Genomic DNA, 452031 nt, shown 5'->3' on the forward strand with positions numbered 1-452031 from the left:
ATGCCGGCCGCTACGCAGGCGAAGACGAGCGCAATACGCTGCTTGCCGTCTATCGCGAGGGCGTGCTGGCGGCGATCGGAGCGGTGACGCCCGACCCTTACGACCCCGCCCCCGATCTCCTGCGCATCCGCCATGTCTATGTCCGGCCAGAGAACCGGCGCGAGGGCGTCGGCCGCGCCCTCGCCGGCGCGCTGATCCAGCAAGGGCTCGCGCTGGCGCCGCGGCTTTCGCTCAACGCCGCCGATGCCGGCGCATCCGCCTTCTGGGAGGCGATGGGCTTTTCGCCCGACCGCGGCGGCACCCGCCGCACCCATCTGCTGACGCGCTGAGGGGCTCAGTCCCGGAGGGTGACGCGATTGCCCCAGGGATCGACGACCGAGCCAGCATCACCGCCGGACGCCGCCAAGCGCCGGCTCAGCGCCGAGTGGGCCTCAGCATCGCGCGCGACCAGCTCGAAGCTCGACAGGCCCGCCTCGTTGTCCCGGCGCGGGCCGGCGCCGCGGCTGTGCCAGGTATTGGCGGCGATGTGGTGGTGATAGCCGCCGGTCGCCATGAAGCTCGCGCCGGGATAATGCACCATCACCTCGAAGCCGAGCGCATCGCGATAGAAGCCCTCGGCCTGCTGGACGTCGCCGACACGCAGATGGACATGGCCCATCACCGTGCCCTCCGGCATGCCGGCATAGGCTTGGGGCTCGGCGTCGCGCAGCAGCGCGTCGAGGTCGAGCCGCTCGGTCGCCATGGCGATGCGGCCGCCGTCGAGCCGCGGCCATTCGGGGCGGCTGCGATCACGGTAGATCTCGATGCCGTTGCCTTCGGGATCGGAGAGATAGAGCGCCTCGCTGACGAGGTGGTTCGAGGCGCCCTCCAGCCCAATGCGCGTCTCGGCGGCATGCCGCAGCCAGTTGCCGAGATCGCGGCGCGAGGGCAGCAGGATCGCCATATGGAACAGGCCGGCGGCCGAGGAGGGATGCCGGGCGCCGGCTTCCAGCTTCACCAGCGGCTCGCCGCCGGCACCGAGCACGGCGTGGTCCGCATCCTGGCTCAGGACCGAGAGCCCGATAGCGTCACGATAGAACGTCGTCAGCCCGGGAAGATCGCGCACGCGCAGGGACACCGCGCCGATATGGACGGGGGCATCGAGCGCTTCGTTATGCTGGGCCAAGGTCTCTGAGGTTGCGGACACGGGACTGCTCCAAACTTGCTGGCGGCAACGCCGCCTGAGAGCAAGATGGGGCTTTCAACCGCGCTTGTCGCCCCGGGGCAGGACAAGTCCGAAATTGCACTAACGCAATGAGAGGGCACTCAGGGGCGACACGACATGGCTTCGGCGAACCGATGCGTCAGCGCTGCTGCCTGAGCGCCTCGACGAATTCCGCGACTGGATGGACGCGCGGGGTCTCCGCCGCCAAGGCATCGAGCGCCTCAGCGATATCAGCGCAGTCCGCCAGCGTGAGCGCACGCAAGCTGGATGACACCTTGTTGTAGGACGGCGTTCCGCGGCTTGCGATCGAACGATCGACCACGAAGGTCTCGACCGTCCCGTCCAGGCGCTCGACGAAGAGGGCAAGTGAACCGCCATCGGCCGCCGCGGCGCTGTCTGACACCGCCTTGAACATATCGCCCTCCGGGAATCGCAGCGTGCTAGGCCCGCTCCGCCAGCGCCCGCGCGATCGCGGCGCGGAATTCGGGAATGCCCAGCCCCTTCTCGCTGGAGGTCAGCAGCACCTCGGGAAAGGCGGCAGGGCGGCGCTTGATCTCGTCATAGGTCGCCTCGGTCATGAAGGTCTGGTCGGCCTGCTTCAGCGCATCGCCTTTGGTCAGGATGACCTGATAGCTGACGGCGGCCTTGTCGAGCGTCTCCAGCACAGCGCCGTCGACGTCCTTGATGCCGTGACGGGCATCGATCAGCACGTAGACGCGCATCAGATTGGCGCGGCCGCGCAGATAGTCGTGGATCAGCCGCGTCCAGGCCGCGACCTTCTCCTTGCCGACCGCGGCATAGCCGTAGCCAGGCATGTCGACGATGGTCAGGCGCTCGTCATGGCCGACCTGGCGGAAGAAATTGAGCTGCTGGGTACGGCCCGGCGTATGCGAGGTCCGCGCCAGGGCGTTGCGGCGGGTCAGCGCGTTGATCAGGCTCGACTTGCCGACATTGGAACGGCCGGCGAAGGCGATCTCCTGCCCGACCATGGGCGGCAGGTCGTCGATCTTGGTCGAGGCCCAGACGAAATCCCAGGGGCCCTCGAAGAGTTTCCGGGCGGATTCGAGTTCGTCGGCGGTGAAGGGCGTGGTTGTGCTGGCGGTCATGGCCCTTGCCTACACGGCGGCGCGCAGCGCGTCGATGTCCGCGCCGGCGATCAATGGCAGGTTGCGTGCGATCTTGTCCGGCTCCCAGTCCCACCAGCGGATCTCGAGCAGGGCCGCGACCACCTCCGGCGCAAAGCGCAGCTTCACGACGCGGCCAGGATTGCCGACGACGACGGCATAGGGTGGCACGTCGCGGGAGACCTGGGCGCGGGTGCCGATGATCGCGCCATCACCGATCGTGACGCCCGGCATGATCACCGCCTCGCGGCCGATCCAGACATCGTTGCCGATCACCGTGTCGCCGCGCAGGCCGAGGCCGTCGCGGGTGAAGTCCGGCACGTTCTCGAAGCCGAACATGCCGAACGGATAGGTCGAGAAGCCGCCCATCGGATGATTGGCGCCGTTCATGATGAACTGCGCCGCCTGGGCGATCGCGACGAACTTTCCGATGATCAGCCGGTCGCCGATGAAGTCGAAATGATAGCGCACGCAGCGGGCGAGGAAATGCTCGGGCCCGCGCGAGTCGTCGTAATAGGAGTAGTCGCCGACCTCGACGAGCGGGTGGTCGACGACGGCCTTGAGGAAGGCCGTGCCCTTCCAGCCGGCGATCGGGTGGCGGGTTTTCGGATCGGGCAGAGGCATGGCGCGGCACTAAGCACATCGCCGGCATGCGGGACAAGCTCGCGAAACCAAAAGCAAAACGCCGGAGCCCCGAGAGGCGTCCGGCGTTCTGTTCCGTCTTGGCAGGGGCTTTCGCCCCATGCCTCACTTCTTGTTGCTGTTCGCAGGCTTCGGCGGCGTGGCGCCGGCGGTCGCAGCGGCTGGCTTCTTGCCGAACAGCCCCTTGAGATTGTCCCATAACTCGATCTTCACGCCGTGCTTCCTCATGATGAAGCCCTGCTGGAGGACCGAGAGCAGGTTGTTCCAGCTCCAGTAGATCACCAGGCCGGCCGGGAACGAGCCGAGCAGGAAGGTGAAGAACACCGGCATCCAGGTGAACATCATCTTCTGGACCGGATCCGGCGGCTCCGGGTTCATCTTCATCTGCACGAACATCGTGATGCCCATGATGATCGGCCAGATGCCGAGATGCAGCATGGCCGGCGGCGTGAACGGCAGAGCGCCGAACAGGTTGAAGAGATTGGTCGGGTCCGGCGCGGCGAGGTCCTTGATCCAGCCATAGAACGGCGCGTGCCGCATCTCGATGGTGATGAACAGGATCTTGTAGAGCGCGAAGAAGACCGGGATCTGCACCAGCACCGGCCAGCAACCGGCGAGCGGGTTGATCTTCTGGGTCTTGTACAGCTCCATCAGCGCCTGCTGCTGCTTCATCTTGTCGTCAGCATAGCGCTCGCGGATCGCCATCATCTCCGGCTGCACCGCCTTCATCTTCGCCATCGAGGCGTAGGATTTGTTGGCGAGCGGGAAGAACAGGCCCTTCAGCAGGACGGTCACGACCAGGATGGCGATGCCGAAATTGCCGACATGCTTGTAGACCCAGTCCATCACGTAGAACATCGGCTTCGTGATGAAATAGAACCAGCCCCAGTCGATCATCAGCTCGAAGCGCTTGATGCCCTGGTTCTTCTCATAGCCGTCGATCGCCGCGACTTCCTTGGCGCCGGCGAACAGGCGCGAGGAGGCGGTCGCCGAGGCACCCGGCGCGACATTGACGGCCTCGCCGAGGAAGTCGGCCTGGTAGGTCCGCACCGCGCCGGTCTGGACCGAGGAGTAGCGGCCCTCGTATTTCTTGCTCTGATCGGGGATGGCGGCGGCGGCCCAGTACTTGTCGGTGATGCCGACGAAGCCGCCGAGCACGTCCTTCCAGGCCTTGCCATGCGTCGCGGAGCCGAGCGCCGGCTCCTTGTCGATCGCGTCGTAGGTGAACTCCTGCAGGCCCTGCTCGCCGAGCGAGCCGATCATACCCTCGTGCAGCACGTAGTAGCCGAGCGTATGCGGCTTGCCGACGCGCACGACCTGGCCATAGGGGTACAGCGAGACGGCGTTCGTACCCTTGTTCTCGACCTCGTCGCGGATCGAGAACATCGCGTTGTCGTCGACCGCGATCGTGCGCTTGAACGTGAGGCCCTGGCCGTTGTCCCAGGTCAGCGTCACCGGCTTGGCCGAGGTCAGGACCTGGCTGTCGGCGCTCCAGACCGTATTTGCATTGGGCAGCGGGACATTGGCGCCAGGCCCGGCGACCCAGCCGAAATCGGAATAATAGGCGTCCGGCCCACCGGCCGGCGAGAGCAGCACGATGATCGGGCTCTTCGGGTCGACCGTCTCGTGATAGGCCTTGAGCGAGACGTCGTCGATGCGCGCGCCGGTCAGCGAGAGCGAGCCGGCGATCTTGCTGGTGTCGATCCTGAGGCGCGGGCCGGCGGCGAGCGCCGCCTCGCGGGTCGCGGCAGGAGCGGCCGTGACCGGAGCCTGGCCGGGCTGCGCCGGAGCGGCGCCCTGGGCCGGAGCCGGGGCAGTGCCGGGAGCGGCCGGAGCGCCGGAGGGCTGCGTCGCCTGCTGGGTCTGCGTCTGCTGGTTCTGCAGGGCGATCTGCTTCTGCTTCTCCGCCTGCGGCAAGCCGTAGAAATATTGCCAGCCGAGCAGCACGACGACCGAGAGCGTGATCGCCAGCAACAGATTGCGGTTGTCTTCTTTCATCATCCGTCTCGGAGGCAGTCTCGCGGGCCCGGAGGGGCCCTAGGAGGCTTTGCGGGGGGCGGAGCGGCGCTTGCCGCCACCGGCTGGGCGGGCGCGGTCGAACGCGACCGAAAGGTCGGCGATCATCGCGGTGAAGTCGGCCTGGACGGTCTCGGGCCGGGCGACGATCACGAGATCGCAGGGCTTGCCGATCTGCTCTGCGAGCGCAAGTGCAGCAGCAGCGCGCAGGCGGCGGCGAATGCGGTTACGCACCACGGCGTTGCCGGTCTTGCGTGAAGCGGTCAACCCGAGACGCAGAACGTCCTGGCCCGGCTTGTCGAGCACCTGCACGGTGAAGGCGGACGAACGAAAACGGCGGCCGTGCTCGGCCGCCGCGAGAAAGTCCTTGCGTTGCGTCAGACGGGCGAGGCGCATGGCGGTTGGCCAGTCTTCCGGAACAGGCGCGCCTGCAACGCGCGCCTTTGGGCTCATCAGGCCGACAGGCGCTTGCGGCCGTGGGCGCGACGAGCAGCGATGACCTTGCGGCCGCCCGTGGTCGCCATGCGGGCGCGGTAGCCGTGACGGCGCTTACGCACCAGCTTGCTGGGTTGGTAGGTTCTCTTCACGGTCCGTCTCCGGGGCCTTGTTCGGCAGGGCAAGCGCAGCTTCCGCGGGAAAGCCGATGCCAGCCAAGCCTATCATGCAAAAAGGATCCGCGCCGCCGGTAGGCAGCGCAAGTCGCGGGCTTATGGCGGATGGGGGACCCCGAGTCAATGGCGAAACGCCTGCGCCGCACCGTCGCAGCGACGCATTTTGCCGCGCACCTGACTTGCCGCGGACTTGCGCTTGCGGGCCAAAGCGCCGATATAGCGCCCGGGAGGTTGGCGAGGGACGTCTCACTCGCCAACCCGGTCAGATCCGGAAGGAAGCAGCCGTAACGAGACCGAACGGGTCTTCGTCCAACCTCCTACTTTCGCGCAAGTCCTTCAGCGCAACTCTGGCCGCGCCCGGATGCGCGAGCCTCAGCTTCCCTCACATTCCTGACGCGTTCGCGCGCTCCTACGGCAGAGCGGCGTTGACCGGGGCGCCGCGATTGGCGAAAGCAGGGGCATGACCGACGAGACCGTCCCCGCCGACGAGCCGGGTTTCCCCGGCATGGCCCCGGTGCCAGCCCCGGCCGCTGCGCCTGCCGGCTATCGCGTTCTGGCCCGCAAGTACCGGCCGGCGCATTTCGGCGACCTGATCGGCCAGGACGCCATGGTCCGGACGCTGACCAACGCCTTCGCCGCAGGCCGCATCCCGCAGGCCTGGATGCTGACCGGCGTGCGCGGCGTCGGCAAGACCACGACGGCCCGCATCCTGGCGCGCGCCCTGAACTACCAGAACGCCGACGGCAGCGGCGCCCCGACCACCGACCTCTCGCAGTTCGGCGTGCATTGCCAGGCGATCGTCGAGGGCCGGCATATCGACGTGATGGAGATCGACGCCGCCTCGAACAACGGCGTCGACAATGTCCGCCAGATCAACGACGCGGTGCGCTACGCCCCCGTCTCGGCGCGCTACAAGGTCTACATCATCGACGAGGTCCACATGCTCTCGGGAGGCGCCTTCAACGCCTTCCTGAAGACGCTGGAGGAGCCGCCACCGCACGCCAAGTTCATCTTCGCCACCACCGAGATCCGGAAAGTGCCGGTGACGGTGCTGTCGCGCTGCCAGCGTTTCGACCTGCGCCGTGTCGACGCGGCCCTGCTGGTCGGGCATCTCGACAAGATCTGCCGGGCGGAGGGCATCGAGGCCGAGGAAGAGGCTCTCGCCGCCGTGGCCCGCGCCGCCGAGGGCTCGGTGCGCGATTCGCTCTCGATCCTCGACCAGGCGATCGCCCATGCCGGCGGCCGGATCACGCTGGAGGAGGTCCGCAGCATGCTCGGCCTCTCCGACCGCGCGCGTGTCATCGACCTGTTCGAACTGGTGATGAAGGGCGACATCGCCGGCGCGCTGGGCGAGCTTCGGGCGCAATACGACGCCGGCGCCGATCCGGCGGTGGTGCTCTCCGACCTCGCCGAGTTCAGCCATCTCGTCACTCGCCTCAAGCTCGTGCCGGATGCGGCCAAGGACAACAGCCTGTCCCAGGCCGAGCGGGTGCGCGGCGCCGATTTCGCCCAGCGCCTGTCGATCCGCGTACTGGCGCGGGCCTGGCAGATGCTGCTCAAGGCCGTCAGCGAGGTCCGCCAGGCCGACCGCCCGGTGATGGCGGCCGAGATGGCGCTGGTGCGCCTCGCCCATGCCGCCGACCTGCCGACGCCGGACGAAGCGCTGCGCATGCTGCGTGACGGCAGCGGAGCCGTCGGCGGCAACGGCGCGCCCGCTCCGCGCGGGCCTTCGGGCGGCGGCGCGACCGCGCTCGCAGCCCGGCCGGTGCTGGCCAGCGCCAATCCGATGCCCGCCGCGGCGCCGGTAGCACAGGTGCGGGCCAGCGCCCTGCCGCAACCGCAGAGCTTCGAGGAGGTCGTCGCGCTCGCCTCGCGCCATCGCGACATCACCATGAAGCTGGCGCTGGAGCGCGATGTCCGCCTGGTACGCTTTGAGCAGGGCCGGATCGAGTTCGCCCTGGCCGAGCACGGCAACCGCCTGCTCGCCAACGACCTGTCGAAGCGGCTGAAGGAATGGACCGGCCAGACCTGGCTGGTCGCCATCGTCAATGCCGAGGGCTCGGCGACCCTGCGCGAACAGGTGGCGGCCGCGCGCGACAAGCGCGAGACCGATGCGGCGAACCATCCTGCCGTGCGCGCCGTGATGGAGCGCTTCCCGGGCGCGCGCATCGTCGATGTCCGCGATCCGCGCGCCGCCGAAGCCGAGGCATCCGCGACCGCTGCGGGCAGCGACGAGGATTTGCCCGAAGTCGAGCCGCTGTTCGACGACAGCGAGCCTGATTTCGACGGCGTCGAATTCTGGACCGACAACTGACCGCGAAGGGAGCGCCACCATGCGCGACATGATGGGCCTGATGAAACAGGCGCAGGACATGCAGAAGAAGATGGCCGAGATGCAGGCCCAGCTCGACACCCTCGAATTCGAGGGTTCGGCCGGCGGTGGCCTGGTCAAGGTGGTGATGACCGCCAAGAACGTGCTGAGATCGGTGAAGATCGACCCGAGCCTGATGGTTCAGGGCGAGGAGGAGATCCTCGAGGATCTCGTCATCTCCGCCAGCAACGACGCCCGCAACAAGGCCGAGCGGGCCGTGCAGGAGCGGATGGCCGAGATGACCAAGGGCCTGCCGCTTCCCCCCGGCATGCCGAAGCTGTTCTGAAGCAGGCTCGGCGTCATGCTTGGGCCTGACCCGAGCATCTCTTGCAGACGAGCCATCCTGTCCTGAGATGGTCGGCTCAAGGCCGATCATGACGCCCCCGAGACCCAATGTCCCGCACCATCGCCGGCCCCGAGATCGAGCGCCTGATCCAGCTCCTGGCCAAGCTGCCGGGCCTGGGCCCCCGCTCGGCCCGGCGCGCCGCGCTCCACCTCGTCAAGAAGCGCGAGCAACTGCTCGGCCCGCTCTCGGAGGCGATGGCGGTGGCGCGCGAGCGCATCGTCGTCTGCTCGACGTGCGGTAATGTCGACACCAGCGATCCCTGCGGGCTCTGCCGCGATCCGCGCCGCGACGAGAGCCTGATCGTCGTCGTCGCCGATATCGCCGATCTCTGGGCATTGGAGCGCTCGGGTGCGGTCGGCGGGCGCTATCACGTGCTCGGCGGCGTGCTCTCGGCGCTCGACGGCATAAGGCCCGAGAACCTTTCGCTCGACGCGCTGGTGGCGCGCGCCTCGGAACCTGCGGTGAAGGAAGTGATCCTGGCGCTCAGCGCCACGGTCGAAGGCCAGACCACGGCGCATTTCGTCACCGACCTGCTGGCGCATCTGCCGGTCAAGGTGACCAAGCTCGCCCATGGCGTGCCTGTTGGTGGCGAGCTCGACTATCTCGACGACGGCACGCTGGCGGCAGCGATCCGCCAGCGCACAGGCTTCTGACGGACCGTCTCAATCGTCCCAGGGCGAGACGTTCTTGCAGCGATAGCCAACGAAGCACTGCGGCGTGTCACGGGCCGGCACCCAGGCTGGAAAGGTCGTCTCGTCAAACTGACAGAAGCTGCGATCGCGCACGAAGCGGTCATAGGTGAAGCCGCCGGTGCCGAGCACGATCGCGCCATTGGCGAGGACGCTCTGGCGGTTGGCGGCGCAACTCAGCGTCGGCGACTGGGGCCGGCCCTGCGCAGATGCCGCGCCGGCGAGACCGAGGGCGAAAAGAGCAATCAGGATCCGGGTCATCGTTCGACTCCGCCGCGTTAAGCCTGTTCGCATTGTAGCATGGTTGGGCAGCCTGCATTCCCGCTTTGCCTTGACGGCGCCACGGGCTTCCGCCATCGCTCACCCCGTCACGCTCGGGCCTGTCTCGAGCCTTCACGTCTTCCCCTTTTCATCCACGTCTCAAGGCGTGGATGGTCGGCACCGGGCCGACCATGACGAGAGAGAGCCGCTCCATGTCCCTGACTGATCTCGCCGCCACCATCGACGCCGCCTGGGAGAACCGGGCCGAGATCGGCCTCAGCACCAAGGGCGCCGTCCGCGATGCCGTCGAGCAGGCGATCGAGCTGCTCGATTCCGGCCAGGCCCGCGTCGCCGAGAAGGTCGGCGGCGAATGGATCACGAATCAGTGGCTGAAGAAGGCGGTGCTGCTCTCCTTCCGCCTCGCCGACAACGAGATCATGGCGCACGGCCCGGGCGAGGGCGTGTTCTGGGACAAGGTTCCCTCGAAGTTCGCCGGCTGGGGCGAGAACCGTTTCCGCGCCGCCGGCTTCCGCGTCGTGCCGCCGGCGGCGGCGCGCAAGGGCTCCTACCTCGCGCCGAACGTCATCCTGATGCCGTCCTTCGTCAACATCGGCGCCTATGTCGATTCCGGCACCATGGTCGATACCTGGGCGACGGTCGGCTCCTGCGCCCAGATCGGCAAGAACGTCCACCTCTCGGGCGGCGTCGGCATCGGCGGCGTGCTCGAGCCGCTGCAGGCCAACCCGACGATCATCGAGGACAACTGCTTCATCGGCGCCCGGTCCGAGGTGGTCGAGGGCGTGGTCGTCGGCGAGGGCTCGGTGCTCGCCATGGGCGTCTTCATCTCGGCCACGACCAAGATCATCGACCGCGCCACCGGCCAGGTCCATATCGGCAAGGTGCCGCCCTATTCGGTCGTCGTGGCCGGCTCGCTGCCCGGCAAGCCGCTGAACGACGGCACGCCTGGTCCCTCGCTCTACTGCGCGGTGATCGTCAAGACGGTCGACGCCCAGACCCGCGCCAAGACCGGGATCAACGAGTTGCTGCGCGACTGAACCGAAGCGGAGGCGGAGCCTTTGAAGACCCTTCTGAGCGCCGCTTTCCTCTCCCTGTTCACTCTGGCGTCGACGACCGCGCAGGCCGAACCGGTCGCGTTGACGCTGAAGCTTGTCGATGAGGCCGGCAAGCCACTGGCCGGCCTTGGCGTGCGGATCGCGATCGGCTCCGACGCCGAGATCAGCGCGCCAGGCGCCGGGCAGCAGCTCGCCACCGATGCGGGCGGAGTCATCCGCATGCGGGCCGAGGCGACGATCGATCGCCGCAGCGTCCCCTCGACCGGGATCTACACGCGTCACCCGGCCGAATATCTCGTCGTCGGGGTCGAGCTCGACCTGATTGGCCGGCGCGCGCTCTACCGGGTCAGGCTCGACCAGACCAAGGCCGGCACGGTCGGCCAGATCAACGCCTTCCTGCCCGGTGCCGGCGGCCGCTTCGACCAGCCGCTCGCCTTCCACGCCGACACGCAGAGCTGGAGCCTGCCCGACGACCCCGCGGGCCTGCGCCTCACCGGCATCGGCGTCGAGCTCGAGGCGCAGAGCATGACGGGCTCGGCCGAGACCGGCCGCACCATCGCCCTCACCATCGCCAAGCAGAGCTTCAAGCGGCGGTAGAGGGCGATCCTGACATCGCCCGTAAGGCCCGCCGCCGCCGCAGCGAGCCCGGAGAGCAGAACGTCACGCAGCCGGAGCGGGATTGGTCGTCGCGTCCGGGGCGGGGCCGGCCGGCTGCGCGGCCGGCGAGGCGGCGAGCGCGTCGCGCAGCTTCTGCTCCTGCGAATGGTCGAGCGAGGTCTTGAGCACGACGCCACCGGTGCCCTTGATCGCTTCCAGCACCTTGTCGCCGGTCATCTTCTGGATCAGCACGAAGAGCGCGGCGTTGCCTGGCTGCAGGCTGGTGGACAGCTCCTTCATGAAGGCGTCGTTGACGCCGTAATCCGTCAGCGCCCCGCCGAGCGCGCCCGAGGCCGCGCCGATCGCCGCGCCGAAGATCGGCATCAGGAAGATCGCTCCGATCAGCAGGCCCCAGAAGCCGCCCGAGGCCGCCCCGAGCGCGGTGGTGTTGAGCAGCTGGTTGAGCTTGACCTTGCCGTCCTCGTGCATCACCGCGATCGCGGCGTCGCTGATCTGGATCAGATATTCCTTCTGCAGGCCGAAGAGCTTGTGCCGCATTTCCTCGGCCCTGGCTTCGGTCGGATAGACGATGACGACGAGATCGGACATGGCGCACTCCTCTGACGCGACAGCTCAAGCTGCCGCCGCTCTGTGACGGGCTTGCGGCAAACGCGCGACGATGCGGCGCGTTCTGCTACTCCCCGCCCACCTCCTTCGCGGCAGCGATCGCCGAACCGCGCAGCGGCAGCTCCTTCATGCGTAGCAGGAAGAGCAGCGCCAAGGCGAATCCCGCAAAGCTTGCGGCGAAGACATAGCGGAACAGCCCGACCATGGTGGCGCGATCGACGCCGCCGGCCTTCAGCGTCTCGGCCGAGAGCCCGGGGCCGCTGGCGCCGAGGCCGCCGAGCACGATCGCACCGAAGATGGCGACGATCAGCGCTCCGCCGATCTGGCGGAAGAAATTGGCCGTACCGGTGACCGTGCCGAGCTGATGCATCGGCACGGCGTTCTGGATCGAGACGGTGGCGACCGGCAGGAGCATGCCGAAGCCGACGCTGATCAGGGCGAGGACGAGCCCGAAGGCCCAGAGCGGCAGCTGGTCGCCATAGGCGATCAGCACGGCCGTGCCGACGAGCGCGAGGCTCAAGCCCGCGACCGGCACGCGCTTGTAGTGCGTCAGCTTGCCCATCGCCCGGCCCGAGGAGGTCGCGCCGAAGACGGTGCCGCAGGTCAGCGGAATCAGGCCGAGCCCGGAATTGGCGGCGGACAGGCCCATTACCGTCTCGAAATAGAGCGGCAGGTAGATGGTGAGACCGATGAAGGTGCCCATGCCGAAACCGGCAGCGACCGTGGCATTGCGGACCACCGGATTGGCCAGGACCGTCAAGGGAATCAACGGCTCGGCGGCGGTGCGCAGGCGCCAGGCAAAGCAGAGCCAGAGCAGGGCCGACCCGGCGACGAGCCCGAGGATCGGCGGCGAGCCCCAGGGATAATGCGTGCCGCCCCAGGACAAAGCCAGCAGCAGCGTCATGGTCGCGCCAGTCATGAGCAGCGCGCCGAGCACGTCGAGCTTGTGCGGCCGCTCATGCCGCGGCAGGCGCTGCAGGGCCTTGTCGGTCATCCAATAGGCGCCGAGCCCGAGCGGCAGGTTGATCCAGAAGATCACCGACCAGTGCAGTGCCTCGGCGATCAAGCCGCCGAGCACGGGCCCGAGCAGCGAGGAGGTGAAGAAGACGCTGGCGAAATAGACTTGGTACTTGCCGCGTTCCTTGGGCGGGACCATGTCGCCGACGATGGTCTGCGCCATCGCCATCAAGCCGCCGCCACCGAGCCCCTGCACGAAGCGGGCGGCGACCAGCAGCCAGAGCGACGGCGCGAGCGCGCAGGCGACCGAGCCGATCACGAAGATCACGATGCCGCCGAGCATGGTGACGCGCCGGCCATGGATGTCGGCGAACTTGCCGTAGAGCGGTGTCACCGCGGTCGCGGCGAGCAGATAGGCGGTGACGACCCAGGGCAGATGCGTGACATCGCCGAGCTCGCGGCCGATCGTCGGCATCGCGGTCGCGACGATGGTCTGGTCGAGCGCCGCCAGGAACATGGCAAGCATGGTCCCGATCAGGATCGACCGGATATCGGCATGGGAAAGCGCCGCCTGCGCCGGCGGCGTCTCGACCCGCTTGTCCATCGGCACCTGCCCGTCCTGTGCTTGGGGAATGCCTGAGGATAGAGCCCGGGCCCGCCATGCGCCAGAGTCAGGGACGCAAGGCCGCCGCGAAGTGGGTGCAGTCCAGGATTGGCGCGAGCGGCACGCTGCGGCTAGCATGGCGCCTTCCGCTGCGAGGGATCATGCGCGCGTATCTGCTGCTAACCTTGTTGCCGATGATGCCGGTCGCCGCCGAGGCGCTCGAGCTGACCGGCCGCTATGGCTATGCCGGCGAATGGGCGGTGACGGCGACACTCGCCGAGGCGGAGCCCGCCGCTTCCAAACGCAAGCGCGATTTCGCCGGACCGGTGACCTTGAAGCATCTCGCCTTGTGCGGGCCGGGCGAGGTCGCCGAGAAAGCGGGTACGCTCAGCCTGCGGCGCAACGGGCAGCGCTATGCCGCGATGCTGGCGATCGGCGAGGACAGCTGCGCGGTAACCGGCACCCTGGCCGAGGACGGCGTCGCCTTCGCCGATTGCGGCAAGGCCGGAAAGATCCCCCTCAGGCTCTGGCTGAAATGACGATGCTACGCTGTCTGGCTGCCCTCGCAGCCGCTCTCGCCTGCGGCACGGCCTTGGCCGATACGCGGCCTTCGCTGTGCCGGGCCGGCGAGACGGCGATCTTCTCCTGCGCGATCGGCGGCAAGACCGCCTCGCTCTGCGCCTCCGCCGACCTCGGCCCGAGTCAGGGCAGCCTGACCTATCGCTTCGGCCGCAAGGGCGCGATCGAGCTGACGCATCCGGAGGCGCCCGCACTACCGGACCAGGCCTTCAGCACCGCTGTCGTCGGCGATGCCGGATTCGCCGGCGACATCGTCCGCTTCAACCGTGGCGAGACCCGCTACACCCTCTATTCGATCATCGTGAAGGGACAGGGCGAACGCGACGGCATCCGCGTCTCCAGAGCCGGCCGCCAGCTTGCCGACCTCAGATGCAAGGATTTTGCGCTCGGCGCCGATGCCTGGAAACTGCTCTACCGCGCCAAGCTGCCCAAGGCGGAGCCGGCCTCGCTCGACTAGCGCTGTCTCTCCGACTCCGGCACCTTCAGGATCATCGCCTCGTCTGCACCGATCGGGCGGCCATCCTCGGTCTGCACGGTCAGGGTGACCTTGCGGCCGCTGTCGCGCTCGATCAGCGAGGAGTGCAGCTCGCCCGGCCCGAACAGGTGCTGCTCGCCCCATTGCCTGAGCGCCACCATCACCGGGAAAAGGTCACGGCCCTTGGCGGTCAGCCGGTATTCCTGGCGCGCGCCGCCGGTCGCAGCCGGGACGGCTTCGAGGATGCCGCGAGCGGTCAGCGTGCGCAGGCGCTCGGACAGGATGTTGCGGGCGATGCCGAGGCTCTTCTGGAACTCGCTGAAGCGGGTCATGCCGTCGAAGGCGTCGCACACGATCAGCATCGACCACCAGTCGCCGATCGCGTCGAGCGCCCGGGCGCTCGGGCAATAATCGCTGACCAGGCTGCGACGCTTCACCATGGCTGCGGCGTTCTCCTCAAGGCTCCGTGATCACTCTTCGGTTGCAAGATAAAACCGACATCGCTACACCGCAATAAGTTTCATAATGAAACTTATCTGGCGGAGACCCATCCATGCGACTGGACATTGAGGCGGCGCCTGCCGGCGCCGCGAGCGTTGACGCACGCCCATCGCCTCCTCCACCGGCAGCGCAGCTTTCCGCCGGCATGATCCTGCTCTTTGCAGTGGCGAGCGGGCTGGCTGTCGCCAATGCCTACTTCGCCCATCCGTTGCTCGACATCATCGCCGATGATCTCAAGCTCTCGCGGGCGACGGTGGGCCTCGTCGTCGGCGCAACTCAGCTCGGCTACGGGCTCGGGCTGATCCTGCTGGTGCCGCTCGGCGACCTCCTCGACCGTCGCAAGCTGGTCGTGCTGCAATCGCTGCTCTCGGTCGCGGCGCTGATCTGCGTCGCCTTCTCGGTCTCGGGCGCGATGCTGCTCGCGGCAATGGCGGCGATGGGCTTCCTCGCCGTGGTGACGCAGGCCTTCGTCGCCTATGCAGCGAGCCTGGCAAGGCCGGAGGAGCGCGGCCAGGTCGTCGGCTCCGTCACCAGCGGCATCGTGCTCGGCATCCTGCTCGCCCGCGCCATCGCCGGCGCAACGGCCGATATCTCGGGCTGGCGGGCGGTCTACTTGCTGTCGGCGGGAGCGACGCTCGTCATCGCCGCGATCCTGTTCCGGGCCCTGCCGGCCGAGCACAAGCCGCCTGCACAGCTCTCCTATCTCAGGCTGATCGGCTCGCTCTTCACCCTGTTCCGGCAGGAGCGGGTGCTGCAGATCCGCGCGATCATCGCCATGCTGATCTTCGCCGACGTCACCACGTTGCTGACACCATTGGTCCTGCCGCTGGCAGCCCCGCCCTTCTCGCTGTCGCATACGGCGATCGGCCTGTTCGGCCTCGCCGGGGCGGCGGGCGCGCTCGGTGCGGCGCGGGCCGGCGCCTGGACCGATCGCGGCCATGGCCAGCGCCTCACCGGCATCGCGCTTTCGCTGATGCTGTTCGCCTGGCTGCCGATCGGATTGCTGCCGCAGTCGATCCTCTATCTGATCGCCGGCGTGCTGATCCTCGATTTCGGCCTGCAGGCGGTGCACGTCACCAACCAGGCGATGATCTATCGCGTACGGCCGGAGGCGCAGAGCCGCCTGACCGCCGGGTACATGGTGTTCTATTCGATCGGCAGCGCACTGGGCTCGTCGAGCTCGACGCTGGTCTACGCGCAGGCCGGCTGGACCGGCGTCAGCCTGCTCGGTGGAGCGATCGCAGCAATCGCGCTGCTGTTCTGGGCGGCGACACTGAAGGCGATGCCGATCGGGGCAACGCGGGCGGTGACGGGCAAACCTGCCGCGTGAAACGATCAGGGCCGCTGCCTTGCGGCAACGGCCCTGACGCCCCCCTCACCGAAGACCGGTCACTTCAGCTTGGCGGCAATCGCCTGCAGGCCAGCATTGGCGCATTCCTCGTCGAGGTGGCCGCCGGGAGCGCCGCCGACGCCGACCGCAGCGATGACCTCGTCGCCGACCTTCACCGGCACGCCGCCGCCGAGCAGCAGGAAGCCGGGGATGTAGACGAGGTTGCGGGCGCCGGCATTGTTGGCGGCAGCCTCGGCCATGGCGCCGGTGTTGTTCTTGGCGGACACCGAGGTGAAGGCCTTGGCGCGGGCCGCCTCGATGGTGTGCGGGCCGGCGCGGTCGGCGCGGATGGTGGCGAGCACCACGCCGCCACGGTCGACTACGGTCGCCGCGACGTTGAAGTTCTTGGCGGAGCAGGCAGCGACGGTCGCCTGGGCGAGCTCGACGGCGAGCGCGGTCGGCAGAGCGCGGACCTGCACGACCTGGGCCTGGGCGAGCGTCGGCAGGGCGATGGCGGCAGACATCAAGGCAAGACGGGCGAACGACATGACGATCCCTCTGGTGACCACCGTTTTGGTGTGAAGGGACAATGCCGAAGCCGGCTTCGCCCGTGCATCCGGGCGATCCGCGCCGATCTTAGGTAGTTCTACCGATCGGCGCCGACGAGATGCAGCCGGACCATCTCGGCGACCGAGGTCGTCTCCAGCTTCTCGGCGAGATGGGCGCGGTGCGTATCGACGGTGCGCGGCGAGATCGAGAGTGCGCGGGCGATCTCCTTGGTCGAGCGACCCTCGGCGATCAGAGCGAGGATCTCGGCCTCGCGCTGCGACAGTCGGCCAAGCCGCTCACGCGACGAAGCGATGCCGCTCTCGGCAGCGAGCATGCCGTCGAGCGTCGCCAAAGCCGCCTGGACGGTATCGATCAGCACTTGCTCATCGACCGGCTTGGTCAGGAAATCGGCAGCGCCATTGCGGAAGGCGGCGCGGCAGGCCTCGACATCGCCATGGCCGGTAATGACCACGACCGGCCAGCGACAGCGGGCGGCGGCGAGCCGCTCCTGCAGCTTCAGCCCGGTCAGGCGCGGCATGCGGATATCGGTGACGATGCAGCCCGGCGCCAGACCCGGCAGCGCCTCCAGAAAGGCGGCGCCGTCGGCATGCGGCTGGACTTCGAGCCCGACGGTGCGCAGCAGGAAGCCCAGCGCCTCCCTCACCTCCCAGTCATCGTCGATCAAATGGACGAGCTGCCGGCTCATTCGGCCGCCTCCTGACGGGTCGCGCTCGCAATGCGCGGCAGGCGGACGCTGAAGAGTGCGCCGCCCCCGGCGGCATTCTCGGCGGCGAGCGTTCCGTCGAAGCGCTCGACCAGGCGCACGCAGAGGGCAAGGCCGAGACCCAAGCCCGCCGGCTTGGTGGTGAAGAAGGGCTCGAACAGGCGCGCCTGCGCTTCCGGCGACAGGCCGGGGCCGTTGTCGCTGACCACGAGCATGGCATCGCTCCCTTGCGTGCCGACCTCGATGGTCACGCTGCGCTCGCCGTCCCGCCCCTCGACCGCCTCCAGCCCGTTGCGGGCGAGATTGAAGACGACCTGTTCGAGCTGGACCCGGTCAGCCCGCACCAGCGGCTTGCTGCCGTCGCCGGTGACGCGCAGCGTCGCGCCCACGGCCTGCGCGTTCGCCGCGAGAAGATGGACGACCTCACCGGCGAGCTCGGTCAGGTCGACCGTCTCGACGACGGGCTCGGATTTGCTGATCCAGGCACGCAAGCGCCCGAGAATGTCGCCTGCGCGGCGGGCGTTGCGGGCTATAGCCTCGAAGGCGCCGGCCAGCACCGCCTGGTCCGCACCGGGCTGCGCCAGCAGGCGCCGCCCCGCCTGCGCCTGGCCGAGGATCGCGGTCAACGGTTGCGTCAGCTCGTGGGCGATGCCGGAGGCGAGCTCGCCCATGGCGTTGACGCGGCCGGCATGGGCAAGGCGCGCATCCTGCTCGGCCAGCAGGGCCTTCCGTGCGGCCTCGCGCGCCGCGATCCGAGCTTCGAGCAAGCGGTCGACCAGCAATGTGGCGAGGGCGACGAGCAGGCCCGCCAGCGCCAGAAAGGCCGGAGGCGGCAGCGGCCAGTCCGGCGCGCTCGTCGTCAGCGTCAGACGCAAGGGCTGGGTGCGGCTGGCAATGTCGACGCCGAAGGCGCCCGCCGGCTCGGCTGCCGCCTCGCCCTGCTCGATCAGCCGCAGCTGGACCGCAGCCCCCTCCGGCAGTGGCGTATCGCTCGCCGAAAGCCTGTTCATGTCGACGATCAGGGCGAGCGCGTAATGGCCGACGCCGTCGGTCAGCGCGCGCTTGACCAGAAGCAGCCTGCTGCCGCCGTCGAGGGCACGCGTGCGCAGGTTCGATCCGACGGCCTGCCGCGCCTCCTCCGCAACGACAGCGGGATCGGCGGCATCGAACAGAGAGCGCGGCGGGCTTAAGGCGAGGTCGACGACATCGATGCCGACGATGCGCGGATAGAAGCGGACGATGCTGGCAATGACCTGCTCGACGGTCGCGACCGGCGCCGGCTCGGCCGCCTGGACCAGCGCCGACAGGCTGGTCAGATGGGCGTCGTGCTGGTCGACCCGCTGCGAGATCAGGCGGTGCAAGGTCCGCCCGGCCTCCTCCAGCGCGGCGGCGTCATGGCTGCGCCGGCTGAGCGAATAGGCGGCGCAGGCGAGCCCGAACGCGACGAGGCCCGCGACGAGGATGGCGGCGCGGCGCGACCTCCTCAGCATCAGCGTGTCGACCTCCTGCCGGTACCTGCCGGCAAGACTAGCCGGTTTCGCGCCGCCTTACAGTGGCCGGCTGTCGATCGCTAGCCTTCCGCCAGCGCGGCGGACGGCGCGTCGAGCGACAGAACAACACCATCGGGCACGAAATCGAGCTTTGCGGTGCCGCCGAGATAGCTGCCGAGCACCTTCTCAATCATCTGCGAGCCGAAGCCGCGTCGCTGCGGCGGGGTCACCGGCGGTCCGCCGCTTTCCTGCCAGCGGAAGTGGAACTCGCCGCCCTGATTGCGCCAGGAGACATCGACATGGCCGCCCTCCTGCGAGAGCGCGCCGTATTTCACGGCATTGGTGCCGAGCTCGTGCAGGGCCAGCGCCATCGCCAGCGCGCATTTCGAGGAGAGCGTCACCGAGGGGCCGTCGACGGCGAGGCGGTTGCCCGAGCGGTGCGGCGACAGCACGACCTCGACGAGTTGCCTGAGATCGGCGCCATGGCGGCTCGCCATCATCAAGACGTCCTGCGCCGCCGCCAATGCCTGCAAGCGGTCGGAGAGGCGGCGCTTGACCATGTCGAGCGGCTCGTTCGCGCCGCGCAGCGACTGGTTGACGATCCCCGAGACCATGGCAAGCAGGTTCTTGATGCGATGGTTCAATTCGCCTGCGAGCAGGCGGTAGCGTTCCTCGCCGGCATGCATCTGCGTGATGTCGCGCGAGACAGAGAGGATCGCCTCCGGCTTGCCATCGGCGGCAATGATCGGCGAGACCTGCACGTCCCAATAGCGCGGATTGCCGGCGGCGGTGTTCGCCTGACCCTGGAAGCGGTAGCTGTGGCCAGCCCGCGCCGCGGAGAGCGCGGCCTCGGCCTCGGCCTTCCCTGCTCCCTCCCAGAACTGCATCCAGGGACAGCCGCGGATCGTCTCGAAATCGGCGACCTCCATTACGCGCTGGCCGCCCTCGCTCATGAACTCGAGCGAACCGTCGAGGCCGATCACCTTGATGCAATCGTCCGACGCAGCCAGCACGGCGCGCAGGAAACGGGCATCCTTGTCGAGCTGTGTCGGCACGGGCAGGCCTTCGAGTCAGGCGATGAAGACGATACAGTTCGACCGCTAGCGCAGTATCTGTCAAACGCGCATGTCTTTTGACAGGTCGCCTGTCGTCGGCCGCTCTGCGGCGCGAAACCGCCGGAAATCCTTAGCCGCCGAACTGCTCGAGGTTGACGCTGCCGGCCGGCGCGGTCAGCTTGGCGCCTCGTCGCAAGGAGCCGGACATGGAGAGCATCACGCCACGCCAGCGCGAGATCGTGGCGCTGGCCAGGGCGCAGGGACGCGTCAATGTCGAGGATCTCGCGGCGCGCTACGAGGTCAGCGCCCAGACCATCCGCAAGGACCTGAACCAGCTCTGCGACCAGCGCATCATGTCGCGCGTGCATGGCGGGGCCGTGGTGGCGTCCGGCGTCGAGAACCTCGCCTATGAGGCGCGCCGCTTCATCGCCCGCGACGAGAAGGCGGCGATCGGCCGGGCCGCGGCGGCGCTGATCCCGAACGACGCCTCGCTCTTCATCAATATCGGCACCACCACGGAAGAGGTGGCGCGCGCGCTCGCCGACCATCACGGCCTGCTGGTCATCACCAACAACCTGCATGTCGCGACGCTGCTCTACCCGCACCAGAACATCGAGGTGATCGTCGCCGGCGGGCCGGTCCGGCGTTCCGATGGCGGGGTGATCGGCGCGGCCGCCGTCGACCTGATCCGCCAGTTCAAGGTCGACTACGCCGTGATCGGCACCTCCGCCATCGACGAGGAGGGAGCTCTGCTCGATTTCGACTATCGCGAGGTCCGTGTCTCGCAGGCGATCATCGAGAACGCTCGGCAGTGCCTGCTCGTCGCCGACAGCACCAAGTTCGAGCGCTCCGCCCCGGTGCGCATCGGCCATCTGCGCGATGTCGACGTCTTCGTGACCGACCGGCTCGGCCCGCCGGCCTTGCGCGAGCTCTGCCGCAGCGAGGGCATCAGCGTGGTTGAAACCGAAACGCTGGCCGAGCTAGCCCTGCACGCCGAAAGCGAAACCTAAAATTTTCGCTTTGACTTTCGTTTTGCCGTTGCGCGCAAAAAAATCACGCTCTACCGTGCGTTGAAGAGGCGACCGAAAGGGCCGCCTGCGGGAGGAAGCGTGTGACGGCTCCGGTGTTCGACATCGCCATCATCGGCGGCGGCGTGAACGGCTGCGGCATTGCGCGCGATGCGGCCGGGCGCGGAGCCTCGGTCGTGCTGTTCGAGCAGGGCGATCTTGCCAGCGCGACCTCCTCGGCCTCGACCAAGCTGATCCATGGCGGGCTGCGCTATCTCGAGCACTACGAATTCCGGCTGGTGCGCGAGGCGCTGACCGAGCGCGAGGTGATGTGGCGCGCCGCGCCGCACATCATCCGCCCCTTACGCTTCGTGCTGCCGCATCATGCGGGCCTCAGGCCCTGGTGGATGCTGCGGCTCGGCCTGTTCCTCTACGACCATCTCGGCGGCCGCAAGCTGCTGCCGGCGACACGCTCGCTCGATCTCAGGCACGACGCCGCCGGCGAGCCGCTGCAGCCGCGCTTCGGCCGCGCCTTCGAATATTCCGATTGCTGGGTCGAGGATGCCCGCCTGGTCGTGCTCAACGCCCGCGACGCGGCCGAGCATGGCGCCAGGATCCTGCCGCGCACCAAGGTGATCGGCGCGCGCCGCCAGGGCGATCTCTGGGTGGTCACGACCGAAGCCGCCGACGGCACGAAGGCGGAGACCAGCGCCCGCGTGCTGGTCAACGCCGCCGGCCCCTGGGTCGCCGACGTGCTGAACGGCATCGTCGCCAGCAATCGCCCGGCCTCGGTGCGGCTGGTCCAGGGCAGCCATATCGTGGTGCCGCGCCTGTTCGAGCACGATCGCTGCTACATCTTCCAGAACGCCGATGGCCGCATCATCTTCGCCATCCCCTATGAGGGCGACCTCACCCTGATCGGCACCACCGACAAGGATTATGACGGCGATCCCGCGAAGGTCGCCGCCAGCGAGGACGAGATCGCCTATCTCTGCGCCGCGGCGAGCGAATATTTCCGCAAGCCGATCAAGCGCGAGGACGTGGTCTGGACCTATTCCGGCGTGCGGCCGCTCTATGACGACGGCGCCAGCAAGGCGCAGGAAGCGACGCGCGACTATGTGCTGACGCTGGACGAGCCGGCGGGCTCGGCGCCGCTGCTCTCGGTCTTCGGCGGCAAGATCACCACCGCGCGCCGGCTGGCGGAAGCGGCGGTCGAGAAGCTGTCCGCCGCTGTTCCAGCGTTGCGTGCGCCATCCTGGACGGCAGCCGCCCATCTGCCCGGCGGCGATTTTCCGGTCGAGGGCTTCGAGGGGCTGGTCGAGCGCATCTCTGCCGCCCGCCCCTGGCTCGATCGCAAGCTGGCGCGCCGGCTCGCCCGCGCCTACGGCACCCGCGCGGAAACCCTGCTCGAAGGCGCCAAGGCGATGGCCGATCTCGGCCGCGTCTTCGGCGCCGATCTGACCGAGCGCGAAGTCACCTGGCTGATGAACCAGGAGTGGGCCGTGAGCGCCGAGGACGTGCTGTTCCGGCGCAGCAAGCTCGGCCTGCGCTTCTCGCCCGAGCAGCGCCGGTCGCTCGACGACTACATGGCGGCGAAGGCCTCGCCGCCCGCTTCCGCCAGGATGGAGGCGCGCGGATGAGCCTGACTCTCGACAGTCTCAGCCTGACGCGCGGCGCGCAGACCCTGCTCGCCGACATCTCGCTGACGCTGGAGAAGGGCTCACTCAACGTGCTGCTCGGCGCGACGCTCGCCGGCAAGACCTCGCTGATGCGCCTGATGGCCGGGCTCGATGCGCCCAGCAGCGGCAAGGTCCTGGTCGAGGGACGCGACGTCACCGGGCTGCCGGTGCAGAAGCGCAATGTCGCGATGGTCTACCAGCAGTTCATCAACTATCCGGCCCTGTCGGTCTACGAGAACATCGCCTCGCCTTTGCGGGTTGCCGGCCTGCCGGCGAGCGAGATCGAGACCAGGGTGAAGAGCGCCGCCGCGCTGCTGCGGCTCGAGCCCTATCTCCAGCGCAAGCCGCTCGAACTCTCCGGCGGCCAGCAGCAGCGCACCGCGATCGCCCGCGCACTGGTCAAGCGGGCCGAGCTGGTGCTGCTCGACGAGCCGCTCGCCAATCTCGACTACAAATTGCGCGAGGAATTGCGCGAAGAATTGCCACGCATCTTCGCCGAGTCCGGCGCGATCTTCGTCTACGCCACCACCGAGCCGAGCGAGGCGCTGCTGCTCGGCGGCAACACCGCGACGCTGTTCCAAGGACGGGTGACGCAGTTCGGCCCGACCGCGCAGGTCTACCGCCAGCCTGACGACCTCGTCACCGCACAGGTCTTCTCCGATCCGCCGCTCAACACGCTCGCAGCGACCAGGCAGGGTGGCGAAGTCAGGCTCTCGACCGGCCAGAGCATCCCGACCAACGGGGCCTTCGCCGGCGTGCCCGATGGCGCCTACACGATCGGCTTCCGCGCCCATCATCTTGCGCTCGACGCGCTGCCCACATCGGCGATCGCATTGCAGGCGAGCGTCTCCGTCTCCGAGATCACCGGCTCGGAATCCTATGTCCATCTCGATGTCGGCGAGCATCGGCTGGTCGCGCTGGTGCCGGGCGTGCGGCGCCTGGAGCCGGGCACGGCCGTCACCGCCTGGCTCGATCCCGCCCGCATCTTCCTGTTCGACGCGGCCGGCAGGCTGGCGGCGACGGCTCCGGCAAAGGCGGCGTGAGATGGCCCAGATCACGCTCGACAAGCTGGCCCATTCCTACAAGCCCGATCCGCAGGGGCCGCAGGATTACGCCCTGCGCGAGGTCGACCATGTCTGGCGTCAGGGCGGCGCCTATGCCCTGCTCGGCCCGTCCGGCTGCGGCAAGACCACGCTGCTCAACATCATCTCCGGCCTCGTGGTGCCGACGCGCGGGCGCATCCTGTTCGACGACAAGGACGTGACGCAACTGCCGACCGAGGCGCGCAACATCGCCCAGGTCTTCCAGTTCCCGGTTGTCTACGACACGATGACGGTGCGCGAGAACCTCGCCTTCCCGCTGAAAAACCGCGGTGTCGCGCGGGGCGAGATCGAGACGCGCGTCGCCGAGATCGCCGGCCTGCTCGACCTGACCTCGGCGCTCGACCGCAAGGCGAGCCGCCTTGGCGCAGACGCCAAGCAGAAGATCTCGCTCGGGCGCGGGCTGGTCCGGCCCGACGTCGCCGCGATCCTGTTCGACGAGCCGCTGACGGTCATCGATCCGCATCTGAAATGGCAGTTGCGCTCGATGTTGAAGGAGCTGCACAGCAAGCTCGACCTCACCATGATCTACGTCACCCACGACCAGACGGAGGCGCTGACCTTCGCCGACACGGTGGTGGTGATGCACGACGGCGGCGTGGTGCAGACCGGCACGCCGGAAGAACTGTTCCAGCACCCGGCCCACACCTTCGTCGGCCATTTCATCGGCTCGCCCGGCATGAACGTGCTACCCTGCAAGGTCGAAGGCGCGCGGGCCAACCTCGCCGGGCAGGAGATCGCGCTGGCCCGGCACTATCCCGCGCTCGCCGGCAAGGTCGAGCTCGGCATCCGGCCGGAGTATGCGACACTTGCCCCGCGCGGCGCCGGCCTGCCGGTCAGGATCGCCAGGATCGACGATATCGGCCGCGCCCGTATCGCCCGCGTCGAGCTCGACGGCCTGAAACTCGCCGCGAGCGTGCCGGAGGGCGCAAGTTTCGATGGCGATCAGGCGGCGCTCGCACTGCAAGCCGGCCAGATCCACATCTATAGCGACGGACATCTGGTGAAGGGGCAAGCGCTTCCGGGAGGCCAGCCATGAAGCCGGTCAACCAGAAGGCCTGGCTGCTCGTCCTGCCGGTGCTGCTGATCGTCGCCTTCTCGGCGGTGATCCCGCTGATGACGGTGGTGAACTATTCCGTCCAGGATTCCTTCGGCAACAACCAGTTCTTCTGGAACGGCGTCGGCTGGTTCGCCGAACTGCTGGACCCGAAGAGCGATCTCGGCTCGCGCTTCTACGATTCGCTCTGGCGCAACCTCGCCTTCTCCGCGATCATTCTGGCCATCGAGATTCCGCTCGGCATCCTGGTCGCGCTGTCGATGCCGCGCGAGGGCTGGACGGTCTCGGCCACCCTCGTCCTGATGGCGCTGCCGCTGCTGATCCCGTGGAACGTCGTCGGCACGATCTGGCAGATCTTCGCGCGCGGCGACATCGGCCTGTTCGGCGCGGCGGTGAACGGCCTCGGCATCCGCTACAACTACGTCTCCGACCCGGTTGCCGCCTGGATCACCATCGTCGTGATGGATGTCTGGCACTGGACCTCGCTGGTGGCGCTGCTCTGCTATGCCGGCCTGAAGTCGATCCCGGACGCCTATTACCAGGCGGCCCGGATCGACGGCGCCTCGCGCTGGGCCGTGTTCCGCACCATCCAATTGCCGAAGATGAACCGCGTGCTTCTGATCGCCGTGCTGCTGCGCTTCATGGACTCGTTCATGATCTATACCGAGCCCTTCGTCGTCACCGGCGGCGGCCCCGGCAATTCGACGACCTTCCTGTCGATCGAGCTGGTCAAGCTTGCCCTCGGCCAGTTCGACCTCGGCAAGGCCGCGGCGCTCTCGATCGTCTACAACCTGATCATCCTCGCGGTCTGCTGGGTGTTCTACACGGTGATGACCACCGCCGATGCGCGGGCCGACTCTGAAGCAGGGAGGGGCTGATGCGCGGCGGACGGCTGATCCTTGCCCTCTACCTGATCGCGCTGATGTTGCCGATCTACTGGCTCGTCAACATGAGCTTCAAGACCAACACCGAGATCACCAGCCAGCTGACGCTCTGGCCGCATCGGTTCACGATCGACAACTACGTCAAGATCTTCACCGATCCGAGCTGGTACAACGGCTACATCAACTCGCTGCAATATGTGGCGCTGAACACCCTGCTCTCGCTCGCCTTCGCGCTGCCGGCGGCCTACGCCTTCTCGCGCTACCGCTTCCTCGGCGACAAGCACCTGTTCTTCTGGCTGCTCTCGAACCGCATGGCGCCGCCGGCGGTGTTCGCTCTGCCCTTCTTCAACCTCTATTCGGCGATCGGCCTGTTCGACACGCCGCTCGCGGTCGCCCTCGCCCATTGCCTGTTCAATGTGCCGCTGGCGGTCTGGATCCTCGAAGGCTTCATGTCCGGCGTGCCGCGTGAGATCGACGAGACCGCAGCGATCGACGGCTATTCCTTCCCGCGCTTCTTCGTGAAGATCTTCATGCCGCTGATCGCGTCCGGCATCGGCGTCGCCGCCTTCTTCTGCTTCATGTTCTCCTGGGTCGAGCTCCTGCTGGCGCGCACGCTGACCAGCGTCAGCGCCAAGCCGATCGCCGCGACCATGACCAGAACGGTCTCCGCCGCCGGCATGGACTGGGGCGTGCTCGCAGCGGCGGGCGTGCTGACGCTGATCCCCGGCGCGCTCGTGATCTGGTTCGTCCGCAACTACATCGCCAAGGGCTTCGCCCTGGGGAGGGTGTGATGGAACTCGCCTGGATGGCCTGGACCTGGCAGACCGGCCTCTTCTTCGCCGGGATCGCCAGTCTGCTCCTGATCCTGACCCTGCTCGCGATCTTCCGGCCCGAGACTGAGCGGGTCGGCGTGCTGGGGATCGCCACCACCCGCGGCGACCGGCTCTTCATCTCGCTGCTCGGCAGCGCCTTCATTCACCTCGCCTGGCTCGGGATCGTCGGCCAGCCGCTGTGGTGGGCATCCGGCCTTGCGCTCCTCTATGCCGCAGCGGTGTTCCGCTTCGTCTGAAGAGTCAGGCCCAAAAACAAGAAACGACCGGCCCGGAAGAACGGGCGGCACCCCAAGGGAAACGTCGGAGGACAACGATGACGACGCTCAGCAGGACCCTTATCAGCCTTTCCGGTGCGAGCCTGTTTGCACTCGCGCTCGCCGCCGGGCCGGCCCTCGCCGGCCCCGAAGAGGCGCGCAAATGGATCGACAGCGAATTCCAGCCCTCGACGCTCTCCAAGGAGGAGCAGCAGAAGGAGATGGAGTGGTTCATCAATGCGGCGAAGCCCTTCGCCGGCATGGAGATCAACATCGTCTCGGAGACGATCACCACGCATGAATACGAGGCCAAGACCCTGGCCAAGGCCTTCAGCGAGATCACCGGCATCAAGCTGACGCACGACCTGATCCAGGAAGGCGACGTGGTCGAGAAGCTGCAGACCCAGATGCAGTCGGGCAAGAACATCTACGATGGCTGGATCAACGATTCCGACCTGATCGGCACGCATTTCCGCTACAAGCAGACGACCAACCTGACCGACTGGATGGCCGGGCCGGGCAAGGACGTCACCAATCCCGGGCTCGACATCGACGACTTCATCGGCAAGTCCTTCGGCACCGGGCCGGACGGCAAGCTCTACCAGCTGCCGGTGCAGCAGTTCGCGAACCTCTACTGGTTCCGCTACGACTGGTTCCAGCGCGCCGATCTCAAGGAGAAGTTCAAGGCCAAATACGGCTACGAGCTCGGCGTGCCCGTGAACTGGTCGGCCTATGAGGACATCGCCGAGTTCTTCACCAACGACGTCAAGGAGATCGACGGCACCAAGGTCTTCGGCCATATGGACTATGGCAAGAAGGACCCCTCGCTCGGCTGGCGCTTCACCGACGCCTGGCTCTCGATGGCCGGCAATGGCGACAAGGGCATCCCGAACGGCCTGCCGGTCGATGAATGGGGCATCCGCATGGAGGGCTGCCGCCCGGTCGGCTCCTCGGTCGAGCGCGGCGGCGACACCAACGGCCCGGCAGCGGTCTACTCGATCACCAAATATCTGGACTGGTTGAAGAAATACGCGCCGCCGCAGGCGCAGGGCATGACCTTCGGCGAATCCGGCCCGGTGCCGGCCGGCGGCAACATCGCCCAGCAGATCTTCTGGTACACCGCCTTCACCGCCGACATGGTCAAGCCCGGCCTGCCGGTGATGAGCTCCGACGGCAAGCCGAAATGGCGCATGGCACCGTCGCCCAAGGGGGCCTACTGGAAGGACGGGATGAAGCTCGGCTACCAGGACGCCGGCTCGGCCACGCTGCTCAACTCGACCCCGGTCGAGCGCCGCAAGGCGGCTTGGCTCTATCTGCAGTTCATCGTCTCCAAGTCGGTCAGCCTGAAGAAGAGCCATGTCGGCCTGACCTTCATCCGCGAGAGCGACATCTGGGACAAGAGCTTCACCGAACGCGCCCCGCAGCTCGGCGGGCTGATCGAGTTCTACCGCTCGCCGGCGCGCGTGCAGTGGACCCCGACCGGCAACAACGTCCCGGATTATCCGCGCCTCGCCCAGCTCTGGTGGCAGAACATCGGCGACGCCTCCTCCGGCGCCAAGACGCCGCAGGCGGCGATGGATGCGCTCGCCGCGGCGCAGGACTCGGTGATGGAGCGCCTGGAACGCTCCGGCGTGCAGGGTGACTGCGGGCCGAAGCTCAACCCGAAGACCTCGGCGGAAGAGTGGTTCGCCAAGGCCGAGAAGGCCGGCACGCTGGCGCCTCAGCGCAAGCTCGCCAACGAGAAGCCGAAAGGCGAGACGATCGACTACGACACGCTGATCAAGAGCTGGCCAGCGTCTCCCCCCAAGCGCGGCTGAGCCCCCTCCTCCCGGCTCGGACGCGCGAAAGGGGCGCGGCAGCAATGCCGCGCCCCCGATTTTTTGGCTATCCGGAGCAGACACCCTTGCCTTGAGCAATGGCGAGAAGTATATACTTCCTAGTATATACATGAGGCTTCCATGCCCCAAATCGCCAAAGTCTTCCAATCCGGGAATTCACAAGCCGTCCGCCTTCCCAAGGATTTCCGCTTCGATGTCGATGAGGTCGAGGTCTCGCGCGAGGGCGATGCCGTGATCTTGCGCCCAAAGCTCGACACGAATCGGCCCTGGGCCTCGCTGCACGCGGCTATCGCGCGCGGTGTCAGCCCGGACTTCATGACCACAGGGCGTGACCAGAGCGAGGACCAGGAGCGGCCTGATCTCGATCGCCTGTTTCCATGAGCCTGCGGCTGCTCGACACCAATGCGGTGATCGCCCTGCTGACGCACCGGTCGGATGCGTTGCGCCGGCGGGTGGATGCCGCCGAACCCGGTTCCCTGGCCGTCTCGTCCGTGGTCGCGCACGAACTCTACTACGGCGCCTATCGAAGCCAGAAGGTCGCCTTCAACCTCGAAACCCTGCGGCTCCTGTTCGCCGACCTCGCCATTCTCGATCTCGACCGCGAGGACGCCCGCGTCGCCGGTGAGATCCGGGCGGATCTCGCGCGCCAGGGAAGGCCGATCGGCCCTTATGACGTGCTGATCGCCGGTCAGGCCCGAGCCCGCAACCTCACGCTCATCACCAACAACACCGACGAGTTTGCGCGAATCCCGGGGTTGCAGATCGAGGATTGGACTCTTTGATGCACGATCGAGGCATCAGACTGGCCGATCGCAGCAAAAGCTTCCGCAGGCGGTGGAGAGAGCTTCGACTCAACGGATGCGATCCTTGAATCCGGACAGCCCATTTTCTGGGCCCCGTCTGCCCGTTATTGCTGGATAGCGCCCGGATCCATCCACATCACGCCCCAGGCATGGCCGTCGAGGTCCAGGAAGCTGTGGTCGTACATGAAGCCGTAATCCTGCGGCTCGTCGGTCGTCGTCCCGCCTGCGACAAGCGCCGCCGCGACCATCGCATCGACCGCCTCGCGGCTCTCGCGCGAGAGCGTGAGCAGGACCTGCAGTGCCTGGCTGGTGTCGGCGATCGGCTTCGGCGAGAAGCTCGCGAACTTCTCATGGGTCAACAGCATCACGAAGATGGTGTCGCTGATCACCATGCAGGCGGCGGTGTCATCTGTGAATTGCGGGTTGAAGGAGAAGCCGAGCGCCGCGAAAAAGGCCTTCGACTTGCCGAGATCCTTCACCGGCAGGTTGACGAAGATCATCTGTGGCATCTGGTGCTCCTCGGGTCGTTATTGTCCTGGTGGATGCAATGGCCGGTGGGCCGGGAGGATGCCGCCACGCTATGACACGGCCTGAAGCGCCTGCCTGAGCTTCGCCGGTTCGTAGTCGCCAAGACGGGCATCGACCGCCTCATGGGTGCGCTGCCAGATCGGCATGGCGCGCGCCAAGAGCTCAATTCCCTCCGGCGTAATTGCCAGCAGCCGGCTGCGGCGGTCCTTCTCGCCCGCGGTCACGACGACGAGGCCGCGGCGCTCCAGCGGCTTCAGCGCCGCGGTCAAGGTCGTCCGGTCCATGCCGAGCAGGTTCGCCACCGGGCCGATCGGCGGTGGCTCCGGCCGGTTCAGCGACATCAGGAGGGAGAATTGCTGATTGGTCAGGTCGACCGGGCGCAACGCCTCGTCGAACAGCCGCGCCAGCGTCCGCGCCGCGCGCTGGACGTGCAGGCACAGACAATGGTCGCGCACATGCAGTGTCGTGGCGAAGGGGACGAGGGATTCGATGGGTGCTTGCGGTGATTTTGACATCGTTCAGATATGTTGATATCAACCCATCAAGAATAGGCTGAAGGGCTGGATGCTGCAAGGAGGCAATGATGGAGCATCAGGTGGTTTCCCGTTCCGACTGGCTGGATGCGCGCAAGGTCCTGCTCGCCCGCGAGAAGGAATTCACCCGGCTGCGCGACGAGATCAATGCCAAGCGGCTGGCCCTGCCCTGGGTCAGGGTCGACAAGACTTACGTGTTCGATACGCCTGCGGGCAAGAAGACACTGGCCGAGCTGTTCGACGGCCGCAGCCAGTTGGTGGTCTACCACTTCATGTTCGGGCCGGACTGGGAGGCGGGCTGCCCCGGCTGCTCCTTCATGGCCGATCATCTCGGCGGCACGCTGGCGCATCTCAACAACCATGACGTCACGCTCACCATGGTCTCGCGGGCGCCGCTCGCCAGGATCGAGAACTACAAGGCGCGGATGGGCTGGAGCGTGCCCTGGGTCTCGTCCTTCGGCAGCGAATTCAATTTCGACTACCAGGCCTCCTTCACCAGGGAGGAGCTCGCCCAGGGCGCGGTGCTCTACAACTTCACGCAGACGCCGTCGGAGCAGGCCCATGACGAATTGCCCGGCCTGAGCTCCTTCATCCGCAACGAGGAAGGCGAGGTGTTCCACACCTACTCGTCCTATGCCCGCGGCGGCGAGGAGATGTTGGCGACGCTGATGATCCTCGATCGCGCGCCGAAGGGCCGCAACGAGACCTCGACGCTGAGCTTCGTCAAGCGCCACGACGAATACGAGGACAAGCCGAAGACTCACAGCTGCTGCGCTGCCTGAGGCGCCGCAGGCAAGACCACGCGCATAGGGTCGGTGGGATGCCCGCTTCCGCCAGGAGCCGGGCTTGGGGCGCGTGTTTTTCAGCGATCGCTGCGGACCGGCTGCGAACTGCCAGCCGCGGCGAGGAATTTCAACCGGCGCCGAGCCGCTCGCCGCGGTAGACGCCGGAGCGGATCCGGCCCCACCACTCGCGATTCCCGAGATACCAGGCGACCGTCTTCCGCAGGCCGCTCTCGAAGCTCTCCTGCGGCCGCCAGCCGAGCTCGCGCTCGATCTTGCTGGCATCGATCGCATAGCGCTGGTCATGGCCGGGACGGTCGGCGACGAAGCGGATCAGGTTTTCGCGCGGGCCGAGCGCGGCATCGGGCGCAAGCTCGTCCATCAGCGCGCAGATCGCCTTGACCACCTCAAGATTGCTGCGCTCGGCGCAGCCGCCGACATTGTAGCTCTCGCCGATCCGCCCGCTTTCGGCGATCAAAGCGAGCGCGCGGGCATGGTCCTCGACATGCAGCCAGTCGCGGATCTGGGCGCCGGAGCCGTAGACCGGCAGGGCTTTGCCCTCGAGCGCATTGAGGATCATCAGCGGGATCAGCTTCTCGGGGAAGTGATAGGGTCCGTAATTGTTCGAGCAGTTCGAGAGTACGACCGGCAGGCCGTAAGTGTGGTGCCAGGCCCGGACCAGATGGTCGGACGCCGCCTTCGAGGCCGAATAAGGCGAATTCGGCTGGTAGGGCGAGGTCTCGCTGAACAACCCGTCCTCACCGAGCGAGCCGAAGACCTCGTCGGTCGAGATCTGGTGAAAGCGGAAGCCGGCCTGCTCGGCCGGCGGCAGCAGGCGCCAATGCCGCAGCGCCTCCTGCAGCAGCACGAAGGAGCCGACGATATTGGTCTCGATGAAGGCGGCCGGCCCATCGATCGAGCGGTCGACATGGCTCTCAGCGGCCAGGTGCATGACGATGTCGGGGCGGAACTCGGCAAAGGCCTGCCGCATCGCCGCGACGTCGCCGATATCGGCCTGGAGGAACGCCAGCCGCGGATCGTTCGAGACGGGTTCGAGATTGTCGCGATTGCCCGCATAGGTCAGCTTGTCGACGACCAGCACCTGATGCGGTGTCTGCCGGATCAGGTGGCGCACCACGGCCGAGCCGATGAAGCCGGCCCCGCCGGTGACGAGATAACGCTTCACGGCTGGGCCTCGTAGCGGAACGGGCTGACGAAACCGGCAAAGCTAGGCAGGACGGCGTCCTTGCCGGAGAGTTGCGCCTCGGCGGCGGCCACCGGCCAGTCGATCGCAAGCGCTGGGTCGTTCCAGGCGATGCCGCCCTCCGTCTCCGGCGCATAGGGGCCGTCGACCTTGTAGACGACCTCGGTATCGGGCTCGAGCGTACAGAAGCCATGGGCGAAGCCGCGCGGCACGAAGAGCTGCTCGGCGCCCTCGGCGGTGAGCGTCGTCGCGCACCATCTGCCGTAGCTCGGCGACCCCACGCGGATATCGACGGTGACATCGAAGATCGCGCCCTTCAGCACCCGGATCAGCTTGGCCTGCGGCGCTGGCGGCCCCTGGAAATGCAGGCCGCGCACCACACCACGCGCCGCCGAAAGCGACTGGTTGTCCTGGACGAAGACAGCATCGATGCCGGCAGCTGCGAAGGCGTCGGCGCTATAGGTTTCCAGGAAGTAGCCGCGCGCATCGCCGAATTTCTTCGGCCTGATCAGCACGACGGCGGGGATGGCGAGGGGCTCGAAGGCGAACTTGCTCATGCCGCCCTTGAACCCTCGCTGGCGCGCGCCGTCAACGTCCGCAGGAGTCCGTTCCGATCAGATTGCGTCAAACCGACCGGATCCGGCTCGCGCGATCCGCCCGCCTGTCATCGGCTCCAGGACGCCGGTGGTCAGCGGGAAGGAGATCGGCAGGCCGGCCTTGCGGCGCATGGCGAGGAAGGCGAAGCACTCCGCCTCGATCGCATCGCCACGCCAGCCGACGGCCTCGGCCGGAACCGCCTGCGCGCCCGTGCGGGCATTGAGCGCCGCCATGATCGCCGGATTGCGCCGACCGCCGCCGCAGACGATCAGCCGTTCCGGCCTGACCGGCAGCAGGTCGAGCCCGCGCCCGACCGCACCGGCGGTGAAGGCAGTCAGCGTCGCCGCACCGTCCTCGAAGGAGAGGCCTTCAGCCATGGCCGCGGTGAAATCGTAGCGATCGAGCGATTTCGGGTAGGGCGCGAACAGATAGTGGTGCTCGAGCAGCCGCGCGAGCCTGGCCTCGTCGACAGTGCCCGCGAGCGAGAAGGCGCCGTCGCGATCCATCTCGCCCTTGCCGTGCTGCTTGATCCAGTCGTTGAGCGGGGCGTTGCCCGGGCCGGTGTCGAAGGCAAGGACGCGTTCAGCGTCGGCGAAGGCGCTGAGATTGCCGACACCGCCGAGATTGAGAACGGCCGTCTCCTGCCCGAGGCCGAGGCTGCGCAGCAGAGCGGCGTGATAGCTTGCGACCAGCGGCGCGCCCTGGCCACCGGCGCGGACATCCGCGGTGCGGAAATCGTAGACGACGTCGACGCCGAGCTGCCGCGCCATGAGCGCACCGTCGCCGAGCTGGCGGGTATCGCCCTTGCGCTCGCCGGTCGGGGCGCGGTGCAGTACGGTCTGGCCATGGAAGCCGATGGCCGCGACCTCGCCGGCGGCGATGCCCTCGGCGGCAAGGAACTCGGCGACGGCCTCGCCTTGCGCCAGCGTCAAAGCGCGCTCGGCCTCGGCGAAGATCGCCGGCTCCGGCCCCTCGAAACGCCAGGCCAGCGCCGCCTGCACGGCCTCCGCCAGCAGATCGCGGACCTCCTGGCGATAGGGCGAAAGCCGCCACGGACCGAACTCGGCGACGGCAGCGCCGTCCGTGCGGATGGCGGCGATGTCTATATTGCCGTCGAGGACCGTTCCGGTCATCAGGCCGATCGCCCAGGCTGGCTGCATGCGCCGCATCTCCATCTCGCCCGCCATCTCACGCAACTCCGAACGCAAAGCCGCTGCGCGCTTCTGCTGGCATGGCTTTGGCGATGCCTGTCACAGGCCAGCTTCACCCGCAATCCCGTCCAGATTCCGACCCAATCGCTGCTTACGCAAGGCAAGCCTCTTCTGGAGATCGGCCATGCTGACCCGTCGCTTCGTCCTCACCGCCTGCCTCGGCCTCGTTCCAACAGGATCGGTCCTGGCCCAGGCCCTGAGCGGCGGCGTGGGCGCGCCACCGCGAGCCGTTCCCCAGCCTGTCCCCATGCCTGCTCCCGCGCCCGATGTCGCTCCGCCGCCGCCGCGCGCGCCCCGGCCGCCGGCGCCGGCCTATGAGGAAGACGATCAGGATTACGGCATCAGCCGCCGCGAGGCGGTGCGCATCGCCCGCCGCCGCGGCCTGGTCGATGTCGAGAACGTCAGCCGCCGTCGCGGCGTCTGGATCGTTTCGGGCACCGATGACGAGGGCGACGACATCCGCGTCGTCGTCAATGACGAGGGCTATGTCGTCGACGTCAGGCGAGACTGAGCTCAGCCGACCTGCAGCGCCGCGTCGAAGGCTTCCTGCAGCATCTGCCGGCATTGCCGCGCCTGCTCGCGGCTCGGCTCATGCAGGATGTGCGGGGTGATGTCGGCGAGGTCGCGCAAGGCGAAATCGATCGCCGACATCAGGTCGAGCGCATCGCCGTCGCCTGCGACGACCGGCGGCTTCAAGCGGAACTGCAAAACCTGACCCATCAGGACCTGACCCATTACGCGTCTCACGAGACTAAGAAGGCGAATCGTTCTGCCGAGTCTCGCCCGCAATCGGTCAGGAACCGGTTAACGCCGCGCCGACCTCACTTCTTCTCGATATTCCAGAACAGCATCACCGGCGCGGCGAGCACCCCCGAGACGGTGCTGCGCCTGGCATAGGGCTGGTCGAACTGGCCGAGCACACGGTAGGGCTGCATCTCGGCGAGCCGCTTGTGCAGGGCCTCGACCGCCGCCTTGCGGGCGGCATCGTCGGGCGCATCGACCACGGCGCCGCGCAGCTTCTCGGCCTCGGCGTCGCAGGGCCAGCCGGCCCAGGCCTTCTCGCAGGCCATGTTGGTGCCTATATTGGTCATCGGCGACTGCATGGTCGCGCCGGAGGCATAGGTGACGAACAGGTTCCAGCCGCCCTGGTCCGGCGGGCTCTTGTTCTGCTGGCGCGTGGTGACGGTGCCCCAGTCCGAGAACTGGACGTCGACGGTGACGCCGACCTTCTTCAGCTGCGAGGCGGCGACCTCGGCCATTCGGCCGATTGCGGCGATGTCGTTGCTGGTGGTCAGGACCAGCTTCTCGCCCTTGTAGCCGGCTTCCGCCAAGAGCTGCTTTGCTTTCTCCAGATCGGGCTTGGCATAGCCTTCCGTTCCGGCCTGCGTGCCGTTGGGCGCACCGCAGATGAAATAGGCGGCGCAGCGCTTCCACCATTCCTCGTCGCCGAAGCCGCCGGCGAGGAACTCGGCCTGGTCGGTGGCGTAGGCCAGCGCGAGACGGGCCTTCGGGTTGTCGAAGGGCGGATGCAGGCTGTTCGGCCGCAGCATCACCTGGTTGGCGAGGTTGGAATAGCGCTCGACCTTGACGTCCTTCCCGGCCGCGACGACCGGGATCAGGTCCTGGCTCGGCTGCTCCCAGATATCGATCTCGCCGGTCTGCAGGGCGGACGCCGCGGTCGCGGCATCGGGCATGATCAGCCATTCGACCCGGTCGACCTTGACGATACGCCCGCCGGCAAGGCCGTCGGCCGGCTCGGAGCGCGGCACATAGTCCGGATTCCTGTCGTAGACGACCTTGGCGCCGCTGCGCCATTCTGCCCGGTTGAACTTGAACGGGCCGGAGCCGATCGTCTCGGTCACCGGCTTCATCGGGTCGGTCGCGGCATCGGCCTCGCGCATGATCACCGGGATCTGTCCGACGGCCGAGCCAAGCGCGAACGGCACCAGCGCCATCGGCTTCTTCAGCTTGAGCACGAAGGTCCTGTCGTCCTTCGCCTCCATCCCTTCCGTATACTCGCCGAGCTTGCCGCCGATCGTGTCGCGCTTCATCCAGCGCGTCAGCGAGGCGATGATGTCGCGCGTTGTCACCGGCTGACCGTCATGGAATTTGAGGCCGGGCCGCAGCGTGAAGGTCCAGCTCAGCTTGTCGTCCGAGGTCGAGAAGCTCTCGACCATCTGCGGCCTGGGCTGGAGGTTGGCATCCCAGGCGAACAGGGTCTCGTAGATCATCAGCCCGTGCATCCGGGTGATGACGATCGAGGCGGCGACGGGATCGAGCGTCTTGAGATCGGCATGCGGCGCGACACGCAGCACGTTTTTCGGCGCCGGCTGTGCCTGCGTACCAGCGGCAAGGAGCAGCGCGGTGGTGCCGAACAGAGCGGCGACAAGGCGGGATCGGATCATGGCTGGCCTCCCTCGATGCGTTGGAAATGAAGAATGCGCGAGCGATGGCTCGCGAGCCGCAGACTCCCGTCCGGCTGCAGCCAGAGGCAAGGTCGATGCCGCCACGGGCCATGCTTCAGATCGGCCAGCGCCCGTCCGCCGGGCAGCGGCGTCAGCGGGACTGTGAGGCCGATCGTCCCGGCCCAGGGCCAGGACGCCATGCTGTCGGGGCGGATGGTGATCTCGATGCCGAGCCGCTCATCGCGCCAGCGCCCGACGAGCCGCTCGTCCAGTTTGGTCTCAGCCGGCACCGGCAGCAGTCGGCGCGACACGCCGCCGATCCGGCCGCTGAAGGCGCCGTCGGTTTCGGCCTTCAGGGCGATATCGAGATAGGCCGGCAGGCTGCGCAGGCCGCCTTCACCATCCGATACCAGTTTCTCGTAGCCACCCATGACGCTGATCGCGCCGCCCGCGAACTCGGCCCAGAACGGACCTTGCTCGGTGGCGTAGAGTCCATTCGGAACACTCTCCGGATCGCTCGGTAGCGTCTCGCCGGTGAGCGCCGCCAGCACGCGCAAGGCCGGCCAGAGGGCATCCTCCTCGCGATTGGTCAGGACGACGACGCCGACGCCCTGCTCCGGCGCCATCAGCATATGGTTGCGATAGCCGGTGAGCGAGCCGCCATGGCCGATGACACGGGTCTCGCCAAGCCGGCTTGCCACCAGGCCGAGCCGGTAGCCGCTCTCGCTGCCATCGGCGAACTGGCGCGGCGCGGCAAGCTGGTCGAGCAGCCCGGCTTGAGAGCCGCGCCCGGCCATCAGGCCCGCGGCCCAGCGCGCCAGCCCGGCCGCGCTGCCGGCCATGCCGCCCGAGGCCGAGAAGTTGAAGCCATAGAAGCCGCGACGCCAGCCCTGTCCGTCAGGCCAGTAGCCGGTGGCGAGGCCGGGGACGACCTCGCTCTCGTCGGAAACGAAGCGAATCGGCAGTGCGGCCGGCGCCATCAGTTCCTCGACCAGCTGCGCGGCGCCCTTGCCGGTTCGGCGCTCGAGGATCGCCTGGGCCAGGCGCCAACCGGTGTTCGAATAGGCCATCTCGCTGCCGGGTTTGGCGTTGAGGCTCGGCAGGCGGCAGGCGGAAGCGAAGATCTCGGCGGCAGTGAGGCTTGCGGTGAAGGGCGTGCCCTGCTGCCAGAGCGCTTCCATCATGTCGGGCAACGCTCCGGTCATGTCGAGCGCCCGGGCGAGCGGCACGGCGCCAAGCGCCTCCGGCAGCTCGGGAATGAAGCTGCCGAGCGTTTCCTCCAGCGGCACACCCTCGCGCAGCAGCAGGGCGGCGCAGATATGCTTGCTGATCGAGGCCAGCCGGTTCTGCGTATCGGGGGTGAAGGGCAGGCGATGCTCGATCACGGCGAAGCCGCCGCTGGCGCTCTCGCGCACACCGTCGCGGTCGAACAGCACGATGGCGCCGCCCGGCCCGCCCTGCCGCGTCCAGGGCTCGGTGATCGCCTGCGCCTCGCTGCGCCCTTTCGTCCAGTCGGCCATGCGCGTTCGTTCTCCGGCGATTCCGTCCCGGATGGGACTTTCGCGGATATGGATGGGGCTAGGCAATCCTCCTCGTCATGCGTTGGCGTTCAACCCCGTCGTCATGAAAGCGGCACAATCACTGGTCGATCCTGCCGTCGCGCGCCCGCGCGGCGGCGAGCTGGACCGCAGCCCGGCTCTGTCGGAGACTGCGGATTTGATGAAGACATATTGAGGAGGCGAATTGGGATGAAACGCGCGTTTTTCGTGGCCGGGGCGATTGGCCTTGCCGGCATCGTGGCGGGTTGCTCGCAGCCACAGCGCTTCGGCGCGCCGCCGACCGGCCCTGCCCCAGGCGCCACCGCGATGACCAAGCGCATCGTCAGCGACGGCGCCGGTGGCCTGCAACTGCCGGATGGAACGCGCGTCCAGACCGACCAGAGCGGCGGCTTCAACCTGCCCAATGGCGCCTATGTCCGGCGCGATCGCTCCGGTGCGCTCAACCTGCCGAACGGCTCGCGCTGCGTGCCTGACAACCAAGGCGGCTACGTCTGCCCGTGAGGCGAGGCCGGCTCAGGCCGTCTCCGCGACACGGTTGAAGAAGTCGGGCGTGCCCATCTGGCCGCCCTTCAGCACGATATCGAGGCCGTCGAGTCTCGGATCGTCGCTATGGGCCCGGCAGAGCGGCGCGCCCGGCGTGCAGGGCGAGCGATAGGACAGGCCCCAGAGGTCAAGCGAGCGGATCGCCAGCGTCGAGGTGTCGCCGCCGGCAACCACCAGCCGTGCGATCCGCGCCTCGGCCATGATCGCGCGTAGCAACGCGCCGGTCGCGGCAGCGACCTTGCCGGTTTCGGCGGGCGCCCCAGCGGGCTTGTCGGTGATCAGCATGACGTTGCGCTCTGCCAGACGAGAGAGCGTCTCAGCGCGTAGCTCGTCGAGATGAGCGGGCTCGCTGGTCAGCCGCGTCGGATCGATCGCGATCCTGTCATAGCCCTCGGCGAGATCGACCTGCGCGCGCGTCACGGGCGACAGGCTGCCGACCAGCGCGAGCAGATTGCCGCCGGAAGCGGAGCGCGCGAGCTTCGGCATCGCCGGCTGCGCTGCCTGCGGGAAGCCGGCGAAGGCCTGTGCCACCGAGCTCGCGCCGATCGCGAGCATCGCGCCGGCGTTCATCCGCTCGCGCAGCAGCGCACCGATCGCTGCAAGGTCGGACGGGCGCGAGACGTCGAAGAGTACGGCCTCAGGCCGCGACGCCAGCGCAGCATCGAGGCTCTGCCCGCCTCCATCGACCTCATGGCTGCGATAGTCGACGAGGGCGACGCGCTCCAGTCCCTGCGCCGCCAGATGCCTCCGCAAATCGGCTTCGCCCATTGGTGTCACCGGGTGGACGCTCATGGTCGGGTGGCGGTCGATGCGGTGGACGGTGCCGCCCGCTCCCGCCGCAGCGAAGAGACTGCCGAACAGGCAGTAGCGCCCGAGATTGGGCTGACCGCCGATCACCGGCAGCAACGGATTGGAGAAATGCGGCCGCAAGGCGCGCGCCGCCGCGCCAAGGCTGCCGACCTCGGGCGCGCTGTCGAAGGTCGAGCAGCATTTGTAATGCAGCAGGCCGACACCGAGCCCGGCGAAGAAGCGTCCGGCCTCGTCCAGCTCCCGGACCATGGCCTCGGGCGCCATCGCCCGTGTCGCGCCGGCGATGCCAACCGCATCGAGTTGGCCGGCGCTGGCGAGTTGCTGCGATGTCGGAATGCGCAGGAAGAGCAGAGCGCGCTGGCCGGCTTCCGCCAGCGTGGCGAGCGTATCGGTGGCGCCGGTGAAGTCGTCGCCATACCAGCCGTAGCGGGGGCCTGCCTCTGCCATGCTCAGCCGGCGCCCTTGCCGAAGAAGGCGAGCGCCTGTGCGAGCTCGTCATGGCTCTTCGCCGCTTCGCTCAGCGGCACGCCGGCCGCGACCGCCGCCCACGCCTGGCGGATGCTGGCGACGCCCGCCGCCGGCCCGCCGGGATGGGCCAGGATGCCGCCACCGGCCATGAACAGGAGGTCGTCATGGCCGATCGCGTCCCAGGTCGCTTGCGCCGTACCGGCCCATTGCCCGGAGGAGAAGGCCGGCAGGACACGATCGTCGATGCCCTCAGACAGTGGCGTCACGCAATCCTTGGCCGAGGTCACGACCTCCTCGTCTTCCTGTGCGAACTTGCCCTGCAAACCGTGCACATGCATGTGATCGACGCCGGCGAGCCGCCACAGCGTCTGGTAGGCTTGGAAGCCGATACCAAGCAGCGGGTGGCGCGAGAGCGCGCCAAAACCATTGCGGTGGCCGTGCAAGGCGAGGCTGGTCGAGCGGCGCAGCGTCTCGACCGCCGAGAAGCCGCACCAGTTCAGGCTGGCCATCACACAGGTGCCGCCCTCGCGCTCGACCAGTTCGGCATGGCGGCGCATCTGGTCGGTCTCGGCCGTGATGTTGAAGGCGACCATCACCGCCTTGCCGGTGCGATCCTGATGGCGGCGCACCGCGGCCATCACTGCCGGCACGCGCTGGGCCAGCGGCGCATGCACCGGATCGGCGCAGATTTCGTCATCCTTGATGAAGTCGAGCCCGGCCGCGCAGAGCCGGCCGACCAGTTCGGCGGTCTCATAGGGGCGCAGGCCGACATTAGGCTTGATGATCGAGCCGATCATCGGGCCACTAGTCACGCCGGTCGCCCGGCGGGTGCCGGCGATGCCGCGCGTCGGCAGCGGGAAGAGGCGGCGATAGCCGGCCGGCAGGACCATGCTTTCGAGCCGAAGCCCGGTGACCTCGCCGAGATCGAACAGGTTGCCGGCGACGATCGAGGCCAGCGTCGGCAGGTTCGCGCCGACATTGTCGACCGGGAAGGAGAGCGTGATCCGGGCGCGACGCCATGGACCGCTGACGCCTTTCCGCGCCAGCCAGGCATTGGGCAGGCTCGGCTCGGCGGCGCTCTCCAGCTCCTCGACCGCGATGACGGCGGCGCGGGTACGGTCGCGGAGTTCATCCGTCTCGCCGGCGACGCGGGTGAAGGTGCCGCTCGACTGCTCGCCGGCCATGACCTCCGCGACCTTGCGGGGGTCGAGCGGCGTCTCGATCAGATAGGTGGCTGTGAAGCGATCGGCGGTGGACATGTCGCAATACTCACCATCGTGGTCGTCCCGGACAAGCCGCCTCTGGCGGCGCCGATCCGGGACCCATGCCTGAGCCTTGTTCGGAAGGGCTCCGGCATGGGTCCCGGGTCTCCCTACGGTCGCCCGGGACGACCACAGAGACAAATGAAGGCTTCAGAGCTTGCTGAGATCGGGGAAGGGGCGGACCGGATCCTTGCCGTCCCAAGTCTCGGCCGCCTCGCGGATCAGCCGGAACATCTCGCCCTTGGGGCCGGCGACCTCGGAGAGCTCGATCACGGTGCCGGGATGGTAATGCGTGTCGAAATAGATGAAGCGGCCGCGCTCGCCGACCTCGCCCGACATCACCGGCTTGAAGCCCTCGGCGAGGAGCCGCTCAAGGTCGGCATCATAGTCCGAGGTCCAGTAGGCGACATGCTGCAGGCCGCTATGGCCGGCATCGGTGAAGTCCTTGTACATGGACGGCACCGCATTGCGGCACTGGATCAGTTCGATCTGCAGCGGGCCGGAATTGGCGAGCGCGACAGAGTTGTGCGGCTCATAAGCCTCGCCCTTGTAGCGGTAGTTCTTGATCGGGACCTTGGGGTTGTAGAAGAACGGCCCGACGCCGAGCACCCGGCTCCAATAGTCCATCGCCGCCTCGATATCGGGGACGACATAGCCGGCCTGACGGATCTGGCCAAAATGACGGCTCATGGCGGGTGCTTTCCTGCGAAGATGTCTAGAGGAAGCCGATGGAGAACCACGGCACGGCGGCGACGATGACGAGGCCGACCAAAAGGGCCGCGACATAGGCCCAGATGTATTTCAGCCCCTCGTCGGGATTGATCTTCGAGATCGCGCAGGCGCCGTAATAACCGACGCCGAAAGGCGGCGCGAAAAGCCCGATGCCCATCGCGAAGATCACGACCATCGAATAGTGCACCTCGTGCACGCCGATCTGCTTGGCGATCGGGAAAAGCAGCGGCCCGAACAGCACGATCGCCGGGATGCCCTCGAGCACGCTGCCGAGGATGACGAAGGCGACGATCGAGATGGCGAGGAAGCCCCAGGTACCGCCGGGCACCGCCGCCATGACCTTGGCGAGGTCCTGCGAAAAGCCCGACTGCGTCAGCCCCCAGGCCATGGCCGTGGCGCAGCCGATGATGAAGATGATCGCGCCGGTGAGCGAGGCCGTGTCGACCAGCATGCGCTTGAGCCGGCGCCAGTCGAACTGCCGGTAGATCAGGATGCCGGCCAGCACCGCATAGGCGATGCCGATGGTCGAGACCTCGGTCGCGGTGGCGACGCCCTCGACGACGGCAGCGCGGATGACGAAGGGCAGCGCGATGGCCGGCGCCGCGATCAGGCAGAGCCTGCCGATCTCGCGCTTCGAATACTTTGTGACGTGGCTGAGATCCTCGCCCCGGTTGCGCCACCAGACGACGAAGCAGAGCGCGATACCGAGCACGACCGCCGGCAGCATGCCGCCGGTGAACAGCGCCGCGATCGAGACGCCGGTGACCGAGCCGATGGTGATCAGCACGATCGAGGGCGGAATCGTCTCGGTCTGCGCGCCCGTCGCCGAGAGGAGCGCGACGAGGTCACCGGGCTTGGCACCGCGCTTCTGCATCTCCGGGAACAGCACCGGGGCGATCGCGGCCATGTCGGCGATCTTCGAGCCGGAAATACCGGAGACCAGATACATCGCGCCGACCAGCACATAGGACAGGCCGCCGCGGACATGGCCGAGCAATGAGGCCAGGAACTGGATCATGGCGCGCGCCATGCCGGTCATCTCGATCAGCGCGCCCAGGAAGATAAAGAGCGGCACGGCGAGCAGGATGAGGTGGCTCATGCCCTCGTCGAGCCGGCCGACCATCACGACCATCGGCGTCGAGGTCGTCAGCGAGAGATAGCCGAAGGTGGCGAGCGCGAAGGAGAAGGCGATCGGCACGCCGGCGAAGACATTCGCCGCGACGACGCCGACGAAGAAGATGACGAGGTTGAGCTTGCCGAGCGGCTTCAGCACCGGCCCGGCCAGATAGAACAGGCCGATCAGAGCCACGGTGATCCCGACCGCAAGCGCGACGGTCTTCCAGGAGCCGAAGCGCAGCAGCCGGCAGAAGGCGGCGAACAGCATCAGGACGATGCCGATCGGCAGTGCAGCGGCGCGCCAGGAATTGGCGATCTCCAGCGCCGGCGTGACGATGAAGCGCTCGTCCTCGGCATATTCGAGTGCGTCCGGCAGGATCATCACCAGGAAGGCGATCGCCGCGGTGATGGCGAGCGCCTCCAGCAGGATCCGCGCCTGCGGCCCGACGCGGGTGACGAGGCCGGTCATGCGCATATGCTCGCCGCGGCGCAGCGCCACGACCGCACCGAGCATGGAGAGCCAGAGGAACAGGATCGAGGCGAGTTCGTCCGACCAGACGAGCGGCGCATGGAAGGCGTAGCGGGCGGTGACGCCCGCGCCGAGGATGATGATCTCGGCAAGGACGAGCACGGCCGCGACCAGCTCGACCACCGTGCCGACGGCACGGTCGAGTCTGTCCGCGAGGCGACCTAGGCCGGTCGCCGGCGCGGCCGGCGGCGGCAAAGTGGCGGCGTGAGCGTCCATGGCGTTTCCCCGAGATTCGGTCCCGGCAAGCCTCAGGCGAGCTTGCCGACCGCTCCCTCGAGCAGGCTCCAGGCCTCGGCGCCGAAGCGCTCCTGCCATTCCTTGTAGAACCCGCCTTCGCGGAGCTTGGCCCGGAAGCTGTCGGGGTTGGTCTTGTTGAAGGCAAGCCCCTTCGATTGCAGATCGGCCTGCACGGTATCGTTGAGGCTCTTGATATCGCCGCGCTGGGCGACGCCGGCATCGTTGATGGCGGACGCCACGATCTTCTGGATGTCCGGCGGCAGGCCGCGCCAGGCGCGGCCATTGGCGATGAACCAGAAGCCGTCCCAGATGTGGTTCGAGACCGCGCAGCTCTTCTGGACCTCGTAGAGCTTGGCGACCTGGATGATCGGCAGCGGATTCTCCTGCGCGTCGACGACCTTAGTCTGCAGGGCCGAATAGACCTCGGAGAACTGCAGGCTGGCGGGCGCCGCGCCGAGCGCCTTGAACATCGAGATCGAGAGCGGCGAGACCGGCACGCGAATCTTGAGCGAGGCCATGTCGGCCGCCTGCTCGATCGCCTTGCCCGAGGTGGTCATCTGGCGGAAGCCGTTGTCCCACATCTTCTCGAAGGCGTAGAGGTTGACCTTCTCGATCGCGGCCCGGACATGCGCGCCGACCGGCCCGTCCATCGCCTTCCAGACCTGGTCGTAATCGGCAAAGGCGAAGCCGACCGCGTTGATCGCCGCGACTGGCACGAGCGTCGCGATCACCAGCGCTGAGGGGGTGAAGAAGGTGATGCCGCCATTGCGGACCTGGCTCAGCATGTCGGTGTCGCCGCCGAGCTGGTTGTTCGGGAAGATCTTGATCTCGACCCGCCCGTTGGTCTCCTTGGCGACGCGCTCGGCCGCCTGCTGGGCACGAATGTTGAGCGGATGGCTGAGCGGCAGGTTGTTGCCGTATTTCAGCTCGATCTCGGCGGCGCGCGCGATCATCGGCATGCCGATCAACGATGCGGCGGGGGCGGCGGCGAGGCCCTTGATGAGCGTGCGGCGGCTCGGTCCGGTCATGATGTCCTCCCTGGTGGTCCTGATGCGATTTGATCGCTCTTGAGTGCTTGACGCTCAGCATAGAAATCGCATCTGATGGTCTTCAAGCTCAATTTCTGATGGTTTTTGATGGAATGAATGCGCCGGTTCGCAAGCCTGACGATGAGAACGCGCTCCCCCGCCGGCGCCAGATGGCGCGGGTCGAGGATGTCGCACGGCTGGCGGGGGTCTCGACCGCGACGGTCGACCGGGTCCTGAACCAGCGGCCCGGCGTCAGGCCGGCGACGGTGCAGCGCGTGCTGAAGGCGGCTGGCGAACTCGGCTACGTCATGGAAGGGGCGCTGCCGGCGAGCGCGCTCCGCCCCCTGCGGCTCGCCTTCCTGCTGCCGGCCGGCAACAACCGCTTCCTCGGCCTGCTCGGCCGGCTTATTGCGGGATCGCAGGACCAGCTCGCCTCGTTCAACATGCGCGCCCGTGTCGAGCATATCGAGAGCTTCAAGCCGGAACTGCTCGCCCATGAGCTCCGGCGGATCGGCCGCGAGGTCGACGGCGTCGCCTTCATGGCGCTGGAACATCCGACCGTGCGCGAGGCGGTCGATGCGCTCGCCGAGCGCGGCGTGCCGAGCGTCACGCTGATCTCGGACATCGCCAACACCGCCCGCGCCGCCTATGTCGGCCTCGACAACCGCGCCGCCGGGCGCACCGCCGGCCAGCTCATCGCCCGCTTCATCGGGCCGCGCCGTGCCAAGGTCGCCAAAGTGGCGATGATCGCCGGCAGCCTGAGCTATCGCGCCCATGAGGAGCGCGAGATGGGCTTCCTGCATCTGTTCGAGGAGCTCTATCCCGACATCAAGGTCGTCGGCCTGCGCGAAGGCCATGACGACGAGGCCAAGAACTACCGCCAGACCAAGACCCTGCTCGGCCAGCATCCGGACCTCGCCGGCATCTACAATATCGGCGGCGGGCCGGAGGGTATCGCCCGGGCGCTGAAGGAAGCCGGGCGGCAGGATGTCGTCTTCGTCGGCCACGGGCTGACGCCGGAGACGCGCGGGCTGCTCGTCGACGGCACCATGGACGCGGTGATCACCCAGCAGCCGCTGGCGACGCTGATGAGCTGCGTTGCGATCTTCGCAAACCTGCGCGCCGGGCGGCCGGCGGCCGAGGGCACAGCCCGGCCCGGCATCGAGATCGTGCTGCGCGAGAACCTGCCTTGAGTGCCTGATCGCAAGGGCATCTGCTTGCAAAAATAATCGCGGGTCGTCCCGGGCGACCGGAGGGAGACCCGGGACCCATTCCGGAACCTTATTCGGAGAGGCTCGGGAATGGATCCCGGATCGGCGCCGCTCCGCGGCTTGTCCGGGATGACTCGCGTTTGATAGCCAAACTCAATCGCAGAATGGCGCGCTCGGCCGGCCTCAGCCCTGCGCGACGGTCGCTCGCCCGACGATCCCCGCCAGCTCAGGCGACGGGTCGAGCGTGCCGAAGACATAGCCCCAGTCGGCATCGAGCCGCGAGCGGCAGAAGCTCTCGAACACCGCTTCGTCGGCATGCTTCCTGAGTTCGGAGGCCTGCAGCGCATAGGCCATCAGATTGGCGAGCCGGCGGCCATGGCCGTCATCGTTGCGCGGCTTGGCAGCCTCGTCGCCGAGCCGGTCGAGCCAGCGGTCGAGGGCGCGGTTGGCGCCGCGTGCCGCGCCGACCTCGGTCATGAAGGCCTCCTTGGTGCGGGGATCGCGGTTGAAAGCGCGCAGCACGTCCATGCACATCATGTTCGAGGTGCCTTCCCAGATCGCATTGAGCGGCGCCTCGCGATAGAGCCGCGCCATCGGGTTCTCCTCGATGAAGCCGTTGCCGCCATGGCATTCCAGGGCTTCGACGACGAAGGCGGCGGCACGCTTGCAGTTCCAGAACTTCGCCAGCGGGGTGGTGACGCGGGCAAGATGACGCTCCTGCTCTGAGGTCTCCATCGCATCGGTCGCGGCGGCAACCCTGAAGGCCATCAGCGTCGAGGCCTCGGAGTCGATGGCGAGGTCGGCGAGGATATTGGTCATCATCGGCTGCTCGGCGAGCGATGAGCCGAAGCCCCGGCGCGACTGGGTGTGGTTCAGCGCCAGCGTCAGCGCCTGGCGCATCAGACCGGCCGAGCCGACGGCGAAGTCGAGCCGGGTCAGGTGCGCGTGGCTGAGGATCTCCTTGATGCCCGCCCCCTCCTCGCCGACGAGCCAGCCGAGGCATTCGCGGAACTCGACCTCGGAGGAGGCATTGGAGCGGTTGCCGGCCTTGTCCTTGAGGCGCTGGATCTGCAGCCGGTTGCGGCTGCCATCGGGCAGGAAGCCCGGGCAGAACAGGCAGGAGACGCCGCTTTCGGTCTGCGCCAAGGTGAAGAACCCGTCGGATTGCGGCACCGAGAAGAACCATTTGTGCCCGGTGATCAGGTAGACCCGGCCATCGGGCGTATCCTCGAGGAAGCGCGCCGTGGTCTGGGTCTGGCGCAGGTCCGAGCCGCCCTGCTTCTCGGTCATCGCATAGCCGATGCTGGCGCCGGTCTTCTGGGTCACCGGCAGCGGGCGCTTGTCATAGCGGCCCGAGGTGATCTTCTGCCGCCAGAGCGAAAACTCCGGCTGGGCGAGGCCGGGATAAGCGGCATAGGTCATGCCGGTCGGGCAGCCAACTCCGTGCTCGACCTGATTCCAGAGATAGGACAGCACAGCGCGGCCGAGATGGCCGTTCGGCTGGCTCGTCGTCCAGGCGAGCGAGGGCACCTCGTGAGCGAAGGCGAGACCCATCAGTTCGTGCCAGGCCGGATGGAATTCGATCCAGTCGATGCGGTTGCCGTAGCGATCATGCGTCCTGAGCTCAGGCCCATGGCGATTGGCGAGGCGAGCGAGCTCCTGGACCTCGGCATCCCCGGCCTGGGCGCCCAGAGCCGCCGCCTTCTCCGCGACCCAAGGTCCGCCGCGGGCGACGATGCCTTGCAGCACCGCGTCGCCTGTAAAGGCGTTCCAGCCGGTGGCGGGGCGAGCCTGGTTGAGGACCTGATGGGTGGCGTGAGCGTTCATTCCGCCGCCTCCTGCGTCGAGATGCGTTCGGGCACTTCGCAACCAGTAACGCAGCAGCGGCCGGGCTGCTTCGAGACACGCGAGCCGTCGGCGAGCACGCCGCGATCGAGCAAGCTCTCGACCAGCGCGACTTTCTCCATCACCGGATAGTTGCGCCAGATTTCGCGCTTCATCGCCTCGGGCGAGCCGCCGCCATGCAGCGAGATCACCGAATACCAGCCGGCTTCCTTGGACACGGTGAGGTCCTCGATGAAGCGGGCGACTTCGGCCCGCTGCTCATAGGAGATGTCGGGCCGCCCGGTGAGCACGGCCGCGAGCGAGGCCGAGGTCTCGGGATTGTGGTCCTCGTCCGGACCGGGCAGGGCGACGACGAGGCCGCCGGAAACGTAGTGGGCGATGCGGTGCATGTCGTAGATCTTGGTAGCGAGCAGCAGCTTGCCGATATTGGCGAAAACTGCGTCCGGCATCGCCACGCCCGAAGCGTCCTTGCTGCAATAGACGGAAGCCGCGACGCCGCAGGCGAAGAAGCTCTCGGTGATGGTGATCAGCTCGACCAGCTGCTCGCGGACATGGGAATGCCTGTCGGCATCGAGCCCATTGGCCTCGACCATCAGCGCGCCTGCGCCGATCAGGAGGTCGCCGAAGCCGGCCCGGGCAGCGATGCAGCTCTGGCGGTGATGGGTGGCGTAGCTGGTGGTGAGATAGCCGGCCTCCTCGGTCTCGCCGGCCATGAAGACCCGGTCCCAGGGCACGAAGACGTCGTCGAACATCACCGCGCCGGTCGACTGGCCGTATTTCGCCGAGAACTTCGCGGCGGGATCACCCGGCCGCCCGGCGGGGCGCGCGACGATGGTGATCCCCTGCGCGTCGCAGGGCACGGCGCAGCAGAGCGCGAAATCCTCGTCTCCCTTGGCGTGGGTGCGGCAGGGCATCACCAGGAACTCGTGGACGTAAGGCGCGCCGGTGACGATCGCCTTGGTGCCGCGGATGACGATGCCGTCCGCTCGGCGCTCCTTGATATGGACGTAGGAGTCGCGATTGGGCTGCGCGCCCGGCCGCAGCGAGCGGTCGCCCTTGGCGTCGGTCATGGCGACGCCGCAGGTCAGGTCCTCGTCCTGGATGCGGTGCATATAGGCGAGGAAGCGCTGGGTGTAGTCGGTGCCGTGATTGGCGTCGGCCCGGACCGTCGCCTGCAGGATGCCGTTGAAGGCGTCGTGCGTCAGGTAACGCTGGGCGCAGCCGGAGATCTTGCAGACCAGGCGCACCGCCTCGAGCTTGGCGAGCAGGTCGCTGGACGAGGCGTCGATATGGAGCATGCGGTTGACGGTCTTGCCGGAGGAACCCTGCACCGCGGTCATGATCGGGCGATAAGCCTCGTCATGGGCGAGATCATAAGTGACGCCGATGCCGTTGATGCCCGGCAGCAGGAGCTTCTCGTCGGCGACGCTCTCGACCCGCTGCCCGCCAACGAAGACGCGTGGGCGATAGGCGCGCAGGGATTCGCGATAGCCAGCGGCATCCATCAGCATGATAGCCTCCTCCCGAAAGGTTGTTGCCGTTAAAATTGAACGGCGTTAGATTTTCGTCAAGAGACTTGGAGGCGTTCCAGAGTGAGCGAGGAAGCAGCGGGTCGGAAACGTGGTCGCTATGCCGCGACGGACGCAAAGCGCGAGGGCATCGTCGCTGCCGCGCGCACCGTGTTCGAGCGCGAGGGATTGGACGGTGCCTCGCTGCGGGCGATTGCCGCCGAGGCCGGCTATACGCCGGCGGCGCTCTATTTCCATTTCGACTCGAAGGAAGCGCTCTATGCCGAGGTGCTCGGCCACTCGATCGCCGCGCTGCAAGCGGCAGTCGATGCGGCGGTTGCGGCTGCCGAGACGCCGGCTGACCATTTCCGCACCGCCGCCCTCGCCTTCTTCGATTTCTATGCCGCAAATCCACGCGATCTCGATCTCGGCTTCTACCTGTTCCGCGGTGGCATGCGTCCGCACGGTCTCGGCCGCGAGCGCGACAAGGCCCTGAACGAGGCGCTGGAAGCGACCCTGGCGCCGATCCGCGAGGCGGCGCTGGCGCTCGGTGCCGATGCCGCGCAAGCCGACTTGATCATGACCGACGCCTTCGCCCATGCTTCCGGCGTGCTGCTCCTGGCGCATACGCGGCGCATCCGCATGTTCGGCACGCCGCCGCGCGCGCTGATGGAGCGCCATGTCGAAACCGAGCTCGACCGGCTCCTGCGGAGATGACGCCGATGCCCCTGATGAACGTCAATCGGTCCCGTCTCGTGATCATCGACTTCCAGGCGCGGTTGATGCCGGCGATCCATGACGGGCCGCGCCTCGTCGCCAATGCGGCAAGACTGGTGGCGGCGGCGAAGCTGCTGGAGGTGCCGATCGTGATGACCGAGCAGAACCCGGCCGGGCTCGGTGCGACCGTTCCGGAGCTGGCTGACGCTGCACCCGCAATCGCCAAGATGAGCTTCGATTCCTGCGGTGCGCCAGATTTCATCGACGCCATCGCCGGGGACGAGGATCTGATCCTCTGCGGCTGCGAGGCGCATGTCTGCGTCGGCCAGACCGCGCTCTCGCTGCTGGAGAACAAGCGCCGCGTCCTGGTGGTGCAGGATGCCGTCGGCTCGCGGGCGCCGGAGAGCAAGGAGGTGGCGTTGCGCCGACTGGAGCGGAACGGCGCCGAGATCGTCACCACCGAGATGGTGGTGTTCGAATGGCTACGCACGGCCGAGCACCCGCAATTCCGCGCCACCGCCAAGCTGATCAAGTGAGCCCACCCATGCCGCAGCCCGCCTTCTGGTATTTCGACATCATCTCACCCTTCGCGCATCTGGCGCTGACGCGGCTGGGTGCGATCCGGGAGCGCCGGCCGGTCGTGCTGAAGCCGATCGTCCTCGGCGGGGTGCTGAAGGCCTGGGGCCAGCTCGGGCCGGCCGAGATCGCACCCAAGCGCGTCCATACCTACAGGCTGGCGACGCATCTGGCGCAGGCGATGGGCGTGCCCTTCCGCTTCCCGCCGGCCCATCCCTTCAACCCGCTCGCCATGCTGCGCCTGCTGACCGCGCTCGACGGCAGCGAGGCCGCGGTCACCGCCGCCTTCCGCCTCGTCTGGGGCGAAGGACGCGACGCCAATGATCCGCAGGTGTTGCAGGAGGTGGCCGATGCCGCCGGCCGCCCCGATGCCGCAGCGCTGATCGGCGAACAGGTAGTCAAGGACCGGCTGCGCCAGGCGACCGAGGAGGCGGTCGCTGCCGGGGTCTTCGGCGTGCCGAGCCTTCTGATCGACGGCGAAATCTTCTGGGGCGTCGACGCCATGCCGATGGCGCTGGACTATCTCGCCGACTCCGACGCGTTCCGCAGCGGCGAGATGGCCCGCATCTCAAACTTGCCCGAGGGCATCCAGCGACAGCGCTAGACGGGAGGCAGGGAACCGCCCGGCCACAGCCACAGTTTCACGATGTTGTCGGTTTACGCCTCTGACCCGGAGGCGGATGATCCATCGCCGACGACGAAAGGAGACGCTGATGCTGCGCCGTTCGTTCCTGAAATTCGGTATCGCCGGCCTCGCCGCGCCGAACCTGATTCTGCGCAGCGCCGAGGCGACCGGGCAAACCCAGCCCGGCAACCCGTTCATCGTCACCTATTTCGAGGTGCCGGAGATCAAGGGCTCGCGTGATGTCACCGATGCCGGCGACGGCACGATCTGGGTCTGCGGCCAGCGCAATGGCGTGCTCGGCCGCTTCGATCCCCGCACCAGCCAGACCAAGGTGATCCCGCTCGGGGACGGCGCCGCCCCGCATGGCGTGGTGCGCGGGCCGGACGGCGCCGCCTGGGTCACCGAGGGCGGCCAGAACGCCATCGCCCGCATCGACGACAGGACGCACAAGGTCGAGCTGTTCAAGCTGCCGACCGGGCGCGAGCGCGCCAATCTCAACACGCCGGTGTTCGATAAGGCTGGCATGCTCTGGTTCACCGGCCAGAACGGCATCGTCGGCCGGCTCGACCCGAAATCGGGCAAGATGGATATCTTCGACGCGCCGCGCGGCGCCGGTCCCTATGGCATGACCCGCACGCCTTCAGGCGAAATCTGGTTCGCCTCGCTCGCCGGCAACTATATCGCCCGGATCAACACGCAGAGCGGCAGCTTCACCGTGGTCGACCCGCCGACCGAGGGCCAGGGCGCACGCCGGGTCTGGTCGGATTCGAAGAGCCGGATCTGGGTCAGCGAGTGGAACTCCGGGCAGGTCTCGTCCTTCGACAGCGAAAGCGGCAGCTGGAAAGGCTGGAAGCTGCCCGGCCACAAGCCGCGCACCTATTCGGTCTATGTCGACGATGCCGACAAGGTCTGGCTCACCGATTTCGCGCTCAACAGCATCGTCCGCTTCGACCCGTTGACCGAGGAGTTCAACAGCTTCCCGAGCGACAAGCCCGGCGCCAATGTCCGCCAGATGGACGGGCGCAGCGGCGAGGCCTGGGGCGGCGAGAGCGGCACCAACCGGCTGGTGCGGATCCAGACGGTGAAGCCGGCGTGAGGGCGGCCCTCGCGCCGTTGATCATCTTTGGGCTGGCCCTGAGCGGGGCGGCCCAAGCGGAGGGGCAGGCGGCACCGGCCGTGTTCAAGGCCTGCCAGTCCTGCCACAGCCTCGATCCCGCCAAGGCCGGCATGGCGGGGCCGCATCTCGCCGCGCTGAATGGACGGGCGCTCGGCTCGGCCGAAGGCTTCGATTATTCTCCGGCGTTCAAGGCGGCAAAGGCGCAGGGGCTCGTCTGGGATCGCGAGCGGCTGCTCGGCTATCTCGCCGATCCCGACGAAATCGTGCCCGGCGGCTGGATGAGCCCGCCCGCCGGCCTCAGCACGGCGGATCGGGCAGCCCTGGCAGATTACCTGCTCAAGCAGTAACGGCCGTCGTCACAGCGGCTTCTTGATCCATTTGGCGATGACGCCGACGATGCCTTCGCGGAAGAGGAGGACGCAGGCGACGAAGATCACGCCCTGGACGACGAGCACCCAGGAGCCGAGGCCGGCGAGATAGTTCTGCATGGCGACGATGACGGCGGCGCCGACGATCGGGCCGAAGACGGTGCCGAGGCCGCCGACCAGCGTCATCAGCACGACCTCGCCCGACATCGTCCAGTAGACGTCGGTCAGTGACGCCAGCTGGAAGACGATCGCCTTGGTGGCGCCGGCAAGGCCGGCGAGCCCGGCCGAGAGCACGAAGACGGCGAGCTTGTACTGGCTGGCGCGGTAGCCGAGCGAGATGGCGCGCGGCTCGTTGTCGCGGATCGCCTTGCAGACCTGGCCGAAGGGCGAGTGGATGATCCGGTAGATCAGCAGCAGCCCGCCCATGAAGATCGCCGCGACCAGCCAATAGAGGGCGCGGTCGTCGGCGAGGCTGATCATGCCGAGGAGCTTGCCGCGCGGCACGGCCTGGATGCCGTCCTCGCCGCCGGTGAAGCGCGGCGTCTGCAGCGAGAAGAAGAAGGCCATCTGCGCCAGCGCCAGCGTGATCATGGCGAAGTAGATGCCCTGCCGACGGATGGCGAGCGCGCCGAAGACGAGGCCGAGAACCGCGGCGACGGCGGTGCCGAGCAGGATCGCCAGTTCCGGCGTCAGGCCCCAGTTCTTGGCAGTGTAGGCGCTGACATAGCTCGCCATGCCGAAATAGGCGGCGTGGCCGAAGGAGAGCAGGCCGCCATAGCCAAGCAGCAGGTTGAAGGCGAGCGCGAACAGCGCAAAGCACAGCACCTTCATCACGAAGACGGGATAGGCGACGAAGGGCGCGACCGCGAGCAGCACGGCAATCGCGATGAAGAGGTTGCGATGCAGGCGCGCGGCGCTGTCGTCGGTCTCGGCGACGGTGGCGCTGGATTGGGTATCGCTGGAGGCAAGGTCGGTCATGGCTTTGGTCCTTGCGTCAGGCGGCGCGGCCGAACAGGCCGGCGGGCTTCACCAGCAGCACCAGCACCATGATGATGAAGATCACGGTCGAGGAGGCCTCGGGGTAGAACACCTTGGTCAGGCCCTCGATCAGGCCGAGCGAGAAGCCGGTGACGATCGCGCCCATGATCGAGCCCATGCCGCCGATGACGACCACGGCGAAGACGACGATGATCAGGTCGGCGCCCATGTTCGGGTTGACCGCGTAGATCGGCGCGGCGAGCACGCCGGCGAAAGCGGCGAGCGCGACGCCGAAGCCATAGGTCAGCGTCACCAGCAGCGGCACGTTGATGCCGAAGGCCTGGGTCAGGGTCGGGTTCTCGGTGGCGGCGCGCAAATAGGCGCCGAGCTTGGTCTTCTCGATCATGAACCAGGTGGCGAGGCAGATCACCAGCGAGGCGACGACGACCCAGCCGCGATAGGTCGGCAGGAACATGAAGCCGAGATTCTGGCCGCCGGTCAGCTGCGGCGGGATGCCGTAGGGCAGGCCGGAGGAGCCGTAATAATTGCGGAACAAGCCCTGAATGATCAGCGCCAGGCCGAAGGTCAGCAGCAACCCGTAGAGATGGTCATACTTTGCGATGCGCGCCAGGAAGACCCGCTCGATCACGATGCCGGTGGCACCGACCGCGATCGGTGCGATCAACAGCGCGGCCCAGTAGTTCACGCCGAGATAGTTCAGGCACATCCAGGCGACGAAGGCGCCCATCATATACTGCGCCCCATGGGCGAAGTTGATGATGTTGAGCAGGCCGAAGATCACCGCCAGCCCGAGCGACAGGATCGCATAGAATGAGCCGTTGATCAGGCCCAGAAGGACCTGGCCGAACAGCGCCTGCGGCGGCACGCCTAGAAGTTCGAACATCGGATCGACCGTTCCGTGAAAACTGATCCGGGGCCGGCTTCGGCCCCGGAGAGAGACGTCGTGCGGAGCTGTCAGCCCGCCGTCACTTGACGAGCGAGCAGCCGGTCTCGGCGAGCGGCTGGAAGGCCTCCTCGCCGGAGAGCACCGCGATCTGCTTGTAGTAGTCCCACGGGCCCTTCGACTCCGACGGCTTCTTGACCTCGTAGAGATACATCGAGTGCATCTTGCGGCCGTTGACGCGGATCGAGCCCTTGCCGAACAGCGGATCGTCGGTCGGCATCTCCTTCATCTTGGCCATGACCACGGCAGAGTCCTTGCTCTTGGTCGCCTCGACGGCCTTCAGATAATGCAGCAGGCCGGAGTAGACGCCCGCCTGCACCATGGTCGGCTTCTTGCCGCCATTGAGCTTGGCGAAGCGCTCGGAGAAGGCGCGGGTGCCGTCGTCGCGATCCCAGTAGAAGGATTCGGTCAGCACCAGCCCCTGCGCCGCCTGCAGGCCGAGCGCGTGCACGTCGCTGGCGAAGGTCAGGAGGCCGGCGAGCTTCTGGCCGCCCTGGGTGATGCCGAACTCGCTCGCCTGCTTGACCGAGTTGGTCAGGTCGCCGCCGGCATTGGCGAGGCCGATGACCTTGGCCTTGGAAGCCTGGGCCTGCAGCAGGAAGGACGAGAAGTCCGTGCCCGGGAACGGGGTGCGCACCGCGCCCAGCACCTTGCCGCCGGCCTTGGTGACGACGGCCGCGGTATCGCGCTCGAGCGCGTGGCCGAAGGCATAGTCGGCGGTGAGGAAGAACCAGCTGTCGCCGCCGGCCTTCACCATGGCGCCGCCGGTGCCCTGCGCGAGCGCATAGGTATCGTAGGTCCAGTGGATGGTGTTGGGCGAGCAGGCCTTGCCGGTGAGGTCCGAGGTGCCGGCGCCGGAGTTGATCAGGATCTTGTTCTTGTCCTTGGTGATCTGGCTGACCGCCAGCGCCACCGAGGAGGTCGGCACGTCCAGGATCAGGTCGACGCCGTCCTGATCGTACCACTGCCGGGTGATGGTCGAGCCGACATCGGGCTTGTTCTGATGGTCGGCCGAGACGATCTCGACCTTGATGCCCTTCTCGGCCGCCTTGAAGTCCTCGACCGCCAGGCGCGCGGCGATCACCGAGCCCTCGCCGGACAGGTCGGCATAGATGCCGGAGCGGTCGTTGAGCACGCCGGCCTTGACCGAGATCTGCTGTGCCAGCGCCGGCGCGGCCATCAGAGCGCCGAGCGCCGTGGCCGCGAGCAATGTCTTGAGATTCATGTTGGTCTCCCTGGGGATGTCTGAATTGCGACGGTTCTTGTTGGACGCTTAGCGTCAGACTCCGAGATAGCTGTGGAGCTTGTCGATATTGGCGTCGAGGTCTGCGTTCGGGATCATGTCGACGACCTTGCCCTGCTCGACGACGTAGTGGCGGTCGGCGACGGTCTGGGCGAAGCGGAAGTTCTGCTCGACCAGGACGATGGTGAAGCCCTTCTGCTTGAGCATGCGGATGGTGGCGCCGATCTGGTCGATGATGACAGGCGCGAGCCCTTCCGTCGGCTCGTCGAGCAGGAGCAGGTTGGCGCCGGTGCGCAGGATGCGCCCGATCGCCAGCATCTGCTGCTCGCCGCCCGAGAGCTTGGTGCCCTGGCTTTTCAGCCGCTCCTTCAGGTTGGGAAAGAGCGTGAAGATCTGCTCGACCGGCAGGCCGCCCGGCTTCACCTGCGGCGGCAGCATCAGGTTTTCCTCGACCGAGAGGGTCGAGTAGATGCCGCGCTCCTCCGGGACATAGCCGATGCCGAGCCGGGCAATGGCACGCGAGGGCAGCCCGATCGTCTCCTGCCCGGCGAAGGCGACCGAGCCCTTGCGCTTGCCGATCACGCCCATGATCGATTTCAGCGTCGTGGTCTTGCCGGCACCGTTGCGGCCGAGCAGCGTCACCACCTCGCCCTCGCCGACATCGAGCTCGACGCCGTGAAGGACATGGCTCTCGCCATACCAGGCTTCGAGCCCGCGCACGGCGAGCAGCGGCTTGCCGCCGGCCACGGCCGGGCGCTCCAGCACGGCTTCAGTGACCATGGCCGACTCCCGATCCGATATAGGCTTCGACCACGCGCGGATCCTTGGAGACGGTGGCATAGTCGCCCTCGGCCAGGACCTGGCCGCGGGCGAGCACGGTGATGCGGTCGCAGAGCGCGGCGACCACCGAGAGATTGTGCTCGACCATCAGGATGGTGCGGTTGGCCGAGACCTTGCGGATCAGCGCCTCGATCCGGTCGATGTCCTCGCGGCCCATGCCGGCCATCGGCTCGTCGAGCAGCAGCATCTCGGGGTCGAGCGCCAGCGTGGTCGCGATCTCGAGCGCGCGCTTGCGGCCATAGGAGAGCTCACCCGCCGGCAGTTCGGCGAAGCTCGACAAGCCGACCGCATCGACCAGGCGCAACGCCTCCGCGTCAAGCGAGGACAGCGCCCGCTCGGAGCGCCAGAAGTCGAAATTGTCGCCGCGCTTGCGCTGCAAGGCGACGCGGACATTGGTCTTGACCGAGAGCTGCGGGAACACCGCCGAGATCTGGAAGGAGCGCACCAGACCGAGCCTTGCGATCTCCGCCGGCTTCTCGCGGGTGATATCGCGGCCGTTATAGACGATCTGCCCGCGCGTCGGCGGCAGGAACTTGGTCAACAGGTTGAAGCAGGTGGTCTTGCCCGCCCCATTCGGCCCGATCAAAGCGTGAATCGAGCCACGACGAACCTTCAGATCAACCCCGTTGACAGCTGTGAAGCCGGCAAATTCTTTCGTCAGGCCTGAGGTCGAGAGAATAGTATCCTCAGACATCCCTGGATAACCTTGCCCATTGTTCAATTGTTCGTTTCCCGGGCGGCATGCTGCACCGCGCATAACGCCCATGTCAACGGCGCGGGTGTGCGCAGAACCCCATACCGAGCCCGCGAAACGCCCGCCGCTAGACAAAAGGCTTAGAGCCGGCTTGCGCCCGGATCAGCTTCGTGCCGCTGCATCCGGCGCGACCGCAGCCGCAAACACCGCCGCGACCTCGCGCAGCCGGACGAGATAATGCTCGCAGGAGGGCTGCTCGCCATATTTCGCACCGGCGGCCGCGCGGACCAGCGTCGCAATCAAGATCTCCAGCGGGAGCCCACTGCGCGCGATCGCGATCTCGCCGCGCGTCTGCGCATCCTCGAACAGCTGCCGGGCGAAGCTGACGAAGGTCGCCTCGAAGGCGGCGAGCTCGGCTCCGGCGATGGCGACCATCACCGCCTTGAGCTCGCCGAGATGTTCGCCGGCGCTGAAGGCGGCAAAGGCGGTGCCGTGATGGGCCTCCATCAGCGCTGCGAGCCGCTCCGGGAACGGGCCCGGCATCGCCAGCGCCTCGCGGCAACGTGTCTCGACACGTCCGCCGAGGCCCGCGAGCATGGCCCGGAAGACGTCGTCCTTGCCCTTGAAGTGGAGGTAGAGCGTGGCGCGGGCGACCCCGGCTTCGCGCGCGATGTCGTCCATCGAGGTGCGCTTGTAGCCATAGCGGGCAAAGAGACGCAGGGCCGCCTCCGCGATCTGCTCGATGCGGCCCTTGCCGTCCTCTGCGGACGCTACGGAACTTTCGCTGCGGTCGCTCATTTGCAGTCTTGACAGAATCCAAACTGTCGGCGACTATTCTAGTTAGACGCAAAACGTCTAACTCGTCTAGTCGCGCGACCCAAGACGACGGATCACCGCCCGCCTTCTGATATGTCAGAACGGGCCTTCGAGCGAGCCTCGATCCGGCAGCCCTGGTGCCGCGCTGTGTCATGCCCAGCGCCAGAGAGGCAGCCATGGCCCATACCATCACAGTCAACGGAACGCGCCACAGCGTCGATGTCGACGACGACACCCCCTTGCTCTGGGTGCTGCGCGATAATCTGCAGCTGACCGGCACCAAGTTCGGCTGCGGCGTCGCGCAATGCGGCGCCTGCACCGTCTATATGGACGGCCAGCCGCTGCGCTCCTGCTCAATGCCGGTCTCCGCGATCGGGGAGGCGAAAATCACCACGATCGAGGCGCTGGCCGGCAAGGAGGCCGAGGCGGTGCAGGCCGCCTGGGTCAAGCACGACGTGCCGCAATGCGGCTATTGCCAGTCCGGCCAGGTGATGAGCGCGATCGCCCTGCTCAAGGAGATCCGCAAGCCGAGCGATCGCGACATCGACCTCGCCATGAACGGCAATCTCTGCCGCTGCGCGACCTATGTCCGCATCCGCGCCGCGATCCATGACGCCGCACGCACGCTGGAGGGCTGACCATGACCGCGCATGACATCTCCCTCTCGCGCCGCAATCTCCTGAAGGGCGCCGGCGCGCTCGTGATCGGCATGAGCCTGCCGCAGGCCGGCCGGGCGCAATCGGGCGCCGCCCAGGTGTTCAAGCCCGGCGGTGCCGCCAGCTTCGCGCCGAACGCCTTCGTCCGGATCGCCGCCGACGACACGGTGACGGTGCTGGTCAAGCATATCGAGTTCGGCCAGGGCCCGTTCACCGGCCTCGCCACGCTCGTCGCCGAGGAGCTCGACGCCGACTGGGCCCAGATGCGGGCCGAGCACGCCGTCTCCGACCCGAAGCTCTACGCCAACCTCGCCTTCGGCATCCAGGGTACCGGCGGCTCGACCGCGATCGCCAATTCCTGGGAGCAGATGCGCAAGGCCGGCGCGACCGCCCGCGCCATGCTGGTGCAGGCGGCGGCCGAGGCCTGGAAGGTGCCGGCGGCCGAGATCGGCGTCGAGAAGGGCGTGCTGAAGCATGCCTCCGGCAAGCAAGGCCGCTTCGGCGAGTTCGCCGAGGCCGCGTCGAAGCTGCAGGCTCCAGCGGAGGTCAAGCTCAAGGATCCCGCGCAGTTCAGGCTGATCGGCAAGGACGGCGCGACGCCTCGCCTCGACAGCCTGGGCAAGTCGACCGGCAAGGCGCAGTTCACCATCGACATCCATACGCCGGAGATGCTGACGGTCGTCGTCGCCCGGCCGCCGCGCTTCGGCGGCAAGGTCACTTCCTTCGACGCGAGCGAGGCGAAGAAGATCAAGGGCGTCGTCGACGTCAAGCAGATCCCCTCGGGTGTCGCCGTCTATGCGACCGGGACCTGGCCGGCGCTGAAAGGCCGCGAGGCCCTGAAGGTCACTTGGGACGAGAATGGTGCCGAGAAGCGCGGCAGCCGCGAGCTCTTCGCCGAATATCGCAAGCTCGCGCGCACGGAAGGCACCATCGCCGGCAAGCATGGTGATGCCGAAGCGGTGCTCGCCAAGGCCGAGAAGGTGATCGAGGCGGAATATGCCTTCCCCTATCTGGCGCATGCACCGATGGAGCCGCTCGACGGCTATCTCGAATGGAATGCGCAGGGCGCGCTCGCTCGCCTCGGCAGCCAGCTCCAGACCGTCGACCACATGACGATCGCCAAGATACTCGACCTCGGACCGGAGAAGGTCACGGTCGAGACCGTGCTTGGCGGCGGCAGCTTCGGGCGGCGCGCGCAGCCGACCTCCGAGCTCGCGGCCGAGCTTGCGCAAGTGGCCAAGGCGATCGGGCCGAACCGACCGGTCAAGCTGGTGCGCACCCGCGAGGACGATCTCTCCGGCGGCTATTACCGCCCGCTCTTCCTGCATCGCCTGCGCGGCGCGGTGAAGGACGGCAAGATCACCGCCTGGAGCGCCTCGCTGGTCGGCCAGTCCTTCCTGAAGGGCTCGCCCTTCGAGGCGATGATCAAGGACGGGATCGACCCGGTGATGGTCGAGGGCGCCAACGAGTTGCCCTATGAGATCGCCGATTTCCGCTGCGACCTGCACACCGTCGATGTCGGCGTGCCGACCTTGTGGTGGCGTTCGGTCGGCCACACCCATACCGGCTATGCGGTCGAGTGCTTCATCGACCAGTTGCTGCAGGCGGCCGGGCAGGATCCGGTCGCCGGGCGGCTCGCCTTGATGGGCAAGCAGCAGCGGCTCGCCAATGTGCTGAAGGCGGTCGCGGACCTCGCCAAATGGAACGGCCCCGGCCCGGTCGACGGCCGCGCCCGGGGCGTCGGCGTGGTCGAGAGCTTCGGATCATATGTGGCGCAGATCGCCGAGGTCTCGCTCGGCGAGGGTGGCGAGCCCAAGGTGCACAAGGTCTGGTGCGCGGTCGACTGCGGCGTGGCGGTCAATCCCGACATCATCCGCGCCCAGATGGAGGGCGGCATCGGCTTTGGCCTCGGCCATGCCCTCTATGGCGAGCTGACCCTCGACCAGGGCCGGCCGGTCCAGGGCAATTTCGACAGCTACCGCTCGCTGCGCATCAACGAGATGCCGGAGGTCGAGATCAGGATCGTGCCCTCGACCGAGAAGCCGACCGGCGTCGGCGAGCCGGGCGTGCCGCCGATCGGGCCGGCCGTCGCCAATGCGCTGGCGCGGCTGGGACGCGAGCGGCCGCTGTCGCTGCCGATGGTCGGAGGGACGGTGTGATGCGCTCGCTCGCCCTCGCCACCACTGCGGCGGCCGTCACCTTGCTGCTCGGCAGCGCCTTGACGCTGGCGCAGACTGCACCAGCACCGGGCGGGGCATCTCTGCGCCCCGCCGCCAGCTTCGCCGGCATCGCCAATCAGCGCGACCGCTCGGTCGCGCTGTTCACCGAGATCGGCAAGGTGCTGCAGCACCCGCGCTGCATGAACTGCCACCCGGCGACGGAGCGGCCGCGCCAGAGCGATATGAGGCGTCTGCACCAACCGATGGTGGTGCGCGGCGCGGCTGGCCATGGCGCGCCCGGCCTCGCCTGCACCACCTGCCATGGCAAGCAGAACTTCGACCCCGCCGGCATTCCCGGCGACGGCCACTGGGCGCTGGCCCCGGCCTCGATGGCCTGGGAAGGCAAGACGCTCAGTCAGATCTGCGAGCAGCTCAAGGACCAGAACCGCAATGGCAGCCGCGACCTCGCGGCGATCGTCAAGCACGTCACCAGCGATACGCTGGTGCTCTGGGCCTGGAACCCCGGCAAGGGCCGCCAGCCGGCGCCGGGGACCAATGCGCAGTTCGGTGAATTGATGCAGGCCTGGGCCGATAGCGGCGCGGCCTGCCCGGCGGGTTGACGCCTAGCGGAACGGCGGCTCGTCGAAGCTCCTGAGCTTGCGCGAATGGATCGATGAGCCGGCTTCCTTCAGCTTCTCCAGCGCGGCGAGGCCGATCTTCAGGTGCTCGCCGACGGCCCGTTCATAGAAGGCGTTGGCGGCGCCCGGCAGCTTGATCTCGCCGTGCAGCGGCTTGTCGGAAACGCAGAGCAAGGTGCCGTAGGGCACGCGCAGGCGATAGCCCTGCGCGGCGATCGTGCCCGATTCCATGTCCACCGCAATGGCGCGCGACAGGTTGATGCGCTTGCGCTCCTTGCTCCAGCGCAGTTCCCAATTGCGGTCGTCCTGGGTGACGACGGTGCCGGTGCGCAGGCGCTGCTTCAGCCGGTCGCCCTTCTCGCCGGTGACCTCGGCCGCCGCCTCTTGCAAGGCAACCTGGACCTCCGCCAGCGCCGGGACCGGCACGTCGGGCGGCACCAGCTCGTCCAGGATGCCGTCCTGGCGGAGATAGGCGTGGGCGAGGACGTAGTCGCCGATGATCTGCGTCTGGCGCAGGCCGCCGCAATGGCCGACCATCAGCCAGCAATTGGGCCTGAGCACCGCCAGATGGTCGGTGATGTTCTTGGCGTTGGAGGGGCCGACGCCGATATTGACCAGCGTCACGCCCTCGCCGCTCTCACGGATCAGGTGATAGGCCGGCATCTGGAAACGGTGCCAGGGTGCCGACATCACCCGCTCGGCGGCGCTGACATCGATGCCATCCCGGTCGATGCGGATGCCGCCCGGCGCGACCAGTGCCTGCGCCGTGCCGGCCTCGATCTCGGCCAGGGCCAGCCGGACGAACTGGTCGACATAGCGATGATAATTGGTCAGCAGCACCCAGGGCTGCACGACGCGCCAGTCGGTGCCGGTGTAGTGAACCAGCCGCCGTAGCGAGTAATCGACCCGGACCGCATCGAACAGCGAGAGCGGGCGCGGCTCGCCCTCGACGATCTCGAAGGTGCCGTCGGCGATCTCATCGCCGACCAGCGCCAGCAGCGGCGTCGGGAAATGCCGGGCGAGCTCGGCGGCCGTGACCGCGCCGCGGCCGAGTTCGTCGCCGCCGTCGAGCGCGTAGGGGTAGGGGATTTCCTGATTGCTGACCCCGGTCTCGATGGTCGCGCCGTATTCCTCGACCAGCGGCTGGAGCTGGTCGAGCAGATAGGCGCGGAACTCGGCGGGCTGCGTCACCGTGGTCGAGTAGATGCCCGGCATCGCGAACTTGGCATAGCCGCGCCGCGTCGCCGCCGGCAGCTTCGACGGCTCGTAGGTTACGCGCAGCATCGGGTAGCGATAGAGCGCCCGCTCCTCCAGCGTCGGCGGCTCGGCGGTGGTGAAGAAGCGCTGCAAATCATTGCGCAACGCCGTCCGTGCCTGCTCGTAGAGCAGTACCAGCCGATCGACGGCCTCCTGCGGGGTGGCGGCGATCTCGAATGTCATGCCCGAACGATCCTCTCGTTCGGGGTGCTTGTAACTGCGCCGGGGAGCCTCTGACAACAGCGTCGAAACGAAGCGCTTGCAGACAAGCATATTTTGGATACAATTATCCTATGCTAGCTTCCCCGCTCACCGCTGCCACGACTGCATCCGCCCTCGCCCAGCGCCTGCGCGAGGCGATCGATGCCGGGCGCTGGCGTCCGGGCGAGCTGTTGCGCCAGGAGCAGATCGCCGCCGAATATGGCGTCAGCCGCATTCCGGTCCGCGAGGCGCTGGCGCAGCTGCAAAGCGAGGGCCTGCTCGAGATCGCGCATTATCGCGGCGCCCGCGTGAGCCGGCCGCAGCCCGGGGAGATCGACGAACTGTTCGATCTCAGGCTGATGGTCGAGGGCGACCTCCTGGCGCGGGCGCTAGGCCGCCACGACCAGCGCTCGCTGCGCGAACTGACGCGGCTGCAGGACAGGCTGGAGGATGCCGACGACCAGCTCGGCTGGATTTCCGGCGATATCGCCTTCCATGAGGCGCTGTATGCGCCGGCCGAACGCCCGCGCAGCCTTACACTGTTCCGGCAGCTGCGCGCGCCGATCGATCGCTTCAGCGCACAGGCGCTCGGCCCCGGGGCGCGCAAGCAGGGCTGGGCGGACGAACACCGCCGGCTGATCAGTGCGGTTGCAGCCAGCGATGCGGCTGCCGCCCGGACGATCCTCGAACAGCATCTGCAGGCGACGCGGGCCGTGGTGCTCGCTGCCTGCTCCGAACAGGGAGAGAGTTGATGGCGACGCATGGCGCGACGATCACCTGGCAGCGCGGCGAGGAGGAAGCCTTCCTCGACAACCGTTACAGCCGCGCCCATCTCTGGCGCTTCGATGGCGGGGCGGAAGTGCCGGCTTCGAGTTCGCCGCATGTGGTGCGCACGCCTCTCTCCAACCCGGCCAATGTCGATCCGGAGGAGGCCTATGTCGCGGCCCTGTCGAGCTGCCACATGCTCTGGTTCCTCAACCTGGCAGCAATACGCGGCTACCGGGTCGACAGCTATGCCGACGCGGCCGAAGGCAAGATGCTGAAGAACGTCGATGGCAAGGAATGGGTCGCGACGGTGACGCTGAAGCCACATGTCGTCTTCAGCGGGCCGAAGGCGCCGGACGAGGCTGCCGTCGAAGCCCTGCATCATGACGCTCATGCCAACTGCTTCCTGGCAAATTCGGTGCGCTCAGCGCTGGAGACGCAGGGCAGCTGGGATTATCAGGGCGCAGCCTGAGACAAGCACGGTCGCTCGCCTATTACTGCGCCGCGAGCAGATCGTCCTCGGCGACGAGCCGGCCAATGAAGCCGAGCTGGTGATCGACGCAGGCCTCGCGCTCATAGCGCGCCATGACGGTCTGGCGCGCTGCCGCGCGCAGCGGCGCCACCGCGGCCTGCCGGTCGAGCGCAGCGATCACCGTCCTCGCCAGCCTGGCCTCGTCGAAGAAGGGGGCGAGCAGGCCATTGACGCCGTGGCGGATCACCTCCTGCACCGGCGGCGTCGCCGAGCCGACGATCAGCGCGCCGCAGGCCATCGCCTCCAGCATCGACCAGGACAGCACGAAGGGAACGCTCAGATAAACATGGGCGGCCGAGACCTGGAACAGCCTGACCAGGTCGGCATGGGCGAGCCAGGGGATATGGACGATGCGGTCGCCGAGACCGGTCTCCTCCAGCATCACCTCACGCCAGAGCCGCCCGTCCGGACGCGGCCGGCCATAGCCCGGCCCGTCACCGCCGACCGCTACGAAGACCACATCGGGCCGCTCCTGCGCGATCCGTGCCGCCGCCCGCATGAATTGCGGATAGCCGCGATAGGGATCGAGATCGCGGGCGGCAAAGGTGACGACGGGATCGCCGGGACGCAGCACGCGCCCGTCAGGCAGAGTGAACGTCGCCTGCCCGTCTGGCCGACAAAAATGGATGTCGATGCCGTCATGACAGACGGCAATGCGCTGCTGCAGAGCGCGCGGATATTGCCGCTGCTGCCAGCGGGTCGGCGCATAGGCAAAGTCGAGCGTCTGTAGCGTCACCAATTGGGCGGCGTTGCGCATGCGGATGCGCCGCCGCTCGGCCTCCGGCACGGTGAAGGCCGGATCGAAGTCGAGGTCGGAACCGGCAGCGTTGTAGAAATACTCGCAATAGCCGATCAGCGGCACGCCCGGCATCGCATCCTTGGCGAAGAGCATGCCGCCCCAGCCGACATGGCCGAGAATCGCGTCCGGCCGGTCGTGCCGATGCAACCTGCTCAATTCAGCGGCAACCGCCTCGCCGGTGCGCACGTGATAGTCCGTCGCAGCCAGCGTCGCATGCGCGGTCGCCGGCTCGCCGACGGAATAGGCGATCTGCCTCACTCCCGGGCGATCCGGTTCGGGCTTCTCCGTCACCAGCGTGACCTCGCCGCCCTCGGCGACGAGGCGCTGGATCAGGTGAGCGAATTGACCAGATCCTGAACGATGAACGAATAGGACGTGCATGAGGCCAGCAGAATCCCGCCATAACGCAAAGCATCGCCCCACCATTGTTCGAGGCGGCGCAGCGTGTCGTGAGTGGTCTGGAGGTCGCCCTCGGTGTCGATATCCTGGCCCTGGCCGAACTGGCTGGTCTCATCCAGGAGCTTCAACCGCTCGACGAGAAGCTGCCCTTTCGGCGAGAGCGAGATTCGGGCGAGGCGGCGGTCGCGCGGCGAGGCTCCCCGCTCCAGATAACCGCTCTCGACCAGCTGTTTGAGGTTGTAGGAGGCATTCGAGCCGACATAGTGGCCGCGGTCGAGCAGGTCGCGCACCGCGATCTCGCCGGAGCCGATGGTGAACAGCACCATCACCTGCGAGGGCGAAATGTCGTCGACGCCGAGCTTGGTCAGCTCGAGCCTGAGATAGTCGAGGAAACGCCGGCTGACCCGCTCGACCATGCGGGCAAGGTCGAGCTGCGACACCGGCGCCCGCGCCGGTGCTGATTCGGCTTCGAGGCGGCGGATGCCGTCGGGGGGATCTCCGTTGAAACCATTGCCTAGGAATCGAGCGCCGTCATGGGGTTTTAGATGCATTCCCTACTCCGCCTGATCTCGAAATGAGCAGTCAGCCCTCCGGGCCCCTTCGGCTGACGAATAGCCTATACGCAAAGCACATGCCACCCCGAACAGCGCGGAATTAAGATTTTATCGAACTCAACATAGTCATGAACTGTTTCAAAATTTGAAATTTAGCACGCTTCTGCCATATTCTCGGTAATTGCCGTTATTTCACAAAGCTTCATCTGTCATATTATAGACACGACTTGTGTGGCACGCTTTTATAACGCTCAGAACCTGCCGTATCGGCATAGGCGCCGATAGCGCCATCTGATGGCCAGCCCCATCCGGAGACCTGCATGAAGGTTGCGACCCAGCCTGCCGACGTCCTGATTCGTGGTCTGCAGCGCGGCTTTGCCGGAGGGCTGGCCTATGCCGCCTTCCTCAGCTTCTGCGTCAACATCCTGCTGCTGACCGTGCCGATGTTCATGCTGCAGGTTCAGGACCGCGTCATCGTCAGCCGCAGCTATGACACCTTGACCATGCTGCTGGTGATCGCGGTCGGGGCGCTGGCGCTCTATGGCACGATCGAGTTCATCCGCTCGCTGACCTTCCAGGCGATGGCGAGCATCCTCGCCCGCCGGCTCAACCTGCCGGCGCTGCAGGCCGCCGTCTCGACCTCGCTGGAGAAGGGCTCCGGTCAGGCGACGCAGGCGATCCGCGATCTCAACGAACTCCGCTATTTCATCGCGAGCTCGGCGATCGGGACGCCGCTGGAGGCGATGTGGTCGCCGATCTTCCTGGCCGTGCTCTTCGCCTTCCACTGGATCTACGGCCTGGTCGGCCTGGCCTCGCTGCTGATCCTGCTGCTGCTCGGCGTCGTCTCGGACATGCTGACCCGCCGGGCGTTGAAGGAGGCGAACGAAGAAGGCGTCGCCTCGATCAACGAGATCAGCGCCAGCTTGCGCCATGCCGAGACGATCGAGGCGATGGGCATGCTGCCGGCCCTCTCCAGCCGCTGGCGGGCCAAGCAGATCGCCATGCTGGAGCATCTCGATCTCGGCACCCGCCGCGGCAAGTTCATCGCCGCCATCACCCGCGCCAGCCGCATGACCATGCAGCTCGCCATCTATGCGACCGGCGCCGTGCTGATCATCCGGCACGAGGTCTCGGCCGGCACGCTGATGGCCGCCAGCATCCTGCTCGGCCGTTTGCTGGCACCATTCGATTCGATGATCACCGACTGGCGGCAATGGGTGCTCGCCGCCGCGGCCTGGAAGCGCGTGCGCGATCTCCTGCAAGCGCAGAGTTCGCAGCGCCAGAGCGTGCCGACCCCGGCGACTGAAGGAGACCTCGTCATCGACCGGCTGGTCTACGCGCCCAAGGGCGGCGAGCAGACGGTGATCAAGGGCGTCTCCTTCACGCTTGAGCCGGGTGACGTGCTCGGCCTGGTCGGGCCATCGGGAGCCGGAAAGTCGACGCTGGCGCGCCTGATCGTCGGCGTGCTCAAGCCGAATGTCGGCGGCGTCTATCTCGACGGCCACAACACCTATCTGTGGGAGCGCGGCTCCTTCGGCGACATGGTCGGCTATCTCCCGCAATCGGTCTCGCTGCTCGACGGCACCATCGCCGAGAACATCGCCCGCATGCGCAAGCCAGATCCGCACGCCATCCTGGAAGCGGCGCGCATCGCCGGCGTGCACGAGCTGATCGGCCGCCTGCCGCTCGGCTACGACACCAATGTCGCCGACAGCGACTTCAAGCTCTCCGGCGGCCAGCGCCAGCGCATCGGCCTGGCGCGGGCGCTCTACGGCATGCCGCGTCTCGTCGTGCTCGACGAGCCCAACGCCAATCTCGACACCGAGGGCGAGCAGAGCCTGATCCGGGCGATCAACGCCGCCCGCGAAAGCGGCGCGATCGTAATCCTGATCGCGCACCGCCCCTCGGTGATGCAGATCGTCGACAAGATCCTGGTGCTGCGCGAGGGCCGCGTCGCCCAGTTCGGTCCGCGCACGGCGATCTCCGGCATGATCACGCCGGCCGGCGTCGTCGAGCTCGAACCGGCGAAACAGACCCCTGCCCCGCGTGAGGTGAGCGCATGAGCGAGCTTCCGATGCTGCGCCGGCCCGACCGCGCGCTCGTCCCGATGAAGAGCGAGGCGGAGCCCGAGGAGCGCATGCCCTCGCTGCGCAATCTCGTCCTCGCCGGCGTCTGCGCGGTGGCGATCGGCTTCGGCGGCTTCGGTGCCTGGGCGGTGACGGCCCGCCTCGACAATGCCGCCGTCGCGCAAGGAACCGTCATCGTCGATAGCCGGCGCAAGACCGTCAGCCATCTCGAGGGCGGCATCCTCAAGACCCTGCTCAAGGCGGAAGGCGAGCGCGTCGCCCAGGACGAGCCGTTGCTCAGGCTGGAGGATGCCCGCGCCCGCGCCGAGCTGCAGCAGCTCGAAGGCAAGCGCGTCGGCCTCGACGCCAGGCTCGCCCGCCTTCGTGCCGAACAGGGTGATGCGACGCAGATCGATTTCCCGGATGATATCGAGAAGGCACAAACGCCGATCGCACGCGAGGTGGTCAATGCCGAACGCGCGCTCTTCCGCGCCCGCGCCCAGGTCTATGACGGCAAGACCCGCATCCAGCAGCGCGTGATCGAGCAGCATCAGGCCGAATCCGAGGCGCTGCAGGCGCAGATCGACGCCGTGCGCAACCAGCGCACGCTGATCGACGACGAGGTCAAGACGATCGCCGAGCTCTATGAGAAGCGCTACGCCAAGCGCTCTCAGCTCGTCGAGCTGCAGACCCGCCAGAGCGAGCTCACCGGGCGCGCCGGCGAGATGAAGGCACGCAAGGCCAAGGCCGAACAGGCCGTCGCCGGCGCCGAGCTTGAGATCAAGGCGATCAGCCTCGATCGCCAGAGCGAGATCGCCAAGGACCTCCAGGACAGCCAGCTCCAGCTCTCGGAGGTGGTCGAGCGCATCGTCCAGGCGCAGGACGTGCTGCGTCGGCTGGTGGTGACCGCGCCGCAGGAAGGCATCGTCGCCAATATCCGCATGCGCACCGCCGGCAGCGTCGTCACGGCGGGCGAGGCCATCCTCGACATCGTGCCCGAGCAGGAACCGCTCGTCGTCGAGGCCAAGGTCGACCCGCGCGACATCGATTCGGTCCGGGTCGGCGCCGATACCCAGGTCAGGCTCACCGCCTTCAACGCCCGGATCATGCCCCCGCTTCTGGCGAAGGTCAGCTATGTCGCCGCCGACCAGCTGATCGATGACAAGACCGGCAATGCCTTCTTCATCGTCCGCGCCGAGATCACGCCGCAGAGCCTGAAGGAGAACAGGGTGACGCTGCATGCCGGCATGGCGGCCGAGGTGCTGATCGTCAACGGCCGGCGTTTTGCGGCCGACTACCTGCTCTCGCCCATCCGCGACAGCTTCAACCGCGCCTTCAGGGAGGACTGAGCCGCGGATCTGGCGGCCGGGATCGAGCAACATCGCCGACCGATCACAACCCGAAACAATATACTTCGAAATCCATATCAAGTTCCCAGCATAATCCTCGTTTGAACAATATATAAATCAATATAAACTTTGCTGCATCGCAAAATGGTCATAATATATTGCTTGATACGACACTCTTCTTGGCTACTCTTCCGAGCGTCGCACGATGGCGAACCTGTTTGTTCGCTGTCGAAATCGCACCGTGACCCAGAACGAGCGGCGGACGTTCTCCGCACATCTGGTGGTGCTCTCTGATCACCGAGGAGGTGACGAATGGCCACGATCGAAGGCAGTGCATTCGACGATTTCTTGATTGGGACACGCTTCAGTGACGTGATCCTCGCCGGCGCCGGGGACGACATCGTCCATGGCGGCAACCAGGTGGATTCTCTCTTCGGCGAAGAGGGTGACGACCTGCTTTACGGCGATGCCGGCAACGACTTCCTGTCGGGCGGCGAGGGCAATGACGCTCTCTTCGGCGGATTGGATGACGATATCCTCTCCGGCGGAGCAGGCAATGACAGCCTGTTCGGCGGCGAGGGCAACGACGTTCTCGACGGCGGCGACGGCAACGACATCCTGCGCGGCAACAATGGCGACGACGTGCTGCGCGGCGGCGACGGCGACGACATCCTGCAGGGCGGGCCGGGCGACGACATCCTGCTCGGTGGCGCCGGCAACGACGTCCTTCAGGGCGGTGACGGCGCCGACGTGCTCGAAGGGGGCGCCGGCAACGACGTCCTCCAGGGCGGCAACGGCGACGATCTGCTCTTCGCCGGCGCGGGTGACGATATCCTCTCCGGCGGCGCCGGCGACGACGTCTTCATCTTCAATGGCGGCGGCGGCAACGACGTCGTGCTCGACTTCGATGCCGGCCACGACCTGCTGCAGATCTCCAACGGCATCAACGGCACCGATATCGGTTCGGCCGAGGACGTGGCGGCGCGCGCCACCACCGTCGGCGGCAACGCCGTCATCGATCTCGGCAATGGCGACACCGTGACCATCGTCGGCGTCACCGCCGAAGACATCCAGGCCGATCCGAACTCCTATTTCTCGGTCGCCTGACGCTTCGGGGCGCCGGCCGGACTTCGGTCCGGCCGGCGCCTCTCCCTGCCCCTTCGGAACAGGCTTTTCATGCTCTCTCTCGCGCCCGCGCCTGCCACGGACGGCCTGAGCCCGCAGCTGCATCTCTCCAGGCTGAGCGGCTCGGTCTTCCTGCTGAGCTGGACCATCGAAGCCCCCGTGCTGTCGCGGCCGCGCATTTCGCTTGCGGCACGCGAGAAGCGCCTCGCCTCGGGCTCGGTCGTCCTGCCACTTGGCGACGGACGTCTGCGCGTCGTCGTCGTCTTCCGCCATGGCGGGCCCGGCGAGGTCGTCGCGGCGCTGTCCGACGATCATCCGGGCGGCGACACCACCGCGCGCTTCGATCCAGATCTCGTCCACGGCATGGCCGATGCGGAGGACCTTGTCCGCGATGCCACGCCCGACGCGCGCCGCATGCTCGCCAACGCATTGGTCGGCCATTGGCCCACCTTGTTCGGGCTGAGTCAGGCTGCGGGCTATCTCGGCTTCCTGCGCCAGTTCCTGCTGATCCTCGCCCGCAAGCCCTCGGCGGCGTCCCCGGTCGCCCGGCTCACCGAAGGCAAGGTCCTGCTGGAAACGACGGTTCCCGGCCGGCTCTCCGGTGTCCGCACCGCCTATCGGCTCGATTCCAGCGGCCTCTCCCGCTTGCCCGGCCGGCCTCGGCTCGGCCGCACCGATCGCGCCGGCAACCGGCCGCTGCACCTGATCATCGACGAATTCCCACCGCAGGCCGGCGGCCTGCTGGTCCTGCAGGCCGACTCCGGCCTGATCGTCCGCTCCGTCGCCGCCCGGCAGGACATCCCTTCGCTCGGACGCTGGTGGGCCGGCAAGGCGAGCCAGCGCGACGGCTTGCGCAGCTGGCTGGTCGAGCAGCTCTCCGGCCTCTCCGAGCAGGGCCGCCTGCTGGCGATCGAGATGCAAAGGCGGCTGCCGCTTGCGGCGCAGACCGTGCGCCGCAGTGACGACCTGCCCTCGGCCGAGCTCGACCTCGCCGTCACGACCCCGGCCGGGCTGCTGCTCGGCGGCTGGTATCGCGATGCCGAGGGGCTGCTCGACGAGATGCTGCTGCATCGCTCCGAGGGCGAGCCGACGCCCGTGCTCGAGAGGCTGGACCATTTCCCCGCGCTGCTGCCCGCCGGTTCGAATGGCGACGTCAAGCGCGCCACCGGCTTCGCGGCGCTGATCCCCTGCTATGCCGGCGGCGCTCCGGTGCTGCAGCCGCGGGTCGAGCTCAAGCTGAAATCCGGCACCGTGCTGTCGCTGCGCCCCAACGCGCAGCCGGCGGACGCCATCGCCATCCGCGCCCGGGCGCTGGCCGCGATCCCTCCGCAGCATCTGACCGCAGCGATGCTGGAGCGAACGATCGCCCCGGTGCTGGCCGACTGTCAGGCGGCCTTGCGCGAGAGCCTGCCCGAGCCGCGGATCAAGAGCTTCGGCAAGGGCCCGGCGAGCCCCGCCGTCTCGGTGGTGATCCCGCTCTACCGCGTCTACGATTTCCTGCGCGTCCAGGTCTCGGCTTTCGCAGCCGATCGCTGGTTCGCCGAGAAGGCCGAGCTGATCTATGTGCTCGATTCGCCCGAGCACGAGGGCGAGGTCGCCCATCTGCTCGGCGGGCTTTTCCTCGCCTATGGGCTGCCGATGCAGCTCGTGGTGATGGGCCGCAATGGCGGCTTCTCGGCCGCCTGCAATGCTGGCGCGGCCGCCTCGCGCGGGCAGGCGCTGGCGCTGGTGAATTCCGACGTCATCCCCGACAGCGAGGGCTGGCTGCCGGCGCTGCTGCAGCGTCTCGAACCGCATCGCCGCACCGGCGCGGTCGGCCCCAAGCTGCTCTATGATGACGGCTCGCTGCAGCATGCCGGGCTTTTCTTCAAGCGCGACAGTAAAGGCACCTGGCTCAACCATCATTACTTCAAGGGCATGCCAAGCCATTACGCGCCGGCCAATGTCGAACGACCGGTGCCCGGTGTCACCGGCGCCTGCATCGTCATGCCGCGGGCGCTGTTCATGGAGGTCGGCGGCTTCGACGACAGCTATGTCATCGGCGACTACGAGGACAGCGATCTCTGCCTCAAGATCGCCCGGGCCGGGCTCGGCATCGTCTATGTGCCGAGCGTGTCGCTCTATCATCTCGAGCGCCAGTCGATCTCGAAGAGCCTCGACTACACGCGCGGCGTCGCCTCGCAGCACAATTCCTGGCTCCAGACCAGGCGCTGGGACGGCGAGATCGAGGCGCTGATGGCTGCGGTCGACAAGCCCGCGGCGCAGGAGCCTGCGCCGGCGCCGGCCTCACGTCCCGATCCCGATTTTCTTCTCTCCCGCGCCAATCTCAGAAGGGCGACAGCGGCATGACGGCGAACCTCGCCCTGCGACAGACCACGGAACCGGCTCCTGCGACCTTGCCGGCGACGCCAGAGCTCGCCTGGCTGATGGCCCATGTCCAGACCAACCGTTTCCTGCCGCACCCGCCGCCGGATTCGATCTTCGTCGGCGATGGCGATTATCGCGCCATCGGCGCCGAGTTCCTCGGCCATTTCGTCCGGATCGGCCGGTTGCAGCCGCATGAGCGCGTCTTCGACATCGGCTGCGGCATCGGCCGCATGGCGGTGCCGCTGACGCAATATCTCGACCCTGATCGCGGCAGCTATGACGGCGTCGATCCGGTGATGGACGGCATCCTCTGGTGCGCGCAGACGATCACGCCGGCCTATCCGCGCTTCCGCTTCCAGCGCCTCGACATCGCCCACCCGCTCTACAATCCGCAGGGCTCGCTGCCGGGCAACGAGGTGCGTTTCGGCTTTCCGAACCAGAGCTTCGACTTCATCATCATGACCTCGGTGGCAACGCATCTGCCGCCCGACGAGCTGGTGGTCTACCTCAACGAGGCGGCGCGCTTGCTCGCGCCGGGCGGACGGCTCTTCCTCACCGCCTTCGCGCTCGACGGCCAGAGCACCGGCCAGGAGCGCCTGAAGTTCCGGCGCTGGGGCGAGGGTCCCGGCTGGTATGCGATCGAGGAGGCGCCGCTGGCGGCCGCCGGCATCGATGCCAGCTTCCTGCTGGAGCACGCCACCCAGGCCGGACTTGCTGTCGAGCGGCTCGACCCCGGCCATTGGCGCGGCCAGAGCGCGGCCCATTACCAGGACCTGCTGGTCGCGGTGAAACCGGGGGTCCAGCGATGAGCCGCCGCATCCTCGTCATCGCCCATAACCACCCCGATTTGCATCCGGGCGGCACCGAGATCTTCGCGCACGACCTGGCGGGCGCCTATCGCAGCGAGGGTTGCGAAGTCCTGTTCCTCGGCGCGACCAATGCGATCCACCGCCAGCCACATCCCGGCACCGCCTTCCAGGCGACGGGCGCCGATGGCGACCTTTTGCTATGGAGCGGCCATTTCGACCGCTTCCATCTCAGCCAGATCGACCATTACGGCACCTTGCAGGATCTCGGCTCGCTGCTGACCGAATTCCGGCCGGACGTGATCCACATCCATCATCTCGTTCTGATCGGCGCCGAGTTCCTGGCTCTGGCGCGGCGACTGCTCCCGCAGGCCTCGATCGTGATGACGCTGCACGACTATTATTCGATCTGCCATCATGACGGGCTGATGGTGCGCACCAGCGACAGGCAGCGCTGCACCGGAGCTTCGCCGGCAAAATGCCATGGCTGCTTCCCGGAGATCGGCCCGGATCGCTTCCTGCTGCGCGAGCGCTTCCTCAAGACTCATTTTGCCGCCGTCGATCGCTTCGTCTCGCCGAGCCGCTTCCTGCGCCAGCGCTATATCGACTGGGGCCTGCCGGGCGAGAAGATCGAGGTCATCGCCAATGCGCGGCCGGTGCAGATGCCGGTGCCGCACCGGCACACTCACGGCCCACGCAATCGCTTCGGCTATTTCGGCAACCTCAACCCGTGGAAGGGCGTGCTGCCGCTGCTGCAGGCGGCGAAGCTCCTGCGCGAGCAGGGCGCGGGCAGTTTCGAACTGCGCATCCATGGCGGCGCGCCGTTCCAGAGCGAAGCCTTCACCAGCGCGCTCGACAAGGCGCTGGCAGAGGCCGGCGCCGAAGTCGTGCATTGCGGCCCCTATCGCCGCGACGAGATTCCGGGGCTGATGGCCGAGGTCGATTGGGTGGTGACACCCTCGATCTGGTACGAGAACGCGCCCCTCGTCATCCAGGAAGCGTTCCAGCACCTCAGGCCGGTGATCGCCAGCGATATCGGCGGCATGGCCGAGATGGTGCGCGATGGCGTCGACGGGCTGCACGCCCGTCCCAGCGATCCACGCCATCTCGCGCAGGTGCTGGCCCGCGCCGCGAGCGAGGACGGGCTCTGGCATCGCCTCGTCGACGGCATCGAGACCCCACCCGGCATGGACGCCTGCGCGCAGGCGCATCTTGCCCTGTTCGATCAACTCAAACTGGCGGAGGCGGCATGACCAGCATGACGACGATGCACAGTCCGGACGGTAGCGTGAGCGAAGCGAGCGAGACCCCGGCAAAGCTCAACGGGCGCGTCGATGCGCTCGACGGCAACCGGCTGCATGGCTGGATCTGGGACGAGGCCCGGCCCGAGGAACGGCTGACCGTGCGCCTGATGCGCAATGGGCTCAAGGTGCAGGAGGCGGTAGCCGATCAGGGCCGCATCGACCTGCGCCGCAACGGCATCGGCGACGGCCGGCACGCCTTCGCCATGGAGCTCGACGACCGCACCGCGGCGGTACGCGACTCGCTGACCATCGTCGGCATCTCGCCGAGCACCGGCGCCGAGCTCGAACTGCGCCTGCCGCCGCCGGCGGAACTTGCGGCGGAGGCGGCGATCGCCGTGCCGCTCGCCCGCTTCTTCGACCGGGTCGAGGCGCTGATCGCGCTGCAGCGGCGCTCGCAGCTGACCCAGAAGGAATTGCTCGACAAGGTCGGCGAGCTTGGCGTGCAACTTGCGCAGCACCGTCAGCGCGAGGCCGAGGCGAAGCAATCGGAGGAAACCGAGGGCAATGGCGCGATCGCGTCCCGTCTCGGCGAGATCGACGTCTTCCAGATGCGCTTCGACCAGACGTTGCGGGCCTTCGACGACCGGCTGGTCGCGATCCGCAAGGAGGCGAAGGCGCCGCTGCGGCAGGTCACCGTCGTGCTCGGCTTCCTCTCGGGCCTGTCGGCGCTGCTCTCCTTCGTCACGCTCACCATCATGCTGATGGGCAGGTGAGGCGATGAACGAGGTCATCATTCCCGAACGGACCATGATCAGCCCGGCGCCGACCGTGGCCTGGACCCCGCTCGGCGAGAACGCGATCCTGGTGATGAGCGCCTGCGATGCGCTGCCCGGCAAGGTGCCTGTCGCGGTCGACGGCAATCCGCGCAACCGGGTCGAGACGATGGCGTTGACCTGGCGTCGGCCGCAGGCCGATGCCGCGCATGCCACCGGCTTCCTCTGCCTCGCCCCCGCTCCTTCGCCGGATCGTGCCGGCTCCGGCGCGATCCTGCTCGGCCGGCCCGGCCGTCCCTTGCGCCTGATCCTGGCACCGAAGCCGATGCCGCTGCAGGCCTTCCTCGCAGCGCTCGCGGAGGAAGCTGGCCAGTCCTTCCCGACCGTGGTCGACGGGCTGCTGGAGGTGCTCCTGTCCGGCAAGTCGAACCCGCGCCGCCTGCGCGCCGTCGGCATGCTCCTGCAATCGGTCGCCAAGCCCGGTGGCTTCGTCGAGGTGATGGGCCCGCTCGACGAGGGCATCTTCCTGCAAGGCTGGACCTCGAACTTCGCGGCCGGGCGGACCAAGCTGCTGATCGCCCATGGCGGGCTCTCGCCGGCGGTGCTGGAAGCCGGGACCTTCCAGCGCGACGATCTCGGCGAGGGCGCCTGCGGCTTCTTCGGCCTGCTGGAGGAGTGCGCGATCCGCCATCCCAGCGAGATCGAGCGATTGTTCTTCCGCGCCAACGACGGCTGGCGGGCGCTCGAAGTCTATGACCGCCACGTCCTGCTCGAGCAGATCACCGTGCCCGGCCATCTGCGCGACGGACTCCAGCGCGGCAGTGCGCCGCCAGCGACCGCAGAGAAGTTGAAGCACGCTTCGCAGCGCTTCGACGGACGCGACACCATCTCCTTCCTCGAACAGCCGGTGCGCGCCGGTATCGACGACGCAACCATTGTCGAGGGCAGTGGCGTCCTGATCATCGGCTGGCTGTTCGATCCCGAACGGCAAGTCGGCAATGTCGTCCTGCGCAGCGGCACGCAGTCCTGCGCCATCGACGCGATCTGGACGCGGGCCGTCAGGCCGGACGTCACCGCCGCCTTCGCGGAGGACCCACGCTTCGGCCCGGCCATGGCGAGCCGGCGCAACAGCCATGGCTTCATCGTCTTCGCGCCCAAGCTGCTGCCGGAGCCCGGCCAGCCGCTCTATCTCGAATTCGAGATCGAGGGTCACGGCCCGGCCTTCCTGCCGCTGGCGCCCGGGCGCAATCCGGCGCGGCGCGCGCTGGAGCGGGTCTTCGGCCTGCTCGATCCGCGCTCCTCGACCGCGACCGCCGTGGTCGAGAAACAGATCGCTCCGGCCCTCCAGGCCGCCGAGATCCCGGCGCCCAAGGCGATCGAGACGCATGACATCGGCCGCTTCAACGCCGATGCGGCACTCGGCCTGGTGATCGGCCTCGACCAGCGCCAGCGCGAGCTCTCCAGCCTGTTCGCCTTGCTGGCGATCGACCCCGAGGTCAGGCCGCTGCCGATCGTCGTCGCCGCCCCCGGCGAAAGCTTCGACCGGCTCGGCGCCGAAGCGCGCCGGTTGGCGAAGTTCTACGGGCTCCAGGTCCGGCTCGTCCTGGTCGAGGGCGTCGAGGACAGCTGCGATGCGCTGGAGGCGGGCGTGCGCGCCTGCCGTTTCCAGACGGTGGCGCTGCTCTCCGGCGCCGCCCAGATCCGCATGCCCGGCTGGCTCGGACGACTGGAGCGCGCCTATCGCGGCCGTGGCGGCCAGTGCGTGGCGAGCCCGACGCTGCTGTTCGAAGACAATTCGATCCGCTGGGCCGGCGCCTGGCTCGAAGGCGAGGGCGCCAACCGGCGCGTCTACAACCGCTTCGTCGGCTATCCCCTGGATGCGATCGGCAGCCTCGGGCCGATGGAGGTCGCCGCCGGCGCGACCGAATGCTGCGTGATGTCACGCAACGCCTTCCTCGAGGCCGACGGCTTCTCGCGCAGCTATTTCACGCCCAGCGAGAAGGGCCTCGATCTCTGCCTGAAGCTCAGGATGAACGGCGTGCCGTCGCTCTGGGTGCCGGAGGTCGAGATCTATGTCGTCGAGGACGCCGAGACCCGCCCGCATGTCGGCGCGCTGATCAATCTCGCCGACCGCACCAGTTTCGACCGGCGCTGGGCGCTGGCCATTTCCAACATGAGAGGATGAGCATGCGTATCCTCGTCGTCTCGCACGGCCACCCTTCCTTCTCGCTCGGCGGCGCCGAAGTCGCCTCCTACAACCTGCACAAGGGCTTCCAGGCCAGCGCCGAGGTGGACACCCACTACCTCGCCCGCGTCGGTGCGCCGACGCCGCGCCATGCCGGCACGGCCTTGATGAGCCTGCGCCAGCGCGGCGGCGAACTGCTCTACTACGCCGAGGAGTACGACCACTTCCTGCTCTCGAACCGCGCCACCGACGAGATCGAGCGCGATTTCGTCCGCGTGCTGCGCGACCTCAAGCCCGACGTGGTGCATTTCCACCATTTCATCGGGCTCGGCCTCGAATGCATCTTCGCGGTGCGCGACACGCTGCCGGATGCGCTGATCGTCGTGACCTTCCACGAATACCTTTCGATCTGCCACCACCACGGCCAGATGGTGAAGACCGGCGCCTTCAAGCTCTGCTACCGGGCCTCGCCAAGCGACTGCAATGCCTGCTTCCCGGACATCTCGCCATCGCGCTTCCTGGCGCGCGAGACCTTCATCAAGGGCATCCTCAACCTCGCCGACCATTTCATCTCGCCGAGCCGCTTCCTCGCCGAGCGCTACCAGCAATGGGGGCTTTCGGCCGAGCGCTTCTCGGTGATCGAGAACGGCATCGACGTCGCCGAGGTCGCCCCGCCACGGCCGGGTCCCCAAGAGAACGGCCGACGCTCGCGCTTTGCCTATTTCGGCCAGCTCACGCCCTATAAGGGCGCCGACGTGCTGATCGACGCCGTCACCCGCATCCCGGAGGAGGTCTGGGGCGAGGACAGCGTGCTCCTCGTCTATGGCGGCAATCTCGACCGGCAGCCCGAGGCCTACAAGAAGAAATTCACCGACCTGGTCGAGGCGGCCGGGCGGCGCGTGCGCTTCTGCGGCCCCTTCCAGAACCACGAGATGCCGAATCTGATGCGTTCGGTCGACTGGGTGGTGATGCCTTCGGTCTGGTGGGAGAACTCACCGATCGTGATCCAGGAGGCCTTCTTCCACGGCCGCCCGATCCTCTCCAGCAATCTCGGCGGCATGGCCGAGAAGATCAGCGACGAGGTCGACGGGCTGCATTTCCGCTCCGGCAGCCCGGAGGACCTCGTCGACTGCATGACCCGGGCGCTGAGCGAGCCCGGGCTCTGGGAGCGCCTGCGTGCAGGCATCAAGAAGCCGCTCAGCCATGTCGACTGCGCCGAGCAGCATCTCGCGCTCTACCAGCGCCTGATCGCCGAGCGGGGCGTGCCGACCCCGGCCAATCGCGCCGCCGCGCCGATGATCGCGTGAGCCGCGCGGACACAAGAAGGGAGAACGCAACCATGGCCCGCATCCTCGTGATCAGCCCTTCGGGCGAGGTCTACGACCACGACAATGTCCGCTGGTACCGCCACGCCGACCTGCAGAGCCACATCAATCACTACCACAACATCGGCGACGCCTTCGTCTTCGATTCCTCGCTGAAGCTGCTCAACTTCGAGACGCTCGAGGAATTGCCGATCACCAGCATCGATCCCCAGCAGATCGACCGGTTCAACGCCGAGTTCGACTATGTCTTCCTGCGCGGCTCCAACTATGTCCATGCCGGCATGAACTGGAGCCGCACCGCCGAGGTGCTGCGCCGGCTGAAACTGCCGGTGCTCGCCTTCGGCATCGGCGCGCAGGCGCCGGTCAGCGGCAAACTCGAACTCAGCGAGGACAGCAAGACCGTCCTCAAGCTGATCTCGGATTCGACCGCCTCGGTCGGCGTGCGCGGCACCTATTCGGCGCAGGTGATGCACGAGCTCGGCATCAAGAACGCCCGGATCATCGGCTGCCCGACCGCCTTCCGCAACAACCGGCCGGACCTCGCCATCCGCCTGCCGGCGCTCGACGCTATCAAGCAGGTCGGCGTCACCCTGCGCCGCGAGGTCTCCAAGCACTACGCCAAGGACATCAAGCGCTACCTCACCTTCCACCGCGACCTGGTGAAGGCGATGGCGGATCGCTTCGAAGTCACGCTGATGTCGCAGGGCGAAGTCGAGGAGAAGAAGCTCGCTTTGGGCACGCCGGAGCAGAAGCAGGAAGGCATGGCCGCGCTGCGCGAGAACGGCTGGGCGATGGCCTGGTATCTCGATGAGCAGATGGAAGGCCTCTACCGCGACCGGATGTTCTATTCGGATGTCGTCGCCGGTTACGAGCAGCTCGTCCGCAAGCTCGATCTCGTTCTCGGCTACCGGCTGCACGGCAATCTGATGGCGCTCGCCAATGGCACGCCCTCGATCTACTTCACCTATGACAGCCGCACCGTCGAGTTCGCCGAGACCTTCCAGATCCCGAGCGTCGACGTCTTCGGCGACAAGCCGTTCAGGCTGGAAGAGTACTGGGACCAGGCGCTCTTCGACCGCTTCAACGCGGCCTACGCCCGGACCTATGGCGCGATGAGCGCCTTCCTCAGCGAGAACAAGGTCGACCACAAGATGGTCAGGCCCGCTGCCGCCGCCCCGTCCGCACCGCCGGCTCCCGAGCCGGAAAGGAAGGTGGCATGAGGAGCGCCCGCACCGCCCTCGCCTGGCTGCCGGCGGTATTGCTGGCGGCCACAATTCCCGTCGCTGGCCTTGCCCAGCCGGCGCCGGGTCCGAAAGGGCCCGGCTACCGGCTTGAGATCGCGCCCGACGCGAAGGAGGAGACGGTCGTCTCCTGGGCGCGCGAGCGCTGCGAGGAATGGGACCTGCCGGACGCGCCCCTGCGCGCCTTCCGCGACAACAAGGGCGAGGTCGTCGCCTTCGCCAGCCATTATCGCAGCCGGCCGCTGATCGGCGGCAATCTCGGCGCGATCCGCAAGAGCTGCGCGGTCTCCTTCGAGGCGAAGAGCAGCGCCGATCCCAGCCAGTTCAGCGACAAGAGCTGGATCGCCGCGACCTGGACCGGCGATGGCCGCAATGTCGAGGCGCTGGTCCATGCCGAATACCATGCCGACAAGCATCCCGGCGCCTGCCGTTTCAAGGATGCGATGAGCTGCTGGTACAATGTCGTCACCGCCGCCCACTCTGCTGACGGCGGCCTCAGCTTCAAGACCGACGAGCCGCGCCCGCTGGTGGCGGCGCCGGGCTTTCCCCAGGAGGTCGGCCAGGGCCGGCATCGCGGCTTCTTCAACCCGTCGAACATCGTCCAGAAGGACGGTGCTTGGTACGCGCTGATTATGACCACCGGCGGCGAGGGCCAGAAGAACGGGGTCTGCCTGTTCCGCTCGACCAACATCAAGGACCCGACCTCCTGGCGCGCTTTTGACGGACAGGACTTCACCGTCCGCGCCGTCGATCCCTATCGCGACGATCTCAGCCAGGCGCGCCCCTGCCAGACGCTGAAGCCGCTGCCGACCAATGTGGGATCGCTGACCCGGCACGAGCCCAGCGGGAAATGGCTCGCGCTCCTGCATCTCGGCCCCGACCCGAGCCAGAACATCGCTGGCGGCCGCGTCGCCTATAGCTGGTCCGACGACCTGATCCGCTGGTCGCCGCTGCAGACCCTGATGGTGCAGCCGACGATGTGGAGCAAGAACTGCAGCGACCGGCTGCGCTACGGCTACGGCGCCCTCGCTGACCCCGTCTCGCGCTCGCGCAATTTCGAGACCACCGGCGACGAAGCCTATCTCTTCATGACCAGGATGAAGGTCGCCGACTGCAAGCTCGGCCCAGACCGCGATCTGGTCCGCCTCAAGGTTCAGTTCGTCAAGGAGGGGCCATGAACGCGCCCGTGCTCAATCTCGGCTCCGTGGTCTCGGCCGAGAACGCCATCAAGATCCTGCGCGCCACCACCGGCGAGGTCGTCGTCGCGATCGGGCGCCGGCCCGATCGAAGCTGGCCGGCGCTCAAGCTGATGCTCGACGGGCAGGACTACGCCACCATCCATCCCGGCGCGATCGTCACCGGTGACGCCGACGTCGCCGAGCTGACCATCCCGCTGCCCGGCCTGCCCAATGGGCGCCCCCACTCGGTCGCGATCGCCGACGCAGCCACGGGCACGCTCGCCCCGGGCTCGAATCTGCGTCCGATCGCGACCGAGACCAAATTGCGCGCGCTGGTGATCTATCCGGCCGGCGAGGTGCATGAGCACGACAAGGTGCGCTGGTACCGCGCGCCGATGGAGAAGCTGCTCTCCGACTACTTCAACATCGGCGACATGATCGTCTACGATTCGACGCTGAAGCTCCTGCGCTATGCGCATCTGGAGCCGATGAAGATCATGTCGCCGACCGAGGCCGACATCGAGCGCTATGCCAGCGAGTTCGACTTCGTCTTCGTGCGCGGCTCGAACTTCATCCATGAGAACATGGAGTGGTTCCGCGCCGTCGAGGTGCTGGAGCGGGTCAAGCTACCGGTCTACGCCATCGGCGTCGGTGCGCAGGCGAGCCAGAACCGCAAGATCGAGCTGCCCGAGCCGTCCAGGCGCTTCTGGTCGATCGTCGCCGAGCGCTGCGCCTCGATCGGCGTGCGCGGCGCCTTCAGCGCCGAGACCCTGCGCCAGAACGGCATCCGCAATGTCGAGGTCGTCGGCTGCCCCTCGATCTTCCGGACCCGCAACCGCGACCTCAGGATCCGCATCCCCGACCAGCGCGAGATCCGCAAGGTCGCCTTCAGCCTGCGCCGCGAGGCCGACAAGAGCTACACCGCCGACCCAGAAGCCTATCTGCGCAACCAGAAGGCCGCGCTGCTCAAGGTCGACGCCCAGAGCGAAATGGTGATGTCCTCGCATGGCGAGCAGGAGGAGAAGGCGTTCTTCCTGCGCGACGGCGCCGCGAAGGAGAAGGCGGTCGCCGAGTTCGTCAGGACCAAGTGGTGGGACGGCCCGGACGATGCGCCGATGCGGCGCATCTACGAAAAGCAGCTGTTCTCCTTCTTCGACGTCGAGCGCTATGACGAGTTCGCCCGCTCGATCGATCTCGCCGTCGGCTACCGCGTCCATGGCGTGCTGCCGGCCGTCGCGCATGGCGTGCCCGGCGTGCTCGTCGCCTATGACACCCGCAGCCAGGAATTGGCGGAGACGCTGAAGATCCCGGTCGTGCCGGAGGCGGCGCTGGCCGAGGGCGGCTGGCGCGCCGTCTACCAGGAAGCGGCGCTGAACAACCTCGCGAAGAGCTATGCCGCCTCCTACGACCGGATGCGCGGCTTCCTCGACCGCAACGGCATTCCCCACCGTATGTGAACAGACCCGGCGCGGCGAAGACCGCGCCGGTTGGAGGAAACGCCCGGAGGTCACCGGGCCATCAGCAACCGCCCGGCAAGCTTACGAGACTTCCCCAGTCCGCAGCGTCGAGCCCGAGAGGTTTGCAGAACCAGGAGACGATCGATGAAGATCGAATACGATGCCGGCACGGCCCTTTCCATCATGCGCGGCAATCCCGTGCGCGGCTGGACCTCGGGCAAACCCGAGAAGATGGCCAAGGAGCGGCTGACCACCGGCAACTACCTCGCCGTCCAGCACAAGCCGAAATTCAAGATCGACCCGACCTGGCCGATCTTCACCATGGGCTCGTGCTTCGCCCGCGAGGTCGAGAACATCCTGATGATGCGAGGCCTGCCGCTGCTGCTGCGCGGCCATGGCGTGCCGGCCGAGCATTTCGAGAGCTGGAACGAAGAGACCGGCCGCGGCGGTGGCGCCGATCGCGGCCAGCTTTCCCGCGGCGCGCTCAACAAGTATTCGGTCCGCTCGATGACGCATGAGCTCAAACGCGTGCTGCGCGGTGAGAGCTATCCCAATGACGGGTTGATCGAGCTTGCGCCGGGACAATGGTTCGACCCACATGCCAGCGGCCTCAGGCTGCTCGATCGCGACACCGCCTTCGCCAACCGCAAGCGCCTCACCGAGGCGACGGCGACGATCAAGCAGGCGCAGATCTGCTTCTTCACGCTCGGCCTGACCGAAACCTGGCTCGATGCCGAGACGGGGATCGCCATGAACGCCCATCCCGGGCCGAGCTGGCTGCAGCGCATGCCGGAGCGCTTCCGCTTCGTCGATTACGGCTATGACGCGACTTTGGCGGATATGCTCGACATCATCGGTTTGATCCGCGAGCACTGCAATCCGGAGATGCGCTTCGTCGTCACGGTATCGCCGGTGCCGTTCGGTGCGACCTTCAAGGATGCCGACGTGATCGTCGCCAACAGCGCCTCGAAATCGCTGCTGCGCGCCGTTACCGAGGAATTGTTCCGGCGCTTCGACTATGTCGACTACTTCCCGAGCTACGAGATCGTGCTCAACTCGCCGCGGGCGATCGCCTTCGAGGACGACCAGCTCCATATTGCCCGCGAGATGGTCGCGCATGTGATGACGACCTTCCAGGGCGCCTACCTGCCGCCGGTCGAGCAGCCCCAGGCGGCCTGACCACAAGCGGATCGCCCTGAGCGGCCTGCCATGCCAAGATGCGCCGGGCGCCGGTGAACGGTCCCCGGCGCAGGCTTGTCCGGTGGCCGTCCGACCGCCCGATCAGGATCGGGAGGACGAGATGAACGTCGCCAATCTCCAACTCGAAGGCATGCTGCTGGCCTTCACCGCGGTGCTGCGCTCGCTGGTCGCATCCGGCGCCCTGAGCGAAACGCAGCTCAAGACAGCGCTGACGGAAGCTGAGCAGACCGGGCTCGGCGACCGGCAGCGCTGCGAGCAGCTCAGCCCGAGCCAGCGCGATTCGCTCGCCTTCGCCGCCCGCTTCCTCTCCATCGCGACACGGGCGGAGAGCGGGATGCGGCCCTTCTCGGAGGTCGCGCGCGAGGTCGGCCGCACGACCTGAGCCTGCGACCTCGCGCCGCCCTCACCCGCTTGTCATTGGCTTTTCGCGGCGGAAGCAGGCATCTGATCAGCATGACCGCGACGAGCCTTTCGCGCCGGACCACACACCGGCTGTTGCAGCGTGCCTCATTGGCGCTGGCCCTGCTGGCGCCTGCGCCCTTGCTCGCCGCCGAATCCGCCGCCGTCACCTCACCGCGCGTTACCGCGACGCTCCTGTCGAGCCGCGATGCCATAGCACCCGGCGAGCGCTTCCAGGTCGCCCTCACCCAGAAGCTGGCGCCGGGCTGGCACAGCTATTGGCAGAACCCCGGCGATTCCGGCGAGGCGACAAAGATCGACTGGACGTTGCCGGACGGCGTGAGCGCCGGCGCGATCCAGTGGCCGGCGCCGAAGGCGATCCGGGTCGAGCCGCTCGTCAATTTCGGCTTCGAGGACACCGTCGTTCTGCCTGTCGAGATCTCGGTCCCGGCCAATGCCAAGCCCGGCGAGACGCTGACACTCTCGGCCAAGGCGACCTGGCTGGTCTGCGAGAAGATCTGCATTCCCGAAGAGGGCGCCTTCACGCTCGACGTGCCCGTCGCAGCAGCAGCCCAGGTCGATAGCGCCGCGCAGGCGCAGATCGATCAGGCCATCGCTGCCCTGCCGAAGCCGGCCGGCTTCACCGCCAAGCTGACGGCAAAGGGAGAGGACAGGCTCGCGCTCACCTTGCCCGGCCTGCCGGCTGGCGCCGGCGATATCCGCTTCTTCCCGGTCCTCGACACGCTGATCGAGCACGCAGCCGAGCAGCCGCTGGCGAACGGCGCGCTCACCCTCACCCGCTCCACCGCCTTCAAGGTGGGCGCGCCGACGACCGACGGCGTGCTCACTTTCACGGAAGGCGGCAGCAAGCGCGCGCTTGCGCTCAGCGCCGAGGTCGAGCCCGCCCTGCTGCAGGCCGCAGCCGCTCCGGCGCAAGCGCCAGCAAAGGTGACGCTGCCGCCGCCCCCGGCCGAGGATCTGACGCTGCTTCTGGCACTGGCCTTCGCCTTTGCCGGCGGGCTGATCCTCAATTTGATGCCCTGCGTGCTGCCGGTGCTGTTCATCAAGGCGCTCGGCTTCGCGCAGGTGGCGCAGGCGAGCCGCGGCGAGGTCCGCCAGCAGGGCCTGCTCTTCCTCGCCGGCGTGCTCGCGACCTTCTTCGTGCTCGCCTCGGCCGTGATCGCGCTCGGCGCCGGCTGGGGCTTCCAGCTGCAGTCGCCGCCGCTCGTCATCCTGCTCGCCGTGCTGATGACGCTGATCGGCTTCAACCTGATCGGCGCCTTCGAGATCGGCGGCCGCCTGCAGGGTGTCGGCGACGGGCTCGCCAGCCGCAGCGGCCCGGTCGGCGCCTTCATGACCGGCGCGCTCGCCGTCGTGGTGGCGACGCCCTGCACCGCCCCGTTCATGGGCGCGGCCATGGGCTACGCGCTGACGCAGCCGCCGGCCGCGGCGATCGCGATCTTCATGGCGCTGGCGCTCGGCTTCGCCGCACCGGTGGTCGCACTGTCCTTCGCGCCCGGGCTGCTGCGGCTGCTGCCCAAGCCCGGCCGCTGGATGATCGTGCTGAAGCAGGCCTTCGCTTTCCCGATGTTCGCGACCGCGATCTGGCTGGTCTGGGTCGCGACCATGCAGGCCGGCGCCGATGGCGCCCTCGCCGCGCTCGTCGCGATCCTCGTCGCCGGTTTCGCGCTCTGGCTGATCGGCGTCACCCGCGGCAGCGGCCGTGCCTTGCGCGCCGTCGCGGCTGCAGTCGCCATACTGCTCGTCGGCGCGGCCTCTGCCTTCGTCATCGAGAGCGCGACGCCCTCGGCCCAGCCGACCGCCCAGGCCGGAACGGATGCGCCGGGGGTATGGTCGCCGGCGCGGGTGGCGGAACTGCAGGCGCAAGGCAAGCCGGTCTTCGTCAACTTCACTGCCGCATGGTGCATCACCTGCCTCGCCAATGACCGGGTCGCGCTGTCGCGGCAGGAGGTGAAGGACGCCTTCGCCAAGCTCGGCGTCCGCTATCTCAAAGCCGACTGGACCAATCGCAATGCCGAGATCGCCGCGACGCTGGCCGAGTACGGCCGCGCCGGCGTGCCGCTCTATCTGTTCTATCCGGGGACGAAGGGTGCGCAGGCCGAGGTGCTGCCGCAATTGCTGACGCCCGAGACCGTGGTGAGCGCTGCACAGCGCGCCGCCGGCAAAGAGGTGAAGACCGCTACCGCACGATAACAGAGCACTGCCCACGCCAACCCCTCTGCCACCGACCAATGGAGACAGACATGACCGACGTGACCAGACAGCTTTTCATTGCCGGCCTTGCCGCCACCGCACTGGCGCTCGCCTCAGGTGCCGCCTTCGCCCAGAGCGCGGCCAAGCCCGGCGCCAAGGCGCCCGATTTCTCGGTCGTCGACGTCGACGGCAAGCTGCAGAAGCTCTCCGACTATGCCGGCAAGACGGTGATCCTCGAATGGACCAACCATGACTGCCCCTATGTCCGGAAGCACTACAACAGCGCGACCATGCAGACCCTGCAGAAGGACATGGCCAAGGACGGCATCGTCTGGCTCTCGGTGATCTCCTCACCCGCCGGCGAGCAGGGCCATGTCGACGCCGCCAAGGCCAAGGAACTCACGAAGACGCGCGACGCCGCCCCGGCCTCGATCCTGCTCGACCCGAAGAGCCAGCTGGCGCGCGCCTATGGCGCCCAGACGACGCCGCACATGTACATCATCGATCCCAAGGGCACGCTCGCCTATGCCGGCGCGATCGACGACAAGCCCTCGTCGAGCGCGTCCAGCCTGACCGGCGCCAGGAGCTATGTCCGCCAGGCGGTGGCCGAGCTCAAGGCCGGCAAGGCGGTCTCGGAGCCGGCGACCAAGGCCTATGGCTGCGTGGTGAAATACGCGCCCGTGAGCTGAAGCTCGGCACCAACGCTCAAAGAGAGGCGCGGGGAACCCTTCTCTCGTGTGGGAGAAGGGCAGGGATGAGGGCCTGCCCTATCCGCAAAAGGCGCAACGGCAACGCTCCGCTTATCGATCAGCGGCGGTCCCTCACCCCTGCCCCTCTCCCATCCAGGAGAGGGGTTCTACGTCGCGGTTCGAGCTCAAGCCTTCCCCAGCCTGACACCGCTCTGCGCATCGAAGACGTGGACCTTGTCAGGATCGACCGAGATCCAGAGCCGGCCGGCCTGTGCCGCAACCTCTCCCGTCGCCGCCTGCATGACGAAGGGCTTGCCCGCAAGCTGGCCGTGGAAGAGCTGGGTCGCGCCGAGCTCCTCGATGAACTCGACGTCGAAGGGCAGCGAGCCGACCGCGCCTTCCGAGGCGATCTCGATGTCCTCGGGCCGCAAACCCACCTCGACCGCCGTCCCGGCAGGCAGATCCTCGCGCAGGTCGCGCGCCTGCAGCAGGGCATCGCCAAGCGCGATGATGCCGTGCCCGTCGAGCTTGGCCGGCAGCAGGTTCATCGGCGGCGAGCCGATGAAGGTCGCGACGAAGCGGCTCGCCGGCTTGCGATAGACATCGGCCGGCAGGCCGATCTGCTCGACCTGGCCGCCATTCATCACCACCAGCTTGTCCGAGAGCGTCATCGCCTCGACCTGGTCGTGGGTGACGTAGATCGCCGTGACGCCCAGTGCCCGCTGCAGTTTCTTGATCTCGACGCGCATCTGCACGCGCAGTTTGGCGTCGAGATTGGAGAGCGGCTCATCGAACAGGAAGACCTGGGGCTTGCGCACGATCGCGCGGCCCATGGCGACGCGCTGGCGCTGGCCGCCGGAGAGCTGGCGCGGGCGGCGCTGCAGGAAGGGCTCGATGGCGAGGATGCGGGCGGCCTCGGCGACGCGCTTCTCGATCTCGTCCTTGGGCGTGCCGCGATTGCGCAGGCCATAGGCCATGTTGTCGTAGACGCTCATATGCGGATAGAGCGCGTAGTTCTGGAAGACCATGGCGATGTCGCGGTCGGCCGGCTCGACCTGGTTGACGACACGGCTGCCGATCGCGACTTCGCCGGCCGAGATCGTCTCCAGTCCGGCGACCATGCGCAAAAGGGTCGACTTGCCGCAGCCGGATGGGCCGACGAGGACGCAGAAGCCGCCATCGGGGATGTCGAAGGAGACGCCCTTCACCGCCTCGACGCCGCCGGCATAGATCTTCTTGACGTTGCTGAGCGTGACCTGAGCCATTGGCGGGCTACTTCTCTGTCTCGACGAGGCCCTTCACGAAGAGCCTCTGCATGGCGATGACGACGAAGACCGGGGGCAGCATGGCGAGCATGGCGGTGGCCATGGCGAGCTGCCATTCGGTCAAGGCATCGGAGGTGGTGATCATCTTGCGGATGCCGATCACGATGGTCTGCATCGAGTCCTTGGTCGTGATCAGCAGCGGCCAGAGATACTGGTTCCAGCCATAGATGAACTGGATGACGAACAAGGCCGCGATCGTCGTTAGCGAGAGCGGCAGCACCGTGTCCTTGAAGAACTTGAACGGGCCGGCGCCGTCGATCTTCGAGGCCTCCAGCAGCTCGTCGGGAATGGTCATGAAGAACTGCCGGAACAAGAGCGTGCCGGTGGCCGAGGCGATCAAGGGCACAGCCAGGCCCTGATAGCTGTCGAGCATGCCGAGATCGGAGACGATCTTGAAGGTCGGGAAGATGCGGACCTCGACCGGGAGCATCAGCGTGACGAAGATGATCCAGAAGGCCGCCATCCGGAAGGGGAAGCGGTAGTAGACGATCGAATAGGCCGAAAGCACGGAGATGAAGATCTTCCCGATCGCGATGGTCATCGCCATCACGAAGGAGTTGAACATCATCCCCAGCACCGGCTCGCGGGTCGAGGACGAGGTGCCGACGAAGAGGATGCGATAGTAGTTTTCGAAGAAATGCGGCCCGGGATAGAGCGGCAATTGCCCGTTGATGATGGTGGCGTTGTCCCAGGTCGAGGCGACGAAGGTCAGCCAGACCGGGAAGGCGACGATCAGCACGCCGATCGTCAGGATGACATAGGCGATCGCATCGCCCAGGCGGCGGTCCTCGACCATCAGCCCTGCCCTCCCCGGTCGCTCAAGAGTTTCGCCAGCGCATCGGCCGAAGCATCGAGGAAGGCCTTGCCCTTCTCCGCCGTCGCCTTGCGGGCATCGCCGATCACGCCGGTCTGCGTCATCTCGCGGAAGGGCCGGTACTGGCCGACCGTCGGGCGGGTCAGCGCGGTGAGGTCGGCATCGAGCATGCCGAAGGCTTCCGGCAAGCGATCCTGCCTCACCGTCTCCGGCGCCAGCACCATCATCATCGAGGTCTCGACCTCGCAGGCGTGCAGCACGCTGATCTGGTCGTCCATGAACGGCGCCATCGCCTCCTGCGCCAGCAGGAAATAGGTGGTGGCGCGGATCTGGAGCGAGGTTTCCCTGGCGAAGTCCGGCAGGAAGGCGCCGAGTGCTGCGATGTTGCCGCCATGGCCGTTGACGATGACGACGCGGTGGAAGCCGTGGCGCTCCAGGCTCTTCAGCAAAGCCAGCAGCACGGCGCGATAGGTCGGGATGTCGAAGGTGAAGGTACCGCCGAAGGCCATATGGTGCTCGGCCATGCCGCACCACAATGTCGGCGCGACCACGACCTCGACGCCATCCGCGCGCTCGGCCGCGAGCCTGCAGACGCCGCCGCACAGGATGGTGTCGACGCCGACAGGCAGATGCGGGCCGTGCTGCTCCATCGAGGCGACCGGCAGCACGACGACGGCATCCTTCGCCGCCTTCTCGCGCAATTCCTCGGCGGTGAGGTCCTGCCAGAGCACCGAGGTCATGGGCGCGCCTTCAGCATCGGAGTGAAGAAGAGCTCCGCCAGCGTCTGCGCCACCCAGGGCGCTCGCGCGGCGGCCTCCGCCTCGTTGATCGAGATCATGGGCGTATAGCTCAACACCTTGTAGGGCCCGTCCTTGCGCATCTCGAACAGTGAGCCGGCGCTCAAGGACCGCAGGATGAGCGTCAGGTCGCGGTTCCTCAGGCTGCCTGTCGGCTGCGAGATGCCGAAGCGGACGTGCAGGATGCTGAAGATGTCGAGCCCTTCCTCGGAGGCGCGACGGTCGAGCGTCACGTCGTCGGAAGGGGTCGGCACCGCGACGAAGGCGATCTTTGCGGCATCGGCCTGCTTGCGCATCTCGCCGATCAGCAGCTTGCAGATGCGGTCGGACCAGGCCAGCTCCGTGCCCGGGCCGCAGTTCAGCACCACACCCCTCCAGGCGTCGATCACCCGGCCTTGCGCCGCCGCCAGAGCCGGCGCGAGGCAGAGGCCCGCGAGCGCCACGAAGCCGAGGGAGCGGCTCCACCGCATCAGTAGTTCACCTTGCGCTCGATGAAGCGGAACTGGATCGCGGTCATGCCGATGACCATGATCAGCAGGATCACCGACTGCGCCGCCGAGCCGCCGAGATTGGCGCCGCCCTTGCCATCGGAATAGACCTTGTAGACCAGCGTTTCGGTCGCGCCCGAAGGGCCGCCGCCGCTGATGGTGTCGATGATGCCAAAGGTGTCGAAGAAGACGTAGACGAGGTTCACGACGAGCAGAAAGAAGGTCGTCGGCGAGAGCAGTGGGAAGACGATGGTCCAGAAGCGCCGCATCGGCCGGGCGCCGTCGATCACCGCCGCCTCGATCACGCTCTTGGGGATCGATTGCAGGCCGGCGAGGAAGAACAGGAAATTGTAGGAAATCTGCTTCCAGGTCGCGGCCAGGATGACCAGCGTCATCGCGTCATTGCCGTTGAGGCGCGGATTCCAGTTGAAGCCGAGCGACTGCAACCCGCGCGCCAGCATGCCGAGCGAGGGGTCGAACATGAAGATCCAGAGCACGCCGGCGATGGCGGGGGCGACAGCATAGGGCCAGATCAGCAGGGTCTTGTAGATTTCGGCGCCCCGGATGGCGCGATCCGCCATGACCGCGAAGAGCAAAGCGAGGGAAAGCGAGAGAACCGCGACGAAAACGGAAAAGACCGCGGTGTTGATCAGCGCCTTGTAGTAGCCGGGATCGGCGAACAGCTCGCGATAGTTCTCGAACCAGACGAATTGCGTCGAAATGCCGAAGGCGTCCTGCAGCAGGAAGCTCTGCCAGACCGCCTGGCTCGCCGGCCAGTAGAAGAAGACGATCGTGATCGCGAGCTGCGGCAGGAGCAGCAGCAGCGGAATCGTCAGCCCCTTGAAGTGAGCATATTTCTGCATCGGCCAGCCCGGCGGCAAGGAAGGCCGGGATCATGATCCCGGCCTTCGATCAGTCTTGTCTTACTTCGCGGTGCGCTCGAACTGGCGCAGCATCTGGTTGCCGCGCTCGGCTGCGGCATCCAGCGCCGCCTGAGGCGTCTTCTGCCCGTTCAGCGCCGCCTCCAGCTCCTCCGACCAGATGTCGCGAATCTGGACCAGACTGCCATAGCGCAGCCCCTTGGAGTTGTCGGTCGGCTCCTTGTTGTTGAGCTCGAGGATCGGGGTCTCGAGATAGGGCTTGTCCTTGTAGAAGCCGGACGCCTTGACCTTCTCATAGGCCGCCTTGGTGATCGGCAGATAGCCGGATTCGGTGTGCAGCTTCACCTGGAGATCGACATTGGAGAGGAAGGTGAAGAACTTGGCGACGCCCTTGTACTCGTCGGCCTTCTTGCCGCCCATGACCCAGAGCGAAGCGCCGCCGATGATCGAGTTCTGCGGCGCGCCGGCAGCCTCCGGATAATACGGCATCGCCGCATTGGCCCAGTCGAACTTGGCGTTGGCCTTGACGTTGCCGAAGAAGCCCGAGGAGGTCAGCATGATCGGGCATTCGCCCGAGGTGAAGCGACCTTCACCGGTATTGGTGCGGCCGGAATAATCGTAGGTCTTGTCCTTCTGCAGCTCGGCCAGATTGGTCCAGTGCTTGAGGAACAGCGGACTCTTGTTGAAATTGAGGACGGCATCGAAGCCGGCCATGCCGTTGACCTGCGTCGAGAGCGGAATGTTGTGCCAGGCGCCGAACTGCTCGATGTTGGCCCAGGGCGCCCAAGCATTGGTGAAGCCGCACTTGTCCCAGCCGGCAGCCTTGAGCTTCTTGCCGGCCTCGAAGACCTCGGGCCAGGTCTTCGGCGGCGCATCGGGGTTGAGGCCCGCCTTCTTGAAGGCGTCCTTGTTGTACCACATCACCATCGAGGACGAGTTGAACGGCATGGAGAGCATCTCGCCCTTGGCCGTCGAGTAGTAGCCGGTGATCGCCGGCAGATAGGCCTTCGGATCGAAGGTCTCGCCCGCTTCCTTCATCAGCTCGTGCACGGGCTTCACCGCGCCCTTGGCCGACATCATCGTGCCGGTGCCGACTTCGAAGACCTGGAGGATGTGCGGAGCGTTGCCGGCGCGGAAGGCGGCGATACCGGCGTTCAGCGTGTCGGGATAGGACCCCTTATAGGCGACGACGACCTTGTAGTCCTTCTGCGAGGCGTTGAATTCCTCGGCCAGCTTGACGACGACGTCGTTGTTGGCGCCGGTCAGCGCGTGCCACCACTGGATTTCGGTCTGTGCCAGGGCCGGCGAAGCGGCGACGAGCGCGAATGCGCCGACCGCGGTCAGGGTCATCGATTTGAAGGTCATGATCAGCTCCCTCTCAGCCCCCGATACGCGCGGGCGTTCTTGTCGTTGGTGCGCAAGCTAGCATGAAGCCGGGGCGACAGTTCAATGACAAAACGATGACATTTCCGCCCCGCTGTGGACGCGCATCCGCGCACTTGCGATTTCCCGCGGAAGCGGCTGTTCTTCGCACCCAACCTGTACACTGCACACAACCTGGATCAGCCATGCCCTCGCTCTCGCTTACGCCCGCCAACACCCTGCCGGCCGATGCCGACCGCGCCGCGCTGGCCGGCCGGGTCTGGCGCCCGGATCTCGCCGGACCGTCCGTGGTCAAGCTGCAGGGCGAGACCGTGATCGACGTCACCGCGACCTTCCCGACCATGCGCGATCTCTGCGAGACGGCCGATCCGGCGACGGCGCTGCGCGCCGCTGCTGGCGAGAGCCTGGGCTCGCTCGCCGATCTCCTCGCCAACAGCGCGGCCGCCAGCCGCAATGACGGCAAGCCCTGGCTGCTCGCCCCCGTCGACCTGCAGGTGGTCAAGGCCGCCGGCGTCACCTTCGCCGTCTCGATGCTCGAGCGCGTCATCGAGGAGAAGGCGCGCGGCAACCCGGCCGCCGCCGCCGCAATCCGCACCGAGATCGGCAAGCTCATCGGCGACGACCTCTCCAAGCTGAAGCCTGGCTCGCCCGAGGCGATGAAGCTGAAGGAGGTGCTGATCGCCCAGAACAGCTGGAGCCAGTATCTTGAAGTCGGGATCGGGCCGGACGCCGAGATCTTCACCAAGGCGCCGCCAATGTCGGCGGTCGGCACCGGCGCCGATGCCGGCCTGCACCCGGCCTCGAGCTGGAACAATCCCGAGCCGGAGATCGTGCTGGTCGTCGCCTCGGACGGGCGCATCGTCGGCGCCAGCCTCGGCAACGACGTCAACCTGCGCGATGTCGAAGGGCGCTCGGCGCTGCTGCTCGGCAAGGCCAAGGACAACAATGCGGCCGCCGCGATCGGCCCGTTCATCCGCTTCTTCGACGGTGATTTCTCGCTCGACCATGTCCGCCGGACGACGGTGAGCCTGACCGTCGCGGGCGAGGACGGCTTCACGCTGGAAGGCTCGTCCTCGATCGCCAAGATCAGCCGCGACCCGGCCGACCTCGCCGCGCAGATGATCGGCCCGCACCACCAGTATCCGGACGGGGCGGTGCTCTATCTCGGCACCATGTTCGCGCCGATCAAGGATCGCGACGCGCCCGGCGGCGGCTTCACCCATAAATACGGCGACGTCGTCACTATCTCGGCGCCCGAGCTCGGCGCGCTGGTCAACCGCATGCGCCGCACCGACGAATGCGAGCCCTGGCGCTTCGGCGCCTCGCATCTGATGCGCAACCTGGCGAAGCGCGGACTGCTGTGACGCGTCTCGCTTACATCGACTACCATACCTGCGGCGAGCCGGTGCGCATCGTCACGTCAGGCTACCCGCAACTCACCGGCGCGGGTATCCTCGACAAGCGCCGGCAGGCCCGCGAGCAGCACGACCATTTGCGCCGCGCGATGATGCTGGAGCCGCGCGGGCATGACGGCATGTACGGCGTCATCCCGGTCGCGGCGAGCCACCCCGAAGCGGCCTTCGGCGTGCTCTTCACGCACAATGAGGGCTATTCGACCATGTGCGGCCACGCGACGATCGCGCTCGGCCGCTATGCGATCGAACAAGGGCTGGTCGAGGCGACCGCACCGGTCGCGCGCTTCGCCATCGAGGCGCCGTGCGGGCTGGTTCGGCTCGCCTGCGAGGTCGAGGGTGGTAAGGTCGGCAATGTCAGCTTCGAGAGCGTGCCGGCCTTCGTCGAAGCACGCGACCTCGTCGTCCCGGTGCCCGGCTATGGCGATATCGTCACCGACATCGCCTATGGCGGCGCCTATTACTGCATCCTGCCGGCCTCGCGCTTCGGGCTCGACCTGATGCAGACGCCGGTCGAGGACATCGTCGCGGCGGCCGGCGCGCTGACCGACCAGGTCCGAGCGAGCCGCAGGATCGCGCATCCGACCGAGCCCGATCTCGGCTTCCTCTATGGCACGATCGTCACCGACGAAGCCGGGCCAAGCGAGGACAGCTTCAATCTCTGCGTCTTCGCCGAGCGCCAGATCGACCGCTCGCCGACAGGCTCGGGCGTCACCGCCCGCATGGCGCTCGACCATGCCAAGGGGCTGATCCCGATCGGCAGGAGCCGCAATATTCGCAGCATCACCGGCGGCACCTTCACCGGCAAGGTGATCGGTCCCGTCGATTTCCCGGCCGTCGGCGCCGTCACGGTCGAGGTCGGCGGCCGCGGCCATCTCGCCGGCGAAGGCAGCTTCGTCATCGAAGCGGACGATCCGCTCGGCCACGGCTTTGCCCTGCCGAAGCGCTTTGCCGAGATCGCCGGTTAAATCAGGCGCCCGCTGTAACCCGCAGCGACAGCGCGGTCTCGATCGCGAGCCGCAGGTCGCGCGCCGCCCCGCTTACATCGTCGCCGCCGAAGAGCGCGCCGATCACCGCGACGCCATCCGCGCCCGCCGCGATCACCGAGCCGGCATTGGCAGCGGTGATGCCGGCGATGGCGCCGACCGGCAGGGCGCCGAGCGCGCGCGCCGCGGCCCGGCGCAAGGTGGCGAGCCCGTCGAGGCCGAGCGCCGCACCCGCATTGTCCTTGTGCGCGGTCGGAAAGACGCCGCCGATGCAGGCATAGTCGATTTTCGCCGATGCCAACTCCGGCAACTCGCTTTCATGCTTCAAGGTCGCGCCGATAATGGCGCGCGGGCCGAGCAGGCGGCGGGCATCGACCGGTTTCATGTCGTCGGCGCCGAGATGGACGCCGTCGGCACCGGCGGCGAGCGCGACATCGACGCGGTCGTTGATCAGGAGTGGCACATTGGTGCCGTGCAGGGCAGAGCGGATGGCGCGCGCCTCGCGCACCATCTCGCGCGTCGTCTCGGTCTTGGCGCGCAGCTGGATCAGCGTCGCGCCGCCCTCGACGGCGGCGCGCGCCAGGTCAGCCATGGAGCGGCCATTGGCGATCTGCGGATCGACGATGCCGTAGAGGGTGATATCGACGGTCACGGGCGCGTTTCCATTCTGGCGGCGAGCGTCGCCGCATCCATCGCCGCGACCGCGTCGATCAGTTCGACCTCGAAGCTGCCCGGGCCGCGGCATCGCTCGGCGGCGATTTCGCCGGCAATGCCATAGGCGGTCAAGGCCGCCGCCGCCGCGACCGCCTTGTCGGCCTCGACGGCGCAGCAGGCCGCGATCAGCGCGCCGGCGGCGCAGCCGATGCCGGTGACCCTGGTCATCAGCGGATGGCCATGCGCGACGGCAAAGCTCGCCGCCTCGTTCTCGATCCGGTCGACCTTGCCGGTGGTGACGCGGGTGACGCCCCTTGCCGCAGCGAGATCGAAGGACAGCGCCGCCATCTCGGTGGCGTTGCCGCGCACCAGGATATCGGGCAGGCGCAGCACCTGCCCGGCGATGTGCCGGCGCAGCGGCGAGAGCTCGACGAAGACCGGGTCGAAGACCACAGGCTTGCCGCGATCGCGCGCCACCTCCAGCAGCTTGGGGATGGCGAGCTCGCTCTCGGCATTGATGGTGCCGATATTGATCAGGATCGCACCGGCCCCCTCCGCCATCGCCGCGACCTCGTCGACATGGATGGCCATGGAGGGGATCGCGCCGAAGGCGAGCAGCATGTTGGCGGTGATGTTCTGCGCCACGGTGTTGGTCAGGCACTGAACGCGCGGGCGAACCTCCGCCACGCGCGCAAGAACGGCGGCGACGCGCGTCGCATCGAGCCGGTCCATGGTCAAAATTTCGCTCATTCGGCTGCCGGCAGATAAAGATTGCCGCCCTTCTTGAGGAACTCCTGCGACTTCTCCGCCATGCCCTGCGAGGCCATGGCTTCGAGCGCCGCGCGCTCATTGTCGCCCATCGCCTGCACCTCGGCGCGCAAATCCTGGGTGATCTTCATCGAGCAGAACTTGGGCCCGCACATCGAGCAGAAATGCGCGACCTTGTGGGCATCCTTCGGCAGGGTCTCGTCATGGAAGGCGCGAGCCGTGTCGGGATCGAGCGCCAGGTTGAACTGGTCCTCCCAGCGGAAGTCGAAGCGGGCGCGGGAGAGCGCGTCGTCCCTGAGCTTCGCCGCCGGATGGCCCTTGGCGAGATCGGCGGCATGGGCGGCGATCCGGTAGGTGATGACGCCGGTCTTGACGTCGTCGCGATCGGGCAGGCCGAGATGCTCCTTCGGCGTGACATAGCAGAGCATGGCGCAACCGAACCAGCCGATCATCGCCGCGCCGATGCCCGAGGTGATGTGGTCATAACCCGGCGCGATGTCGGTGGTCAGCGGTCCCAGCGTATAGAACGGAGCTTCGCCGCATTCGCGCAACTGCTTGTCCATGTTCTCCTTGATCTTGTGCATCGGCACGTGGCCGGGGCCCTCGATCATCACCTGGCAGCCCTTGTCCCAGGCGATCTTGGTGAGCTCGCCCAGCGTCTCCAGCTCGGCGAACTGGGCGCGGTCATTGGCGTCCGCGATCGAGCCCGGACGCAGGCCGTCGCCGAGCGAGAACGAGACGTCGTAGCGCCGCATGATCTCGCAGATCTCGTCGAAGCGCTCGTAGAGGAAGCTCTCCTTGTGGTGCGCCAGGCACCAGCGCGCCATGATCGAGCCGCCGCGCGAGACGATGCCGGTGACCCGCGATGCGGTGAGCGGCACGTAGGGAAGCCTGACGCCGGCATGGATGGTGAAGTAGTCGACGCCCTGCTCGGCCTGCTCGATCAGCGTGTCCTTGAACACCTCCCAGTCGAGCTTGATCGGATCGCCGCCGACCTTCTCCAGCGCCTGGTAGATCGGCACGGTGCCGATCGGCACCGGCGAGTTTCTGAGTATCCAGGAGCGGATGTTGTGGATGTTGCGGCCGGTCGAGAGGTCCATGACCGTGTCGGCGCCCCAGCGGATCGCCCAGACCAGCTTCTCGACCTCCTCGGCGGCGCCGGAGGTCACGGCCGAATTGCCGATATTGGCGTTGATCTTAACCAGGAAATTGCGGCCGATCGCCATCGGCTCGAGCTCGGGGTGGTTGATGTTGGCGGGAATGATGGCGCGCCCGCGGGCGATCTCCTCGCGGACGAATTCGGGGGTGACGAATTCCGGCACGGACGCGCCGAAGCTCTCGCCATCGGCATGGCGCTCCCGGGCACCCTCCAGCATGGCGGCGCGGCCGAGATTTTCGCGATGGGCGACGTAGATCATCTCGGGCGTGACGATCCCGGCCCTGGCGAACTCGTATTGCGTCGTCATCTGGCCGGGCTTCGCCTGCAGGATCGGGCGCTGCGCGGGACACGCCGGGACGAGCTGCTCGGCCGAGATGTTGCCGTTGTCGGCGGCGGTCACGGAGCGGCCCTTGACCACCTCGAAGCCGCGGGCATCGAGCCAGGTCCGGCGCGGCTGCACGAGGCCGGCATTGAGGTCGATCGTCGCATCGGTCTCGGTATAGGGACCGGACGGGTCGTAGATGCGCACCGGCGGCTCGGCATCGGTGGTCAGCACGACCTCGCGGAAGGGTACGCGCATGTCGGGATGCTCGGGCGCGGCGACATAGATCTTGCGCGAGCCGATGATCGGGCCGGTCGTCACCGTCTGCGGTGCGGCCTTGACGCTGTTCTTCTGGGGCTTGGTGTGGGCGTTCATCGAAAGGATCTCCTCCCTTGCAGGTCCAGGAGATCCGGGGCGTCTGACGGTCCAGTCGCTGTCTGCGGATGCACTTGTGGCGCAGCCGCGTTCCAGTCCCTCCGCCGGTATGACCCGGATCAGGTTCGATGGGTTCGGCCGTCAGGCCATCTCAGCTCTTATCGAGCACCCCTCGGAACGAGGCGGAGGTTAGAACCGTCGTGATGTCAGCGCAACTGGCAAAGGACCACGGCTTAGCGCCGCGCGGCCATGCACGGGAAACAACACCGTTGGCGGAAACGAAAAAATCAGAGGGTGATGTCGAGATTGGCGCCTTGGCCGGCGGGGAGCATCGCTTGCTGCTGATCGGCAGCCTGCTGGAGCATGGCGACCAGCGCCTGGTCGGAATCGGCGTTCTGCTTGACCATCTCGATCTGCAGCGCCTGCTGCGTCGCAGCCGACTTCATGCTGATCAGGCTTTGCGCGATCGCGACCGACATCTCGCTCATGACATAGCTCCTCGCCGCCACCATAGGTAGCGAGCGTTACCCGAATCTAAACCCGAAGCGTCAGGCTCTAGCGAGTGGGCGCGATGATCGACGGCACCGGCTTCGGCATGGGTATCTCGCGATTGGGCTCCGGCGGCCCCGAACGATCGCGTGCCAGACGCTCGCGTTCACGCGTCGCCTCGGTGCGATCGGAGCGCGGCTCAAGCTTCTGCACCTCGCCCGCATTCGGCGCCATCGGCACGCCCGGCGCACGCTCCTGGCGTGGTGTTTGCGGCGAAACGGACTGAGCAGCGGCAGCTTCCGCCGCCAGCAACCCTACAGTGATCAATCCGAGCAGGACCCATGAGTTTTTGCGCATGGCATTCCTCCAGTCAGGCAGGTGCAAGGCGAGCCTCCCCGCTAGAAGAACAGGGGCGGCCGGCGATTGTTCCGACCGACCCCGATAAAGGCGCGAAGCAGCCCAAAGGCTGCTCCGCTTGGTGTCACTGCTGGTTCTGGCCGGTGAGCAGGGGCGTGATCCGGCGCAGCGTCACGCGCCGGTTCTCGCGGGAATCTCCCTGCGTCTGCACCTTGAGGTACTGCTCGCCATAACCCTGCGTGGTCAGATTCTCGGCCGGGATGCCGAAATCGCGGGTCAGAATCTCGGCGACCGATTGCGCGCGCCGATCCGACAGCGAGATATTATCCACGTCCGAGCCGACCGCATCGGTGTGGCCCTCGACCATGAAGACCTCGTTCGGCGCGCGCTCGACCGCCTGGCGCACCGCCTGCGCGATGACCCTCAGGCGCCCGGCCTGGTCCGGCGTGACCGTCCAGGAGCCGGAGTCGAAGTTGATCGTGTCGATGTCGACGCTGCGCATATGGGCGCGCAGATCGGGCGAATAACGGACTTCGTCGAGGGTGTAGCGGCGCGGCACCGGCGCGACCGGCGGGGCGGTGATCGTCTCGTAGATCAGCCGCTCGTCGGCACGCTCGGCGTCGACGATGTAGCGCTCGCGCGGGATGCGCAGCTGCGGCGGCGGCAACACCACCACCTCCTCGGCGAAGCGGGCCTGCTGCCCGTCGCGGCGGATGTTGTCGATGATGACGAACTCACCGCCGTCGCGCTCGCGCCGCGAGCGTCGGATCAGCCGGCCTTCGGCGTCGGTCACCGTGACGATCTGCGTGCCGTCCGGACGGTCATAGACCGTGACCGTCTCCTCGCCGCGGCGCTCGCTGCGCGTGTCGAGGCCGAGATCGCGGAAGCGCTGCGTCTCGTCGCGGCGGATGATGACGCGATCATCGTCGCCGCGGATGATGGTGCGGCCGGGCTCGCGGATGATGGTGACGTCGCCCTCGCGACGCTCCTCGCGCCGGCTGCGGACATCGTCGAGCCGGTTCGCGCCCTGCGTCGCCATGATGCCGCCGATCGCGGCGGCGCCAAGACCGATCGCGGCCGCGCCACCAAGGCCGATACCGCCGCGACGGCCCTGCCGGTCAGGCGCGGGCTGGCCGGGCATGCCGGGCTGCGGCTGGGCCTGACCGGGCGCAACGCCCGGCTGCGGCGGGACGCCTGGCGCACGGCCAGCATTCGGCACCGGAGCGGGCTGGCCGGTTGCTGGCTGACCGGCGCCGAGCGCGCCCTGGCCAGGAGCCGGCTGGGTGGGCGCCGCTTGCCCCGGCGCAGTCTGGCCGGGCTGGCGGCTGAGACCGGAGGGCTGCTGGGGCTGGGCCGGAGCCGGCTGCGACGGGGCCGTGCCGGGTTGCGACAGGGCTCCCGGCGCGCGCCCGGCATTCGGCGCTGCCGCCGGCTGACCGGGTGCGGGCTGGCTCGGGGCTGCCTGCCCGGGCTGACGGCTCAAGCCGGGCTGCTGTTGCGATGGAGCCGGCTGAGACGGAGCCGTGCCAGGCTGCGACAGCGCGCCGGGCGCGCGGCCGGCCGGCGGTGCAGCGCCAGGCTGTCCGTTCAAGCTGGGCCGTTGCTGGGATGGCGTCGGCTGAGACGGAGCGGTACCCGGTTGCGACAGGGTACCCGGCGCGCGTCCGCCGCCCGGCGCAGTGGAAGGCTGGTTGCCGCTGCCCGGAACAGCCTGCCCCGGCGTGGGGCGGGAGGGCGATGACGGAGCGGTGGCGGGCGGCTGTCCCGGCGCCGTCTGCGCAGGCGGCTGACGACGCTGGCCGTTGTCGCCCGATGGCGCTCCCGAAGCATTGGGTTGGGCCGGCGGCGCACTCGGCCGCGCTGGCGAGGCTGGCGGCGCGATCTGGCCGGGAGCCGGCCGCTGCGGCGCCCCTTGAGGCGCAGATGGCGCGATCTGGCCCGGCGCAGCGCCGGCTGGCGGCGCCGGACGGCGCGGCTGCTCGGGCTCGGCCCGGTTGGCCGGAGGCGCGGCCTGCGGCGCGGACGGAGGACGTGGCACGTTCGGAGCCGCACCGGCCGGGCGTTCCGGCGCAGCAGGCCGGCCTGCTGGCGGCTGGCCCGGAGCAGGGCGGGCGCCGGGGCGCTCCTGGCCACCCGGGGCGGGGCGCTCCTGCCCACCGGGCCGCTGGCGACGCTGGTCCGGCCGGTCGTCATCCCCGGATTGGGCCTGCGCAAGCTGGAGCGATGGAGCGGCGAAACTGCCCTGCGACAACACGATGGTGGGGATGAGAGTGCCGATCAGGAGCAGGTTTTTCGTGCGCGTCATGACATCCGTTTCCAGTTGTTCTTCCGGAGATGAACGCCCCCGCGCCCTGAATTCCGAATGAACCGAAAACGGCCGAAATCGGGCACGGTTCCCGCTGACCCTACGGCAGCCGGCCCGAAATCGCGCTGATATCAGAGGCCTGCCTGCGCCTTCACATAGGCCGCGATCTCGGCATGCGTCGCGAACCAGACATCGCCCCTGGCCTTGGCGTGCCGCACCAGCTCCTCGAGAATCCAGAAGCGCGAGCGGTAGGTGATGACATGCGGATGCATGGTCAGGAGGAAGAGCCCACCCTCGGCATGGGCGCCGTCGAATTCGCGCTTGAAGATGTCGAACACGGCCTCGGGCGAGGTGTAGGGCCGCAGCGCCTGGAAGCGGTTCATATTGAAATAGACCGCATCGTCGCGGATCCACTCGACCGGCAATTCGACCATGCCGGTCGGCTCGCCCTTCTCGACCAGCTCGTAAGGGTCGTCATCGGCGAAGAGCGAGGAATCGTAGATCAGGCCAAGCTCGCGCTCGACCGCGAGCGTCACCTCGGAGAAATCCCAGGACGGGGTGCGCATGCCGACGGGACGGACGCCGGTGATCTTCTCCAGCGTGTCGGCCGAGCGCAGATGCAGCTCGCGCTCCGCGTCAGGGGGGACAGCCGTGTTGACCTCATGGATCCAGCCGTGGAGGCCGATCTCATGGCCCTCCGCGACGACGCGGCGCTGCTCGTCGGGATAGAGCAACGCGGTCACCGCCGGCACGAAGAAGCTCGCCTTGATCTCCTCGCGTGCCAGCATGGAGAGGATGCGCGGCATGCCGGCGCGGTTGCCATACTGGCCCCAGGACAGCCGGCCGACCGATTTGCCGCCGTCGCGCAGTTCGTTGGTCTCGTGGTCGACATCGAAGGAGAGCGCCACGGCGCAGCGCGCGCCGCCCGGCCAGCTCTTCGGCTTGAGGTTCCGGCCGGCTCTCACCTGCTCGACCTTGCCGCGCCAGGTCTCCTCCGGCCATTGCCAGGGCTTGAGTTCGGTCATGGCGTTCCTCCAGAATTCAGGCGGCCGCTTCAGGCAGCACCGGCACGGCCGCGAGCAGTCGCCTGGTGTAGTCGTGCTGCGGGTTGTCGTAGACCTCTCCCGCCGGCCCTTCCTCGACGATGCGGCCGCGATACATCACCGCGACCCGGTCGCAGAGATGCCGGACCACCGAGAGGTCGTGCGAGATAAAGATCAGGGTCAGGCCGAGCTCGGCCCGCAGGCGCATCAGGAGATTGATGATCTGCGCCTGGATGGAGACGTCGAGCGAAGCGACCGGCTCGTCGCAGACGACGAGATCGGGCTGCATGGCGAGCGCGCGGGCGATGGCGACACGCTGGCGCTGGCCGCCGGAGAACTGATGCGGATAGCGATCGGCAAAGGCCGGATCGAGCCCGACCGCTGCGAGCCAGTCGCGCACGTAAGCCGCCGCACCCGCCTTGCCGACCAGCCCATGGGCGAGCGGCCCCTCCGCGATGCCGTCGCCGATCCGCATGCGCGGGTTGAGCGAGGCGAACGGGTCCTGGAAGATGGTCTGGACCCGGGTGGTGAGCTTCTTCGGCTCCGCGCCATCGCTCATCACCGGCCGGCCCTCGAAGCGGACAGTCCCTGAGGACGGCGCGTAGATGCCGGCGGCCATGCGCCCGAGCGTCGACTTGCCGGAGCCGGACTCGCCGACCAGCCCGAGCGCTTCGCCGCGCGGCACGATCAGGCTGACATCGTCGACGGCCATCACCGCCGGCGGCGGCTGCACGAGGCCGAGTTTCTGGCCGAGACCGCGCAGCGCACTCGGTCGCGTCTCGAAGCGCTTGCTGACGCGATCGGCGACGAAATAGGGCGCGCCTGGCACGGGCGCAGCAGCGGCTGCCGCCGGTTTGCGCGCGGGCGGCGCGGCATCGGGCACACCGCCGCCACGCAGGAGCAATTCCCCAGGCTTGGCCCGCGAAGGCAGCGCATCGAGCAGAGCGCGGGTATAGGCGTGCTGCGGCCGTGTCAGTACATCGAGCGTCGGGCCAGCCTCGACGATCTTGCCGAGCCGCATCACCGCGACATGCTGGGCAATCGAGGCGACTGTCGCGAGGTCGTGGCTGATCCAGATCAGCGCCGTGCCGAGCTCGGCGACGAGTTCCTTCATCTCGGCCAAAATCTCGGCCTGAATGGAGACGTCGAGCGCGGTCGTCGGCTCGTCGCAGATGATCAGCTTCGGCCGATGCAGCAGCGCGATCGCGATGGCGACGCGCTGGCGCATGCCGCCGGAGAGCTGATGCGGGTAAAAATCGACCGTCGCCTCGGGACGTGGAATACGGACCTGGGCGAGGCCAGCGATGGCGCGCTGACGCGCGTCGGCGGCGGAGACCTTCTCATGCGCCTCGATCGCCAGCCTGATCTGTTCGCCAATGGTCAGCACCGGGTTCAGCGTCATCAGCGGGTCCTGGAAGACCATCGAGACGACGCGGCCGCGCAGCTTTCGCAATTCGTCCGGCGGCAACCCGACGAGTTCATGGCCTTCCAACTTCACTGAACCGCCGGCGACACGGCCGGGCGGGTCGATCAGGCCGATGATCGAGAAGCCGGTGACGCTCTTGCCGGAGCCGGATTCGCCGACGAGGCCCATCACCTCGCCGCGGCGCAAAGAGAAGGAAACGCCGTCGACCGCCTTCACCACGCCGGCGCGGGTGAAAAACTGCGTGGTGAGGTCGGTGACTTCGAGCAGCGGCGCTGCGGCCGCATCCGCCCTCATCGCTTCAGCCTCGGATTGACCTGATCGCGGATCTGGTCGCCGACCAGGTTGATCGCGACGATCAGCAGGATCAGGGCAAGGCCGGGATAGATCGAGATCCAGTAGCGGCCCGACAGCATGTACTGGAAGCCGTTGGCGATCAGCGAGCCCAGCGAGGGCTCGGTCACCGGCAGGCCGACGCCGAGGAAGGAGAGCGTCGCCTCCAAGGCGATGGCGTTTGCGACCTGCACGGTCGCGACCACGATCAGCGGCGGCAGGCAGTTCGGCAGGATGTGCCGCCAGATCACCTGCCGGGCCGGCAGCGGCGTCGAGAGGGCCGCCTCGACATAGTCCTTGCCGCGCTCGGCCGAGGCCGCGCCATGGGCGGTGCGGGCGAAATAGGCGTATTGCGCGGCGACCAATGCAGTGACGAGCTGCGCCTTGCCCTGGCCGAGCAGCGCCGAGATCACCAGCGCCAGCAGGATCGCCGGGAAGGCGAGCTGCAAGTCGATGACGCGCATGATGAAGGCCTCGCGTCGTCCGCCGAGATAGGCGGCGGCGATGCCGAGCGTGACGCCGATGGCGAAGGCGAAGGCGCCGGCGACCAGCCCCATCTGCAGGGAGATGCGCAGGCCGTAGAGGATGGCCGAGAGCAGGTCGCGCCCCTGCGCGTCGGTGCCGAGCCAATGGGTATAGCCGCCGGAGCCGACATAGCCCGGCGGGCGGCGGGCATCGGAGAGGACGAGATTGGCGAGGTCGTAGGGATTCTGCGGCGCGATCAGCGGGGCGAGCAGGGCGACGCCGATCATCAGGGCGACGACGACGAGCGCCGCGACCGCGATGCGGCTCTCCCTGAACTCGTCCCAAAAGCGAGCGATGGGCGCTTCCTTGCGCATCATGCCCGTCCCTTCCGCAAGCGCGGATCGAGCGCAAAATAGGTCAGGTCGACCAGGAAGTTGATCATGATGAAGACGAAGGCGACCAGCATCAGATAGGCGACCATCACCGGCCGATCGAGCGACTGTATCGAATCGATGATCAGCTTGCCGATGCCGGGCCAGGAGAAGATCGTCTCGGTCACCACCGCGAAGGCGAGCGTCGAGGCGAATTCGAGGCCGAAGACGGTGACGAGCGGGATCGAGATCAGGCGCAGCACATGCCGGCGCAGGATGACGCCTTCGGAGATGCCGGCGGCGCGGGCGAATTTCACGGTGTCGGTCAGCATCACCTCGCGCGTGCCGGCCCGCGCCAGCCGCGTCATCAGCGCGAGCTTGAAGAAGGCGAGGTTCAGCGCCGGCAGCAGCAGGTGCGAGAGGCCGTTCAGCGTCAGGAAGGTCCACTCGACGCCGAACAGCGAGGCGGTCTCGCCGCGACCGCCGGCCGGCAGCCATTGCAGCTCGACGGCGAAGGTCATGATCAGGACGAGGCCGATCCAGAAGGTCGGCACGGAGAAGCCAAGGATGGACAGCGCCATGATCAGCTTGGACAGCGGGCTATCGGGGCGGTAGCCGGCATAGATGCCGGCGGGGATGCCGATCAGCGCAGCTCCCAGGACGGCCGCCAGCGTCAGCTCCAGCGTCGCCGGCAGGCGCGACAGGATGAGCTCGAGCACCGGCATGCCGAAGACGAAGGAGCGGCCGAAATCGCCGTGCAGGACGCGGCCGAGAAAGGTGAAATACTGCTCCCAGAGCGGCTTATCCAGGCCGTAGCGGGCGATGGTGTCGAGCCGGATGTCCTGGCTGACATCGGGGCCGATCAGCACGTCGATCGGGTTGCCGATGGCGTAGACGCCGACGAAGACCAGCGCCGACATGACCAGCATGACGGCCAGCGCCTGCAGGACGCGCTCGATGATATGGGTCAGCATCGGATAGACATTCGTCGCCGCTGCTTCGCAACCTCCATGCCAAAGAGAGAGGATTCGTCGCCGCTCTCTTGGATCGAGACAGCGGCAGCGTAGTCCATCACGGCCAGCTCTCGACCATCACCGCGCGTGTCTCCTCGACGCCGACGGCCCAGAGCGCCAGCATCTCCTCGTCCGGTCGATGGTAGCGACCGTGGAAATTGCCGTCGCCGAGGATCTCGCGCTTCCGCTGCGGGCTGGCGGCCTGGTAGAGCGCGGGGTCGAAGGGCGGCTTCACGCCATCTGGCAGAGCAACGCCTTCGAGGCGGGTCCAGGGAAAATTCTCCATCCAGGAAGCGTGCGATGCGGCCATGTCGACCGCCCTGACTGCCTTCTGGAAGCGCGGGCCGGCCCACCAATTGTGCATCTTGACGCTGGCGTCGGGCCGCTTGCCCATCCACTCGGTCACCGCCGTCATCACCGGCGCATTGCCGCCATGGCCGTTGACCAGCACGATGCGGCGGAAGCCGGAGCGATAGACGCCCTCGAGCAGGTCCTCGAGCAGCGCGACATAAGTGGTCATCCGCAGCGAGATCGTGCCGGGATAGGCGGTGAAGCCCGGCGTCATGCCATAGGCCTGCACCGGGAAGACCGGGATGCCGAGCGGCTCGGCCGCCTCGGCGGCGACGCGCTCGGACAGGATCGCGTCGGTGGCGAGGCTCAAATAGGCGTGTTGCTCGACGCAGCCGAGCGGCAGCACGCAGCGGTCGTCGCGCTTCGCCTGCTCTTCGATCTGCATCCAGTTCATCCGGGCGACGAGCACGGCCTGATCCTTGCGTTTCGGCGAAACCGCGTCATCCTTGACAGTCGCATCAGCGACCGTCAAGTTCCATATGGAACTAAATCGGATGTCAGAGATGGCACGCGCCCCGACTTCCCTGTCCAAGCTCGACCCAGGCCGAGAGGCGGCGCTGCGCGAGCTCGACCCGCTCACCGTCACCAAGCTCTGGGACAATCCCTGCTGGCTGTCCTTCCGGCTCAACTTCATCGCCTTCCGCTTCAACGACCCGGTCTATCGCTGGATCGAGACACGCTACGGGCTGGTGCGGCCGGAATTCGTCGCGCTTTATGCCGTCGGGCTCAAGGGCGGCGTCGCGGCCAAGAACATCGTCTCCTCCGCCGGCCTGCCGAAGAACACGCTCTCGCGCGCGATCCAGAAGCTGCTGCAGCGGCGCCTGCTCAAGCGCGAGACAGATCCCACCGATCTGCGCAGCTATGTGCTGGCGCTGACGCCGGCCGGGCGCGCCATCTTCGACGAGACCATGCCGAAGATGGTGGGACAGCAGACTGCGATGCTCGCGGTGCTGACCGAAGCCGAGCAGAAGCAGCTCTGCGAATTGATGGACAAGATGGTGATCGCCTCCCCGGCGTGGCCGGCCGATCTCGAACCCGAAGGGACCTCAACATGACCAAGCCTTTGCCGCACCGGTCCCCGCTCTGGCGGACCGCCGCCCTCGCCGCCCTGATCGGCCTGCCGCTCTGCGGCGCGGCAACCGCGCAGACGCTGACGATCGGCGTGCGCGCCGGGCCTGAATCGATCGACCCGCACTTCACCGCGACCGGCACCCATGCCGAGGCGCTGAAGCATGTCTTCGACACGCTGACCTGGTCGGGCGACAAACTCCAGATCGAGCCGCGCCTCGCTCTGAGCTGGAAGGCGATCGAGCCGTCCGTGTGGGAGTTCAAGCTGCGCCCCGGCGTCAAGTTCCATGACGGCTCCGACTTCACCGCCGAGGACGTCAAGTTCTCGATCGAGCGCATTCCCGTCGTCGCCGGCCCGAATCCGACGACGATCTATGTCCGACGCGTCAAGGAGGTGAAGATCGTCGATCCGCTCACCGTCCACATCGTCACCGACGGGCCGGCGCCTAACCTGCCGAACGATTTCATCCGCCTGTTCATCGTCTCGCACAAGGCGGCGGCCGGGCTGACCAAGGACAATGCCAACGACGCCTTCAACACCGGCAAGGCGGCGATCGGCACCGGCCCCTACAAGTTCGTCTCCTGGACGCCGAAGGACCAGCTCGTGCTCGAGCGCTTCGACGGCTACTGGGGCGAGAAGGAGCCGTGGCAGCGCGTGCTGCGCAAGGAACTGCCGAACGACGCCGCCCGCGTCGCCCAGCTCAAGGCGGGCCAGGTCGACATCATCGTGCGCGCCCCGGCCTCCGACGTTCCGACGCTGAAGCGCGACGCCAAGCTCTCGGTCGCCACGATCGACACGGTCTATGTCTTCAACATGGAGCTGGACATGCGGGACAAGTCCCCGCAGGTCAGCGCCAAGGACGGCTCAGCCCTGGCCAAAAACCCGCTGCAGGACGCCAAGGTGCGCGAGGCGATCGACCTTGCCATCGACCGGCCGGCGCTGGCCGAGATCGCGATGGAGGGCCTGGGCGCCCCGGTCAACCAGCTGGTGACGCCGGATATCGCCGGCTACAACAAGAGCCTGCCGCCGCTGAAGCCGGATCTCGCCAAGGCGAAGAAGCTGATGGAAGAGGCCGGCTATCCGAACGGCTTCAAGGTCTCGTTCTCCTTCACCAGCGATCGCCTGCCGGGCGACCGCCAGGTCGGCACCTCGATCGCGCAGATGCTGGCGCGGATCGGCATCGACGTGAACGCCAACGCCCAGCCCGGCGCCGTTTTCTTCCCGGCACGTCTGCGCGGCGAGTTCTCGATGTCGATGTCGGGCTGGGGCACGCTGACGGGCGAGGCGAACTACACGCTCTCCTCGGTGGTGCATTCGAACGATCCGGCCAAGAAGCTCGGCGCCTTCAACGTGCTCGGCTACAAGAACGCCGAGCTCGACAAGCTGATCGAGGACGCCGCGGTCGAGATGGACGAGGCCAAGCGCAACGACCTGCTCGCGCAGGCCAACGCGATCGTCGCCAAGGACCGGCCACGCCTGCCGATCGTCGCGGTCGGCTCGGCCTGGGCGATGCAGAAGGCCAAGGTGACGATCCGCCCGCGCGTCGACGAGGATACGCTGGCGATGGACATCAAGCCGGCGAAGTAAGCCACCGACTCTTGTTCCGTCATGGTCGGGCTCGTCCCGACCATCCACGTCTTCGCCTCGCTAGCCGAAGGCGGTGTTCAAGACGTGGATGCTCGCCACAAGGGCGAGCATGACGGCGGCGCTTACCTCGGCAGACAAACAATGCTTGGAACGATATCATGACCATCGCTCTCGCCATCCATGGCGGCTGCGGCACCTTGCCCAAGGCCGAGATGACCGACGCCGAATGGGCCGAGGCCAAGGCCCACCTCGCCAAGTCGTTGCGGGCCGGCTGGGCTGTTCTCGCCAAGGGTGGCAGCGCGGTCGACGCGGTCGAGGCCGCCGTGCTGGTGATGGAGGATTCCGTCCATTTCAACGCCGGTCATGGCGCCGCCTTCAATGCCGATGGCGAGCATGAGCTCGACGCTTCGATCATGGATGGCTCGACGCTGGCTGCCGGGGCGCTCTGCGCGGTCAAGCGCATCCGCAACCCCATCAGCGCCGCCAAGGCGCTGATGCATCGCGGCGATCCGCTCTTGCTGACCGGTCCGGCCGGCGACGCCTTTGCCCAGACCGAGGGGCTCGACATGGTCGAGAACGAGTATTTCTCGACCGAGCGACGCCGCAAGAACCTGGCCTCGATGAAGATCCGCGAGCTCGTCGGCACGGCCGGCGAGGCGAGCGAGGCCGAGAAGCACGGCACGGTCGGCGCGGTCGCGTGCGATTCCCATGGCCATCTCGCCGCCGCGACCTCGACCGGCGGTTACACCAACAAGCCTCCGGGCCGCGTCGGCGACTCCCCGATCATCGGCGCCGGCACCTATGCCCGCGACGGGCGCTGTGCGGTGTCAGGCACCGGCAAGGGCGAGTTCTTCATCCGCTACTGCATCGGCCACGAGATCGCGTCGTTGATCGGCTATGCCGGCCTGTCCCTGAAGGACGCGGCCGACCGCGCCATCGCCGAACTCTCCGCCCACAAGATCGGCGCGGGCCTCGTCGCCGTCGGGGCCGACGGCACGATCGTCGCGCCCTATAATTCCGAAGGCATGTATCGGGGATGGGTGACTCCCGACGGGCTCGTCCATGTCGCTACCCATGCCGACGTCGAAGTGATGGGGCAGGCATGACGACCGAACCCATCCTGATCTGGGGCGCCGGGGCGATCGGCGGCACGCTCGGAGCCTATTGGGCGCGGGCCGGGGTGCCGGTGCTGCTGGTCGACATCGTTCCCGAGCATGTCGAGGCCTGCCGGACGTCGGGGCTCTCGATCACCGGGCCGGTCGAGGAGTTCCGGCAGGTCGTGCCGGCGGTGACGCCGCAGGAATTGACCGGCAGCTATTCGCGCATCGTGCTGGCGGTGAAGGCGGGGGCGACGGAAGCTGCGCTCGCCGCGCTGAAGCCACATCTCGCCGAGGGCGGCTTCGTGCTCTCGGCCCAGAACGGGCTCAACGAGATCACCATCGCCAAGGCGGTCGGCGAAGAGCGGACGATGGGCTGCTTCGTCAATTTCGGCGCCGACTGGCACGGGCCGGGCGAGATCCTCTACGGCAATCGCGGCGCCGTGGTCGTCGGCGAGCTCGACGGGGCGATGACCGCCCGGGTGCGCGAGATGCACCGGTTGCTTGCACTGTTCGAGCCCGGCGCGATCCTGACCGACAACATCTACGGCTATCTCTGGGGCAAGCTCGCCTATGGCGCGATGCTGTTCGGGACAGCCCTGACCAACGACTCGATGTCCGCGAACTTCGCCGATCCGCAGCGGCTGCCGGTCTGGCTGGCGCTCGGGCGCGAGGTTGGTGCGGTGGCGGCGGCGCGCGGCGTCACCTCGCTCGGCTTTGGCGAGTTCAACCCCGCCCTGTTCGCGCCGGGTGCGCCGGATGGTCCGCAAGTCGAAATCATCCGCTGGCTCGCCGACTACACCTCGAAGACAGCCAAGACCCATTCCGGCATCTGGCGCGACCTTGCCGTGCGCAAGCGCAAGACCGAAGGCCAGGCGCAGATCGGCATCATCTCCGCGCTCGGCCGCGAGGTCGGCGTCGCCACGCCGGCGCTGGAGCTGCTGGTATCCCTGATTCAGGACATCGAGGAGGGCCGCCGCCCGATGTCCCTGGACACGCTGAAGGTATTGATCGACCGATGCAGATCCGCTTCGACGACCGCGTAGCCCTCGTCACCGGCGCCGCGCAGGGGATCGGCCGTGCCATCGCCGCCGCGCTGGCGCAGGCCGGCGCCCGCGTCCATCTCGCCGATCTCGATGCGGACGGTGTCGCCGCCAGCGCCAAGGCGCTCGGCGCGAACGCTCATGTCGCCGATCTCGGCAGCCCGGAGCCTGCGAAGGAGCTGGTCGGCAAGGTCCTCGGCGCCGAAGGCCGGCTCGACCTTTTGGTCAACGCTGCCGGCGGCGTGCGCGGGCAGGTCGGCCGGCCGATCGAGGAGATCTCGGAGAGCGACTGGCGCGCCGTCTTCGCCGCCAATGTCGACGCCGCCTTCTTCCTGTCGCAGGCGGCTGCTCCCGCGATGAAGCGGGCCGGATACGGCCGGATCGTCAACATCTCCTCGGGTGCCGGCCTGCGCCCCAGCCTGACCGGCATCCAGGCCTATGCCAGCGCCAAGCATGCGCTGGTCGGGCTGACCAGGCAGCTCGCCTGGGAGTTCGGTCCTGATGGCATCACCGTGAACTCGGTCGCGCCCGGCTTTGTCCGCTCCAATCCGGCGACCGAGCGGCAATGGGAATCCTATGGGCCGGAGGGCCAGAAACGGCTGATCGAAGGCATCCACACGCGCCGGCTCGGCACATCCGAGGACATCGCCCATGCCAGCCTGTTCTTCCTCTCCGAGCAGGCGAGCTGGGTGACCGGCCAGATCCTCTCGGTCGATGGTGGGCGATCCTGAAGGATCCCAGGCTCGCAACGCCCTGCTCGACACCGCGGCGGCGGAGCCTGTTTTTCGACGATTGACAAACTGCGAAACGCAGTCGAGATTTCATACGCATACAAACGAATTTTCGCCCCGGCTTGTTGCAGCGCGCTGCACTGGCCTAGGGTAGGAAATCGCGCAGCGAGGGGCTGTGGATGCGTAAGACGAGCGATCAACGGGAGAGCCACCGAATGGACCGTCGCCAATTCGTCAGCGGAGCTGCGCTCGGCGCCGTCGCGCTGGCCACGCCGTCTCTGCTGCGCGCCCAAAGCGCGCCGATCAAGATCGGCGAGATCAACAGCTACACCTCGCAGCCGGCCTTCCTGAAGCCCTATCGCCAGGGCTGGGAGCTGGCGCTGGAGCAGGTCAACGCCGCCGGCGGCGTGCTCGGCCGCAAGGTCGAGACGCTGTTCCGCGACGATGCCGGCAAGCCCGAGGATTCGGTGCGCCTCGCCGGCGAGCTGATCAATGCCGAGAAAGTCGACCTGCTCTCGGGCGGCTTCCTCTCCAATGTCGGCCTCGCCATCGCCGACTACGCCCTGCAGAACAAGCGGCTCTACGTCGCCTCCGAGCCGCTCTCGGACGCGATCGTCTGGGCCAAGGGCAACCGCTACACCTTCCGCCTGCGGCCCTCGACCTACATGCAAGCGGCGATGCTGGTCGAGGAAGCGGCCAAGCTCCCGGCGAAGAAGTGGGCGCTGGTTGCGCCGAACTACGAATACGGCCAGTCGGCGGTGAAGTGGTTCAAGGAGCTGCTGAAGAAGGCCAAGCCCGATGTCGAGTTCGTCGCCGAGCAGTTCCCGGCGCTCGGCCGCATCGATGCCGGCGCCACCGTGCAGGCGCTCGAGGCGGCCAAGCCCGATGCGATCTTCAACGTCACCTTCGCCGCCGATCTCTCGAACTTCGTGCGCCAGGGCAACACCCGCGGCCTGTTCGAGGGGCGTACCGTGGTCTCGATGCTGACGGGCGAACCGGAATACATGGATCCGCTCGGCGCCGAGACGCCGATCGGCTGGATCGTCACCGGCTATCCGCATGCCGACATCCAGACGCCGGATCACGTCAAGTTCCGCGACGCCTACAAGGCGAAGTACAACGACTATCCGCGCCTCGGCTCGGTCGTCGGCTTCGACACCATGAACGCCATCGCTGCCGGCATCGCCAAGGCGGGCACCACCGACAACGAGAAGCTCATCGATGCCATGAAAGGGCTGAAGTTCACCTCGGCCTTTGGCCCGGTGGAGTTCCGCGCCTCCGACCACCAGGCGACGCTCGGCGCCTATGTCGGCAAGACCGCGGTCAAGGACGGCAAGGGCGTCATGGTCGATTGGCGCTATGCCGACGGCGCCAAATACCTGCCGTCCGATGCAGAGGTGAAGACGCTTCGCCCGGCGGGCTGAAGCGCCAGGCTTCGACCTGATCTAGACTAGGCTACCCGGCCGCGGCTGAGCGCTGCGGCCGTGGGGGGATTGCGCCCTTTTTCGGTTGTTACGACGGGACCTCGCATGATCGATCTGATCTTCGCGCAGACGCTCAACGGCCTGGCCTCGGCTTCGTCGCTCTTCCTCGTCGCCTGCGGGCTGTCGATCATCTTCGGCGTGACGCGGATCGTGAACTTCGCGCATGGCTCCTTCTACATGCTCGGCGCCTATCTCGCGTTCACGCTGGTCTCGCGCTTCGGCCCGGCCGATGCGCTCGGCTTCTGGGGTGGGGTGCTCCTGGCGGCTGTCATCGTCGCGGCGCTCGGCGCACTCGTCGAGATCGTCATCCTGCGCCGAATCTACCAGGCGCCGGAGCTGTTTCAATTGCTCGCGACCTTCGGCCTCGTGCTGATGGTGCAGGACATCGCGCTCGGCATCTGGGGTCCGGAGGACAAGCTCGGCCCGCGCGCACCCGGCTTCAAGAGCTTCGTCGTGCTGATGGGCAGCCGCTTCCCGAGCTACGAGCTCTTCCTGATCGTGGTCGGGCCGATCATGCTCGGCCTGCTCTGGTTCCTGTTCCAGAAGACGCGCTGGGGCACGCTGGTGCGCGCCGCGACGCAGGATCGCGAGATGGTCGGCGCACTCGGGGTCAACCAGCGCCTGCTCTTCACCTCGGTCTTCGCCTTCGGCGCCGGTCTTGCCGCACTGGGCGGCGCCTTGCAGCTGCCGCGTGAGGCGGTGAACCTGCACATGGACCTGTCGATGATTTCGGAGGCCTTCGTCGTCGTGGTCGTCGGCGGGCTCGGCAGCGTCACCGGCGCCTATCTCGCCGCCGTGCTGATCGGCATCATCCATGCCTTCGGCATCCTGGTCTTCCCGAAGATCACGCTGGTGCTGGTCTTCCTGGTGATGGCCGTCGTCCTCGTGATCAAGCCCTACGGCCTGATGGGTAAGCGCCCGGTCGGCACCGCCCATGCCCATGGCCCGGTCGAGCCGCTGCTCCTGCCGGCGAACACGAACGTCAAGCTGATCGGGCTCGCGGCGCTCGCCGTGCTGCTGATCGCGCCCTTCATCGTCGCCGACCACTGGCTGCTGACGCTGACCGAGCTCTCGATCTTCGCGCTCTTTGCCGCTTCGCTGCACTTCATGATGGGTCCGGGCGGCATGGCCTCCTTCGGCCACGCCGCCTATTTCGGCCTCGGCGCCTATGGCGCGGCGCTGGCGGTGAAGTGGCTGGGCATGCCGATGGTTCCGGCGCTCGCCTTCGCACCCTTCCTCGCGGGCATCGCCGGGGTCGTCTTCGGCTGGTTCTGCGTCCGGCTCTCGGGCGTCTATTTGGCCATGCTGACACTCGCCTTCGCCCAGATCGCTTGGGCGACCGCCTTCCAATGGGTCGACGTCACCGGTGGCGACAACGGCATTTTGGGCGTCTGGCCGGCGGCCTGGGCGAGCTCGAAGCTGGTCTATTATTACCTGGCGCTGGCGGTCTGCGTCGCCGCGATCCTCGCGCTTCGCATCATCGTCTTCGCCCCCTTCGGCTACGCTTTGCGGGCCGGGCGCGACAGTCCACTGCGGGCCGAGGCCATCGGCCTGCCGGTGATGCGGATCCAGTGGATCGCCTTCATCATCGCCGCTGTCGCGGCGGGCATCGCCGGCGCCCTCTTCGCCTTCTTCAAGGGCTCGGTCTTCCCGACCTATATGGCGATCCCGCGCTCGGTCGACGGGCTCCTGATGGTGCTGCTCGGCGGCGTCCAGACCGTCTCGGGCCCGATCGTCGGCGCCTTCGCCTATATGGGCCTGCAGGAGCAATTGATGAAGGCGACGATGTACTGGCGCTTCGTCTTGGGCGCCTCGATCGTGCTGCTCGTCATCCTGTTCCCGCGCGGCCTGGTCGGCACGGCACTGGCCTTTGCCGAACGGCGCCGCGAGGCCGAGCCTGCTCCTCCCGTCACCGCCACGCCGGAGCCCGCCCGATGAGCCCGGTCCTCGAAGTCCGCAATCTCGGAAAATCCTTTGGCGGCGTGCGCGCTGTCGACGATGTCAGCTTCTCGGTCGAGGCTGGCAAGCTGCTCGCGCTGATCGGCCCCAACGGCGCCGGCAAGACCACCTGCTTCAACATGCTGAACGGCCAGCTCCCCTCCGACCGCGGCGAAGTGATCTTCGACGGCCGGACGATCACCGGCCTGAAGCCGCGCGAGGTCTGGCGCCTCGGCGTCGGGCGCACCTTCCAGATCACCGCGACCTTCGCCTCGATGAGCGTGCGCGAGAACGTGCAGATGGCGCTGATCTCGCATGCCGGCGAGACCTGGACGCTGTTCGGCCGGGCCAAGGACCGCCATGTCGCCGAGGCCGACGCGCTGCTTAGCCAAGTCGGCATGCTCGATCAGGCCGAGCGCGCCTGCGGCGTCCTCGCCTATGGCGACCTGAAGCGGGTCGAGCTCGCGGTCGCGATCGCCAACAAGCCAAAACTCCTGCTGATGGACGAGCCGACCGCTGGCATGGCCCCGCGCGAGCGCATCGCGCTGATGGCGCTGACCGCCGAGATCGCCAGGGAGCGCGGCATCGCCGTGCTGTTCACCGAGCACGACATGGACGTGGTCTTCGCCCATTCCGACGCGATCCTCGTGCTCGACCGCGGCAAGCTGATCGCCAAGGGCCGGGCCGAGGAGGTCCGCAACGATCCGGCCGTGCGCGCCGTCTATCTCGGCTCCGGCGCGACCTCGGGAGGCCATTGATGCTCGAGATCGAAGGCCTCAACGCCTATTACGGCCGCGCCCATATCCTGCACGGCGTCGGCTTCTCGATGGGGCGCGGCGAGGTGCTGGCCCTGATGGGCCGCAACGGCGCCGGCAAGTCGACCACCATGAAGGCGGTGATGGGCCTCGTGCCGCCGCAGGCCGGCCGCGTCACCTTCGAGGGACACACCATCGTCGGCCGCGAGCCCTTCGAGATCGCTCGCCTCGGCATCGGCTATGTCCCGGAGGAGCGCCGCGTCTTCTCCGAGCTCAGCGTGATGGAGAACCTCTCCGTGGCGCAAAGACCTAAGCGCGAGGGCGCGCCGCACTGGACGCCGGAGCGGCTGTTCCAGCTCTTCCCCAATCTCGGGCGCATGCGCGACCGGCAGGGTGGGGCGATGTCGGGCGGCGAGCAGCAGATGCTGACCATCGCCCGCACGCTGATGGGCAATCCCAAGCTCGTCCTGCTCGACGAGCCCTCGGAAGGCCTCGCCCCAGTCATCGTCGAGGAGATGGCCAAGACCATCCTGGCGCTGAAGGGGGAAGGGCTTTCGGTGCTGATCTCCGAGCAGAACCTGCACTTCGCCGGCTCGGTCGCCGACCGCGCCACCATCATCGAGAAGGGCCTGATCCGCTTCACCGGCACGATGGACGAGCTCAAGGCGGATGAGGCGGTCAGGGCGCAGTATCTGTCGGTCTGACAAACGAAAAACCCCGGAAGCTTGCACTTCCGGGGCAGGTGCCCGGCCGTGACCACGGCCCGGGGGGAGGAGCCTTACCAGCCGGCGAGGACCGAGCCCTTGAAGCGCTCGGCGACGAAGGCCTTGATCTCGGGGGTGTGATAGGAGGCGAGCAGCGCCTTGACCCAGGGCTTGTCCTTGTCGGCCTCGCGCACGGCGATCAGGTTGACATAGGGGCCCTTCGGGTCCTCGCGCAGGATCGCCGAGGTCGGCTCGATCTTGGCGTCGACGGCGTAGTTGGTGTTGATCGCGGCGGCAGCGACGTCGGCGAGCGAACGCGGCGTCTGGGCGGCCTCGATCTCGATGATCTTCAGCTTCTTCGGGTTGCTGACAATATCGGCGACGGACGGCTTGAAGCCGACGCCATCCTTCAGCTTGATCGCGCCCTTGTCCTGCAGCAGCAGCAGCGAGCGGCCGCCATTGGTCGGATCGTTCTGGATCGCGACGGTGGCGCCATCCGGCACCTCGGCCCAGCTCTTGTACTTCGAGGAGTAGATGCCGAGCGGGAAGTTCACGGTCAGACCGACGCTGACCAGCTTGAAGCCGCGATCCTTCACCTGGTTGTCAAGATAGGGCTGGTTCTGGAAGGAATTCGCCTCGAGCTCGCCGGCGGCCAGCGCCTGGTTCGGCACGACATAGTCGGAGAACTCGATGATCTTGAGATCGAGGCCGTTCTTGGCGGCGATCGGCTTCACCTTCTCGAGGATCTCGGCATGCGGACCGGGCGAGGCGCCGATGCGGACGACCTGGTTCTGCTGGGCGAGCGCCGGGGCGGCGAGGATGAGAGAGGCGGCAAGGCCGAGCGCGAGGCGACGGCTGAGAAGGGTGGACATGGTAGCTCCTTGGTGAACTGAACGGGCTGGAAGCGGAAGGGGGTCAGGCGTGACGCAGGCGCTTGTTGAGGCGACGCGAGAGACGATCGCCGACGCTCTGCACAGTCTGGACGAGGACGATCAGCACGGCGACGACGATCGCCATCACATCCGGCATGAAGCGCTGATAGCCATAGCGGATGCCGAGATCGCCCAAGCCTCCGCCGCCGACCGCACCGACCATGGCCGAGAAGCCGAGCAGGCTGACCAGCGCCAGCGTCAGGCCGAGCACGATCGCCGGCAGCGCCTCGGGCACCAGCACCTTGCAGACGATCTGCAGCGGGGTCGCGCCCATGGAGCGGGCCGCCTCGACCAGGCCCTGATCGACCTCGCGGATGGCGCCTTCGATCAGGCGGGCGATGAAGGGCGTCGCCGCCACGGTCAGCGGCACGGTCGCGGCGAAGGTGCCGATCGAGGTGCCGGCGATCAGCCGAGTGAACGGGATGATCGCAACGACCAGGATGATGAAGGGCGTCGAGCGCGTCGCATTGACCAGCGCGCCGAGCACCGCGTTGACCGCAGGCGCCGCAAAGAGCTCACCCTTCTTGCTGGTCGCCAGGAAGACGCCGAGCGGCAGGCCAAGCGCGGTGCCGAGACCGGCGGCGATCGCGACCATCAGCAGCGTATCGCCGGTCGCCTCGATGATCAGACGGATGAGTTCAGGAGACATGGCCGACCAGCTCCGCCTTGAGATCGAGGGATTTCAGCGCGCCGAAAACGGCGGCGAGCTCGGGCTCGCTCGCCGGCACCGAAACCAGCAGGCTGCCGAACGGCTTGTCACCGATCGCGTCGATGCGGCCGGCGAGGATGTTGACGTCGACGCCGATCACGGCGCTGAGGCGGCTGATCACCGGCGTCGTCGCGTTCTCGCCGGTGAAGGCGATGCGCAGCACGGCGCTGTCGCCGGCGAGCGCCTGCTTGTGGATGCGGCCGGCGAGATAGTCGGGCACCTCGACGCCGGTCACGGCCTCGACGAAGCTCGCCGTGGTCGGATGGCGCGGCCTTGTCATCACCTCGAAGGTCTCGCCGTCCTCGACGATGCGGCCGCCCTCGATCACCGCGACACGGTCGCAGATTTCCTTGATCACCGGAATCTCGTGGGTGATCAGCAAGATGGTGATGCCGAGCTCGCGATTGACCTGCTTGAGCAGGGCCAGGATCGCGCGGGTCGTCTCGGGATCGAGCGCCGAGGTCGCCTCGTCGCAGAGCAGCACCTTCGGCTCGGTCGCCAGCGCCCGGGCGATGCCGACCCGCTGCTTCTGGCCGCCGGAGAGCTCGGCCGGAAAGCGTTCGCGCTTGTCGGCAAGCCCGACCAGGTCGAGCAGGCGGCTGACCTGCGCCTCGATCTTCGCCCTGGGCACGCCGGCGATCTCCAGCGGCAGCGCGACATTGTCGAACACCGTGCGCGAGGACAGCAGATTGAAATGCTGGAAGACCATGCCGGTGGCGCGCCGGCGCTCGCGCCAGCCGGCCTCGGTCAGGTTGGTGACGTCCTCGCCCTCGATCAGGATGCGGCCGGAGGTGGCGCGCTCCAGCCCGTTGACCAGGCGGATCAGCGTCGACTTGCCGGCACCGGAGCGGCCGATCACGCCGACGATGCTGCCGCGTGGCACGGCAAGATCGATGCCGGCGAGCGCCGTCACCGGCTCCTGGCTGTCACGGCTCGCGAAGGTCTTGCCGACCTGCTCGAAGCGAATGATCGCATCGGCGGGCGGCGCTGGAACAAGGCCATCGACGCGAAAGGCGCCGGGCTTCACGGGGGCGTTCATCATGACCTCAGAAATGCGTGTGGCACGACCAGTGCGCAATGCCCAATTGCTCGAGCGTGACCTCGCGGATCGAGCGGCGGCGCTCCTCGGCGCCGAGCTCGGCGAAAGAGCGCTCCTGCCAGCGCGGCTCGCCGAGTTCAGCGGGCGCGGCCCGCTCGAACCAGGCGGCGAAGGCCGCGCGCAATGTCTCGAACAGCGTCACCGACCTGCTCCTCAGGCCGCCAAGCGCAAGCCGGGACGCGAACGGACGAGCTGGCGCGCCGCCAGTTCGGCCGCGACCGGCGTGGCGAAGCGCTGGCCCTCGAGCCGGTCGAACGCGGCAGACGCGGAGATGAAGGTGTAGAAGCGCTCATCGGCGCCGCGGGCGACGAGACCGGCCTGGGTCTCGCCGACCTCGATGACATAGGCCTGGCGGGCCGGCGGATTGGAAACGATCTGGGACTGGAACGACATGACGATCTTCGCCGCGTTGCGGCGCCCTCTTAGTGGTGATGTCGGAAGTGATGCCGGTAAACGGCGTCAACGCTGGATCAGCGGCGACAACAACACATCATCGAACGGACGAGCGGTTCGACAGGGCGGAGAACGGAGCCGGTCATGTTCATCTCCTCAAGCTGGGGAGCCCACGACCACGTCGTGGCGCTTTAGCGTTTGGTGACGCGGCGCAAGCTGCTCGCTCAAATCTCCGCGGCCATCGGTCACCCGACGACATCCGCAATCTAGGCGGCGTCGTTCTACATGTCAATCCAAACGTTCTTTTAAAGGTACACGCCAATCAGGAAGAGCCTTTCGCCGAACGGCCGGAGAAGGAAATTTTCTTTTCCGACATAGCCCATTCCTCCCTCGGCGTAGAACAACATGCCATTCTGGCGTCGCCGGCCCGACCTGCTATCGTCCGCCCCGACTCAAGGTGGGGGTGGGATGAACGACAGGACGGACAGCGCCAGCATCGTGGACGGGCGGATGACGCTGCCGGGCGTGGCCGGCGCCTTCGTGCAGGACGCCACCAGGCCGCTCGCCTTCACGGCCGACGGGCTCGTCGCGATCTCCGGGCATGAATGGCGTGACGGCGTGCTGCACGATGCCGCCCGGATCGAGGGCCATGCCCGCCCGGATGGTGCAGCGCTCGCCCGGATCGGCCAGGCGGAACCGGCGCAGGATCTGTCCCTGACGATCCGCTCCTTCCCCGGCGACAGCGCGCCATTGCTGCGGCTGAGCTTTCCCGCCGGGGCCCAGGGCGATCTCGACGCCCGGCTCGCCGCCGAGCTCTTCCTGCCGCAACCCTTGTTCGCGGGGCTGCGGCAGGATCTCGCCGAGGGCCGCGCCGGCAGCCTCTCCTTGGCCGCGACCACCAATCTCTGGCTGCGCGAGGGAGCCGGCGACGACGCGCCGCCGGTTTTCCATCTCGCGCCGGAGGCCGATGGCCGGCCGGCACAGGCGCATGGGCGCGTGCAGAGCATCAGCTGGCGGCCTGCGGAAGCGGTCGATCCGGCCTTCCTCGCGGCCGGGCAGCCGGATCAGGAAGATGAGCCGCCGGAAGACCCGGTCTCCGAGCAGCTGCGGCGGATCAACTGGAGCCTGAAGCAGGTCCTGATCATCCTCGTTTTCCTGATGCTGATCATCGCGCTGAAATAGGGCTCACTCTTCCTGCGAGCGTCGGTTCGCGTCCGTCTCGTAGACCTGCTCGTTCTCGATCCATTTGCCGTCGAGGCCGCGGCCGCGGTTGAGCTGCGTCTTGTCGCGGTTGGAGAGCACCTTGTGGTCCTGAAGCGCAACCGGCCGCGTGCTTGTCGCGCCGGTGCCGTCGCCCTTGCCCTTGATGCTCGGACCGAGCTTCCCGCCAGCATTGGCCATCATCGTCTCCTTTGCGTGCGTTGAGCCCCCATGCCTTTGCCAACGCCCCGACCCGGCGATGGTTCGCCTTGCGAACTTCGCCCGCCGGCCTGCGTTGTCCCTGATGCAAGCCAGGAGGCGCCGATGCTCGACATCCTTCCCGCCGCCGACCATGTCGCGGCCTTCCGCATCACCGGCACGTTCGACGAGCCGGATTTCGACCGGCTGATCGCCGAGATCGAGAGCAAACTCGAACGCCATGAGAAGCTCGGCATCCTTGCCGATCTCACCGGCTTCGAGGACATGACCTTCCGCGCCGGCCTGAAGGATGCGCGCTACGGCTTCGGCAAGATCCTGCAATGGCATCGCTTCCCGCGCGAGGCTGTCGTCACCGACAAGGGCTGGATCGAAACGCTGGTCGCGATCGCCGGGCCGCTCGTGCCCTTCGTCGAGGTCAGGAGCTTCAAGCCCGACGCCTTCGACGCAGCGCTTGCCTGGGCGAGCGAGATCGAGGGCGGACCCGGCGCCTGACGCCCCGGGACGCTGCCGGAGCACAACGAAGATGAACGGCGGCGAACAATTCCGTTCACGCGGAGTTCCAAACAGATCCGCTTTTATCGCGGCAACCAAAGGAGATGCCCCATGCGACACCTTCTCATCGCCGCGGCGATCGCGCTCGGCGCCGCCGTGACCCCGGCCGCCGCCAGCGAAGCCTTCAGCGGCGCGGCCGCGCTCGACAAGGTCGAGGCGACCTATGTCCGCCACAACCGCGAGCACCGGATGTGGGAGATCCAGCGCAACATGGAACGCCAGCAGCGCTATGGCCGCCACCATCGCGGCTATGACCGCGGCTATGGCTACGGCCACCGTCGCGGCGGTCCGCCGCCCTGGGCCCCGGCCCATGGCCGCCGCCATCACGACCGTTACGACCGCTTCTAGGCGGTCGCCGCGCCCTTCGCCTCCCTGTCCCCCAGGGCGAAGGGCGCGGAAGTTTTACAGCCTCCTTCTCCCCTCGGAAGCTCCCTTCTCCCCTCGGGGGAGAAGGTCCCGGCAGGGGGATGAGGGCGGTTCGACCGGGTGAGACGCCGAGCGTCGGGCTGGACTTCCCTCATCCGTCAGCGCTTCGCGCTGCCACCTTCTCCCCACCAATGTCGGCTGTTGCCGACATTGGCACTTTGAGTTGCCCATCTCGGGCAGGCCCGAGATGGGTGGGAGAAGGATTAGCACCGCGCCTCCCGCGCCCAAGCTTTTCCCCGCCCGCAGGCTCATCCTGCGGGCGTTTTGCATATGAGGGGCAGCGGAGCGCCGCGAGGCGCTGGTTTGGAGATCCGCTTCCATTGAGCCAGGAAGCGGCGCGGATGGATTGAGCCACCATCCGCACGCCCCGTGGCGCTCCGCCAGCGGCGATTTGAAAACTCCGGGCCGCGCTTCTGTCGCGCCGGCCTGAACCGGCGCGGTCTAGCGAGCTCCTCGCGCAGAGGTCGTAGTGCCCCCAGGTCGGTTCCCGAAGCCTCCCGGGAGCAAGGCGCAACCCTTGCCCGCAGGCGCCGTACCCATCCCGCCAAACGACATGCCTCCGGTCGGCCGCCCCTCGGGGATAGGATGCGGCGGATTATACGGGAGGTTCGGAGGGCGGGGATAAGGTTGCGGTCTATCCCCATCGAGCACCAGAACCGCGACGTAGAACCCCTCTCCCGGATGGGAGAGGGGCAGGGGTGAGGGACCGCCGCTGATTATTAGAGCGAGGCGGCGCCGCTGCGACGTCAATCGGTTAGGGCAGGCCCTCATCCCTGCCCTTCTCCCACACGGGAGAAGGGTTCCCCGCGGTTCACCCGCCTAGTTCCGCAGCGCCGCCCGGATCGCCGCGACCACCGCATCGCGATCATCCAGCACCTGCCGGTTGGTGAAGCGCAGCACGGTGAAGCCGTACCGCTCGATCTCTTGCGTCCGCGCCGCGTCGTAATCCTGTTCGTGGTCATGCTGGGCGCCATCCAGCTCGACGATCAGCCGGCGTTCGATGCAGATGAAGTCGACGGTGTAGCCGAGCAGCGGCACCTGACGCCGGAACCGGAGACCGTCGAGCCGGCGATTGCGCAGCAGCTCCCACACGACCTGCTCGGCCGGCGTCGCGCGCCGGCGCAGCCTGCGGGCGAAGCTGCGTTGCTCGGTGGTCATCGGGCGAGGATGCCTCGGCAGGCGGCGGAACCGCAACGGCTTCGCTGCGATATGGATCGCCGGAACCTCGGCCCTCCCTTCTCCCGGATGGGAGAAGGTGGCGCGAAGCGCCGGATGAGGGCCTGCCTTTGCCGGAGAAGGCCGCAGCGGCGCCGTTGCATTCAGATGATCAGCGGCGGTCCCTCACCTCTGCCCCGCTCCCACTCAGGAGAACGGTTCTCCCCCTCGCACTTTCTACTAAAATATCTAAATCTGAATCCCTGTATGCTCTTCTATTTTCTTCTTTATAAGTCCTTTGGCTAAATCTTTTAATAAATCAATGGTGAAGCCTCCGGCTCGTTCTGCTCCTTTTTTTGTTTTAGACCATACCTCTGGATCTCTTACGCTATCTGCAAAATCGTATCCTATCATTGTTGGTCTGATACCCATATCAAACCGCATCAAAAACGGTCGCCCACTGGTCGTTTCTGGCTTCGCGATATGATGATTTAGCAGCCCAGCCTCGACCAAAAGCTCGATATGAAAGTCGATTTCTTCTTTCTTGTAGCCATCAACGACTATTGATTTCTTGCTGACACGAGCCGCCTCGACATTTTCGAACGATAAAAGAATCTCTCGAACGAGGTCCATATTTCGTTTCATCAAAATCTCCAGACAATAAGCTACTCATAACAACAATATGAGCTATAGAAATATAGTACGAGCAAGATACCTACCTCCGCCTCCCCCGCCTCTCCCCCGCCCCCTTCGGCCGCGCCTCCGGCACCGGGCCCATCTCGTCGAGCGTCGGCTTCCTCGGCCGCGCCACGCTCGCCTTCGGCTTCCCCTCGCCGCCGCCCCAGTTGTGCGGGCCCATATCGGCGTCGGTCGGCTTGCGGGCGCGGGTCGGCAGGTTCGCCGAGGCGCCGTAGCTGCGCTCGCCCTGGTATTTGCCGGCGCTGCCCTCGACATCGCTCTGGCGGGCGAGCGGGTCGTCGGCGATGGCGAGCTCGGTCGCCTGCAGGCGCTTGATCTCGTCGCGCAGGCGCGCGGCGGTCTCGAATTCGAGATCGGCCGCAGCCTCGCGCATGCGCTTTTCGAGATCGGCGATCGCGGCCTTGAGGTTGTGGCCGGCGACCGGCCCCTCGACCAGGCCCTTGTCGACGGTGACATGGTCGCGCTCATAGACCGAGCCGAGGATGTCGCCGATGGCGCGCCTGATCGTCTGCGGCGTGATACCGTTGGCGGCGTTGTAGGCCTCCTGCTTCTCGCGCCGGCGATTGGTCTCGGCCATCGCCCGCTCCATCGAGCCGGTGACATGATCGGCATAGAGCACGACCTTGCCGTCGACATTGCGCGCGGCGCGGCCGATGGTCTGGATCAGCGAGGTCTCGGAGCGCAGGAAGCCCTCCTTGTCGGCGTCGAGGATGGCGACGAAGCCGCATTCGGGGATGTCGAGGCCCTCGCGCAGCAGGTTGATGCCGACGAGGACGTCGAACGCGCCGAGGCGCAGATCGCGGAGAATCTCGATGCGCTCGATCGTGTCGATGTCGGAGTGCATGTAGCGCACGCGCACGCCGTTCTCGTGCAGGTATTCGGTCAGATCCTCGGCCATGCGCTTGGTCAGGACGGTGACGAGGGTGCGATAGCCCTTGTCGGTAACTTCCTTGACCTCGTCGAGCAGGTCGGCGACCTGATGCTTGGCCGGGCGGATCTCGACCGGCGGGTCGATCAGCCCGGTCGGGCGGATGACCTGCTCGGTGAAGACGCCGCCGGTCTGGTCCATCTCCCAGCCGCCGGGCGTGGCCGAGACATGGATCGAGGACGGGCGCATCGCGTCCCATTCCTCGAAGCGCAAGGGCCGGTTGTCCATGCAGGAGGGCAGGCGGAAGCCGTATTCGGCCAAGGTCGCCTTGCGGCGGAAGTCGCCTTTGTACATCGCGCCGATCTGCGGCACGGTGACATGGCTTTCGTCGGTGAAGACGAGGGCGTTGTCGGGCAGGTATTCGAACAGGGTCGGCGGCGGCTCGCCCGGCTTGCGGCCGGTGAGATAGCGCGAATAGTTCTCGATGCCGTTGCAGGAGCCAGTCGCCTCGATCATCTCGATGTCGAAGGTGCAGCGCTGGTCGAGCCGCTGCGCCTCGAGATAGCGGCCCATGCGGTTGAGCTCGTCGAGGCGGCCCTTGAGCTCCTCCTTGATCGACTTGACCGCCTGGTTCAGCGTCGGGCGCGGCGTGGTGTAGTGCGAATTGCCGTAGACCTTGATGAATTCGAGCTCGCCGGTCTTCTGGCCGGTGAGCGGATCGAACTCGCTGATGCTCTCGACCTCGTCGCCGAACAGGCCGATGCGCCAGGCGCGGTCCTCATAGTGGGCCGGAAAGAGCTCGACCGTGTCGCCCCTCACCCGGAAGGTGCCGCGCGCAAAATCGTGCTGGACGCGCTTGTATTGCAGCGCGACGAGATCGGCGATCAGCTGGCGCTGCTCGATGCGCTCGCCGAGCTTCAGCGAGAAGGTCATCGCCGTATAGGTCTCGACCGAGCCGATACCGTAGATGCAGGAGACCGAGGCGACGATGATGACGTCGTCGCGCTCCAGCAGCGAGCGCGTCGCCGAATGGCGCATGCGGTCGATCTGCTCGTTGATCGAGGATTCCTTCTCGATATAGGTGTCCGAGCGCGGGACGTAGGCCTCCGGCTGGTAATAGTCGTAATAGGAGACGAAGTACTCGACCGCGTTGTCGGGGAAGAAGCTCTTGAACTCGCCATAGAGCTGGGCCGCCAGCGTCTTGTTGGGAGCGAGGATCAGCGCCGGGCGCTGCGTCTCCTCGATCACCTTGGCCATTGTGAAGGTTTTTCCGGAACCGGTGACGCCGAGCAGCACCTGGTCGCGCTCCTGCCGCCGGACACCGTCGACGAGATCGCCGATCGCGGTCGGCTGGTCGCCGGATGGAGAGAACTCCGATTTCATCTGAAAGCGCACGCCGCCTTCCGATTTCTCGGGGCGCTCGGGCCGGTGCGGCGTCCAGGGCTTGCCGGGCTCGATGAACGGGCTGCCGGTCTCCAGCAGCGCCTGCAATGACTTCGCCGTCAGCGAGGCCGCGCTGTCGCTGTCGGGATCGAAGGCCGAGTCGGCCTTCTTCGAAAGCTTGCGCGGCTTCTTCTCATCGGCATCGCCCGGCCGCGCCTCATAGCCGGCCTGCGGCGCGTCGCTGAAGCCGGCCGCGCCACCCGGCACCGCCTTGCCGCGATTGATCGCCGGGTTGAGCAGGTCGGCGAGATAGCCGTCGAGCGGCTTGAGCTCGGGCTTGCTCGCCTTGGAGTTCGGCGTGCGGGTGGCGGCGGATTTCTTCGCAGCCTTGAGCTTGGCGGCGGGCGTGGTGTCGGTGCTCTTTGGCATGGCCGCAATATGGGCGTGATTTGCGGCGGATGCGAGAGGGTCCAGGCGGCGGAGATGCGGCTGGTGACAGGAGTTGGCAGGAGCGTGCGGTGGACGCCGGAGGGTCGTCACATCCTTGCGGCGCAGTTGGCCGGCGTACGAAGCAGCTGGCTCGGCGCCCGCGGCAGCTTGCGCCCCGCCGGGCGGTCGCGCAACCGGCGGCTGTGCCCCGATTGCCTTTGGTCAATGGCTCTGGCTAGTTGCGGGGCATGAGCCAGATCCTAATTCAAGCCTATCTCAACGACCTCGACCGCGTCAGGAAGTTCTCAGGCTCCCTCACCGAAGGCGTCATCAGCGAGGCGTTCAAGGATCTGCTCAAGGCCTGGTCCAAGCAGAACCATCTGCACTTCATCAGCCAGTACGAATTCGAATCGCCGCAGAAGAACCGTGTCCGGCCCGACGGCACGATCCTGCACGATCTGCGCGTGCCGCTCGGCTATTGGGAGGCGAAGGACACCGCCGACGATCTCGACGAGGAAATTCGCAAGAAGCTGGCCAAGGGCTATCCGCAGGACAACATCATCTTCGAGAATTCCGAGACGGCGGTGCTGATCCAGAACCGGCAAGAGGTGCTGCGCTGCTCGATGACCGACGTGGCGCAGCTCGGCAAGCTGGTCTCGCTGTTCTTCAGTTATGAGCGCCAGGAAATCCGCGAGTTCCGCAAGGCCGTGGCGCAGTTCCGGGCCGATCTGCCGGCGGTTCTGGAGGCGCTGCGGGCCAAGATCGACGCCGCCTACACTGGCAATGCCGCCTTCCTGGAGGCCGCGAACACCTTTCTCGAACAGGCCAGGCAGACCATCAACCCGGTGGTCTCCGAGGCCGATGTCCGGGAGATGCTGATCCAGCACATCCTGACCGAGGAAATCTTCGCCAACGTCTTCAACGACAGCGACTTCCACCGCGAGAACAACATCGCCAGGGCGCTGTACGGGCTCGAGGCGAAGTTCTTCACCGGCGGCGTGAAGAAGGACACGCTCAAGGCGCTGGAGCCCTATTACGCCGCGATCCGCGCCAATGCGGCGCAGATCACCAGCCACGCCGAGAAGCAGACCTTCTTGAAGGTGATCTACGAGACTTTCTACAAGGTCTACAATCCCAAAGCAGCTGACCGGCTCGGCGTGGTTTATACGCCGAACGAGATCGTGCGCTTCATGATCGAGGGCGCCGACTGGCTCTGCCAGAAGCATTTCGGCAAGGCGCTGATCGACCGCGACGTCGAAATCCTCGACCCCGCCACCGGCACCGGCACCTTCATCTGCGAGCTGCTGGAGCATTTCCGTGGCCAGCCGCAGAAGCTGGCGCACAAGTACAAGGAGGAGCTGCACGCCAACGAAGTGGCGATCCTGCCCTATTACGTCGCCAATCTGAACATCGAGGCGACCTATGCCGCGATCACCGGCCAGTTCGCCGAGTTCCCGAGCTTGTGCTTCGTCGACACGCTCGACAATGTCGAGGGCCTCGGCATCCGCTCCGGCCACCAGCACGACCTGTTCGGCGCGATGTCAGCGGAGAATGTCGAGCGCATCAAGCGCCAGAACCGGCGCAAGATCTCGGTGGTGATAGGGAACCCGCCGTACAATGCCTGGCAAGAGAACTTCAACAACCGCAACCCGAACCGGGCCTATAAGCGGATCGACCAGCGCATCAAGGACACCTATGTCGCCAAGGGCACGGCGCAAAACATCAACTCCGTCTACGACATGTACACGCGCTTCTTCCGCTGGGCTTCCGACCGGCTGCACGACGACGGCGTTCTGGCGCTGATTACCAACCGTAATTTCATCGAGAAGGCCGCCTTCGACGGCTTCCGTAAGGATGTCGCCAGCGAGTTTAACGAAATCTACCTGATGGACCTCGGCGGCGATGTCCGCGCCAATCCGAAGCTCTCCGGTACCAAGCACAATGTCTTCGGCATCCAGACCGGCGTGACAATCTCGCTGCTGATCAAGCGCAAGGGGCAGAAGGGCTGCAAGGTTTTCTATGCGCGGCGGCCGGAGGAAGACACTGCCGATGACAAGCTGGCGTTCATCGGGGCTCAAAAGGCTCAGGCTTTGACCTGGCAGCGCGTCGAGCCGGATACCAAGAGCAACTGGCTGAATCTGACAGACAACGATTGGGACAGTCTGGTCCCGCTCTGTTCAAAAGAAGAGAAGGCGAAACGACGTAGTCGTTCTAGAGCGATCTTTCAGCTCTTCTCTCGGGGCGTTGCTACGCAACGGGATGAATGGATTTACGATTTTAACAAGGCAAATCTCGACAGAAAAGCCGCCTTTCTTGTCGCGTCGTATGAGCATACGCGAAATGATCCAAGTAACCCTGATCGCGACGCGATTAAATGGGATCGCGAACTCGAAAAATATCTAATCTCCAACGTAGCTAAGACCTTCAATCGTCAAAATTTACGTCGTGCTGCTTATCGCCCTTTCACCACTTCCTGGCTATTTTTTGATAAGCACTTCAATGGAATGACCTATCAGCTGCCCGCTATGTTCCCTACGAATGCGCAGAATCAAGTGATTGGCTTTTTGGGCATAGCTTCTAGCCATGAGTTAGCGGCTCTCGCCGCAAGCGAGTTGCCCGATCTATGCCTGCTAAAGCAAGGCAATGGCGGCACCCAATGCGTCTCTCGCTACCGCTACACCCCATCCGGCGAGCGCCTCGACAACATCACCGATTGGGCGCTGAAGGAGTTCCAGAAGGCTTATGGCAAGGACGGGCGAGGAAACCCGTCATGGTCGGGCTTGTCCCGACCATCCACGTCTTCGCCGGGCGAGAGCGGTGGCCAAGACGTGGATGCTCGCCACAAGGGCGAGCATGACGAGGAGGATGAGGCAACCGAAGGGCGCAAGGCGAAGACCAAGCGCGTCCTGAGCAAGGACGACATCTTCCACTATATCTATGGCGTGCTGCACGATCCCGTCTATCGCGAGACCTATGCGCAGAACCTCAAGCGCGAGTTTCCGCGCATCCCGTTCTATCCCGATTTCTGGCGCTGGGCCGGCTGGGGCGAGAGGCTGATGAGCCTCCATATCGGCTATGAGAGCGTCGAGCCCTGGCCGCTGCAGCGGCTCGACGTGCCGGACGAGAAGGCGCGCGCCGCCGGCGTGACACCCAAAACCATCCTCAAGGCCGACCGCGACAACGGCATCATCGTGCTCGACAGCGAGACGCAGCTCTCCGGCGTGCCGCCGGAGGCCTGGGCCTACAAGCTTGGCAACCGTTCGAGCCTCGACTGGGTGCTCGACCAGCACAAGGAGAAGACGCCGAAGGACCCGACCATCCGCGAGAAATTCAACACCTACCGCTTCGCCGACTACAAGGAGAAGGTCGTCGACCTGTTGATGCGCGTGACGCGCGTCTCGGTAGAGACCGTGGCGATCACCCAGGCGATGAAGGCGTTGAAGCGGACAGACTAGGCTCGCTTGCAGGCCGACAGCCCGCATTCTCGGCGACGCGATGCGGCAGGGCCAGGTCGAGATGGGCGATGCTCATCGCTCTTTCTCGAGCTCGCTGTGCGATTTCAGCGCGTAGCCGCCGCGCGGCTGCGTCACGAGATAGGCCGGGTTCTCCGGCGAGGCGTTGCGGCGGACCTCGGTGCCCTTGATCGTGCGGGTCACCGGCTCGGTGAAGACCTGCTCGATGCGGCCCCTGGCGGTGTGAGCGCCCCAGCGCCAGGTCACGTCGGTGCCAGCCTTGTATGCCGTGGTCACATTGCACCTCCCCCTCGGTGCTTGCGAAACGCCGGAGCGACGCTTTCGTTCAGGCGCCCCGTCACGCAAGCGTCACGGCGCTGTCGCGCGACTGCAAACTCCGGACGCGAAGCGGGGCCGTCCCGCTTTTCCCCAACCGGAGTGTCCCATGCGTCTGCGCCTCGCTGCCGCCCTTCTGCTGTCGTCCACCATGCTCGCCGGCGCGCAGGATGCGCCGAAAGAGTTCCCGGCCAAGCTGGTCGGCCATGCCCTGCTGCCGGCCAACACAATCATCCCGGCCCCGGCCGATGCGCCGGCCGATCTCAAGGTCTCCGGCAAATTCACCACGCCGGGCAAGCGCGTCGAGCAGGTCGGCACGGTGATGGGCACCTCGGGCGGGCGCCCGACCGGTCTTTCCACCCCCTTCGCCGGCCAGCCGGTGCAGGGCTTCTCCGGCATCCGCTCGCTGGGCAATGGCGAGTTCCTGGTGCTGACCGACAACGGCTTCGGCGCCAAGGCGAACTCGCCGGACGCGATGCTGTTCTTCCACCGCCTCAAGGCCGATTTCGAGGGCGGCAAGATCGAGCGCACCGCCACCACCTTCCTGCACGACCCCGACAAGAAGGTGCCGTTCCGCATCGCCAACGAGAGCACCGAGAAGCGCTATCTGACCGGCGCCGATTTCGATCCGGAATCGATCCAGCCGATCGGCGGCAAGTACTGGATCGGCGAGGAGTTCGGCCCCTACCTGATCCGCGTCGATGCGACCGGCAAGGTCGAGGCCGTGTTCGAGACGACCGTCGACGGCAAGCCGGCCCGCTCGCCCGACCACTATGCCGTGACGACGCCGGGCGCGCCCAACCTGCCGGTCGAGTTCAATGTCCGCCGCTCCAAGGGCTATGAGGGCATGGCGCAGTCACCGGACGGCCGCTTCCTCTACCCGCTGCTGGAAGGCCCGCTCTGGAACGCCGAGACCAAGGGCAATGAAGAGGTCGACGGCAAGGAAGTGCTGCGCATCCTCGAATTCGACGTGCAGAACGAGAAGTGGACCGGCCGATCCTGGTTCTTCCCGCTCGAGCAGAAGGGCCTCGCCATCGGCGACTTCAACATGATCGATGCGACGACCGCGCTGATCATCGAGCGCGACAATGGCGAAGGTACTGCCGACCGCGCCTGCGCCGCCGGCCAGAAGGGCCCGGACTGCTTCCACGACCTCGCCAAGTTCAAGCGCATCGTCAAGATCGAGATGACCGACGCCAATGTCGGCAAGCCCGTGCGCAAGGTCGGCTATATCGACCTGATGAAGATCGCCGATCCCGACAAGAAGGCGAAGCAGGGCGCGATCGACGGCGTGCTGCCCTTCCCGTTCTTCACCATCGAGAACGTCGACGTGGTCGATCTCGCCAATGGCATCATCGTGGTCGGCAACGACAACAACCTGCCGTTCTCGTCGTCGCGCGATCCGAAGAAGGCGGATGACAACGAGCTGGTGCTGCTTCAGGTCAAGGAACTGCTCACTGCCAAGTGAACAGGCAGGCTCGCCAAGTCACGGCGAAGTCGAATCCCGCCTGCGCCAAGTCGTCAGGCATCGTCGTGGCCGGCTCACGCCGGCCATGATCGTTTTCTGGCCAGTCCTTGAGCCATTTCGGCAACGGGCGTATAATGTTCTGGACCAAGCGCCCCGTGCGCGAGGCGCCGTGGTTGGATGATCTTCACCGATGGAGGTGATCATGTTGACCGCGAATATGAGTGGAAAACGGCCGCAGGACTGGCTCAACCTGATCCTCGGCGCACTCCTGTTCATCTCGCCCTGGATGATGGGTTTCCTGGCCGACACCATGCCGACCCGCAATGCCTGGCTGGTCGGCGCCGTGCTTGCCGTGATCGCGATCGCGGCGCTCACCGCTTTCGCGGAATGGGAAGAATGGGTGAATCTGGCGCTCGGCCTCTGGCTGATCGCAGCGCCCTGGGTGCTCGGCTTCACCGGCAACACCGGCGCTTTCCGGACGCATCTGGTGCTCGGCCTGCTGACGGCGTTCGTCTCGGCCTGGGCCGTCTGGAACTATCGGCACGAGCCGCATGCCACGGCCTGACCAACTGGCCGGGCCCGCCCGATCAGCGGGCCCGGCGTCCTCGGTAGCGGAGGGCCTTCCTCGTACAGCCCGCGCTCAGTGCGCCAACTTGCGCGCGCCCTCGATCGCATCCTCGATGCCGCTCCAGGCCGGCTTCCCCGGCGCGAAGCGCCCGCGCAGATAGGCCGCCAGCTCCGCAAGCTGGCGATCATCGAGCGCCGTCGCGAATGAAGGCATCGAGCCGATGCCGTGCTGGCTGCCTTCGAGCAGCATGTTGACGAGGTTGGCCGATGTCGCCGCATGGAGTTTGGACGACAGGCCGAGCGCCGGTCCGGCGTTGAGCAGCGGCGCGGCGCGGCCGGTCTCGTGGCAGGCGGCGCAAGCGCCTTCGTAGAGTCGCGCAATCGGCGAGGTCGCGGGATTGGCGGAGCGTGCGGTCTGCTGCTCGATACGCGCCGCCAGCGCTTCGGCTTCAGCCGCGGGCAGCGGCTCGTTCAGCGAAGCCAGGTAGGTCGCCATCGCCCGGATATCGGCATCGGGCAATTCCCTGAGCTCGGCGATCACCGGTGCCATCGGGCCGGCGGCTGCGCCATGCTGCCGAGAAGTGCCGGTCTTCAGATAGGCGTAGAGCTCCGCCTCGCTCCAGGGGATCGGCCCGGCCGAGAGCTTGGTCAGTGCCGGTGCTTCCCAGCCTTCCGCCTCGCCGCCAGCGAGATAGGCGCTGCCACCCTTCTCCGCGCCGAGCGCGTTGCGTGGGGTATGGCAGGCCCCGCAATGGCCGAGCCCATCGACGAGATAGCGCCCGCGATTCCATTCGGCCGAACGCACGGGATTGGGTTTCAGCTCGCCGCCACGGTTGAACAGCAGGTTCCAGCCGGCCATGAGCAGGCGCAGGTTGAACGGGAAGGTGAGGTTGCTCGGCTCGTTCTCCTGCCGCACCGGCGGCTGCGACATCAGGAAGGCGTAGAGCGCCTGCAGGTCGGCTTCACTCGCCTTGGCGAAGCTCGGATAGGGGAAAGCCGGGTAGAGCTGGCGACCCTCGCGGTGCAAGCCGGCCCGCATCGCCCGCTCGAAGGCGGCATAGGACCAGTTGCCGATGCCGGTCTCGACATCGGGCGTGATGTTGGTGGTCAGCACCGTGCCGAACGGCGTCGGCAGAGCGAGCCCGCCGGCATAGAGTAAGCCGTCCTTAGCCGTGTGGCAGACGGCACAGGCGCCGAGCGCCGCGAGCTGGCGGCCGCGCTCGATCGTCGCCGCCGACCAGGTCGACGGGTCTGGCCGGGCGATCGGCGCGATCGACGGCGCGAAGGCCAGCGAGACCGCGGCGAAGGTCGCGGCGCCCGCCACAGCGGCGCCGAGCTTGCTCCACCAGGGCAGGCGTTTTGCCGGCTCGCGCGGTGGCGGCTTCAAGAGTGGTGTGCCATTGAGACCGGCGAGCACGCGCTCCGGCGTCAGCGGCAATTCGCGGAAGCGCACGCCGGTCGCGTCATAGACAGCGTTGACGATGGCCGCCGCGCTCGGGACCGAGGCCGACTCGCCGGCGCCCATCGGCGGCAGATGCTGGCGATCCATCAGCATGACGTCGATCGCCGGCAGTTCCGGGAAGGTCAGCACCGGATAGGAGCCCCAGTCGCGGCTGGCGACAGCGGTGGTCTGCGAGAACGTCACCTCCTCGCGCAGCACCCGGCTGGTCGATTGCAGGACGTTGCCATGGATCTGGTGGGTCACCCCGGCGGGATTGACCATCATGCCGGTGTCCTGGCCGACGGTGACGCGGGAGACCGTGACCTCCCCGGTCGTGCGGTTGACCGCGACATCGGCGACCCAGGCGGCCCAAGCGGCGCCGACACCCGGCCAGCTGCCATGGACATAGCGGGCCTGGGCGAAGCCGCGCCCGCGCAGGACCTCGCCGTCCTGCTCCATGCGCGGGCCGACATGCGGCTGCCAGTTGGCGCGTTCGGCGGTGGCGCGGGTCAGTTCGGCGGCGCGCTCCTCATTGATGTGGCGGAGGCGGAATTCGACCGGGTCGACGCCGGCCTCATGCGCGAGCTCGTCGATATAGCTCTCATGGGCGAAGACGTTCGGCATCGCCGAGACACCGCGCAGCCAGGACGCGCGCACGATGGGCGGCATGTCATAGGCCGTCAGCCGCATGGTCTCGTAATTGTAGGACGGCACGGCGGTGCGATCGCCCATCCTGAGCGCCGCCGGCTGGTTCGGGATGCGCCCGGTCAGCAGCAGCGCCAGCGTCGGGGCGGCATTGGACGGATACCAGGTGTGGAAGTCGTAGGCTTTCAGCGAGCCGCCCGGCCCGAGCCCGCCCTTGATATCGATCAGCTGGGCCGCGCCCTTCGGCTCCCAGAGATGCTCCTGCTCGCGGGTGAGCTGGACCCGCACCGGCGCGCCGACCGCCCGCGAGAGCAGCACCGCATCGGCGACGACATCGTCGGCGCAGTTGCGGCCATAGCAGCCGGCGGCCTCGAAGCGGATGACGTCGATCCGCTCCTTCGGCAGGCCGGTCAGCACAGCAAGGTCGTTCTGCAGCGGATAGGGGTTCTGGCTGCCGGTCCAGACGGTGATGCCGTCCTCGCGCACATCGGCGACCGCGCAGGACGGGCCGATCGAGCCATGCATGTGGTAGGGCCAGACGTAGGTGCGATCGAGCCGGGTCTCGAGGCTCTCCAGCGCGCTGTCGACATCGCCTTCCTCGGCGAGGAGGCGCGGGGTCGAGGGATGGGTGCGCAGTGCCTGACCGAGATCGGAAAGGTCGGGCGGGGTGAACTCGCGCCATTGCGTCTTCAGCTTGAGCGCCGCCTCCGCCGCCTGCTCCTCACGCTCGGCGACGATGCCGATGAAGTCGCCTTCGACCACGAGAGCGCGGATGCCGGGCACGTCGGCGATCGAGTCGCGATCGACCGAGATCAGGCTCCTGCCGACGAAATCGCCGGCATCCATGCCGGCATAGGGCGGGCGCACCACCCGGCCATGCAGCATGCCGGGCACGCGGACATCGTGGACGTAAGTGAAGCTGCCGGTGACCTTGGCCGGGATATCGACGCGGGCGACCGAGCGCCCGACGAGCCTGTGCTGGTCGACCTGCTTGAACGCGGCGCTCTCGGCCAGCGGCAGCAGGATGCGCTCATTGGCGAGCAGCGTGTCGAGGGTAATCGCAGGCGCCGTCTCGCCCTTGCGCGAGATCACGCCGTCGGCGAGCGCGATCTCGTCTTCGCTGCAACTGAGCGCGGCGGCCGCAAGGGTGATCAACCTGGCGCGAATCTGCGTCGCCGCGATCCTTATCGCCACCGACGTCACCTGGATCGTCTCGCTGGCGATGGTCGCGCCCTGATCGGGCGTCTCGGCGGTATCGCCGAGCACCATCTCGACGGCGTCGAAGGGGAAATCGAGCTCCTCCGCCACCATCTGGGCGAGGGAGGTGCGGATGCCGGTGCCGAGATCGACATGGCCGTTGAAGGCGAGGACGCGGCCTTCGGCCGTCAGGCAGACATGCAAGTCGAGCCCGTCCTCGGGCGCGGCGTCGGCGGCAGCACCCTTGCGCGGTGCCACTACGCCGATGACACCGGCGCGTTTCAACAGCGCCTTGCGAGAGAGCGGCTCGCTCATGGCGCCGCCGCGTCCTGCCGGCCGCGCTCGGCGGCGAGCAACACCGCCCTGACGATCTCGACATGTGTGCCGCAGCGGCAAAGGTTGTGGCGCAGCGCCTCGCGCACCTCGGCCTCGCTCGGATCGGGCTGCACGTCGAGGAAGGCCTTCGCCGTCATCACCATGCCAGAGATGCAGTAGCCGCATTGCGCTGCCTGCGCGTCGATGAAGGCCTGCTGCAGCGGATGCGGGGCGTCGACGCTGCCGAGCCCTTCGAGCGTGACGATCTCGCATCCCTCAGCCAGCCTGACCGGCAGGGCGCAGGCGCGTGCCGCCTGGCCGTCGACCAGCACGGTGCAGGCGCCACATTCGCCAAGGCCGCAGCCGAATTTCGGGCTGTTGAGCGCGAGGTCGTTGCGCAGGAAGAACAGCAGCGGCGTCTGGGGCTCGCCGGTAACCTCATGGCTCGCGCCGTTGACGCGAAGCGTGAAGCGCTTCGTCGTCCTCATGGCTCGCCCAGGCGGGGCGAGGCGCGCCTGATCGTCCTGATCGTCACGGCCACCGAGATCGTTCGTATACGAATGAGAATAATGACAAACCGGAGCGCGCCGCAAGCGGGATTTCCGAGCGCGCCGTCATGCTCGGGCTTGACCCGAGCATCTCAGGCCGGAGGGGCTTCCGCTTGCGCCTTCTTGTCTTGAGATTCCCGAGTCTGCGCTTCGCTTCGCCCGGGAATGACGCTCAGGTCGCGCTCAGTGGCCCACCGACGGGATCTTCTCCGCCGGCGGGGTGTTGCGGCTGATGCCGCTGCGGACGATGCCGTCGATCACGATCATGCCGATGCCGGGCAGGTCGCCGAGCTGGATCGAGTCGAGGAAGTTCCTGCCGGCCGAATGCTGGGCCTTGTCCATGAAGACGAAATCGGCGCTGCGGCCGACCTCGATCAGGCCGCAATCGAGGCTGCGCATCCGGGCGGTGTTGCCTGTGGCGAAGCAGAACGCCACCTCGGCCGGGACGTCGCCGAGCGAGGACAGCATCGAGACCATCCTGATGATACCGAGCGGCTGCACGCCTGAGCCCGCCGGCCCGTCGGTGCCGAGGATGACACGCTGCAGTTCACCCATCTCGCGGGCGACGCGCAGCGTGTAGAGCGCGGCGCGCTCATTGCCGTTGTGGACCAGCTCGAGACCGCGCTTGCAGCCCTCGCAGATGCAGCGGATCTCCTTGTCGGGCAGAGCGGTGTGGCCGCCATTGATGTGGCCGACCACGTCGGTATCGGCCTCCAGCACCACGTCGGCGCCGATCAGCCCCGAGCCGGGGATCGAGGGGCCGCCGGTGTGGATGGTCGACTGGATCCCGTATTTGCGGGCCCAGGCCACCATCTCCTTGGCCCGCGCGCCGTCCTTGACGCCGCCGAGACCAACCTCGCCGAGCAGCTTCACACCGGCATCGGCCAGGTCCTTGAAGTCCTGCTCGACCATGCCGGGTTCGATCACCGGCGCGCCGGCATGGACCTTGACGCCGCCGGGGCGGAAGGCGGTGAAGGCGCGCTGCGCGTAGATCGCCATCGCCTTCAGGCCGACGATGTCCTTGGGCCGGCCGGGGGTGTGGACCTCGCCCGCCGAGATCATGGTGGTGACGCCGCCATGCATGGTCGAGTCGATCCAGCCGAGCTGGTTCTGGCGCGGCGTCCAGTCGCCGGCGACCGGATGGACATGGCTGTCGATCAGCCCGGGCGAGAGCACCGTGCCGTGGGCGTCGATGACGGTGTCGGCCCCCTCCGTATCGAGGTCCTTGAAGCGGCCGACCGCGGCGATCCGGCCGCCGATGGCGACGAGCGTGTCGGCCTCCAGGATCGGGCGCTCGATATCGCCGGAGAGCATCAGGCCGATATTCTTCACCACCAGCTTGTGCGTGCTGCTGACCGTCGTCGCCTGCTGTTCAGCCATCGTATCCGCCCTGTCGTCCGTTACCAGAAATCCGCCGCCATCCTCATCGCCGCGGGCCTGATTGACAAGCATGGCGGGATGCGAGATATTGTTTGTATACGAATGAATTCCTGCCCCGTCCGGACCCGGCTGTCAAGCAGCAAGGATCGCGCATGCCTTACGCCGTCACCAGCGCCTGCATTCGTTGCAAGTACATGGATTGCGTCGAGGTCTGTCCGGTCGACTGCTTCTACGAGGGCGAGAACATGCTCGTCATCCACCCGGACGAATGCATCGACTGCGGCGTCTGCGAGCCGGAATGCCCGGCCGAGGCGATCGTCGCCGACAGCGCCGACGGAGCCGAGCAGTGGCTGACCTTGAATGCCCGGCTGGCACCGCTTTGGCCGAACATCACCCAGAAGAGCGAGCCGCCGGCCGATGCCGACGACTGGAAGGGAATACCGGACAAGATCGACCTGCTTTCCGAACGTCCGGCAATGTGATATTGGGTGTCCTGCATCCGATAATCTGCTAAATCGCTAGACTATCTAAGGATCGACGAGATGAGCAATTTCTACGAGGAGCGCGTCCTTTCCGTCCATCACTGGACCGACACGCTCTTCAGCTTCACGACGACCCGCGACACGACCTTCCGCTTCAAGAACGGCCAGTTCACGATGATCGGGCTCAAGGTCGGCGAGAAGCCGCTGCTGCGCGCCTACAGCGTCGCCAGCACCAATTACGACGAGAACCTCGAGTTCTTCTCGATCAAGGTGCCGGATGGCCCGCTGACCTCGCGCCTGCAGAACCTGCAGGTCGGCGACCCCATCATCATCGGCAAGAAGGCGACGGGCACGCTGGTGCTCGACAACCTCAAGGACGGCAAGCGCCTGTTCCTGCTCGGCACCGGCACGGGCCTGGCGCCCTTCCTGTCGCTGATCCGCGATCCCGAGACCTATGAGCGCTACGAGAAGGTCGTGCTCATGCATGGCTGCCGCCAGGTCTCCGAGCTCGCTTATGGCGAGCGGATCCAGCAGGAACTGCCGAACGACGAATTCCTGGGAGAGATGATCCGCGAGCAGCTGATCTACTATCCGACCGTGACGCGCGAGCCTTTCCGCAATCGCGGCCGCATCACCGACCTGATCACCTCCGGCCAGCTCTTCAGCGATACCGGCCTGGGCCCGTTCGATGCCGAAGGCGACCGCTTCATGCTCTGCGGCAGCCCGCAGATGCTGGTCGACCTCAAGCAGATCTTCGAGGAGCGCGGCCTTCAGGAAGGCAATCACGGCGAGGCCGGCGACTACGTCATCGAGAAGGCTTTCGCCGAGCGCTGAGGTCCGGCGCCTATCGCTTAGAGCGGCCGGCCTGTCATCGCAGGTCGGCCGTTCTGTTTTCACGGCCCGTGCGGCGGCTTTTGCCGAACACGCTTCGGCCTGCTACCTGTCCGGCAAATCACTTCCGCAGACGAGTAGCGCCATGACCGACACCCTCCCCGACCGGCTGTCCTCGAACCCCAACAGCCCCTTCTACAATGAAGAGCTGCTGGCGAAGGATATCGGCGTCCGCTTCAAGGGCGTCGAGAAGACCAATGTCGAGGAATACTGCATCAGCGAGGGCTGGGTCCGCCTCACCGCCGGCAACGCCAAGGACCGCCACGGCAACCCGATGACGGTGAAGCTCAAGGGCACGGTCGAGCCCTATTTCCGCAACGCCGAGTAAGAACTGCCGCGGGCGATCGCCAGCGCAAAAGCGGCGGTCGCCAACACTGAGAGCACGACGCGCACGGCGTGGAGCGATCCCCAGCGCTCGATCAGCCCCCGGCTCGCTGCTCCCGCCTGCTCGATGCCCAGCGCCAACAGCGCGTTGTTCACCGGGGCAATCACGATCAGCGTGAACGGCAGATTGGCAAGCATCAGCGCCGCGCCGACCAGCCAGAGCTGATTCCGCGCCCGCCAGAAGGCGACAGCGCCGACAAGACTCGCCAGCACCGCAAGCCCGGCCTGCATCCGCGCCGCACGCGGATAACTTTCCTGCCATTGCTGCAGCAGCGCAGTGTCCGCGAGCGCAAGCCGCGCCGGCTGTTCGGCGACGAGGATGTAGATCGCAGCGCCCGCGAACAAGGTCGTCAGGATCAGTGCGGCGAGGCCCGCGGTGGAGGCGCTGCTTTCCTGCGTGATCGCGTCGAGACTGGAGTCAGGCATGGCCGCCTCCTCAGAATGAACAGCATGCTATATATTATTGCATAGCATGCTGTTCAATTGCAATCTCGCAGGATCGGACCCTGCATGACCAGTTTCAAGACCAGCTCCGCCGGCTATCTCGCCAACCATGTCGCCCGCCTGTTCGCGCGCGAACTCGCCGAAGCGGTGCGCCCGCTCGGCCTCGCCCCGGCGCAGTTCATGGTGCTGCTCGAACTCTGGCGCGAAGAGGGGCTGACGCAGAAGGACTTGGTCGGGCGGCTCGATGTCGAACAGGCGACCATGGCGGCGACCCTAGCTCGCATGGAGCGCGACGGCCTGATCGAGCGCAGGCCTGACCAAGCTGATGCCCGCGCCCGCCGCATCCAGCTCACCGCGCGGGCCAAGACGCTTCAGGAGCCGGCCCTTGCGGCGGCCAAGAGCGTCAATGCGCGCGCTTTGGCCGGCTTTTCCGAAGCGGAACGCGAGGCGTTGCTGACCGGCATGCGCCGCATTGTCGGAGCGCTCTCGCGCAGCGCCGAACTCAGCTAACCCAACTGCTTGTAGAAAAAGGTCGAGCCGCAATCGCGCCCGTCGGGCATCAAAGCATAGCGCGGGATGGTGCCGAGTTCCGTCCAGCCCAAGCGGTTGTAGAGCCGGCGCGCGGCTCCGGCCTCGTCGGTGTCGAGCACCAGGAGGTCGCGCCCGAGCGCCAGCGCGGCCGCCTCCGCCGCCCGCATCAGCGCCTCGCCGATGCCGCGGCGGCGGGCCCGCGAATGCACCAGCACCTTGGCGATCTCGGCCCGATGCGGCTGGTTCGGCTTTCCCACCGGATGGAGCTGCGCCGTGCCGACGATGCCGCTGCCGTCGTGCGCGACGAAGAGGAGGATACGCCCGGCGGCGACCTCTGCCGCTATGCCGCGCCAGAAGCCTTCGAAATCGGCTGGTGTATTCCAGTCCATGAAGCCGACCGAGGCGCCGTTCGCCACGGAATCGCGCAGGATCTCCACCAAGGCAGGCACCGCGGCCCGCGTCCCATCCCCGTCAAGCCGCTCGATGGTTACATCGTCGGGCGCCGTCATGATCCATCTCCTCGCACCGCCAATCAGCGGCGCAATCCATTATGCAAGATTAATTCCATGATAATGGATTCGTCAAAGAAAGATCGCCGCGGCTGGGCGTCAACCTGGATTTTACGACGTTCGGCGAATCCCGGTCTCTCCGACGCAAATCCGGCAGGTGATTTCCGAAAAAGTCACGGGCTCGCGTTTTACTCGGGGCCGGAAGACGCCGGAAACGGCGCCGGCGCAAGGGGAGGCGTCGATGAACAGGGGACTGGACTTCATCGGCCGGTCGGTGGTCCGCTTTATCACGCGTGGCAAGCCGCAGGCAGGTCCGGTCGACACGAAGGCGCTGGCCCGGCTCAAGGCGGCGCTGCGGCCGGGCGATGTGCTGCTGGTCGAAGGGCACATGAAGGTCTCGGCCGCCATCAAGTACCTGACGCAATCGACCTGGTCGCATGCCGCGCTCTATGTCGGCGAAACCGGGCAGTTCAGCCCCGAGGGCGAGCCGCTGGTGCTGGCCGAGGTCGAGATGGATGTCGGCTGCGTGCTCTCGCCGCTGTCGAAATACGGCGCCTTCGGCACCCGCATCTGCCGGCCGCAGGCGCTTGATCGCGAAGGCCGTCAGAGCGCCGTCGATTACGTCCTCGCCCGGCTCGGCATGCAATACGACCTCAAGAACATCCTCGACCTGGCGCGCTGGCTGGTCCCGATCCCTTGGGCGCCGGCGAACTGGCGCCGGCGCATGATCGCGCTCGGTTCGGGCGACCCGACGCGGGCGATCTGCTCGACGCTGATCGCCCAGGCCTTCGAGGCGGCGCGCTATCCGGTGCTGCCGACCGTCGAATACGCGCAGGCGATGGGCGCGGAAGAGCTCCGTGAAGTCCTGCACATCCGGCATCATTCGCTCTACATGCCGCGCGATTTCGACATCTCGCCCTACTTCGCCGTGGTCAAGCCGACGCTGGAAGCCGGCTTCGACTATCGGGCGCTGAACTGGGCGCAGGAGCGCCAATTCGCGGCAGAATAGCGCAGCGGCGCAGCAAACCGATCGCGCGACCCTTGGCGCAACCCGCGCGCACTGCTATGGCGCGCGCATGAGCACCCGCAGTTTCGACAACATCCGCAATTTCTCGATCGTGGCGCATATCGACCACGGCAAGTCGACCCTCGCCGACCGGCTGATCCAGCAGACCGGCACGGTGGCGGCGCGCGACATGAGCGAGCAGATCCTCGACTCGATGGATATCGAGAAGGAACGCGGCATCACCATCAAGGCGCAGACCGTCCGCCTCGACTACAAGGCCGAGGATGGCAAGGATTACATCCTGAACCTGATGGACACGCCCGGGCACGTCGACTTCGCCTATGAGGTCTCGCGTTCGCTGGCGGCCTGCGAGGGCTCGCTCCTCGTCGTCGACGCCTCGCAGGGCGTCGAGGCGCAGACGCTGGCCAATGTCTACCAGGCGCTCGACGCCAATCACGAGATCGTCACGGTCCTCAACAAGATCGACCTGCCGGCGGCGGAGCCGGAGCGGATCAAGCAGCAGATCGAGGACGTGATTGGGCTCGACGCCTCCGAGGCGGTGCCGATCTCGGCCAAGACCGGCCTCAACATCGAGGGCGTGCTCGAAGCGATCGTCAAGAAGCTGCCGGCCCCGAAGGGCGATGCCGAGGCGCCGCTCAAGGCCCTGCTGGTCGACTCTTGGTACGACGCCTATCTCGGCGTCGTCGTGCTCGTGCGCATCATCGATGGCGTGCTGAAGAAGGGCATGACCATCCGGATGATGCGCGCCAACGCCAGCTATGGCGTCGACCGCGTCGGCGTGTTCAAGCCGAAAATGCTCGAAGTGAAGGAACTCGGCCCCGGCGAGGTCGGCTTCTTCACCGCCTCGATCAAGGAAGTCGCCGACACCGCCGTCGGTGACACCATCACCGATGACAAGAAGCCGATCGCCGAGCCGCTGCCGGGCTTCAAGCCGGTGCAGCCGGTGGTGTTCTGCGGCATCTTCCCGGTCGACGCCGCCGATTTCGAGGTGCTGCGCAGCGCCATGTCGCGGCTGCGCCTGAACGACGCCAGCTTCTCCTATGAGATGGAGACCTCGGCGGCGCTCGGCTTCGGCTTCCGCTGCGGCTTCCTCGGGCTGCTGCATCTGGAGATCATCCAGGAGCGGCTGGAGCGCGAGTTCAACCTCAACCTGATCTCGACGGCGCCCTCGGTCGTCTATCATCTCAAGCTGCGCGACGGCACGACGCTCGAACTGCACAACCCGGCCGACATGCCGGATGTGATGAAGATCGAGTTCATCGAGGAGCCCTGGATCCGCGCCACGATCTTCACCCCGGACGAGTATCTCGGCTCGGTGCTGAAGCTCTGCCAGGACCGGCGCGGCCTGCAGATCGACCTCAACTATGTCGGCTCGCGCGCCAAGGTGGTCTACGACCTGCCGCTGAACGAGGTCGTGTTCGACTTCTACGACCGGCTGAAGTCGATCTCGAAGGGCTATGCCTCCTTCGACTACAACATCACCGACTATCGCGAGGGCGACCTCGTGCGCATGTCGATCCTGGTCAATGCCGAGCCGGTCGACGCGCTCTCCATGCTGGTCCACCGCTCGCGCGCCGATGCCCGCGGCCGGGCGATGTGCGAGAAGCTCAAGGATCTGATCCCGCCGCACATGTTCCAGATTCCTGTCCAGGCGGCGATCGGCGGCAAGATCATCGCCCGCGAGACGATTCGGGCGCTGCGCAAGGACGTGACCGCCAAGTGCTATGGCGGCGACGCCTCGCGCAAGCGCAAGCTCCTGGACAAGCAGAAGGAAGGCAAGAAGAAGATGCGGCAGTTCGGCCGCGTCGAGATTCCGCAGGAAGCCTTCATCGCGGCGCTGAAGATGGACGATTGAGCGGCTCGGCGTTCAGCCACCCCGCCGGCATTATCGGGGAACCATCCCGCCCGCCACGGTGTTGATCCGTCAGCCCTCAACCGAAGGGAGGATGGCATCGTGGACAGACGTTCTTTCCTCGCGAGCTTGATCGGTGGCCTGGCCGCTGCCGGCAGTCTCGGCACTGCAGCGCTCGCGGCGCCGCAGCCGAAGCCAGCCGTAGAGCCGCCGCTTCCTGAACCTGCACCACAGGTCGATGCGGAAGCGCTGGACAAGGCCGACGCCGACTACGCCCAGTATTATTATCGCCGTCGGCGGCGCTGGCGCAGGCGCTATTGGCGCCGCCGCCGCCGGTATTATTACCGACCACGCTATTACTATCGCCGCCGCTATTACCGGCCGCGGTACTATTATTACCGTCGCCGCTACTGGTAGCGCTCTGTGATCGCCTGGCATGCCGCGCGAGCCTTGTGAGCTCGCGCGGTTGCAGCCGAATGTCAGAGATTGGCGCCGAGGCCGCGCAACTCGGCCCTGAGGTCGATCGGCTCGACGAAGTGCACTGCCTGCATGCCGACCGCGCGGGCGGCCTCGACGTTCCTGGCGCTGTCATCGACGAAGATGCACTCGCCGGCGATCAACCCATAACGCTCCAGCAGCACGTTGTAGATCGCCGGATCGGGCTTGAGCAGCCGCTCATGCGCGGAGACGATGACGCCGTCGAAGCTCTGCAGGAACGGGAAGCGGACCAGGCACTCCGCCCATTTCTCGCGCGAGAAATTGGTGATGGCGTAGACCGCCTCGCCCTTTGCCTTGAGCGCGGCAAGCGTCGCGACGCTGGCCTCGATCGTCGATGGCACCGTCTCGTGCCAGCGCTCGTCATAAGCCCTGATCTCGGCCTCCCATTCCGGATGCTGCGCAACCAGCAGCGCGACAGCCTCCGACCAGGGCCGACCGCGATCCTGCTCGATATTCCAAGCGGCGGTGCAGACGTTCTTGAGGAACCAATCGCGTTTGGCGTCGTCCGGGATCAGGTCGCGATAAAGGTGGAAGGGGTCCCAGCGCAGCAGGACATTGCCGACATCGAACACGACCTTGCGATTGGCAGGCATGAATAGGCTTCTCCACTCCGTTTGCGGCGGCGCCGACGCGACTCACGCCCTTGTGTGCGGGCTAGCGTAACCTTCACATCGATTCTGGCGTATTCGCGTTGGGGCTCGGCAACAAGGCACAGTTCATGGCTTCAGTGGGAACAGGCAGCTATTGGCCATGGAATGACCGGCAGGGGCGCTTCTCCGCCCTGCGCGCCGGTTGCTTCGCGCTCGTGCTCGTCCCGGCGCTGATCCTCGCCTTCCAGGCCTGGACGCACCAGCTCGGCTCGAAGCCGTGGACGCAGGCCGTGCACGATACCGGCACCTGGGCCCTGCGCATCCTCGTCATCACGCTGGCGGTGACGCCGCTGCGCCGCATCCTCGACTGGAACAGGCTGATCGGCATCCGCCGCATGCTCGGCTTGTCGGCCATGGCCTATGCGCTCGGCCATCTCGCGCTCTATTGCATCGACCTCGCCTTCGACTGGGGGCTGATCCTCTCCGAGATCGTCAAGCGCTTCTATCTCGTCGTCGGCATCACCGCGCTCCTCGGTCTCGTCGCGCTCGGCATCACCTCGACAGACGGGATGATCCGCCGGCTCGGCTCCGGCCGGTGGCAGCGCCTGCACAACCTCGTCTACCCGATCGCCTGCCTCGGCCTGTTCCATTTCGCGCTGCAATCGAAGATCGACGTCACCCAGCCGGTGCTGCTGGCCGGGCTGTTCGCGCTGCTGATGGCCTATCGCGGCCTCAACCGGTTCAAGGTTCCGCTGAGCTTCGCCGCGCTGGCGCTGACCGGGCTCGGCGTCGGCCTCGCCACCGCATTGGCCGAGACGGCCTGGTACGCCTTCGCCACCGGCGCCTCGGCCTGGTTGATCTTCCAGGCCAATGCCGACATCGTCGTCTATCAGGACTGGACGGCGCTGCGGCCCGGCCATTGGGTCGCTGCTGTCGGGCTCGCGCTTGCGGTCCTGCATCTCTTCCGAAAGCCTGCACCGAGGCCGGAGCGAGGCCAGCGCCGACCGGCGATGGCCTCCGAAGCTGCCGGCGGCTGAATCTCAGCCCTCGCGCCGCGCCAGTTCCAGCACGGTCTCGATCAGCACGCGGATGGCGATGCCGGCGTCGAGCTCTGTCATGTTCTCCAGCGGCGAATGGCTGATGCCCTTCTCGCAGCGCACGAACAGCATCGCCGATGGGCAGAGCCGCGCCATCGCCATGGCATCGTGCCCTGCGCCGGAGGGCAACCGCCGCGCCGAGAGATTCGAGCCGGTGCGGGCGATGCCGGTGGCGAGCGCCTCCTGCAACTCCGCCGCCATCGGCGTCGCATCCTCGCGCGAATAGGGCGTGATGGTCAGGCCGACGCCGCGCCGCGCCGCGATCTCGCCGAAGCGCTGCTGGATCTGTCGCCCCATGCTGGCGACGGTCTCGCCCAGAGGCGCGCGATAGTCGATGGTGAAATCGACCGCGCCGGGCACGACGTTCGTCGCGCCGGGATCGGGCCGGAAGACGCCGACCGTGCCGACCGCCTGGTCATGGCTGCCTGCGATCTCCTCCAGCGCCAGCGCCATCTCGGCGGCGGCGGTCAGCGCATCCTTGCGCAGTTTCATCGGCACGGTGCCGGCATGGCCGGCCTCGCCGCTGACGCGCACGGCAGCGCGGCTCTGGGCATTGATCGCGGTGACGATGCCGACGGCCTCGTTCTCGACCTCGAGCACCGGACCCTGCTCGATATGGACTTCGAGATAGGCCTTGACCGAACCCGGCTTGCGGGCGAGCGCCGCGATCCCGGCGGGATCGCCACCAAAGGCAACGAGCGCATCGCGCAGCACGACGCCGTCGGCGTCGCGCGAATCGAGCCAGGCCGGATCGTAATGGCCGATCAGCGCCGAGGAGGTCGAGAGCGAGGTCGGGAAGCGCACCGTCTCCTCGTCGCCGAAGGCGATAACCTCGAGGGCAAACGGCAGGGTGATGCCGGCGTCGCGAATGGCCTGCGTCGCGAGGATGCCGGCGACGACGCCAAGATTGCCGTCGAAGCGCCCGCCATCGCGGACAGTGTCGATATGCGAGCCGATCAGCACCGCCGGCAGGCCGGGGCTCGCCCCCTCGCGGCGCCCCTGCACCGAGCCGGCCGCGTCGATGAAGGCGGTCAGCCCCGCAACCTCCATCGCGCCCTTGACGTATTCCGCACCTTGCCGGTGCGAGGGCGAGAGATAGAGCCGGGTCAGCTTGCCCGGCTCGTCGCTGAAGCGGTTGATGCCGGCAAGGGTGGCGAAGGCACGGGCGCCGAGCACGGCGGGAGAAGGCAGGGTCGTGGTCATCGGGTCAACCTAGCGGGCCGGTCATGGTCATGGCCAGCCCGCTTTAGCGCGACAGGATCGATTGGCGAACTAGTACGTCGCGCGCCCGCCCGAGAGGTCGAAGACCGCGCCGGTGGTGAAGCTGTTCTCGGCCGAGGCGAGGAAGGCCACCATGGAGGCAACCTCCTCCGGCTGCAGGAAGCGCCCGCGCGGGATCTTGGCCAGCATGTAGCCGATATGCTCCTCGCTCATCTGGTCGAAGATCCGGGTGCGAGCGGCGGCCGGGGTGATGCAGTTCACCGCGATGTCCTGCTGGGCCAGCTCCTTGCCGAGCGACTTGGTCAGCGCGATCACCGCCGCCTTCGAGGCCGAATAGGCCGAGGCGTTGGGGTTGCCCTCCTTGCCGGCGATCGAGGCGACCAGCACGAGTCGCCCGTAATTGCGCTTGATCATGCCAGGGATCACCGCCTGGCAGCAATGCAAGGTGCCGTCGACATTGAGGCGCATGATCTTGGCCCACTCGTCGAGCGGGTATTCCCAGGTCTTCAGGTTCGGCCCGGCGATGCCAGCGCTGGTAACGAGGATGTCGACGCTGCCATGGCGCTGTTCGAGCTCGGCGGCCGCGGCATTCACCGCCCTGGCGTCGGTCACGTCGATGGCGAGCCCGCTCGCGGCCGGGCCGATCGCCGCCGCCGCCTCGGTGGCGAGCTTGCCGTCGAGATCCCAGATCGCGACCTTGGCGCCGCTGGCAGCGAGACGCTCGGCAACGGCCCGGCCGATCCCCTGCGCGCCGCCGGTGACGATCGCGACGCGGCCCTTTAAATCGATTTGGTTCATTGAAACAGAATCCCTCCCTGGAACTTGCGCTCGAACTCTAGCGCAAAGCCGGCCAGCGCAAAGCCGCGATGGCCTGAGGGGAGGGTTGCGTCAGCTCAGCGAGCATTCCGGAAGGCGCGCGGGCTGAACGCGGTGCGCAGGATGATGCCGATGTCGAGCCAGAACGACCAGTTGTCGATGTACCAGTGATCATAGGCGATGCGGCGGGCCATCTTGTCGTCGGTGTCGGTCTCGCCGCGCAGGCCGTTGACCTGGGCCCAGCCGGTGATGCCGGGCTTGACGTTGTGGCGCCTGGCATAGAGCGCGATCTTGCGCTGGAACTCGCGGTCATGGGCGAGCGCATGCGGGCGCGGACCGACCAGCGACATCTGCCCGGCGATGACGTTGAGCAGTTGCGGCAGCTCGTCGAGATTGTAGCGGCGCAGGAAGCCGCCGATCCTTGTGATGCGCGGATCGTTGCGCGTCGCCTGCTTGACCACCTCGCCGTCGTCGGTCGTCGTCATCGTGCGGAACTTGAAGATGCGGAACGGCTCCTGGTTGAAGCCATAGCGGCGCTGCAGGAACAGGACCGGCCCCTGCGAGTCGAGCTTGATCGCGAGCGCGACGAGCAGCAGCACCGGCAGGCTGGCGATCAGGATGGCGCTCGCGGCGAGGACGTCGAAGACGCGCTTGAACATGATCTGGGCGAAGGAGAGCGCCGGGCGCGTCAGCCTGAGCGAGGCGAGCGAGCCGATCCGGACGATATGGGGGTTGTCGAAACGATCCATGACGCGCTCCGGCGTCAGGTGGATGGCGACAGGCAGGTTCATGAAGGCGTCGATGCAGGCATCGATCGTCTCCTGGTCCGACCAGGGCAGGGCGATGAAGACGGCATCCGGCTTGAGGTCGCGGGCGCGGGCCGAAGCCGTGACGAGGTCGGCCGCGAGCGCCGCCTGCGGATCGTTGATGCGGCGCGGATCGTTGCTGCGCAGGAAGGCGACGTCGACGATCGAGAAGCCGATGTTCCAGGGCTGGTGGCGCGAGACGAAGGACATCACTTCGCTCTCGCGGCCGATCAGGAAGACTCGCTCGGAGGTGATGCGGCCGGTCTTCGAGGCCATCGAGATGGTGCGCACGATCGCCGAGCGGGCGAGCGCGATCAGCGGGGCGCCGGCGACATAGGTGGCGAGCACGACCGCGCGCGAATACTGGTCGTTGATCTTGGCCATGAAGACGATGGCGACGAAGGCGATCATCGTCAGGTTCCAGACCGCGAAGGCCGAGGCGATCTGGCCCTTGGTCGAGAGGTAGTTCTCCAGGCGGTAGCGGCCGCGCATCAGATTGGTGAAGACGAAGATCGCGGCGATCATCGAGGCGAGCTCGACGGTGACCTTGTCGTTGCCGAGATGGCGGTAGGCGACGAAGTGATAGGCGATCGAAGTACCGGCGACGACAGTCGCCACGGTCACCGCATCGACCAGCGCCGTGATCAGCCCGATCCAGTGGCGCAGCGCATTGGCGCGCTGGTCGGCTACTGTTGCAACTTCATAGTCCAGGTCGTTGACGCTCATCATGCCGCGCTCGCTCGGTCGCAGGCAGTCCGGATTCGGCACAGGAGATGCGCCGGAGGCCGCCTTGCCGGTCGAAGTGGCAAGGGTGATGCCGGTGCGGCATGTCGACGAAACCGAGGAAAAAAAGCTGGAACCGACCCTGTCCATTCCCCTTCGAGCGTAACGAGACCACGAGGCGTCTCATAACGGGACAACCGGCGGGACAAGGCGCTATCGGGCCGGCGAGATCAGTTATGGGATCGGGGAAAGGCCGCGTTCATCCTGTGGCGGGGTTCCGCTTGACCCTGGCCGCAAACGCAACGAAGACAAGGCCCTATGCCGTCAGCATGGCGATGCGTGCGCCAGCAGCGATCGAGATGAACGTCGTACTCTTCAAACCCTCGCAGCGTCCGGCTGCCCTCGCCGCTCCGCCCGAGCCGCCGCGCCGCGACATCGCCGACGTCCCGGTCGCGGCGCTGACGCGCGAGGAGGCCCTCGCGCTGATCGAGCACGCGTTCGACGGCGGCGGCCATCTCCATTTGGCCTATTGCAACGCCAACCTCGTCAACATCGCGGCACGCGATTCCGCCTTGCGCGCGCGTCTCGCCGGCTTCCTGATCCTGCCCGACGGGATCGGCGTCGACATCGCCTCGCGCCTGCTCTACGGCGCCCCCTTCCCCGCCAATCTCAACGGCACCGATTTCACGCCGGCCATCCTCGCCGCCCGCAAGCGCCCGCTGCGCGTGATGCTGCTCGGTGGGCGGCCAGGCGTCGCTGACCGTGCCGCGGCCAGACTGCGGGCCGACCATCCGCAGCATCGTTTCTCGGTGCTGAGCCACGGCTATTTCGGACCGGGCGAGGAGGCCGCCCTGCTGGCGCGGCTCGCGCATGAGCGGCCCGACCTCCTGCTGGTCGCCTTCGGCAATCCGCGGCAGGAACAGTGGATCGCCGACCATATCGATGCCCGCCATTGCGCGGTCGCCGCCGGCATCGGTGCGCTGTTCGATTTCCTCGCCGGCGAGGTGGCGCGAGCACCCGAAGCCTTCCGGGCGCTCAGGATCGAATGGACCTACCGCCTCTGGCTGGAACCGCGCCGGCTCTGGCGGCGCTATGTCGTCGGCAACCCCGCCTTCCTGATGCGCGTGCTGCGCCAGAAGCTGACGCGGCGAAGCGCCTGACCGCCTTCAGGGCTTCTTGCCGACGATGACGCCGAAGAGCGGGCCGGCGCCGATCATCACCAGGAAGACCCGGATGATGTGGTGGGCCGCGACGAAGGCGACCTCGGTGTGCAGCGCCAGCGCGATCAGGCTCATCTCGGCGAGCCCTCCCGGCGAATAGGCCAGGATCAGCGGCACCGGCTTGTGGCTGGAGACATGCGCGACCAGGAAGGCGAAGACCAGCGTCAGCACCACCAGGATCACGGTCGAGCCGAGCGAAAGCAGGAGGATGCGCAGGATCGCCTGCGGCGGCGTGCCGACGAAGCGGCAGCCGATGGTGACGCCGAGAATGAGCTGGGCGACGTTGACGATCTCGTAGGGCGGCACGGAATCGCTGAAGCCAACGAGATGCACGACGGCCGAGACCAGCATCGGCCCGAGCAGTTGCTTGGCCGGCATGCGCAGCGCATGGGCGAGCATCACCCCGGCGATCGCACTGGCGACCAGCCAGAACCAGCCCAGCGCCGAAGTCTGGAACATGGACGGGCCGGTATTGCGGTTGATGCCGAGCGAGACGCCTTCGAGCCACTGCACGATGAAGGGCAGCGTCATCACCACCAGCAGGATGCGGGCGGAGTGGATCAGCGCGATGGTGCGGGCATCGCCGCCCTTCTCCTCGCCGGTGATCACCATCTCGACGAGGCCGCCGGGCATGCCGGAGAAGAAGGCGGTCACGGGATCGTAGCCGGCGACGCGGCGAAAGTACGTGACGCAGCACAGGCCGCAGGCGGCCATGAACAGCACGAGCCCGCCGATAGTCGGCAGCCAGTTCGGCATCTGCGCGATGATCTCCGGCTTGAAGCCGGAGCCGAGCATCACGCCGATCACCGCCGACATGGGCGGGCGGATCACCGACGGCGCGGCCACCGGGGCGCGAGCGATCGCCGCCACGGTGCAGAACACCATCGAGCCCAGCATCCAGGGCAATGGCAGGCGATAATAGGCAAAGAGCCAGCCGCCGATCGTGCCGAGCGCGAGGGCGAACAGGAAACGACGCCAGGGAAAACGTCGCGGCGACAACTCCTTTATGCCGTTGACCGCATCCCCTAGCAGATCCCGCATCGTCCCGATCATCTCCCTGAGACGCATATCCATGGCAATGCCACGGCGCTGCTATACGCCATTCGCATGGCGATGACAGGGCGCTGTCGGCATGTCGGGTTTGCCCTCGCGGCGGAGCGAGGATCGCGGCAACCTCGTCAGGCAACCCTGCCATGCCTGCAAGCCGCTGACGAAAGGGCAGAAAATCGGCGACAGTCCGATCCTGCAGATATCTGACAGGCCGTCGGCGTCGTCCGCCCGGCTCGGGGCAGCGATGAGCGAAGACCGCCTTTCGGACACGACCGGCCGCGGCAGCGAGGCCATCGGCCTGGCCGAAGCGCGGCCCGCTGCCACGGACGAGGACGGCAGTCCGCCGGAACCTCCGGAAACGCGTCCGCCCGAGCGGCCATTGCCGCCGGTTCTGTCCGCCCCCTCCCGCGAGAGCTGGCTCGCCGCACGCCGCAACCGCACGCGCCTGTGGTGGCGCGGGGCGAGCCCCAATCTGCGCGGCACCGTCTACATGATCACGGCGCTCCTGGTTTACGCGGTGATGGTCGGCGCCTTCAAATATATCGGCACCGCGATTCCGCTGATCGAGACGCTGATGATCCGCCAGATCATCATGAGCGCAGTGGTCTTCGTCATCGCCGGCCGCAGCCTGCCTCTGGCCTTCAAGACCGACCGGCCGGGCCTGCAGATCTTCCGCGGCCTGATCACGCTCGCCTCGATGCTGTGCGGCTTCAGCGCGCTCATCCATATCCCGCTGGCCCAGGCGACCGCGATCAGCTTCAGCCAGGTGCTGTTCGTCACTGTCGCCGCCGTGCTGATCCTGAAGGAGCGCGTCGATGCGGCGCGCTGGATCGCGACCGTCATCGGCTTCGTCGGCGTGCTGATCATGCTCAATCCCTCGGGCGAGGGCTTGAACGTCTGGGCGCTGATGTCGGTGGGCGGGGCGCTGTTCGGCGCCGGCATCACCGTCAGCGTGCGCATCCTCGGCACCAGCGAGCGCACCGAGACGATCCTGATCTACCAGGGCCTCGTCCTGATGCTCGTACTCGCCTGGCCGGCCTGGGCGCTGTGGGTCTGGCCTACGCCTGAGCAATGGTTCTGGCTGGTGCTGCTCAGCCTGTTCGGCACGGCCGGGCAATGGCTGATCACCAAGGCCTATCAGGTCGGCGAAGCCGCCGCCCTGGCACCGCTCGATTTCAGCCGCCTGATCCTGTCTGTTTTCACCGGTTTCGTCTTTTTCGCGGAGGTGCCGACGCTGACGACGCTCGCCGGCGCCGCCATTGTCATCGGCGCGACGCTCTACACCATGCGTCGCAACGCCCGCGGCCGCCCCGGCTCCGACCTGTCCTCCCCGCCCTGACCGACCAACGAGACCCGACCATGGCACATCACCAGCTCGACGCTTCGCTCGCCACCTGCCATTGGGGCTATTTCGACGCCAGCCTGAAGCCGGTGCTGGAGATCGAGAGCGGCGACAGCGTCACCATCCGCACCGTCACCGGCGGGCCCGCCCATCAGCCCGAGGGCAATGCGACGATCCCGCCGGAGATCCACGAGATCCACGAAAAGGCCGAGCGCATGGTGCCCGGCCATATCCTTACCGGCCCGATCGCAGTGAAGAGTGCCAGGCCCGGCCAGGTACTGGAGGTGCAGATCAGGAGCGTGAAGCCGCGCACCGATTACGGCTACACCATGTTCCGGCCGCTCGGCGGCACGCTGCCGGACGAATTCGACTATCACGCCTTCCGCTACATCGATCTAGACCGCGAGCGGAACGTCGCCCACCTGCCCTGGGGCATGGAGCTGCCGCTGGCGCCGTTCTTCGGCGTGATGGGCACGGCGCCGCCGGCGCATTGGGGTCGCGTAACCTCGCTGATCCCCCGCGCCTTCGGCGGCAATATCGACAACAAGGAACTCGGCGCCGGCGCGACGCTCTATCTGCCCGTCTTCGTCGAGGGCGCGCTGTTCTCCTGCGGCGACGGCCATGGCGCGCAAGGCGATGGCGAGGTCTGCATCACCGCGATCGAGACGGCGCTGGAGGGCACCTTCGAGTTCCACCTGCGCGAGGATCTCTCCTTCGCCATGCCGCGGGCGGAGACGAAGAGCCACCACATCACCATGGGCATCGACCCCGACCTCGACGTCTGTGCGCAGAACGCGCTGCGCGAGATGATCGACCTGATCACCTCCAGGACGAAGCTGACGCGGGACGAGGCCTATATGCTCTGCAGCCTCGCCGCGGATCTCAGGGTGACCCAGACCGTCAACGGCTCCAAAGGCATCCACTGCATGCTGCCCAAGAGTCTGGTGGCGTAGCGGTCTCGCTCGGGCAATGCTCCGCATGCGGGCCGGATTCGCGCCGGCTGTCAGCGATGAAAGGATAGGCGCATGAGTGTTCGCATCGTCCGTCTCGGCAGCGAGCGCGATCCCGGCGAAGGCACGCGCATCGGCACGGTCCGGCGCGTGCCGCGTGGCGTGCCGAAGGAACGCTATGCCAGCGAGAACTGGTTCGACGTCTGGTTCCCGGTGCTGTCGCCGACGCCCGAATTGATGGCGCAGGCCAAGGCCGCCGAAAGCGAGAAGGACTGGGCCGGCTTCACCCGCGCCTTCAAGGCAGAGATGGCCGAGCCGGCACCGCGCCACGCACTCGACCTGCTGGCGACACTGTCGCATGGCAGCGACTTCTCGGTCGGCTGCTATTGCGAGAACGAGGCGCACTGCCATCGCTCGGTGTTGCGGGCGCTGCTGGCCGACCGCGGCGCCCGGTTCGCCTGATCCTTCCGAGCAGCTACGCCCTCTCGCCAGCCGGGCGCAGCCATGCTAACCGCTCCGGCATGACCGAGACTGGACAAGCCCGCATCCAAGCCCGCTTTGCCGCCTGCGCCGCGGCTGGCCGCGCCGCGCTGGTGACCTATGTCACCGCCGGCGATCCCGATTTCGACACCGGCAGCGCGATCCTGAACGCCTTGCCGGCGGCCGGCGCCGACATCATCGAGCTCGGCGTGCCCTTCACCGATCCGATGGCGGACGGCGTGCCGGTCCAGCTCGCCGGCCAGCGCGCGCTCAAGGCCGGGCAGACCCTGCGCAAGACGCTCGCCATGGTCACGGCCTTCCGCAAGGCCGGGCACGACACGCCGATCGTGCTGATGGGCTATTACAACCCGATCTGGGCCTATGGCGTCGACGCCTTCCTCAAGGACGCCCGCTCCGCCGGGATCGACGGGCTGATCGTCGTCGACCTGCCGCCCGAGGAAGACGCGGAACTCTGCCTGCCGGCGCTCGCTGCCGGCGTCAGCTTCATCCGCCTGGCGACGCCGACCACCGACGACAAGCGCCTGCCGCGCGTGCTGCAGAACACCTCCGGCTTCGTCTATTATGTCTCGATGACCGGCGTGACCGGCGGCGCGATCGCCAATTACGACGCGGTCGGCGCGGCGGTCGCCCGGATCAAGCAGCACACAAAGCTGCCGGTCGCGGTCGGCTTCGGCGTCAAGACGCCGGCTGATGCGATCGCGATCGCCAGGGGCGCCGACGGCGTCGTCGTCGGCTCGGCCCTGGTCGAGCGCGTCCGGCTCTCGCTCGATGCCGACGGCAAGGCCACGGAAAAGACGGTTTCGGCTGTCACCTCGCTGGTCGCCGAGCTCGCGGCCGGCGTCCGCTCGGTCGCCAAGGCGGCCTGAGCCGCCTGACTGGAAACGAGAGACGGATTCACCGATCGGATCGAGGCGATCCGATCGTATCCGGTTCCCGCGTAATTCAAGGATGATCCGATGAACTGGATTTCCGAAGTCGTCCGCCCGCGCATCAAGACGCTGTTCAAGCGCGAGACCCCGGAGAATCTCTGGATCAAGTGCCCGGATTCCGGGCAGATGGTCTTCCACAAGGACGTCGAGGCCAATGGCTTCGTCATCCCCGGCTCCGACCACCACATGCGCGTCACCGCGCAGGACCGGCTGCGGCTGACCTTCGACGAAGGCAAGTGGATCGACGTCGCCCTGCCCGAGGCGGTCGCCGATCCGCTCAAGTTCCGCGACGAGAAGCGCTATACCGACCGGATCAAGGACGCCCGCGCCAAGACCGGTGCAGCCGACTCCATCAAGGTCGGCTATGGCCGCGTCCAGGGCCTGCCGATGACGGTCGCGGTCCAGGATTTCCACTTCATGGCCGGCTCGCTCGGCATGTCCGCGGGCGAGGCCTTCATCAAGGCCGCCGAGACGGCGCTGGAGAAGAAGACGCCTCTGGTCGTGTTCGCCTGCGGCGGCGGCATGCGCATGCAGGAAGGTATTCTGTCCCTGATGCAGATGCCGCGCACGACCGTGGCCGTGCGGCGTTTGAAGGCGGCGAAGCTGCCCTATTTCGTGGTGCTCACCGACCCGACGACCGGCGGCATCACGGCCTCCTACGCCATGCTGGGTGACGTGCATATCGCCGAGCCGGGCGCCCTGATCGGCTTCGCCGGGCCGCGCGTGATCGAGCAGACGATCCGCGAAAAACTGCCTGATGGCTTCCAGCGCGCCGAATATCTGAAAGAGCACGGCATGGTCGACATGGTCGTCCACCGCCACGACATTCCGGCGACGCTGGCGCGGCTCGGCCGGTTCTTCACCAAGCAGCCGCTGCCGGCCGCCAACGCCCCCGAACCCGAGCCGCTGCCGGCCAGCGCCGCCTGATCACCTCCCCCGGCCGGGAGGCCGGTGTCCGCATGAGCACATCCGACCTCTTGCTGGCGCGCTTCCTCGCGCTGCATCCCAAGCTGATCGACCTCTCGCTCGGGCGCATCCTGCGCCTGCTCGAGCGGCTGGGGGATCCGCAGAAGAAGCTGCCGCCGGTGATCCATGTCGCCGGCACCAACGGCAAGGGCTCGACCATCGCCTTCATGCGGGCGATCCTCGAAGCTGCCGGCCTCTGCGTCCATGTCTACACCTCGCCGCATCTGGTGCGCTTCCACGAGCGCATCCGGCTCGGCCGGCCGGGCGGCGGCCGCTTCGTCGACGAAGCCGTCCTGGTCGAGGCGCTGGAGCGCTGCGAGAAGGCCAATGCCGGCGATTCCATCACCTTCTTCGAAATCACCACCTCGGCTGCGCTGCTGCTCTTTTCCGAGCACAAGGCCGATGTCGTGCTGCTCGAAGTCGGGCTCGGCGGTCGCTACGACACCACGAATGTGATCGACCATCCCGCCTGCACGGTGGTGACCCCGGTCTCGCTCGATCATTCCGAATATCTCGGCGACACCGTCACCAAGATCGCAGGCGAGAAGGCCGGCATCTTCAAGCGCGGCGCGCCGGCGGTGATCGCTCCGCAGGAGCCGGAGCCGACCGCGGTGCTGGAAGCCGCGGCCGAGCGCGTCGGCGCCTCGAAGCTCCTGGTCGGCATGCAGGACTTCAACGTCCACGAGGATGGCGGCCGGCTGGTCTATGAGGATGCCGACGGCCTGCTCGACCTGCCCTTGCCGCGCCTCGCCGGGCGCCACCAGCACATCAATGCCGGCACCGCGATCGCGGCCCTGCGCGCCGCCGGCTATGGCGGCCTGCCGGCAACCGCCTTCGAGCGCGGGATGACCGAGGCGGAATGGCCAGCCCGCCTGCAAAGGCTGGCGCGCGGCAGGCTCGCCGAACTCGCGCCTGCCGGCGCCGAGCTCTGGCTCGACGGCGGTCACAATCCCGATGGCGGGCGCGTTCTCGCCCAGGCCATGGCCGATCTCGAGGAGAAGAATCCGGCCCCGCTCGTGATGATCGCCGGCCTGCTCGCGACCAAGGATGCGCGCGCCACGCTCGGCCATTTCAAGGGGCTGGCGCAGGTGCTGTTCGCCGTGTCCATGCAGAACCAACTGGCGGCGCGCACGGCCGACGAGGTCGCGACCCTGGCGCGCGAGGCGGGTTTGAAGGCCGAGGTCGCCGGCTCGGTGGAGCAGGCGCTGCGGGAGATCGCGTCACGAAACTGGCCGGCGCCGCCGCGCATCCTGATCTGCGGCTCGCTCTACCTCGCCGGCGAGGTGCTGGCGGCCAACGGCACGCCGCCGGTTTGACCCGCACGTGACGAGAAGCGCCATGCCGATCTCCGAATTGACGACGCTCGGCCTCATCCTGATCTGCGGCGCGCTCGGCGGCTGCGTGACGTCGGGCGACAGGAGTGCCGACGGCATTGACCGTGCGGTGGCCGGCGAGCCGACCTTCATGCAGCAGACCTACATGACCATGGACACGCGTTGCCGGCAGGTGAAGCGGCCGACCGCCGTGCTGACGCAGAAGCCGCAGCATGGCAGCGTTCGGATGCTGACGCGCAAGGCAACGGCCGTCTACGGCCCCGGCGCCTACCAGCATTGCGACGGCAAGGTCGGCAAGGCGCTCGCCTTCGAATACACCTCCGCCCCAGACTATCGCGGCCGGGACAGCTTCGAAGTGCGCGTGCGCTATTCCGATGGCGAGATCCGCCATGGCCGCTATGAGGTGGATGTCCGCTGAGGCCCCTAGCGGTGGCCGGTGAAGCCGACCGTCGCCAGGAAGCCATCGACCCGGCCCTGCCACTGGCCGATCGCGCGGATATAGCGATGCCCGTCCTCACCGAAGGGCGGCACTGCGACGAACTCCGCCCGGCCGCCCGCCTCCTGGAAGGCGCGGTGGAGCCGGCCGGCGATCTCCGGGCCGAAGAAGCGGTCATTGCTGCTGTAGAACCAGAGCTGCGGCACGCGTGAGCCGCTACCATAACGGCCAGCGGCGGCAACCAACGCATCCGGCGAGCAGACTTCGCCAGCCTTCTGCGAGCCGCGTCCCCCGGCGAAGTTGACGACGCCGAGCAGGCCGGGGACGGATTGCGAGGCGGCGGCGATCGAGCCCCAGCCACCGGCCGACACGCCCATCAGGACGACGCGGCGGCCATCGGCATCCGGCCGGGACAACACCGCATCGAGCGCCGCACGGATGTCGCGGGCGCTGTTCAAGCCGGCGCGATGGAACTCAGCCCGGTCGCAGGCGCCGTAGCCTTCGGCCCAGCCGCCGCCTTCCGCGCCATAGCCGCGCCGGATCGGCACCGCGACCATGACGCCACGCGCGGTGAAATGGCGCGCGACCGCGGCGAGCGTGCCCTTGCCGAACTCCGCCCGCCCTGCGGCATCGCGCGGGCTGCCATGGGACAGCACCAGCACGGGGAAGGGCCCTGATCCCGCCGGCCGATGCAGGTAGACGGCAATCTGGCGGTCATCGATGCGCGCCTGCAGGGCTTCGACCGTTTCGGCCGCCGCGGCGACGGCGAGCTGGAGAGCCAAGCCGGCGAAAGCCAGCGCTGCGACGACCTTGCGCATGACCAGCTCCCCAGCTGAGACGTTTCCCTTGAATCGCAGCTTCCGCTGATGACGACAAGGACGCTCGCCGCCATGGCCTTGCCGGAACGGCACCGCTAGGATCGTGCCCATGACGACACCAGCATTCGGCAAGGGCGGCCCCGCGGTCTCGCGAATCGGCCAGGGCACCTGGAACATCGAGCGCGCCCCGCGCAGCGAAGCGATCGCGGCGCTGCGGCGCGGGCTCGATCTCGGCCTCTCCCATATCGACACGGCCGAGATGTATGCCGATGGCCGCGCCGAGGAGATCACCGGCGAGGCGCTCGCCGGGCGGCGCGACGAGGTCTTCCTGGTCTCGAAGGTGCTGCCGCACAACGCTTCCCGGGCTGGGACGCGCAGGGCCTGCGAGCAGTCACTGCGCCGGCTCCGGACCGACCGGCTCGACTGCTATCTGCTGCACTGGCGCGGCTCATACCCGCTGGCGGAGACCTTCGCGGCGTTCGAAGAGCTCAAGGCCGAGGGCAAGATCCTGTCCCGGGGCGTCAGCAATTTCGACGTCGCCGATCTCGACGAGGCGCTGCGGGTTGCCGGCCCCGGCCAGATCGCCTGCAACCAGGTGCTCTACCACCTGCGCGAACGGGCGATCGAGCATGCGGTGATCCCGTGGTGCGAGAAGAATGGCGTCGCGGTGACCGCCTACAGCCCGTTCGGGCAGGATGATTTCCCGGAAGGAGGCTCGGCGCAGGGCAAGGCGCTGGCCGAGATCGCTGCAGCCCATGGCGCGAGCCCACGGCAAGTGGCACTCGCCTTCCTGACGCGCAATTCCAGCGTCTTCGCGATCCCGAAGGCGGCAAGGGCCAGCCATGCGCAGGACAACGCCGGCGCGCTCGCGCTCGAACTCAATGCCGAGGACATCGCCCGGCTCGACGCAGCGTTCCCGCGCGGTCCGAAACCGCGCGGGCTGCCGATGCTATAATTGCCTTCGGCTTACTTCTCGATGCGCCAGACCGTGCGCAGCGCGGCGCTGACGGTGACCTCGCCCGGCTCGACCTGCATCGGCGCGCCGGCAGCCGCCATGCGGTAGGCCCGGACATCGCCCATTGGTCGCACCGGCGGCTCGGCTTCCGCCTCGACGATCGAGACGAGCTCGCCGACCTTGACGCCGAGGCGCTTGGCATAGATCTCGGCACGCCCGCGCGCCGCTTCCGCCGCCTTGTCGCGGGCCTGGTCCTTGGCCTTGCCCTCGTCGGCGAGGCCGAAGCTGATGCCGGACATGTCGTTGGCGCCGGCGGCGACCAGCGCGTCGATCAGCGGGCCGGCCTTGGCGAGGTCGCGGACGATCACGGTGATGCCGGTGCGGGCCTCATAACCGTCGATCTTCGGTGCGCGCGCCTGCGGCGAGGACGAAGCCGAAGGCTGCGTCATCCGCGGCGATAGCGCGATCTGCGAGGTCGAGAGATCGCCCTGGGCGACGCCGGCGGCCTTCACCGCCTCGATCAGCTTGGCCAGCGCCGGAGTGTTCTTCGTCAGCGCTTCGGCCGCGGTCTTGCCCTCGCTGACCACGCCGGCATGGACGGTGGCGAGATCGGGCTTCACCCTGACCTCGCCGGTGGTCTGGATCACGATGCCTTCCGCCGGTGCGAGCGGGCCCGGAGTCTGGGCCTGGACCGGGGCGGAGAGGGCCGCGAGCGCGGCAATGATGAGGGCCTTCTTGGTCTTCGACATGATCGTCCTTCGCTGGGAACAGTCCGCGAAAGCGTGCGCCGCTTCCGCGGCGCGACCATGCGCAACCTATTGGGGCAGCATCACGACGCTGCGCCTCACCGCGCCGCCAGAATCTCCGCGACCTGCGGGATGTCCTTGTCGCCGCGACCGGAGAGGTTGACGACCATCAGATGGTCCTTCGGCTTCTTCGGGGCGAGTTCGGCGACGCGGGCCAGCGCATGTGCCGATTCCAGCGCGGGGATGATGCCTTCGAGCTTGGAGATCAGCTGGAAGGCCTCGAGCGCCTCCTCGTCCGTCGCCGAGAGATAGGTGGCGCGGCCGATATCGTGCAGCCAGGAATGCTCCGGGCCGATGCCGGGATAGTCGAGCCCGGCCGAGATCGAGTGGGCGTCGTTGATCTGCCCATCCTCGTTCATCAGCAGATAGGTGCGGTTGCCGTGCAGCACGCCGGGGCGCCCGCCGGTCAGCGACGCCGCGTGCAGGCCGGACGGGATGCCGTGGCCGGCCGCCTCGACGCCATAGATCTCGACGCTGGGGTCGTCGAGGAAGGGGTGGAACAGGCCCATCGCGTTCGAGCCGCCGCCGATGCAGGCGATCAGCGAATCCGGCAGGCGGCCTTCCAGCTCCTGCATCTGCTCGCGCGTCTCCTTGCCGATGATCGACTGGAAGTCGCGCACCATCGCCGGATAGGGATGCGGGCCGGCGACCGTGCCGATGCAATAGAAGGTCGACGCGACATTGGTCACCCAGTCGCGCAGCGCCTCGTTCATCGCATCCTTCAGCGTCTTGGTGCCGGATTCGACCGGAATCACCGTCGCGCCCAGCATCTGCATGCGGAAGACGTTCGGCGCCTGCCGGGCGACGTCGACGGCGCCCATATAGACGATGCATTCGAGGCCGTAGCGGGCACAGAGCGTTGCGGTGGCGACGCCGTGCTGGCCGGCGCCGGTCTCGGCGATGATCCGCTTCTTGCCCATGCGCCGGGCAAGCAGGATCTGGCCGAGCACATTGTTCACCTTGTGCGAGCCGGTGTGGTTCAGTTCCTCGCGCTTGAGGTAGACCTTGGCGCCGCCGAAATGCTCCGTGAGCCGCTCGGCGAGATAGAGCGGCGAGGGCCGGCCGACATAGTGCTTCAGGCCCGCCGTCATCTCGGCGTGGTAGGCGGGATCGGCCTTGGCGGCGTTGTAGGCCTGCTCCAGCTCGAGGATCAGCGGCATCAGCGTTTCCGCCACGAAGCGGCCGCCGAACTGGCCGAAGCGACCGTTCTCGTCCGGACCGTTCCGGAAGCTGTTCGGAGTGTGCGGCGCGTTCATGCCTGGCCTGCCTTCTTCAACTGGTCGTCATTCAACACTTTGGCCGCCGACCGGGCGGCCCTGACGAATTCCGCGATCTTGCCGACATCCTTGACGCCCGGCGCGCTTTCGACCCCGGAGGAGACGTCGACGCCGGCCGGCCTGGTAATGCGGATGGCCTCGGCGACATTCGCCGGATAGAGCCCGCCCGATAGCATGAAGCGGAAAGCCGGGTCGAGGTTGCTCAGCAAGGTCCAGTCGAACGGCCTGCCATGCCCGCCCGGATAGGCTGCGTCCTTGGGCGGCTTGGCGTCGAGCAGGATACGGTCGGCGATACCATGATACAGCGCGACCTGCTCCAGATCGGCGGCGGTGGCGACGCCTAGCGCCTTCATCACCGGCAGGCCGGTCGCGGCCTTGATCGCGGCGACCTGCTCCGGCGTCTCCTTGCCATGCAACTGCATCCAGTCGGGCCGCACGATCCGGGCGAGCTCGGCCGCCTGCTCCGGCTCGTAATCGACGACCAGCGCGACGATCCCGGTCCGGCCGCGTGCCTGGTCGGCGAGTTCGGCCGCACGTTCCGGCGTGACATAGCGCGGGCTCTTCGGGTGGAAGTTGAGGCCGATCATGTCGGCGCCGGCGCTGAGTGCCGCCTCCAGCGTCTCGGGGGTCGAGAGGCCGCAGATCTTGATCGGGAAGGCGTCGTCACGGGTCATGCGGGGGCTCTAGCACATAGCCTCTCCCGCCGCACTCATGACATGATGCCCGTCGAAAGCGTTAGCGCGGGGCGAAAGCGGGCGACGAATGGGGCGGCGTTTCTTTGCAGGTCTGGCGGCGTTCCTGCTGATGGCCGGTCTCGTTGCGCTCGGCGTCTACCTGTGGAGCCAGCCCCGGACGCTGAAGCTCGCGGTCGGCCCGCTCGGCTCGGACGATGCGAGGCTCGCCGCCGCCCTCGTCCAGGGCCTCAGCCGCGAGAAGAAGCCGGTGCGCCTGCGGCTCGTTCTCACCGAAGGCTCGGCCGAGAGCGCCAGGAAGATCGATGCCGGCAAGGTCGACCTCGCCATCGTCCGCCCCGACATCGCCCTGCCGGCCAAGGCCGATACCGCGCTGATCACCCGGCGCTCCTTTCCCTTCTTCATCGGCTCCAAGGATCTGGGCACCGACCGTATCTCCGGCCTGCGCGGCAAGCGCATCGGCGTGGTGCGCGCGCCGAACGGCAACCTCGACCTGCTGAAGCTCGTGCTCTCGCAATACGAGGTGAAGCCGGAGGCGGTGACGATCGTCCCGCTCGGGCCGGAGGACGTCCAGGCCGCGATCACCGAGGGCCATATCGACGTGCTCTTCGCCGTCAACGCGCTGAACGCCCGCGTCGTCACCGAAATCGGCTCGCGTTTGCACCGGGCCTTCGGCGAGCATCCGACCATCATCCCGATCCGCGAGGCCGATGCGCTCGCCGCCCGCAATCGCGCAATCGAGTCAGGGGAGATCGTCCGCGGCGCGCTCGGCGGCGATCCGCCGGTGCCGGCCGAGAACCTGCCGAGCATCTCGATCACCTCGCGCCTGATGGCGGCGCAATCGCTCGACGACGCCAGGGTCGGCGAGCTCGTCAGCGCGATCCTGTCGCTGCGCGTCACCCTCGCAGCCGACCTGCCGGCGATCCAGGGGCTGGAGACGCCCGAGACCGACAAGGACGCGCCGCTCGCCGTGCATACCGGCGCTGCCGCCTTCATCGATGGCGAGCAGGAGACCTTCTTCGAGCGCTATGGCGACTGGTTCTATCTCGGCGTGATGGCCCTCTCGCTGGTCGGCTCCGGCGCGGCTGGCCTGCTCGGCTACGATAGTTCGACGCGCCGCAAGCGGGCGATGGGCGACCTCAACCGCCTCGTCGTCCTGCTCGCGGCGATGCGGACCGCCGAGGACGAGCAGGATCTGGCAGCAATGGAGCGCGAGGCCGACGCCATCCTCGCCGGCGTGCTGGAGAATTATGCGCGTGGTGATATCGATTCCGGCGGGATCGGCGCCTATCGCTTCGCCATGGACCAGCTCGGCCGCGCGGCGACCGAGAGGCGCATCGTCCTGGCCGAAGCGGAAGCCGAGTGATCAGCTTTATTCCTGCCGCAAAGGCAGGCCATCGGTTCACGTACTCCTCGTCCCGGTGACCTCCCGAATGGCTACGATCCCTGCAAGTGCCGCCCTCATCCTCGGGGCGCTCGTCCTTCTTCCCGTCTCGTCGGCGTCAGCCCAGACCGAGCCGGCGCCGCCCTCGCAGATCACCGGAGCCTGGCCGGAGGTGAAGTGCCAGCGCTGGCGCAGCGCCTATGACGAGGCGCTCAGGCGTTTCAGCAGGAAGGGGCTCGGGCAGGAGTTCATCAACGGCAACGAAGCCTTCATAGCCTCCGGCTGCCAGACCCCGCCGGATGTCTGCCCGCGCAGCGCCGAGGAGCTCAACTTCGCCAATGTCATGGTGATGGCGGGCATGAATGCCGGGCTTTCGTCGACCTTCATGCCCTACACCTGCCGGAAGTCGTGATCCGGCTCTAGAGCAGCGACATGTGCAGGCCGGCGCCGGCGAGGACACCGTCGGCGACGGCGAGCGCGACGTTGTGCCGGGCCGTCGCGGCATCGCCCGCTGCGTAGACGCCGGCGACGCTCGTCTGTTTCATGCCGTCGACGCGCAGCAACGGGCCGAACGGGCCGTCGTCGAAGGCGCAGCCGAGCTCCTCGGCCAGCGGGCTCGCCGGGCAGATGCCGGCGGCGACGAACAGCGCCTTGACCGGCGCCAGCCGGCCGTCGGCGAGGCGCAGGCCCGCCATCGCCGTCCCTTCGCCCTCGGCTGCCACGATCCGGGCACGCTCGATAGCAACGCCGCGCCGCTGCAGCATGGCCGTCGCTTCGGCATCGGGCTCGGCCTCGCCGTTGAGGAACAGCGTGACCTCGCCCCAATCGGCGACGAGCGCCGCCTTCAGGGCCGAGAACGAGCCGCTCGCCAGCACGCCGAGCTTGCCGCCGCCGAGCTCGTAGCCGTCGCAATAGGGGCAATGCAGCACGCTCTTGCCCCAGCGCTCCCTCAGGCCGGGGATCGCCGGCAGTTCGTCGCGCACGCCGGTCGCGAGCAGCAGGCGTCTTGCCCGGTGCTGTTCGCCGTGAGTATCGGCGATGCTGAAACCCTCTCCTTCGGCTTTCGCCTCGCCGGCCCGGGCATCGCGCCAGGTCACGGTCGGATAGGCGAGCAATTGCGCCTTCGCCTCGGCGACGATCGCCCCGGGTTCGCGCCCGTCCTGGCCGAGGAAGCCATGCGAATGGCTGGAGAAGCGGTTGCGCCGCTGGCCCTCGTCGATCACCAGGATGCGGCGGCGCGCCCGTGCCAGCTGCAGTCCGGCCGAGAGGCCGGCGAAACTGCCGCCGACAATGATCGCGTCATAGGGTCTTGTGGTGTTGGGCATGAACCTGCCTCCGTTCGTCGAAGCGGCGGCTGAAATCCGCCGCGAGATCGGACAGTCGCACCCGGTCGAAATGACCGGCGAGCAGCGCTTCGGCCTCGGCAAAGGCCTCGCTGAGCGCCGCATTCACCGCCTGCTCGACCAGGCATTGCGGGCTCTCGCTGCGATGGCCGAGCGCGATCAAAGCCGGCTCGCCCAGTGCACGGTGGACGTCTCCGAGCGTGATCGCATCGAGCGCGCGCGCCAGCGTCCAGCCGCCGCCATGACCTTTTTCGGAGCGCACCAGCCCGGTTTCCCTGAGGCCCGCCATGGTGCGGCGGATCACGACCGGATTGGTGCCGAGGCAAGCAGCGAGCTCCTCCGAAGTCATCGGGGCGCCGCGATCGGCCATATGCAGCAGCACGTGCAGGGTGGCTGAGAGACGGCTGTCCTGTTTCATGTAACTTTTAATGTTACATGATTACGAGCCTGTCAAGCGCCCCGCGAAGTACGGGCATCGCGCGGTTGCGGTTGCCCAAACGCCATCAAGCGTTTATGTGCAGCGCAACGAATTCCAGATTCACGCAACGCACAGGCTGCGCCGGCCGGGTCTTCCCTGCCGGCTCGCGGTCTTGAACCAAGGCCGTTTCCCGCATGTCCATGCGCAATATCGCCATCATCGCCCACGTCGACCACGGCAAGACCACGCTGGTCGACAAGCTGCTGCAGCAGTCCGGCGCCTTCCGCGAGAACCAGCGCGTCGCCGAGCGGGTGATGGATTCGAACGACCTCGAAAAGGAGCGCGGCATCACCATCCTGGCCAAGGCCACCTCGGTGGTCTGGAAGGATACGCGCATCAACATCGTCGACACCCCCGGCCACGCCGATTTCGGCGGCGAGGTCGAGCGCATCCTCAACATGGTCGACTCGGCGATCGTGCTGGTTGACGCGGCCGAAGGCCCGATGCCGCAGACCAAGTTCGTGGTCTCCAAGGCGCTGAAGCTCGGCCTTCGCCCGATCGTCGCGATCAACAAGGTCGACAAGCCCGACGCGCGCGTCACCGAGGTGATCAACGAGGTCTTCGATCTCTTCGCCGCGCTCGACGCCACCGACGAGCAGCTCGACTTCCCGATCCTCTACGGCTCGGGCAAGCAGGGCTGGATGGCCCCCTCGCCGGAAGGTCCGCAGGACCAGGGCCTGGCGCCGATGTACGACCTGATCCTGAAGCACGTCCCCGAGCCCAAGGTCGAGGATGGCCCGTTCCGGATGATCGGCACGCTGCTGGAGGCCAACCCCTATCTCGGCCGCATCATCACCGGCCGCGTCACCTCCGGCTCGGCCAAGCCGAACCAGACCGTCAAGGTGCTTTCCGGCGACGGCTCGACCGTCGAGACCGGCCGCATCACCAAGATCCTCGCCTTCCGTGGTCTCGAGCGTCAGCCGATCGAGGAAGCGGTCGCAGGCGACATCGTCTCGATCGCGGGCCTGGTGAAGGGAACCGTCGCCGACACCTTCTGCGACCCGTCGGTCGACACCCCGATCACGGCGCAGCCGATCGACCCGCCGACGGTGTCGATGACCTTCATGGTCAACGACTCCCCGCTTGCCGGCACCGAGGGCGACAAGGTCACCACCCGCGTCATTCGCGACCGCCTGTTCAAGGAGGCCGAGGGCAATGTCGCGCTGAAGATCGAGGAAGCCTCCGACAAGGACAGCTACATCGTCTCCGGCCGCGGCGAACTGCAGCTCGCCATCCTGATCGAGACCATGCGCCGCGAGGGCTTCGAGCTCGGCGTCTCGCGTCCGCGCGTCGTGCTGAAGCGCGACGAGGCCGGCCAGCTGCTGGAGCCGATCGAGGAGGTCGTCATCGACGTCGACGAGGAGCATTCCGGCGTCGTCGTGCAGAAGATGTCCGAGCGCAAGGCCGACATGCTGGAGATGCGTCCGTCCGGCGGCAACCGCCTGCGCCTCGTCTTCCATGCTCCGACCCGCGGCCTGATCGGCTATCAGGGCGAGCTGCTGACCGACACGCGCGGCACCGCGATCATGAACCGGCTGTTCCACGACTATCTCCCCTACAAGGGCGAGATCGGCGGGCGCCGCAACGGCGTGCTGATCGCGATGGAGACCGGCGAGGCCGTCGCCTACGCGCTGTGGAACCTCGAAGACCGCGGCCCGATGATGATCGAACCCGGCTGGAAGGTCTATCAGGGCATGATCGTCGGCGAGCATACCCGCGAGAACGATCTCGAGGTGAACGTGCTCAAGGGCAAGAAGCTCACCAACATCCGCACGACGTCGAAGGATGAGGCTGTCCGCCTGACGCCGCCGATCCGGATGACGCTGGAGCGCTCGCTCGCCTGGATCGACGACGACGAACTCGTCGAGGTCACCCCGAAGTCGATCCGCCTGCGCAAGGGCATTCTCGACCCGAACGAGCGCAAGCGCTCGCAGAAGCAGAAGGCGGAAGTGGCCTGAGCTTGGCCGCTGCCGACACTCCGGTCGAGATCCTGCTGATCACTGGCCCGGCCGGGGTCGGCAAGTCGACCTTGTGCTGGGAGATGGGTGATGTGCTGGCGCAGGCCGGCATCGCCCATGTCGCGATCGAGAGCGACGAGCTCGACCGCGTCTTCCCGAAACCTGGTGCGGAGGAGCTTGCTCCGCTCGCGCCCGGCGCCCGCGACGTCAGCCAGCTCAATCTCGCTGCGCTCTGGGGCACCTACCGCGCCCTCGGCCACAGCCGCCTGATCATGTCCGGCGTGATGCTGCATGTCGGTTTCGACAAGCGTTGGATCCTCGCCGCGATTCCGGGCGCCCGCATCACGGTGGTGCGCCTGCGCGCCGGCGACGAGGCCTTGCGCGAACGTATCGACCGTCGCGAGGCGGGAGCCGGCCGTAGCGCCCAGATCGAGCGCTCCCTGCGACAGGCGCAGCGCATCGCCAGCGAGGACGCCACCGATTTTCTCGTCGTCGAGACCGACGGCCGGCCACCGCAGGAACTGGCGCGGCAAGTCCTGAAATCGACCGGCTGGACCAAGACCGGCTGAGCGATCAGCGCAGCTTGGCCAGCGCGCTCGCCAGCATCTGGTCGATGGCGCGCCGCACCGAGGCTTCAGCGGACAAGCCGCTCGTCCGCGCCGGCCCGTGCGCCTTCCGACGGCCCTGTGGCGCCGGTTTCTGGCTCGCCAGCATCTCGGCGTCGAGAGCGGCGATCGTCATCCTGCCGACGGTGTCGTCGGCGCTTTTCTGGTAGCTGCGGTTGACGATGTCGCGCCTGGTCTTGAAGGCCAGCACGGCGCGTGCCGTGGACGGGCCATAGAAGCCACGTTTCAGCTCGGCTGGATCGATGGCTGCGCCGTCGAGATGGATCAGCGCGGTCTGGATCAGCCGGACATGCTCGCCGCTGGCTCCGCGCGCGACATGGCTCGCATCGTGGCGCAGGCAGGCTTCGAGCCGCTTCTCGCCAGCGAAGATGAACGAGCGTAATGTCATCGCCTGCCCTTTCCGTCTTTTGGCGAACCCGCGCGCATCGTCACGCCACCTGCTTCGCGACCATGCGCAATACCTCGATCTGGGCACAGTCGAAGGGGATGAACGAAGCGTCCGAGCGCTGTGGCTGCATGATCGTGATGTCGCCGCGCATCCGATCTGTCAGGCGCAGCGCATGACCGAGCTCGTGGGCCGTCACCATGCTGGGATTGTTCCAGTCGATGAAGCAGACATTGCCGCCGAACTCGGTCAGTCCGGACGACAGGTTGGCCGCGTTCGGCGGCTTCGGCTCCGATTCGAAATCCCAGCCATAGACCAGGTTCTTCAGATGGCCGCGCCCCGAAGCCTTGATATGATCGCGAATCAAGTCGCCATGGCGACTGTCGGTGATGATCTGCGGTCCGAGCGACATCGTCTTCAGCTCGAGAAGATGGATCGGGCCGACGCGCACCAGCCGGATGTTCGCCTGGGCGTAGCTCGCCTCGACCTCACGCAACAGGGTCAGAAGCGCGGAGCCCGAATAGCCTTCCAAAGTCTGCGAACAGTCGCGCAGGATCACATTCACGGCGTAATGCACGGTCAGAGCCCCGCCCGCGTGCACATAGAGCAACGGCTTCTCGGCCTCGCCGGGCGTCGACATCGCGAGGGCCAGCGTCGCCTCGCCGTTGCCGGTCAGATCGAGCGGGTACTTCATCCCCGGCTCCAGCGCATAGGTCTGGAACGGACCGATCATGGTCTTGCGGGCGTTTATGCGGATATCGACGCCACCTGACATCGTCAGATCGACCGCAGTCAGGGTCCAGGGCCTGTGGTCGGTCTTGATCGAGAGCGAGCGCGACTGGCCGACCGGCACGAACTGATAGGCATTCTGCGCGGGCCAGAGATAGGAGAAGCCGTCGGGTTGGCGACTCCAGCGCCCGTTCGAATCGCACCCTTTCGTACTGAAGGGACTTGGCATTGCGCCGCCTTTTCCTGCCGACCGACAGTCAGGCTAGTCCGCTCCTGGCAACGCCCGCATCCTTCATTCGGCGGATGTCCTTCGGCCGGGGCGCAGCCGTCCTGCGTCTGTTGCGCTTGCCGTCACGGCACGGCTCTGGTCCGGTGCGTGCGACCGAAAGAAGGATCATCGCCCATGCAGTTCCGCAATCTCGGCCGCTCCGGCCTGCGCGTCTCGCTCGTCGGCCTCGGCTGCAATAATTTCGGCGGCCGGATCGACCTTGAGGCGGCACGCAAGGTGGTCGACGCCGCGATCGAGCACGGCATCACCCTGTTCGACACCGCCGACATCTACGGCAATCGCGGCGGCTCGGAGCTGGCGCTCGGCGAACTGCTCGGCGCCCGCCGCAAGGACATCGTGCTCGCCAGCAAGTTCGGCATGAACATGGACGAGGAGGGCGTGAAGAAGGGCGGCTCGCGCCGCTACATCATCGAGGCGGTCGAGGCCTCGCTGAAGCGGATGAAGACCGACTGGATCGACCTCTACCAGTTACACCGCCCCGACCCGCTGACCCCGATCGAGGAGACGCTGCGCGCCCTCGACGACCTGATCCGCCAGGGCAAGGTCCGCTATATCGGCTGCTCGAACCTGCCGTCATGGCAGGTCGCCGACGCGCATTGGACGGCGAAGACGCTGGGGCTCGAAGGCTTCGCCTCGGCGCAGGACGAGTACAGCCTGCTGGTGCGCGGTGCAGAGAAGGAGCTGATCCCGGCCATCGGCCATTTCGGCATGGGCCTCCTGCCCTATTTCCCGCTCGCCAACGGCCTGCTCACCGGCAAGTACCAGCGCGGCGCTCCGATGCCCGAGGGTGCGCGCATGACCCGCGAGGCGCAGCGCGCCGGCGAGGTCCTGACCGAGGCGAACTGGCAGAAGACCGAGAAGCTCGCCGCCTTCTGCGACGCGCGCGGCAAGACGCTGCTCGAGCTCGCCTTCTCCTGGCTCGCCGCCCAGCCGGTCGTCTCCAGCGTCATCGCCGGCGCGACGAAGCCGGAACAGGTCGCCGCCAACGTCAAGGCGGCGGACTGGGCGCTGACTCCGGAGGAGCTCGCCGAGATCGACGCGATCACGCGCTGAAATCGGCCGCGAGAGCGCCTCAAAGACGCCCAACCGCACAGCGAAAGCATTAACCCTGTCTCCCTGCCCATGCGACGGGGCGGGGAGGCTGTTGTCAAATCCCTGCGCCTGGGGTTCCCTTGCGCAACTGCAGCGGAGGCCGCTGACTTCGTGATGCGTATCGCCCATCTCCTGGCGTTCGCCCTCTTTCTGACCGTCCTGCCCGCCGCGGCGCAGGACAAGCCGGCGGCCGCACCGCAGCCGGAGCCGATGCGCGTGGTGCTGACGCGCAGCGCCGAGCCCTGCGAATCCGACTGCCGCGAATGGCTCGCGGCCCAGGGGGCGATCACCAAGGACACGCCGGCCGAACTGCGCCGTGCGCTCGCCGAATTGAACGGGCGCAAGCTGCCGCTGCTGGTCTATTCGACCGGCGGCACGGTCGAAGCGGCGATCGCGATGGGCGAGCTCGTGCGCAAGAGCGGCCTCGACATCGCCGTCGCCCGCACCGTCTTCAGCCAGCGCGACCCGGCGCTCGGCACCATCGACGAGCGCAGCCCGCTCTGCGCCTCGGCCTGCACGCTCTTCCTCGCCGGAGGGCAGCGCCGGATCATCCCGCCGCAATCGCGCATCGGCGTGCACCAGCAGACCATCGTCGAGACCGAAACCACGACGGTGCGCGACTACAAGATCGTGCGTGGGCGCAAGGAACTGGTCGACGAGCGAACGGAGACGCGGACGGTCAAGCAGGAGCAGGCGACCGGCGAGATCGACGCGAAGATGAGGCGCTATCTCGACGCCATGGGGCTCGACCGCTCCTTCATCGAGGTAACGGTGTCGACGCCGGCCGACACGATGCGCTACCTCAAGCCCGACGAGATGCGCGCAACCACGATCGCGACCGACATCGGCCCCGCTTCCCTCGCCTTCTCGGATCTGCGCTCCGGACTGGCTCCCGCCCCCGGCCCTGCAAGGAGCCTCGGAACAGCGCCGGTGCTGCCGGCGACGCTGGCCGCACCGGCGACCCCGATCGGCTCGGTCGAGCTCGGCCCGCATCGCGGCGGCAAGCTGCGACTGGCCTTGTCGGTCAGCGAAGGGCGATACCAGCAGACGACCGCCCTGCAGATGCGGCTCCTCTTCGGCGATGCGCCGATCCCGTCGCGGCTGCGGACGGTCACCCTGACCTTGCCGGGCGGCCCGCCGATCGTTGCGCAGAACGAGGACGGCAGCGCCCCCGACGGGCCGATGAGTGCCGATGTCCTGCGCGAGACCCTGTGCGGCCTGACCGACCGAACCGCGGTGTCGCTGAAGATCGATCCGCCGGCGGAGGACAGCACCCCCTCGACCTGGCAGCGCAGCGGCACCGCAGCCGAGCTGCTGCGTCTGCCGCAGCTGCGCTCGGCGATCTGCCGCTGACGGGTGGCGACTAAATCCCGCCCGGAACCAATCGCTCTCCGGCAAGCGAAATCGATTACATACCCGCCCTGCGTGCAATCGGCTTTGCCTTCAATGTGTGCTTGACGGTTCCCGGCCGATAAGATCACCTTCCCTCCAATCCGACGCGCCGCATCAAGGCACGCGGTCGCAAACGAGGGAGAAACGCCGTGTTGAGACGCCATTTTCTCGCCGCGGGCCTCGCGCTCGCGGCTTTCGGTAGCGCATTCCCCGCTTTCGCCCAGAGCAAGGGGCCGGTGATCGGGGTGAGCTGGTCGAATTTCCAGGAGGAACGCTGGAAGACCGACGAGGCCGCGATCAAGGCGGCGATCGAGAAGGTTGGCGGCACCTATCTCTCGGCCGATGCGCAATCCTCGCCGGCCAAGCAGCTCACCGATGTCGAAAGCCTGATCGCGCGCGGCGCCAAGGCGATCATCGTGCTGGCGCAGGATGCACAGGCGATCCGTCCGGCCGTGCAGAAGGCGGTCGACGAGGGCATCGCAGTGGTCGGCTACGACCGGCTGATCGAGATCCCGCAGGCCTTCTACCTGACCTTCGACAATGTCGAGGTCGGCCGGATGATGGCCCGCGAGATCCAGAAGGCGAAGCCCGAGGGCAACTACGTCTTCATCAAGGGCTCGAGCTCGGACCCGAACGCCAACTTCCTGTTCCAGGGCTCGGTCGAGGTGCTGAAGCCGGCGATCGACGCCGGCAAGATCAAGAATGTCGGCGAGGCCTATACCGATGGCTGGCTGCCGGCCAACGCCCAGCGCAACATGGAGCAGTTCCTGACGCGCAACGCCAACAAGGTCGACGCCGTCATCGCCGCCAATGACGGCACCGGCGGCGGCGCCATCGCCGCGCTCGCCGCGCAGGGCCTCGCCGGCTCCGTGCCGGTCTCGGGCCAGGACGCCGACCGTGCCGCTCTCAACCGCGTCGCGCTCGGCACCCAGACGGTGACGATCTGGAAGGATGCGCGCGAGCTCGGGCGCAACGCCGCCGAGATCGCGATCAAGCTCGCCGGCGGCGCCAAGCTGACCGAGGTCGCAGGCGCGACCGCCTGGGACCAGGGCCCGAGCAAGGCCAAGATGACCGCGCTCTTCCTGAAGCCGGTGCCGGTGACCAAGGACAATCTCGGCGTGGTGATCGAAGCCGGCTGGGCGCCGAAGGCCGCCGTCTGCCAGGGCGTCGCGGCCGGCAAGGTCAAGGCCTGTGACTGAACTCGCACCAGCGCCGGCAACGCCGTCGCAGGATGCGAAGAGCTTCGCCGATCATCTGCGCGCCATCGAGTTCGACGCGCGGATGATCGGCATGATCGCCGCCTTGGCGGTGATCTGGCTGGGCTTCAACTGGCTCTCGGGCGGGGCCTTCCTGACGCCGCGCAATCTCTGGAACCTCTCGGTCCAGACCGCCTCGGTCGCGGTGATGGCCTGCGGCATGGTCCTGGTCATCGTCACCCGCAATATCGACCTCTCGGTCGGCTCCATGCTCGGCTTCGTCGGCATGGTCACTGGCCTCGTCCAAGCGCAAGTGCTCCCGGGGCTGCTCGGCTTCGAGCACCCGGCCACCTGGCTGCTCTCGATCCTTGCCGCGATCGCGCTCGGCGGGCTGATCGGCCTGTTCCAGGGCGCGCTGATCGCCTATCTCGCCATCCCCTCCTTCATCGTCACCCTCGGCGGCCTGCTGGTCTGGCGCGGCGGCGCCTGGTGGGTGACGCAGGGCCAGACCATCGCCCCGATGGATTCGCGCTTCCGCCCGCTCGGCGGCGGCATCGAGGGCGCGATCGGCACGACCGCCTCATGGGCGATCGGCCTCGTCATCTGCGCCCTGATCGTCGCCGGGATCGGCTTCGCGCGCCGCCGGCGCAAGCGCTACGGCTTCGCACTGCGCCCACTCTGGGCCGAGATCGTGCTCGCCGCCCTCGCCTGCGGCACGGTGATCGGCGCGGTCGCGATCGCCAATGCCTATGCCCTGCCGGCCGGCGTCGCCCGTCGTCTCACCGAGGCGAAAGGCGGGACCTGGCCCGAGGGCGGACTCGTCATCGGCCATGGCCTCGCCGTGCCGGTGCTGCTGGCGCTCGCCGTCGGCGTCGCCATGAGCTTCCTGGCACGGCGCCTGCGCTTCGGGCGCTATGTCTTCTCGATCGGCGGCAATCCCGAGGCTGCGCAACTCTCCGGCGTCAACACGCGCAAGGTGCTGATGCTGGTCTATGGGCTGATGGGCATGCTGGTCGGCATCGCCGCCTGCATCTCGACAGCCCGCCTCAACGCCGCGACCAATTCGGCCGGTCAGCTCGACGAGCTCTATGTCATCGCCGCGGCGGTGATCGGGGGCACCTCGCTCGCCGGCGGCGTCGGCACCATCACGGGCGCGATGCTGGGGGCGCTGGTGATGCAGTCGCTGCAGTCTGGCATGGTGCTGATCGGCGTCGACACGCCGCTGCAGAACATCGTCGTCGGCATCGTGCTCGTCCTCGCCGTCTGGCTCGACGGGCTCTATCGCAAGCGGCTGGGTTAGCGGGATGAGCGCGGCAAACTCCCCTGTCATTCCGGGTCGCCGCGCAGCGGTGAACCCGGAACCCACGACCGGGCGAGCGCGATCGATGGGGTCGTATTTGAGGGTTCACCCAGTCGTGGGTTCCGGGTTCTCGCTTCGCGAGCCCCGGAATGACGGGGGAGGAGGCTAGCCATGGACATGACCACGCCCCTCGTCGAGATGCGCGAGATCTCGATCGCCTTCGGCGGCATCAAGGCGGTCGACCATGCCAGCGTCGATCTCCATGCCGGCGAGGTCGTCGGCCTGCTCGGCCATAACGGCGCCGGCAAGTCGACGCTGATCAAGATCCTGTCGGGAGCCTATCGCGCCGATGCCGGCGAGATCAGGATCGCTGGCGAGCCGGTCGCGATCTCCTCACCGCGCGATGCCAAGCGCCACGGCATCGAGACGATCTACCAGACGCTGGCTCTGGCCGACAATGTCGACGCTGCCGCCAACATCTTCCTCGGCCGCGAGCTCCTGAGCAGCTGGGGCACGCTCGACGACAGCGCCATGGAAGCCGAGACCCGCAAGGTGATGGGCCGGCTCAACCCGCATTTCCGCCGCTTCAAGGAGCCGGTGAAGGCGCTCTCCGGCGGCCAGCGCCAGTCGGTCGCGATCGCCCGCGCGATCTATTTCAATGCCCGCGTGCTGATCATGGACGAGCCGACGGCGGCGCTCGGGCCGGCCGAGACCAAGCAGGTCGCCGATCTCATCCTGGAGCTGAAGAAGCAGGGCATCGGCATCTTCCTGATCAGCCATGACCTGCACGATGTCTTCGATCTCGCCGATCGCGTCAGCGTGATGAAGAACGGCAAGGTGGTCGGCACCGCTCCTGTCCGCGACGTCACGCAGGACGAGGTGCTGGGCATGATCATCTCGGGCAAATGCCCGCCCGGCGCGGTAGCCGGGCCGGGCGCTCTGCGGAGCTAGCAGCATCGGCGAAAGGACGGGGCGCGTCTCAGCGCAAGCCGTCCTCGCCCTTGGCCTCCGCATGGGTCAAACCGCCGACACGCGGCAGCGGCCGACCGCCGCTGGTCAGGGCGACCGCGACGACGATCTCGCCGGCGCGCGGTGCGTCGGGGATGCGCACTTCCATACCGTCGAAATGGCTGCGGACATAGGCCGCCGCCTTGTGGCCGAGCGGCACGTCGAGGACGACACCGAGCGAGCCGCGCTTCTTCGAGGACGGGATCAGCGCCGGCGCCTTGCCCAAGAGCTTGCGCAGCGGCGCGCCGAGCTTGGGATGCAGGATCGCGGCGGCATGCTCCAGCTCACCATCCTCGCCGACGGCGGCGGCCTTGCCATAGCCCTGGACCGCCTCGCCCTCGATGCCGAGCGCGGCGAGCGCATGGCGGCCGAGCAGGTCGCCGAGCTCCTCGCCGATATCGATCAGCTCGGAGAGGTCATCCTGATAGGTGCCGGCAAAGGGATTGGCGATCACCGCGACGGCGACAGCGCGCTTGATCGGCGGCGAGACGGGGCGGCCGAGCTCGCTATGGGTCTCGTCGAGGATGGTGACGATCTTGCGGATCCTGGCTTTCATCTCAGGCCGTCCTCGCCCTTGATCTCGCTCGCCTTGAGGCCGCCGACGCGGGCATGGATGCGCGAGCCGGTGGTCATCACCAGCGCGAACAGCAGTTCGTCGGCCCTGGGCGCGTCGGTGATGCCGATCTCGAAGGCGTCGAAATGGCTGCGGACATAGGAGGCGTTGACATGGGTGACGGGAATGTCGAGGCGCGTGCCGGGGCCGCCGACCTTCTTGGTCGAGGGCACGATCGCCTTGGCGTCGCCCAGCAATTCGCGCATGGCGTAACCGCCCGGCACATGCCAGAGCGCGCCATGCTCGAGCTCGCCGGCGGCGCCGACGATAGCGCCCTTGCCATAGCCCTGGATCGCCTTGGCATCGCCGCCCATCGCGCCAAGCAGGCGCTGCGCCATGGCGAGGCCGAAGGGCTTGAGATCGTCCATGAAGCCCTGGATGTCCTCGACATAGCGGCCAGCATAGGGGTTGGCGATCACCGCCAGCGCGGCGCCGCGCTTCAGCGGCACCGAAGCGGCCGGGCCGCCCTCATGGAAGATCTCCTCGACGGTCACGGCGTATTTGCGGACGACAATCTCAGGCACGGGCAAGTCTCCTCTCGGGGTCTTCTTGAACGATCATAGGCGTGGAAAGCGTGCGGCTCACGCCCTGGAGATGCATGGCGGCGCAGACGATCAGTCCTGCGGTGCGCAGCCGCTCCGCCTCGGCGAGGCCGGCAGCGAGCGCGGTCTCGATCTCGCCCGTGGCAAGCGGGCCGACGTCGCGGGTCACCAGCCGCTCGCCGAGATCGCTGTCGCTCTGGATGGCGTTGGCCGGCAACCGCTCGATCGCGGGATGGCCGGGCAGGTCGATCGCATTGGCGATCACGGTCGCGGCGGCGTCGGCCATGGCGGCGGTGGAGCTGAGCACCGTCACCGCCTCGGCGATCCCCAGCGAGAAGCTGCGGCCGGGATAGCCGGATGTCGCGATGCCGGCGACGCCATCTTCAGGCCGGATCGTCGCGGTGGCGAAGAACTCCGGCCGGTCGGGCCGCTTCACCAGCCCGATGCGGAACTGCTCACCGGCGGCAAGATGCAGGGCGATGTCGCCGCCATTGTTGACATAGGCACGCTGGAGCGGCGCGGCCTGGCACATCGCGCCGAGAATCTCCTGCGCCACCGAGCCGGCGACGGCGGCCATCGGCGTGATGAAGCTGCTGGCAGCAAAGGGCGCCACAGCAGCATGCATGCGCCGGGCAACGGGACCGAGCGGCAGCGGGCTCGTCCTGCTCACCGCCGTGCGCAGCAGCTGCAACTCCTCGCAGAGTTCGGCGAGCAGGCCATCGAAGCGGAGAATCGCCGCCTCATGCGCGGCCTTGACCGCGCTCTGTTCGCCGACGGCCTCGATAATAAGATCGATCGGCCCCTGCTGCAGCAGCAGGCGCCGGCCATCCGGCAGAATACGCGCGGAGGGCTTCTCCCACATCGGCCTAGCCGAGCGAGCGGCGCGGCTGCTCCGGCGCCAGCGGCCAGGGATTGTCCGGACGCTGCGGCAGGCGCAGGCGGCTGCCACCCTTCAGCGAAGCCAGCGGCTGGATCGCGTCCATATGGCCGCCGAGCGCCTCATAGTCGGTCAGGCTCATGGTGAATTCGAGCGGTGCGACCAGCGCCGGCGTCGGCACATAGCCGAAGGCGTTCTCGGGCAAGCGGGTGACGTCGACCATGAAGGTGATGCCGCCGCCCGGCCAGATATAGACGGGTGCGCCACCGCAGGTGACATAGGTCAGCGCGTCCTTGACCGAGCGGGTCAGGCGCACCGGATTCTCGGTGACGCCGGCACGCAGCGAGCCGCCGGCGCCGCCGATGAACAGCACGGTGGAGAGCGCCGGCTCGCAATTCTCGGCGATGCGCTCGACCGGCTCGACCAGCGGCTGCGGCATCTGCATCTCGACCGGAGCGAGGTTCTCGTCGAGCTCGTAATAGGCGGCGTGCTCGCCGGTGGTCGAGACCATCAGCAGGCGCAGCCCGGGATAGGCGACCTTCGGATCGAAGGGCCCGAGAATGGTCAGGGGGTCGCTGATATTGGTGCCGCCCCAGCCGGTGCCGGGTTGCGCCACCTGGAAATAGCGGCCGGGCGTCGAGCGCCGGCCCTTCATCTTGATGCCGGTGCCGGCCATGCCGAGCAGCTTGCCGGCCTGGTGCTCGGAGAGCACACCGGTGATGTGATCGTCGACGACCACGACCTCGTCGACCTTGCCATGCCATTGCTTGGCAAAGATGCCGATCGTCGCCGAGCCGCAGCCGACGCGCATCCGGCTCTCCTGGATGCCGTTGACGATCGGCGGCTTGCCAGCCTGGACGATCACGGTCTCGCCCTCGTCGATGGTGAGCTCGACCGCCTTGCCATTGCTGAGCTGGAGCAGCGCGTCGCAGGTGACGCGGCCCTCCTTCTTCGAGCCGCCGGTGAGGTGGTGGACACCGCCGAGCGAGAGCATCTGCGAGCCGTATTCGCCGGTGGTGACGTGGCCGATCGCCTCCCCCTCGACGCGGACCGTCGCCTGCTCCGGGCCGAGGAAGCGATCGGTGTCGATCTTCACCTTGACGCCGCAATAGCTGAAGATGCCTTCGGTCACGACGGTGACCATGTCGACGCCGTCGACCTGCGAGGAGACGATGAACGGGGCGGGCTTGTAATCAGGATAGGTGGTGCCGGCGCCGATCGCGGTGATGAAGGTGCCCTGCTGGTGGACGATCTCGCCGTCCCACTCGCGGCTGCCGGCAAAGGGAACGACCTCGCCGCCATGCTCCAGCGTGCGCTCGAGCACGATATGCGGCTCCATCCGCACCAGCTCGCCATCGACATTGCCGTAACGATCGCAGGCGCCGACGGCGCCCGGCTTGATGAAGCACATCACCGGGCAGGCATCGCAGCGGATCTTGTCGTCCGCGACCGGGCTCGCTTCGTCCAGCGCCATGCTTGATCCTCCCGCAGAGCGGGTCTTAAGGATTTTGTTTGTGTACAAACGATACTGGCGCGCCTCTTAGAGCAAGTCAAGACAGCGGCGAGGCATGGGACGGCACCCAATCTAGGCCGGATTTCCGGATTGGCCTACATCGTCCGCCATTGCGGCGGCGACTGTACTGGCCAATCGACGGAAAAGAGGCCGCGTCAAGCCAAATCTTGCATACAAGATTATTTGCGAGGCGGCCAAGACGGTTTTCTACCCCGCCGAGATGACCTTCCCATGACGCGATTGGCGGTTGCAAGCACGGCCTCGATGGCGCATTGACAGCCAAATTTCCCCGCTGCTATTGTTTGCATACAAACATGTTTGAAGCGGCAATGCCGCGGGAGAGAGGGCCCTTCCATGTATGACGTCTTCGCCACGGACCGCCTGATCGACCACTGGCTGGTCGAGGACATCGGCGCCTGCGACCTCACCGTCCAGGTGATGATCGAGCCCGGCGAGACCGGCAAGTTCCACATGAACGCCCGCGAGCCGATGATCGTCGCCGGTGTCGAGGTCGCGGCCCGGGTGTTCAAGCGCTACGACCCCGAGCTCAAGGTCACCCTGCGCGTCAAGGATGGCGACAAGGTCGAGAAGGGCGCGATCCTGGTCGAGATCGAGGGCTCGGCCCGCAGCGTGCTCACTGCCGAGCGCACCGCGCTCAACATCGCCCAGCGCCTCTCCGGCATCGCCAACGAGACCGCCCGCTATGCCGCCGCCATGGCCGGCAGCAAGGCGCGGCTGATCGACACCCGCAAGACCACGCCCGGCCTGCGCATGATGGAGAAGCACGCCGTGACCTGCGGCGGTGGCCTCAACCACCGTCTTGGCCTCGACAATGGCGTGATGATCAAGGACAACCACATCGCCGTCTGCGGCAGCATCACCGCCGCCGTCGAGCGCGCCCGCAAGAAGCTGCCGGTGCTGACCAAGCTCGAGGTCGAATGCGACCGGCTGGAGCAGGTCGAGGAAGCCGCCAAGGCCGGCGCCGACGTGATCATGCTCGACAATATGTCGGTCGCCGACATGACCAAGGCGGTCGAGCTGATCGCCGGCCGCGCCAAGGTCGAGGCCTCCGGCGGCATCAACATCGACACCATCGGCCCGATCTCCCGGACCGGTGTCGACTACATCTCGACCAGCAAGATCACCCAGTCGGCGCCGGCGGTGGACATCGGCCTCGACGAAGCCTGAGCAGGACTGCGGCCAGGGAATGCGGCAAGGCACCTTCTTCCTCGTCGTCGGCCCGAGCGGAGCCGGCAAGGACTCGCTGATCGACGGCGCCCGCACCCTGCTGGAGCCGACGGGGCGCTATGTCTTCGCGCGGCGCGTCGTCACCCGCCCGGCCGGCTCGCCGGGCGAGGACCATGAGGCGGCGACGGACGAGGCCTTCGACGCGCGCGAGGCCAGGGGCGATTTCCTGATCACCTGGGGCGCCCATGGCCTGCGCTACGGCCTGCCGGCTGAGCTGAAGCGGCTGGTCGAAGCCGGCCGCAATGTCATCGCCAACGGCTCGCGCGCCACGATCGCGGCGCTCGCCGGCCACCTCCCGCGCTTCGTCGTGGTCGAGGTCACCGCGCCGCCCGAGGTGCTCGCCGCCCGCATCGCCGGGCGCGGACGCGAGAGCGGCGAGGCCATCGAGAAGCGCCTGTCACGCACGGTCGAGCCACGCCCGGAAGGGATCCGGGCGGCGACAATCTGCAACGACCAGAGCGTCGAGATCGGCATCGAGCGCTTCGTCGCCGCGGTCGAGGCCGCCGCCAACACGATGCGCCTGCGCCGCCTGCCGCTGTTCGCGGGACGGGCGCATTGCGCCTACCTCCCGGCCAAGGGCGAGATCGTCAACGGCTTCGACTATCTTGGGCCGGGAAGGGTCGAGATTTCCGGTGTCGGTGCCAGCATTCGCTCGAATGTACAGGTGGTCGACGCACCCACGGTGCTCGCCGGCGACGAGATCGGCCTCTCGGCCGAGGCCTTCGACGAACTCGGCCTGGCCGAAGGCAGCGAGGTCACGATCCGGCGCACGCCCTCGCCGGAGAGCCGCGCTGCGCTGACCCGCAAGATCCAGGGCGGCGAGCTCACGGAAGCGCAGTACCACACGCTGATCCGCGACATCGTCGAGGCCCGCTATCCCGATGGCGAGGTCGCGGCCTTCCTGGTCGCGGCAACGCAAAAACTCTCCGATGACGAGGTCATCGCGCTGGCGCGGGTGCGCACCCGCTTCGCGCAGAAGATCACCTGGCCGGACAAGATCGTCGTCGACAAGCATTCGATGGGCGGCATTCCCGGCAGCCGGATCACGCTGATCGTCGTGCCGATCGTCGCGGCCCACGGCGCCTTCCTGATACCGAAGACCTCGTCGCGCGCGATCACCTCGGCAGCGGGCACGGCCGATGCGATGGAGGCGCTCGCCCGTGTCGAGCTCAACCCGGCCGAACTGCGCGCCTGCGTGGAAAAGGCGCGCGGCTCGATCGCCTGGAACGGCCGGCTCAACCATTCCGTCGTCGATGACGTGATGAACGCGATCACGCGGCCGCTCGGCATCGATTCCAATCGCTGGTCGGTCGCCTCGATCCTGTCGAAGAAGCTCACCGCCGGCTCGACCCATGTCATCGTCGACCTGCCCTATGGCCCACGCGCCAAGCTGAAGAGCGAGGCGGAAGCCGCCGAGCTGGCGCAATTGTTCGAGACGGTCGGCAGCGGGCTCGGCCTCGTCGTCAACGCCTTCCCGACCGATGGCAGCCGCCCGATCGGGCGCGGCATCGGCCCGGCGCTGGAATGCCGCGATGTCGGCTGGGTTCTCGACAACGACCCGCAGGCACCAACCGACCTGGTCGAGAAAGCGCTGTTCTTCGCCAGCCGCATCCTGGCCTGGGACCCGGCGCTCGGCTCGGTCGCGGCCGGGCGAGAGCGGGCTGAAGGATTGCTGCGCTCGGGCTCGGCGCGTGCCGCCTTCGAGCGGATCATCGATGCGCAGGGGCGGCGCGAGCCACCGGTCGCTCCGGGGCTGCTGGTCCATACGGTGCGCTCGCCCAAGGCCGGGGTCGTCACCGAGATCGATGGCTGGGCGGTCGCCGGGATCGCAAGGCGCGCCGGCGCCCCCTTCGACAAGGCGGCAGGCATCGATTTGCGCCGCCATGTCGGTGACCACGTGGCGGTAGGCGATCCGCTCTTTGCCATCCACGCCAGCGCCTCGAGCGATCTCGACGAGGCGAAGGCGATGGCTGAGAGCTGCGAGTGCTATGTGATCAGCTAGCGGCCACGCCTCAGCGCAACTGCTTCAGCAAGGCGATCAGCGTCGCCCGCTGGTTGGTCGCGAGCGGCGCCAGCGTCACCTTGGTCACCGTTTCTGCCTTCGGCAGCAATTCGCGGGTGTAGTCGACACCGGCCGGGCTGAGTTCGACGATGAGGCGGCGGCCATCCTCGGGATCCGGCTTGGTCTGGACCAGCTTGCGCTTGAGCAGGCGGTCGACCACGCCCTTGATCGTGGCGGCGTCCATGGCGGTCTGGCGTCCCAGCAGGTTCTGCGAGGAGCCACCGTCCTGATAGAGTCGCGCCAGCACCGCCCATTGCGTCGGCGTCAGGTCGCTGCCCATGATTTCGTTGAAGATCGAGACATGGCGCTGCGCCGCCTGGCGCATGATGAAGCCGACCTGCTCGGTGAGGTCGTACCCCTCCTCGGCAGACTCGGGCGTCTCGGCCGCAGTACTCGGTCGCGCCATCGCTGATCCTCGTTCGTATACGAACGATATTCCTAGAGCATCTTCCCGGAAATTGGGACCCAGTTTTGCGATTGGTTAGATCGTTGTCCAGCGTCCCTCGCGGAAACTCCGGGCGGCGGCATCGACCGTGCGCTCGATGTGCAGACCCGCCTCGAAATCGAGCAGATGCGCGGGCTCGCCGGCGATCGCGCGAAGCAGCTCGCGGCATTCGATGATCTTGAGCTCGTTGAAGCCGAGACCATGGCCGGGCGCCGGAATGAAGCGGCCATAAGGCTCGTGCGCCGGTGCGCTCAGGATGCGGCGAAAGCCCTGGACGTCAGCGGCACCCTCGACGGTGTAGAGCTCGATCTCGTTCATCCGCTCCTGGTCATAGGCGATCGTGCCCTTCGCGCCGAAGACCTGCAGGGCGATCCGCCCCTTACGGCCCCAGGCCGAGCGGTTGAGGGCGACGAGGCCGGAGGCGCCAGAGGACAGGCGTAGCAGCAGCGTGGCTATGTCGTGGGTCTCGACCGCGCGCTGGCCGCCGACCGCAAGCGGGCGGTTGGCATAGGGCTTTGCCATGTCGGCCATGACAGCCTCGACTTCTCCGAGCAGCACCTTGATCAGCGAGAAAGCATGCACACCGAAATCGTCGAGCGCGCCATGGCCCGACGCGGATTCGCTCTTCCAGGAGAACAGCGCGCCGGCATCGGCCATGAAATCCTCGTCCATCTCGACGCGGGCATGGTTGACCGGCCCGATCGTACCGTCGGCGATCAGGCGCTGCGCCAGCCGAATCGCCGGGTTCTGGATATAGTTGTAGCCGAGGGCAGCGACCGTGCCGGCCGCCTTCGCCGCCGCCAGCATCGCCTGCGCATCGGCGAGGCTCGTCGCCATCGGCTTCTCGCACCAGACATGCTTGCCGGCCTTCAGCGCCGCGATCGCCATTTCCGCATGGAAGGCGTTCGGCGTGGTGATCGAGACGACATCGACATCGGGATGGGCGATCAGCGCCTTCCAATCGGCGGTCGCTTCGGCAAAGCCGAACTCGCCGGCCCGCTGCGCCGCCAGGGCGTCGTCGACCTCGCAGAGCACCGCGAGCTTGGGTCGCGACACGTCGCCGAAGACCGGCGCGACCGCATTCCAGGCCAGGGCATGGCACTTGCCCATATAGCCGGTGCCGATCAGGCCGACGCCGAACGCGCGCATGAGCAATCTCCGTAGCGAAGAGGAAGGAAGGACCGGATGATAGTCAGCCGTCAGACCGTGCCGCCGAGCTCCTCCGAGACCGCCTGCAATTCCTTGCCGCCGGCCATCAGGTTCTGCAGCTCGTCCATGGCGATGCCGGACTTGGCGTAGGTGCCGAGCGTCTTGCCGCGATTGAGCACGGTGAAGCGATCGCCGACGGCATAGGCGTGGCGGACGTTGTGGGTGATGAAGATCACGCCCAGCCCCTTGGCTCGCACCAGGTTGATGTATTTCAGCACCATCGAGGTCTGGGCGACGCCGAGCGCCGAAGTCGGCTCGTCCAAAATCAGCACCTTGGCACCAAAATAGACGGCGCGGGCGATGGCTACGCATTGGCGCTCGCCGCCCGAGAGCGTGCCGACCGCCTGATGCGGGTCGCGGATGTCGATGCCGATCCTGTGCATCTCGTCGCGCGTCACCGCATGGGCGAGGTCGAAATCGATCCATTTCAGCGGGCCGAAGCCACGGATCGGCTCGCGGCCCATGAAGAAATTCCGCGTGATCGACATCAGCGGGATCATCGCCAGGTCCTGGTAGACCGTGGCGATGCCGGCATCGAGCGCATCGCGCGGGCTGGAGAAGGCGACGGGGCGGCCCTCGACCAGGAACTCGCCCGAACTCGGCTTATGACAGCCCGACAGCGTCTTGATCAGCGTCGACTTGCCGGCGCCGTTGTCGCCGAGCAGGCAGAGCACCTCGCCAGCGGAGACCTTGAGCGAGACGCCCGAGAGCGCGATCACCGAGCCGAAATGCTTGACGATGTCGCGGACCTCGATGAGAGGGGCTTGTGCCGGAGCTGCGGTCGTCATGTCAGCGCTCCCCTGTCGCCTTGCGGCGGATGAAATTGTTGAAGAGAACGGCGAGCAGCAGCATGCCGCCGAGGAAGACCTGGAACCAGTCGCTGTCGAAGCTGGTGTAGGTCAGGCCGATCGAGACCATGCCGAAGATGATCGCGCCGAAGAAGGCGCCGATCGCCGAGCCATAGCCACCGGTGAGCAGGCAGCCACCGATGACGGCCGCGATGATCGCCTCGAACTCCTTCTGGAAGCCGCGGCGGGCATCGGTCGAGCCGGCGTCGAGCACGGTCAGGATGGCGACGAGGGTGGCGGCGCAGGCGGTCAGCACGAACAGCGTCGTCTTGACCATGTTGACGGGAACGCCGGAATTGCGGGCCGCGTTGGGATCGCCGCCGGCGGCGAAGATCCAGTTGCCGAAGCGGGTGCGCAAGAGGACATAGGTCGCTAGCGCGGCGATGGCGAGGAACCAGAGCACCCCGACGGGGACGCCGGTCACGGTCGGCGTGCCGTTCGGGAACTTGGCGATCAGGTTGGCCTGCGCCAGCCAGGCGAACAGCCCCTCCAGCGCCTGGCCGGAAAAGAGCTCACGCACCACGCCTGCGCCCGCCTTCTCGCCGATCCCGCGCAACTGCGTCGAGCCGCCGGTCGCCCATTTCAGCCCGACCAGCGAGAGCCCGCGCAGGATGAAGAGGAAAGCGAGGGTGACGATGAAGGAAGGCAGGCGCGTCCTGATGACGATCTGCCCGTTCACCGCGCCCATCAGCCCGGCGAAGACGAAGGTCGCGACGATCGCCGCCAGCAGAGGCAGGTCGCCGACGACAACCAGCGCGCCGAAGACGAGGCCGGAAAAGGCGATCATCGAACCGATCGAGAGGTCGAACTCGCCGCCGATCATCAAAAGCGCCGCCGCGATGGCGAGGATGCCGAGCTGCGAGGCCGGCGAGAGCACCGTCATAACCCCGGCGAGGGTGAACATCGCCGGATTGGCGGTGAGGCCGAAGAAGACGGTGACCAGGACGAGGCCAGCGACCGCGCCAAGCTCGGGCCGACGCATCAGCCGGGCGATCAGCGAGACGCGGCGCAGGCGCTCGTCGCGGGCCTCTGCGGCCGGGTCAGTGGGACGGGACGCACCCGCGGCGAGATCGGCGGTCGACGTCGTCATGGCGCGCACCTTCAGCTTCTGAACCGTCCGGGGAGGAAGCGGCGACGCTGGAGGCGCCGCCGCAGAGCGCTCAGCGGATGCCCTTGGCCGAGAGGTCGACGACCTGGGCCGCCTTCTCCTTGGTGACGAGGTTCGGGCCGGAGGGGACGTTGCCGCCGGGCACGAGGCCGTATTCGGCGTTGAGCGCCAGGAAGGCGACCGGGAGATAGCCCTGCAGGAACTGCTGCTGGTCGATGCCGAAGGCCGCTTCGCCGGCCACGATCGCCTTGAGGAAGTTGGCCGAGAGATCGAAGGTCGCGACGCGGACGCTGGCGATCTTGCCGGCTTCCTTGACGCCCGCCAGGGTGGGCTCGCCGCCGAGCGAGGCGCTCAGCGCCATCACCGTGTCGACGCTGGCGTCGGACAGCGCCGCCTTGACCTTGGAGCGGATCTCGGACGGGTCGTTCGAGACCGGCAGCACGGTGACCTTGCCCTTGAAGCCTTCGGCAAAACCCTTGCAGCGCAGGTCGAGCGCGACATTGCCGACCTCGTGATTGACGCAGACGCCGACCTTGCCGCCCATGCTGGCGAGCTTCTCGCCGGCGGCCTTGCCCGCGTCGAACTCGTCCTGGCCGACATGCAGGAGGGCGCCGAGCTTCTTCGAGACGTCGGAGCCCGAGTTCATCGAGATCACCGGGATGCCGGCGGCGACCGCCTTCTGGATCGACGGGCCGAGCGCCGAGGCGTCGGGGATCGAGACGACGAGGCCGGCCGGCTTCTGGTTCACCGCAGCATCGATCAACTGGCTCATCGCCACCATGTCGAAGGTCTCCGGGGCGCGATAGTCGACCGCGACTTTCAGATCGGCCGCCGCCTTGGCGACGCCGTTCTTGACCACCGACCAGAACGGGTCGGCAGCCTGACCATGGCTGACAACGATGATCCTGGTCTGCTGCGCGACGCTCGGCGTCGCCCCCGCGACCGCGATGGCGGCGGCAGCAATCATCCCTGCGAGAAAACGCTTCATCTCATCCTCCCTTGCGGGGATGTTCCCCGCTTTCGTTGTTCGGTCCGATCGGGCGCGATCGGCCGGTTTTCGGGCGATTTGGCCGGCCGCGAAGCGTCGCGAACTGCCTGGGATGGCGAAGGAAGGGGGACACGCCAAAGCGCGGCCACCGACTCTGCGCTTCATTCAAAACGAAACAAAAAAACCGTTTTTAATATTCAATGGAACAATCATTCCATTGCGCATGCACGCCTGTCAAGCGCCTTCTGCGCCGATGACATACCGAAGCGTGTGGCGGCCCGTGCCACCCGGACCGGAGAAACCCATCACCAATATCGATTTGCCAGGACCGGTCCGGCGCCTCGATTGTCGCGGATCGAAGCGGCGCGCTCAGCGTCCGGAATCAGGGGAATCTCATGGGCCTGCCAGCGACCGCGCGCATCGATATCGGGCGCTTCTGGACAACGATCGAGCGTTCGGCCGAGATCGGCGTCGGCCGGCCGGGCGGGCTGTCACGGCTGGCGCTCGGCGATGCCGACCGGGAGGTCCGCGACGTCTTCATCGACTGGTGCCGGCAGGCTGGCCTCGCCGTCCGCATCGACGGCATCGGCAACATCTTCGCGCGCCGGGCCGGAGAGGACGACAGCCTGCCGCCGGTGGTGATGGGCAGCCATCTCGATACGCAGGTGAATGGCGGGCGCTTCGACGGTATCGCCGGCGTGCTCGGTGGCCTTGAGGTCTGCCGCACACTCGATCAGCTCGGCCATCGCACCAGGCGGCCGATCGAGGTGGTCAACTGGACCAATGAGGAGGGCGGACGCTTCTCGCCGCCCATGGTCGGCTCCGGCTGCTTCACCGGCGCCTATACGCTCGACTGGGCGCTGGGCCGGCGCGACGACGACGGCAGGACGATCGGCGAGGAGCTCGACCGGATCGGCTATCGCGGTGAGATGGAGGCGGCGCCCCATCCCTTCGACGCCTATGTCGAATTCCATATCGAGCAGGGGCCGATCCTCGACCGCGAGGGCATGCAGGTCGGTGTCGTCACCGGCGGCTACGCCAGCACCGGCATGCTGGTCGAATTCCGGGGGGAGACCGCCCATACCGGCCCGTGGCCGATGGAGCGGCGCCGGAATGCGCTGATCGCCGGAGCGCGCCTGCTGGTCGCGGTCGACGATCTCGGCTGGGAGCATGCCGGCAGCGGCGGCAAGGCGACGGCCTCGCGGCTGGTGGCATGGCCGAACAAGCCGGGCATCCTCTCCGACTGGGCGCAGGCGACCTGCGACGTCCGCCATGCCGACCCGGAGGCGGCCGCCGTAATGGCCGAGCGCGTGCGCCGTGCCGTCCATGAGGCCGCGGCGCGGGCCGATTGCACGGCCGAGATCCTCGATGTCTGGAACTGGGGCGGCAAGGTTTTTGCCGACGAGCTGATCGAGCAGGTCCGCTCGACCTCGCTCGGCCTCGGCTACCGCACGCGAGATATTCTGAGCCAGGCCGGGCACGACGCCTATTTCGTCGCCCACCATGCGCCGGCGACGATGATCTTCGCGCCCTGCAAGGGCGGAATCACCCACAATAATCAGGAATTGTGCACGCCGGATGATCTCGAGCCCGGCCTCAACGTGCTGCTGCACACGGTGGTGGCGCGAGCGGATCGCTGACTCCGTGAGGCGCTCCGCAAGGCGACGATCCATCCCCGGTGGAAGCACGGCTGACCCGCTTCACCGGAAGGTGAGCCAGCCTTGACCCTGCGGCCGGCCGTTCATAGCTTCAGCGGTGAATAGCGGCGTTGTTGCCGCAAGCGAATCGAAAGGCGGAAAGCCATGGCGACGACCAAAGTGACCGATGCGAGCTTCGAGGCCGACGTGCTGAAGTCGAGCGAGCCGGTGGTGGTGGATTTCTGGGCCGAGTGGTGCGGCCCCTGCCGGATGATCGGCCCGGCGCTCGAGGAGATCGCCGGCGAGCTCGACGGCAAGGTCAAGATCGTCAAGATGAACGTCGACGAGAACCAGCAGATCCCGGCGCAGTTCGGCATCCGTTCGATCCCGACCCTGATGCTGTTCAAGGACGGCAAGCTGGCTTCGCAGAAGGTCGGCGCCGCCCCCAAGAGCGATCTGTCGCGCTGGATCTCGGCGGCGGTCTGATCCGGCAGGTTCGGTAGAATCAAGAAGGCCCGCCCTCGCTGAGGGCGGGCCTTCTTCGTTTCAGGCTATGCGCAGATTACTTCGTGCGGTTGTCGAGTGCGAGGGCACCAGCGCCGGCGAAAACCAGATAGAAGAAGACGAAGCAGTAAAGGATCGCCGCGTCGCCGCCATTGGCGACGGGGTAGAAGCTCTTCGGCGCGTGGCCCATCCAGTAGGCGAAGGCCATCTGGCCCGACAGGATGAAGGCGACGATTCGAGTTTGGAAGCCGACCAGGATCAGCAGGCCGCCAACGAGCTCAAGCACGCCCGCAAACCAGTAAAGTGAGAACACCGGCGGCAAGGAGCCGCTCGGCGGCATGATTGGAAAGCCGAACAGCTTCTGCGTGCCGTGGGCGATGAAGATCAGCGCGGTTGCTATGCGCAGCAGCCCGAGCGCATAGGGCGCGAAGCGGTTCAGGGAGTTGAGAGCCTGCATGGGCGGGTTGCCTTCCGTCCGGTTTGAAAGAGTCTAAGCTATTGTGTTTGCTGGCGAAGAACAGAACCTGCGCCTGACGCGCTTGTCCCTGTGCAAGGAAAGCCGATCAAGTCACATTTTCGTTTGCAGTGCAGCAAAATCCCCGCGCGGCAAATCCGCAACAGCGACGGTCTCGTTCACCATTGCGGAAAATTCGCCGAAACCGGGCTTAACCACCCCTTAAAAGCGCCATGTTTGAATCCTGTCTGGAAAATGCCGGGCTGCGGATCGCGGCGCGGTAGCGGGGCCTGAACGGGGCGGGATGAACGATCGGTCGAAACGAGGCGGTGAGCGGCGCGAGCCGTCCTTCGAGCGTGCGCGCGACGATTACGAGCGCGACGACGGCGATCTGCGTCTCTCTGCCGAGGACCGCCCCTATCGTGGAGGAAGGAATCCGGTGGCACCGCGCCAGCAACCGCGCCGCCAGCAGAACGAGCGCAGCAACAAGGGTGGTCGCAAGCCGCGCCGCAAGCGCGGCTCCTTCCTTGGCCGCATCTTCTACTGGGGCGTCGTCATGGGGCTCTGGGCAGTGCTCGCCGTCGGCGGCCTCGTCGCCTATCACGCCGCGCAATTGCCGCCGATCGACCAGCTCACCGTGCCGAAGCGGCCGCCGAACATCGCGATCCTCGCGGCTGACGGCACACTGCTCGCCAATCGCGGCGAGACCGGCGGGCGCACCATCACCATCGGCGAAGTCCCGCCCTATCTGCCGAAGGCCTTCGTCGCGATCGAGGACCGGCGCTTCTACGAGCATTTCGGCATCGACCCGATCGGCCTCGGCCGCGCCATCGTCAACAACCTGAGCAAGCGCGGCGGCGTCCAGGGCGGCTCGACCCTGACCCAGCAGCTCGCCAAGAACCTGTTCCTGACGCAGGAACGCACGGCGGCACGCAAGATCCAGGAAGCGATCCTCTCGCTCTGGCTGGAGCGGACCTACACCAAGGACCAGATCCTCGAACTCTATCTCAATCGCGTCTATTTCGGCTCGGGCGCTTATGGTGTCGAGGCCGCGGCGCAGCGCTATTTCAACAAGTCGGCGCGTTCGGTCTCGGTCGCCGAGGCGGCCATGCTCGCCGGTCTCGTCCAGGCGCCATCACGCCTCGCGCCCAACCGCAACCCGGACGCCGCCGAGAAGCGCGCCCAGCTAGTGATCTCGGCGATGGCCGAGCAGGGCCTGATCTCGCAGGCCACGGCCAAGACCGCGCTCGGCGCGCCGGCCGAGGTGCCAGAGCGCGTCGGCGCCGGCTCGGTCAACTACGCCGCCGACTATGTCATGGACGTGCTCGACGACTTCATCGGCGCGATCGAGGGTGACGTCACCGTGCTGACCACGATCGACACCAGGCTGCAGAGCTCGGCGGAGAACATCCTGGTCGAGGCTCTTTCGGCGCAGGGCGCCAAGCTCAACGCCTCGCAGGGCGCGGTGGTCTCGCTGGCGCCGGACGGGGCGATCCGCGCCTTGATCGGTGGGCGCGACTACACCAAGAGCCAGTTCAACCGCGCCACGGCCGCGCATCGCCAGCCGGGCTCGTCCTTCAAGCCGTTCGTCTATCTCACCGCGCTCGAGAAGGGCATGACGCCGGATACGATCCGGGACGACTCGCCCGTCTCGATCAAGGGCTGGGAACCGGAGAACTATTCGCGCAGCTTCCGCGGCCCCGTCACGTTGCAGACCGCCTTCGCCCATTCGCTGAACACGGTCGTGGCGCGCCTGATCCAGGAGGTCACGCCGCGCGAGGTCGTGCGCACCGCCCAGCGCCTCGGCATCAACTCGTCCTTGCAAGCCAATCCGTCGTTGTCGCTCGGCACTTCGGAGGTCACGCCGCTGGAGATGACTGCCGCCTATGCCAGCTTCGCCAATGGCGGCCAGTCGGTGCTCCCCTATGTGATCCGCGAGGTCAAATCGACCAGCGGCAAGGTCGTCTACGCCCGCAAGGCGAACAATTTCGGCCCGGTGATCCAGCCGCAGACGCTCTCGATGATGAATTCGATGTTCCATGCGGTGATGACCGGCGGAACCGGCAGCAAGGTCAACATTCCCGGCTGGGAAGTCGGCGGCAAGTCGGGCACGACGCAGGATTATCGCGACGCCTGGTTCATCGGCTTTACCGGCCGCCTCGTCACCGCCGTCTGGGTCGGCAATGACGACAATTCGACGATGAAGCGCGTCACCGGCGCTGGCCTGCCGGCCGAGATCTGGGGCAAGTACATGAAGGCGGCCCATGCCGGCCAGCAACCGATCCAGTTGCCGGGCGGGCTCTGGCAGTCGGCGCCGAAGTCGATCTTCGACGGCGGCGAGCCGGTCGCCGGCGTCGCGCCCTCGCCGCGGACGCAGCCGGCCGCTTCGAGCGATCGCGCCTGGGTCCCGCCGGCGCCGCAGGAGAAGAACTTCCTCGAGCGCCTGTTCGGCGGCTGACGCCTTACGTCCCGCGTGGCTTGGCGCGGGTCGTCGGCGCCGCCGCGGCCGGATCGTCCGGCCAGGGATGGCGGGGGTAGCGCCCTTTCATCTCGCTCTTCACCGCAGACCAGGAACCACGCCAGAAGCCCGGCAGGTCGCGGGTGATCTGGATCGGCCGGTGTCCGGGCGAGAGCAGTTCCAGCACCAGCGGTACCCGCCCGCCGGCGAGCGAAGGGTGCTGCGCCAGCCCGAACAGCTCCTGCACCCGGACCGAGATCGTGGGCCCGGCCTCGGCGCCATAATCGACCGCAAGCTGCGAGCCGGTCGGCGCGGCAAAATGCGTCGGCGCCTCCGCGTCGAGCCTCCGCTTCAGCTCCCAGGGCAACAGGGTCGACAGCGCCGCGTCGAGATCGCCCGGCGTGATCGCCGAGAGCGAGCTCCGCCCGACGATGTGCGGCGCCAACCAGTCCACGGCCGTCTCGGCAAGGCCGTTATCCGACAGGTCCGGCCAGCCGGCCGCCTCGCCCTCCGCCGCGCGCAGGAAGGCGACGCGCTCGCGCAATTGCGCCTGCGCCTTGCCCCAGGGCAGCGCGTCGATGCCGATGATGGCGATCCCCTTCGCCAGCACTTCGGCATTTTCGGGTGAGGCCTCGACCGGCAAGGGCCGCTCGGCCAGCACCAGCGAGCCGTATTTTCGGGCGGCGCGGGCCCGCAGCGCCTTTGCCTGCCGGTCGAAAACGGTTTCGCTGCGCTCCGACAGGCCGATCCGGATCAGGCCGGAGGCGGCGAGCGCCGCGATCTCGGCCTCGCTGATCGCGACGGCGCTGAGGATGCGGGCCTGCTGGGCGCTTCCCGTCATCTCGCCGATAACGAGATAGGGCTCGCGCGCCAGTCTCTGGCCAGGTTCAAGCGCCGCGCCCCGGCCATTGGCGAGGAGATACTGTCCGGAGCCGGGCTGGCGCGCCTTGGCGACGCGGTCGGGGAAGGCGAGGCCGAGCAGGAAGCCCGGCGAAAGCGCCTGCTCGGCGCCCGCCTTCACCTTGCTCACCGCTTGCCTGGCCCAGCCTTCGGCGAGACGGCGCATGTCGGCGGCGCGGCCGCCGCGCTCGCGGCCGAACCGCTCCAGCCGCTCAGCAAGGTCGACCGCATCGCCGCCCAATCCACGCTCGACCAGCAGCGCCGCCAGCAAGGCGGCCGGCTCGGCCTGGCGATGATGCGCGGCGCCGACGACCATATGCGCCAGCCGCGGCGGCAGCGGCAGGCCCTGCAGCGCCCTGCCGTCCTCGGTGATGCGCCCGTCCGGATCGAGCGCATCGAGGTCATTGAGGAGCGCGCGCGCCTCCTTCAGCGCCGGCACCGGCGGCGGATCGAGGAAGGCGAGCGTGGTCGGATCGGAGACGCCCCAGGCAGCGCAGTCGAGCAGCAACGGGGCGAGGTCGGCCGATAGGATCTCGGGCCGAGCAAAGGCTTCGAGCGCGCCATTCGCCGCCTCCTCCCAGAGCCGGTAGCAGATGCCGGGCTCCGTCCGGCCGGCGCGGCCTCTGCGCTGGTCGCAGGCCGCCCGGCTGGCGCGCTGGGTGACGAGGCGGGTGACGCCGATATCGGGCTCGTAGAGCGGCACGCGGGCAAGGCCGGAATCGATCACCACCCGCACGCCCTCGATCGTCAGCGAGGTCTCGGCAATCGAGGTCGCCAGCACGACCTTGCGCTTGCCCTTGGGCGCCGGCAGCACGGCGCGGTCCTGCTCGGCCTGATCGAGCGCGCCGTAGAGCGGCGCGATCTCGATGGATGCATCTCGGATCTTCTCGCGCAGGCGCTCCTCGACCCGGCGGATCTCGCCTTGGCCGGGCAGGAAGACGAGCAGGGAGCCGGGCTGCTCGTTCAGAGCCTGCAGCACGGCCTCGCTGACCTGATCCTCGATCCGCTTGAGCGGGTCGCGACCGAGATAGCGCGTCTCGATCGGATAGGCGCGGCCCTCGCTCTCGATCACCGGGGCGTCGCCCAGCAGCCTGGCGACCCGCGCGCCGTCCAGCGTCGCCGACATCACCAGGATGCGCAGGTCCTCACGCAGCCCGGCCTGCGCATCGAGCGCCAATGCGAGGCCGAAATCAGCATCGAGCGAGCGCTCGTGGAACTCGTCGAACAGCACAGCCGCGACGCCGTCGAGTGCGGGGTCGTCGAGGATCATCCTTGCGAAGACGCCTTCGGTGACGACCTCGATCCGCGTTTTCGGCCCGATCTTGGAGCCGAGCCGGACCCGCAGGCCGACCGTCTCGCCGACGCGCTCGCCCAGCGTCTGCGCCATGCGGTTGGCCGCACCGCGCGCCGCCAGGCGCCGCGGCTCCAGCACGATCAGCTTGCCGCCTTTGCTGTCATTATGCGCCCAGGGCTCGTCCAGCAGCGCGAGTGGCACGCGCGTCGTCTTGCCGGCGCCGGGCGGGGCAACGAGCACAGCGTTCGGCGTCTCGCGCAGCGAAGCGGCGAGGGCATCGAGAACCGCGTCGATCGGAAGGGCTGTGTCGAAGGCGCGCATGCGCCTGCGATGTGACGCAGGCAGCGGCGTGGTGCAAGCCGGTTCAGGCCGCCTGCTGCAATCCGACCTCGAACGGCGTCATGCTGACCGTGCCGGCCTTCACCGAGACCAGCGTGTTGCACGGCAGCGCCTGCCAGCAATCGCGGGCGGCATCGACCGGCTCGGAGGCGATCACCACCGCATCGCCGCGATCGCAAAGATAGAGCGTCGGCGGCTTCGTGTCCGAGGACCAGCGCACTGCGTGGATCGTCTCGCCATCGGCCAGCGCGGCGGCGCAGCGCAATGGCTCGCGCACGCCGGCCTCCTGCATCAGCGCGAGAGCATCGCCGAGCGCGCCCGCCAGGGCATCGCCCGGCGCAGCGCCTTCGGCGATGCGGGCCAGCGCCAGCAGGAACAGCGCTTCGGAATCAGTGGTGCCGACGCGGGCGTCATAGAGCGCATCGGGGATCAGGCTTTCGAGCCGGCGCTTGATCACGGCATAGCCGCCGATCTGGCCGTTATGCATGAACAGATGCCGGCCATGGACGAAGGGGTGACAGTTCGCCCGCGTCGAGGCCGTGCCGGTCGCGGCGCGCACATGCGCGAAGAACAGGTGCGAGCGCACTAGGCGCGCGATCGAGAGCAGGTTCTCATCCGACCAGGCCGGCCTGATCTCGCGATACTGGCCGGGCTCGGCCCGCTCGCCATACCAGCCGACGCCGAAGCCGTCGCCATTGGTGCCGGTTTTGGCCTCCTCGGCATGCAGCGACTGGTGGATCAGCGAATGGCAGGGCGAGGCGATGAAGTCCTCAAGGAAGACCGGAGCGCCGGCATAGGCGAGGAAACGGCACATGGTGGTCCCGAATCAGCTGCGGGCGGGACGCCGCAGGAGAAGATTATTCCATGAGAATGAATGCCGGCATAATGGTGGCGGTCGCCCGGTTGTCGCTCCCATAGCCTTGCTATAACCCTCGCAACGATGGGTTGACGACGACGTTCCGCGGCAAGCGGGCGGGGGGAAGGGCTGATCTTGATGCTGACGAAGCTTGCCGGCGCGGCGCTCCTGTTCGCCCTTTTCCCCGAGGCCGCTTTCGCTGCCGGCGACATCGGCGGTGCGACCATGGGCGTCGCCTGGGCCCTGCCCTTCGCCGGCATGCTGCTCTCGATCGCGCTCGGCCCAGTGCTGTTCCCGCATTTCTGGGAGCTGAACTACGGCAAGTTCGCCGCCTTCTGGGCCGTGCTGGTGGTGGTGCCGCTCGTCCTGTTCCGCGGCGTCGACCCGGCACTCGGCGCGCTCCTGCACACTGCGCTGCTCGACTACATCCCCTTCATCATCCTGCTCTTCGCGCTGTTCACCATCGCCGGCGGCATCCTGATCACCGGCAACCTGCACGGCACGCCGGCGACCAACACCGCCCTGCTCGCGATCGGCACGCTGCTGGCAAGCTTCGTCGGCACCACCGGCGCCTCGATCATCATGATCCGGCCCGTCCTGCGGGCCAACGACAACCGGCGCTTCAACGTCCATGTCGTCGTCTTCTTCATCTTCCTGGTCTCGAATATCGGGGGCTCGCTGACGCCGCTCGGCGACCCGCCGCTCTTCCTCGGCTTCCTGCGCGGCGTCTCCTTCTTCTGGACGACGACGCATCTGCTGCCGGAAACGCTGACCGCGGTCGTGATCCTGCTCGCCGTATTCTACGCGCTCGACAGCTGGTTCTTCCGCAAGGAAGAGAATTTCCCGCCGCTGCGCGACCCGACGCCGGACCGGGCCATCAAGCTCTTCGGCAAGATCAACGTCCTCCTGCTCGCCGGCGTCATCCTCGCCATCCTGATGTCGGCGAGCTGGAAGCCGGGCGTCGCCTTCACTATCCACGGCATCGCCGTCGAATGGCAGAATCTGGCGCGCGACCTCATCCTGCTGGCGCTGGCCGGCGTCTCGCTCGTCCTGACGCCGAAGCCGGTGCGCGCCGGCAACGAATTCAGCTGGGGGCCGATCAAGGAGGTCGCCAAGCTCTTTGCCGGCATCTTCGCCTGCATCATCCCGGTGCTGGCGATGCTCCAGGCCGGCCGCAACGGCGCCTTCGCGCCGCTGGTTGCCCTCGTCAGCAATGCCGATGGCAGCGCCAACAACACAGCCTATTTCTGGCTGACCGGCGCGCTCTCCTCCTTCCTCGACAATGCCCCGACCTATCTCGTCTTCTTCGAGCTCGCCGGCGGCGATCCCAAGGTGCTGATGACGACGGGAGCCCTGACTCTGACCGCGATCTCGGCCGGCGCCGTGTTCATGGGCGCCAACTCCTATATCGGCAACGCCCCGAACTTCATGGTCTACGCCATCGCCAAGGACCGGAAGGTCGCGATGCCGAGCTTCTTCGGCTACATGCTCTGGTCGGGCGCGATCCTGATCCCGCTCTTCCTGCTGCAGACGCTGATCTTCTTCCGCTAGAAGACGCTCCGATCGGGCACCGCTCCCGATCAAGCGCTCGGGGACGGGTTCCTCAGGGCGGCTGTCAGGCGCTGCTGCCAGCGGGCCGCCTCATCGGCGTCTGCGAAATCCGTCATCTCCAGCCAACGCCTTTCGCCCGGCAATGCGAGGCCGAGCACCGGATAGGGTCCGTCCTCGGCCTCCCGCATCTCGAGCGAGGGCGCGCCTATCGCGGAGAACGCATATTCGGCGCGGCCCCGAGCGAGCGGTCCGCGGGTCGAGACCACGAGCACGCGCCGGACGAGGCCGAACTCCAGCGTCCTCACGCTGCCGAGGGCGGCGGCCAGAGCGAACACGCCGAACGTCAGCAGCGCGAGCCCGGTGAAGACCGTCAGGGCGAAGGACAGGCTCCACTGCGGCACTGCGATGGAGATCATCGCGGCCGGTCCCAGCACCGCCAGAACGGCGCCGAGCACGCCGATGAAGATCCGCGCTCCAAGGGAGAGATGCTCGCGATAGACGATGATGCCGGCAGCTTCCGAAATCGCCATTCGCCCGCTCCCGTGCCCGATACCGCCTGCCGAGACTATGGGCTGCAGAGCGCCGCCGGCAATCGCCTCGACAGTTTCGCTCCGCCGGCCTAAACCCGCCTCGCCGAAGGACAACCGCCCTACCATGCCCCTGCGCCCCGACACGCTGGCGATGACCGCCGTCCTCGCCATGCTGACGGCGCTCGGCCCGCTCTCGACCGATTTCTATCTGCCCTCCCTGCCCGAGATCGCGCGGGTGATGGGCACGGATTTCGCCGGCGCACAGGCGACGCTCTCGGCCTTCCTGTTCGGCTATGCCGCCGGCCAGATCATCTGGGGTCCGCTCTCGGACCGGCTCGGCCGCCGTCCGGTGCTGATGATCGGCCTCGGCCTGTTCATCGCCACCACGCTCGCCTGCGCCTTTGCGCCCTCGATCGAGGCGCTGATCGGCGCCCGTTTTGCCCAGGCGGTCGGTGCCTCCGGGCCGATCGTGCTCGGCCGTGCCATGGTGCGCGATCTCTATGAGGGGCCACGCGCCGGTCGCGAACTCGCCCGGATGGGCATGATCATGGGCCTCGTCCCGGCGATCGCGCCCGTGCTCGGCGGCCTGCTGCAGAACGCCTTCGGCTGGCGCTCGACCTTCCTGGCCTCGCTGGTCTTCGCGCTCACCATGCTCGCCATCATCGCGACGATCATGCCGGAGACGCTGCGCCAGCGCTCACCGGACGGCCTGTCGCTGCCCGCGATCTTCCGCGGCTACAGGCTGCTGCTGCGCAACCGCGCCTACCGGGTCTATGTCGCCCTGACCTCGCTGGCCTATGCCGGCCTCTTCGCCTTCATCTCCGGCTCGTCCTTCGTGCTGATGGGGGTCTACGGCCTGTCGGCGCCGGCTTATGGCCTGTCCTTCGGCTGCGCCGTGCTCGGCTTCATCCTGGGCACGATCATCGCGCAGCGCCTGGTCGGTCGCCGCGGCCTCGACGGGGTGATCGGGCTCGGGGTCGTCTGCCTTGCCGCCGGCGGGCTCGCCATGCTGGCCGGGGTCGCCACCGGCTTTGGCGGGCCGTTCGGGGTCATCGCGCCGATGGCGCTCTATGCCTGCGGCATCGGCCTCGTCATGCCGCAGGCACAGGCCTCGGCGATGATGCCATTCCCGGACCGGGCCGGCGCGGCCTCCTCGCTGACCGGCCTGTGCCAGATGCTGCTCGCGGCCTGCGTCGGCCTGCTGGTCGGCCATCTGCTCAAGGGTACCGCGCTGCCTTTGCCGATCGTGATGTCGGTGATCGGCGTGGCGACGCTGGTTCTCTTCCACGCCAGCGCCGGGATCCGCGCCGGCAAGGCCTGACGCCTCCGCTCAGTTCCCCATCCGGTCGCGCCACTGCCGCTCGCCCTGCATGCAGGAGATGCGCGGCTGCTTGGCCTGCGCCTTCTGGATCAGGGCTTCGGGGCCAGAGGCCGGCATCTCGGCGATCTCGCGCACCAGCTTGGTCCTGGTCGCATCGACGAACTGATGGCGCTCGCGGATCGGGATGACGAAGGCGCCGACGCCGGTGACGACGCAGTCCTCGTAGTAGACGTCGAGATTGTCGATGTCGAAATAGCTCGCCTGCTTCAGCATCACCGGCAGGCCATTGATGGAAATGCCCTTGTCGCGCGCGGCATCGCGGGCGGCCGTCACCGGGCGCCCGTCATTGTTGGCGCCGTCGCCGGAGATGTCGATGACGCGGCGCAGTGGCGTGACATTGCTCTTCTCGAGCAGGGCGACGGCAAGGTCGATCGCGCCGGAGATCGAGGTGCGCCGGCCGCGCCGGGTCGGAGCCTCGCCGAGCTCCTCGGCGAAGGCGATCGCCGATTGCGGGGTCTCGATCACCGTCCAGGGCCTGACGATGTGCTGGAAGTCGCCGCCCGCCCATTCGAAATAGGTGACGGCGATCTTGCCGATCGCGCCTTTTGCGATGGCCTCGTGCAACTGCTTCGAGCGGAAGGCCTCGATATAGCCGTTGCGCTGCAGAGCGAGTTCGTCGAGGTCCATTGAATAGGAGACGTCGACCGCCAGCACGAGGGCGACGTCGACCTCCTCGGGCGGCGCATTCGCCTGCTGTGCATCGGGCGCCGATGCGGGCCAGGCCCCGGCGGCGGCGAGACAAAAGAGACCGAACAGCCAGCGCCGCATCGAAACCTCCGTCATCTGTCGTCGAAGCGTGACGCCGAAAGGAGGCCGAGTTTCGGACGAAGGCAGGCTTCAAACGAATGTCGTCGAAGTCTGCGCTTGGTTTCGATTCGCGCAAAGCACGAAAACGCGAGTGCAAGCCGGAAAAATGAGCATCGGCCTGCCCAAACCGGTACCCTGAAGGGATTATCCGCGCCGGCGATCCTCGACGATGGCGAGCGCCGCCTGGAAGACCTCCTCGACACCGAGCGCCGAGGTGTCGAGCTGCACAGCGTCCTCCGCCGCCTTCAGCGGCGCGTCGCCACGGCCTGAATCCCTGGCATCGCGCCGGCGGATATCGGCCAGGATGCCGTCGAGCGTCGCCACCTCGCCCCGCCCCGCCAGTTCCTTGTGCCGGCGCGCGGCGCGGACCTCGGGCGTCGCGGTGACGAAGAGCTTCACGCTCGCCTCAGGGCAGATCACCGTGCCGATGTCGCGCCCGTCGAGCACCGCCCCTTCCCCTGTCGCGGCAAACCGGCGCTGCCGGTCGATCAGCGCACGCCGGACCGCAGGGATCGCCGCCACCACCGAGGCGGCCTCGCCGATCTCGCGGCCGCGCAGCCGCGATTCGTCGATAGCAGCATCGTCGAAGCCCGCAGCGCTCGTCGCTGCGGCCTGCGCATCGTCGAGCGGCTCGCCGGCGTCGAGCATGGTGCGGGCGACCATGCGGTAGAGCAGGCCGGTGTCGAGATAGGGCAGGCCGTAATGGGCGGCCAGCCGGCGCGCCAATGTGCCCTTGCCGGAGGCGGCCGGCCCGTCGACGGCGATGACCAGCCGGTCGGCCTGCTGGGCGGGGGAGGCTGTCGGCTGGGCTGCGGGCACGATTCTCGTCTTTCATCAGTGCGCTGGTAAGGGCAGAGTTCTAAAGCACGGGGCTCGCCGATGCGAAGCGGTTTTGCGCCCGATGTCGCAGGTTCGCGCCGCAGCCAAATCAATATTTGACAGGGAGGCTTTGCCCGACTAACGGACGCCCCTGCTTTTTACGAACCCTGTCCGAACTTGAAGGTCCGACGCCGTGGCGAAACCGGAACTTGGTACCAAGCGCGTTTGCCCGGTCACGGGCCGCAAATTCTACGATCTCGACAAGGATCCGATCGTCTCGCCCTATACCGGCCAGTCCTATCCGCGCTCGCTGTTCGAGCCGCAGGCCAAGGCGGCGCCGGCCCCGGCGCCCAAGCAGGCGGACGACGAGGATGAGACGGAGGCCGCCGACGGCGCTGTCGAGCTCGTCTCGCTCGACGACGCCGATGCCGAGGCTGCCGAGAAGGAGCCGGTGGTCACCAGCGACGACGATATCGAGATCGAGGATGACGGCGACACCAGCGATGACGACGACACCTTCCTGGAAGAGGACGAGGAAGGCGACGACGACGTCTCCGACCTGATCGATGGCGACATCGAAGGCGACGAGGACGCCTGAGCAGCGCCTGGATCGCGTCAAATCGCGCTCCTGAAAAAAGCGCGACGATAACGTGACATCAGTGCTTGTGTCTTGGCGCAAGCTTGCCTATAGAGCGCTTCGTCGCTGCGGCGACAAGCGCGGACCGCCTCGAAAGAGCCCTCGGTCAGCGACGATTTCCCGGCCTTTCCCCAAGAAGGCCGGCCAAGTGGGGCCATAGCTCAGTTGGGAGAGCGCTTGAATGGCATTCAAGAGGTCGGCGGTTCGATTCCGCCTGGCTCCACCAAATCTCTCTCTTTACCGACATTTGCGGACGACCGGAGCCGGCTCTGACTGAGGCCGGCTTTCTGCCTTGCCGTTGCACCGGTCGACACAGCTGCGCTCGCCGCTCAACGACACACGACGCTCTGTCCGCGCATGGTGCAGGTCGAGGTCAGGCGCTCGTCGGCCGACGGTGCGTAGGTTGGCGCGACATCCGCTGGCACATAGCTCGACCCATCGCTTTGCATTGGATCGATGCCCGCGGACATCCCGGTAGCGGCACAACCGGCCAGCAACATGCAGCACGCGGCCACGAAGAGCTTTGTCATCGAGAACTCCTTACCGGCGCGATCCTGCCGGGATGCTTGGGCGATGTCACGTGCTGTGGCGCGACTATGCCGCGCCTGGGCACAGCCTTCGATCGCTATCGTGCTCGGGACATTGGATGCGCTGATGCCTTTCCGCGCGCTCCGCCCCTGAGCGCACGCGAGTTCGAAATGGGAGGTTCCTTTTGAGCGCCCCGCGCAGCCAGAGATAATAATCCCACGAGAAGAGCGATATTCAGCTTATTATTCCGAATATTACCGGGTTACACCTTAGATGATCATGACAATCGGCGTATAATATTTTCCCGAACGGACCGTTCTTTTTAAAAAACACTTCTCTTGACCGCCTGCTCTGCTGGCCGCCATCGTAAATGATAGGGGATGCAAGCTTCGCATCCCGCCAGATCATTCGCTTCATGCGAGGTGCGCGATGTCCAGTGTCGGCCGACAACTCACGCTCAACCTGTTCATCTATCCCGGCGGCCATCATGAGGCGGCCTGGCGCTACAAGGATTCCGAGCCGGCACGCGTGCTCGATATCCGCTATTATCAGGAGCTGGCGCAGAAGGCGGAGGCCGCGAAGTTCGACGCGATCTTCTTCGCCGATGGGCCCTCGCTGCCGGAGAATGTGCGCTATTCCTCGCGGGTCCGCTTCGAGCCGGTGACCTGGCTGACCGCGATCGCAGCGGCGACCGAAAAGATCGGCCTGATCGGCACGGCCTCGACCACCTATAACGAGCCTTACAATCTCGCCCGCCTGTTCGCCTCGCTCGACCATATCAGCGGCGGCCGGGCCGGCTGGAACATCGTCACTACCAGCGATGCCGGGGCCGCCCATAACTTCGGGCTGCCGGAGCATCCTCCGCATGGCGAGCGCTACGAGAAGGCTCGCGAGTTCCTGAATGTCGTCACCAGGCTCTGGGACAGCTGGGAGGACGACGCCCTCGTCGCCGATCCGCAGAGCGGCGTCTTTGCCGATGCCGACAAGGTCCATCGCATCGACCATGTCGGCAAGCACTACCGGGTGCGCGGCCCGCTCAACGTCTCGCGCTCGCCGCAGGGGCGGCCGGTCTATGTCCAGGCCGGCTCCTCCGAGGATGGCCGCTCCTTCGCGGCCCAGTTCGCCGAGGCGATCTTCACCGCGCACCAGACGCTTGCCAGCGCGCAGGAATTCTATTCCGACATCAAGACCCGCGCGGTGGCGCTCGGGCGCCGGCCGGATCACCTGCGCGTCCTGCCCGGGATCAGCCCGTTCCTCGGCTCGACGGAGGCCGAGGCGAAGCGGCTGGAGGAGGAGATCGACGATCTGATCCAGCCGGCCGCCTCGCTCGACCAGCTCAAGCGGATGATCGGCGTCGATCTCAGCGGCTACGATCTCGACGGGCCCGTGCCGCGCCAGATCATCGACACCAGCGGACCGAAAGGATTGGCGAGCCGCTTCCAGCTCGTCGTCGACATCGTCGACCGTGAGAATCCGACGATCCGCCAGCTGATCCGGCGTCTTGCCGGTGCGCGCGGCCACCGCGTCGTCGTCGGCACGCCCGAGCATGTCGCAAACGAGATCCAGACTTGGTTCGAGCAGGGCGCGGCCGACGGTTTCAACGTCATGCCGCCCTATCTCACCGGCGGCTTCGACAGCTTCGTTACCGAGGTCGTGCCGATCCTGCGCAGGCGCGGCCTGTTCCGGCAGGAGTATTCCGGCACGACGCTGCGCGACCATTACGGGCTGCCGCGCCCGGAGAGCCTGTTCGCTGCGGAGCAGCGCAAGAGCGCCTGAGGCCCTCGGCTTCGCCAACACCCTTCCCCATGCGTGACGCGGCGCGGCCTTGCCCGCCAGGCGGCCACGCATGCCCAACGAGGACATCCGATGAAGCTGGCCCACCTCCTACCATTTGCGGCCGCCCTGCTGGCCGGCTCCGCCGTCGCCCAGCCCTTGCCGGAGACCGCGCCGATCCCGGAGGGTGTTCCGCCGGGAACGACGCTGGTGATCGGCGATCCGCAGACCAGGGTGGCGCTCGCTTTGTCGGGTGAGCTCGCCAAGCTGCCCTTCAAGGTCGAATGGGCCAATATCTCCGGCGGTCCGCAGACGATCGAGGCCTTTCGCGCCAAGGCGCTCGACATCGGCGCCGTCGCCGACATCCCGCCGGTCCATGCGCAATGGACGGGCCTTGAGGTCAGGATCGTCGCTGCGAAGTTCCGGCGCGATCCGGTGGGGCATCCGATCTATGTGATCGCCACGGCGCCCGGCTCCGGCATCGCCAAGCTCGAGGACGTCAAGGGCCGCAAGATCGCCTTCAGCCCCGGCCAGGCGCAGGGCGCGCTGGTGCTGCGCGTGCTGAAGAAGCTGAACCTCCGGCATGACGAGGTCCAGCTCGTCGAATTGCCGAGCGTCGGCGACGCCTATGTCAACGCGCTCGCCAGCAAGCTCGTCGATGCCGCGCCGATCGCCGAGGCGAACAAGCAGCGCTTCGTCCAGAACTACGAGCGCGACGGCGCCAGGGCGCTGCCGCACGGGCTGCGCGACGACCCAGCCTATCTCTATGTGGTCAAAGCCTCGCTGGAGGATCCCGGCAAGGCGGCGGCGATCCGCGCCTATGTCCAGGCCTGGGGCCGCGCCGCCAAATGGATCGAGACCCATCCCGAAGAGTGGATCAAGGGCTATTACGTCAAGGACCAAGGCCTGAAGGCCGATTCCGGCCGTTTCCTGGTCCAATCCAACGGCGATCCCGACGTGCCGCTCGACTGGAGCGGGGCGATCGAGCGCCAGCAGGAAACCATCGATCTCCTCGCCGCCGAATTGAAGAAGCCGGTGCTCAACGCGGCGGCGCTGTTCGACCGGCGCTTCGAGCAGGTCGCCGGCACGGCTTATCAGGGAGAATGAGCATGGCCGATCTCTCGCTCACCGGCGGACAGGGCGCCATCGATCCGGGCTGGCTCAAACTCGCCCGCAGCCAGCCTGCCGGTGCGGCCGACAAGCCCCGCCGCCGACGCAAGCTCGGCCCGGGCCGGCCGATCCCCTATGGCGCCGCGCTCGGCCCGGCCCTGCTGCTCGTCCTCTGGAGCATCGGCTCGGCGACCGGCTTCATCGACGACCGCATCCTCTCGGCGCCCTGGACGGTGGCGACCACCGGCTGGGAGCTGATCCAGGAGGGGCGCCTGCAGGAAAACCTCTGGACCTCGTTCCAGCGCTCCTTCTGGGGGCTGTTCTGGGGCATCGTCGCCGGCGCTTCGCTCGGCGTCATCGCCGGCCTCAGCCGCATCGGCGAATACCTCGTCGACGGCCCGATCCAGATCAAGCGCGCCATCCCGGCGCTGGCGCTGATCCCGCTGCTGATGCTCTGGTTCGGCATCGGCGAAGGCATGAAGGTGCTGACGATCGCGCTGATCACCTTCGCGCCGATCTATATCCAGACCCATGACGGGCTGCGTTCGACCGATGCTCGCTTCATCGAATTGGCCGAGACGCTCGACCTCTCCAATGGCCAGTTCCTGCGCCATGTCGTGCTGCCGGCGGCGCTGCCCGGCTTCCTGCTCGGCCTGCGCTTCGGCGTCACTTATTCCTGGCTCGCCCTCGTGGTGGTCGAGCAGGTCAACGCCACCTCCGGCCTCGGCTACATGATCAATCTCGCCCGCACCTATGGCCAGACCGAGGTCATCATCCTGTGCCTCGCCGTCTATGCCGCGCTCGGCCTGAGCTCGGATTGGCTCGTCCGCTTCATCACCCGAAAGGCTCTGCCATGGCGCAAGATTCTGGCCGACTGAACCAGCAGCCCGTGGTCGCAGTCCGCGGCCTCACTCGCCGCTATGGCGAACGCACCATCATCGACGGCGTCGACCTCGACATCGGCCGCGGCGAGTTCGTCGCCCTGCTCGGCCGCTCCGGCTCCGGCAAGAGCACCTTCCTGCGGGCGCTGGCGGGGCTCGATCATGGCGTGCCCGGCTCCGGCCGGCTTGGCACGCCCGACGCGGTCTCCGTCGTCTTCCAGGATGCGCGCCTGCTGCCCTGGAAGACCGTCGTCGACAATGTCTCGCTCGGGCTGAGCGGGCAGACGCCGCGCGAGCGCGCTTTGCACGCTCTCGCCGAGGTCGAGCTGACAGCGCGGGCGCGGGCCTGGCCGATGCAACTCTCCGGCGGCGAGCAGCAGCGCGCGGCGCTCGCCCGCTCGCTGGTGCGCGAGCCGGAACTGCTCTTGCTCGACGAGCCCTTCGGCGCGCTCGATGCGCTGACCCGCCTGCGCATGCAGGCGCTCCTGCTCGATCTCTGCGCCCGCCATCGACCGGCGGTGCTGCTCGTCACCCATGACGTAGACGAAGCGATCCATCTCGCCCAGCGCGTGCTGGTACTCGACCAGGGCCGCTTCACCGTCGATCTCAAGGTCGACCTGCCGTCCGAGGCAGGGCCGCGGCAGCGCCGCTTCGCCGAAGTGCGCAGCGAACTGCTGAGCAGTCTCGGCGTGACCCAGGAAGAGCTGCGCCGCGTCGCCTGAGTGGTGCTACTTCTTGATCGCCGGGCAGGCGCTCTGGGCGAGCGGGCGGAAGGCCTGGTCGCCCGGGATGGTGGCGACGAGGTCGTAAAGGTCCCATTCGCCCTTGGATTCGGCCGGCTTCTTGACCTGGAAGACGTAGAAATCGTGGACCATGCGCCCGTCCTCGCGGAGCTTGGCGTTGCGCACGACCTCGTCCTCGATCGGCAATTCGCGCATCTTGGCGATCACGGTCTTGGCCTCGTCCGATTTCGCCGAGGCGACCGCCTTGAGATAGTGCCGGACCGAGGAATAGACGCCGGCCTGAATCGCCGAGGGCACCGCGCCATGCGCCGCCTTGAAGCGCTCCGAGAAGGCGCGGGTGCGCTCGTCGATGTTCCAGTAGAAGCCTTCGGTCAGGATCGTGCCCTGCGCCGAGGCGAGGCCGACGCTCTTCACATCCATCGCGGTCAGGAAGAAGGCGACCAGCTTCTGCTTGTCCTGGCCGATGCCGAAATCGCGGGCGGTCTTGATCCCGGCGACGGTGTCGCCGCCGGCATTGGCGAGCGCGATCAGGTCGGCGCCCGAGCCCTGCGCGGTCAGGAGCTGCGAGGAGAGATCGACCGCCGGGAAGGCATGCCGGACCGAACCGGCATAGGTGCCGCCCTTGGCGGTGACGAGCGTCTTGGCGTCGGCCTCGAGCTGGTGGCCGAGCGCATAGTCGGCCGTGACCAGATACCATTTCGTACCGGGCTTGGTCAGGTGGTTGGCGATCCCGGCGACCTGGACATAGGTGTCCCACATCCACTGGACGACATGGTCGGGCTGGCAGGCATCGCCGGTCAGGCGCGCCGTGCCGCCGGGGAAGAGGCCGACGCGGTTCTTGTCCTTCAGCAGCGGCGGGATCGCGAGCTGCAGCGAGGCGTTCGACATGTCGGCGAGCACGTCGACGCCCTGCCGGTCGATCCATTCGCGGGTGATCGCCGAGCCGACATCGGCCTTGTTCTGGTGGTCGGCCGAAACGACCTCGATCTTCATGCCCGCGCATTCGGCCTTGAGGCAGTCCTCGACCGCCATGCGCGCGGCGGTGATCGAGCCCTTGCCGGTGATGTCGGAATAGACGCCGGACATGTCGGTCAGCACGCCGATCTTGACGGCGCCGTCCGAGATCTCGGCCGCGGCGGGCAAGGTGCCGAGCAATGCGGTGGCGATGGCGAGCGCCGAGGCCAGACCCTTCATGTGAATTCCTCCCATGGTGTTTTCGTCGTTGCTAGCGGTCGTGCCAGTGCGCCATCGGCAGGCCGGCGACCGGTGATCTGAATGAGGGGATGCGGCTGCCGCGCAGGCTGCCGATATGGGCAGTGCTGAGATCGGCCCCGCCGAAGGTGATGCTGGCGAACCAGGGCGCGGTCGAGCCGCCGCAGGCGAGCATCAATTCGGGCGTCGCTTCGTCGCGGGCGAAGGCCGCCATCAGCGCCTTGCCGGCTTCGCTGCCGCGATCGTCGTCGAGCAGGATGCGCAAATCGCCCTCCGGCGTGATCGCGAAGACCCGGTCGAGCATCACATGCGTGCCCCAGAGATTGCCATGGGCGTCGAAGGCGATGCCGTCGATGAAGGCGCCATGGTCACTGGGGCCGAAAATCTCGCGGTCGGTCAGGCTGCCATCGGCCCCGACCCGCAATCGCGTCACCCGGCAGGCGCAGGTTTCGGCGACATAGAGCCATTCCTCCTTGGCATCGAGCCGGATCTCGTTGGTGAAGGCGAAGCCATCAGCGACGATGCGCAGCCGCCCGCCATCATAGAGCGCGACATAGCCGTCGCGGACATTGGGGCTCATCGCCCGCATCCAGTTCTTCGTGCGCGTCGAGATCGTCAGCCAGATCCGGTCCTTGCTGTCGCGCAGCACGAAATTGACCTTGCCGATGGCCTGGCCGTCGATCGTATCGACCAGCACGCGCGTCTCGCCCGAGCGCGTCATCACCTCCAGCCGGTCGGTGCCAAAATTCGAGATGAGGACATCGCCATTGCGGGCGAAGGCGAGGCCGTTCGGCAAGGTGCCGGAGACGAAGCGGGCTTCCTCGTCGGCCGCCTCGGCAAAGCCGCGGCTCGCCGTCTGGGTGATCAGCTGCTGCGAGCCGTCCGGCCGGATATGGACGACGCCGCCGCGCGCATCGGCGCTCCAGAGCGAGCCGTCGCGCTCGGCCAAAATGCATTCGGGCCGTTGCAGGCCCTCGCCGACATAAGTGATGGCGGCGGGATCGATGACGAAGCCATCGAGAGGGTTGGGGCGGCGCGACATCAGAAGTTCACGCGGTCGCCGCCCTTGAGGCCGAGCGTGGCGCGGGCCTCCTCGGGCGTCGCGATCTCGTAGCCGAGTTCCTCGACGATGCGGCGGATCTTCGCGACCTGCTCGGCATTGGAGGTCGCGAGCTTGCCCCTGCCGACGAACAGGCTGTCCTCCAGCCCAACGCGGACATTGCCGCCCAGCATCGCCGCCTGCGTGCAGAAGGCCATCTGATGGCGCCCGGCCGCGAGCACCGACCAGTGATAGTCCTTGCCGAACAGCTTGTCGGCGGTGCGCTTCATGAACATCAGATTGTCGAGATCGGCGCCGATGCCGCCGAGGATGCCGAAGATCAGCTGCAGGAAGACCGGCGGCCGGAACCAGCCGCGGTCGAGGCAATGGGCGAGATTGTAGAGATGACCGACATCGTAGCACTCGTGCTCGAACTTGGTGCCGTGGCCCTCGCCGAGCAGTTTGTAGATGCGCTCGATGTCGCCAAAAGTGTTGCGGAAGATGAAGTCCTTGGTGTTGGCGAGATAGGGCTGCTCCCAAGGATGCTTCCAGTTGCTGTATTTGTCGGCCAGCGGGTGCAGCGCGAAATTCATCGAGCCCATATTGAGCGAGCACATCTCCGGCGCGGCCTTGAGCGGCGCGGCGAGGCGCTCTTCGACCGTCATGGTCAGGCCGCCACCGGTGGTGATGTTCACGACCGCATCGGTCGCCTGCTTGATCCGCGGCAGGAACTCCATGAACACGGCCGGGTCCGGCGTCGGGCGACCGTCCCTGGGATCGCGGGCGTGCAAGTGCAGGATCGCCGCGCCCGCCTCCGCCGCCGCGATCGCCTGGCTCGCGATCTCGTCGGGCGTGATCGGCAGATGATCCGACATCGTCGGGGTATGGATGCCGCCGGTCACGGCGCAGGTGATGATGACCTTGCTCATCGCATTCTCCTTCGTCGTTCCGTTCAGGCTGGCAGGATCGCCACGGCGCGGGTCCAGCCGGCCGAGCCGTTGCGGACCTTCACTGGCAGGCAGCTGATGGTGAAGCCGGTCGCCGGCAGCGCTTCGAGATTGTGCAGTTTCTCGATCTGGCAGTAGCCGGCCTCGCGTCCGGCCTTGTGTCCCTCCCAGATCAGCGAGGCGTCGCCGGTCTCGGCAAAGCGGCGGGCGGTGTGGCTGAACGGGGCGTCCCAGCTCCAGCCATCGGTGCCGACGACCTTGATGCCCTGCCGGACCAGATGCAGCGTCGCCTCGCGGCCGAAGCCGCAGCCGGAATCGACATAGTCCGCCTGGCCATAGCGGGCACCGGCGCGCGTATTGGCGATGACGATCTCCAGCGGGCTCAAGCTGTGCCCGATGCGCGCGAGTTCGGCGTCGATCTCGGCCGGCGTGACGACATGGCCATCGGGCAGATGGCGGAAATCGAGCTTCACGCCCGGCTGCAGGAACCAGTCGAGCGGGCATTCGTCGATCCGGAGCGCCGGGGCGCCGCCATCCTGCGTCGGGTGGTAATGCCAGGGCGCATCGACATGGGTGCCATTATGGGTCGAGATCGTCGCGAGCTCGACCGCCCAGCCCATGCCGTCCGGGAGCTGCTCGGGCCTGAGGCCCGGAAAGGCCGCTGCGATGTCCTTCGCCGTCGCCTCATGCGTGCGATAGTCGATTCTGACCTTCTGGAACGGCGGATCGGCAGGAACGTCGTTCTCGAGCGGAATCGACAGATCGACGAGGCGGCCTGGCAGCATGCCGGTAGGTCCTCCCATGAGGATGTATTCTCTGCGGTTCGAATTTGGACGAACGTCCGACCTATAGCAGGGCGCCATGTTTCTGGTAAGAGGGGAATCGCTGGATTCTGGAGGGGCCCGATGTCCGCGATGCCGACGCGCGACCGCATTCTCGACGCTGCCGAGCGGCTCTTCGCCGAGCGCGGCGGCGCCGACGGCGCCTCGATGCGCGATCTCGCGGCCGCGGCCGGCGTGCGGCTCTCGCAGCTCAGCTATCATTTCGGCTCGAAAGAGGCGCTCTACCGCGCCGTCTTCGCTCGCCGGGCCCATGCCTTGGCGCTGGCGCGCGCGCAGGCGCTCGGCGAGGCCATGGCCCGGCCGGTGCTCGACGTCGGCGAGATCGTCGCCGCCCTGATCGGCCCCTCCGTGCGTCAGCGTTTCAGCGAAGGCGTGCAGGGCGCCGCCTTCGCCATGATGACCGCCCGCGAGGCAGTCGACCCGCGCGAGGCGGCACGCGGCGTCGTCGCCGAGCATTTCGATCCGACTGCAAGGCAGTTCGTCGCGGCGCTGGGCAAGGTCTACCCGAAGGCGCCTGAAGGCGCACTGGTTGACGCCTATCTCTTCATGGTCGGGGCTCTCGTCACGACCATGGCCGCCGGTGACCGCGCCATGCGGCTCGATCAGCCGCGCGAGGCCGTGCCGGTCGTGGAGAATGCCGAGCACTTGCTGCAGCGCCTGACCAGCTTCTGCGCCGCCGGCATCGACGGCCTGCTGCGGGGCCGCTAAGCCGGTTCATCCGACTGCGAACGAGGGGAAGCAGGGATCATCATGCGCCGCGAGATCATCGAAGTTCCCGTCATCTCCGAGGCGATCCGCCGGCTCGGCGCGCCGACCTCGGCATTGGCGCGTGCCGGCGACCTGCTCTTCACCTGCGGCATGCCGCCGATCGACACCGTGACCGGTGAGATCGTCAGCGGCGATATCGAGACGCAGACCCGCGCCGCGATGGAGGCGCTCGCCGTGACCCTGCGCCATGGCGGCTCCTCGCTCGACGCCGTGATCAAGGCCACGATCTTCGTCACCGATCCCGCGCTGATGGGCGGGGTCAACGCCGTCTACCGCACCTATTTCAGCGATAGCTTCCCCGCGCGGACCAGCGCCGCGATCCGGCCCTGGCCGCTGCCCTTCGACATCGAGATCGAATGCGTCGCCGCGATCGAATGAATCCGTCAGCGCTGGGACGGAGTCGCCATCTTCGCCAGGGCTGCATCGAGCAGCTCGGCTGACGGTTCCAGCGGCTTCAGGCTCGCCGTATAGATCGCGACCGCGCGAACGCGGCGGCCGGGATAGATTTCGCCGATCAGCCGGCGATAGACCGCGAGCTGCGCCAGCGTCGTAGCCGGCAGAGCCGCGGCATCCTGTGGCGCGCGAGCCGCCGTCTTGAAGTCGGCGATCAGGACTTCGCCATCGCCGACCGCGAGCCGGTCGATCCGCCCCTGCACCGGCCGTTTGCTGTCATCGCCAATGGTGATCTCGCCGGCGAGCGGCACCTCGGCCAGGCTACCCGGTCCGAACAGCCCGCCGAATTCCGGCGCGGCGATCAGCGCTAGCGCATCCTCGACGACCTTGCTGCGACGTTCCTCGGCCAGCGAGCCGCCACGCGCTTCCACCAGTGCGCGGGCCGTGCTGGGGCGTCGCTCCGGCGGCACCTCCGGCAGGACCTGCAGCAGGAGATGCGCCAGTCGCCCCGCAGCGGCGGCATTGGCGAGGAAGGGCCCGTCATGCGGTCGCTCCTGCGCATCGGCGGCAGAGAGCGCACTCGACGGCCGCAAGGGTGGCGCTGGCTCGGCCTCTTCAGGGGCAGGGCGCGTCAACCAGCCCGGAGCTGACGTCGAGGCCATTGCGGCGACAGCGTCCTCGGCTGCCCCTTCTCCCGGCTGCGAAACCATGAAACGGCGGACCTCGCCGTCACCATCGGGCGCGGGAACATCGCGCAACCAGGGCTCAGAGCCGCCGAGGCCGAGCTCGGCCATGGCGTACCAGGAGCCCTCGGGCGCCTCGCCCTTGGCCTGCACGCCGCAGAGGATCAAGCGCTCCTCGGCCCGGGTCAGCGCGACATAGAGCAGGCGGTGATGCTCCTCGACCATCTGGGCGACAATTGCGTCCTTGGCGCGCCGCATCGCGGCGGGGTCGTCGGCGCGCTTGCTCGGCCAGACCGGCACCTGCGCACCGCGCGGCGGCTCGACCGCCATCAGCTTCGGCAGGCGGCGCTCGCCGGGCGCGATGCCGAGATCGGCGAGGATGACGACCGGCGCCTCCAAACCCTTCGAGCCGTGCACGGTCATCACCCGGACCTCGCCGGCGCTGGCCGAAAGGTCGCGTTTCACCTGCGTCGCTACCGCGCCGATATGGTGCAGGAAGCCGGCGAGCGAGGGGCCGTAGCGCCGCTCATGATCGAGCGCGGCGCTCAAGAAAGCGTCGAGCGCATCGCCCGCTTCCGGGCCGAGGCGAGCAAGCGCGAGATTGCGGCCGCCGCCGGGGCCGAGCAGGCCGGCGAAGAAGCGGAACGGACCGCAGCGCCCGGCCTCCTCGGCGAGTTCGGTCAGGCGCGCCTCGATCGCGGCATAGCGCGGCTCCGCCTGCGCCGCCTGGCGGAAGGCGTCGCGCAAAGAACCCTTCCGCTCCGGCGCGAGGCGCATCAGGTCGTCGTCGTCGAGGCCGAAGAGCGGCGTCTTCAGCGTGATCGCCAGAGAGAGATCATCCTGCGACAGCAGGATCGCCCGCCCGAGCGCGACGAGGTCCTCGACCGCCGGATGATCGGCGAGCGTCAGGCGGTCGCGGCCGGCGACTGGCACTCCGCGATCCTTCAGCGCCTTGACGATCGCCTCGAACAGCGCGCCGCGCTGGCGCAGCAGGATCATCACGTCGCCGGGCCTGAACGGGCGGCCGATATCGTCGCGGCCGGCATCGCTCCAGCGCTTCAGCACATCGGCGATGCGGGTGGCGAGCTTGACCAGTCCGGAGCGCCGCTCGGGCGCATCGACCGGCGTCGTCCAGGCATCGGGCTTCTCGCTGGAATCATCGGCCGAGACCGGCCAGAGATCGACCGCACCGATCGAGGCGCGCCTGACCGTGTCATGGCGCTCGGGCCCGGCGCCGCCGTCGAAGACGAGGCCGCGCCAGTGCTCGCGCGGCGCGAACACCGCATCGACGGCGCGCATGATGTCGGGCGCCGAGCGGAAGGAGGTGGTGAGGCTGATCGGCTCGAAGCGCTGGCCGGCCTCCTGGAGGCGTCGGCCGAGCAATCGCCTTTCCTCGCTGAAATGCGAGGGCGCCGCGCCCTGGAAGCCGTAGATCGACTGCTTCTCGTCGCCGACGACGAAGACTGTGCGTGGCCTGACCAGTTCGCGCGCGCCCTCGCCGGCCGAGAATTCCTCGGCGAGCCGGCGCAGGATCGCCCATTGCGCCTCGCTGGTGTCCTGGGCCTCGTCGAGCAGGATGTGGTCGATGCCGGCATCGAGCTTGTAAAGCGCCCAGGCCGGGTCGACCCGGTCGAGCAGCGAGCGCGTCTTGGCGATCAGGTCGTCATAGTCGAGCAGGGATCGCTGCGCCTTCAAACGGCGATAAGCGGCGAGGATATGGGTCACCAGCACGGCGAGCGCCGCGCTGCGCTCGCGCACCGCGATGGCATTGAGCTGGTCGATCGCTCCGGTCAGGCAGGCTGCGAGCGCATCGAGCGCCGCGTCGAGATCGGCCGGCAGCGCGCTGTTGCCCTTGCCGCGGACATGCTGGGCGACATTGCCTTCGGCTGTCAGCAGGCCGGCGCGGCAGGCCGTGACCGGGTCGATGCCTGGCGCATCGGAGAGGGCGAGCCTGATCGCAGCAGCGGCCTTGGCGCGCGTCGCGCTGCCGGCCTCGAAGGCGGCGACGAGCCGCTCGAGATCGGGCACGGCCGCGAGTTCGCGCTGGAAGCGCTCGCGCACCGTCTCCGCCATCAGCTCCGGCGCGATGCCGAGGAAAGCGGAGAGCCCCGCGACAATCTCCTCCGGCTTGCGCGCACGGCCTTCCGCATCGCTGAACACGGCGCGCTGGTGCAGCGCCTCGCGCATGATCTGGTCGAAGGTGTCCTGCGCCGCATGCTCGGCCATGAAGCGCAGCGCTCTGGCCTGCGGCCCGTCCGGATCGGACTCGGCGGCGGCGAGCAGGTCGCGCCTGGCATCGCGCATCAACTCGTCCTGGGCGAGATCGTCGGCGACCTCGAAGCGCGGCGGGACATTGGCCTCGAAGGGCGCGCTCTGCAGCACGCGGGTGCAGAAGGCGTGGATGGTCTCGATCTTGAGGCCGCCCGGCGTCTCCAGCGCCTGCGCGAACAGCCGCCGTGCCCGGCTGATGTCGCTCGCGGCCGGAAGCTGCCCCGTCAGCGCCGACAGCGCCGCCCAGAGCACGGAATCGGAGGCGACGGCCCAGACCGAGAGCGCCCGGAAGACCCGGTTCGACATGTTGGCGGCGGCGGCCTTGGTATAGGTGATGCAGAGCATCCGGCCGGGCGCGACGCCGTCGAGCAGCAGGCGCAGCACGCGGTTGACCAGCACATGGGTCTTGCCCGAGCCGGCATTGGCGGAGACCCAGGCACTGAGATCAGGCTCGGCCGCCAGCGCCTGATTGCGGCGTGTCTGCTCGGGAATGGTCCAGCCGGCGGGGGTCATGGCGTGATGATCTCGCCGCAGAGGCGCGGGAGCCCTCCCCCCTTGTGGGGGAGGGTTGGGAGGGGGGTAACCGGGTGAGCGGCGTCGAGGCTTCGCCTGCGATCAGCCTCGCGGCTGATTACCCCCCTCTCCAGCTCTCCCCCACAAGGGGGGAGAGGGCCGGTTGCGGCTCCACCGCCTCGCCGGAATACCGTCCTCATGCCTCGTCTCCGGCATCGCCGCCGAGATCGGGCGCCGCCGACCATTCCTTGACCCGGGCGAGCTGGTCATAGGGGCTGGCGTATTTGATGTAGGCCGGGGCGCGGCGCGACAGCCAGGGCTCGCGGCCGGCGCGCAGCAATGCGAGATGGTCGAGCAATTGCGCGAGATGGCGGGCGGTGACGTCGGCCTGCGCCTCGTCCTTGAACGACAGCTTCTTGTCCTTCTCCCAGCTCTTGGGATCGTGGTTGAGGCGCAGATAAAGAAGTGCCTCGACCGGCCCGGGCAGGATATCCGGCGAGAAGCCGTGGCGCTGGGCGAGTTCGGCTTCCAGCGTCAATTGCGGCGCGAAGCCGAGGCGGACCTGCTCCTCGCTCGGCGGTGCGCCGGTCTTGAAATCGATGATGCGCAGGGCGCCATCGCGCGTGATCTCGACGCGGTCGGCCCGGCCGGTCAGCAGGATCGAGGAACCGTCGATCAGCGGAAACTCGGCCTGCGTATCGCGCTCGACCGCAACGCGGGCGAGTTCCGGCCGGCGCCTTTCCTCCCAGCCGAGGAAGTTCTGCGCGATCAGCAGGAAACGAGGCCACCAGAAGGCGCGCACCTCCGGCGTCTCCTCATAGGCGCGGAACAGTCGCTCGCCGATCTCGATCAGGCTGCCGAGCGCGCCGGCCGGTACCTGTTCAGGATAGGTCTCGGCGAAGCTGCCGACGATGTCGTGCAGCAGCGAGCCGCGATCGGTCGCGCCGGGATCCTCCACCAGCTCCGGCAGGGCGTCGAGCCTAAGGATCTTGCGGGCATAGACGGCATAAGGGTCACGATAGAGCGTCTCGACCTCGGTGACGCTGAGCCGCTTCGGCTGCAGATGCGCCGCCGGATAGGGCTTTGGCCGCGGCACCGGCAGGAGATCGGCGGGTTTGCCGAGCAAACCAGCCCAGCCGGTGAGCTCGCGCCCGCGCGCCTCGGCAGCGGCCCAGGCCTCGGCCGGCGCCACGGCCTTGAGCCGCTGCCAGAAGCGCGAGGGGATCGTTTCCGCTTCGCCGGCCTTGCGGGCGCGGGTCAGTGTCACCTTGCCGGCGAGCGCCGCCGCGACGAAATCATGCGCGGTCTGGCCGATCCGGCGCTCAGGCGGCGAAAGGCCGAGCTCGGCCCGCATCGGCCGGTTGATGAAGGAATCGGTCTCGGTCGCCGGCGGCCAGACACTCTCGATCAGGCCGCCGAGCACGATGTGCTCGGCTTCGAGCAGGCGGGCTTCGAGCAGGCCCCAGATCTTGACGCGGGGATGGCCAGGATCGCGGCGCTGCACGACGCGCTCGCCAATCAGGCCCTCAAGGATCGCGATCCAGTCACGGGCGCGGCCCTCGCCGGGCGCTTCCGGCAAGGCGGCATCGAGATCGTCGAACAGCGCGGCGAGCGCCTCGCCATCCGGGCCGCGCCAGGAGAGGATCGCGCCGGTCTCGTCGCTGCTCAGCTTTTCGACCACCCGCCGGGCCTGCGCCGCGATCTCGCGCAGTTCGGGAGCAGGACCGGCCAAGGCCACCACGAGCGGGGCGAGCGAATCTTCCAGCGCCGCCAGCACCTCCTCGGCCGCGCCGACATCCTCGTCTGTCAGCTTGCGGCGCGGGCGCGGGGCATAAGTTGCCGTGCGCAGCTCCGGCAGCGCCTCGAAGGCCCGGCGCAGGCCGGGGAAACCGGGGCCGACCGGCTCGCCACGCCAGCAGCCGATCTCCAGCGCCGCCGCGCCTTGCCGCAGGCGTGCTTCCGTCAGCCCGAGCCGGCAGAGCGGATGGGCCAGCAGCGCAACGAGGCTCGCCGGAGAGAGCTCGCCCTCGACTGCATCGAGCGCCAGACGGAGCAGGGCGCCGGCCGGCCAGCGGCCGAGCGGCATTCCGGCGGAATCATCGGCCTGGATGCCCCAGCGCCTGAGCTCGACCGCGACGCGTTCGGCAAGGCCGCGATCGGGCGTGATCAGCGCAGCACGGGCGCCCGGCTCCTCCAGAGCCTCGCGCAAGGCGAGCGCAGCCGCCAGCGCCTCCTCGCGCTCATCCGCCGCCTCGACGATACGCAGGCCGTCGAGCGCTTCGGCTGCAAGGGGCGCCGCGCCGGCCCAGTCGTCGGTGACGGAGGCGGGCAGCAAGGCACGGCGCAGCAGGTCGCGGCGGGCTTCCAGCCCCGGCGACGGCTCGGCGAGGACAACCACCTCGTCACGGCTCGCGCCTATCTCGTCGAGCAGGCGATGCAAGGCCGCCTGCGGATGCGAAGGCGCCGGCTCCTGGACAATGGCGCGCCAGCCTTGCTCGGAGAGCGCCTCGTCGAGATCGGGCAAGACAACGGCGCCATTCGGGGCGCGGGCGAGCGCGGCGAGCAGGCGCGCCGTCGCCGGCACAGTACCGGTCGAACCGGCCGCGATCACCGGCCCGTGGAAATCGCCGGCGAGCAGCCGCTCGCGCTCGGCTGCGAGCATGCGGTTGCGGAACTCGGCCGGGTCGCATTCGGCTCGCTGTTCGAGGATCGCCGGCCAGGCTTCGGCGATGATGTCGAGGAAGCGGGCATTGAACTGCCAGATCTCGTCGAAGCGGGCGGCATCGAGCCCTTTCAATCGCGACGGCGAGACGCCTTCGGTCTGCAACTGGTCGAGCAGATGGGCGAGATCGCCGGCGAGCCCCCAGGCCTCGGCCAGGGTCGCCGGCATCAACGAGGGCTCGGCCGGGTCGAGCTTGAGATGCTGGCGGTTCGCCGTGCGGCCCCAGGCCGAGATCAGCGTCGTCAGGATGAAGCGGCGGCGCAGCGGGTCGATCGGCGCGACCCGCTGCAGGGCGAGGGCATCGCCCGCGCCGGCGATCAGCGCCGTCTCGGCCTCGTCGACATCGCCAAGCGGGACGATGCGCGGCAGCAGCAATGGGCGGCCGCCGAGCTTTTCGGAGAGGATGGTGCCGAAGGCCCGCGCGGCGCGCTGGGTCGGCAGATAGAGCGTGGTGCGCGAGAGCGCGGCGGGATCGCCGGGGTCGAAGGCTCGGCCGAAGCGGCCGGCGATCAGCGCCTGCGCCAGCACGGAGAGGAAGGGCGCGCCGGCCGGGATGCTGAACAGGTTGAGCCCGGCCATCGCAGTTCACTCAGCTTGGTGGGCGGCGTAGGCCTGCTCCGCCAGCGGGATCGCCTCGGGCGTGCCGACATGCAGCCAGCGCCCGTCAAGCAGATGGCCGAACAGGGTTCCCTTGGCGATGCAACGATCGAACAGCAGGTTCAGCGAGAACGGCCCCTCCGGCGTGTCGGCGAAGAGCTCCGGCTTGATGATGGCGACGCCGGCATAGACGTAAGGCGCGCTGGCAGCCTGCCCGCGTCGCGCCAGCCGGCCGGCTTCGTCACGGAAGAAATCGCCGGCGCCGTCGAAGCCGACGCTGCTTTCGCGCTCCGCCAGCAGGAGCAGCATGTCCATGCGCGCCGAATCCCAAGCGGCGGCCATGGCCGAAATGTTCGACGCCCCCCGTTCGCTCCAGAGCGAATCGGAATTGATATGGAAGAAGGGCTCGGTGCCGAGCAGCGGCAGCGCCTTCTTCACGCCGCCGCCGGTTTCGAGCAGGACGTCGCGCTCATCGGAGATGGTGATGCGCGGGTTGGTCCGGCCGGCGATGCGCGCCTCGATCTGCTCGGCGAGGTAGTGGACATTGACCACGGCGTCCTCGACACCGGCCTCGGCGAGCCGGTCGAGCGCATGGTCGAGCATGGTCTTGCCGGCGATCGCGACCAGCGGCTTGGGCATGGTGTCGGTGATCGGGCGCATGCGCTTGCCGAGCCCGGCGGCGAGCACCATGGCCCGGCGGATCGGCGACGAACCGGTCTGCATGACGTGAACGAATCTCCTGCCGGCCAAGACTGCTACATCAGCCATGGCCGGCGCGATTGCTCAAGTGCGGCAGCAGCTCAAAGGAAGCTGGCGATCTCCTCCAGCGGCTTCTTGCCGATCGCGGGCACGACGCAACCCTCGGCGGGATAGCCGACGACGAGCAGGATCAGCGCTTTCTCGTTATCGGGCCGGCCGCAGAGCTCGTTGAGGAAGTTCATCGGCGCCGGCGTATGCGTCAGTGTCGCCAGGCCGGCCTGATGCAACGAGGCGATCAGGAAGCCGGCGGCGATGCCGACCGATTCGGGCACGTAATAGTGCTTCACCTTGCGGCCTTCGGCGTCATAGCCCCAGCGCTGGGCGAAGATCGCGATCAGCCAAGGCGCGGTATCGAGGAAAGGCTTGTGCTCGTCGGTGCCGAGATGCTCGAGCGCATCGAGCCATTCCTCGCCGGCGCGGCCGGCATAGAAGGCGCGCTCCTCTTCCTCGGCGCCCTCGCGGATCTTCTTCTTGATCTCGGGATCGGAGATGCAGACGAAGGTCCAGGGCTGCTGGTTGGCCCCGGATGGCGCCGTGCCGGCCGTCGCGACTGCCGCCTCGATGATCTCGCGCGGCACCTTCCTGTCGGAATAGTCGCGCACCGTGCGGCGCTTCCTCATCGTCTCCAGGAACTTGAGCGCCTGCGCCTTCATCTCCTCCTCGGGCAGACCCTCGAAGGCGAGCGGCATGGTGACATAGGCGTTCATCGATTTCCTCCTGACAGCTTCTTGCGGGCACTGCTGCTTGCACAATAGACCATCCCGGTCCTCCGCCCTATGGTCCCGCCCATGACGAACCCGGCCTCACAGCTCAAGCCCGGCGACCACCTCTTCCTGGTCGATGGCTCGAACTTCATCTTCCGCGCCTATTTCCAGTCGATCAATCAGGACCGGAAATACAATGCCCGCTCCGACGGCTTGCCGTCCGGCGCGGTCCGGCTGTTCGCGACCAAGCTGTTCCAGTTCGTGCGCGAGGGTGTGCTCGGGGTGAAGCCGACCCATCTCGCCATCGTCTTCGACAAGAGCGAGAACTCCTTCCGCAAGGAGATCTACCCGGCCTACAAGGGCAACCGCTCCGACCCGCCGCCGGATTTGATCCCGCAATTCCCGCTGATGCGCGACGCGGTGCGCGCCTTCGGCCTGATCCCGGTCGAGCAGGACGTCTACGAGGCCGACGACCTGATCGCGACCTACGCCAGGCAGGCGCGCGAATCCGGCGCCGACGTGCTGATCGTCTCGGCCGACAAGGATTTGATGCAGCTCGTGCGGCCGGGCGTCGCGATGTACGACCCGGCCTCCGGCGACGCCAAGAAGGGCGCGGGCTTCCGGCCGGAGCGACGGATCGGCGAACCCGAGGTGGTCGAATATTTCGGCGTCACCCCCGACAAGGTCACCGACGTCCAGGCGCTCGCCGGCGACGCCACCGACAATGTTCCAGGCGCGCCCGGCATCGGCATCAAGACGGCGGCGCAGCTGATCGGCGAATATGGCGATCTCGAAACGCTGCTGGCCCGCGCCGGCGAGATCAAGCAGCCCAAGCGCCGGGAGACGTTGACCAATCCCGAGGTGATCGAGAAGGTCCGCATCTCGCACAAGCTGGTCACGCTGGTCGAGGACGTGAAGGTCGAGACGCCGCTCGGCGATCTCACCCTGAACCAGCCCGACCCGGCAAAACTCATCGCCTTCCTCAAGGCGATGGAGTTCACCACCATCACCAAGCGCGCGGCCGAGGCTTACGAGGCCGATGTCGCGGCGATCGATGCCGATCCCGACCTCGCTCCGGGCGGTGCCCGCGCCGCCGCGCTGAAAGCGCTCTACGCCGAGACAGACGCGCCGGTCGCCGGGGCAGGCGAGACCGCCACGGCTGCTCCCGCCACGAACGGCGCCGCGCCGGCGGTATCCGCTCCGGCCGATGGCTGGTTGCGGCCGGCCGATCTCGCCGCCGCGCGCAAGGATGCGGCGCTCGCGGTCAAGATCGACCACGCATCATACGAATGCGTGCGCACTATCGCCGATCTCTCGCGCTGGATCGGCTGGGCTTACGAGGCCGGCTTCGTCGCGCTCGATACCGAGACCAATTCGCTCGACGTGATGCAGGCCGACCTGATCGGCATCTCGCTCGCGGTCACGCCGGGCAAGGCCTGCTATATCCCGCTGCAGCACCGGGCCGGCGACGGGCTGTTCGATTCCGGCCTGCTCGACGGCCAGATCCCGCTCGACCAGGCGCTGGCCGAATTGAAGCCGCTGCTCGCCGATCCCGGCGTGCTCAAGATCGGCCAGAATCTCAAATACGACATCGCCGTGTTCAACCGGCATGGGGTCGAGGTCGGCCCGATCGACGACACCATGCTGATCTCCTATGCGCTCGACGCCGGCAATGGCGGGCAGGGCATGGACCGGCTCTCGGAGGTTCATCTCGGCCACAAGCCGATCGCCTATGCGGAGGTCGCCGGCACCGGCAAGACCCATGTCACCTTCGACAAGGTGCCGCTCGACAAGGCGACCGCCTATGCCGCCGAAGATGCCGACGTCACCTTGCGGCTCTGGCTCGCGCTGAAGCCCCGCCTCGTACCCGAGCGCAAGACCACGGTCTACGAGACGATGGAGCGCCCGCTCGTGCCGGTTCTCGTGCGGATGGAGCGGCGTGGCATCGCGATCGACCGGCAGATCCTGTCGCGTCTCTCGGGCGAGTTCGCCCAGTCGCTGGCGCGGCTGGAAGACGAGATCCACACGCTCGCCGGCGAGAAGTTCACCATCGGCAGCCCCAAGCAGCTCGGCGACATCCTGTTCGGCAAGATGGGCCTGCCCGGCGCCAAGAAGACCGCGACCGGGCAATGGGCGACCGGCGCCGGCGTGCTCGAGGAGTTGGCCGAGCAGGGCAACGAACTGCCAGCCCGCATCCTCGACTGGCGCCAGCTCGCCAAGCTGAAATCGACCTATACCGACTCGCTGCCCACTTACGTGAACCCGCAGACCCACCGGGTCCACACGTCCTACGCCCTGGCTGCGACCACCACAGGCCGGCTCTCCTCCTCCGAGCCCAACCTGCAGAACATCCCGATCCGCACCGAGGCGGGCCGCAAGATCCGCACCGCCTTCGTCGCCGAGAAGGGCAACAAGCTGGTCTCGGCCGACTACAGCCAGATCGAGCTGCGCATCCTCGCCCATATCGCCGATATCCCGCAGCTCCGGCAGGCCTTCGCCGATGGCGTCGACATCCATGCGATGACGGCATCCGAGATGTTCGGCGTGCCGGTCGAAGGCATGCCGAGCGAGGTGCGCCGGCGCGCCAAGGCGATCAATTTCGGCATCATCTACGGCATCTCGGCCTTCGGCCTCGCCAACCAGCTCGGCATCTCGCGCGAGGAGGCCAGCGCCTATATCCGCAAGTATTTCGAGCGCTTCCCCGGCATTCGCGATTACATGGACCAGGCCCGTACCACGGTGCGCGCCAAGGGCGCGGTCGAGACGATCTTCGGCCGGGTCTGCCATTTCCCGGCAGTCGCCTCGAAGAACCCGTCCGAGCGCGCCTTCGTCGAGCGCCAGGCTATCAACGCGCCAATCCAGGGCTCGGCCTCCGACATCATCCGCCGCGCCATGATCCGGATGGAGGGCGCGCTCGCCGCGGCCAAGCTCGATGCGCGCATGCTGCTGCAGGTGCATGACGAACTGGTCTTCGAAGTGCCGGAAGCGCAGGTCGAGGCGGCGCTGCCGGTGATCCGCAAGGTCATGGTCGAGGCACCGCAGCCGGCGGTCGCGCTCAAGGTGCCGCTCGTCGTCGATGCGCGCGCCGCCGACAACTGGGACGAGGCGCACTGACCTTACGGCCGGGAACAGTCCGATTGCTGAGGCGTTGAGCTTTGCGCCATGCGATCCGCATGGCATCGTTCATTGCCGGCACCAAGGAGGCGTTTGATGGCCGCAACCAGTTCCACCGCAAAGCGACAGGCCGCGGCCTCGGTCAAACGCGCCAAGGACGAAGTCGCCGATGCCGCGTCGGACACAGCCGAGCGCGCCCGCCGCGCCGGCCGTCGTGTCAGGGACGAGGCGGACGAGATCGAGGCCAGCCTGGCGCGCGGCGCCGAGGACCTCGCGGCGACGGTCAGCGAGAAACTGAAATCGGTCGGCGTCGATACCGACCGCATGGCCGCGGTCGCACGCGAGCAGGCCGGCGACCTTGAAGAGCTGATCATCCGCGAGATCCGCGAGCGCCCCCTGCGGGCGCTTGGCCTTGCGGCCGCGGTCGGGCTGTTCGTCGGCTTCCTGTCGGCGCGCTGACCATGCTGGGGGGGCTGACCGGCCTGGTCACGCGCGAGGTCGGCGGCGTCGTGCGCCGCAACGTCACGGTCATCGTGCTCTATCTGCTGGCGGGCGTGCTGGCCGCCGGCGCCGTGGGGTATGCGCTGAATGCGCTGCATACGGTGCTGACGCTGCATTACGGGGCGATCACCGCCAGCCTGTCGATCGCAGGAGGGCTGTTTGCCGGCGCGCTGCTGATGCTCGGCATCGCGCTCTATGTGAAGAGCCGGCCGCGACCGGACCGGCGCCTTGCCGCCGCGGTCGCCGCCGCGCCGATCGCGGCCTCGCTGGTCGGCAATCGGAAGCTGGGATGGCGCGCCGGGCTGGTCGGCGGCGTCGTGCTGCTCGGGCTCCTGCTCGGACGGCAGTTCGCCCAAGGCGACGACGACGCTGAAAAATAAGCCGCGACACCCCTGAATCGGCTGCCTTTTCGCAGCCGCTTTGCGGCAACATGTCTTTTTACCTTGGGCGATCGGGCTTCAGCGTCTATTCAAGACAGCGATGAATGCCCAGCTGAAGCTCCGTCCACGCTGGCTGTCGCCGGGATTGCCCCTGCTCGGTACGCGCCTTTACACCGCCTCCTCGGCGGCGATCGCGATCGTCGTGGTCGCGGCAGCCGTGCTGATCGCGGGCTGGATCAACATCCAGGCCGACGAAGCCTCGAAGCTGGTCTCGCGCTCGATCGACATCCGCGAACGCAGCGAACGCTTCCTCAGCAACGTGCTCGATGCGGAAACGGGACAGCGCGGCTTCCTGCTCACCGGCGACGAGCATTATCTCGGGCCCTACAACGACAGCCATGCCGAGCTGCTGCCGAGCCTGAGCGAGATCGAGCGCCTCGCCGCCTACAGCCCGACCCAGACCGAGCGCGTGAAGCGCGCCCGCGCCGTCACCACCCGCAAGCTCACCGAGATGGCCGAGACCGTCGGGCTGATGCGCGCCGGCAAGCGCAGCGAGGCGACCGCCCTGGTGGGCCGGGGCACCGGCAATCGTCTCACCCAGGAGCTGCGCGACATCGTCGGCGAGATCCAGCTGGAGGAGAATCTTCGGCTCACCGCCAGCACCCGCCGCGAGGCGCGTCGACGCGTCCTGGCCAGCGCCGGCATCCTGATCGCCCTCGCCGGGCTCTGCTTCGCCGCCTGGCTGCAATTGCGGGTGCGGCATCGACGCGCCGTCACGCTCTCCAGCTCGAATGCCGAGCTCGAACGGAAGGTCGGCGAACGCACGCGCCAGCTCGAGAACGAGCGTTTACGCATCGAGGCGCTGCTGCGCGACGTCAACCATCGCGTCGGCAACAATCTGGCGATGGTCTCCGCCCTGCTCAACGTCCAGAGCCGGCAGACGCGCGAGCCTGCCGTCAAGCAGGCGCTGGCCCAGGCGCAATCGCGCATCCAGGCGATCGCCGCGGGACAGCGCCGGCTGCGACTCGACATCGAGGCCGACGAGATCGAGGCCCGGCCCTATCTGGAGGACCTGCTGGCCGAGATCGGCAAGGCGGCCGAAGGGCGGCCGATCGAGATCGCCCTGGCGATGGATGCGATCCGCCTGCCGGGGCGCGACGCCGTCTCCTTCGTCGTCGTCATCAACGAGCTGGTGACCAACGCGATCAAGCACGCCTTTCCGGACGGTGTCGCCGGCAAGATCACGATCCGGCTCGCGCGCACGCCCGAGGAGAACCTCGTCCTCTCAGTCGAGGATGACGGCGTCGGGATGCCGGAGGACCAGCAGAGCGCCGGGCTGGGCAAGTCGGTGATCAACGCCCTGCTGCGCAGCATGCGGGCCGATATGGAGATTGCACCGCTGTCGCCCGGTATCGCGCGGCCCGGCACCCGTGTCGCCGTCACCTTCCCGAAACGGGAGCAACCGGCCGAGGAGGACGCGGCAGCATAGGCCGCTCCTCAGCCCTTGTTCACGGCCTTGGAGACGAAACGGCCGAGCTCGTCGGCCGAGAAGGGCTTGCGCACGAAGCGCACGTCGCGCAATTCGGGCGGAACCTCGCTCGGGGCAGAGCCGGAGACGAATACCAGCGGCGTGCCCCTGGCGCGCAGGCTGGCGGCGATCGCGAAGGTCTTGCCGCCGACGACATCGATATCGAGCAGCGCGCAATCGAGCGGTTGATCGGCGACACGGCGCGCCTGCGATATCGATTCGACCACGATCAACTCGGCGTCGTCGCCGAGCTCTTCGCTCACGGCGCTCTCGATATCCATCGCGATGAAGGGGTCGTCCTCGACGATGAGGACCCGAATACCGGCCATGAGACCCAGATCACCTTCCAACTTCACGACTACACCCCAAGCTGCTTCCTGCTTGTGAGCCTCATGAACGCTTGCTTGGTCGGCCTTGTTCCGTTCTGAGCCGGATTGTCTGCCTCGAACCCTTCAAATTCAACTCAAATTGATCGGATATGGTTAGGAAACCGTAAGTATCGCCGCTCAGCGTTTGCGCGGCGAGCGGACGAGGCTGAGCTCGAAGGCTGTGACGCCGAGGGCGACATTGGCGCCGCGCTGGATCGGCAGGGCCCGCGGCACTAACCGGACATCGCCATCATGGCTGCCGGTCAGCGCGACCTCGCCCGGCTTGCGGACATAGGGCCCGTAGAGGACGCCGAGAGGCGCGCGCGCATAGGGGCCATAGACCCGCCAGGCGAGCAGGCTGCGCCCGACCGTCCTGGCGTCGAGCGCAAAGCCGCGAATCACCCCGGTATAGGTCTGCAGCGGCCCGCGCCGAGGCCGGAAACGGCAGTCGAGCGGCTTCTGAGTCGCGACCGCCTGGGCGAGGCCGGCACCGATCGTGCAGGTCAGGCGCCCGGCCGGCGCAGCGCTCTGCGCCAGGACCGGAGCTACGGGCAGGCTGGCACCGGCCGCCAAAGCGAGCATTGCGATAAGACGTCTCATTCACCTTCTCCTGCGCCCTACCCCGAATGCACCGCACCGACTCACAGCCGGCTTCATGGTATCGTCCGCGACGCCTCGAAACCGCACCAAAGCGCCGCAATCACTCCATAGTTCCCAAATAATCCGGAACCTCAATCCGGTGCTTGCGTTGACGGGAACTGACCAGTGGACGCGCAAATGCAAAAGCAAGGACGGACCGATCCGGTGCAGATATTCCCCACTCCCAAGCTGGCGCGCGATCTTCCGCCATTCTGGGAGCTCGAACAACTTCTGCGCGAGGGTTTTGACCACGATTCCGCACTGGCCGAGCTCGCCCGCCGGCGCGACGGCTGGTCGAGCGGAAGGCGTCCGCCACCGATCGTCGCGCAGTCCGACACACCCGACGATATCTTCACGATCGTGTCATAGGGCCAAGCCCGGTCATTGGCAGAAGCGGCTGGCCGCCGTGCGGCGTCGCTGGATGTCGATATGGAGATGGTTGGCGTGGGCCGCGTCCGCGCCTGGTCCGAGGACGGTCATGAAGGCGCCGCAGGCCGATTGACGCACACCGTCCAGGAAGCGCGTCTGCTCAAGCCCATTCGGCCGCTCGACGGAAACGGCCAATCCTCCCTGTTTCTCGTCGCCGAGCTGAAAAGCGAAGATATCGAGCGCCTGCCCGGTGGCGTGCTCACTGAAGGATCCTTGCGTCTGGCGGTTGCGCCGGCGGCATTCGTGCCCGCCGCCGACGCGTAGCGCCGTCAACTCCCGCCCGAACGCTCCCCGCGCCAGTGGCTGCAGGCTGGTGTCGAGCCAGAGCGAGACCGCACGCGCCAGCTCGCAGCTCACCGTCGATGGGGGAAGCAATTTGACCTGCCCCGGGCCTTCAGCAGTGCGGACAGCGAGCGCCTCGACCACGATGGGATCGGTCACCCGGCAACCCTCCGGTTCCGGCTTGGGAGCCGGAGCCGCCATGCGGATCTGGTTCCCCGGCACGCCGGTCAGCATGCGGATGCAGGCGCTGCCGTCAGCAGCGACGGTGGGCTTGGGCTCGACTGACGGAGCCGCCGGCGGCGGCGCGGGAACCGGCAACGAAGCTGGACGCGGTGGAGGCAGGATTGTGGGCGCGGGCTGCGCTTCGCGGCTCCAGGCGGTGCCGCAGCCGGCAAGCCCTGCCGCCACGATCATGGCCGCGCAGCCACCTTGCCGAAATGGCGAGCATATCCGCATGCCCTCACCCGACGGCCGTGAACAGGACCGTCAGAGAGGCCGCGACGATCAGCGCCGCCAGCAGAGCCATGGACATGACCGATCTCCTTCGCATTGCCCGGGCCGGGGCAACGCGAGGGATCGCCGATTTGTTCCCGGTCACCTCGATCGGCGGGTCAGGCGGCCTTGCGGCCGGCGCGACGATCGAAGAACAGCGCCTGGCTGATCGCGGCCTTCACCGCTTCCGGCTGGAACGGCTTGGTGATCAGGAAGGCCGGCTCCGGACGGTCGCCGGTGAGCAGACGCTCCGGATAGGCGGTGATGAAGATCACCGGCACCTCGATCGCTTCGAGGATCTCATTGACCGCCTCGAGGCCGGAGCTGCCGTCGGCCAACTGGATATCAGCGAGGACGAGGCCGGGGCGCTTCTTCGCAACCAGCGCAATCGCCTCGCGATGCGTCCGGGCGACGCCCGTGACCCTGTGGCCGAGTTCCTCGACCATCGTCTCGATGTCGAGGGCGATGATCGGCTCATCCTCGATGATCAGCACGTCGGTGGCGACCTGCTCGGCAATTTCCTGGCCAGCCGTCTGGACGAGGGCGGCGGCGGCGCTCGGGGCGATGTTCATGACCTGCGCGACCTCCTCGATCGAGAATCCTTCAACCGTCCGCAGCAGGAAGGCCTGGCGCGAGCGCGGCGTCAGCGCATCGAGATTGCGCTCGGCGGCGGTGCGCTCGGCTTCCGGCGCCGGAGCCTGGGTGTTGAGCCCCACGGACGACCACATCTGCAGGAACAGCCGGTAGAGGCCGACCCGCGAGCCGAGTTCGCGCGGGAAGGTGCCGGGATCGGCGATCAGCGCTTCCAGCGTCGCGACGACATAGGCGTCGCCGCTCGCCTGGGTTCCGCTCAGCGCCCGGGCGAAGCGGCGCAGATACGGCAAATGCGGCGCGATTTCTGTGGCGATCGACATCTTGCTATCCCCCACGAGTCCAGCCCGATCGGCTTTCGATGCACGCTGATCGGGTCGGGCTCTATCCAGAATTGAGAGGCGGACTCACCGACCGAGCTTCCGCTCCGGCGAGATCCGGCCTCATCCAAAGCTACTGGAGAAGAGCACTCAAGTCCCTGTTATGACAAGAAAATTATTTTTTGTTCCCGGCGGAACCTTTTGCTTCCGGCCTCGTTATTGGGCCGAATGAAGGTGCGTTTCGGGGCGGTTGCGCGCAGGCGTATCGACGAGCGTGCGTGGCGTGGTTGGGTGTGATCGACGGCACTGTCGGCATGCCAATGGAGCGAGGGATCATGAATCTGATGAATGCCGATCCGCCCGAAGCGGCCCGAGCCGAACCGGACGACGAAATGGTGCTCGATCCCAGGGTGCAGGAATCGATCGGCCGGTCCCTCAAGGCGCATTATGACGACCTGATCAATGCGCCGGTCCCGGACCGGTTCCTGGTGCTGCTGGCCCAGCTCGAGGATACCGAACAGCGCCTGAAGGCCGAGGGCCGCTCCGATGAGCGCAGCTGACTTCAAGGACGGGCTGATCGCGGAGATTCCGAACCTGCGAGCCTTTGCGGCGTCGCTGTCGGGCTCGATGCAGCTCGCCGACGACCTCGTCCAGGACACGCTGCTCAAGGCCTGGGGCAATGCCGAGAAATTCCAGCCCGGCACCAGCCTGCGGGCCTGGCTCTTCACCATCCTGCGCAACACCTACTACTCGCTCTACCGCAAGCGCGGACGCGAGGTGCAGGACAGCGAAGGCACCTATGCCGACCGGCTCGCCACCCATGGCAACCAGGAAAGCCATCTCGACCTCGCCGATTTCCGCAAGGCGCTGGCCAAGCTCCCGGAGGAGCAGCGCGAGGTGCTGATCATGGTCGGCGCCACCGGGCTGTCCTATGAGGAGACTGCCGAGATCTGCGGCGTCGCGATCGGCACGATCAAGAGCCGCGTCAACCGGGCACGCGCCAAGCTGGCGGAGCTCCTGTCCATCGGCGGCGTCGACGATCTCGGCCCCGATCGCCGAATCACCGCAGCCGTCCAGCGCGCAGGACCAGAAACCGTCGGCAGCTAAATGGCTCTCTCGCTGTTCAGGACGGTTCGCGGCCGCCTGCTGGCACTGATGGTCGCGATCGTCCTGCCGATCGCCTGCCTCACCGCAGCAGCGGCCGTCGCGACCTACCGGACCGTCTACGAGGCGATCGAGACCGCCCAGACGCGCTCGGCGGACGACTTCGCCGTGCGCGCCCGCGTCTGGTATCGCGGCGCGCTTCGCTCGCTCGTCACCAGTGCTGCGGCGATCCGGGCGGCCTCGCCGTCACCGGGCATGTGCGACCGCATCGCCGAGAAGGCGCTCGCCGCGGTCTCGGGCTACGAGGCCCTGCTGCTGCGGGTGTCAGGCCGGCGGGACTGCATCGGCGGGCTCGACGGCAGCATCCCACCCGGCGAACTCACTGCCGTCGCCGATCAGCTCGCCGCGCGCGCGCCCATCAAGCTTTGGGGCGGCACCGAGTTCACCAAGGCCCGCTACGATCAGGTCACGATCGCGGGGCGCTCCTTCCTCGCCATCTACAGCGCGTTCGACGGGGGCGACGCGCTCCTGCTCAGCAAGCCGGACCCGCTCGACGACACCTTCGACCTCGGCAGCAGCGACAAAGGCATGATGGCGGCGCTGCTGCGACGCGGCGGCGACGTCGTGGTCGCACGCGGCGGCGCGCAGGCCGACGCATCCTGGCTTCCCAAGGCCGAGGCCGTGCCCGATCCGACCGCTCACTGGTCCGCGCCGAGCCGGGGCGGGCCGGTCCGCACCTATGCCGCGCGCATGGTGGCCGAGCCTGACCTTTATGTGGTGGTGAGCTTCGACGGCACGGCCGAACAGGCCGCAAAGACGCAATTCTATGCCTTGCTGCTGGCGCCGCTGCTGACGCTCGCCCTGCTTGGCCTCGTCTACATGAAAGCGATCGACCAGCACTGCGTGCGCTGGCTGCGCGGCATCGAGGCGACGGCCCGGGCGAGGTCGACCTCGGCCAGTGCCCGGGTCCCGCTCTCCGACGAGATGCCGCGCGACATCCGCAGCGTCGCCGAGGCCTTCAATGCGATGGTCGACGAGCAGGAGGTGCGCCAGAGCAAGCTCAGGCTCGCGCTCGAGGACAACCGTTTCCTGGTCCGCGAGCTGCACCATCGGGTCAAGAACAGCCTGCAGGTGGTGCAGAGCTATATCGGCCTGACCAAGCGCGACCATCAGGGCGAGGCGCGGGCGGCGCTCTCGGATGCCGAGTGCCGCGTCCATGTGCTTTCGGCCGCGTATCGCTTCACCCTCGCCGACGGCGAGATGCAGCCGGTGCGGATCGACCTCTTCCTCGACGACGTCGTGGCAATGGTCTCCAGCCTGATCCTCGCGCGCGGCCAGCGGCTGGAAAGCCGCATCGAGACGCAGGCCGCCCTGCCGATCGACCGGATCATTCCGCTCGGCTTCCTGATCGTCGACGTGGTCGGCCGGGCGCTGCGGGCAGCTCCGGGCATCGGCCTCGAACTCGCCGTGACCGCAGCCGGCGACGGCATCATCGACGTCGCCATCAGCACCGACCGCGACGCCGCGCAGATCGCGCCGCCGCGCCTGTTCGCGGGATTGCTGATGCAGATCGAAGCCGTCGAGATCAGCCCGCCGCAGGGGCGCAGCCTCGGCATCTGGCGCCTGAGCCACGGCACGCCGCGCCGGACCGACGAGATTCAGCCCAGCCTGTCCACCGGTGCAATCTCGACGCCGACGCTGAGCCCGAGGAAGGCGCCCGCCGGCCCGATATAGCTCCCCGACACCGGCGAGGCGTCCTCCGGCACCCGCGCCACCGCGACCCGCAGCAATTGCCGGTCGGCGACGAGATCATTGGTCGGATCGAACTCGATCCAGCCGTCATTGGGGATGAAGACGTCGGCCCAGGCATGGGTCAGCCCGGCCACGGACGTCATTCCCGCGCCCGCCGGCGAGCGCTCATGGATGTAACCGGTGACGAAACGCGCGGCGAAGCCGAGCCGGCGCGCCAGTTCGATGAACAGCCAGGCGTAGTCGCGACAGGAGCCCGCGCCCATCCGCAGCGTGTCGAGCGGATGCTGGGTGCCTTCGTCAAAGCGCACGGCATAGCTCAGGCCGGCATTGATCTCATGCGCCAGGGCGCGCAGCAGGTGGCCGCCATTGAGCCGGGCCCGGAACGCCTGCAGCCAGGCATCGAGCGCGCCATCGGGATCGGCTGTGGCAAGGTCGAGATAGGGCCGGAGCACCGCGCGCTCCGCCGGGGTGTAGCTGATCTCGGAGCTCTCTATGCCGGGCTCGACCTGCGTGCGTGGTAGCGCCGAGCCGAAGCGCTGGACGACGAGCTCGCTGACGACCTCGAGCGTGTCCGATCGGCCAGCGAAGCTCGCCATGGCGACGGGATTGCCATAGGCGTCGTGCATCCAGCGCAGCCCGGCCTGCGGCGAGATCGCGATCGCGGTATCGATGACGCGCAGATCGAAGGAATCGCGCGGACGCAGCATCAGCCGGTGCGGGCCGAAGAGGACCGGCTCGGCGTAGCGATAAGTCGTCGCGTGGCGAATGCGCAGATGCATCTGATCTCCAGCCGCTCCATCATACCTCGCCGTCACGGCAAAAAGCCGCCTCGCGGCGGCTTTGCTGATCAGGCAGTTGAATTACGCGCGAGCGGCCAATCGGTTCCCGAGAGAAGCGGGAACCAGTTCGCGTGAAGAGAACGCGATAGACCGAGAAGCAAGGTTCAGCGCAGGACTGTGTTGCCCTTGAGGCTGGCCTCGCGCTGCGAGGTCGGGACGACGCGATGAGCGAAGTCACGGCGCATCTCGGCGGGGTGGACCGCCGCGAACTGGACGTGGGCCGGGGCGCCGCGCTGGAGCTTGGCCTGGGCCACCGCTTCCGAGCTCTCGCCGAAGCCGTTCTGGTAGGAGGCACCCAGGGTCAGGGCGCTCACGACCAGCGCCATGCCGCCGAAGAAGGTGGCAGCGCGCTTGAAGGGGGCAAGGCTGGCGGTGGTCATCTTCGCTCTCCCGGTTCGTGTGATCGCTCTTGAAAGGCGGAACGGCTTCTCAACCCGTCTGGCTGGGAATTGTTCCGGTTTGCGCGGAAATCGCAGCGATCCGGATTCTTTTTCAGGCGTGTTTCCGTTTCAGGCGCGGTTCGTTTTTCAGGCGACTGAGCGATCATTGGCGGCCTCGCGCCGGCGGAACAGTCGCCAGAGCGACCTGGTCAGGCGCTTCGAGGTCAGATGCGCGCCGGCCTCGCGCTTCTCCAGCGTGATCTTGCGCTCGTGGAAGTCCTCGAGGCCGGGCCGATGACCGACGCTGATCACGGTGGCATAGGCGAGCTCGCTCTCGATCAGACCGAGCAGCGAATCCTGGCTGTCCTCGTCGAGCGCCGAAGTCGCCTCGTCCATGATGATGATGTCCGGCTTCTGGATCAGCAGCCGCGCGAAGGCGACGCGCTGGCGCTCGCCGCCGGAGAGGATGTTGTCCCAGCGCTCCTCCTCGTCGAGACGCTTGCCGAGATAGGACAGGCCGCAGCGCTCCAGCGCCGCGCGCACGGCATCATCGTCGACGCGGCTCTCGGCTTCCGGATAGAGCAGCACGTCGCGCAACGTCCCGAGCGGCAGATAGGGCTTCTGCGGCACGAAGGCGACGCGCTTGCCGCGCGGCAGCGCGATCGCGCCGGCGCCCCAGGGCCAGAGCCCGGCGAGCGCCCGGATCAGCGTACTCTTGCCGGTGCCGCTCTCGCCCGCGATCAGCACCTTTTCGCCAGGCGCGATCACCACGGAAGCGTCGGCGATGACGATGCGGCCATTGCTGTGCGCGACGGAGAGGTCGGCGATATGGATCGCACCGTCCTCGCTTTCCCCCAACTCGATCTGCGTCTCGCCGTCCATGATCGTACCGACGTCGAGCGCCTCCAGCGCTTCCGCCAGTTCGTCGACGCGCCTCACCGAAGCGAACCACTCGGCCAGCCGGACGAAGTTGTCGACGAACCAGATCAGCGCGGCCTGCACTGCGCTGAAGGCGGCGACGACCTGCATGACGGCCCCGAGCGTGATCTCGCCGGAGAGATATTTGGGCGCGATCAACAGGAGCGGCACGATCGGGAACAGCGCGCCATTGGTGTTGAGCACGATGGCGATGACGCCCTGCTGCCGGATCACCTTCAGCCAGGCGGCAACGACGCGGCCATAGTTCTCGCCGACCGAATCGCGTTCGTCGGCATCACCCTTGATCAGGGCGATGCTCTCGGCGTTCTCGCGCAGGCGCGTCATCTCGGCACGGAACTGCGCCTCGGCCTCGTTCTTGGCAGCGATGCGCGGCACCAGAGGCCGGCCGGCGACGTAAGCCGCGAGCGAGGCGATGACCGCATAGACGATCGCGGCGAGCGCCATATAGCTGGGGATCACGATCTGCGTTCCGCCAAGGGTGAAATGTGCCGCCCCCGCGACCTGCCAGAGGATCGCGGCGAAGGTCACAGCCGTGACGAAGGCGCTGAGCAAGCCGATCGCGAACTCGACCAGGGGCTCGATGGAAAGGCGGACATCCTCGGCGATGCGGTATTCCGGCGCGCTCTGGTCGGGCACGACGAACTGCATCCGGTAATAGCGCTGGTCGGCGATCCACCAGCCGGCGAGGCGGTGCGTCAGCCATTGCCGCCAGCGCATCTGCAGCAGCATCCGGCTGATCACCAGACAGGACAGCGATGCCGCCGACGCCGCGATGATCAACGGCAGCCAGCCGACGGCAGCCCAGACCTTGTCGAGGTCGCGCTTTTCCAGCGCGTCGAAGAAAAGCCGGTTCCAGCTGTTGACGCCAACTGCGGCGCCGAGCTGGGCCGCGACGAAGAGCAGCACCGCGAAGGTGAGGCCCCAGGCGCGCAGCCTGTTCTCGCCGCGCCAGAAGCCCAGGGCCACGCGAAAGAACTGGCGCAGGCGCGAACGCCGCAGCCCGGAGGCATGTGATTTCATGCGGCGGCCTCCTGAGCCGATCTGCTATGCCGGGACGGGCGCGATTGCTAAGCCACGGCTTTCGCGCCACACAGAAAACGCAAGCATTCGCCGCGGGTTCCGGCGGATGAAGGAGCCGGGCGTGATCGTCGCATCGAGCAATCATCGCAATCACCGCAGCCCGTCCTGCCTTGCCTGTCCGCTACGGCTGAAACCGGCCTTCAAGGACAAGTCCGACGAGGAAATCCGCTTCATCCAGGAGATGAAGCTCGACCACCGGCAATTGCCTGCCGGCAGCGACATCATCCATCCCGGCCAGGAGGATGCAGAGCTCTACACGCTCTTCTCGGGCTGGGCCTTTCGCTACAAATCGCTGCCGGACGGACGCCGGCAGATCCTCAACTTCCTGCTGCCGGGCGATCTCGTCGGCCTGCAGGCTTCGTTGCTCAGCGCCGCCCAGCACGGCATCGAGGCGCTGACCGAGGTCGAGCTCTGCGTCTTCCCGCGCCGGCGCACCTATGAAATGTTCGGGCGGATGCCGGCGCTCGCTTACGAGCTCGCCTGGCTCGGCTCGCGCGAGGAGAGCCTGATCGACGAGAACCTGACCTCGGTCGGCCAGCGCAATGCGCAGGAGCGGATCGCAGCGCTGGTGATCTCGCTCTATCGCAGGGCCGAAGCGCTCGGCCTGGTCGCCGAGAAGAGCTTCGTCTTCCCGCTGACACAGCAGCAGCTCGCCGATGCGCTCGGCCTCTCGCTCGTCCACACCAGCAAGACCTGGGCGCGCCTGCGCAAGGCCGGGATGTTCTCGCTCGAGCGCGGCCGCCTCACCATCCACAATCCGCGCCTGACCGAGCGCATGGCGCTGCTGTTCGAGACCGAATTGCACCCACGTCCGCTGATCTGATCGCGGACACTCTGGTGGCCAGCCAAGAAATCGCTGGATTCGGCCCGCTCTTGACCCCATATGACAGCGGCGTAACGTCACGGCATTGTCATGTCGCTCCGGCGCGGGCCTTCCGCCTGGCCGCATCGAGGTTCTGAATGGCCCATCCCGCTTCCGGTCAGCGCCTGCGCGCCACCCGCTTCGGACGCTCGTCCGTCGCAGCCCGACTGGAGCATGAGGTGCGGCTGACCGCGGCGGATTTCGCCGACAGCGTCGCCGAAGCAAGGCTGAGGGTCGCCGCGGCGCGCTACAAGGTCGAGGACGAGGTCCGCAACACCGCCGGCAAGCTCAAGTCGCATGTCCGCAAGGCGGCCGACGAGGCCAAGGCGCGGTTCAGCGACGATGCCCGTTTCCTCAAGTCCTGGATCGATTCGCCGGGCCGCACCGGGGCGGTCGCGCCGTCGAGCCCTTTCCTCGCCAGGCGCATGGCGTCCTATGTCGACCCGCAGGCCGAGGGGCCGGTGGTCGAGATCGGTCCCGGCACCGGGCCGGTCACCGAGGCGCTGATCGAGCGCGGCATCGACGAAGCCAGGCTGATCCTGGTCGAGTACAGCCCGGAATTCTGCGAGCTGCTGCGCCGCCGCTTCCCACGCGCCACCGTCATCGAGGGCGATGCCTATGCGCTTTCGACCACGCTCGCCGGGCATCTGAGCGAGAAGGCGAGCGCGGTCGTGTCCTCGCTGCCGCTGTTCAACAAGCCGCCGCCGGAACGCACCGCTCTGGTGCAGGACGCCTTCGCCAATGTGCTCAGGTCCGGCGCTCCCTTCATCCAGTTCACCTATGCGGTGATCTCGCCAGTGCCGCGCAAGGGCTCCGGCCTCAAGGCGCAGGTCTCCGACTGGGTGCTGCGCAACATCCCGCCGGCGCGAGTCTGGGTCTATCGCCGCGCCAAGCCGTGACACGAGCTTGACGCTGGCCCCGTATGCCTCCGACATCGCAGAATGAGAAGGCTGGGCCGTTCGCCCCGCTGGAGGATTCCCGCGCTTCTCCGAATCGCGGCAATGCTCAAAGTTTTTATTTTTGACGCATTTTCTTCACGCGAACCGGTGTCCACTTCGCTCGAAAATGCTTATCCGTCGGAGTGACCATGCCAAAAATCCTCGTTTTCGCCGGTTCCTGGCGCCCGGGCTCGATGAACACCCGGCTCGCAACCCTGATCGCAGGGAATCTCCGGGATGCGGGAGCCGAGGTGACGCAGATCTCGCTCGGCGACTATCCGCTGCCGCTGATCGACGCCCGCGCCTTCCACGATGAGCAGCCGCAGGAGGCGAAGGCGCTGGCGGCGCTGGTCGATGCCCATGACGGGCTCTTCATCGCCAGCCCGGAGTACAATTCCGGCTATCCGCCGGCGCTGAAGAACGCGCTCGACTGGATCAGCATCGTCCGCTCCGGCGGCCCGGGCCTGCGCGAGAAGGTGGTCGCGATCGGCGGCGCCTCGGCCGGCAATCTCGGCACCTATCGCTGCCTGACTCAATTGCGGACCGTGCTCGAGCTCGGCTTCGGCGCGCTGCTGGTGCCGGAGATGCTGGCGGTCAGCGGCGCCGACAAGGCCTATGGCGAAGATGGCGACTTCATCGACAAGCGCCTCAAGGGCATGCGCGACAAGATGGTGGCGCGGCTGGTGAAGGTGGCGGCGCTCCACCCCTGAGCGCTATTCCAGCCCGCAAGGCCCGGCTGCCGGCGACAGGCGCCAGAGCCCGTCGTCCGGCTTTGCCGGGATACGAACCGCGCCATCGGCGATCTCCTCGGCATCGTAGGGATTGGGATTGGCGATGATGCCGCCATTACGGACGTCCAGCGCCCCGTTCGGGCCGCGCTCGATCCGCCAGCTGCCCGCCTCCCATTCCGGCACGCAGCGCAAACCCTGCCCGGCCGGCTTGCAGATGCCGCCGAGCTGATAGTCGAAGCTCTGATCGACCTTCACCCGCTGGCGCAGGTTGATATAGAGCGCGACATAGAAGCCGCCCTGACCGGTTTCGGACCAATTCTGCGGCAGATGGACCAGGCGAATCCGCGCGACCTTCTGCTGCGGGTGGCTGGCGAGATGGGCGGCATCGTAGACCCGCTCCCAGCAGGCGGCCTTCGCCGGCGGCAGCTCGCGCTCGAGCGGCCGGGCTTGCGCAGAAATCGCAAGACAGCAGATGGCGACAGTCAGGGGCAGGCGCATCATGGCTCTCCTTACCGGGCTGCCGCAGCGTGAGGCACGCGTGACAGCTCAGCAAGCCGACTTGCGGGAAGCGGGGACGGTTTCGCCATCGCACTGGCCTTGTCGGCCCGAATCCGGCACATCCGGCGCATGTCATCGCCCCGCGAATCAGAAGCCCGCGCGATCCTGAAGTCGGTCTTCGGCTATGACGATTTCCGCCCCGGGCAATGGGAGGTGATCGAAGCCGCCTTGGCCGGCCGCGACGTCTTCGCGGTGATGCCGACCGGCTCGGGCAAATCGATGTGCTACCAGCTGCCGGCGCTGGTTACCGGCGGTTTGACGCTGGTGGTCTCGCCGCTGATCGCCTTGATGCGCGACCAGGTCGGCCAATTGGTGCGTGCCGGCGTCTCCGCCGCCTCGCTCAACTCGATGAACAGCGAGGCCGAGGCGGCCCAGGCCTGGGACAAGCTCAATTCAGGCGAATTGCGGCTGCTCTTCGTCTCGCCGGAGCGATTGGCTGGCGAAGGCCTCGTCGCGCGATTGCGCCGGCTCGGCGTCACCCGGCTCGCCATCGACGAGGCGCATTGCGTCTCGCAATGGGGCCACGACTTCCGCCCGGAATACCGGCTGCTCTCGAAGGTGCGCGAGGCGCTCGGCGATATCCCGGTGACGGCGCTGACCGCGACCGCCGACCGCCAAACGCGCGACGATATCGCCCAGCAGCTCTTCCCGGCACCGCCGCACCTCGTCGTCCATTCCTTCGACCGGCCGAACCTGAAGCTCACCTTCGCGCCGAAGGAGCAGCCGCGCCGGCAGATCGACGATTTCCTGAAGGTCCATCGCGGCGGCTCGGGCATCGTCTACTGCTCCTCGCGCGGCCGCACCGAGCGGCTGGCGCAGGGCCTCAGCGAGAAGGGCTGGAAGGCCTATCCCTACCATGCCGGGCTGGAGCAGACGGAGCGCAACCGCAACCAGGACATCTTCCTGCAGGAGGACGGCGTCGTCGTCTGCGCCACCATCGCCTTCGGCATGGGCATCAACAAGCCCGATGTCCGCTTCGTCGTGCACGCCGACATGCCAGGCTCGATCGAAAGCTATTATCAGGAGATCGGCCGTGCCGGCCGCGACGGCCTGCCGGCCGATACGCTGACCCTCTACGGCGTCGACGACATGGCGCTGCGGCGCCGCCAGATCGACGAGAAGCAGATCGACGACGAGCGCCGCCGGATCGAGCACAAGCGCCTCAACGCGATGATCGATCTCTGCGAATCGGCGCTGTGCCGGCGCTCGGCGCTCTTGTCCTATTTCGGCGAACAGGTGCCGCCCTGCCGGCATGGTGAGGCGCAGTTCCGCTGCGATCTTTGCGGCCCGGCCGCGCCCGAGCTCGCCGACGCGACGCTCGATGCCAGAAAATTGCTCTCGGCGGTGATCCGCTCCGGCCAGCGCTACGGCGCCGGCCATCTCGCGGATATCCTGACCGGTACCCAGACGGAGGCGATCCGGCGCCAGAACCATGATGGCCTGAAGACCTTCGGTGTCGGCAACGACAAACCCAAGGGCGCCTGGATGGCCATGGCCCGCAAGCTCTTCGCCGCCGGCGCGCTCGCCGAGGCCAGCACCGAGCATGGCGGCTTTCGCCTGACGGAGAAGGGCGAGGACATCCTGTTCGGCCGCGAGCCGATCGCGCTGCGGGTCGACCCGCTCGCCGAGCGGCGCTCGCGCCGCGGCCAGCGCGAGGCCGCACGTGCCGACGGGCTCGATGGCGACACCGCCGCCCTGTTCGAGCATCTGCGCCAGCTCAGGCTGACGCTTGCGCGCGAGGAAGGCGTCGCCGCCTACATCATCTTCACCGACCGGACGCTGATCGCGATGGCGCGCGAGCGACCGCTCGGCCTCGACCAGATGCGCGCGATCGAAGGCGTCGGCGAACGCAAGCTCGCCCAATATGGCGAGGTTTTCCTGGATGCGATCGCGACATTCACTGGCTAAATCCGCCACTCTCGCGTACGTACGCGCACGCACGTGAAAAAGCCACGCTGAGCGCCTATATTCGGTAGACGAATCAAGCTGATCGCGGGCGCCATGCTCGCCCGCCGAAGGACCCCCGCATGACAGACGTCACCAACGGCGCCGAAGACTATGGCGCCGACTCGATCAAGGTGCTCAAGGGCCTCGATGCGGTGCGCAAGCGTCCCGGCATGTATATCGGCGACACCGATGACGGCTCGGGCCTGCACCACATGGTCTATGAGGTCGTCGACAATGCCATCGACGAGGCGCTCGCCGGCCATGCCGACCTCGTCACGGTGACGCTGAATGCCGACGGCTCGGTGACGGTCTCGGACAATGGCCGCGGCATCCCGACCGCCATCCACAGCGAAGAAGGCATTTCGGCGGCCGAGGTCATCATGACCCAGCTCCATGCCGGCGGGAAGTTCGACCAGAACTCCTACAAGGTCTCGGGCGGCCTGCACGGCGTCGGCGTCTCCGTCGTCAACGCGCTCTCGGTCTCGCTGAAGCTGCGCATCTGGCGCGAGGGCAGCGAGCATTTCATGGAGTTCCGTCATGGCGACGCGGTCGCCCCGCTCGCCGTGGTCGGCCCGGCCGGCGACAAGCGCGGCACCGAGGTGACCTTCCTGCCGTCGCAGGAAACCTTCACCATGGTCGAATTCGACTACAAGACGCTGGAGCACCGGCTGCGTGAGCTCGCATTCCTGAACTCCGGCGTGCGCATCGTCCTCACCGACGCCCGCCATGCCGAGGTCGTGCGCGAGGAACTGATGTACGAAGGCGGCGTCGAAGCCTTCGTGCGCTATCTCGATCGCGCCAAGACGCCCATCATCTCCAAGCCGGTGATGCTCTCGAACGAGAAGGACGGCATCACCGTCGACGTCGCGCTGTGGTGGAACGACAGCTATCACGAGAACGTGCTCTGCTTCACCAACAACATCCCGCAGCGCGATGGCGGCACCCATCTCGCCGGCTTCCGCGCCGCGCTGACGCGGCAGGTCACCGGCTATGCCGAGACCTCCGGCATTTCGAAGAAGGAGAAGGTCTCGCTGACCGGCGACGATTGCCGCGAGGGCCTGACCGCGATCGTCTCCGTCAAGGTGCCGGATCCGAAGTTCTCCTCGCAGACCAAGGACAAGCTGGTTTCCTCGGAGGTTCGCCCGGTCGTCGAGAATGTCGTCAACCAGGCGCTCTCGACCTGGCTCGAAGAGCATCCGAACGAGGCCAAGACCATCGTCGGCAAGGTGGCCGAGGCCGCCGCCGCCCGCGAGGCCGCCCGCAAGGCGCGCGACCTCACCCGCCGCAAGGGCGCGCTCGATATCGCCTCGCTTCCAGGCAAATTGGCTGATTGCCAGGAGAGGGATCCGGCCAAGTCCGAGATCTTCATCGTCGAGGGCGATTCGGCCGGCGGCTCTGCCAAGCAGGGCCGGGCCCGCGAATACCAGGCAGTCCTGCCGCTGCGCGGCAAGATTCTCAACGTCGAGCGCGCACGCTTCGACAAGATGCTGTCCTCCGACCAGGTGGGCACGCTGATCACGGCGCTCGGCACGGGCATCGGGCGCGACGAGAAGGACTCAAGCGCCTTCAACGTCGAGAAGCTGCGCTACCACAAGATCATCATCATGACCGACGCCGATGTCGACGGCGCCCATATCCGCACCCTGCTGCTGACCTTCTTCTACCGGCAGATGCCGGAGTTGATCGACCGCGGCCACCTCTTCATCGCCCAGCCGCCGCTCTACAAGGCGGCGCGCGGCAAGTCACAGACCTATCTCAAGGACGAGCGCGCCCTCGAGGACTACCTGGTCGATTCCGCGCTCGACGGCGCCGTCTTCCGCACCGGCGAGGGCAGCGAGCGCGGCGGCGCCGATTTGCGCGCCCTGATCGAGGAAGCCCGCAGCATTCGCCACACGCTGTCGCAGCTGCATTCGCGCTATGACCGGCGCGTCGTCGAGCAGATCGCCATCGCCGGCGCCTTACGTCCCCATGGCGAGCGCGGCGAGGCCGAGCTCACCGAGGCAGCCGCCTATGTCGCGCGCCGGCTCGACGCGATCTCGGACGAGATCGAGCGCGGCTGGGAGGGCAAGGCCGTCGATGGCGGCTTCACCTTCTCGCGGCTGGTGCGCGGCGTGAAGCAGGTCGTCTCACTCGATTCCGGGCTTCTCGCCAGCGCCGAAGCGCGCAAGCTCGACGCTGCCGCACATTCGCTGCGGGAAGCCTATGCCAAGCCGGGCGTGCTCAGCCGCAAGGGCGACGACCATATCGTCAACGGCCCGAGCGATCTGTTCGACGCAATCAACGCCATCGGCAAGAAGGGCGTTTCGCTGCAGCGCTACAAAGGCCTCGGCGAGATGAACCCGGACCAGCTCTGGGAGACGACGCTCGACCGCGATGTGCGCTCGCTGCTGCGCGTCAAGAACGACCAGAACGACGAGGCCGACGACCTCTTCGTCAAGCTGATGGGCGACGTGGTCGAGCCGCGCCGCGAGTTCATCCAGACCAATGCGCTGAACGCGACGGTCGATACCTGAGCGGGACTGGAGAGCGCGTCACCCCGCTCCGCCATGCTCGCCCCTGTGGCGAGCATCGACGTCTTGAACGCCTTACGCGATCAGCGAGGTGAAGGCGCGGATGGTCGGGACAAGCCCGACCATGATAGGAAGCAGGTTGTTGCGGCCCCGGGAAATCCGGCGACGCGAGGCTTCAGAAGCCCTGCGGCAGCGTTCCGCCACCATAAAGTTCGCCTGAGCGAGGCGCGCTTTCGACGCCGGAGCGGACATAGGCCGGGCCGCCCTCGCGAGCCGGCGGCAGGCCGAGCTGGATATCGCCGCTATCCGGCGGCGGCGCATTCCGCACCACCCGCGTGCGCATCACCGGAGCAGGCTCCGAGACGGCGACCGGCTCCTCGCGCGAAACACAGCCGCCGAGCAGGGTGACAAGGATGGCGGCCGCGCCGACATGATAGCGGTTCATGGTTTTTCCAATGCGGGAGGCGCGGGCAACCGCAGCCGAACAGGTCCGGCGCAACCTGCATGACCCGCGCAATTCACGCAAGCTCCCGCAGCGGGCGTCAGCGGTGCGTCAGCCGCCGGTCGAAGCGCATCATCAGCGCATTGCAGGTTACCGCGAAGACGGTCAGCAGCAGGGCGATCGCCATGATCGTGTCGATCTGGCCGAGATTGATCGCGCTGGTCAGCAGGAAGCCGAGGCCGCGCTGCGAAGCGAACATCTCGCCGATCAGCACCCCGAGCAGCGTCAGCGAGAAGCCGAGCCGAACACCCGAGATGATCTCGGGCAGGATCGCCGGCATGATCACGGTGAAGGCGCTCTGCGACGGCGACAGCCGCATCACCTGCGACGTCCGGCGATAGACCGGCTTCATCTGGCGGATCGCGTTCATCGAGAACAGCGTGATCGGGATCAGCCCATGCATCACGCCGAAGGCGATCTTGGCGGAGATGCCGAGGCCGAAGCAGAGCAGCACCAGCGGGTACAGCACGACCTTGGGGATCGAATAGAGCGTCGTCAGGATCGGCTCGGCGACGTTGCCGGCGAGCTTGCGCACGCCCAGCACGATGCCGAGCGCGATGCCGCCGAAGAGCGAGATCGCGAAGGCGGCGACGAAGGCACGCATCGTCTCGGAAATATTCAGCCAGAATTCGCCGGTCGTCAGCAGGGCAGCGAGCTTGCCGACCGTCTGCAGAGGCGAGGCCAGCGAGGAGGCGCCGACCAGGAGATGCAGGCCTTGCCAAAGCACGAGCAGGGCAAGGAGAACGAGCAGCGTGCCGGCAGAGCGGGGCATGAGAGCTGTGGTGGGGCTTGGCATTGGCGTCACCGCTGCCGACGCGCCTGGAGGCGCCGGTCGATCACATTGAGGAAGGTGTTGACGACGGTGACGACGATGAGGACGAGCAGCATCAGCGCGTACATGTGCCCGTTCTCGAACAGGTTGTAGGCATAGGCGATGGCGTAGCCGACACCGGCGCCCGACAGGATGAACTCCGAAGCGATCACGCCGATGAAGGAATAGGCGACCGAGAGCTTGACCCCGGTGAAGAGATAGGGCGTCGCAGCCGGCAATTCGATCAGGAGCGCGGTCTTGACCCGCGACATCCGGTAGATCTGGCCGGTCTTGCGCAGCACGCGCGGGATGCGGTCGAGCCCGTTCAGCGTCGCGGTCACCATCGAGACGATGGCGAGAAGCACCGCGATCGCGATGATCGAGGCAGAGCCGACGCCGAAGAGAGTGATGAAGATCGGATAGAAGACGAAAGTCGGGACGGCATAGTAGCTGGCCAGCAGCGGCTCGATCGCGTCGCGCAGGCCCGGCAGCGAGTAGATGATCACGCCGGCTGCGAAGCCGAGCAGGACCGAGAGCACGGTCGAGATCGCGATATTGGTGAAGGTGATCGCGATATCGGCCGAGAACTGGCCGGAGGCGAGGATCTTGCCGAGCTCGACGACCATGTCGGACGGGGCGATCATTACCATGCGCGGGATGATGCCGACGCGGCAGAGCGCCTCGACCAGGAGAACCATCGCGGTGACGACCGCAACGCGCAGCCATTTCTCGGACATGGCTCAGGCCTTTCCGGCCGACATGATCTTCAAGGCCTCGATCCGGAGCTTTTCCCAGAGGCGAGCGGTGATGTCGCCGAAATGCGGGGTCGAGACGACGCGGCTGTCGCGGTCTCGCTCCCAGCCGGTCTCGACGAAATCGATGAAGGTCCCGGGCCGGGTCGACATCACCCCGACGCGGTCCGACAGCATCGCCGCCTCGTCGAGCGCGTGGGTGATCAGGAGGACGGTGGCGGAGGTCTCGCGCCAGAGGCGCAGCAATTCGTCGCCCATCAGCAGACGGGTCTGCTGATCGAGCGCGCCGAAGGGCTCATCGAGCAGGATCAACCTGGGCTGCATCACCAAAGTGCGGGCGATGCAGACACGCTGGCGCATGCCCCCGGAGAGCTGGGCCGGATAGGAGGCCGCGAAGTCCTTCAGCCCCATGAAGCCGACGGCGTAATCGACGCGTCGGTTGATCTCGGCCGGATCGACCCCGGCCCGGCGCAGGCCGAAGGCGACGTTGTCGCGGACATTGAGCCAGGGAAAGGAGGCGTCCTCCTGGAAGACGACGCCGACGCCGTCGGGCACGCCCTGGATCGGCTTGCCTTCGAACTCGGCCGTGCCGGCTTGCGGAGCGCTGAGGCCGGCGAGGATGTCGAGCAAGGTCGACTTGCCACAGCCGGACGGGCCGACCACCGAGAAGAACTCGCCCTTGGCCAAATCGAGATCGACCGGGCCAAGCGCATGCAGGGTCGATTTCGGGAGGTCGAAGACCCGGGTGACGCCGCGCAGCCTGGCATGGGCCGGGGCGGTGGCGGCGTGGGGCGCGAGCGGCACGATCCTGGCCCCTGACGCCGCGCTCATTGCTTGCCCTGGAGGTCGGCGGGCAGATAGGTCTTGTCGAGCACGGTCGACCAGTCGACGTCGGCCTTGATCTCGCCGATCAGCTTCAAGCCCTCGACCATGCGGTTGAGCTCCTCGACGTTGAACTCGCCCTCGCTCCACATCTTCGGCGGGATCATGTTGTCGACCGCTTCCTTGGCGATCGGCGCGTCGAGCTTGTAGAGCTTCTCGATGATCTTGGCGGTCTCGGCCGGGTCCTTGTAGATCGCCTGCACGCCGGCGCGGCGGCCGGCGATGATCGCCTTGAGCTTCTCGGGGTTCTCCTGCGCGAACTTGCGCGTGGTGATGCCGACCGAGGTGGTCATCGGCTTCAGGATGTCGCCGGCCTTGTAGAGCGTGCGGTACTTGTCCTTGCGGATGATCGACAGCGGCTCGATCAGCACCGAGCCGACGACGGCGTTCTGCTCGAGCATGGTCAGCGCCGGGACATAGCCGCCAGCGGCGACGCGCTGGACCTTGCTCTGGTCGACGCCCTTCTCGCGCAGCACCATCAGCAGCAGCATTTCCGAGACGGACTTGGGCGAGGTGATCGCGACCTTCTTGCCGGCGAGGTCCTCGACGCCCTTCAGGTCGGAGTTCGGCATGACGACCATCGACGCCTCGGCGACGCTGCGCGTGCCGGTGTTGACGATGATCAGGTCGAGCCCCTGCGCCTTGGCAGCGAGCGCGGCGGAGACTGCGACCTCGCCATAAGGCGTCGAGCTGGCAAGGATGTTGCGCACCGTGGTGCCGCCGCCGCCGGAGCCGATGATGCCGGTGATGTCGATGCCGGCCTGCTTGAACAGGCCCTTCTCCATCGCCACCGCATAGGGCGCGCCATAGAGGCTGGCGCCCCACTGGGTGACGGAAATCTCCTCGGCGCGTGCCGGCGCCTGCAAGGCGAGGACGGCCGCAGCGGCGATGGCCGCAAGACGATTGAACGAAGTCAGGCCAAGCCAAGCGGTCATGTCACTCTCCCATTGTGGCAGGCCGCCGATCGTTATCGTTGCAGCAGGCCAGGCATTCACGTTCAAATTTCATTTGTATGCAAACAACGATCTCAACGGATTTCAAGGTTGTCAAGCGATTTGAGATCGACCACTTGCAAACTGCCGACGGCAGCCGGGAGCGAGACTATCGCGCGTGATCTCGTTCGCAACTGCGAAGTAAAATGGCACTCGAAATCCGCCGCGCCGCGCAGATTCGACGAAAACTGAAGGGGTTGGGCGACCGCGGGCTCGATCGCAGCCCGGCATCCGGCACAGGCCAGGCCGCTCCCGACTCGCGACATCGTCGGCAATTCGCCCGCTGCTGCGAGAAGCAGCAGGCTCGCATCATTTGTATGCAAATGATCAAGCAGGCCTCTTTCACCCCTCCCCAACCCTGGCGGCGCCGCCTTGCCGAAGGGGTCGTGCGCCAAGTGCCTTCACCCGACTCGACTCTGACGTAGCGTTAAGCAACCATAAGTTGCTTCCGCCTGCGGGAGCACTCAGCTGCAGCCCCGGGGGGATGGGGATGGAGGCTTTAGCTTGGCCGCGTCCCGGCGCAGGTGATGTACGCATGCCCGGCCTGCCCGCCGAGATCGCCTTCCTGGCGGATCATGGCGTGCCACCCTCGGAGTTGCGGGAGGCCGCCCGGCTTGCGGAGCGGATCGGCGTGGCGCCAAGCCGCCAGGTCATCGCCTCCGGCCTCGTCAGCGAAGAGCAGTTCTACCGGGCGCTGGCGGCCGAGCTCGGCTTGCGCTTCCAGCCGCGCGCGCCATCCCTGCAGCCGGGCGGCGACATCGCGGCGATCTTGCGCGAAGGCCTCGCCGCCACACGCGCACTCCCCGAAAGCCCCGTGCGTTTCGCGGCCGCGCCGCCGCCGGGCCCGGCCTTGCGACGCTTCCTCTCCGCCGGCGTTCGGAACCGCGAGGATGTCGTGGTTCTGCCTCCCTCGATACTGGCGGCCGAGCTGCGCCGGACCAATGCCGGACCAATCGCGCGCGCCGCCGCCTGGCTCGACGAAGCGGGCCGGCAACGCTTCAGCGCACGAACTGGGAGCAACTGGCTGCAGAAATGCCTCGCATACTTGTTGGTCGGGCTTCTTTCATGGTTTGGCACGCTGGCGCCCCTCTCGACCTTGACCGCCCTCGGCCTCGCGCTCGGCCCCCTTTTCTTCGGCGCCGTGATCCTGCGGTTCGCGGCGCTGGCCGAGAAGCCGGCGGCCGACCTGTGGCGAGACTATCGCTGGCAGATCGATGACAGCCGCCTTCCCGTCTACACCATCGCCGTGCCGATCTTCGGCGAGGAGGCGGTCCTCGACCAGCTCATCCAGGCGCTCGCGGCGCTCGACTACCCGGCTGCCAAGCTCGATATCCGCATCCTTGTCGAAGAGGTCGACTCGACCCTGCGGGGCGCGCTCGCAGCCCGCACACTTCCGCCCTTCATGCAGGTCGTGATCGTGCCGCGGGGCACCCCGCAGACCAAGCCGCGCGCACTCAACCTCGCGCTGGAGGAAGCGCGCGGCGAGCTGTTCACCATCTTCGACGCCGAAGACATCCCCGACCCGCGGCAGCTGCGCCTGGCAGCAGCGCGCTTCCTGCACTCGGATGACGGCCTCGTCTGCCTGCAGGCTCATCTCGTCATCGATAATCCTGAAGACAGCTGGCTCAGCGCCTGCTTCGCACTGGAATATGCCGGGCTCTTCGACGTGCTCAATCCCGGCCTGCTGGCATGCGGACTGCCGATCATGCTCGGCGGCACGTCGAACCATTTCCGCACAGAGGCGCTGCGGCGTGTCGGCGGCTGGGATCCCTGGAACGTCACAGAGGATGCGGACGTCGGCTTCCGGCTCATCCGCGCCGGCGGCTATATGGCCGATCTACCAAGCCATACGCTGGAAGAGGCGCCGCGCGATCTGCGGGCATGGCTGAAGCAGCGCAGGCGCTGGCTGAAGGGCTATCTGCAAACGCTGATCAGCCATATGCAGCGGCCGGACCGGCTGGTTGGTGAAGCCGGGCTTGCGGCGACCCTGACATTTCTCGTGCTGACGTTGGGCTCGCTGCTGGGAACGCTGCTCTTGCCGTTCCTCATCGTGATGACAGGGATAGCAATGTTGGGCGGCTCGTTGCTGTCTCCCAGCACACCATGGGAAACGTGCTTCTCGGCGCTATCGCTCGGTCTCGCCGGTTGTGGGCTTCTGACGATGTTCATGGTCCCTGCGCTCGGCGCCTGGCGGCGCGGCGCTCCCGATCTGTGGCGCCGGCTGTGGTGCCTCCCGATCTACTACCTCGCGACCTCGCTCGCCGGATGGCTGGCGCTCTACGACTATCTCGACAATCGCTTCGGCTGGCACAAGACGGCGCACGGACTGGCGCGCTCCTCCCGCTATCGCGGTGCCGTGCCTCGATCTGCCGAGTAGCCGGGCATGGCACTCACAGATGCCGCAGCCACTCCTGCGCCGCCTCTGCCGGCGGGCGCTCGATATTGAAGGCGCCGACAAAGCCACCGTTCTTGTCCATCAGATAGACCAGGGCGGTGTGGTCCATGGTGTAGTCGCCATCCTTGAGCGGCACCTTGCGGGCATAGGCACGATAGGCCTTGACCGCCCCGTCGATCGCAGCGCGCTCGCCGGTCAGCCCGACGATGCGCGGGTCGAAGGAGCCGAGATAGCTCTTCATCGTCTCCGCGGTGTCGCGCTCGGGGTCGACGGTGACGAAGAGCGCCTTGAGCTTCTCGCCCTTCGCCCCCGCCGCGCGCAGAACCTCCGAGATCTCGAACAGCTTGGTCGGGCAGATATCGGGGCAATGGGTGAAGCCGAAGAAGACCAGGAAGGGCGCGCCGCGCAGGTCCTTGTCGGTCAGGGTCTTGCCCTCGGCGGTGGTGAGCGTGAACGGCCCGCCGACGCTGGAAGCCAGGCTCTGCCCGCTTTGGCGGGAGGCCGGCGCGAAGGTGATGAAGGCGGCGGCGGCGAGCGCGGCGGCGCCGAGCAGGAAGACCAGCAGGGGCAGGAGCAGGCGGCGGTTCACGGGAAGACCCTCGAAGGCGAGTGGAACGCCGCTCAGAAGCAGGCGAGGAGCGCGGCGATCAACCCGTCGGTGAACAGCCGGTCGCCCTCGCGCCACCAGAGCAGCAGGCCGGCCGCCAGCAGGAGGCCGAAGCCGCCGGCGAGCAGCCAGAGACCGGGCCGGTGGGCCGGCGCGGCGTCCTGAGCATCGGTCTGCGGAGCTACACTCATTGGTTCAATCTAACGCTGAAGGTCATCAACCGGAAGCTGCGTTCATGCCGCAGGGATACTCCGACATCCCATCTGCGCGATGCCACTTGGCGATCCCGCTCAGCCACCCCACATGACATCATAGGCGCACAGGCTGGCGCCCATCTCTGGCGTCAACGCGAAGAGATGAGTTGAGGACGGTTCGCGTTTGCGTCGGGGGCAGGGCCCGGATGCCCGGCGGTCATCAAAGCGCCCCCTTATCGGCCAGGAACTTGCAAGTCTGTCTGCGGTTGATTGTTCAGGGGCACTGTCGGCGAAGCCGGCTTGCGCTGGAGGGCTACCACGATGGAACGAGACGGCGAGGTCTTTCGCTTATTTTCCGAGGACTATCGAAGCTATTCGCAGGAAGAGATGAGCCTGCAGGAATACCTGCTGGCCTGCCGCGAAGACAAATCGATGTACGCTTCCGCCGCCGAGCGCATGCTCGACGCGATCGGCAAGCCGAAATTGTTCGACACCAGCCAGGACGAGCGCCTGGGCCGGATCTTCTCCAACCGGACGATCAAGATTTACCCCTCCTTTGCCGATTTCTTCGGCATGGAGGATACGATCGAGCGGATCGCCGGCTATTTCCGCTACGCCTCGCAGGGGCTGGAGGAACGCAAGCAGATCCTCTATCTGCTCGGCCCCGTCGGCGGCGGCAAATCCTCGCTGGCCGAGCGGCTGAAGAAGCTGATGGAGGAGCGGCCCTTCTACACGCTCAAGATCGGCGACCGGATCAGCCCGGTCTTCGAATCGCCTTTGGGCCTGTTCCGCCCGGAGCGCATGGGCGATCTTTTCGAGGACAAATACGGCATCGCCCGGCGGCGCCTGACCGGCCTGATCTCGCCCTGGGCGAGCAAGCGGCTCGACGAGCTCTCGGGCGACATCGCCAAGTTCAAGGTGGTCAAGCTGACGCCTTCGCGCCTGCGCCAGGTCGGCATCGCCAAGACCGAGCCCGGCGACGAGAACAACCAGGACGTCTCGACGCTCGTCGGCAAGGTCGACATCCGCCAGCTCGAGAATTTCAGCCAGTCGGACCCGGATGCCTATTCCTATAGCGGCGGGCTGAACCGGACGACGCAGGGCCTGCTCGAATTTGTCGAAATGTTCAAAGCGCCGATCAAGGTGCTGCACCCGCTGCTGACCGCGACGCAGGAAGGCAGCTACAACGGCACCGAGAATTTCGGCGCCTTCCCCTATCAGGGCATCGTGCTGGCCCATTCCAACGAGTCGGAATGGCTCCAGTTCAAGAACAACAAGAACAACGAGGCCTTTCTCGACCGCATCCTGGTGGTCAAGGTTCCCTATTGCCTGCGCATCACCGAGGAGCGGCAGATCTACGAGAAGCTGCTGCGCGAGAGCGAGCTGGCGGGCAGCCCCTGCGCACCAGAGGTGCTCGACCTGCTCAGCCGCTTCTCGGTCTCGACCCGGCTCAGCGAGTTCGAGAACTCGCCGCTCTACACCAAGATGCGCGTCTATGACGGCGAGAACCTGAAGGAACTGGAGCCCAAGGCCAAGGCCATGCAGGAGTATCGCGACGCCGCCGGCGTCGACGAGGGCATGACCGGCGTCAGCACGCGCTTCGCCTTCAAGATCCTGTCGCAGACCTTCAACTACGACACCGAGGAGCTCGCCGCCGACCCCGTCCACCTGATGTACATCCTCGAGGGGGCGATCAAGCGCGAGCAGTTCCCGAAGGAGACGGAGGCGGCCTATCTCGACTTCATCAAGTCGGAGCTGGCGACGCGCTATGCCGAGTTCATCGGCCACGAGATCCAGAAGGCCTATCTGGAATCCTATGGCGAATACGGCCAGAATCTGTTCGACCGCTATATCGCCTATGCCGACGCTTGGGTCGAGGACCAGGACTACAAGGATCCCGATACCGGCCAGATCCTCAACCGGCAGGTCCTCGACAACGAGCTGTCGCAGATCGAGAAGCCGGCGGGCATCGCCAACCCCAAAGACTTCCGCAACGAAGTCGTGAAGTTCACCTTGCGCGCCAGGGCCAGGAACAACGGCCGCAACCCGTCCTGGACCAGCTATGAGAAGCTGCGAGAGGTGATCGAGAAGCGGATGTTCGGCCAGGTCGAGGACCTCCTGCCGGTGATCAGCTTCGGCTCGAAGCAGGACAGCGTGACCGAGAAGCGTCATCACGGCTTCGTGCAGCGCATGGTCGAGCGCGGCTATACCGAGCGCCAGGTCCGGCGCCTGGTCGACTGGTACATGCGCGTCAACAAGGCGGGCTAGAGCATCGGCCCGAAAAGTGTGGTCCGGTTTTCGGACAAAGCCGATGCGAGAGTAAGAATCCCGGCGGGGAGCCTGCCATGCCGATCTTCATCGACCGCCGCCTGAACCCGAAGGACAAGAGCCTGGGCAATCGCCAGCGCTTCCTGCACCGGGTCCGGGCGGAGCTGAAGCGCAGCGTCCAGGAGCAGATCCGCTCCGGCAAGATCGCCGATGCGGATGGGGAGCATGCCGTCTCGATCCCGGCGAAGGGTACGAGCGAGCCGAGCTTCCGCACCGCCGGGGACAGCGGACGGCGCCAGCATGTCCTGCCCGGGAACAAGCAGTTCTCCCCGGGAGACAAGATGCCGAAGCCCGGCCAGGGCAGCGGAGCGGGATCGTCGCCCGGCCTGCAGGAGTCCGAGGACGACTTCCGCTTCGTGCTCTCACGCGAGGAGGTGCTCGACCTGTTCTTCGAGGACCTCGAGCTGCCCGACATGGTCAAGCTCGCCTTGAAGGAGATCCTCGCCTCCAAGCCGCGACGGGCCGGGTTCTCGACAGGCGGCTCGCCGACCAACATCAATGTCGCCCGCACCATGCGCAACAGCCATGGCCGCCGCATCGCCCTGCAGCGGCCCAAGCGCGCGGAGGTCGAGGCCATCCTCGCCGAACTCGCGGGGATCGAGGCCGAGGGAACGGACACCACCCGCGCCAAGGTCGCGGCCTTGCGCGCCGAGCTCGACCGGCTGGAGCGACGACGCCGGGTGATCGCCTTCATCGACCCGGTCGACATCCGCTTCAACCGCTTCGAGGCGCAGCCCCTGCCGAATGCGAACGCGGTGATGTTCTGCCTGATGGATGTGTCCGGCTCGATGGGCGAGCGCGAGAAGGACCTGGCCAAGCGCTTCTTCGTCCTGCTGCACCTGTTCCTGAAGCGGCGCTATGACCGCACCGAGATCGTCTTCATCCGCCACACCCATACGGCGCAGGAGGTCGACGAGGACACCTTCTTCCTGAGCACGCAGAGCGGCGGCACCGTCGTCTCCACCGCGCTGGAGGAGATGCAGCGCGTCATCGCGCAGCGCTACCCCAGCAAGGACTGGAACATCTATGTCGCGCAGGCTTCGGACGGCGACAATTTCGCCAGCGATTCCGAGCGCTGCCTGCGCCTGCTCGACGGCGAGATCATGCGCCTGTGCCAGTACTTCGCCTATGTCGAGATCATCGACGAACGCGAGAGCGAGATCTTCGGCTCGACCGACAACGGCACCTCGCTCTGGCGTGCCTATCTCACGGTCAAGGAACGCTGGCCGAATTTCGACATGACCCGCATCGCCCGGGCCGCCGACATCTACCCGGTCTTCCGCCAGCTCTTCACCCGGCAGCCGGCGCGGCCGCGCAACTGAAGGGAGCGCCGATGCCCAGGCATGCTCACCGACCCGATCTGCTGTTCACCGGCTCGGACTGGAATTTCGCGACCCTGTCGCAGGCCTATGACGTCATCGAAGCGGTGGCGAAGGAGGAGCTGCGGCTCGACATCTACCCCGTGCAGATGGAGGTGATCTCCTCCGAGCAGATGCTCGACGCCTATTCCTCGATCGGCATGCCGCTGATGTATCGCCACTGGTCGTTCGGCAAGCACTTCGTTCATCACGAATTGCACTACCGCAAGGGCGGCCGCGGCCTCGCCTATGAGATCGTCATCAATTCCGACCCTTGCATCGTCTATCTGATGGAAGAGAACACCATGGCCCTGCAGGCCCTGGTGACGGCGCATGCGGCGCTCGGGCACAACCATTTCTTCAAGAACAACTATCTGTTCCGGCAATGGACCGACGCCGACGCGATCCTGGGCTATCTCGATTTCGCCAAGGGCTACATCACCCGCTGCGAGGAGAAGCATGGCGTTCCGGCGGTGGAGGCCATTCTCGACGCCGCCCATGCGCTGATGGAGCAGGGTGTGTTCCGCTATCGCCGCCCGCCCAGGCTCTCCTCCGAGAAGCAGCGCGAAGGCCTGCGCGAGCGGCTGGAGTATGAGGAGCGCACCTACAATGATCTCTGGCGCACGCTCCCGCGCCAGGCGGATGGTGCCAAGGCGGCGGCGGAGAATGCGGACCTGATCGCCGAGCGGAAGAAAGCGCTCAACCTGCCCGAGGAGAACCTGCTCTATTTTCTCGAAAAGACCAGCCTGATCCTCGAGCCCTGGCAGCGCGAGATCCTCAGGATCGTGCGGGTGATCGCGCAGTATTTCTATCCGCAGCGGCAGACGCAGGTGATGAACGAGGGCTGCGCCACCTTCGTGCACTACACGGTGATGAACGCACTGTTCGATCGCGGCCGTATCGGCGAAGGCGCCATGCTGGAGGTCCTGCGCAACCATTCGAACGTCGTCTTCCAGCCCGGCTTCGACGATCCCCGCTTCTCCGGCATCAACCCCTATGCGCTCGGCCTCGACATGATGCAGGACATCAAGCGTATCGCGACCGAGCCGACAGCCGAGGATCGCGACTGGTTTCCAGAGATCGCAGGCAGCGGCGACTGGCGCGCGATCCTGCTCGACGCCTGGGCCAACCACCGCGACGAATCCTTCATCCGCCAGTTCCTCAGCCCTGCCCTGATCCGGAAATGGCGACTGTTCCTGCTCTCCGACGCGGCGAACGAGTCGTTCTATAGCGTGGCGTCGATCCACAACGAGCGCGGCTATCAGAAGATCCGCGCCGCTTTGGCCCAGCGATACGACATCGGAGCGAACAATACGGACATCCAGGTTGTCGATGTCGACCTGCTCGGCCAACGGCACTTGCGCCTGCAGCACAAGGTCCGCGACGGCATCGTGCTGGATGGCGGCAGCTGCGAGGCGACGCTGCGCCATGTCCAGCGGCTCTGGGGCTACGAGGTCAGCCTGCAGGGCATCGACGCGCAGACCGGCGCAACGGTCTATGAGCGCTCCAGCAGCCAGCTGGCGCAGTGACCGGCTGCGCGAGCCACTACCGCGCCGGCGGGACCCGCCCGGTCTGCAAGGCATGAGCCCAGTCGGCGCGGCCATTGGCTTCCGCGCGCCTTGCCGCATGGCGCCAGTCATAGGCGGTCGCGTGGTGCTCGATGGCGATGGTTTCCGTCATCGTCACCACGGCGAAGCGGGCATGCGGTGCGCCACTCTCCGAGACATGGATGCGGGGCTCGCCGGCGTTATAGGCGGGATTGCCGACACTGCCGGGATTGACCACGACGCGGCCATCGTCGAGCTGCAACAGGCGCGGCTGATGGCTGTGGCCGCACAGGACCACGGCGGGACCGCCAGGGCCAAGCAAGGCCTCGACCGCCTCCGGACGAGCCGCGACCAGGCGTCCGCCTTCGATCGCGTCGAGGAGGTAGGTGTCGTCGTCCTTCGGGCTGGCATGGACGCAGCGCGCGCCACCGACCTCGAGCTCGAAGGGCAGGCCGGCCAGCCAATTGCGGGCATCGGCGTCGAGATTGCGCCAGGCGAAGCTGTCGGAGGCGCCGAGCCCGTCCGGCAAGGCCGCACCGAGTGCCCGGTCATGGTTGCCGCGGACATGGCTCATCGGGGTCGCCCGCAGCAGCCGCACCGTCTCCGCCGGCCAGAGCGGGCCCGAGGCACAGTCGCCGAGATTGACGATGCGGTCGACGGAGAGCCCGGAAAGCCGGGCGAGCACGGCTTCGAGTGCCGGCAGGTTGCCGTGCACGTCTGCGATGACACCGAGCCGCATGTCGCAAATCCCGAATCCTGAGCCGGTTCAGGACCGGCCAATCCTGTGATGGCGCGTCCCGAGCCTCGCGCCAAGGCCCGGGACGTCATGGCTGCGACGATGCGATCAGCGGATCAGCGCCCTGACGCGGGACGAGACGAGGTCGGCGATCAGGACCATGGCGAGGATGACGAGGATGCAGGTCGCGGTGTCCTGGTACTTGAACAGCTTCATCGAGGAGACGAGCTCGAAGCCGATGCCGCCGGCGCCGACCATGCCGAGCACCGTCGACTGGCGGACATTGGTCTCGAGGCGATAGAAGATCGTCCCGAGCCAGGCCGGCAGGACCTGCGGCAGCACGCCGAAGAAGAAGGTCTTGAACGGGCCGACACCAGCCGAGCGGAAGGCCTCCAGCGGACCCTCGTCGATATCCTCCATCGCCTCGGCGAAGAACTTGCCGAGCATGCCGGCGCCATGGATAGCGAGGGCGAGTACACCGGCGAAGGGACCGAGGCCGATAGCGGCGACGAAGATCAGCGCCAGGATGATCTCGTTGATGCCGCGCATGCAGTTGAGCAATTGCCGCGTCGCATGGAAGACGACCGGGCTCGGGCTCAGATTGCGCGCAGCGAAGAAGCAGACCGGCAAGGCGATGACGACGCCGAGCAGCGTGCCCCAGACCGCGACCTGCAGGCTCTCCAGCGCCGGGCGCCACAGCCGTTCGAGGAATTCCGGATTGGGCGGCATCATCCGGACCAGGAAGTCCAGCATATAAGGGATGCCGTTCCAGAGGTTGCTGGCGTTGATCTGCGAGCCGAGCGCAGCCCACCACAGGAAGACCAGCGCGGCGAGCGTGATGGCGCCGACACCCCACCAGCCGAAGCGGCCTTGCGGGGGGCGAAGCACGAGTTGCAGCGTTCCGAACGACATGGCTCAGCTCCCCGTCAGACGGTTGCGGTGGCGATCATCGGCGCCAGCACGGGCTGGCTGGCCGGGCGGGGCTTCAGCACGCGACTGATGCCGGGGTCCTCCAGACCGGGATAGATCTGGTGGACGACCTCGGAGGTGAGCTGGTCCGGCATATCGTCGAAGATCACCCGGCCGCCGCTCAGGCCGACGATGCGCTCGCCGAACTCGACGGCGTAGTCGACCTGGTGGAGGTTGCAGATCACCGCGATACCCTCCTCCTTGCAGATCGCCTTGAGGTAGCCGAGCACGATGCGCGAGGTCTTGGGGTCGAGGCTCGCCACCGGCTCGTCGCAGAGGATCACCGCCGGCTGCTGCGCCAGCGCCCTTGCGATGCCGACGCGCTGCTGCTCGCCGCCGGAGAGCTGGTCGCCGCGCGAATTCGCCTTCTGGGCAAGCTCGACCCGCGCCAGGCAGTCCATCGCGATGGCGACGTCCTCCTTCGGGAAGAGCTGCAGCATCGAGAGGAAGGACGACAGGCCCGCCATGCGGCCGACCAGCACGTTCTTCAGCACCGAGAGGCGCTTCACCAGATTGTGGTGCTGGAAGATCATCGCCACCGGCCGCTTGCCGGCCGCGCCGCGCTTGAGGTCAAGCACCTTGCCGTCGATGACGGTCCGGCCCGCATCGGGCTGGGCGAGCCCGTTGATGCAGCGCAGCAGCGTCGACTTGCCGGCGCCGCTGGGGCCAAGCACGACGAGGAACTCGCCGGCTTTGACGCTGAGGTCGATGCCCTGCAGGACCGGGCGCCCCGCATAGGACTTCTTCAGTCCCTCGATCTTGATCATGCCGCTTCCTCCACCGGTCGCGTCCTGCGACTACTTCATCTTGGTGAGATCGAGCTTCAGCACCTTCGCGGTCTCGCGAATGATGTCGTAGGCTTGATCATTGGTCTCGACGAAGCGGTTGAGCTTGCCCTGATCGGCCCAGGTGATGTCGCGGATGTTCAGGAAGGCCGACTTGATGTTCGCCTTCAGCTCGTCCGGCAGGTTCTTGCGCCAGCAGGTCGGCGATTCCGGGATCGGGTCCGATTCCCAGACGACCTGGATGTCGGCGCGATCGACCAGCTTCTTCTGCACGGCCGCATCGAGGATGCGGTCGGCGATCGTCGCGGCGTCGACCCGCTTGTTGGCGACGGCGAGCGCATTGGCGTCATGCGAGCCGGTGAAGAGCACGCGGCCGAAATCCTTCTCGGGATCGAAGCCGAGCTTCATCAGCCCGGCCTTCGGGAAGAGGTGGCCCGAGGTCGAGGACGGATCGACGAAGGCGAAGGTGCGCCCTTTCAGGCCCTTCCAGTCACTGATGCCGCTGTCCTTCCGCGCGATGATCTGGCTGCGGTAGAAGCTGCGGCTCGACTTGGCCGTCTCGGCGGTGGCGAAGGCCTCGATCGCCGCGACCGTGGTGCCGAGCACATAGGAGAACGGGCCGAGATAGGCGACGTCGACATGGTTCGAGCGCATCGCCTCGATCACGCCGTTGTAGTCCGAGGCGACGAAGCCCTGGACGGGTATGCCGAGATTCTTCTGGAGCGCGGCGAGGAGCTGGGCGCTCGATTCCAGCATCGCCCGCGAGTCCTCAGACGGGATCAACCCGACGCGGACCAGCTTGGTCTGGGCCCGGACCAGGACCGGCGCCGCCAGCAGCGTTCCCGCCGCCAGCGAACCCTTCAATATCGTGCGACGCGTGGTGGTCATGTCATCCTCCCAAGATGATCCGGCGATCTTTTGATCGTCCGGTGAACCGTTGCGGGCGTCGTTGCCCGATGCGTGCTTTCAGGCGGCCATGGCCGCCTGCCTTCCGATGAAATTGCGGCCACGCTCGCCTTCGAGCGCCTTGCCGACGAGGCGGTTCCATTCGCCGGCCGAGACGCCATAGGCGGCCGGGTCGGTCGCGACGCCGAGATCCCGGAGGAAAGCGCCGAGCCGCTCGGCTCCCGCCTCGAGATCGGGGCCGAAGACACGGCGCAGCGCCGCGTCGCATTGCGGTTGCGCGCCCAGCGCCCAGCGCATCACCATTGGCAGCGAGAAGGAGCAGGCGATGCCGTGGATCGTGCCGCTCTTCAGGGTGATGTCGTAGGAGATGTTGTGGGCGAGCGCCGTCCGGGTGTTGGAGAAGGCAAGGCCCGCCAGCAGGCTGGCGCGCATCTGCCGGGCCCGGAGCTCGACATCCTCCGGGCGTTCCAGCAGGCGCGGCAGCGTCTCGATGATTTCGCGGGCCGCCTCGACCGCGTAGTTGGCCGAGACCGGATTGCCGTTGACGTTCCAGATGCTCTCCAGCGCATGGGAGAGGGCATCGAGCCCGGTCGCCAGGGTGAGGCCGCGCGGCGCCCCGACCGTCAAGGCAGGGTCGAGTACCGCCGTCTCCGGATAGAGCCGGGGATGGGCGAGCGAATACTTGCTGCCATTGGCCTGGTCCCAGACCGTCGCCCAAGAGGTGACTTCGGAACCGGTGCCGGCCGTGGTCGGCACGGCGATGATCGGGATGATCGCGGCCTCATTGAGCGGCGTCTTCTCGGTCAGGTGCCGGCGCACGGTCTCGAAGTCGCCGTCGCTGGCCGCCAGCACCTTGGCGGCGTCGATCATCGAGCCGCCGCCGAGCGCAACTATGACCTCGGCCGGCTCGGCCGCGCCGAACTGGCGGCAGGACTCGGCAAGATCGGCGCAGTCCGGATTGGTCTCGATATTGGTGATCGAGACGACGGGCGCGCCGGCCACCGCGGTCAACCTGGCGGAGAATTCGCGGAAAAGCGGCTGGTCATAGGTGACGAGGGCCCAGCGCCGCCCGCCGATCAACCCGGCGACCTCATCGAGCAGGCCGTTCCCGAACCGGACCTTCACGGGGTTCCAGTACGCCCATTTCATGCGGTCCATCCCTCGCAATGCGCCTTGCCGGCACGTTGCGAAGGATGCTCACAGAGCTCCATTCTCATAACAAATTGATTTTTTGATCCGAATTAATAGAAATTCTCTATGCGTTATACCCAGCTCAGGTCCTTCCACAACGTCGCGAACGCCGGCGGCTTCAACGCGGCGGCCGAGGCCTTCAACATCAGCCAGCCGACGCTGACGGCGCAGGTCGGGACGCTGGAGGAGGAATTCGGTGTCGAGCTCTTCGTCAAGCGCGGCCGGCGGCGCGAACTGAGCGATAGCGGGCGCCAACTGCTCGCCATCACCACCCGGCTCTTCGCCGAGGAGGCCGAGGCGCTCGCCTTCCTGACGGAATCGCGCGAACTCCGGACGGGCCGGCTCTCGATCGGCGCCGTCGGGCCATTCCACGTCACCGAAATGCTCGCCGCCTTCAACCAAGCCTATCCGGGCATCGAGCTCGCCGTGAAGATCGGCAACTCCGCCGAGGTGCTTGGCGATCTCGAGAGCTATCGCTGCGACGTCGCGGTGCTCGCCTATATCGACGAGGACGACAGGCTGCTGACCATCCCCTATCGCCGCCACCCCGTCGCGGTCTTCGTGCGGCGCGACCATCGCCTGGCGGGGCGCCGCAGCGTCCGGCTGACGGAGCTGGAGGGCGAGCCGATGATCGCGCGCGAACGGGGCTCGACGACACGGCGCGCCTTCGAGGGCGCATTGGCCGAGACGGGCACGAAGCCGCGCCTGGTCATGGAGATCGGCAGCCGCGAAGCGATCCGCGAAGCGGTGATCCGCGGGCTCGGCATAAGCTATGTCTCGGAAGCCGAGTTCGTTCCGGACGAGACGCTGCGGCTGATCCCGATCGAGGGGGCCGAGGTCTACACCTATGCGCATGTGGTCGTGCTGAAGCAGCGGCAGACCAGCCGGATCGTCAAAGCCTTCCTCGACGTCGTCCAGCGGACGCGCGACGCTTCGGCCGTCGTCGATGCGTAGGGCATCGACATAGCGGCGCGCAAGCGCAAGGCCCGCGCAAGCGGCAGCCAAGGGCTAGCCGCCGCAATCGACTGAGTTTCGAAAGGAATTTGGAGCGGGCGATCGGGATCGAACCGACGACATTCAGCTTGGGAAGCTGACGTTCTACCACTGAACTACGCCCGCGCTCCTGCCCCTATAGCCGGGCCGGGCCGCCGCCGGCAAGCCGGTCGCCACGAGATTTCCCCGTAGACGCGAAAAACCGCGCCGGACCCCTGTCGCCCGGCGCGGTTGGTTCAGACGCGGTGCGTCTTAGTAGCAGCCGTAATAGCCGCAGCCATAGTAACCGTAGTGGCGGCGCGACGAGGCGGCGATGACCGCACCGCCGACCGCACCGGCGACGACGCCGGCCGCGACCGCGTTGCTGGCCTGCGCGTTGGAGCGGCGGAAGCTCTGGAACACTTCGCTGCGGCAGCGCTCGAAAGCGCGGGTGCCGGGGCGGTGGCCGGCATCGAGGCAGACCTGGTCGGACTCGGCCGCCGACTGCTCGACGCTCTGGCAGCCGCCGAGGGCGGCGGCGAGAACGCCGGCGATGATGAGGGCGCGCATGAGAAATCCTTTCCCTGTAGACGTTTGGCTACGAAAGCCATGAAGCGGAAGGCGGTCGAAGCCTCCCGCCGGTGACACAAGCATGAACACGCCGCAGGCCAGCGGCCTGCAACGCCATCGGCGCTTGCTGCCATCTGACACGGAATCGCCATTTTGTCGCCCCGTCGCTTGCCAACCGGGCAATCTTCCTGCGTGCGTTGCGGATTCGCAGCTAAGGAAAGGTTGAGCCAGCCGCCAGTTCGCCGCTCAAGCCGAGCGGAAATGCTTGGAGAGCTTCAGCGCCTGGCCCTGGTAATTGGAGGTGCCGATCGTGCCGTAGAGGGCGTCGGGCTCGGCCGCCATGCGCTCGAACGCCAACCGCCCGACCACCTGCCCGTCCTCGAGCAGGAAGGGCACTTCATGGCTGCGGACCTCGAGCACGCCGCGGCTGCCGGGAACGCCGCCGGTGCCGACGCCGAAGCCGGGATCGAAGAAGCCGGCTGAAATATCCGGTAGGGAATGTTCTGTCGTGCAGAGCTTCATTGAGCTATCATATTGATCTAAAATCAAAAATATCAAATTCAACCGCCATCGATCGAAGTGCATGTGTCCCCTCGGACGTGTTCCCTAGCAGCGCCGCGAGGTTCTCCCCGACGATGAGAGGACACCTTCGGACATGACAGGGAGCGCATCCGCGACGCCGGCCGTTACCGTTGCGCAAATCGCCCCAGAGCGTTCGACCATGAAGGTCAGCGACCGCCGCATCGTCTTCCCCGGGATGCTGTGGCGACTGCCCGGCCTGCCGGCGAGACGACGAAGGGAATTACCTGCGTCGAAGTCGCTCGGCATCGCCGAGCCCGCGGCTATGCCAGTCATTTGTCACGGTGCAGCGCCGCCACCACCTCCCTTCCACGTCACTCTGCGCGCCCGCCCGGGTGATGCATTCCAGGGAGATTGGTTATCCTTCCCGGGCGCTCGTGTTTTGCCAGAGCCACTATGAAGCGAAAGAAACGCATTCATGTGCCCAGGCGAGCGCTTCAGCCGGCGATGAGAGGCCTTGCTATCGGAAGACGAATTGGGGAGCGAACTCACGGCCGAATCTGGCCCATAGCCGACGTCGGGAATGTCTGCTCGTAGGCAGTCCGATGAGACTGGTCCACAACGACGCTTGTCGACTGGTTCGATCACGCACGCTTACGCCTGATACAGATGGAACCCTCTACGTCTCCGCCCTTGCGTAAGTTGTTCTGAGGGAGACGGAGAGAAGGGCAGCACGGTCCGCAAGCCTGCTCAGCTCACATGTAGAAGCTGTAGCGTGGAGCGATCTCCTGACCGTCGGGAACATACTTCAAGACGTCCCCGACCTGCCTAGCCGCAGCGATGGTGATTGGCAGGCCGTTGTCAAACTGGGTGTTGTTCCAGTTCATTTTGGTTAGAGCTAGCATCTCCGCGGCCACATGATGAAGGGGCTGTCCGAGCGCCTGACATCGAAGCATCAGCGGTCGCGGCACATACATGCCGGGGTAAGTTCGGAAGAACTCCACACTTCCTCGCGTGTAGAGAAGCGCTTGATCCTTCTCAAACCGTATCAGCGAGCCGCGCAGCGGCGGATAAACGCCAAGCCGATAGAGCCGCGTCATCGACTTTTGAACCCAGATGAAATCCGCGTAATCGATATCGCGTTCGTCGATCGCCTTGTGGAATCCGGCCATCTCGTTCCGGTCGAAACGCGACGTCTTGTGGAGCACAACCCGTGCTGGATAGTGACCATGTTGGCCCCGGAACACCTTGAGCGAGTTGCGGAGAAGCTCATAGGCGTCCTCCGCTGTTAGGTGCGGCTTGCGGTCCTCCTCGCTTTCGATCATGCGCCCGCCCCGCAGGATCAGACCTTCGCCCCGTTCATCGAACATCTGGGCGGTGCTGGTGTGGACGTGCTCTCCATCAACCGATCGGTAGAAACTTAACCCGACGAAGGAGGTTCGTAACTGACGGGCGTCCCGCGCTAGCCGCCACGGAAGACCTCCAGCCTTATAGTAGAGCGCAGTGAGCAAGTTCCATGCGATGGTCGCGGGATCTTGCGTCCGCCGATCGCTGTTCTCCTTTAGCTTGCGCGGGATCTTGTAGGCCGGATCGAAGGTTGTCGGCCACAGGAGTTGGACGGGCAGGCGCAAGGTCATGCACGACGCCTTCAGCATGCCCCGAAAGTCCAGGTCGGGACCAGCCTCATCCGCCTTTTCCTCACCATCGTCAGACAGGGCAGCGTCTCGTGCATTATAGGTGCGCTCGATGATCTCGATCGGAAGCGCCACAAGCACGACGTCTGGCTTCACTGTGCGTTCTGCCAAGGCAGCGATTTCGTCGGTGATGCTTTCAACTACGGCGCGGGTCATCTCTCGCTGGCCCGGCACCGCCGCAAGCCTGGCGATCTCGCGGAGCGGCAACACACGCTGCAGTTCGTCCGAGGTGATGAACTCGCAGCGGAACGTCTCCTCGAAGGAGATGCCCGGGAAGGCCGGGAAAAGGTTCGGCTGCCGGCTTTGTTTGGCGCTGAAACCTGCCTGACAGACCTCGATCCATTTAGCCGTACCTTCGACGGTTTCCGCGCTGCCCACGATGCCGATTTTGATCCGCTTGGGCGCGCCCTCCATGCCGAAGTCGAAAGGACCGTAGTCCATGAGGCCGAACCGGATGTCGACGTGGCGCATGGCGCCGCCGAACTCGAGGTCGGGTTCGGGAAGGTGAGCAAGCTTCATGCTTCCGCCTGCTCCCAGTCAAACAGCGGCGAGTCTGGGTTGGCCTCCTGCGACTTCCAAAGGTCGTCAGGGACGCCGACGTCGAGGCCGAGGGGCTCGAGCAGAGCGAACGCCAGGAATGGGTAGCCCTCGGCGTACAGGTCAGCCGCGCCGTGATGCGTGAGAAAGTATCGCCACATCACGAACTGGCCCATGACGGCCGCGTTGTTCTCGAACTCCTTGATCCTCTTCAGTCGGTCGCCGGCCCAGGGGTCAGGCTTATATCCCTCGCGAGTGAAATGGTAAGTCGGCGTGATCTCTGCATACCAATGCTCGCCTAGCCGAAGAAATCGATGCCGGAAGGCGGAGTGTCGCCAATATGCGGCTTGTGAAGGGTCGTCACGTCGCTTGCCGTATCGCTTCACAACATCCCGCGGCACGAAGCTCTTCAGGCTCTTGTACGCGTATTTGAGCTTGTCTCGTGCCTTCGGCTTAGGGAAGAAAAAAGCGCCGCTGCCCTTATCGTGCCAGAGCGCCGGGCGCACGAACTCGCTCATGGCTCGATTGAGAAGCGCAACGAAGTCACGCTGCCGGTCCTCATCGTCGCTTTCGGACCACTCGTCGGACCCGAACTCCTCCATAGCTCCAGCTTCACAAAGCTTGTTCCAGGGCCAGGCGTCGAGATTCCGGAACGACAGAACGGCTTTCCCGCGCACGATCCATTCCGAGCCAGCCTTTGAATCGAGTTCTCGAAGCGCCGCGCCGAAGGTTTTGTCGTTGGCAAAGCTCGTGGGCGCCCAATAGAGCGTCCGGGCGGTCGAGACGCCCACCAAATTGACGATCAGTTCCTCCTGGATGCGCGCGCTCGGTGCGGTTGCACCACGCGTAGTGGAGAGACCCAACGCGAGGATGGCGGGCTTCGCCTCCCTGCTGAATATATCCGCTTGCTTGTCGAAGACGATCTTCCGGGCTTTCAGTTTGTCCGGATTGGAAAACCACGCCTTGATCGACTTCCAGTAGGCGACGCCCTTTTCCGGCAACACGACGATGAACAGGACAGGCGCCGTCCCCTGCATCCAATAGCTGATATCTGCTTCGGAGCATGGGAACTCGAAACTCTCTTCAGTCTCAGCCTGCAGACGAAGCCTCTCGGTGGACTTACCTTGTACTTGCAGGAGGAGATTCCCCACAGCGCCGGTCGCTTCGTCTCGAAGCTCTATGAACCCATCGATTCCGGCTTCGACGCCTCCCGTCGGGTAGAACATGAACCCCATCGACAGGACGACACTTTCGATATGCGCCATCCCCCGCTGCCCGATGATATCGCTTCGACCGATTCTCTTCATGCATGCTCCTGACGGACACGATAGCGTTCACCATTGGTTCTAGTCCAGCCGCGTTTCGATGCTTTCGAGGAGACATGTCCCGGTCGGAGCCCAGGCACAAGATGACCATTGGCAGTTCTACTGACTCTAGGTCCCAGCGGCCGATTTCCGGCTCTTTCTCTCTCTCCGTGAATGCGAGAGGAGGATCGTCACCGCTGGCGCGACTAGGCTGAATGGGCAACTGTCTCAAACAGCTAGGCACTGTTGGTCGGTCGTCCCTAGTCGGTGGAGAGGACACCCTCCCGCTCCAATACTTGCCGGACCTCTTCGAAAGCCGCGGAGATTCTTCCAGCGGGAAATCGTATCTGCCCAAGGCCCTGGATGTTGGAGAATTCCTCGCACCCCTCTTCCAGCATAACGATGCCTTTGGTGAAGCCGAGCCGTCCTTGAAATAGCCCCACCTCATGGATGACGTTCATTCTGGCCTGTAACTTCCCATCCTTCTGCTCGTCTTCGGCCGTCATGATAACGAAGGCGACGGCGGCGGCATCCAGCATCTCGTTTAACCGGGCGATGTTCGTCACGCCTGCCACTGGGACGCGGTTGAACTCATCGAATGGTAGGCCAAGTCGATCTTTGACAAAGTCCTTCAACTCTCTCCACGCGCCCGAGCGCCCATGCCCGATGAAGACGTTAGTGCCGACCCGGCTGGCGGCGACATTGCGCGATGCCCGCCTAGCAAGGTGCGAACCGGCCTTTCGGGCGAGTTCAGCCAGCTGCCGGCATGCGAGGAAACTGCTGTTCAGAGACCCAGTCTCAGCCAAGATCGAAAAGTGCGGCGGCACCTGCAGTCCCTGCCCCAGCGCTTCGATATCGGACGATAGGAACTGACCCCGTGGCTGCCACACCTGCAGAAGCTGAGTCGAGCTGTATCCGTCAATGGTCTCCAAATCCGCCAAGAGTTTTTCAAGAAACTTGTCGTCGCCCCTTACCGCCTCGCCGGTGAGGATTGATCCGATGTCAGACTTAGCGGACCTGAGATAGGCTGCCGTTTTCGGCTGCTGCTCGCGGACAGAAGCCATTCCTGGGCTATCAGCAGAAGATCGGATGTAATCCGTCACAACCTTCGCGTCGTACTCTCGCCAGTCGCCTACGGTCTCGGAAAAGTAGTTGTCTCGGAGGCCACTCTGCTGGCTGAAGCGCGCACCCTGCGGTGGCGGCCGGAACTCCGCATAGTAAACCCGCGCATGGTAGCCGAGCCAGGAACCAGAGAACGATCGTCCGACCTCGGTCGCGGCATTCGTGAGGGATTGTAGCGCGGCCTTTGGCCTTTCCGTTTCGATCCAGCTGGCCGCGGCCTCCAGCTTAGCCGCAAGCTCCAGCAGTTCCTCGTCAGCCCGCATCACTCTTCCTCGCCGATCGAAGGAACATGGGACCGGCGGCGAGCGGGATCAGGGTATGCGGCCAGCTATCAACACCTTTTTGAGGTTCCGTCTAACGACGATAGGAGTCTAGGCGAGCATCCGGCGATGGGTTTGGGAGTTGCATGGTCGGTCCACCGCACAAACAAGCGACATACTTCAGGCGGTTCAGGCATAAGCTGGCCATCCTCCGGATGCCGGTGGACGGCCAGCCAATCAACGTCAGCTGCTGGCGCGCACTAGATCGGGAGAAATGAGGCAAATCACCCCCCTGAGCCTTGGCGATCGACCGTTTCGGCGCGATGCAGTCGCGCATGGGTTGCCAACTTTCCTGTTTTCCCGCTTTCCGTTATGTTCGGCAGGGGGAATACAGTGTCGCAAGATTCGCTCGAATCAGCACAGCTCTCGCAGCTGTCGATCTACCTAACCAAGGTAGGAACCAGCTTCGACGATGTCATCAACCTTGATGGCGGCATTGCGCGAAAACCAAACTTCCAACTCCGGACGTTTGATGTAGACGGCGGTTCGTGCCGGTTCTTTTATTTTGAAAGCACGACTGCAAAGGCCACGCCTCCGTGGCTGGAGTTCGTCAATGAACGGCTGGATGCGGGTCAGGCGCTCTCGTTTGCTGGCAGTAGCCGCAATCCAAACGGTATTTTGCTAATCTCGGTAGACGGCCGGCTTTTCGCCGCAGCATTCGGACGCAGCGCCGGCGCCTGCCTCACGCGGAAGGTTCTGGAGCTCGATTTCGGCATCCGAACCGCCATGAACCTGTGTGGCAATGAGCGGGTCCGTCAGACTCGTACCCAAAACAATTCTATTACACCTACCCACATCGACCGCCAGGTTGCGATGCCCTCCGACCCGTTCGTTCTTGGCCTCAGCGAAGCGGAGGACTTGAGAGCTATCTCCGCGCACCTGAAGGGCGAGGAGAACGTCACGTTGCAGGGGCGCGATAGTCTGACAATCAAGGCTTTGGGTGATAAGAAGCTCACGTGGCCGACGCTGATCGGCCGCCTTCGCAGCTTCCTCGTTGCTTATGACAGCCGCGACTTCGTGGACCTGTTTCCCAACTACCGGAATTTCACACCAGCCACGAACGAGGAAACAGAAAAGCTCGACGATATGCTCATCGAGACGCTCAGGTCAGGCGCGCTCGACGGCATCCAACTCTGGGTGCCCGAAATTCTTCAGGATGATGAATTCAGTTTCGCATACTCGGCCAGTGAGAAGCGAGAGAACAACGTCTATGGGTACTTGGACGTTGCGCAACTGAACGCTGAGCTTAAACTCGAAAGTATCACTCTCACGCGCCTGCAGTCGAAGCGGATTTTCGCCTACTCCCACGCCGACAGCCGCATTCGCGAGGACAAGTGGTGGTCGGTGTACGATTGTCTGCTCATCGAGCAGAAGCTCAGCGCCGACCATTTCCTTCTGAGCGCGGGACGGTGGCAAAAGGTTGACCCGGACTTCTATAGGACTGTGACGGACTTCGTCCGCACCGAGGTCGTAGAAGAGGCCTGCGAAGACCTCTATAAGGGCATCGATATCGCCGACATTGCGGCCGGCAAGAACAAGGAAGAGCTCTTCAATGTCGAGGCGTGCCGTCGGCGTGCAGAAAGCGTGCTATTCGACAGATCTAAGCTACAGATCGGCCGCGGTCGAAAGGATAAAGAGTTCTGCGATATTCTCGATATCACGAGCGCTGGAGTAGTTCGTATCATCCACTGCAAGCCGCTCAAGGGCTCGTCGGCCCTGAACTATCTCTTCGCGCAAGCCCAACTATATTGCGAGGCTTTTCTAAGCGACGCGACCTTCCTGTCCGACATCCGTGCCCATATTCAGTCCTCCGGTTGCCCCACCATGCAGGCTTATCTCAATGTGATCGCAGCCGAGCCGCGCCAGGTTAAGGGACAGGACTACTGCGTCTGTCTTTGGCTCCTGTACGACGAAAAGCTAAAAACGGTGCCGACGCGAACTGAATTGCCCCTTATCGCTCAATTTGGGCTCAAACTCATGCATGATCGGCTCCGTAATGTATGTAAATTCCAGAAAATAGTCCTGCGGTTCGTTCCTGTGAAAATGGTCAACTTTAAGAGCACGAAACCGCTTAAAATGGCAGCATGAACAACCAGGGCTTTAACTCGACCCTCGACGGCATCACGGTATACTGAAATTTATTCTAAATCGGTCGTGGGCTAGGCTGAATTCGCCGAACTCAATTACTTTTTCAGTTTTTCTGCCGCTGCATTGAGTTTTTCGCGATCGTTACCGACGCGTTTTATCAGATTCTCGGCCTGGTCCCTGCTAATGCCATGCTTCCGCGCAAAGTAGTTAACTTCATAACCTTGCCCAGCAGCCACTTGTCGCCGATCAGTGCCGCCTCGCTTAGCTTTATCGTCCGCCATTGCGTATCTCCGTTTGGGAATCGCGCGCCCGACTTCGCCTTACTCATGCACGTAACAGTTCTGCTCACAAGAGCGCTTGGTGCAGCATTTGCGGCGCGACATCGTCGAAGATTGCAGATTATTTGAATTTCTGCTTGGAGGCCGTCCATCAACTTCCGTTGCTGGCGCTCGGCAGTCGGATTAGCTATCAGTTTTGAAGCAGTATCTCTGCACATCCGCGGCGCCGACTTCTTCAACACAATCGGCGCATAGCCGACCTTGCCGTTGCGCCGGAAGGTTCAGACGAGGAGGCAAAGCGGGTTGGCTTGATCGATGCCGTCAATGCCTATCGGCTGAAACGGGATTCGCCAGCAACCGCGGCGATGACAAACTCCATCACCTCGTTGGAACAGTACGAGGCGGCGAACCAGAGAGTCGCGGAGCTTTGCAACTTTGCCGAGGAAACGCCGCAGGCAGAAGAGTTGCATTGGGTGATAGCTGATATTTGCGCTTGGGATGAAGAGCGCGACGACGCGACCGGCCGGCGATGATCTGCTCGATGGACAAGGCTATTGCGGGGCCTTCAACTTGGCCTGCTCGGCATCAGCCTCTAAAAGCAGCACCTGCAATCGAGCGACGGCCAACGCGGGCAAATGCAGTTCCAGATCGTTTGGATCGTCATGCATGCCGAACCTCAGGATTGCGCCCTCCAAAGGGTCGTCGCTGATCGTGATGCATTTTACGTCGGTGACGTGAAGTAGCAGGGCCGGCTTCCGTGGCATGGCCGCCTCCGAGGGCCGTCATTGAGGTTAGCACCGCGCCCGGCGCCCATGGGACGCCGGGCATTTCTTCAGGCGCGGCCTTGCGGGCCTTCCCGGTAGGCCGCGGCAAAGGCCGCGACGTCCGGCGCCAGAATGCCGTATTTCTCGGCCAGCGTCGCGAAGATGCCGCGAACGGTCTCCGCTTCCACTTCGCCGCGCATAGCGGCCAGACAGGATTTCATCGCGAAGTTGTGGGCTGGGTCGCGCTTGCTGGGCGGCCAGTCGACCAGGAACATGTAGGCTTCCATGACTGACGAAATCGCCGCGGGATGACCTAACCCGACGAGTATGACGACCGGGCGTTCAAAGTGTTCGGTATTCATCGGTCGCAGCCCCAGGTAATTACATCTCGAACGCTCATAGCAGTCCTCCTTGCGTTCAAAAGTGCGATGCATCCAGGCGCCGGGTTCCTCGCCCGGCGCCTGACATCAGCCTTCAGGCAGCCTCTGCTCAGGCTGCGCGCTTCTCCGAGCCGATCTGCGGCCGATCGGCTTTCGGCAGTGCGGTACCGGTGGCGATCTCGATCCGGCGCGGCTTCATCTCCTCCGGCAGCTGGCGCTTCAGATCGATCGTCAGCAAACCGTTCTCGAGGTTGGCGGCCACGACCTTGACGTGGTCCGCGAGCTCGAAGCGGCGCTGGAAGGCGCGCTCGGCGATGCCGTGGTGCAGGTATTGGCCATTGTCTTGGCCGGCCTTCTGTCCGGACACCATCAGCAGGTTCGGCTCATGCGTGATCGTGAGTTCGTCCTGCGAGAAGCCGGCCACTGCCATTGCGATACGGTAGTCGTCGTCCCCGGTCTTGACGATGTCGTAGGGCGGCCAGTTACCCGCCGGGTCCAGCCGGCTCGCAGCTTCGAGCGTACCGAATATACGATCGAAGCCGATACTTGACCGATACAGAGGAGAAAAATCGAAGACGGTTCTCATAGCCACATCCTCCATTGAGCAATATGGGTACAAGTCGGCCATTCCGAAGTCTTACCGACGCCGGCTTGACCGGCCGATCCCATAAGAGGCGATCGGCAATTGTCGATTTGGATCAGATCAACCGGTGTTCAAGAGGGTCGGCGACATTTTTTGTAGGCACCGTTCGATGGCTCGGACAACGGCGTCGCACGAGAGTTCTCCGAATGAGCTGAAGAAACCTTGCAGCCGGCACTGCCCCGCCGAAAGCTCGGCGGGGCTCGGATCATGTCAGAATGATCGCGAGGATGAATCCGCTCGCTCCGGCGAGCATCGCCAGTGCCGTGAACCGAGCCAGGCTGGCCTTGTCAAAAGGCCGCCTGCTTCGGATGAATTCGACAGCGGACATCTGAATCTCCACGCTCACAGGGAGAGGAGGTCGCCGGGCGCCGTCTGTCTGCTCGTCCTGCCAGCGCCGAGCTGCCTGCCACTCTCGCCGTGATCGAGCGATGTGAGTGCGTCCATCACTTCGTCGAAGCCGATCGGGTGGGCTGCGAAGGGTGGGTGTCGCAGCGCGGGACATGAGTCCACGGCGCAGGCATCGGATGCCCAGGACGACAGGATCGCCCGCTTTTCCGAGTTCGGAAGCGTATCGTCGAGCAGGACATCATACGGGCGCTCATAGAACCGACTTGGGTGCAAAAGCCGGGCAAGCGCTGCGTCGTCCGTGTCCGGACGAGCCGGCGGCACGATCGCGGTCAATGGCTGGCTCATCGATTGTCCTCCAAAAAGCTCCTTTCAGTTGCTGCGCGAGGCGCGCGAGATGAATTTGGGTCCCGCAGGGAAAGCTTCAAGAGGTTCGAGCGGCGCCTCCTTACTGCAGCCGGAACTCGCCACTGACTGCGCTGAGGTCGGCGGGGCCGATCAGGTCCTTGTGAGCGACGGTGATGCGGAACAGCTTGCCGTCGAGCTTGGCCTGCCAGAAGGCGAGGAACTTGTTGAGCTGCGGAAAGCGTGGGGCAAGGTCGTAGTCCTGCCAGATGAATTCCTGCAGGATCGAAGGGTGATCCGGCAGGCGATAGAGGATGCCGGCGGTGGTCAGGCCATAGCCCGCGATCTGGCGGGCGAAGTCGGTGGACGCCATTCCTTTCAGCTCCATGGTTGCTCTGCGCATGGCAGCGCAAATCCAATGCGCCGGCAAGCCGAAAAGTTCCTCTTAGCTGTACGAATTCAAGGCGTTAGCACTCATGCGAAAAAAGTGCTGCCAGCCTCTTGAAGGCAAAAATGGGGCAACCTAGATCTTTGCGCGGGCACGGCGCCTCAGGGGCGCGCGGAACCTCGCCGCGAGACCCGCATAGGGCCGGCCCGCTTTGACATGTGACCGACATGGAAACTGGAGGAACTCATGAAGTTTCGGCCACTGCATGACCGCGTCGTCGTGAAGCGCATCGACGCCGAGGAAAAGACCAGGGGCGGGATCATCATTCCCGACACCGCCAAGGAGAAGCCCCAGGAAGGGGAGGTCGTCGCCGTCGGCGCCGGCGCGCGCGACGAGACCGGCAAGCTCGTGCCGCTCGACCTCAAGGTCGGCGACCGCGTGCTCTTCGGCAAGTGGAGCGGCACCGAGGTCAAGATCGACGGCCAGGATCTCCTGATCATGAAGGAGTCCGACATCATGGGCGTCGTCGAGGCGACCGCGACCCTCAAGCAGGCCGCCTGACGGGGCCTCATCCACATCATCAACCTGAAACCTCAAGTCTGAAGGAGTGAGGAATCATGGCTGCGAAGGACGTGAAGTTTTCGCAGGACGCCCGCGAGCGGATGCTGCGCGGCGTCGATACGCTGGCCAATGCGGTGAAGGTCACGCTGGGACCGAAGGGCCGCAACGTCGTGATCGAGAAGTCGTTCGGTGCTCCCCGCATCACCAAGGACGGCGTCACCGTCGCCAAGGAGATCGAGCTTTCCGACAAGTTCGAGAACATGGGCGCCCAGATGGTGCGCGAAGTCGCCTCGAAGCAGAACGACGCCGCCGGTGACGGCACCACCACCGCGACCGTGCTGGCTCAGGCCATTGTGAGGGAAGGCGCCAAGGCCGTTGCTGCCGGCATCAACCCGATGGACCTGAAGCGCGGCATCGACCTTGCCGTCGAGGCGGTGACGAAGTCGCTCGGCGAGCATTCCAAGACGATCACCGGCTCGGAGGAGGTCGCCCAGGTCGGCACCATCTCCGCCAATGGCGACCGCACCATCGGTGCGATGATCGCTGAGGCGATGCAGAAGGTCGGTAAGGAGGGTGTCATCACGGTCGAGGAAGCCAAGACTGCCGAGACCGAGCTCGACGTGGTCGAGGGCATGCAATTCGACCGCGGCTACCTCTCGCCCTATTTCGTCACCAACACCGAGAAAATGGTCGCGGAGCTGGAAGACCCCTACATCCTGATCCACGAGAAGAAGCTCTCGGGGCTCCAGACGATGCTGCCGCTGTTGGAAGCGGTGGTGCAGACCGGCAAGCCGCTGCTGATCGTGGCCGAGGACGTCGAGGGCGAGGCTCTCGCCACCCTCGTCGTCAACAAGCTGCGCGGCGGGCTCAAGATCGCTGCGGTCAAGGCTCCCGGCTTTGGCGACCGCCGCAAGGCCATGCTCGAGGATATCGCCATCCTGACCGGCGGCACCGCCGTGAGCGAGGATCTCGGCATCAAGCTGGAGAACGTCACGCTCGAAATGCTTGGCCGGGCCAAGAAGGTGCGCATCGAGAAGGAGGCGACCACGATCGTGGACGGCGCCGGCTCCAAGACCAATATCGAGGGCCGCGTCGCGCAGATCAAGGCGCAGATCGAGGAGACCACCTCGGACTACGACCGCGAGAAGCTGCAGGAGCGCCTGGCCAAGCTCGCCGGCGGCGTCGCCGTCATCCGCGTCGGCGGCGCGACCGAGGTCGAGGTCAAGGAGAAGAAGGACCGCGTCGACGATGCCCTGAACGCCACCCGCGCCGCGGTGGAGGAAGGCATCCTGCCGGGCGGCGGCGTCGCCCTGCTGCGCGCAGTCACGGCGCTGGAAGGCCTGAAGCCGGCCAATGACGACCAGAAGACCGGGGTCGAGATCGTCCGCAAGGCGATCACGGCGCCGGCCCGCCAGATCGTCGAGAATGCCGGCGGCGACGGCGCGGTCGTGGTCGGAAAGCTGCTGGAGTCGTCCGACTATGCCTGGGGTTACGATGCCCAGACCGGCGAATATGGCGATTTGGTCAAGGCCGGTATCATCGACCCGACCAAGGTCGTGCGCACGGCGCTCCAGGATGCCGCTTCGGTCGCGGGCCTGCTGATCACCACCGAGGCGATGGTCGCCGAGCTCCCGAAGAAGGACCCGCCGCCAGCCATGCCCGCCGGTGGCATGGACTATTGAGAATCGAGGGCGCCGCCGCTTGCGCGGCGCCCTTCCCAACGCCGCAATCGCCTAGGCCTCCCGAGGGAAGCCGTGCCCTTTTCATCGCTGACCGATCCTATCGAATTGGCCCGCGCCGAGGCCGCTCTTGAAAAGGCTTGGGCGGAACTCCAGCCATCGCTTCCTTCTGGTTGCGGCGAGCGGGAGCGGACGAATCTCGCCTACGTCGTTGCTTCGCTGGTTCTTCTGGCTCTTGACGAGGACGACCTCGCACAGCGAGCGATCGATCGGTTTCGCGAGAAGGCCTAGAGCCTCGGAAAGCCCCTACATTCGTCTCAATCGCGTTTGGCATCCAACATGACCGATGGCCCGCAGGAACCCCAGCAAATCTCCCCTTCCGACCGCTTCAAAGCCATGATTACGAGCGCCGAGAGCGCAACATACGGGCTCAAGGATAATCTCTTGGCCGTCATGACACGGGATGGATCGGCAACGTGGCAGACCGTCGCCGCTCATATCGAGGCCCAATTACCCGACGCGGGCGAGTTCGCGACTGCGCGGTTGAATGCCATACTCGCTTTGATCAGGACACTATCCAACGGGCGAGTGGCGGAGAGTAGATGATCGGCATCCGCCGATGCTCGACACCCGCCGCGAGATACCGCCTTTCTGCCTCATCCAATTGAGAATTCCGAATGACAACGACCGCTACCGCCGAACATCGCAGCTTCGAAGCCGACGTCTCCCGCCTGCTGCACATGATGGTGCACTCGGTCTATTCGGATCGAGACGTGTTCCTGCGCGAGCTGATCTCCAACGCCGCAGATGCCTGCGAGAAGTTGCGCTACGAGGCAATTGCCAAGCCGGAACTGCTCGGCGACGAGCCGAAGCTCGCCATTACGATCGCCGCCGATACCGAGGCCGGCAAGCTCGTCATCATTGACAACGGCATCGGCATGAGCCGCGACGAGATGATCGAAGCGCTCGGCACGATCGCCCGTTCCGGCACTCGCAGCTTCATGGAACGTGTCGCTACGGCCGAGGGCAAGGAAGGCGCCCAGCTCATCGGCCAGTTCGGCGTCGGCTTTTACTCTGCCTTCATGGTCGCTGGCGAGGTCGAGGTCGTCAGCCGCCGCGCCAGCAGCGACGAGACCTGGGCCTGGTCCTCGAACGGCAAGGGCGAGTTCACCGTGGCGCCGGTCGCTTTGAACGAGGCTCCTGCGCGCGGCACGCGGGTGACGCTCCATCTGATGGACGATGCCAAGACCTATGCCGAGCGTTGGACGCTGGAGCGCATCGTCAGGGAGCAATCCGGCCATGTCCCGGTGCCGATCGCTCTGGTCGAGAAGCCCGGAGCGGAGGCAACGACGCTTGCCGACGGCGCCGCGCTCTGGACTAGGCCGAAGAGCGAGATTTCCAAGGATGAGTATGTCGATTTCTATCGCAGCGTCGCTGGGCAATATGACGAGCCGGCCGCGACCATCCATTTCCATGCCGAGGGCCGGCACGAGTATAGCGTGCTCGCCTTCGTGCCGGGCGCACGCCCGTTCGATCTCTTCGACGCCGAGCGCAAGGGGCGGATCAAGCTCTATGTGAAGCGCGTCTTCATCACCGACGAAGCCGAGTTGATGCCGCGTTATTTGCGCTTCGTCCGCGGCATCGTCGACACGGCCGACCTGCCGCTCAACGTCTCCCGCGAGATGATCCAGGACAGCCCGCTGCTCGGCGCGATCAAGAAAGGCGTCACCAACCGGGTGCTCTCCGATCTTGCGAAGCTGTCAGAGCAGGATGCCGCGACCTTTTCCCTGGTCTGGGAGAATTTCGGCGCGGTGATCAAGGAAGGGCTCTACGAGGACTTCGAACGTCGCGCCCAGCTTCTCGGTCTCTCCCGCTTCCGGACCACGGCTTCCGGCGAAGGCTGGCGGAGCCTGAAGGAGTATGTTGGCGCGCTGAAAGAGAACCAGACGGCGATCTTCTACATCGCTGGCGACGATGCGGGCCGGATCGCGAACTCGCCACAGCTCGAAGGCTTCCGGGCGCGTGGCATCGAGGTCCTGCTGTTGACCGATCCGGTCGACAGCTTCTGGGTTTCGGGCATGCCGGAATTCGAGGGCAAGCCGTTCAAGTCGGTGACGCAAGGCGCGGCTGATCTCGGCCTCGTCCCGTTGCTTGACGGCGCGGCGCCTCCGTCTCCTGAAACGGGTGAGAAGATCACCACTCTGCTCGCGTCGATGAAGGAGATTTTGGCCGATGAGGTTGCGGATGTCCGATCCTCCGATCGGCTGACCGAGAGCGCGGTCTGTTTGGTTGCGTCGGATCAGGGGCCGGATCGCCAGTTCGAACGCCTGCTCAGCGCGGCAGGTCGAGTCGAAAGCGCGGCAAAGCCGATCCTCGAGGTCAACCCGCATCATGCGATGGTTTCGGCCCTCGCTTCTGTCGAGGATGGCGCGCTGCGTAGCGACGTCGCACACCTTCTCTTGGACAGCGCCCGCGTCTTGGACGGCGAGCGCCCGGCAGACGCAAATGCATTCGCGGAGAGGCTGAATCGGCTCGTAACGCGCAGCTTACGCGACAACTGAGCGACGAAGCCCTCAATGTCGGCTTTCAGGCGTGGGTCGAATGTCCGCACATGGCGCCGAGCGATGGGTTGGATGAGTTATAGTAGCTTCGGATGCGGCATCCCGATGGAGGATGCGTAATGCTTGTCGAAGCTCAACCGATCCATCAGCGTCCTGCCTGGAACACCGGCCGCATCATCGGCCCGAAGCCGCCGTTGAAGCCGCGCCACATCTGGGCGATCCGGACACGGCTACAGCACGATCGGCGTGTGCGAGATCTGGCAATGTTCAATCTCGCGATCGACAGCAAGCTGCGCGGCTGCGATCTCGTGCGGCTGCGCGTGGGCGATGTCGTGCTCGGCGGAACCGTAAGATTGAGGACGTCGATTATCCAGCAGAAGACGGGTCGACCGGTGCCGTTCGAGTTGACGGATACGACCCGAGAGGCGCTTACAGCTTGGCTGAGGAAGCGCCCGGCCGACAATGGCGAATGGCTCTTTCCGAGCCGCAGTCGGCCACGCGATCACGTGACAACCAGGCAGTACGGCCGACTGCTCGATGGCTGGGTCGCTCTGATTGGCCTCGATCCCGCACTCTACGGGACGCACAGTCTGCGGCGGACGAAAGTTGCCCTGATCTACAAGCGTACCGGCAATCTTCGCGCATGCCAGCTCCTACTGGGGCACTCCAAACTGGAAAGCACCGTGCGCTACCTCGGCATCGAAGTTGATGATGCTCTCCTCATCTCCGAGCAGACGGACCTGTAACCTATCCGGCGCGGCGGGCAGCTGCCGCGCCGTGACCAATAGCCCCACAGCTGCGAACTTGCATCAGCTCGGACGGAAGCTTGGAGAATGAATGTCAGCTCTCCGGCCACAGCCCGCTTCTGCTTGTGACGCATCGCAGAGCTACACCCGTCGGCAGCTTGATTCTAGCGCGAGCTCAGCCGAATCCTTTCGCCGGGAGTCAAACCGCCGTGATCGTAGATTAGATGCATCCACTTCTGCATACGGTTCAACAGGATGACCAACGGAGCGGTCAGCTGTCGATACTCGTCCAGGCTTTGCAAGGTCGGAAGTGCATTCATATAAGCTTCGCCGATTTCCTTCATTTTTGGAAAGCCGAGGTCGGAGAGGAAGAGAAAATGGTCGAATGGTTCAGTTAGAAAAGATTTTGTGAGCCGCACAATAAACGGCAATGTCATATCGCTGTCGGTCGATACTGTCAGGAGCTTCGATCCAATATTCGGCCCGTCCTGAAGTAAGTAGCTGTTCATGAAGAACATTGTGGCAGGGGACGTGTCCGCCTGAATGAGCTCGAGGACTTCTTGCGGCTCGTTTAGCCACACCCGATCCACCTCATCGTTGATCCGATTGACCGCATGACGCCAGTGGTCACTCGGCAGATCTTTTCCGAATTGCACGATCGGAGATGACACCTCGACGGGACTGCTGGAGGAACGGATACCGATCTTGATTACCTTTCGCTGTGCCCTAGTCACCGTGTGGTCACGGACAAGCTCACCGAGCCTGATCAGAGCCGGCAGGTCGTCCGGGTGAATTTCTGCGAACTTGTTGACCGGCGCGCTCTCGGGGGTCTTGTCGTTATAGGTGATGCAGATTTGGGCGCTCGGCTGATAAAGATAGACGTCGCCCAGTCGCCGCGTGACCATGTTGCCTGGTTCGCTGTCGATGATCCGCGTTGGCATGTAGATCGCACGTCCCGAAAAGAGGACATGATGCAACACCGTCTGAAGCGGCAGTTCTGCGAGCACCTTTTCGACCAGTGCCGGATTCCGGTCGGTCAGGAACCGAGCCCGAAGCGAGAGGTCATATTCCGGGACGTCGAAACGAAGCGTTGCCGCATCCATTGTGAGCGATTCCTATGCGTTCAATGAGCAAAGGGGGCCGCGCGCTGAAAGCACGCAGTTGCAAAGGTGCTGGCGAACCTGACTGAGCTCAGACTTCCAGATATCCGGCGTGGGACAGCGTCAGGTACTCGCGCCCTTGGGCGGTAATCAGGATCGTGTCCGAAATCTGAGTCTGAACCTCGCCATAGATCTGGATGTGAGGCTCGAACGTGATCAGCATATTCGGCTCCAACACCTCGTCCGACTTTGCATCGATCGAAAACTGCTCATGGGCCCCAAGGCCGATGCTGTGACCAATACGGCCCGGGAGGTATGCGCCATAACCCCGTGACTCGAGCCGGCTTTTGCTCGCGTTGTAGATGTCTCTGAAGGGGACCCCCGGTTTAATCAGCAGGTCGACCTCGGAGCGGATTTCAAGAATGTCATCCATTGCCTTGCGGTAAGCAGAAGGCAGAGAGCCGACTGCCACCGTGCGCTCGTTCTCGGCATGAATACCGTTTGCAATCGTCCAGCTGAGAAGGGTGACGGCATCGCCGCGCTTTGGTGTGCGTTGACTGGGATTGTCGCAATTGTAGAACGTGCGCTCGCCGGACAGAGCCCAGAAGGACAGGTTGTTTTGAACTCCACCTTCCAGCGAGCCAAAATCGCACACTTCGACCTCTGGGTAATTGGCGGACCAGTGCTGGTTCATTGCATGCATGGCTGAGACGCAGATCTCGCGCTCATTCCGGCCCGCGCGTAGCGCCTCATAGGCGGCGTCCATGCCGATATCGGATAGCTTCGCCGCGATCCGGGCGTTGCCGATCTCGTCGGAATCCTTGATCAAGCGGCAGCGTTCGATAATGCGTCCGGCGTCGGTGAACTGCGCTCCCGGCAGCGCCTGGCGGAGCTGCTTCATGCGATCGATAGAAACGAAGTTTTCCTCGATGCCGATCCTCTTCGCCGAGCAGCCCAAATCGCCGAAAACGGTAGCCAGCGCATCGAGCCAGTTGGCTCCCAGCGTGACCTTGCTGGACCAGTAGCCGAACAGGCGGATGTCCGACAGCCAGGAACTGCCGCGGCTATGCTCGTCGCGAAGCGCATGCACGAGCATGATCGGCTCGTGGTCGGGAGTGATGATCGCGATGACCGGTTGAGAGTAGATGATCGGATTGAAGCCGGTCAGATAGAAGCTGTTTTCCGGCTTGAAGGAGATGATCGCATCGCAATCATGCTTCGCCATCAGCGCCTTGAGACGATCGATCCGAGCCGGGAGCGGTGCCGGGGTTGGTTTCGCCGGCGCCAGTGGTGAAGCTGCAGCTGCCACGAGAATCTCCCCAGGTGTCGAAGGCGGAAAAAGCGCGATGCGTGACGTTATTGAATATAATAATTCATGAGTCAACACGTTAGAGAATGGATGAATAGAACGGCGAAGCGAGCTACTGTGGATCTGGCAAGCCGGGAGGCGTGCACCGATCCAAGGCAATGCTAGTGTCCGGCGGTCGCTGGCCGCGACGCGTATCGAGGGAGCAACTATGACGAACACCCGCGCAGGAGGCCGTCGGCGGCCGCCTCAGAAGGAGGACGGTCCGCGTTCGCTCGACCGGTCCGCGCTTCAGGCGGAGCTCGATATGCGGACAAGCGGCCAGCGCCTGACGCCTGCGCAGCGCCGCATCGCGCAGTGTCTCGTCGAGCGCGGGTCTGAAATCGGATTCCTGTCGAGCACTGAACTCGCCGAGTTGGCGGGTGTTAGCCAGCCGTCGGTGACACGGTTTGCTATGGTGCTAGGCTTCGATGGCTATTTGGAGATGCGAAAGCACCTTCGCGGCGGCGTAGCCATGAACGAAGATGGCGTCGGCTCCGACAGCAACCGATATCAGACTGCTGTGCTCGCCGAAGTCGACAATCTCGAAGAGCTCGCTCGTGTCTTCGCCGACGCCGATGAGATCAACCGCATCGTCGATGCAATGGTCGAATCCAAACCTCTCGCCGTCGTGGGCTTGAGGATATCCACTGGGCTCGCGACGCAGTTCGAGTTCTATGCCTCCCGGATCCATTCGGATGTCCGGCTCATCGCCGATGGCGGCTCGATGACACAGGACCGACTTCAGCAGTGTCATCTAGCTGGCGGACGCACGGCCCTGTTCTTCATGCTGCCGCTTCATCCAAAGGAGACTGTGCAGGCGATCCAATTTGCGCGCGAACTCGGCATGCGGATTATTCTGGTGACTGATACCAGTTTCAGCAACGACGAAGGGTTGGCCGACTTTCTTCTCAAGGCGCGCGTCAACAGCCGCCTGCTATTCGATTCCTACGCGGCCTTCCAATTAATCGCTGCCGTTCTTCTGGATGCGATGTGCGCACGCATGAACGGAAAAGCGCAGCGCCGCCTCGAGACGATCCACGAATCGTCCAAAAAGCGCAGGGTCTTTCTCTGAGAAGTGGCATGCAGCGTGGCTGCCCTCAACCTGGAGCGCTGGTCGGGTCCGATGAGACTTGGCCCAATATGAATATGAATTTTCAGATGATCTGATTGTTGAATAAATCATTCAGAGCGGTTATGCCTTGTCGATCCGCGGAGGTGAGGCGATGGATCACTCTGAGACGAAGGGCGCTCGCAGCAATGCATACCGGGGACGGGATCGGCTCTATCTGAGCTGCGCGCCTGGAGCGCATTCTTGAGCAACCTCGGGCTGTTCGGCTTTGGCCCAGACGGATGGGGCGCCGTGCTGCTTGCAGGAGCCGCCGTTAGCATCGGCGCTGCCGTGTGCGGCCTTATCCTGGCCTCGCTAATCGGAGCGGCTGCCGCGCGCGCTAAACTGCTGGGCGGCCCCATCGCGCGAACGATCGCACAGACTTACACCACCGTATTGCGCGGCGTGCCCGATCTGCTCGTGATATTCCTGCTCTATTTCGGGAGCAGCTCGGTGCTCTCAAGCGTCGCTGGGTTCTTCGGCTACCACGGCTTCTTTGCTCTACCCGGGTTCATCGCAGGCGTCCTGGCCATCGGTATCGTTGCCGGCGCCCTGATGACCGAGGTGTTCCGTGGCGCGTTCCTTGCGGTCAAGCCAGGTGAGATAGAAGCTGCGAAAGCGTGCGGGATGAGCACGTTCCTACGCTTTCGTCGAATAATTGCGCCGCTCACCCTGAGGCACGCCCTCCCGAGCATCGGGAACGTTTGGCTCGGATTATTGAAGGGGTCTTCGCTGCTGTCGGCCACGGGCGTCGCCGAGTTGATGCGCCAAACTCAGATCGCGGCTGGTTCTACCCGGTTACCATTCGATTTTTATCTCGCAGCGGCGTTGATCTACATCGCATTGGCAGTCTCAAGCGGGCTGCTGATCCAGGCTGCCGAAAGACGCTACTCCCGTGGCTTCGTGAGGCGCTGATGGAAATCCAGTTCATCTTCGAGACGTTTCTCAGCTTGCTAGGCGGTGTGCCGCTGACAGTGCAACTTGCCGCGCTGGCGATACTGGGCGGCTTGCTGATCGGGCTTCTAGTCGCGGGGATGCGGCTCTCGGGCCATCGGGTCCTGATCTGGCCCGCCTGGCTATATGTCCAGATCGTCCGCAGCATCCCGCTGCTCGTGCTGATGTTCCTGATCTACTACGGACTCACCCAGTTCAGCTCGATCCGCGCAAGTTTCCTCTGGCCGATTCTACGCGAGCCATACTGGTGCGCTGTCATCGCCCTTGTGATCAACAGCTCCGGCTATGCAGCGGAAGTGATCCGCGGCGGGCTCCAGTCGGTTGGTCGAAACGAGATCGAAGCCGCTCGCGCGTGCGGTATGTCCGGCTTTCTGCTCTTGCGGCGGATTGTGCTCCCTCTCGCCATCCGGCAGGCGCTGCCGGCCTACAGCAACGAGATGATCGCCATGGTGAAGGCAACGTCGCTCGCTTCGCTCGTGACACTGATGGACGTGACAGGCATCGCTGCGTCGATCGCCTCTAGCAGCTACCGGCCGATCGGCGTGTTCGTCGCCGCTGGTGCCATTTATCTCGCACTGACCGCGGCGCTCACGCAGTCGGTCCGGCTCATGGAGTATCGGCTGACGCCTCATCTGCGGCGAGCAGCTCTCCCAGCCGATGCACAATAACGGACTGTTAGGATCACACTCCATGAAAACGGCAGTTCGCCTCGAAAACCTTCGTAAGCGCTTCGGCGGGCTCGAAGTGCTACGGGGCATCAATCTCGAGGCCTACGAGGGAGAGGTCGTTTCGATCTTGGGTTCCTCAGGCTCGGGAAAGTCGACCATGCTGCGCTGCATTAACATGCTGGAGATCCCAAGCGAGGGCTCCGTATCGGTGGCCGGGGAGCAGATCAAAATCGCTTCGGACGGCAAAGGGCGACCCACTGGGCTGGATACACGTCAGATCGATCGGCTGCGCTCGCGCATCGGCATGGTGTTCCAGAGCTTCAACCTCTGGCCCCACATGACGATCTTGCAGAACGTCATAGAGGCCCCTGTCCATGTTCTGAAGCGAAACAAAGCGGAATGCGTCGAAGAGGCCCGAGTCCTTCTCGACAGGGTCGGGATCGCCGACAAGGCGGATCAATACCCCGCCCACCTCTCCGGAGGCCAGCAGCAGCGGGCAGCCATCGCTCGCGCACTCGCCATGCGCCCGAGCCTGATGCTGTTCGACGAGCCTACGTCCGCTTTGGACCCCGAACTCGTCGGCGGCGTTCTGCGCGTCATTCGATCCCTGGCGGAGGAGGGCCGCACGATGCTCGTTGTGACCCATGAGATGGGTTTCGCAAGAGACGTATCGAGCCGGGTCGTCTTCCTGCACCAGGGCTCAATCGAAGCGGATGGGAAGCCGGAAGATATCTTCACCAAGAGTCAGTCGCCCCATTTTGAACAGTTCTTGGGGCGTTGAGCGCGGCCGAGGTCGCAAAACAAGAAAGGGGAATGCAATGAAAACCGCCACACTGCTCGTCGCCGGAACTTTTCTTGTCGCCGCCATTCCATGTGGTTTTGCGCAAGAACAGAAGTGGAAGGAAGTCCGCATCGTGACGGAGGGTGGCTTTCCTCCGTGGAACTACACCAAACCGGACGGCACTTTGGCTGGCTTCGAGATCGATCTGTTCAAGGACATTTGCGCGCGCATGAAAGTCAAATGCACGCTGACCGCGCAATCCTTCGACAGCATGATCCCTGCTCTGAATGCAGGGAAGTTCGACGCTATCGTCAACGACGTGTCGATAACGCCGCGGCGGGAGGAGGTCATTGCTTTCTCAATCCCGTATGCCGCGGTTTGTTATACCTTTGCGACAGCCAATCCCGATATCGCGAAGAAGCTCGGCAACGAGGACAAGATCATATCGCTCAATGACGAGGCGGCGACGAAGGCCGCGATGGATCCGATCAAGGCTCTGTTCAAGGACATGACGATCGGCACCCTTGCTGCTGGCGGATCGGTTGCTTTCGTCGAGACCTACTTCAAAGGTATTGCGCTGATGCGCCAGTATAAGACCCCCGAAGCGCGAGACATTGATTTGGTCGCCGGCCGGGTCGACGTGGTCGTAGGCGGAAAGGACACACTGGGCATTGCTGCCGCGAAGCCGGGCCGCGAAACGATGAAGACATTCGGACCGTGCTTCCAGGGCGGCGTCGTCGGAAAGGGCGCCGGCGTCGGCCTGCGTAAGCAAGACACCGATCTGAAAGCGATGTTCGACAAGGCCATTGCTGAGGCTCAGGCCGATGGGACGATTAAAAAGCTCGCCTTGCCAGTATTCGGCATGGACATAACGCCTCTCAATTGATCTTGCCTGATCGACACACGACCGGTCGGCACATGCCGGCCGGTGAAGATAACTAATGGGCGCGCTTAAGCGGCCCGCTCTGCGGAATTATCGAAGACACGGGTGATTTTCCATGATCAGCAAACAATCAGCTTATTTCGATGTGCCATGGGAAGATGTTTATGGGTATGCACAAGCGATCAAGGTTGGCGATACAATCTATGTATCTGGCCAGCTTAGCCATGATGAGAAAGGAGATCTCGTAGCGCCGGCGTCTCTCGATGGAAATGGATTGCCCATCGATTTCTCGATGATGGAACCGCAGATGCGAGCTACCTACGCCAACGCGGCCCGAATTCTGGCACGCTTCGGAGCGACGCTGGAAAACGTAGTTGAGGAGACGCTCTACGTGCTCGATGTGGATGCTGCATTCGCGGTGGCAGGTGCTGTGCGAAAGGAAGCCTACGGCGCTATCAAACCACGCTGTGCGAGCAATCTAATAGGCGTGTCGCGGCTGGCCTTCCGTGAGCAGCTCATCGAAATCACTTTCAGGGCGGTGGTTCAAGCTGCTCCTTGAGCATCATCTGCGGATGTGAGTCGAGAGCGAGAAGTCACCGTTAAGGGCGCAGCTGCCGAGGGCTAGTGAGCCACCAAGGTGGCCGAGAAGCGAAGCTTCACGGTGGCCGCGCTGGAGCTTGGGGTCACGCCCGCGGCGGTGAGTTGGACCGTTAAGCGGCTGGAGGAGCGGGTCGGTGCGCCGCTGCTGGCAAGAACCACACGCTCGGTGAACCTGACCGAGGCCGGGGCGCTGTTCCTGGAGCATGCCAAGGCGTCCGTTTCGCACGTCGCGGCGGCGTTCGAGGCCGCAAGGACCGTAGGCGAAAGGCCACGGGGCTTGCTGCGATTGAACCTGCCGTCCGTGGCGCGCCTGGCAGTGGAACCGGTGCTGGCCGGGTTCGCGGCCGCCCATCCGGACATCGAGCTGGAATTGGCCATCGAGGATAGCTTCATCGACATAGTCGCCGAAGGATACGACGCCGGCATTCGCATCGGCGAGACGATCGCGCAGGACATGGTCGCTGTCCGGCTCACGGACCCGTCGAGGATGACCGTCGCCGGCTCGCCCGCCTACTTCGCCGACCGCGGCATTCCCCTCCATCCCGAGCAGTTGGCCGAGCACAACTGCATCAACTTCCGGCAGTCCCAAGGGCAGCTCTATCGCTGGCAGTTTGCCGAGGAGCAGGATGGTGGCCAGGTGCGCGAGTTCGACGTCGCCGTGCCCGGCTCGTTGATCGTCAACGAGGCCGGCCTAAGCGTGTCGGCGGCGGTCTCGGGCATCGGCTTAGTCTACAACATCGCAATGAACGTGGCGCCGCAGGTCGCTCGAGGACAGCTGGCGCCCTGCCTGGAACGCTTCATGCCGATCATACCAGGGTTTTTCATTTACTTCCCGAGCCAAGCGCGGGAGCAGCCAAAACTGCGGGCATTTCTTGAACATAGCGTTTTTGCGGACTTTTTGACGTCTGGTCGGGGCAACTATCGCCTCCTTTTTTGGAAGGTTGCCGGTGTGCCCGCGTCTGCGATGGTCGAAAGTCGACGCCCAGCAGCGAAGGTCCGGTTCCTGGCAGAGCGCCAACGTCTGCACTTGGCGCTGCTCGGCTGCGAGCGGCTATCCTGCAGCGAGCGCATGTAGCTTCGCTCCCTATCAAATGGTTGGCGCCTAACGTCATGGCAACATTGTGCTCGATGCAGGGAGACGTCACGGTACAATACGCGATGCCAGCACCTGCATTGCCAGGCGACGAGCATGCATGAAGGTTCATTGTAGTGCTTTAGAGAGGGCGCGAAGGAGTGCGGTTTTCTCACGTCGAAGCCTTTCGCGCGGTCATGATAACCGGCTCCACTACAGCGGCGGCTCGGATCCTTCACACGTCGCAGCCGAATGTCAGCCGTTCAATCGCGCAGCTGGAAAAAGAAACCGGGCTTCAGTTGTTCGAGCGGATGCCGGGAAAAGTGGTGCCAACCACAGACGGCTTGTCGTTTTTCAACGAGGTTCAGCGCAGCTTCCACGGTATTCGGCGATTGGAGGAAGCGGCAAACCGGATCCGTCGGTTCAGCGGAGGCCTTCTCCGGATCGGATCGATTCAGACGTTGGCCCACGGCTTGATCCCTCGCTCGATCAAACGCTTTGCGGAGATTTATCCGGAAACCGGCATTTCGATCCATGCGGGGCACTCGGCAGCGGTGTCGCAATGGGTAGACGAAATGTCCTGCGATGTCGGAATCGTCTCGCACCTGTATGAGAATTACGGCTTTTCCAGCGAGCAGCTCTACTGCGTCGACGGAGTCTGCCTGATGCCGGCCGAGCATCGCCTAGCTGGTAAAGCGGCGGTGCGCCCGGCTGATCTCGCGGACGAGCCCTACATCTCCTTCGCGCAGAACGACCACGGCCGTTCGGACGTCGACGAGGTGTTCACGAAGGCGGGCATCGATCGGCGCATCACCCTGGAAACGCCGTTCAGCACGATCACCTGCTCGCTGGTGGCACAAGGGCTCGGCGTGGCGATCGTCAACCCGCTTGCGGCTCAGGACTACCGGCATCTGGGCGTCGTCATGCGCCCCTTCCGCCCCTCGATCAAACACGAAGCCCAGCTGATCTATCCGAAGGGGCGCCCGAAAAGCCGTTTGGCCGCTAGCTTCGTCGAGGTTCTCAAGGCGGTGACGATGGAAGAGAAGGCAGCGCTCAACGCTGCGCCGAAGCGCGGCGGAAGATAGAGCAATCTCGCCGAACCGGGCGTCGATGCGCTCCTGTATTTCGGTTGGAAAAGCCTCCAATGGCCCAAGGCAAAGTGCGGCAGGGCTATATCCTCAATGCATAGACCCTCGGCTTATTTCTATTTGCCATAATGAGATGCGGTTCATAGCCTGATTGCGCACGAGAACATGACGGGAGGAGAAATCGTCATCTCTCAGCTCAAAATAAAATATTCGGAGGGGTCATGAATCGCGTTCGTAATCTTTTTTTGGCCGGAGCTATGGCTTTTGCCCCTCCTGCACTGGCTCAGCAAACCATGTACGTCGCTGGACCTGGCGGCAGCACGCAAAAGCTTTTCCAAACCCAGATCATTCCTGAATTCGAAGCCAAGCATAACGTAAAGATTACCTACGTCCCTGGGATTTCCAGCGAGATCGTTGCGAAGCTGCAAGCTCAAGCCGGCAAGCAGGAGATCAATATCGCCATTGTCGATGACGGGCCGCTCTATCAGGCCATCCAGTTCGGATATTGCGACAAGCTGACCGACGCTCCCATCTACAAGGAGATCTATCCCTTCGCCCAATTCGGCGGCAACGGCATCGGTATCGGGTTGGTGGCGACCGGGATCGCCTACAACGCCGCGAACTACAAGAAGAAGGGCTGGTCGGCGCCCGCCTCCTGGAAGGATCTGACCGACAAGAGGCTTGAGGGACGCGTCACGGCCTCCTCGCTATCCGGCACCTACGGTGTGCATACGCTCGTGATGTTCGCTCGCATCAACGGCGGCGACGAGAGCAATATCGAGCCCGGCTTCGACTCCATCCGCAAATCGCTGGCGCCGAACATTCTGAGCTGGTCCTCCTCGCCCGCGAAGCTCGCGGAGATGTTCCAGAACAACGATGTCGACGTGGCCGTTTGGGGCAGCAGCCGCGCGATCGCGCTTAAGAATACCGGCTTCCCGATGGAGTTCGTGTATCCGAAGGAAGGGACGCCTGCGCTCGTGCTCGGCGCTTGCCCCGTGGTCCAGAACAGTCTTCCTGAGGCGTCGCAGGCTTTCCTGCAATACCTGGTCACGCCTGCGATCCAGGCCAAACTCGCCACGGAAGGCTTTGGCCCCACCAATCGCCAGACCAAGCTCGACGACAAGCTGGCCGAACAGGTTCCCTACGGCGACGAGCGTGTGGGCAGGATGATCTCGGTCCAGTGGAGCGAGATCAACAAGAAGCGGGCCGAATGGACCAATCGCTGGAACCGCACGATCGAGAGATAGGGCGCGAGCGCCAATCTCCGCAGTTGTCGAAGCGAAGGCTCCATTCGAAATGAGCAGTTTGTCTCTGCGTGCCCTGTCGAAGAGCTATGGCCCGGTCCACGCCGTTCGGGACATGAACCTAGACGTCAAAGAAGGCGAGTTCCTGTCCCTGCTTGGCCCTTCGGGCTGCGGTAAGACGACGACCCTGCAGATGGTGGCGGGCTTCGTCCCGCCGACGACGGGGAGCATCGTGGTCGATGGCCACGAACTGACCAGCATCGCCCCGGAAAAGCGTGACATGGGGGTGGTCTTCCAGAGTTATGCACTCTTCCCCCACATGAGCGTGGCCCAGAACATCGGCTTCGGCCTTGAAATGCGCCGGGTCGAGCGTGGCGAGCTGAAACGCCGGGTCGAAGAAGCTTTGGCGATGGTTCGCCTGGCTGGCCTCGAGGGCCGCTATCCCAGCGAACTCTCCGGTGGGCAACGCCAGCGTGTCGCGATCGCCCGTGCTCTGGCGATCCGGCCGCGCGTCCTGCTTCTGGACGAGCCGATGTCAAATCTCGACGCCAAGCTCCGCGGCGAAATGCATGTCGAGCTCCGGTCCTTGCAGCGGCGGCTCGGCATCACCGCGATCCTGGTTACCCACGATCAGGTCGAGGCGATGACGATGAGCGATCGGATCGCCGTCATGACGAATGGCGGCATTGCGCAGCTCGGCACACCGCAGGAGGTGTACGACAGGCCGACCTCGGAATTCGCTTCACGGTTCCTGGGCCATACGAATGTGCTGAGCGGGCGGGTCGAAAAGCGCGCCGGCGACGAGGCGACCGTCAAGGTCGGCCCCGTATCATTCCGAACGAAGCTCGCAAAAGACCAGATTGGTCCTGAGATCGCAGTTTTCATCCGTCCGGAGCGCCTCCGCCTGGGCTCCCCGGACGAGGCCACCTTGCGAGGACTCGTCGGCACCCGCCTTTTCCTGGGCGGCTCGTGGATTTACGAGATTGAGACCGAGCTCGGATCGCTTCGGATCACCCAACAAAACATCGGTGCATTGCAACCCGAGGAGGGCGAGCCGGTCGGGGTGAGCTGGAACGCCGACGACCTGCGCATCATCGCGACGGAGGGCTCCCATGGCTAGCTCTGTCGCTCACACCGGCCGCGGCACGCCTTGGCTCCTCTCGCTGCCGGCGCTTGCGCTTTATCTCGCGCTGCTGGCCGTCCCGCTCGTCCTGACGGCGATCCTGTCGTTCAATGCCTTCGACGGCATGCGCGGCATCCAGCAAACTTTGGGCTGGGGCAACTATCTCGAGATTCTCCTCGACGGCTACTACCAGGAGATTTTCCTCCGGACGGGCGGAATGGCGCTCGCCGTGACGGTGATCTGCATTGTTCTCGGCGTGCCCGAGACCTTGATCCTGGCCAAGATGAAGCCGGTCTGGCGCGGCACCTTCTTTGTTGTCATCCTCGGGCCGCTGCTGATCTCAGTTGTCGTGCGCACGCTGGGCTGGTCGGTCCTGCTCGGCAGTCAGGGGCTCGTGAACACGGCGCTGCGATCGCTCGGGCTGGTCGACGAGCCGATCCGGCTGCTGTTCTCGATGACGGGCGTCGTCATCGTCCTGACGCATGTCTTCTTGCCCTTCATGATCATCGCGGTGTGGAGCGCCATGCAGCGCCTCGACGGCCAGATCGAGCACGCGGCTCGCTCGCTCGGGGCCGGCCCTTTCACGACCTTCCGCCGCATCATGCTGCCGCAGTTGATGCCCGGCATCCTGTCCGGAGCCATCATTGTCTTCGCATTGGCGGCGTCGGCTTACGCCACCCCCGCAATCATCGGTGGGCGCCGGGTGAAGGTCGTCGCGACCACGCTCTACGACGAGTTTTTCAATTCGCTCAACTGGCCGCTTGGAGCCGCCATCGCGGTGCTTCTGCTGCTCGCCAACGTGCTGATCATCGTCGGGTGCAACCGTATCGTCGAGCGGCGTTTCAAGCAGGTGTTCGCATGAGCGGTCGAGACATCGGAAAAAATGGGCCGCTTGCGCTGATCTTCCACGCGTTGCTCACCATGTTCATCCTCGCCCCGTTGGTCGTCGTGATGCTGGTCTCGCTGTCCGACAAGGAATACCTGTCGATGCCGTTCGACGGCGCGTCGCTACGCTGGTACCGGGAAATTCTGGCAGCGCCTGAACTGATCAGCGCGTTCTGGCTGTCGATCTGGCTCGGCCTTGCTTCGGCGACGCTGGCGACCATCCTCGCCGTTCCCGCGGCGCTCGCCATCGCCCGTCATCGGTTTCTCGGACGTGACGCGTTGATGGCGTTCCTGATGTCGCCTCTGATGATCCCACATGTCGTACTCGGGGTCGCCTTCCTGCGCTTCTTTTCGATCATGGATTGGACCGGCTCGTTCGTGGCCCTCGTGCTGGTCCATGCGATCACCATCGTTCCGTATTCCCTGCGGCTGACGCTCGCCGCCGTGATCGGGCTCGAACGCGACGCAGAGGCCGCCGCCCGATCGCTCGGTGCGTCGCGAACGGTCGCCTTCCGTCGGATTCTCCTGCCGCTCATCCTGCCGGGCGTGGCGGCGGGATGGATACTCGCCTTCATCCAGAGCTTCGACGAGGTCACGATGACCATTTTCGTCGCAACTCCGGGAACCACGACGCTGCCCGTCGCGCTCTACAACCGCATATCCCAGTTGACCGATCCGGTGACGACTTCGGTCTCCACCATTCTGATCCTGGGAACGATGGCCTTCATGTTCATTCTCGACCGCATAGTCGGCCTGGACAGGGTTCTCATCGGAAAGAAGTAGCCGAAACGACCGTCCCGATCGGCCGCCTTCATCGGCGCCGACAGGATAGTTGCGCCCGAAATATCAAATGAAAGCCGGCCTGGACCGGAGTTGCGGACATGAGCAACCAGACGATGACGGTGGTAGGGGGCGGCCTTGTCGGTGCCGCCATCGCCTACGGTGCGCTACGGGCCGGAATGCGCGTGCGTGTGCTCGACCAGGGAGACACTGCCTTTCGGGCCTCCCGAGGCAACTTTGGACTAGTCTGGGTTTCGAGCAAGGGCGGCAAGATGCCCCGCTATGCGAGCTGGAGCCGAGACGCACTGAAGCTCTGGCCGAACCTGCAGAAGGAACTGGTCGATCTGACCGATGTCGACGCCGGTCTCGAACAACCGGGTGGATTCTGGCTGGGCTTCAACGATGCCGATGTGAGGGCACGCGCCGATCTTCTGGAACGGATAGATCGTGAGGTCGGCGGCATTCCCTTCAAGATGATGGCCCCCTCGGAGCTGCGGCAGTACCTCCCTGGGATTGGCCCGGCGGTCGTGGGGGGAAGCTACTGTCCGCTCGACGGCCACGCGAACCCACTGATGCTCTTGCGCGGTCTGCATGCCGCGCTTCGGCACCGCGGAGCCGAAGTGATCACCGGCGTGGACGTTGCGGAAATCCGGCACCATCGCGACAATGGTTCTTTCGAAGCCGTCGCGAAGGACGGCCAGAATTGGAAGAGCGACCGGATCGTGCTTGCGGCGGGCCTCGGCAACGCCGGCCTGGCCTCGCAGGTCGGTCTGCACGCGCCGATTGCCTCCACCCGCGGCCAGGTGCTGATCACCGAGCGGCTGAAACCGTTTCTCGACTATCCTACGAACAAGTGCCGGCAGACACGCGAGGGCAGTGTCCAGATCGGCTCCACCTCTGAGGATGTCGGCCTCGACGATGGCACGACGACCGACAAGATCGAGGTGCTAGCCCGCCGCGCGGTCGAAACCTTCCCGGCCCTGGCGCGCGCGCGCCTGGTCCGGGCGTGGGGGGCCCTGCGACCGCTAACCCCGGACGGCTACCCGATCTACCAGGAATCGGCGTCCTGCCCCGGGGCCTTCCTCGCCACCAGCCATAGCGGCGTCACCCTCGCAGCCGCCCATTGCTACGTGGTTGGCCCCTGGATGGCTGGGCTCTCGCAGGCGCCGGCCGGCTTCGAAGTATTCACCGGCGACCGCTTCCTCGACCCCGCTGCGAGCTTCAGCCATGACCATTGAGCCGCTCTTCACCGTTCCGCATGCGCCGACGAACGCCTCGGTCACCATCATGTTCGAAGGCTCGCCGCTGCGGGTTCCGGCCGGTATCACTGTCGCCGCGGCTCTGCTCGTCGGCGGCGTCAGGGAATTCCGGTCGAGCGTCGTCGGCGGTGTTCCGCGCGCCCCCTATTGCATGATGGGCGTCTGCTTCGAATGCCTCGTGGAGATCGACGGGGTGCCGGCGCGGCAAAGCTGCCTGATCCCTGTCCGTGAAGGGATGGTCGTCACGCGCCAGTGCGGTGCGGCCCATCTCGACGAATTCAGCTTCGGAGAAGAGCTATGAGCGCAACTGCGGCGGATCTCGTCGTCGTCGGCTGTGGACCAGCAGGCATGGCTGCGGCCTGCGAAGCGCGCTCCCAGGGGCTCTCGGTGATCGTTCTCGATGAGCAGCCTGCGCTCGGCGGCCAGATTTACCGCAGCATCGAAACCGCCCCCCCCGATCGCGTCGCGGTTCTCGGCAAAGATTACGCAGCCGGACGCAGTCTCGCGACCGAGTTCCGGGACAGCGGCGCCGAGCATCTGCGCGGAGCCGTCGTCTGGAATGTCGCGCACTCCGGCGCCGTGGATTACGTCCTGGACGGACAATCGCGACAGATCGCCGGCAAGTCCGTGCTGCTGGCGAGCGGCGCCATGGAACGGCCCTTCCCGATCAAGGGGTGGACGCTTCCCGGCGTTCTGGGGGCGGGGGCGGCGCAGATCCTGCTGAAAGGTGCGGGTGCTCTGCCGAGCGGGCCGGTCGTGCTGGCGGGCTGTGGGCCGCTGCTCTACCTCCTCGCCTGGCAGTACCTTCGCGCCGGCGTGGCGATCGCGGCCATCGTCGATACGACGGAGCGGTCGGGTTATGTCGGTGCCGCCCGGCACGCTCTCGGTGCCGTGCGCGGCTGGCGCGACCTCGCCAAGGGCCTCAAGCTGATTGCGACGCTACGTAGGCATAGCGTCAGGTTCTATTCGGGCGCGAGCGAGCTCGCGATCGAGGGCGAGCGGCAAGCCGAGGGCCTCTCCTTTCTCCATCGCGGTCGGCGGGTAACGCTGCCTGCTTCGCTGGTCCTGCTGCATCAGGGCGTCGTGCCGAATACGCAGCTGTCGTGGTCGACGGGTGCGGCCCATCGCTGGGACGACGAACAGCTGTGCTGGTTGCCCGAGACGGACCGTTGGGGCCGGCTGGGCGAAACGCCGATCTACGTTGCAGGAGACAGCCGGGCGATCATTGGTGCGCAGGCCTCGGCAACCCAGGGAAGGCTGGCGGCGCTCGCCATCGCGGAACATGCCGGCCGCGACGTCGATGCCCGCCGGCGTGCAGCATTGATCGACCAGTTCGAACGGCAAAGTCATATCCGGCGCTTCCTGAACAAGCTCTACCGACCGGCCGATGCGAACCGCATCCCACGCGACCCTGCGGTCATCGTCTGCCGCTGCGAAGAAGTCACCGCTGGACAGATCCGCGGCCATGTCGAGCTTGGCTGCCGCGGCCCGAACCAGACCAAGGCGTTCGGCCGCTGCGGAATGGGCCCCTGTCAGGGGCGTCTGTGCGGACTGACGGTGACGGAGATCATCGCCGAGGCGCGCGGCGCGCGCCCTGACGACGTGGGCTACTACCGCATCAGGGCGCCGATCAAGCCGGTCATGCTCGGCGACTTCGTCGATTGAATTCCCGTCCCCCATTTCACTACAAGGAGAAGGCCATGACCGACATCGTCCGCATCGAGACCGACCCGCGCCGCAGTCGGGTCGTCGTCTACAACGGAGTCGTCCATGTCGGCGGCATGACTGCTGATGACCGCAGCCAGGACATCAAGGGGCAAACCAGGCAGACGCTTGAGAAGATCGAGCAGTTCCTCGCCAGGGCCGGCACCGACAAGAGCCGACTTCTCACCGCCCAGATCTGGATCAAGAACCTCGCCCGGGACTTCGAGGGTATGAACGAGGTCTGGAACGCATGGACTGCGCCGAATGCGGCACCGACGCGCGCGACGGCGCAATGCGAGATGGGGGCGCCAGACGTTCTCGTCGAGATCATCGTGACGGCCGCGGCCGGCCGGTAGTCTGCCGAACCGGGCGCGGAGAGACGGGCCATGAAAATCGCCGAACTGCGAACCTATGTGCTCGCAGATGCCAACAAGCACTATCTCTTTGCGGCGATCCAGACGGATAGGGGCCATGTCGGCTTCGGTGAAGCGACGCTGGACCATCGCTGGCCGTCGGTTGCTGCGGGCATCGAAGAAGGGTTTCGTGCCATCGCAGGGCAGGACCCGACCGCTGTCGCGAAGCACTGGGCGATGCTCAAGGACAAGGTCTATTGGAGCGAGGGCGCCAGCAGCATGGCTGCCCTCGCCGCAATCGATCAAGCGCTTTGGGACATCACCGGCAAGGCCTATAGCCTGCCGGTACATAAGCTCTTGGGCGGTGCCGTGCGGGATCGCGTCGGCGTCTATCTCAATCAGTGGTGGGCCGGATACCGGTCGACGGAAGAGCTGCTCCGGAAGGCGCAGGACGCTGTTTCGCGCGGCGCGACCGCTCTGAAATGGTATCCGTTCGGGACTCCCGATCAGCTCCAGTATCGCGTTCGACAGCACGACGTACCGAGAGCGGTGGCAGAGGTGCAGGCGGTCCGCGGAGCCGTCGGCCCGTCGATCGGGCTGATGGTCGATCTCTGGCGCCGGCTCGACTGGGCCTCGGCGGCGCAGTTCTGCGCCGGCGTGGCCGATTGCGACCTCGTCTTTGTCGAGGAACCGACCGAGTTCCAAAGTGCGGAAGCGCTGGCGAGACTGTCGGCCACCACGCGGACCCGAATCGCCTTTGGAGAAAGGCTGCATTCCCGTCGGCAATTCGCGGAGATTATCGAGCGACAGGCGGTCGGGCTGGTGCAACCCTCGATCATTCGTGTCGGCGGGCTGACCGAAGCCGTCAAAATCGGCAACGCGGCCGAGACCTACAACATCGGCGTCGCGCCACATAATCCGCATGGCCCGGTCGCGATCGCAGCCTCGGTGACGTTGGCCTCACTGCTGACGAATTTCGTGATCCTCGAATCCTACGAGAACGACAATCCACCCTCGCGCAGCGGTTTCGTCCGACAGGGGCCTATGATCGAAGGAGACGGCTATCAGGTGCCGGAAGCATCCGGGCTTGGCGTTGAAATCGACGAGATCGCGCTGGCAGATTTAGCGATTACAAAGAGGACGGTACGCGCCTGATAATGAGACAGGAGAAAGCTGCTCTCAGCGGCTCCTCACGAATGTCTGCTTCGGGGCGATGTACAAGCTTCCGCTTTTGGCGCAACGCTACCTTCAGACTTGCGCTTCGAATGACTCGCCTTCGAGCATCGCCACCGTCTTGATTGAATTTGGTAAGGTCATTGCTTTGGCAGTCGCTTCGCCTGCTCTTGGCTGGCGCGTGCCAAGAGAGCCTCTAGCTCTGCAATGACCGTTGGCGGTAATCGCAGAGCTATATTCGCTTCTGCCTCGGTTGCGAAGGTGATCACAGAATCCTGTATGGGGTCTGAACTGACCTCGATTCTCATGACTCCGACGATCGGAATCTCGATGGCCTGCTTTTTGACCATGTTGGCGCTACCGGTGCTGGTGGCCTCACCCAGGCAGGCGAAGCTTACTACTTAGGCCGTGGGTTAGTCGACCTGCAGGTTATCGGCCGAGGACTTGCCAGAGCGCTTGTCCGCAACGACCTCATAGGAAATCTTTTGGCCGTCGCGCAGCTCCCGCAGGCCAGCACGCTCGACAGCACTGATATGGACGAACACATCCTGGCCGCCGCCATCGGGCTGAATGAAACCGTACCCCTTCGTCGCGTTAAACCATTTCACAGTCCCGGTAGCCATCGATGCCCTCCCTAGTGGGACCGCAAGAATGGCTGCCGTCCATTCGCGTTGCAAGCTGCCCGACTTTGGATCGGTTCGCTGAGAAAGCCTGGTTCGCCTCAATGTTCTAAAGCCCGCGCCCCCAGCTCGGTCTAGCAGAAGGATGTCCGCTTCCTGGCGAGGCTCCAATGTCGGCAAATGGCGCTTTTAGCCCGCCGAATCTTAAGGGACAGCGCTTTACTGCCGCCCCCACTGCTTACCTACGTATACCGGGCTTACCCCGAGTGTTGCGATCGTCAGTTTCGGTTTGCGATGAGCTGGAGGCGATCGCCGATTGGACCGCGAAGCTTCTCGGGGCAGTCCGCATGCAGCCGAGGCAACTCGAATTCTTGGGTGCCGAGCGCCTCCACCGGCACACCATTGGTCATCATCCAAAGCTGGGCTTCCCAGCAAAACTCGATCGGATCAGGCGATTGTCGAGGACCTAGGCGGCAAGGTCGTGGAGACCTGCTGCTGGGAGTTCATGTTCCTGATACCAGTGGTCTTCGAACATTCGGGCGCAGCCTGCCTGACCAACTTCGGCGGCCTATTCATGGGTATCCAGGGAGATGGCGTTCGGTGGATTGGGCGCTGCCATAACAGCGGTCGATCGCCGTTGCTTCCTGCATGCCCAGGCGTTCGGTCCAAGCGCTGACAATGCTGGTCGTCAATTGTCTGACAACGCCTCAGTCAACACGTTGATCAGCGCCCTCAGGCCGGATGAAACGTGACGCCTCCCTGAGTAAGAGACACAGTCGAACTGGGCATATTCGGTGCCTCGATCCTGTCAGTCATGGTCAGGTGCCGGACGGGGCGGTCAGTGGCCGGAGGTCTCGTGGATGAACTTGAACAGGAATACCGCCGCGATGATCCACACTACCGGATGCACCTGCCTGGCGCGGCCGGTCAGAAGCTTCAGAGCGGCATAGCTGATGAAGCCGAAGGAGACACCGTTGGCGATCGAGTAGGTGAAGGGCATCAGCAGCGCCGTGACACAGGCCGGGATCACCTCGGTCGTGTCCTCCCAGTCCAGATCGACCAAGTCGTGCAGCATCAGGCAGGCAACGTAGAACAGCGCCGGCGCCGTGGCATAGGCCGGCACGGAGGCTGCGAGCGGCGAGATGAACAAGCAGGCCAGGAACAGCGCCGCGACCGTCACGGCGGTAAGGCCGGTGCGCCCGCCCTCCTGCACGCCCGACGCGCTTTCGAGATAGGCCGTGGTGCTGGAGGTACCCAGCAGCGAGCCAAGGAAGATCGCGCTGCTGTCGGCCATCAGCGCCTTGCTCAGCCTGCCCTCGCGCTCCGGCGTCAGCAGCCCGGCGCGCCGGGCGACGCCCATCAGCGTCCCGGTGGCGTCGAAGAGCTCGACCAGGAAGAAGACCAGCACGACGTTTAGGATGCCGCCGGAGAACGCCGCCTTGACGTCGAGCGCAAGGAAGGTCGGCTCCAGCGAGGGCGGCATCGAGACTACGCCCTTGAAGCTGTTGCCGGCGAAGCCGAAGCTCAGCACCGTCACCGTCATAATGCCGATCAGCAGCGCACCCTTGACCTCAAGCACCGAGAGCACGGCGACGATAATGAAGCCGATCACCGCCAACACCACCTCGGGCTTGTGCAGGTCGCCGAGCGTGACCAGCGTCGCCTGGCTGCCGGCGATGATGCCGGCATTCTTCAGCGAGATGATCGCGAGGAACAGGCCGATGCCAACGGTGATCGCGATGCGCAGCGAATGGGGGATGCCGTTGACGATGATGTCGCGCAGCCGGAACAGCGTCACCAGCAGGAAGAGCGCGCCGGAGATGAACACCGCACCGAGCGCGGCCTGCCAAGTGTAGCCCATGCCCAGCACGACTACATAGGCGAAATAGGCATTGAGCCCCATGCCCGGCGCGAGCGCGATCGGGTAGTTGGCATAGAGGCCCATGATCAGCGTGCCGACGGCGGCGACGAGGCAGGTGGCGACAAAGACCGGCCCCTGGGGCATGCCGGCCGCGCCCAGGATCGCCGGGTTGATAAAGATGATATAGGCCATGGTCACGAAGGTCGTGACGCCCGCCAGCACCTCCGTCCTGACGTCGGTGCCGTGCTCCTTGAGCGCGAAAAACCTGTCGAGCATGTCAGCTCATCCCCCTCTCGATAAAACACGGCGTCGTCGCAGGCGGTATCGGTCTCAGCCGAGCGCTCCGCAAGCGGGCCAAGCGCATCGTGCACCGGTCGGCGGAGCCTAGCGGTATGAGAGAGCCATCCAACGATTGGGGTGGCCGGGATGGTCCCGCTGGCGGGCCGGGCCGGCAGAATGTCGTCGGATCGAGGCCGGTTCCCCGAAGGGATCGGTACCACAATGGCCGAGTTGATTGTACACATCGCTTCGGCTCTTGAAATTTCCGATTGCAGAACGCTACGCTGCCAGCGCGGCAGCATGGCTGCTGGCCCGAAAGCGCTCGATGGCGAAGATGGATCCAGAATCTGACGGACCGCCCGTCAGTAAGGCGAATGCCCGGACTCGTCCCCGCCAGCACGCGCTTTCTCCCGCTCTCCTGGCGCGCGTCTTCCATCAGCCTTCGCTGATCTACTTCAATGCGGTGGCCGAATGCCTGTCTGTCCGCGGCGCCGGGCGGCGGCTCAACATCGCCTCTTCCGCGGTGACGCGCCAGATCGCGCAGCTCGAGGATGCGCTCGGCCTGGCGCTGTTCCAGCGCGACAGGCGCCGGCTCAAGCTCACGCCGGCGGGCGAGATCCTCTATCGCCACGCCCGCCGCCTGACCATCCCGCTGGAGGCGGCAATTTCCGAGCTCGACCTGTTGCGCGGCCTCAAGACCGGTACGGTGAGGGTCGCCAGCGTCGAGAGTGTCGGCATTTCCTTCCTGCCACAGCTCGTCGCCGACTTCCGCCAGCGCTATCCGCGTCTGCATCTCGACGTCTCGGTGGTGACCTCGACCGACGTGATCGCGCGGCTTGCCGACGAGCGCGCCGACATCGGCTTCGGCTTCGTCGCCAAGCCCTCCGCGCAGATCGAGGTGGCGGTCCGGCGAGATGTCCGGATCGGCGTGGTGATGCGCCCTGACCACCCACTCGCCTCGGAACCCGAACTGACGTTGGCCGCCTGCATAGCGCACCCGTTGGCGGTGGCGAAGCCGGAAATCTCGATCCGCGATGTAATCGAACCATTTCTGCAGCAATCGGCGCTGGTTCCGCCTCCGCTGGTCGAGGTCGATTCCATCCGCATGCTGGTGGAACTCGCCCTGATCGGCGGCTACGCCTCGGTGATGACGCCAATCGGCGTGCAGAACGAGGTTAGGAGCGGCGCCCTGGTGTTCCGCGCTCTGGAAGATCCCGGCTTGCCGACGAACCGCTTCGGCCTGATGGTCCGTGCTGGAAAGAGCCTGCATTTGGCACCGGCCGTATTCTATGATCACGCTAAGTATCATTTCAGCTCGCTGGAACTGCCCGGCGAGGTCCAGTGGTGACGACGCTCGCCGATTTTTCCGACATTCGAGTCCGCTGCGTCCGGCGGAGCGCCCACGATCGCAAAGCCCGGTCAAAGCTTCCTGCCGACCTGCCGCCTTGGAGCTGACCGCGGTCATCGCGTCGTATTCAGGCTCCGAGGTCTCGGCCATCAGCTTCTTCAGGACCTTGCCGACGGTTCGGCCGGCTGGGCCGAGAACTGGGAATGGCTCGAGTACAGCGCCCTGCGGACCCGGCCGACGCACGCGCGTCGCCGTCAACAGCGTTATAGCCTACATTGCCTATTGCCTCGCCGGCCTCGACCTCATCCAGATCCCGGCCTATGACGTCAGGCGCCACGTGGAGAGCGGGGAACTCGTCGAGGTCATGCCGGGGCATCGCGCCCAACCTATGCCGATGATGCTGCTCTATCCGCACCGCCAGCATTATCCCGCCTCCTTCAGGTCTTCGCGGATTGGCTGGACGAGTTGGTGAGGCGCGAACTGCTGCCGGCCTCGCCGATGGAGCGGACCGGTTGAGCGCACGGAGCCCTATCTGGAAGAGGCACGACGTGGCGCCGGCGCCAAACGCCCTCAACTGGCCTTGCTCTCAGCCGCGATGAAGCCCTTCCTGCGCAGGCTGTCGAGCGCCCGGGGCACGTGCGCGCGGGCCGCTTCCTCGATCTGCTCCGGCTCCTTCAGCGCCTCGCCACCCTTCACGAAGGCCAGATGACCGGTCGCAACGTCCTCGACCAGCCCGACGACGAGCCTCTCGCCGTCGCGGGTTCCGTCGAGCAGCCTGGCGACGAGGACCTCGACGATGTCGAGCAGGACGAGCTCATGCAGCAGGTTGCAGGCGGACACGCTCGCGCCGCCGGCCAGCAAGGCCAGCCCCGCACGGATCTGCGCCGGCACGCCGGGCTTCTCCGGCAGGCTCGCCGCCACGCAGGGCGGCGCCTTGCGGATGCGGACATAGCCCTTGATTAGCAGGTCCTCAAGGAAGGCGCTCACCTGATCCCTAACCGCGGCCGCTTCCGTGCCGATCCGCTCTGCGGCGCGCTCCGCGAGCTCGTCGAGCGACAGCGCCGCCGGAAAGGCAGAGTCGAGCTCCGCGGCCACCGCCTTAAGCGGCGGCGCGCTCAATCTGGCGACGCCGTTGCGCAACAGCTTGAACTCCTGCGGCGATGCGTCCGTGGTCGCCGAGCCCTCGCTAGCAAAGAGGCCGGAGAAATGCAGCTTGCTCAGGCGCTCGCCGTCGAGCCGGCGGCGGATCTCGCCGCTGCGGCCCCGATGGGCCAGAATGGTCTGGCGAAAGCTCCGGTTCGAGACGAAGTCGAGATATTGCTCGAGGTCGACCTGGCTGGAGCCGAGTTCCTTCAGCAGCGGCTCGCTGACCATCTCACCATAGTTGTGCACGAACATCGTATGGGGCTCGGCCTCGGCCACGTAGGTCAGGCCGGCAGCCTCCGCTCGGGCGACGAAGTCGCGGAAATAGCAGGGCGCGTTGAACGGCTCGAGGAACTCATGCTGCAGATAGGACGAGTTGCCCGAGGCGATAATCGGGCGAACCTCGTCGAGCGCCGCCTTCAGCACGCTGCCCTGCGGGATGGTAGCGTCGAGGAAGTCGAGCATGCCGCGGGCATAGGGCAGCCGCTCCGCCACGGCGCGCGGGCCTCCGCGCAGCATCATCGCGTCGCGGGCGACCTCGCGCGACTTCCAGCCCGGGTAGGTGTTGTAGCTGACATAAGCGAGCCCGTCCTCGGCGAGGTTCTCGCAAGCGATGCGCAGGATCTCCTGCTGGACCTGCTCGGGCACCCAGCTATAGACGCCGTGACAAATGATATAGTCGAACGTACCGAAGGTGCGGTCTACCGCGCTGAGGTCCATGTGCCGGAGGTCGATATTTCTGATCCCGACCGCAGCGATCGCCCTCTTGCCATTCTCGACCTGGACGCACGAGAGGTCGACACCGACGACCTGCGCGTCGGGATAGCGGATCGCCAGTGGAATTAGGTTTCCGCCCGCCGCCGCGCCGAGTTCGAGCACGCGGGCCGTCTCGACGGCTGGCGCATTGAGTCCGAACAGATGCGCCACCGACTGCAGATGTTCCGGCGAGGTTTGCGCAAATGGATGCGATTCATAGGGCGCCTCATCATAATAGGATGCAAGCGCGTCCAGGCCGGAATGTCCCATCTGATTTGGCCTCAGTCGGCTACGGTTGAGTTGACTCGCCGCTCAGCCAGCGATGCGGTTTCCCGCCGATCGGCGGGGCTACCCAGAACAGGCAAAGCGGCTGCGGGACGTGCGTCCGGTTGGCCTCATTCACAGCGCATGGCCATGAGAAGCGGCGCCTCTTCAGCCTGTGACGTCGCGCGCGAAAGGACAGCTTCCAATTCAGCGATCGCGCTGGCGAGCTCACTCTGCTGCCCGCGCAGCAATTCGAGCTGCTCCGCTATCTGGCCATGGCTCAGGTAAAGCCCGTCCACACCCATCAAATTCCTCTTCGCCGGCGAACTCGATTTCTTCTCTTCGGCGAGCATCTTGCGGATCTCGGTGAGGGTGAAGCCAAGCTGCTTGCCCTTCAGGATCAGCGCCAGGCGCGCCCGATCGCCGGCGGAGTAGAGCCGCTGCGTGCCGGAGCGGACAGGCGAGAGGAGGCCTCGAGACTCGTAGAAGCGCAGCGTCCGGAGTGTCACTCCGAAATCGCACGCAAGATCTCCAATCGTTGAGATAGGTGACTTGTAGTCAGGGCGAGGAAAATCGGGCTCGGAGCGTAATTTATTTATGTAGTCGTCGCCCTCTTCAATTATCGTGCATTCACCCATGAGCTCACCTCGCTGATTTCACCTCGGGTGATCGATGTCAATTATGTTTCTGCGAGCTAATTCTTTGCTTGCGCTCCCCTGGCGACTGTGACGATGACGCACCCACCGGCATTCGACAGGAAAATGACATTGGCGCCGGCCTTGGTCGTCGCGATCGGCACATTGACGAGTTTCACCGCCTGCTCATTGGCAAGACCGAGGCTTTGTACCGCGAGGTTGCAAGGCTGTGTGCTCGGCACGACGCGCACGAGGTTACCCTCGCAGCCGCCCTGCACCGGTGCAGCGAAGACGATGCTGGCGCCGCTCGAAAGGGTCGAGTCGCTCTTAAAGGCCATGCCGACGATCGACTGGATCGAGTGCGCATCGGCCTGCTGCTGACTCCACTGCGACATCGCCATGTACTCGTCGCTGGCCGCTGCGGCCTTGCCAAGCTCGGAGAAGGTGCCGGCGCAGGTCTTGAGCTTGGCCTGGTCGACATGGGCCTCAAAGGGTGTGGACGAAGCACCGGGCTTAGAGGTGTCGGCGGCAGGCTGAGTCTGTTGCTGCGCCGGCTGTTGCGGCCGCGCCGGCGGCGTGGCAGGCCGGCGCGACGGGCGCTGAGACGAAGACGGGTCGGACGAACCCGAGTTCGACGACGCATTCTGCGCCAGCGCCTGAATCTCCGGCTCGAGCAGTGCGAACAATCCAGCGGCGATTGCGATCACGATCAGCGCGCCGAGAGCCGGAATGCCATAGTAGCGGAACTTATTGCCCAAATGCGTCATCTCTGTTTACGCCTCTCATTGCAGCGAAGCCTCGACGGCCTCCTTGAAACCGGCGGCGCGAAACGCCGCCTGGAGGGTCACAGTCCGAAGCTGATAGCGATAGGGATAGGGAAAGATGCCGGGCGGAGGGGCAGCCGTATAGCTGAAATGGATGTCCCGGCCTTCGCGCAACGCCATGATGTCGTTGCTGGTCAAGAGCCAGAACATCTGGCAGCCGGCGGCGATGCACAACCGCGCCGCCAGCCGCGTCGTCTCCAGCATCTCGCCCCGTGGCCTCCCCCGGCCCCCCTTCCTATCGGTGCGAGTAGGCTGCGCCGGCACGATCGTCGCGATGACCAGCGGCTCAGTCGCCACCATGCCGAGCCCGGTAGTGATCAGCGCCGCCGGGCGGCCGTTGTCGGCGGTCGAGATCACGATGTCGGCGATAGGCCGGTTCAGCTGGTCGAAAGCGCGACTGCGGAGGCTGCAGAAGCGTTGTCGAAAACGCTTGACCTCATCACAAACACTGACCCAGTTACCGAATATCGTCCGCGAGCGCGTGACCTCGCCCTCGCGAAAAGCTTCGTGATCTATCGCCGGGCTCTCCAATACCGTGCGAGGCTGCTGCGCAAGCGCGGACGTCGCCGCAAGCACCAACAAGCCCACTCCCAGGATGACGCGCTCTCCCCTGATTCCGATAAACGCGGATCTCACGAGAAGGAAAATCATCCTGTGTCTCCCGAACCAGTTAGGCCGCCTAAATAGCCGCGCAGTTTATTGCGCAAGGTTCGTACAGAGACATCGAGCATATACGCCGTATGCGTGCGGTTCCCATTACAATGTCGCAGGGTATGAAGGATCAGATCACGCTCGACCTCATCGATGCTACGGCCAACAAGCGCCCGCACGGCTCCATCTCTCACCTGCGGAGAGAGCCCTTCACTACGCTTAAAAAATCGACCGACAATCACATCGACTAACAGATGCTGATCAGTGGTAGCGAGAACAATTCCGTCCTCTGCATCACTCTCCCTGAACAAGAAGACTCCAGTATCGTGATCCAGCTCGATCACCGCAGCCCGACCAACCCTGAGATGTGAGATCGGCGTCTCCCGCAAGGCGATGGAGCAGCCGATGTCACCCATGTGCTCGGCCAGCTCCCGCGACAGCAGCTTCAAGCGCTCACAGCTGGCCGTAGCCTCACGCGTCGGCGTTGGCGCCTCCACTGAACGAGATTGCGTGAGCGTGCCCTCGGCAGAGCGCGAAGACCCGTCGAAGCGTCGGAAGCTGGCAAGGACACCGTGCAAGCCGTAGGCCCCGAAATACCTCGCGCTCTCGCTCATAGCAGCTCCCTTGCGCGCCATCCGAGATAGCCGGCCGCCAAAGCGGCCGCAAAAGTGGCAATAGCCGTCTCCAGTGCTCCAGCCAGAATGAAGCCGACAAGCGCGCCCGAAATCGCCGACATGCCCGCAAGCACGACCGCTGCGCCCCTATCGAGGGAAGCGTCGAGATCGTCCGCTGCGGAGCCGGAGGAAATGCAACGCTGATCCGCGAGGTCGGTGTTGCCGTCATAAGGAGAGGTCATCCGCGCCACTCCCAACAACGCCAAATCCCATCGACATCGCGATGGTCGCTATCAGGACATCCGTCCCCATTTCGGCCGTGTCGCTCACACAAGCAGCCGCAAAACACAGGCTCCTGACCTGCCGATGGAGCAATCGGTAAGCGGAAGAGTTCCATAGTGCCTCCCTAGGTGCACACTCTGCGCTTGATGGTGCATTGGTTGGCTGAGCCACCGCACTGGTCCAGCGCCAATCGTTCGGCCTCGTCCCAGCGCTCACGCGAGCGAGCGGTTGCGCGGCGGCCATCCTTGCCGACCGCGACTACGCCACAGGAGTGGATCTGCCGCGGGTCCGAAAGCGCTTCGCCATAGCGTGCGCGCCAGAAACTCGAGCGATTCTCCATCGCCACCACGATCTTGCAGCCGCTCCCGCCTGCATCCCGGCAGAAGCGCAGCGCCCTTTCGGCGGCTTCGCGCGGCGTCGGCGCACCCCAGTCGAAAGCCTCGATCTCGTTGTCATTCGAGAGTGCGATCGCGCCGAAAATATCGGCGAAGATCGGCGCAGGCGGCTCGGCCTTGCGGCTCGGCAGGTCGGCTGCATAGGCCGCCATCCCGCCCGTAAGCGCCAGGCCGAACAGAGCCGCGCCGACGCGGATCATCGTCATCGCCATAGTGTCATCTCCCTCAATCGAACGAGAAGGACGCACCGACTACGGCACCGATCTCAGGCTTCTTCAACGTCGGTGCGACGGTCACTGCTGCATTCAGGCGTACCCGCCCGTTCTGCGAGGTGTAACCGGCACCGAAAGCGACCCCGAGCTGTTGGCGGTAGTAGCCGACGGCTCCTGCGATCGAGGTCCGGCCCGGACGATCGTCGTAGCGCAGACCCGCAGCGGCGAGCGCCGAAGCGGTGCCCGCCGAGGCGATCTTCTCGTTCTTCTTGAGCTGCTCGACCGTGTAGGCGGTCAAATTGTTGATCGCCTGGTTGGTCTGATACAGTTGGCTCCCGTTGATCGCGTCCGTCGATGTCGGGTTGATCGCCCCAGGCGCGACATTGGTGAGCGTCACCGGCGCGCCGACATTGCCACCATTGTTCGGACTGTTGAACACGACCGTGTTGGCTTGAGTCGTGCTGTACTGCACCGAGTTGTCGATCTTCGTCCCGAGCGCGTAGAGCTGCGAGCCGTTGACCGCCTGCGTCGAGGTCGCGCTGACCTCGCCCGGCGCGACATTGTGCAGTACCACCGGCCCGCCGGTGCCGACGAGCTGCAGGTCGTTCGACGGAGTGCCCGGCGTTGTGTACTGGATCGGGCCGGCCGCACCGTTGGCGAGGTCCTGCACGCCGCTGAGCACGTTAGTGTAGTTCTTGGTCGAGCCGTTGAGGGTGTAGGTCGGCGCCGTCATGCCAACATTGGACGCCACGCTGTAGAGTTGGCTGCCGTTGACCGCGTCGGTCGAAGTCGCGGTGACCGCGCCCGCTGCGACGTTCTGGATCTGCCGCTCCGCCCCGGCCGCGCCGACCGAGAAGACGTTGCCCGTCCCCGCCGCCTGCGCACCTGCATTGTTGAACACGCCGACCGCGGCATTGCCCGAGGTGTCGCTCGAAGCCACTGTCGTCGAGCCGTTGCCGATCGCCACCGAGTTCGCCAGCGTGGCGCTGGAGTTAGGGCCCATTGCCACAGAGTTGGCGCCGGCGCTGCTGGCGTTCTTGCCGGCAGCGATGCTGTTCTCGCCGCCGGACACCGCCTGTGGGCCGATCGCCACGGAGTCCAGCCCTGCGGCACTGGAGTCGGCCAGCGTCGAGTTGGCGTGGAAGTATTTGATGCCGGCGCCGCCGTTGACGACGTTGTTGACCGCGGTGCCGAGCGCGTAGAGCTGCGAACCGTTGACCGCGTCGGTCGAGGTCGCCGTGATCTGGCCCGCCGCGACGTTCTGAATCTGACGTGTCTCTCCCGTCGCCGAGTTGCCGACCGAAACGACGCCGACCGGATTCGTGCCAGCGAAGTTATTGAGTGTGATGGCATTGCCGCCACCCGTCGGGATCGTCGCGCTGGTGACGCCAACCGCCGCGTCCGTGGTCGTGTTCGAGCCCAGCGCCACGCTATTCGCCGTCGAGGCATTGGCCCCGGCGCCGACCGCTGTGCTCGCGGTACCAGATGCCGTGCTGCCGAAGCCGCTCGCAGTGCTGGCGTCGCCGGAAGCCTTGCTGCCTGTGCCGACCGCCGTGCTGGCCACGCCGGACGCCTCAGCACCGACGCCCGCCGCCGTGGCATTGACCTTGGAAGCGGAGCTGGCCGCGCCGAGTGCCGTGCTCGAGTCGGCGCCTGCGTAGCTCTTCGCGCCGACCGCGGTGCTGCCGACGCCCGCGGCAGTGCTCGTGGCGCCGGTGGCAGTGCTGTCCGCCGCCACTGCCCAGGCCCCCGCTCCGGTCGCGGTGGCGTTGCCCGCCGCGAAGCTGCCGGCGCCCAATGCGGTACCGGCATTCCCGGCGGCGATGCTGCCGGCTCCGTAAGCCGCGCTCTGATCGCCCAGCGCCGTGCTGCCGTCACCCGAGGCGATGCTGCTCTTGCCGGACGCCACAGCGTTCGGACCGATCGCCACGCTTTCCGCGCCCAGTGCCTGCGAGTCCGCAGCCGTCGAGTTGGCGTGGAAGTATTTGATGCCGCCGTTGTAGATGTTGTTGACTACCGTCCCCAGCGCGTAGAGCTGCGAGCCGTTGACCGCGTCGGTCGAGTCGGAGGTAATCCGGCCAGCCGCCACGTTGGTGATCTGCCGCTCCTGGCCCGGCGCACCAACTGAGACCACGCTCGTCGGGTTGGCGCCGGCGAAGCCCGTCAGCGTCACCACGCCTCCGCCAATGGTCGGGATCGTCGCGCCGGAAGTCGGGTTGGCCGCCCCCGTCACCGAGCCCGAGCCGAGCGCAACATCGTTCGCGTTATTTGCCTTTGCCCCCCAGCCGAGCGCGACCGCCCCCGTGGCGGCGCCTAGCGTCGTCGCGCCGTTTCCAAGTGCGATCGACTCAGCGGCGAGGGCCCCCATCGTGCCGCTGCCGTCGGTCCAGCCGATCGCAATCGCACCTGCGGCACCAGCGAAGGCGTTGTTACCGATCGCCACGCTGATCCTGCCGAGGGCGTTAGCGGTGGTGCCGAGCGCGACCGCATTCTCCGCCGTGGCGCCAGTGCTGGCGTTCACGCCGGCCGCCAGGCTGTTCAGGCCCTGTGCCCCCTTGTTGTCATAGTTGCCCTGCCCCACCCCGCCGTCGTTGACGCTGTAATAGTGCGTCTGGCCGGCCGCCACGACCGCATCGAGCGCCTTGAGCTGCGCGACATTGACAGCGTCGCTGTCGCCCGTGCCGGCGGCGACACCTGTGATCTGCCGGAACTGGCCGTTCGCCGCATCGCCGACCGAAACCGCCGCCAAAGTGCTGGTCGTGGCGTTGATCGCCGTCGCATTGGCACCGGGCGGAACGTAGCCGGCGACACCGCTCACCGTATTCGCGACCGAACCCGAGCCGATAGCGACCGAGCCATCTATCGCTGCGACGGCATTACGGCCCAGGGAGACGACGTCGCTGGCGGTGATGCCAAGATTGGCCGACTTGCCAAGAATAACATTCCCCGAGCCGTTGGAGCCCAATCCGGCACTGCTGCCGACGAGGACATTGTCGGAACCATTCGCGAGGAAACCTGCGGCCAGGCCCATGGCCACGTTGCCATCGCCAGCCACCCCAAACCCTGCATTGGAGCCGACAAAGGCGTTGTTGCTGCCCTTGGAACTATTGCCCGCGAAGCTACCGCCGAAGAAGTTACTGTCTCCCGTGCTCAAGGCACCAGCCGCGGAGCCCAAGGCTACAGTGTTATTTCCCGAGGCATCGGCCAGCCAGCCAATGGCCGTCGAGTACTGACCTTTGGCGATGGACTGCCCGATGGCGATGCTGCTGAGACCATTTGCTTTGGCTCCTGAGCCCAGGGCGCTGGCAAAGTTGGCATTGGCGCTGGCCTGTGCGCCCACGGCCACGCCTTGGCCACCCACCGAGCTGGCGTCAAGGCCCAGGGCAACCGCTGCGGCTCCTGCCGCGTCAGCCCCATAGCCCATGGCGGTCGCGGTGTTGCCCGCTGCCTTGGCGCCGACGCCGGCGGCAAGTGAATTGGTCCCGGTCGCGCCGTCATTATTGTAGTTGCCGCCCGCCGTGCCACCGTCGTTGACGCTGTAGTAATGCGTCAGCTTGCCGGTGGTCGCCGCGATCGCCTGGTTCGTCGCGAAGAGCTGCGAGCCGTTGACCGCGTCGGTCGAAGTCGCCGTGACCTGGCCCGCCGCGACATTGGTGATCTGGCGTTCGGCGCCGGCGGCGCCGACCGAGACCACGCTCGTCGGAGCGGCGCCGGCATACTTGTAGGTCACACCGTTGATGACGCCAGTCGCGGTCGGGCTGGCTGCGCTTTCAACCGAGTTCTTGCCGAGCGCGACCCCGCCGGCGAGCGTCGCGACGGCACCATCGCCGAGCGCCGTGCCGCCGGCGCCGGCCGAGGCACCCGCACCCATCGCCACCGAGCCGGTCGCCTTCGCGCCAGCGCCGATCGCGATCGCCTTCTCGCCCGTAGACTGGGCCTCCGTGCCGATGGCCACGGCATCCGCCTTGCCAGCGAGCGCGTTCTTGCCGATGGCGACAGCGCGATCGGCCTCGGTGACCGCCATGTTGCCGAGCGCGACCGCGTCGTTCATCACGATAGCTGGCGGCGTGCCGGTGACGGGATTGCCGTTCCGATCAGTCACTACGCCGCTGGTCAAATCAAGATAGTAGCCGGAGCCCGCGCCCTTGCCGATCGCGAGGTTGTTGCTGCCGGTGGTCGCCAAGCCCGCGCTGCTGCCGGTGTACACATTGTTGTCGCCAGCGGCGGTGACGCCGGCATAGGTGCCGGAAACGACGTTCTGATTGCCCGTAGCGCCTCCAAAGGCGAGAGCTCCGGTGGCGATATTGTAGTTGCCATTGACGCCTGCCGCCGCGAGCTCGCCCACCGCGATGTTGCCCACACCGCTCATCTGGGCGCCGGCCCCGAGGCCGATCAGGGTATGCCGGCTGCCAGTGCTGTCTTTGCCAGCCTGGCTGCCGACCGCTATCGTGAAATCTCCCGCGTAAGCCAATGAGCCGACGGCCACCCCGGACGTCCCGACGGCTTGCGATGCCGCGCCGAGCGCAACACCATTAACCCCGCTCGCGCTGGCTTGATAACCGACCGCAACGGTGCTGCCGTTAGAGGCGCTTGCCGCCACGCCCGCAGCAACCGAGAAAGCACCTGTCGCGCCGTCGTTGTTGTAGTTGGCCTGCTGCATGCCACCGTCATTGACGCTGTAGTATCGCGTCTGTGCAGCCTTTAGCTGCGCGACATTGACCGCGTCGCTGTCGACTGAGCCCGCTGCGACATTGGTGATCTGGCGGGTGTAGCCGGCCTGGCCGACCGAGACCGCCCCCAACCCACTCTTGGTGGCGTTGATCGCCGTCGCGTCCGCGCCGCCCGGGACATAGCCCGCCGCGCCAGCTGCCCTGTCGGCCTTCGAACCCGCGCCCAGCGCCACGCCGCTCTCGACCGAGACCGTCGCGCTGATGCCCAGGGCCACCGCATAGTCGGAATTGGCCGACGCTCCGCCGAGCGCCATCGAGAACTGACCCGCAGCCAAGCTGCCACGGCCGCCAGCGAAGCTGTACTCTCCGGTCGCCTTGGAGCTGTTGCCCACGACAGTGCTGCCGAGGCCCGACGCCTCGTTGCCGATGCCTATCGCGCTGCTGAGAATGCCGGAGGCCTTGTTGCCATTGCCGATCGCGGAGGCGGCACCACCTGAGATCTCGTTTGCTTGACCGAACGCGCTGGACGTGTCGCCCGATACGACGTTGAATCGTCCATAAGCCACCGATCCGACGCCCGTGACCTTGTTGTTACTCCCGAAGGCCTGGCTGCTGTCACCGGCCACCACGTTGTAGCCGCCGATCGCATAGGAGCCGAAGCCAGCGACCTGATTGTTCGTGCCGATCGCGACGCTGTCCAGGCCGCTGGCCTGGTTGCCAAGCCCAATTGCGATGGAATTGTTCGCCGAGGCCGTGTTCAAGGCGCCGACCGCGAGGCCGTAACTTCCAGAGACCGCATTCTTGTAGCCGACCGAGGTGCTGTGGTCTCCGCTCGCGACCGCGCTCACGCCGACGGCGAGGGAATTCTCGCCGGTCGACTTCGTCGTCATGTCGCCCAGCGCGATCGCGCCGGTGCCGAGATTGCCGGCGATCCAGCCATTCAACGCCGTCAGGTTGACGCCGCCAAAGGCGTCGGCGGGAACCCCGCTCACGGTCGCGAAGGCGCCGTTGGTCGTCGGCACCTGGCATGTCCAGGCCCCGAATCCACCAAACCCCGGCCGCGTGCAGGCGCCGCTCGGGGTCAGCGTCATATCCGCCAGCGCCGGCGCCGCAAAGCCGAGGCCCGCCGCCAGCGCCACGACGCCCGCGGGCTTCCAGCCCAGCCTGGCCCAGCCACGCTTGCGCTCCGCAGAGGCGAAGGCGACCAGCACCCGGCCGCAATCGGGGCAGCGCAGCTCGTCTGGCAAGCCTGACGCCACCTCGTCGGCGGCGAAGCGGCCGGCATAGGCTGCGTGCGCATCCGCACTGATGATGCCCATGGCCGCCAGCGCCTGCACCACCGCCGAACCGCGGCCGAGCGTGCCGATGCAGCGCTTCTCGCCCATGCCGAGCACGCGGAAGGCAACCCGCAATATCGCCATCAGCCGGCGCCGACTGGACTTGCCCTCCAGCGCACTGGCAACCCGGTTATTCGCGAGATCGCGCTGCGCGCGCGGCTTGGCGAGGCGATCAAACGGCGCGTTCTTGGTCATTATAGCCCCTCATGGCCCCAATAGGCTTCGCCTGATGCGGCTGCGGCGTCGGTGTCGGTAAGCCTGGTTCGGGCGCCGCTATTTGCGACAGCGCCCGAGCGCGCGAGAGCACGCCCGAAATGCGCGAAACAGAAAAATGCATCGAGGAAGGTGGAAGCTCCGAAGCGCCAGACCTCCCGCATCATGGCGCGCCTCGCGACGACCAGCCGAGATTACTGGCGAGCATCGCCGCGGACAGCATAGCGAAGACCGGCTCGAGAACGCCTGCCCTGCCATCGGAGTCGGGATGACTCGGGAATTCGGGCTCGGAGACGAGAAAGCACCTCGTCACGATTCGCCCCCGCCATCCTCTGTCGGAAGATACGGAATGGGCCTGAGCAACATTCAAAGAATCGAACGAGCCGCAGCGGCACGTGACGGACCGCCCCCCGACCAGTCGATGTATCCGCCCCAGCACCACAAAGGTTCCCCTTCGCCCATCAGTCATTCGAGCGATTCTTTTGCCCGTGATAACGATGGATAAAGGGTTCCCTTCTGGTAGATCACGAAAGCGAGCGATCCATTATTTTAAAACTCTCAATTTGTCAGAAAACGGGCAAGAAGAAACGACTCCGCAGTTGACGGGCGAAAGGGAACCCTTGCGGTCAGGATCGCGGCATCCGATGGGTGGGATCTCGGCAAGAGGGGACGCGGCGAAAGGTTGAAATTCGCCGCGATTAAAGAATAATGAGAAGCGGATCCGTCATTTTGGCGGAATAAAAATGTGTAAAAAGATTGGTTATGCTCGCGTATCCACTGAAGATCAAAAGCTTGATTTGCAGATGAGCGCGCTCACACGAGCAGAATGTGCAAATATATTCTGTGATCACGGCGTATCAGGGCGGACGCTTCAGCGGAAAGGCCTGAATGCGGCTATCTCTACGCTTGAACCCGGGGATACGCTGGTCGTGTGGCGCCTGGACCGTCTCGGTCGGTCCCTATCGGGACTCGTGCTGCTGCTGGAGGAGCTGGGCAACAGAAATATCGGATTTTGCTCCTTGAGCGAGAGTATTGATACGAATTCTTCCGGCGGGCGGCTCATATTTCATATGATGGCGGCGCTTGCCGAATTTGAACGCTCGCTCATCAGCGAACGGACACGCGCCGGCATGCTGGCGGCCAAGCAAAATGGCAAGCACGTCGGGCGGCGCCCCTCGCTGTCGAATGGCCAAGTCGATGAGGCTATTGCGGAGATGGCCTTCAAGGGAAAGACGATCTCGGATATTGCTACTAAATTCGAGGTATCCAGGCGCAGTCTAAAGCGCTTGATCCAAAAGAGGCAAAGTAATATATAAATTAATACTTAGCGATAAAATCCGATAAAGGCGATTTGAAAACATCGAACTACAGAAATAACTAAGTATTTAAATGTATAATTGGATATATCTGAGACATGACTCGTATTGAACTCTGATGAATACACAACACGAGCGTTTCTTGTTATTCGTGGAAATGACCATGCATCCGCTATCGGCCAGCAGAGCATAACGCCTGGTCGAAGCTCCAGCAGATACCTGGTTCGCTGCTATGCCGCTCGGACAAGCTACCGAAGGTTCTGCAGCAAGCAGGGAGCCCGTGCCGACATCCGCACAAAACCGAGACACAATTGCTGCAAGACGCTTCGGCGAATTGCGGATTGACGATAGCACGGAAGGCCTTGGCGTCACGTTTGTGATGAAAGCGGCAGCACCTAAGAGCCTCTAACGAAATCTCTATTCTGGCCTGCGAATCGCCGACCAATCGAGCAGCCTTGCGGGAGGAGCTTGCTGGCGTTCAGGAACGGCGGGGGCTCAGCGCTTCCGTTCGCTTCACCCCAGGGGGGCTCACAGAGCGGTCGGCAAGGGCCAGCCGGATCGCGAGTGCTTGCATGTCGATGGCCTGCGGCCCGTTACCGGAGATCAGGCCGACCTGCGGGCTCTGGACCACGATGACGGCAAAGGGATTTTGGCTGGTCTTGACGCTGAAGCCGGCATCCTCGAGGGCCACGTCAACGAAATACGCGAGCCGCGTGCGCTTTCCGGGCACGCTGGGATAACCGCTTTCCAGCATCGCCATTTCGCCGTGCTCGGGGACGGTCGTGATGTCGACGCCAGCGAACGGGTTGTCCGTCACAGGTACGGGCTTTCCCTGGGCGTCGATGCGCTGGGACGTCGAGGTCATGGCGATCGGCGCGTGGCAGATGAGCGATATGAGCACCTCGCTTTCGCGGGCGACGTGCAACGTTTCGCCAAGCCAGGGGTCATTGCGGAAATCGACCATCGGGGCGTGACCGCCCGGGGCGTGAATAAAATCGAAATCGGCTAAGCTGAACCGATCGCCGGGGTCGCGATGACAGCGGATCAAATCCTCGAGGGAGAGGAACGTCTTGACCGGCCAGGCTTCCATCTCGCGCAGCAAATCCTGACGGAAGGCGGTGGCCTCGGGATCGGTCGCGGGCAGCGCCTCCGATACCGACACCCGGCCGATATGCCGCTGCATGAGCGCCAGTTCGCTCTTGCGACGGGCGACCCATTCGGGATGGTCCTTCCGATAGCTCTCGGGAGTGAACGCGGGGCTGCTGAAGGCAGACAAGCTGCTCATCATGGCGCTGCCCAGCTTGTCGATCGCGTGGAAGGACAGCCCCATGCCGTTGATGTCAAGCTGGGGCGCCTCGCCATCGGGCGTCGCCAAGGTGAATTCGTAATCGCTCTCAAACTCCGCGAGCACCTGGGCCAACTCGACCAGGAAAAAGCCGGTCGAGATCGAGGGCACCGAAGCCGGCTCGCTCAAGGGCAGTTGCCGGGCCGAGGACAGGATGATCAAAGCGCGGCGCTTTGCTTGTGCAGTCATGACGTTGGCTCTGCCTGGCTCTTACTTCCTGTCGTCAAGCGTAGATGCCCACGACGGCGGTCTGTATTGAATCAGAATTCGCAATTCACGTCGATAAGAAGCTCATGCGACGCGAGATTGTATGTAAATCAACTCTACGATTATCAGTGTCGCTTCAGGAATATGGATTTATAATGGCAGGAAATGCAGATTAAGTCCGTAAATTATCATAAATCATCGCATTTTGTCAGAATCTGATCATTACTGCGTTGCCGCACATCCCGATTCAGCCACTTCGCCCTTTGCGAAGCGCGCTCGGGCTCGTGCTCCAGTTGCTTTGCATCATTGCGGTCATGTGGCTATTGCTGGAGAAGCCGACCGTTTTCGCGATTTGGCTCAACGGTGCGTCGGTGTTGACGATCAGATTCCGTGCGTAGGCAAGGCGGCACGAAATCACATATTGATGCGGCGATTGGCCGGTGGTCTGCTTGAAGGCCCGCATGAAGTGGCTGGGCGACAATTGCGTGATCGACGCCAGCTGCTCAATCGACAGTTGTCCCATGAGATTGTCGTGCACGAAATCCCTCACCCGCCTCCAGGACAGTGAGGGGAGGCCTCCGACAAACACGCGCGCCTGACGTTCCTTCAGCGACGAGTAGTTGCGGAGCAGGTGTGTGGAGAAGACCGTGACCAACGCGTCAATGGCCTCCTGAGTGGCGATATTGGTGTTTTCGACTTCGTGCCGCAGCAATTTCACCAATGTGCGAGCCCGATCGTCGACCAGTCCTCGCTTCGGCAACTGCAATTCGAATGTCTCCCGGTCGTATTCTTGACCCGCCAAGCGCCTCAGACGCTCGGGGGCGATATCCATGCGCATGCTCTGCTTGTCCTGCGTCCAACGCGCAAACACCTCGTTCTGCGCCGGCACGATCTCGAGCGCTCCGGCCGGTGCGATCCCTATTGTCCTTCGATCGCTGTTGAGCGCGAAATGCCAGCGGGGCTCGGTGGTGAAGAAGACCAGCACGGCGTGGGTCGGCGGGGTGAAGTGAACCGAATTGGGGCCAGCCCGCGTGCAGGCCACAGACGCGCCATCGATCTCAACTCTCGGGCCCCATTTCTCAGGCCTTGCTCTCAGCATCTTGCCACCATCCCCCCTTCAGGTGTCAGCGAGGATCTGGCCTAGAGAACCCAAGGAGCAATTTTACTCCAGGGCACTGCAATCAACGACGGCCGCCGGCCATGCTGGGCGACGCAGGGCGAAGCGGATCGTGACTGCGGGCGGAATCTACCTCCTGACGGATGGTCGGTTTCTATAAAATCAAGCATGTTCTTGATATTTCCAAATTCAGACCATACCGCTGCTGATTTGGCAGCAATTTGTCATGTTTGGCAGTGCGTCAGGCTGCCCTTGTTCGAAGATGACGAGCTTGCCGAAGTGGCGGCCGCCCGCGAGTTCATCGTAGGCGGCTTCCGCCTCGTCGAAGGCGAAGCTCCTGTCGTTGACCGGCTTGATGCGGTGCTCGACGAGGAAGGCGTTCATCGCCTCGAACTGCTCGGCCGAGCCGACATTGATGCCGTCGATTGTGCCGTTGATCTGCTGAAGACGAATGAGATTCGAGCACGGCCCGAAACCTGTGAAGACGCCGATCTGGGCAATGTGCCCCGAGGGTGCGAGCGCGCGCAGCGAACGGTCGAAGGTGTACGGCCCGCCGAGCTCCAGGATATGCTAGACGCCGAGCCCATCGGTCAGTTCGCGCACCGCGACGTCCCAGTCCGGCGTCGTGCGGTAGTTCACCGTTGCGAAGGCGCCGAGCGCCTCGCCGATCCCGCTTTTCGGTCCAGGCTGAAGGACAAGCTCGGCATCGATATGTTCGAGTCGGCGATCACCAACCACAGGACTGACCTGCTGATTGACCTCGATCGACTGCGCGACGCGTCACAGCTGCTCGGTACACTCACCGTCTCAGCGCTGCTCTACGATGCGCATTCCGGCCAGGGGGATGAGATTGCGGCGCCGCAAACTCTGACCGAACTACGAACGCAACGGAACGAAACGGCGGCCGCAGCAACCTGATGCAGGGCCCTGCTTCTGCATGCGCCGGCCATGGCGGCATGACTCAACCAAGGCCACCTTCGCGAGACCCAAGGGAGTTCAGCGCAATCGCACCCGACGGTCACGTCAGGCCAGCGGCGTGACCTATCGCGTAGCTGTCGGTCGATACCAGTGCGCGATCGGCACGAGCTTGCCCTTCAGCGCCGTGGCAACGTGGTTGGCGATGACCTCGCGGGCGCAGGCATCGGGTGTCAGGTCGGGGGTGAGCGCCGCGTTGACGCCCATGAAGCTGCGATAGCCGGTCTCGCTGAGGAAGGGCCACTCGCAGTCGAGGGCGTGGGCGCTGAAGCTGAGGTAGGGTGTGAAGCGTGCGCCGAGGCCGAATAGGCCGCTGAACTTGATGAACACGCGCATGCCGGCGAGCTCGAGGATGAACTCGCCCTGCTGGCCCCAAGCCGGGATTGTGCCGGCCTCGGCGGCGGTGAGATCGGCGAGCTTGCAGCCAGGAGCGTCGGGATCGGGGAGAATGCCCGGCTCGCCGTGATTGAGGCGTAGCGCGAGGCGGTGGGCTTCCTCACGAAGCGCGCCGACGGTCTTTCCATCGCCGGCCAGCATCGCGGCGTGGTGCCGGGCGATGAGGTCGCGGTAATGGGGCAAGGCAGCTTCCAGCGAGCTAGGCAGGTGACCGGTGGCGCGGTCGAGGGCGGCGGCCTGGTTGACCTCGTCGGTCTCGGCGAGCAGGAGATCGAAGCCGAGCTGCCCTAGATCTGGGGAACTACGCTGCTTCATGACGGCTGGCCGTCGGCGTCTGGCTGGTCGGCCGGGCGGATGAAGGCGAGGAGGTCGGCGGCACGCTGGGCCTGGGCGGCGGCGGTGAAGATGGCGCGCGCCTCTGCCTTGCAGAAAAATTGCAATACAAACACCTCCAATGGCCGCCATGGGATCAGCGCCCATTCGGGCCGATGCAAGCAAATTTCAGCATCGCGCCGAGCGGCAGCCGGGAAGCGGCATCGCCTGGCTGCAGACGGGAAGGAGTATAGGCACCTTCGCTAGTGCTCGGTCTCGGTTTGCCGCTGTCAGGAAGGCGCAAGCTTGTTCGTCCAAACGACGCCACCCGAACCGTCTGGAGGCGACAGAATGCTCGCAAGTGATGACGCGCTGGACGCAAGACAGAGCCGGTCGCAAAAAAGGCGGCCAACCATCACTTGTCCCTCTACCGGCCACCTGCGAGGGATAGCCGTCCGACGGCCCGCCGGCGGGCCGTGGTCGGTGCGAGCCAACAATATATGCCCCGTGATCGGTGTGTTCATGGATGCCTGGCATGAAGGCCTTCCCGATGACGAACGATCGATACTCGACCCGTTGATCCCGACTATCGTCGACACGCGCGCTACGCCGCGCATCGAAGAGGCACGCGCACTGATGGCTGCGGACTGGCTGGTGCGAACCTACACGCCGGTCTGGCTCAATCTCGCGGGCCTGCAGGAAGAAGCCCGGCGGCTCTATGGCCTGCCCGAGATCACGGAGTTCGCACAGGTTTTCAAGCTGCGGGCGGTGCTGGCCCAGGTGAGCCACCTTGCCAATGCCAGGGCAGCCGACGTCGATGAGGCGTGCTGGATCAAGGCGTCCGACGACTGCTGGGCGTCCGGCTGGGCCGGAGCCTACGAGGCGACCCGCCTTGCAGCGCACGACACCGCCTGGGTCAGCGCTGCCGCCGCAGCACGGGCGGCTGCCGGCCTGGCTGCAGGGTTGGCGACACATGCCTTCAAGGTCGCTCTCCAGGCATCCGCCGCCGAGCTCGTTCTGAGGATGGCGAGATGCGGCGACCCGTCCAGCCGCTGACCGCTCCGGCGACGCCTCGTCGTTCAGGCACCTGAACCTGGCTGAAAACCGAGAGCAAACGTCGCGGTTCCGCTGGAGGAAGACACAATGACGCTGCCACCGAGGCGCGTCATGATCGTGTCGACGATCGAAAGGCCGAGGCCACTGCCACCTGTGCGACGGTCCTTCTTCCAGAAGCGCTCGAACATCGCCTTGCGAACCTCTTCAGGGATGTCGCTGCCGGTATTGCTGACCGAGATCCTCCTCTCGTCGATCACCACGCGGATGGCGCTTTGCGGGCGCGAATGGCGGATGGCGTTGTCGACGAGATTGCGCAAGGCGATTTCCACCAGCCCCGGATCGCCGCGCACCAGGGTCGGTCCGTCGCCGGCGAGTTCGACCGCGATATCCCTCCCCGAGGCGAGAACCGCGGGCGCCATATCCGTCACCACGGCCTTCGCGAGTACGGTCAGGTCGAGATGCGCAGCCGTGTCGATCGGCCTGCTGTCCGCCTCGGCCAGCGCGAGCAGTTGCGCCAGCAGGCGGGCGACCTTGTCGAAGTGGACGGCGAGGACCGAGCGCGCCGGCGCTGGAACGATGGCTTCGACCTCAGCCCTGAGGGCGGCGATCGGCGTGCGCAGCTCATGCGCGGCGTTGGCGGTGAACTCGCGCTGCAGGCGCCAGGCCGTGTCGAGCCGCGCCAGCAGGTCGTTGAAGGCGCGGACGAGCCCCCGCATCTCGGACGGCACGCGATTGACAGAGAGGCGCCGGTCGAGCGTCGCCGCCTCCATCTCCTGCGCCTGTCGGGAGACACGCCGGATCGGTTTCAGCGTCAGCCTGACGATGATCGGGATCGCGATCATCGCGAGCAGCAGGGGCAGGAGGATCGCCAGAACCGTGCCTTCGGTGAAGGTGTAGAGCACGTCGGCGATGGCGATGTGGCTGTCGAGCAAGGGCATCGAGGCCTGCACGAACAGGCCCTCGCGCGCCACCACCGTGACGACGACCCGTTGCTTGCCGCCGGCATCGGGCAGGATCAGCATGACCGGGTCGCCGCTGTTCGGATCGAGCCATCTCTCGATCGAGAAACCGAATGGATCGTCAGTGTCGTAGCGCTCGATGACGGCCGGCGAGACATCGACGCCTCTAAGGCCCCAGGACTGGATCACGCGCCCTTGCCGATCGAGCAGCGCATAGGAGACCGTCTTGCCGACCTCTTCGGCGAGGTCGCCGAGTTCCAGCGTCGGCCTGCCGTCGACGATGCGGATCCGTTCCGCCAGGGTATCGACCTGTACCGTCAGGCTGTTCCTCTGGACCCGGAAGAGCCCGTACTTCGCCTCCTGGACCAGCACGGCGAACGTGCAGGAGAGCGAAGCCATGAACACGATCGTCGTGGCGATGACGAGCCGGAGACTGAGTGAGTTCAAGGTCCACCGCCTATGGGGTCTTGTCCGCGACCATGATGTAGCCCAGCCCGCGCACCGTCCTGATCGACAGGTTCGCGGCGCTGCCTTCCAGCTTGCGCCTGACGCGGTGGACATGCACCTCGACCGCGTTGTCGGTGTATTCCTCGTTGAACGAGTAGATGCTCTCCGCCAGCTGTTCCTTGGTGACAACGCGGCCTAGGCAGCGCATGAAGCGCTCGACGACGATGCCTTCGGCCCGCGAGAGCGGCACATGCTCGCCATCGACCGACATCATCCGCGAGGTCGGGTCGAAGCTCGTATTCTCGATGGCGAGCACCATCGCGACCGAGGTTCCAAGCCGCCGTTGCAGCGCGCGCAGCCGCGCGATCAGCTCGTCGATCGAGAACGGCTTGACGAGGTAGTCGTCGGCTCCTGTGTTGAGGCCGGTAACGCGATCGTCCACCGAGCCGAGCGCCGTCAGCAGCAGCACCGGAAGATTGAGCCGCGCTCGGCGCACTTCGGCGAGCGCCTCGAGCCCGCTGCCATCGGGCAGGAGGATGTCGAACACGGCGGCATCGTAACTGTGTGATTTCAGCGCATGCAGGGCATCGTCACGGCTCTCGACGAGATCGACGACGAAGCCGGCAGCGGTCAGGGACGAGGCCGTCGCCCGGCCGACAGCCTCGTCGTCCTCTGCAAACAGAACGCGCATTTCAGCTCCTTCGCGTCGCGGAACAGGCCACAGCTAGACATGCTACCTTGCACGAACCTTTCAGCGCCTCACGGCCGTGCGCCGATCTCCGTAAGGAGCCTGTAAGGTAGCAAGTCGATCTCCGGGCCGCGAGGCAACAGCCACGCATCCACGGAGATTCATATGCGCATTCAGGACTACGCGATCCTTCTGGCGGCTCTGGCGGCACCGGCCACAGGCCTGGCCAGCGACCTGCCCTCCAGGAGCCGGGAGCCACAGCCGCCCGCCGAGAAGCCGCGCTCGGACTGGAGCGCCATGCTCGCGCTCGGTGGCGGCATGATGCCGGAATTTCCGGGCTCGAAGCACTACAAGGCGATGCCGTTCGGAATGGGCCGTCTGGCCTATCGCGACTACTACATCGAGGTGCTCGGCCCGCGCGCCAAGATCAATGTGATCCCCGGCGGCTTGATCGAGGCCGGCCCCCTCGTCGGTTATGATGGTGGCCGCGACAACAGCGTGAAAAGCCGCCGACTTAAGCTTCTCCCCGAAGTCGACAGCTCGGTCGAGTTCGGCGGTTTCGCCAAGTTGAATTTGGAGCGGCTGCTCCTGCAGAACGACAAGCTCTCGTTCGGTGTCGAGTTCGCCAAGGCGTCCGAGGGCCATGAGGGCTACACGGTCAACCTGCAGACGAGCTACGGCATCCAGTTCACCCGCACCTTCTTCATGTCGCTCGATGCCGAGTTGCAATTCGCGGACAAGAAGTATTCGAACGCCTATTTCGGCGTGACCGCGGCCGGTGCGGCGGCAACCGGGCTGTCGACCTATACGGCCTCATCTGGCCTCACCATGGCGGAGATCGGCCTGAGCGCCCGCTATGCCTTGACGCAGAACTGGGGGATCACCGGCCGCGTCGCCTATGGCCGCCTGCTTGGCGATGCCGCCAAGTCGCCGATCGTCAAGCGAGAGGGGTCGGAGAACCAGTTCAGCGGCGGGCTCGCAGTCGCCTACCGCTTCTGACGCGCAAGCCGCGGGTTGCCCAGCTCCATGCTTCCTTGCGATCCTCACACAATGCGAACCATCGCTCGCCTTGTCGCGATCTGCGTGTTCGCCTTCCTCGGGGGCTGTCTTGCTCCGGCCCGTATTCCCTATCAGGCAGGTCCCGCAGCGATCGCCGATATCGAAGGCTTCGACGCTATCCGTACCTATGCGGATTCGACAGGCAGTCTCCCCCGGGCCCGTGCCTGGCTGCCCGCCTCGCAGCGCCGGCGGATGAATTACCTCGTCCTTTCGGGCGGCGGCGCGGGCGGTGCGTTCAGCGTCGGCGCATTGAAGGCCTGGTCGGACAAGAGGGGACGCCCGCAATTCGACATCGTCAGCGGTGTCAGCACAGGAGCCCTGATCGCGCCATTCGCCTTTCTCGGCCCCGCCTATGACGAGACCCTCGTCGAGCTCTACACGAGCGGGCTTGCCGAGAAGCTCGTCGATGTCGGCTTCCTGCCGGCAGGTATGCTCGGCGCGAGCCTGCTGAAACAGGAGCCGTTCCGCGAGCTCGTCGAGCGCTATCTGACCCGTGACGTCATGGCGAACATCGCCGCGGAACATCGCAAGGGGCGCCGCCTTCTCGTCATGACGTCGAACCTCGACTCGCAGAGGGCGGTGATCTGGAACATGGGCGCCATCGCAGACAGCGATGGACCAGACGCATTGAAGCTGTTCCGGGACATCGTCATGGCATCGGCCAGCCTCCCCGGTCTCTATCCGGCCGTGTTCATCAAGGCCAGGGCCGGCAAGCAAGTGGTCGAGGAGATGCATTCCGACGGCGGCTCGGCGTCGCAGATCCTGACCATCCCCGAGGGCTGGATCGCCAATGCGGACAAGGAGCAGTGGCCCAGCAGAGCCAGGCTCAACATGTACATCCTCGTCAACAACGCCCTCATGCCGGAGTTCGCGATGACGACGAACAACACCTTCATTGTCATGGCGCGGGCAAGCTCGTCGTTGATCAAGGCCCAGACGCGGACCGCGCTGCTCGCCACCTATGCCTACGCCAAGAAGGCCGGGATCCGGTTTCGGATGGCTTCCATCGACAAGGAGGTGCCCTACGAGATGACCAATCCGTTCGACACGTCCTACATGCGCGCCGTCTACAAGCTCGGATACGACGGCATGACGGGCGACAGTTTCTGGAAGGATCGCCCATCTTTTTCCGACACGACGGCAGATGTGGCAAAGCCGCCGGCACTATAGCTGCATCTGCCGATTTCAATGGGAGCAGACCTGCCAGCAAGCATTGCGGAGCGTGTGATGAACGTCCACACGAATGACAGCGGCAACAGCGACGCCTTCACCGCGCGCAAGCGCGTCGTCATCTTCGATTTCGACGGCACGCTGGCCGACAGCATTGGCTGGTTCTTCGGGGTCTTGAACGACGTCGCCCGGCGCTATGATTTCAGGCAGATCACCGCCGAGCAGCGCGAAGAGCTCCGGCGCAAGCCGCCGCTGGACATCGTGAACGCCTTGGGAATTCCGAAATGGAAACTGCCGGCGATCGCGATGCACATGCGAGCGCTCGCGGCGCAGAATATCGATCAGATCAAACTTTTCGGATGGGTCGGGGACCTGCTTCTCGAGCTGAAGTCGAACGGAGTATTGATCGCGGTGGTTAGCTCCAATTCGGCGGCGAATATTCAGTTAGTGCTCGGCCCGCATGCGCCGCTCATTGACCACTACGAGACGGGCGCAACGCTCTTCGGAAAATCGACGAAGTTCAAACGGGTGCTCAAGACCCTGAACGCCAGGCCCGGCGAGGTCGTAGCAGTCGGCGACGAGGTCCGGGATATCGATGCCGCTCACCTTGCGGGCGTTGCCAGCATCGGTGTGGGATGGGGCGCCTCCCATGACGACGCTCTGGTCGCAGCGCGAGCGACGAAACTGGTGGTCACGTCCGATCAGCTGAAGGAGGTTTTGTTGTCGCGGTGATAGCGTTCCACTTTAGGTGGCGTTTGGGCGCCCAGGTGGAAACTGATGTCTCGCGCAGCTCGCGGAATGTCCGCTTTCGTACAATCGCGCGGTGTCTGCTAATGGCGCTTGCTACCCCAATGCCGATGGCGCAAGAGGTTGACCTAGGTGGACTAGAGGAGCGGCTCTAAGGCATCCTTGTGTGCTCCCTCCGTCTGCCTTGCGGAGCCTCCCCGGGGCCGTTAGGACACCGTTGCGGCATCCTCCAGCTCCAGAATTCCCCTCAGAATTCGTTCCACCCGCCAGCAGCGCCGCCCGCGGCGCGTTTCAGGCTATGCGTAGGCCTTGGCGTTCTCGGCAAGATGGATGCCATATGCGAAGCTGACTGGCGCAGCTGTGCGGTGAAAGCGCCGGTAAGATCGTGTTCGATCGTGCCGTCGCCAGCCGGACCGATGCGAAAATCCTGGACCATCTTCTGTAGCGCTTCGGTCGCCCGCTGAAGTTCGGCCGCGACACTCGCACTCTGCTCCGCCATCGAGGAATTTCGTTGGGTCATTTCATCCATATGCGCGACGACCTTCGCGACCTCCTCGATGCCGTTGGCCTGCTCGCGCGAGGCGCTGGTGATGTCGGTCAGGGCTGATGCGACACTGGTCGAGGAACGCACAATCTCGGCCAGCGACGAGCCGGCCTCGTTCACCAACCTGACCCCTTCTCCAACCTCCTGCGTCGAATTCGAGATCAGCTTCTTGATATCGTTGGCGGCCTCGGCCGATCGCTGCGCCAGCGTCCGGACTTCGCTGGCGACCACTGCGAAGCCCTTGCCGGCATCGCCGGCTCGCGCGGCCTCGACCGCGGCATTGAGCGCGAGCAAATTGGTCTGGAAGGCGATGTCGTCGATCACGCGGATGATCTCGCCGATATCGTTCGAGGCCTTCTCGATCCTCTCCATCGCCATTACAGCATCGGTGACGATCTTGCCGCCGCGATTGGCCGCAGCGTCGGCAAGAGCCCCCAGGCCGGCAGCCTCGCGGGCTCGCTCGTAACTCTGCTTGACCGAAGCGGCGAGCTCTTCCGTGGTCGCTGCCGTCTCCTCAAGCGAGGATGCCTGCTCCTCGGTGCGCTGAGCAAGGTCCTTGCTGTCGAAGCCGATCTGTTGCGACCCGACGGCCACCCGCGCCGAAATCTCGCTGACGGCGCGGATAATCGCACCGAAGGAGTCGACCAATTCGTTGACGCCCTGGCAGAGTTCTCCGATCTCACCGGTCTTGCCGTCAAGCGGAACACGTTGCGTCAGATTCTTGGCCTGCGTCGCCGCGATGACGGTGCGGGTTTCCTCCACAGCCTGGCGAAGGGCGATCTCCGCTTGCTTGTTGGCGGTGATGTCAGTCGCGAACTTCACCACCTTCCAGACTTGGCCAAGGGCATCGACGATCGGATTATAGGATGCCTGGATCCAGACCTTACGCCCACCCTTGCCGATCCGCAGATACTGGCCATCGTCATACTCGCCACGGCCGAGCTTCTGCCAGAAGCGGGCATAGGCGTCATCGTTGCGCTCGCTTGGCTCAACGAACATCGAATGGTGCCGGCCTTTGATCTCATCAAGCCTATAACCCAGAGCCTGCAGGAAATTGTCATTTGCATCCAGGATATTGCCCGAAAGATCGAACTCGATCACGGCCTGCGACTTGCCGATGGCCGCGATCTGGCCCTGGGCATTCGACATCGCTTCCTTGATGTCGGTTATGTCGGTCGCATACTTGATGACCTTGAAGGGCTGGCCGCCGCCGCGCCCGCAGATCGGCGTATAGGTCGCCTGCAGCCAGATGCGGCGGCCATCTTTGGCGACCCGGGCGAACTGCGCCTGCAACGCCTGCCCCTGTTTCAGGTCCTGCCAGAAGCTTCGATAGGCCTCACTATCGCGCTCCTGAGCTGGAACGAACATTGAATGATGCTTGCCCACAACCTCGCTGCGCGCGTAGCCGACTGCTTTCAGGAATATCTCATTCACGTCCAGGATTCGGCCGTCGAGGTCGAATTCGATGACCGCCTGCCAGCGTCGGATGGATGCAGCTTCAGCCGTCGCCTGCGAGCCGGCCTCTGAGAAAAACCGCATCCACTGCCCCCGCGTTCAAGGTTCATGCTTCTGCGGAAGCCAAGCATTGATTGGCTAGCGATCCGTTAACATCGCGATTTATTGTGGTTAATGCCCGTGACTTCTCTCAATCTGATCGCGGGAAGTGGCGGCGGATGGTCAACGCGCAATCTGCAAAAATGCTAAGAGCACAGCGACCCGTTCGGATTTCTGACCCCACGTGCAAGAACGCTTTAGCCCGCCATGAATGTCTCGTTTCGAGCAATGGGCCAATGTCTGGTTCTGGCGCATGTCGGCCTAGCATCACGCCGAGCCGACCGCCTTGGCGGGATCGGTGACCGGGATCGGTGGATAGTGCAGCCCGCGCTGCCCTGACAGGCCGCGATTGGGCGCGGAGGACAGCGCCGGCTCGGCCATGCCGACGAGCTTGCCCTCGTGCAGCCACGCCTCGTCGCCGCCATAAAGCCGGCTGGCGAGGGTCTGGCTGAGCCGCTCCTTGATCTGGGCATGGGCGGGATCGGCGCCGAGATCGCTCTCCTCATGCGGATCGCATTCTAGGTCGAAGAGCTGCAGGCGATTGCCGGCCGGGTACCAGATCAGCTTGTAGCGGCCGTCATGGACCATGCGGGTCGCCTTCGCGCTGACAAGCGATTCCCCGTAGAGGATCTCGCGCCGGCGCTTGCCGACCATGGAGAGGCCCTCGCAGCTTGCCGGCACCGGCACGCCGCAAAGATCGAGCAGCGTCGGCATGACGTCCTGCAGGCCGACCAGGCGGCCATCGGTGGCACCGACGCCCACCCGCCCGTCGCCGGTAGGCCCGGCCAGCAGCATCGGCACGGCCGCAGAGCCCTCATACATCAGCCGTTTCGCGTAGAGACCGTTGTCGCCGAGCATGTCGCCATGATCACCGCAGATCAGGATGACGGTGTCGTCGAGCAGGCCCTCCTCGCGCAAGGTCCCGATCAGGATGCGCAATTGATGATCGATATGAGTGCAGAGCGCGTAGACGGCGCGGCGCATATCGGCGAGCTGGTCCGGCGGCAGCTGCTCCCAATAGTTCCAGGCGACGCGCACCGCATAGGGCAGCGTCTCCGGATCCCTCGCCCAGTCGGCCATGCGCGGCGCATCGACCTCGCGCGCCCGGTAGCGCTCGAAATAGCTCGCAAGCGGGACGAGCGGCGGATGCGGATGGGTATAGGAGACGTGCCAAAACCCGGGCCGCGTCGGGTCGCGCCGCTTGATCGTGCGCGCCGCCGCCCAGGTCGTCCAGTTGGTGACGTGCAGCTCCTCCGGCAGGTGCCAGGTGCGCCAGCCATATTCGTTGTTGCTCATGCCGTGCATGAACTGCTGGCCGGGATAGCCGCGATCGGCGAGGAAGAGCTCGTAATCGTCGACGCCGCCGAGATGGCCGCGCCCCTCCTCCGCCAACAGTGCTTCCTCGAAGCCGATGCGGTCGCGCTGCGGATAGACATGGAGCTTGCCGATCGCCGCGGTCTGGTAGCCCGCGTCGCGGAAACTACGCGCCAGGGTCGGCAGATGCGCCGGCATCGGCAAGGCCGGCTGGAACTCGCGGTCGCCATGGCCGCGCGGGCTGGTGCCGGTCATCATCGAGCGCCGTGCCGGGATGCAGATCGGGCACTCGGCATAGGCGTTGGTGTAACGCGTGCCGACGCGGGCGATCTGGTCGAGTGTCGGCGTCTCCACCACCGGATGGCCGGCGATGCCGAGCAGCCGCGCCGGCCATTGGTCGACCGTCACGAACAGCACATGATTGCGCCCTGCCGCCTGCCCCGCAGGCTGCTGCGACGAAAAGGCCTCGCCGGCGAGTTCCTCGTAACGGTCGGCGGCTACGTCCGGCATCGTCCTGCTCTCAATTCGCCTTGGCGCCGGAGATGCGGACGAGCTCCGCGATCTTGCCGGTCTCGGCCTTGATGAAATCGCGGAAGGCGGCTGGCGTGCCGCCGACGAGGTCGATGTTCAGCGCCGTCATGCGCTCGCGGACCACCGGGTCGGCAACGACCTTGTTCAGCTCGGCATTGAGCCGCTCGACGATCGCCGCCGGCGTCTTGGCCGGCACGAAGAGCCCATGCCAGGAGGCAAACTCGTAACCCGGTGCGCCCGCCTCGGCCACGGTCGGCACATCCGGCAGCGCAGCGGAACGCTTCGGCCCGGTGACGCCGAGCGCCCCCAGCGCGCCCTCGCGCGCCATCGGCACGGCGGTGCCGTCGATCATCGCCGTGACATGGCCCGCGAGCAGGTCGTTGATCGCCGGCGCCGAGCCGCGATAGGGCACATGCGCGCCCTTCATCCCGGTCTTGGCCTTGAGCAGCTCGAAGGCGAGATGCTGTGGCGTGCCGACGCCGGCCGAGGCATAGGTCAGCTTGTCCGGATTGGCCTTGCCGAAGGCGACGAGCTCGGCGAGGTTCTTTGCCGGCCCCTTCGGATTGACCACCAGCAGCAGCGAGACCGATGTCAGCCGGATCACTGGCGTGAAATCCTCCATCGGCCGGTAGGAAAGCTTGTCCTGCAGCGCCGGATTGATGGCGTGGGTGGCGATGTCGCCGATCAGCAAGGTGTGGCCGTCAGGCTCGGCATGAGCGGCGTCGGCGGCGCCGATCGCGCCGGCCGCGCCGGGCTTGTTATCGATCACTACCGGCTGCCCGAGCGCCTCGCTGAGTTTGGGACCGATCAATCGCCCGAGCAGGTCGACATTGCCGCCGGCCGGATAGGGCACGACGAGCCGGATCGGCTTGCTCGGCCAGGGCGACTGCGCCACCGCCGGCACGGCCCAAATCCCGGACACTGCCGCTAGCGCCGCGACCAGCGCGCCTCGTAGCGAACCGCTCGCTCTATCCCGACCGATCGTCATCGCGCCCTCCCGCACAAGGCAGGCATTGCTTCTCCGCCCGCTCGAACGTGAAAATCCGCGACTGAAGTGCCATCGAGAAATTAGTTCTGCTTATAAGTTGTTTCTCCCGGAGGAAGCATGGACCAGAGACAGCTCTCCTCCTTCGTCACCCTGGCGGAGGAGTTGCATTTCGTCCGGGCCGCGGCGCGCCTCGGCGTGACCCAGCCCGCACTCAGCCAGCAGATCGCCAAGCTGGAAGAATCGCTCTCGGTCAGGCTGTTCGAACGGACGAAGCGTCGCGTCGCCCTGACCGATGCCGGCCGCGTCTTCCTCGCTGACGCGCTCACAATCCTGCGCCAGTTCGAGCAGGCGGCGATGGGCGCAAGGCGGGCTGCGAAAGGCCAGATCGGCCGGCTGACCATCGGCTTCGTCGAGGCCTCACCCTTCAACGTGCTGCCGCGGCTGGTCTCGCGGCTCAGCCGCGAATTGCCGGAGGTCTCGCTCGTCCTGCAGGAAATGGTCACCGAGGAGCAGGTCGAGGCGTTGCGCTCGGGCCGGATCGATGTCGGCCTGCTCAGGCCGATGTTCAACGAGCCGGGCTTCGGCAAGCTGCCGCTGCTGCGGGAGAATTACCTGGTCGCCCTGCCGGCGAGCCATCCCCTGGCGGAGGCGGACTCGGTCCCGCTATCGGCGCTCCGCGAGGAGCGCTTCATCGTCACGCCAGCGCGCAAGCGGCGTTACGTCGAGGGCCGTTTCCGCGCCGCGTTCAAGCGCGCCGGCTTCGAGCCGCAGGTCGCGCAGGAGGTCAACCAGCTCCACACAATCATCGGGCTGGTCGGCGGCGGCATCGGCGTCGCGCTGGTGCCGCAGTCGATCTCGCGGCTCGACCTCGAGGGCGTAGTATATCGCCCGCTGCAGGACGACGATTCACCGGTGGCTGAACTGGCTGCGGCCTGGTCGCTCAATCGCGAAACGCCGGTGCTGCGCCGTTTTCTGGCAATCGCGCGGGCAGCGCTCGTCGATAGCGGTTGAGAGCAGCTCAGCCGCGCCGAAATTGCCGCAGTATCGAATCAGCATTCCGAAAGCTGTGCCTGATGTCTGGTTCCGGGCGGTGCCCCAACGTCGGGTGTTGGCGCTTCTCGCCAAAGTGGGACAGGCTGAGCGATTGTTCTTTCCGCCTCAATCATGACCAGGCTTACGCCGCGTCATAAGAAGTGCCGTTGTGATGTCGGCAGCGATCGACACCACCGCATTGAGCGATAAACTCGCATGGCATGGTCCTGTTCGAGTCACTCCTGGTCATCATGTTCGGGGCTGTCATCCTCGCGGCAGCGTCGCGACGGATCGGCATCCCCTATCCGGTCGTGCTCGCCATTGGCGGGGCGGCTCTCGCCTTCATTCCCGATGCGCCGCGCATCACGCTGGATCCGGACCTGGTGCTGGCCCTCTTCGTCGCGCCGATCCTGCTCGACGCGGCCTTCGACAGCTCGCCGCGCGATCTGCGCCGGAACTGGCTGCCGGTATCCAGCCTGGTTTTCGTGGCTGTCGGCGTCACGACGGCCGCTGTCGCACTTGTGACCCGGTGGCTGGTGCCTGACATTCCTTGGGCCGCCGCGATCGCGCTCGGGGCGATCGTCGCGCCGCCCGACGCCGTTGCCGCCACGGCGATCCTGCGAAAGCTGCGGCCACCCCATCGCATTGTGGTGATCGTCGAAGGCGAGAGCCTTTTGAACGATGCGACCGCGCTGCTGATCTACCGCCTGGCCGTGGGGTCGGTCGCGGCCGGCAGCTTCAGTGCGGCCAGCGCATTGCCGGCCTTCGCGCTTGTCACGGTCGGCAGCATCGTTCTCGGAGCGCTTCTCGGCTGGGTCGCGGTGCGGCTGCTCGCGCTTTTTCGTGACCCGGCAAGTGCCATCATCGTGCAGTTCATCACCACCTTCGGTGTCTGGATCCTGGCAGAGCGGCTGCATCTGTCCGGGATCATCACCGTCGTCGTCTACGGCATCGTTCTCGCGCGGACGGTTCCAGCCGTGACGAGCGCGCGGTTGCGCATCCCTTCCTATGCTGTCTGGGAGACGACCGTCTTCGTACTCCAGGTTCTTGCCTTCGTGCTGGTCGGACTGCAGTTGCGCCCGATCCTCGAAGGGTTCGATGCTGGGCAACGTGTCGGTTACGCCTGGATCGCGCTTGCGGTCCTCGCAACGGTCATTCTCGTGCGGCTGACATGGGTCGCGACCTATAGGGGTCTTGCCCTCCTGCTCTCGGGCCGGCCTTCCGGCGCGAGCGAGAAGGCCGCCTCCTTCCAGAACGTCAAGGGCAGCATCGTCATCGCCTGGTGTGGCATGCGCGGCATCGTCACGCTCGCAGCCGCTTTCGCCCTTCCCGCTGATTTTCCCTATCGCGACCTGATTCTGCTCTGTGCCTTCACCGTCGTGGTCGGTACGCTGCTGGTCCAAGGGCTGACGCTGGCGCCGCTGCTGCGCTATCTCGCGATCAGCGACGATCACCCTGTCGACCGTGAGTTCGCCGTTGCGCGGAAGGCTGCGCTGGAGGCCGCGATCGGATCGCTCGAAGGTGTGCAGCCGGCGTCTGCGGCGGCGATCCGACAGGAATATCGCGACATGCTGGAGCAGACCGGACGGGCCGCACAGCTCGACACCGACCATAACGCCCTGCGGCGGACCGCACTCGCGGCCGCGCGGAAGACCGCATTCGAGCTGCGGAAGCGCGGCACCATCGGAGACGATGCCTTTCACCGGCTCGAGGAAGAGCTCGATTGGCTGGAGCTCGGCGCCGCGCCGCGGGAAGGAAGCGTATGAAGCGGCTCGATGTCGCCATTGTCGGAGCCGGAGCTGCCGGGATTGCAGCGGGCCGGTATCTCGCCGCGTCCGGCCTCGACGTGCTTCTGGTCGAGGCGACCGACAGGATCGGCGGGCGGGCGCACACCGCTTTCCACGAAGGCCTGCATTTCGACCTTGGCTGCGGCTGGCTCCATTCCGCAGATCGCAATGGCTGGGCTTCGCTCGCACCGGAGCTCGGCTTCCATCTCGACCGGACTACGCCGCCATGGGGTGTCCAGTTTCGCGATCTCGGCTTTCCCGCAGCGGACCAGCGTGCCGCACGGGCCGCCTTCGCCCGTTTCGAGCAGCGCCTGCGCGAGGCTTCTTCCGGAAGCGACCGCGCCTCCGACCTTCTGGACGGAAACGACCGCTGGACGCCCTATCTCGAGGCGCTCAGTACCTATATCAACGGCACGGAGCTGGAGCAGCTCTCGGTCCGCGACTATCTCGCCTATGCAGATGCCGAGACCGGCGTGAACTGGCGCCTGACCGAAGGCTATGGCAGCCTCATTGCCGCCGCGGCGAAGGACGTGCCGGTCGCGTTGAACACGGCGATCACCGGCATCGACGCATCGGGACATGCGTTGCGGCTGACCAGCGCGAGAGGAGAGATCGAGGCGACGCGCGTCATCGTCACGGTCCCGACCGATGTGCTTGCCTCCGGCACGATACGTTTGCCGCCTCGGGCCTCGGATCATATCGATGCCGCCGGCGCGCTCCCACTGGGCTTGGCGGACAAGATCATCTTCAAATTGCCCGATTGCGACGGCTTCGAACCGGACACGCAGGTCCTGGGCAATCCGTATGTGAAGCGAACGGCGAGTTATCATATTCGGCCGTTCGGCCGGCCGCTGATCGAAGGCTTCGTGGGCGGCGAGACCGCACGCGAATTCGAAGCCGACGGCGATGCCTTTGCGGCTTTCGCGCGCGACGAATTGGCCGGGCTGTTCGGCCACGGGATCAGGAGCCGGCTGGAGCCGATCGCGCAATCGCGCTGGGGGCGCCAGCCCTTCTCGCGAGGCTCTTACAGCCACGCGCTGCCCGGGCACGCCAAGGCGCGGGCGGTTCTCGCCGCCGACGTTGATGGCAGGCTCTTCTTTGCTGGAGAGGCCTGCTCGACGCAGGACTTTTCGACCGCACATGGTGCGTTTCAGACCGGCGTTGCTGCCGCACGAGCCATCCTGGACTCGTTGAAACTGTGATCTGGAGATCGAGTAAGCAGAACCACCTGCGAGCGGAACGAAAGGAATTTAGAGATGTCTACTTCCTGTTGAGGGTCCAGCTTCCGCTTATGGCGCGCTTCAGTCCCGCCATTCGGAGGCTCTCATGATTCCGTCGACCCGCGCATGCACCTTAGCGTAGCTGGCCCTGAGGCCTCGGAGAGGTCTCGATCCATCACGCTTACCGCGCCGCGCCGCTATCACGGCCGACCTGCCGTGTCAGGACGGAGTGAATCTGTGCGATGACGGCGGCACCTTCGCCGACGGCGGCGGCGACCCGCTTGGTCGAACCGGCCCGGACGTCTCCGACAGCAAAGATACCCGGGCAACTGGTTTCGAGCGGCAAGCGCTCGCCGTCTCCGGCGCCCTCCCCCGTGAGGACGAAGCCGGTTCCGTCGAGCGCTACACAGTCGTCGAGCCAGCGCGTGTTGGGATCGGCACCGATGAACAGGAAAAGATGGCGCGAGGAGCATTTCCGGACCGCACCGGTCCGGATGTCACGAAACGTCGCCCCGGTCAGCCCTGTCATCCGGTCGCCGTGCAATTCGGCAATATCGCTGCCCACATGCAGTTCGACATTGGGCAGCGCCGCGATCCGATCGATCAGATACCGGGACATCGTCTGCTCGAGGGGCCGGCGCACCACCAGATGCAACTGCCGGACCTGCGGCGCGAGATAGGCGACGGCCTGGCCCGCCGAGTTTCCGCCACCGACCAGGACGACGTCCTGGCCGGCACAAAGCCGCGCCTCGACCGGCGATGCCCAGTAGGAGACACCGGCCCCTTCCAGCTCCTCGATGTTAGGAATGGCGGGCTGCCGGTAGCGCGCTCCCGAAGCGATCACGATGGTGCGCGAGCGCGCAGTACCACCATTGCTGAGCTCAAGGCTGAACGGGGCTTTCGCATCCTCGCCGTGACAGCGGAGCAATCCGACGGTCAGCGGAATGGCGAGCTCAGCACCGAACTTCGCCGCCTGATTGAAGGCCCGCCCTGCGAGCGCCTGCCCGGAGATGCCAGTCGGAAAGCCGAGATAGTTTTCGATCCGGGCGGATGCGCCAGCTTGGCCGCCGAAGGCGCGGCTGTCCAGGACGAGAACGGACAGCCCCTCGGACGCGCCATAGACTGCCGTGGCGAGCCCCGCCGGCCCGGCTCCGATGACCGCCACGTCATAGACCTTGTCCGCCTCGAGATCCGGTGTGATGCCGAGACAGGAGGCGGCATCGGCATTGCTCGGGCTTCTGAGCACCGTGCCGTTCGGACAGACCATCAGCGGCAGATCGTCGGGGGCAACGCCAAGCCGTTCGACCAGTTCGCGCCCCTCTGCCTCGCAGGCGGCAATGACAGTGTGGGGGTAACCGTTGCGGGTGAGGAAACCCGACAAGCCGACGATACCCGGATCATCCCGGCGTCCGACCAGGATCGACCCTGCGCCGCCGCTCTGCCCGGCCTCGATCAGCATGACACGCCGAAGGATGAAGGCCCGCATGATCATCTCGCCGACATCGGCCGATCCAATGACGAGCGCACGCAGATGCGACGCATCGAAGGGTATCGCGATCGCGCCGGCCTCACCCGCCACGACCGACATCAGGGCCGGGCGCCCCGAAAGCTGGTTGGTCTCGCCGGTGAATTGGCCGGGACCGTAGGTCGTGACCAGCGATGAGTGACCGGCCGCGCTGCGCCGGATCGCATCGGCCGACCCCTCGAGGATCAGCCAGGACGGGGCGTCGCGGGTGCCGGTGTCATAAAGGACGTCGCGAGAGCCGAAACGGTGCGGCTCCCCGCTCGCGAAGCGGCGCGCCGTCGCAACTTGAAGGGCGGACAGTCTCGGAAAAACCTGTTCTCGCCGAGCATCGCCGATTGCCATGGGGTGACCTCCGCGTTGGACTGCGAGACTTCTCTTACGCGACACGATCCGACCAGATGAGGAGCCTGATCGCAATCACGCGGGCGCGAGCTGGGGCGCCTTCGGCAGCGTCAGCGTGAAGACTAGAAGGCCCAGGAGCGTCAGCCCGAAACCCGCCCATACCGCAGAGAGCAGGCCATAGCCGGCCGCGATCGTCGCGCTGCCGGCCCAGGCACCGATGGCGTTGGCGACGTTGAGCGCCGCAAGGTTCATGGCGCCCATCAGCGTGGGCGCTTCGGGCGCGAGGCTGGTCAGGCGGACCTGGATCGTCGGGATGGCGACCATCATGGTCATGCCGACGCCGAACAAAGTCGGCATCAGGATCCAGACGTGGCCACCGGCGGCGGCCAGCACCGCCAGCACGAACAGGGCGCTGCCGAACCCGATGATCAATCCCCGGGCAGGATGGCTGTCGGCCAACTTTCCGCCGATCAGATTGCCAGCGGTCATGCCGACCCCGAACAGCGCCAGCGCAAGCGGAATCCAGGCTTGGTCGAGCGCCGCCGTATCGGTGACGAAGGGGCCGATAAAAGTGTACACGGCGAAGATGCTGGCTACGCCGAGCGCTGCAACGAGCATCATGGCCCAGACGGCAGGCTTGCGCAGCGAGGCAAGCTCCTGCACCACCGGCCCACCATGAAGCGCCTCGGTGCGAGGCACCCAGGCCCACAAGGCCAGCAAGGCCAGCGCGGCAACCCCGGCAACGCTGAAATAGGTGTTCCGCCATCCCACTGTCTGGCCGAGGAAGGTTGCCAGCGGCGAGCCGATGATCGTCGCGACCGTCAGCCCGGTCATGACCAGCGCGAAGGCCTTTCCGCCGTGGCCGGGGCCGACGACATAGGACGCAACCACGGCGCCGGCGCCGAAATAGGCCCCTTGCGGCAGGCCGCTGACGAAGCGCGCCAGGGCGAACATGCTAAGATCCGTGGCGAGCGCTGACAGGACGTTGCCGAGGATGAACAGCGCCATCAAGCAAAGCAGAAGCGTGCGCCGGTTCAGCCGTGCCGACGCCAGAGTCAGCAGTGGCGCACCGATCACCACGCCAAGGGCATAGGCCGCGATCGCATTCGTCGCCGTGGGGATGTCGATGCCGAGGCCAGCCGAGAACAGCTGAAGGATTCCCATGCTCGCAAACTCGGACGTCCCGATGCAGAAACTGCCGAGCGCCAGGGCAAATAGCGTGAGCCCGCGCTTGCGCCGCTGCGCTTCATCCGTGCAATGCACCGTCACCGCGGCACATTGGCCGCGATAGGCCTTGTCCAGCATCAGTGCCTCCATACGCAATGGCTGCGTGGATCGTGCCGATCCATGCCGAGCAATCCGCGGAATCGGCCTGCCGGCGATCGGACCTGCGCGCCTCAGCCTGGACAGGGCTGCCCGGCCGCTCCCCACCGAGCCATGTCCTTGACGTGATCCTCGAAGGTCCCCGGCGGTGTCGCGCGGCCGGCGCCGGGCTCCCACGCCCTGGGGATGAATCCGCTGAGCGCTGCGTCGTGCCTCAAATGCTCAAGGAGGCCGACTGCGTTGCGGCCGCCATTCCGCTTGGGATCCTTGAGCTGGGCACAGATCTCAGCGCCACTCTTGCCGAACCAGATGAATTCGACCGGTGCGAGCTGCCAGTCGATGCCGGCCTGCAAGGGCGCCGGTGCGGGGGGATTGGGCAATGTCGAGGTGACATGGCAGGTCGAGCACGGAACCGTTTCCGCTCCGATGCGGCTTTTTCCGCCGTGGATGTTCATGCCGTGTACGCGGGATTTGCTTTCACCGGCCGGCGTCCAGATCGGCACGGCCTTCGCATCGACATGGCAATTGGCGCAGCGCGGGTGCGTCACCACGGCCTCAATTCTTGTCCAGGCCTGCAGCCCATCGGCACGGCTGACGCTGCCCGGCGGCAAGGCGTCCTTCGACTCCTCCTTGGCCAGGACAAAACCCGTCAGGGCGACGATTGATGAGCTAGCAAAGGTGAGCGCGATCAGGGTTGTCCTTCTCATGGCCGCCCTCACACGAAATCGATGAACTTGTTGAAAGGCATTTCTCGGATGCGTTTGCCCGTCGCGGCGAAGATGGCATTGGCCAGTGCTGGCGCCGCAGGTGGTACGGGTGGCTCCCCGATGCCCCTGACCGTGTAATCGTTCTCCAGGCCGCGCACCTCGATCGCCGGGCATTGATGCATGCGCATGGCTTCGTGATGGTTGTAGTTCGTCTGCTGCACGGCCCCCTTGGCATAGGTGAGTTCGCAGTTCATGGCGTGGCCAAGGCCCCAGACGACGCCACCCTGGACGAGATTCTCGAAGTTGACGGGATCCACAACCTTGCCGACATCGGCCGCCACCCAGACCTTGTCGATCTTGATGCCGGCGTCGGTCATCGTCACTTCGACGATCTCGGCGACGGCCGTTCCAAACGCCTCGACGAACGCGACGCCACGGCCTTTTCCCTTTCCCAGGGGGCCCTTCCAGTCCGCCATCTCGCCAACGGTTTCCAGGAGTTTCCGGTAGATCGGAATCCTGCACATCTCGATGCGCGCCTTCAGCGGGTCGAGCCCCGCGGCGTGAATCAACTCGTCGATGAAGCTTTCGGTGAAGAATCCATTGGCGGACGCACCTACGGCCCGCCAGGTCGTGCACGGTGACAATCCTTGCACTTCGAAGCTTGTCGCTCGGTAATTGGGAATGTCGTAGTAAACATTCCAGATTCCGACGCCCAACTGACCATCGGGGTCCTTCGAGGGCGACCCCATCCGTGCAAGGAGCTCCTTGAAAGGCGCATTTGCAGCCACCTGCACATCGGCCGCAATGATCTTTCCGTCCTTGACGCTTCCCCGATACCTGCCCATCGCGATCTGTCGGGGAATGTCCTGCAGGAAATCCTCTTCCCGCGAGAAGATGAGTTTCACCGGTGTGCCGCGCATCTGGTTCGCGATCTCGGCGAGTACTCTGACATTCTCGAATTCGAGGCGATGCCCGAAGCTCCCGCCCATCCACTCGTTATGAAAGGTCACCTGTTCCGGCTTCATGCCGATCGCCGCGGCCGCGATTTGCTGAACGGATTGCGGCGTTTGATGTCCGACCCAGATTTCCATTCCCTTGTCGGTGACGATGCCGATGCCGTTGAGCGGCTCCAGCGGCTGATGCCCGACATAGGGGGCGCGATACTCCGCCTCCAGGAGCGTCCCTTCTTTCAATCCGGCGTCGATATTGCCGTCGTTGCGCCATTCCTTGGCGAGGAATTGGGGAGTGAAGGACGAGGCCACGGTTTTCCAGTGGTCGGCCTGCTCGGCCGGATACTTGCTCGGCTCCCAGACGCAGTCGACACGCTCGGCCGCCTGCATCGCGTACCAGCTGTTCGTCGCGATCACTGCAATGCCGTTCGATAGCTTGAGGATCTTCTGGACCCCGGGCATCGCCTGGGCTTTGCTCGCCTCGTAGGACTTGATCGGCTGACCCTTGTTGGGATTCAGCCTGACGGCCGCGTAGACGATGCCGTCCATCCTCCGATCGATACCGAACTTCATCTCGCCGGTAACTTTTGAGCGGATGTCGAGGCGCTCCATCGGCTTGCCGAGAATTCGCCATTGCGATGGGTCGCGGAGCTTGGCGACCGAAACCGGCGTGATCTTTGCCGCATCGGCCGAAAGGGCGACGTAGGGAATTTTCGTCCCGTTCGGCAAGATCACGTGTCCGGCTTCGGTTCGCAGATCGGCAACCGGGATACCGCTGCGCTTGGTTGCAGCGGCCTTGAGCGTTTCCCTTGCAACCGCGCCGGCCATGCGCAGCTTCTCATAGGTATCGGGAATCGTGCTGGAACCGCCGGTCATCTGCAGGCCGGCCTTTCTCAGCCATTCCAGCGCGGCCGCGCGAGCCTTCTCGGCTTCGGGGCTTTGGTCCGGCGCCATGAACGGCGCGAGTTCATGGGCAAAGCCGGTGTTGAAATAGGCGGGGCTCGGTCCGGCAAAACGAATCTCGAACTGACCCGGCTCTAGGTCCAACTCCTCGGCGATCATCAGGGGTTGGATCGAGCCGACGCCTTGGCCTTTGTCGGCATGCTGGGCGATCAGCGTGATCTTGTCCGGACTGATCTCAACCCAGGGATTGAATGCAACCGCGTTCGGACCAAGGTCCGCCGTCAGCGGATTCATCGCGGCAGCGGAAGCAGCGGCCGGCTGCGCCTGAGCGTACTGCCCGAAAGCCACACCGCCAGCGACAGCGACGGAACCGAAAACGAAACTGCGCCGCGAAAGATCTGGCATCGCGCCCATGTCAGTTCCCTCCCATCTTCGCGGCGGCCGCATGGATCGCAACACGAATGCGCTCGTAGGTCCCGCATCGGCAGAGGTTCCCCGACATGACCTGGTTGATGTCCTCGTCGGTCGGCTTCGGAATCGCTTTGAGGAGCGAAATCGCCTGGATGATCTGGCCGGTCTGGCAGTAACCGCATTGCGGCACCTGATGCTCGATCCAGGCTTCCTGGACCGGGTGCAGCTTGCCGTTGCCGACCGCTTCAATGGTGGTGATCGCCTTGCCGGCGACATCAGCCATACGCGCCTGGCATGAGCGGACGGCTGCTCCGTTGATCTGCACCGTACAGGCGCCGCACTGGGCGATGCCGCAGCCATATTTGGGGCTGGTGATGCCAAGTTCATCGCGCAGGACCCAGAGCAAAGGCATCTCCGGGACGACATTTACTTGGTGCTTAATCCCATTGACGGTGAGTTCGAACATGACAATGCTTTCCCTCAGCAGGCGTTACAGTTCGTCGCCACGACCATGGCCTTCTACGTGCTCGTGCTCTGGCTGATGGCCGCGGCCGCCGCTTCGGCGACGGCAATGTCCTGATCGACCGACCCCGCGCTGGTGCCGACCGCGCCGATGATCTGGTCGTCGATCTTCACCGGCAGGCCACCGCCAAAGATCACGACATTGCCGCCATTGCTCCGCTCGATCCCGAACAGCGGCGCCCCGGGTTGAGCCAACTCGGCGAGATAATCCGTAGTCTTGTCGAACATGCGCGCCGTCTTCGCTTTGCCGATCGCGAGATCAATGCTTCCCGCGAGCGCGCCGTCCTGGCGTGTGAAGGCGATGAGGGCGCCACCGGCATCCACCACCGCAATATTGTAGGGAATCCCAAGGCCAGTTGCCTTGGCCTCGCCGGCTTCGAGCATCTGCTTTGCATCGGCCAGCGTCAGTGTATCGAGCGTGCGAGGCATGGTCCCCTATCTCTCGATTGGCTGGGACCAGAGCTAGCATCGATGTGCCGGCGGCACTGGTTAAAAGGCGTAAAATTCAAAACTGGCGTGCGGCCTGCTGCCCGGTTTCGTGGACACCGAGAGCAGGTGTTTCATGAAGCCGGAGGCGGCGCAGCACAGCTGCTCACCGTCCGAAACGGCCTTTGCAGAGACGGCTGGCAGCAGGCTCGATCTCGACCGCCGTTCCGTACGCGATGGAATGCCTTCGAACGGCTCTGACCCTCCTGATTTTACGCCGTTTAACCTCCGTGATCCCGTCCTGCGTGCTAGCCCAGAGATGAATTCGCAAGATGATCGATCCGGTGGCGCAGCCAAAAGCTTGAGGAGGCAGAAATGGGCAACTCGCGGCAGGTGGCATCCTTGGCAGTCAGCTTGGCAGCGCTCTTGGCCAGCTCGGTCATGGCCGTGGCGCAGGTGGCGGCAAAGTCAGTCGTTCTTGTACATGGCGCCTTCGCCGACGGATCATCCTGGCACAAGGTCATTCCCGAGCTCGAAAGAGCCGAGCTGAAGGTCATTGCGGTCCAGAACGCCCTGCAATCGCTTGAAAACGACGTGGCGACGACGCGGCGCGCGATCCGCGATGCCGAAGGGCCGGTCGTGCTGGTCGGGCATTCCTATGGCGGGATCGTGATTACGGAAGCCGGCAACGATCCGAAGGTGAAATCGCTCGTCTATGTCGCCGCCTACGCCCCAGACAATGGCGAAGCTCAAAGTAACATCGCGTCTCGCTACCCGCAGCTGGAAAGTCGTGCGGAGTACATTCGGGATGAGGAGGGCTTCCTGAGAATCAGCGATGTCGGGATCGCCAAGTATTTCGCCGCGGATCTGCCCCCTGCCGAACAGAGGCTGGTGGCTGCCGTGCAAGGCAGGCTTCATTCGCGAGCTCTCGCGACGCCGGTCGTGCGCGCGGCCTGGCGGGACAAGCCGACCTTCATGGCGGTGGCGGTGAAGGATGCGATCATCCCGCCGCAGCTTCAGAAGGATCAGGTCGAGCGCTCGCGGGCGACGTCAATCGAAGTGCCGTCTAGCCACGTCGCCATGTTGTCGTTCCCTGAAAAGATCTCGGAGCTGATCATCAGGGCGGCCAAGTGAGCTTTGGGGACATCAAGATAGTCAAAGCAACGCGAGGCAGTAGCGAGAGCGCCTCAGGCAAGTTGAGGGAGAGGGCTGATGGAAAACCATGGGCAGATTTCGGGGGGGCTCGATCGCCGGGATGCTCTGAAAACCGCCGGTGCGATGCTGGCGGCGTCGGTCACCGGAATGGCGGCGCCGGCCGCGGCGCAGGGGTCGCAGGCAGCATCAGTCAAATCCAACGAACTGCCGATTGGTCAGCGGCTGAAAGGTATTCAACACTTCGGCCTCACGGTCCAGAACATGGAGCGCGCCTTCACCTTCTACACAGAGGTGCTAGGCGGAACCGAGGTGATGCGTGATGGCGATTTCCAGGGCGAACGGATTCACAATACGCTGCTGACCGGCCAGGAGATCGAAGCTCGCGCACGCGGCGTTAACCCACGCACGATGGGCATTCCCGACCTTCGCGGCGGTGCGCAGCGGCTCGACGTGCGCTTCATCCAATTCGACAATGTCGTGGTCGAGCTCCTGCAATATCGCGATGCCCACCAGCCTATGGGCGGGCCGCAGGCATTTGCCGAGCCGCTCGATCACATGAGCCCGGCATTTCCGCGGATGATGCATATCTGCTTCCACATCCGCGATGACGTCGATTTCAACCAATTCATCGCCGACCTCGAGGCGGAGTCCGGCCGGCGCGGCATGACGAACGTCCGCGCGAACCGCGTCGTGACCGTGGCGACAGAAGCCGAGCGGCGCGCCGCCCCGCTTGATGCCAATTCCAACGGGATCACCGAGGGCAAATCGGACGGGTGGCGCTTGATCTATTGCATCGGCTCGGAAGGCGAGCAGCTCGAGTTCGTGCAAGCGCTGGGGCCGGTCAAGCGGACTTTCGACGCCGCGCTCGAAGCGCGGCGCAAGATGGTGTCTGCATCGCGTTGAACAGAGCCATGGCGGAGTTCACAGCTGCTGCGCCTCCACTCCACAGCGGCGCGCGCAACCGGCTCCCCTCGCGAGGCGCGAGCGCGACCTGCGAGCCGTAAAGCCAAGACCGGAGGAGATCAGCAATGCCCCGCAAGTTCCTGTTTCTCTCGATGCTGGCAGCATTGATAGGGGCCGCGCTCCCCGTTGGTGCGATCGCCCGAGATGCTCATGGGGTGCGCTATGCCGACATTCCTGCCGACGCTTATGCGGTCGTGGCCCAGGTTCGCGCCAAGCCAGGCAAGGAAGATGCGCTGCGCGCAATCACCCTTCCTCTGGTAGCGCAGGTACGCGCCGAGCCGAACAACCTGCTCTACTTCCTCCAGGAGAGCCGCGAGGCCCCCGGGCATTTCATCTTCACCGAGATTTTCGCCAGCCAGGCCGATTTCGAGGCACATAATCGAACCCCTCACGTCCAGTCCTGGTTCGCGCGCCTGCCGGAACTCGCCGATGGCGGAGTCACCGTGATCCGCATGGGCATCCTCGGGAATACGGAGCGCTGACCAGAGCGCGACTTGAAGACCACTTAGTCGACCACGGGAGAGACTGAGATGAAGATCCTGATGGTTCTCACCTCGCACGACCAGCTGGGCGATACGGGCAAGAAGACCGGCTTCTGGCTCGAGGAATTGGCGGCGCCCTATTTCATCTTCCGTGAGGCTGGCGTCGACATCACGCTCGCCTCGCCGAAGGGCGGACAGCCGCCGCTCGATCCCAAGAGCAACGAGCCAGCCTTCCAGACGCAGGATACGCGTCGCTTCGAAAGCGACGCAAACGCGACACGAGCGCTCGCGAGCACTGTGAGGCTCGGCGACATCGACCAGGCCGACTACGACAGCGTGTTCTTCCCCGGAGGTCACGGCCCGCTCTGGGACCTCACGAACGACCGGGATGTGCATGCGCTGCTCGAAGGCATGCTCGCCGCGAACAAGCCAGTCGCTCTGGTCTGCCATGCGCCGGGCATTCTCACCCGAGTGAAGGCGCCGAATGGCGAGCCGGTCGCGAAGGGCCGGTCGGTCACGGGCTTCACGAACGCAGAGGAAGCGGCGGTCGATCTGGTCGAGGTCGTTCCTTACCTGCTCGAGGACGAACTGAAGTCGCAGGGTGCCAACTTCCTGGCAGCTGTCGATTTCGGCGTGCACGTGATCCAGGACGGCCAGCTCATCACCGGGCAAAATCCGCCTTCGTCACGTGCGACTGCGCGAGCCTTGCTCGATGCCCTCACGCGCAGAAGGGAGGCGTGACGTGGAATCGCCTCCCGGCCCTCCAGTCGCCCGGCTGCCATCCCCGACATGGCCATCGCGGCGTGACACGCTTGTCGGCTCATCCGCATCGATCTTCTCAATCGCGTTTCCTGCGATCTCGCGCGGAGCCGCGCCAACGGAGCATCCAGTCATGACGACATTCCAGACCCGTGACGGAGTGACGATCTACTTCAAGGACTGGGGACCGAAGAACGGTCCGGCAGTCGTGCTCTGCCATGGCTGGCCCCTCAACGCGGATAGCTGGGATCCCCAGGCTTTCCACCTTGCGAATAGCGGCTATCGGGTCATCGCCCATGATCGGCGCGGTCACGGCCGCTCGAGCCAGCCATGGGACGGCAATGACATGGATCATTACGCCGATGATCTCGCGCAACTTGTCAGCCATTTGGGACTGCGCAACGCCGCCATCGTCGGCTTTTCCGCCGGTGGCGGAGAAGTCGCCCGCTTCGTCGGCCGGCACGGCACAAGCAATGTCGCGAAGCTCGTCCTGATCTCGGCGGTCACCCCTTTCCTGCTGAAAACCGAGACCAACCCTGCCGGCGCGCCCATCGATGTCTTCGATGGCATGCGAGCCGAGCAGATCGCCGACCGCGCACAATTCTATCTGAATCTCGCGAAGGGACCATTTTACGGGTTCAATCGCCCTGGTGCGACCATCTCACAGGGGCAGGTCGATCTGTGGTGGCAGCAAGGCATGACGGCCGGGCTGAAGAACGCCTACGACTGTGTCGGCGCCTTTTCCGAAGACTTCCGGGGCGACGTCAAGAAATTTGACCGGCCGACGCTGGTCATCCATGGCGGTGATGACCAGATCGTACCGATCGACCTTTCCGCGCGCGTCGTCGCCCGCATGCTGCCCTCCGCTGTGCTGAAAATTTACGAAGGTGCTCCGCACGGGCTGACTTTCACGCATCGCGAGCAGCTCAATACGGACCTGCTCAACTTCTTGAGAAGCTGACGGTCGCGCGGCCCGTACGCGCCATGCCGGGCTGACCAGCGAGCGTCAGTCCTGCGCCGACCATCGGGCCTCGCGCTCTCAAGGTGGCGGCGATGCGACGAGAGAGGGCACGACCATGACCGCAAGACCGGTGCGATACACGACCGTCGCTCTCGGCGAGGTGGAGATGTTCTATCGCGAGGCGGGGGACCAGGCGGCTCCGACCGTGCTGCTGCTTCACGGGTTTCCGACCTCGAGCCACATGTATCGCGACCTGATCCCGCAGCTCGCCGATAAGTACAAGGTCATCGCCCCCGATCTGCCTGGCTTCGGTTCCACCAAGGCTCCAGCGCGAGATGTCTATGACTACACCTTCGACAATCTCTACAAGGCCGTCGAAGCCTTCGTCCGCGCGCTCGCCCTGGAACGTTTCGCTCTCATGGTGTTCGACTACGGTGCGCCGGTCGGCTTCCGGCTGGCCGCCGCGAACCCGAGCCGCATTCGCGCCATCATCTCTCAGAATGGCAACGCCTATGAGGAGGGACTGCGAGAGGAGACGCTGACCCCAATGCGGGCTTATTGGGAGCATCCCACCGCCGCGAACCGGAATGCGCTCCGCCCGTTTCTCACGCTGGAGACCACGCGCTTCCAGTACCTCCATGGCGTGCCTCAGGAGAAGCTCGAGCTCGTCAGCCCCGATGCGATCGAGCATGCGCAGGCGATCCTCGATCGGAACCCGGAACTGCAGCTCGATCTGTTCGGCGACTACAAGTCCAATGTCGCGCTCTATCCGCGTTGGCAGGACTATTTGCGCGCGTCGAAGCCGCCCATTCTGGCCACCTGGGGGAACGGAGATCCATTCTTCGCTCCAGCTGGCGCGCATGCCTTTCGCAAGGATGTCCCCGATGCCGAGGTTCATCTGTTCGAGACGGGACACTTCGCCCTGGAGACCGACGGGCTCGCTATCGCGGCGTTGATCGAAGGATTCCTTGCCCGAACAATCGATTGAGGAAAGTCGCCATGTACCGCCACGCAATTGTCCCGGGCGCCACCGCTGTCGTAACGGGCGCTGCTTCGGGGATTGGCCTGGAGGCCGCCTGTCAGTTCGCCGAGCGCGGTATGCGAGTAGCCTTGGTGGACCTCGATCAGACTCGTCTCGATGCTGCCATCGAGACGATCCGGACCCGAGCCGGCAAGGCCGAGCTCGCGGGCTTTCCCGTGGATGTCTCGGACCGCGAAGCGCTGCAATCATTGAAGCAGGCTGTGGAGGCCCGCTTCGGTGACGTCGACGTGCTGATGAACAATGCGGCGATCGCGCCAAAAGCAGATGCCCTCGGCACGCCGGAAGCGTGGGAGCGCCTGATCGCAGTCAATCTCTGGGGCGTGATCTTCGGTTGCCAGGTCTTTGCCCCCGCTATGGCAGCGCGGGGCACGCCAGGATTGATCATCAACACGGGCTCGAAGCAGGGCATCACGACGCCGCCCGGCAATTCGGCCTATAATGTTTCGAAGGCTGGCGTGAAGGCCTACACCGAAGCGTTGGCGCATCGACTGCGCAACATGGCGGGGGCGTCCGTCTCCGTCCATCTGCTGATTCCGGGGTTCGTCTTCACCGAAATGACCGGCGCCGGACGGGCTGAGAAGCCCAATGGCGCGTGGACCCCAAAGCAGACCATCGACTTCATGATGGACGGCATTGCGCATGGCGACTTCTACATCCTGTGCCCGGACTGGGACGTCGATCGTGCTCTCGATGAGAAGCGCATCCTGTGGGCCGCCGGCGACATCGTCGAGAACCGGCCGGCGCTGTCGCGCTGGCACCCTGAATTTGCCGCGGCCTTCACGGCTTTCATCAAGAGCTAGAGCGGCTTTGCCATTTCGACATTGCCGAGCGCTCCATTCGGCAAGGTGAAGCACATCAGAAACGCCTCCGCGAAAGGATGATCTCGATGACTCTCAAAGGCATTCTGCCAGGGCGGCTGGGTTTTGGCGCCGCGCCCCTGGGGAATATGTTCCGGGATATCCCTGAGGCCGAAGCCCTGGCCACAGTCGAGGCCGCCTGGGCAGACGGCATCCGCTACTTCGACAATGCGCCCTTCTATGGCGCCGGACTGGCCGAGTTGCGCATGGGCGAGGCTCTCTCCTCGAAGCCGCGGAGCGAGTACGTCATCAGCACGAAGGTCGGTCGCATCATCCTCGATGAGATCGAGGACGTCGCTGCGCGCGATCTCGGCGAGAAGGGCGACGTCTTCAGGTACGGCCGCCCAAACAGGCTGGTGAACGACTACTCGCACGACGCCACGCTGCGCTCGATCGAAGACAGCCTGAAGCGCCTCAAGACCGACCGGATCGAGATCGTCTGGGTGCACGATGTGGCGCAGGACTTCTATGGCGACGAATGGCTGGCCGTGTTCGAAAGCGCCCGCAAAGGCGCCTTCGCCGCCCTCGATCGCCTGCGGGACGAGGGCGTGATCATGGCCTGGGGGCTTGGCGTCAACCGCGTCGAACCGATTGAACTGCTGCTGGCGCTACAGGGACCACGCCCCGACGGCTTCCTGCTCGCGGGACGCTACACCTTGCTCGACCATGAGCGCGCGCTTCAGCGCGTCATGCCGATGGTAGCGGAACGCAATCTCGGCATCGTCGTCGGCGGCCCCTATAGTTCGGGCGCGCTCGTCGGCGGTCCGAACTTCGAATATGCGTCCGCCACGCCGCAGATCCTCGACAGAGTCGCATCGATCAAGGCCATCGCCGATCGTCATCGGATCAGCATGAAGGCTGCTGGCCTGCAATTCGCCCTGGCCAATCCAGCCGTCGCCGCCGTCATCCCAGGAGCCAGCCAGCCGAAGCGAATTGCCGAGGATGGTGCTGCGCTACGCGAAGCGGTGCCGACCGAGTTCTGGCAGGAATTGCGGCAAGCGGGCCTGGTCAGTCGCGAAGCACCCTTGCCGGGCGGGGTATGATCGGCTCGAGCGAGGCGATCTCCCTCGCATCACCCGAACGGTCCAGAGGTGGGACCCGGAGGTGCACCCTGGCCACGGATATCCCATTGGCGCCATCGCGGGCAGGCGACGCCGTGCCGGGCCTCATATTCGAGTTGGACGGCCAGCCCGGCGCATTCGGGCATCGCCAGGCAGCATCGTGTCCGGAAGCGGCATCCCCAAGGCAGCTGCAACGGATCCGGCGGCTCTCCCAGCAGGAGGAAGCTTTCCGTTACCCTGGGACCGCCGATGCGCGGCACGGCGGCAAGCAGCGAGCGCGTATAGGGATGGCGCGGCGCGGCGAAGACCTCCGCCGTCGGGCCGATTTCGACGATGCGCCCGAGATACATCACCGCCACCCGGGCGCTGAAGGAACGCACCACCGCAAGATCGTGGCTGATGAGGATGTAGGTCAGGTTGAATTCGCGTTTGAGCTCACGGAGCAAAGCGAGGATCGCCGCCTGCACCGAGACGTCGAGACCGGCAGTCGGCTCGTCGAGGATGATCAATTGCGGATTGAGCACGAGGATGCGAGCCAGGCCCGCGCGCCGCAGCTGCCCGCCGCTGATCTCGTGCGGGTAGAGGTCGAGATGCGTCGGCGGCAGGTCGACCGCGGCCGCGATCTCCCGCACCTTCGCCTCACGCTGCGCATGCGACCAGTTCGTGTGGATCACCAGAGGCTCGTGCAGCGAGCGCCGCAGTGTCCAGCGAGGGTCGAGCGAGGCTCCGGGGTCCTGATAGACATATTGCAGCCGTGCTCGTACGGGCGCCGCCCTCTTCTGGCTGGGAGAGGCGATCTGCTCGCCGCCGAGCCGGACCTCGCCCCCGGTCGGTCTGTGAATGCCCATGAGGGTCTTGCCGAGGGTCGACTTGCCAGAGCCGGTTTCACCGATGATGCCGAGGACTTCGCCTTCGGCCATCGTGAAAGAGACGTCGTCCAGAGCCCTCAGCGTCGCCACGCGGCGGTTCAGAAAGCCGCGCACCGGAAAGTGCCGTGCAAGATGGCTGACCTCGAGCAACGGAGAGGAAGCGCGCTCAAGCATGGGCGATCCGTACGTCGGAGGCCCCGGGATGATGGCAAGCCACCAGATGATCGCTTCCGGCAGCGGAGAGCTTTGGCCGGATTTCAGTGCAGGCCGCGCTGACGTTAGGACAACGGGGATTGAACCGGCACCCTTCAGGAGGATGGAGCGGGTTCGGCACGCCGCCCGGGATGACTCGTGGATTGCGGCCGGGCTCGGGCAGGCTGGCGAGCAGCATGCGCGTATAGGGATGGTGCGGCTTATTGAAAAAGACTTCGCGCCGTCCGACCTCGACGATCTGGCCGGCGTACATGACCGTGACGCGATCGCATATCTCCCAGGCTGCCGCGAGGTCGTGGGTGGCGAAGAGCACGGAAACCCCCCGTTCGACGGCGAGCCGCCGCAGAAGACTGAGGATCTGGGCCTGCAGGATGACGTCGAGCGCTGTTGTGGGTTCGTCCGCGATGATGATGCGAGGCTGCGGCAGCAGTGCCATCGCGATCAACACGCGCTGGCGCTGGCCACCGGAAAGTTCATGCGGATATTTCGCGAGGATGGCCGGGGGCAGTTGCACGGCATCGAGCATTGCGGACACCGCCGCTTCGACGATCTGTGGTGAGCGACCGGAACGCGAGCCGTTCGGGCCAGGCGCCCGCCAGCGCATCAAGTCGCGGATCTGCGTACCGATACGGAAGAGCGGGTTGAAACTCGCAAACGGATCCTGCGGCACGAAGGTCACGTCCCGGCCACGCATGGACTGCGCTCCCTTGCCGCCGAGCATGTCCACGCCGTCGACAAGAATGTGGCCGCCTTCGATCTGCGCCACGCGCTCTGGCAAGGTGCCCAGAATGGCGCGGATCATCGTGGTCTTGCCACAGCCGGATTCACCGACGAGGCCGACGATCTCGCCCGGTCGGACCGCGAGGTTTATCCGGTCGAGCACACGCGCCGTACCCTTTGCAGTCCGGAAGGAGAGCGAGAATTCGCCGACATCCAGGATCGCTGCCATCGTCTTATGGGCCGCGCCGCGATCGGGGATCGAGAATGTCGCGCAGCCCGTCGCCGACCAGGTTGAAGCCGAGCACTGTCAGGAAGATGGCGACACCCGGCGCCAGTGCATACCACCATGCCTCGGGCAGGTGCTCGCGGCTTTCGGAGATCATGCGGCCCCATTCCGGTGCGGTCGGCGGCGGGCCAAGCCCAAGGAAACCCAATGTGGCGGCGGTCAGGATCGTGGCGCCCATGCCGATCGAGGTGCGTACGATGATCGGCGAAGCAATGGCAGGCAGAATGTGCAACACGACGACCCGCCATGACGATGCGCCGAGTGCGACCGCCGATTCGATGAAGATCTCGTTCCGCATCGATCGTGTCTCGGCATAGACAAGCCGCGCCCAGAATGGCCAGTACGTCAGCGTCAGCGCCAGGATTGCGTTCTTGATCGATGGGCCGAGCGTCTGTGCGATGGCGATTGCGAGCACGATCTGGGGCACCGCCAGAAAGATTTCAGCGATGCGCATCAGGGCTTCGCTCATCCGGTTGTCGTAGTAGCCGGCAACGAGCCCTATAGGCACTCCGATCAGCAATGCGAGTCCAACCGTGACGCCCGCGAGCATCAGGGTCGTCCGCGCCCCAAAAAGCAGCCTGCTCAAGATGTCACTGCCCATTCGATCCGTGCCGAGCAGTGCGTCGGCAGATGGTGGCAGCAGCCGACGCTCGAGGTGGAAATCCACGACATCATTTGGATAAGGCGCCAGAACCTGTGCGAATACAGCTGCCAGCACCAGTGGGCCGATGATGCAGAGGCCAAGGAGGGCGGCGCGATCGCGCGCGAAGCGTCCAAGCAGCTCCCTCATACGGAGCCACGTGGATCGATCGCCAACTGGAGCAGGTCGACGAAAAGGTTGATGACGAGGACAAGGGCGCCGGCGCAGAGCGTGAAACCCATCACCGCGTTATAGTCAGACTGGAGGATCGAGCGGACTGCATAGCCGCCGAGGCCAGGCCAGTCGAAGACGGTTTCGACGACGACGGTGCCGGCGAGCAGGAAGCCGAAAATCAGGCCGAGCTGCGTCACCGTCGTGCTCAAGGCCAACCGCAGGACGTATTTCCAGACGATCAGCCAGCGTGGAAAACCCATCGCGGTCTGGTAGGCGACCGAGGGCGACTGGATGGCGCCGATGACGCCGTTGCGCATAAAGCGCACCACGGAGGCCGCGGCCGGTAGGGCGAGTGTCAGGGCCGGCAGCGCCAGATGCCGGAGCGCCGATGCGAACAGATCGCCTTCGCCACTGATCAAAGCGTCCAGCAGCAGAAACCCGGTGATCATGTCGGGCGGGAAACCCTCGATTCGTCCCGCGAGCGGCAGCCAGCCGAGCTTCATCGAGAACAGCAGCTGCAATTGCATCGCGAGCCAGAAGGACGCGACGGCCAGCCCGGATACCGTGATCACACGTAGGATGTGGTCGAGCCAGGAATGGCGGTGCAAGCCACAGAGCACGCCGAGCGGAATGCCGAACAATGCGGCCAGCAGCAACGCGGTGAGAATCAACTCCAATGTTGCTGGCAACCGTGAAGCGAGGTCGTCCACGATCGGTCGCTGCGTGTAAAGGCTCATCCCGAGTTCACCGCTCGCGACATCGCGCAGATAGTTGACGAACTGCGCCGGCAGCGGCTTGTCGAAGCCAAAACGCGCTCGAATCCGCTGAACTTGCTCGAATGAAGCCTGCTCCCCCGCCGCCAGGTGCGCGGGGTCGACCGGGACGACGCGCGAGAGTACGAAGACGATGGCCAGCAGCCCGAAAAGTGTCGGGATGAACCAGAGCAACCTGATCGCGACGATGGAGAGCCAGTTCACTTTGCTGTCTCCGGCTCCGATGGCTCGCTACCGGCTCATCGAAACCCAACGCATGTCCTGCCCATGGTTCACGGGCGAGAAGCGGATATCCTTCACCTTGCGCGAATAGGGTCCGTACCAGCGCGTATTGTAGATGAAGATGCTAGCCGCATCGTCCATGACCATTTGCGTCATTTCCTCGTAGAGCCTTCTGCGTTCCTCATGATCACGCGAGATGAGTGCTCGATCAAGGCGTCTTTCGAACTCCGGATTGCTATAATATGAGAAGCTGCGCGAGTCATGGTAACGCGCTCCGAACAACTCGCCCACCCAATTATTTGGGTCGATATAGAAACTGCTTCTCCAGACCGGGATGATGTCGGGTCGCGTATCGGGCTTGCTCATGCGGCTGAGGACCACGCTCCAGGGCGACAGTTCCACAGCGGCCTCGACACCGATCTGCCGGAGGGCATTTTGGAGCAGGATCGCCGCTTGCTCGGAGTCGCTGTAGCCGGCGATGGCGTTGATGCCGATCACTCGCAGTGGATCGCCGACTTTCGCCAGTTCTTCGCGCGCCTTGTCGAGATCGTAGTCGTACCCCTTCAAACCGGAAGGCGAGCCCCAGATCGTATTCGGATTGGGACCCGGATTGCGCGAGACCGAATCCTTCAGGATGTTCTTGATGAAGCCGTCATAATCAAAGGCATGAGCGATCGCGCGCCGGAAATGAACATTGTTCATCAAAGGCTTGCGGTTGTTCAAGGCGAGCCCGAACACACGCATCGCCTCCTGCTCGATGATCTGCACGTTAGACGAGCGACGCAGCCGCTCGATCTGATCATGGGGCAAGTAACCGTCCGCCGCATGAAAGTCGCCGCGGATCAGACCGAGCACGCGAGTGCTCATGTCGAGTACCGTCCGGAACTCGATCTCCTCGATGGGCTGCCCCGACCAGCCGGCGAAGTGATCGGTGAAGCGACGCGCGATCCAGCCTACGGCCGGGTCATGCCGGCGCAGCGCATAAGAACCCGATCCCGCCTCGTTGCGAGCGAGCCAAGCCTCGCCCCAATCGCCATCCTTCTCGTTGGCCTTCACGAGCACACTGTTGACGATCAGAATATCGGGAAGCGTCGCCAGAAAGATCGCATAGGGCTGGACGAGATTGAACACGACGGTCGTCGGATCGAGAGCCTGCGTCGACCCTGGCTTGATGACATCGAGATAGTAGCTTGCCGGCCCTTTTCTCAGCGCGATGATCCGTTCGATCGAATAGACGACGTCGTCAGCGGTGACGGGTTTCCCGTCATGGAACCTGGCGTTGCTTCGGAGCTTGAAGCTGTAGACCCTACCATCCTCCGAGACCGTGTGGCTCTCCGCCAGCCACGGGATCATCTTGGGCGGATTGTCGACCCAGCGATAGAGTCCGTCATAGAGATTGAGGCGCGTCGCGGCGCGCGAGACGTCGAAGACCGTGTGAGGGTCGAGATTGTCATAGGCGGCCGTGTTCGCGAAGATGAACCTCCCCGCTGACTGAGCCGAGGCCTCCCAACTCGCCAGACCCCACACTGTGGAGCTCACTGCACCCTTCAATACGGCTCTACGCGTCGTCATGAGCACCTCAGCGCCACGGCGGATGCCGCCCCTCGATTTCAACCAAGACTCGCAAGAATGGACCAGATCCGACGTCAGCCATGTGGTGACCAGGGTAAAAGACGGTAAATTCTGGTAAAAGCCGCGGTCAAGTCTTCCGGCGGAGAGAGCCGCCACACGCCCCTCCGGCCTTGCATCGGGCAGACCCATCGGCCATCCTGACTTACAGGAAGCGCGCAGCAGACAGGTCATGGATAGAGTTGCGCGGCTGGAAGAGGCTGGACCGACCTTCGTACGGGGCGATCGCAGAATGCCGGCTGATCCTCCAAACCCAAACCATCGTGTCTACCGATTTGGACCATTCCGCCTTCTGCCGAAGCGTCAACTCATGCTGCGTGACGGAGCCCCCGTCCGGATAGGCGGTCGCGCGCTCGATATCCTCACCATGCTCCTCAGCCGGTCCGGAGAGATCGTCGGCAAGAAGGAACTCATCGATTTCTGCTGGCCGGACACGTTCGTCCATGAGGACAATCTCAAGGTCAACATCGCGTCACTGCGCCGGACACTCTCTTCCGACTCCGGCGAAACCTACATCGCGACCGTGGCCGGCCGCGGCTATCGTTTCGTTGCCCCTGTCGAAGTCGATGACGACCAAACCCCAGCCATCCAACCGAGCGCTGCAGCCTCAAGAGCACTTCCAAGCCGTTCCCTTACGCTGGGCAGAGACCAGGAGATATCGCGCATCGCGTCAATGCTGGCCGAGGCGCGCTGCGTTTCCATCATTGGCCCGGGCGGTGTGGGAAAGACGACGGTCGCTATTGCGGTTGCGCATCAAGAACTGCCGAAATATGCCGATGGGACTTACTTTATCGATTTGACCTGCGTTGGCGATCCGCAATACGCGATTGCCGCCGTAGCAGCGAGCGTACCGGCAAGGCAGCGATCGGACGATCTGCTTTCGGATATCATCGAAGCCCTGCACGGTAAGAGTGCTCTTCTCGTCATCGACAATTGCGAGCACCTTCTGTCGACCATCGCGGCGATCGCCGACCGCCTCCTGAACAAAGTTCCGACCATCAGGATCCTCGCGACCAGTCGCGAGCCGTTGCGGATTGGTTCGGAGCGGATCTATCGATTGCCGACGCTGGATGTGCCGGCGACAGGTATCGTCAAAACTGCGAAGCAAGCTTTGACCTTCGCTGCGGTGCAGTTGTTCGTCGCCCGGGCCCAGGAACGCGGGACCTATGCTCTGAGCGATGGAGATGCGCCGCTAGTGTCGGCGATTTGCCATCGTCTGGACGGCATAGCTCTCGCCATCGAACTGGCGGCCAGCAAGACGGCGACGTTCGGAGTGCCGACACTGCTGACAATGATCGAGCAGCGTTTCCTGTTGCTTGGCAACGATGTCCGCACCGCACCGCTGCGCCAACAGACGCTTCTGGCGACACTCGACTGGAGTTACCGACTGTTATCGGAGGACGAGGCGTCGCTCCTCAGATTCCTGTCGGCATTTGCTGGCACGTTCAGAGTCCACGACGTGGTCGCCATGTCCAAGGCGGGCGGCCTCGATACGTCACGAACAGTGGACGCATTGGAGCGTCTGACGCAGAAATCGATGCTCGGCGCCGAATACCAGGACGGGACGCTCAGCTATCGGCTTCTCGAGAGCACACGTGCTTATGCCCTGGAAAGGCAGGTGGATGCGGGCGAGCGCGACAGGGCCCTTCAGCATCATGCTCGGCACATTCTCGATCTCTATGAAAGGGCTGCGGAAGAGCGTGCCTCGCGTCCGAAGTCGGATTGGATGTCCGAATACGCGGGTCGCATCGATGATCTGAGAAACGCGCTCGCTTGGGCTTTCGGCCCCACCGGAGATCGCGTCCTCGGAATAAGGCTGACGGTCGCCGCGATCCCGCTCTGGATGGAAACGTCGTCCGTCAGCGAAATGCTGTCGAGGATCGAGCGCGCCTTGTCGGTGGTACATGACTTGGCCGACTGCCCCGCCGATCTCGTCATGAAACTCGTCGCCGCCCGCGCATCGGGGATGAGCTTTGCCCAGCACTTAGCTCCTGCGATCGAGGGGGTCTGGGAGGAATGCTATCTGCTCGGTGTGAAGACGAAGAATGCCGAGTACCAGCTCCACGGTCTCTGGGGCTTGGCTGCATATCTGATCTATGTAGGCCGACCGCTGGAGGCCATCGACAAGCTCCACCAGTTCATGACGATCGCCGAAGCGGAATCCGATTGGCCGGCCCTTGCGGAGGGGAACCGCATGATGGGAATGGCCGAAATCTACATCGGAAAGATTTCAAGCGCGCGCCAGAGACTCGAGAAGCTCGCGGCCACCCAACAGCTCTCCAGGGAACCGGTCCGCCTGACCCGTTTTCAGGCGGAGCGAGATGCCCATATCAAATGCTCGCTCGCAATCGCCTTCTGGATTTCAGGAGAACCGGACCGCGCAATGCATGTCGCTCAGGCTGCGGTTGAGCGCGCCGAGGCAACAGGGCATGTCGTCTCGCAATCGAACGTTCTCGCCGTCTGCGCGATTCCCATCTCACTCTGGACAGACGACCTGAAAAGAGCCGCCAAATTTCTCGCCATGCTCGAGGACAATGGCCGGCATCAGGACATCGGCATCTGGCGAGAGGTGTGCAGCTTCTTCAGAAGCGCTTTGCGGGCCAAACGAAGAGAGTCCGGTGCAGCGGCCGAAATGAGGGCGCGGCTTGAAGACTTGATTGCCGCGCGGAACCTTCTGCGTGCTCCGATGCATTACAGCATGGTCGCGGAAGCCTTGCTCGAGGTGGGCGCCATCGACGAGGCGAAAGAGCTCATCGAGGAAGCCGGCCGGCTGGCGCAGGCACAGACCGCAAACTGGTGTGTGCCCGAGATCCAGCGGATCGGCGGCCTGATCGCGTTCGCCACCAGCGGCCCGAAAGAAGCGGAAAGATTGTTGAGGCTGGCCATCGACAAGGCCCAGGAGATCGGTGCACTGACGCTCGAGCTTCGCGCCGTGACGATCCTTTCGGAGTTTCTCGAAGCCGATCGTCGTTCCGCGGAGGCGTCGGAGCTGCTGGCGGCGTGCTGCGCGAAATTCAGCGAGACGACCGACTACGCGCAGCTCGCAACGGCGCGCAGCCATCTCCAGCGCCTCCTGGAATGCGAAAGAGTGGCCTGAATCTGAGCGATTGCTTGTATGGCTCTCAGGCGGCCCGGATCTGCAAGCGAAGCAAAAGCCACTTGGGCCCTTTGAACAGATGTCGCGTCGGCATGGCGCCTGTCATAAATTGGCTACCGAACACACGTCTGCTTTCGGGCAACCCGCCAATGTCCACAAATGGCGCAACGCATCACGATCAAGCTCGACATGACGTTCCTCGACCGCATCGAGGTCGGCGACCTGATCGTGGCTCGGCCCAGAATCCTCAGGCAGTCGCGGAGCCTCAGCTTCGGCGAAGTGGAATTGTTCGCCGCCGACAGGCTCTGTGCCAGCGCGACGGGCATCTTCCGGCTACTAGATGCCGATATGCGGCAGTGACGCTTTAAGGGCTCAGATCAGTCTTGACTCGCGCACGCAACAGAACCGTATTTCAGCTAAAGATTCCCTTGCACGGCCGATGCCAAATGCATGGGCTCTGAACTGCGTGGCCGGTTCAAAAGAACTGTTTTGATAGCTTCAGGCCTTGGCCTTGATAATTGGATTTGATTTGTTGACCGTACAACTTATCCGGTGTTTCGATCATATCTTCAAAAATCAAAGTTCCTACTCGCTGGCCATGATCGAGCATGAACGGAACGTCATGACTCCTGATTTCGAGAACAACCTTGCTACTATTACTTACATTATTCTTTGATTTCCCGAAGAACGGATCCAGAAAACCAGCATAGTGTACCCGTACTTCACCAACAGCGGTATCATAAGCTATCATTTCTGCAGCTTCATTTTCGCCTATCTCAATATCTTCGAGCGAGGCCATGATATAGAACTCGTCCGGCACGAGGACGAGCTCTCGCCTGCCGGGGCGGCATTGGATTGGTTCCCAGAAATCGTTCCTGTCATATTTTCCGATCTGCTGAAGATCGATCAGGCCAGTGGTTTTACGCGCCCGATAGGCGACAACGCCGTTGGCAGCCGCTCCTTCGAGATCGATCGAAACAGGAAAGGTCCGGCTGGGGCGCTTGAGATCCGAGGCGGCTTCACGGAAACGGAGCTGGTTGAGTGAATCGCCGGCACGCGCGATCACTGGAAAGGAGCGCGGCACGACCTCGGCAAACAAGGGACCGGCATAGCCCGCGGGAATCTCGTCGAACGCGGTTCCACAATCCGCGATAAGGCGAACGAAGATATCGAGCCGGCCGGACGAGCTTTTAGGGTTGGCACGGGCGCTGGTACCCTCCTCGAGGCGCAGACTCTCCTGAAGCGGAATGATGTGAACGCAATTCCGCTCAAGGACCTGAGGCTTCGTCAGGTCCATCTCATGCGTTGCGAGATCGCCCAAGCGCTGAGCGACTGAATTTCCCTTGCCCGGCAGAAAACTGGTGGGCACACGATAAGCACGGTCGCCCAAGCGAAGATCGAGGCTCGCCGGCTGGATCGCGGCCTCCTTGATCGGCGTACTAGAGCAAATGACGCCCGCCTCAATAGCTCGCCGGATCCACTGTGACGGCCAAATTCCAAAATTCATCGTTTCTCACACCGGATGGGGCTGGCTGGTAGTCTACATACAATGGCCTGCTCAAGCCGCCATTGTCCTCGTCATCCACAGCGCTTTCCCTCGATCAGGCCCTCTGCTGGGGCATGGAAGGCTTTTTATTCGGAAGGCCCGGCACTTGAAGGGAGGGGAAATACAATTTGTCTGATCGCAAATTCGCGACAAATGGTCTCAAGCCCCTATAGCTAAACCGGATTGGACGGGAGAGCCACCTTGAGGCAACAGGCAGGTCGGCACGACTGATGTCTGCCCGTCTCTCTTTCGCCCGTAGGCATCGTGCAATCCGCCCTCAGGGCCGGAACGGGATGATGTTCCCGCTTTCCAACCTGGCTCGCAAGTTAGCGACCTCCCCTTCGAGGTGAGCTATTCTGGCCTGCAGTCTAACATTTTCCTGGCTTAGTCGCGCCTTCGCCTTTTCCTTGCTGCTATTTTCATTCGCCCGGATCGTTTCCTGCATGCACCGCCGCGCAGCGTCGATGGCGAGATTCCGTTCGGCCAGCAGCTTCGCGTTCGAGTCTCGCAGCTCGCGGATGATGGCATCCTTGTCGGAGCCTCGACTTTGAGGGGACGAAATTCTTGCCCAAACACGCTCCATCGCGGCTCGGTTCTTATAAAGATAAGTCCGCGCGAATCCGGCTTCTAACGCGACGTTAGTAACATTCAGCGCAACAGCCTCTCTTCTACGCAGGCTCTCTTTGAGTGTTTTTTCGAGGGGTTTTCCTGCCAATATTCGATCAATTGCTTCAAAGAAGCGCCGCTCCTGCGCGCTCTGTTTCTCCTCAACGCGAGCATCAGCCATCAGTTTTAGCGCTCATCCAAGATAGCACCGTGTCGCAACGGTCAAGAGAGCGCTTCAGGCACGTCTTGATGCTCGGTGGGGTCTCCGGACCGCAAGCTGCCAATCGCTTTTGAAAGGACGAGTGTCGTTCGTGCCAAAATCCGACATGTTCATCGCCAATGCCGAAGTTCGCACATTTGTGGCAGACCGCCGGGCGCCTATTGCCGAAAGCTGGCGCAAGGCGAAGGAACGCTGGAGTGGGATCGTCCGCAAGAAGGTGGCATCTAGCGCTCTCGCCGCGGAAAACGCACCACCCAATCTCGCTGCCGTACAGCTCAATCCGTCTCTCACGAATCTCCTGCTCAATATCTTGCGATACGCTGGCTGCTGGTCTGTTGCCCAAACGTTGTGACAAGCCGTTTGCGAGCTCTCGTATCTCCTGGGCAACCGGTCCCTCGATGCGCCGCTGGCCGGTTATGGCGCCGAAGATGATGGAACCCGCCTCTTCGACCCGTGCATCGGCCACAATGTCACGCATGGTCTTATCCGGCTTGCAGTAACCGATCTCCGTCATGGCAATCGAAAGGTGCTGCAAATGATGCGAAATTGCAGGAAGGAGGTCGGCCGATACGCGGACCAAGTAGCGAGCGAAAGTTTTGCGCCACATGTGCGTGGAGATGGCGTCACTTTCCTTTGCACACCCCGATTCGATCAGCCAACGCTGCTGATGCCTCCTGACGACGTCGCCTGTTGCTCCCGCAACAAACCGACGGCTCGTAGGAAACCCCCAGTTGACCGTAAACTGAATGAGTAGCGTGTCCTTGCCGGCGAATTGGCGCCAGCCGCTATCCAGACGCTCCAAAACATCGATGGCGCGCACCGGAGGCGGCAGGTAGTTGGACCCAGTGGGCCGCATGCCGAGCACCCAGGTCGCCGGCTCCGAGGAGGGCGTGTGCTTGAACAGTTCGGCATTCAGGCTGAAAATCTCGTACTCATCGTCGAAGGTTCGCTCGACACTAATACATGCGGGAAGCCCGGTCGATTTGTTGCGCCCGCGTGACTTGATGCCGCAAAGCTCAGAGATCCGTAACGCGGACGTGGCTTGAATGAGAAGTTGGCAAGCAGCCCGTACACGCAATACAACCTCTTTGGTGCACCTGACCGAAGTGGTCGTAAGCGGCGTGTCAGGAAAGTACGCCTGACGGAAGGATTCGCACTCCCGCTCATGATCGCCGACCGGCTGTGACGATAGAACCTGGTTCAACTCTATCAGTGGTTCGAGCCACGGTTCGTCCAGCGTTGCCATCGTGGTATTGACGGCCGCCACAAAGATCGAGTCTGGTACCTCCCGCGTCGGACTTGTTTCCGTTTTACAGAAATCACGTGCGACATCGAGCGCACTCCTCCCATTCAGTGGGTTTTCCAATGGATGAGAGATGCCTGCTGCGGCTAATTCATTCCGCACGAAATATGGAAGTGAAAATATGGCAAAGTAACTTGAGACCGTGTCAACCGTGACGCCATCTTCACTCAGCAATTCATCGATTTCAACATCTTCATCATCTTGATATTTTCCGCGTACCACCTCCTGAAATTCGCCGAATGCCCGGCGATCAAGATCGACAAAATCGAGGCTATGCGACGAAATCATCCACGGCACAAGAAGCCTCAATGCGGTTCCGAATCGCCCGCAGAATGAGCCCTTGCGGGGATGCCCGTCCGGTGGTGCAGTTAACATGATCCAGAGCACCTGCTTCCAGGCATGCAGAACCTCAGCATAGTCCGGATCGGTCAGTACTTTGCCGTCAGCGAGTGGGATGGCCCAATTCATGCTGAAGAGCGTTCGGTTAGCTCCAGGCGTCGTAACCGGAAACCGCCAAACCTCATCCTCCCAGACGCTCCCCTCCTCAAATAGAGTGCCCAAGTCGGGAGCTCGTGCCGCTTGAACCTTTGCCACGGTTAAACCTCGTCAAGAAAAGGAAGAGGAGCGATGACCACGTCACGAATATCGGCGGCCGCTTCAGCTCTCACATCATCGGAAAACATTGGGAGCCACTTCTCTTCGATCGCCTCAAGTCGAGGCTTCCAGATATCGGTCCAGCTACGGGGAGGCATCCGGGGGTCACGATGCGCCTCGCGGATTTGGTTCCGAAGCCTCAGGACACTGGCAAAGCTATGGGGACAACGTCGGTCGACTGAGCCAAGCGGGCAGGTCGGGCACCCTCCATAGGCCGCGCACATTCCTTCATCTTGACCGAGCCAAGCAGGCGGGAAGAATGGATCGGCGCAAGCGAAGCCGGGTGTTGCCGCACTCTGCGTGCCCTCCGGTTGGTCGCGCACATCCCGCGCTCCGCCGGATCGCACGAACCGCGAGCGCTTCTCTATTTGATCAGCAAGGCGTTCCGCTTCGACTCGCCGCGCATCCCGCCGCACGTAGCTGTCGGTGGTCGCAATGTGGAGATGATTCAGTAGTAACTGACTCGTTTTGACATCGCCGCCGAACAGGCGATTTACGATCACGGCACCTGTCACGCGAACCTGCTGCAACGTAAATTTCTTGAGATTGAAATCCTTACAGAATCTATCTCTGTAAAATGACATCATCCCACCTTCCACATCTGCAAATCTCTGCACCATCGCCTTTGCTCTATAAGGTTGACGCATGAGGCCGACGAAAAGATAATCCCGCTTGTCGGGTGGCAGGCGATTACGAAGTGGCTTGGTGATTTTTTCTACGTTTTGAATCACTGCTTTTGGCGCGCAGGGATGATCATCACTGATCGGGAAGGTCGCGACCTGGTCCGTGGTACTGCGCCCCTTAAAGCCAACGACTGCAAACCGTCCGAGAAAATCCGATCTAACCTGGGAGCGCCGAATGCCGGCCACTGTCTCGGGGTTGAACAATGTCCAGAATGCAAGCGTCACAACGAATGGGAACAGCTCCGCTAACGTAACACCCTCATAACCTGTCTGTTCTGCGGACGAGAGCGTCACGCGCATCGATCTCATGCAAGCATTGAGGACAGCGCCAACTTCCGAAGCAGTTAAGGGCCGCGTCGCGGCTGGCTGTCGCGCCGCGTGACCCGGCCATGGATTAACTGGAAACGCTGGAACAGCCTTTGAGTGTGCCTTACAGGCATGGGCAATAACTGCGGTAGCAGCCCGCCAATTCTTGGTCCTATTTGCGACATCTCCCTTGTCGATGAATGTCCGAAATGCCAAAAAATGGGTCGATGAAAAATCTGAAAACGATCGCGGACGCTCCTTTACAGGAAGTTGCTTCAGAAACGACATGAGATATCGACATCTGGTTCGCCATGTATTTAAGGCTTTTCGAGTGTTATTTCGCTTCAGTGCGATTGTAGCGCTCATTACTTCCTTCGCGAAACTCCGATCAAACAGCCACCAATCAGTGAAATCCTGCCTGTGGGCAGGCGCGGCACCTCGCGCAGGAAAGAATATCATTCGGCCACCGCCAGCCTCGATGACGGTCGGTTCCACGTCCAACCTGCTGACCGCGCCCTCAGAACCGGTCTCGACTTTTGCAACTGGGAGATTCGCCAATCGGGATCGAGGATGTGACCGAACTGCCGATTGTTCCCGATCGGCTTCCCTGATCTGGCCTATTGGCGCTGCAGCAAAAACCTTGCCCTTGTTGACTGGCGGGGACCATTCCTCTGGCTTTCGCGCCCAGGGCGCAGTTTCCATTTTTGGTGCAGTTTTGCCTGCTGTGGAAAAGGCACGCTCGATGACACTCCTAGCTGTGCTCCAGTCGTTGACACGAGTTGACCGCACTGGCTCAAGAAATTTCTTGAAAGCCTGAACATCGTTATCCGTTATGTCAGTTAGAGATTTGATACCTTGGGCCGAAACAAACTTATAGAGCTTATTCAAGTTGCCACGCTTGACATCTCTAGAGAGATAACTGTGTTTAGCGAACTGGCTGACGAACGCTGAAGTTACTTGGAGCGCTAACGATTCATCGAACTCATTCCAGTTTTTAAATTCGAATTTCTGCTCACGATCGAAAACCTTCGCTGGGAAAAACGGATGGTAATGGCCTGATGGACCACGGATTACGCGCGGCTTATCGGCTTTCGATTTCTTTGATTCGTTCGCCATGTTCATTGAAATCCAGCTAGTGACTTCAGGTATGCGCCCATGACATCTCGAGCATCACCCTCGAGGTGTTTGACGGCTCGGAGATAGATAGAGGCGGTCACTTCATGGCTTTTATGGCCAAGTTGCCCCTGTATTTTTATCCATCTGTCGATCTCTGGTAGTCGACGATAGGCGTGCCAAGCCTGTATTGCGTAAGTATGCCGCAGGTGATGAATCCTATATCTGTTAACCTGACGCTCCCCAATAGGCTGCCTAGTTTCCAAATCATAAATTGGTATGGTCCTAACCATACCAATGCTGAGTTGCGCTGATGCAAAATACTCCTCCGCTCGCTTTGTACTATAGGGCAAACCAGCGTAACGCGGAGCGCAATCGCTCCCGTTTACAAATACACTTTCGACGCCGTCGAACGATGTCCGATGAACTTTCCCTATCTTGATGGCCTTCGCGCGCGGACCATCGATGTATCCCTTTAGAAGCGTAATCAAATCTCGGTCGACAATAATATCCCTGGGTTTCGACCCCTTTGTTTTAATCAACCTGATTACAGCGGGCCGGTTATTCTGAATGCTGTTGCACGCAGCAGAAATTTGCCTGAGACTGATTCCGAGAGCCTCAGATATCCTTGCGCCTGTCGTGAGACAAAATGCCGATATCAGCCAATCCCGCGAATACGGAAAACTGTCCTTATCTAGCTTAACTGCAAGCGCCAACATCAGATCGCTCAGGTCTGCCTTGTTTATATATTCTACGAGCGAACTGTTGTTTTTGACGTTCAAATCGGATTCGGAGTCCGCGTTGTAAGTGAAGAAAGCTCCGTACAGGGGCTTTCCGACGATCTCTTTCGCTGCTCTCGGTTCCAAAATCTTATGATATTCGCAGAATTCTCGCGCGATTTGGACGCGCAACTTAACAGTGCCTGCAGCGAGCGGACTCTTTGTTTTTGGCGAGACGTAAGCGGAAAGCCGTTCTTTATACTCTACGAGCGTGCCGAGACAGATGTCGCGGAAATCCAAATCGATTGCATCTAAGTATAGAAATAATTCATAACAAGCATCAGCTTTATTTTTGATGGTCGTTTCGCTAACCGATCTCTTTGACGCTGAATGCGTAAGATACTCAAGAATTGCCTTGACAGGCATCATCGTTGATCGATCGACAACATAGCTAAAGTTAAAACGATATCTATCCTTGATCACTGACGCAGGGCCTAATGCTGCAGCCAATGCGCTGGTCGGCTCAATACCCTGATGGTTCTTGGAACCCACAACCATGAGCTGAAGCATCGTTCCGTCTCTATGCCGCAATTCGCCTTGCTAAAGCTTAGCTTCAGAGCGAATCAATTGTATCTGTGATACTTCAGGCATTCTCTTCGTTCAATACACGTAATAGTTTGTAGTTCGCAACAAAAATTTCGTTTCGTTTTGTTGCGACCTGATTTTTTGGCGCATGAATAACGGAACTGGTCACGCCTAACCGCGGTAATATACGTGCCCGGTCACACCTAACCGCCACAATATATTGATTTATTTCGCAAAAATGTGATTTTGATACTTTATGCGCTCGATGCGCCCGCTAAAGCCCCGCCATAGGGTTCTTGACGAACGCGGAGCGAAACATGGCGTAGTCGCCGAGCCGATCGGAGTGCGGTTCTGGGCCGACCCAACTTTCGACGCGCCTCTTCCACTACGCCAAGTTGAGTCCCGGCGCGCCTTCCGCGGCTCTCGCCAAGCCATCGCGTTTGCGCCGTGGCTTTTAAGGTTCCACGTGACCCTCGCGATACCGGCCACCTGGAAAGAGGTAAAATGGCAAGCACGATTCGCGCAGGATCAAAGGTATTTAAATCTCGATAACACAGCGTGTGTCGAAACCGCGGTTCTCACGATCACCGTGGAGATTTGGATAGCCCGCCTGGTTTGCGAAGATGCGTGTTCGTCCAATCTGATAATCATGTGATCCGTGATCGTGACCGTGGATCCAGAGCTCTGGCTGAAATTCGTCGATGAGATTGCTCAGATCCGAGGCGAAGGCCGGAGTAAGCTGGCTGCCTTGGTGCCGCGACTCGATGGAGTTTGGATGGGGCACATGGTGAGTGACCACAGCAGTCGGCCCACTATGAGGCGTCGAGAGCTCCTGGCGAATGAATGCCAGATCCAGGCGATGCTCTGCCGCAGCGTGCCAAGGCATGAACCGGCTAAAGTGCCCGCTCGCCTCCTTATAGCGGATCAGCCGATGGTCATTGAGCGTTTGACCGGCATAGACCATTGACGGCTTTGGCGTACCGTACAGCCGGTAGTCGGTCCACAAAACACAACCGATGAAGCGTACCCCATCAATCACGACAGTTCGGCGAGAGAGAAGCTCGATATTGGCAAGGTCCGCAGCGTCGCTACCTTTAGCAAGGTTGTGCTGCATCACCGTTCCATAGAACTCGTGATTGCCAGGGACGTAAACGATTGGCCGACCCCGCAGCGGTCCAGTCTGCTCTTGCTCGACCATCCACGATACCGCTGCCGAAATCGGCTGCCCGATATCGCCCGCGAAAACGGCTACATCGAACTGAGGCATCGAGATAGGAAAATCGAATTTACCGCATTCGAGGTGAATGTCGGAGATCACTAGCAGGCGCACGCTGTATCCATTCGAGATTTGTTGCTCAAATGCTCCGATTTAGCCCGCTTTCGCGGCGGCGATCCGCTCGAACAATTCAACCACGTTCGTGGGCGCATAGATCGAGGGGGCAGTGCCAAAGAAGGCTTCGAACTCGCCAATTGGCATCGCGCAAGCGCCCGCGGCGATTGGACCAAGCACGTCCTCTTCCTGGCGGTCGCCGACAAAAAGGATCTGCGAAATCTTCAGGCCGAGTTGCGACGCTACAATCGAATAAATTTCCTTGTGCGGCTTCATTAGGCCTACGCGATAGGACAGAACCAAGCCGTCAGGGCTTTCTGGTAGAGCTCTGATCATTGGCAGCGCGTAAGGGACGGCCAAGTTCGAGCACACCGCGATCTGAAGTCGTGCACGCTTAAGCGTCGCCCATATTGATTTCATGCTCGGACGCGGGGCTATTGAAGCGCATTCGGCCTCGAGATCCTCCTCCCATTTCTCAATCACTTCCTCTAGTGGACGTGGTTGGAGCTGGCTCGCGAGAGCTCTAAGGCCAAGAGGTTGTGTCATCGCTCGCACCGACACATCATCGTAGTCGTTCTGAAGTAATTTTTGAAACGGACGTCGCTTGTCAGTGATTTCGACAACAGTTCCGAATGCATCGAAGCAGACTGCGCGGATGGTGGTCACGTGCTCAAACCCAGGTCAGATCTTGGTCAGTGTATTTTTCTAAGCGTTCACCCACCGTGTTCAGTGGATGCTGGCCAATAACGTGCGCGATTAGATGCCGGCGAACATCCATTTGGCTTTCAAGTGAGTGGCCAGAAGCGATATTGGCGCCTTTCCTTCAAATGACGGAGCCGCAAGCTGACGGGCGAACCAACACCTTTCCTCCGCAGCTCCGTTCGTCAGCTGACGCAAATCGCCAAAGACGCCCAAGACAGCTGAAACTCGCAGCAGAAGAGCTACCTCCAAAATCAGAGGCCTGTGCCATCGCGCGTCGCGAGCCCAGTCGCGAAACTCATGCTCTACGCATCCCAACAGCTGAAGCTTCATCCGCTCGGAAAGCCCCCAGCGCCGTGCGACGTTGTCGAACACACGCATCGCAGGGCTGCTCGAGCACTCCCGCTCTTCGTCCGTTGGTTCTCTCATTGAAGCACCTAAAAGGGAGCAGAGCCGCAGTGCGCCGCGCCTCTGCGATTCGCTTTAGATACTATAATACCTAGAATTGCAAACGGGTCTCCGCTTCGTTCACTCAATGGACGTTCGGCAGATCTTGGGAAAAAACATGCGGAGGATCCGCGTGGCTGCTGGGCTATCGCAGGATGAAGTTGCCGTTCGCATGGGCGTCGAACAGACGTATGTCAGCGGGCTCGAGCGCGGCGTCCGCAACCCGACTTTAACAACAGTCGATCGCGCGGCAGTTGCACTGAACGTGAAAATTACAGAGTTGTTAGAAGAGACCGCAGTCTCTTGGTCCGCCGCAGATTGAGTCGGAAAGCCGCTGATTTCTCGGCCAATCCGCACGCAGCTAGCCACGCCTCAGCGGCGTCCGCCAACCTCGGTGCCGCGGCTCTGGCATGGAGCCCTAGCGAGTCGGAGACGGCGCGGCTGCGCCACCCAGACCGGCTGCGCCGCGCCGCCTCCTACCGGAATCAGGGGGCCCGCAAGGGTATCAGAGAGAGATCGGCGCTCTCCTCCCAATCGATCCGTCGAGGGAACACCTACGCCGTACAGGATATTTCGGCATAGTGGACGCGGAACTCGCCCATGGCCGGGTCGATCGGCGCCATCTCGGCGGCGAAGGCCGGCGGGATGTAGATCCGCTCCTTCGAGGCGAGGATATAGAACTGATGCGGGTCGAGGATCAGCCGCTTGCGCTTGGCCGGGATCGGCGTCCAGAAATCGTCGATCTCGTAACCGCCGACCCGGTCGACGTCGATGACATCCGTGAAGCGCTGGGCCTGGTAGCCGATGATCTCGCCCTCGGCGTCGCCGAGATGGATGCTGAACAGGAGGCCGTTGCGGATCGTCGCGGGCCCGTCGACCAGAGCGGTATGGCGATGGACCTCGCGCAGCTCGCGGTCGGAGACGCGGAAGCCTTCCGCCTCCTCCTGGCCGGAGCTCCGGCGGCGGAAGCGCAACTGGTTGAGGCGGCTGCCCTTGCGCACCTTGATCGAGAAACTCGACGGCGAGATCTCGGCGTAGAGCTTGCCGGAATAGCCGCCAGCGACGCTGTCGAAGGCCTCGCTGCGGTCGGCGATCAGGCGGGTGAAGACGTCGAGCCGGCCAGTCGAGCTCTTCGGATTGGCGAAAGCCGAGATCGTCGCCGGCAGATCGTGCAGCGACTCCATCAGCTCGACGACATAGACGCAGTTCTTCTCGAGGATCGCGCCCTCCTCGAGCGAGACCTCGTCCTGGGTCAGGTCGGCGAGCATCTGGGCGACGCTCTTGTTCGGCCCGGGCAGGAAGCTGGCGCGGACGCGATAGGCCTTGTGGCCGAGCCTGAGGTCGAGGCTCGCCGGCTGGTACTGGCTCTCGGCGAAGGCGCCCGAGGTCGAGCGGACCATGCCGCGATGGACGAGCTTGCGGATGTCCTGGCGCGGCAGCACGCCGGAGGGACCGGCGAGCGAAGCCGGCGCGGTCGCGATCTCGGCCAGCATGTCGGGCGATGTCGCCATGGCGCTATCAGACCACCTTGTGAAGCGCGGCGCAAAGCCAGCCTGCCGCGAGATTGATCGTTCTTCCTGCCGCACCGGGATGGCGCTGGCGAGTCCGGCGTCAGGTTGTCCACATGCCCGCGTACTCACCGATCATCCGGTCTGCAACCGGTTGACGGCATTGACGCTGCGCCGCCGCAAGTCATAACAAGACCTTCCCGCCGCCCGGCGAGAGCCGCATGGAGGCGGCACGGAGCTGCGATGATGTACCAGGCTCAAACGCATGGCGTGCGTGTCACCGCCTCGCCGAAGTTCATGGACTCTGAATCCACGCCGGACCAGAGCCGCTATTTCTGGGCCTATACGATCGAGATCGAGAACCTCTCGTCCCGCACCATGCAGTTGATGACGCGGCACTGGGTCATCACCGACGGACGCGGCGAAGTGCATGAGGTCCGCGGCGACGGCGTGATCGGCCAGCAGCCGGTGCTGCAGCCGGGCGAGCGCTTCAGCTATACCTCCGGCTGCCCGCTGATGACGCCCGATGGCAGCATGCGCGGCGTCTATGCCATGCTCGGCGAGGACGGCGCGCGTTTCGATGTCGAAGTGCCTCTGTTTCCGCTCGACTCGCCCTATGTGAAGAAGGTCCTGCATTGACTACCGCAACACCGACCGGGCAGCGCTATCAGCCGCTCGACATGCTCGCCCGCCTCGTCGCTTTCGACACGGTGAGCCATAAATCCAATCTCGACCTGATCGCCTTCGTCGAGGACTACCTCGCCAGCTGGGGGGTGCCGTCGGTGCGCTTCCCGAACGCGACCGGCGACAAGGCGGCGCTGTTCGCCACGATCGGCCCGCAGGACAAGGGCGGCATCGTGCTCTCCGGCCATACCGATGTCGTGCCGGTCGAGGGCCAGGCCTGGTCGCGCGATCCGTTCACCCTGCATGTCGAGGGCGGCAAGGCCTATGGCCGCGGCTCGGTCGACATGAAGGGCTTCGTCGCGCTGGCGCTGGCGCTGGTGCCGGATTTCCTCGCAGCGAACCTGAAGACGCCTATCCACCTGTTCTTCTCCTATGACGAGGAGGTGACCTGCCTCGGCGTCGTCGACGGCATCGCCGCGATGGGCAAGAGCCTGCCGCGCCCACGCGCCGTCATCGTCGGCGAACCGACCTCGCTCGAGCTCGCCGACGCGCATAAGGGCATCCGCACCTTCTTCACGGCGATCACCGGCTTTGCCGCGCATTCCTCCAAGCCGCATCTCGGCGCCAGCGCCGTCCATGCCGGCACGCGCCTCGCCGCCGGGCTCGTCGCCATGGCCGATGAGCGCGAAGGCCTGATCGACGACAGCGGCCGCTTCGATCCGCCTTACGACACCGTCCATATCGGCAAATTCCATGGCGGCATCGCCCGCAACATCCTGGCCGACCGCGCCGATCTCGCCTGGGAGGTGCGCACGCTGCCGGGCTCCGACCCCGACGAAGTGCCGGCCCGGTTCGCCAAGCTGTCGGAAGAGGTGCTGGCGCGCATGCGCAGGACCGCGCCCTCGGCTGCGATCGAGACGGTGATGAGCTCGGACGTGCCGGGCCTCGCCCCCGATCCGGGTTCGGAGGCCGAGACGCTGGTGATGCGCCTCGCCGGCCGCAACAGCACCATCGCTGTCGCCTATGCCACCGAGGCCGGGCATTTCCAGCGCGCTGGGCTTCCGACGATCGTCTGCGGCCCCGGCTCGATCGACCAGGCGCACCAGCCGGACGAATACATCACGCTGGAGCAGTTCGCCGCCGGCGAAGCCTTCATGCGCAAGCTGCTGGCAGAGTGCCGGGGGTAAACAACGCCGTCATTCTCGGGCGAAGCGCAGCGCAGATCCGAGAATCTCCTGACGAGAGGGCGCCAATCTGCGCCTTCTCCGGCCTGAGGTGCCCGGGTCAAGCCCGAGCACGACGCACTGCGATCACTGCCCCGCCGAGATCTCCGCCTCGACCTCGGCCGGATCGAACTCGTAGCGACGCGAGCAGAACTCGCAGGTGACGCCGAGCGTGCCGTCATCGGCGATCATCGCCTTGCGGTCGTCGGCCGAAAATCCCTTGAGCATGCCGAGAACGCGCTCGCGCGAGCAGCGGCAGGCCTCGTGCACCGAAACGGGCTCGAAGACATGGGCGCCGCGCTCATGGAAGAGCCGGTAGAGCAGCTGCTCGCTCTCCAGCAGCGGATCGAGCAGTTCGTGATGCTCGATCGTTTCGACCAGCGAGCGCGCCTCGGTCCAGGCGTCGTCGCTGACGCCGTCATCGTCGCCGGCGGCGAGTATCTCATGGCCCTCGGGCGCATCGCCGGGATGCAGGTCGGCAGCGCGCATGCGCTCGGGCGAGTTCGGCATGAACTGCACGATCAGCCCGCCGGCGCGCCAGGCGAGCCCGGCCCCGGTCAGGACCGAGCCGACGCCAAGACGGATACGGCTCGGGATCTGCTCGGACTGGCGGAAATACTGGTGGCCGGCCTGCTCCAGCCCTTGGCCATCGAGCGCGACGACGCCCTGATAGCGCGTCGCCTCGCTGCCCTGGTCGACGGTCATGGCGAGGTGGCCCTTGCCAAGCAGCTCGCCGGTCGAGATCGCATTCGCGTCGGTCGCGGCCGCCAGGCGGTCGGCGTCGTAGCGGGCCATGGCGCGGTAGCAGTCGGGCGCGTTGAAGTCGACGACCAGCATCGACACCGGCCCGTCGCTCTTGGTCTGGAGCTGAAAGCGGCCCTCGCCCTTGAGCGTGGTGCCGAGCATGACTGTCAGCGCCACCGCCTCGGCGAGGACGCGCGCAACGGGCTCGGGGTAATGATGGCGTGCGAGGACCTGGTCGAGCGAGGCGCCGAGCCTGACGACCCGGCCGCGCACGTCGAGGTCAGGCACGGCGAAGGGCAGCACCCGATCGTCGGGGGCGCCCGCGGGCGAGCCGTCCGCCATCAGGCCGCCACTCCGCCGAAGCACCAGGCCAGGATGCCCTTCTGGGCATGCAGCCGGTTCTCGGCCTCATCGAAGACAGCCGATTGCGGGCCGTCCATGACCTGATCGGTCACTTCCTCGCCGCGCGAGGCCGGCAGGCAGTGCATGAAGATCGCATCCTTCTCGGCGCGGCCGAGCAGGCGCTCGTCGACCTGATAGGGACGCAGCAGGTTGTGACGCGTGCCTTCCTGGTCGCCCATCGAGACCCAGCAATCGGTGATGACGCAATCGGCGCCTTCGACCGCCGCCTCGGGGCGATGGGTCAATTGCAGCCTGGCGCCCTGGCCGCGGGCCCAGTCGAGCAGCGCCGGCGGGGGGCTGAGCTCCTCGGGCGTCGCGATGGCGAGCTCGAAATCGAGCCGGCCGGCCGCATGGACCCAGGAGGTCAGGACGTTGTTGGTGTCGCCGGTCCAGGCAATGCGCTTGCCCTTGATCGAGCCCTTGCGCTCCTCGAAGGTCATGACATCGGCCATGACCTGGCAGGGATGCTGGCGCTTGGTCAGGCCGTTGATCACCGGCACTGTGGCGTATTGCGCCATCTCGACCACGGCATCGTGGTCGAGCATGCGGATCATGATCGCGTCGACATAGCGCGACAGTACGCGGGCGGTGTCGGCGATGGTCTCGCGCTCGCCGAGCTCGATCTCCTGGCCGGTCACCATCATCGGCGAACCGCCGAGCTCGCGGATGCCGACGTCGAAGGAGACGCGGGTCCGCAGCGAAGGCTGCTCGAAGATCATGGCGATGACCTTGCCCTCGAGCAGGCGGTCGCCGGCAGCCGCGGGCGTGCGCCGGCGGGCCTTGATGTCCTCGCCGGCCTTGAGGATGGCGCGGAGCTCTCCGGCCGAGAAATCCGAGAGATCGAGAAAGTGACGCGTCGCAGACATCATGTTCACTCCGCCGCCGGCCGGGCGAACTCCGCCTCGACCGCGCCAGCCGCCTTGTCCAGCCGCGCCACCGCCTCGGCCACTTCGCTCTCGCCGATGATCAGCGGCGGCAGCAGGCGCACGACATTGTCGCCGGCCGCGACCACGAGCAGGCCGGCGGCCCGTGCCTGCGCGACGAAATCGGTGTTCGGGGTCTTGAGCTTGAGGCCGAGCATCAGCCCCTCGCCGCGGATCTCCTCGATCACCTGGGGATGCTGATCCTTGAGCTGGGCCAGCGACTGGCGCAGGCGCAAGGCCGTCTTCTGGACCTGCTCGATGAAGCCCGGCGCCAGGATGACGTCGAGCACGGCGTTGCCGACCGCCATGGCGAGCGGATTGCCGCCGAAGGTGGTGCCGTGGGTGCCGAGCGTCATACCGGAGGCCGCCTCCTCGGTGGCGAGGCAGGCGCCCATCGGGAAGCCGCCGCCGATGCCCTTGGCGATCGACATGATGTCGGGGGCGACGCCGTAGTGCTCATAGGCGAAGAACTTGCCGGTGCGGCCGACGCCGGTCTGGATCTCGTCGAAGATCAGCATCAGGCCGTGCTCGTCACAGAGCTCGCGGAGTTGCTTCAGGACACGCATCGGCACCGAGCGCAGGCCGCCTTCGCCCTGGATCGGCTCGATCATCAGCGCGGCGGTCTCAGGACCGATCGCGGCCTTCAGCGCCGCCTCGTCGTCGAACGGCACCTGGTCGAAGCCGTCGACCTTCGGGCCGAAGCCGTCGATGTATTTCTGCTGGCCGCCGGCGGCGATGGTCGCGAGCGTGCGGCCATGGAAGGCGCCCTCGAAGGTGACGATCCGGTAGCGCTCGGGGTGGCCCTTCGCAGCATGGTACTTGCGGGCCATCTTGATCGCGCATTCGTTCGCCTCGGCGCCCGAATTGGTGAAGAAGACGCGTTCGGCGAAGGTCGCCTCGCAGAGCCGGCGGGCGAGCTTCTCGCCCTCGGGCATCGTGTAGAGGTTCGAGGTGTGCCAGATGCGCTGAGCCTGCTGGGTCAGCGCCTCGACCAGATGCGGATGGGCGTGGCCGAGCGAATTGACGGCGATGCCGGCGCCGAAATCGAGGAAGCGGGTGCCATCGGCGGTGATCGCCCAGGCGCCCTCGCCACGCTCGAGCGCGATCGGGGCCCGGGCATAGGTCGGCAGGAGAACGGAAGAAGCGGAAGCGGTGCTCATGGAGCAAAATCCTTGCGGCGAGACAGGAAGGTAGCGCGGAATCTCGGGCCGGGAACGGCAGGGTGGGACGCAAGGCGGCATGATGCCGGCACGATGCGACCCGCCGGCGACATTATCGTCGCTGGCCGTTCCCGCCGTCTCGTCGCGCGTCAAGCCGCATCGAAGGAAAATCCCGATCGCTCAAAAACATAAGCGCCGCCCTTGGGGGCGGCTGCGTGATGCGACTATGCAAAACCGGCCTCGCCCTGTCAATTGCGGCTGACCTCGCGGCAGCGTTGCCGAATAGACTCACCTTCCCATCGTCTGCGGCGATTGGCTGGGGAAAAGCCGAATTACGATTCGGCGACTCTTGTGGCCGAGTCAGGCCATCTTGTATGGTCCTTTTCGTCAGATACGACATCTCGTGCGGCGTCTCCAGTATCGTCAGTTCCGGGCGTAACGGCTTCCGTTGAGCAACGGGCGCTGCCGGTATCGGATTCCGCCATGATCTCTCCCTATGCCTCGCCGGCCTGCTGGCGGGACATGACGAAGACAGGTGCAACCCCATGACCGAAGCCGGAGCCTGGACCGACGAACGCGTCGAACTGCTCAAGAAGCTCTGGAATGACGGCCTGAGCGCGAGCCAGATCGCCGCCGAGCTCGGCAATGTCACGCGTAATGCCGTCATCGGGAAGGTCCATCGTCTCGGCCTGTCCGGCCGGGCCAAGAGCCCCGGCTCGGCCACGCCGCGCCCGCGCAAGCCCGCGGCCCGCCCGCCGAGCCATCCGGCCGGCCACCAGAGCGGCGGCGCCGGGCTGACCCGCGGCAACACCGCGCTGGCCCCGCAGTTCGCACCCGAGATCGCGGCCGAAGCACAGGTCGAACGCGCTCCGGCGCCGGCCGAGGACGTGGTCGTGCCGTTCTCCGAGCGGGTCACCATCATGGATCTGCGCGAATATATGTGCCGCTGGCCGATGGGCGACCCGACCACGCCGGAGTTCCGCTTCTGCGGCGGCCGCAGCGCGACCGGCATGCCCTATTGCGCCTATCACGCCCGGATCGCCTACCAGCCGGCAGCCGACAGGCGCCGCGACCGCAAGCCCGCCCGCGCCTGAGCCGGCACGTGAGCAGAAGCTGAAAGGCCGGCCCTCGTGGCCGGCTTTTTCATGCGTGGAACCAGCTGGAGAGCGCCATGGCGACATTCGCGATCTATGCGGGCGCGGCGCTGGCGGAGATCGCCGGCTGTTTTGCATTCTGGGCCTGGCTGAAGCTCGACAAGCCGATCTGGTGGCTGCTGCCGGGCCTGGTATCGCTCGCGGCTTTCGCCTGGCTGCTGACCCTGGTCGACAGCCCCGCCGCCGGACGCGCCTTTGCCGCCTATGGCGGCGTCTACATCGTGGCGTCGCTGGCCTGGATGGGGCTGGTCGAGAAGGTGCCGCCAGATCGCTATGACCTGGCAGGCGCGGCACTCTGCCTTGCCGGCGCGGCGGTGATCGTCGCCGCGCCGCGCTGACGGAAGCGCTCAGCTGCGCGCAAAAGTCTCGTCGAAGGCATAGCCGGCGCCGCGCACCGTGCGCAGCGGATCCTTGGCATTGGCAGGGGTGATCGCCTTGCGCAGGCGGCCGACATGGACGTCGACGGTGCGCTCGTCGATATAGACGTCGCGGCCCCAGACGGCGTCGAGGAGCTGGGCCCGGGAATAGACCCGGCCCGGCGCCTGCATCAGGAATTCGAGCAGGCGGAACTCGGTCGGGCCGAGATGCAGTTCGGCACCGGCGCGGCGCACGCGGCGGGTGGTGCGGTCGAGCTCGAGATCGCCGGCAGCGAGCAGGCCGGCGACATGGCCGGGCTTGGCGCGGCGCAGCAGCGCCTGGATGCGGGCGATCAGCTCGGGCAGCGAGAACGGCTTGACGACATAGTCGTCGGCGCCGGTGGCAAGGCCGCGCACGCGCTCGGTCTCCTCGCCGCGGGCGGTCAGCATGATGATCGGCACGCGCTCGGTATCGCGGCGTGTGCGCAGGCGCCGGCAGAGCTCGATGCCGGAAAGGCCGGGCAGCATCCAGTCGAGCAGGACGAGGTCCGGCGTATGGTCGCGCAGATGCAGTTCGGCATCGTCACCGCGCGCCACGCTGTCGACCTCGAAGCCCTCGGCCTCGAGATTATAGCGCAGCAGCAGGGTGAGCGGCTCCTCGTCCTCGACGATCAGGATGCGTGCGGGCATGTCAGGGTCCGTTCAAGCCCCGCCGGTTCAGCCATTGGCCGCCGGCAGATCGACGAGGATGTTGGTGGTGTCGAGCTTCGGCCGGCTCTCGTCCATGGACTGGCCGGTGACGAGGTAGTGGATGGTCTCGGCGATGTTGGTGGTGTGATCGCCGATGCGCTCGACGTTCTTGGCGCAGAACAGGAGGTGCGTGCAGAAGGTGATGTTGCGCGGATCCTCCATCATATAGGTCAGGAGCTCGCGGAACAGCGAGGTGTAGAGCGCGTCGATCTCGTCGTCGCGGCGCCAGACCTCCATCGCCTTCTGCTCGTTGCTGGCGGCATAGGCGTCGAGCACGTCCTTGAGCTGGGCCTGGACCAGGCGGCTCATATGCTCCAGCCCGACCACGGCGCGATGCGGCGGCGAGAACTGGCCGGAGATCGCGACGGCGCGCTTGGCGATGTTCTTGGCGAGGTCGCCGACACGCTCGATGTCGGCGGCGATGCGGATCGCCGAGATCAGCTCGCGCAGGTCGTTCGCCAGCGGCTGGCGGCGGGCGATGGTCAGCACCGCCTTTTCCTCGACCTCGCGCTGGAGATTGTCGAGGCGCTGGTCGGCGCTGATGATCTTCTGGGCGAGCGCGGTGTCGCGGCGCACCAGTGCCACGGTGGAGTCGCCGAGCATGCGCTCGGACATGCCGCCCATCTCGGCGAGGCTGCGGCGCAGGCCTTCGAGATCGGCGTCGTAGGAGCGGACGATATGGTCGGACATCGGGGCGTATCCTTCGAGGCTGGCCGAGACGCTGGGAGCTCAGCCGAAACGGCCGGTGACGTAGTCCTGCGTCTGCTTCTTGTGCGGGTTCATGAAGATGGTGTTGGTGGCGTCGAACTCGATCACCTCGCCAAGATACATGAAGGCGGTGTACTGCGAGATGCGCGCCGCCTGCTGCATGTTGTGGGTGACGATGACGATGGTGAAGTCGCTCTTCAGCTGCTCGAGCAGGTCCTCGATCTTGCCGGTCGAGATCGGGTCCAGCGCCGAAGTCGGCTCGTCGAACAGGATGACCTCGGGCTTCTGGGCGATGGTCCGCGCGATGCACAGGCGCTGCTGCTGGCCACCGGAGAGGCCCATGCCGGAGCTCTTCAGCTTGTCCTTGACCTCGTCCCAGAGGGCGGCACGGCGCAGTGCGCCCTCGACACGATCGTCGAGCTCCGACTTCGGCGGCTTCTCATAGAGGCGGATGCCGAAGGCGACGTTGTCGTAGATCGACATCGGGAACGGGGTCGGCTTCTGGAAGACCATGCCGATGCGCGAGCGCAATTCGTTCACGTCGACGTTGTTGGAGATGATGTTGCGGCCGTCGAGCAGGATCTCGCCGGTCGCCTTCTGCTCGGGATAGAGCGAGTAGATGCGGTTGAAGATGCGCAGCAGGGTCGACTTGCCGCAGCCCGACGGGCCGATCAGCGCGGTGACGTGCCGGTCGCGGAAGTCGAGGTTGATGTTCTTCAGCGCCTTGTGCTCGCCGTAGTAGAAATCAAGGTTCTTGACGGCGATGCGAACGGGAGCTTCGGCGTCCAGCGTCTGCGGGCTCAGTTCGAGGGTCGAAAGCATCTGCATGGTCCTTCCGATCGGACGCTTATCACTTGCCGCCGCGCACGATGCGCCGGGCGATGATGGAAAGCACGAGGATTGAGACGGTGATGATCAGCGATCCCGCCCAGGCGAGCTGCTGCCAGTTCTCGTAAGGGGCGGAGGCGAACTGATAGATCGTCACCGGCAGGTTGGAGACGCCGCCGACCAGGTTCGGCGAGAACCAGAAATTATTGTTGAGCGCGGTGAAGATCAGCGGCGCGGTCTCGCCGGCGATGCGGGCGAGCGCCAGGAGAATGCCGGTGACCATGCCCGACTTCGCCGCGCGCCAGGTCACCGAGGTGATGACCACGGAGGGCGGGGCGCCGAGCGCAGCGCCGGCTTCGCGCAGCGAGCCCGGAACGAGGCGCAGCATGTCCTCGGTGGTGCGCACGATCACCGGAATCGCGATGATGCCGAGGGCGACGCCGCCGGCCCAGCCGGAATAGCCGCGGAACGGCTCGACCATGATCACGTAGACGAACAGGCCGATCAGGATCGAAGGCGCCGAGAGCAGGATGTCGTTGATGAAGCGAATGAGGTCGGCGAGCTTGGAGGCCTTGCCGTATTCGGCGAGATAGGTGCCAGCGAGCACGCCGATCGGCGTCGCCACGGCGATGCCGAGGAAGGTCAGCACGATCGAGCCGACGATGGCGTTGGCGAGGCCGCCGCCTTCCGTGCCGGGCCCGGGCGTGACCTGCGTGAAGGTCGAGGCGGAGAGCCCGCCCAGTCCCTTCACGATCAGCATGCCGAGGATCCAGAACAGCACGACGATCGCGATCAGGGTGAAGCTCGTCGCGATGATCTTCATCATCCGGTCGGCGGTGCGGCGCGCCGGGCGCACGCGGCCCCATTCGACATGCGGCGCGGTCATGGTCTTGGGGGATGTCGCCATGGTCATGGGTCCAGCTCCGCTCAGTAGCGCTTCACCCGCGCGACCAGGAGGCGCGCGATGACGAGGACGACGAAGGTGACGAAGAACAGGATGCAGCCGAGCGCGATCAGCGAGTTGAGCTGCAGGCCGAGCGCCTCGTTGAACTCGTTGGCGATGCGCGAGGCGATGGTCGAGCCGGGATCCAGGATCGAGGGCGAAAGCCGGTTGGCGTTGCCGACGACGAAGGTCACCGCCATGGTCTCGCCGAGCGCCCGGCCGAGGCCGAGCATGATCGCGCCGATGATCGAGACGCCGGCCTGCGGCACCAGGACATGGCGCACGACCTCCCAGGTCGTCGCCCCGATGCCATAGGCGCTCTCACGCAGCACCGACGGGATCTGGTCGAGCATGTCGCGGGTGATCGAGGCGATGAAGGGGATGATCATGAAGGCCAGGATGATCCCGGCGGTCAGGATGCCCAGGCCCGAGGGCGAGCGCGAATAGAGGATGGTGCCGACGATCGGCATGCCCTCGACGATGTTCGAGAGCGGGATCTGGACATAGGCCGCGAACAGCGGCGCGAACACGAACAGCCCCCACATGCCGTAGATGATCGAGGGCACGGCGGCGAGCAGCTCGATCGCGGTCGAGACCGGCTGCTTGAACCAGGGCGGGGCGAGCTGGGTCAGGAAGACGGCGATCCCCAGCGAGAGCGGGACGCCGACGACGAGCGCGATCAGCGCGGTCGAGAGGGTGCCGACAATGGCCGGCCAGGCGCCGTATTGCTCGTTCTGGGTGTCCCAGACGCTGGAGGTGATGAAGCCGAAGCCGAATTCGCGGAAGGCCGGCCAACCGCCGATGACCATCGAGAGCATGATGCCGGCGAGCAGCACCAGCACGAACAGCGCCGCCAGCAGGCTGGCATTGCGGAAGATGAGATCGAAGGTCCCCATCGGGGTCTTGCGCACCGGCGCGCTCGGCGCGGCGAACTGATCGGTCACGGCAGACATCCGTGGTTACTCCGGTCTCGAAAGGCGATTATCGGATCGAAACGAGGCTCTGGTCGTCGCGGAAGCGGGGGCCCTTGTCCGGCCCCCGCCCCGTATCGTCACGCGGGAGCGATCAGAAGATCGGCTTGCCCGCCGGGTCGGTGACGCCCTTCCAGGCGTTGCGGACCTGGTCCTTGACGTTGGCCGGCAGCGGCACGTAGTCGAGGTCGAGGGCGAGCTGGTCGCCGCTCTTGTAGGCCCAGTCGACGAACTTCAGCGCGGCCTGCACCTCTTCCGGCTTCTCGGGCTTGGCGTGCACGAGCAGGAAGGTGGCGGAGGTGATCGGCCAGGCCTGGGCGCCCTTCTGGTTGTTCAGCGAGATGCCGAAGCCGGGAGCCTCGTTCCAGTTGGCGTTGGCGGCGGCGGCCTGGAAGGCCTTGTCGTCCGGAGCCGGGAAGTTGCCGTCGGCGTTCTTGACGAGGGCGTGGGCCAGCTTGTTCTGCTTGGCGTAGGCGTATTCGACGTAGCCGATCGAATTGGCGACCTGCTTGACCGAGGCCGAGACGCCCTCATTGCCCTTGCCGCCGATGCCGACCGGCCACTGCACGGCCGTGTTGGTGCCGATCTTCGACTTCCAGTCGGCCGAGACCTTGGAAAGGTAGTCGGTGAACACGAAGGTCGTGCCCGAGCCGTCCGAACGATAGACCGGGTTGATGTTGGCGTCGGGCAGCTTGAGGTCGCCGTTCAGCGCGACGATCTTCGGGTCGTTCCACTTCTTGATGGTGCCGAGATAGATCTCGGCGATCAGCTCGCCCGAGAGCTTGAGCTTGCCGGGCTCGACGCCGGCGATGTTGATCGCGGGGACGACGCCGCCCATCACGGTCGGGAACTGGATCAGGCCGTCCTTGGTCAGGTCCTCACCCTTGAGCGGGGCGTCGGTGGCACCGAAGGCGACGGTCTTCGCCTTGATCTGGCGGATGCCGCCACCCGAGCCGATCGACTGGTAGTTCAGGCCGACGCCGCTCTCCTTCTTGTAGGCTTCGGCCCACTTCGAATAGATCGGGAAGGGGAAGGTCGCGCCGGCGCCGGTGATGTCGGCAGCCTGGGCAACGCCCGACAGGCCGACGGCAGCGGCCGCGAGAATGAGAAGTTTGCGCATGAGGTGTCCTCTACAGGTCGCAAGTGCAGCGGCCCTGCTAGAACACCGGCTATATGACAGCCACATGACACATAGTCATGAAAGCGCACCTGCCGGCGTCACAAATCGTTAACGGGCTGCGTCGGGCAGGCGCGGCAGGATCGCCCGGAAGGTCGCGCCCTGGCCGACGGTGCTCTCGATCGTCAGGCGGCCGCGATGGCGCAGGACGATGTGCTTGACGATGGCAAGGCCGAGGCCGGTGCCGCCGGCCTCGCGGCTCGCCGCGGTGTCGACGCGATAGAAGCGCTCGGTCAGGCGCGGCAGGTGTTCCGGGGCGATGCCGGGGCCGTCATCGCGCACGCTGAGGCTGGCCTCCTCGCCCGATATCGCGACGGTAATGCCGACTTCGCCGCCACGCTGGCCGTATTTGATCGCGTTCTCGACCAAGTTCTCCATCAGCCGCAGCAATTCGTCGCGGTCGCCGGCAACGGTGACGGGTTGCTGCGGAATGTCGAGCTTCAGCGTCACCTCGCGCTCGCGCGCCATCAGCACGAGCGAATCCAGGATCTCGCGGGCGATGCTGGAGAGGTCGACCGGCGTCTCCGGCGCGAGATGGGCGCGCAGTTCGATGCGCGACAGCGAGAGCAGGTCGTCGACCAGGCGCGCCATGCGCAGACCCTGCTCACGCATGATCGTCAGGAAGCGGTCGCGCGCCACGGCATCATTGCGCGCCGGTCCCTGCAGGGTCTCGACGAAGCCGAGCACGGAGGCGAGCGGCGTGCGCAGTTCATGGCTGGCATTGGCGACGAAATCGACGCGCATGCGCTCGGTCATGCGCTGCTCGCTGAGATCCTCGAAGGTCATGAGCACGGCCCGGCGCCAGCCGCTGCCGGCAAGCGCGGCGATATGGATGCGGAAGGTGCGCTCGACCGGGACGCGCTCGATCAATTCGACCGCGCGGCGCCCGCCATGGCGCGAGACCTGCTCGATCGCGTCGATCAGGTCGGGATCGCGCATCACTAGAGCGAGCGGCTTGCCCTTGGCGAGCGCCGTGACCAGCGCCGGGGCGGTCGGGCTCAGCGCCTGGATCACGCCCTGCGGGTCGAGCAATACGGCGGGAACGCCGATGGCCTCGATCAGCGCCGCCGTGACCGGCGCCTTCGGGTCGACCAAAGCGTGCATGCGGTTCCTGCCTTCCGATGCGTGGCCTGCGGCGAGGCGTCATAGGCCGGAGCGGTGGTGCAGCGCAATTCCCCCCGCGCGACCAACCGCTATCCGCATGCAGCGGCCTCCTATAGGCTGAAGCCCGGCGTGCCGGGAGACTGAATGCCGCCGAGGAGCTGGATCAGCTCGGCCTGGCGGCGCACGCCCGTCTTGGCAAAGACGGATTTGAGCTGGCCCCGCACGGTTTCGGGCTGGATCCCATGGCTGCTCGCGATGCCCGCGACCGTGCCGCCCGACAACAGCAGCCGTGTCACCTTCGCTTCCGCGGGGCTGAGATCGAACAGCGCTTCGAGGATGGCTGCGGACGGTGCCGCGCCGCGACCGACCTCGGTGAGGTAGAACAGCTGGGCCGCGCCGGAGAAGACGTCGAGCCCGGCCCGCCTGAGCGGGACCAGATGCGCGACGAAGGCAGGTCGCTCGCCCACCGCCCGGATCGGGAACGACAGGCCGGCGTCCCCGGCCACGTCGAGATGCAGCTGCAGGCGCTCATTCGCCACGGGATCGGAGAGACGCACACGATCGAAGGCGCCGATCTCGAATGCCCCGCAGGTGATGATCAGCTCATTGGCCGCCAGCACGCTGTGGCGGCCGGTGATGATCGCCGCCGGCAGGCCGATCAACTCCAGTGCCGCCACGCTGGCGCGCGCCCGCTCGAGGCCGAGGCGCGCCGCGATGATCGAGGCCCGGGCCAGATGCGGCCGGAACTGGTCGAGCGCCGCGGCCGTCTCGCGCGGAACCGGGCCGTTGGCATAAAGGCGCTCGATCGAGAAGACGATGCTGTCGCCGCTGGGCGAGCGGATCGAGGTGCCAACGCACCAGCCCCAGCCGCGTGGCCTGAGGAAATCGCGATAGAACGGGTCCTGTTCCAGTTCCTCGGGCGTAATCGCGTCGAGATCGGTCAGGAAACGTGGCTCGAAGAGCGGAACCAGGCGCTTGCCCCGCAGATTATCCACGACGAAGGGCGAGGCGACCCATTCGGCCGTAGCGGCCTGGATGGCCTGCGAGGAGGTCCACTGGAACCGGTTCGGCGAGGCCGCGAACAGGATCGTGCCGACACCACCGGCGCGCGCCGCCAGCCGGTCGAGCACGCCGTCCCATCGCTCCGGCACGACAGCGGCCTCGTAGATCTCGTCGATGAGGTTCGTCGCGTCCACTGCTCTTCCTGTCAGCCGGCGGCTTCCTCGGCACTGCCGGCAGAATCGAGGTGGCGTCGGCCGGCGCCCACGTCAAGGCGCGCTCGCCCGATGGGTTTGCAGGAGCGGCGCCTCAGATCTCGTGCCGCCGGATGCGCCGGATCATCTCGTTGAGCGCCAGCAGCACCAGCGCCAGGATGAAGGGCAGGATGTAGTAGATGATGCGGAAGAGCAGCAGCGCGCCGAGCACCTGCTCGAAAGGCAGGCGGCTGAGCGCAATCAGCATGGTCGCCTCGAAGACGCCGAGCCCGCCCGGCGCATGGCTGGCGATGCCGATCAGGCAGGCGAAGATATAGGCCGCCAGGAAGCTCTCATAGGGCAGGTTGTGTCCGCCCGGCAGCAGCACATAGAGCACGGCCGCGGCTGCGCAGACCTCGGCAGCGCCCAGCAGCATCTGCGCCAGCGTAACGCCGAGGCCCGGCAGCGGCAGGTTCCAGCCGCTGACCCGCAAGGTCCGCTCGCCGGTCGCGACCCAGAAGAGATAGCCTGCCGTGCCGATCGCCACGGCGGCGCCGACCGCCTGGATCACCAGCGGCGAAGTCCGCGCCAGCACGGCGACCGACTCCGTCGCATAGAACAGGCTGGCGCAGAGGATCATGCCGAGCCCGAGCCAGAAGGTCAGGCCGGCGATGACAGTGAGGCTCGCAACCTCCGAAGCGCGCACGCCCTTGGACGAATAGACCCAGTAGCGCACGGTGCCGCCGGTCACGATCGGGAAGCCCAATGTGAAGGCGACGGAATAACTGGTGAAGGAGGCGAGCGCCGTGGTCCGGTAGGGGATCGACAAGCCGAGCCGCCGCAGCGCCAGTGCATCATAGCCGGTGAGCAGCAGATAGCTCAGCGCCGTGAAGCCGAGCGCCAGCAGGAGCTGGCGCTGACTGGCATTGGCGAAGGCGCGTGCGAGCTCACCGGGCTCGATCTCGCGGATGATGTAGTAGAGCACCACCAGCGATGCCGCGAAGATCACCGAAGAGGCGAGCGGACCGAGCCACCACCAGCGGCTGCGCTTGCGCAACGGCATTCCTGGCTCGTGCGGGCCGAAGGACATCAGTGCTCTTGTCGGGTTGCGCACGCACGCAGGACGCGGCGGGCAAGGCGGGTTGCTGGCGGCTGGCCTGGCGGCCGGACCCGAGAGATAGCGCCTTCGCCGCGATGCACAAGACAGGACAGCGCGGCGAATGCGCGCCATGAGGCCGGCGCAGGACGCGCCGGCCGGTTTATGACAATCGTGACGGTGGTGATCAGCCTTCCGCCTCCATTGCCTCCCGGAAGAAGGCTTCGGGATCGTCGACCTCGACCAGCCGCCGCTTCTCGATCAGCCAGAAGCGGTTGCCGATCGCCCGGACGAAGCTGCGATCATGCGAGACCAGGAGGCAACTGGTCTCGCCGGCGGTGAGCTCGGCCTCCAGTGCCTCCTGCCCCTCGATGTCAAGATGGTTGGTCGGCTCGTCCAGCAGATAGAAATTCGGCCTTGCGAGGCGCAGCGCCAGCATGGCGAGCCGCGCCCGCTGCCCGCCCGAGAGCGCGCCGATCGGCCCGGTCTGGCGCTCGATGACGATGCCGGCACCTGCGAGCAGGCCGCGAGCCGGCTGGTCGCCGACATCGAAGCGCCGGCTGATCAGCCCATGCGGCGTGTCGCCATCGGGCAATTCGGCCAGGCTCTGGCTGGCGTAGCCCAATACCAGCGATGGCGTCGCCCGGATGCCTGCCTGCTCCTGGCCGAGAATGGCGGCGTGGAGCATGGCGATGAAGCGCGATTTGCCGGCGCCGTTCAGGCCGAGCAGCACGATGCGATCGCCCGGGCTGATCCAGCGCTTGCCCGTCCTGAACAGCAGCCGCCCGTCCGGCGTCTCGGCCGCGACGTCGTCGAGTTCGACCAGCGCCCGCACATGCGTCGCGCTGCTGGCGAGCCTGATCGCACCGGCGGAGCGCTCACGATGGGCGGGCCGGGCCGTCGCCTCGAGCTCGTCGGCCCGGCGCTTCAATTGCTTGGTCTTGCTCAGCAGGAGGTCGCTGCCGGAGTTGATCCCGATATTGTTCAGCTTGGCCGCCTGGCGCCGCATCTGCTGGACGGTTTTCAGATCGCGCTCGTGCTGGCGTGCCGTCGCGGCATCGGTCTCATCGAGCGCCGCACGCGCCGGTGAGTAGGGCAGCGCGAACAGTTGCGAGTGCTCCTGGCGCAGGAACAGCGTCCGATTGGTGGCTGCGTCGAGGAAGGCCCGGTCATGGCTCGACAGGATCACCGCCATGTCGCGCGGCAGGGCGGCGAGCCAGCCTTCGAGCAGGCCGATGCGCGCGAGGTCGAGATGGTTGGTGGGCTCGTCGAGCAGCAGCAGGTCCGGTTCGGCAATGCCGGCGCGCGCGAGCAGCACGAGCCTTTGCCAGCCGCCGCTCAATTGCCCGAGCGGGCGCCGGCGCAGTTCTTCCGGTATCGCGAGCGAATCGAGCGCGACCTCGACGCGCCAGTGCTCGCTCGCGCGCTGCTCGGCCGGCAGCATGTCGAGCAGCAATTGGTCGACGGTCTGCTCCAGCAAGTGCGGCGGGGCATCCTGCTCGACATGGCCGATGCGCAGGCCGCGCGAGCGTGTGATTTCACCGGCGGACGGTTCAAGGGAACCGGCGAGGCAGCGCAGCAAGGTCGACTTGCCGCGGCCATTGGCGGCGATGAGGCCGAGGCGGTCGCCCGCAACGAGGGAGAAGGACAGATCGGAAAAGAGCGGAGCGCCCAGCGTGACGCCGAGATTGCGAGGGGTGATCAAGGTCATGGTCGGTCTCTGGAACTGCCCGAGCCGCGCGCCGTCATTCGGCCGGGGTCCTTGCCCCTGGCATCACGAATGCGGAACGCCTGGCTCGATGAGGGGATGGACGCAGCTGGCCGAGCATCGGGCTCGAAGACGCTACGCCCTCACGAAGGGCAGACCTGGAAGAGACCTAAAAAGGATCGCCTTGCGGTCAGCCCTGCAAGCCGGCTTGCAGGGCCTGAACGGGGCCGCGCTGACGATGGTGACGAAAGAACGTGATCACGCAGCCCTCCTTGGTTCGCGGGGATCGATCGGCGAGAGCTAGCGCCAATCGCGGCAATGCACAAGCCGACGCACTAGGCGCGCCGGCCGACGAGCAGCGCCAGCAGCCCGAAGACGGCCGCAACGCCACAACTGCCGAGCCAGCCGCCCCAGGCCCAGCTCAGCCCGGCCAGAGCCGAACCGAGGGCGCCACCGAGGAAGAAGATGCCGACGAACAATCCGTTCAGCCGGGCCCGCGCCTCCGGCCGCAGCAGGTTGACCGCGCGGCGGCCGAGCGTCTGGTCGCCGGTGACGCCGATATCGAGCAGGAAGACGCCGAGACCGAGCCCGGCAAGGGCCACCGGCATTGCGAGATGCTCGCTCGTTCCGGCCCAGCCGAGGAGCGCCAGCGACCCGAGAAGAATCAGGTGGCTCGTCAGGGTCGCTGGCCGGGTCCAGCCACGGTCGCCGAAGCGGCCGAAGAGTGGCGTCGCCAGTGCCCCGCCGGCCCCGACCAAGGCGAACAGGGCGATGCCGCGCTGGCCGAGCAGGAAGGGCGGCTGGACCAGCCGCAGGGCGACAACCGTCCAGATCAGGCTGAAGCTCGCCATCACCAGCGCCGCCGATAGGGCCCGCCGGCGCAGCACCGGCTCCTGCTGCAAGAGATGCCAGAGCGAAGCGATGAGAGCAGGATAGCTCGCTTGCGTCTCCGGCCGGCGGCGCGGCAGATTACCGACGAGGACGAGCGTCAGCAGCGCCATCGCGCCGGCGCTGACGACGTAGAAGCCGCGCCAGCCCCAGGCATCGGTGACGAGGCTGGCGAGCGGGCGCGCCAGCAGGATACCGACCATCAGGCCGCTCATCACATCGCCGATCACGGCGCCGCGCCGGGCGGGAGGCACCATCGCGGCCGCGATCGGCACCAGGATCTGGATGGCGGAGCAGGCGGCGCCGAGGGCGACCATCAGGACGAGCAGCGCCGGCAGGCCCGGCGCGAGAGCGGCCAGCGCGGCGGCGAGGATCGCGCAAAGCAGCATGCGCAGGACCAGCGCTCGGTTCTCGACGAGATCGGCGAGCGGTACCAGCAGGATGAGGCCGGCCGCATAGCCCAGCAGCGGCGCCATCGCGACGAGGCCGCTCGCCGCCTCCGGCAGGCCGAAGCTCGCGCCGATCGCCCCGACCAATGTCTGCGGGGCGAACAGGTTGGTGACGATGACGCCGACCGCGATGGCGAACAGCACGGTGAGCGAGGCCGAAAGCCCGTGCTCCTCAGGTGCTTTTGGAAGTGACTGGCAAAGGGCCTGATCTTGGACGGACACGGTGACAGCTCCGACATATGAACTCGCATATCGCCGGAAAACTTTATTCGCCTTGAGCATTATGCTACAAATCGATTGTTACTATAATGATTATGCGGGACTGCTATGAACCTGCGCGACCTGGAAGCCTATCTCGCGGTCGTCGAGACCGGCTCGATCATCGGCGCCTCGGCTAGGCTCAACCTGACGCAGCCCGGCGTCACCCGGCGCATCCAGAACCTGGAAGATAGCCTCGGCGCGGCCCTGCTCGACCGGCAATCGAAGCCGCTGCGGCCGACCAATGCCGGGCGCGAGGCCTATGAGCAGGGCCTGCGCGTGCTACGCTCGGTCGCCGATCTGAAGGCGGGCGTCGCGCCCGAAGGCCAGCTTCGCGGCGAATTCCGGCTCGGGATCATGCCCTATCTGTCGGAGGCCGCGCTGGCGGTGCCGCTCGACCGGCTGCGCGCCGCCTTTCCGGAATTGACCTTGCGGATCACCATGGGCTGGTCGCCGCAATTGCTCGAACAGACCCTGCGCAACGAGCTCGACGCGACCGCGCTCTGCCTCGCCGACGGGCTCACGCCACCGGATGGGCTGGCCTGCGACGATCTCGGCCCGCAGGAGGTCCTGCTGGTCGCGGCGCCGTCCCTAAAGGTGCCGTGGCCGGCCGACCTTGTCATGCTGTCCGGCTACCCCTGGGTGATGAACGCCAATGGCTGCGGCTTCCGCGCCTCCATCCGCCAGCAATTCGAGGCCGCGCATCTCCACTTCCAGGTCGGCGTCGAGGCGCTCAGCGCCGATCTGCGTCTGTCGCTGGTCGCGCGCGGCCACGGCATCGGCATCGTCACGCCGGCAGCTCTCCAGGACAGCCCATGGCGTGACGCCGTCGAGATCATCGACGCGCCCGATTTCCGGCCACGCGTACGGTCCTGGCTGTTGCATCGCCCGCCGGCCGGACGGCTGGCGCAGCCGATCGCCCTGTTCCGGCAGGCACTGCTCGAGGGCTTGCGCCCCGGGCTCGGCCTGCTCGCCTGATCAGGCGATCTTGCGGAAGACGCGCAGCGTCTTGAATTCGCCGATCTCCTCGACCGCGCGCGATTTCGCCCAGTCCGCGATGATCGGCCTGGCCGCCTCGTAGGCGAAGGAGCCGGTGTAGAACAGGATATAGCCGCCGGCATCGGTCTGGTCGGTGAAGAGCTGCATCACCTGAAGATCGGTCAGCGCGCCATAGGCGTCGTTCTTCTCGCTGCGAAACTCGCAGGAGTGGAACAGCGTGACGATGTCGAAGCGCGGCAGCAGCCGGGCATTGCTGGTGTAGATGTCGCCGAAATAGGCGGAATAGGTCTTGGTGATCGTCGGATTGTCGATCGCGAGCTTGACGAAGGCCTCGTATTCCTTGGGCGAGGCGGTGATCCCGAGCACCGTGCAGTCCAGCTCCGGCTCGGCGCAGCGGATGCCGATGTAGTGATGGCCACCGGTGCCGAAATGGTAGATGCGCTTGCCGGTCAGGCCCTGCTCTTCCAGCCATTCGACGAAATGCACGTCGCAGGGGCACTGCTCGACCCGCAGGCCCCAATAGACGTCCCAGATATTCAGCATGCGTTTGACTCCGTTGCGGAAAAGGCCGGTCGAGCCGGCGCGGATGGGGAAGTCGTGAACAGGCCCAAGCGTCAGCCGCCGCCGGCTTCGACCAGAGCGGCCGGGCGCGGCATGTCGGACGAGGCGATGCGGGCGACGCCGCCGGCGCGGCGCATGGTGAGGTGATGATCGGCAACTTCGGCGAAGCCGGGGCTCTGGCCGATCAGCAGCATCACCGCATCCGGCCGCGCCGCCCTGAGCCGTGAGAGCAGTTCGAGCGCCGCCTCGGTTTCCAGCCCGCTCGTCGCCTCGTCGAGCACGAGAATGTCGGGCTTCGCCAATTCCGCGCGTGCCAGAGCGAGGCGCTGGCGATCGCCGGTGGTCAGCGCCTTGTCCCAGTCATGCGCAAGGTCGATCTGTGACATGAGGCCGGAGAGACCATAGTGCCGGAGCACCGCCGCGGCCTCGGCATCGCTGTGCCCGCCGATCGGGTCGAGCGCGGCACGCAGGCTGCCTTCCGAGAGATGCAGATGCTGCGGCAGCACGGCGACGCGCGCGCCATCCGGCAGCGCCACCGCTCCGCGCCCCCAGGGCCAGAGGCCCGCCACCGCCTGGATCAGGGCGGCCTTGCCATGGCCGAGCTCGCCGGCGACATGCAGCGTCGCGCCGGCAGGCAGCGCGGTCGAGACATCCGCCAGGAGGGTTCGGCCGTCACGATCGGTCAGGGTCAGCTCGTCTAGCCGCACCCCTCCGTCTTCGCTGGCAAGGACGGCGATGTCGCTCTGCGCAGTTCCGGCCTCGATCGCATGGAGCGCGACAGCGAGTTCATCGACGCGCCGCGCCGATGCCAGCCATTCGGCGATGCGCATGAAGTTGTCGAGCACCCAGTTGAAGGCGTTCTGCACGGCGACGAAGGCGGCGGCGACCTGGACGACGTCGCCGAGCGACATTTCGCCGGACAGGTATTTCGGCGCCGCCAGCAGGAGCGGCACGACCGGGACCAGCGCACCGCTGCCATTGGTGATCCAGGTCAGACGGCCGCGCTGGCGGATCATGGCGAGCCAGCGCGTCACCAGCGTGTCATAGGTCGCTGCGACGGCGCGGCGCTCGCCGGTCTCGGCGCGCGAGAGCGCGATCGTCTCGCCATGGTCGCGGATGCGCATCAGCGAGAAGCGCAGGCGCGCCTCGCCCTCGTTGCGGGCGGCGATCAGGCGCGGCAGCGGCCGGCCGACCCAGGTGATCAGCCCGGAGACCAGAACCGCATAGATGATCGCGGCCAGGACCATATAGGCGGGAATCTCGAAGGGAACGCCATGCGCCTCGACGCTGAGCGAGCCGCCGATCGACCAGAGGATGCCGATGAAGGTGATCGCGGTGATGACGGCCGAAAGCAGGCCGATGGCGAAGTCGACCACCGGCTCGGTCGCCCAGCGGACGTCGTCGGCGATGCGGTATTCGGGATTGGCCGGCTCGTAGCCGGAGAGGCCGAGCCGGTAGAACCGGCGCTCGCCGATCCAGCCATCGGCGAGCTTGGCGGTGACATAGGCGCGCCAATGGACCTGGAAGGTCTCGCGCGAGATCAGGATGATGACGCCGAGGCCAGCTGCGATCAGCACCAGCACCGGGAAGACGGCCATGGCGATCAGCGCGCTCTCGCCGTCCTTCTTCTCGAGCGCGTCGAAGAACCAGCCGTTCCAGCGATTGACGGTGACGTTGGCGAAGACGGAGAGGATGATCGCGCTCGCCAGCGACAGCGACCAGAGCCAGGCCCGGCCGGCGGTGCCGCCGCGCCAGAAGCCGCCGGTGAGACGGGCGAAGCTTTTGGTGACCTGCCAGTCGGATGGCGGGCCGGCAGGCACGGTGTTCGGATCGACGGCCTTCAGCACAGTCGAGTGATCCCCCCGGATCGCGACATCGGAAGCGGCACCAGCCGGGTTTTCCCGGTTCAGATGCCGCCAGCATGCCGGTTAGCCGGCCGGGGATGAACTGCGGCTGAATGGAACGAACGAGATGGCCAGCGGACCCTCTCCCGTCGGGGGAAAGGGCCGACGAGGTGTGTGTGACGGCTAGCGGGAGAGCCCGGCATCGCCGGGATTGCGCGGGAAGAACTGGAAATAAGGCTCGGCCTCGGCCAGGGCGCGGGCATAGGACGGCCGCGTGCGCAGCCGCTCGAAATAGGCCCAGAGCCGCGGATGGCTGTCGCGGAAGGACAGTGCCCGCTCCGCATAGAACAGCGCTGGCGCGGCCGAGCAGTCGGCGAGGCTGAAATCATCGCCGAGCGCCCATTGCCGCCCGCCGATCTCTGCCTCCAGCACGTCATAGGCAGACGCAAGCGTCGCCCGGGCCTCGGCGACGCCGACCGGATCATTGCTGCCCTCCGGGCGCAGTCGGTCGAGCACCACCTTCTGCATGGGGATGGCGACATAGAGATCGAAGAGTCGGTCGAGACGACGAACCTCGAGCGCGGCAACCGGGCTTTCCGGCAGCAGCGCAACCGGGCCGGGATAGTGCAAGGTGAGGTACTCGATAATCAGGCTGGTCTCCGGCACCAGCCTGCCATTGCTGTCGTCGCGCAGCAGCGGGAACTTGCCGATCGGCCAGAACTTCAGGAAATCGGCGCGCTCGGTGGCATCCCCGAAATTGACGAGCTGCGGCGTGAACGGCGTGTCGTTCTCGTAGAGCGCGACCAGCGTCTTCTGGCAGAAGCCCGAAAGCGGGTGGAAATAGAGCGTCAGGGACATGGCTGTGCATTCCTGCTTCTGGAAAGGAGCGGGCTGAAAGGGTTTTGGTCGAAGGTGGTTGCGGTTCAGGCTGGCGCCTGCTCTTGCGCGAGGTAGTCGGCCAGCCGGTCGAAGCCGATGCGCGAGCCCTGCTCGCGCCAGTCGGGCCGGTCATGGCCGTCGAGGAAAGCGGCCTGCTCGGTGAAGCGAAGCAGGGTGCCGGCGCCGGCGCGATGGAACTCGATCGTCGCCAGCGAGATCGACAGGCGGATACCATCGCGCAGCAGTTCGTAGCTGTAGATGATGCGCTGCTCCGGCACGATCTCCGCGAAAGTCGCGTTCATCGCAAAGACACCGCTTTCCGCCGGGGCGCCACGCATGGTCTCGCGGCCGCCCTCGCGGAAATCGAGTGTGTGCTCGCCGAGCCCGCCCTCGTCATGGCAGGCCGACCAGCGCCGCTTGGCCACCGGATCGGCAAAGGCGGCGAAGACGCGGGCCGGGCTCGCATCATAGTGGCGCTCGATGGTGAAATCGGCGTGGACCACAATCCGCTCGGTCATGCTCCGTCTCCTTCCTTCGAAACCAAGTCCTGCTCGGCGAGGAAGGCGCCGAGCCGGTCGAAGCGTCGCTCCCAGAGGGCGCGGCGCTCGCTGATCCAGCGCTCCGCCGCCCGCAGCGCCTGCGCGTCGAGCTGACAGGTGCGGACCCGCCCGATCTTCTGCGTACGCACCAGCCCGGCTCCCTCGAGAACGGCGAGATGCTGCACCACCGCCGACAGCGTCATCTGCAGTGGCTGGGCCAGCTCGCTGACGCTCGCCGGCCCCTCGCTGAGCCGCTGCACCATCTGCCGGCGGTTCGGGTCCGCCAACGCCTGGAACATGAGATCGAGCTGGTCTGGTTGGTGAAGCATACGCTTAAGTATCGCGATCTCCCGCCTCCTGTCCAGATAAAACTTTAGAAATCGCTAAAGTTTCTTTCCGAGAACTCCATCCGCAGCAGGCGCATTGCTCCCAGGGGTTCGAGCGGCTATGAATCCCGGCACGCTCCCTTTCGCCGCGTGCGCTTTTTTACCGTCTGCGCCCGCCGCCGGAGCTTTGATCATGCGCATCGAGAACGATCCGAAACTCGACTTCCGCGACGTGCTGATCCGCCCGAAGCGCTCGACGCTCGGCAGCCGCGCCGAGGTCGACGTCAACCGGAGCTTCCGCTTCGCACATACCGGCCGCGAATGGACGGGCTTCCCGCTGATCGCCGCCAATATGGACGTGGTCGGCACCATGGCGATGGCGCGGGCCCTGCTGAAGCACGGCGCCATGGTCGCGCTGCACAAGCACTATGACGCCGACGAGCTGATCGCCTTCTTCAAGGAAGAAGGCTCGGCCAACGCCTTCTATTCGCTCGGCACCACCGATTCCGACCATGACAAGCTGAAGGCCGTCCATGCCAAGGCGCCGATCGACAAGATCTGCCTCGACGTCGCCAATGGCTACACCGAAAAGTTCGTCGACACGGTCAAGGCGACGCGCGAGGCCTTCCCGAACGCGGCGATCATGGCCGGCAACGTCGTCACCGGCGACATGACGGAGGCGCTGATCCTGGCCGGCGCCGACATCGTCAAGGTCGGCATCGGCCCGGGCTCGGTCTGCACCACCCGCAAGATGACCGGCGTCGGCTACCCGCAGCTCTCGGCGATCATCGAGTGCTCGGATGCGGCCCATGGCCTGAAGGGCCTGGTCTGCGGCGATGGCGGCCTGACCGTGCCGGGCGACGTCGCCAAGGCCTATGGCGGCGGCTCCGACTTCGTGATGATGGGCGGCATGCTCGCCGGCCATGACGAATGCGAGGGCGAAATCCGCTACGAGACCCATGATGGCGAGAAGGTGCCGGTCGCGATGGTGTTCTACGGCATGTCCTCGGACACGGCGATGAAGAAGTATTCCGGCGGCGTCGCCAAATACCGGGCCTCCGAGGGCAAGACGGTCGAGGTGCCCTATCGCGGCCCGGTCGGGGGCACGATGCAGGAGATCATGGGCGGGGTGCGCTCGGCGATGACCTATATCGGCGCGGTCCGGCTCAAGGAAATGCCGAAGCGCACGACCTTCATCATGGTCGGCAGTCAGCTCAACACCGTGTTCGGCAATTGAGCGAACCGGACGTCGCCATCATCGGCGCCGGCCCGGCCGGGCTGATCGCGGCCGAGCGGTTGGCTGAGGCCGGCCATAAGGTCGCGATCTACGAACGAATGGCCTCGCCGGCGCGCAAATTCCTGCTCGCCGGCCGCGGCGGGCTCAACCTGACGCATTCCGAGCCGCTCGACGCCCTGCTCGGCCGCTATGGCACAGCGCGCCCCTGGCTGGAGCCGGCGATCCGCGCCTTCCCGCCACAGGCGCTGCGCGACTGGGCCGACGGGCTCGGCGCAGAGAGCTTCACCGGCTCGAGCGGACGGGTCTTCCCCAAGGCGATGAAGGCTTCGCCGCTCCTGCGTGCCTGGCTGGCGCGGCTCGACGGGCTTGGCGTTGCGTTGCACTCAGGGCGGCTCTGGACGGGTTGGGACGAGAGCGGCGCGCTCCGGTTCACGCTGCGCGATGGTGGCGAGGAGATTGCGAGACCGCGTGCGACGCTGCTGGCACTCGGCGGGGCGAGCTGGCCGCGGCTCGGTGCAGATGGGTCCTGGGTCGAATTGTTGGAACAGAAGGGTATCGCCATCGCGCCTTTGCGCGCAGCCAATGCCGGCTTCACCGTCGCCTGGTCGGAGCTGATGCGTAATAAATTTGCCGGCTTACCATTGAAGCGGATTGCGCTGAGCTTTGCCGGGCAACGCGCCCTCGGCGAAGCGATGATCGATGCCGGGGGTATCGAAGGCGGGGCGGTCTATGCCTTGTCCGGTCCGTTGCGCGACGCAATCGCCCGCGATGGCGAAGCGATCCTGACGATCGACCTGCGGCCGGACGTGAACGAACCGGAACTGGCAAATCGGCTGACAAAGCGCCGCCCCGGCGAGACACTGAGCAACCATCTGCGCAAGGCGGCCGGGCTTTCCCCGGTGGCGGCAGCCGTGCTGCGCGAGGCTGCGGGCGGGCCGCTGCCGGCCGAGCCTGAAGCGCTCGCCCGCCTGATCAAGGCAGCGCCCTTGCGTCTCAACGGCATGGCCTCGCTCGCCCGCGCCATCTCGACCGCCGGCGGGGTCCGGGCCGAGGAGATCGACCGTGACTTCATGCTGAAGCGCCTGCCGGGCATCTTCATCGCCGGCGAGATGCTCGACTGGGAGGCGCCGACCGGCGGCTATCTGCTGCAGGCCTGCTTCGCGACGGGCGTCGCGGCGGCGGAGGGGATCGAGCGCAGGCTCAATTCAGCCGCTTGAGCCTGTAGAGCGCTTCCAGCGCCTCGCGCGGCGTCATCTCGTCGGGATCGAGCCCTGCGAGGGTCTCACGCAATTCGTCGGGACCAGTGTCTGGCATAGCTGCCGGCACCGGCTTGCGCATCTGCACCGCGAAGAGCGGGAGATCGTCGACCAGCGCCGCGACCGGCTTTTCGCGCTCGCTCTTCTCCAATTCGGAGAGGATGGCGCGGGCGCGCTCGACCACGGCCAGCGGCAGGCCGGCGAGCTTGGCGACCTGGATGCCATAGGACCGATCGGCCGCCCCGGGCACGACCTCGTGCAGGAAGACGACTTCGCCATTCCATTCGGTGACGCGCACGGTCGCATTGGCGACGCGGTCGAGCCGCTCGGCCAGCGCCGTCAGCTCGTGATAATGCGTCGCGAACAGCGCCCGGCAGCGATTGGCCTCGTGCAGATGCTCGATCGCGGCCCAGGCGATCGAGAGACCGTCGAAGGTCGCAGTGCCCCGGCCGATCTCGTCGAGGATGACGAGGGCACGCGGGCCGGCCTGGTTCAGGATCGCGGCGGTCTCGACCATCTCGACCATGAAGGTCGAACGGCCCCGGGCGAGATCGTCGGCGGCGCCGACACGCGAGAACAGCCGGTCGACAATGCCGATATGGGCGTTCGAGGCCGGCACGAAGGAGCCCATCTGGGCAAGCACCGCGATCAGCGCATTCTGGCGCAGGAACGTCGATTTACCCGCCATGTTTGGGCCGGTGATCAGGCAGATGCGGCCATCGCGGGCCTTGCCGGCGGCGGAGAGCTCGCTGTCATTGGCGACGAAAGGCTGGCCCTGACGCTTCAGCGCCGCCTCGACCACGGGATGGCGACCCGCCTTGATGGTGAAGGCACCTCCGTCATCAACCTGTGGACGGGTCCAGCCACCATCGATCGCAAGCTCGGCCAGGGCGGCAGCGACATCGATCACCGCAAGCGCCTGCGCCGCCGCCTTGATCGGCTCGGCCGCAGCGAGAACAGCCTCGGTCAATGCGGCGAAGATCGAGAGCTCCAGCTTGAGCGCCCGGTCCGCGGCCGAGGCGATCTTGGCTTCGAGCTCGCCGAGCTCGACCGAGGAGAAGCGCATCGCATCCGACATGGTCTGGCGATGCACGAAGACGGCGCGCCAAGGCTCCCTGAGGAAGGTTTCGCCGACCGCCTGCGGCACCTCGACGAAATAGCCGAGCATGGAATTGTGCTTGATGCGCAGGGTCCGGCAATCGGTCTCGGCGGCATAGCGCGCCTGCAATTGCGCGATCACCTTGCGCGAATCGACCTGGAGCAGGCGAAGCTCGTCGAGCGCCGGATCGAAGCCCTCGCGGACGAAACGGCCGTCGCGCTTCAGCAGGGGCAGGTCGTCGGCGAGCGTGGCCGAGAGGCGGGTCGCCAGATCGGGATCAGTGCGCCCCAGCGCCAGCGCCGCCTCGCGCAGTTCGTCTGGCAGGTCGCCCTGCCGCAAAAGCGCGGCCGCGACGCCGCGGGCCGCGTCGAGCCCGGCGCCGAGCGCGGCGAGATCGCGCGGGCCGCCGCGATCGAGCGAGAGCCGCGCCAAGGCGCGGGCGATGTCAGGTACGCGCGACAGATCGCGCCGCAGCGCCTCGCGCAGCGATGGAACCTCGACCAACAGCGCGACGGCGTCGTGCCGCCGGCCGATCGCCTCGGGATCGATGAGCGGCCCCGCCAGACGCTCGGCGAGCAGGCGGCTGCCACCAGGGGTCTCGGTCCGGTCGATGGTGGCGAGCAGGCTGCCGATGCGCTCGCCGGCCAGCGTGCGGGTCAGTTCGAGATTGGCGCGGGTCGCCGCGTCGATCAGCATGGTCGCGCTCATGCCCTCGCGGACGGGCGGCGACAAAGGCGGGCGGGCGCCGAGCTGAGTGCGCTCGACATAGGCTAGCGCGGCAGCGGCGGCGGCGATCTCGGCGCGACTGAAGGCGCCGAAAGCGTCGAGCGTGGCGACGCCGAAGAACTCCTTCAGCCGCCGCTCGCCGGAGGCCGGATCGAGCCCCTCGCGCGCCAGCGGCGTCACGGGCGCGGCGACATCGCGCCAGAATTCCCTGAGCTCGGGATCATCATGGATCGCATCGGGGCAGACGATCTCGCGCGGCTCCAGCCGGGCTAATTCGACCGCAAGCCCGCGCTGGTCGGTCTCGAGCACGGCGAAGCGGCCGGTCGAGATGTCGAGCGCGGCGATGCCATAGGCATAGACCTCGTCCGAAAGCCTGCGCCTGGCCACGGCGACGAGCAGGCTTGCCCGACCGGGGTCGAGCAGGCGCTCCTCGGTGATGGTGCCGGGGGTGACGAGGCGGACGACATCGCGCTTCACCACCGATTTGGCGCCGCGCTTCTTGGCCTCGGCCGGATCCTCGGTCTGCTCGCAGACGGCGACGCGATGGCCGGCGGCAATCAGCTTCTGCAGATAGTCGTCGGCGCGCTCGACCGGCACGCCGCACATGGCGATGTCCTCGCCGAGGTGCTTGCCGCGTTTGGTCAGCACGATGCCGAGCGTGCGCGAGGCGATCTCGGCGTCCCGGAAGAACAATTCGTAGAAATCGCCCATCCGGTAGAACAGCAGGCAGTCCGGATTATTGGCCTTGATCTCGACGTACTGCGCCATCATCGGCGTGACACGGCCGGCATCGGCTGCAGCGGCGGTCTTGGCTTCCGCGATATCGTCTGGCTTTGTGTGGCGCATGGGGCGCGCACGCTAGCAAATCGTGCCCACAAGGCCATCCGTTAGGACTGCTTTCAACATATTTAAGCAGGGTCGGCAGGCCGCTTCGGCCAAGGGCCCGTCATGTCGCTGTTCATCAATCTGATCGAGAGCCTGTCCTTTCTCCTGCTGGCGGCCCTGATCCTGACGGCGAGCGCCAGCTGGATCGACCGGCGACCGCTGCTGCGCCAGCTCGCGGTCGGCGCGCTCTTCGCGGCCGGAGCGCTGTGCAGCATGGCCAATCCCTTCGTGATCCAGCCGGGGCTGGTGGTCGATTCGCGCAACACTTTCGCCATCCTGGCCGGGCCGATCGGCGGGCCGATCGCCGCGTTGCTGACTGCCGTCCCGCTGGCGGCGGCACGCTACAATCTCGGCGGCGTCGGCATGCCGACCGGCATCGCCGGAATCGTCCTGCATGCGGTCGCAGGCGTGATCTACGCCGCCTGGCTCGGCCGGCAGAAGCGCTCGCTGACGCTCGGCGATCTCATCCGGCTCAGCCTGATCAGTACCGGCTGCCTGCTCGCCTCCAACATCTTCATGCCGAACTGGGCAGCCGCCGAGCGTTTCCTCACCGAGGCGGTACCGATCATGATCGTGGTCAGCACGATCGGGACCATCCTGGTCGGGCTCGTCCTCGGCAATGACCGCGAGCGGCGCGAGACCGCCTATCGCTACAAGACGCTGCTCGATCACGTCCCGGGCACGCTCTATCAGCGGATCGACCGGCCGGACGGCGAGCGCCGCTACCGCTTCGTCAGCTACCGCCTGGACGACCTTCTCGGCATAGGTCGCGAGGCGATCGAGCGCGATCCGGAGGCTCTCTTGTCGAGAATCCTGCCGGAGGACCGGCAGCACTGCTCCTCGACGAGCGAGGAGGAACAGACCAACGAGTTCGGGCACAGGCGTACCGAATTGCGCTACAGCGCGGCCGATGGTTCCGTCGTCTGGCTGCGCAGCGAGGCGACGAGGCGACGCCTGCCAGACGGCAGCACGATCTGGGACGGCATCCTGCTCGACGTGACGACGGAGAAGACGCTGGCGACCGGCCGGCAGGAGATCGAGACGCTGCGCAAGGCCGCGCTGGAGGAGCTCGCCGTCAATCTCGAAGCCACGGTGGGCAAGGCGCTGCGCCGGGTCGGCGAGTCCGCCCGCAGCATGCTCGAGGCCGCGCAGGGCATGGCCGCCAATGCCGACCGCACTACCGCCCGCACCGGAGAGGCGACGGAGCAGGCCGAGCTCGCCTCGCAGCGCGTCGGCAGCGTCGCCCATGCGGCCGAGCGGATCGACGCCTCGATCCGCGAGCTGACGCGCCAGACCGATCTCGCCGCGCAGACCGCCCGGCAGGCGGCCAGGCATGTCCGCTCGACCAAAACCGATGTCGACGGGCTCGCGGTCGCAGCCGACAAGGTCGGCGCCGTACTCGCCTTCATCGAGGACATCGCGGTGCGCACCAACCTGCTCGCCCTCAACGCGACAATCGAGGCAGCGCGGGCCGGTGCAGCCGGGCGTGGCTTCTCGGTCGTCGCCGGCGAGGTCAAGAATCTCGCCGAACAGACCCAGCAGGCGACCCAGGACATCGCCACGACGCTGCAGGAGATCCGCGGCGCCGCCGCGGCCGTCGCCGAGGCCGTCGGGCAGATCGAAGGCACGATGGGCACGATCGAGACGACCTCGGACACGATCGCACAGGTCGTCACCGGTCAGGGCGCGATCGCCTCGGGCATCGCCCTCGACGCCCAGGCCGTCGCCGGTTCGGCCACCACGGTCACGGAGAACGTCGCCAGCGCCGGCGGCGAGGCCCATGCCACCGGCCAGGCCGCGGCGCGCGTCGTCGAGGCGGCACGCCTCGTCAGCGAGCAGGCGGTCGAGCTCGACCGCTATGTCGGCGACAGCGTCGCGCGCATGCGCGCCGGCCTCTAGAACCGGCTCCTATCGCAGGCCGATCCCTGCCGCAGCGGTAAAACTGCTGTCGTGCAATCGCGCCTTGTCGAGGAAAGCGGCGCTGCCCTATGGTCGTTCCCCCTGAGGAAACGCCTGTGAAAAAGAACAAGCGCATGAACGACCGCTCCCCGCCGACCAAGCGCGCCCGTCCGACCTTCACCGACCAGGAGGCGCTGCTTTTCCACTCGCAGGGGAGGCCGGGCAAGCTCGAAGTCGTCCCGACCAAGCCGATGGCGACGCAGCGCGACCTGTCGCTGGCCTATTCGCCTGGCGTGGCCGTGCCGGTGCTGGCGATCGCCGAGGATCCGAGCCGCGCCTATGACTACACCACCCGCTCGAATCTCGTCGCGGTGATCACCAACGGCACCGCCATCCTCGGCCTCGGCAATCTCGGCGCGCTCGCCTCCAAGCCGGTGATGGAAGGCAAGTCGGTACTGTTCAAGCGCTTTGCCGACGTCGATTCGATCGACCTTGAAGTCGACACCGAGGATGCCGACAAGTTCATCGACGCGGTGCGCTATCTCGGCCCGTCCTTCGGCGGCATCAACCTCGAGGACATCAAGGCGCCGGAATGCTTCATCATCGAGCAGCGCCTGCGCGAGCTGATGGACATCCCGGTCTTCCATGACGACCAGCACGGCACGGCGATCATCGCCGCCGCCGGCCTGATCAACGCGCTCGACCTGACGGGGCGCGACATCCAGACGACCCGGCTCGTCGTCAACGGCGCCGGCGCCGCCGCGATCGCCTGCACCGAATTGCTCAAGGCGATGGGCTTCAAGCCCGACAACGTCATCCTCTGCGACACCAAGGGCGTGATCTACCAGGGCCGCACCGAAGGCATGAACCAGTGGAAGTCGGCCCATGCGGCAGTGACCGACCGGCGCACGCTGGCGCAGGCGCTCGAGGGAGCGGACGCCTTCTTCGGCCTGTCGCAGAAGGGCGCGGTGACGCCGGAGATGGTCGCTTCCATGGCGGAGAACCCGATCATCTTCGCCATGGCCAATCCCGATCCGGAGATCACGCCGGAGGAGGTGCACGCCATCCGCGAGGACGCGATCATGGCGACCGGACGGTCGGACTATCCGAACCAGGTTAACAACGTCCTCGGCTTCCCCTACATCTTCCGCGGCGCGCTCGACGTGCGTGCCACCACGATCAACATGGAGATGAAGATCGCCGCGGCCGAGGCGCTGGCGCAGCTCGCCCGCGAGGACGTGCCGGACGAGGTCGCCGCCGCCTATCAGGGCGCGCGCCCGCGCTATGGCAAGGACTACATCATCCCGGTGCCGTTCGATCCGCGCCTGATCCATGTCGTGCCGGCCGCGGTCGCCAGAGCAGCGATGGATTCCGGCGTCGCCGGCAAGCCGATCGTCGACATGAACGCCTACAAGGCGCAGCTTTCAGCCAGGCGCGACCCCGTCGCCGGCACGCTCAACCGCATCGTCGAGCGCGTCCGGCGCTATCCCAAGCGCGTCGTCTTCGCCGAGGGCGAGGAGGAGCAGGTCATCCGCGCCGCCGTCTCCTTCGTCAACCAGGAGCTCGGCAAGGCGATCCTGGTCGGCCGCGAGGAGCGTATCAACGAGACCGCCGAGCATCTCGGCGTCGATCTCGCCGCCAAGGGCATCGAGATCCAGAACGCCAGGCTCTCGCACAGCAACTCCGCCTATGCCCAGTACCTCTACGAGCGGCTGCAGCGACACGGCTATCTCTTCCGCGACTGCCAGCGCCTGATCAACCAGGATCGCAACCATTTCGCCGCCGCCATGGTCGCGCTCGGCGATGCCGATTCGATGGTCACCGGCGTCACCCGCAACTACTCGATCGCGCTGGAGGAGGTCCGCCGTGTCATCGACGATCGGCCCGGCCACCGCCTGATCGGCGTCTCGATCGCGATCACGCGCGGGCGGACCGTGCTCATCGCCGACACCGCGATCACCGAGATGCCGACGGCGCAGGAGCTGTCGGAGATCGCCATCGAGGCCGCCGGCGTCGCCCGCCGGCTCGGCTATGAGCCGAAGGTCGCCATGCTCGCCTTCTCGACCTTCGGCCACCCGGCCGGAGAGCGCTCGGAGAAGGTGCGCGAAGCCGTGACGATTCTCGACGGCCAGCGCGTCGACTTCGAGTACGATGGCGAGATGGCGGCCGATGTCGCGCTCAACCGCGACCTGATGGCGCAGTACCCGTTCTGCCGCCTGACCGGGCCGGCGAACGTCCTGGTGATGCCGGCGTTCCACTCCGCCTCGATCTCGACCAAGATGCTGCAGGAGCTTGGCGGTGCCACCGTGATCGGCCCGCTGCTGGTCGGCCTCGACAAGCCGGTGCAGATCGTCCCGCTCGGCGCCAAGGACTCCGACATCGTCAACATGGCGGCGCTGGCGGCGTTCAACATCGGCGGCTGAGGAACCACGCACGTCATGCTCGGGCTTGACCCGAGCATCTCATAACAAAAAAGGCGCCCGTGGAGGGCGCCTCTTCCTGCAAGAGATTCTCGGCGCTTCGGCCGAGAATGACACGCTTCCGGTGCGTCAGTTCGTGCGCGGGCCGAGATCGCGCGGGGCGGCGTTGACCGTGACGATCTGGCCGTTGCGCAGTTCGAGCACGGCAAGGCCGCGCTCGTTCAGCCCGTCGGGACGGAAGCGGAAGACGCCGTCAGCGCCGGCAAAGCCCGAAGCGTTGGTCAGGACGCTCTCCGAGAAGCGCTGGCTGCCCTGGGTGCGGGCGAGCGCCGCCGCCAGCGAGACAGCGTCATAGGACAATGTCGCGGTGCGGGTCGGGGCGCTGTTGAAGCGCTTCTGGTAGCGGCCGGCGAAGGCGTTGAAGCCGGCGGTGTCGGGCGAGGCGAACCAGCCGCCCTGGATCGCCGGAACGCGCGCGACATTGGCGTCGTTCCAGACGCCGGTACCGAGCGGCTTGACCTTGGCCGGGTCGTAACCGGCCTGTTGCAGGAGGAGGCCGAGCGTCGGCATCGTCGCGGCGTCGGCCGGCACGAACAGCGCATCCGCCTGCTGCAGCGCGGGCGCCAGCCGCGTGGCGGCGGCACGCATGCTATTCTGGTCCGAGCCGAAGCGCTCGATCACCGCGACGCGGGCGCCACGATTGGCGACCGCCTGCTGGAAGGCGCCCTCGACGACCTTGCCATAGGCCGTCTCCGGCACCAGCGCGGCGAAGGACTTGCGCCCCTGTGCCGAGGCGTAGGTGATGACGCGGTTGACGTCGTTCTCCGGCGGGAAGGAGAGCAGGTAGACGCCGCGCGTGGCGACGTTGCTGTCGCTCGAGAAGGCGATCACCGGCTTGCCGGCGCCGCGGGCGACCTGGCCGACAGCCTGGACGGAAGGCGCAAAGAGCGGGCCGATGATCAGCTCGGCGCCTTCGCGCAAGGCTTCCTGCGCCGCGGCCTGGGCGCCGTCCGGCGTGCCGCGGTCATCCTTGACCAGAAGCGTGAGGTCGGCGCCGGGGAATTCGGCGAGCGCCATCTCGGCGGCATTCTTGAGCGAGTTGCCGACGGTGGCGCCGGAGCCCTCGGCGGTGAGCGGCAGGATCAGGCCGACCTTGACCGAGCCGGTGCCGATGGTCGGGCCGCTGGGCTGGGCGCCACCGGCCGGCGGTGTCGTCTGGCTGTCGAAGCCGGGCAGGCCGCCGGTGCCACCGCTGCAGGCGGCGAGCGCCGCGCCGACACCGGACAACAGGATGAAGCGGCGGCTCGGCGGGAAGGCGAGGAGCTTGCTCTGACGCGACACGGCTTTCGTCTCCACTCCTCGGCGAGGCGCGAGACCAAGCCCGCACCAGCTGAATCTTGTCCCGAACCGTGGACAAGTCCTGCCAGTGAGCAAGGCTATTTTCAAGTTGTTAACTCTAGGTTGCTGTGCCGGCAGTGGCATCTTCCCGGCCGCTGTGGCAGTTTCGCCGCCATGTCCGGCCCTGTATCCGCCCCGCCCGCCCCAGGTCGCGCCCCGAGCTATGCGGCCTTCGGGCTCCGGGCCGAGGCCGAGCCGCTCGCGCCGGGCCTGCATATCGTCGCGACGCCGATCGGCAATCTCAAGGACATCTCGTTCCGGGCGCTGTCGACGCTCGCCGCCGCCGACGCCGTGCTGGCCGAGGACACAAGGACCTCGAAGACGCTGCTGGCGCATTACGGCATCGCGACGCCGCTGCTGCCCTATCACGAGCACAACGCGGCGCAGATGCGCCCGAAGATCCTGGAGAAGCTGCGCCAGGGCGGCAAGCTGGCACTGATCTCCGATGCCGGCACGCCCCTGGTCTCCGACCCCGGCTACAAGCTCGTCGCCGAAGTCGTGGCGGAAGGTTTGCCGGTCACCGGCATCCCCGGCCCTTCGGCCGTGCTGGCGGCGCTGGTGCTGGCGGGATTGCCGACCGACCGCTTCTTCTTCGAAGGCTTCCTGCCGCCGAAGAGCGCCGCCCGAAAGGGGCGCCTCACCGAGCTTGCCGCCATTCCCGGCACGCTCGTCTTCTTCGAATCGCCGCGCCGGCTCGCCGAGATGCTGGCCGACGCCGCTGCCGTTCTCGGCGCGCGCTCCGGCGCCGTCGCGCGCGAACTGACCAAGTACTATGAGAATGTCCGGCGCGGCGCGCTGCCGGAGCTCGCCGCTCACTACGCCGAGACTGAAGAAGCACGTGGCGAGATCGTCGTGGTGATCGGCCCGCCCGACGCCTCCGCAGTGGCAGCCCAAGGCGACACGCTCGACGAGGCCTTGCGCGTCGCCCTCACAAAGGTCTCGCTGAAGGAGGCGGTGGCGCAGGTCGCGGCTGCCAGCGGCCAGCCGCGCCGCGTCGTCTATGCCCGCGCCCTCGAATTGACGCGCACGCCATGAGCGAGGCGCTGCGCAGCCGGCGCGCACGCCATTCGGGTCTTTCCGGCCGCCGCGGCGAATGGCTCGCCGTCGCCTTCCTCACCCTCAAGGGCTACCGCCTGCTGCAGCGCCGCTTCGGCGGCAAGGGTGGCGAGATCGACCTGATCATGGCCCGCGGCGACGACATCGTCTTCGTCGAGGTCAAGGTGCGTGCTGCGCTCGACGATGCGGCGATCGCGATCACGGCGGACAAACGCTGCCTGATGGAAGCGCGCATCAGGCAGTGGCTGGCGCGCAATCCCTGGGCGATGCAGCGCAATCTACGGGCCGATGCGGTCTTCCTCTCGCCCTGGCGGCTGCCCCGCCATGTGCCCTGCGTCTTCGAGCTGGTGCTCTGACGCAAGGCTCAGCCACTTGCACGAATGGGCTGCCGCAGCCGATATAACGGCCGCAACCGGAGCTTCCGCCATGCCGCTGAACGTCGCCATCCAGATGGACCCGATCGAGAAGGTCCGCATCGCCGGCGACACCGGCTTCGCGCTGATGCTGGAAGCGCAGGCGCGCGGCCACAAGCTCTTCACCTACACACCCGACAAGCTCACTTTGCGCGACGGCAAGGTCACCGCCGTGATCAGCCCGGTCGAGGTCCGCGACGTCGAGGGCGACCACTACACGCTGGGCCAGCCCGAGCGGACCGACCTCTCGACCCTGGACGTTGTGCTGCTGCGCCAGGATCCGCCCTTCGACATGGCCTATGTGTCCTCGACGCATATGCTCGAGCGCATCCATCCGAAGACGCTGGTGGTCAACGACCCGACCGAGGTCCGCAATGCGCCGGAGAAGCTGTTCGTCACGCATTTCCCCGAGCTGATGCCGCCGACGCTGATCACGCGCGACCGCGCCGAGATCGAGGCCTTCCGCGAGGAATTCGGCGAGATCGTGATGAAGCCGCTCTATGGCCATGGCGGCGCGACCGTGTTCAAGACCGGCAAGGGCGATCCGAATTTCGGCTCGCTCTACGACCTCTTCGCCAATCTGTTCCGCGAGCCCTGGGTGATCCAGGCCTTCCTGAAGGAGGTCACGGAAGGCGACAAGCGCATCATCCTGATCGACGGCAAGGCAGCCGGCGCGGTCAACCGCGTGCCCGCGGTCGGCGACCTGCGCGCCAATATGGTGCGCGGCGGCGCGGCGAGGCCGACCGACCTGTCGAAGCGCGAGCTCGAGATCTGCGAGCGCATCGGCCCGGCGCTGAGGGAGCGCGGCCTGCTGCTCGTCGGCATCGACGTGATCGGCGGCAAGCTGACCGAGATCAACGTCACCGCCCCGACCGGCGTGCGTGCCATCAAGAAGCTCGGCGGGCCGGACCTCGCGGCTCAGCTCTTCGACGTGATCGAAGCCAAGCGCGCGACGAAATAGTTCAGGCGGCGACGCCGGCGGTTCCGTTCAGCGGGTTGTCCGGGTCCCAGCCATATTTCATCGTCTCGAAGCGCATCGCCATCGCGTCGACGAGCAGGAGCTTGCCGACAAGGGGCTCGCCAAAGCCGGCGATCGCGCGGATCACCTCCAGCGCCATCAGCGAGCCCATGACGCCGGCGAGCGCGCCGAGCACGCCGGCCTCGGCGCAGGGCGCGACCGTGCCGGGCGGCGGTTCGTTCGGGAACAGGCAGCGATAGGTCGGATTCGGTTTTCCGTCCGGATTCTGTTCGTGAGCGCGGATCGTCGTCAGCGAGCCGTCGAAGCGGCCGAGCGCCGCCGTCACCAGCGGCTTCTTCTCGTGGAAGCAGGCATCGGAGACGGCGTAGCGCGTCGCGAAATTGTCGGAGCCGTCGGCGACGACGTCATAGAAGGCGACGAGCGCGCGGGCGTTATGCGGGTCGATCCGGGTGACGTATTCCTCGATCTCGACCCGCGGATTGAGCCGCGTGACGAAATTGGCGGCGGCGACCACCTTGCGCGCCCCGATATCCTCCGTGCCGAAGATGATCTGGCGCTGCAGATTCGAGAGCGAGACATGATCGTCGTCGACGATGCCGATCGTGCCGACGCCGGCCGCCGCCAGATAAGGGATCAATGGCGCACCCAGCCCGCCGGCGCCGATCACCAGAACCCGGGCGCGCTTCAGTTTCGCCTGGCCGGGGCCGCCGATCTCCGGCAGCACCAGATGGCGGGCATAGCGCTCGATCTCGGCGTCGTTCAGCGTCATGGCCGGCAAGCTAGGCTGATCCGTCGGCATCAGCAATCGGGTGCTCTGCCGTGACAGGAAGCGGGTGTCTGCACGGGCCGCCCGCCTGCGATCACCCGCGCCGTACTCCCTGGACAAGGACACAGGACATGACGGCACTGAAGGGCAAGGTCGCGATCGTCACCGGCGCGAGCTCCGGTATCGGCCGGGCCGCGGCGAAGCTGTTCGCGGCGGAAGGCGCCAGGCTCGTCGTCACCGCGCGGCGGCAGAGCGAGCTCGACGCGCTCGTCGGCGAGATCAAGGCGGAGGGCGGCGAAGCGATCGCGGTTGCCGGCGACATTCGCGAGGAGGCGCTGGCCCAGCGCCTGGTCGAGACCGCAACCGGCCGCTTCGGCGGGCTCGACATCGCCCTCAACAATGCCGGTATCATCGGCGAGCTCGGCCCGGTCGGGCAGATGGCGAGCGAGAACTGGCACGAAGTGATCGCGATCAACCTGACCAGCGCCTTCTTCGGTGCAAAGTACCAGGCTCCGGCACTGGAGGCACGCGGCGGCGGCTCCCTGATCTTCACGTCGAGCTTCGTCGGCCACACCGCCGGCCTCGCCGGCATGTCGGTCTACGCTGCCAGCAAGGCCGGGCAGATCGGCCTCACGAAGGCGCTCGCGGCCGAGCTCGGCGGCAAGCGCATCCGCGTCAACGCCCTGCTGCCGGGTGGCACCGACACACCGGCAGCGACGACCAATGCGCCGGGCGCCGGGCCCGAGGTGCTCGCCTTCGTCGAGGGTATCCATGCCTTGAAGCGGATGGCACAGCCGGAGGAGATCGCCCGCGCCGCGCTGTTCCTCGCCTCGGATGCGTCGAGCTTCGTCACCGGCACCGCCTTCCTCGCCGATGGCGGCGTCTCGATCCAGCGCGGCTGAGGCGACTGTTCATATGTGACCGATATCGCCGGGCGGGCTTCCAAGCCCGCTTGGCCCCGCCCGAAAGCCGTGCCATCGTGATCGCAGGCAGGGATGGCGCAACCATTCCGCGCGTGACAAGGGAACGGCTCGATGCGTTTGAAATCTCTCGCGCTCGCTCTGGCGGGTGTCGCTCTCTCGGCCATGGCGGCCGTCGCCCAGACAGCGATCAAGCCGGCGATCGTCTATGACAAGGGCGGCAAGTTCGACAAATCCTTCAACGAGGGCGTCTTCGTCGGGGCCGAGAAGTTCAAGGCCGAGACCGGCGTCGAGTTCCGCGATTTCGAGCCGACCAACGATGCCCAGATCGAGCAGGCGCTGCGACGCTTCGCCCGCGACGGCCATTCGCCGATCATCGCCGTCGGCTTCTCGCAGGCAACCGCACTGCAGAAGGTCGCGGCCGAGTTCCCGAACCTGAAGTTCACCATCATCGACATGGTGGTCGAGCTGCCGAACGTGCAGTCGGTGGTGTTCAAGGAGCATGAGGCCTCCTATCTCGTCGGCCTCCTCGCCAGCCTCGCCTCGAAGACCGGCAAGGTCGGCTTCGTCGGCGGCATGGACATCCCGCTGATCCGCAAATTCGCCTGCGGCTATGTCCAGGGCGTCAAGGCCGGCAAGAAGGACGCCGAGATCTTCCAGAACATGACGGGCTCGACCCCGGCCGCCTGGAACGACCCCGTCAAGGGCGGCGAACTCGCCAAGTCGCAGATCGATCGCGGCGCCGACGTGATCTACCACGCCGCCGGCGGCACCGGCATCGGCGTGCTGCGCGCCGCCGCCGACGCCGGCAAGCTCGGCATCGGCGTCGATTCCAACCAGAACATGCTGCATCCCGGCAAGGTGCTGACCTCGATGCTGAAGCGCGTCGACGTCGCCGCCTACACCTCGTTCAAGGAGGCACGCGACGGCACCTGGAAGCCCGGCGTCTCGGTGCTCGGGCTGAAGGAGGACGGCGTCGGCTGGGCGCTCGACGACAACAACAAGGCGCTGATCACGCCCGAGATGAAGGCCGCCGCCGACAAGGCCCGCGCCGACATCATCGCCGGCACCGTCAAGGTTCACGACTACATGTCGGATTCCAAGTGCACGATGTGAGCCGGACCACCCGGTGACGAGCCCGCACCTCGCGATCGAGCTGATCGGCATCAGCAAGGCGTTCGGCCCGGTCAAGGCCAACAAGGACGTCTCGCTCTCGGTCGCCGCCGGCTCGATCCACGGCATCGTCGGCGAGAACGGCGCCGGCAAGTCGACGCTGATGTCGATCCTCTACGGCTTCTACGAGGCCGATGCCGGCGAGATCCGGGTGCGCGGCGAGCTGAGGCGCATCCGCTCTTCCTCCGACGCCATCGCAGCGGGGATCGGCATGGTCCACCAGCATTTCATGCTGGTCGAGCCGCTCAGCGTGGTCGAGAACATCGTGCTCGGCGCCGAGGGTGGCGCGCTGCTCAAGCGCGGCATCGGCAAGGCGCGGGCCGAACTGGCGCGGCTCTCCCAAGAGTACGGCCTCGCCATCGATCCCGATGCGATCGTGGGTACGCTTTCGGTCGGCCTGCAGCAGCGCGTCGAGATCCTGAAGGCGCTCTATCGCGGCGCGCAGGTGCTGATTCTCGACGAGCCCACGGCGGTTCTGACCCCGGCAGAGGCCGACCAGCTCTTCGAGCTGCTCCGCGCGCTGAAGACGCAGGGCAAGACGGTGATCCTGATCACCCACAAGCTGCGCGAGATCATGGCGGTGACCGACCGCGTCTCGGTGATGCGGCGCGGCGAGATGGTCGCCCATGTCGAGACCGAACGGACCTCCCCGGCCGAGCTGGCGGAGGCCATGGTCGGCCGGCGCGTGCTGCTGCGCGTCGAGAAGAGCCCGCGCCAGCGCGGCGCGCCGGTGCTCGAGGCCGCCGGCCTCTCCGTGATCGACGAGCGCGGCCACGAGACGCTGCGGGACGCCAGCCTCACCCTCCACGAGGGCGAGATCGTCGGCATCGCCGGCGTCGCTGGCAACGGCCAGAGCGAGCTGCTCGACGTGCTGGCGGGACTGACCCAGCCTTCGCGCGGCGTGATCCGGCTCGGCGGAAAGATCCTCAACGCCGCCGATCGCAACCCGGCCAATCTGCGCAAGCTCGGCCTGATGCACATTCCCGAGGACCGCTTGCGGACCGGGCTCGTCACCGCCTTCGCGGCGGCCGAGAACGCCATCCTCGGCTATCATGACGACCCGGCCTTCGGGCGCGGCCCCTTTCTGTCGCCGGCGCTGGTCGAACAGCATGCCCGCGCCGGCATGCAGGATTACGACGTCCGGCCGGTCGATCCCGGCCTGAAAACCGCGAAATTCTCCGGCGGCAACCAGCAGAAGATCGTGCTCGCCCGCGAAATCGAGCGGGCGCCGAAGGTGCTGCTGGTCGGCCAGCCGACGCGCGGGGTCGATATCGGCGCGATCGAGTTCATCCATCGCCGGCTGATCGCGCTGCGCGATGCCGGCGTCGCTATCCTGCTCGTCTCGGTCGAGCTGGAAGAGGTGATGGCGCTGTCGGACCGGATCCTGGCGCTCTGCGGCGGCCAGATCACCGGGGAGCGCGAGGCGGTGGCGACCGATGAGCGCGACCTCGGCCTGCTGATGGCCGGCGTCAGCGAGAGGGCGGCATGAGCGCCGCCCCGATCGACCTGCCGCGCTGGGCCGATACCGCCCTCGTCCCGCTGGTCTCGGTCGCAGCGGCGCTCGTCGTTGCCGGACTCGTCGTGCTCTCGATCGGCGAAAGCCCGCTGGAAGCGACGACGTTGCTGCTGAAAGGCTCGCTCGGCAGCCTCGAAGGCCTCGGCTTCACGCTGTACTACACCACGAATTTCATCTTCACCGGCCTTGCCGTCGCGGTCGCCTTTCATGCCGGGCTGTTCAATATCGGCGGCGAGGGTCAGGCGACCGTCGCCGGCATCTTTGCCGCGCTCGCCTGTCTCTGGCTCGCGCCGCTGCCGGGCATATTACTGGTGCCGCTCGCCATCCTCGCCGCGGCGGCGGGCGGCGCGCTCTGGGCCTTCATCCCCGGCTATCTCCAGGCGACGCGCGGCAGCCATGTCGTGATCACCACGATCATGTTCAACTTCATCGCGGCGACCCTGATCGTCTATCTGCTGGTCGAGGTGATGGGGAAGACGGGCTCGATGCAGCCGGAAACCCCCGATTTCCCGAAGCAGGCGGTGCTGACGCCGATCCATGAATTGCTCGGCGCCTTCGGCCTGAAGCTGCCCTCGACACCGCTCAACACCGCGTTCCTGCTGGCGCTCGCATCGCTCGTTGCGGTCTGGGCGCTGATCTACCGCTCGCGGCTGGGCTATGCGATCCGGACCGTCGGCGCCAATCCGCGCGCCGCCGCCTATGCCGGCATCTCGCCGGCGCGGATCACCATGGTGGCGATGGCGCTCTCCGGCGCGCTGGCAGGCGGGCTCGCCGTCAACGAGGCGATGGGCGTGCAGCACCGGCTGGTGCTCGATTTCACCGCCGGCTACGGCTTCGTCGGCATCGCGGTGGCGCTGATGGGGCGTGGGCACCCGGTCGGCGTCGGCCTCGCCGCCCTGCTCTTTGGCGTGCTCTACCAGGGCGGGGCAGAACTCTCCTTCGACAAGCCGACCATCACCCGCGACATGGTCGTGGTGATCGGCGGCATCGTCATCCTCTTCGCCGGAGCGCTCGACGGGCTGTTCCGGCGCCTCGTCGCCAGCGTGCTCGCTCTCGGGCGCGGAGGCTAGGCGATGGAGAGCGTCCAGACCTTCGCCGTCATCCTGGATTCGACGATCCGTTTGTCGATCCCGCTGCTCTGCGCGGCGCTCGCCGGGCTCTGGTCGGAACGCTCGGGCGTCGTCGACATCGGCCTCGAAGGCAAGATGCTGATCGCGGCCTTCGCCTCGGCGGTAGCCGCCTATCACAGCGGTTCGGCCTGGGCCGGGCTCGGAGCCGGCATGCTCGCCGCGATCGCGCTCTCGCTGGTGCATGGCTTTGCCGCGATCACCTGGCGTGGCAACCAGATCGTCTCAGGCGTCGCGATCAACATGCTGGCGGTCGGGCTCACCGCCATCCTCGGCAACGCCTGGTACGGCCAGGGCGGCCGCACGCCGAACCTCGAAGGCGCCGCCCGCTTTCCCGAGCTCGACCTGCCGCTGGTCGGAACGCTCAAGGAGATTCCGGTCTTCGGCCCGATCTACGACATCGCGATCTCCGGCCATACGGCGCCGGTCTACCTCGCCGTGCTTGCCCTCGTGCTGACGGCGCTGACGCTGAAGCGCACCCGCTTCGGCCTGCGCCTGCGCGCCGTCGGCGAGAATCCGGCCGCGGTCGACACCGCCGGCGTCTCGGTCGCCGGACTGCGCTATGCCGCTGTGATCATCTGCGGCGCGCTCTGCGGGCTGGGCGGCACCTATCTTGCCGTCTCGCAATCAGCGGGGTTCCTGCCGCAGATGACCGCCGGCAAGGGCTTCATCGCACTCGCCGCGGTGATCTTCGCCAACTGGCGGCCCTGGCCGGCTCTGTTCGCCTGCCTGCTCTTCGGCCTGCTCGACGCGGTGGCGATCAGGCTTCAAGGTGTCAGCCTGCCCGGCATCGGCCAGGTCCCGGTGCAGGCGATCCAGGCCCTGCCCTATGTGATGACGGTGGTGCTGCTCGCCGGCTTCATCGGCAAGGCGACGCCGCCCAAGGCCTCGGGCCTGCCTTACGTGAAAGAACGCTGAGTGACCGCCGAACCCGATCTCGACACGCTCTTCGCCGCGGCCCTGGCGGTACGGAGCCAAGCCTACGCGCCCTATTCGCGCTTCAAGGTCGGCGCCGCCATCCTGGCCGATGACGGCAAGGTCTATCCCGGCTGCAATGTCGAGAACGCCGCCTACCCCGTCGGCGCCTGCGCCGAGGCCGGGGCGATCTCGGCGATGATCGCGGGCGGAGCGCGCGCGATCCGCGCAATCGTCGTCATCGGCGACGGAACCGAGCTAGTGACGCCCTGCGGCGCCTGCCGCCAGCGCATCCGCGAATTCGCGGCGCCGGAGACGCCGATCCTGATCGCCGGGCCCGAGGGCATCCGCGCGCGCTTTTCGCTGGCCGAGCTGTTGCCAGCCTCGTTCGGACCAGCCAATTTGCCGAACTGATTTGCGGGCGCCTTCAAGGTGACCCGACGAGCGCGGCCAACGCGCCGATGGAGCAGACAACATGGCGGCTGATGCGCTTTTCGACCAAGCGGCATCGACACTGATCGATCGAGGGATCGATGGCGGCATCGATTGCGCCATCGTGCTCGGCACCGGGCTCGGCCGGATCATCGACGACATGGTCGAGCCGATCTCGATCCCGTTCGAGGAAATCCCCGGTTTCCCGAAGGGCGCGGTTTCCGGCCATGCCAAGCGGCTGAGCTATGGCGTGCTGCACGGCAAGCGCGTGCTGGTCTTCGAGGGGCGCGCGCATTTCTACGAGACCGGCGACCCCGCCATCATGCGCGTGCCGCTCGGCATGCTCGCCGCCTTCGGCTCGCCGCCGCTGGTGCTGACCAATGCCGCCGGCTCGCTCAGGCCGGACCTGCGGCCCGGCAGCCTCGCGCTGATCACCGACCACATCAACTATAACGGCCCTAACCCGCTGGTCGGCGATACAGGCGACGGCCGCTTCGTGCCGATGGTCGATGCCTATGACCCGCATCTGCGCGCCCGCCTGAAGAAGGCGGCAGCGGCCAGCGGCGCCAATATGGGCGAGGGCGTCTATATGTGGTTCTCCGGACCGAGCTTCGAGACGCCGGCCGAGATCAGGATGGCCAAGACGCTCGGCGCCGACCTCGTGGGCATGTCGACCGTGCCGGAGGTGATCCTGGCACGCCGCTATGGCCTGCGCGTCGCCGGCATTTCGATCGTCACCAATATGGGTGCGGGCATCCTCGGCGGCGCGCCCAGCCATGGCGAGACGCGCGACGTCGCGGCGACGGCGACCACCGCGCTGCGCCGCGTGCTGCGCGCCTTCCTGAGCGAGCTCTGACCATGTCCGACGCCGATCTCGCTTTGCGCGCCTTGCGCCTGCTCGATTTGACCGATCTCTCCGACCAGGCCACCGAGACCGGTACGCTGCAGCTTTGCGCCCGCGCCGTCGCGGCGCCCGGCCCGGTCGCGGCGATCTGCATCTGGCCGCAGTTCCTCAAGCTCGCCCGCCAGACGCTGAAGGCCTCACCCGTCAGGATCGCGACCGTGATCAACTTCCCGGCCGGCAGCGGCAATTGCAGCCTGATCGGCAGCGACATCACCGAAGCGATCGCCGATGGCGCCGACGAGATCGACCTCGTGCTGCCCTGGCGCGCCTTCCTCGCCGGTGATGCCGGGATCGCCCGCGAGATGGTCACTGAGGCGCGCGGCAGCAGCGGCGACAAGACGCTCAAGGTCATCCTCGAAACCGGCGAATACCCGGATCAGGCCTCGGTGCGTGCGGCGTCCGAGCTCGCCATCGCCGCAGGCGCCGACTTCATCAAGACCTCGACCGGCAAGACCGGGACCTCGGCCACGCCAGCAGCCGCCCGCACCATGCTGGAGGCGATCAGGGCGTCCGGCAAGCCGGTCGGCCTGAAGCCGTCGGGCGGCCTGCGCACGCTCGCCGACGCCAGGACCTATCTCGATCTCGCCGACGAGATCATGGGGCCGGGCTGGGCGACGGCGAAGACCTTCCGCTTCGGCGCCAGCGGGCTCTATGGCGTGCTCGCCGACATCATCGCCGGCACCGCGCCGGCCGAACGGACCGACGGAGCCTATTGATGCGCCTGCCGCAGGAGATCATCGCCGCCAAGCGCGACGGCGAGCGCCTGAGCGCCAACGACATCCGCCAGATGATCGCGGGGCTGACCGATGGCTCGGTCAGCGAGGGCCAGGCGGCGGCCTTCGCCATGGCGATCTTCTTCCGCGACATGGATGCCGAGGAGCGCGTCGCGCTGACACTGGCCATGCGTGATTCCGGCACCGTGCTGGACTGGCGCGACCTGCCGGGCCCGGCGCTCGACAAGCATTCCACCGGCGGCGTCGGCGACACCGTTTCGCTGCCGCTCGCCGCGGCAGTGGCGGCCTGCGGCGGCTATGTCCCGATGATCTCGGGCCGCGGCCTCGGCCATACCGGCGGCACGCTCGACAAGCTCGACGCGGTGCCGGGCTATGTCACCCAGCCCGGCATCGATCTCTTCCGCCATGTCGTGCGCGAAGCCGGCTGCGCCATCATCGGCCAGACCGCCGACCTCGCCCCGGCCGACAAGCGCCTCTATGCGATCCGGGACGTCACCGCGACGGTCGAGACGATTCCGCTGCTGACCTCGTCGATCCTGTCGAAGAAGCTCGCGGCAGGCCTGCACGGCCTCGCCATGGATGTGAAATTCGGCTCCGGTGCCTTCCTGCCGCCACTCGAGAAGGCCGGCGCCCTGGCGCAAAGCCTCTCGGAGGTCGGCAACGGCGCTGGCCTGCCGACACGGGCCCTGCTCACCGATATGAACGAGCCGCTCGCTTCGGCCGCCGGCAACGCGCTCGAGGTCGCCTATGCGCTCGACCACCTCACCGGGCGACGGCGCGAGCCGCGCTTCCACGAGGTCACGGTGGCCCTGTCCGCCGAGATGCTGCTGCTCGGCCGGCTGGCGGCGACACGCGAGGAAGCTGTCGCGAAAATCGAGGACGCCTTCGCCAGCGGCGCGGCGGCGGAGCGCTTCATCCATATGATCGCGGCGCTGGGCGGCCCTGCCGACCTGCTGGAGCATCCCGAGCGGCACTTTCCCCGCGCGCCTATCGTGCGGCCAGTGTTCTCGGACCGTCCGGGGCTGGTCGAGGCGATCGACACGCGCGCCGTCGGCCTCGCCGTGGTCGCGCTTGGCGGCGGCCGCACCCGGCCGCAGGACGCGATCGACCATGCCGTCGGAATCACCGAGCTCGCCGGCCTCGGCGAGCGGGTCGGGCCCGACCGGCCGCTCGGCGTCATCCATGCCCGCAACGAGGCCGGTTTCGAGGCCGCCCGCATCCGCCTGAAGAGCGCCTATCGCCGCGGCGAGGCTGCTGTTACGCGTGGACCGCTGATCATTCCCGCTTAGGAGTTCCCCCCGCCCATGAGCCTGCTTCTGGCGATCACCGGCTGGCATGTCGAGAGCTGGCGCGAGCGCTTTTCGGCGCTGCTGCCGGACTTGCCGATCGTCACGCTCGGCGAGCCCTTCGATCGGCGCGCCGTGCATTATGTCGCGAGCTGGAAGCATCCGGAGGGCAGCCTTGCCGGCCTGCCCAATCTCGCAGCCATCTTCTCGCTCGGCGCCGGCGTCGACCATCTCTTCAGCGACAGCCGGCTGCCGCAGGCGCCGATCGCCCGGGTGATCGATCCCGACCTGACGACGCGGATGAGCGAATACGTCGTCATGCACTGCCTGATGCAGTTGCGCCAGCAGCGCCGCTACGAGCGCCAGCAGCGCGAGAGGTCATGGGATGACGATCGCCACCAGCCGGCAGCACGCGAAGTCCGCGTCGGCGTCATGGGACTGGGCGAGCTCGGCCAGGACGCGGCGCGCAAGCTGCAAGTGATCGGCTTCGACGTCGCCGGCTGGAGCCGCTCGCCCAAGACGATCGAAGGGCTCGCCACCTTCTCCGGCGAGGACGGCCTGACGGCCTTCCTCGCCCGGACCGACATCCTCGTCGTCCTGCTGCCGCATACGCCGGAGACGGAAGGCATCCTGAACCGCCCGCTGCTCGCCAGGCTGGCGCGTGACGGCCGGCTCGGCGGGCCGGCGCTGATCAATGCCGGCCGTGGGAAATTGCAGGTCGAGACGGACATCCTCGCAGCGCTCGACGCCGGCGAGCTCCGGGAAGCGGTGCTCGACGTGTTCCAGACCGAGCCGCTGCCGCAGGACTCGCGGCTGTGGACCCATCCGGCCGTGACGGTGACGCCGCACAACTCCGCCATGTCGGCGCCCGAGACGGTCGCCGACCAGATCGCGGCGCAGATCAGGCGTCTGGAGGCCGGCGGCGAGCTGCAGAACGTCGTCGACCCGACGCGAGGTTACTGAGCCTTCAACCGCCGGATCGCGGTGATCGGCCCGCCATTGCGGGCGAGGATGCGATCGCGCGCCGGGCGCAGGGGCTCGCTGATCACGCTCATGGTGAAGGCGGTGGCGTGCAACAGCGTGTCGGGGCCGGTCATGATGCCGACATGGCCCTTCCAGAAGACGAGGTCGCCGCGGCTGAGGCCGTCCAGGCCGTCGTCGAAGGCGACGGCTTCGCCGAGCCCCTGCTCCTGCATGTCGGAATCGCGCGGCGCGGACACGCCGGCAGCCGCCAGCGAGAGCTGGACCAGCGCCGAGCAGTCGAGGCCGAGGCTGGTCTTGCCGCCCCAGAAATAAGGCACGTGCAGGAAGCGCTCGGCGACGGCGACGAAATCCGGCTCGTGCTGCTCGCGCGGGCAAAGATGCTGCTTGAAGATGTAGCCGCCATGGCCGGTGGTGAAGAAGTCACCGCTCTCGCCGGTAACCGTCACCCCCGCATTGAGCGATAGCGCCTCCAGCGGCGCCAGTTTGATCGAGGGGCCGGGATAGACGAAGGTCCGGAGCGCGCAGACGCGATGGGTCGGCACCGGAGCGTCGCCGGCGAGGCAGTCCTCAGGCAGGTAGCCGACATAGGAATCGCCGACGAGCTGGCCCCAGGCCCAGCCCTCATGCTGCTCGTAGACCCTGACCGCCTCGCCCGCGAGCGCCTCGGTGTCGAGCGGGGCATCCGGCCTCGGCTCGCGCCGCAGCGGCACTGACGGCGTCACCACCCGCATCGGGATCGGATCGACGAAGGCGAGCGCCTCGACCTGGCCGTCGAGATAACGGGCGGCGAGGTCCGGACGGGCAGGGGTGAGGCGGCGGTCGAGATTCGTGCTCATGGAGGCACTGTAATCCTGTCCGGTTAACGGGCGAAGCGCTCAGGCGGACCCGAGTTCACGCGCCCGCGCAGTGACGAGATCGGCGAGATGCTCGACCGCCAGTGCGCCGGCGACGGTCCGCTGAATGACGACGTTGCGCTTGTCGAGCTCGTCACGCTTGCGGCTGACGAGGCCGAGCTTGCCCATGCTGTCGAGGGCGCGGGTGATGACCGGCTTGGTGACGCCGAGCCGCGCCGCGAGGCCGCGCACGGTGTGCGGTGGCAATTCGAGATAGATGGTCAGCAGGATCGCGGTCTGACGCACCGAAAGATCGGCTTGCGTGTCGCGCACCAGATCGAGATGTACCTCGCGCCAGAGCCTGAGCGCCTGCGTCGGCTTGATCTCCAGCACCGTGCCGTCCCCGATCGTTACGGGTCCGTATCATTATCGCAGCGCGACCAGCGTGCAAGCAGAGCCGCGCGGCAGGCTTAACGGGCGCCATAGAACTGCTTCGCCAGCGCGTAGGTCAGCCGCGCCGCCTGGCATTCGCCGCCTTCGGGCCGGCCGGGCTTGGTCGAGGGATTCCAGCCATAAATGTCGAAATGGGCGTAGGAGCGGCTCTTCTCGACGAAGCGGTTGAGGAAGAGCGCGGCCGTCACCGAGCCGGCGAAGGCGCCGCCGGAGACGTTGTTGAGATCGGCGATCTTGGAATCGAGCATGCCGTCATAGGGCGGCCAGAGCGGCATGCGCCAGACCGGATCGTTCACCGCGGCGCTGAGGCGGGCGATCTCGGCGGCAAGTCCGTCGTCATGGGTATAGAACGGCGGCAGATCGGGCCCGAGCGCGACGCGGGCGGCGCCGGTCAGCGTGGCGAAATCGATCAGCAGCTCGGGCGCCTCCTCGTCGGCCAGCGCCAGCGCATCGGCAAGGATGAGCCTTCCCTCGGCATCGGTGTTGCCGATCTCGACGCTCAGCCCCTTCCGGCTCTGCAGCACGTCACCGGGGCGGAATGAGCCGCCCGAGACCGCGTTCTCGACCGCCGGCACCAATAGGCGCAGGCGCACCTTCAGCCTTGCCTGCATGATCATGCGGGCGGCCGCGATCGCCGCCGCTGCGCCGCCCATGTCCTTCTTCATCAGCAGCATGCCGGCATCGGTCTTGAGATTGAGCCCGCCGGTGTCGAAGGCGACGCCCTTGCCGACCAAGGTGAGCTTCGGATCGCCTTCCTGGCCCCAGCGCAGATCGACCAGGCGCGGCGCCCGGGGCGAGGCCCGCCCGACCGCATGGATCATCGGGAAATTGGCCGCGAGCAGATCGTCACCGATCGTACTGGCAACCTCCGCGCCATGGGTTTCGCCGAGCGCGCGCACAGCCGTCTCGATCTCGGCCGGGCCGAGATCGGCAGCCGAGGTGTTGACGAGATCGCGCCCCAGCGCGCTCGCCCCGGCGAGATTGCTCACTTCCTCGCCGTCGACGTCGTCGGGCAGGACGAGCCGCGCCGTAGCGGCCTTGGGCTTGCGATAGCGCTCGAAGCGATAGGCGGTGAGCAGCCAGCCGAGCGCGGCGAGGCCGGGATCGCCGATATCGCCGGCCAGGGCATAGTCGCCGGCCGGCAAGCTGGCGGCGAGGCGGCCAGGGGCGAACGGGTCGCGCCGGCGCGGGCCTGACGGGTCGACCCCGAGCAGCACCGCGGCGAGCGCACCGGCGGCATCCGGCAGCAGGACATGCTGGCCGGGCCGCGCCTCGAACCCTTGCGCCTGCGCAAAGCGGCGCGCCACCGGCGCGAGCCCGTCTCGCACGGCCGGCCAATCGGCCTTGGCGACGCAATGCACGGGGATGGCGGATGTTCCGGCAGGCAGCAGCAACGGATGCACGGTCGACGACCCTCGGATGACGGAACCTCGGGCGCCAGCATGCAAGGCGGGCCCCGATCCGCATGATTAACAGTCCGTTAGGGTTAACGTTTTATCACCAAGGGCAACAGCTTTCCCGCACCGGCGAGGCATTCCGGCTTATGTCCATCCGCATCCGCGCCCTCCGTTTCGGCCATTTCGCCGCCGCTTCGGCTCTCTGCCTCGCGCTCGGCGCCTGCCAGATGCGCGGTGGCCCCGGCGACGTCACCGGCTCGATCGGCCCTCGGCAGACGCAGCCACGCACCGAAGCCCAATGGCGCAGCGAGGAGGCCGATTGGGGCAAGCGCTACGAGGCCAACCAGAAGGACCGCAACGCCGCCTTCTTCTATGCCCGCGCACTGCGCGCGCTCGACAAGAACGCCCAGGCGCTCGCCATCCTGGAAGGCGCCGTGATCATCCATGCCGACGATCAGGAATTGCTCGGCGCCTATGGCCGCTCGCTCGCCGATAATGGCCGGCTGAAGCAGGCGGACGACGTGCTCGGCCGCGCCCATACGCCGGAAAAGCCGGATTGGCGCATCCTGTCGGCGCAAGGCACCGTCGCCGACCAGCTCGGCGAGCACGATCGCGCGCAGCAGCTCTACTCGGCGGCATTGAAGCTCGTGCCGCACGAGCCGACGGTGATGTCCAATCTCGGCCTGTCGCTCGCCCTGTCGAAGCGCCTGCCCGACGCCGAGCGCATCTTGCGCGAAGCGGCGACCGTGCAGGGCGCCGACGGCAGGGTGCGCCAGAACCTCGTCCTGGTGCTCGGCCTGCAAGGGCGTTTCCAGGAAGCCGAGCAGCTCGCCCGCCAGGACATGAGCCCGGCCGAAGCCTCGGCGACCATCGCCTATCTACGCCGCTCGGTGAGCCAGCCCAACAGCTGGGAGATGCTGCGCGGCAAGGCCAAGCCGGCCGCCCGCACGGCGACGCCGGAGAAGGCTGCCCAGCCGACCGGCTGACCGCCGGTCCCTGCTTTGGCTTTACGACTTGGGCTTGCGATTGCGTGAGATGGCGTCGCCGCCATCAGCCAGACGCCGCCTCGAGGCAGGCCTTACTTTCCCTCGAAGCTCGCCTTGCTGGAGCGGAAGCTCAAGGCCCGGCCAAGTCGAAGGCGAGGGGCTGCCGTCAGAAGGTTCTGAGGGCCTTCAGCACCGCCGGGGTCATGATCACCACGAAGAGCACCGGCAGGAAGAACATGATCATCGGCACGGTCAGCTTCGGCGGCAGGGCTGCCGCCTTCTTCTCGGCCTCGTTCATCCGCTGATCGCGGCTCTCCTGCGCCAGCGTGCGCAAGGCGGTGCCAAGCGGCGTGCCGTAGCGCTCGGCCTGGATCAGCGCGGTGCAGACCGACTTCACCGATTCCAGACCCGTGCGCACCGCGAGGTTCTCATAGGCCTGCCGACGTTCGGAGAGATAGGAGAGCTCGGCCGTGCAGAGCGAGAACTCCTCGGCCAGCGGCACCGACTGGCTGCCGATCTCGGTCGAGACCTTGCGGAAGGCGAGCTCGATCGACATGCCCGCTTCCACGCAGATCAGCATCAGGTCGAGCGCATCCGGAAAGGCCTGCCGCATCGACAACTGGCGCTTGGCCATCGTGTTGGACAGGTAGATTTCAGGCGCCTTGATGCCGACATAGGCGGCGGCGATCACGATCCCCGCCCGTACGATGACAGTCTGGCCGAGATCGTTGAGCACGAACAGATAGAACAGCGCGAACAGGAAGAGGCCGATCGGGGTGACCAGCCTGAAGAAGAGGAAGCCGACCTCGGCCTGCTGACCACGGAAGCCGGCCATGACGAGCTGCCGCTTGGCAGTCTCGGTCCCCAGCCAATCCCCGAGTTTAAAGCGCTCGACGATATTTCGCATGAACGCCTTCGGCTCCTGGCGGAGCGAGACCTTATCCACCTGGCGCGCCAGCCGGTCGCGCTCCCGGGCGCGGATCCTGTCGCGTTCGGAGGCGACGGATTTCATGCGCTTGCCGAGGACGTTGCCTTCGAGCAGGGGCGCCGCCACGGTCATGATCGTGACGGCCACGGCCACTCCGCCGACCAGCGCGAGCAAGACCCTCAGGTCCGTAAAGTTCTCGATCAGGAGCGCGAGCATAGCGAAGGCTCCTCAGATCTGGAAGTTGATCATCTTGCGCATGACCAGCACGCCGATCAGCATCCAGATGCCGCAGCCGACCAATGCGATACGCCCCGCATTCGTGTAGAAGAGGGCGTCCATGTAGCCTGGGCTCGTCATATAGACGAGGCCGGCGACGGCAGGGGGCAAGGAGCCGATGATCGCGGCGGATGCCTTGGCTTCCATCGACACGGCCTTGATCTTGTCGCGCATCTTGCGGCGCTCGCGGATCACGCGCGACAGGTTGGCCAGGGTCTCGGCGAGATTGCCGCCAGTCTTCTGCTGGATCGCCAGGACAATGCCGAAGAAATTGGCCTCGGCGCAGGGCATGCGCTCATACAGCTTGGTGGCGGCGTCGCTCAGCGACAGGCCGAGCGTCTGTGCCTCGACGATCAGCCGGAACTCGGACTTGACCGGCTCCTGGGCCTCGTTGGCGATGATGCGCAGGCAGTCGTTCAGCGGCAGGCCCGATTTGATGCCGCGCACGACGACGTCAAGAGCATTCGGGAACTCGTTGATGAAGCGCAGCATCCGCTTCTTGCCGAGATGGGTCAGATACCAGCGCGGCAGCCCGAGCAGGCCGACGAGAAAGCCGACCAGCACCATGGCCCAGTTGCCAGAGGTGACCAGGAGCACGAGGCCCATGACGATGCCCGCGACGACGCCGAGCAGCCAATACTGCTTGCGCGACCAGGACAGCCCGGCCTGTTCGATCCGGCCTTCGATGGTGACCTTATGGCGCGCCTTCTCGCGATTCTCGATGTCCTTCAGGCTCTGCGCGACCTGCCCGCGCCGGGCCTGGCTCTGCGCTTCGCGATCGGCCGCAGCGCGAACCGCGGCCGGGGCGGCGAACTCGCGACGGCGCTGCTCAGCGCGCGCCTGGCCGCTGAGCCTCGGATAGAACAGGGCATAGGTGATACCGCCCGCCGAGACGGCGGCGAGGATGGCAGCGGCGATCTGGCCATAGTCCATGGCGTGCCTTCCTCCTGCTCAGGCGTCGGCCCGGCCGTCGGCCTCGAGCTGGTCGAGCGCCGCGGCCAGCCGCTGCTCGTCGCCGAAATAGCGCGCGCGCTCCCATAGGCGCGGCCGGCCGATACCGGTCGAGCGATGCCGGCCGATCAGCCTGCCGTTCGGGTCCTCGCCGATGATGTCGTAGAGCATCAGGTCCTGGGTGATGATCACGTCGCCTTCCATGCCCATCACCTCGGTGATGTGGGTGATGCGGCGCGAGCCGTCACGCATGCGCTGAGCCTGAATGATCACGTCGATCGAGGAGCAGATCATCTCGCGCAGGGTCTTCGAGGGCAGGCTGAAGCCGCCCATGGTGATCATCGATTCGATACGGCTCAAGCATTCGCGCGGCGTGTTGGCGTGCAGCGTGCCCATCGAGCCGTCATGGCCGGTGTTCATCGCCTGGAGCAGGTCGAAGGCCTCCGGCCCGCGCACCTCGCCGACGATGATGCGCTCCGGCCGCATGCGCAGACAGTTCTTGACGAGATCACGCATCGTGATCGCACCCGACCCTTCGAGGTTGGGCGGGCGGGTCTCGAGGCGGACGACATGCGGCTGCTGCAGCTGCAATTCGGCTGCGTCCTCGCAGGTGATGACGCGTTCATCGTGCTCGATATAGTTGGTCAGGCAATTGAGCAGGGTCGTCTTGCCTGAGCCGGTACCGCCCGAGATCACGATGTTGCAGCGGACCCGCCCGATGATCTTCAGGATCTCTGCGCCTGGCGGCGAGATCGCACCGAAGCGCATGAGCTGGTCGAGCGTCAGCTTGTCCTTCTTGAACTTGCGGATGGTGAGGGCAGGCCCGTCTATCGCGAGCGGCGGAGCGATCACGTTGACGCGCGAGCCGTCGGCGAGACGCGCGTCGCAGATCGGCGAGGCCTCGTCGACGCGGCGCCCGACCTGGCTGACGATGCGCTGGCAGATATTCATCAGCTGCGCGTTGTCACGAAAACGGATGCTGGTGAGCTGGATCTTGCCGCCGGTCTCGATGAAGGTCCGGCCGGCGCCATTGACCATGATGTCGGCGATATCGTCGCGCGCCAGCAGCGGCTCCAGCGGTCCATAGCCGAGCACGTCGTTGCAGATGTCGTCGAGCAGTTCCTCCTGCTCGGCGATCGAGAGCACGACATTCTTCAACGAGATGATCTCGTTGATGATGTCGCGAATTTCCTCGCGAGCCGACTCGCCGTCCAGCTTGGCCAGCTGCGAAAGATCGATCGCTTCGATGAGAGCACCGAAGATCATGCTCTTCATCTGATAATATTCGTCGGACCTCGGCGTTTCCGCCGGCACCGGCGGTGGCGGCGGCGCCCGCCGCGCCTCGACAGCCGCAGGTCGCTGCTCGGCCGCGCGCATCGGCGCAAGCGCCGCAGCGCTCGGCGCGCCTGCCAGAGCCGGGGCTGTCGCCTGTCGCTTGCCGAACATGTCAGGCCTTTCGACGCATCAACTTGGCCACCAGTGGCTCGAACAGGCTGCGCTTGCTGCGCTTCTGCTCGCCGCGGCCGGTGAGAATCGTCCCGATCTGCACGAAGGCGTCCGCCACCTTGTTGCCCGGCTGGACCTCGGCAATCATCTGGCCGTTATTGGCGGCGGTGCCGAAGAGCTGGGCATCGAAGGGAATCGACGTCATCACCTCGACCCCGACTGCCTTGGCGAATTCGCTCGCCTCGATCTCCGGCCGCTTGGGCAAGCCGACCTGGTTGAGGATCAGGCGGGGCACGGAATCATTCGGCCGGGCGGCACGCAACAGGTCCATCAGATTCTTGGCGTTGCGCAGCGAGGCGAGCTCGGGGGCGGCGACGATCGCGACCTCATCGGCGCCGACCAGCGCCCGCTTGGCCCAGCCTGTCCACAGATGCGGCACGTCGAGCACGATGCAGGGGATGCTGGCCCGAAGCAGGTCGAACACGAGCTCGAACGCGTCCTCGCCGAGATCGACAGTGCGGTCGAGCATCGCCGGAGCCGCCAGCAGGGAGAGATTCTCGCTGCAGCGCGACAGGAGCCGGTCGAGCATGTTGGCGTCGAGTCGCTCCGGCGCGAACACGGCGTCGGCGACCCCCTGGGGCGGATCCTGGTTGAAGTCCAGCCCGGCGGTGCCGAAGGCAATGTCGAGATCGGCGATCACCGTCGAGGCGTCGAGATTGCGGGCGATCGCCCAGGCGACGTTGTGCGCGACGGTCGAGGAGCCGACACCGCCCTTGGCACCGACAATGGCGATGGTGCGCCCGAGCGTCGCCGAACCCGACGTCGCATAGAGTTCGGACAGGGTGCGCAGCAGGTCGAGGACCCCGAACGGAGCGACCAGATAGTCGCTGACGCCGCGCCGGATCAGCTCGCGATAGAGCTGGATGTCGTTGACGTGGCCGATGACGACGACCTTGGTGCCGGGGTCGCAGCTCTCTGCCAGTGCATCGAGGTTGGAGACCAGCACGGACGGCTCCCGAACCGTCTCGAGCACGATCACATTCGGCGTCGGGGCGCCGCGGAAGGCCTCCACCGCCGCCGCCGGGCCGCCCATCTGGACACGCGCCTGGACCTTGTCCATGCGCCGGTCGGCAGTCACCGCCTGCATCGCCGCGGCGACGTCCTCCGTCTCGCAAAAGGCCTGCAAGGTGACCCGCGGCAACGGCGCGATGATCTCATCGCCGCCAGTCTCCGGCTCGAATCCCGGCATGCTCGCCATCATTTGCCTCCGACGGCGTCGCTGATCTTGGTCTGCTCCTGGCGATACTGCGTCGAGGGATCCTTGCCCTCGCGCAGCTTCTTGACCGCCTCCATGCGCTTTTGCGTATCGAGGCGGCCTTCGCCGCGTGCGCGCACCAGATCCAGCGGATCGGCGATCTGCGCTGCGAGATTGGCCTGGGTGGCGCAGCCGAGATTCCAATAGGGCTCGTTCATCGTATCCGTCTTGAAGCTGGCGACGCCGAGATCGGCCGGCCATTGCCCGCAGGAATGCGGGAGCCCGGCCTGCAAGGAGGCGTAGGTCAAGCGGATCGGCGATGCGAGCTCGGGATCGGCGATGCGATAGGTCCTGACCGAGAGCTGGCCGGGCGAGACGCCGGCCCGGCCGAGCGAGCGGCGGATACCGTTGAGCGTGTCATGAGTTGCAAGATCGCGGCCGGTCCCCGTCGGAACCTCGGCGACCAACCCGCCCTTGCCGCTGCGGCGATAATCCTCGCCGAAGCGGGCGACATCGTCGGCCTGGCCCGGGTCCAGCCCGCCGCCGGCCCGGCCGACGAAGACGTCGAGCGAACGCGGCGCATCGCGCAGCACGATCGGATGGCGCTCGCGGATGTCGGTGGGGATGCCGGACGTCGAGATGTCGCCCTTGGCGCAGGCTCCGAGCAGGAGCGCGGCACCAAACGCGGCGGGCAACGCCGCCTTGTATGTCCGAGAGGGCTTGCTGGTCACGATCGCCATCCTTGTCGCGGCCCCGTCATCAATCGGCGATGAAGCCGACGCGGCCCTTGTAGGCCTGCGGAATCGGCCCGCCGCTCGTCGACCCATAGATCTTGTTCAACCGGCCCATCAGGATCGTCTGGGCGTCATGCGCCTCGACGAAACCGTCATCGGGCCGCTGCAATCCGTTCGGCCCAACCGGCTTCACGATATAGGGCGTCACCGCGATCATCAGCTCGGTCTCCTCGCGCTGATAGTCGCGCGAGCGGAACATCGCTCCGATGATCGGAATGTTCATCAACGCCGGCAGGCCGTTGATCGCCTGGCGCGAGACGCGCTGGATCAGGCCCGCCGTGGCGAGCGTTCCCCCCGAGGGGAGCTCGACCGTCGTATCGGATTTGCGCACGCGGAAGCCGGGCGCGTTGACGGCCGTTGACTCGGTGGGGTTGAGGCGCAGCTGGTTCTCGAAATCGAGCTCGGTGACCTCGGTGGCGATGCGCATCGAGATCTTGCCCTCGGACATCACAATCGGGGTGAAGTTCAGGGAGACGCCGACCGGCTTGTATTCGATGTTGAGAACGCAGCGATTGGTCGTGTCGCAGGAATAGCCTTTCGGGATCGGAATCTCGCCGCCGGCAGTGAACTTGGCGCTTTCACCAGAAATTGCCGTCACGGTCGGCTCGGCCAGCACGCGGGACAGGCCGGCGCGCTCGAGCGCTCGCATCGTTATGTTGGTCGAGTTGCCGATGCCAGCCCCGATCGCGGTTGCAGCCAGCTGCTGCGGCTGCAGCGAGAACGGCGTGTCGATCGTCGGAGTGATGCTGAACTTGCCGAGCTTCCACTCGCCGGTCGAGTTGATGCCGAGTTGCTTGATCGCCTTGCGCGACACTTCCGAAACGGTGACCTTGACCATGACCTGGTCGCGGCCGCGAATGGTCAGCGAGTTGATCACCGCGCCCTTGGTCGCGTTCGCGCCTTCGCCGGAGATGCCGACAAAGGCATTGGCGATGTCCATGGCCTGCGTCGCCTCGGAAGCACTGGCGACATTGCCGACCAGCAGGATCGAGTTCCCGGCCGGCTTGACCTGGATGTCGGCGCCCGGCATCGCCGTGCGCAGCGTCGTGCGGAGCACGTTGAGATCGCGGCCGACCTCGATCTCCAACGCCGTGATCTGCCTGCCCTCGGCATCCATCACAAACATCGAGGTCGAGCCATCGGCCATGCCGATGACGAAGAGCTTGCGGGCCGAGCGGACCACGGCATTCGCCACCTTGGGATTGGCGACGAAGACCTCCTTGGCGTCGCGCGGCAATTCGACGATCAGCGAGCGGCCGATCGAAAGATCGAGCCGGCGCGAAATCGCATGCTCGCTGGCACCGACATTCAGAACCGGCGCCGCGCCCTTGCCCTGCGCCAGCGCGGTGCAAGGTGGCAAGGCCAGCGGCAGGATCGCCAGCGACAAGGCGAGGGCACGCTGCGCCCGACGAGACAGCGGATGAAAGTTCGGCATGGAAATCATGGCTTCACCGCCTTGGTGACGACGCCGTAGCGCACGAGCGTAAGGCCACCGTCATCGACCGGCGTGGCCTTGTCGCCGGCATCCTGCAGGCTGCGCAGCGCCAGCGAGAGGCTGCTGGTCTTCTGTGCCAGCGTCACGGCCTCGACCTGCTTCGGGTCGAGTTCGAGCGTCGCGGTCTCGCCGACGACGACCTTCTCGCCGTTCTTCTCCTGGATGCTCTGGCCGATCGCCAGCACGCGGACATTGGCGATCAGGGTCTCGCTGACCGGCGGCGACCCGTCCTTGGAATTGCTGTCGTCCCGGCTCGTGCGGATCACATCGACGCGATCATTGGGCAGGACGAAGCCGCCGGCGGTGTTTGCGCCGCGATTATCGGTGGTGATGGCGACGGCGCGCTTGCCGGACGGCAGAATCGCCGACAGGAAGCCGGAATCGGCCTTGAGCAGCTTATCACGGCGGATCGGCTCCGAGCCGTAGAGCGGCGCGCGGGCGATCTGGCCGACGAACTCGGCCTCGCCTCCGGGAAGGTCCTGGCGACGGATCACCTCGGTGGGCAGGCTCGCCAGCGGCCAGGCCAGCCATTTCAGATCGCCGGCAGCGAGCTTGTTGCCGAGCGGAATGTCTGCCGCGGCCACCAGCACCTCGACGGTCGGTGCCGGCTCGTATTTCGTCACTGACGGCGTCGTGACCTTAGGCGGCCGGCCGATCAGGAGCGCCGCGCCAAGTCCGGCGACGACCGCGACGGCAAGAATGATGATGCGGGCGGGACTCATGGCACAGGATCCTTGGCCGGCATGCACCGACCTTCACCCGGATCGTGGCCTTCGAATCGTCAACTTATGGTTAACCGAAGGTATCTTTTTGCGCGGATCGGCTGCTTCGAAGCGGATCGGAGCGCTCAGACGCCGATTGCAGCGCGCCAGATCGCCGTACCAGGCAGGACGACCAGTGCCGCGGCAGCAAGCGCAATGCCGTAGGGCACGCCCTGCTTGACGTCATGCAGCCGCTGCGCCCAGGTCCAGTTGCTGGCCGGAGCGGGCAGCGGCGCGGCGCGCAAAGCGAGGATCGCCACGGTCAGGAGACCGCCGCCGAGCGCAGCAATGAAGAGATAGGGAAGGAGTTGGTCGAAGCCGAGCCAGAGAGCCGTCACCGCAGCAAGCTTGGCATCACCGCCACCGATCCAGCCGGCGGCGAACATGCCGAAGCAGACGGCGAGCACCGTAAGCCCCGCAGCAAGATGCCAGCCGGTAGCTGTCCAGCCCAGCCCAGTCGAAGCAGCGCCCAGCCCGAACGCAGCAAGCAAGAGTAGACAGAGCCAGTTCGGGATCGTCATCGTCGTGAGATCACTCGCCGCCGCATAAGCCATTGCGATGGGAAAAACGATAAAGACGATGATCAGCGAAAACGACATGGCGGCCATCCGAGTATCCTGAGTTTTACGCGACTACAGATATCGTATCCTCAAAACTTATTATCCGAATTGCCTCACTCGAATCATAGCAAGAGCGGCCGATCATCAAAATTTAACTGAGACTGTATGGTACGAAAGCCCGATTTTCGGCGACCGTTCCGCGGTCAGCCTACACAATGCGCCTGAGAACTTCCTGGAACCACACATCGATCGCCGGCCCAATACGTGCCCAGGTTGCGACGCAGACGATCGAAATGAGCGCGGCGATGAGACCATACTCCATGGCGGTCGCGCCGGAGTCGTCCTTGGCAAAGCGCGCAGACAGGCTCTTCACGGCAACCTCCTTTAACATCGCGGCCCCTTAAACACTTTCGCTTTGAGCCAACTTCGGTCAGCGACAAGAATGATGCCATCAACGTGTATTGTGGCGAGCTTGGCACTACCTTCCTCGAACAAGGCAACGGCAGTGCGATCTGCCCTGCGCCTTCGGCGATGCGTCTAAAACGCGGGCGCCCGGAACATTGTCCCGGGCGCTTGATCTGGGGCCGCGTACCCGCTTCGTGAGATCAGCTCAGGGCGTTGAGAATTTCCGTGAACCGCGCATTGAGCGCCGGCCCGATCAGGCGCCAGGTGGCGATGCAGACGACCGAGATCAGGGCGGCGATCAGGCCGTATTCGATAGCGGTGGCGCCCGACTCATCCTTGGCGAAGCGCGCGAACAGGTTCTTCATGGGGTAGCTCCTTTTGCACCACGTTTGACTGCTGCCTTCGCTCTAGATGGCTTCGGTCAGCGACAGGAGTGACATTACGGCGCCCATCTTGCCGATCAGTTAAAGCGATCCAATAACTCGCTGAATTTTACAGGTCTTCGCTCGATGGTTAATGCGCTTTTAGCGCGTCACACCAGTTAACGAGAGGTATAAACCCTTGGATACTTAAAATAGAACTCGCTCCGCAAATCAGACTAACGCCGCATGACGCTTCGTTAGCGTGCGCGCACCGGCACCAATATGCGTTCTTCATTGTGGGCGGTCAGGCTTCCAGGGCCGAAGCGAAAGCCGGATTGGCTGGAGAAATCGCCATCTTAGCAATCCATTCATCATTTTCGGCTTTCCTCGTCCCGTTCGAAACCTTGAGGCGCGTACGAGGTCCATTGTGATGCCGGGATCGCGGCTCTCCAAATCCTTCCCGAGACTGGCCCTTGCCGGGCTCGTTGCGGCCGCCGGCTCGGGCCTTTCGGCCGATATCGTACGCGCGCAGGCCCGGCTCATTCCCGCACCGGCCCCGGAATCTCGGGGGGAAACCGGCGATGCAAGAACCGAGGCGGTCCAGGTGACGGTCGATCACGCCAAGGTGCTCCGACTGCCCGAGAAGGCCCAGACGGTGATCGTCGGCAATCCGGCGATCGCTGACGTCACCGTCCAGCGCAACGGCGTGATGATCGTGACCGGCAAGAGCTATGGCGTCACCAACCTGATCGCGCTCGATGCGACCGGCGCCCTGCTGGCGGAATCGAGCGTGCGCGTCGGCGCAGCCAGTGAATCGATCCTGACGGTTCAGCGCGGCCTCGAGCGCGAGAGCTATTCCTGCACGCCCAACTGCCAGCCGAGCGCCCAGCTCGGCGACTCCAAGGCCTTCTTCGACGGCACCAGCGGCCAGAGCGGGGCTCGCAATGCCGCGGCGACCGGGGCGGAGAAGAAGTAGATCTCCCGCCCCGCCCGCAAGAGCGATCAGATCGTCTGGTTGTAGGCGCCGACTTCCGGGTTCTCGCGCAGCACGCCGTCGATCGCCTTGAACATCTCGCGCATGCGCGCTTCCGAGACCGGGCTTTCGCAGACCACGACCAGCTCCGGCTTGTTCGAGGAAGCGCGGATCAGGCCCCAAGTGCCGTCCTCGTTGACGACGCGCACGCCGTTGACGGTGATGACGTCGATGATCTTCTGCCCGGCGATCTTGTCACCCGCCGCCTGCATCGCCTGGATGCGCTTGGTGATCTTGTCGCTGACGCCATATTTGATTTCGTCAGCGCATTTGGCCGCCATGGTCGGCGTGCCCCAGGTCTTCGGCACGGCGGCATAGAGCTCGGCCATCGACTTATCCGGGTTGCGGTCGAGCATGTCGATCACGGCAATGGCGGTGACGACGCCGTCATCATAGCCGCGGCCGACCGGCGCGTTGAAGAAGAAGTGGCCCGACTTCTCGAAGCCGGCGAGCGCGTTGAGGTCACGGACGCGGCGTTTGATGTAGGAGTGGCCGGTCTTCCAGTAATCGGTCTTGACGCCGAGCTGCTGCAATTCCGGATCGGTCGAGAACAGGCCGGTCGACTTGACGTCGACGACGAACTGCGCGCCCGGATTGAGCTTGCCGAGGTCGCGGGCCAGCATCACGCCGATCTTGTCGGCGAAGATCTCCTCGCCATGGTTGTCGACGACGCCGCAGCGATCGCCGTCACCGTCGAAGCCGAGCGCGACATCGGCACCGTGCTGCTTCACGGCGTCGGCCATGGCGTGCAGCATCTTCATGTCTTCGGGGTTTGGGTTGTAGCGCGGGAAGGTGTGGTCGAGCTCGGCATCCATCGGGATGACCTCGCAGCCGAGCGCTTCCAGGATCTTTGGAGCGAAGGCGCCAGCCGTGCCGTTGCCGCAGGCGGCGATGACCTTGAGCTTGCGGGTGATCTTCGGGCGGTTGGTCAGGTCGGCGATGTAGCGCGCCGGGAAATCGGGCACGAACTGATAGGAGCCGCCGCCCGGCAAGTCGAAATCGCCGGCGAGCACGATATCGCGCAACTGCCCCATCTCGTCGGGGCCGAAGGTGACAGGGCGCTGGGCGCCCATCTTGATGCCGGTCCAGCCATTGTCGTTATGCGAGGCGGTGACCATGGCGACGCAGGGCACGTCGAGCTCGAACTGGGCGAAATAGGCCATGGGCGACATGGCGAGGCCGATATCATGGACCTTGCAGCCGGCCGCCATCAGGCCGGTGACGAGCGCCATCTTGATCGAGGAGGAATAGCTGCGGAAATCATGGGCGGTGACGATCTCGGGCTTGACGCCCATGCGCCGGATCAGCGTGCCGAGCCCCATGCCGACGGCCTGCACGCCCATCAGGTTGAGCTCTTTCCCGAAGAACCAGCGCGCATCGTATTCGCGGAAGCCGGTCGGCTTCACCATCGGCAGCGATTCGTACTCGAACGTGTTGGGGAAGAGCTCGGGCAGGGGCTTCGGAAACATCGGGCCATCCATCTTCGAGGAGCGTCGGCCATGAGGCCGGCGCGGAAACCATGCAGCTGACGCGTGCGGTACGGACAGGCCACAGGCTACATGAATGCAGCCTGAGCATGACAGGGCAAGGACGCAAGGCGGGCATAGCTCATCGGTATGAGCTTGGAAACCAACGGCTGCTAGCCGCGCAGGACCATGCGGCCGGCCTCGACCTGATAGCCACGCAAGCGGCGCAGGAAGGACGTGCCGAGCAGGCTGACCGATAAGGCGCCGGCGGGCAACACGATCGCCTCGACATCGCGCACCAGGATGTCACCGAGCCGCACCTCGCGCAGCATGGTCTTGGCACCCCGCACCACGCCGTTGGCGGTCCCGAGCCCCACCGAATAGGCGGAGCGGTCCGGCCTGATCCCGAGCGCGCGGGCATCGCCATCGGTCAGCACAATCAGGCTCGCGCCGGTGTCCACCATCATCTTCACACGATAATTGTCGATCGCGGGATGGACGACATAGTGGCCGCGATAATCGGCGTTCACCGTCAGGACACGCTCGGCCTTTGCCGATGCGGGCATGCTCGACGCGGCGCGCGCGGGAGCAGGTTCCGGGCTCGCCATGCGGTCGAGGCTGCCGGCAGCGTTCAGCGCAGCAAGGCCGGCAATCCCGGCAACGCCCGAGAACCAGACGATCGGCCGCTGGGCCATGATCGATTTTCCCTTCCCGCCTCGTGCCCGCGACGCTGCGGGCAAAGGTGCTGACCAAGGGTAAATCGGCATGCAGAAACCGCCGCAGCCGACGCGTTTCCGCCTTCCGGAGCGCCGCCAGGCTTAATTCGCGCTCAACCGGATCGGTCGCGTTCTACGGAACGCTCGTCCTACAGGAAACTCTTGCCGGCCAGGGCCTCGATCGCCTCGCGACGTGGCACGCTCGGCTGCGCGCCCGCCACCGTGCAGGCGAGCGAGCCGGCGGCGAGCCCGCGCTGGAGCGCGCCGGAGAAGCCGAAGCCGGCCTGCAGCGCCGCGGCAAAGGCGCCGACGAAGCTGTCGCCGGCCGCGACGGTATCGACGGCATCGACGACCGGCGCCTCGAGCCGGCGCCGGACGCCGCCATGCCAACCGACCGCGCCGGCGCTCCCCAGCGTGACGATGCAGGCGATGCCGCGTTCGCCATCGATGCGCTGGGCGATCGCATCGGGCTCGGCCTCGACCCAGCCGAGCGAGCCGGCGAGGATCAGGGCCTCGTGCTCGTTGACGATCAGGATGTCGGTCAGCGCCAGCAGCTCCGGCTCGGGCGCGCCGGCCGGGGCGAGGTTGAGGATCACCCGGCCGCCGCCGGCGCGCATCGCCCGCGCCGCTCGCAGGCATTCGTTCTCCGGAACCTCGCGCTGGAGCAGCAGCAGGTCGCCCTCGCCGGGTTTCAGGGTCTCCACCGCATCGGCCCGGGCCAGTGCATTGGCGCCGGCAGCGACGACGATCTGGTTGGAGCCGGCGGCGTCGACGGCGATGAAGGCCGCACCCGTCGGCGCCTCGACGCGCGCGAGATGGGAGAGATCGACGCCATCTTCTGCCAAGAGCCGCAGCGCGATCTCGGCGAAGCCGTCGCGGCCGACGGCACCGACCAGCGTCACCTCCGCGCCGGCGCGGCGGGCCGCCAGCGCCTGGTTGGCACCCTTGCCGCCGGGATGCAGCGCATAGCCCGGGCCGAGCACGGTCTCGCCGGCACCGGGCAGGCGCTCGACCGGCGTGACCAGATCGACATTCAGCGAGCCGAAGACGGTGATCATGCCGACAAGCCCCGCGCGAGGCGGGTGACGCCGGCGACGAAGGCTTCCTCAGGCGTGGTCAGGCCATGGTCCAGGCCTGCGGCGGCGAGCGCCCGACCATAGCTTCCGGCGAGCACGCCGTCGGCGACGAGGTGAAGATTATCGAGGCCACCGAACAAAGCACGGGCGCCCTCGATCTCCTGCGCCACCAGCAGGGCGGAGAGATAGGGCCCGACCGCGCCGCCCTGCATGCGCCCGCCCAGGACGTCACTGCGGGCATGGAAAGCGGCGTTGAGCAACCCGCCCGGCCGCTGCGCCGCGGCGAGCCCGCGCCGCATGCCCTCGGCGGCGTCGCCATCCTTCGGTTCGCTCGCCAGGCGCGACAGGATCGAGTGCTCGCGCAGCAGGCCGTAGACCTCGCCGGTCATGAAACTGGCAAAGCGGATGATGCGCCCGCCTTTGACCTCGGCCCATTTCGAATGGGTGCCGGGCAGGCAGGCGATACCATCTGTGAGGCCGAGCCCGACGATCAGCGTTTCCTCGCCGCGCATCACGTCGAAGGCGCCTTCGTCACAGGACAGCCCGGGCAGGATGGTCGCGCGCGTGCCGTCGTCGAGCGTGACGGCGAGACCTGCAGCGGCGATCTCATCGGGGCTCGCAGGGCAGGCGACATAGGGCGCCTCGACCCAGCCATTGCGGCTGCCGACCATGCCGGCGAGCAGCACCGAGGCATCGGGCCGCGCCTTGCGGAATTCGCCGGCGATCTCAGCGAAGGCGGCCGGGAAGCCGCCTGATGGCACCGACTGGATGCCGCGATCGGCAACGCGTTTCGCCAGTACGGCACCATCCTCGGCGATGAGGAAGGCGCGGGCGCGCGTCGTGCCCCAGTCGAGCGCGATCAGGGGTGTGGGCATGGCAGGCTCCGGCGGGATACGTGCCCCGTCCGGCATTCCGGCCGAGGCGAAGCGAAGAGGCGTGGAATCTCCCCGGCCGGCGCGGCCCGGTCAAGCCCGCTCGGCCCTTGACGATACGGCCCGCCGGCGCAATCGAGGCGAGGGTGAGCGGACGCCGCGTTCGCAGCCCGGATTGTCGCGAAGGACACGATCATGCTGACCCTCTCGGCCGGCCGCTATACGGCCCGCATCGCCCCTGACGCCGGCGGCACGATCGCCGCGCTCGACTGGCAGGGGCCGGACGGGACGGTGCTGCCGCTGCTGCATGCGCCCGCAGGGGTCGCGACGCAGACGCAGACGCCGAACAAGTTCGGGGCCTGGGCGATGCTGCCTTTCGCCAACCGCGCCTTCGACAGCCTGGTCGACGACGGTCACACCCGGTTCACCGTGCCCTCGAACAATCCGGCCGGCACGATCCACGGCTTCGGCTGGCAGTCCGCCTGGCAGATCGAGCAGCAGGATATCGGCCATACCGTGCTGGTGCATCGCCGGGCGGATGGCCCGGATCCCTATCGCTACCTGGCGAAACAGGAGATCCGGCTGGGCGAAGACGGTATGACCGTGACGCTGTCGCTGACCAACGAGGCCGACCGGGTCCTACCCTTCGGCATGGGCCTGCATCCCTGGTTCCCCTGCGCCGCCGACACGCGCCTGCGGATGACCGCGACCGGCGCGCTGATCTTCGGCGACCAGTTCCGCGCCACCGGCACGCAGGCCTTCGGCGATGGCGGCCCCTATGCCGGCAATCCGGTCTTCGCCACCGGAGCGGAAACCGCCTGGAGCTTCCTCGGCTGGGATGGCATCGCCCGGATCGAGACGCCCTCGACCGGTCTCGCCATCACGCTGAGCGCGAGCGAAAACCTGCGCTGCCCGGTGGTCTGGGCTCCCGCCGGCGTCGATTTCCTCTGCGCCGAGCCGCAGAGCCACGCCGCAGGCGCACCGAGCGAGAAGATCGTGCGCGAGGCCTCGCCGCTCGCCCGGCTGCAACCGGGAGAGATGCTGGAAGGCTGGGTGCGGATCGCCGCCGAAGCGATCTGACCGTCGAGGCTAGCGCCAGCCCGGCCCCGCCGTCGGCTGGAAGCCGATCGCACCGGCCGGGATCGCCGGCCTGAGCAGCATCTGCTCGCGCGCCTCGCCCCAGGCCGGGCCCTGGCGCTGCTGCTTGGCAGTCAGCACGGCCTTCTGCGTCTTGACCTTGGCCTTGGCGATCTTGTGCTTGCTGCCAGAGGACGCTTTGGCGAAGCGCGAGAGATTGTCGGTCGCGGCGCCGTTCAGCGCGATGCGGGTGCTGCCGGCGCCGTGCTTCTTGACCAGCGCGAACAGCTTGGCCGCATTGGCCGGGTGCAGGCGGATGCAGCCATGCGAGGCCGGGCGACCGAGCGCGCCGACGGCCGTGGTACCATGGATGGCATAGCCGCCGCGGAAGAACACGGCATAGGGCATCGCCCCGCCATATTTGCGCGAGTACCAGCTGCGCTCGAGCCGGGTCGGGCGATAGATGCCGTTGGGCGAGCGGAAGCCCTTGCGGCCGGACGAGATCGCCCAGTTGTAGGTTTCGCCGTCACTGGTGGCGACACTCATGCGCTGGGCAGCGATGTCGACGCGAACATCGACCTTGGCCTGCGCCGCGGCGAGGCCGGCGAGCGAGGCGCATAAAAAGGCGAGAATGCCGAGAAGGCGGGACATGACGCGACTCCTGAACGACGCAACCTGAGGAAAGCGGCTCTTTGGTTGCTGTCGCAGGGCGCATAGGCCATGCGAAGACAGCTCCGGCCTTGCCCTAAAGGAATCCCGAGGGGCCGGCGCTTGTAAAGCTGAAACCGTTCAAATGGTTTCCAATCCGCGCCGTGAGCGGACCTGCTCGCTAGTCGAAGAACACCTTCCAAGCGAGCAGCGCCGCAATCAGCCAGAGCGCCCAGTTGCCCCAGCGATTGCGCGCCGCCTCTGCCCGCCCGATCGCCTGGACGCTGGCTTCGTCGAGCGAAAAGCCATGGCGCGAGGCATCCTCGAGCTGACCGAGCACGCGTTCAGCCCGGCCGACCGTTTCCGGCAGGTTGGCAAGGCTGCCGACGAGGGTGCGCACGCTGCGGCCGGCATCCTCGATGCGCCCGATCGGGCCGAGATTGCGCGTCAGCCAGTCGCGCACCACCGGCTCGGCCGTGGTCCACATGTCGAGATGGGGATCGAGCGTGCGGGCGACGCCCTCGACCACGACCATGGTCTTCTGCAGCATGACGAGCTCGGTGCGCGTCGCCATGTCGAACAGGCCGGTGATCTCGAACAGCAGCGTCAGCACCTTCGCCATCGAGATCTCGTCGGCGCGCCGGTCGTGGATCGGCTCGCCGACGGCGCGGATCGCCTGGGCGAAGTCGTCGACCGAATGGTGCGGCGGCACATAACCGGCCTCGAAATGCACCTCGGCGACGCGGCGATAGTCGCGGGTGATGAAGCCGAACAGGATCTCGGCGAGGAAACGCCGTTCCTTGTGGCCGAGCCGGCCCATGATGCCGCCATCGACCGCGACGAGCCGCCCCTCCGCATCGACGAACAGGTTCCCCGGATGCATGTCGGCGTGGAAGAAGCCGTCGCGGATCGCGTGCTTCAGGAAGGACTGGATGACGTTGCGGCCGAGCGCCGGCAGATCATGGCCGGCGGCGCGGAGCGCCTCGACATCGGAGAGGCGGATGCCGTCGATCCACTCGTCGATCAGAATCTCGCGGGCGGTGAGCTGCCAATCCGGCACCGGCACGCGGAAATCCTTGTCCTCCTTGGTATTCTCGGCGAACTCGGAGAGAGCCGCCGCCTCCAGGCGCAGGTCCATCTCCATGGCGACCGAGCGTGCCAGGGTCTCGACGATGGCGACGAAGCGCAGGCGTCGTGCTTCGGGCGAACGGCGCTCGGCAAGCTCGGCGCCGAAGCGCATCGCGGCGAGATCGCGGTGGAAGCGGTCGCGGATGCCGGGCCTGAGGATCTTGACCGCGACCTCGCTGCCATCCTTGCGGCGGGCACGGTGGACCTGGGCGATCGAGGCGGCCGCGACCGGCTCGCCGAATTCGGCGAAGATCGCCTCGGCCGGCTCGCCATGGGCGGCCTCGATCGCGGCGCGCGCCTGCGCCATCGGGAAGGGCGCCATCCTGTCCTGCAGCGCCGAGAGGTCCTCGGCGATCTTCATGCCGACGACATCGGGCCGCGTCGCCAGGAACTGGCCGAACTTGACATAGGACGGTCCGAGCCGGGTCAGCGCTGCGGCAAGGCGCGTCGCGGAGGAGCCGGCGCCGCGGCGCTCGATCAGGCGGCCGAGCGCGATCAGGCCCCGCGCCGCCGGCGGCAGCACGGAAGGATCGACCAGCGCGAGCGCACCTTCGCGCGCCAGCACGAAGCCGACCCGCGCCGAGCGGGCGAGATGGGCAAGCGCGGAGATCATGCGGCGGCAGCGCCCGTCACAGCTTCCAGCCGGAATGCAGCGCCACGACCCCGCCGGTCATCGGCGTGAAGCTGGCGCGACGGAAGCCCGCCTCGGCGATCATGTTGGCGAAGACCTGCGGGCGCGGGAACTTGCGGATCGATTCGACCAGATACTGGTAGGGCTCGGCCTCGCCCGTCACCATCCTGCCCATCGGCGGGATGACGTTGAAGGAATAGGCCTCGTAGATCTTGTCGAGGACAGGCACGTCGACATGGGAGAATTCGAGGCAGAGGAAACGGCCGCCACGCTTCAGCACGCGATAGGCCTCGGCCAGCGCCTTCTCGATGCGCGGCACGTTCCTGATGCCGAAGGCGATGGTGTAGGCGTCGAACGTCGCGTCCGGCAGCGCCAGCTCCTCGGCATTGCCCTGGACGAAACGGATGCGGTCGTCATCGGGAAAGCGCTTCTGGGCGCGCTCGCGCCCGACGGCGAGCATCTCGGCGTTGATGTCGAGCACGGTGACGTCGGTCTGCTGTCCGCCCTCCTCCAGCACCTTGAAAGCGACGTCGCCAGTGCCGCCGGCGACATCGAGATGATGGAAAGGCCGGTCGCGCGGCGGCTTCAGCGCGGTGAGCAGCGCCTCCTTCCAGGCGCGATGCAGGCCGGCCGACATCAAGTCGTTCATCAGGTCATAGCGGCCGGCGACCTTGTGGAAGACGTCGTCGACCTTGGCCTGCTTCTCGCCAAGCGGCACGTTCTCGAAGCCGAAATGGGTGGTGTCGGAGGCTGCTGTCACGGTTGGGCCGCTCTTGTGTTCGGGTGAGGCGATGAATAGCGAAAGCATCGGGCCTTGTCGCGGGCCCTCTCGACGCATGCTGAAGAGCCGATGCCATGCCTGAACTTCCCGAGGTCGAAACCGTCCGGCGCGGGCTGGAGCCCGCCATGCTCGGCGAGCGCTTCGCGCGCGTCGAGCAGAACCGGCCCGATCTGCGCTTCCCCCTGCCCGAGCGCTTCACCGAGCGCCTGACCGGGCGGCGGGTCGAGGCGCTGTCGCGGCGGGCGAAATACCTGATCGCCGATCTCGACGACGGGCAGGCACTGGTCATGCATCTCGGCATGAGCGGGCGCTTCATCGTCGAGGCCCCCGGCACGCCGCCGACCGAGCCCGGCGCCTATTACAACGAGATCGGCCGGCATCTCGTTCACGACCATGTCGTCTTCCATCTCGGTTCCGGCGCGCGGGTCACCTATAACGACGTCCGCCGCTTCGGCTTCATGGATCTTTTGCCCCGCGCCGGGCTGGAAACGTCGAAGCATTTCGCCGGGATGGGCATCGAGCCGCTCGGCAACGAGCTCTCCGGCGAGCTTCTGGCCAAGCTGTTCTCCGGAAAAGTCGCGCCGCTGAAGGCGGCCTTGCTCGACCAGCGGCTGATCGCCGGACTCGGCAATATCTATGTCTGCGAAGCACTGTTCCGCGCCGGGCTGCACCCCGAAGCCGAGGCCGGCTCGCTGGCGACGCCGACCGGCAAGCCGCGCGAGAAGGCGCATCTGCTGGCTGGGATCATTCGCGACGTGCTGGAGGAGGCGATCGCCGCCGGCGGCTCGACCTTGCGCGACTTTGCCCATGCCGACGGCTCGCTCGGCTATTTCCAGCATCGCTTCAAGGTCTATGACCGCGAGGACGAGCCTTGCGTCACGCCGGGCTGCGACCATCTGATCAAGCGGCTGGTGCAGTCCGGGCGCTCGACCTTCTATTGCGAGAGCTGCCAGAAGCGGGCCTGAGAATCACCATGTCCGGCAGCCCTCGTCCGCCCGGCAGGATCATCCTGCTCAACGGTGCCTCCAGCAGCGGCAAATCCTCGCTGGCGCGCGCGGTGCAGGCCCGGATCGAGGAACCGTTCTGGCATATCTCGATCGACCATCTCCGCGATTCCGGCGTGCTGCCGACGGCGCGCATCCGCTCTGGCGAATTCCAGTGGGCCACAATGCGCGATGCCTTCTTCGAGGGCTTCGAGCAATCGCTGCTGGCCTATGTCCGCTGCGGCAACAATCTGATCGTCGAGCACATCATGGAGAGTCGCGCCTGGCTGCTGCGGCTGGTCCGCCTGCTCGAAGGTCAGGACGTCTTCTTCGTCGGCCTGCATTGCGACCTCGCCGAGCTGGAACGCCGCGAGATCGCCCGCGGCGACCGGCGGATCGGCGATGCGCGCCGCGACTTCCACCAGATCCACAGCTATTGCCGCTATGATGCCGAGCTGGATTCGGCCGTCGCGCCCGAGGCCAATGCCGACAGGCTGATCGCCGCCTGGCGTTCGCGCACGACCCCTTCGGCGCTCCAGCGCCTGCTCGCCGAAGCCGGGCCGGCCGCCTGATCAGGCGTTTTCAATGAACTGGGCGAGGTTCTCCAGCGTCGAGCGCAGGCCGGCATTGTGATCGGCCTTGCCGATGCCGGCCGGGACGTTCTCGCACAGGATCGTCACCTCGGTGCCGTCGCGGACTTCCTTGAAGCGCCAGGTCATGGTCATCGTGCCGGCGAAGGCCGGATCGTCCGAGACGAAGCCGACCTCCCAGACGATGCGCTCGCCAGGATCGAGCGCGATGAAGCGGCCTTCGACGATATCGCTGTCGGCCGTGGCCTTTCCGGGAGCCCCGCTCGGGTCGTCATAGGTCAGGACCATGCGGTAGCTGCCGCCCGGATGCGGCTCGAAGCGCTCGATCGTCGCCCGCATCCCCTTCGGCGGCAGCCAGCGCGACAGCACGGCCGGGTCAGCGAAGGCATTGTAGACCGCGCCGGGCGAGGCCTTGACGAGGCGCGAGGCCGTATCGGTTCGAGTTTTGCCGGTCATGCGCACCTCCTGCTCGGCGGCTACAAACCATCAACGCACGAAGCGCCTTTGCGGTGGCGAAAATTTCCGATGCACGATCGCCGCGGTCATTCAGCCCTAGGCGCAACTTGCATCGGCGCGCATGGACTTCTCCCTGCACCCGCCGCTAATGCTGGCCCGACAACAGCATACGGGAGGCCGCCATGGCTTATGAGACCATTCTCGTCGAGGTGAAGGGCAAGGTCGGCATCATCACGCTGAACCGGCCGCAGGCCCTGAACGCGCTGAACGTCCAGCTGATCGCCGACATCAACGCGGCGCTCGACGGCTTCGAGCGCGACGACGATATCGGCTGCGTCGTCATGACCGGTTCGGAGAAGGCCTTCGCTGCCGGCGCCGACATCAAGGCGATGCAGGAGCGCAGCTATCCCGGCACCTATCTCGACGACAAGTTCGCCGATTGGGACCGGATCGGCCAGCGCCGCAAGCCGATCATCGCGGCGGTCGCGGGCTTCGCGCTCGGCGGCGGCTGCGAGCTCGCGATGATGGCCGATTTCATCATCGCCGCCGACAACGCCAAGTTCGGCCAGCCCGAGATCAACCTCGCCGTCATCCCCGGCGCCGGCGGCACCCAGCGCCTGACCCATGCGATCGGCAAGGCCAAGGCGATGGACCTTTGCCTCACCGGCCGCTTCATGGATGTGAACGAAGCCGAGCGCGCCGGGCTGGTCGCCCGCATCGTCCCGCTCGCCGAGCTGATGACCGAGACGCTGAAGGCGGCCGAGCAGATTGCCTCGAAGTCGCTGCCCTCGCTGCTCTCGGCCAAGGAATCGGTCAATCGCGCCTTCGAGACGACGCTGGCCGAGGGGCTGCGCTTCGAGCGCCGCGTCTTCTCGGCGCTGTTCGGCACGCACGACCAGAAGGAAGGCATGGCCGCCTTCATCGAGAAGCGGAAGCCCGAGTTCAAGAACTACTGACAGAGGCAAGCCCCGGCCGATCAGCGCCACGCATGGCCGGGGCCAATTTCTTTCACTTGAAAGGCCGGCGGCGCTGCTGGACCATGGCTGCTCACTCTTAAGAGCACGCAGGATTTGCCATGACCGCCGCAGCCCGCTCCCTCACCGACGGCATCGCGCTGCCGAGCTATGCCGATGTCGAAGTGGCGGCACAGCGCATCGCCGGCGTCGCGCATCGGACGCCGGCGCTGACCTCGCGCACCGCCAATGAGCGCACCGGCGCCAATCTCGTCTTCAAGGCGGAGAACCTGCAGCGCATGGGCGCCTTCAAGTTCCGCGGCGGCTATAATGCCATCGCGGCACTGACGCCCGAGCAGCGCAAGGCCGGCGTCCTGACCTATTCCTCCGGCAACCACGCCCAAGCGATCGCCTATGCCAGCAGGCTGCTGGGCGCGCCGGCGACGATCATCATGCCGCTCGACGCCCCCGCGGCGAAGGTCGCGGCGACCAAGGGCTATGGCGCTGAGGTCGTCACCTATGACCGCTACACCCAGGACCGGCTCGAGCTGGGGGACCGGCTGGCGGCCGAGCGCGGACTGACGCTGATCCCGCCCTACGATCATCCCGATGTCATCGCCGGCCAGGGCACGGCGACCAAGGAGCTGATCGAGGAGGCCGGCGAGCTCGACGTCCTCCTGGTCTGCCTCGGTGGCGGCGGATTGCTCGCCGGCGCACTCCTGGCGGCCAAGGCGCTCAATCCAGGCTGCAAGGTCTATGGCGTCGAGCCCGAAGCCGGCAATGACGGCCAGCAATCGCTGCGCAAGGGCGAGATCGTCAAGATCGACGTGCCCAAGACCATCGCCGACGGCGCCCAGACCGCCTTCCTCGGCAATTACACCTTCCCGATCATCCGCGATCTCGTCGAGGACATCGTCACCGTGCCGGACGCCGCCCTCGTCGCGGCGATGCGCTTCTTCGCCGAGCGGATGAAGCTCGTGGTCGAGCCGACCGGCTGCCTTGCCGCCGCCGCCGCCTTCACCGGCGCGGTTCCGGTCGAAGGCAAGCGCGTCGGCGTCATCCTGAGCGGCGGCAATGTCGACCTTGCCAGCTTCGCGCGCTTTATCGGCGAGGGCGCGTGAGCGAGATCGAAACGATCCTGTCGCCTGATGTCCCGGCGCCGGCCGGGCATTATGCGCAGGCGGTCGCGTATAAGGATCTGGTCTTCGTCTCCGGCCAGCTCGCGCCGCGCCCCGATGGCAGCCACACTGCTGGCGAGCCCTTCGCGGTGCAGGCGCGCCAGGCGCTCGACAATCTCCTGGCGGTGCTCGACGCCGCCGGCTGCGGCCCGGCCGATGTGCTGAAGGTCACCGCCTATCTGGTCGGGGCCGCGCATTGGCCGCAGTTCAATGCGGTCTATGCCGAGGTCTTCGGGCCGTACAGGCCGGCCCGTGCCGTTGTTCCCGTGCCCGAGCTGCACCATGGCTATCTCGTCGAGATCGAGGCCGTGGCGGTCCGCCGCAAGACGGATTGAAGGCGTCTACGATTCCGCCGTTGACGCCGGGCCCGGCAGGAACTATAGGGTCGGGCCTCGCGGCGGTCTTGCTCCGGCAGGACCGTCGCTCGCATTTTCAACTGAAGGTCCGTGGTCGTGCCAGCCGGCGATAGCCAGGCGCTCACCGCGATGAGGACGAGGACGTTACGATGGCCAACACGACTTCGGCCAAGAAGGCCGCGCGCAAGATCGTGCGGCGCACCGAAGTGAACAAGGCGCGCCGCAGCCGCGTGCGCACCTTCCTGCGCAAGGTCGAGGAGGCGATTGCCTCCGGTGACAAGGGCGCCGCTGCCGCCGCCCTGCAGGCTGCCCAGCCGGAGTTGATGCGGGCCGCTCAGAAGGGCGTGGTTCACAAGAACACCGCTTCGCGCAAGGTCTCGCGTCTCGCTCACCGTATCGGTGCGCTGGCTTCCTGATTGCCGTTCATCAGAGCGGATTTGCGAGCAGTTTTCGACCCGGCCGAAAGGCCGGGTTTTTGTTTGTCCGGTCGATCGCAAAGCGGTGCCCGATGCTGCGCCGCAACACCCGCTGTCAACGGCGATTCCGCAATCTTTCCACGACTTTACCGACTTGACTTCGATATCGTTTTGGTTGTCGAAAACCGTCCCACCCGGGACTTTTGACCGCACAAAATTCCTCCATATTTTTCATCACCTTAGTGGGCAAAGCAATTCAGCTGAGTGAATCCCCGCCCCCCGAATGGGGCAGGGGGCAGGCTTCGAAAAAAAAGATTCGGAGCCGGCGCGAGACCTGCCCGGTAAAGAAAAGCTTAACTTCCCCAACTGATTGCGAGACACCTTCCGGTAGGGCAGACACCGGTCGGAATGCCCCCGAGCCACGAAGCCGGCTGAGGGGGATATTGCCCCCGTTCGAGGCGGCCCTGTATGGTCCTTTTCATCGGCGGGCGGACAGCGATGTTCAACCGGCTCTTCAAAGAATTTTTGACGGTTTTGGCTTACAACCAGGCGGGGTTGGAAGAATGAGCTTCTATGTCTCAAAGATTTAAATGCCTTTGAAATAAACCATAGCTGCGGCTGATCTTTTTAGAACGCGCAGCTCTACCTCGAAAAGCGTTGGGAAGACCTCGCTTCGCGGCTCTCGGGCCGCCGAAGGCGGGCAGCGTTTTTCTCGATGAACAAATCACTGCATGGCCAACCTCGGAAAACGCGGTGGCAACCTGCGCGACAATGGAATGGGGCAATTGGAATGTTCGAGCGGATGGAGACTGGCAATCTGGCCGAGACTGCGGCCACTCCCGTGGTGACCAAGCTTGCCTCGACCGAGCCGGCCAGCGTCGCCGGGACCAAGGATCGGTGGGACAGGGTCCGCCGGCGCCTGCGCGCCGAGCTTGGCGAGGACGTCTTCTCGAGCTGGTTTGCGCGTGTCGAGATCGGCGCGGTCGTCGAGGGTGTCGCCCATCTCACCGTGCCGACCCGCTTCCTGAAGAGCTGGCTCGAAGCCCATTATGCCGAGCGCCTGCGGGCACACTGCATGGCCGAGCTCGATGCACCCAACGGGGTCGCCCTTTCGGTGCGCCAGGTGGCGCGCGAGAGCAGCGAACCCTGCCAGGATCTCTCGGCGCAGCGGGCGCGCCCGGCCCAGGCTCGCCCGGCCACCCCGATGTCGGAGGTCGCCCCCGCTTCGGCCGCCACCCCGGCCAGCGACCGCGACCCCATGGACGCCTGCGGCACGCTGCTCGACCGGCGCATGACGTTCCAGAGCTTCGTCGTCGGCAAGTCGAATGCGCTCGCCTTCGCTGCGGCGGAGCGGATCTCGGCGGCCCCCGCCGGCTCGACGCCCTATAACCCGCTCTATCTCCATGCCGGCGTCGGCCTCGGCAAGACGCATCTGATCCAGGCGATCGCCCAGGATGCGCGCCAGCATGGCAAGCGCGTCGCCTATTTCACCGCGGACCGCTTCATGTACGGCTTCGTCGCCGCACTGAAGTCGCAGACGGCGCTCGCCTTCAAGGAGAAGCTGCGCGGCATCGACCTGCTGATCGTCGACGACGTCCAGTTCATCCAGGGCCGCTCGATCCAGCAGGAGTTCGGCCACACGATCAACGCGCTGATCGATGCCGGCAAGCAGATCGTCGTCGCCGCCGACCGGCTGCCCACCGATCTGGAGGCCCTCGACGAGCGCATCCGCTCCCGGCTAGCCGGCGGCCTCGTCGTCGAGATCGGCGAGCTCGACGAGGCGCTGCGGGTCAAGATCCTGACCACCCGGCTCGACGGGCTGAAGGCCGCCCATCCGAGCTTCCACGTCAATCCGGACGTGATCGCCTATGTCGCCAAGCTCGTCGCCACCAATGGCCGCGATCTCGACGGCGCCGCCAACCGCATCCTGGCGCATGCGACGCTGACCGGCGCCAGCGTGACGATGGAGACGGCGGAAGCGGCGATCCGCGATCTGGTCCGGACGCGCGAGCCGCGCCGGGTCAAGATCGAGGACATCCAGAAACTGGTCGCGACCCGCTACAATGTCAGCCGCGCCGACATCCTGTCGGAGCGCCGGACTGCGGCCGTGGTCAAGCCGCGCCAGATCGCGATGTATCTCGCCAAGGCGCTGACGCCGCGCTCGTTGCCCGAGATCGGGCGCCGCTTCGGCGGGCGCGACCACACCACCGTGCTGCATGCGGTGCGCAAGATCGAGAAGGCGATCGTCGAGGACCGTCTCCTCCATGACGAGGTCGATCTCCTGAAGCGCATGCTGCAGGAGTGAGGCGCCAGCCTCCCCTTCTGCGTTAACTGTGCAGGCGGGCTCGCGCGCCCTTGCGCGCGGCCCGGCCGTCCGGCAATGTCGCGGGCCACCTTTCTGCCTGCCGGCTCGCCGCGGGCGCCAGCATGCCAGAAGACGCCATGAAGGTTACGGTCGAACGCTCCACGCTCCTGAAGTCGCTCGGGCATGTCCATCGTGTCGTCGAGCGGCGCAACACGATCCCGATCCTGTCGAACCTCCTGCTGCGCGGCAGCGAGGACGGGCTGAAACTGAAGGCGACCGACCTCGACATCGAGGTGGTCGAGACCGTGCCCGCCGATATCGTCGAGGCCGGCGCGACCACGGTGCCCGCCCACACCCTCTATGACATCGTCCGCAAACTGCCCGACGGCTCGCAGGTCTCGCTCGAGACCACCGGCGAGACCGGCCAGATGGTGCTGCGCTCGGGCCGCTCGCGCTTCACGCTGCAGACGCTGCCGGAAAGCGATTTCCCCGACATCACCGCCGGCGAGATGGCGCATCGTTTCGTGCTGCCGGCCGGCGAGTTCAAGCGGCTGATCGACAAGACCCAGTTCGCGATCTCGACCGAGGAGACGCGCTACTATCTCAACGGCATCTACCTGCACGCCATCGATGTCGACGGGCGCCCGGTGCTGCGCGCCGTCGCGACCGATGGTCACCGCCTCGCCCGCGTCGATACCGCCGCCCCGCAAGGCTCGCTCGGCATGCCCGGCGTGATCGTGCCGCGCAAGGCCGTGGCCGAGATCCAGAAGCTGCTGGAAGACGGCGAGAGCGAGGTCCAGATCGAGCTCTCCGCCACCAAGATCCGCGTCGCCGCCGCCGAGGTCGTGCTGACCTCCAAGCTGATCGACGGCACCTTCCCCGACTATCAGCGCGTCATTCCGTCCGGGAACGACAAGCTGCTCACCGTCGACAGGGGTGATTTCGCAGCCAGCGTCGACCGCGTCTCGACGATCTCGTCCGAGCGCGGCCGCGCCGTGAAGCTCTCCATGGCCGATGGCCGGATGACGCTGTCAGTCACCAACCCCGATTCCGGCTCGGCGACCGAAGAGATCGAGGTCGACTACGATGCCGGCCCGCTCGATATCGGGTTCAATGCGCGCTATCTGATGGACATCGCCGCCCAGCTCGACGGCGACACCGCGCTGCTCAAGCTCGCCGATCCGGGCTCCCCGACGGTGATCCAGGACCGCGAAGGCGCTTCGGCCCTCTATGTGCTGATGCCGATGCGGGTCTGATCCCGGCAAAGCGTCTTGACCGCGGTCGCCCGCCTCACGCTGCAGAATTTCCGCTCCTATCCGGCCCTCGATCTTGCGATCGAGGGCCGGCTCGTTGCGCTGTGCGGCGAGAACGGCGCCGGCAAGACCAATTTGCTCGAGGCGCTCTCGCTGTTCGCGCCCGGCCGTGGCCTCCGCCGCGCCGATCTCTCCGACATGGTTCGCCAGTCCGGCGATGGCGGCTTTGCCGTCTCGATCGGGCTCGCCAATGACGGCGCGCGGCTCGGGATAGGGCTGGAGCCGCCCGATGCCGAGGGAAAGCGGGCACGGCTCGCCCGGATCGACGGCGCTTCCGTCGGCTCGGCGCTGGCCTTCAGCGACTATGTCAGGCTGGTCTGGCTGACACCCGATCTCGACGGGCTGTTCCGCGGCGCTGCCGGCGATCGCCGCCGCTTTCTCGACCGGCTGGTGCTGGCGGTCGATCCTGGCCACGGCACACGCTCGAATGCGCTGGAAAAGGCGTTGCGCTCGCGCAACCGCATCCTCGACGAGAGCCCGCACCAGCAGCGCTGGCTCGACGCCGTCGAGCGCGAGATCGCCGAGCTCGGCGTCGCCGTCGCCGCCGCCCGGGCCGAGACGGTGGCCCGGCTTTCCGCCATCATCGCCCAGACCGCGGACGAGACCTCGCCCTTCCCGCAGGCCGATATCGCGCTGGAAGGCGAGATCGACGCGCTCGTCGCGACCCTGCCGGCGCTCGACGCCGAGGATCGCTATCGCGAGATGCTCCGCGAGATGCGCCCGCGCGACAAGGCGGCCGGGCGCACGCTTGCCGGCCCGCAGGCCTCCGACCTCGCGGTGCGCCATGCCGCCAAGGACATCCCGGCGGGCCAGGGCTCGACCGGCGAGCAGAAGGCGCTGCTGATCGGGCTGGTGCTCGCCCATGCTCGCCTCGTCGCGACGATGAGCGAGCTGCCACCACTGGTCCTGCTCGACGAGGTCGCCGCCCATCTCGACCCGCGCCGGCGGGCAGCTCTCTATGCAACGCTGGCCGAGCTCGGCTGCCAGGTCTGGATGACCGGCGCCGATCCGGCCCTGTTCGGCGATCTCCCGGACGGAGCGCAGCGCTTCCTGGTCACTCCCGGCGAGGTCCGGCAGGCACCCTGAGCGGTTCTCGTCCCGGCCACGGCCCGTGAAAGCTGCTTAACCATTTCGCGCGACACTACGGGCGATGCATCCGTCGCAGCCGTCCTTCACGCAGGCTGAAGCCGCGATCGCCAGCAGGCTGCTGACGATCCTGGAGCCGCATTTCGACGTCTCCACCCGCAAGCTCTACGCCAAGACCTTCAAGCGCGATCTCGACCAGCTCGACGTCGCTTCCGACGAACAGGTGAAATACCGCAAGCTGTTCAAGCTCGAATTCGACGAGCGCTATCGGCTGGCGAAACTGCGCATCGTCGGCCGCGCCAACAACCGCGACATCCTGCTCGCCGACTATCCGCAATTCTTCCTCGAGGACTTCTCGAACTTCCTCGCCGTCCTGGTCGCGCGCTGGAAGCGGCGCTGGGGCCCGGTCGACGAGGCGCTGCGCGTGTTCTGCAAGCTCATGCTCACCGACATCTCCTTTTCGCTAGCCTGCTTCGACGATGCGCTCGAAAGCGATGTCGACAATCGGCTTGGCGCGCTCGAACAGGCCTTTCGCGACGGCATCGGCGAACGCATCTCGGCAATCGAGGCGAGTATGGCGGATGTCGCCGGCTTCTCTGGCCAGCTCTCGACCCAGGCCGGCGCGACACTGTCGGCATTGTCCGGAACGCAGGAGCGACCCGAGCAGGTCGCCGCCTCCGTGGCCGAGATCGTCGCGGCGACGCGACAGTGCCAGCTCGCCAGCGGGCGCATCTCCCAGGAGACGGCGGGTTCGAGCCGCGCTACCCAGGCGGCGAACGCCGAATGCCATGCGATCAGCGACAGCGTCGCGATGCTGCAGCAGGCGAGCGGCCGGATCGGCAGCCTGGTCGAGCTGATCCGCAGCCTCGCCGCGCAGACCAATCTGCTGGCGCTCAACGCAACCATCGAGGCCGCTCGCGCCGGCGAAGCTGGCAAGGGCTTCGCAGTGGTCGCCGCCGAGGTCAAATCGCTCGCCGCGGCCACCAACAACGCGACGCAAACCATCCGCCACGGCGTCGGCGAGGTCGTCGACGCCGGGAGCGCTATCGGAGAAGCCGTACGCGGGCTCGGCCAGACCATGCAGACGCTGCAGGACAGCGCCGATGTCGTCGCCGAATCGGTCGCAGGGCAGGCCAGCCATATCCGCTCGATCGTCGAGCGGGCCGAAAGCTCGTCCTCGGGCGTCGATGCCATCGCGCACCATGCCGCGCTAGTCGAGGGCCTCGCGCGCGAAGCGGCTGCGCTCGCCCGGCAGGTCGACGACCGCGTCCGGGCCACCTCGGCGCAATCGCTGGCGCTGGAACAATCGATCGGCGATTTCCTCGGCGCGATGGGCAAGGCTCGCGCCGAGAAGCGCGGGCGCATCCGCCAGACCGGCTGATCTCTCCCATCACGCAAGGCGATGGGACACATCCGGCGCAGGCTGCTAATCTGACCGCAATAAGCCGATATCAGGGAGCTGCGCCCCATGGATCTCGCCGGGCTTCTGGTTTTCGCCGGTGTCTACTTCCTCGCCGTCGCCTCGCCGGGACCGGGCATCGCCGCGATCGTGGCGCGCTCGCTCTCGACCGGATTCCGGCGGACGGTGCCCTTCGTGCTCGGCGTCGCATCGGCCGATCTGATCTGGCTGAGCTTCTCCGCGCTCGGCCTGACGCTGCTGATGCAGAGCTTCCACGGGCTCTTCCTGGCGATCAAATACGCGGGTTGCGCCTATCTGATCTATCTCGCCTGGAAGCTCTGGACCGCGCCGGTGAAGAGCCTGGAAGACCAGCCGGCGATGCGAGGCGAGGGCGTCCGCCTCTTCCTCGGCGGCGTCGCGCTGACGCTCGGCAATCCCAAGGTGATGGTGTTCTTCGTCTCGATCCTGCCGCTGGTGGTCGACCTGCAGGCACTGACGCCGCTCGCCTTCGTCGAGGTCGCGGTGCTGACCATGCTGATCATCAACGCGACCCTGCTCGGCTACGCCTATGCCGCCGACCGGGCGCGGCGGCTGGTCGCCAGCCCCAGGACGATGCGCCGGATCAACCGCGTCACCGGCGGCGTGATGGCGGGCGCCGCGGCAGCGATCGCGGCGCGCGGCTGAGATGGCCGACAAGCTCGCGCCACGCACCATCGCGCTTGAGGACTGGGCTGAGACACCCGGCGAATGGCATGGCGAGATCCAGGGCTTCGGCGGCGAGGTCTCGCTGATCTTCGTCCGGGCCGAGTCGGGCAAGGGGCCAAGGCTGCACAGCCATCCTTATCCGGAGACCTTCATCGTGCGCGCCGGGCGGGCGCTCTACACGATCGGCGACCGGGAGATCGAGGCTGGGCCGGGCGAGATCCTGGTCGTACCGGCCGGCATGCCGCACAAGTTCCGTAGCCTCGGGCCGGATGTGCTGGAATCGATCGACATCCACGCCAGCGAGCGCTTCGTCACCGACTGGCTGGAATAGGGTTCAGCGCCCGCCAGCGGCCGCGATCAATTTGGCGACCTCGCTCTGGCCGCGCTTGCGGGCATGCTGGAGCGGGCTGACGCCATCCTTGTCGGCAAGATTGGGATTGGCCCCGGCATCGAGCACGAGCCTGGCGACTTCTTGATGGCGCGGGCCGCCATCGCCGAGGATCACGATCTCCAGAAGGCAGGTCCAGCCGAGATTGTTGACGTGATCAACGTCGATGCCGCTGGTCAAAAGCAGCTTGGCCGTCTCGACATGGGCGCGCTCGCAGGCCGGGATCAGCGCATTGCCACCATAGCGATTGCGCAGTGACAAGTCGGGCTTCAGCGGCAGCATCGCCGCGATGATCTCGGTACGGCCGCTGGCGCCGGCGAACAGCCAGGGCGTGTCCTGGTTGGCCGCCTGGGCATTGGGGCTCGCGCCTGCCGCCAGCAGTGCCTTGGCGACGGCGACATGATTGCCGGCGACGGCGAGCAGGAGCGGCGTCTGACGCTGGCCATCGCGCTGTTCGAGATCTGCCTTGGCGGCGATCAGGCGATTCACCGCGGCAAGATCGCCACGGCCGGCCGCTTCGAGCAGGCCGATCTGTGCTTCGCTCGCTCCGGTCATCAGCAGCACTCCCGCCAGGATCGCGCCGGCCCGCAGCCACCGCCTCATCTGCTACCGTCGAGCAGGCGCCCGACCACCTTGGCGGTGTAATCGACCATCGGCACGATCCGGGCGTAGTTCAGCCGGGTCGGGCCGATGATGCCGACGACGCCGACAATGCGCTGGCCGCCATCGCGGAAAGGCGCGGCGATGATCGAGGAGCCCGACATCGAGAACAATTTGTTCTCCGAGCCGATGAAGATGCGCACGCCGTCACCGGCTTCGGCGCGCGAGAGCAGGTCGATCAATTCGGTCTGCGTCTCCAGATCGGCGAAGAGCAGGCGGATGCGCTCCAGATCCTCCTGCGCCTTTAGATCCTCGAGCAGATTGGCCTGGCCGCGCACGATCAGATGCCGGTCGCCCGACGGGCCGGAACTCGTGGCGATGCCCGTCTCGACCAGCCTTGCGGTCAGATCGTCGAGCTCGCGCTCCATCAGGATGCGGCTGTCGGCGATCTCGCGGCGGAGCTCGTCGAGCGTCTTGCCGGCGATGCGGGCATTGAGGAAATTGCCGGCCTCGACCAGCGCCGATGCCGGCAGGCCCGCCGGCAACGCCAGGATGCGGTTCTCGACGGTGCCGTCATCGGCGACGAGCACGGC

General features: G+C 66.1%; 431 protein-coding genes, 2 tRNA genes, 1 other RNA gene, 5 pseudogenes and 1 riboswitch (2 of these 440 cut by a window edge). Of the genes and pseudogenes, 209 read left to right on the forward strand and 230 right to left on the reverse strand.

The window, feature by feature from the left end:
* Window positions 1–329: the 3' portion of a GNAT family N-acetyltransferase gene (locus VGV58_RS22370; RefSeq protein WP_326876258.1), read on the forward strand. It extends 124 nt beyond the left edge of the window; only the last 329 of its 453 coding nucleotides appear in the window; the start codon falls outside the window, past its left edge; it ends in the stop codon at window positions 327–329.
* Window positions 330–334: 5 nt separating this feature from the next.
* On the opposite strand, the gene VGV58_RS22375 is transcribed toward VGV58_RS22370, so the two are convergent.
* The 7 genes from VGV58_RS22375 to rpmH all read right to left on the reverse strand — a co-directional run bounded on the left by VGV58_RS22375 (window position 335) and on the right by rpmH (window position 5573).
* On the reverse strand, window positions 335–1186 hold the full coding sequence (locus VGV58_RS22375; RefSeq protein WP_326876259.1) for a VOC family protein: 852 nt from the start codon (window positions 1184–1186) through the stop codon (window positions 335–337).
* Window positions 1187–1343: 157 nt separating this feature from the next.
* A complete protein-coding gene (locus tag VGV58_RS22380; RefSeq protein WP_326876260.1) occupies window positions 1344–1619 on the reverse strand; it encodes a hypothetical protein in 276 nt (91 codons plus the stop codon).
* A 25-nt stretch (window positions 1620–1644) separates the two neighbouring features.
* Window positions 1645–2310, reverse strand: coding sequence for a ribosome biogenesis GTP-binding protein YihA/YsxC (yihA, locus tag VGV58_RS22385; protein ID WP_326876261.1), 666 nt, complete (start codon window positions 2308–2310; stop codon window positions 1645–1647).
* Between the two features lie 9 nt (window positions 2311–2319).
* The gene (locus tag VGV58_RS22390; protein WP_326876262.1) at window positions 2320–2952 is read right to left on the reverse strand and encodes a CatB-related O-acetyltransferase; all 633 of its coding nucleotides are present in this window, start codon (window positions 2950–2952) and stop codon (window positions 2320–2322) included.
* Window positions 2953–3075: 123 nt separating this feature from the next.
* The gene (gene yidC / locus VGV58_RS22395) at window positions 3076–4968 is read right to left on the reverse strand and encodes a membrane protein insertase YidC (RefSeq protein ID WP_326876263.1); all 1893 of its coding nucleotides are present in this window, start codon (window positions 4966–4968) and stop codon (window positions 3076–3078) included.
* Window positions 4969–5007: 39 nt separating this feature from the next.
* Window positions 5008–5382, reverse strand: coding sequence for a ribonuclease P protein component (rnpA, locus tag VGV58_RS22400; protein ID WP_326876264.1), 375 nt, complete (start codon window positions 5380–5382; stop codon window positions 5008–5010).
* Between the two features lie 56 nt (window positions 5383–5438).
* The gene (gene rpmH / locus VGV58_RS22405; RefSeq protein ID WP_057189143.1) at window positions 5439–5573 is read right to left on the reverse strand and encodes a 50S ribosomal protein L34; all 135 of its coding nucleotides are present in this window, start codon (window positions 5571–5573) and stop codon (window positions 5439–5441) included.
* A gap of 249 nt (window positions 5574–5822) precedes the next feature.
* Between rpmH and ffs the strand changes: the two genes are divergently transcribed.
* From ffs to recR, 4 genes are all read left to right on the forward strand, one after another.
* An RNA gene (gene ffs, locus VGV58_RS22410) (signal recognition particle sRNA small type) lies at window positions 5823–5919 on the forward strand.
* A 138-nt stretch (window positions 5920–6057) separates the two neighbouring features.
* Window positions 6058–7911 (forward strand): DNA polymerase III subunit gamma/tau, encoded by a 1854-nt coding sequence (locus VGV58_RS22415; protein WP_326876265.1) that lies wholly within the window; start codon window positions 6058–6060, stop codon window positions 7909–7911.
* Between the two features lie 19 nt (window positions 7912–7930).
* On the forward strand, window positions 7931–8254 hold the full coding sequence (locus VGV58_RS22420; RefSeq protein ID WP_326876266.1) for a YbaB/EbfC family nucleoid-associated protein: 324 nt from the start codon (window positions 7931–7933) through the stop codon (window positions 8252–8254).
* Between the two features lie 107 nt (window positions 8255–8361).
* The gene (recR, locus tag VGV58_RS22425; RefSeq protein ID WP_326876267.1) at window positions 8362–8967 is read left to right on the forward strand and encodes a recombination mediator RecR; all 606 of its coding nucleotides are present in this window, start codon (window positions 8362–8364) and stop codon (window positions 8965–8967) included.
* Between the two features lie 9 nt (window positions 8968–8976).
* Here the strand turns inward: recR and VGV58_RS22430 are convergent, their stop codons facing one another.
* Window positions 8977–9264, reverse strand: a complete 288-nt coding sequence (locus VGV58_RS22430) for a hypothetical protein (protein ID WP_326876268.1) — start codon at window positions 9262–9264, stop codon at window positions 8977–8979.
* Window positions 9265–9476: 212 nt separating this feature from the next.
* Here VGV58_RS22430 and dapD point away from each other — a divergent pair, with 212 nt between their 5' ends.
* Window positions 9477–10319, forward strand: coding sequence for a 2,3,4,5-tetrahydropyridine-2,6-dicarboxylate N-succinyltransferase (gene dapD, locus VGV58_RS22435; protein ID WP_326876269.1), 843 nt, complete (start codon window positions 9477–9479; stop codon window positions 10317–10319).
* A gap of 21 nt (window positions 10320–10340) precedes the next feature.
* The gene (locus VGV58_RS22440; protein ID WP_326876270.1) at window positions 10341–10934 is read left to right on the forward strand and encodes a hypothetical protein; all 594 of its coding nucleotides are present in this window, start codon (window positions 10341–10343) and stop codon (window positions 10932–10934) included.
* A gap of 63 nt (window positions 10935–10997) precedes the next feature.
* Here VGV58_RS22440 and VGV58_RS22445 read toward each other — a convergent pair whose 3' ends face one another.
* Window positions 10998–11543, reverse strand: coding sequence for a DUF1269 domain-containing protein (locus tag VGV58_RS22445; protein WP_326876271.1), 546 nt, complete (start codon window positions 11541–11543; stop codon window positions 10998–11000).
* Between the two features lie 85 nt (window positions 11544–11628).
* The gene (locus tag VGV58_RS22450; RefSeq protein ID WP_326876784.1) at window positions 11629–13122 is read right to left on the reverse strand and encodes an MDR family MFS transporter; all 1494 of its coding nucleotides are present in this window, start codon (window positions 13120–13122) and stop codon (window positions 11629–11631) included.
* Between the two features lie 161 nt (window positions 13123–13283).
* Between VGV58_RS22450 and VGV58_RS22455 the strand changes: the two genes are divergently transcribed.
* Both VGV58_RS22455 and VGV58_RS22460 read left to right on the forward strand, forming a co-directional pair.
* Window positions 13284–13661, forward strand: a complete 378-nt coding sequence (locus tag VGV58_RS22455) for a hypothetical protein (protein WP_326876272.1) — start codon at window positions 13284–13286, stop codon at window positions 13659–13661.
* Window positions 13658–14158: a hypothetical protein gene (locus VGV58_RS22460; protein ID WP_326876273.1), complete on the forward strand. Its 501-nt coding sequence runs from the start codon at window positions 13658–13660 to the stop codon at window positions 14156–14158. Before VGV58_RS22455 ends, VGV58_RS22460 begins: the two co-directional genes overlap by 4 nt.
* On the opposite strand, the gene VGV58_RS22465 is transcribed toward VGV58_RS22460, so the two are convergent.
* Window positions 14155–14616 carry a winged helix-turn-helix transcriptional regulator gene (locus tag VGV58_RS22465; protein ID WP_326876274.1) on the reverse strand — a complete coding sequence of 154 codons (462 nt, stop codon included), beginning with the start codon at window positions 14614–14616 and terminating at the stop codon, window positions 14155–14157. The two genes, VGV58_RS22460 and VGV58_RS22465, sit on opposite strands and share 4 nt — an antisense overlap.
* A 113-nt stretch (window positions 14617–14729) precedes the next feature.
* Between VGV58_RS22465 and VGV58_RS22470 the strand changes: the two genes are divergently transcribed.
* The gene (locus VGV58_RS22470) at window positions 14730–16007 is read left to right on the forward strand and encodes an MFS transporter (protein WP_326876275.1); all 1278 of its coding nucleotides are present in this window, start codon (window positions 14730–14732) and stop codon (window positions 16005–16007) included.
* 59 nt (window positions 16008–16066) lie between these two features.
* Here the strand turns inward: VGV58_RS22470 and VGV58_RS22475 are convergent, their stop codons facing one another.
* The 4 genes from VGV58_RS22475 to VGV58_RS22490 all read right to left on the reverse strand — a co-directional run bounded on the left by VGV58_RS22475 (window position 16067) and on the right by VGV58_RS22490 (window position 19825).
* On the reverse strand, window positions 16067–16555 hold the full coding sequence (locus tag VGV58_RS22475; protein WP_326876276.1) for a GlcG/HbpS family heme-binding protein: 489 nt from the start codon (window positions 16553–16555) through the stop codon (window positions 16067–16069).
* Window positions 16556–16653: 98 nt separating this feature from the next.
* The gene (locus VGV58_RS22480; protein ID WP_326876277.1) at window positions 16654–17262 is read right to left on the reverse strand and encodes a response regulator transcription factor; all 609 of its coding nucleotides are present in this window, start codon (window positions 17260–17262) and stop codon (window positions 16654–16656) included.
* A complete protein-coding gene (locus tag VGV58_RS22485; RefSeq protein ID WP_326876278.1) occupies window positions 17259–18770 on the reverse strand; it encodes a sensor histidine kinase in 1512 nt (503 codons plus the stop codon). Before VGV58_RS22485 ends, VGV58_RS22480 begins: the two co-directional genes overlap by 4 nt.
* An 80-nt stretch (window positions 18771–18850) precedes the next feature.
* Complete coding sequence (locus VGV58_RS22490; protein ID WP_326876279.1) at window positions 18851–19825, reverse strand: sensor histidine kinase; 975 nt, start codon at window positions 19823–19825, stop codon at window positions 18851–18853.
* Between the two features lie 206 nt (window positions 19826–20031).
* Between VGV58_RS22490 and VGV58_RS22495 the strand changes: the two genes are divergently transcribed.
* From VGV58_RS22495 to VGV58_RS22540, 10 genes are all read left to right on the forward strand, one after another.
* Complete coding sequence (locus tag VGV58_RS22495) at window positions 20032–20835, forward strand: DeoR/GlpR family DNA-binding transcription regulator (protein ID WP_326876280.1); 804 nt, start codon at window positions 20032–20034, stop codon at window positions 20833–20835.
* A 101-nt stretch (window positions 20836–20936) separates the two neighbouring features.
* On the forward strand, window positions 20937–22472 hold the full coding sequence (gene glpD / locus VGV58_RS22500; RefSeq protein ID WP_326876281.1) for a glycerol-3-phosphate dehydrogenase: 1536 nt from the start codon (window positions 20937–20939) through the stop codon (window positions 22470–22472).
* Window positions 22469–23554: an ABC transporter ATP-binding protein gene (locus VGV58_RS22505; protein WP_326876282.1), complete on the forward strand. Its 1086-nt coding sequence runs from the start codon at window positions 22469–22471 to the stop codon at window positions 23552–23554. Before glpD ends, VGV58_RS22505 begins: the two co-directional genes overlap by 4 nt.
* A gap of 1 nt (window position 23555) precedes the next feature.
* Entirely contained in the window at window positions 23556–24650 is a 1095-nt protein-coding gene (locus tag VGV58_RS22510; protein WP_326876283.1) for an ABC transporter ATP-binding protein, read from the forward strand.
* Window positions 24647–25546, forward strand: coding sequence for a carbohydrate ABC transporter permease (locus VGV58_RS22515; protein ID WP_326876284.1), 900 nt, complete (start codon window positions 24647–24649; stop codon window positions 25544–25546). Before VGV58_RS22510 ends, VGV58_RS22515 begins: the two co-directional genes overlap by 4 nt.
* On the forward strand, window positions 25546–26343 hold the full coding sequence (locus tag VGV58_RS22520) for a carbohydrate ABC transporter permease (RefSeq protein ID WP_326876285.1): 798 nt from the start codon (window positions 25546–25548) through the stop codon (window positions 26341–26343). Before VGV58_RS22515 ends, VGV58_RS22520 begins: the two co-directional genes overlap by 1 nt.
* On the forward strand, window positions 26343–26621 hold the full coding sequence (locus VGV58_RS22525; protein WP_414644061.1) for a DUF2160 domain-containing protein: 279 nt from the start codon (window positions 26343–26345) through the stop codon (window positions 26619–26621). Before VGV58_RS22520 ends, VGV58_RS22525 begins: the two co-directional genes overlap by 1 nt.
* Before the next feature lie 77 nt (window positions 26622–26698).
* On the forward strand, window positions 26699–28456 hold the full coding sequence (locus VGV58_RS22530; protein ID WP_326876287.1) for an ABC transporter substrate-binding protein: 1758 nt from the start codon (window positions 26699–26701) through the stop codon (window positions 28454–28456).
* A 141-nt stretch (window positions 28457–28597) separates the two neighbouring features.
* The gene (locus tag VGV58_RS22535; protein WP_326876288.1) at window positions 28598–28858 is read left to right on the forward strand and encodes an antitoxin; all 261 of its coding nucleotides are present in this window, start codon (window positions 28598–28600) and stop codon (window positions 28856–28858) included.
* Window positions 28855–29259 carry a type II toxin-antitoxin system VapC family toxin gene (locus tag VGV58_RS22540; protein ID WP_326876289.1) on the forward strand — a complete coding sequence of 135 codons (405 nt, stop codon included), beginning with the start codon at window positions 28855–28857 and terminating at the stop codon, window positions 29257–29259. The genes VGV58_RS22535 and VGV58_RS22540 overlap by 4 nt, the downstream gene beginning before the upstream one ends.
* A gap of 125 nt (window positions 29260–29384) precedes the next feature.
* Here VGV58_RS22540 and VGV58_RS22545 read toward each other — a convergent pair whose 3' ends face one another.
* Window positions 29385–29789 carry a VOC family protein gene (locus VGV58_RS22545; RefSeq protein WP_326876290.1) on the reverse strand — a complete coding sequence of 135 codons (405 nt, stop codon included), beginning with the start codon at window positions 29787–29789 and terminating at the stop codon, window positions 29385–29387.
* Window positions 29790–29858: 69 nt separating this feature from the next.
* Window positions 29859–30323: a MarR family winged helix-turn-helix transcriptional regulator gene (locus VGV58_RS22550; RefSeq protein WP_326876291.1), complete on the reverse strand. Its 465-nt coding sequence runs from the start codon at window positions 30321–30323 to the stop codon at window positions 29859–29861.
* 68 nt (window positions 30324–30391) lie between these two features.
* Between VGV58_RS22550 and VGV58_RS22555 the strand changes: the two genes are divergently transcribed.
* Window positions 30392–31123, forward strand: a complete 732-nt coding sequence (locus VGV58_RS22555) for a DUF899 domain-containing protein (RefSeq protein ID WP_326876292.1) — start codon at window positions 30392–30394, stop codon at window positions 31121–31123.
* Between the two features lie 130 nt (window positions 31124–31253).
* Here the strand turns inward: VGV58_RS22555 and rfbB are convergent, their stop codons facing one another.
* The 3 genes from rfbB to VGV58_RS22570 are packed head-to-tail and all read right to left on the reverse strand — an operon-like array spanning window position 31254 to window position 34084.
* Window positions 31254–32309 carry a dTDP-glucose 4,6-dehydratase gene (gene rfbB, locus VGV58_RS22560; RefSeq protein ID WP_326876293.1) on the reverse strand — a complete coding sequence of 352 codons (1056 nt, stop codon included), beginning with the start codon at window positions 32307–32309 and terminating at the stop codon, window positions 31254–31256.
* On the reverse strand, window positions 32306–32884 hold the full coding sequence (gene rfbC / locus VGV58_RS22565) for a dTDP-4-dehydrorhamnose 3,5-epimerase (protein ID WP_326876294.1): 579 nt from the start codon (window positions 32882–32884) through the stop codon (window positions 32306–32308). Before rfbC ends, rfbB begins: the two co-directional genes overlap by 4 nt.
* 57 nt (window positions 32885–32941) lie before the next feature.
* Window positions 32942–34084, reverse strand: coding sequence for an anhydro-N-acetylmuramic acid kinase (locus VGV58_RS22570; RefSeq protein ID WP_326876785.1), 1143 nt, complete (start codon window positions 34082–34084; stop codon window positions 32942–32944).
* Between the two features lie 175 nt (window positions 34085–34259).
* On the opposite strand from VGV58_RS22570, the gene VGV58_RS22575 reads away from it, so the two are divergent.
* On the forward strand, window positions 34260–34646 hold the full coding sequence (locus VGV58_RS22575; RefSeq protein WP_326876295.1) for a hypothetical protein: 387 nt from the start codon (window positions 34260–34262) through the stop codon (window positions 34644–34646).
* 2 nt (window positions 34647–34648) lie between these two features.
* Here the strand turns inward: VGV58_RS22575 and VGV58_RS22580 are convergent, their stop codons facing one another.
* The 3 genes from VGV58_RS22580 to VGV58_RS22590 all read right to left on the reverse strand — a co-directional run bounded on the left by VGV58_RS22580 (window position 34649) and on the right by VGV58_RS22590 (window position 38060).
* Entirely contained in the window at window positions 34649–34855 is a 207-nt protein-coding gene (locus tag VGV58_RS22580; RefSeq protein WP_326876296.1) for a hypothetical protein, read from the reverse strand.
* A 101-nt stretch (window positions 34856–34956) separates the two neighbouring features.
* Window positions 34957–36540, reverse strand: a complete 1584-nt coding sequence (locus VGV58_RS22585; protein WP_326876297.1) for an ABC transporter substrate-binding protein — start codon at window positions 36538–36540, stop codon at window positions 34957–34959.
* Entirely contained in the window at window positions 36537–38060 is a 1524-nt protein-coding gene (locus VGV58_RS22590) for a serine hydrolase domain-containing protein (protein WP_326876298.1), read from the reverse strand. Before VGV58_RS22590 ends, VGV58_RS22585 begins: the two co-directional genes overlap by 4 nt.
* A gap of 228 nt (window positions 38061–38288) precedes the next feature.
* On the opposite strand from VGV58_RS22590, the gene VGV58_RS22595 reads away from it, so the two are divergent.
* Window positions 38289–38600: a hypothetical protein gene (locus tag VGV58_RS22595; RefSeq protein ID WP_326876299.1), complete on the forward strand. Its 312-nt coding sequence runs from the start codon at window positions 38289–38291 to the stop codon at window positions 38598–38600.
* 12 nt (window positions 38601–38612) lie between these two features.
* Here VGV58_RS22595 and VGV58_RS22600 read toward each other — a convergent pair whose 3' ends face one another.
* The 5 genes from VGV58_RS22600 to VGV58_RS22620 form a co-directional block, all read right to left on the reverse strand.
* Window positions 38613–39899, reverse strand: coding sequence for a four-carbon acid sugar kinase family protein (locus VGV58_RS22600; protein WP_326876300.1), 1287 nt, complete (start codon window positions 39897–39899; stop codon window positions 38613–38615).
* Between the two features lie 2 nt (window positions 39900–39901).
* Entirely contained in the window at window positions 39902–41179 is a 1278-nt protein-coding gene (locus VGV58_RS22605) for a ribulose-bisphosphate carboxylase large subunit family protein (RefSeq protein ID WP_326876301.1), read from the reverse strand.
* Between the two features lie 153 nt (window positions 41180–41332).
* Window positions 41333–41872 carry a VOC family protein gene (locus tag VGV58_RS22610; RefSeq protein WP_137882859.1) on the reverse strand — a complete coding sequence of 180 codons (540 nt, stop codon included), beginning with the start codon at window positions 41870–41872 and terminating at the stop codon, window positions 41333–41335.
* 25 nt (window positions 41873–41897) lie between these two features.
* Window positions 41898–43775 (reverse strand): TRAP transporter large permease, encoded by a 1878-nt coding sequence (locus VGV58_RS22615; protein ID WP_326876302.1) that lies wholly within the window; start codon window positions 43773–43775, stop codon window positions 41898–41900.
* 32 nt (window positions 43776–43807) lie between these two features.
* Window positions 43808–44824, reverse strand: coding sequence for a TRAP transporter substrate-binding protein (locus VGV58_RS22620; RefSeq protein ID WP_326876303.1), 1017 nt, complete (start codon window positions 44822–44824; stop codon window positions 43808–43810).
* A 113-nt stretch (window positions 44825–44937) separates the two neighbouring features.
* Here VGV58_RS22620 and VGV58_RS22625 point away from each other — a divergent pair, with 113 nt between their 5' ends.
* Window positions 44938–46017, forward strand: coding sequence for a LacI family DNA-binding transcriptional regulator (locus tag VGV58_RS22625; protein WP_326876304.1), 1080 nt, complete (start codon window positions 44938–44940; stop codon window positions 46015–46017).
* A gap of 201 nt (window positions 46018–46218) precedes the next feature.
* On the opposite strand, the gene VGV58_RS22630 is transcribed toward VGV58_RS22625, so the two are convergent.
* Window positions 46219–47862, reverse strand: coding sequence for an acyl-CoA dehydrogenase family protein (locus VGV58_RS22630; RefSeq protein WP_326876305.1), 1644 nt, complete (start codon window positions 47860–47862; stop codon window positions 46219–46221).
* Window positions 47859–49391, reverse strand: a complete 1533-nt coding sequence (locus VGV58_RS22635) for a 4-hydroxyphenylacetate 3-hydroxylase family protein (protein WP_326876306.1) — start codon at window positions 49389–49391, stop codon at window positions 47859–47861. The genes VGV58_RS22630 and VGV58_RS22635 overlap by 4 nt, the downstream gene beginning before the upstream one ends.
* A gap of 81 nt (window positions 49392–49472) precedes the next feature.
* On the opposite strand from VGV58_RS22635, the gene VGV58_RS22640 reads away from it, so the two are divergent.
* The 5 genes from VGV58_RS22640 to VGV58_RS22660 all read left to right on the forward strand — a co-directional run bounded on the left by VGV58_RS22640 (window position 49473) and on the right by VGV58_RS22660 (window position 52770).
* On the forward strand, window positions 49473–50105 hold the full coding sequence (locus VGV58_RS22640) for a TetR/AcrR family transcriptional regulator (protein WP_326876307.1): 633 nt from the start codon (window positions 49473–49475) through the stop codon (window positions 50103–50105).
* Window positions 50102–50641, forward strand: a complete 540-nt coding sequence (locus VGV58_RS22645; RefSeq protein WP_326876308.1) for an isochorismatase family protein — start codon at window positions 50102–50104, stop codon at window positions 50639–50641. Before VGV58_RS22640 ends, VGV58_RS22645 begins: the two co-directional genes overlap by 4 nt.
* 8 nt (window positions 50642–50649) lie before the next feature.
* A complete protein-coding gene (locus tag VGV58_RS22650) occupies window positions 50650–51285 on the forward strand; it encodes a 2-hydroxychromene-2-carboxylate isomerase (RefSeq protein ID WP_326876309.1) in 636 nt (211 codons plus the stop codon).
* A gap of 109 nt (window positions 51286–51394) precedes the next feature.
* Window positions 51395–52402 carry a Vgb family protein gene (locus VGV58_RS22655; protein WP_326876310.1) on the forward strand — a complete coding sequence of 336 codons (1008 nt, stop codon included), beginning with the start codon at window positions 51395–51397 and terminating at the stop codon, window positions 52400–52402.
* Window positions 52399–52770 (forward strand): c-type cytochrome, encoded by a 372-nt coding sequence (locus tag VGV58_RS22660; RefSeq protein ID WP_326876311.1) that lies wholly within the window; start codon window positions 52399–52401, stop codon window positions 52768–52770. The genes VGV58_RS22655 and VGV58_RS22660 overlap by 4 nt, the downstream gene beginning before the upstream one ends.
* A 9-nt stretch (window positions 52771–52779) precedes the next feature.
* Here VGV58_RS22660 and VGV58_RS22665 read toward each other — a convergent pair whose 3' ends face one another.
* The 6 genes from VGV58_RS22665 to VGV58_RS22690 all read right to left on the reverse strand — a co-directional run bounded on the left by VGV58_RS22665 (window position 52780) and on the right by VGV58_RS22690 (window position 58308).
* Window positions 52780–53769, reverse strand: coding sequence for a branched-chain amino acid ABC transporter permease (locus VGV58_RS22665; RefSeq protein ID WP_326876312.1), 990 nt, complete (start codon window positions 53767–53769; stop codon window positions 52780–52782).
* Between the two features lie 16 nt (window positions 53770–53785).
* Complete coding sequence (locus VGV58_RS22670; protein ID WP_326876313.1) at window positions 53786–54673, reverse strand: branched-chain amino acid ABC transporter permease; 888 nt, start codon at window positions 54671–54673, stop codon at window positions 53786–53788.
* An 82-nt stretch (window positions 54674–54755) separates the two neighbouring features.
* Window positions 54756–55958, reverse strand: coding sequence for an ABC transporter substrate-binding protein (locus tag VGV58_RS22675; protein ID WP_326876314.1), 1203 nt, complete (start codon window positions 55956–55958; stop codon window positions 54756–54758).
* A 54-nt stretch (window positions 55959–56012) separates the two neighbouring features.
* Window positions 56013–56756, reverse strand: coding sequence for an ABC transporter ATP-binding protein (locus VGV58_RS22680; RefSeq protein WP_326876315.1), 744 nt, complete (start codon window positions 56754–56756; stop codon window positions 56013–56015).
* Window positions 56746–57510 (reverse strand): ABC transporter ATP-binding protein, encoded by a 765-nt coding sequence (locus tag VGV58_RS22685; protein WP_326876316.1) that lies wholly within the window; start codon window positions 57508–57510, stop codon window positions 56746–56748. The genes VGV58_RS22680 and VGV58_RS22685 overlap by 11 nt, the downstream gene beginning before the upstream one ends.
* 162 nt (window positions 57511–57672) lie before the next feature.
* Entirely contained in the window at window positions 57673–58308 is a 636-nt protein-coding gene (locus VGV58_RS22690; protein ID WP_326876317.1) for a TetR/AcrR family transcriptional regulator, read from the reverse strand.
* A gap of 194 nt (window positions 58309–58502) precedes the next feature.
* Between VGV58_RS22690 and VGV58_RS22695 the strand changes: the two genes are divergently transcribed.
* The 3 genes from VGV58_RS22695 to VGV58_RS22705 are packed head-to-tail and all read left to right on the forward strand — an operon-like array spanning window position 58503 to window position 61761.
* The gene (locus VGV58_RS22695; protein ID WP_291679438.1) at window positions 58503–58964 is read left to right on the forward strand and encodes a (2Fe-2S)-binding protein; all 462 of its coding nucleotides are present in this window, start codon (window positions 58503–58505) and stop codon (window positions 58962–58964) included.
* A gap of 2 nt (window positions 58965–58966) precedes the next feature.
* A complete protein-coding gene (locus tag VGV58_RS22700; RefSeq protein WP_326876318.1) occupies window positions 58967–61141 on the forward strand; it encodes a xanthine dehydrogenase family protein molybdopterin-binding subunit in 2175 nt (724 codons plus the stop codon).
* Window positions 61141–61761 (forward strand): Isoquinoline 1-oxidoreductase subunit, encoded by a 621-nt coding sequence (locus tag VGV58_RS22705; protein ID WP_326876319.1) that lies wholly within the window; start codon window positions 61141–61143, stop codon window positions 61759–61761. Before VGV58_RS22700 ends, VGV58_RS22705 begins: the two co-directional genes overlap by 1 nt.
* A gap of 3 nt (window positions 61762–61764) precedes the next feature.
* Here VGV58_RS22705 and VGV58_RS22710 read toward each other — a convergent pair whose 3' ends face one another.
* Complete coding sequence (locus VGV58_RS22710; protein ID WP_326876320.1) at window positions 61765–63219, reverse strand: AMP nucleosidase; 1455 nt, start codon at window positions 63217–63219, stop codon at window positions 61765–61767.
* A gap of 110 nt (window positions 63220–63329) precedes the next feature.
* On the opposite strand from VGV58_RS22710, the gene VGV58_RS22715 reads away from it, so the two are divergent.
* Both VGV58_RS22715 and VGV58_RS22720 read left to right on the forward strand, forming a co-directional pair.
* Window positions 63330–63989: a GntR family transcriptional regulator gene (locus VGV58_RS22715; protein WP_326876321.1), complete on the forward strand. Its 660-nt coding sequence runs from the start codon at window positions 63330–63332 to the stop codon at window positions 63987–63989.
* Window positions 63989–64474: an OsmC family protein gene (locus VGV58_RS22720; protein ID WP_326876322.1), complete on the forward strand. Its 486-nt coding sequence runs from the start codon at window positions 63989–63991 to the stop codon at window positions 64472–64474. Before VGV58_RS22715 ends, VGV58_RS22720 begins: the two co-directional genes overlap by 1 nt.
* A 22-nt stretch (window positions 64475–64496) precedes the next feature.
* Here VGV58_RS22720 and VGV58_RS22725 read toward each other — a convergent pair whose 3' ends face one another.
* Both VGV58_RS22725 and VGV58_RS22730 read right to left on the reverse strand, forming a co-directional pair.
* On the reverse strand, window positions 64497–65759 hold the full coding sequence (locus VGV58_RS22725) for a glycosyltransferase (protein WP_326876323.1): 1263 nt from the start codon (window positions 65757–65759) through the stop codon (window positions 64497–64499).
* Entirely contained in the window at window positions 65663–66172 is a 510-nt protein-coding gene (locus tag VGV58_RS22730) for a MarR family winged helix-turn-helix transcriptional regulator (protein ID WP_326876324.1), read from the reverse strand. Before VGV58_RS22730 ends, VGV58_RS22725 begins: the two co-directional genes overlap by 97 nt.
* Window positions 66173–66606: 434 nt before the next feature.
* On the opposite strand from VGV58_RS22730, the gene VGV58_RS22735 reads away from it, so the two are divergent.
* From VGV58_RS22735 to VGV58_RS22810, 16 genes are all read left to right on the forward strand, one after another.
* Window positions 66607–68349, forward strand: coding sequence for a type I secretion system permease/ATPase (locus VGV58_RS22735; RefSeq protein WP_326876325.1), 1743 nt, complete (start codon window positions 66607–66609; stop codon window positions 68347–68349).
* Window positions 68346–69701 (forward strand): HlyD family type I secretion periplasmic adaptor subunit, encoded by a 1356-nt coding sequence (locus tag VGV58_RS22740; protein WP_326876326.1) that lies wholly within the window; start codon window positions 68346–68348, stop codon window positions 69699–69701. Before VGV58_RS22735 ends, VGV58_RS22740 begins: the two co-directional genes overlap by 4 nt.
* A 312-nt stretch (window positions 69702–70013) precedes the next feature.
* Complete coding sequence (locus tag VGV58_RS22745; protein WP_326876327.1) at window positions 70014–70808, forward strand: calcium-binding protein; 795 nt, start codon at window positions 70014–70016, stop codon at window positions 70806–70808.
* Between the two features lie 69 nt (window positions 70809–70877).
* Window positions 70878–73175, forward strand: coding sequence for a glycosyltransferase (locus tag VGV58_RS22750; protein WP_326876329.1), 2298 nt, complete (start codon window positions 70878–70880; stop codon window positions 73173–73175).
* A complete protein-coding gene (locus VGV58_RS22755) occupies window positions 73172–74002 on the forward strand; it encodes a class I SAM-dependent methyltransferase (protein ID WP_326876330.1) in 831 nt (276 codons plus the stop codon). The genes VGV58_RS22750 and VGV58_RS22755 overlap by 4 nt, the downstream gene beginning before the upstream one ends.
* On the forward strand, window positions 73999–75252 hold the full coding sequence (locus VGV58_RS22760) for a glycosyltransferase family 4 protein (RefSeq protein ID WP_326876331.1): 1254 nt from the start codon (window positions 73999–74001) through the stop codon (window positions 75250–75252). Before VGV58_RS22755 ends, VGV58_RS22760 begins: the two co-directional genes overlap by 4 nt.
* On the forward strand, window positions 75249–76016 hold the full coding sequence (locus VGV58_RS22765; RefSeq protein ID WP_326876332.1) for a hypothetical protein: 768 nt from the start codon (window positions 75249–75251) through the stop codon (window positions 76014–76016). Before VGV58_RS22760 ends, VGV58_RS22765 begins: the two co-directional genes overlap by 4 nt.
* Before the next feature lie 4 nt (window positions 76017–76020).
* On the forward strand, window positions 76021–78201 hold the full coding sequence (locus VGV58_RS22770) for a glycosyltransferase family 2 protein (RefSeq protein ID WP_326876334.1): 2181 nt from the start codon (window positions 76021–76023) through the stop codon (window positions 78199–78201).
* 2 nt (window positions 78202–78203) lie between these two features.
* The gene (locus tag VGV58_RS22775) at window positions 78204–79508 is read left to right on the forward strand and encodes a glycosyltransferase family 4 protein (protein ID WP_414644065.1); all 1305 of its coding nucleotides are present in this window, start codon (window positions 78204–78206) and stop codon (window positions 79506–79508) included.
* A 32-nt stretch (window positions 79509–79540) separates the two neighbouring features.
* The gene (locus VGV58_RS22780) at window positions 79541–80746 is read left to right on the forward strand and encodes a polysaccharide pyruvyl transferase family protein (RefSeq protein WP_326876336.1); all 1206 of its coding nucleotides are present in this window, start codon (window positions 79541–79543) and stop codon (window positions 80744–80746) included.
* Window positions 80743–81945 (forward strand): hypothetical protein, encoded by a 1203-nt coding sequence (locus VGV58_RS22785; protein ID WP_326876337.1) that lies wholly within the window; start codon window positions 80743–80745, stop codon window positions 81943–81945. The genes VGV58_RS22780 and VGV58_RS22785 overlap by 4 nt, the downstream gene beginning before the upstream one ends.
* Window positions 81942–83402: a polysaccharide pyruvyl transferase family protein gene (locus VGV58_RS22790; RefSeq protein ID WP_326876338.1), complete on the forward strand. Its 1461-nt coding sequence runs from the start codon at window positions 81942–81944 to the stop codon at window positions 83400–83402. Before VGV58_RS22785 ends, VGV58_RS22790 begins: the two co-directional genes overlap by 4 nt.
* A gap of 144 nt (window positions 83403–83546) precedes the next feature.
* Window positions 83547–84581, forward strand: coding sequence for a GSCFA domain-containing protein (locus VGV58_RS22795; RefSeq protein WP_326876339.1), 1035 nt, complete (start codon window positions 83547–83549; stop codon window positions 84579–84581).
* A gap of 121 nt (window positions 84582–84702) precedes the next feature.
* The gene (locus tag VGV58_RS22800) at window positions 84703–84984 is read left to right on the forward strand and encodes a hypothetical protein (protein WP_414644091.1); all 282 of its coding nucleotides are present in this window, start codon (window positions 84703–84705) and stop codon (window positions 84982–84984) included.
* Between the two features lie 71 nt (window positions 84985–85055).
* Complete coding sequence (locus VGV58_RS22805; protein ID WP_326876341.1) at window positions 85056–87215, forward strand: protein-disulfide reductase DsbD family protein; 2160 nt, start codon at window positions 85056–85058, stop codon at window positions 87213–87215.
* 50 nt (window positions 87216–87265) lie between these two features.
* Window positions 87266–87904 carry a thioredoxin family protein gene (locus tag VGV58_RS22810; protein WP_326876342.1) on the forward strand — a complete coding sequence of 213 codons (639 nt, stop codon included), beginning with the start codon at window positions 87266–87268 and terminating at the stop codon, window positions 87902–87904.
* 185 nt (window positions 87905–88089) lie between these two features.
* Here the strand turns inward: VGV58_RS22810 and VGV58_RS22815 are convergent, their stop codons facing one another.
* Genes VGV58_RS22815 through ugpB form a run of 6 tightly spaced genes read right to left on the reverse strand, consistent with a single transcriptional unit; the run spans window position 88090 to window position 93574 of the window.
* Window positions 88090–89169 (reverse strand): sn-glycerol-3-phosphate import ATP-binding protein UgpC, encoded by a 1080-nt coding sequence (locus VGV58_RS22815; protein WP_326876343.1) that lies wholly within the window; start codon window positions 89167–89169, stop codon window positions 88090–88092.
* Window positions 89170–89176: 7 nt separating this feature from the next.
* Entirely contained in the window at window positions 89177–90025 is an 849-nt protein-coding gene (gene ugpE / locus VGV58_RS22820) for a sn-glycerol-3-phosphate ABC transporter permease UgpE (RefSeq protein WP_326876344.1), read from the reverse strand.
* The gene (locus VGV58_RS22825; RefSeq protein WP_326876345.1) at window positions 90025–90783 is read right to left on the reverse strand and encodes a creatininase family protein; all 759 of its coding nucleotides are present in this window, start codon (window positions 90781–90783) and stop codon (window positions 90025–90027) included. The genes ugpE and VGV58_RS22825 overlap by 1 nt, the downstream gene beginning before the upstream one ends.
* The gene (locus VGV58_RS22830) at window positions 90780–91310 is read right to left on the reverse strand and encodes a hypothetical protein (RefSeq protein ID WP_326876346.1); all 531 of its coding nucleotides are present in this window, start codon (window positions 91308–91310) and stop codon (window positions 90780–90782) included. The genes VGV58_RS22825 and VGV58_RS22830 overlap by 4 nt, the downstream gene beginning before the upstream one ends.
* Entirely contained in the window at window positions 91310–92191 is an 882-nt protein-coding gene (gene ugpA / locus VGV58_RS22835; RefSeq protein WP_326876347.1) for a sn-glycerol-3-phosphate ABC transporter permease UgpA, read from the reverse strand. Before ugpA ends, VGV58_RS22830 begins: the two co-directional genes overlap by 1 nt.
* A gap of 60 nt (window positions 92192–92251) precedes the next feature.
* The gene (gene ugpB, locus VGV58_RS22840) at window positions 92252–93574 is read right to left on the reverse strand and encodes a sn-glycerol-3-phosphate ABC transporter substrate-binding protein UgpB (RefSeq protein WP_326876348.1); all 1323 of its coding nucleotides are present in this window, start codon (window positions 93572–93574) and stop codon (window positions 92252–92254) included.
* A gap of 203 nt (window positions 93575–93777) precedes the next feature.
* On the opposite strand from ugpB, the gene VGV58_RS22845 reads away from it, so the two are divergent.
* Window positions 93778–94956 (forward strand): fumarylacetoacetate hydrolase family protein, encoded by a 1179-nt coding sequence (locus VGV58_RS22845; RefSeq protein ID WP_326876349.1) that lies wholly within the window; start codon window positions 93778–93780, stop codon window positions 94954–94956.
* The gene (locus VGV58_RS22850; RefSeq protein WP_326876350.1) at window positions 94953–95972 is read left to right on the forward strand and encodes a proline racemase family protein; all 1020 of its coding nucleotides are present in this window, start codon (window positions 94953–94955) and stop codon (window positions 95970–95972) included. Before VGV58_RS22845 ends, VGV58_RS22850 begins: the two co-directional genes overlap by 4 nt.
* 1 nt (window position 95973) lies before the next feature.
* Here the strand turns inward: VGV58_RS22850 and thiE are convergent, their stop codons facing one another.
* The 11 genes from thiE to VGV58_RS22905 form a co-directional block, all read right to left on the reverse strand.
* On the reverse strand, window positions 95974–96642 hold the full coding sequence (gene thiE / locus VGV58_RS22855) for a thiamine phosphate synthase (protein WP_326876351.1): 669 nt from the start codon (window positions 96640–96642) through the stop codon (window positions 95974–95976).
* Entirely contained in the window at window positions 96639–97394 is a 756-nt protein-coding gene (locus tag VGV58_RS22860) for a hydroxyethylthiazole kinase (protein WP_326876352.1), read from the reverse strand. Before VGV58_RS22860 ends, thiE begins: the two co-directional genes overlap by 4 nt.
* Window positions 97391–99268 (reverse strand): phosphomethylpyrimidine synthase ThiC, encoded by a 1878-nt coding sequence (thiC, locus tag VGV58_RS22865; RefSeq protein WP_326876353.1) that lies wholly within the window; start codon window positions 99266–99268, stop codon window positions 97391–97393. The genes VGV58_RS22860 and thiC overlap by 4 nt, the downstream gene beginning before the upstream one ends.
* A gap of 78 nt (window positions 99269–99346) precedes the next feature.
* Window positions 99347–99451: riboswitch (TPP riboswitch) on the reverse strand.
* A gap of 104 nt (window positions 99452–99555) precedes the next feature.
* Window positions 99556–99756 carry a hypothetical protein gene (locus VGV58_RS22870; RefSeq protein WP_326876354.1) on the reverse strand — a complete coding sequence of 67 codons (201 nt, stop codon included), beginning with the start codon at window positions 99754–99756 and terminating at the stop codon, window positions 99556–99558.
* A gap of 67 nt (window positions 99757–99823) precedes the next feature.
* Window positions 99824–100114 carry a hypothetical protein gene (locus VGV58_RS22875; protein WP_326876355.1) on the reverse strand — a complete coding sequence of 97 codons (291 nt, stop codon included), beginning with the start codon at window positions 100112–100114 and terminating at the stop codon, window positions 99824–99826.
* A 124-nt stretch (window positions 100115–100238) separates the two neighbouring features.
* A complete protein-coding gene (locus tag VGV58_RS22880; RefSeq protein ID WP_326876356.1) occupies window positions 100239–101597 on the reverse strand; it encodes an OmpA family protein in 1359 nt (452 codons plus the stop codon).
* A 953-nt stretch (window positions 101598–102550) separates the two neighbouring features.
* Window positions 102551–103444: a polysaccharide deacetylase family protein gene (locus VGV58_RS22885; RefSeq protein ID WP_326876357.1), complete on the reverse strand. Its 894-nt coding sequence runs from the start codon at window positions 103442–103444 to the stop codon at window positions 102551–102553.
* 16 nt (window positions 103445–103460) lie between these two features.
* On the reverse strand, window positions 103461–105182 hold the full coding sequence (locus tag VGV58_RS22890) for an ABC transporter ATP-binding protein (RefSeq protein WP_326876358.1): 1722 nt from the start codon (window positions 105180–105182) through the stop codon (window positions 103461–103463).
* Window positions 105179–106060: an ABC transporter permease gene (locus VGV58_RS22895; RefSeq protein WP_326876359.1), complete on the reverse strand. Its 882-nt coding sequence runs from the start codon at window positions 106058–106060 to the stop codon at window positions 105179–105181. The genes VGV58_RS22890 and VGV58_RS22895 overlap by 4 nt, the downstream gene beginning before the upstream one ends.
* Window positions 106057–107028, reverse strand: a complete 972-nt coding sequence (locus VGV58_RS22900) for an ABC transporter permease (protein WP_326876360.1) — start codon at window positions 107026–107028, stop codon at window positions 106057–106059. Before VGV58_RS22900 ends, VGV58_RS22895 begins: the two co-directional genes overlap by 4 nt.
* Before the next feature lie 97 nt (window positions 107029–107125).
* Window positions 107126–107827 (reverse strand): creatininase family protein, encoded by a 702-nt coding sequence (locus VGV58_RS22905; protein ID WP_326876361.1) that lies wholly within the window; start codon window positions 107825–107827, stop codon window positions 107126–107128.
* Between the two features lie 94 nt (window positions 107828–107921).
* Here VGV58_RS22905 and VGV58_RS22910 point away from each other — a divergent pair, with 94 nt between their 5' ends.
* The 9 genes from VGV58_RS22910 to VGV58_RS22950 all read left to right on the forward strand — a co-directional run bounded on the left by VGV58_RS22910 (window position 107922) and on the right by VGV58_RS22950 (window position 117826).
* On the forward strand, window positions 107922–108473 hold the full coding sequence (locus VGV58_RS22910) for a MarR family winged helix-turn-helix transcriptional regulator (protein ID WP_326876362.1): 552 nt from the start codon (window positions 107922–107924) through the stop codon (window positions 108471–108473).
* Entirely contained in the window at window positions 108470–110074 is a 1605-nt protein-coding gene (locus VGV58_RS22915) for an ABC transporter substrate-binding protein (protein ID WP_326876363.1), read from the forward strand. Before VGV58_RS22910 ends, VGV58_RS22915 begins: the two co-directional genes overlap by 4 nt.
* Window positions 110075–110229: 155 nt before the next feature.
* Window positions 110230–111180, forward strand: a complete 951-nt coding sequence (locus tag VGV58_RS22920; RefSeq protein ID WP_326876786.1) for an isoaspartyl peptidase/L-asparaginase family protein — start codon at window positions 110230–110232, stop codon at window positions 111178–111180.
* Entirely contained in the window at window positions 111177–112217 is a 1041-nt protein-coding gene (locus VGV58_RS22925) for a ketopantoate reductase family protein (RefSeq protein ID WP_326876364.1), read from the forward strand. The genes VGV58_RS22920 and VGV58_RS22925 overlap by 4 nt, the downstream gene beginning before the upstream one ends.
* On the forward strand, window positions 112190–112945 hold the full coding sequence (locus tag VGV58_RS22930) for an SDR family NAD(P)-dependent oxidoreductase (RefSeq protein ID WP_326876365.1): 756 nt from the start codon (window positions 112190–112192) through the stop codon (window positions 112943–112945). Before VGV58_RS22925 ends, VGV58_RS22930 begins: the two co-directional genes overlap by 28 nt.
* Before the next feature lie 215 nt (window positions 112946–113160).
* On the forward strand, window positions 113161–114369 hold the full coding sequence (locus tag VGV58_RS22935) for an ABC transporter substrate-binding protein (RefSeq protein ID WP_326876366.1): 1209 nt from the start codon (window positions 113161–113163) through the stop codon (window positions 114367–114369).
* A gap of 105 nt (window positions 114370–114474) precedes the next feature.
* Entirely contained in the window at window positions 114475–116367 is a 1893-nt protein-coding gene (locus VGV58_RS22940) for an ABC transporter permease (protein ID WP_326876367.1), read from the forward strand.
* Window positions 116364–117125: an ABC transporter ATP-binding protein gene (locus VGV58_RS22945; RefSeq protein WP_326876368.1), complete on the forward strand. Its 762-nt coding sequence runs from the start codon at window positions 116364–116366 to the stop codon at window positions 117123–117125. Before VGV58_RS22940 ends, VGV58_RS22945 begins: the two co-directional genes overlap by 4 nt.
* A complete protein-coding gene (locus VGV58_RS22950; RefSeq protein WP_326876369.1) occupies window positions 117122–117826 on the forward strand; it encodes an ABC transporter ATP-binding protein in 705 nt (234 codons plus the stop codon). The genes VGV58_RS22945 and VGV58_RS22950 overlap by 4 nt, the downstream gene beginning before the upstream one ends.
* Before the next feature lie 74 nt (window positions 117827–117900).
* Here VGV58_RS22950 and VGV58_RS22955 read toward each other — a convergent pair whose 3' ends face one another.
* Genes VGV58_RS22955 through VGV58_RS22975 form a run of 5 tightly spaced genes read right to left on the reverse strand, consistent with a single transcriptional unit; the run spans window position 117901 to window position 120959 of the window.
* Window positions 117901–118698: a MetQ/NlpA family ABC transporter substrate-binding protein gene (locus VGV58_RS22955; protein WP_326876370.1), complete on the reverse strand. Its 798-nt coding sequence runs from the start codon at window positions 118696–118698 to the stop codon at window positions 117901–117903.
* Window positions 118699–118741: 43 nt separating this feature from the next.
* On the reverse strand, window positions 118742–119407 hold the full coding sequence (locus tag VGV58_RS22960) for a methionine ABC transporter permease (protein ID WP_326876371.1): 666 nt from the start codon (window positions 119405–119407) through the stop codon (window positions 118742–118744).
* Window positions 119397–120506 (reverse strand): methionine ABC transporter ATP-binding protein, encoded by a 1110-nt coding sequence (locus tag VGV58_RS22965; RefSeq protein WP_326876372.1) that lies wholly within the window; start codon window positions 120504–120506, stop codon window positions 119397–119399. Before VGV58_RS22965 ends, VGV58_RS22960 begins: the two co-directional genes overlap by 11 nt.
* Before the next feature lie 7 nt (window positions 120507–120513).
* Entirely contained in the window at window positions 120514–120708 is a 195-nt protein-coding gene (locus tag VGV58_RS22970; protein WP_326876373.1) for a hypothetical protein, read from the reverse strand.
* 11 nt (window positions 120709–120719) lie between these two features.
* Window positions 120720–120959, reverse strand: coding sequence for a hypothetical protein (locus tag VGV58_RS22975; protein WP_326876374.1), 240 nt, complete (start codon window positions 120957–120959; stop codon window positions 120720–120722).
* A gap of 468 nt (window positions 120960–121427) precedes the next feature.
* Here VGV58_RS22975 and VGV58_RS22980 point away from each other — a divergent pair, with 468 nt between their 5' ends.
* Entirely contained in the window at window positions 121428–122141 is a 714-nt protein-coding gene (locus tag VGV58_RS22980) for a hypothetical protein (protein WP_326876375.1), read from the forward strand.
* Window positions 122142–122144: 3 nt separating this feature from the next.
* Here VGV58_RS22980 and VGV58_RS22985 read toward each other — a convergent pair whose 3' ends face one another.
* On the reverse strand, window positions 122145–122360 hold the full coding sequence (locus VGV58_RS22985) for a hypothetical protein (protein WP_326876376.1): 216 nt from the start codon (window positions 122358–122360) through the stop codon (window positions 122145–122147).
* Window positions 122361–122483: 123 nt separating this feature from the next.
* Here VGV58_RS22985 and VGV58_RS22990 point away from each other — a divergent pair, with 123 nt between their 5' ends.
* Together VGV58_RS22990 and VGV58_RS22995 are read left to right on the forward strand one after the other, a co-directional pair.
* Window positions 122484–122870 carry a SpoIIAA family protein gene (locus tag VGV58_RS22990; RefSeq protein WP_326876377.1) on the forward strand — a complete coding sequence of 129 codons (387 nt, stop codon included), beginning with the start codon at window positions 122484–122486 and terminating at the stop codon, window positions 122868–122870.
* Window positions 122871–122981: 111 nt separating this feature from the next.
* Window positions 122982–123278, forward strand: a complete 297-nt coding sequence (locus tag VGV58_RS22995) for a hypothetical protein (protein WP_326876378.1) — start codon at window positions 122982–122984, stop codon at window positions 123276–123278.
* Between the two features lie 897 nt (window positions 123279–124175).
* On the opposite strand, the gene VGV58_RS23000 is transcribed toward VGV58_RS22995, so the two are convergent.
* From VGV58_RS23000 to uvrB, 3 genes are all read right to left on the reverse strand, one after another.
* Window positions 124176–124514: an endonuclease domain-containing protein gene (locus VGV58_RS23000; protein ID WP_326876379.1), complete on the reverse strand. Its 339-nt coding sequence runs from the start codon at window positions 124512–124514 to the stop codon at window positions 124176–124178.
* 246 nt (window positions 124515–124760) lie between these two features.
* Complete coding sequence (locus tag VGV58_RS23005) at window positions 124761–125156, reverse strand: DUF2513 domain-containing protein (RefSeq protein ID WP_326876380.1); 396 nt, start codon at window positions 125154–125156, stop codon at window positions 124761–124763.
* Between the two features lie 70 nt (window positions 125157–125226).
* The gene (uvrB, locus tag VGV58_RS23010; RefSeq protein ID WP_326876381.1) at window positions 125227–127890 is read right to left on the reverse strand and encodes an excinuclease ABC subunit UvrB; all 2664 of its coding nucleotides are present in this window, start codon (window positions 127888–127890) and stop codon (window positions 125227–125229) included.
* A gap of 464 nt (window positions 127891–128354) precedes the next feature.
* On the opposite strand from uvrB, the gene VGV58_RS23015 reads away from it, so the two are divergent.
* Entirely contained in the window at window positions 128355–131345 is a 2991-nt protein-coding gene (locus tag VGV58_RS23015) for a type ISP restriction/modification enzyme (protein WP_326876382.1), read from the forward strand.
* A 72-nt stretch (window positions 131346–131417) separates the two neighbouring features.
* On the opposite strand, the gene VGV58_RS23020 is transcribed toward VGV58_RS23015, so the two are convergent.
* Window positions 131418–131639, reverse strand: coding sequence for a hypervirulence associated TUDOR domain-containing protein (locus tag VGV58_RS23020; protein ID WP_326876383.1), 222 nt, complete (start codon window positions 131637–131639; stop codon window positions 131418–131420).
* A gap of 148 nt (window positions 131640–131787) precedes the next feature.
* On the opposite strand from VGV58_RS23020, the gene VGV58_RS23025 reads away from it, so the two are divergent.
* Window positions 131788–133146: an esterase-like activity of phytase family protein gene (locus VGV58_RS23025; RefSeq protein WP_326876384.1), complete on the forward strand. Its 1359-nt coding sequence runs from the start codon at window positions 131788–131790 to the stop codon at window positions 133144–133146.
* 202 nt (window positions 133147–133348) lie between these two features.
* The gene (locus tag VGV58_RS23030) at window positions 133349–133711 is read left to right on the forward strand and encodes an SPW repeat protein (protein ID WP_326876386.1); all 363 of its coding nucleotides are present in this window, start codon (window positions 133349–133351) and stop codon (window positions 133709–133711) included.
* 75 nt (window positions 133712–133786) lie between these two features.
* Here the strand turns inward: VGV58_RS23030 and VGV58_RS23035 are convergent, their stop codons facing one another.
* The 3 genes from VGV58_RS23035 to VGV58_RS23045 all read right to left on the reverse strand — a co-directional run bounded on the left by VGV58_RS23035 (window position 133787) and on the right by VGV58_RS23045 (window position 139239).
* Window positions 133787–137311 (reverse strand): molybdopterin cofactor-binding domain-containing protein, encoded by a 3525-nt coding sequence (locus VGV58_RS23035; protein ID WP_326876387.1) that lies wholly within the window; start codon window positions 137309–137311, stop codon window positions 133787–133789.
* The gene (locus tag VGV58_RS23040) at window positions 137308–137799 is read right to left on the reverse strand and encodes a (2Fe-2S)-binding protein (protein WP_326876388.1); all 492 of its coding nucleotides are present in this window, start codon (window positions 137797–137799) and stop codon (window positions 137308–137310) included. The genes VGV58_RS23035 and VGV58_RS23040 overlap by 4 nt, the downstream gene beginning before the upstream one ends.
* A 243-nt stretch (window positions 137800–138042) precedes the next feature.
* Window positions 138043–139239 carry an amidohydrolase family protein gene (locus VGV58_RS23045; protein WP_326876389.1) on the reverse strand — a complete coding sequence of 399 codons (1197 nt, stop codon included), beginning with the start codon at window positions 139237–139239 and terminating at the stop codon, window positions 138043–138045.
* 152 nt (window positions 139240–139391) lie between these two features.
* Between VGV58_RS23045 and fdxA the strand changes: the two genes are divergently transcribed.
* From fdxA to VGV58_RS23060, 3 genes are all read left to right on the forward strand, one after another.
* Window positions 139392–139721, forward strand: coding sequence for a ferredoxin FdxA (fdxA, locus tag VGV58_RS23050; RefSeq protein ID WP_326876390.1), 330 nt, complete (start codon window positions 139392–139394; stop codon window positions 139719–139721).
* 60 nt (window positions 139722–139781) lie between these two features.
* Complete coding sequence (locus tag VGV58_RS23055) at window positions 139782–140555, forward strand: ferredoxin--NADP reductase (protein ID WP_326876391.1); 774 nt, start codon at window positions 139782–139784, stop codon at window positions 140553–140555.
* 142 nt (window positions 140556–140697) lie between these two features.
* Window positions 140698–140940 (forward strand): DUF3297 family protein, encoded by a 243-nt coding sequence (locus VGV58_RS23060; protein ID WP_091836060.1) that lies wholly within the window; start codon window positions 140698–140700, stop codon window positions 140938–140940.
* On the opposite strand, the gene VGV58_RS23065 is transcribed toward VGV58_RS23060, so the two are convergent.
* Window positions 140919–141422, reverse strand: a complete 504-nt coding sequence (locus tag VGV58_RS23065) for an anthrone oxygenase family protein (RefSeq protein WP_326876392.1) — start codon at window positions 141420–141422, stop codon at window positions 140919–140921. The genes VGV58_RS23060 and VGV58_RS23065 overlap by 22 nt on opposite strands.
* Window positions 141423–141506: 84 nt before the next feature.
* Between VGV58_RS23065 and VGV58_RS23070 the strand changes: the two genes are divergently transcribed.
* Window positions 141507–141950: a MarR family winged helix-turn-helix transcriptional regulator gene (locus tag VGV58_RS23070; RefSeq protein WP_326876393.1), complete on the forward strand. Its 444-nt coding sequence runs from the start codon at window positions 141507–141509 to the stop codon at window positions 141948–141950.
* Here the strand turns inward: VGV58_RS23070 and VGV58_RS23075 are convergent.
* Entirely contained in the window at window positions 141947–142480 is a 534-nt protein-coding gene (locus VGV58_RS23075; RefSeq protein ID WP_326876394.1) for a GNAT family N-acetyltransferase, read from the reverse strand. The genes VGV58_RS23070 and VGV58_RS23075 overlap by 4 nt on opposite strands.
* A gap of 241 nt (window positions 142481–142721) precedes the next feature.
* Between VGV58_RS23075 and VGV58_RS23080 the strand changes: the two genes are divergently transcribed.
* The 3 genes from VGV58_RS23080 (at window position 142722) to VGV58_RS23090 (ending at window position 145776) form a co-directional block, all read left to right on the forward strand.
* Window positions 142722–143489: a YiiX/YebB-like N1pC/P60 family cysteine hydrolase gene (locus VGV58_RS23080; RefSeq protein WP_326876395.1), complete on the forward strand. Its 768-nt coding sequence runs from the start codon at window positions 142722–142724 to the stop codon at window positions 143487–143489.
* A gap of 67 nt (window positions 143490–143556) precedes the next feature.
* Window positions 143557–145362, forward strand: a complete 1806-nt coding sequence (lepA, locus tag VGV58_RS23085) for a translation elongation factor 4 (RefSeq protein WP_326876396.1) — start codon at window positions 143557–143559, stop codon at window positions 145360–145362.
* 99 nt (window positions 145363–145461) lie between these two features.
* Window positions 145462–145776, forward strand: a complete 315-nt coding sequence (locus VGV58_RS23090) for a hypothetical protein (protein WP_326876397.1) — start codon at window positions 145462–145464, stop codon at window positions 145774–145776.
* 62 nt (window positions 145777–145838) lie between these two features.
* On the opposite strand, the gene VGV58_RS23095 is transcribed toward VGV58_RS23090, so the two are convergent.
* Window positions 145839–146450: an HAD family hydrolase gene (locus tag VGV58_RS23095; protein ID WP_326876398.1), complete on the reverse strand. Its 612-nt coding sequence runs from the start codon at window positions 146448–146450 to the stop codon at window positions 145839–145841.
* A 125-nt stretch (window positions 146451–146575) separates the two neighbouring features.
* On the opposite strand from VGV58_RS23095, the gene VGV58_RS23100 reads away from it, so the two are divergent.
* Complete coding sequence (locus VGV58_RS23100; protein ID WP_326876399.1) at window positions 146576–147484, forward strand: protein-methionine-sulfoxide reductase heme-binding subunit MsrQ; 909 nt, start codon at window positions 146576–146578, stop codon at window positions 147482–147484.
* Between the two features lie 3 nt (window positions 147485–147487).
* On the opposite strand, the gene VGV58_RS23105 is transcribed toward VGV58_RS23100, so the two are convergent.
* The 3 genes from VGV58_RS23105 to VGV58_RS23115 form a co-directional block, all read right to left on the reverse strand.
* Window positions 147488–148747 carry an allantoate amidohydrolase gene (locus VGV58_RS23105; RefSeq protein WP_326876400.1) on the reverse strand — a complete coding sequence of 420 codons (1260 nt, stop codon included), beginning with the start codon at window positions 148745–148747 and terminating at the stop codon, window positions 147488–147490.
* 69 nt (window positions 148748–148816) lie between these two features.
* The gene (locus tag VGV58_RS23110; RefSeq protein ID WP_326876401.1) at window positions 148817–149563 is read right to left on the reverse strand and encodes an SDR family NAD(P)-dependent oxidoreductase; all 747 of its coding nucleotides are present in this window, start codon (window positions 149561–149563) and stop codon (window positions 148817–148819) included.
* A gap of 95 nt (window positions 149564–149658) precedes the next feature.
* Window positions 149659–151113, reverse strand: coding sequence for an undecaprenyl-phosphate glucose phosphotransferase (locus VGV58_RS23115; RefSeq protein WP_326876402.1), 1455 nt, complete (start codon window positions 151111–151113; stop codon window positions 149659–149661).
* Between the two features lies 1 nt (window position 151114).
* Between VGV58_RS23115 and VGV58_RS23120 the strand changes: the two genes are divergently transcribed.
* Both VGV58_RS23120 and VGV58_RS23125 read left to right on the forward strand, forming a co-directional pair.
* Entirely contained in the window at window positions 151115–151276 is a 162-nt protein-coding gene (locus VGV58_RS23120; RefSeq protein WP_326876403.1) for a hypothetical protein, read from the forward strand.
* Between the two features lie 115 nt (window positions 151277–151391).
* Window positions 151392–152270, forward strand: coding sequence for a WecB/TagA/CpsF family glycosyltransferase (locus tag VGV58_RS23125; RefSeq protein ID WP_326876404.1), 879 nt, complete (start codon window positions 151392–151394; stop codon window positions 152268–152270).
* A 6-nt stretch (window positions 152271–152276) separates the two neighbouring features.
* On the opposite strand, the gene VGV58_RS23130 is transcribed toward VGV58_RS23125, so the two are convergent.
* On the reverse strand, window positions 152277–153371 hold the full coding sequence (locus tag VGV58_RS23130) for an AbrB family transcriptional regulator (protein ID WP_326876405.1): 1095 nt from the start codon (window positions 153369–153371) through the stop codon (window positions 152277–152279).
* 253 nt (window positions 153372–153624) lie between these two features.
* Between VGV58_RS23130 and VGV58_RS23135 the strand changes: the two genes are divergently transcribed.
* From VGV58_RS23135 to VGV58_RS23165, 7 genes are all read left to right on the forward strand, one after another.
* A complete protein-coding gene (locus VGV58_RS23135) occupies window positions 153625–154719 on the forward strand; it encodes a DMT family transporter (RefSeq protein WP_326876406.1) in 1095 nt (364 codons plus the stop codon).
* A gap of 20 nt (window positions 154720–154739) precedes the next feature.
* The gene (locus VGV58_RS23140) at window positions 154740–155675 is read left to right on the forward strand and encodes an acetamidase/formamidase family protein (protein WP_326876407.1); all 936 of its coding nucleotides are present in this window, start codon (window positions 154740–154742) and stop codon (window positions 155673–155675) included.
* Between the two features lie 72 nt (window positions 155676–155747).
* The gene (locus VGV58_RS23145) at window positions 155748–156134 is read left to right on the forward strand and encodes a DUF488 domain-containing protein (protein WP_326876408.1); all 387 of its coding nucleotides are present in this window, start codon (window positions 155748–155750) and stop codon (window positions 156132–156134) included.
* A 59-nt stretch (window positions 156135–156193) separates the two neighbouring features.
* On the forward strand, window positions 156194–157039 hold the full coding sequence (gene trpA / locus VGV58_RS23150; protein ID WP_326876409.1) for a tryptophan synthase subunit alpha: 846 nt from the start codon (window positions 156194–156196) through the stop codon (window positions 157037–157039).
* Window positions 157040–157129: 90 nt separating this feature from the next.
* Window positions 157130–158029, forward strand: a complete 900-nt coding sequence (gene accD / locus VGV58_RS23155; protein WP_326876410.1) for an acetyl-CoA carboxylase, carboxyltransferase subunit beta — start codon at window positions 157130–157132, stop codon at window positions 158027–158029.
* A gap of 32 nt (window positions 158030–158061) precedes the next feature.
* Window positions 158062–159384 carry a bifunctional folylpolyglutamate synthase/dihydrofolate synthase gene (locus tag VGV58_RS23160; protein WP_326876411.1) on the forward strand — a complete coding sequence of 441 codons (1323 nt, stop codon included), beginning with the start codon at window positions 158062–158064 and terminating at the stop codon, window positions 159382–159384.
* A 22-nt stretch (window positions 159385–159406) separates the two neighbouring features.
* A complete protein-coding gene (locus VGV58_RS23165) occupies window positions 159407–159820 on the forward strand; it encodes a hypothetical protein (RefSeq protein WP_326876412.1) in 414 nt (137 codons plus the stop codon).
* A gap of 5 nt (window positions 159821–159825) precedes the next feature.
* On the opposite strand, the gene VGV58_RS23170 is transcribed toward VGV58_RS23165, so the two are convergent.
* On the reverse strand, window positions 159826–160656 hold the full coding sequence (locus tag VGV58_RS23170; protein ID WP_326876413.1) for a dienelactone hydrolase family protein: 831 nt from the start codon (window positions 160654–160656) through the stop codon (window positions 159826–159828).
* 109 nt (window positions 160657–160765) lie between these two features.
* On the opposite strand from VGV58_RS23170, the gene VGV58_RS23175 reads away from it, so the two are divergent.
* Window positions 160766–161611 carry an aldo/keto reductase gene (locus VGV58_RS23175; protein WP_326876414.1) on the forward strand — a complete coding sequence of 282 codons (846 nt, stop codon included), beginning with the start codon at window positions 160766–160768 and terminating at the stop codon, window positions 161609–161611.
* Between the two features lie 11 nt (window positions 161612–161622).
* On the opposite strand, the gene VGV58_RS23180 is transcribed toward VGV58_RS23175, so the two are convergent.
* The 3 genes from VGV58_RS23180 to VGV58_RS23190 all read right to left on the reverse strand — a co-directional run bounded on the left by VGV58_RS23180 (window position 161623) and on the right by VGV58_RS23190 (window position 164368).
* Window positions 161623–162360 (reverse strand): SIMPL domain-containing protein, encoded by a 738-nt coding sequence (locus tag VGV58_RS23180; protein WP_326876415.1) that lies wholly within the window; start codon window positions 162358–162360, stop codon window positions 161623–161625.
* Between the two features lie 95 nt (window positions 162361–162455).
* Window positions 162456–163673, reverse strand: a complete 1218-nt coding sequence (gene trpB / locus VGV58_RS23185; protein ID WP_326876416.1) for a tryptophan synthase subunit beta — start codon at window positions 163671–163673, stop codon at window positions 162456–162458.
* A complete protein-coding gene (locus VGV58_RS23190) occupies window positions 163670–164368 on the reverse strand; it encodes a phosphoribosylanthranilate isomerase (RefSeq protein WP_326876417.1) in 699 nt (232 codons plus the stop codon). The genes trpB and VGV58_RS23190 overlap by 4 nt, the downstream gene beginning before the upstream one ends.
* 130 nt (window positions 164369–164498) lie before the next feature.
* Between VGV58_RS23190 and VGV58_RS23195 the strand changes: the two genes are divergently transcribed.
* Both VGV58_RS23195 and VGV58_RS23200 read left to right on the forward strand, forming a co-directional pair.
* Window positions 164499–165752 carry an ABC transporter substrate-binding protein gene (locus tag VGV58_RS23195; RefSeq protein WP_326876418.1) on the forward strand — a complete coding sequence of 418 codons (1254 nt, stop codon included), beginning with the start codon at window positions 164499–164501 and terminating at the stop codon, window positions 165750–165752.
* 67 nt (window positions 165753–165819) lie between these two features.
* A complete protein-coding gene (locus VGV58_RS23200; RefSeq protein ID WP_326876419.1) occupies window positions 165820–166182 on the forward strand; it encodes a hypothetical protein in 363 nt (120 codons plus the stop codon).
* A 7-nt stretch (window positions 166183–166189) separates the two neighbouring features.
* Here VGV58_RS23200 and VGV58_RS23205 read toward each other — a convergent pair whose 3' ends face one another.
* A complete protein-coding gene (locus VGV58_RS23205) occupies window positions 166190–167095 on the reverse strand; it encodes an NAD(P)/FAD-dependent oxidoreductase (protein WP_326876420.1) in 906 nt (301 codons plus the stop codon).
* Window positions 167070–167531 (reverse strand): Rrf2 family transcriptional regulator, encoded by a 462-nt coding sequence (locus VGV58_RS23210; RefSeq protein WP_326876421.1) that lies wholly within the window; start codon window positions 167529–167531, stop codon window positions 167070–167072. The genes VGV58_RS23205 and VGV58_RS23210 overlap by 26 nt, the downstream gene beginning before the upstream one ends.
* Window positions 167532–167725: 194 nt before the next feature.
* On the opposite strand from VGV58_RS23210, the gene typA reads away from it, so the two are divergent.
* Window positions 167726–169549, forward strand: coding sequence for a translational GTPase TypA (gene typA / locus VGV58_RS23215; protein ID WP_326876422.1), 1824 nt, complete (start codon window positions 167726–167728; stop codon window positions 169547–169549).
* A gap of 2 nt (window positions 169550–169551) precedes the next feature.
* Window positions 169552–170118 (forward strand): AAA family ATPase, encoded by a 567-nt coding sequence (locus VGV58_RS23220; protein ID WP_326876423.1) that lies wholly within the window; start codon window positions 169552–169554, stop codon window positions 170116–170118.
* A gap of 4 nt (window positions 170119–170122) precedes the next feature.
* Here the strand turns inward: VGV58_RS23220 and VGV58_RS23225 are convergent, their stop codons facing one another.
* Window positions 170123–170563: a peptidoglycan-binding domain-containing protein gene (locus tag VGV58_RS23225; RefSeq protein WP_326876424.1), complete on the reverse strand. Its 441-nt coding sequence runs from the start codon at window positions 170561–170563 to the stop codon at window positions 170123–170125.
* 40 nt (window positions 170564–170603) lie between these two features.
* Window positions 170604–171518, reverse strand: coding sequence for a hypothetical protein (locus VGV58_RS23230; protein ID WP_326876425.1), 915 nt, complete (start codon window positions 171516–171518; stop codon window positions 170604–170606).
* A gap of 174 nt (window positions 171519–171692) precedes the next feature.
* Here VGV58_RS23230 and VGV58_RS23235 point away from each other — a divergent pair, with 174 nt between their 5' ends.
* The 5 genes from VGV58_RS23235 to VGV58_RS23255 all read left to right on the forward strand — a co-directional run bounded on the left by VGV58_RS23235 (window position 171693) and on the right by VGV58_RS23255 (window position 177509).
* A complete protein-coding gene (locus VGV58_RS23235; protein WP_326876426.1) occupies window positions 171693–172631 on the forward strand; it encodes an aldo/keto reductase in 939 nt (312 codons plus the stop codon).
* Window positions 172632–172781: 150 nt separating this feature from the next.
* The gene (locus tag VGV58_RS23240; protein WP_326876427.1) at window positions 172782–174023 is read left to right on the forward strand and encodes a COG3904 family protein; all 1242 of its coding nucleotides are present in this window, start codon (window positions 172782–172784) and stop codon (window positions 174021–174023) included.
* A 188-nt stretch (window positions 174024–174211) separates the two neighbouring features.
* On the forward strand, window positions 174212–175261 hold the full coding sequence (gene xylF / locus VGV58_RS23245) for a D-xylose ABC transporter substrate-binding protein (RefSeq protein WP_414644068.1): 1050 nt from the start codon (window positions 174212–174214) through the stop codon (window positions 175259–175261).
* Window positions 175254–176558 (forward strand): sugar ABC transporter permease, encoded by a 1305-nt coding sequence (locus VGV58_RS23250; RefSeq protein WP_414644069.1) that lies wholly within the window; start codon window positions 175254–175256, stop codon window positions 176556–176558. Before xylF ends, VGV58_RS23250 begins: the two co-directional genes overlap by 8 nt.
* A 171-nt stretch (window positions 176559–176729) precedes the next feature.
* Window positions 176730–177509: an ATP-binding cassette domain-containing protein gene (locus VGV58_RS23255; protein ID WP_326876428.1), complete on the forward strand. Its 780-nt coding sequence runs from the start codon at window positions 176730–176732 to the stop codon at window positions 177507–177509.
* Window positions 177510–177537: 28 nt separating this feature from the next.
* Here the strand turns inward: VGV58_RS23255 and VGV58_RS23260 are convergent, their stop codons facing one another.
* Genes VGV58_RS23260 through VGV58_RS23275 form a run of 4 tightly spaced genes read right to left on the reverse strand, consistent with a single transcriptional unit; the run spans window position 177538 to window position 181072 of the window.
* Window positions 177538–178122, reverse strand: a complete 585-nt coding sequence (locus tag VGV58_RS23260; RefSeq protein ID WP_326876429.1) for an amino acid synthesis family protein — start codon at window positions 178120–178122, stop codon at window positions 177538–177540.
* Complete coding sequence (locus tag VGV58_RS23265; RefSeq protein ID WP_326876430.1) at window positions 178119–178703, reverse strand: amino acid synthesis family protein; 585 nt, start codon at window positions 178701–178703, stop codon at window positions 178119–178121. The genes VGV58_RS23260 and VGV58_RS23265 overlap by 4 nt, the downstream gene beginning before the upstream one ends.
* Complete coding sequence (locus tag VGV58_RS23270) at window positions 178696–179583, reverse strand: UPF0280 family protein (RefSeq protein ID WP_326876431.1); 888 nt, start codon at window positions 179581–179583, stop codon at window positions 178696–178698. The genes VGV58_RS23265 and VGV58_RS23270 overlap by 8 nt, the downstream gene beginning before the upstream one ends.
* Window positions 179584–179587: 4 nt before the next feature.
* Window positions 179588–181072, reverse strand: a complete 1485-nt coding sequence (locus VGV58_RS23275) for a 6-hydroxynicotinate reductase (RefSeq protein ID WP_326876432.1) — start codon at window positions 181070–181072, stop codon at window positions 179588–179590.
* A 393-nt stretch (window positions 181073–181465) separates the two neighbouring features.
* Here VGV58_RS23275 and nadC point away from each other — a divergent pair, with 393 nt between their 5' ends.
* Complete coding sequence (gene nadC, locus VGV58_RS23280) at window positions 181466–182299, forward strand: carboxylating nicotinate-nucleotide diphosphorylase (RefSeq protein ID WP_326876433.1); 834 nt, start codon at window positions 181466–181468, stop codon at window positions 182297–182299.
* 19 nt (window positions 182300–182318) lie between these two features.
* Window positions 182319–184361 carry a phosphonate metabolism protein/1,5-bisphosphokinase (PRPP-forming) PhnN gene (gene phnN / locus VGV58_RS23285; RefSeq protein WP_326876434.1) on the forward strand — a complete coding sequence of 681 codons (2043 nt, stop codon included), beginning with the start codon at window positions 182319–182321 and terminating at the stop codon, window positions 184359–184361.
* Between the two features lie 10 nt (window positions 184362–184371).
* Here the strand turns inward: phnN and VGV58_RS23290 are convergent, their stop codons facing one another.
* The 5 genes from VGV58_RS23290 to VGV58_RS23310 form a co-directional block, all read right to left on the reverse strand.
* Entirely contained in the window at window positions 184372–184827 is a 456-nt protein-coding gene (locus tag VGV58_RS23290) for a MarR family winged helix-turn-helix transcriptional regulator (protein ID WP_326876435.1), read from the reverse strand.
* Window positions 184828–184902: 75 nt separating this feature from the next.
* The gene (locus VGV58_RS23295) at window positions 184903–186015 is read right to left on the reverse strand and encodes a Gfo/Idh/MocA family protein (protein ID WP_326876436.1); all 1113 of its coding nucleotides are present in this window, start codon (window positions 186013–186015) and stop codon (window positions 184903–184905) included.
* Window positions 186016–186065: 50 nt separating this feature from the next.
* Window positions 186066–186863, reverse strand: a complete 798-nt coding sequence (locus tag VGV58_RS23300) for an ATP-binding cassette domain-containing protein (protein WP_326876437.1) — start codon at window positions 186861–186863, stop codon at window positions 186066–186068.
* A 1-nt stretch (window position 186864) separates the two neighbouring features.
* Window positions 186865–188013, reverse strand: coding sequence for an ABC transporter permease (locus tag VGV58_RS23305; protein ID WP_326876438.1), 1149 nt, complete (start codon window positions 188011–188013; stop codon window positions 186865–186867).
* Between the two features lie 70 nt (window positions 188014–188083).
* Window positions 188084–189019 (reverse strand): sugar ABC transporter substrate-binding protein, encoded by a 936-nt coding sequence (locus tag VGV58_RS23310; protein ID WP_414644070.1) that lies wholly within the window; start codon window positions 189017–189019, stop codon window positions 188084–188086.
* 395 nt (window positions 189020–189414) lie between these two features.
* Between VGV58_RS23310 and VGV58_RS23315 the strand changes: the two genes are divergently transcribed.
* Both VGV58_RS23315 and trxA read left to right on the forward strand, forming a co-directional pair.
* Window positions 189415–190659 (forward strand): Zn-dependent hydrolase, encoded by a 1245-nt coding sequence (locus VGV58_RS23315; protein ID WP_326876439.1) that lies wholly within the window; start codon window positions 189415–189417, stop codon window positions 190657–190659.
* Window positions 190660–190821: 162 nt separating this feature from the next.
* Complete coding sequence (gene trxA / locus VGV58_RS23320; RefSeq protein ID WP_137883921.1) at window positions 190822–191142, forward strand: thioredoxin; 321 nt, start codon at window positions 190822–190824, stop codon at window positions 191140–191142.
* Window positions 191143–191218: 76 nt separating this feature from the next.
* On the opposite strand, the gene VGV58_RS23325 is transcribed toward trxA, so the two are convergent.
* A complete protein-coding gene (locus VGV58_RS23325) occupies window positions 191219–191617 on the reverse strand; it encodes a DoxX family protein (RefSeq protein ID WP_326876440.1) in 399 nt (132 codons plus the stop codon).
* 301 nt (window positions 191618–191918) lie between these two features.
* On the opposite strand from VGV58_RS23325, the gene VGV58_RS23330 reads away from it, so the two are divergent.
* Window positions 191919–194072: a transglycosylase domain-containing protein gene (locus VGV58_RS23330; RefSeq protein WP_326876441.1), complete on the forward strand. Its 2154-nt coding sequence runs from the start codon at window positions 191919–191921 to the stop codon at window positions 194070–194072.
* A gap of 4 nt (window positions 194073–194076) precedes the next feature.
* On the opposite strand, the gene hrpB is transcribed toward VGV58_RS23330, so the two are convergent.
* Together hrpB and VGV58_RS23340 are read right to left on the reverse strand one after the other, a co-directional pair.
* The gene (gene hrpB / locus VGV58_RS23335) at window positions 194077–196587 is read right to left on the reverse strand and encodes an ATP-dependent helicase HrpB (protein ID WP_326876442.1); all 2511 of its coding nucleotides are present in this window, start codon (window positions 196585–196587) and stop codon (window positions 194077–194079) included.
* A gap of 43 nt (window positions 196588–196630) precedes the next feature.
* Complete coding sequence (locus VGV58_RS23340; RefSeq protein ID WP_326876443.1) at window positions 196631–197419, reverse strand: class II glutamine amidotransferase; 789 nt, start codon at window positions 197417–197419, stop codon at window positions 196631–196633.
* A gap of 180 nt (window positions 197420–197599) precedes the next feature.
* Here VGV58_RS23340 and VGV58_RS23345 point away from each other — a divergent pair, with 180 nt between their 5' ends.
* Window positions 197600–199012: a sodium:proton antiporter gene (locus VGV58_RS23345; RefSeq protein ID WP_326876444.1), complete on the forward strand. Its 1413-nt coding sequence runs from the start codon at window positions 197600–197602 to the stop codon at window positions 199010–199012.
* A 29-nt stretch (window positions 199013–199041) separates the two neighbouring features.
* Here VGV58_RS23345 and VGV58_RS23350 read toward each other — a convergent pair whose 3' ends face one another.
* Window positions 199042–199542, reverse strand: coding sequence for a hypothetical protein (locus VGV58_RS23350; protein ID WP_326876445.1), 501 nt, complete (start codon window positions 199540–199542; stop codon window positions 199042–199044).
* A gap of 124 nt (window positions 199543–199666) precedes the next feature.
* On the opposite strand from VGV58_RS23350, the gene VGV58_RS23355 reads away from it, so the two are divergent.
* Window positions 199667–200863, forward strand: coding sequence for a multidrug effflux MFS transporter (locus VGV58_RS23355; RefSeq protein WP_326876446.1), 1197 nt, complete (start codon window positions 199667–199669; stop codon window positions 200861–200863).
* A gap of 9 nt (window positions 200864–200872) precedes the next feature.
* Here VGV58_RS23355 and VGV58_RS23360 read toward each other — a convergent pair whose 3' ends face one another.
* Complete coding sequence (locus tag VGV58_RS23360) at window positions 200873–201691, reverse strand: DUF1194 domain-containing protein (RefSeq protein WP_326876447.1); 819 nt, start codon at window positions 201689–201691, stop codon at window positions 200873–200875.
* A 183-nt stretch (window positions 201692–201874) separates the two neighbouring features.
* Complete coding sequence (gene cmk, locus VGV58_RS23365; RefSeq protein ID WP_326876448.1) at window positions 201875–202549, reverse strand: (d)CMP kinase; 675 nt, start codon at window positions 202547–202549, stop codon at window positions 201875–201877.
* A 193-nt stretch (window positions 202550–202742) separates the two neighbouring features.
* Between cmk and VGV58_RS23370 the strand changes: the two genes are divergently transcribed.
* Window positions 202743–203147 carry a TIGR02300 family protein gene (locus VGV58_RS23370; protein ID WP_326876449.1) on the forward strand — a complete coding sequence of 135 codons (405 nt, stop codon included), beginning with the start codon at window positions 202743–202745 and terminating at the stop codon, window positions 203145–203147.
* A 189-nt stretch (window positions 203148–203336) separates the two neighbouring features.
* Window positions 203337–203412, forward strand: a tRNA-Ala gene (locus VGV58_RS23375).
* A 103-nt stretch (window positions 203413–203515) separates the two neighbouring features.
* Here VGV58_RS23375 and VGV58_RS23380 read toward each other — a convergent pair.
* Entirely contained in the window at window positions 203516–203716 is a 201-nt protein-coding gene (locus VGV58_RS23380; protein ID WP_326876450.1) for a hypothetical protein, read from the reverse strand.
* A 427-nt stretch (window positions 203717–204143) separates the two neighbouring features.
* On the opposite strand from VGV58_RS23380, the gene VGV58_RS23385 reads away from it, so the two are divergent.
* From VGV58_RS23385 to VGV58_RS23400, 4 genes are all read left to right on the forward strand, one after another.
* The gene (locus tag VGV58_RS23385) at window positions 204144–205490 is read left to right on the forward strand and encodes an LLM class flavin-dependent oxidoreductase (RefSeq protein ID WP_326876451.1); all 1347 of its coding nucleotides are present in this window, start codon (window positions 204144–204146) and stop codon (window positions 205488–205490) included.
* Between the two features lie 90 nt (window positions 205491–205580).
* Window positions 205581–206594 carry an ABC transporter substrate-binding protein gene (locus VGV58_RS23390; protein WP_326876452.1) on the forward strand — a complete coding sequence of 338 codons (1014 nt, stop codon included), beginning with the start codon at window positions 205581–205583 and terminating at the stop codon, window positions 206592–206594.
* A 2-nt stretch (window positions 206595–206596) separates the two neighbouring features.
* On the forward strand, window positions 206597–207475 hold the full coding sequence (locus VGV58_RS23395) for an ABC transporter permease (protein WP_326876453.1): 879 nt from the start codon (window positions 206597–206599) through the stop codon (window positions 207473–207475).
* Window positions 207451–208200, forward strand: coding sequence for an ABC transporter ATP-binding protein (locus VGV58_RS23400; RefSeq protein WP_326876454.1), 750 nt, complete (start codon window positions 207451–207453; stop codon window positions 208198–208200). Before VGV58_RS23395 ends, VGV58_RS23400 begins: the two co-directional genes overlap by 25 nt.
* Window positions 208201–208206: 6 nt before the next feature.
* Here the strand turns inward: VGV58_RS23400 and VGV58_RS23405 are convergent, their stop codons facing one another.
* From VGV58_RS23405 to VGV58_RS23420, 4 genes are read right to left on the reverse strand one after another with little or no spacing between them, the layout of a single operon-like run.
* Window positions 208207–209415, reverse strand: coding sequence for an ABC transporter substrate-binding protein (locus VGV58_RS23405; RefSeq protein ID WP_326876455.1), 1209 nt, complete (start codon window positions 209413–209415; stop codon window positions 208207–208209).
* 31 nt (window positions 209416–209446) lie between these two features.
* Window positions 209447–210475: an SMP-30/gluconolactonase/LRE family protein gene (locus VGV58_RS23410; protein ID WP_326876456.1), complete on the reverse strand. Its 1029-nt coding sequence runs from the start codon at window positions 210473–210475 to the stop codon at window positions 209447–209449.
* Window positions 210475–211401, reverse strand: coding sequence for a 3,5-dioxohexanoate:acetyl-CoA acetone transferase (kce, locus tag VGV58_RS23415; protein ID WP_326876457.1), 927 nt, complete (start codon window positions 211399–211401; stop codon window positions 210475–210477). The genes VGV58_RS23410 and kce overlap by 1 nt, the downstream gene beginning before the upstream one ends.
* 23 nt (window positions 211402–211424) lie before the next feature.
* Window positions 211425–212204 carry a cyclase family protein gene (locus tag VGV58_RS23420; RefSeq protein ID WP_414644071.1) on the reverse strand — a complete coding sequence of 260 codons (780 nt, stop codon included), beginning with the start codon at window positions 212202–212204 and terminating at the stop codon, window positions 211425–211427.
* A gap of 120 nt (window positions 212205–212324) precedes the next feature.
* On the opposite strand from VGV58_RS23420, the gene VGV58_RS23425 reads away from it, so the two are divergent.
* Together VGV58_RS23425 and VGV58_RS23430 are read left to right on the forward strand one after the other, a co-directional pair.
* Window positions 212325–212969 carry a TetR/AcrR family transcriptional regulator gene (locus VGV58_RS23425; protein WP_326876458.1) on the forward strand — a complete coding sequence of 215 codons (645 nt, stop codon included), beginning with the start codon at window positions 212325–212327 and terminating at the stop codon, window positions 212967–212969.
* 42 nt (window positions 212970–213011) lie between these two features.
* Window positions 213012–213407 carry a RidA family protein gene (locus VGV58_RS23430; protein ID WP_326876459.1) on the forward strand — a complete coding sequence of 132 codons (396 nt, stop codon included), beginning with the start codon at window positions 213012–213014 and terminating at the stop codon, window positions 213405–213407.
* Window positions 213408–213412: 5 nt separating this feature from the next.
* Here VGV58_RS23430 and addA read toward each other — a convergent pair whose 3' ends face one another.
* From addA to VGV58_RS23450, 4 genes are all read right to left on the reverse strand, one after another.
* Complete coding sequence (addA, locus tag VGV58_RS23435) at window positions 213413–216889, reverse strand: double-strand break repair helicase AddA (protein WP_326876460.1); 3477 nt, start codon at window positions 216887–216889, stop codon at window positions 213413–213415.
* A gap of 196 nt (window positions 216890–217085) precedes the next feature.
* Entirely contained in the window at window positions 217086–220190 is a 3105-nt protein-coding gene (addB, locus tag VGV58_RS23440) for a double-strand break repair protein AddB (RefSeq protein ID WP_326876461.1), read from the reverse strand.
* Window positions 220191–220196: 6 nt separating this feature from the next.
* Window positions 220197–220931, reverse strand: a complete 735-nt coding sequence (locus tag VGV58_RS23445) for a nucleotidyltransferase family protein (protein WP_326876462.1) — start codon at window positions 220929–220931, stop codon at window positions 220197–220199.
* 77 nt (window positions 220932–221008) lie between these two features.
* Window positions 221009–221674, reverse strand: a complete 666-nt coding sequence (locus tag VGV58_RS23450) for a nitroreductase family protein (protein WP_326876463.1) — start codon at window positions 221672–221674, stop codon at window positions 221009–221011.
* Between the two features lie 81 nt (window positions 221675–221755).
* Between VGV58_RS23450 and polA the strand changes: the two genes are divergently transcribed.
* The 4 genes from polA to VGV58_RS23470 all read left to right on the forward strand — a co-directional run bounded on the left by polA (window position 221756) and on the right by VGV58_RS23470 (window position 227155).
* Entirely contained in the window at window positions 221756–224785 is a 3030-nt protein-coding gene (gene polA / locus VGV58_RS23455) for a DNA polymerase I (protein WP_326876464.1), read from the forward strand.
* A 96-nt stretch (window positions 224786–224881) separates the two neighbouring features.
* Window positions 224882–225244, forward strand: a complete 363-nt coding sequence (locus VGV58_RS23460) for a DUF883 C-terminal domain-containing protein (RefSeq protein ID WP_326876465.1) — start codon at window positions 224882–224884, stop codon at window positions 225242–225244.
* Window positions 225245–225246: 2 nt separating this feature from the next.
* The gene (locus VGV58_RS23465; RefSeq protein WP_326876466.1) at window positions 225247–225666 is read left to right on the forward strand and encodes a hypothetical protein; all 420 of its coding nucleotides are present in this window, start codon (window positions 225247–225249) and stop codon (window positions 225664–225666) included.
* 100 nt (window positions 225667–225766) lie between these two features.
* The gene (locus VGV58_RS23470; protein WP_326876467.1) at window positions 225767–227155 is read left to right on the forward strand and encodes a sensor histidine kinase; all 1389 of its coding nucleotides are present in this window, start codon (window positions 225767–225769) and stop codon (window positions 227153–227155) included.
* Window positions 227156–227163: 8 nt separating this feature from the next.
* Here VGV58_RS23470 and VGV58_RS23475 read toward each other — a convergent pair whose 3' ends face one another.
* Both VGV58_RS23475 and VGV58_RS23480 read right to left on the reverse strand, forming a co-directional pair.
* On the reverse strand, window positions 227164–227523 hold the full coding sequence (locus VGV58_RS23475) for a response regulator (protein WP_326876468.1): 360 nt from the start codon (window positions 227521–227523) through the stop codon (window positions 227164–227166).
* A 177-nt stretch (window positions 227524–227700) separates the two neighbouring features.
* Window positions 227701–228162, reverse strand: coding sequence for a DUF992 domain-containing protein (locus tag VGV58_RS23480; protein ID WP_326876469.1), 462 nt, complete (start codon window positions 228160–228162; stop codon window positions 227701–227703).
* 165 nt (window positions 228163–228327) lie between these two features.
* Here VGV58_RS23480 and VGV58_RS23485 point away from each other — a divergent pair, with 165 nt between their 5' ends.
* Entirely contained in the window at window positions 228328–228570 is a 243-nt protein-coding gene (locus tag VGV58_RS23485; protein ID WP_326876470.1) for a hypothetical protein, read from the forward strand.
* A gap of 12 nt (window positions 228571–228582) precedes the next feature.
* Here the strand turns inward: VGV58_RS23485 and VGV58_RS23490 are convergent, their stop codons facing one another.
* Window positions 228583–229146: an extensin-like domain-containing protein gene (locus tag VGV58_RS23490; protein ID WP_326876471.1), complete on the reverse strand. Its 564-nt coding sequence runs from the start codon at window positions 229144–229146 to the stop codon at window positions 228583–228585.
* 377 nt (window positions 229147–229523) lie between these two features.
* Window positions 229524–230318, reverse strand: coding sequence for a response regulator (locus tag VGV58_RS23495; RefSeq protein WP_326876472.1), 795 nt, complete (start codon window positions 230316–230318; stop codon window positions 229524–229526).
* Between the two features lie 341 nt (window positions 230319–230659).
* Between VGV58_RS23495 and VGV58_RS23500 the strand changes: the two genes are divergently transcribed.
* Genes VGV58_RS23500 through VGV58_RS23510 form a run of 3 tightly spaced genes read left to right on the forward strand, consistent with a single transcriptional unit; the run spans window position 230660 to window position 233153 of the window.
* The gene (locus VGV58_RS23500) at window positions 230660–230875 is read left to right on the forward strand and encodes a NepR family anti-sigma factor (protein ID WP_326876473.1); all 216 of its coding nucleotides are present in this window, start codon (window positions 230660–230662) and stop codon (window positions 230873–230875) included.
* Window positions 230862–231422 carry a sigma-70 family RNA polymerase sigma factor gene (locus tag VGV58_RS23505; RefSeq protein ID WP_152016161.1) on the forward strand — a complete coding sequence of 187 codons (561 nt, stop codon included), beginning with the start codon at window positions 230862–230864 and terminating at the stop codon, window positions 231420–231422. Before VGV58_RS23500 ends, VGV58_RS23505 begins: the two co-directional genes overlap by 14 nt.
* The gene (locus VGV58_RS23510; RefSeq protein ID WP_326876474.1) at window positions 231423–233153 is read left to right on the forward strand and encodes a sensor histidine kinase; all 1731 of its coding nucleotides are present in this window, start codon (window positions 231423–231425) and stop codon (window positions 233151–233153) included.
* On the opposite strand, the gene VGV58_RS23515 is transcribed toward VGV58_RS23510, so the two are convergent.
* The 3 genes from VGV58_RS23515 to VGV58_RS23525 form a co-directional block, all read right to left on the reverse strand.
* Window positions 233078–233950, reverse strand: coding sequence for a transglutaminase family protein (locus tag VGV58_RS23515; RefSeq protein ID WP_326876475.1), 873 nt, complete (start codon window positions 233948–233950; stop codon window positions 233078–233080). The two genes, VGV58_RS23510 and VGV58_RS23515, sit on opposite strands and share 76 nt — an antisense overlap.
* A gap of 164 nt (window positions 233951–234114) precedes the next feature.
* Window positions 234115–234390 carry a hypothetical protein gene (locus tag VGV58_RS23520; protein WP_326876476.1) on the reverse strand — a complete coding sequence of 92 codons (276 nt, stop codon included), beginning with the start codon at window positions 234388–234390 and terminating at the stop codon, window positions 234115–234117.
* Window positions 234391–234537: 147 nt separating this feature from the next.
* Window positions 234538–236349, reverse strand: coding sequence for an ABC transporter ATP-binding protein/permease (locus VGV58_RS23525; RefSeq protein WP_326876477.1), 1812 nt, complete (start codon window positions 236347–236349; stop codon window positions 234538–234540).
* A 121-nt stretch (window positions 236350–236470) separates the two neighbouring features.
* Here VGV58_RS23525 and VGV58_RS23530 point away from each other — a divergent pair, with 121 nt between their 5' ends.
* The 3 genes from VGV58_RS23530 (at window position 236471) to VGV58_RS23540 (ending at window position 238919) form a co-directional block, all read left to right on the forward strand.
* On the forward strand, window positions 236471–237232 hold the full coding sequence (locus tag VGV58_RS23530; RefSeq protein ID WP_326876478.1) for a Crp/Fnr family transcriptional regulator: 762 nt from the start codon (window positions 236471–236473) through the stop codon (window positions 237230–237232).
* A gap of 137 nt (window positions 237233–237369) precedes the next feature.
* Window positions 237370–238170, forward strand: coding sequence for a class I SAM-dependent methyltransferase (locus tag VGV58_RS23535; RefSeq protein WP_326876479.1), 801 nt, complete (start codon window positions 237370–237372; stop codon window positions 238168–238170).
* Window positions 238171–238358: 188 nt separating this feature from the next.
* Complete coding sequence (locus VGV58_RS23540) at window positions 238359–238919, forward strand: NADPH-dependent FMN reductase (RefSeq protein ID WP_326876480.1); 561 nt, start codon at window positions 238359–238361, stop codon at window positions 238917–238919.
* A 3-nt stretch (window positions 238920–238922) separates the two neighbouring features.
* Here VGV58_RS23540 and VGV58_RS23545 read toward each other — a convergent pair whose 3' ends face one another.
* Window positions 238923–239441: a hypothetical protein gene (locus VGV58_RS23545; protein WP_326876481.1), complete on the reverse strand. Its 519-nt coding sequence runs from the start codon at window positions 239439–239441 to the stop codon at window positions 238923–238925.
* Between the two features lie 126 nt (window positions 239442–239567).
* Between VGV58_RS23545 and recQ the strand changes: the two genes are divergently transcribed.
* Window positions 239568–241406 carry a DNA helicase RecQ gene (gene recQ / locus VGV58_RS23550; protein WP_326876482.1) on the forward strand — a complete coding sequence of 613 codons (1839 nt, stop codon included), beginning with the start codon at window positions 239568–239570 and terminating at the stop codon, window positions 241404–241406.
* Between the two features lie 119 nt (window positions 241407–241525).
* Window positions 241526–243958, forward strand: a complete 2433-nt coding sequence (gene gyrB / locus VGV58_RS23555) for a DNA topoisomerase (ATP-hydrolyzing) subunit B (protein ID WP_326876483.1) — start codon at window positions 241526–241528, stop codon at window positions 243956–243958.
* Window positions 243959–244130: 172 nt separating this feature from the next.
* On the opposite strand, the gene VGV58_RS23560 is transcribed toward gyrB, so the two are convergent.
* The 5 genes from VGV58_RS23560 to VGV58_RS23580 form a co-directional block, all read right to left on the reverse strand.
* Complete coding sequence (locus VGV58_RS23560; RefSeq protein WP_326876484.1) at window positions 244131–244400, reverse strand: hypothetical protein; 270 nt, start codon at window positions 244398–244400, stop codon at window positions 244131–244133.
* A gap of 97 nt (window positions 244401–244497) precedes the next feature.
* Window positions 244498–245229: an ABC transporter permease gene (locus tag VGV58_RS23565; RefSeq protein WP_326876485.1), complete on the reverse strand. Its 732-nt coding sequence runs from the start codon at window positions 245227–245229 to the stop codon at window positions 244498–244500.
* A gap of 29 nt (window positions 245230–245258) precedes the next feature.
* Window positions 245259–246005: an ABC transporter permease gene (locus VGV58_RS23570; RefSeq protein ID WP_326876486.1), complete on the reverse strand. Its 747-nt coding sequence runs from the start codon at window positions 246003–246005 to the stop codon at window positions 245259–245261.
* A gap of 3 nt (window positions 246006–246008) precedes the next feature.
* A complete protein-coding gene (locus tag VGV58_RS23575; RefSeq protein WP_326876487.1) occupies window positions 246009–246824 on the reverse strand; it encodes an ABC transporter ATP-binding protein in 816 nt (271 codons plus the stop codon).
* 23 nt (window positions 246825–246847) lie between these two features.
* The gene (locus tag VGV58_RS23580) at window positions 246848–247837 is read right to left on the reverse strand and encodes an ABC transporter substrate-binding protein (RefSeq protein WP_326876488.1); all 990 of its coding nucleotides are present in this window, start codon (window positions 247835–247837) and stop codon (window positions 246848–246850) included.
* A gap of 370 nt (window positions 247838–248207) precedes the next feature.
* Between VGV58_RS23580 and VGV58_RS23585 the strand changes: the two genes are divergently transcribed.
* A complete protein-coding gene (locus VGV58_RS23585; RefSeq protein ID WP_326876489.1) occupies window positions 248208–250271 on the forward strand; it encodes a glycosyltransferase in 2064 nt (687 codons plus the stop codon).
* Between the two features lie 13 nt (window positions 250272–250284).
* Here VGV58_RS23585 and VGV58_RS23590 read toward each other — a convergent pair whose 3' ends face one another.
* Together VGV58_RS23590 and VGV58_RS23595 are read right to left on the reverse strand one after the other, a co-directional pair.
* Window positions 250285–250878 carry an SCO family protein gene (locus tag VGV58_RS23590; RefSeq protein WP_326876490.1) on the reverse strand — a complete coding sequence of 198 codons (594 nt, stop codon included), beginning with the start codon at window positions 250876–250878 and terminating at the stop codon, window positions 250285–250287.
* Window positions 250879–250910: 32 nt separating this feature from the next.
* A complete protein-coding gene (locus tag VGV58_RS23595; protein WP_326876491.1) occupies window positions 250911–251087 on the reverse strand; it encodes a hypothetical protein in 177 nt (58 codons plus the stop codon).
* 324 nt (window positions 251088–251411) lie between these two features.
* Between VGV58_RS23595 and VGV58_RS23600 the strand changes: the two genes are divergently transcribed.
* From VGV58_RS23600 to VGV58_RS23610, 3 genes are all read left to right on the forward strand, one after another.
* Complete coding sequence (locus tag VGV58_RS23600) at window positions 251412–253358, forward strand: PrkA family serine protein kinase (protein ID WP_326876492.1); 1947 nt, start codon at window positions 251412–251414, stop codon at window positions 253356–253358.
* 77 nt (window positions 253359–253435) lie between these two features.
* Window positions 253436–254740, forward strand: coding sequence for a YeaH/YhbH family protein (locus VGV58_RS23605; protein WP_326876493.1), 1305 nt, complete (start codon window positions 253436–253438; stop codon window positions 254738–254740).
* 11 nt (window positions 254741–254751) lie between these two features.
* A complete protein-coding gene (locus VGV58_RS23610; RefSeq protein ID WP_326876494.1) occupies window positions 254752–256305 on the forward strand; it encodes a SpoVR family protein in 1554 nt (517 codons plus the stop codon).
* Between the two features lie 16 nt (window positions 256306–256321).
* On the opposite strand, the gene VGV58_RS23615 is transcribed toward VGV58_RS23610, so the two are convergent.
* The 5 genes from VGV58_RS23615 to psrA form a co-directional block, all read right to left on the reverse strand.
* A complete protein-coding gene (locus VGV58_RS23615) occupies window positions 256322–257062 on the reverse strand; it encodes a metallophosphoesterase family protein (protein WP_326876495.1) in 741 nt (246 codons plus the stop codon).
* 105 nt (window positions 257063–257167) lie between these two features.
* A complete protein-coding gene (gene phnE, locus VGV58_RS23620; RefSeq protein WP_326876496.1) occupies window positions 257168–257971 on the reverse strand; it encodes a phosphonate ABC transporter, permease protein PhnE in 804 nt (267 codons plus the stop codon).
* A gap of 14 nt (window positions 257972–257985) precedes the next feature.
* On the reverse strand, window positions 257986–258795 hold the full coding sequence (phnC, locus tag VGV58_RS23625; protein ID WP_326876497.1) for a phosphonate ABC transporter ATP-binding protein: 810 nt from the start codon (window positions 258793–258795) through the stop codon (window positions 257986–257988).
* 30 nt (window positions 258796–258825) lie between these two features.
* Window positions 258826–259701 (reverse strand): phosphate/phosphite/phosphonate ABC transporter substrate-binding protein, encoded by an 876-nt coding sequence (locus VGV58_RS23630; RefSeq protein WP_326876498.1) that lies wholly within the window; start codon window positions 259699–259701, stop codon window positions 258826–258828.
* Between the two features lie 78 nt (window positions 259702–259779).
* Entirely contained in the window at window positions 259780–260868 is a 1089-nt protein-coding gene (psrA, locus tag VGV58_RS23635) for an iron-containing alcohol dehydrogenase PsrA (RefSeq protein WP_326876499.1), read from the reverse strand.
* 108 nt (window positions 260869–260976) lie between these two features.
* On the opposite strand from psrA, the gene VGV58_RS23640 reads away from it, so the two are divergent.
* The gene (locus VGV58_RS23640; RefSeq protein ID WP_326876500.1) at window positions 260977–261864 is read left to right on the forward strand and encodes a LysR substrate-binding domain-containing protein; all 888 of its coding nucleotides are present in this window, start codon (window positions 260977–260979) and stop codon (window positions 261862–261864) included.
* Between the two features lie 90 nt (window positions 261865–261954).
* Here the strand turns inward: VGV58_RS23640 and VGV58_RS23645 are convergent.
* The 6 genes and pseudogenes from VGV58_RS23645 to VGV58_RS23670 all read right to left on the reverse strand — a co-directional run bounded on the left by VGV58_RS23645 (window position 261955) and on the right by VGV58_RS23670 (window position 267891).
* Window positions 261955–262029 (reverse strand) — tRNA-Gly (locus VGV58_RS23645).
* Between the two features lie 126 nt (window positions 262030–262155).
* Complete coding sequence (locus VGV58_RS23650) at window positions 262156–262452, reverse strand: hypothetical protein (RefSeq protein WP_091835422.1); 297 nt, start codon at window positions 262450–262452, stop codon at window positions 262156–262158.
* Between the two features lie 246 nt (window positions 262453–262698).
* A pseudogene (locus VGV58_RS23655) lies at window positions 262699–262932 on the reverse strand (dCTP deaminase domain-containing protein); the annotation flags it as partial.
* Window positions 262933–263726: 794 nt separating this feature from the next.
* On the reverse strand, window positions 263727–265184 hold the full coding sequence (locus VGV58_RS23660) for an argonaute/piwi family protein (protein ID WP_326876501.1): 1458 nt from the start codon (window positions 265182–265184) through the stop codon (window positions 263727–263729).
* Complete coding sequence (locus VGV58_RS23665; RefSeq protein WP_326876502.1) at window positions 265181–266509, reverse strand: DUF4365 domain-containing protein; 1329 nt, start codon at window positions 266507–266509, stop codon at window positions 265181–265183. Before VGV58_RS23665 ends, VGV58_RS23660 begins: the two co-directional genes overlap by 4 nt.
* Window positions 266510–266766: 257 nt before the next feature.
* On the reverse strand, window positions 266767–267891 hold the full coding sequence (locus tag VGV58_RS23670) for a TIR domain-containing protein (protein WP_326876503.1): 1125 nt from the start codon (window positions 267889–267891) through the stop codon (window positions 266767–266769).
* Window positions 267892–268281: 390 nt separating this feature from the next.
* Here VGV58_RS23670 and VGV58_RS23675 point away from each other — a divergent pair, with 390 nt between their 5' ends.
* Entirely contained in the window at window positions 268282–270036 is a 1755-nt protein-coding gene (locus VGV58_RS23675; protein WP_326876504.1) for a DUF6119 family protein, read from the forward strand.
* A gap of 95 nt (window positions 270037–270131) precedes the next feature.
* Here the strand turns inward: VGV58_RS23675 and VGV58_RS23680 are convergent, their stop codons facing one another.
* Window positions 270132–270317 (reverse strand): DUF3606 domain-containing protein, encoded by a 186-nt coding sequence (locus VGV58_RS23680; protein WP_326876505.1) that lies wholly within the window; start codon window positions 270315–270317, stop codon window positions 270132–270134.
* A gap of 305 nt (window positions 270318–270622) precedes the next feature.
* Between VGV58_RS23680 and VGV58_RS23685 the strand changes: the two genes are divergently transcribed.
* Window positions 270623–270847: a hypothetical protein gene (locus tag VGV58_RS23685; RefSeq protein WP_326876506.1), complete on the forward strand. Its 225-nt coding sequence runs from the start codon at window positions 270623–270625 to the stop codon at window positions 270845–270847.
* Between the two features lie 18 nt (window positions 270848–270865).
* Here the strand turns inward: VGV58_RS23685 and VGV58_RS23690 are convergent, their stop codons facing one another.
* From VGV58_RS23690 to VGV58_RS23715, 6 genes are all read right to left on the reverse strand, one after another.
* The gene (locus VGV58_RS23690) at window positions 270866–271078 is read right to left on the reverse strand and encodes a hypothetical protein (RefSeq protein ID WP_326876507.1); all 213 of its coding nucleotides are present in this window, start codon (window positions 271076–271078) and stop codon (window positions 270866–270868) included.
* A gap of 68 nt (window positions 271079–271146) precedes the next feature.
* The gene (locus VGV58_RS23695; protein WP_326876508.1) at window positions 271147–271440 is read right to left on the reverse strand and encodes a DUF982 domain-containing protein; all 294 of its coding nucleotides are present in this window, start codon (window positions 271438–271440) and stop codon (window positions 271147–271149) included.
* Between the two features lie 127 nt (window positions 271441–271567).
* Window positions 271568–272044 (reverse strand): Hsp20 family protein, encoded by a 477-nt coding sequence (locus VGV58_RS23700; protein ID WP_326876509.1) that lies wholly within the window; start codon window positions 272042–272044, stop codon window positions 271568–271570.
* Window positions 272045–272306: 262 nt separating this feature from the next.
* Window positions 272307–272429, reverse strand: coding sequence for a hypothetical protein (locus VGV58_RS23705; protein WP_326876510.1), 123 nt, complete (start codon window positions 272427–272429; stop codon window positions 272307–272309).
* A gap of 14 nt (window positions 272430–272443) precedes the next feature.
* Window positions 272444–272794 (reverse strand): hypothetical protein, encoded by a 351-nt coding sequence (locus VGV58_RS23710; protein WP_326876511.1) that lies wholly within the window; start codon window positions 272792–272794, stop codon window positions 272444–272446.
* A 100-nt stretch (window positions 272795–272894) separates the two neighbouring features.
* Window positions 272895–273164: an usg protein gene (locus VGV58_RS23715; protein ID WP_414644073.1), complete on the reverse strand. Its 270-nt coding sequence runs from the start codon at window positions 273162–273164 to the stop codon at window positions 272895–272897.
* A 261-nt stretch (window positions 273165–273425) separates the two neighbouring features.
* Between VGV58_RS23715 and groES the strand changes: the two genes are divergently transcribed.
* From groES to VGV58_RS23740, 5 genes are all read left to right on the forward strand, one after another.
* Window positions 273426–273740: a co-chaperone GroES gene (gene groES, locus VGV58_RS23720; protein ID WP_326876513.1), complete on the forward strand. Its 315-nt coding sequence runs from the start codon at window positions 273426–273428 to the stop codon at window positions 273738–273740.
* A 56-nt stretch (window positions 273741–273796) separates the two neighbouring features.
* On the forward strand, window positions 273797–275422 hold the full coding sequence (gene groL / locus VGV58_RS23725) for a chaperonin GroEL (protein WP_326876514.1): 1626 nt from the start codon (window positions 273797–273799) through the stop codon (window positions 275420–275422).
* A 72-nt stretch (window positions 275423–275494) separates the two neighbouring features.
* On the forward strand, window positions 275495–275710 hold the full coding sequence (locus tag VGV58_RS23730; protein WP_326876515.1) for a hypothetical protein: 216 nt from the start codon (window positions 275495–275497) through the stop codon (window positions 275708–275710).
* 386 nt (window positions 275711–276096) lie between these two features.
* Window positions 276097–277980, forward strand: coding sequence for a molecular chaperone HtpG (gene htpG / locus VGV58_RS23735; RefSeq protein ID WP_326876516.1), 1884 nt, complete (start codon window positions 276097–276099; stop codon window positions 277978–277980).
* A 119-nt stretch (window positions 277981–278099) separates the two neighbouring features.
* Entirely contained in the window at window positions 278100–278726 is a 627-nt protein-coding gene (locus tag VGV58_RS23740) for a tyrosine-type recombinase/integrase (RefSeq protein WP_326876517.1), read from the forward strand.
* Between the two features lie 164 nt (window positions 278727–278890).
* Here the strand turns inward: VGV58_RS23740 and VGV58_RS23745 are convergent, their stop codons facing one another.
* Together VGV58_RS23745 and VGV58_RS23750 are read right to left on the reverse strand one after the other, a co-directional pair.
* Window positions 278891–279829, reverse strand: coding sequence for a cucumopine synthase-related protein (locus VGV58_RS23745; RefSeq protein ID WP_326876518.1), 939 nt, complete (start codon window positions 279827–279829; stop codon window positions 278891–278893).
* Between the two features lie 88 nt (window positions 279830–279917).
* Window positions 279918–281135: a M24 family metallopeptidase gene (locus VGV58_RS23750; protein ID WP_326876519.1), complete on the reverse strand. Its 1218-nt coding sequence runs from the start codon at window positions 281133–281135 to the stop codon at window positions 279918–279920.
* A 208-nt stretch (window positions 281136–281343) separates the two neighbouring features.
* Here VGV58_RS23750 and VGV58_RS23755 point away from each other — a divergent pair, with 208 nt between their 5' ends.
* The 17 genes from VGV58_RS23755 to VGV58_RS23835 all read left to right on the forward strand — a co-directional run bounded on the left by VGV58_RS23755 (window position 281344) and on the right by VGV58_RS23835 (window position 296831).
* The gene (locus tag VGV58_RS23755; protein WP_326876520.1) at window positions 281344–282246 is read left to right on the forward strand and encodes a MurR/RpiR family transcriptional regulator; all 903 of its coding nucleotides are present in this window, start codon (window positions 281344–281346) and stop codon (window positions 282244–282246) included.
* A 240-nt stretch (window positions 282247–282486) separates the two neighbouring features.
* The gene (locus VGV58_RS23760) at window positions 282487–283197 is read left to right on the forward strand and encodes an ABC transporter permease (protein WP_326876521.1); all 711 of its coding nucleotides are present in this window, start codon (window positions 282487–282489) and stop codon (window positions 283195–283197) included.
* Window positions 283197–283904 (forward strand): ABC transporter permease, encoded by a 708-nt coding sequence (locus tag VGV58_RS23765; RefSeq protein ID WP_326876522.1) that lies wholly within the window; start codon window positions 283197–283199, stop codon window positions 283902–283904. The genes VGV58_RS23760 and VGV58_RS23765 overlap by 1 nt, the downstream gene beginning before the upstream one ends.
* 22 nt (window positions 283905–283926) lie before the next feature.
* A complete protein-coding gene (locus tag VGV58_RS23770) occupies window positions 283927–284685 on the forward strand; it encodes an ABC transporter ATP-binding protein (protein WP_326876523.1) in 759 nt (252 codons plus the stop codon).
* A gap of 37 nt (window positions 284686–284722) precedes the next feature.
* Window positions 284723–285571 (forward strand): transporter substrate-binding domain-containing protein, encoded by an 849-nt coding sequence (locus tag VGV58_RS23775; RefSeq protein WP_326876524.1) that lies wholly within the window; start codon window positions 284723–284725, stop codon window positions 285569–285571.
* Window positions 285572–285683: 112 nt separating this feature from the next.
* Complete coding sequence (locus VGV58_RS23780) at window positions 285684–286127, forward strand: RidA family protein (RefSeq protein WP_326876525.1); 444 nt, start codon at window positions 285684–285686, stop codon at window positions 286125–286127.
* 78 nt (window positions 286128–286205) lie between these two features.
* Window positions 286206–287243, forward strand: a complete 1038-nt coding sequence (locus VGV58_RS23785; RefSeq protein WP_326876526.1) for a LysR family transcriptional regulator — start codon at window positions 286206–286208, stop codon at window positions 287241–287243.
* A 158-nt stretch (window positions 287244–287401) separates the two neighbouring features.
* A complete protein-coding gene (locus tag VGV58_RS23790; protein WP_326876527.1) occupies window positions 287402–288325 on the forward strand; it encodes a LysR substrate-binding domain-containing protein in 924 nt (307 codons plus the stop codon).
* Window positions 288326–288549: 224 nt separating this feature from the next.
* Window positions 288550–289575, forward strand: a complete 1026-nt coding sequence (locus VGV58_RS23795) for an ABC transporter substrate-binding protein (RefSeq protein ID WP_326876528.1) — start codon at window positions 288550–288552, stop codon at window positions 289573–289575.
* 49 nt (window positions 289576–289624) lie between these two features.
* Complete coding sequence (locus VGV58_RS23800) at window positions 289625–290692, forward strand: ABC transporter ATP-binding protein (protein ID WP_326876529.1); 1068 nt, start codon at window positions 289625–289627, stop codon at window positions 290690–290692.
* Window positions 290685–291557, forward strand: a complete 873-nt coding sequence (locus tag VGV58_RS23805) for an ABC transporter permease (protein WP_326876530.1) — start codon at window positions 290685–290687, stop codon at window positions 291555–291557. Before VGV58_RS23800 ends, VGV58_RS23805 begins: the two co-directional genes overlap by 8 nt.
* 11 nt (window positions 291558–291568) lie before the next feature.
* On the forward strand, window positions 291569–292363 hold the full coding sequence (locus tag VGV58_RS23810; protein ID WP_326876791.1) for an ABC transporter permease: 795 nt from the start codon (window positions 291569–291571) through the stop codon (window positions 292361–292363).
* A gap of 98 nt (window positions 292364–292461) precedes the next feature.
* Window positions 292462–293598, forward strand: a complete 1137-nt coding sequence (locus VGV58_RS23815; RefSeq protein ID WP_326876531.1) for an NAD(P)/FAD-dependent oxidoreductase — start codon at window positions 292462–292464, stop codon at window positions 293596–293598.
* The gene (locus VGV58_RS23820; RefSeq protein WP_326876532.1) at window positions 293588–293920 is read left to right on the forward strand and encodes a (2Fe-2S)-binding protein; all 333 of its coding nucleotides are present in this window, start codon (window positions 293588–293590) and stop codon (window positions 293918–293920) included. The genes VGV58_RS23815 and VGV58_RS23820 overlap by 11 nt, the downstream gene beginning before the upstream one ends.
* On the forward strand, window positions 293917–295284 hold the full coding sequence (locus tag VGV58_RS23825) for an FAD/NAD(P)-binding oxidoreductase (protein WP_326876533.1): 1368 nt from the start codon (window positions 293917–293919) through the stop codon (window positions 295282–295284). Before VGV58_RS23820 ends, VGV58_RS23825 begins: the two co-directional genes overlap by 4 nt.
* Before the next feature lie 35 nt (window positions 295285–295319).
* Window positions 295320–295679 carry a RidA family protein gene (locus VGV58_RS23830; protein ID WP_326876534.1) on the forward strand — a complete coding sequence of 120 codons (360 nt, stop codon included), beginning with the start codon at window positions 295320–295322 and terminating at the stop codon, window positions 295677–295679.
* 30 nt (window positions 295680–295709) lie between these two features.
* Window positions 295710–296831: a mandelate racemase/muconate lactonizing enzyme family protein gene (locus tag VGV58_RS23835; protein WP_326876535.1), complete on the forward strand. Its 1122-nt coding sequence runs from the start codon at window positions 295710–295712 to the stop codon at window positions 296829–296831.
* A gap of 431 nt (window positions 296832–297262) precedes the next feature.
* Here VGV58_RS23835 and VGV58_RS23840 read toward each other — a convergent pair whose 3' ends face one another.
* Both VGV58_RS23840 and VGV58_RS23845 read right to left on the reverse strand, forming a co-directional pair.
* Window positions 297263–297472, reverse strand: coding sequence for a cold-shock protein (locus VGV58_RS23840; RefSeq protein ID WP_326876536.1), 210 nt, complete (start codon window positions 297470–297472; stop codon window positions 297263–297265).
* 835 nt (window positions 297473–298307) lie between these two features.
* Entirely contained in the window at window positions 298308–299606 is a 1299-nt protein-coding gene (locus VGV58_RS23845) for an NCS2 family permease (protein ID WP_326876537.1), read from the reverse strand.
* Between the two features lie 337 nt (window positions 299607–299943).
* Between VGV58_RS23845 and VGV58_RS23850 the strand changes: the two genes are divergently transcribed.
* Together VGV58_RS23850 and VGV58_RS23855 are read left to right on the forward strand one after the other, a co-directional pair.
* Window positions 299944–300957: a LysR family transcriptional regulator gene (locus tag VGV58_RS23850; RefSeq protein WP_326876538.1), complete on the forward strand. Its 1014-nt coding sequence runs from the start codon at window positions 299944–299946 to the stop codon at window positions 300955–300957.
* Window positions 300958–301125: 168 nt separating this feature from the next.
* Window positions 301126–301473: pseudogene (locus tag VGV58_RS23855) on the forward strand (LysR substrate-binding domain-containing protein); the annotation flags it as partial.
* A gap of 54 nt (window positions 301474–301527) precedes the next feature.
* Here VGV58_RS23855 and VGV58_RS23860 read toward each other — a convergent pair.
* From VGV58_RS23860 to VGV58_RS23895, 8 genes and pseudogenes are all read right to left on the reverse strand, one after another.
* Window positions 301528–303027 (reverse strand): class I SAM-dependent methyltransferase, encoded by a 1500-nt coding sequence (locus VGV58_RS23860; RefSeq protein WP_326876539.1) that lies wholly within the window; start codon window positions 303025–303027, stop codon window positions 301528–301530.
* 224 nt (window positions 303028–303251) lie between these two features.
* Window positions 303252–303758, reverse strand: coding sequence for a MerR family transcriptional regulator (locus VGV58_RS23865; protein WP_326876540.1), 507 nt, complete (start codon window positions 303756–303758; stop codon window positions 303252–303254).
* Window positions 303759–303814: 56 nt separating this feature from the next.
* Complete coding sequence (locus tag VGV58_RS23870) at window positions 303815–304522, reverse strand: hypothetical protein (protein WP_326876541.1); 708 nt, start codon at window positions 304520–304522, stop codon at window positions 303815–303817.
* A gap of 15 nt (window positions 304523–304537) precedes the next feature.
* A complete protein-coding gene (locus VGV58_RS23875; protein WP_326876542.1) occupies window positions 304538–305230 on the reverse strand; it encodes an invasion associated locus B family protein in 693 nt (230 codons plus the stop codon).
* Window positions 305227–305406 (reverse strand): annotated as a pseudogene (locus VGV58_RS23880) (helix-turn-helix domain-containing protein); the annotation flags it as partial. The gene VGV58_RS23875 and the pseudogene VGV58_RS23880, both read right to left, overlap by 4 nt.
* Window positions 305407–305840: 434 nt before the next feature.
* Window positions 305841–306086: a hypothetical protein gene (locus VGV58_RS23885; RefSeq protein ID WP_326876543.1), complete on the reverse strand. Its 246-nt coding sequence runs from the start codon at window positions 306084–306086 to the stop codon at window positions 305841–305843.
* Between the two features lie 164 nt (window positions 306087–306250).
* Window positions 306251–306733, reverse strand: coding sequence for a DUF4189 domain-containing protein (locus VGV58_RS23890; RefSeq protein WP_326876544.1), 483 nt, complete (start codon window positions 306731–306733; stop codon window positions 306251–306253).
* A gap of 13 nt (window positions 306734–306746) precedes the next feature.
* Window positions 306747–312935 (reverse strand): beta strand repeat-containing protein, encoded by a 6189-nt coding sequence (locus VGV58_RS23895; RefSeq protein ID WP_326876545.1) that lies wholly within the window; start codon window positions 312933–312935, stop codon window positions 306747–306749.
* Between the two features lie 761 nt (window positions 312936–313696).
* Here VGV58_RS23895 and VGV58_RS23900 point away from each other — a divergent pair.
* On the forward strand, window positions 313697–314269 hold the full coding sequence (locus tag VGV58_RS23900; RefSeq protein ID WP_326876547.1) for a recombinase family protein: 573 nt from the start codon (window positions 313697–313699) through the stop codon (window positions 314267–314269).
* 478 nt (window positions 314270–314747) lie between these two features.
* Here the strand turns inward: VGV58_RS23900 and VGV58_RS23905 are convergent, their stop codons facing one another.
* From VGV58_RS23905 to VGV58_RS23925, 5 genes are all read right to left on the reverse strand, one after another.
* Window positions 314748–315803, reverse strand: a complete 1056-nt coding sequence (locus VGV58_RS23905) for a type 1 glutamine amidotransferase family protein (protein ID WP_326876548.1) — start codon at window positions 315801–315803, stop codon at window positions 314748–314750.
* Between the two features lie 265 nt (window positions 315804–316068).
* Window positions 316069–316806 (reverse strand): AraC family transcriptional regulator, encoded by a 738-nt coding sequence (locus VGV58_RS23910; protein WP_326876549.1) that lies wholly within the window; start codon window positions 316804–316806, stop codon window positions 316069–316071.
* Window positions 316807–317127: 321 nt separating this feature from the next.
* The gene (locus VGV58_RS28870; protein ID WP_414644092.1) at window positions 317128–317505 is read right to left on the reverse strand and encodes a zinc-binding dehydrogenase; all 378 of its coding nucleotides are present in this window, start codon (window positions 317503–317505) and stop codon (window positions 317128–317130) included.
* Between the two features lie 474 nt (window positions 317506–317979).
* Complete coding sequence (locus VGV58_RS23920) at window positions 317980–318624, reverse strand: hypothetical protein (protein WP_326876551.1); 645 nt, start codon at window positions 318622–318624, stop codon at window positions 317980–317982.
* Window positions 318621–318749 (reverse strand): hypothetical protein, encoded by a 129-nt coding sequence (locus VGV58_RS23925; RefSeq protein WP_326876552.1) that lies wholly within the window; start codon window positions 318747–318749, stop codon window positions 318621–318623. Before VGV58_RS23925 ends, VGV58_RS23920 begins: the two co-directional genes overlap by 4 nt.
* A gap of 379 nt (window positions 318750–319128) precedes the next feature.
* On the opposite strand from VGV58_RS23925, the gene VGV58_RS23930 reads away from it, so the two are divergent.
* Window positions 319129–319677: a hypothetical protein gene (locus VGV58_RS23930; RefSeq protein WP_326876553.1), complete on the forward strand. Its 549-nt coding sequence runs from the start codon at window positions 319129–319131 to the stop codon at window positions 319675–319677.
* 23 nt (window positions 319678–319700) lie between these two features.
* On the opposite strand, the gene VGV58_RS23935 is transcribed toward VGV58_RS23930, so the two are convergent.
* From VGV58_RS23935 to VGV58_RS28885, 4 genes and pseudogenes are all read right to left on the reverse strand, one after another.
* Window positions 319701–321083 carry an ATP-binding protein gene (locus tag VGV58_RS23935; protein WP_326876554.1) on the reverse strand — a complete coding sequence of 461 codons (1383 nt, stop codon included), beginning with the start codon at window positions 321081–321083 and terminating at the stop codon, window positions 319701–319703.
* A gap of 10 nt (window positions 321084–321093) precedes the next feature.
* Entirely contained in the window at window positions 321094–321402 is a 309-nt protein-coding gene (locus tag VGV58_RS28875; RefSeq protein ID WP_414644093.1) for a winged helix-turn-helix domain-containing protein, read from the reverse strand.
* Window positions 321403–321419: 17 nt separating this feature from the next.
* Window positions 321420–321519: pseudogene (locus tag VGV58_RS28880) on the reverse strand (DNA-binding response regulator); the annotation flags it as partial.
* A pseudogene (locus VGV58_RS28885) lies at window positions 321499–321774 on the reverse strand (response regulator); the annotation flags it as partial. The pseudogenes VGV58_RS28880 and VGV58_RS28885, both read right to left, overlap by 21 nt.
* A 162-nt stretch (window positions 321775–321936) precedes the next feature.
* Here VGV58_RS28885 and VGV58_RS23945 point away from each other — a divergent pair.
* Genes VGV58_RS23945 through VGV58_RS23955 form a run of 3 tightly spaced genes read left to right on the forward strand, consistent with a single transcriptional unit; the run spans window position 321937 to window position 324732 of the window.
* The gene (locus VGV58_RS23945; protein WP_326876556.1) at window positions 321937–322770 is read left to right on the forward strand and encodes a MipA/OmpV family protein; all 834 of its coding nucleotides are present in this window, start codon (window positions 321937–321939) and stop codon (window positions 322768–322770) included.
* 51 nt (window positions 322771–322821) lie between these two features.
* Window positions 322822–324000, forward strand: a complete 1179-nt coding sequence (locus tag VGV58_RS23950; RefSeq protein ID WP_326876557.1) for a patatin-like phospholipase family protein — start codon at window positions 322822–322824, stop codon at window positions 323998–324000.
* A 57-nt stretch (window positions 324001–324057) separates the two neighbouring features.
* Window positions 324058–324732: an HAD hydrolase-like protein gene (locus VGV58_RS23955; RefSeq protein ID WP_326876558.1), complete on the forward strand. Its 675-nt coding sequence runs from the start codon at window positions 324058–324060 to the stop codon at window positions 324730–324732.
* Window positions 324733–324994: 262 nt separating this feature from the next.
* Here VGV58_RS23955 and VGV58_RS23960 read toward each other — a convergent pair whose 3' ends face one another.
* The 3 genes from VGV58_RS23960 to VGV58_RS23970 form a co-directional block, all read right to left on the reverse strand.
* Window positions 324995–326830 carry a methyl-accepting chemotaxis protein gene (locus VGV58_RS23960; protein ID WP_326876559.1) on the reverse strand — a complete coding sequence of 612 codons (1836 nt, stop codon included), beginning with the start codon at window positions 326828–326830 and terminating at the stop codon, window positions 324995–324997.
* A gap of 282 nt (window positions 326831–327112) precedes the next feature.
* A complete protein-coding gene (locus VGV58_RS23965) occupies window positions 327113–328669 on the reverse strand; it encodes a sulfatase-like hydrolase/transferase (RefSeq protein ID WP_326876560.1) in 1557 nt (518 codons plus the stop codon).
* A gap of 10 nt (window positions 328670–328679) precedes the next feature.
* Window positions 328680–329678, reverse strand: coding sequence for a Bug family tripartite tricarboxylate transporter substrate binding protein (locus VGV58_RS23970; RefSeq protein WP_326876561.1), 999 nt, complete (start codon window positions 329676–329678; stop codon window positions 328680–328682).
* Window positions 329679–329795: 117 nt separating this feature from the next.
* On the opposite strand from VGV58_RS23970, the gene VGV58_RS23975 reads away from it, so the two are divergent.
* From VGV58_RS23975 to VGV58_RS23985, 3 genes are all read left to right on the forward strand, one after another.
* A complete protein-coding gene (locus VGV58_RS23975; protein ID WP_326876562.1) occupies window positions 329796–330689 on the forward strand; it encodes a LysR substrate-binding domain-containing protein in 894 nt (297 codons plus the stop codon).
* A 242-nt stretch (window positions 330690–330931) separates the two neighbouring features.
* Window positions 330932–332476, forward strand: coding sequence for a cation:proton antiporter (locus VGV58_RS23980; RefSeq protein WP_326876563.1), 1545 nt, complete (start codon window positions 330932–330934; stop codon window positions 332474–332476).
* Complete coding sequence (locus VGV58_RS23985) at window positions 332473–333699, forward strand: flavin monoamine oxidase family protein (RefSeq protein WP_326876564.1); 1227 nt, start codon at window positions 332473–332475, stop codon at window positions 333697–333699. Before VGV58_RS23980 ends, VGV58_RS23985 begins: the two co-directional genes overlap by 4 nt.
* A 199-nt stretch (window positions 333700–333898) precedes the next feature.
* On the opposite strand, the gene VGV58_RS23990 is transcribed toward VGV58_RS23985, so the two are convergent.
* The 6 genes from VGV58_RS23990 to VGV58_RS24015 form a co-directional block, all read right to left on the reverse strand.
* Entirely contained in the window at window positions 333899–335584 is a 1686-nt protein-coding gene (locus tag VGV58_RS23990; RefSeq protein ID WP_326876565.1) for an FAD-dependent oxidoreductase, read from the reverse strand.
* Window positions 335585–335659: 75 nt separating this feature from the next.
* Entirely contained in the window at window positions 335660–336889 is a 1230-nt protein-coding gene (locus tag VGV58_RS23995; protein ID WP_326876792.1) for an MFS transporter, read from the reverse strand.
* A gap of 92 nt (window positions 336890–336981) precedes the next feature.
* The gene (locus tag VGV58_RS24000) at window positions 336982–337626 is read right to left on the reverse strand and encodes a hypothetical protein (RefSeq protein ID WP_326876566.1); all 645 of its coding nucleotides are present in this window, start codon (window positions 337624–337626) and stop codon (window positions 336982–336984) included.
* Window positions 337623–339881, reverse strand: a complete 2259-nt coding sequence (locus tag VGV58_RS24005; protein ID WP_326876567.1) for a xanthine dehydrogenase family protein molybdopterin-binding subunit — start codon at window positions 339879–339881, stop codon at window positions 337623–337625. The genes VGV58_RS24000 and VGV58_RS24005 overlap by 4 nt, the downstream gene beginning before the upstream one ends.
* A gap of 1 nt (window position 339882) precedes the next feature.
* Complete coding sequence (locus VGV58_RS24010) at window positions 339883–340344, reverse strand: (2Fe-2S)-binding protein (RefSeq protein WP_326876568.1); 462 nt, start codon at window positions 340342–340344, stop codon at window positions 339883–339885.
* 53 nt (window positions 340345–340397) lie between these two features.
* Complete coding sequence (locus tag VGV58_RS24015; RefSeq protein ID WP_326876569.1) at window positions 340398–340829, reverse strand: GlcG/HbpS family heme-binding protein; 432 nt, start codon at window positions 340827–340829, stop codon at window positions 340398–340400.
* Between the two features lie 372 nt (window positions 340830–341201).
* Here VGV58_RS24015 and VGV58_RS24020 point away from each other — a divergent pair, with 372 nt between their 5' ends.
* The 8 genes from VGV58_RS24020 to VGV58_RS24055 all read left to right on the forward strand — a co-directional run bounded on the left by VGV58_RS24020 (window position 341202) and on the right by VGV58_RS24055 (window position 348088).
* Entirely contained in the window at window positions 341202–341960 is a 759-nt protein-coding gene (locus VGV58_RS24020) for an alpha/beta fold hydrolase (RefSeq protein WP_326876570.1), read from the forward strand.
* 78 nt (window positions 341961–342038) lie between these two features.
* The gene (locus VGV58_RS24025) at window positions 342039–342884 is read left to right on the forward strand and encodes a VOC family protein (RefSeq protein WP_326876571.1); all 846 of its coding nucleotides are present in this window, start codon (window positions 342039–342041) and stop codon (window positions 342882–342884) included.
* Window positions 342885–343009: 125 nt separating this feature from the next.
* Window positions 343010–343426 carry a putative quinol monooxygenase gene (locus tag VGV58_RS24030; RefSeq protein ID WP_326876572.1) on the forward strand — a complete coding sequence of 139 codons (417 nt, stop codon included), beginning with the start codon at window positions 343010–343012 and terminating at the stop codon, window positions 343424–343426.
* A gap of 48 nt (window positions 343427–343474) precedes the next feature.
* Window positions 343475–344167 (forward strand): type 1 glutamine amidotransferase domain-containing protein, encoded by a 693-nt coding sequence (locus VGV58_RS24035; protein ID WP_326876573.1) that lies wholly within the window; start codon window positions 343475–343477, stop codon window positions 344165–344167.
* A gap of 151 nt (window positions 344168–344318) precedes the next feature.
* Window positions 344319–345146: an alpha/beta fold hydrolase gene (locus VGV58_RS24040; protein WP_326876574.1), complete on the forward strand. Its 828-nt coding sequence runs from the start codon at window positions 344319–344321 to the stop codon at window positions 345144–345146.
* A 115-nt stretch (window positions 345147–345261) separates the two neighbouring features.
* Window positions 345262–346134: an alpha/beta fold hydrolase gene (locus VGV58_RS24045; RefSeq protein WP_326876575.1), complete on the forward strand. Its 873-nt coding sequence runs from the start codon at window positions 345262–345264 to the stop codon at window positions 346132–346134.
* A gap of 11 nt (window positions 346135–346145) precedes the next feature.
* Window positions 346146–346988: an SDR family NAD(P)-dependent oxidoreductase gene (locus tag VGV58_RS24050; RefSeq protein WP_326876576.1), complete on the forward strand. Its 843-nt coding sequence runs from the start codon at window positions 346146–346148 to the stop codon at window positions 346986–346988.
* A gap of 86 nt (window positions 346989–347074) precedes the next feature.
* On the forward strand, window positions 347075–348088 hold the full coding sequence (locus VGV58_RS24055) for an aldo/keto reductase (RefSeq protein ID WP_326876577.1): 1014 nt from the start codon (window positions 347075–347077) through the stop codon (window positions 348086–348088).
* 29 nt (window positions 348089–348117) lie between these two features.
* Here VGV58_RS24055 and VGV58_RS24060 read toward each other — a convergent pair whose 3' ends face one another.
* The 5 genes from VGV58_RS24060 to VGV58_RS24080 are packed head-to-tail and all read right to left on the reverse strand — an operon-like array spanning window position 348118 to window position 353764.
* A complete protein-coding gene (locus tag VGV58_RS24060) occupies window positions 348118–349149 on the reverse strand; it encodes an ABC transporter ATP-binding protein (protein WP_326876578.1) in 1032 nt (343 codons plus the stop codon).
* Complete coding sequence (locus VGV58_RS24065; protein WP_326876579.1) at window positions 349142–350137, reverse strand: ABC transporter ATP-binding protein; 996 nt, start codon at window positions 350135–350137, stop codon at window positions 349142–349144. The genes VGV58_RS24060 and VGV58_RS24065 overlap by 8 nt, the downstream gene beginning before the upstream one ends.
* Before the next feature lie 4 nt (window positions 350138–350141).
* Window positions 350142–350984, reverse strand: coding sequence for an ABC transporter permease (locus tag VGV58_RS24070; protein WP_326876580.1), 843 nt, complete (start codon window positions 350982–350984; stop codon window positions 350142–350144).
* A complete protein-coding gene (locus VGV58_RS24075; protein WP_326876581.1) occupies window positions 350981–351985 on the reverse strand; it encodes an ABC transporter permease in 1005 nt (334 codons plus the stop codon). The genes VGV58_RS24070 and VGV58_RS24075 overlap by 4 nt, the downstream gene beginning before the upstream one ends.
* Before the next feature lie 27 nt (window positions 351986–352012).
* Window positions 352013–353764, reverse strand: a complete 1752-nt coding sequence (locus VGV58_RS24080; protein WP_326876582.1) for an ABC transporter substrate-binding protein — start codon at window positions 353762–353764, stop codon at window positions 352013–352015.
* A gap of 178 nt (window positions 353765–353942) precedes the next feature.
* On the opposite strand from VGV58_RS24080, the gene VGV58_RS24085 reads away from it, so the two are divergent.
* Together VGV58_RS24085 and VGV58_RS24090 are read left to right on the forward strand one after the other, a co-directional pair.
* Window positions 353943–356729 (forward strand): winged helix-turn-helix domain-containing protein, encoded by a 2787-nt coding sequence (locus VGV58_RS24085; protein ID WP_326876583.1) that lies wholly within the window; start codon window positions 353943–353945, stop codon window positions 356727–356729.
* Between the two features lie 108 nt (window positions 356730–356837).
* Complete coding sequence (locus tag VGV58_RS24090) at window positions 356838–357089, forward strand: PaaI family thioesterase (protein WP_326876793.1); 252 nt, start codon at window positions 356838–356840, stop codon at window positions 357087–357089.
* Between the two features lie 115 nt (window positions 357090–357204).
* Here VGV58_RS24090 and VGV58_RS24095 read toward each other — a convergent pair whose 3' ends face one another.
* The 8 genes from VGV58_RS24095 to VGV58_RS24130 all read right to left on the reverse strand — a co-directional run bounded on the left by VGV58_RS24095 (window position 357205) and on the right by VGV58_RS24130 (window position 366874).
* Complete coding sequence (locus tag VGV58_RS24095; RefSeq protein ID WP_326876584.1) at window positions 357205–358236, reverse strand: 2'-deoxycytidine 5'-triphosphate deaminase; 1032 nt, start codon at window positions 358234–358236, stop codon at window positions 357205–357207.
* Window positions 358237–358552: 316 nt separating this feature from the next.
* Window positions 358553–359062 carry a hypothetical protein gene (locus VGV58_RS24100; protein ID WP_326876585.1) on the reverse strand — a complete coding sequence of 170 codons (510 nt, stop codon included), beginning with the start codon at window positions 359060–359062 and terminating at the stop codon, window positions 358553–358555.
* Complete coding sequence (locus tag VGV58_RS24105) at window positions 359055–360872, reverse strand: site-specific integrase (protein WP_326876586.1); 1818 nt, start codon at window positions 360870–360872, stop codon at window positions 359055–359057. The genes VGV58_RS24100 and VGV58_RS24105 overlap by 8 nt, the downstream gene beginning before the upstream one ends.
* Window positions 360873–361000: 128 nt before the next feature.
* On the reverse strand, window positions 361001–363163 hold the full coding sequence (locus tag VGV58_RS24110) for a hypothetical protein (RefSeq protein WP_326876587.1): 2163 nt from the start codon (window positions 363161–363163) through the stop codon (window positions 361001–361003).
* Window positions 363164–363165: 2 nt separating this feature from the next.
* On the reverse strand, window positions 363166–364449 hold the full coding sequence (locus tag VGV58_RS24115; protein ID WP_326876588.1) for a tyrosine-type recombinase/integrase: 1284 nt from the start codon (window positions 364447–364449) through the stop codon (window positions 363166–363168).
* A gap of 553 nt (window positions 364450–365002) precedes the next feature.
* Complete coding sequence (locus VGV58_RS24120; RefSeq protein ID WP_326876589.1) at window positions 365003–365794, reverse strand: metallophosphoesterase; 792 nt, start codon at window positions 365792–365794, stop codon at window positions 365003–365005.
* 39 nt (window positions 365795–365833) lie between these two features.
* Entirely contained in the window at window positions 365834–366460 is a 627-nt protein-coding gene (locus VGV58_RS24125) for an HAD family hydrolase (protein ID WP_326876590.1), read from the reverse strand.
* A 90-nt stretch (window positions 366461–366550) separates the two neighbouring features.
* Complete coding sequence (locus VGV58_RS24130; protein ID WP_326876591.1) at window positions 366551–366874, reverse strand: hypothetical protein; 324 nt, start codon at window positions 366872–366874, stop codon at window positions 366551–366553.
* Between the two features lie 184 nt (window positions 366875–367058).
* Between VGV58_RS24130 and VGV58_RS24135 the strand changes: the two genes are divergently transcribed.
* Window positions 367059–367262: a helix-turn-helix domain-containing protein gene (locus VGV58_RS24135; RefSeq protein WP_326876592.1), complete on the forward strand. Its 204-nt coding sequence runs from the start codon at window positions 367059–367061 to the stop codon at window positions 367260–367262.
* A gap of 232 nt (window positions 367263–367494) precedes the next feature.
* Here VGV58_RS24135 and VGV58_RS24140 read toward each other — a convergent pair whose 3' ends face one another.
* A complete protein-coding gene (locus VGV58_RS24140; RefSeq protein ID WP_326876593.1) occupies window positions 367495–368451 on the reverse strand; it encodes a 2'-deoxycytidine 5'-triphosphate deaminase in 957 nt (318 codons plus the stop codon).
* Window positions 368452–368694: 243 nt separating this feature from the next.
* On the opposite strand from VGV58_RS24140, the gene apaG reads away from it, so the two are divergent.
* Together apaG and argE are read left to right on the forward strand one after the other, a co-directional pair.
* Window positions 368695–369087 carry a Co2+/Mg2+ efflux protein ApaG gene (apaG, locus tag VGV58_RS24145; protein ID WP_326876594.1) on the forward strand — a complete coding sequence of 131 codons (393 nt, stop codon included), beginning with the start codon at window positions 368695–368697 and terminating at the stop codon, window positions 369085–369087.
* Window positions 369084–370259, forward strand: a complete 1176-nt coding sequence (argE, locus tag VGV58_RS24150) for an acetylornithine deacetylase (protein WP_326876595.1) — start codon at window positions 369084–369086, stop codon at window positions 370257–370259. The genes apaG and argE overlap by 4 nt, the downstream gene beginning before the upstream one ends.
* Before the next feature lie 123 nt (window positions 370260–370382).
* Here argE and VGV58_RS24155 read toward each other — a convergent pair whose 3' ends face one another.
* The 3 genes from VGV58_RS24155 to VGV58_RS24165 are packed head-to-tail and all read right to left on the reverse strand — an operon-like array spanning window position 370383 to window position 373524.
* On the reverse strand, window positions 370383–371381 hold the full coding sequence (locus tag VGV58_RS24155) for an Hsp33 family molecular chaperone (protein ID WP_326876596.1): 999 nt from the start codon (window positions 371379–371381) through the stop codon (window positions 370383–370385).
* On the reverse strand, window positions 371381–372310 hold the full coding sequence (gene argF, locus VGV58_RS24160; protein ID WP_326876597.1) for an ornithine carbamoyltransferase: 930 nt from the start codon (window positions 372308–372310) through the stop codon (window positions 371381–371383). Before argF ends, VGV58_RS24155 begins: the two co-directional genes overlap by 1 nt.
* 2 nt (window positions 372311–372312) lie before the next feature.
* The gene (locus VGV58_RS24165) at window positions 372313–373524 is read right to left on the reverse strand and encodes an aspartate aminotransferase family protein (RefSeq protein ID WP_326876598.1); all 1212 of its coding nucleotides are present in this window, start codon (window positions 373522–373524) and stop codon (window positions 372313–372315) included.
* A gap of 545 nt (window positions 373525–374069) precedes the next feature.
* On the opposite strand from VGV58_RS24165, the gene VGV58_RS24170 reads away from it, so the two are divergent.
* Window positions 374070–374618, forward strand: coding sequence for a GcrA family cell cycle regulator (locus VGV58_RS24170; RefSeq protein WP_326876599.1), 549 nt, complete (start codon window positions 374070–374072; stop codon window positions 374616–374618).
* 77 nt (window positions 374619–374695) lie between these two features.
* On the forward strand, window positions 374696–375016 hold the full coding sequence (locus VGV58_RS24175; RefSeq protein WP_326876600.1) for a YnfA family protein: 321 nt from the start codon (window positions 374696–374698) through the stop codon (window positions 375014–375016).
* A gap of 9 nt (window positions 375017–375025) precedes the next feature.
* Here the strand turns inward: VGV58_RS24175 and phoB are convergent, their stop codons facing one another.
* The 11 genes from phoB to VGV58_RS24230 form a co-directional block, all read right to left on the reverse strand.
* A complete protein-coding gene (phoB, locus tag VGV58_RS24180; RefSeq protein WP_091835441.1) occupies window positions 375026–375724 on the reverse strand; it encodes a phosphate regulon transcriptional regulator PhoB in 699 nt (232 codons plus the stop codon).
* 27 nt (window positions 375725–375751) lie between these two features.
* Window positions 375752–376474, reverse strand: a complete 723-nt coding sequence (gene phoU, locus VGV58_RS24185; protein WP_326876601.1) for a phosphate signaling complex protein PhoU — start codon at window positions 376472–376474, stop codon at window positions 375752–375754.
* A gap of 39 nt (window positions 376475–376513) precedes the next feature.
* Window positions 376514–377314, reverse strand: a complete 801-nt coding sequence (pstB, locus tag VGV58_RS24190) for a phosphate ABC transporter ATP-binding protein PstB (protein ID WP_137883970.1) — start codon at window positions 377312–377314, stop codon at window positions 376514–376516.
* 28 nt (window positions 377315–377342) lie between these two features.
* Window positions 377343–378233, reverse strand: coding sequence for a phosphate ABC transporter permease PstA (pstA, locus tag VGV58_RS24195; RefSeq protein WP_326876602.1), 891 nt, complete (start codon window positions 378231–378233; stop codon window positions 377343–377345).
* A gap of 14 nt (window positions 378234–378247) precedes the next feature.
* Window positions 378248–379216 carry a phosphate ABC transporter permease subunit PstC gene (gene pstC / locus VGV58_RS24200; RefSeq protein WP_326876603.1) on the reverse strand — a complete coding sequence of 323 codons (969 nt, stop codon included), beginning with the start codon at window positions 379214–379216 and terminating at the stop codon, window positions 378248–378250.
* 112 nt (window positions 379217–379328) lie between these two features.
* Entirely contained in the window at window positions 379329–380354 is a 1026-nt protein-coding gene (gene pstS / locus VGV58_RS24205; RefSeq protein WP_326876604.1) for a phosphate ABC transporter substrate-binding protein PstS, read from the reverse strand.
* A gap of 108 nt (window positions 380355–380462) precedes the next feature.
* Window positions 380463–381515, reverse strand: a complete 1053-nt coding sequence (locus VGV58_RS24210; protein ID WP_326876605.1) for an ATP-binding protein — start codon at window positions 381513–381515, stop codon at window positions 380463–380465.
* A 110-nt stretch (window positions 381516–381625) separates the two neighbouring features.
* On the reverse strand, window positions 381626–382711 hold the full coding sequence (locus VGV58_RS24215) for a helix-turn-helix transcriptional regulator (RefSeq protein ID WP_326876606.1): 1086 nt from the start codon (window positions 382709–382711) through the stop codon (window positions 381626–381628).
* A gap of 112 nt (window positions 382712–382823) precedes the next feature.
* Entirely contained in the window at window positions 382824–383771 is a 948-nt protein-coding gene (locus VGV58_RS24220) for a lysylphosphatidylglycerol synthase domain-containing protein (RefSeq protein WP_326876607.1), read from the reverse strand.
* Between the two features lie 220 nt (window positions 383772–383991).
* The gene (locus VGV58_RS24225; RefSeq protein ID WP_326876608.1) at window positions 383992–385515 is read right to left on the reverse strand and encodes an ABC-F family ATP-binding cassette domain-containing protein; all 1524 of its coding nucleotides are present in this window, start codon (window positions 385513–385515) and stop codon (window positions 383992–383994) included.
* A 332-nt stretch (window positions 385516–385847) separates the two neighbouring features.
* The gene (locus tag VGV58_RS24230; RefSeq protein WP_326876609.1) at window positions 385848–387071 is read right to left on the reverse strand and encodes an MFS transporter; all 1224 of its coding nucleotides are present in this window, start codon (window positions 387069–387071) and stop codon (window positions 385848–385850) included.
* Between the two features lie 105 nt (window positions 387072–387176).
* Here VGV58_RS24230 and VGV58_RS24235 point away from each other — a divergent pair, with 105 nt between their 5' ends.
* Window positions 387177–388085 carry a LysR family transcriptional regulator gene (locus VGV58_RS24235; protein ID WP_326876610.1) on the forward strand — a complete coding sequence of 303 codons (909 nt, stop codon included), beginning with the start codon at window positions 387177–387179 and terminating at the stop codon, window positions 388083–388085.
* On the opposite strand, the gene VGV58_RS24240 is transcribed toward VGV58_RS24235, so the two are convergent.
* The 5 genes from VGV58_RS24240 to VGV58_RS24260 all read right to left on the reverse strand — a co-directional run bounded on the left by VGV58_RS24240 (window position 388086) and on the right by VGV58_RS24260 (window position 392258).
* Window positions 388086–388649 (reverse strand): hypothetical protein, encoded by a 564-nt coding sequence (locus VGV58_RS24240; RefSeq protein WP_326876612.1) that lies wholly within the window; start codon window positions 388647–388649, stop codon window positions 388086–388088.
* Between the two features lie 71 nt (window positions 388650–388720).
* Window positions 388721–390514, reverse strand: coding sequence for an ABC transporter ATP-binding protein/permease (locus VGV58_RS24245; protein ID WP_326876613.1), 1794 nt, complete (start codon window positions 390512–390514; stop codon window positions 388721–388723).
* Between the two features lie 180 nt (window positions 390515–390694).
* Window positions 390695–391369, reverse strand: coding sequence for a glutathione S-transferase family protein (locus VGV58_RS24250; RefSeq protein WP_326876614.1), 675 nt, complete (start codon window positions 391367–391369; stop codon window positions 390695–390697).
* A 65-nt stretch (window positions 391370–391434) separates the two neighbouring features.
* Window positions 391435–391908 carry an SRPBCC family protein gene (locus VGV58_RS24255; protein ID WP_326876615.1) on the reverse strand — a complete coding sequence of 158 codons (474 nt, stop codon included), beginning with the start codon at window positions 391906–391908 and terminating at the stop codon, window positions 391435–391437.
* Window positions 391905–392258: an ArsR/SmtB family transcription factor gene (locus VGV58_RS24260; RefSeq protein ID WP_326876616.1), complete on the reverse strand. Its 354-nt coding sequence runs from the start codon at window positions 392256–392258 to the stop codon at window positions 391905–391907. The genes VGV58_RS24255 and VGV58_RS24260 overlap by 4 nt, the downstream gene beginning before the upstream one ends.
* Window positions 392259–392448: 190 nt before the next feature.
* Between VGV58_RS24260 and VGV58_RS24265 the strand changes: the two genes are divergently transcribed.
* Window positions 392449–393492, forward strand: coding sequence for a GMP reductase (locus VGV58_RS24265; protein WP_326876617.1), 1044 nt, complete (start codon window positions 392449–392451; stop codon window positions 393490–393492).
* On the forward strand, window positions 393489–394709 hold the full coding sequence (locus tag VGV58_RS24270) for a BaiN/RdsA family NAD(P)/FAD-dependent oxidoreductase (RefSeq protein ID WP_326876618.1): 1221 nt from the start codon (window positions 393489–393491) through the stop codon (window positions 394707–394709). The genes VGV58_RS24265 and VGV58_RS24270 overlap by 4 nt, the downstream gene beginning before the upstream one ends.
* Here the strand turns inward: VGV58_RS24270 and mutS are convergent.
* Window positions 394693–397419, reverse strand: a complete 2727-nt coding sequence (gene mutS / locus VGV58_RS24275) for a DNA mismatch repair protein MutS (RefSeq protein WP_414644077.1) — start codon at window positions 397417–397419, stop codon at window positions 394693–394695. The two genes, VGV58_RS24270 and mutS, sit on opposite strands and share 17 nt — an antisense overlap.
* A 102-nt stretch (window positions 397420–397521) precedes the next feature.
* Here mutS and VGV58_RS24280 point away from each other — a divergent pair, with 102 nt between their 5' ends.
* Both VGV58_RS24280 and VGV58_RS24285 read left to right on the forward strand, forming a co-directional pair.
* Complete coding sequence (locus VGV58_RS24280) at window positions 397522–399357, forward strand: methyl-accepting chemotaxis protein (RefSeq protein WP_326876619.1); 1836 nt, start codon at window positions 397522–397524, stop codon at window positions 399355–399357.
* 134 nt (window positions 399358–399491) lie between these two features.
* A complete protein-coding gene (locus tag VGV58_RS24285; protein ID WP_326876620.1) occupies window positions 399492–401780 on the forward strand; it encodes an NADP-dependent malic enzyme in 2289 nt (762 codons plus the stop codon).
* Between the two features lie 126 nt (window positions 401781–401906).
* Here the strand turns inward: VGV58_RS24285 and VGV58_RS24290 are convergent, their stop codons facing one another.
* Window positions 401907–403118, reverse strand: coding sequence for a penicillin-binding protein activator (locus VGV58_RS24290; protein ID WP_326876621.1), 1212 nt, complete (start codon window positions 403116–403118; stop codon window positions 401907–401909).
* 171 nt (window positions 403119–403289) lie between these two features.
* Here VGV58_RS24290 and rsmI point away from each other — a divergent pair, with 171 nt between their 5' ends.
* From rsmI to gshB, 3 genes are all read left to right on the forward strand, one after another.
* Window positions 403290–404210: a 16S rRNA (cytidine(1402)-2'-O)-methyltransferase gene (gene rsmI / locus VGV58_RS24295; protein WP_326876622.1), complete on the forward strand. Its 921-nt coding sequence runs from the start codon at window positions 403290–403292 to the stop codon at window positions 404208–404210.
* On the forward strand, window positions 404207–404587 hold the full coding sequence (locus VGV58_RS24300; RefSeq protein WP_326876623.1) for a YraN family protein: 381 nt from the start codon (window positions 404207–404209) through the stop codon (window positions 404585–404587). Before rsmI ends, VGV58_RS24300 begins: the two co-directional genes overlap by 4 nt.
* 70 nt (window positions 404588–404657) lie before the next feature.
* Entirely contained in the window at window positions 404658–405605 is a 948-nt protein-coding gene (gene gshB, locus VGV58_RS24305; RefSeq protein WP_326876624.1) for a glutathione synthase, read from the forward strand.
* 1 nt (window position 405606) lies between these two features.
* Here the strand turns inward: gshB and VGV58_RS24310 are convergent, their stop codons facing one another.
* Window positions 405607–406392 carry a HesA/MoeB/ThiF family protein gene (locus tag VGV58_RS24310; RefSeq protein ID WP_326876625.1) on the reverse strand — a complete coding sequence of 262 codons (786 nt, stop codon included), beginning with the start codon at window positions 406390–406392 and terminating at the stop codon, window positions 405607–405609.
* A 128-nt stretch (window positions 406393–406520) separates the two neighbouring features.
* On the opposite strand from VGV58_RS24310, the gene VGV58_RS24315 reads away from it, so the two are divergent.
* The 10 genes from VGV58_RS24315 (at window position 406521) to VGV58_RS24360 (ending at window position 416359) form a co-directional block, all read left to right on the forward strand.
* A complete protein-coding gene (locus VGV58_RS24315) occupies window positions 406521–407291 on the forward strand; it encodes an SDR family oxidoreductase (RefSeq protein WP_326876626.1) in 771 nt (256 codons plus the stop codon).
* 132 nt (window positions 407292–407423) lie between these two features.
* Window positions 407424–408425 (forward strand): BMP family lipoprotein, encoded by a 1002-nt coding sequence (locus VGV58_RS24320; RefSeq protein WP_326876627.1) that lies wholly within the window; start codon window positions 407424–407426, stop codon window positions 408423–408425.
* Between the two features lie 13 nt (window positions 408426–408438).
* A complete protein-coding gene (locus tag VGV58_RS24325; protein WP_326876628.1) occupies window positions 408439–409971 on the forward strand; it encodes an ABC transporter ATP-binding protein in 1533 nt (510 codons plus the stop codon).
* Window positions 409968–411068: an ABC transporter permease gene (locus tag VGV58_RS24330; RefSeq protein ID WP_326876629.1), complete on the forward strand. Its 1101-nt coding sequence runs from the start codon at window positions 409968–409970 to the stop codon at window positions 411066–411068. The genes VGV58_RS24325 and VGV58_RS24330 overlap by 4 nt, the downstream gene beginning before the upstream one ends.
* A 3-nt stretch (window positions 411069–411071) precedes the next feature.
* Entirely contained in the window at window positions 411072–412043 is a 972-nt protein-coding gene (locus VGV58_RS24335; protein WP_326876630.1) for an ABC transporter permease, read from the forward strand.
* Window positions 412044–412454, forward strand: a complete 411-nt coding sequence (locus VGV58_RS24340; protein ID WP_326876631.1) for a cytidine deaminase — start codon at window positions 412044–412046, stop codon at window positions 412452–412454.
* Between the two features lie 61 nt (window positions 412455–412515).
* Window positions 412516–413328: a purine-nucleoside phosphorylase gene (locus tag VGV58_RS24345; RefSeq protein ID WP_326876632.1), complete on the forward strand. Its 813-nt coding sequence runs from the start codon at window positions 412516–412518 to the stop codon at window positions 413326–413328.
* A gap of 2 nt (window positions 413329–413330) precedes the next feature.
* Entirely contained in the window at window positions 413331–414092 is a 762-nt protein-coding gene (gene deoC, locus VGV58_RS24350; protein WP_326876633.1) for a deoxyribose-phosphate aldolase, read from the forward strand.
* On the forward strand, window positions 414092–415399 hold the full coding sequence (gene deoA / locus VGV58_RS24355) for a thymidine phosphorylase (RefSeq protein WP_326876634.1): 1308 nt from the start codon (window positions 414092–414094) through the stop codon (window positions 415397–415399). Before deoC ends, deoA begins: the two co-directional genes overlap by 1 nt.
* Window positions 415400–415414: 15 nt before the next feature.
* Window positions 415415–416359 (forward strand): 2-hydroxyacid dehydrogenase, encoded by a 945-nt coding sequence (locus VGV58_RS24360; protein ID WP_326876635.1) that lies wholly within the window; start codon window positions 415415–415417, stop codon window positions 416357–416359.
* On the opposite strand, the gene VGV58_RS24365 is transcribed toward VGV58_RS24360, so the two are convergent.
* From VGV58_RS24365 to VGV58_RS24375, 3 genes are all read right to left on the reverse strand, one after another.
* Window positions 416353–417216 carry a C40 family peptidase gene (locus VGV58_RS24365; RefSeq protein ID WP_326876636.1) on the reverse strand — a complete coding sequence of 288 codons (864 nt, stop codon included), beginning with the start codon at window positions 417214–417216 and terminating at the stop codon, window positions 416353–416355. The genes VGV58_RS24360 and VGV58_RS24365 overlap by 7 nt on opposite strands.
* A 39-nt stretch (window positions 417217–417255) precedes the next feature.
* Complete coding sequence (locus VGV58_RS24370; RefSeq protein ID WP_326876637.1) at window positions 417256–417606, reverse strand: MarR family winged helix-turn-helix transcriptional regulator; 351 nt, start codon at window positions 417604–417606, stop codon at window positions 417256–417258.
* Between the two features lie 77 nt (window positions 417607–417683).
* Window positions 417684–419069: a leucyl aminopeptidase family protein gene (locus tag VGV58_RS24375; protein ID WP_414644078.1), complete on the reverse strand. Its 1386-nt coding sequence runs from the start codon at window positions 419067–419069 to the stop codon at window positions 417684–417686.
* A 140-nt stretch (window positions 419070–419209) separates the two neighbouring features.
* Here VGV58_RS24375 and VGV58_RS24380 point away from each other — a divergent pair, with 140 nt between their 5' ends.
* Window positions 419210–420049 (forward strand): tetratricopeptide repeat protein, encoded by an 840-nt coding sequence (locus tag VGV58_RS24380; protein ID WP_326876638.1) that lies wholly within the window; start codon window positions 419210–419212, stop codon window positions 420047–420049.
* Between the two features lie 166 nt (window positions 420050–420215).
* Here the strand turns inward: VGV58_RS24380 and VGV58_RS24385 are convergent, their stop codons facing one another.
* From VGV58_RS24385 to VGV58_RS24430, 10 genes are all read right to left on the reverse strand, one after another.
* Window positions 420216–421193: a type II secretion system F family protein gene (locus VGV58_RS24385; RefSeq protein WP_326876639.1), complete on the reverse strand. Its 978-nt coding sequence runs from the start codon at window positions 421191–421193 to the stop codon at window positions 420216–420218.
* Between the two features lie 12 nt (window positions 421194–421205).
* On the reverse strand, window positions 421206–422186 hold the full coding sequence (locus VGV58_RS24390; protein WP_326876640.1) for a type II secretion system F family protein: 981 nt from the start codon (window positions 422184–422186) through the stop codon (window positions 421206–421208).
* Window positions 422187–422204: 18 nt separating this feature from the next.
* Window positions 422205–423650, reverse strand: a complete 1446-nt coding sequence (locus VGV58_RS24395) for a CpaF family protein (RefSeq protein WP_326876641.1) — start codon at window positions 423648–423650, stop codon at window positions 422205–422207.
* Between the two features lies 1 nt (window position 423651).
* Window positions 423652–424899, reverse strand: coding sequence for an AAA family ATPase (locus tag VGV58_RS24400; RefSeq protein WP_326876642.1), 1248 nt, complete (start codon window positions 424897–424899; stop codon window positions 423652–423654).
* A gap of 8 nt (window positions 424900–424907) precedes the next feature.
* Window positions 424908–425636 (reverse strand): CpaD family pilus assembly protein, encoded by a 729-nt coding sequence (locus VGV58_RS24405; protein ID WP_326876643.1) that lies wholly within the window; start codon window positions 425634–425636, stop codon window positions 424908–424910.
* Between the two features lie 28 nt (window positions 425637–425664).
* Window positions 425665–427143 carry a type II and III secretion system protein family protein gene (locus VGV58_RS24410; protein WP_326876644.1) on the reverse strand — a complete coding sequence of 493 codons (1479 nt, stop codon included), beginning with the start codon at window positions 427141–427143 and terminating at the stop codon, window positions 425665–425667.
* The gene (gene cpaB, locus VGV58_RS24415; protein WP_326876645.1) at window positions 427140–427916 is read right to left on the reverse strand and encodes a Flp pilus assembly protein CpaB; all 777 of its coding nucleotides are present in this window, start codon (window positions 427914–427916) and stop codon (window positions 427140–427142) included. Before cpaB ends, VGV58_RS24410 begins: the two co-directional genes overlap by 4 nt.
* 125 nt (window positions 427917–428041) lie before the next feature.
* A complete protein-coding gene (locus VGV58_RS24420; protein WP_326876646.1) occupies window positions 428042–428563 on the reverse strand; it encodes an A24 family peptidase in 522 nt (173 codons plus the stop codon).
* Window positions 428564–428723: 160 nt separating this feature from the next.
* Complete coding sequence (locus VGV58_RS24425) at window positions 428724–428888, reverse strand: Flp family type IVb pilin (protein WP_326876647.1); 165 nt, start codon at window positions 428886–428888, stop codon at window positions 428724–428726.
* Between the two features lie 232 nt (window positions 428889–429120).
* The gene (locus VGV58_RS24430; protein WP_326876648.1) at window positions 429121–429285 is read right to left on the reverse strand and encodes a Flp family type IVb pilin; all 165 of its coding nucleotides are present in this window, start codon (window positions 429283–429285) and stop codon (window positions 429121–429123) included.
* A gap of 427 nt (window positions 429286–429712) precedes the next feature.
* Here VGV58_RS24430 and VGV58_RS24435 point away from each other — a divergent pair, with 427 nt between their 5' ends.
* A complete protein-coding gene (locus tag VGV58_RS24435) occupies window positions 429713–430258 on the forward strand; it encodes a pilus assembly protein N-terminal domain-containing protein (protein WP_326876649.1) in 546 nt (181 codons plus the stop codon).
* Window positions 430259–430284: 26 nt separating this feature from the next.
* Here VGV58_RS24435 and VGV58_RS24440 read toward each other — a convergent pair whose 3' ends face one another.
* From VGV58_RS24440 to VGV58_RS24455, 4 genes are all read right to left on the reverse strand, one after another.
* On the reverse strand, window positions 430285–431784 hold the full coding sequence (locus tag VGV58_RS24440; protein WP_326876650.1) for a phosphomannomutase/phosphoglucomutase: 1500 nt from the start codon (window positions 431782–431784) through the stop codon (window positions 430285–430287).
* A gap of 170 nt (window positions 431785–431954) precedes the next feature.
* Window positions 431955–432476: a retropepsin-like aspartic protease family protein gene (locus VGV58_RS24445; RefSeq protein WP_326876651.1), complete on the reverse strand. Its 522-nt coding sequence runs from the start codon at window positions 432474–432476 to the stop codon at window positions 431955–431957.
* A 170-nt stretch (window positions 432477–432646) separates the two neighbouring features.
* Window positions 432647–433555 (reverse strand): ribokinase, encoded by a 909-nt coding sequence (locus tag VGV58_RS24450; protein WP_326876652.1) that lies wholly within the window; start codon window positions 433553–433555, stop codon window positions 432647–432649.
* Window positions 433552–434448 carry a 2-dehydro-3-deoxygalactonokinase gene (locus tag VGV58_RS24455; protein WP_326876653.1) on the reverse strand — a complete coding sequence of 299 codons (897 nt, stop codon included), beginning with the start codon at window positions 434446–434448 and terminating at the stop codon, window positions 433552–433554. Before VGV58_RS24455 ends, VGV58_RS24450 begins: the two co-directional genes overlap by 4 nt.
* Window positions 434449–434640: 192 nt before the next feature.
* On the opposite strand from VGV58_RS24455, the gene VGV58_RS24460 reads away from it, so the two are divergent.
* On the forward strand, window positions 434641–435525 hold the full coding sequence (locus VGV58_RS24460) for an aldose epimerase family protein (RefSeq protein WP_326876654.1): 885 nt from the start codon (window positions 434641–434643) through the stop codon (window positions 435523–435525).
* A gap of 9 nt (window positions 435526–435534) precedes the next feature.
* On the opposite strand, the gene VGV58_RS24465 is transcribed toward VGV58_RS24460, so the two are convergent.
* The 3 genes from VGV58_RS24465 to ubiE all read right to left on the reverse strand — a co-directional run bounded on the left by VGV58_RS24465 (window position 435535) and on the right by ubiE (window position 438689).
* Window positions 435535–436173, reverse strand: coding sequence for a L,D-transpeptidase (locus tag VGV58_RS24465; RefSeq protein WP_326876655.1), 639 nt, complete (start codon window positions 436171–436173; stop codon window positions 435535–435537).
* 178 nt (window positions 436174–436351) lie between these two features.
* The gene (gene ubiB / locus VGV58_RS24470; RefSeq protein WP_326876656.1) at window positions 436352–437911 is read right to left on the reverse strand and encodes a 2-polyprenylphenol 6-hydroxylase; all 1560 of its coding nucleotides are present in this window, start codon (window positions 437909–437911) and stop codon (window positions 436352–436354) included.
* Between the two features lie 16 nt (window positions 437912–437927).
* A complete protein-coding gene (ubiE, locus tag VGV58_RS24475; RefSeq protein WP_326876657.1) occupies window positions 437928–438689 on the reverse strand; it encodes a bifunctional demethylmenaquinone methyltransferase/2-methoxy-6-polyprenyl-1,4-benzoquinol methylase UbiE in 762 nt (253 codons plus the stop codon).
* 95 nt (window positions 438690–438784) lie between these two features.
* Here ubiE and mutM point away from each other — a divergent pair, with 95 nt between their 5' ends.
* Entirely contained in the window at window positions 438785–439675 is an 891-nt protein-coding gene (mutM, locus tag VGV58_RS24480) for a bifunctional DNA-formamidopyrimidine glycosylase/DNA-(apurinic or apyrimidinic site) lyase (protein WP_326876658.1), read from the forward strand.
* Window positions 439676–439683: 8 nt separating this feature from the next.
* The gene (locus tag VGV58_RS24485) at window positions 439684–440265 is read left to right on the forward strand and encodes a chloramphenicol phosphotransferase CPT family protein (RefSeq protein ID WP_326876659.1); all 582 of its coding nucleotides are present in this window, start codon (window positions 439684–439686) and stop codon (window positions 440263–440265) included.
* Here VGV58_RS24485 and VGV58_RS24490 read toward each other — a convergent pair whose 3' ends face one another.
* Window positions 440266–440739 (reverse strand): SRPBCC family protein, encoded by a 474-nt coding sequence (locus tag VGV58_RS24490; protein ID WP_326876660.1) that lies wholly within the window; start codon window positions 440737–440739, stop codon window positions 440266–440268.
* A 182-nt stretch (window positions 440740–440921) separates the two neighbouring features.
* Between VGV58_RS24490 and VGV58_RS24495 the strand changes: the two genes are divergently transcribed.
* The 10 genes from VGV58_RS24495 to VGV58_RS24540 all read left to right on the forward strand — a co-directional run bounded on the left by VGV58_RS24495 (window position 440922) and on the right by VGV58_RS24540 (window position 450781).
* Window positions 440922–441695, forward strand: a complete 774-nt coding sequence (locus VGV58_RS24495) for an enoyl-CoA hydratase (protein WP_326876661.1) — start codon at window positions 440922–440924, stop codon at window positions 441693–441695.
* A 119-nt stretch (window positions 441696–441814) separates the two neighbouring features.
* The gene (locus VGV58_RS24500) at window positions 441815–442813 is read left to right on the forward strand and encodes a threo-3-hydroxy-L-aspartate ammonia-lyase (protein WP_326876662.1); all 999 of its coding nucleotides are present in this window, start codon (window positions 441815–441817) and stop codon (window positions 442811–442813) included.
* The gene (locus VGV58_RS24505; protein WP_326876663.1) at window positions 442810–443205 is read left to right on the forward strand and encodes a RidA family protein; all 396 of its coding nucleotides are present in this window, start codon (window positions 442810–442812) and stop codon (window positions 443203–443205) included. Before VGV58_RS24500 ends, VGV58_RS24505 begins: the two co-directional genes overlap by 4 nt.
* A gap of 170 nt (window positions 443206–443375) precedes the next feature.
* On the forward strand, window positions 443376–443642 hold the full coding sequence (gene rpsT / locus VGV58_RS24510) for a 30S ribosomal protein S20 (RefSeq protein WP_326876664.1): 267 nt from the start codon (window positions 443376–443378) through the stop codon (window positions 443640–443642).
* A gap of 790 nt (window positions 443643–444432) precedes the next feature.
* Window positions 444433–445947, forward strand: a complete 1515-nt coding sequence (gene dnaA / locus VGV58_RS24515; protein ID WP_326876665.1) for a chromosomal replication initiator protein DnaA — start codon at window positions 444433–444435, stop codon at window positions 445945–445947.
* 137 nt (window positions 445948–446084) lie between these two features.
* The gene (gene dnaN / locus VGV58_RS24520; RefSeq protein ID WP_326876666.1) at window positions 446085–447203 is read left to right on the forward strand and encodes a DNA polymerase III subunit beta; all 1119 of its coding nucleotides are present in this window, start codon (window positions 446085–446087) and stop codon (window positions 447201–447203) included.
* 15 nt (window positions 447204–447218) lie between these two features.
* Window positions 447219–448346 (forward strand): DNA replication/repair protein RecF, encoded by a 1128-nt coding sequence (gene recF / locus VGV58_RS24525; RefSeq protein WP_326876667.1) that lies wholly within the window; start codon window positions 447219–447221, stop codon window positions 448344–448346.
* A gap of 64 nt (window positions 448347–448410) precedes the next feature.
* Window positions 448411–449727: a methyl-accepting chemotaxis protein gene (locus VGV58_RS24530; RefSeq protein WP_326876668.1), complete on the forward strand. Its 1317-nt coding sequence runs from the start codon at window positions 448411–448413 to the stop codon at window positions 449725–449727.
* 87 nt (window positions 449728–449814) lie between these two features.
* On the forward strand, window positions 449815–450429 hold the full coding sequence (locus VGV58_RS24535) for a LysE family translocator (protein ID WP_326876669.1): 615 nt from the start codon (window positions 449815–449817) through the stop codon (window positions 450427–450429).
* A 1-nt stretch (window position 450430) separates the two neighbouring features.
* Window positions 450431–450781: a cupin domain-containing protein gene (locus tag VGV58_RS24540; RefSeq protein WP_326876670.1), complete on the forward strand. Its 351-nt coding sequence runs from the start codon at window positions 450431–450433 to the stop codon at window positions 450779–450781.
* A 3-nt stretch (window positions 450782–450784) separates the two neighbouring features.
* Here VGV58_RS24540 and VGV58_RS24545 read toward each other — a convergent pair whose 3' ends face one another.
* Window positions 450785–451441 (reverse strand): ankyrin repeat domain-containing protein, encoded by a 657-nt coding sequence (locus VGV58_RS24545; RefSeq protein ID WP_326876671.1) that lies wholly within the window; start codon window positions 451439–451441, stop codon window positions 450785–450787.
* Window positions 451438–452031, reverse strand: the 3' portion of a protein-coding gene (gene hrcA, locus VGV58_RS24550) for a heat-inducible transcriptional repressor HrcA (protein ID WP_326876672.1). The gene runs 489 nt beyond the window's last position; only the last 594 of its 1083 coding nucleotides appear in the window; the start codon falls outside the window, past its right edge; it ends in the stop codon at window positions 451438–451440. Before hrcA ends, VGV58_RS24545 begins: the two co-directional genes overlap by 4 nt.

The organism is Allobosea sp. (genome assembly GCF_035944895.1).
Classification (GTDB): domain Bacteria; phylum Pseudomonadota; class Alphaproteobacteria; order Rhizobiales; family Beijerinckiaceae; genus Allobosea.

Coding starts and splice junctions, on each gene's coding strand:
- VGV58_RS22780 (WP_326876336.1), top strand. CDS start 79,541: ATGGCCCGCATCCTCGTGATCAGCCCTTCGGGCGAGGTCTACGACCAC.
- rpsT (WP_326876664.1), top strand. CDS start 443,376: ATGGCCAACACGACTTCGGCCAAGAAGGCCGCGCGCAAGATCGTGCGG.
- VGV58_RS23975 (WP_326876562.1), top strand. CDS start 329,796: ATGGACCAGAGACAGCTCTCCTCCTTCGTCACCCTGGCGGAGGAGTTG.
- ugpA (WP_326876347.1), bottom strand. CDS start 92,191: ATGCAGAAATATGCTCACTTCAAGGGGCTGACGATTCCGCTGCTGCTG.
- VGV58_RS24440 (WP_326876650.1), bottom strand. CDS start 431,784: ATGTTTCCGAAGCCCCTGCCCGAGCTCTTCCCCAACACGTTCGAGTAC.
- VGV58_RS22665 (WP_326876312.1), bottom strand. CDS start 53,769: ATGACCGACCTTGCCTCCAGCGATACCCAATCCAGCGCCACCGTCGCC.
- VGV58_RS22540 (WP_326876289.1), top strand. CDS start 28,855: ATGAGCCTGCGGCTGCTCGACACCAATGCGGTGATCGCCCTGCTGACG.
- VGV58_RS22945 (WP_326876368.1), top strand. CDS start 116,364: ATGAGCCCGGTCCTCGAAGTCCGCAATCTCGGAAAATCCTTTGGCGGC.
- VGV58_RS22465 (WP_326876274.1), bottom strand. CDS start 14,616: ATGGTGAAGCGTCGCAGCCTGGTCAGCGATTATTGCCCGAGCGCCCGG.
- VGV58_RS22825 (WP_326876345.1), bottom strand. CDS start 90,783: ATGACCTCGGTGCTCTGGCAGGACCTCACCGCCGAGGAATTGCGCGAG.
- VGV58_RS23640 (WP_326876500.1), top strand. CDS start 260,977: ATGCGTTATACCCAGCTCAGGTCCTTCCACAACGTCGCGAACGCCGGC.
- VGV58_RS22495 (WP_326876280.1), top strand. CDS start 20,032: ATGGAGAGCATCACGCCACGCCAGCGCGAGATCGTGGCGCTGGCCAGG.
- VGV58_RS22570 (WP_326876785.1), bottom strand. CDS start 34,084: ATGCAGCCAGCCTGGGCGATCGGCCTGATGACCGGAACGGTCCTCGAC.
- uvrB (WP_326876381.1), bottom strand. CDS start 127,890: ATGCCAAAGAGCACCGACACCACGCCCGCCGCCAAGCTCAAGGCTGCG.
- VGV58_RS23945 (WP_326876556.1), top strand. CDS start 321,937: ATGCGCATTCAGGACTACGCGATCCTTCTGGCGGCTCTGGCGGCACCG.
- yihA (WP_326876261.1), bottom strand. CDS start 2,310: ATGACCGCCAGCACAACCACGCCCTTCACCGCCGACGAACTCGAATCC.
- VGV58_RS22805 (WP_326876341.1), top strand. CDS start 85,056: ATGACCGCGACGAGCCTTTCGCGCCGGACCACACACCGGCTGTTGCAG.
- VGV58_RS22455 (WP_326876272.1), top strand. CDS start 13,284: ATGCGCGCGTATCTGCTGCTAACCTTGTTGCCGATGATGCCGGTCGCC.
- VGV58_RS24265 (WP_326876617.1), top strand. CDS start 392,449: ATGCGCATCGAGAACGATCCGAAACTCGACTTCCGCGACGTGCTGATC.
- VGV58_RS23465 (WP_326876466.1), top strand. CDS start 225,247: ATGCTGGGGGGGCTGACCGGCCTGGTCACGCGCGAGGTCGGCGGCGTC.
- VGV58_RS22680 (WP_326876315.1), bottom strand. CDS start 56,756: ATGGTCACTGAAGCCGTGCTGGAGCGCCCGGCCGTGGCCGGCGGCAAG.
- VGV58_RS23445 (WP_326876462.1), bottom strand. CDS start 220,931: ATGCAGACCGGTTCGTCGCCGATCCGCCGGGCCATGGTGCTCGCCGCC.
- VGV58_RS23700 (WP_326876509.1), bottom strand. CDS start 272,044: ATGAGAACCGTCTTCGATTTTTCTCCTCTGTATCGGTCAAGTATCGGC.
- polA (WP_326876464.1), top strand. CDS start 221,756: ATGACGAACCCGGCCTCACAGCTCAAGCCCGGCGACCACCTCTTCCTG.
- VGV58_RS23095 (WP_326876398.1), bottom strand. CDS start 146,450: ATGCCTGCCAATCGCAAGGTCGTGTTCGATGTCGGCAATGTCCTGCTG.
- VGV58_RS23545 (WP_326876481.1), bottom strand. CDS start 239,441: ATGATGCGCCTGCCCCTGACTGTCGCCATCTGCTGTCTTGCGATTTCT.
- VGV58_RS23430 (WP_326876459.1), top strand. CDS start 213,012: ATGCGCCGCGAGATCATCGAAGTTCCCGTCATCTCCGAGGCGATCCGC.
- VGV58_RS22580 (WP_326876296.1), bottom strand. CDS start 34,855: ATGGGTCAGGTTTTGCAGTTCCGCTTGAAGCCGCCGGTCGTCGCAGGC.
- VGV58_RS24130 (WP_326876591.1), bottom strand. CDS start 366,874: ATGCGTGTGTTCGACAACGTCGCACGGCGCTGGGGGCTTTCCGAGCGG.
- VGV58_RS22650 (WP_326876309.1), top strand. CDS start 50,650: ATGCCGCAGCCCGCCTTCTGGTATTTCGACATCATCTCACCCTTCGCG.
- VGV58_RS24545 (WP_326876671.1), bottom strand. CDS start 451,441: ATGAGGCGGTGGCTGCGGGCCGGCGCGATCCTGGCGGGAGTGCTGCTG.
- VGV58_RS24035 (WP_326876573.1), top strand. CDS start 343,475: ATGAAGATCCTGATGGTTCTCACCTCGCACGACCAGCTGGGCGATACG.
- VGV58_RS24070 (WP_326876580.1), bottom strand. CDS start 350,984: ATGAGGGAGCTGCTTGGACGCTTCGCGCGCGATCGCGCCGCCCTCCTT.
- VGV58_RS22700 (WP_326876318.1), top strand. CDS start 58,967: ATGACCGCGCATGACATCTCCCTCTCGCGCCGCAATCTCCTGAAGGGC.
- VGV58_RS22985 (WP_326876376.1), bottom strand. CDS start 122,360: ATGGCCAATGCTGGCGGGAAGCTCGGTCCGAGCATCAAGGGCAAGGGC.
- yidC (WP_326876263.1), bottom strand. CDS start 4,968: ATGAAAGAAGACAACCGCAATCTGTTGCTGGCGATCACGCTCTCGGTC.
- VGV58_RS24390 (WP_326876640.1), bottom strand. CDS start 422,186: ATGGACTATGGCCAGATCGCCGCTGCCATCCTCGCCGCCGTCTCGGCG.
- VGV58_RS22845 (WP_326876349.1), top strand. CDS start 93,778: ATGCCCTCGCTCTCGCTTACGCCCGCCAACACCCTGCCGGCCGATGCC.
- VGV58_RS23110 (WP_326876401.1), bottom strand. CDS start 149,563: ATGAACCAAATCGATTTAAAGGGCCGCGTCGCGATCGTCACCGGCGGC.
- VGV58_RS22740 (WP_326876326.1), top strand. CDS start 68,346: ATGAGCGAGCTTCCGATGCTGCGCCGGCCCGACCGCGCGCTCGTCCCG.
- VGV58_RS23045 (WP_326876389.1), bottom strand. CDS start 139,239: ATGGCTGAACAGCAGGCGACGACGGTCAGCAGCACGCACAAGCTGGTG.
- VGV58_RS24060 (WP_326876578.1), bottom strand. CDS start 349,149: ATGCTTGAGCGCGCTTCCTCTCCGTTGCTCGAGGTCAGCCATCTTGCA.
- VGV58_RS22545 (WP_326876290.1), bottom strand. CDS start 29,789: ATGCCACAGATGATCTTCGTCAACCTGCCGGTGAAGGATCTCGGCAAG.
- VGV58_RS23525 (WP_326876477.1), bottom strand. CDS start 236,349: ATGAAATCACATGCCTCCGGGCTGCGGCGTTCGCGCCTGCGCCAGTTC.
- VGV58_RS23970 (WP_326876561.1), bottom strand. CDS start 329,678: ATGACGATCGGTCGGGATAGAGCGAGCGGTTCGCTACGAGGCGCGCTG.
- phoB (WP_091835441.1), bottom strand. CDS start 375,724: ATGCCCGCACGCATCCTGATCGTCGAGGACGAGGAGCCGCTCACCCTG.
- VGV58_RS22670 (WP_326876313.1), bottom strand. CDS start 54,673: ATGTTCGAACTTCTAGGCGTGCCGCCGCAGGCGCTGTTCGGCCAGGTC.
- phnE (WP_326876496.1), bottom strand. CDS start 257,971: ATGTCGTTCGGAACGCTGCAACTCGTGCTTCGCCCCCCGCAAGGCCGC.
- VGV58_RS23845 (WP_326876537.1), bottom strand. CDS start 299,606: ATGCTCGACAGGTTTTTCGCGCTCAAGGAGCACGGCACCGACGTCAGG.
- VGV58_RS22510 (WP_326876283.1), top strand. CDS start 23,556: ATGGCCCAGATCACGCTCGACAAGCTGGCCCATTCCTACAAGCCCGAT.
- VGV58_RS24175 (WP_326876600.1), top strand. CDS start 374,696: ATGGCGACATTCGCGATCTATGCGGGCGCGGCGCTGGCGGAGATCGCC.
- VGV58_RS24330 (WP_326876629.1), top strand. CDS start 409,968: ATGAGCGCCGCCCCGATCGACCTGCCGCGCTGGGCCGATACCGCCCTC.
- VGV58_RS23950 (WP_326876557.1), top strand. CDS start 322,822: ATGCGAACCATCGCTCGCCTTGTCGCGATCTGCGTGTTCGCCTTCCTC.
- VGV58_RS22895 (WP_326876359.1), bottom strand. CDS start 106,060: ATGATGCGCAAGGAAGCGCCCATCGCTCGCTTTTGGGACGAGTTCAGG.
- htpG (WP_326876516.1), top strand. CDS start 276,097: ATGACAACGACCGCTACCGCCGAACATCGCAGCTTCGAAGCCGACGTC.
- VGV58_RS22445 (WP_326876271.1), bottom strand. CDS start 11,543: ATGTCCGATCTCGTCGTCATCGTCTATCCGACCGAAGCCAGGGCCGAG.
- VGV58_RS23895 (WP_326876545.1), bottom strand. CDS start 312,935: ATGACCAAGAACGCGCCGTTTGATCGCCTCGCCAAGCCGCGCGCGCAG.
- VGV58_RS23310 (WP_414644070.1), bottom strand. CDS start 189,019: ATGAAGCGTTTTCTCGCAGGGATGATTGCTGCCGCCGCCATCGCGGTC.
- cpaB (WP_326876645.1), bottom strand. CDS start 427,916: ATGAGTCCCGCCCGCATCATCATTCTTGCCGTCGCGGTCGTCGCCGGA.
- groL (WP_326876514.1), top strand. CDS start 273,797: ATGGCTGCGAAGGACGTGAAGTTTTCGCAGGACGCCCGCGAGCGGATG.
- VGV58_RS22475 (WP_326876276.1), bottom strand. CDS start 16,555: ATGTCGTTCGCCCGTCTTGCCTTGATGTCTGCCGCCATCGCCCTGCCG.
- VGV58_RS23795 (WP_326876528.1), top strand. CDS start 288,550: ATGAATCGCGTTCGTAATCTTTTTTTGGCCGGAGCTATGGCTTTTGCC.
- VGV58_RS24255 (WP_326876615.1), bottom strand. CDS start 391,908: ATGACCGAGCGGATTGTGGTCCACGCCGATTTCACCATCGAGCGCCAC.
- VGV58_RS23665 (WP_326876502.1), bottom strand. CDS start 266,509: ATGAAGAGAATCGGTCGAAGCGATATCATCGGGCAGCGGGGGATGGCG.
- VGV58_RS22720 (WP_326876322.1), top strand. CDS start 63,989: ATGGCGACGCATGGCGCGACGATCACCTGGCAGCGCGGCGAGGAGGAA.
- VGV58_RS22810 (WP_326876342.1), top strand. CDS start 87,266: ATGACCGACGTGACCAGACAGCTTTTCATTGCCGGCCTTGCCGCCACC.
- VGV58_RS23540 (WP_326876480.1), top strand. CDS start 238,359: ATGCCAAAAATCCTCGTTTTCGCCGGTTCCTGGCGCCCGGGCTCGATG.
- VGV58_RS24445 (WP_326876651.1), bottom strand. CDS start 432,476: ATGGCCCAGCGGCCGATCGTCTGGTTCTCGGGCGTTGCCGGGATTGCC.
- VGV58_RS23780 (WP_326876525.1), top strand. CDS start 285,684: ATGATCAGCAAACAATCAGCTTATTTCGATGTGCCATGGGAAGATGTT.
- VGV58_RS22790 (WP_326876338.1), top strand. CDS start 81,942: ATGAACGCGCCCGTGCTCAATCTCGGCTCCGTGGTCTCGGCCGAGAAC.
- VGV58_RS24300 (WP_326876623.1), top strand. CDS start 404,207: ATGAGCGAGGCGCTGCGCAGCCGGCGCGCACGCCATTCGGGTCTTTCC.
- VGV58_RS23225 (WP_326876424.1), bottom strand. CDS start 170,563: ATGACATTACGCTCGTTCATCTTCGCTGGCGAGAAGCGGCTCGAAGCC.
- VGV58_RS24025 (WP_326876571.1), top strand. CDS start 342,039: ATGGAAAACCATGGGCAGATTTCGGGGGGGCTCGATCGCCGGGATGCT.
- VGV58_RS22470 (WP_326876275.1), top strand. CDS start 14,730: ATGCGACTGGACATTGAGGCGGCGCCTGCCGGCGCCGCGAGCGTTGAC.
- VGV58_RS24360 (WP_326876635.1), top strand. CDS start 415,415: ATGAGCCTGCTTCTGGCGATCACCGGCTGGCATGTCGAGAGCTGGCGC.
- VGV58_RS23835 (WP_326876535.1), top strand. CDS start 295,710: ATGAAAATCGCCGAACTGCGAACCTATGTGCTCGCAGATGCCAACAAG.
- accD (WP_326876410.1), top strand. CDS start 157,130: ATGAACTGGATTTCCGAAGTCGTCCGCCCGCGCATCAAGACGCTGTTC.
- VGV58_RS23140 (WP_326876407.1), top strand. CDS start 154,740: ATGGCACATCACCAGCTCGACGCTTCGCTCGCCACCTGCCATTGGGGC.
- VGV58_RS23475 (WP_326876468.1), bottom strand. CDS start 227,523: ATGGCCGGTATTCGGGTCCTCATCGTCGAGGACGACCCCTTCATCGCG.
- VGV58_RS23955 (WP_326876558.1), top strand. CDS start 324,058: ATGAACGTCCACACGAATGACAGCGGCAACAGCGACGCCTTCACCGCG.
- VGV58_RS24220 (WP_326876607.1), bottom strand. CDS start 383,771: ATGCCGTTGCGCAAGCGCAGCCGCTGGTGGTGGCTCGGTCCGCTCGCC.
- VGV58_RS22755 (WP_326876330.1), top strand. CDS start 73,172: ATGACGGCGAACCTCGCCCTGCGACAGACCACGGAACCGGCTCCTGCG.
- VGV58_RS23765 (WP_326876522.1), top strand. CDS start 283,197: ATGGAAATCCAGTTCATCTTCGAGACGTTTCTCAGCTTGCTAGGCGGT.
- VGV58_RS22760 (WP_326876331.1), top strand. CDS start 73,999: ATGAGCCGCCGCATCCTCGTCATCGCCCATAACCACCCCGATTTGCAT.
- VGV58_RS24500 (WP_326876662.1), top strand. CDS start 441,815: ATGACCGCCGCAGCCCGCTCCCTCACCGACGGCATCGCGCTGCCGAGC.
- VGV58_RS22955 (WP_326876370.1), bottom strand. CDS start 118,698: ATGTCCACCCTTCTCAGCCGTCGCCTCGCGCTCGGCCTTGCCGCCTCT.
- VGV58_RS23070 (WP_326876393.1), top strand. CDS start 141,507: ATGACCAGTTTCAAGACCAGCTCCGCCGGCTATCTCGCCAACCATGTC.
- VGV58_RS23815 (WP_326876531.1), top strand. CDS start 292,462: ATGAGCAACCAGACGATGACGGTGGTAGGGGGCGGCCTTGTCGGTGCC.
- gshB (WP_326876624.1), top strand. CDS start 404,658: ATGCCGCTGAACGTCGCCATCCAGATGGACCCGATCGAGAAGGTCCGC.
- VGV58_RS23350 (WP_326876445.1), bottom strand. CDS start 199,542: ATGGCGATTTCGGAAGCTGCCGGCATCATCGTCTATCGCGAGCATCTC.
- VGV58_RS24055 (WP_326876577.1), top strand. CDS start 347,075: ATGACTCTCAAAGGCATTCTGCCAGGGCGGCTGGGTTTTGGCGCCGCG.
- VGV58_RS22600 (WP_326876300.1), bottom strand. CDS start 39,899: ATGGCAGAGGCAGGCCCCCGCTACGGCTGGTATGGCGACGACTTCACC.
- VGV58_RS23630 (WP_326876498.1), bottom strand. CDS start 259,701: ATGACCACCACGCGTCGCACGATATTGAAGGGTTCGCTGGCGGCGGGA.
- VGV58_RS24210 (WP_326876605.1), bottom strand. CDS start 381,515: ATGCACGCTTTGGTCGACCCGAAGGCGCCGGTCACGGCGGCGCTGATC.
- argF (WP_326876597.1), bottom strand. CDS start 372,310: ATGATGTCTGCGACGCGTCACTTTCTCGATCTCTCGGATTTCTCGGCC.
- VGV58_RS23755 (WP_326876520.1), top strand. CDS start 281,344: ATGACGAACACCCGCGCAGGAGGCCGTCGGCGGCCGCCTCAGAAGGAG.
- phoU (WP_326876601.1), bottom strand. CDS start 376,474: ATGTCCGACCATATCGTCCGCTCCTACGACGCCGATCTCGAAGGCCTG.
- VGV58_RS23450 (WP_326876463.1), bottom strand. CDS start 221,674: ATGAACGCCTATGTCACCATGCCGCTCGCCTTCGAGGGTCTGCCCGAG.
- VGV58_RS23210 (WP_326876421.1), bottom strand. CDS start 167,531: ATGAAACAGGACAGCCGTCTCTCAGCCACCCTGCACGTGCTGCTGCAT.
- VGV58_RS24455 (WP_326876653.1), bottom strand. CDS start 434,448: ATGCCCACACCCCTGATCGCGCTCGACTGGGGCACGACGCGCGCCCGC.
- VGV58_RS22525 (WP_414644061.1), top strand. CDS start 26,343: ATGGAACTCGCCTGGATGGCCTGGACCTGGCAGACCGGCCTCTTCTTC.
- ugpB (WP_326876348.1), bottom strand. CDS start 93,574: ATGACCTTCAAATCGATGACCCTGACCGCGGTCGGCGCATTCGCGCTC.
- VGV58_RS23060 (WP_091836060.1), top strand. CDS start 140,698: ATGACCGACACCCTCCCCGACCGGCTGTCCTCGAACCCCAACAGCCCC.
- VGV58_RS23595 (WP_326876491.1), bottom strand. CDS start 251,087: ATGAGTGTAGCTCCGCAGACCGATGCTCAGGACGCCGCGCCGGCCCAC.
- VGV58_RS24380 (WP_326876638.1), top strand. CDS start 419,210: ATGTCCATCCGCATCCGCGCCCTCCGTTTCGGCCATTTCGCCGCCGCT.
- VGV58_RS23195 (WP_326876418.1), top strand. CDS start 164,499: ATGGCCGGTCTCGTTGCGCTCGGCGTCTACCTGTGGAGCCAGCCCCGG.
- VGV58_RS24135 (WP_326876592.1), top strand. CDS start 367,059: ATGCGGAGGATCCGCGTGGCTGCTGGGCTATCGCAGGATGAAGTTGCC.
- VGV58_RS23865 (WP_326876540.1), bottom strand. CDS start 303,758: ATGGGTGAATGCACGATAATTGAAGAGGGCGACGACTACATAAATAAA.
- VGV58_RS22800 (WP_414644091.1), top strand. CDS start 84,703: ATGAACGTCGCCAATCTCCAACTCGAAGGCATGCTGCTGGCCTTCACC.
- VGV58_RS22885 (WP_326876357.1), bottom strand. CDS start 103,444: ATGACCGAACTCAAGCCCTGGCAATGGCCGGAGGAGACCTGGCGCGGC.
- VGV58_RS22605 (WP_326876301.1), bottom strand. CDS start 41,179: ATGTCCACCGCCGATCGCTTCACAGCCACCTATCTGATCGAGACGCCG.
- VGV58_RS23775 (WP_326876524.1), top strand. CDS start 284,723: ATGAAAACCGCCACACTGCTCGTCGCCGGAACTTTTCTTGTCGCCGCC.
- VGV58_RS23100 (WP_326876399.1), top strand. CDS start 146,576: ATGGCTTCAGTGGGAACAGGCAGCTATTGGCCATGGAATGACCGGCAG.
- VGV58_RS22715 (WP_326876321.1), top strand. CDS start 63,330: ATGCTAGCTTCCCCGCTCACCGCTGCCACGACTGCATCCGCCCTCGCC.
- VGV58_RS23995 (WP_326876792.1), bottom strand. CDS start 336,889: ATGCTGGACAAGGCCTATCGCGGCCAATGTGCCGCGGTGACGGTGCAT.
- VGV58_RS22655 (WP_326876310.1), top strand. CDS start 51,395: ATGCTGCGCCGTTCGTTCCTGAAATTCGGTATCGCCGGCCTCGCCGCG.
- VGV58_RS23715 (WP_414644073.1), bottom strand. CDS start 273,164: ATGGCGTCCACCGACTTCGCCCGCCAGATCGCGGGCTATGGCCTGACC.
- VGV58_RS23830 (WP_326876534.1), top strand. CDS start 295,320: ATGACCGACATCGTCCGCATCGAGACCGACCCGCGCCGCAGTCGGGTC.
- deoC (WP_326876633.1), top strand. CDS start 413,331: ATGTCCGACGCCGATCTCGCTTTGCGCGCCTTGCGCCTGCTCGATTTG.
- VGV58_RS23885 (WP_326876543.1), bottom strand. CDS start 306,086: ATGACCTCTCCTTATGACGGCAACACCGACCTCGCGGATCAGCGTTGC.
- VGV58_RS22620 (WP_326876303.1), bottom strand. CDS start 44,824: ATGACCGGACCGAGCCGCCGCACGCTCATCAAGGGCCTCGCCGCCGCC.
- VGV58_RS22460 (WP_326876273.1), top strand. CDS start 13,658: ATGACGATGCTACGCTGTCTGGCTGCCCTCGCAGCCGCTCTCGCCTGC.
- lepA (WP_326876396.1), top strand. CDS start 143,557: ATGAGCACCCGCAGTTTCGACAACATCCGCAATTTCTCGATCGTGGCG.
- VGV58_RS24535 (WP_326876669.1), top strand. CDS start 449,815: ATGGATCTCGCCGGGCTTCTGGTTTTCGCCGGTGTCTACTTCCTCGCC.
- VGV58_RS24095 (WP_326876584.1), bottom strand. CDS start 358,236: ATGAATTTTGGAATTTGGCCGTCACAGTGGATCCGGCGAGCTATTGAG.
- VGV58_RS23460 (WP_326876465.1), top strand. CDS start 224,882: ATGGCCGCAACCAGTTCCACCGCAAAGCGACAGGCCGCGGCCTCGGTC.
- VGV58_RS23495 (WP_326876472.1), bottom strand. CDS start 230,318: ATGTCGATCGCCACAGAAATCGCGCCGCATTTGCCGTATCTGCGCCGC.
- VGV58_RS23470 (WP_326876467.1), top strand. CDS start 225,767: ATGAATGCCCAGCTGAAGCTCCGTCCACGCTGGCTGTCGCCGGGATTG.
- addB (WP_326876461.1), bottom strand. CDS start 220,190: ATGGCCGGGCTCAACCTGTTCAGCATCCCGGCCGGCGCGCCCTTCCTC.
- VGV58_RS23305 (WP_326876438.1), bottom strand. CDS start 188,013: ATGACGACGTCGACCGCCGATCTCGCCGCGGGTGCGTCCCGTCCCACT.
- VGV58_RS22520 (WP_326876285.1), top strand. CDS start 25,546: ATGCGCGGCGGACGGCTGATCCTTGCCCTCTACCTGATCGCGCTGATG.
- VGV58_RS23330 (WP_326876441.1), top strand. CDS start 191,919: ATGAACGATCGGTCGAAACGAGGCGGTGAGCGGCGCGAGCCGTCCTTC.
- dapD (WP_326876269.1), top strand. CDS start 9,477: ATGTCCCTGACTGATCTCGCCGCCACCATCGACGCCGCCTGGGAGAAC.
- VGV58_RS23705 (WP_326876510.1), bottom strand. CDS start 272,429: ATGTCCGCTGTCGAATTCATCCGAAGCAGGCGGCCTTTTGACAAGGCC.
- VGV58_RS24040 (WP_326876574.1), top strand. CDS start 344,319: ATGACGACATTCCAGACCCGTGACGGAGTGACGATCTACTTCAAGGAC.
- VGV58_RS24410 (WP_326876644.1), bottom strand. CDS start 427,143: ATGATTTCCATGCCGAACTTTCATCCGCTGTCTCGTCGGGCGCAGCGT.
- VGV58_RS23165 (WP_326876412.1), top strand. CDS start 159,407: ATGCCGATCTCCGAATTGACGACGCTCGGCCTCATCCTGATCTGCGGC.
- VGV58_RS24240 (WP_326876612.1), bottom strand. CDS start 388,649: ATGCTGAATATCTGGGACGTCTATTGGGGCCTGCGGGTCGAGCAGTGC.
- VGV58_RS23870 (WP_326876541.1), bottom strand. CDS start 304,522: ATGACGCATTTGGGCAATAAGTTCCGCTACTATGGCATTCCGGCTCTC.
- VGV58_RS23075 (WP_326876394.1), bottom strand. CDS start 142,480: ATGACGGCGCCCGACGATGTAACCATCGAGCGGCTTGACGGGGATGGG.
- VGV58_RS23260 (WP_326876429.1), bottom strand. CDS start 178,122: ATGAAAGCCAGGATCCGCAAGATCGTCACCATCCTCGACGAGACCCAT.
- VGV58_RS22690 (WP_326876317.1), bottom strand. CDS start 58,308: ATGAGCGACCGCAGCGAAAGTTCCGTAGCGTCCGCAGAGGACGGCAAG.
- VGV58_RS23820 (WP_326876532.1), top strand. CDS start 293,588: ATGACCATTGAGCCGCTCTTCACCGTTCCGCATGCGCCGACGAACGCC.
- VGV58_RS23040 (WP_326876388.1), bottom strand. CDS start 137,799: ATGAGGACGACGAAGCGCTTCACGCTTCGCGTCAACGGCGCGAGCCAT.
- VGV58_RS23840 (WP_326876536.1), bottom strand. CDS start 297,472: ATGGCTACCGGGACTGTGAAATGGTTTAACGCGACGAAGGGGTACGGT.
- VGV58_RS22980 (WP_326876375.1), top strand. CDS start 121,428: ATGAACGACAGGACGGACAGCGCCAGCATCGTGGACGGGCGGATGACG.
- VGV58_RS22530 (WP_326876287.1), top strand. CDS start 26,699: ATGACGACGCTCAGCAGGACCCTTATCAGCCTTTCCGGTGCGAGCCTG.
- VGV58_RS23115 (WP_326876402.1), bottom strand. CDS start 151,113: ATGAGCGTCAACGACCTGGACTATGAAGTTGCAACAGTAGCCGACCAG.
- pstC (WP_326876603.1), bottom strand. CDS start 379,216: ATGTCTGCCGTGACCGATCAGTTCGCCGCGCCGAGCGCGCCGGTGCGC.
- VGV58_RS23900 (WP_326876547.1), top strand. CDS start 313,697: ATGTGTAAAAAGATTGGTTATGCTCGCGTATCCACTGAAGATCAAAAG.
- VGV58_RS22965 (WP_326876372.1), bottom strand. CDS start 120,506: ATGAACGCCCCCGTGAAGCCCGGCGCCTTTCGCGTCGATGGCCTTGTT.
- VGV58_RS24225 (WP_326876608.1), bottom strand. CDS start 385,515: ATGACCTTGATCACCCCTCGCAATCTCGGCGTCACGCTGGGCGCTCCG.
- VGV58_RS23560 (WP_326876484.1), bottom strand. CDS start 244,400: ATGAACCGCTATCATGTCGGCGCGGCCGCCATCCTTGTCACCCTGCTC.
- VGV58_RS23710 (WP_326876511.1), bottom strand. CDS start 272,794: ATGAGCCAGCCATTGACCGCGATCGTGCCGCCGGCTCGTCCGGACACG.
- VGV58_RS23535 (WP_326876479.1), top strand. CDS start 237,370: ATGGCCCATCCCGCTTCCGGTCAGCGCCTGCGCGCCACCCGCTTCGGA.
- VGV58_RS23490 (WP_326876471.1), bottom strand. CDS start 229,146: ATGCTGACCGGCGTGCCGGGGAACCAGATCCGCATGGCGGCTCCGGCT.
- VGV58_RS23030 (WP_326876386.1), top strand. CDS start 133,349: ATGTTGACCGCGAATATGAGTGGAAAACGGCCGCAGGACTGGCTCAAC.
- VGV58_RS22775 (WP_414644065.1), top strand. CDS start 78,204: ATGCGTATCCTCGTCGTCTCGCACGGCCACCCTTCCTTCTCGCTCGGC.
- VGV58_RS22450 (WP_326876784.1), bottom strand. CDS start 13,122: ATGGACAAGCGGGTCGAGACGCCGCCGGCGCAGGCGGCGCTTTCCCAT.
- VGV58_RS23290 (WP_326876435.1), bottom strand. CDS start 184,827: ATGGCGCGACCGAGTACTGCGGCCGAGACGCCCGAGTCTGCCGAGGAG.
- VGV58_RS23385 (WP_326876451.1), top strand. CDS start 204,144: ATGTCCAGTGTCGGCCGACAACTCACGCTCAACCTGTTCATCTATCCC.
- VGV58_RS22960 (WP_326876371.1), bottom strand. CDS start 119,407: ATGTCTCCTGAACTCATCCGTCTGATCATCGAGGCGACCGGCGATACG.
- VGV58_RS22735 (WP_326876325.1), top strand. CDS start 66,607: ATGAAGGTTGCGACCCAGCCTGCCGACGTCCTGATTCGTGGTCTGCAG.
- VGV58_RS23390 (WP_326876452.1), top strand. CDS start 205,581: ATGAAGCTGGCCCACCTCCTACCATTTGCGGCCGCCCTGCTGGCCGGC.
- VGV58_RS22815 (WP_326876343.1), bottom strand. CDS start 89,169: ATGGCTCAGGTCACGCTCAGCAACGTCAAGAAGATCTATGCCGGCGGC.
- VGV58_RS22505 (WP_326876282.1), top strand. CDS start 22,469: ATGAGCCTGACTCTCGACAGTCTCAGCCTGACGCGCGGCGCGCAGACC.
- VGV58_RS24530 (WP_326876668.1), top strand. CDS start 448,411: ATGCATCCGTCGCAGCCGTCCTTCACGCAGGCTGAAGCCGCGATCGCC.
- pstS (WP_326876604.1), bottom strand. CDS start 380,354: ATGCGCAAACTTCTCATTCTCGCGGCCGCTGCCGTCGGCCTGTCGGGC.
- VGV58_RS22900 (WP_326876360.1), bottom strand. CDS start 107,028: ATGCTGACCCATATCATCGAGCGCGTCCTGCAGGCGCTGGCCGTCATG.
- VGV58_RS24400 (WP_326876642.1), bottom strand. CDS start 424,899: ATGCCGGGATTCGAGCCGGAGACTGGCGGCGATGAGATCATCGCGCCG.
- VGV58_RS24495 (WP_326876661.1), top strand. CDS start 440,922: ATGGCTTATGAGACCATTCTCGTCGAGGTGAAGGGCAAGGTCGGCATC.
- VGV58_RS23420 (WP_414644071.1), bottom strand. CDS start 212,204: ATGCTGCCAGGCCGCCTCGTCGATCTGTCGATTCCGCTCGAGAACGAC.
- VGV58_RS24005 (WP_326876567.1), bottom strand. CDS start 339,881: ATGGGCGCGATGCCAGATCTTTCGCGGCGCAGTTTCGTTTTCGGTTCC.
- recR (WP_326876267.1), top strand. CDS start 8,362: ATGTCCCGCACCATCGCCGGCCCCGAGATCGAGCGCCTGATCCAGCTC.
- VGV58_RS23380 (WP_326876450.1), bottom strand. CDS start 203,716: ATGACAAAGCTCTTCGTGGCCGCGTGCTGCATGTTGCTGGCCGGTTGT.
- VGV58_RS22430 (WP_326876268.1), bottom strand. CDS start 9,264: ATGACCCGGATCCTGATTGCTCTTTTCGCCCTCGGTCTCGCCGGCGCG.
- VGV58_RS22830 (WP_326876346.1), bottom strand. CDS start 91,310: ATGCGGTGGAGCCGCTCCCTCGGCTTCGTGGCGCTCGCGGGCCTCTGC.
- recQ (WP_326876482.1), top strand. CDS start 239,568: ATGTCATCGCCCCGCGAATCAGAAGCCCGCGCGATCCTGAAGTCGGTC.
- VGV58_RS22645 (WP_326876308.1), top strand. CDS start 50,102: ATGACGCCGATGCCCCTGATGAACGTCAATCGGTCCCGTCTCGTGATC.
- VGV58_RS23985 (WP_326876564.1), top strand. CDS start 332,473: ATGAAGCGGCTCGATGTCGCCATTGTCGGAGCCGGAGCTGCCGGGATT.
- VGV58_RS22695 (WP_291679438.1), top strand. CDS start 58,503: ATGGCCCATACCATCACAGTCAACGGAACGCGCCACAGCGTCGATGTC.
- VGV58_RS23230 (WP_326876425.1), bottom strand. CDS start 171,518: ATGCCAAGTCCCTTCAGTACGAAAGGGTGCGATTCGAACGGGCGCTGG.
- VGV58_RS24015 (WP_326876569.1), bottom strand. CDS start 340,829: ATGCCTCGCACGCTCGATACACTGACGCTGGCCGATGCAAAGCAGATG.
- VGV58_RS24385 (WP_326876639.1), bottom strand. CDS start 421,193: ATGCTCGCGCTCCTGATCGAGAACTTTACGGACCTGAGGGTCTTGCTC.
- VGV58_RS24395 (WP_326876641.1), bottom strand. CDS start 423,650: ATGTTCGGCAAGCGACAGGCGACAGCCCCGGCTCTGGCAGGCGCGCCG.
- VGV58_RS22870 (WP_326876354.1), bottom strand. CDS start 99,756: ATGAGCGAGATGTCGGTCGCGATCGCGCAAAGCCTGATCAGCATGAAG.
- VGV58_RS28875 (WP_414644093.1), bottom strand. CDS start 321,402: ATGGTGCTCGCCATCGAGAATACGAGCTTCGACCCGACCTCGCGGATG.
- VGV58_RS22595 (WP_326876299.1), top strand. CDS start 38,289: ATGAAACGCGCGTTTTTCGTGGCCGGGGCGATTGGCCTTGCCGGCATC.
- trpA (WP_326876409.1), top strand. CDS start 156,194: ATGACCGAGACTGGACAAGCCCGCATCCAAGCCCGCTTTGCCGCCTGC.
- VGV58_RS24435 (WP_326876649.1), top strand. CDS start 429,713: ATGCCGGGATCGCGGCTCTCCAAATCCTTCCCGAGACTGGCCCTTGCC.
- VGV58_RS23395 (WP_326876453.1), top strand. CDS start 206,597: ATGGCCGATCTCTCGCTCACCGGCGGACAGGGCGCCATCGATCCGGGC.
- thiC (WP_326876353.1), bottom strand. CDS start 99,268: ATGAACGCCCACACCAAGCCCCAGAAGAACAGCGTCAAGGCCGCACCG.
- VGV58_RS23800 (WP_326876529.1), top strand. CDS start 289,625: ATGAGCAGTTTGTCTCTGCGTGCCCTGTCGAAGAGCTATGGCCCGGTC.
- VGV58_RS23695 (WP_326876508.1), bottom strand. CDS start 271,440: ATGAATACCGAACACTTTGAACGCCCGGTCGTCATACTCGTCGGGTTA.
- VGV58_RS22685 (WP_326876316.1), bottom strand. CDS start 57,510: ATGTCTGAGGATACTATTCTCTCGACCTCAGGCCTGACGAAAGAATTT.
- VGV58_RS24105 (WP_326876586.1), bottom strand. CDS start 360,872: ATGAATTGGGCCATCCCACTCGCTGACGGCAAAGTACTGACCGATCCG.
- VGV58_RS24315 (WP_326876626.1), top strand. CDS start 406,521: ATGACGGCACTGAAGGGCAAGGTCGCGATCGTCACCGGCGCGAGCTCC.
- VGV58_RS23135 (WP_326876406.1), top strand. CDS start 153,625: ATGAGCGAAGACCGCCTTTCGGACACGACCGGCCGCGGCAGCGAGGCC.
- VGV58_RS23980 (WP_326876563.1), top strand. CDS start 330,932: ATGGTCCTGTTCGAGTCACTCCTGGTCATCATGTTCGGGGCTGTCATC.
- VGV58_RS23410 (WP_326876456.1), bottom strand. CDS start 210,475: ATGTCGCGCCGCCCCAACCCTCTCGATGGCTTCGTCATCGATCCCGCC.
- VGV58_RS24100 (WP_326876585.1), bottom strand. CDS start 359,062: ATGGCTGATGCTCGCGTTGAGGAGAAACAGAGCGCGCAGGAGCGGCGC.
- mutS (WP_414644077.1), bottom strand. CDS start 397,419: ATGCGCCACACAAAGCCAGACGATATCGCGGAAGCCAAGACCGCCGCT.
- VGV58_RS23425 (WP_326876458.1), top strand. CDS start 212,325: ATGTCCGCGATGCCGACGCGCGACCGCATTCTCGACGCTGCCGAGCGG.
- VGV58_RS22910 (WP_326876362.1), top strand. CDS start 107,922: ATGGCACGCGCCCCGACTTCCCTGTCCAAGCTCGACCCAGGCCGAGAG.
- VGV58_RS23120 (WP_326876403.1), top strand. CDS start 151,115: ATGCCGCGCTCGCTCGGTCGCAGGCAGTCCGGATTCGGCACAGGAGAT.
- VGV58_RS24460 (WP_326876654.1), top strand. CDS start 434,641: ATGCTGACCCTCTCGGCCGGCCGCTATACGGCCCGCATCGCCCCTGAC.
- VGV58_RS23315 (WP_326876439.1), top strand. CDS start 189,415: ATGGGCCTGCCAGCGACCGCGCGCATCGATATCGGGCGCTTCTGGACA.
- VGV58_RS24155 (WP_326876596.1), bottom strand. CDS start 371,381: ATGGCGGACGGCTCGCCCGCGGGCGCCCCCGACGATCGGGTGCTGCCC.
- VGV58_RS24285 (WP_326876620.1), top strand. CDS start 399,492: ATGAACGACCGCTCCCCGCCGACCAAGCGCGCCCGTCCGACCTTCACC.
- VGV58_RS23480 (WP_326876469.1), bottom strand. CDS start 228,162: ATGAGACGTCTTATCGCAATGCTCGCTTTGGCGGCCGGTGCCAGCCTG.
- VGV58_RS24540 (WP_326876670.1), top strand. CDS start 450,431: ATGGCCGACAAGCTCGCGCCACGCACCATCGCGCTTGAGGACTGGGCT.
- VGV58_RS22925 (WP_326876364.1), top strand. CDS start 111,177: ATGACGACCGAACCCATCCTGATCTGGGGCGCCGGGGCGATCGGCGGC.
- VGV58_RS24050 (WP_326876576.1), top strand. CDS start 346,146: ATGTACCGCCACGCAATTGTCCCGGGCGCCACCGCTGTCGTAACGGGC.
- VGV58_RS23680 (WP_326876505.1), bottom strand. CDS start 270,317: ATGGCGGACGATAAAGCTAAGCGAGGCGGCACTGATCGGCGACAAGTG.
- VGV58_RS24250 (WP_326876614.1), bottom strand. CDS start 391,369: ATGTCCCTGACGCTCTATTTCCACCCGCTTTCGGGCTTCTGCCAGAAG.
- VGV58_RS24085 (WP_326876583.1), top strand. CDS start 353,943: ATGCTGCGTGACGGAGCCCCCGTCCGGATAGGCGGTCGCGCGCTCGAT.
- VGV58_RS22625 (WP_326876304.1), top strand. CDS start 44,938: ATGAATGCGCCGGTTCGCAAGCCTGACGATGAGAACGCGCTCCCCCGC.
- VGV58_RS24080 (WP_326876582.1), bottom strand. CDS start 353,764: ATGGGTCTGCCCGATGCAAGGCCGGAGGGGCGTGTGGCGGCTCTCTCC.
- VGV58_RS24345 (WP_326876632.1), top strand. CDS start 412,516: ATGGCGGCTGATGCGCTTTTCGACCAAGCGGCATCGACACTGATCGAT.
- VGV58_RS24365 (WP_326876636.1), bottom strand. CDS start 417,216: ATGAGCACGAATCTCGACCGCCGCCTCACCCCTGCCCGTCCGGACCTC.
- VGV58_RS23355 (WP_326876446.1), top strand. CDS start 199,667: ATGCCCCTGCGCCCCGACACGCTGGCGATGACCGCCGTCCTCGCCATG.
- VGV58_RS24170 (WP_326876599.1), top strand. CDS start 374,070: ATGACCGAAGCCGGAGCCTGGACCGACGAACGCGTCGAACTGCTCAAG.
- VGV58_RS22930 (WP_326876365.1), top strand. CDS start 112,190: ATGCAGATCCGCTTCGACGACCGCGTAGCCCTCGTCACCGGCGCCGCG.
- VGV58_RS23825 (WP_326876533.1), top strand. CDS start 293,917: ATGAGCGCAACTGCGGCGGATCTCGTCGTCGTCGGCTGTGGACCAGCA.
- hrpB (WP_326876442.1), bottom strand. CDS start 196,587: ATGCGCGCCTTCGACACAGCCCTTCCGATCGACGCGGTTCTCGATGCC.
- VGV58_RS22550 (WP_326876291.1), bottom strand. CDS start 30,323: ATGTCAAAATCACCGCAAGCACCCATCGAATCCCTCGTCCCCTTCGCC.
- groES (WP_326876513.1), top strand. CDS start 273,426: ATGAAGTTTCGGCCACTGCATGACCGCGTCGTCGTGAAGCGCATCGAC.
- apaG (WP_326876594.1), top strand. CDS start 368,695: ATGTACCAGGCTCAAACGCATGGCGTGCGTGTCACCGCCTCGCCGAAG.
- VGV58_RS23400 (WP_326876454.1), top strand. CDS start 207,451: ATGGCGCAAGATTCTGGCCGACTGAACCAGCAGCCCGTGGTCGCAGTC.
- VGV58_RS24450 (WP_326876652.1), bottom strand. CDS start 433,555: ATGATCACCGTCTTCGGCTCGCTGAATGTCGATCTGGTCACGCCGGTC.
- VGV58_RS22630 (WP_326876305.1), bottom strand. CDS start 47,862: ATGAACGCTCACGCCACCCATCAGGTCCTCAACCAGGCTCGCCCCGCC.
- VGV58_RS23000 (WP_326876379.1), bottom strand. CDS start 124,514: ATGACCACCGAGCAACGCAGCTTCGCCCGCAGGCTGCGCCGGCGCGCG.
- VGV58_RS24235 (WP_326876610.1), top strand. CDS start 387,177: ATGAACCTGCGCGACCTGGAAGCCTATCTCGCGGTCGTCGAGACCGGC.
- VGV58_RS23610 (WP_326876494.1), top strand. CDS start 254,752: ATGCCCAGGCATGCTCACCGACCCGATCTGCTGTTCACCGGCTCGGAC.
- VGV58_RS23510 (WP_326876474.1), top strand. CDS start 231,423: ATGGCTCTCTCGCTGTTCAGGACGGTTCGCGGCCGCCTGCTGGCACTG.
- VGV58_RS23770 (WP_326876523.1), top strand. CDS start 283,927: ATGAAAACGGCAGTTCGCCTCGAAAACCTTCGTAAGCGCTTCGGCGGG.
- VGV58_RS22785 (WP_326876337.1), top strand. CDS start 80,743: ATGAGGAGCGCCCGCACCGCCCTCGCCTGGCTGCCGGCGGTATTGCTG.
- VGV58_RS23190 (WP_326876417.1), bottom strand. CDS start 164,368: ATGACCCGTGACGACGCCTTCCCGATCAAGATCTGCGGCCTCTCGACC.
- ugpE (WP_326876344.1), bottom strand. CDS start 90,025: ATGGTCGAGGACCGCCGCCTGGGCGATGCGATCGCCTATGTCATCCTG.
- fdxA (WP_326876390.1), top strand. CDS start 139,392: ATGCCTTACGCCGTCACCAGCGCCTGCATTCGTTGCAAGTACATGGAT.
- VGV58_RS23580 (WP_326876488.1), bottom strand. CDS start 247,837: ATGACCGCTTGGCTTGGCCTGACTTCGTTCAATCGTCTTGCGGCCATC.
- VGV58_RS24165 (WP_326876598.1), bottom strand. CDS start 373,524: ATGAGCACCGCTTCCGCTTCTTCCGTTCTCCTGCCGACCTATGCCCGG.
- VGV58_RS24115 (WP_326876588.1), bottom strand. CDS start 364,449: ATGCTTCAGCTCATGGTTGTGGGTTCCAAGAACCATCAGGGTATTGAG.
- VGV58_RS23850 (WP_326876538.1), top strand. CDS start 299,944: ATGGATCCAGAATCTGACGGACCGCCCGTCAGTAAGGCGAATGCCCGG.
- VGV58_RS23035 (WP_326876387.1), bottom strand. CDS start 137,311: ATGAGCGAGCCGCTCTCTCGCAAGGCGCTGTTGAAACGCGCCGGTGTC.
- VGV58_RS22380 (WP_326876260.1), bottom strand. CDS start 1,619: ATGTTCAAGGCGGTGTCAGACAGCGCCGCGGCGGCCGATGGCGGTTCA.
- pstA (WP_326876602.1), bottom strand. CDS start 378,233: ATGACCATGGCGACATCCCCCAAGACCATGACCGCGCCGCATGTCGAA.
- VGV58_RS22585 (WP_326876297.1), bottom strand. CDS start 36,540: ATGATCCGATCCCGCCTTGTCGCCGCTCTGTTCGGCACCACCGCGCTG.
- typA (WP_326876422.1), top strand. CDS start 167,726: ATGTCCATGCGCAATATCGCCATCATCGCCCACGTCGACCACGGCAAG.
- VGV58_RS23520 (WP_326876476.1), bottom strand. CDS start 234,390: ATGACCACCGCCAGCCTTGCCCCCTTCAAGCGCGCTGCCACCTTCTTC.
- VGV58_RS23255 (WP_326876428.1), top strand. CDS start 176,730: ATGGACATGACCACGCCCCTCGTCGAGATGCGCGAGATCTCGATCGCC.
- VGV58_RS24280 (WP_326876619.1), top strand. CDS start 397,522: ATGTCGCTGTTCATCAATCTGATCGAGAGCCTGTCCTTTCTCCTGCTG.
- VGV58_RS24465 (WP_326876655.1), bottom strand. CDS start 436,173: ATGTCCCGCCTTCTCGGCATTCTCGCCTTTTTATGCGCCTCGCTCGCC.
- VGV58_RS23690 (WP_326876507.1), bottom strand. CDS start 271,078: ATGCCACGGAAGCCGGCCCTGCTACTTCACGTCACCGACGTAAAATGC.
- VGV58_RS24260 (WP_326876616.1), bottom strand. CDS start 392,258: ATGCTTCACCAACCAGACCAGCTCGATCTCATGTTCCAGGCGTTGGCG.
- VGV58_RS23605 (WP_326876493.1), top strand. CDS start 253,436: ATGCCGATCTTCATCGACCGCCGCCTGAACCCGAAGGACAAGAGCCTG.
- VGV58_RS23515 (WP_326876475.1), bottom strand. CDS start 233,950: ATGCATCTGCGCATTCGCCACGCGACGACTTATCGCTACGCCGAGCCG.
- VGV58_RS22485 (WP_326876278.1), bottom strand. CDS start 18,770: ATGCTGAGGAGGTCGCGCCGCGCCGCCATCCTCGTCGCGGGCCTCGTC.
- VGV58_RS23080 (WP_326876395.1), top strand. CDS start 142,722: ATGAACAGGGGACTGGACTTCATCGGCCGGTCGGTGGTCCGCTTTATC.
- VGV58_RS23180 (WP_326876415.1), bottom strand. CDS start 162,360: ATGTCGAAGACCAAGAAGGCCCTCATCATTGCCGCGCTCGCGGCCCTC.
- VGV58_RS23570 (WP_326876486.1), bottom strand. CDS start 246,005: ATGTCCGAGAAATGGCTGCGCGTTGCGGTCGTCACCGCGATGGTTCTC.
- VGV58_RS22725 (WP_326876323.1), bottom strand. CDS start 65,759: ATGGTGGGGCGATGCTTTGCGTTATGGCGGGATTCTGCTGGCCTCATG.
- VGV58_RS23170 (WP_326876413.1), bottom strand. CDS start 160,656: ATGCGCAAGGTCGTCGCAGCGCTGGCTTTCGCCGGCTTGGCTCTCCAG.
- gyrB (WP_326876483.1), top strand. CDS start 241,526: ATGACAGACGTCACCAACGGCGCCGAAGACTATGGCGCCGACTCGATC.
- VGV58_RS23660 (WP_326876501.1), bottom strand. CDS start 265,184: ATGAAGCTTGCTCACCTTCCCGAACCCGACCTCGAGTTCGGCGGCGCC.
- VGV58_RS22675 (WP_326876314.1), bottom strand. CDS start 55,958: ATGAATCTCAAGACATTGCTCGCGGCCACGGCGCTCGGCGCTCTGATG.
- ubiB (WP_326876656.1), bottom strand. CDS start 437,911: ATGATCTCCGCGCTTGCCCATCTCGCCCGCTCGGCGCGGGTCGGCTTC.
- VGV58_RS23345 (WP_326876444.1), top strand. CDS start 197,600: ATGCTGACGAAGCTTGCCGGCGCGGCGCTCCTGTTCGCCCTTTTCCCC.
- VGV58_RS24030 (WP_326876572.1), top strand. CDS start 343,010: ATGCCCCGCAAGTTCCTGTTTCTCTCGATGCTGGCAGCATTGATAGGG.
- VGV58_RS23615 (WP_326876495.1), bottom strand. CDS start 257,062: ATGCGGCTCGGTGTCATCGCAGACGTGCACGGCAACCTGCCGGCACTC.
- VGV58_RS23295 (WP_326876436.1), bottom strand. CDS start 186,015: ATGCGCGCGTTCGGCGTCGGCCTGATCGGCACCGGCTATATGGGCAAG.
- VGV58_RS22795 (WP_326876339.1), top strand. CDS start 83,547: ATGAAGATCGAATACGATGCCGGCACGGCCCTTTCCATCATGCGCGGC.
- VGV58_RS23875 (WP_326876542.1), bottom strand. CDS start 305,230: ATGATTTTCCTTCTCGTGAGATCCGCGTTTATCGGAATCAGGGGAGAG.
- VGV58_RS23745 (WP_326876518.1), bottom strand. CDS start 279,829: ATGGATGCGGCAACGCTTCGTTTCGACGTCCCGGAATATGACCTCTCG.
- VGV58_RS22710 (WP_326876320.1), bottom strand. CDS start 63,219: ATGACATTCGAGATCGCCGCCACCCCGCAGGAGGCCGTCGATCGGCTG.
- VGV58_RS22635 (WP_326876306.1), bottom strand. CDS start 49,391: ATGCTGATGGATGCCGCTGGCTATCGCGAATCCCTGCGCGCCTATCGC.
- VGV58_RS23990 (WP_326876565.1), bottom strand. CDS start 335,584: ATGGCAATCGGCGATGCTCGGCGAGAACAGGTTTTTCCGAGACTGTCC.
- VGV58_RS22590 (WP_326876298.1), bottom strand. CDS start 38,060: ATGGCCGACTGGACGAAAGGGCGCAGCGAGGCGCAGGCGATCACCGAG.
- VGV58_RS23055 (WP_326876391.1), top strand. CDS start 139,782: ATGAGCAATTTCTACGAGGAGCGCGTCCTTTCCGTCCATCACTGGACC.
- addA (WP_326876460.1), bottom strand. CDS start 216,889: ATGACCCCCGCCGGCTGGACCATTCCCGAGCAGACACGCCGCAATCAG.
- VGV58_RS24140 (WP_326876593.1), bottom strand. CDS start 368,451: ATGGCGACATCGCCCGACATGCTGGCCGAGATCGCGACCGCGCCGGCT.
- VGV58_RS24490 (WP_326876660.1), bottom strand. CDS start 440,739: ATGACCGGCAAAACTCGAACCGATACGGCCTCGCGCCTCGTCAAGGCC.
- VGV58_RS24110 (WP_326876587.1), bottom strand. CDS start 363,163: ATGGCGAACGAATCAAAGAAATCGAAAGCCGATAAGCCGCGCGTAATC.
- VGV58_RS22705 (WP_326876319.1), top strand. CDS start 61,141: ATGCGCTCGCTCGCCCTCGCCACCACTGCGGCGGCCGTCACCTTGCTG.
- VGV58_RS22390 (WP_326876262.1), bottom strand. CDS start 2,952: ATGCCTCTGCCCGATCCGAAAACCCGCCACCCGATCGCCGGCTGGAAG.
- VGV58_RS23805 (WP_326876530.1), top strand. CDS start 290,685: ATGGCTAGCTCTGTCGCTCACACCGGCCGCGGCACGCCTTGGCTCCTC.
- nadC (WP_326876433.1), top strand. CDS start 181,466: ATGTATGACGTCTTCGCCACGGACCGCCTGATCGACCACTGGCTGGTC.
- kce (WP_326876457.1), bottom strand. CDS start 211,401: ATGAGCAAGGTCATCATCACCTGCGCCGTGACCGGCGGCATCCATACC.
- VGV58_RS23960 (WP_326876559.1), bottom strand. CDS start 326,830: ATGCGGTTTTTCTCAGAGGCCGGCTCGCAGGCGACGGCTGAAGCTGCA.
- VGV58_RS22995 (WP_326876378.1), top strand. CDS start 122,982: ATGCGACACCTTCTCATCGCCGCGGCGATCGCGCTCGGCGCCGCCGTG.
- VGV58_RS22555 (WP_326876292.1), top strand. CDS start 30,392: ATGGAGCATCAGGTGGTTTCCCGTTCCGACTGGCTGGATGCGCGCAAG.
- VGV58_RS22765 (WP_326876332.1), top strand. CDS start 75,249: ATGACCAGCATGACGACGATGCACAGTCCGGACGGTAGCGTGAGCGAA.
- VGV58_RS23270 (WP_326876431.1), bottom strand. CDS start 179,583: ATGTGGGAGAAGCCCTCCGCGCGTATTCTGCCGGATGGCCGGCGCCTG.
- VGV58_RS23200 (WP_326876419.1), top strand. CDS start 165,820: ATGGCTACGATCCCTGCAAGTGCCGCCCTCATCCTCGGGGCGCTCGTC.
- VGV58_RS22480 (WP_326876277.1), bottom strand. CDS start 17,262: ATGAGCCGGCAGCTCGTCCATTTGATCGACGATGACTGGGAGGTGAGG.
- VGV58_RS22975 (WP_326876374.1), bottom strand. CDS start 120,959: ATGTCGTTCCAGTCCCAGATCGTTTCCAATCCGCCGGCCCGCCAGGCC.
- rfbC (WP_326876294.1), bottom strand. CDS start 32,884: ATGAGCAAGTTCGCCTTCGAGCCCCTCGCCATCCCCGCCGTCGTGCTG.
- VGV58_RS24065 (WP_326876579.1), bottom strand. CDS start 350,137: ATGGCAGCGATCCTGGATGTCGGCGAATTCTCGCTCTCCTTCCGGACT.
- VGV58_RS23300 (WP_326876437.1), bottom strand. CDS start 186,863: ATGACGACCGCAGCTCCGGCACAAGCCCCTCTCATCGAGGTCCGCGAC.
- VGV58_RS22615 (WP_326876302.1), bottom strand. CDS start 43,775: ATGGACGCTCACGCCGCCACTTTGCCGCCGCCGGCCGCGCCGGCGACC.
- VGV58_RS23025 (WP_326876384.1), top strand. CDS start 131,788: ATGCGTCTGCGCCTCGCTGCCGCCCTTCTGCTGTCGTCCACCATGCTC.
- VGV58_RS23920 (WP_326876551.1), bottom strand. CDS start 318,624: ATGAAGCAGCGTAGTTCCCCAGATCTAGGGCAGCTCGGCTTCGATCTC.
- VGV58_RS23145 (WP_326876408.1), top strand. CDS start 155,748: ATGAGTGTTCGCATCGTCCGTCTCGGCAGCGAGCGCGATCCCGGCGAA.
- VGV58_RS22575 (WP_326876295.1), top strand. CDS start 34,260: ATGCTGACCCGTCGCTTCGTCCTCACCGCCTGCCTCGGCCTCGTTCCA.
- VGV58_RS23500 (WP_326876473.1), top strand. CDS start 230,660: ATGAATGCCGATCCGCCCGAAGCGGCCCGAGCCGAACCGGACGACGAA.
- phnC (WP_326876497.1), bottom strand. CDS start 258,795: ATGATCAAGATCGAGGGACTGAAGAAGTCCTATGCGGGGCGCCCGGTC.
- VGV58_RS22915 (WP_326876363.1), top strand. CDS start 108,470: ATGACCAAGCCTTTGCCGCACCGGTCCCCGCTCTGGCGGACCGCCGCC.
- VGV58_RS22420 (WP_326876266.1), top strand. CDS start 7,931: ATGCGCGACATGATGGGCCTGATGAAACAGGCGCAGGACATGCAGAAG.
- VGV58_RS22535 (WP_326876288.1), top strand. CDS start 28,598: ATGCCCCAAATCGCCAAAGTCTTCCAATCCGGGAATTCACAAGCCGTC.
- deoA (WP_326876634.1), top strand. CDS start 414,092: ATGCGCCTGCCGCAGGAGATCATCGCCGCCAAGCGCGACGGCGAGCGC.
- VGV58_RS22610 (WP_137882859.1), bottom strand. CDS start 41,872: ATGAGCCGTCATTTTGGCCAGATCCGTCAGGCCGGCTATGTCGTCCCC.
- VGV58_RS23740 (WP_326876517.1), top strand. CDS start 278,100: ATGCTTGTCGAAGCTCAACCGATCCATCAGCGTCCTGCCTGGAACACC.
- dnaN (WP_326876666.1), top strand. CDS start 446,085: ATGAAGGTTACGGTCGAACGCTCCACGCTCCTGAAGTCGCTCGGGCAT.
- VGV58_RS23340 (WP_326876443.1), bottom strand. CDS start 197,419: ATGTGCCGTTTCCTCGCCTATGCCGGCGCTCCGGTCTTCCTTGAGGAC.
- VGV58_RS24010 (WP_326876568.1), bottom strand. CDS start 340,344: ATGTTCGAACTCACCGTCAATGGGATTAAGCACCAAGTAAATGTCGTC.
- phnN (WP_326876434.1), top strand. CDS start 182,319: ATGCGGCAAGGCACCTTCTTCCTCGTCGTCGGCCCGAGCGGAGCCGGC.
- VGV58_RS23005 (WP_326876380.1), bottom strand. CDS start 125,156: ATGAAACGAAATATGGACCTCGTTCGAGAGATTCTTTTATCGTTCGAA.
- VGV58_RS22415 (WP_326876265.1), top strand. CDS start 6,058: ATGACCGACGAGACCGTCCCCGCCGACGAGCCGGGTTTCCCCGGCATG.
- VGV58_RS24020 (WP_326876570.1), top strand. CDS start 341,202: ATGGGCAACTCGCGGCAGGTGGCATCCTTGGCAGTCAGCTTGGCAGCG.
- VGV58_RS23650 (WP_091835422.1), bottom strand. CDS start 262,452: ATGCGCGCCCTCATCATCGCCGGCGTTCTCGCCGCCGCCCTCGGCGGC.
- VGV58_RS24430 (WP_326876648.1), bottom strand. CDS start 429,285: ATGAAGAACCTGTTCGCGCGCTTCGCCAAGGATGAGTCGGGCGCCACC.
- VGV58_RS24310 (WP_326876625.1), bottom strand. CDS start 406,392: ATGACGCTGAACGACGCCGAGATCGAGCGCTATGCCCGCCATCTGGTG.
- VGV58_RS23505 (WP_152016161.1), top strand. CDS start 230,862: ATGAGCGCAGCTGACTTCAAGGACGGGCTGATCGCGGAGATTCCGAAC.
- VGV58_RS24420 (WP_326876646.1), bottom strand. CDS start 428,563: ATGGCCGCCATGTCGTTTTCGCTGATCATCGTCTTTATCGTTTTTCCC.
- VGV58_RS22770 (WP_326876334.1), top strand. CDS start 76,021: ATGAACGAGGTCATCATTCCCGAACGGACCATGATCAGCCCGGCGCCG.
- trxA (WP_137883921.1), top strand. CDS start 190,822: ATGGCGACGACCAAAGTGACCGATGCGAGCTTCGAGGCCGACGTGCTG.
- VGV58_RS23130 (WP_326876405.1), bottom strand. CDS start 153,371: ATGCGGGATCTGCTAGGGGATGCGGTCAACGGCATAAAGGAGTTGTCG.
- VGV58_RS23405 (WP_326876455.1), bottom strand. CDS start 209,415: ATGAAGGGTCTGGCCTCGGCGCTCGCCATCGCCACCGCATTGCTCGGC.
- rnpA (WP_326876264.1), bottom strand. CDS start 5,382: ATGCGCCTCGCCCGTCTGACGCAACGCAAGGACTTTCTCGCGGCGGCC.
- VGV58_RS23325 (WP_326876440.1), bottom strand. CDS start 191,617: ATGCAGGCTCTCAACTCCCTGAACCGCTTCGCGCCCTATGCGCTCGGG.
- VGV58_RS23670 (WP_326876503.1), bottom strand. CDS start 267,891: ATGCGGGCTGACGAGGAACTGCTGGAGCTTGCGGCTAAGCTGGAGGCC.
- VGV58_RS24335 (WP_326876630.1), top strand. CDS start 411,072: ATGGAGAGCGTCCAGACCTTCGCCGTCATCCTGGATTCGACGATCCGT.
- VGV58_RS23890 (WP_326876544.1), bottom strand. CDS start 306,733: ATGGCGATGACGATGATCCGCGTCGGCGCGGCTCTGTTCGGCCTGGCG.
- VGV58_RS23065 (WP_326876392.1), bottom strand. CDS start 141,422: ATGCCTGACTCCAGTCTCGACGCGATCACGCAGGAAAGCAGCGCCTCC.
- VGV58_RS24485 (WP_326876659.1), top strand. CDS start 439,684: ATGTCCGGCAGCCCTCGTCCGCCCGGCAGGATCATCCTGCTCAACGGT.
- VGV58_RS24320 (WP_326876627.1), top strand. CDS start 407,424: ATGCGTTTGAAATCTCTCGCGCTCGCTCTGGCGGGTGTCGCTCTCTCG.
- VGV58_RS23565 (WP_326876485.1), bottom strand. CDS start 245,229: ATGCCCCGCTCTGCCGGCACGCTGCTCGTTCTCCTTGCCCTGCTCGTG.
- VGV58_RS22745 (WP_326876327.1), top strand. CDS start 70,014: ATGGCCACGATCGAAGGCAGTGCATTCGACGATTTCTTGATTGGGACA.
- VGV58_RS22940 (WP_326876367.1), top strand. CDS start 114,475: ATGATCGATCTGATCTTCGCGCAGACGCTCAACGGCCTGGCCTCGGCT.
- mutM (WP_326876658.1), top strand. CDS start 438,785: ATGCCTGAACTTCCCGAGGTCGAAACCGTCCGGCGCGGGCTGGAGCCC.
- VGV58_RS22935 (WP_326876366.1), top strand. CDS start 113,161: ATGGACCGTCGCCAATTCGTCAGCGGAGCTGCGCTCGGCGCCGTCGCG.
- VGV58_RS22890 (WP_326876358.1), bottom strand. CDS start 105,182: ATGAGGGCGGATGCGGCCGCAGCGCCGCTGCTCGAAGTCACCGACCTC.
- VGV58_RS22860 (WP_326876352.1), bottom strand. CDS start 97,394: ATGAGCGAAATTTTGACCATGGACCGGCTCGATGCGACGCGCGTCGCC.
- VGV58_RS23275 (WP_326876432.1), bottom strand. CDS start 181,072: ATGGCGCTGGACGAAGCGAGCCCGGTCGCGGACGACAAGATCCGCTGC.
- VGV58_RS23360 (WP_326876447.1), bottom strand. CDS start 201,691: ATGCGGCGCTGGCTGTTCGGTCTCTTTTGTCTCGCCGCCGCCGGGGCC.
- rsmI (WP_326876622.1), top strand. CDS start 403,290: ATGTCCGGCCCTGTATCCGCCCCGCCCGCCCCAGGTCGCGCCCCGAGC.
- psrA (WP_326876499.1), bottom strand. CDS start 260,868: ATGAAATGGGCGTACTGGAACCCCGTGAAGGTCCGGTTCGGGAACGGC.
- VGV58_RS24045 (WP_326876575.1), top strand. CDS start 345,262: ATGACCGCAAGACCGGTGCGATACACGACCGTCGCTCTCGGCGAGGTG.
- VGV58_RS22750 (WP_326876329.1), top strand. CDS start 70,878: ATGCTCTCTCTCGCGCCCGCGCCTGCCACGGACGGCCTGAGCCCGCAG.
- VGV58_RS22515 (WP_326876284.1), top strand. CDS start 24,647: ATGAAGCCGGTCAACCAGAAGGCCTGGCTGCTCGTCCTGCCGGTGCTG.
- VGV58_RS23905 (WP_326876548.1), bottom strand. CDS start 315,803: ATGACTGCACAAGCAAAGCGCCGCGCTTTGATCATCCTGTCCTCGGCC.
- VGV58_RS22990 (WP_326876377.1), top strand. CDS start 122,484: ATGCTCGACATCCTTCCCGCCGCCGACCATGTCGCGGCCTTCCGCATC.
- VGV58_RS23600 (WP_326876492.1), top strand. CDS start 251,412: ATGGAACGAGACGGCGAGGTCTTTCGCTTATTTTCCGAGGACTATCGA.
- VGV58_RS23965 (WP_326876560.1), bottom strand. CDS start 328,669: ATGCCGGACGTAGCCGCCGACCGTTACGAGGAACTCGCCGGCGAGGCC.
- VGV58_RS23235 (WP_326876426.1), top strand. CDS start 171,693: ATGCAGTTCCGCAATCTCGGCCGCTCCGGCCTGCGCGTCTCGCTCGTC.
- VGV58_RS23205 (WP_326876420.1), bottom strand. CDS start 167,095: ATGCCCAACACCACAAGACCCTATGACGCGATCATTGTCGGCGGCAGT.
- VGV58_RS22875 (WP_326876355.1), bottom strand. CDS start 100,114: ATGCGCAAAAACTCATGGGTCCTGCTCGGATTGATCACTGTAGGGTTG.
- trpB (WP_326876416.1), bottom strand. CDS start 163,673: ATGAACGCGCCGCACACTCCGAACAGCTTCCGGAACGGTCCGGACGAG.
- VGV58_RS23105 (WP_326876400.1), bottom strand. CDS start 148,747: ATGACCACGACCCTGCCTTCTCCCGCCGTGCTCGGCGCCCGTGCCTTC.
- dnaA (WP_326876665.1), top strand. CDS start 444,433: ATGTTCGAGCGGATGGAGACTGGCAATCTGGCCGAGACTGCGGCCACT.
- VGV58_RS23160 (WP_326876411.1), top strand. CDS start 158,062: ATGAGCACATCCGACCTCTTGCTGGCGCGCTTCCTCGCGCTGCATCCC.
- VGV58_RS23175 (WP_326876414.1), top strand. CDS start 160,766: ATGACGACACCAGCATTCGGCAAGGGCGGCCCCGCGGTCTCGCGAATC.
- pstB (WP_137883970.1), bottom strand. CDS start 377,314: ATGCTTTCGACCCTCGAACTGAGCCCGCAGACGCTGGACGCCGAAGCT.